Raw genomic sequence first — 454442 nt, 5'->3', positions numbered from 1 at the left:
CTGGGCGTCGCGGCGCTCACCGGCGCCCGCAAGCTCACCGTCGACGGCGCCACGCTGTCCGTCGAGCGGCAGACCGAGGAGGGCTACGAGGTCATCACCGCCTCGACCCCGGCCGTGGTCTCCGTCTGGGACACCATCAACGAGCCGCGCTACCCGTCCTTCAAGGGCATCATGGCCGCCAAGAAGAAGCCGGTGCAGACGCTCTCCCTGGGTGACCTCGGCGTCGCCCCGACCGAGGTGGGCTTCGACGGCGCGACCAGCGCCGTGCTGGAGCACACCAAGCGCCCGCCGCGGTCCGGCGGCGCCAAGATCACCGACGAGGGCGAGGGCGGCGTCAAGCTGGTCGAGTTCCTCGCCACCGAGAAGTTCGTGTGAGAGGTCTGGACATGTCTGAGGTTCTCGTCGTCGTCGAAGCCACCCGGGAATTCGGCGTCAAGAAGGTCACCCTGGAGATGCTCACCCTCGCTCGCGAGCTGGGCACCCCGAGCGCGGTGGTGCTCGGTGGCGCCGGCGCCGCCGAGGCGCTGAGCGCCAAGCTGGGCGAGTACGGCGCGGAGAAGATCTACGCCGCCGAGAGCGAGGAGATCGACGGCTACCTGGTGGCCCCGAAGGCCACCGTGCTGGCCGAGCTGGTCAAGCGGGTGCAGCCGGCCGCCGTGCTGCTCGCCTCCGCGCAGGAGGGCAAGGAGATCGCCGCCCGCCTCGCCGTCAAGCTCGACAACGGCATCCTGACCGACGTGGTCGGCCTGGCCGCCGACGGCACCGCGACCCAGGTCGCCTTCGCCGGCTCCACCATCGTCAAGTCCAAGGTCACCAAGGGCCTGCCGCTGGTCACCGTCCGGCCGAACTCGGTCAACCCGACCCCGGCGCCGGCCACCCCGGCCGTCGAGCAGCTCACGGTGGCGGTCACCGACACCGACAAGCTGGCCAAGGTCGTCGACCGGGTCGCCGAGCAGAAGGGCTCCCGCCCCGAGCTGACCGAGGCCGGCATCGTGGTCTCCGGTGGTCGTGGTGTCGGCAACGCCGACAACTTCAAGCTGGTCGAGGAGCTGGCCGACCTGCTCGGCGGCGCCGTCGGCGCGTCCCGCGCGGCGGTCGACTCCGGCTTCTACCCGCACCAGTTCCAGGTGGGCCAGACCGGCAAGACCGTCTCCCCGCAGCTCTACGTCGCGCTGGGCATCTCCGGCGCGATCCAGCACCGGGCCGGCATGCAGACCTCGAAGACGATCGTCGCCGTGAACAAGGACGGCGAGGCCCCGATCTTCGAGCTGGCCGACTTCGGCGTGGTGGGCGACCTGTTCAAGGTCGTGCCGCAGGCCGCCGAGGAGATCCGCAAGCGCAAGTGACCCCGCCTCGGGGCGCCGCCGGCCGGCGCCCCGAAGCGGCGCACATACAGAGAAAGAGTGGCCATTCCGCGAAGGATGGCCACTCTTTCTCTGTATGTGTTCCCGTTCCCGTCGCGGTGGGAAAGGGAGCTGATCGGCGGGCCGGGGAGCTGAGCCGGCCCGCCGATCAGCCCGTCAGGGTGCCCCTCAGCAAACTGTCGCCGGAGTGGGCGGGCTTGTTGTCGTACTGCTCGGCGGAAACGTCGACAACCGAGTATGCCTGAAGATCGACATTTGGTGGTAGCGGGAGCAGCGCATCCCCCGACGCATCGCGTAGCACACCGATCGAGAACATCTCCATGCTGGTCGGGTTGATCAGCCAGACCTCGTAATACCCGGGAACGTCCGGGAGATTCGCGACGTGCAGGTGCAGCCGGCCGTCGGTGAAGATCCGGGCGTCGCCGTTGGCGTCCTTCGGCGTCCTCCCGTACGCGGACAGCGGCGCGCTGGCCAGGACGGCCTGCTGCGGGGCCCGATCCGGCTCCCGGTCGGTGGCGTCCAGCACGGCGATGGTGCCGACCACGCCGAGCACGGCGGCGGCGGTGGCCGTCACCACGGTCGTCGCCCAGCGCGGCCAGCCCCGACGCCGGCCGGTGCGGCCCCGGTCCGGCAGCGCAGGCGCGGCGGACGCCGGCTGCTGCCGGCGAGCCTCGGCCAGCGAGGGCAGCGCCCGCACGGCGCCGATCTCGGCGACGATGCCCTGCCAGACGTGCTCGGGCGGGTCGGGCAGCTCGCGCAGTCCCTCGGTGTCGGCGCCGAGGCCGGCGACGTGCCGAAGATCCTCCAGCTCGCCGCGGCAGGTGGCGCAGGTGCCGAGGTGGTCGGTCTCGCCGTTGTCCGCCTCGCTCTCACCGAGCGCCAGGAAGACCAGCCGGTCGTGGGCCAGGTGCTGCACCGTCCACCTCCCATCTGCGTTTCAAGCTCGCCATGCCGCGTCGGATGTGACTCTTGACCGTGCCCAGCGGCACCCCGGTCATCGCCGCTATCTGTTGGTGTGTCAGGTCGTCGTAGAACGCCAACTCCAGCATGCGTCGCTGGTCGTCCGGCAGGCGGGCCAGCTCGTCGGCGACCACCAGCCGGTCGACCACCGCGTCCGGGTCGGGGCCGGTGGTGGTCGGTTCGGGCAGTTGCCGCACCGTCTCCACCACCCGGGTCTCCCGGGCGGAGGCGCGCAGCCGGTCGATCACCTTGCGCCGCCCGATCCCGAGCAGCCAGCCGATCAACGAGCCCTTCGTCGGGTCGAAGGTCTCCCGCCCGAGCCACGCCGCCACGAAGGTGGCCTGGGTGACGTCCTCCGCGTCGCTGCGGTTGGCCAGCGTGCTGGTGGCCAGGTGGAGCACCGCCCGGCCGTACCGGTCGTACGCCTCCCGCAGGGCGGTCTCGTCGCCCGCGCGGAAGCGGTCCGCCAGGTCGTCCTGCGCTGGGGGATCCGGCTCCTGTCGTACCGCCGTCACCGAACGGTTCGCCTTTCCGGGGGCATGCCCGACTGTAACTCCCACAGCCCTCGCCCCACTTTCCCGGTGCCCGTGTGCCGAGTCATCTCACCTGCTCTTCGTTCCCGGAGCCGGTTCCGGATGCGGGGCGCGCCGAGAAAAAGAAATCGAATCCGGCTGCATCCGGCGGTCCGGACGGCGGCGTAACCCGTTCTGCAAGCCAGGCCTGACGAATCAGCACCAAGCCCCAGGAGGCAGACAATGCAGCTCTCGATCTTCCGTCGGGTCGCCGCGGGTGGCGCGGTCGCCGCGCTGACGTTCGCCGGCGTCGGCGCCGTCACCACGAGCCCCGTCTACGCCGCCTCGTCCAAGGTCTCCGTCGTGCACGGGATCCCGGACACCCCGGTCGACGTGTACGTCAACGGCAAGAAGACGCTGGACAACTTCAAGCCGGGCGACGTGGCCGGCCCGCTGAGCCTGGCGGAGGGCGCGTACGACGTCGCCCTGACCAAGCCGGGCGAGGCGATCGACAAGGCGATCCTCAGCGTCGACGACGCCGAGGTCCCGGGCGGGGCGAACATCAGCCTCGCGGCGCACCTCGACGAGGCCGGCAAGCCGAAGATCACCCCGTTCGTCAACGACACGTCGAAGGTGGACGCCGGCAAGGCCCGGCTGATCGTCCGGCACACCGCGGCCGCCCCGGCCGTCGACGTGCGGGCCGGCGGCACCCCGGTCTTCGAGGACCTGACCAACCCGAACGAGGCCAAGGGTGACGTCGACGCCGGCACGGTGCAGGCGGACGTGGTGCTCGCCGGCACCGACACCGTGGCCATCGGCCCGGCGGACCTGACCCTCAAGGAGGGCACCGCCACGATCGTCTACGCGATCGGCTCGGCCGAGGCCAAGAACCTCGACCTGGTCGCGCAGACCATCACCGGGCTGCACTCGGCGCCGGGCGGCGTGCCCAGCGGCACCGGCGGCCAGGCCGGCACCGGCGTGGACACCTGGTGGTACGTGCTGGCCGGCGCCGGCGCGCTGCTGCTGGTCGGCGGCGGGGCGCGGGTGGCCACCGCCCGGACCGGTCGCAAGTGACGGTGCGCAACCGCGGGGCGCTGGGGGCCATCGCCGCCGGCGTCGCCGCGCTCACCGTAGCCGCCCTGGTGGCGTGCGGCTCGCAGCCGGTCGAGGACGTCGGCGCCGACGAGGCGGCGGCCCTGGCCACCGCCACCCCGACCCCGTCGGCGACCGCCACCGGCGCCTCCGTGCCGGTCACCTCGGGTGAGCTGCCCGCCGGCGGGGAGACCGTCCCGCCGGTGAAGCTGAGCATCCCGGGGATCGGCGTGACCGCCACCGTCGACCCGGTCGGCATCAACACGCGCACCGACGAGTTCGAGGTGCCGCCGAGCGTCGACCGGATCGGCTGGTACCGCTACGGCCCCGGCCTGGAGGCCGAGGCGGGGTCGGTGGTGATCGCCGGGCACGTGGACAGTGCCGAGCAGGGCAAGGGGGCCTTCTTCCGGCTGCGCGAGCTGGACCGCGACGACGCCCTCACCGTCACCGGCGCCGACGGGAAGCAGCGGGCGTACCGGGTGGTCGCCCGCGAGGAGTACGCCAAGACGAAGATCCCGCTGGAGCGGTACTTCGCCCGGGACGGCCGACCGCGGCTGACGCTGATCACCTGTGGTGGCCCGTTCGAGCCGAAGACCCGGCACTACCGGGACAACGTCGTCGTCACGGCCGTACCGGCCTGAGCCGTGACACAGGTGGCCCCGCCATCCGCCGGCCCTCCCCGCCCCGATGGCGCCCTCGTGCGGCGCCCCGCCCGGCGCGGACCCCGCCGGGCCGGCCCGCCGGAGCGGGGAGGGCGCTCTCCCCGCCCCGGCGCCGGGCCCGGCCCCCGGTGGTCCGGCGTCCGGCGGGACGGCTGCAGGCCGTTAGGCTGAACGGTGATGGCATACCTGGATCACGCGGCGACGACCCCGATGCTCGACGAGGCGTTGGCGGCGTACGTCGCCACCGCCCGCGAGGTCGGCAACGCGTCGTCGCTGCACGCGGCGGGCCGGCGCGCCCGGCGACGGGTGGAGGAGTCGCGGGAACGGGTCGCCGCAGCGCTGGGCGCCCGCCCTTCCGAGGTGGTCTTCACCGGCGGCGGCACGGAAAGCGACAACCTCGCCGTCAAGGGCGTCTTCTGGGCCCGCCGCGCCGCCGACCCGGGCCGGGTCCGGGTGGTCTCCAGCGCGGTCGAGCACCACGCGGTGCTCGACGCGGTGGACTGGCTGGCCGACCACGAGGGCGCCGAGGTGGGCTGGCTGCCGGTGGACGCGGCCGGCCGGCTCGACCCGGAACGGCTCCGCGCCGAGCTGGCCGCGCACGCCGACCGGGTCGCCGTGGTGACCGCGATGTGGGCCAACAACGAGGTCGGCACGGTCCAGCCGGTGGCCGAGCTGGCCGCGGTGGCCGCCGCGCACGGGGTCCCGTTCCACACCGACGCGATCCAGGCGGTCGGTCAGGTGCCGGTGGACTTCGCCGCCAGCGGCGTCTCGGCGCTCACCGTCACCGGGCACAAGCTCGGCGGCCCGACCGGGGTCGGTGCCCTGCTGCTGGCCCGCGACGTGCCGGCCACCCCGCTGCTGCACGGCGGCGGCCAGGAGCGCGACGTCCGCTCCGGCACGCTCGACACCGCCGGCATCGTGGCCTTCGCCGTCGCCGTCGAGGCCGCGGTGAAGGGTCAGCAGGAGTACGCCGTACGGGTGGCCGCGCTCCGCGACGACCTGGTCCGGCGGGTCCGCGAGGCGGTGCCCGAGGTGATCTTCAACGGCGACCCGACCGACCGGCTGCCCGGCAACGCGCACTTCTCCTTCCCCGGCTGCGAGGGGGACGCGCTGCTGCTCCTGCTCGACGCCCAGGGCATCGCCTGCTCCACCGGCTCGGCCTGCTCAGCCGGGGTGGCCCAGCCCTCGCACGTGCTGATCGCGATGGGCGCCGACGACGACCGGGCCCGCTCCTCGCTGCGCTTCACCCTCGGCCACACCAGCACCCCCGCCGACGTGGACGCCCTGATCGCCGCCCTCCCGGCGGCCGTCGACCGGGCCCGCCGCGCGGCCGCCCTGCGTACCCTCCGCTGACCCGCCGCCATCCCGCCGCGGCGACCGGCGGCGGGTGCTTTGCCGCCGGCCCCGACGGTCGGCCGCGGTGCCGCTTCGCCCGGTTCGTCCCGGCCGTGAGTGCCCGAACGCGCGGCTGGCGGTGACCGGCGGCGCAGCCGGGTGGCGGGGGTGGGGAGGGCGGCGCGGGGGCGGATAGGGTCGTGGGGTGAGGGAGGTGTCACGGTGAGGGTTCTGGCGGCGATGTCGGGCGGGGTGGACTCCGCCGTCGCGGCGGCGCGCGCCGTGGAGGCGGGGCACGACGTGACCGGGGTGCACCTGGCGCTGGCCCGCAACCCGCAGACCTACCGCACCGGGGCGCGCGGCTGCTGCACCCTGGAGGACTCCCGGGACGCGCGACGGGCCGCCGACGTGATCGGCATCCCGTTCTACGTCTGGGACATGGCCGAGCGGTTCCACGCCGACGTGGTGGACGACTTCGTCGCCGAGTACGCGGCCGGCCGTACCCCGAATCCCTGCCTGCGCTGCAACGAGAAGATCAAGTTCGCGGCGGTGCTGGACCGGGCGGTGGCCCTGGGCTTCGACGCGGTGGTCACCGGCCACCACGCCCGGCTCGGCGCGGACGGCCTGCTGCGCCGCAGCGTCGACCTCGCCAAGGACCAGTCGTACGTGCTCGCCGTGCTGACCCGGGAGCAGCTCGACCGGTCCCTCTTCCCGCTCGGTGACTCCACCAAGGCGCAGGTCCGCGAGGAGGCGGCCCGGCGCGGGCTGGCGGTGGCCGACAAGCCGGACTCGCACGACATCTGCTTCATCGCCGACGGCGACACCCGCGGCTTCCTCGCCGGCCGGCTCGGCGAGGCGCCCGGCGACGTGGTCGACGCGCTCACCGGCACGGTGGTGGGCAGCCACACCGGCGCGTACGCGTACACCGTCGGGCAGCGGCGCGGCCTGCACCTGGACCGGCCCGCCCCGGACGGCCGCCCCCGCTACGTGCTCTCCATCACCCCGAAGACCAACACGGTGACCGTCGGCCCGGCCGAGGCGCTGGACGTCTCCCGGGTGCGGGCCACCCGTCCCGTCTGGACCGGCGGCGAGCGGCCGACCGCGCCGGTCGAGTGCGAGGTCCAGCTGCGCGCCCACGGTGACGTGGTTCCCGCCACCGTGGAGCTGGCCGACGACGGGCTCCGCGCCGAGCTGCGCCGCCCGGTACGCGGGGTGGCCGCCGGGCAGGCGATCGTCGCGTACCGGCCGGATCCGGCCGGAGACGTGGTGCTCGGCTCGGCCACCATCACCGGCTGACCGCTGCCGTCCGCCTCCGGCCGGCCACGCCGAGCGGCTACCCTTCGGCCGTGACTGATCAGCCTTGGCCCTGGCCCGCGGGGGCGGCGACCGGCATCGGTTCGCTGCCCGGCACCGACATCGCCGAAGCGCAGCGGGTCGTCCTCGGCGAGCTGCCCGCCCTACCCCACCTGCCCGAACTGCCCGCCCGTGGACCGGGCGCCGACCTCATCGGCCGGACCGGCGGGTTGCTGGTGGAGCTGCCGGTCGAGCTCTACGCGGGCCGCTGGCGGATCGCGTTGCGCCCCGGCCGGGACCTGCGGCGGGCCCGGGACCTGATGGAACGCGACCTCGACCAGCTCGCCGAGCAGGCCGAGGGGTACACCGGGCCGGTGAAGATCCAGGCGGCCGGACCGTTCACCCTGGCGGCCGCGCTGGAGCTGCCGATCGGCGGGCGGCTGCTGCGTGATCCGGGCGCGGTGCGCGACCTGGCCGGATCCCTGGCCGAGGGGCTGCGGCTGCACGTCGAGGCGGTGGCCCGCCGGCTGCCCGGGGCGTCGGTGCTGCTCCAGCTCGACGAGCCGTCCCTGCCGGCGGTGCTCGCCGGGCGGGTGCCCACCGAGAGCGGCTTCGGCGCGCACCGGCCGGTCGGGTCCGAGGTGGCCCGCGACCTGCTGCGCAGCGTGATGGAGGCGGCCGGGGTGCCGACCGTGGTGCACTGCTGCGCGCCGGACGTGCCGCTGGAGCTGATCCGGTCGACCGGGGCGGTCGCCGTGGCGCTGGACCTCGCGCTGGTCACCGACCTGGACCCGCTCGGCGAGGTGATCGACGCCGGGCTCGGGCTGTTCGCCGGCGCCGCGCCCACCCAGCCGCCGTCCGCCGGTCGCGCGCCGACCTCGGCCGAGGTCGCCGACCGGGTACGCACGCTCTGGGACCGCCTCGGCTTCCCGCGTCGACAGCTCGCCGAGCAGGTGGTGGTCACCCCGGCCTGCGGTCTGGCCAACGCCACCCCCGGGTACGCCCGGGCCGTGCTGGCCGCCTGCCGGGACGCCGGCCGGCGACTGCACGAGGAGTGAGGTTTTCCGTCGTACCCGGCGGGCAGGATGGCCGTCATGATTGGACAGCTGCGCTCAACGGTGATCGACTGCCCCGATCCACGGACTCTGGCCGGCTTCTACGCCGAGCTGCTCGGCCTGCCGCTGGTGGAGGAGAACTCCGACGGCGACGACTGGGTGGTGCTCGGCGGCTCGCCGGGGCACCAGCCGCGGCTCGCCTTCCAGAAGGCGCTCAACCTGCGGGCCCCGGCCTGGCCGGATCCGGAGCGGCCCCAGCAGTTCCACCTCGACGTCACCGTCGACGACATCGAGGCGGCGGAGAAGGCGGTGCTCGCCCTCGGCGCGCGCCGGTTGCCGGGCGAGGGGGACGGCTGGCGGGTCTACGCCGACCCCGCCGGTCACCCGTTCTGCCTCTGCTGGGACTGAGCCGACCGCGGCCGGCCGGGGGTTGCGGCCGGGCGGCATGATCGCGGGCGTGATCGACTCCCCGCCCCGCCGTGCCTCCGGTTCGCTCTTCGGTCTCGCTTACGGCGACGCCCTCGGCAAGCCGACCGAGTTCCTGACCGTCGCCGAGATCACCCGTCGCTACGGCCCGGGCGGCCCGCGTGAGCTGGTCGGCGATCCGGCGCTGGTCACCGACGACACGCAGATGGCGCTGGCCGTGGCGTGGGCGCTGCACGACGCGTCCGCGTACACCCCGGAGGTGGTCGAGCCGCTGCTGCGGCAGCGCTTCGGCGAGTGGGCGGTCAGCCCGGACAACAATCGCGCCCCGGGGATGACCTGCCTGCGGGCCTGCGCCGAGCTGGGCCGCGGGCTGCGCTGGCAGGAGGCGACCGTGGCCGGCTCGAAGGGCTGCGGCGCGAACATGCGGGTCACGCCGGTAGGGCTGCTCGACGTCGACCTGGACACCCTCGCCGGGCTGGCCCAGCTCCAGGCCGGTCTCACCCACGGTCATCCGACCGGCCTGGCGGCCAGCGAGCTGACCGCGTACGCGGTGCGGCTGCTGCGCGACGGCGCGGGCCTGACCGAACTGCCCGGCCTGCTCATCGCGCGGGCGGAAGAGCAGCGGCGGGTCTACCGCGCCGACTGGCTCGGCGACCTCTGGCAGCGGCCCGGCGCGACGTCCCCGGAGGAGTTCGTCGCCCGGGGCTGGGACGAGTGCCGGCAGGCGTTGGACCGCCTGGTCGCCGCGCTGGGCCGGCCCGATGACGGCGGCGACCCGTGCCGGGACACCGGCGAGGCGTGGATCGCCGAGGAGGCGCTGGCCACCGCCCTGCTCTGCGCGCTGCGCCACCCCGACGACCCGGTCGCCGCGATCGCCCGGGGCGCGAGCACCGCCGGCGACTCCGACTCGATCGCCGCCCTGGCCGGCGCCTTCGTCGGCGCCGCCCGCGGCCTGGCCGCCTGGCCGCGGGACTGGTCGACCCGCATCGAGTACGCCGACCAGCTCACCACCCTCGCCACCCGCTGGGACTGACCCGTCCCGGCCGCCCGACCTGCGCTGATCATGAGGTTGGCGGCGGCTTGAAGATCGACCACTGCGGCCAACCTCATGATCAACAGGATCCCGGGCGGGGTCAGGTGGGGAGGTGGGGGAGGGACCGCAGGCGGCGCCAGAGGGTCTGGTCGCAGGTGCCGGCGCGGTGGGTGAAGGCGCTGCTCGGGACGTGGACGGACTCGGCCAGGTCGAGCCAGCTGTCGTGGTCGGCGTCGGGGTCCCACTCGCGGGTCGGGATGCGGACGTGGTCGTCGCGGTTGCTCTTGTCCTGGCTGGTGATCTTCAGTACGTCGGCGCCCCGGTCGTCGGCGCGGAGCACCAGGCAGGGGCGCACCTTCGAGCCGGTCCCGTCGTGGTACGGGACGTCGGCCCACCAGATCTCGCCCGGCCGGGGCGTACCCGTCGGGGTGCGCGGGCGGGGCGGCGCGGTGGGGCGGGCCCGATCCCGCGGTGGCGTGCCGCGCTCGGGCCGGGTGCGTTCGCCCCCCGCCGGGCGGCCGCCGCGTCGTCGCCACTCGTTCCAGGCCCAACCCGCGGCCACGGCCAGCACGACCAGTACCGCCCACCACACCCACTCGGGCATTCCCACACCTTGCCTCTCCGGCGCCCACGCCGCCGACGTCCGGCGATCGTCGCACGGTCGGCGGGTCCCCGCGCGTCGGGCGCGGCGGGGGTGCCGGGGGATTGTCCGACCGGCCCGATAGCGTGCGGGGGTAGCGTGATCACGGGGGAGATCCCACTGGTGTCCGGAGGCGGCAGGGTGTCCGAAGAAGCGATCCCTCAGCAGGTCAGCCCCGCGCAGGAGGCGGCGGCCGGTGGCGAGCCGACCCCCGAGGCGCGGGACCGGCACGCCACGCTGAGCCAGGAGCTCACCGAACACCAGTACCGCTACTACGTCCTCGACGCGCCGACCATCTCCGACGCCGAGTTCGACCGGCGGCTGCGCGAGCTGGGGGCGCTGGAGGCCGAGTTCCCGGCGCTGCGCAGCCCCGAGTCGCCCACCCAGCGGGTCGGCGGCACCTTCTCCACCGACTTCACCCCGGTCACCCACGCCGAGCGGATGCTCTCCCTCGACAACGCCTTCGCCGACGAGGAGCTGACCGCCTGGGCCGAGCGGGTCGAGCGGGACGCCGGCGGCCCGGTGCCCTACCTGTGCGAGCTGAAGGTCGACGGCCTGGCCATCAACCTGACCTACGAGAAGGGCCGCCTGGTCCGCGCCGCCACCCGCGGCGACGGGCGGACCGGCGAGGACGTGACGGCCAACGTCCGCAGCATCCGCGACGTGCCGGGCCGGCTGACCCCGTCGGCCGAGTTCGGCGACCTGCCCGAGCTGCTGGAGGTGCGCGGCGAGATCTACTTCCCGGTGGCCGCCTTCGCCGACCTCAACGCCGGCCTGGTGGAGCAGGGCAAGGCCCCGTTCGCCAACCCGCGCAACGCCGCCGCCGGCAGCCTGCGGCAGAAGGACCCCCGGATCACCGCCTCCCGGCCGCTGCGCCTGGTGGTGCACGGCATCGGTGCCCGGCGCGGTTTCCGGCCCACCGCCCAGTCCGAGTCGTACGCGGCGCTGAAGGCGTGGGGCCTGCCGACCAGCGACCGCTGGCGGGTGGTGCCCGACCTGGCCGGCGTCGCGGACTACATCGCCTACTACGCCGAGCACCGGCACGACGTCGAGCACGAGATCGACGGCGTGGTGGTGAAGGTCGACCCGGTCTCCATCCAGGGCCGGCTCGGCTCGACCAGCCGGGCGCCGCGCTGGGCGATCGCCTTCAAGTACCCGCCGGAGGAGGTGACCACCAAGCTGCTCGACATCGACGTCAACGTCGGGCGCACCGGGCGGGTCACCCCGTTCGCCGTGCTCGAACCGGTGCGGGTGGCCGGCTCCACGGTCGCCCTGGCGACCCTGCACAACGCCCGCGAGGTCGAGCGCAAGGGGGTGCTGATCGGCGACACGGTGGTGCTGCGCAAGGCCGGCGACGTGATCCCCGAGGTGCTCGGCCCGGTGGTCGACCTGCGGCCCGCCGACGCCCGCCCGTTCGTCATGCCCACCACCTGCCCGGCCTGCGGCACCCCGCTGGCGCCGGCCAAGGAGGGCGACGTCGACATCCGCTGCCCCAACAGCCGCAGTTGCCCGGCGCAGCTGCGCGAGCGGGTGTTCCACCTGGCCGGGCGGGGCGCCTTCGACATCGAGGTGCTCGGCTACAAGGGCGCCGCCGCGCTGCTTGACGCGGAGATCATCACCGACGAGGGTGACCTGTTCCAGCTCGACGCCGAGCAGCTCGCCCGCTCGCCGTTCTTCGTCAACAAGGACGGCACCCTCGGCAGCAACGCCACCAAGCTGCTGGACAACCTCGCCGTCGCCCGCGAGCGTGACCTGTGGCGGGTGCTGGTCGCGCTCTCCATCCGGCACGTCGGCCCCACCGCCGCGCAGGCCCTCGCCCGGCACTTCCGCTCGATCGAGGCGATCGACGCGGCCAGCGAGGAGGAACTCTCCTCGGTGGACGGGGTCGGCCCGACCATCGCCGCGAGCATCAAGGAATGGTTCGCCGTCGACTGGCACCGCGAGGTCGTGCAGAAGTGGGCCCGGGCCGGCGTACGGATGGCCGAGGAGGCGGTCGACGAGGGGCCACGCCCGCTGGAGGGGGTCACCGTGGTGGTGACCGGCACCCTCGCCGGGTTCAGCCGGGACCAGGCGTCCGAGGCTATCCAGAGCCTCGGCGGCAAGGTCAGCGGCTCGGTCTCCAAGAAGACCGGCTTCGTGGTGGTCGGCGACAACCCCGGTTCCAAGGCCGACAAGGCGGCCACCCTCAAGGTGCCGGTCCTCGACGAGGACGGTTTCCGGGTGCTGCTCGACCGGGGGCCGGACGCGGCCCGGGAGGTCGCCCGCGTCGAGGGGTGAGCCGGCGCCCCGGCGGGGATCTTGGGGTCGTATACCAACTTAATTACGACTACGACCGATTCGTGACTGTCGCCTCGGGCTACGGCCACTCAGGGCGTTTCATTGGGGCACGGTGCGCGACCGGCGCGCGCCGCGGACCGCATGCCCGGGAGGTGCGATGGAGACCGCCGACCCCCGCAACTCCGTCCCGCCTGGGCGGGAGGCGCGGTTCGCCGGCTTCGTCGCCGCGGTGGTCGGGCTGGCGCTGCTGGTCTCCGCCCTGCCGCTGATCGGGCTCCCCGACCGCCTGCCCCGGCTGCCGGCGGCGTTCTGGGCGATGGCGGCGCTCGCCGTCGCCTGTGACGCGCGGCCCTTCGTCCCGCCCGGCCGGCGGCACACCTCGGCCGTCTTCCCGTCCACCTGCTTCACCTTCGCGATCCTGCTCGGCTGGGGGCTGGGCCCGGCCGTGGCGGTGCAGGCCGTCGCGGTCGCCGTCTCCGGCTGGCGGATGCGCCACGCCCTCTGGCGGACCACCTTCAACGCCGCCCAGTACGCCTGCGCGCTCGGCGCCGCGTACCTGGTGCTCCGGCTCGGGCCGGGCGGACTCTTCGACGGCGGCCGGCTGGGCTGGACGGACGTGACCGCCGTCGGCGGCGCCACCCTCACCTGGTTCGCCGTCAACTACGGCCTGGTCAGCAGCGCGCTGCGGCTGCGCTTCGGCGGCCGGTGGTGGCCGAGCGTGCGCCAGGCGCTGCCGTACGAGCTGCTCTCCACCGGTTCGCTGCTGCTGCTCGCCCCGGTGCTGGTCACCGCCGCCCGGGCCAGCGCCGCGCTGATCCCGCTGGTGCTGGTGCCGCTCTTCGCCGTCTACCGGATGTCCCGGCTCTCCACCGAGCAGGAACACCTCGCCGCGCTGGACCCGCTCACCGGCCTGCCCAACCGCAAGGCGCTGCTCGCCGAGGTGGCCGAGCAGGTGCACCTGCACGCCGAGCGGGTCGCCAAGGGCGACCGGGACGCCCACCTGGCCCTGCTCCTGATCGACCTGGACCGGTTCAAGAACGTCAACGACGCGCTCGGTCACGCCGTCGGCGACCGGCTGCTGGTCGAGGTGAGCGCCCGGCTGGTGGACGTCGTCGGCGGCCGGGACATGCTGGCCCGCCTCGGCGGGGACGAGTTCGCCATCGTCGCCGGCCGGCTCGACGGCGTCGACGAGGCCCGCGAGCTGGCCGACCGGGTGGTGACGGCGCTCACCGAACCGGTGTCGCTGGACGGGCTGCCGCTGGACGTCGGCGCTTCGATCGGCATCGCGCTCTTCCCCGAGCACGGCGAGGACTTCGCCACCCTGATGCGCCACGCCGACGTGGCGATGTACGACGCCAAGCACCGCAACGACACCGTCGCCGTCTACGCCGCCGAGTCGGACCACAACTCGGCCGAGCGCCTGGGGCTCCTGGCCGACCTGCGCCGCGTACTCGAGGCGGGGCCGCCCGCCGGGCGGACCGTGCGGGGCGGTGACGGCGCCGCGCTGCCCGCCCGGCTCGCCGCCGGGACGGACGCCGCGGGACCGGACGGCACCGGGGCGAACGGCGCGGGCGCGCGGTGGTGGCCCCGGCGCCGGCGGGCGCGGGTCACGGTGGACGGCTCCGACGAACTGCTGAACCAGATCCTGACCGGCGCCGACCCCACCCGCCGCCGCGCCGGGCAGCCCACCGCCGAGCCCGAGCGGCCCGAGTCGCCGGCGGTTTCCGCCCCGGTGGAACGGGTTGAGGACGCGGCGGCCGACGTGGGCGTCATCACGATGTACTACCAACCGCAGATCGCCATCGCCACCGGCGAGGTCGTCGGGGTGGAGGCGCTGCTGCGCTGGCGGCACCCGCGCCGGGGCATGGTGGACCCGGAGGAGCTGATCCGGGTGGCCGAGCAGAGCGCGGTGATGCGGCTGCTCACCCAGCGGGTGGTCGACGACGTGGTGGAACAGCTGGCCAAGTGGTCGGCGGCCGGCGTCCACCTGCGGGCGGCGCTCAACGTCAGCGTCCGCGACCTGCACACCGGCGAGATCGCCGACCGGATCGCCGACCGGCTGGCCGCCTTCGGGGTGGCCCCCGAACGACTGCAACTGGAGATCACCGAGGGCGCGCTGATGGCCGACCCCCGCCGGGTGCTCACCACCATCTCCCGGCTGCACCGGATCGGGGTGGCCATCTCCCTGGACGACTTCGGCACCGGGTACTCGTCGTTGCAGCACCTGCGCCGGCTGCCGCTGGCCGAGGTGAAGGTGGACCGCTCGTTCGTCCTCGGGATGGCCGACGACGCCGACGACGCCGCCATCGTCCGGTCGATGATCGAGCTGGCCGGCGCGCTCGGCCTGCGGGTGGTCGCCGAGGGCGTGGAGGACGAGCGGACCTGGCGGATGCTGCACGCGGCCGGCTGCGACGTGGCGCAGGGCTGGTTCCACGCCCGGCCGATGCCGGCCGACGAGCTGGTGACCTGGCTGGCCCGGTACCGGCCGGTGCACCCGAGCGGCGGCCCGGACGCCGAGGTGCCGCGCCGCCCCACCCGCTGACCGCGGGGGTGGTTGGCCGACCGCCGGGACGGCCGTGGCGGGCCGACCGGCTGAGCCGGCGGCGGCGACCGGACCGACTCACCGGGCGGGCGCAGGGGGAGTCGGAGGCGTCGGCGTGACCGCAGGACAATAGACTCGCTCCGGTCACCGCGCGTCATCTCCGATCGCGCGGCCGGCACACCGAAGACGCAGCAGGACAGCCACGAAGGGGGCACCGATGGCCGCCATCTCCCGCGAGGAGGTCGCGCACCTGGCGCGACTGTCGCGGCTCGCCGTCACCGAGGAGGAGTTGGACGTCTTCGCCGGCCAGCTCGACGTGATCCTCCAGTCGGTGGCCCAGGTCGGCGAGGTCGCCGCGGCGGACATCCCGCCGACCTCCCACTCGGTGCCGCTGACCAACGTGCTCCGCGAGGACGTGGTGACGCCGTGCCTGACGCCGGAGGAGGCGCTGTCGGGCGCGCCGGACGCCGACCAGCAGCGGTTCCGCGTCCCGCGGATCCTGGACGAGGATGTGGCCTCATGAGCGACCTGACCAGAATGACCGCGACGGAGATCGCCGGTCTCGTCGCCAGCGGTGAGACCTCCGCCGTCGAGGTGACGCAGGCCCACCTGGGCCGGATCGCCGCCGTCGACGACCAGGTGCACGCCTTCCTGCACGTCGACACCGAGGGTGCGCTGGCCGCCGCCCGCGCGGTCGACGAGCGCCGGGCCGCCGGCGAGGAGCTGGGCCCGCTGGCCGGCGTGCCGGTCGCCGTCAAGGACGTGCTCACCACCAAGGGCGTGCCGACCACCGTCGGGTCCAAGATCCTCGAGGGGTGGCGCCCGCCGTACGACTCGACGATCGTGCAGCGGCTGCGCGACGCCGGCACGGTGATGCTCGGCAAGACCAACATGGACGAGTTCGCGATGGGCTCCTCCACCGAGTACTCCGCGTACGGCCCGACCCACAACCCGTGGGACCTGGACCGGATCCCGGGCGGCTCGGGTGGCGGCAGCGCCGCCGCGCTGGCCGCCTACGAGGCGCCGCTGGCGATCGGCTCGGACACCGGCGGCTCGATCCGCCAGCCTGGCGCGGTCACCGGCACCGTCGGCGCGAAGCCCACCTACGGCGGCACCTCCCGGTACGGCCTGGTGGCGTTCTCCTCGTCGCTGGACACCCCCGGCCCGTGTGCCCGTACGGTGCTCGACGCCGCGCTGCTGCACCAGGTGATCGGCGGGCACGACCCGCGGGACTCGACCTCCATCCCGGCCCCGGTGCCGGACGTGGTGGCCGCCGCGAAGCTCGGCGCCACCGGCGACCTGACCGGCGTGAAGCTCGGCATCGTCACCGAGTTGACCGGGGAGGGCGCGGAGCCGGGCGTGATGGCCGCCTTCCGCGAGTCGGTCGACACCCTGGCCAAGCTGGGCGCCGAGATCGTCGAGGTGTCCTGCCCGCACTTCCGGTACGCCCTGCCGGCGTACTACCTGATCGCGCCCAGCGAGTGCTCCTCCAACCTGGCCCGGTTCGACGGCGTCCGGTTCGGCCTGCGGGTCGGCGACGACGGCAACCGGTCGCTGGAGGAGGTCATGTCGCTGACCCGGGAGGCCGGCTTCGGCGCCGAGGTCAAGCGGCGCATCATGATCGGCACCTACGCCCTCTCCTCGGGCTACTACGACGCCTACTACGGGCAGGCGCAGAAGGTCCGCACCCTGATCACCCGGGACTTCACCGCCGCCTTCGAGCGGGTCGACGCGCTGATCTCGCCGACCACCCCGTTCGTGGCGTTCCCGATCGGCGCGCGCACCTCGGACCCCTACCAGATGTACCTGGCGGACCTGTTCACCATCCCGACCAACCTGTACGGCGGCCCGGGCATCTCGGTGCCCTGCGGCCTCTCCGACGGGCTCCCCGTCGGCCTGCAGGTGATGGCCCCGACGATGGCCGACGACCGGATGTACCGGGTCGCCGCCGCGCTGGAGTCCGTGGTCGGCACGTTCACCCCACCGGCGCTGTGAGGCAGGAGCTCAGATGACCACGACACTGCCCGCGTACGACGAGGTCGTCGCGCGCTACGAACCGGTGATCGGCCTGGAGACCCACGTCGAGCTGGGCACGAACACCAAGATGTTCTGCGGCTGCCCGACCGACTTCGGCGGCGAGCCGAACACCCGGGTCTGCCCGGTCTGCCTGGGCCTGCCCGGCTCGCTGCCGGTGGCCAACAAGGCGGCCATCGAGGCGACCATCCGGATCGGTCTGGCGCTGAACTGCTCCATCGCCGAGTGGTGCCGGTTCGCCCGGAAGAACTACTTCTACCCGGACATGCCGAAGGACTTCCAGATCAGCCAGTACGACGAGCCGCTGTGCTTCGACGGCTACCTGGACGTCGAGATCGGCGGCGAGCTGGTGCGGATCGGCATCGAGCGGGTGCACCTGGAGGAGGACACCGGCAAGACGCTGCACGTCGGTGGCGCCACCGGCCGCATCCACGGCGCGACCGAGTCGCTGGTCGACTACAACCGCGCCGGCATCCCGCTGGTGGAGATCGTCACCAGGCCGGTCCCGGGCACCGGCGCGCTGGCGCCGGACGTGGCCCGGGCGTACGTCACCGAGCTGCGCGACGTGCTCCGCTCGCTGGGCGTCTCCGACGTGCGGATGGAGGAGGGCTCGCTGCGCTGCGACGTGAACACCTCCCTCAACCTGCCCGGCGAGGAGTGGGGCACCCGCACCGAGACCAAGAACGTCAACTCGCTGCGCTCGGTGGAGCGGGCGGTCCGCTCGGAGATGCTGCGGCAGGCCGCCGTGCTCGACGCCGGCGGGAAGATCACCCAGGAGACCCGGCACTTCCACGAGGACACCGGCGACACCACGCCGGGCCGGTCCAAGGAGACCGCCACCGACTACCGGTACTTCCCGGAGCCGGACCTGGTGCCGCTCGCCCCGGACACCGCCTGGGTGGCCGAGCTGAAGGCCGCCCTGCCGGAGCTGCCCCGGCTGCACCGACGCCGGCTGCAGCAGGTGTGGGGCCTGTCCGACCTGGACATGCAGTCGGTGCTCAACGCCGGCGCGGTGGAGCTGATCGAGGCCACCATCGCCGCCGGCGCGACTCCGGCCGCCGCCCGCAAGTGGTGGCTGGGTGAGCTGTCCCGGCGGGCCAACGAGGCCGGCATCGAGCTGGCCGACGTCGGCGCCACCCCGGCGCAGGTCGCCGAGCTCCAGGGCCTGGTCGACGCGGGCAGGCTCAACGACAAGCTGGCCCGTACCGTCCTGGAGGGCGTGGTGGCCGGCGAGGGCTCGCCGACCGAGATCATGGCCAACCGGAACCTGGAGGTCGTCTCCGACACCGGCGCGCTCACCGCCGCCGTGGACGAGGCCATCGCCGCCAACCCGGAGGTCGCGGACAAGATCCGCAGCGGCAAGGTCGCCGCGGCCGGCGCGCTGGTCGGCGCGGTCATGAAGACCACCCGCGGCCAGGCCGACGCCAAGACCGTCCGCGAGCTGATCCTGGAGCGCCTGGGCGCCCAGGGCTGAGCCCGACACGTCGAAGGCCGCCGTCGCAACCCGGCGGCGGCCTTCCCCGCTTCCCCCGAGTACGCGCGATCCGCGTCACCCCTCGCGAGGGCGTCAACGGCGACGCCCGGATGGAGTCACCGTGAACCAGCACGACCTCGACGTCCTCGACGAGATCCAGCGGCGGGTGCTCTGGCTCGCCACCCGGATCGTGGACGCGGCCAACCACGACCGGGACAACGGCGACGGGGTGAAGGTCGGCGGCCACCAGGCCTCCAGCGCCTCGCTGGTCACCGCGATGACCGCGCTCTGGTTCGCCCACCTCGACGCCGAGGACCGGGTCGCGGTCAAGCCGCACGCCTCGCCGGTGTTCCACGCCATCCAGTACCTGCTGGGCAACCTGGACCGGTCGTACCTGCCGAAGCTGCGGGCGCGGGGCGGGCTCCAGTCGTACCCGTCGCGCACCAAGGACCCGGACGAGGTGGACTTCTCCACCGGCTCCGTCGGGCTCGGCGCCGCCGCGCCGCTCTTCGCCGCGGTCACCCGCCGCTACGTCGACGCGCACTTCGGGGCGCGTCCGCACTCCCGGTTCGTCGCCCTGATCGGCGACGCCGAGCTGGACGAGGGGAACATCTGGGAGGCCGTCGCCGACCCGGCCACCACCGGGCTGGGCAACGTGATGTGGCTGGTCGACTTCAACCGCCAGTCGCTCGACCGGGTCGTCCCCGGCATCCGGATCAACCAGTGGCGGGGCCAGTTCGAGGCCGCCGGCTGGCACGTCGTGGAGGTCAAGTACGGCCGCAAGCTCGCCGAGGCGTACGCCCGGCCGGGCGGCGAGGCGCTGCGCGACTGGATCGACCTGATGCCCAACGAGCAGTACCAGTCGCTGTTCGGGCTGGCCGGGCCGGCCCTGCGCAAGCAGTTCCTCGACGGCGCGCCGGCCGAGGTGGGCGCCTTCGTCGCGGACATCGGAGACGACGAGCTGGGCCCGCTGGTGACCGACCTGGGCGGGCACGACCTGGAAGCCATGCTCGACGCGTACGCGCAGTGCGACGCGGTGACCGACCGGCCCAGCGTGGTCTTCGCGTACACCGTCAAGGGGTGGGGGCTGCCGATCGCCGGCAACCCGCGCAACCACTCCGCGCTGCTCAGCACCGAGCAGGTCGACGCGTTGCGCGCCGCCAACGGTCTGACCGCGGAGACCGAGTGGGACCGCCTGGACCCGGCGTCGCACGCCGGCATCCGGGCCGGCGAGCGCCGGGAGGCGCTGTCCCGCGCGCCCCGCGAGCGGTCGCTGGGGGTCACCGTCCCGGAGACCACCCGGGTACGCGCCAACAAGCCCGTCTCCACCCAGGAGGTCTTCGGCCGGGTGCTGGTCGACCTGGCCCGGGACCCCGCCGTCGCGCCGTACCTGGTGACCACCGCGCCGGACGTGGCCACCTCCACCAACCTCGCCGGGTTCATCAACAAGACCGGCGTCTTCGCCCCCACCGAGCAGCGTTCGTGGACCGAGGACCGGATGCTGCGCTGGACGGAGAGCCCCGCCGGCCAGCACATCGAGCTGGGCATCTCGGAGATGAACCTGTTCCTGCTGCTCGGGCAGCTCGGCCTGTCGTGGGACCTGTCGGGGCAGCCGCTGCTGCCGATCGGCACCGTCTACGACCCGTTCGTGCTGCGCGGCCTGGACGCCTTCCTCTACGGCACCTACTCGGGCTCCCGGTTCGTGGTTGCCGGCACCCCGTCGGGCATCACCCTCGCTCCCGAGGGCGGCGCCCACCAGTCGACCATCACCGCCTCCGTCGGTCTGGAACTGCCCGGCGTCACCTTCCTCGAGCCGGCGTACGCGGCCAGCCTGGACTGGCTGCTCTGCGACGCGCTCGGGCAGATGGCCGGCGGGTCGACGCCGGCGGCCACCGCCGCGCCGGCCGAGGACGGGGCGTACTACTTCCGGCTGAGCACCCGGCCGATCGACCAGGCGCCGTTCGAGGCGGCCCGGGCCCGGATCTCCGACGCGGTGCTGCGGCGGCAGGTGGTCGCCGGGGCGTACCGGCTGGTCGACGCGCACCAGGCGTACCCGCAGCTGGCGGACGCCCCGGTGGTCACCCTGGCCGGCTCCGGCGCGGTGCTGCCGGAGGTGCTCGCGGCGGCTGCGGAGCTGGCGGAGGAGGGCATCGCCGCGCACGTGGTGGACGTGACCTCGCTGGACCGGCTCTACCGGGCCTGGCAGCGGACCCTGCGCCAGGGTGTACGGACCGCGACCGTGCCGAGCGTGCCCGGCGCGCTGCGGGCGGCGTTCGGCGACCGGGCCCCGGTGGTGACCGTGCACGACGCCGCCTCGCACGCGATGGCCTGGCTGGGCTCGGCGCTCGGCGTGCCGGCGGTGCCGCTCGGGGTGGACGAGTTCGGCCAGTCCGGCAGCGTCCGCGAGCTGTACGAGCTGCACGACCTGCTGCCCGGCAGCATCGTCAACGCCGCCCTGGCCGCGCTGTCCCTGCGCTGAGCCAGGGGCGCGAAGCCTGAGCCGAGCCCGCCCCGCCGCCATCTGCGGTGGCGGCGGCGGGACCGGCCCGGTTCGGGCCGGGGCACCGGCCGATCGTTGCCGGCCCCCGTCGGGCCGTTTCGGAGCCACCTGCCAATCACCCGGCGTGAGGATCGCGGAGGGTGACGGTTGGCGTGGGTCCGTGGACCTGCAATTGCCCCTTTGCTCTGCTGCCCTCGCAGCAACACCGCTATTGACCAGGGCGTCCCCGACCACGATCTCCAGGTGCTCGGTTACCTTGGGTGACTGTTGCCTCCGCGGCAGCAGAGCAAAGCGCGCGAGTCGGGGTGCCGGTGATGGAGAGAAGCTTGCGCCGGGTGACGATCCCCGAAGCCGAAGCCGAAGCCGAAGCCGAAGCCGAAGCCGGTCCGGCGTCGGCTCGGCAGCCGGCGCTCGGCCGTGGGCCGCTGCCGAGCACGAGCCGGCCGTGCGGCTCGCTGCCGTCCGATGGCGCGGCCGGGGCCGTCAGCGGGTCGGGGTGGGGGTGACGGGGACCGGGGCGCCCTGCGCCGGCTCCTTGACCACGTGGCGTTCCAGGTTGACCTGCGCCTGCCCGGTGCCGCCGACCGTGATGTCGTCGTAGGCCTGGAGCAGTTTCCGCTGGTCGAAGTAGAGCACGGTCATCGACAGCGGGGTCGGCTTCTCGCCCTCCAGACCGCGCAGCCCGGCCCCGCCGGTGGAGCCCTCCACCATCAACTGGGTGGACTGCTTGCCGAGCTGCTGCGGCAGCTTGGACACCTGCCGGGCGTGGGTGTGCCCGGCGAGCACCAGGGGGCAGGTGCCGGAGAGCGGGCCGGCCGAGGCCGGGTCGTGCAGCAGCGCGATGTTGACCGGTCGGGGTGACCGCTGCACGGTGGCGGCGAGCTGCTCACCGGCCCCGATCACCTGCTCGGCAACCTGCTTGGTCAGGCCGCTGCCGGCCGGCGAGGTCTCCTTGTCGGGGGTGAACCGGGGGTCGCCGATCCCGGCGATGGTCAGCCCGGCGACCGTGGTGGTCGAGTTGTTGAGCACGATCGCGTTCGGTTGCCGGGCCACCGCCGCGGCGGTCCGCGAGGAGTCGTGGTTGCCCCGGATGTAGACGTACGGCTTCTTGAGCAGGCCGATCGAGCCCACGAAGGAGGCCTCCGGCTCGCTGCCCCAGTCGGTGATGTCGCCGGTGTCGATCACCACGTCGATGTCGAACTGCTCCACCACCGTGCGGATCAGCTGCCAGCCGGTCGGGTTGAGGTGCATGTCGGAGACGTGCAGCACCCGGGTGGTGCCGGGCGCCGGCTCGTACACCGGCAGCGCCGAGACCGTGGTGTAGAGCTGGCTGACGTTGCCGACGATGCGTTGCAACTGCTCGGCGTAGCGCGAGTAGTCGTTGGCGATGCGGCGGGCGTCGCCGACGATCGCCGGGGCGTTGACCAGCAGCCCCTCGTACCGTGGCTCCTCGATCGCCTGGGGGCGCAGGGTGCCCGCGGCGAGCCCCAGGCTGCCGGCGGTGGCCGCCAGCGCGAGCCCGGTGGACCAGGCGGTGCGGCGGACGTCCCGGAAGATCAGCCCGGCCAGCAGCAGCGTGGCCAGCACGGCCGACCCGGCGGTACGCAGCCCGAGCCGCATCACGCCGTCGCGGACGTCCTCGACCGCCGACAGGCTGGCCCGGTTGATGCTGGCCGGGTCGTCGATCAGCGCCTCGGTCTTGCGCTGGTCCAGCGCGCCCAGCCGGACGGTCAGGTGGGTCGGCCCGTCGTGGCTGTCGAGTTGGAGCGCGCCCAGCGGCGGGACGTCGACAGTGGTGCTGCCCTTGACCGCCGGGGCGAGGGTGAGGTTGGCCCGGAACGGGCCGATGTCGGTGTTCACCCGGCCGCCGGCCAGCACCCCGATCACTGCCCCGGCCAGCGCGACCGTCAGGACGGCGAGCACCACGCCCACCCGCCGGGCCCATCCCGACCGGCCCGCCCGGCCGGCCCGGTCCCGCCCGGGCCGCCAGCGTCGCTCACGCCGGGCCGGGGGAGTGTCCTCGTCCCCAAGCCCGCGCTGCTCGTTCTCCCCACCGTCCATGCTGAGATTCTCACCTGCCCAATGATGGATCTTGGCAAACCCCACGGACGGCGGCGCGTTCCGCGCTGAAACTCCCGGTGTGTCGCGCCTCCCGGCGGCTCGTGACAGCCGTTCGGCCGGTGCTCAGCTGCGCCCGGCGCCACCGTCGGCGAAGACCAGCCGCAGCAGCCGGTCGTCCTCCGGCGCCGGCTCGCCCCGCCCGTCGTGGTTGGACGTGGAGACCCAGAGCGAGCCGTCCGGGGCGGCGGCCACCGCCCGCAGCCGACCGTACCGGCCGGCCAGCAGCTGGCGGGGCTGCCCGAGCACGGTGCCGGTGTCGGTCAGCTCGACCAGCCACAGCCGCTCGCCGCGCAGGCAGGCGGTGACCAGCAGCCGGCCCGTCGCGGCCAGCCCCGAGCAGGATGCCTCCGCGGTGCGCCACTGCACGATCGGGTCGGCGTACCGCTTGTCGGCGGCCTGCCCCTCGACGGTGGGCCAGCCGTGGTTGGCGCCCTTGTCGATCCGGTTGATCTCGTCCCAGGTGTTCTGGCCGAACTCGGTGGCGTACATCCGCTTGCCCGCGTCCCAGGCCATGCCCTGCACGTTGCGGTGCCCCAGCGACCACACCGGCGAGTCGGGGAACGGGTTGCCGGGCGCCGGTCTGCCGTCGGCGGTGATCCGCAGGATCTTGCCGCCGAGGCTCTTCCGGTCCTGCGCGAAGTTCCGGTTACCGGCGTCACCGGTGCTCACGTAGAGCTGCCCGTCCGGGCCGAAGGCCAGCCCGCCGCCGTCGTGGTTGCCCGCCTTCGGGATGCCGGTGAGGATCGGCGTCGGCGTGCCGCCGAGCTTCAGCCGGGCGACCCGGTTGTCCCGCTCGGTGGTGTAGTAGACGAAGACGGTCTCGTCCTTGGCGTACGCGGGGGAGACCGCGATGCCGAGCAGCCCCGCCTCGCCGCCGGCCGCCACGTCCGGCACGGTCTGCACCGGCGCGACCCGCAGCCCCTCCGTTCCGGACTCCGGGCCGACCTTGAGGATCCGCCCACTGTCCCGCTCGGTGACCAGGGCGCCGCCGTCCGGCAGGAACGCGATGCCCCACGGCACCCGCAGTCCCTTGGCCAGGACCGTGGCGACCACCTCCTGACCGGCGCCGCCGGCGCTGGCCGACGCGGACGGGGTGGGCAGGTTGGGCGGCTCGCCGGCCGGGTCCGGCTCCGGCGGGCCGAAGCTGCACCCGGAGGTGGCCAGCAGCAGCGCCGCGCAGGACGCCGCCAGCGCCGCACGACGGCGGCCGGTGCGGGGGTACGGGGGACGGGCGCTCACCCGGCCCAGCCTAGCCCGCGAATCCGGACTCCCCGGGCGACCGGCGACGGTCGAGGACGTCGCGACCCGCTCAGCGGGCCCGGACGGCGAGCAGCGCGACGTCGTCCTCGCGCCGGTCTGAGGAGGCGAGCAGCAGGTCGCACAGGTCGGCGAGGGGGAGCGGGCCGGTGCCGGCGAGTCGGCTCAGCAGCTCGGCCAGCCCCTCGTCGATGGAGCGGTCCCGGCGCTCGATCAGCCCGTCGGTGTAGAGCAGCAGGGTGTCCCCCACCGCCAGGGTGGTCTCCTGGCTGCTGCGGGGGATCGGCCGGGCGAAGCCCAGCAGCGGCTCCCGTCGACCGCCGAGGACCCGGACCACGCCCTCGGCGTCGACCAGCAGCGGCGGTGGGTGTCCGGCGTTGCACCAGCTCACGGTCAGGCCGCCGGCCGCGCGGGGACGCAGCCGGGCCAGGGTGGCCGTGGCGGCGGCCGGGATGCGCAGCCCGGAGATGGCCCGGTCCAGCCGGATCATCAGCTCGTCCACCGGGTCGGTCCGGCCGAAGGCGTTGCCCCGGACCAGGTTGCGCAGCTGGCCCATGGTCGCGGCGGCCTCGATGTCGTGGCCGGCGACGTCACCGATCGCCACGACCAGGTCGCCGTCGGGCTGGACGAAGGCGTCGTACCAGTCCCCGCCCACCTCGACCCGGTCCGCCACCGGCTGGTAGCGGGCGGCCAGCTGGACCCGGGGGCTCTCCGGCAGGACCGGCAGCATGCTGTGCTGGAGCACCTCGGCCACGTGCCGCTGCTCGTCGTACATCCAGCTGTTGCCGAGCGCCTGGCCGGCCCGACGGCCGATCTCCAGGGCGATGTGCAGGTCACTGTCGTCGAACGGCCGCCGCCCCGGGCCGTTGATCAGCGTCACGCAGCCGACCACCGCACCGCGCCCGGGCGCCGGCACCGGCACCGACAGGTGCGACGCGAAGCCGAGCTGCTCGGCGAGCGACACCATCTCCGGGTCGGTGGTGGCCGCCGGACGTCGTCCAGGGTGGCCGCGCTGCCCAGCACGGGCTGGCCGGTGCGCAGCACCGTACGGGTGATCGACTGTGGGCCGAGGCCGGTCGTCATCAGTTCGGCGAAGCGGCCGACCTGGGCGGCCCACTCCGGGTCCCGGTGCAGGGCGGTGACCCGGCGTGGCGCGCCCGCCCGGTCGACCAGCGTCACCAGCGCCCAGTCGGCCAGCAGCGGCACCACGGCCGCGGTCAGCCGGTCCACCGCGGTGGCCACGTCGAGGGTGCCCGTCAGGGTCTCGCTCAGCGCGGAGAGCAGCTTGAGTCGCTCGTGCGCCTCCTCGACCCGCCGCCGGGCCTCCTCCGCGCCGTCGAGCGCGATCCGCAGCCGCAGCTCCGACGAGCACGCGGCGGCGAGGTCGGCCAGGGTACGCAGCTGGTGGGCGGTCCACGCGCGGGGCTTGCTGTCGATGGCGCACAGCGAGCCGAGCACCCGGCCGTCCAGGTCGGTCAGCGGCATCCCCGCGTACGCGACCACGCCCAGCTCCGCGATGGCCAGGTTGTGCCACACCCGGGGATAGAGCCGGGCGTCGGGCAGCACCATCGGGATCTCGATGTCCACCACGTGCTGGCAGAACGAGTGGCTCAGCGGGGTCTGCCGACGGGCCGCCCACGGCTCCGGCAGGCCGACCGCGCCCGGGAAGAACTGCCGTTCGCCGGTGACCAGCGACACCAGCGCGACCGGCACCTCCAGCAGGTCGCTCACCAGCCGGGCGAAGCGGTCGAACGCCTCGTCGGGTTCGGCGTCCAGGCCGGTCTCGGCGAGCGAGCGCAGCCGCGCCGGGTCCGTCAGCGCGGGCATGTCCACCGCGGGCAGCGGACCGCGACGGTGCGGGGAGCGCTCGGACATCGGTCACCTGTCTGCGGGCGTGCGGGGCACCGGGTTGCGCTCCGACCCTCGGTTATACCCGGCAGGCGGCGGTGCCGCCCACGGGCGGCGTCGCCCGCCGCCCGCCCCCGATGAGCCGGTCCGCCGGGACCGGGTCGGGTCGCGGTCGCTATCGTCGGCGGACGTGAAGGTATGGATTCCGCACGAGGCCGGGGTCGGGTTGCTCGGCGAGGCGCCCGCGGGAGTCACCGTCCAGGCGTGGACGGACCCGCAACGCCCGCCGTCGGACCCGGCCGGGGTGCGGTTCTGGGTGCCGCCGTTCCTGGCCGCCGGGGACACCGCCGCGATGCTGGCGCGGCTGCCGGACCTGGCGGTGGTCCAGCTCCTCTCCGCCGGGGCGGACGCCTGGGTCGGCCGGGTGCCGGCCGGGGTGACCCTCTGCGACGCGCGGGGCGTGCACGACGCCGGCACCGCCGAGTGGGTGCTCACCGCGATCCTGGCCCAGCTGCGCGGGTTCCCCGCGATGGCCCGGGCCCAGGCCCGCCGGGAGTGGGCGTACGACGAGGTCGCACCGACCGACGAGCTGACCGGCAAGCGGGTGCTGATCGTCGGCGCCGGCTCGATCGGCGCGGCGGTGCACGCCCGGCTGGCCCCGTTCGACGTCACCGTCACGCTGGTCGCCCGCACCGCCCGTCCGGCCGACGGCGTGCACGGGGTGGACGAGCTGCCCCGGCTGCTGCCGGAGGCGGAGGTGGTGGTGCTGCTGGTGCCGCTGACCGAGCAGACCAGGGGCATGGTGGACGCGGCCTTCCTCGCCGCGATGCCCGACGGCGCGCTGCTGGTGAACGCGGCCCGGGGCCCGGTGGCCCGGACGGAGGCGCTGGTGGCGGAGCTGTCCAGCGGCCGGCTGCGGGCCGCGCTGGACGTCACCGATCCCGAGCCGCTGCCCGCCGACCATCCGCTGTGGGAGCTGCCCAACGTGCTGCTCACCCCGCACGTCGCCGGCTCGGTACGCGGCCTGCTGCCGCGGGCGTACCGGCTGGTGGGTGCGCAGCTGCGGCGGTTCGCCGCGGGGGAGCCGCTGGTCAACACGGTGACCGACGGCTACTGAGCGGGCTCAGCGCTCGCCGGGCAGGTGCTGCCCGGTGGCGGAGACCAGCCGGGGCAGGTCGGTGCCGCGCACCGCGGGCAGCATGACCTCCTGCCCGTCGTCGAGGCGGGCGACGGCGCGGCCGCGGGGGTCGGCGGTCAGCTCGACGACCCGGTCCCAGGCGATCCGGCGGCTGCCGGCCACGGCCCGCAGCCGCAGCTCCCGCCGGTCGGCGTCGGTGCCCGCCCGCCACGCCCACAGCGCGACGGCCAGCGGGATCAGCAGCACCGGCAGCAGGTACCACTCGGCGGTGGCCAGCGGCAGGGCGCCGATGAAGGCGACGATCGCCGCGACCAGGATGGCCTGGTTGTACCGGAAGCGGATGGTGTCGGCGCTACTCACCCTCCGATGATCCCACCCCGGCACGGCCCCGCTCCGCCCGGGCGGTGGACGGTGACCGGCGCCATCCGGCAGTGACATGGGTCACTGCGCGGGGCCGTAACCGAGGTTCCGATCCGTCGTTGGCGGGGGTGGTGGGTGTCGGATATCTGTCCTGTGTCCCGTCCCGCCCGCATCGCCGCACCGCCCCGTGTCCCCCTCACGAAGGCGACCGTCGTGCCTCACGCGTACCTGGTCCACCGCCCCGCGCCCGCGGTGGCCGCCCTGCTGGCGGCGGCCGCACTGCTGGCCGCCGCCGCCCTGGCCGGCGTGCTGCCACCGCTGGCCGCCACGACGCTTGCCGGCGCGGCCGGCTGCGCCCTGGCCGGTGTCCGACTCTCCCGGGAGGCCGCCGCCGGTGGCGGCCGGGACCGGCGGGCGCCGCGTCGCCGGCGGGCCGCCGCGCTGCTCGACGCCGCCGTGCTGGTGGTCGGCCTGACCGTCGCCGTCCTGCCGCTGGCCGCCGGGGAACAGCGCGCGAACGTCGCGGCCCACGGGTTGGCCGCCGCGACCCTGCTGTACGGCGGCGGCCTGCTCCTGCTCCCCGGCCACTCCCGGCTGGCGCCCCGGGTCCGGCTGCGCCGGACCGTCGACGTGCTCGGGCTCGGCACCGCCCTGCTGTTCGCCGGGTGGGTGCTGTTGCCGCCGGGTGACGTCCCCCCGTTGGCCCGCGCCGTCACGGTGCTCGGTGCGGGCGGGCTCGCCGTGCTGCTGGTGAGCGCGCTGGCCGAGCGGCGCCGTCGGCCCGGCGCGGCGCTCTGTCGGGCCGGGGCGGCGACCGCCCTGCTCGGCCTGGCCGACCTGGTGGTGCTGCTGGCCTACCGGGCGCCGGCCGTGACGACGCTGACCGCGGTCGCGCCGCTGCTGGCGGGTGCCCTGTTCACCGCCGCCGGGATGGCGCGGGTGTCGGCCGGGGATCCGGCGCTGGGCACCGGTCCGCCACCGGCCTGGCCCCGGGTGACCGCGCCGGCCGCGGTGGCCACCCTCGCCGCCGGGTACCACCTCTGGGCGGTCGGCAGCTTCACGCCGACCGCGGTCCTGCTCGGGCTCGCGGTGATCCCGCCGCTGGTCGGGCGGGAGCTGATCACCGCCGCCGACAACCGGCACTGGGCCAGTCGGCTGGCCGCCCGGGAGGCGCACTTCCGGGCGCTGGTCTCCGGTGGCCGCGACCTGATTCTGCTGCTCGACGACGAGCTGCGGGTGCGCTGGCTCTCCGCGGCCGGCGCCCGGTGGTTCGGGCTGCGCGACGACGAGGTGCGCGGCCGGCGGCTGGCCGACCTGCTGCACCCCGACGACGCGCCGGGCGCGCTCGGCCGGCTCGCCGCGCCCCGGGGCGGCCAGGAGCCGCTGCTGCTGGTGGCTCGGATGGCCACCGGCGACGGGGGCTGGCGGGAGACCGAGTCGACCGTGAGCGACCTGCGCGGGGTGCCCGAGGTCGACGCGGTGGTGCTGCACGTGCGTGACATCGGCGAGCGGCGCCGGTTGGAACGCGAGCTGCACCGGCTGGCCGCCACCGACCAGCTCACCGGCCTGGCCAACCGGCGCGAGCTGATCCGGGCGCTCGTCGCGCGCGGCGGCGGCCCGGGCGCGCTGCTGCTGGTGGAGGTGCACGGCCTCGGCGCGGTGACCGAGGGAGTGGGGCCGTCGGCGGCGGACGGCCTGCTGCTCACGGCCGCCCGCCGGCTGCGCGACGTGGTCGGCCCGCACGACCTGGTGGCCCGGTTGGCCGGCGAGGAGTTCGCCGTGCTCACCAACGCCGGTCCGGTGCCGGCGTACGCGCTGGGTGGCCGCCTGGTCGCCGCGCTCGGCGAGCCCTGTCCGACGCCCGGGTCGATGGTGCGGCTGCGGGTGAGCGTCGGCCTGGCCGAGCTGGCCGGCACCGGGCCGGAGGACGCGCTGCGCCAGGCGGATCTGGCCCGGCGGCGCGCCGTCCAGCTCGGCCGCAACCGGGTCGAGTGGTACGACGCCTACCTGGAGGAGCAGCTGGTCCGCCGGCTGGACCTGGAGCGAGAGCTGCCCGGCGCGGCCACCCGGGGCGAGCTGGACCTGGTCTACCAGCCGGTGCTGGGGCTGGCCGACCGGCAGCCGGTCGGCACCGAGGCGCTGCTGCGCTGGCGCAGCCCGGTGCTGGGCACCGTGCTCCCGGCCGAGCTGCTGCCGGTGGCCGAGGACCTCGACCTCGTCGGTGAGCTGGGACGCTGGGTGCTGGACCGGGCCTGCCGGCAGCTCGCCAGCTGGTCGACCGGGGGCCGGGAGCTCTGGATGGCGGTCAACGTGACCCCCCGGGAGCTGCTGGCCCCGGATTTCCTGCCCGGGGTGGCCGCCACGCTGGCCGGGCACGGAGTGCCGGCGCACCGGCTGGTGGTCGAGGTGGCGGAGCCCCGGATCGGCCGGGACCTGCCCACCGTGGTGGCCCGACTGGCCGGCCTGCGGTCGCTGGGGGCGCGCACCGCGCTGGACGACTTCCGCGCCGAGCACGCCTCCCTGGCCCAGCTGCGCCGGCTCCCGATCGACCTGCTCAAGGTCCGGCCGCAGCTGGTGGGGTCGGCGCACGACCCGCAGCGACCGCTGATCGACGTGGTGGTCAGCCTCGGCGAACGGCTCGGCCTGTCGGTGGTGGTGGAGGAGCTGGAGTCCGACGCCGACGTCGACCGGGCGCGGCGGGCCGGGTGCCCGTACGGCCAGGGGTTCGCGCTGGCCCGGCCGGCCACGGCGGAGCGGGTGGAGGCGTACTTCGAGGAGTTCCCGTCCGCCTCCCGCTGACCGGGGCTGTCAGCAAATGCTGAACCGGTTCACCTGACCCGGGGCGGCGCGGTGCTGCCGCGCGGGGTCAGGTGGGCGGTCTCGTCCTGCAGGCCGCTCACCGGCTCGCCGGCGATCACCGCCAGCAGCTGCCGCGCGGCGTGCGCGCCGTACGCCGGGATGTCCCGCCCCAGCGCGGTCAGCGGCGGGTGCACCAGCTGGCAGAGCGGCGAGTCGTCCCAGGCCACGATCGAGAGGTCGCCGGGGACGGCCAGCCCCATCTCCTGCGCCACCGAGAGCCCGGCGATCGCCATGACGTCGTTGTCGTAGATCACCGCGGTGGGGCGGTTGGCGGAGCTGAGCAGGCGGCGGGTGGCGCGGGCGCCCTCCTCGCCGGTGTAGTCGGACCAGACGGTGACGGCGTCGGCCAGCCCGAGCCGCCGGCACACCTCGGCGAAGGCGTCGGTGCGGATCTCGGTGTGCAGCAGCGAGGGCAGGCCGCCGACCCGGGCGATCCGCCGGTGCCCGAGGGCGACCAGGTATTCGACCGTTTCCACCAGTGCCGCCGCGTCGTCCGACCAGACGCTGGCCAGGCTGCCGGTGTGGCCGGGTCCGCCGATCACCACGGCCGGCAGTTGCAGCTCCTCCAGGGCCGGCACCCGCCGGTCGTCGGTGCGCAGGTCGCAGACGAAGACGCCGTCGACGCGCCGTTCGGCCCACCAGCGGCGGTAGACCGCGATCTCCGCCTCCTGGTCGGCCACCACTTGCAGGGTGAGCGCGTACGACCGGGCGGAGAGTTCCGCCTCGACGCCGCTGATCAGCTCCATGAAGAACGGCTCGATGCCCAGTATCCGGGCGGGCCGGCACAGGGCCAGGCCGACGGCGTTGGCGGTGGCGCCGGAGAGCGCGCGGGCGGCGCTGCTCGGGCTGAACCCGATCTCGGTGGCGATGGCCAGGATCCGTTGACGGGTGGCCTCCGAGACGCCCGGCTGCCCGTTGAGCGCGTACGACACCGCGCCCTTGGACACCCCGGCACGTCGCGCGACGTCGGCGATGGTCGGCCGCTTCACCGGCGTGCTCCTCAATCCTCGCGGCCCCTGGGCCGGTCCCACGGCGCCGGGATCACCGGCGGCCCTCACGCTACCCCGACCCGGTCGGGGGGACGTCCTTCCGGATCGGCGGACAGCGGGCCTGCTGAACGATCACTTGCGCGGTTGAGCGTACGGCCCGTACGGTGGCCTCACTTATCCGGTTCAGTGGACGTCTCTCGATATAGGGAGCGTTCCCGCTTGGCGCGCGGAATCATGAAAGGCGCGGTGAAGTCGTGACCCGGCAGACGTTGCACGAGGGCTGGACGCTGCGGGCCGTACCGGGGTCGCAGGTGCCGGACGGGATCGCCGGCCGGGCGGTGCCCGGCACCGTGCCCGGCTGCGTGCACACCGACCTGCTGGCCGCAGGCCTGATCCCCGACCCGTTCGTCGACGACAACGAGACGGCGCTGGCCTGGATCGGGCGCACCGACTGGGTCTACGAGACCACCTTCGACCGGCGGGCCGGCGACGACCAGCGGGTCGACCTGATCTGCGCCGGCCTCGACACGGTCGCCACGATCACCCTGAACGGGGTCGAGGTCGGCCGCACCGAGAACATGCACCGCGGCCACCGGTTCGCCGTCGGCGCGCTGCTGGGCCCGGGGGCGAACACGCTGACCGTCCGGTTCGACTCGGCGTACCGCTACGCGCAACGGCATCGGGACGCCCTCGGCGACCGGCCGAACGCGTACCCGGAGCCGTTCCAGTTCATTCGCAAGATGGCCTGCAACTTCGGCTGGGACTGGGGACCGACCCTCGTCACCGCCGGCATCTGGCAGGAGATCGGCCTGCACGCCTGGTCCACCGCCCGGCTCGCCACCGTCCGTCCGCTGGTCACTGTCGCCGGCGGGGTGGGACGGGTCGAACTGCACGTCGAGGTGGAGCGGGTCGTGGCCACCCCGTTGACCGTCCGGGCCGCGGTCGCCGGCGCGGCCGTCGAGGCCGTCGTCCCGGCGGGGGAGCGCACGGCGGTGGCGGCCCTCACCGTCCGCGACCCCGAGCTGTGGTGGCCCCGGGGGTACGGCGAGCAGGCGCTGCACCGGCTCGACGTCACGCTCTGCGCGCCGGACGGCCGGACCCTGGACGCCTGGTCCCGCCGGATCGGCTTCCGGTCGGTACGCCTCGACACCACCCCGGACGCCCACGGCACCCCCTTCGCGCTGCACGTCAACGACACCCCGGTCTTCGTTCGCGGGATCAACTGGATCCCCGACGACCCCTTCCCCAGCCGGATCACCCGGGAGCGGCTGGCGCACCGGCTCGACCAGGCCGCCGGAGCCGGGGTGAACCTGCTGCGGGTCTGGGGCGGCGGCCGGTACGAGTCGGAGGACTTCTACGACCTCGCCGACGAGCTGGGGATCCTCGTGCAGCAGGATTTCCTCTTCGCCTGCGCGGCGTACCCGGAGGAGGAGCCGTTCGGCACCGAGGTGGCCGCCGAGGCGACCGAGCAGGTCACCCGGCTGGCCGGCCACCCGTCGCTGGTGCTCTGGACGGGCAACAACGAGAACATCTGGGGCTGGTACGACTGGGACTGGCAGGAGCCGCTGGCCGGGCGCACCTGGGGGCGGGGCTACTACCTCGACCTGCTGCCCCGGATCGTCGGCGAGCTGGACCCGACCCGGCCGTACTGGCCGGGCAGCCCGTGGTCGGGCAGCGAGGAGATCCACCCCAACGACCCGGCGCACGGCACCACGCACATCTGGGACGTCTGGAACACCGACGACTACCCGAAGTACCGCGAGTACGTGCCCCGCTTCGTCGCCGAGTTCGGCTACCAGGCACCCGCGGCGTACGCGACGCTGCGCCGGGCGCTGACCGACGAGCCGCTCGCGCCCGACTCGCCGGGCATGGCGCACCACCAGAAGGCCACCGACGGCGACGCCAAGCTCCAGCGTGGGCTCGACGCCCACCTGCCCGAGCCGGCGGACTTCGACGACTGGCACTACCTCACCCAGCTCAACCAGGCGCGGGCCATCCAGCTCGGGGTGGAGCACTTCCGTTCGCACCGGGACGTCTGCGCCGGCACCATCGTCTGGCAGCTCAACGACTGCTGGCCGGTGACCTCGTGGTCGGCGATCGACGGCGACGGCCGCCGCAAGCCGCTCTGGTACGCCCTGCGCCGGGCGTACGCGGACCGGCTGCTCACCGTCCAGCCGCGCGACGGCGGGCTGGCCCTGGTGGCGGTCAACGAGACCGGCGAGCCGTGGCGGGCCCCGGCGACGGTCACCCGGCTGACCCTGGCCGGTGAGCCGAGGGCGAAGACGAGGTACCCGCTGGACGTCCCGCCGTACTCGGCGGTGGTGCTGGCGCTGCCCGCGGATCTGGCCGGGCCGGAGGAGGCCCGTCGGGAGCTGCTGGTCGCCGAGGCCGGCGACCGGGCCGAGCGGGCCCTCTGGTTCTTCGCCGAGGACCGGGAGATCGACTGGCCGGCGGCCCGCTTCGACGCGACGGTCGAGCCGGGCGGCGACGGCCGGCGGGTCCGGGTGACCGCCCGGACGGTGCTGCGCGACCTGACCCTCTTCCCGGACCGGCTGGACCCGTCCGCCGAGGTCGACCGGGCGCTGGTCACCCTGCTGCCGGGGGAGTCGACGACCTTCACCGTGTCGGCCGAGCGGCCACTGGACCCGGTGGCGCTGACCGCCCGGCCCGTGCTGCGCTGCGTGAACGACATCATCGGGGCGAGCAGAACCGCCCCGACCGCTTCGGAAGGCGTGCGGGCCTGAGTGGCGTGGGCGCCCGGCCGGGGTAACCGCCCCCGTGGTCGGCGCGGAGGCGGATCCCGCCACGAGCGAGATGCCTGTGGGTCATATTTGTGCCTCTCAGGTATATCGCCGTTTGGGCAGATGCCCTTCCCCCGGCGACACGCCTGCCCACCGCCACTCGACGGTGGGCGTGGCGCACTCCCGTCCCCCCGAAAGTGGCCCGGATCGACCCATGCTTGAAGAACTCTTCAAGTGCTAAAGTGTTCAAGGCGATGACGGTCAACCATGGGATGGGGAGAAGACGGGCGTGTCGGTGCCGCTGTATCAGGCGAAGGCGGAGTTGTTCCGCACCCTGGGGCACCCGGTGCGGATCCGGGTCCTCGAACTGCTCCAGGACGGTCCCAAGCCCGTCCGTGACCTGCTGGCGACCATCGACGTCGAGGCGTCCAACCTCTCCCAGCAGCTCGCCGTGCTACGCCGCGCCGGCCTGGTCACCTCCTACCGGGACGGCCCCCTGGTGATGTACGCGCTCAGCACTCCCGACGTGGCCGACCTGCTGGCCGCCGGGCGGCGCATTCTCGGGGCGGTCCTCACCGACCGCGACGGGCTCCTCGACGAGCTGCGCGCCGACGGGCGCGACCGGTGAGCAGGGCGGTAGCGGGCCACCAACCACCACCGTCCGCCCGTCGGGAGGAGAGCGTCCGCGGACCGGGGGGCTCAGCGCGGGTAGCCGGCTCAGACCGGCGGCAGGGCGTTCCCGGCCTGGTGGGACGGCGCGTGCTCGGGCTGCTTCCCGGCCGCGCCGACTGGGCCGCCGTCCGCCGCTCGCCGCGCCGGGACCTGCTCGCCGGGCTGACCGTGGCGGTGGTCGCGCTGCCCCTGGCCCTGGCGTTCGGGGTCACCTCCGGGCTGGGCGCGCAGGCCGGGCTGGTCACCGCCGTGGTGGCCGGCGCGGTGGCCGCCATCTTCGGCGGCTCGAACCTCCAGGTGTCCGGCCCGACCGGCGCGATGACGGTGGTGCTGGTGCCGGTGGTGCAGCAGTTCGGCCCGACCGGGGTGCTGATGGTCGGCGCGATGGCGGGACTGATCCTGGTCGCCCTGGCGCTGGCCCGCCTCGGCCGGTACGTCCGCTACCTGCCCGCCCCCGTGATCGAGGGCTTCACCGCCGGCATCGCGGTGGTCATCGCCCTGCAACAGGTGCCGGCCGCGCTCGGCGTGACCGACGCCGAGGGCGACCGGGTCTGGGCGGTGGCTGCCGACGCGGTCGTCCGGTTCGTCGTACACCCTCGGCCGGCGGCCGTTGCGGTGGCCCTGGGTGTCGCGGCGCTGATGCTGCTCGGCGCCCGGTGGCGACCCGGACTGCCGTTCTCGCTGCTCGGGGTGGCCGCCGCGACGGTGCTGGCCGAGACCAGCCCGGTCGAGCTGGTCCGGATCGGCGCCCTGCCGCAGGGCCTGCCGGCGCCGTCGCTGGACTTCCTCGACCTGGGCGCGGCCAGTGTGCTGCTGCCATCAGCGCTCGCGGTGGCCGCGCTCGCCGCGCTGGAGAGCCTGCTGTCGGCCACCGTGGCCGATGGGATGACCGTCAGCGAGCGGCACGACCCGGACCGGGAACTCTTCGGCCAGGGCCTGGCCAACCTCGCCTCCCCGCTCTTCGGTGGCATTCCCGCGACCGCCGCGATCGCCCGGACGGCGGTCAACGTCCGCGCCGGGGCGTCCTCGAAACTGGCGGCGCTGACCCATGCCGTCGCGCTCGCGGTGATCGTGCTGGCCGCCGCGCCCCTGGTCGGCCGGATCCCCCTCGCCGCCCTGGCCGGCGTCCTGCTCGCCACGACCGTCCGGATGGTCGAGGCGGGTTCGCTCTGGGCGCTCGCGCGGGCCACCCGGGGCGACGCGCTGGTGCTCGTGCTCACCTTCGCCGTCACGGTCATCTGGGACCTGGTCACCGCCGTCGCGGTCGGCGTTGCCGTCGCGGTTGTCGTCGCGCTGCGCGCAGTGGCCCGCAGCGCGCGGCTGGAGCAGGTCCCGCTCGACGCCGGGGACCACAGCGCCGAGGAACACGCCCTGCTGGCCGAGCACATCGTCGCCTACCGGCTGGACGGGCCGCTCTTCTTCGCCGCCGCCCACACCTTCCTGCTGGAACTCTCCGACGTCGCGGACGTCCGGGTCGTGATCCTGCGGATGTCCCGGGTGTCCACCGTCGACGCCACCGGCGCGCAGGTCCTCGGCGACGCGATCACCCGGTTGCGGGCGCGGGGAATCACCGTGTTGCTCTCCGGCATCACCCCCGGCCACGACCAGGTGCTGGCCACCCTCGGCGTCGCGGACCAGCTGCGCCGGGAGGGCCTGGTCTTCCCGGACACCCCGGCCGCCATTCGCCACGCCCGCCCCATCGCCCTCGGCGTGACGGCCGGGGCCGCGCAGTGAGCGCAAGCAGCGGCTCGGTACGACCTTCGGGCCGAGGGCAGCCGACGCCAGGAACTACTCGGGCACCCGCCGGTACGCGCCGTCGCTGGCCGACGTCGCCATCAAGGCGTACGCGCGCAGCGCCGCCGACACCGGCCGCTGCCGGTCGACCGGGGTGTACGGCCGCTCCCGCTTCTCCTCGGCGACCCGGCGCGCCTGGAGCACGTCGTCGGGCACGTTGAGCTCGATGGACCGGCCGGGGATGTCGATGACGATCTCGTCGCCCTCGGCGACCAGCGCGATCAGGCCGCCCGAGGCCGCCTCGGGGGAGACGTGCCCGATGGAGAGCCCGGAGGTGCCGCCGGAGAAGCGGCCGTCGGTGAGCAGCGCGCAGGCCCGGCCCAGCCCCCGGCCCTTGAGGAACGAGGTGGGGTAGAGCATCTCCTGCATGCCGGGGCCGCCCTTCGGGCCCTCGTAGCGGATCACCACGACGTCCCCGGCGACGACCTGCTTGGCCAGGATCGCCGAGACCGCGTCGTCCTGCGACTCGTAGACCTTCGCCGGGCCGCGGAAGGTCAGGCACTCCTCGGGCACCCCGGCGGTCTTCACCACGCAACCTTCCGGGGCGAGGTTGCCGTACAGGATGGCCAGCCCACCGTCGGCCGAGTACGCGTGCTCCCGGTCCCGGACGCAGCCGCCGGCCGCGTCGGTGTCCAGCGACGACCAGCGGTTGGTGGTGGAGAACGGCTCGGTGGTGCGCACCCCGCCCGGGGCGGCGTGGAACAGCTCGACCGCCTCCGGCGTCGGCGAGCCGCCCCGCACGTCCCAGTCGGCCAGCCAGCGCTCCAGCGAGGGGGAGTGCACGGCGTGCACGTCCCGGTGGAGCAGGCCGGCCCGGTCCAGCTCGCCGAGGATGGCGGGGATGCCGCCGGCCCGGTGCACGTCCTCCATGTGGTACTGCGGCGAGTTCGGCGCGACCTTGGCCAGGCAGGGCACCCGGCGGGAGATCGCGTCGATGTCGGCCACCTGGAAGTCCAGCTCGGCCTCGCGGGCGGCGGCGAGCAGGTGCAGGATCGTGTTGGTCGACCCGCCCATCGCCACGTCCAGGGCGACCGCGTTCTCGAAGGCGGCCCGGCTGGCGACGGCGCGGGGCAGCACCGAGGCGTCGTCGCCGTCGTACCACCGCTTGGCGATCTCCACGGCGGTGCGGCCGGCCTCGACGAAGAGCGACCGGCGCGTGGCGTGGGTGGCCAGCGTCGAGCCGTTGCCCGGCAGCGCCAGGCCGATCGCCTCGGTGAGGCAGTTCATCGAGTTGGCGGTGAACATGCCGGAGCAGGAGCCGCAGGTCGGGCACGCGGAGCGCTCGATCTCGCCGAGCTGGTCGTCGGTGACCGCCTCGTTGGACGAGGCGATCATGGCGTCGATCAGGTCGATCTTGGAGTGCACGATCCCCTCGATCGCCACCGTCTTGCCGGCCTCCATCGGCCCGCCGGAGACGAAGACGGTCGGGATGTTCAGCCGCAGGGCGGCCAGCAGCATCCCTGGGGTGATCTTGTCGCAGTTCGAGATGCAGACCAGGGCGTCGGCGCAGTGCGCGTTGACCATGTACTCGACCGCGTCGGCGATCAACTCCCGGCTGGGCAGCGAGTAGAGCATGCCGCCGTGGCCCATGGCGATGCCGTCGTCGACGGCGATGGTGTTGAACTCGCGGCCCACCCCGCCGGCCTCGGCCACCGCGTCGGCGACCAGGCCGCCGAGGTCCTTCAGATGTACGTGACCCGGGACGAACTGGGTGAAACTGTTGGCGATGGCGACGATCGGCTTGCCGAAGTCGTCGTCGGTCATCCCGGTGGCCCGCCAGAGGGCCCGGGCGCCGGCCATCGTCCGACCGTGGGTGGAGGTCCTCGACCGCAGCTCAGGCATGGATACCAGTCTGGCACCGTCCCGGCGGCGGCCCCCGGCGGTCCGAGCGTGTCCCAACAGATGCACACCCGGTTTCCCGCGCGGGGCCCGGATCCGGCAGAGTTGAGGACGTGCGTTTCCCCCCGGGCATGGTCGCCGTCGCGCTCCCCGGCGCCCTGGTCGCCGTGACCGCCACCGTGCTGCTCGTCGGGTCGGTCCGGCGGCGCAGCGGCCCGGACCGCCGGCCGTACGCGCTGCTGGCCGCCGCCGGCGGGTTCGCCCTGGTCGGCCTGCTGCTCGGGGTGGGCCTGGTGCTCGGTGACCCGCACCACCCGCCGCACCCGGCCCGGCTCACCGGGTGGCCCGTCCTGATCTCCGTCGCGGTGACGCTGAGCGGCCTGGCCGCCGCCGCCGGGCTGCTCCGCCTGCCGGGAGTGGTGGTGTCCCGGCCGGCGACCGCCCGGCTGCTGCTGGACGCGCTGATCGTCGCGACCGCCCTCTGGTTCGTCGGCTGGGTGCTCTTCTCCGCGCCCACCCGGCTGCTCGGCTCCGCCACCCCGGTGGCCTGCCCGGCGATCCTGCTGGCCACGGTCAACACCGCGCTCACCGTCGGGGTGACCCTGACCGTGCTGCTGCGCGCCGCTGGGCCCCGCGGCCGGTTCGGGCTGCTCGGCGCCGGCATCACCGGCAACGCCGCCGGCGGGCTGGGCGTGGCCGCCGGGGTCTGCCAGGGCGGCCCGGGAATGACCCTGACCAGCGCCGGGCTGCTCGCCGTGGGCCTGCTGGCGGTCGCGCTGGCGGTGTACCGGGTCGAGGCGCCGGGGCAGGTCGACGTCGACCTGATCCGCCGGGACGGCGCGTACGCCTTCGTCCCGATGTTCGCGATGGCGGCCTCGGCGATGTACCACCTGGCCCAGGGCGGGCGCTTCGACGCGCTCGCCATCGTCGCCGGCAGCGTCGAGGGGTTCGCGCTGGTGGCCCGGCAGTACCTCACCCTCAACGACATGCGTGGATACGCCGGCCGGCTGGCCGAGCGCGAGAAGCACTTCCGCGAGCTGGCCCACACCGACCCGCTGACCGGGCTGGCCAACCGGCGGGGCCTGCTGCGGGAGCTGCAACGCTGCGCCGACGAGGGCGTCGGCTGCGTGCTGCTCGGGCTCGACCTGGACGGCTTCAAGAACGTCAACGACATGCGCGGCCACGACGTCGGCGACATGGTGCTGGCCGAGGTGGGCCGGCGGCTGAGGGGCAACCTGCGCCCCGGCGACCTGGCCGCCCGGCTCGGCGGCGACGAGTTCGCCGTGCTGATGCGCGGCCGGCCGGCCGACGCCGACGTGGTCGCCGAGCGGCTGCTCGGGGTGCTCGGCCGGGCGTACGAGCAGTCGGGCGGGCCGGTCTTCCTCTCGGTGAGCATCGGGGTGGCCGGCCAGTGCGGCGACGCCGACTCGGTGGCCCTGCTGCGCCACGCCGACCTGGCCCTGCGCTACGCCAAGCAGCGCGGCAAGAACCGCATCGAGCGCTACGACGGCACGCACGACCAGCTGCTGCTGCGGCGGACCCGGCTGGAGCACGAGATGCGCGGCGCGATCGAGCGCGACGAGCTGCGGCTGGTCTTCCAGCCGGTCGCCTCGCTGCCCTCGGTCCGCCCGGTCGGCGCCGAGGCGCTGCTGCGCTGGCACCACCCGGAGCTGGGCAACGTCCGCCCCGACGAGTTCATCCCGCTCGCCGAGGAGTGCGGGATGATCGCCAAGCTGGGCGCCTGGGTGCTGCACCAGGCCTGCTGGCAGCTCTCCCGCTGGCTGGCCGACGGCCACGACGTCTGGGTCTCGGTCAACGTCTCGCCGCGCGAGCTGCACGCCCCGGAGTACGTCGTCCAGGTGGCCGAGGCGCTGCGCGCCCACCACGTGCCGCCGCAGCGGCTGGTGCTGGAGGTCACCGAGCACGCCGTCGCCACCGACCTCGACGAGCTGATCCGGCGGCTGACCGCGCTGCGACGCACCGGGGTGCGGATCGCGCTGGACGACTTCGGCGCGGGCTACTCGTCCCTCGGGCAGCTGCGCCGGCTGCCGATCGACATCCTCAAGATCGACCACAGCCTGGTCGCCGAGCACGAGCCGGTCCGCCCGGTGGACACCGACGGGCCGGCCTTCGCCCCGATGGTCGACATCGTGATGCGCCTCGGGCACCAGCTCGGGCTGGAGGTGATCGCCGAGGGCGTCACCACGCCGACGGAGCTGGCCGCGGTGGTCGCCGCCGGCTGCCGGTTCGGCCAGGGCGCGCTCTTCGGCTGGGGCGTGCCGGCCGAGCACCTGGAGGCGATGCTGGACGCCGCCACCTCGCCCGGCGCCCGCCCGGGGCCGCTGCCGGCCACGCCGTTCGCCGGTGGGCGGACGGTGCCCGCGCCGCGCGTCGGTGGGACGGGATCCGCGCAGGTCGGACCGGTCGCCAAGCCCACGACGGGAGACGGTGTCCCCCGTTCGTGAACCAACATGTGGGATCAGTTGACTCATCGCGTGAGATGCGTCAGGCTGGTCCACATGTCGTTGATCCCGTCGCAGCGAGTACTTACCTGAGCGCACTCTCCCTCACCGAGAGTGCGCTGGCCCCGTGCATCTGCACGAGGGCCGTTTTTATTGCCGTCGGACTCCACCGGGCGGGCCCCGCCCGCGTCGCACGTGTCGAAAGAGCCTCCACCCTCCAGCCGAAGGCCTGAACCGCCATGACGAGACCCACGCCAGAGACACTCGCCCACTCCGCCCGGCGGGCCCGCACGGCCACCGAGCCGGCCGGCGACGCCGACCACACCCCCGCGCCGCGCGGGGCCGCCGCGGCCACCCCGGCCGTACGGCAGCCCGCCCCGGCCCAGGTCTCCGGGGCCGGCTCGCTCGTGCGGTCCCTCGAGGCGCTCGGCGTCGACGTCGTCTTCGGCATCCCCGGCGGGGCGATCCTGCCCGCGTACGACCCGCTCTACGACTCGACCGTGCGCCACATCCTGGTCCGCCACGAGCAGGGCGCCGGCCACGCCGCCACCGGGTACGCGCAGGCCACCGGCCGGGTCGGCGTCTGCATCGCCACCTCCGGCCCGGGCGCGACCAACCTGGTCACCCCGATCGCCGACGCGTACATGGACTCGGTGCCGATGGTCGCGATCACCGGTCAGGTCGCGCGGCCCTCGATCGGTACGGACGCCTTCCAGGAGGCGGACATCCAGGGCATCACGCTGCCGATCACCAAGCACAACTTCCTGGTCCAGACTCCGGAGGAGATCCCGCAGGTGCTGGCCGAGGCCTTCCACCTGGCCTCCACCGGGCGGCCCGGGCCGGTGCTGGTCGACATCCCCAAGGACGTCCTGCAGGCGGCGACCACCTTCAGTTGGCCGCCCACCCTGGACCTGCCCGGCTACCGGCCGACCCTGCACCCGCACGGCAAGCAGATCCGCGAGGCGGCCCGGCTGATGACCAGCGCCCGCCGTCCGGTGCTCTACGTCGGCGGCGGCGTGCTCAAGGCCGGCGCCACCGAGGGCCTGCGCAAGCTGGCCGAGCAGACCGGCATCCCGGTGGTCACCACGCTGATGGCGCTGGGGGCGTTCCCCGACTCGCACCGCCAGCACCTGGGCATGCCGGGCATGCACGGCACCGTCGCCGCGGTCTACGGCCTGCAGAAGGCCGACCTGATCGTGGCGCTCGGCGCGCGCTTCGACGACCGGGTCACCGGCCAGCTCGACTCGTTCGCCCCGGACGCCACCGTCGTGCACGCCGACATCGACCCCGCCGAGATCGGCAAGAACCGGCACGCGGACGTGCCGATCGTCGGCGACGCCAAGCACGTCATCGACGAGCTGGTCGCCGCGGTCGCCACCGAGCGCAACGCGGGCCGCCGGCCCGACCTCGGCGACTGGTGGACCCAGCTGGACGACCTGCGCGAGCGCTACCCGCTGGGGTACGAGGAGCCGTCCGACGGCACCCTCTCCCCGCAGTACGTGATCAAGCGGCTGGGCGAGATCGCCGGCCCGGACGCGGTCTACGTGGCCGGTGTGGGCCAGCACCAGATGTGGGCCAGCCAGTTCATCTCGTACGAGAAGCCGGGCAGCTGGCTCAACTCCGGCGGCCTCGGCACCATGGGGTACGCCGTGCCGGCGGCGATGGGCGCCAAGGTGGGCCGGCCGGACACGGTGGTCTGGGCGGTGGACGGCGACGGCTGCTTCCAGATGACCAACCAGGAGCTGGCCACCTGCGCGCTGGAGGGCATCCCGATCAAGGTCGCCGTGATCAACAACGGCAACCTCGGCATGGTCCGGCAGTGGCAGACCCTCTTCTACGGTGAGCGGTACTCCAACACCGAGCTGGGCACCCACAAGCACCGCATCCCGGACTTCGTCAAGCTCGCCGAGGCGCTCGGCTGCGTCGGCCTGCGCTGCGAGACCGCCGAGGACGTCGACAAGACGATCGAGGCGGCGATGGCGATCACCGACGCGCCCGTCGTGATCGACTTCGTGGTCGGCAAGGACGCGATGGTCTGGCCGATGGTGGCCGCCGGCACCAGCAACGACGAGATCATGTTCGCCCGTGGCGTCCGCCCGGCCTTCGACGAAGACGAGATCTAGGTCATGACCGAATGCACCGAGCGCAGCGAGGGCCATGAGGGCATGACAAAGGAGGCACGATGACTCTGCACACCCTTTCGGTCCTGGTGGAGAACAAGCCGGGTGTCCTGGCCCGGGTCTCCGGCCTGTTCTCCCGGCGCGGGTTCAACATCGACAGCCTCGCCGTGGGCGAGACCGAGAACCCGGACGTCTCCCGGATCACCATCGTGGTCAACGCCGAGTCGTCCCCGTTGGAGCAGGTCACCAAGCAGCTCAACAAGCTGGTCAACGTACTGAAGATCGTGGAGCTGGACCCGCAGGTCTCGGTGGCCCGGGAGCTGCTGCTGGTCAAGGTCCGCGCGGACCGCAACGCCCGGGCGCAGGTGCTGGAGACGGTCAACCTGTTCCGGGCCCGGGTGGTCGACGTCGCGCCGGACACGCTGACCATCGAGGCCACCGGCACCCCCGACAAGCTGGACGCGCTGCTGCGCGACCTCGAACCGTTCGGCATCAAGGAGATGGTCCAGTCCGGCACGGTGGCGATCGGGCGCGGCTCGCGCTCCATCACCGCCGGGCCCGCGCTGCGCGCCGCCTGACCTGACCTCGCCGGCGCTCCGCGCCGCCCGAACCACCGCACAAGTCCACGACGGGCCGCTCGGACCGCCGTACGAAAGGGAAGTCAATGAGCGTTGAGGTGTACTACGACGACGACGCCGACCTGGGCCTGATCCAGGGCCGCAAGGTCGCGGTGATCGGGTACGGCAGCCAGGGCCACGCCCACGCGCTGTCGCTGCGCGACTCCGGCGTCGACGTGGTGATCGGCCTGCCGGCGGGCTCGAAGAGCCGGCCGAAGGCCGAGGAGCAGGGCCTGCGGGTGCTCACGCCGGCCGAGGCGGCCGCCGAGGCGGACGTCATCATGATCCTGGCGCCGGACACCGCGCAGCGCGGCCTGTACGCCGAGGCGATCGCCCCCAACCTCGCCCCCGGCAAGGCGCTCTTCTTCGGCCACGGCTTCAACATCCGGTACGACCTGATCAAGCCGCCGGCCGACGTGGACGTGGCGATGGTCGCCCCGAAGGGCCCCGGTCACCTGGTCCGCCGCCAGTACGTCGACGGCAAGGGCGTGCCCTGCCTGGTCGCCGTCGAGCAGGACGCCAGCGGCACCGCGTTCCAGCTCGCCCTGTCGTACGCCAAGGGCATCGGCGGCACCCGGGCCGGCGCGATCCGGACCACCTTCACCGAGGAGACCGAGACCGACCTCTTCGGCGAGCAGGCGGTGCTCTGCGGCGGTGCGGCGGCGCTGGTGCAGACCGGTTTCGAGGTGCTCACCGAGGCCGGCTACGCCCCCGAGGTGGCCTACTTCGAGTGCCTGCACGAGCTGAAGCTGATCGTCGACCTGATGTACGAGGGCGGCATCGCCCGGATGCGCTACAGCGTCTCCGACACCGCCGAGTACGGCGACCTCTCCCGTGGCCCCCGGGTCATCGACTCCCGGGTCAAGGACGAGATGCGCAAGATCCTCGGTGAGATCCAGTCCGGCGAGTTCGCCCGCGAGTGGGTGGCCGAGGACGAGGCCGGCCGGCCGAACTTCGCCAAGTGGCGGGCCGAGGGCGCGGCCCACCCGATCGAGGAGACCGGGCAGAAGCTGCGCGCCATGATGAGCTGGGTCGACCGGCCCATCACCGAGACCGCCTGACGCGCGGTCCCGCCCCGGCGGGGCCACCGCGACGCGGCCCGCGACCCGACGCTCTCCCCGGCGTCGGGTCGCGGGCCGCGTTGGCTCCCAGGCGGTCGGACCGACGTCAGGGCGCCGCGCACGACCTGCCGTCCCGCCGGGCTGCGCAGCCACCCCCCGGCGGTCGCCCACACCGGGCTCCCCAGGGGTCGCCGCACCGCATGTCCGCGTCGGCGGCCGTCACACTGCGTGCGGTCTCACGCGGAGGCACCCGATCCGGGTCGGGCGAAGCGCACCGCCTCCGCCTCAGCGGCCGTCCGGTCCGCCTCGTGCTGGCGGCCGAGCCGGGTCAGCGTGCCGGCGAGGTCGCCCAACGCCCGGGCCAGCGGCAGCCGGTGGGCGTCGGGGTCCACGGCGAACAGGTCGCGGCGGACCGCCACCCCCTCCCGCAGCAGGTCGCTCGCGCCGAGCGGGTCCCCGACGGCCTCGACCGCCCGGCCCAGCTCCGCGAGGGAGTCGGCGAGCAGCTCGCGATACCGGACGTCGGCCCCGGCCAGCTTCCGGGCCAGCGCCACCGCCTCCCGGCCGGCGGGCAGGCCCGCCTCCGCCTCCGCCACCGCGCGGGTCGCCGCCAGGGCGCGGACCAGCCGGGGCCACCACACCTCCGGCAGCTCCTCGGAGTACGCCCGGCAGACCGCGACCGCCTCCGCGACCGGCGCGCCGGCCGACGGGAGTTCGCCGGCGGCGATCCGCAGCTCCGCCAGGTCGAGCAGGGCCCGGACGAGCACCTCGTCGTCGACGTCGCGGGCCAGCTCGACCGCCTCGGTGAGCCGGTCGGCCGCCTCGTCCCGCCGGCCCGCCCGGGCGAGCAGCGCCGCGAGGGTGAGCAGCGCGTCGGCCAACCCACCCGGTCGGCCGCGCGGGCCGGCCGCCACCGTCGCCCGCCAGTGGGCGACCGCCTCCTCGGCGGTCCGGCGGGCCTGGCCGGGGTCGCCCAGGGCGTCCTGACAGCACGCCAGCAGGCTCAGCACCCGGGCCAGTCGCGGCCGGGACGGCGGGTGCAGCCGGAGCCAGAGCGGCGATGCCAGCTCGGTACGGACCTCGGAGACCAGCTCTGACGCCTCGGCGTGCCGTCCCGCCGCGACCAGCGACTCGGCCAACCCGATCGCCAGCAGGTGGCCGGCCGGGGCGTACCGGGCCCGGCGCACCAGGGGCAGCGCCCGGTGCCGCGCCATCGCCTCCCGCCGGACGGCCAGCGCCTCCTCCTGCCGGCCCAGCGTCGCCTGGCAGTCCCCGATCACGCCCAGCGTCAACGCCGAGCGCACCCGCTCATCGGCGCCCCGGGGGCCGATCCGCCGCCAGATCGTCCGGGCGCCCAACGCCAGCGGCAGCGCCTCGCGTACCGCGCCGCAGGTGTGCAGGTGCACGGCCGCCAGCCGGCGGGCCTCGGCGAGCACGAGCAGCGCGGCGCGGTCGGTGGTGTCCTCGACGTACCCGATCGCCTCCCGGCACTGCGCGGCGGCCGACGCCGCGGTGCGGTCGTCCGGGACGGCGGCCTGCGCGACCAGGGCCCGGGCGAGGCCGGTGCGGTGCCGGCCGGGCTGCTGCTCATCCAGCCGGCGGTAGAGCGCCACCGCCTCGTCAGCGGCGGCCGTGCGCCGGGCGGTGGCGGTGGCGCTCGGCAGGCTGCCCACGTGCTGGGACCGGGTGACCAACGCCTCGGCCAGCGGCGGGCCAAACCGGAGCGGGGCCCGCCGGGCCAGCCGGCGCAGCAGGGCGATGCGGACGGTGGGCGACACGGCCGGCTCCCTCCCCGTGAAGGTGCTGCGCTCCGTTGTATCCGGGCCGTGCCACCGGGGCAGCGGGTGAACGCGGGATGACGGGCGTGCGACGACGCTGTGTGAGGGCCCTCACCCCGCCGTCCGGGACACGTCGGGCATCGGGCCACCTACGATCCCTGGTAGGTGCGTAGCCGGCACCCACACGGCCATGGCTCGGATCAGCGCAGGGCGCAGCGCGGCGTCCCGACGCCCCGGGCCGACCGCATACGACCTCTACGAGGACCGATGAATCCTGTCGTACTGATCGCCGAAGAACTCGCCCCCGCCGCCATCGAGGTGCTCGCCCACGACTTCGACGTACGCCACGTCGACGGCACCGATCGCCCGGCCCTGCTCTCCGCGCTCTCCGAGGCCGACGCGGTGATCGTGCGCAGCGCCACCCAGATCGACGCCGAGGCGATCGCGGCCGCGCCGCGGCTCAAGGTGGTCGCCCGGGCCGGCGTCGGGCTGGACAACGTCGAGGTGCCGGCCGCCACCGCGCGGGGCGTCATGGTCGTCAACGCTCCCACCTCCAACATCGTCTCCGCCGCCGAGCAGGCCGTCGCGCTGCTGCTCGCCGTCGCGCGCAACACCGCCGCGGCCAGCGCCGCCCTCAAGGCGGGGGAGTGGAAGCGGTCCAAGTACACCGGCGTCGAGCTGCAGGGCAAGACCGTCGGCGTGGTCGGCCTGGGCCGCATCGGCGTGCTCTTCGCCCAGCGCATCGCCGCCTTCGGCACCCGGCTCATCGCGTACGACCCCTACATCCAGCCGGCCCGGGCCGCCCAGCTCGGCGTCCGCCTGGTGGGCCTGGAGGAGCTGCTGCGGGAGAGCGACTTCATCTCCATCCACCTGCCGAAGACCCCGGAGACCGTGGGCCTGATCGGTGAGAAGGAGCTGGGGGTCGTCAAGCCCGGCGTCCGGATCGTCAACGCCGCCCGCGGCGGCCTGGTCGACGAGCAGGCCCTGGCCGACGCGATCGCCGAGGGCCGGGTCGCCGGCGCCGGCGTCGACGTGTACGCCAAGGAGCCCTGCACCTCCTCGCCGCTGTTCGCCTTCGACAACGTGGTGGCCACCCCGCACCTGGGCGCCTCCACCCACGAGGCGCAGGACAAGGCCGGGCTGGCCGTGGCGAAGAGCGTCAAGCTGGCGCTGCAGGGCGAGTTCGTGCCGGACGCGGTCAACGTGCAGGCCGGCGGCGTGGTCGCCGAGGACGTCCGCCCGCTGCTGCCGCTGGCCGAGAAGCTGGGCCGGGCCTTCACCGCCGTCGCCGGCGGGGTGGCCGCCAGCGTCACCGTCGAGGTGCGCGGCGAGATCGTCAACCACGACGTGTCGGTCCTCAAGCTCGCCGCCACCAAGGGGCTGTTCAGCTCGGTGGTCGAGGAGCAGGTCACCTACGTCAACGCGCCGCACCTGGCCGCCGAGCGGGGCGTCGAGGTGACCCTCGCGACGCAGGCCGAGACGGTCGACCACCCCAACCTGGTCACCGTCCGCGGCGCGCTGCCCGACGGCCGTACGGTCAGCGTCTCCGGCACCGTCACCAACACCGGCACTCGCGACGTCATCAAGCTGACCGAGGTGGACGGTTTCGACGTGGAGATCGGCGCGGAGGGCATCCTGCTCTTCCTGCGCTACGTCGACCGGCCCGGCGTGGTCGGCACCGTCGGCACCCTGCTCGGCGAGGCCGGCGTCAACATCGCCGCCATGCAGGTGGCCCGTCGGGAGGCCGGCGGCGAGACGCTGATGACCCTCACCGTCGACCAGGCGCTCGGGGCGGACCTGCTCACCTCGGCGGCCGACTCGATCGGCGCGACCTCGGCCAGCGCCGCCGACCTGCGCGACGAGTAGTACCCGTAGGCACGACGCAGGGGGCCCGGCCGTCTCGGCCGGGCCCCTCGCCGTACGGCGGGTCAGCCCGCGACGCGGGACGGCGGCGGATAGACCGAGCCGTCCTGGGCGTCGAAGAGCATCAGGTCGTGCTGGCCGGCCAGCCGCTCGATGTCGAGCAGCACCTGGTCCTCGCAGGTCGGGACGAGGTTCAGCTCGATGTGGTCGTTGGCCGCGTGCAGCGGTGCGACCTCCCACGGCGTACCCGGCCCGGCGTGCCGATCCGGGTAGCTGGCGGTGATGGCCCGGTAGAAGCCGACGACCCGTGGGTCGGGGTGCCGGTCATCGTGGCGTCCCTCGCGGCACCGCCGCACCGCCGCCCGGACGTCCTCCGGGGTGGCCCCGGCAGGCAGGGCCCACACGCTCAGATCGAAACTCACGGCGGACAGCGTGCCATCCGCCGTTCACCTTCCTGCAGCGGACCCGCCGACGAGCGACTCCGAGTGTGACGGGAAGTCCGTCCAAGACGGTCCGCTGTGGAGACTCTTGCGTCGAGTTGCGTCGATTCGCTAGCGTACCGGTGCGGTCGCCGGCCGAGTGGAGCGTTCGGCCCGTCTTCGGGTGACGAGGTCAGGCGTTCCGGCCGACCGGTCCGTACCCCTCGATTGCGCGAGCCACGCGCACTCGTCGCTGACCGGCCCCCACGGTCGTTGCCGAGACCGTGGGGGCCGATCGCGGGCCAGCCGACCGCGCCACCGTGGACCCCCTCCACCGGTCGGCCGACGTGCCCCCGCCGCGCTCAGCGACGCTGGTGGGCGAAGAGCGCCTGATATCCCGAGCCGTTGCGGAACCAGGCGAGCCCGGTCGGGCCGGCCGCGTACAGCGCGGTGGCGTAGGCGTCCGCCACCGCCAGGTCGGGCCCGACGACGGTGGCGGCGACGAGCTGGTCGGCGGGTTCGCCGGTGTGCGGGTCGACCACGTGGTCCCGGCGGCCCGTCACCCCGGAGGTGCCCACCGCGCCGGCCGTCATCTCCAACACCAGCGGCGCGCGACGCCCGTCGGTCGGGTGGTGCACCGCGACCCGCCAGGGCCCGCCGTGCGCGGCGTGACCCCGCACGGTGAGGTCCGCGCCGGAGAGCACGGCGTAGTCGTGAATGCCGGCGGCACGCAGCCGGGCCGCCGCCCGCTCCACCGCCCAGCCGTTGAGCAGGCCGCCGGGATCGAAACCGCCGGGTACGGCCCAGGCGTCGAACCAGCCGTCGGTGGCGGCGCGCATCGCCGCGCAGCGGTCCACCAGGTCCGCCAGCGGCGGGTACGACTCGGGCGCGATCTCGCCGCGACGCAGCCGGGAGACCAGGCTGTCCGGCCGGCCGGGGCCGTAGGTGAGGTCGATGGCCCGCAGTTCGGCGACGGCGTCCCGCAGCGCGTCCCCGACCAGCCGGCGCCCGACGTGCTCGGGGGCGTTGAGCAGGAGCGAGTACTCGGCGGTGCTGGTGCCTACGGTGTACCGGACGGCGATCCGGTCGACGGCGGCCTCGCCGGTCCGGTCGACCCGGTGGCTGCTGGTGCCCAGCCGCAGGTCCGGCCGGCGCCGGGTGAACGCCGCCTGGTCCACCCACCGGGTGCGGGGCTGCTCGTTCGTCCCGGCCGGTCGGTACCGCTGGTCGATCCGCATGACACCGCTCCTTCGCCGACGGCGCCGCGCCACCGCGGCGAATCCCGTCACGGGCCCCCGTGACCCGTTCGTCATCGACCATAGGCAGCGGACATGACCGCACCATGAATGTCACCTGGGAGCCTCCTGAGCATCCGCATGTCCCGAATGTTGGAAGACGCGTACCGGGAGGCGGGACGGCGACGTACCGTGCACGAGAACGACGAGATGAGGAGCGCCAGGTGGCACGGATCGCGGTGGTGGCCGGGGACGGTATCGGACCCGAGGTGGTCGCGCAGGCCCTCAAGGTCCTCGACGCCGTGCATCCCGGGATCGAGACCACCCGCTACGACCTCGGCGCGGCGCGGTACCACCGCACCGGCGAGGTGCTGCCCGACGCGGTGCTGACCGAGCTGGCCGACCACGACGCCATCCTGCTCGGCGCCGTCGGCGACCCCTCGGTACCGCCGGGCGTGCTGGAGCGTGGCCTGCTGCTGAAGCTCCGCTTCGCCTTCGACCAGTACGTCAACCTGCGCCCGTCGCGGCTCTGGCCCGGCGTGCCGGGTCCGCTGGCCAACGTCAAGCCCGGCGAGGTCGATCTGGTGGTCGTCCGGGAGGGCACCGAGGGGCTCTACGCGGGCGCCGGCGGCGTGCTGCACCGGGACACCCCGGCCGAGGTGGCCACCGAGGAGAGCCTGAACACCCGGCACGGGGTCGAGCGGGTCGTCCGGGACGCCTTCGCCCGGGCCGCCCGGCGCGAGCGCCGCAAGGTCACCCTGGTGCACAAGACCAACGTGCTGACCCACGCCGGTTCGCTGTGGGCGCGCGCCTTCGCGGCCGTGGCCGCCGAGCACCCGGACGTGACCACCGAGTACCAGCACGTCGACGCCGCCGCGATGTTCCTGGTCACCCAGCCCCAGCGCTACGACGTGGTGGTCACCGACAACCTCTTCGGCGACATCCTCACCGACATCGCCGCCGCCGTCACCGGCGGGATCGGGCTCGCCGCCAGCGGCAGCATCAACCCCGACGGGACGTACCCGTCGATGTTCGAGCCGGTACACGGCTCGGCGCCGGACATCGCCGGCAAGGGGCTCGCCGACCCGGTTGCCGCGGTGCTCTCCGCCGCGCTCCTGCTCGACCAGCTCGGCCACGCCGATGCCGCCGCGCGGGTGACCGCCGCGGTCGCCGTGGAGCTGGCCAACCGCACCCCGGGCATACCGCTGCGCACCGAGGAGGTCGGCGACCGGCTCGCCGCCCACGCCGTGGCCTGACCGGCCGCCGGCACGCTCCACCGGTCCGCCTCTCGGGTCCGCCGGACCCGGGGCGGGCCCTCTCGGCCCCGCCGTCGTCGCCGCTCCGCAGGCCCCCGCGGCGCCCCATCCGGGGCGTTCGATCCGCCGGGGCGGAGCTATCCGCTGAACGACCGTTCGGGGTAAGTTTCTGGCACCAGTGATTCGGTGTGCGATCCCGCACGCCGTCGACCCGCAGGGAGGTCAGCGCGATGAGCGGTGGTGACAAGCTCGATTTCGAGATCCGTCCGAATCCCGCACCGGTATCCGCCGCCGACCGGGCCGCCCTGCTGGCCAACCCGGGCTTCGGCCGGGTCTTCACCGACCACATGGTCACCATCCGCTACGCCGAGGGCAAGGGCTGGTACGACGCCCGGGTCGAGGCGCGCGCGCCGATCCCGATGGATCCGGCCAGCGCCGTGCTGCACTACGCGCAGGAGATCTTCGAAGGGCTCAAGGCGTACCGGACGGCGGACGGGGCGGTCACCATGTTCCGCCCCGAGGCCAACGCCAACCGGTTCATCGCCTCCGCCCAGCGGCTGGCCATGCCGGAGCTGCCGGCGGAGACGTTCGTCGAGTCGCTGCGCCGGCTGGTCGAGATCGACCGGGAGTGGATCCCGGACGGGCCGGACGCCAGCCTCTACCTGCGGCCCTTCATGTTCGCCAGCGAGGTCTTCCTCGGCGTCCGCCCGGCCAACGAGTACCTCTACTGCGTGATCGCCTCACCGGCCGGGGCGTACTTCGCCGGCGGGGTCAAGCCGGTCACCGTCTGGGTCTCCCCGGACTACACCCGTGCGGCGCCCGGTGGCACCGGCGCGGCGAAGTGCGGCGGCAACTACGCCGCCTCGCTGGCCGCCCAGGCCGAGGCGATCGAGGCGGGCTGCGACCAGGTGGTCTTCCTCGACGCGGTGGAGCGCCGGTTCGTCGACGAGCTGGGCGGCATGAACGTCTTCTTCGTCTACGACGACAACACCCTGGTCACCCCGCCGCTGACCGGCACGATCCTGCCCGGCATCACCCGCGACGCGGTGCTCACCCTGGCCGCCGCGGCCGGGCACCGGGTCGAGGAGCGGCCGGTCAGCTTCGCCGACTGGCAGGCGGACGCCGCCAGCGGTCGGCTGCGTGAGGTCTTCGCCTGCGGCACCGCCGCGGTGGTCACCCCGATCGGCCGGGTGCGCTTCCCCGACGGGGAGTTCCTCATCGGCGGGGGCGAGCCGGGCCGGTCGACCATGGCGCTGCGCGAGCAGCTCGTGTCGATCCAGCGCGGCGAGGCCGAGGACCCGCACGGCTGGGTGCAGCGCGTCCTCTGACCACTCGTACCGACCGCCGGCCCGCCGCCGTCCTGCGGCGCGGCCGGCGGTCGGGCATCGCGGGTGGCCCGTGCGGGACGCCGGCTAGTCCAGCAGGTGGTCGCGGAGGGCGGCGAGCTGGTCGTCGGTCACTCCGGCGTGGCGCAGGTAGCCCTCCACCGAGCCGTGCCCCTGCCGCAGCTCGGTCAGGAAGAGCGCCATCGCCTCGGCCGGCGAGGCCAGAAACGGCGGGGGCGGTTCCTCGGTCTGCGGGGCGGTGGCCGCCAGCCAGGCGCTGAACCGGGCCGACGCCTCGCTGCTCAGCGCGTAGTCCACGACGATGTCGGCGTCGCTCACGCCGAGCACCGAGAGGGTGAGCGCGCAGACGATACCGGTGCGGTCCTTGCCGGCCACGCAGTGCACGACCACCGGCGCGGTCGCGCTGTCGGCGATCAGCCCGACCGCTTCGGCCAGCCCGGCGGTGCCGGTCTGGGCGAGGTCGGCGTACCGGTCGGCGAGGTAGCGGGCCAGGTCGGACCCCGGCTCATACCGGCGCTGCGCCCAGTCCGCGTGCTCGGGGTGGATGTGCCGGTAGGTGAGCCCGTCCAGCTCCGGCACCCGGCCGTCCCGTTCCACCTCGGACGGTCGCCGCAGGTCGATCACGGTCCGGATGCCGAGGGCGACGAAGGCGTCCCGGTCGGCCCCGTCGAGCCGGTGCGGTGAGTCGGAGCGGTAGAGCCGGCCCCAGCGCACGGTGCGGCCGTCGTGGCCGGGGTAGCCGCCGACGTCGCGGAAGTTGAACATGGCGGAGAAGGGGATGCTGCGGTTGACCTCGATGGCGTCCACCTTGACACGGTAACGGCCGGTGGGGCGTCGCCCCACCGGCCGTCGTGTTCGATCTGCTTACCGCGCGGTGCCCGGGGGCAGGTTGCCGTAGCTGTCGTCGTAGTAGCCGCCCAGCTTGTCCCGGTAGGCCGGGTCGCTGTGGCTGGTCTCGTCGTACTCCGGCGCGGCCTTGATCTGGTCCTTGCTGCGGTCGACGTAGACCTTGCGGTCGTCGTGGGCGACCTGGTTGACCGTGCCGGCCGGCAGCATGACCTTCTTGCCGAAGATCCACGGCCCGGTGTCGACGACCAGGTAGCTGCCGCCGACCTCGTGACTCGCGCTGTCGATCTTGCCGATGCCGCCGTCGGTGGCCTCGACCTTGTAGCCAACCAGGTCGGCGTCGGCCACCGCGGCCTCGTCGCGGTAGCTCCACGGGCTGAACGCGCCGGCGGGAGCGCCGCCGGCGACGGCGCCCTGGCCGCCGTCGATCATCGGTTCGGTGGTGCCGTGCGTGGTGTGCGGGTCGAGCCTGTCCATGAGATGACTCCTGCCTCGACTGTGTTAGTCGTATCGGAGAGAACGTGCTCCCCTGTCCGGAATCAGGTACCCGGGTCGCCCGCCTTCACACCCCGTGACCGAAAACGACGACGGGCCGGCACCGCAAGATGCGGCACCGGCCCGTCCGGCCGTCCGGGTCAGACCAGGGCGGCCTGCGCGTCGAGGGCCACCGCGGCGGCGTGCACGACGGCGGCGATGCGCAGCCCCTCGTGGACCTGCTCCCGGGTGAACCCGGCGCCACGCAGCGCCTTCTCGTGCGACTCCAGGCAGACGCCGCAGCCGGTGATCGCCGAGACGGCGAGGCACCACAGCTCGAAGTCGCCCTTGTCGACGCCCGGCCGGGCGATGATCTGCATCCGCAGCCGGGCCGGCATCGAGGCGTACAGGTCGTCGCCGATCAGGTGCTTGGCGCGGTAGTAGACGTTGTTCATCGCCATGATGGTGGCGGCGCCCTTGGCGGCCTCGATCGCCTGCGGCGTGAGGTGGGCGGTCGCCTCGTCGGCGATCTCCTTCAGCACGACCGGGTTGCGCGCCGCGACCGCGCAGGCCAGGGCGGTGCCCCAGGCCTGCTCCGGCTTGAGGGTCGAGGTGCCGACGGTCGAGCCGAGGTTGAGCTTGATGTCCTTGGCGTACTCGGGCAGAGCCGCCTTGACCGCGTCCAGACCCATCTCAGGCACCGGCGCCGGCGAGCAGCGCGTTGGCGTCCAGGGTCTCGCCGCCCTTGTTCCAGTTGCACGGGCAGAGCTCGTCGGTCTGCAGGGCGTCGAGCACCCGCAGCACCTCGGAGACGTTGCGGCCGACCGAGCCGGCGGTGACCATGGCGAACTGGATCTCGTTGTCCGGGTCGACGATGAAGGTGGCCCGCTGCGCCACGCCGTCCTCGCCGAGCACGCCGCAGGCGGCGGTCAGCTCGCGCTTGATGTCGCTGAGCATCGGGAAGGGCAGCTCGCGCAGGTCCGGGTGGTCCTTGCGCCAGGCGTAGTGGACGAACTCGTTGTCCACCGAGACGCCGAGCACCTGGGCGTCGCGGTCGGCGAACTCGCCGTTGAGGCGGCCGAACTCAGCGATCTCCGTCGGGCAGATGAAGGTGAAGTCCTTCGGCCAGAAGAAGACCACCCGCCACTTGCCCTCGTAGGACTTGTGGTTGATGGTCTCGAACGCCTTGTCGGCGTCCAGCGAGACGCAGGCGGTGAGTTCGTACTCAGGGAAGCGGTCACCGACAGTGAGCACGGGTCCTCCTTGGCAGCGGTTGTCAACGGCGTGAGGCCGGTAACTGGATCGGTTCCAGATACTTCCGCAGCGTTGTTTCCGCCTGGTGGCGGCCGGGTGACTTGTGAAGTCGATCACGAGCGGCGCGTTCCGCCCCGGTCGTGGTGATTGATCGGGTATCGGCCACCCAGAGTCACCGTCCCGGTATGTGGATTGTTCCTCCCAAAACCGGGGGTGGGGTGGCAGAGTGGCGATCGTGACCAGCACCGTCCTGATTATTGGCAGCTAGCGCGCCGGCTTCCCCTCCGCCGAGCGCGCAGACCTCCCGCATCCGCGGGGGGTCTTTTTGTTGCTCCCCCGCCCGAGGTCCGTGAGGAAGGCACTCCATGACGTTCCAGGTGTACGACACGACGCTGCGCGACGGTGCCCAGCGTGAGGGGCTCAGCTACTCGGTGGTCGACAAGCTGGCCGTGGCGCGGCTGCTCGACGAGTTCGGGGTGGGCTTCATCGAGGGCGGGTGGCCGGGCGCGGTGCCGAAGGACACCGAGTTCTTCCGCCGGGCGCGGACCGAGCTGGACCTGCGGCACGCCGTCCTGGTCGCCTTCGGCGCCACCCGCCGGGCCGGGGTGCCGGTGGCGGCCGACCCGCAGGTGCGCGGGCTGCTCGACGCCGAGACCCCGGCGGTGGCCCTGGTCGCCAAGGCCGACCTGCGCCACGTCGAGCGGGCGCTGCGCACCACCGGCCCGGAGAACCTGGCGATGATCCGCGACACCGTCGCCCACCTGGTCGCCGAGGGCCGGCGGGTCTTCGTCGACGGCGAGCACTTCTTCGACGGCTACCGGCACGACCCGGCGTACGGCGCCGCGGTGGTGGAGACCGCGCTCGCCGCCGGCGCCGAGCGGTTCGTGCTCTGCGACACCAACGGCGGGATGCTGCCGTCCATGGTGACCGCCGCGATCGCCGACCTGACCGCGCGCACCGGCATCGCCCCGGAGCTGTTCGGCATGCACGCCCAGAACGACACCGCCTGCGCGGTGGCCAACACCGTCGCCGCCGTCGAGGCCGGGGTCCGCCACGTCCAGGGCACCGCCAACGGGTACGGCGAACGCCCCGGCAACGCCGACATCTTCGCGGTCGTCGCCAACCTCCAGCTCAAGCTCGGGCTGCCCGTCCTACCCGAGGGCTGCCTGGAGCAGATGGTGCGGGTCGCGCACGCCATCGCCGAGATCGCCAACATCGCCCCCGACACCCACCAGGCGTACGCCGGGGCCGCCGCCTTCGCCCACAAGGCCGGGCTGCACGCGAGCGCGATCAAGGTAGACCCGTTGCTCTACAACCACGTGGACCCGTCGGTGGTGGGCAACGACATGCGGATCCTGGTGACCGAGATGGCCGGCCGGGCCAGCGTCGAGCTCAAGAGCCGCGAGCTGGGCCTGGACCTGGCCGGCCATCCCGAGGCGCTGTCGAAGGTCACCAGCCGGGTCAAGGAGCTGGAGGCGAGCGGCTGGTCGTTCGAGGCGGCCGACGCGTCGTTCGAGCTGCTGGTCCGCTCGGAGCTGCCGGACGCCGCGCCGCCCCGGCCGTTCGCGCTGGAGTCCTACCGGGTGCTGGTCGAGCACCGCGAGGACGGCGCGGTGGTCTCCGAGGCGACCGTGAAGATCCGGGTACGCGGCGAGCGGGTGATCGCCACCGCCGAGGGGAACGGCCCGATCAACGCCCTCGACGAGGCGCTGCGGGTCGGCCTGTCCCGGCACTACCCGGAGCTGCGCGACTTCGAGCTGGCCGACTACAAGGTGCGCATCCTGGAGGGCAGCCACGGCACCGGCGCGGTGACCCGGGTGCTGGTCGAGACCGCCGACGGCAGCGGCCGTGACTGGACCACCGTCGGCGTGCACCCCAACGTGGTCGAGGCGAGCTGGCACGCCCTGGTCGACGCGCTCACCTACGGCCTGGACCGCGCCCGGGTCTGAGCCGCCTGTCGGCCCGGCCGGGCCGGGTCGGGGCCCGCCGGGGTCAGGCCGTCGGCAGGCGCAGCTCGGCCAGCACCGCGCGGTGGTCGCTGCCGGGCACCGGGTGCACGGCGACGGACCGGACGGCGATCCGCCGGTCGACCAGCACGTGGTCGATGGTGACCGGTGGGATGAGGTCGCCGTCGTACGGGCCCCAGGTGCCGGCGAACCCCGCCCCGGCGGCGTCGGCCGCGTCGACGTACCCGGTGGCCAGCAGCGCGCGCAGCGGGGCGTGGTCGAGGGTGGCGTTGAAGTCGCCGGCGAGGATGCGCAGCGGCCCGTCCGGGGTGGCCGGGGGCTGCGCCCGCAGGTCGGTGAACCACTCGTCGACCACGCCGACCGCGTAGGGCGCGGCCGGGTGCGCCGACTCGACCCGCACCGGGGGCGCCCCCGGCACCGCCACGATGGCGTACGCCTGGGTGAACAGGAAGCCGGCGTTGCGCCGGAAGCCACCCTCGGCGAGCGGGAGCCGCGAGTAGAGGGCGGAGCCGGTGGTGCCCACCTCCGGGTTGAGCTGCCGGTGGGGCAGCAGCCCGCTCAGGCCCTGCCGGTCGAGCGCGTCGCGGGCCTCGGGGGTGAACTCCTGCACGGCCAGCACGTCCACCCGGTGCCGGCGCACCAGGTCCACCAGCGTCCGCGCGTCGGCGCCGCCCTTGAGCAGGTTGGCGGTGAGCACCCGCAGCACCGGCCCGCCGGCCGCCGGCTGGTCGGCGGCGACCGCCCGGGGGGCCACCGCGCCGAACAGCGCCAGCGCCACCACCGCCGCGGCCACCGCCGGCCCGCGGCGCCGCAGGGCGAGCGCCAGCACCAGCGCGACCAGGCTCCAGCCCGCGACGTACGGGGTGAAGGCGAGCGCCTGCACCAACGGCCCGCGCTCCAGCCCGGCGAGGCGGACCAGCGCCCAGGCGGCACCGGGCACCACGGCCAGCCAGCAGAGCAGGGCGCGTACCGGCGGCCGGGTCCGGGCCGGCAGCTCCATGGTGATCATGAACGTCAGACTAGCGCTCACGCCCGCGCCGCAAGGCCCCCGACCCGTTTCATGAATGGTGCAGCCCTCGCCTCTCGCAATTACGGCAATCATCCGGAATGAATGCGCAACGGCTTGATCGACTATTGACGCTCGGCTTTTTCCGGTGCTACCTTCCTCGTGGTTGTGGCGCCACAATGCACGTAGTAACCCCAGCTCAAGCCGGGTATGAACCGTTGAAGTGCCAACGTTTCAGGTGCGGTCGAAAGTGTATTGCTTTCGTCAACCCGGCTCGTCCGCAACAATCAACCGGCCCGTCGTAAATGCGGGTCGGCCGTATCACCACGGTCAGAAAAGGGGAGACCTGTCATGACCACATTCTTCAGGCGCAAGGCGGCGGCGGTGACGCTCGGTGTCCTGGCGCTGACCCTGGCCGGCGGGGGAATCGCCGCCGCCCAGCCGACGAGCAGGGCCGCGGCCGAGGTCGGTCAGCCCGGCGTCCGGCAGCCCGGCGGCAACACCCAACCGCCGGTCTCGGCCGCCGAGGCGCGTGCGGCCAAGGCGGCGCTGCGGCAGGGCGCCACGCTGGCCGCCCCGCCCGGAGCCGGCGCCGTCGCCTTCGCCGTCGTCGCCGCCAACGGCACGCTGCTCCAGCACTCCGCCAACGTCGTGTCCACCACCAAGTACGGCCCGGGCCGGTACCAGGTGCTGCTCGACTACAACGTCGTGCTGAAGGCGCACGTGGCGACCATCGGCACGAACGACCCGAACAACGTCCCGCCCAGTGGCGAGGTCGCGGTCGCGCCGCGCTACCTGACCCCCAACGCGGTCTTCGTCCAGACCCGGACCTCCGGTGGTACGGCCGCCGACCGCCCGTTCCACCTGGTCGTAGCCAACTGAGCGACACCCGAGGCGGTGCCGGTCCCCACCCGGGGGGTCGGCACCGTCTGGTGTGGAACGCGCCGTCCTCGCCCGCCGGCGCCGTAACGGGCGGCTCGTCCCGCTCCGGGTGGGAAAGGGCCTGCCAGGGGGTGATATTCCGACGTTTGCCCGCCCGGTACCCCGGGAAGCAAGCACCGTGACGGACATCTCGGACACCCTGGCCAGCCTGCCCAGCCCGGCCGATCCCGACGCGGCGGCCACCGAGCTGGAACAGACCCTCTTCGAGGTCAGACGCGTGATCGTCGGGCAGGATCGGCTCGTCGAGCGCCTGCTCACCGCACTGATCGCCGACGGGCACTGCCTGCTGGAGGGCGTACCCGGCGTGGCGAAGACCCTCGCCGCGCACACCCTCGCCACCGTCGTCGGCGGCACCTTCTCCCGGATCCAGTTCACCCCCGACCTGGTCCCCTCCGACATCGTCGGCACCCGCATCTACCGGGCGTCGAAGGAGAGCTTCGACGTCGAGCTGGGCCCGATCATGGCCAACCTGGTGCTGGCCGACGAGATCAACCGGGCCCCGGCCAAGGTGCAGTCCGCCCTGCTGGAGGCGATGGCCGAGCGGCAGGTCTCCATCGGTGGTCGGAGCTGGCCGGTGCCGGTGCCGTTCCTGGTGCTCGCGACCCAGAACCCGATCGAGTCCGAGGGGGTCTACCAGCTCCCCGAGGCGCAGCGCGACCGGTTCCTCATGAAGATCGTCGTGGACTACCCGAGCGACGCCGACGAGCTGGCCATCCTCTACCGGATGAGCACCGACCGGCCCCGCGCCCACCAGGTGCTCGACCCGGGCCGGCTGCGCGCGCTGCAACTGCGTGCCGAGCACGTCTTCGTGCACCACGCGCTCGCCGAGTACGTCGTCCGCCTCATCCTCGCCACCCGCGACCCGGGCCGCTTCGGGCTGCCGGAGATCGCCCCGATGCTGGCGTACGGGGCGAGCCCCCGGGCCACCCTCGGCCTGGTCGCCGCGGCCCGCGCCCAGGCGCTGCTGCGCGGCCGGGAGTACGTGCTGCCGGAGGACGTCCGCGATCTCGCCGTGGACGTGCTGGCCCACCGGCTGGTGCTCTCCTTCGACGCGGTGGCCGACGGGGTCTCGCCCGAGGCGCTGGTGCACCGGCTGGTGCAGGCGGTGCCCCCGCCCGTGCTGGCCACCGGGATGCCCGAGCACGCCGGCGACCTGGCTGCCGCATGAGGCGCCGCACCGCGCCGGCGCCCGCCGGACCGGGCCTGGCCGACCTCGCCGGGGACCAGCGGCTGCGCCGGCTGGAACTGACCGTCACCCGTCGGCTGGACGGGCTGCTCCAAGGCCAGCACCGGGGTCTGCTGCCCGGGCCGGGCAGCGAGATCGCCGGCAGCCGGGAGTACCGCCCCGGCGAGGACGAGGTGCGCCGGATGGACTGGGCGGTGACCGCCCGCACCACCGTGCCGCACGTCCGCGAGGTCGACGCCGACCGGGAACTGAGCACCTGGCTGCTGGTGGACGCCAGCCCCAGCATGGAGTTCGGCACCGCCGAACTGGACAAGCGGGAGCTGTCGGTGGCCGCCGTCGCGGCGATCGGCTTCCTCACCGCCGGCACCGGCAACCGGCTCGGCGCGCAGCTGCTCACCCCGACCGGGCTGCGCCGCTTCCCGGCCCGCAGCGGCCGTACCCATCTGCTGGGCGTGCTCCGCGCGCTGCTGGCCGCGCCGCGTACCGGTGACCACGACGAGCGGACGGAACCGCCCGACCCACCCGACCTGGCGGAGGCGCTCGCGGCCGTGCAGCGGGTCGCCACCCGGCGCGGCCTGGTCGTGGTGGTCTCCGACTTCCTCGACGGCCTGCCGGAGCACCACGACGAGCCCGCCGGTTGGGAGCCGGCGCTGCGCCGCCTCGCCGCCCGGCACCAGGTGCTCGCGGTCGAGATCACCGACCCACGCGAGCTGGAACTGCCCGACGTCGGCCTGATCACGCTCGTCTGCCCGGAGACCGGCCGGCGGCGGGAGGTCTGGACCGGCGACGAGGTGCTGCGCCGGCGCTACGCCAGCGCGGCAGCCGCCCAGCGCGAGCAGGTACGCCGGGCGCTGCGCCGCTCCGGCGCCACCCACCTGCCGCTGCGCACCGACCGGGACTGGACCGCCGACGTGGTACGGCACGTGCACGCGCAGCGCCGCCTGGCCGCCGCGCCGGCCGCCGCCCGGGGAGGTGTCGCGTGACCTGGCAGTCGCCCGCCCGGCTCCTGCTGCTGCTCGGCGTGTTCGCGCTGGCCGGCGGCTACCTGCTCGCCCAGCGCCGGCGCAGCCGGTACGCGGTGCGCTTCACCAACCTCCGGCTGCTCGACCGGGTCGCGCCGACCCGGCCGGCCTGGCGGCGGCACGTGCCGGCCGGTCTCTTCCTGGCCATGCTGGCGCTGCTGGTGGTGGGCTTCGCCCGGCCGACGGCCGAGGTTCGGGTGCCCCGCGAACGGGCCACCGTCATGGTCGCCGTCGACGTCTCCACCTCGATGCTCGCCACCGACGTGGAACCGGACCGGCTCGCCGCCGCCAAGCACGCGGCCCGGCGGTTCGTCGACGGGCTGCCCGACGAGTTCAACGTCGGCCTGGTCGCGTTCGCCGGCAGCGCGGCGGTGGTGGTGCCGCCCGGCACCGACCGGGAGGCGCTGCACGAGGGGATCGACCGGCTCGCCGAGGGCATCACCGGGGTGCAGGGCACCGCGATCGGCGAGGCGATCAGCGCCTCGCTCGGCGCGGTCAAGAGCCTGGACGCCACGGCGGCGAAGCAGCCACCGCCGGCCCGGGTCATCCTGCTCTCCGACGGGGCGAACACCTCCGGCATGGACCCGATGGAGGCCGCCGCGGCGGCGGTGACGGCCAAGGTGCCGGTGCACACCATCTCCTTCGGCACCCCCGGCGGGTTCGTCGACCGGGGCGGCCGGCCGATCCAGGTGCCGGTCGACGGGCAGACCCTCAAGGCGGTGGCCGAGGACACCGGGGGTGGCTTCCACGAGGCGGGCAACAGCGCGGAACTGCGCAAGGTCTACGAGGACATCGGCTCGTCGGTCGGCTACCGCACCGAACGCCAGGACATCTCCGCCCGCTTCATCGGCCTCGGGCTGGTGTTCGCGATGGGCGCCGCAGCCGGGTCGATGCGGTGGTTCTCCCGCCTGCCCTGAGCCCGCCGAAGCGACAGTGAGGAGCGCACGCATGGCAGTGCAGACCGGACTGGGCGAGCCCCGGGGACCGTGGTTCGTCTCGCCCGAGCTGGGGCCGGACGGGCGGCCCCGGTGGGACGTACCGGGGGCGGGGGAGGGCCCGTCGCGGCGGCGCTGGCGCGGCCGGCTGCTGACGGCGGCGGCGGTGGTGGCGCTCTCCACCGTCTCCGGCGCGGCGGCCGGTGGCTGGGTGGCCGGCCGGGACGGCGGCGCGGGGCCCGCGGCGGCGTCCGCCGCGCCGGTGCCGGCCGAGCTGGTGACCGCGGCGCAGAAGACCGTGCCGGGGGTGGTGTCGGTGATGGTCGGCGGCGGCGCCGCCAGTTCGGCGTCCGGCTCCGGGTTCGCCATCGACAACCAGCAGCACATCATCACCAACGACCACATCCTGGCCAAGGGCGGTGGCGGCGAGGTGACCGTCGAGCTCTCCGACGGGCGGCGGTACGCCGCCGAGGTGGTCGGCCGGGAGCCGGGCAGCGACCTGGCGGTGCTGCGGGTGCCGGCGGTGGCCGGGCTGGCGCCGCTGCCGCTGGCCAAGCCGCGCTCCACCAAGGTCGGTGAGCCGGTGCTGGCGGTCGGTTCGCCGCTCGGCCTGGCCGGCACGGTCACCGCCGGCATCGTCAGCGCCCTCGACCGCCAGGTACGCCTCGGCACCACCCGGCGCAGCGCGGTGCAGACCGACGCCTCGATCAACCCGGGCAACTCGGGAGGGCCGCTGGTCAACGCCCGGGGGGAGGTGGTCGGGGTGAACACCGCGATCGCCACCATCGACGGCAACGGCTCGATCGGCATCGGGTTCGCCATCCCGATCGAGCAGGTGCAGCAGACCGCCGACACCATCATCGGCAAGGGCGGCTGAGTCGGGCGTGCCCGGGACGCGGCGGTCGTAACGGTAAAAGTGTCGGATTCCTGGCGAGGAACCATCGGCCGATAGAAATATCACGCTGAGTATGGATACTGGCGTGGGTGGAGCTTCCTCTCATAGCGGTCCTGCTGGCGGTGGGACTCTTCATCGGATGGGGCGTGGGCGTGCAGTACGCCCGGGCCAAGCGCGGCTGGACCGACTACAAGGCCGCCAAGAACGCGGTGCCGGGCGCCCGGAAGACCGCGTGGCTGCTGGTCCGGGCCGTCACCACCAAGGTCGGCGTCATCGCGCTGCTGCTCGTCGGGGCGGTCGCGTACGCCGCCGTCGGCCCCGACCACGAACGGGCGGAACCGGCGCCCAGCCCGTCGCCGAGCTCGTCCGCCACCCACGGTGCCCCGAAGGGGCGCTAGCCTCGGGGCGTGGACGACGGACTGCGGGTGACCGACCGGTGGATCGTGCCCGCCGCCGAACTGCGGGAACGGTTCTCCCGCTCGTCCGGGCCGGGCGGGCAGGGGGTCAACACCGCCGACTCCCGGGTGGAGTTGAGCTTCGACCTGGCCGCCTCGCCCAGCCTGCCGCCGGCGCTGCGGGCGCGGGCGCTGGAACGGCTGGCCGGCCGCCTGGTCGACGGGGTGGTGACCATCGCCGCCAGCGAGCACCGCGCCCAACTCGCCAACCGGGAGGCGGCCCGGGAGCGGCTGACCGCGCTGCTGCGCGAGGCCGTCGCGCCGCCGCCGCCGCCCCGACGGCCGACCCGCCCGTCGCGCGGCGCCAAGGAACGCCGGCTGGCGGAGAAGAAGCGCCAGTCGCAACGCAAGCGGGAACGCCGGGTCGACGGCGACTGAGCGGGAAATCCGGTGTGCCGGCGCGGGAGCGGTGCCTAGGCTGCCAGCATGTCCACCGACACCCTCGTCACGCTGCACGGTCGTTCGCTGCTCGCCTGCGCCCCCGACGGGCCCCGGCTGTGCGGGGGCGGGGACGCGCTGGACGTGATCGGCGAGGCGCTCGGCCAGCGGGCGGAGCTGGTGGTGCTGCCGGTACGGCGGCTCGCCGACGAGTTCTTCACGCTGCGCACCGGGGTGGCCGGTGAGCTGGTGCAGAAGTTCGTCAACTACCGGCTGCCTGTGGTGGTGGTCGGCGACATCTCCGCGCACGTCGCGCGCAGCATCGCCCTGCGGGACTTCGTCACCGAGTCCAACCGCGGTCGCCAGCTCTGGTTCGTCGAGACGATGGCGGAGCTGGAGGAGCGGCTGCGCCCGGCGGCGTGAACCGGCCAGCGCCCGCCGGATGGCGGGGGCCCCGCCGGGTGCGGCGGGCGACCTCGAAGACCTTCCGCCAGCGGTCCGGCCTTACGCCTCGGGCCACCAGGCGCACGCACATTCAGCCGCAGGCCGGGCGCTCCATGTACTGGCGGAGGCCGGGCGGCCAAGGGCAGCCCCGCTCGCCGCAGAGCGGCTCGAAGCAGCTGTCGATGCCTTCGGGCCGGAGCGCGCACGGGCTATAGCTAGCTGCCGGAGGCGGTTGGCCTCCCTGCCGTGAACTGACCAAGAGCACGCTCGCAGTAGCCGATCAGGCGTTGACGAAGCGCGCCGGCGCGCGCCGCGAAGTCACGCTGACAGCGGACATACTCGGCCCGTCCCTCGGGCGTCTCGATGGGCAGGAAGTCGAGCCCGATGCTTGTCAGGTCGTACGGACTGGCCCGCATGTCAAGCGTCCGAATCTCCTTGGCCAGCTCGAAGCAGTCGGCGATGAGTTCGCTCGGAACGAGCGGCGCCAGCTTGTAGGCCCAACGATAAACGTCCATGTTCGCGTGTAGGCACGCTGGCTGATCATGCTCGTGTTGCGTCTCGCGGGTCGGCTGGAGCACGTTCAGGGGGCGGGCTGCCGGAGTGAAGAAGCGGAAGGCGTCGAAATGACTGCACCGGACGGCCAACTCGTCGACGAGAGCGGCTGTCGCTTCCGCGCCGAGCCGCAACGGAAGGATGTTGTGGCGTACCTCGGCCTGCGTCTGCCGGTAGACCATCGCCCACTCGTGCATCCCGAAGCAACCGAAGTGCGGCGGCCTGGTGGCGGTGGAGACGAGCAGGCGGTGAATCCACTCCACCGATTCCCGGCGCCGTTCCAGTACCGCCAGCACGTCCAGATGGGCTGCGCCGTGCTCGTCGCTGACGTAGAAGGCCCCGAACTCCTCGGGCCTTGCGTGCTGTAGCAGGAATCCCGGGCCGGGTTGCCACCGCCGAAACTGGGCCGGCCGGTAGTTGTAGTAGGTGAGGAGGAACTCCTCGATCGATTGCCGGCCGTGCCTTGCTCGCTTCGCAAGGTGATCACCCAGCAAGCTGTCGACCCGGGCGACGTGCGCGGCCCGGCGGGCCTGCCAGTCGGCCGCGTCGAGGGCGGCGGGTGCGAGGGCGGCGGTCACGGACTAAAGGGTACGACCGCCGCCCCGGCCGCCGGTCAGGGCACGTCCACCCGGACCCCGGCGGAGAAGACCCCGCTGCGCAGCTCCAGCTGCTTCGGCTGCTGCGCCCCGTTGACCGTGAACACCAGCGGCAGCACCACCCGGTTGCCGGCCGCGACCGGCTGGGCGAAGACGTCCCGGCCCAGGTTCGCCAGCCGGGTGGCCGGCTCGTCGGTGCTGACCCAGTTGCCTCCGGGCAGGTAGGCGCGCTGGAGTTGGCCGTGCCACACCTGCTGCTCGGGCGTGAGGTTGCGCACCCCGACGGTCGCGAGGCACCGGCGGCCCGTCCCGCCGGCCGTCTCGCAGGCCACCCGGTAGACGGTGAACTCGAACGCGTTCTCGCGCAGCGGCACGCCGACGCTGCCGGTGGCGCCGCGACCCATCCAGGCGCCGCTGGTCGGCTGCTTGGTGGTGTCGATCGCGGCGACCCGCTGGGTGGCCGTCCACGCGGCGGCGAAGACCACCCCGGCCAGGATCGCCCCGGCCACGCCGACGATCATCCAGACCGGTGGCTTCCGCCGTCGCCCCGACCCGCCCGGGGCGGCCGGGCGCGGGTAGACGGTGCCACCGCCGGGCGCGGCGGCGCCGCCCGCGTACGTGGGATTGCCGACGACCGTCGGGGCCGCGCCGGTCGGCTCGACGCCGCTGCGCCGCCGCCGGGCCCGCTGCCCCCACCACAGGCCACCGCCGGCGATCACCAGCAGCGCGGCCAGCGCCGCCGCCAGGATCGGCGGCCGCCGCCAGGGCGGAGCAGCCTTCTCCACCCGGGTCGCCGGTGCCGCCGCGGCCTGCCAGGTCGCGGTCGCGCAGTCGTACGGCCGGTTGCCGTCGCTGGTGAAGGCGCAGGCCGGCGCGGTCACCGAGGTGCCCGGCGGGGTCGCCGCCAGGGCGGTGTCCAACGTCGTCGTGCTGCGGGCGGACAGCCGGAGCCGCCAGGTCACCTCGGCCGTGCCGTTCCCGGCGGACCGGATGGCCCGACCGCCCGCGCTGACCGCGGTCGGCGACGCGCCGGCCGGCAGCTCCTGCCGCACCATGGTGTCGAGCGGGAAGACGCTGTCGTTGCGCAGCTGGATCCGGTAGCCCGGCACCGGCGTCCCGGCCGGGGCCACCGTCACGGTGACCGGCTGGGCCGGTCGGGGCGAACCCGGATTCGCGGTGGTGGCCATCCCCGGCGCCGGCATCCCCGGGGGCACCGGGATGACGGCTCCGGTCGCCGCCGCCCCGGGCGCCGCCGGTGGTGCGTGCCCCGCCGGCTGAGGGGTGGCCATCGGCGTGGCCGGACCCGTGGGCAGGGGTGTGGCGGCCGGGCCGGTGGGCGTGGCCGTGGCCAGCGGGCTGGCCGGCGTGGTGACCGCCGGTGCCGCTTCCGCCCTGGTCGTGGGCGTCGCCGTCGGCAGCGCCGGCACGGCGGCGAGGATGCCCAGGCCGTTCACGAACACGGCGAGGGCCCTGTGGTGTCGTCTCGATGCAGGCATACGAACGAACCTCCGGAGCCGACGGTAGGGGCGCGGACACTCCGCCCGGGTACGAAGTGCCGAAGCTCGCCCCGAACGGCGGCCGATCGCCTACCCTGCGCCGCCGCCGACGCCGACGCCGCGGCCTCCGGTGTCGACGGGGTGCCACCACGTGGGCGGGAGCTAGATTGGCCAGGTGCGTATCGCTCGTTTTGCTCATGCCAAGGGAATGTCGTTCGGGGTCGTCGAGGGCGAGCCGGGGGTGGGCCCGCAGGGCCTGACCATCGCCGAGATCGAGGGCCACCCGTTCGGTCAGGTCACCTTCTCCGGCGCCCGCTGGGCGCTCTCCGACGTCCGACTGCTCTCGCCGATCCTGCCCAGCAAGGTGGTCTGTGTCGGTCGCAACTACGCCGAGCACGCCGCCGAGCACGGCAGCGAGGTGCCGAAGGAGCCGCTGCTCTTCCTGAAGCCGTCCACGTCGGTGATCGGCCCGCGGGACGCCATCCGGCTGCCCATCTTCTCCAAACAGGTCGAGCACGAGGCGGAGCTGGCCGTGGTGATCGGCGCCCCGGGGGCCCGGCGCGCCGACCGGGCCGCCGCGGCGAAGGCCATCTTCGGCTACACCTGCGCCAACGACGTGACGGCGCGGGACCTCCAGCGCTCGGACGGGCAGTGGACCCGGGCCAAGGGCTTCGACTCGTTCTGCCCCATCGGCCCCTGGATCACCACCGGACTGGACGTCTCCGACCTGGAGATCCGGTGCGAGGTGGGCCGCAACCCGGAGGAGATGGAGGTACGCCAGCTCGGCCGGACGAAGGACATGGTCTTCGACGTACCGGCCCTGGTGTCCTACATCTCGCACGTGATGACGCTGCTGCCCGGCGACGTGGTGCTGACCGGCACGCCGGCAGGGGTTAGCCCGCTCACGGAGGGGGATACGGTCACCGTGCGGATCGAGGGGATCGGCGAGCTCACCAATCCGGTGGTGCCGGTCGCCTGACGCGTCCGACGCCCCGTTTCCGCAGCTCACAGGTGTTTCGGGGGGTTGGATTTGGCCTGCCGGCGCGGGGAGGGTAAAGTTCATTCCCGGCGCCGCAAGGGGCCAATGGGGTATGGGGTAATTGGCAGCCCGACTGATTCTGGTTCAGTTAGTCTAGGTTCGAGTCCTGGTACCCCAGCGCAACCGCGGATTCGCGAGAATCCCGGACGCTGGATTCTGGCGGAGTTCCGCTCCGTCCCTCCCAGAGGGACGGCAGATGATCTCTGATAGAATGCAGCTTCCCCACCCGCGAGGGTGGGGAAGCTGGTGAAGTTCTGGCCCCGTCGTCTAGCGGCCCAGGACGCCGCCCTCTCAAGGCGGTAGCGCCGGTTCGAATCCGGTCGGGGCTACAGTGCTGACAGCCCGTTCCACCTCGGTGGGGCGGGCTGTTCCGTGTTCCCGCCTTCCGCCGCGCCCGCGGTTGCGGTCGCGAGCCGCCGGACCCCCTCGTCGTCGGACGCTGGTGGTGCCGCTAGACTACAGCCGCGCCGCCCACCAGGGCGGTGAAGCAGGAAAAGTGCCTGGCCCCGTCGTCTAGCGGCCCAGGACGCCGCCCTCTCAAGGCGGTAGCGCCGGTTCGAATCCGGTCGGGGCTACACCGTCGAACAGCCCGTCTCGCGTCAGCGAGGCGGGCTGTTCGCTTTCCCCGCCGCGGCCCGGCGCCGCCCGCGGGCTCCGGGCGGCGCTGCAGGGAGCGGCGGAAAGCGCGGGCCGACGTCGGCTCAGCAGGGAGCGCCTGCGGGTGGCGGTCGGAGCCGGCGGGCGGAGCTTCGAGCCTAGGCCCCGACAGTGCCGCCTGGCGGAGCTTCGAGCCTCGGCCCCGACAGTGCCGGCGGGCGGAGCTCCGAGCCTCGGCCCCGACAGTGCCGACTGGCGGACCCTGATCCCTGAATGCGGGCCCGGCGAGTGCCGGTCCGGCCGCTGCGTGTCGCCGAGGCGCCGGCTCGGCGAGCGATTGGTGCCCTGGAGTCGGCCGGTGAGCGGGAGCCACAGGGGGTGTCGCAGACGCTGTAGAGCTGATGTCGTAGACGAATCAGAGCTGATGTCGTAGACGAATCACCGGTCGGGGCCGGCGGCCGGCGGCAGCCCATCCCACCCGTGATTCGTTCACGACATCAGCTCTACAGCGACCGACCGATACCCCGACCGGCCGACCAGATCGGCTCGAGGTCGCCCCCGCCGCCGGCCTCGGTGATCAAGGGGTTCGCGTCACGCCGGAGGCGGCTGCGGACGCGAACCTCTTGGTCAACTTCAGCCCAGGTGGGCGAGTCCGGGTCGGGCGGCGCTGGCCAGGGGGCAGGCAGCGCCGGGTTGAGCGGAGGCAGGGCCGAGTCGGGTGTGGCGAGGCCGGTGCGGGGTCGGGGGAGGGACGGGGGTCAGAGGCCGGAGAGGCGCTGACCGGCTCTCACCACGGCCATCGCGTGGCGTTCGCCGGGGCGGCGGCCCAGGCGCTCGATGGGGCCGGAGATGCTGATCGCGGCGATCACCCGGCCGGTGCGGTCGCGGATCGGGGCCGAGACGCTCGCCACACCCGCCTCCCGCTCGGCGACGCTCTGCGCCCAGCCCCGGCGGCGCACCTCGGCGAGGGTGCGGCCGGTGAACTTGGCGCGGGGCAGCAGCGGCATGACCGCCTCCGGGGGCTCCCAGGCGAGCAGGATCTGCGCCGCCGAACCGGCCGTCATCGGCAGCACCGAGCCGACCGGCACGGTGTCCCGCAGGCCGCTGGCCCGCTCGGCGGCGGCCACGCAGACCCGCTCGTCGGCGCGGCGCAGGTAGAGCTGGGCGCTCTCCCCGGTGGCGTCGCGCAGCGCGGCCAGCAGCGGCTCGGCGGCGGTCAGCAGCACGTCGGGGGCGGCGTTGGCCAGCTCGCCGAGCCGGGGCCCCGGACGCCAGCGCCCCTGGGTGTCCCGGACCAGCATGCGGTGGATCTCCAGCGCCTGCGCCAGCCGGTGCGCGGTGGCCCGGGGCAGCTTGGTGCGTTCAACGAGTTCGGCCAGGCTGGCGCCGTCGACACAGGCGGCCAGGATGACCACCGCCTTGTCGAGCACGCCGACACCGCTCATACTGTGTCCCACAAGCCGAAACTTACCTCCCAGAATTTAGGATGTCCAGATGGTGGGAGTCACTCGACCGAGGACCCTGGCCGAGAAGGTCTGGGACGCGCACGTGGTACGGACCGCCGAGGGTGAACCGGACCTGCTCTACATCGACCTGCACCTGTTGCACGAGGTGACCAGCCCGCAGGCGTTCGACGGGCTGCGCCTGGCCGGTCGTCCGGTTCGCCGTCCCGATCTCACGCTCGCGACCGAGGACCACAACACCCCGACCGGGTACGACGACCCGAGTTTCCGGTCCCGCCGCGGTGACCTGCTCACCATCGCGGACCCCACCTCGCGTACGCAGATCGAGACGTTGCGCCGCAACTGCGCGGAGTTCGGGGTGCGGCTGCACCCGCTCGGCGACGAGAACCAGGGCATCGTGCACGTGATCGGCCCCCAGCTGGGCGTCACCCAGCCCGGCATGACCATCGTCTGCGGCGACTCGCACACCGCCACCCACGGCGCCTTCGGTGCGCTCGCCTTCGGCATCGGCACCAGTGAGGTGGAGCACGTACTGGCCACCCAGACGCTGCCGCAGGCCCGCCCGCGCACCATGGCGGTGACGGTGACCGGCCAGCTCGGTCCCGGCGTCACCGCCAAGGACCTGGTCCTCGCGCTGATCGCCCAGGTGGGCACCGGCGGCGGGCGCGGCCACATCGTCGAGTACCGGGGCGAGGCGATCCGCGCGCTGTCCATGGAGGGGCGGATGACCGTCGCCAACATGTCCATCGAGTGGGGCGCCAAGGCCGGTCTGATCGCGCCGGACGAGACCACGTTCGCGTACCTCAAGGGGCGGCCGCACGCGCCCCGGGGCGCCGACTGGGACGCGGCGGTGGCCTACTGGCGGACCCTGCCCACCGACGAGGACGCGACCTTCGACGCCGAGGTGACCCTCGACGCCAGCCGGATCACCCCGTTCGTCACCTGGGGCACCAACCCGGGCCAGGGCGCGCCGCTCGGCTCGACCGTGCCGGCCCCGGAGGACTTCGGCACCGACGCGGAGCGGACCGCCGCCCGCCGGGCGCTGGAGTACATGGCGCTGACCCCGGGCACGCCGCTGCGCGACCTCGCGGTCGACGTGGTCTTCGTCGGCTCCTGCACCAACGGGCGGCTGGAGGACCTCCGCGCCGCCGCCGACGTGCTGCGCGGGCGCAAGGTCGCCGGCGGCGTACGCATGCTCGTGGTGCCCGGTTCCGCGGCCGTGCGGGAGGCGGCCGAGGCGGAGGGGCTGGACAAGGTCTTCGCCGACGCGGGCGCCGAGTGGCGTTTCGCCGGCTGCTCCATGTGCCTCGGGATGAACCCCGACACGTTGAAGCCCGGCGAGCGCTCGGCCTCGACCTCCAACCGCAACTTCGAGGGCCGCCAGGGCCGGGGAGGGCGCACCCACCTGGTGTCCCCGCCGGTCGCCGCCGCCACCGCCGTGGTCGGCCGGCTCGCCGCCCCCGCCGACCTGTAGAAGGGCAGCCGAGATGGACAAGTTCACCACCCACACCGGCACCGCCGTGCCGTTGCGGCGGTCCAACGTGGACACCGATCAGATCATTCCGGCCGTGTACCTCAAGCGGGTGACCCGGACCGGTTTCGCGGACGGACTCTTCAGCGCGTGGCGGGAAGATCCGGCATTCGTGCTCAACGATCCAACCCATTCCGGAGCGTCGATTCTCGTGGCCGGTCCGGAGTTCGGCACCGGATCATCGCGCGAGCACGCCGTCTGGGCGCTGCGCGACTGGGGCTTCCGCGCGGTGATCTCGCCGCGATTCGGTGACATCTTCCGGGGCAACGCCCTCAAGGAAGGTCTCCTTCCGGTGGAGCTGGAATTGAAAGCCGTCGAGGAGATCTGGGATCGGGTCGAGTCCGATCCGACCAGCGCGGTCACCGTCGACCTGGTCGCCCGCGAGGTTCGGGTCGGCCCGGCGAGCTGGTCGTTCCCGCTGGACGACCACAGCCGCTGGCGGCTGATGGAAGGCTTGGATGACATTGGACTGACTCTCCGGCACGCCGCCGAGATCGGCGCGTACGAGGCGTCCCGGCCGTCGTTCAAGCCCGCCGTGGCATAGCCGTACGCCCGACCGCTCATCGGTTTTCGCCCCCACCGGTCCGCCCGGTGGGGGCGAATCCGTTACGACACAAGGGCTTTTTTCCACTGAATGTTTGTGTCCCGGCAGCACAGGGCATACCGTGCGCGCAGAATGGCTCGCGTCGAGTCAGTTGCACAACCGGGAGGAAGTCGTGAACAAGGCCGAGCTCATTGAGGCGCTCGCCGCTCGCCTGGGAGAAGACCGCAAGAAGGCGCAGGCGGCGCTCGACGCGGTCCTCGCCGAGGTCCAGGCGGCGGTCACCAAGGGCGAGAAGGTGGCGATCACCGGATTCGGAGCGTTCGAAAAGCGTGTCCGGGGTGCCCGAACAGCGCGCAACCCGCGTACCGGTGAGGCGGTGAAGGTCAAGAAGACATCCGTCCCGACCTTCCGCGCCGGCGCCGGTTTCAAGGAGATGGTGGCCAGCGGCAAGGTGGCGAAGGCCGCCGCGCCGGCGAAGAAGGCCGCCGCCGCCAAGACCACCGGCGCGAAGGCGACGGGGGCCAAGGCGACCGGCGCCAAGGCCGCCGCCGCGAAGAAGACGACCGCCGCGGCCGCCAAGAAGACCGCCGCGACCAAGGCCGCCCCCACCAAGAAGGCCGCGCCGGCGAAGAAGACCGCCGCGGCCACCAAGACCGCCGCGGCCAAGAAGGCCGCGCCGGCGAAGAAGACCACGCCGGCGAAGAAGACCACCGCCGCCAAGACCACGGCCGCCAAGAAGGCTCCGGCGAAGAAGGCTCCGGCGAAGAAGGCCGCCGCCCGGCGCTGACCTGGGCACGTACGCCTGTGAGGGGCGCCCACCGCGCGGTGGGCGCCCCTCACGGCGTTTCCCGCCCGTTGACCCGGAGCCCGCCGGCTGCGCAGAATCGCCGCACCGCCACCGGTCGGCGAGGAGGCCTCGTGCGCTACCGCCACCGCACCACCGTCGTCACCGCCCTCGGCCTGATCCTGCTGACCGACGTGCTGCGGGTCTTCCTGCCGTCGGTCATCACCATCTTCGGGCAGGCGGCGTCCACTCCGGCCGAGCTGCTCGGGGCGTTCGCGCTCGGCTGGTTCGTGCTCCCCCTGGCCGTGCCGACGTTGGTGCGCCGGGTCGGCGTCCGGCCGGTGGCCCTCGTCGCCGCGGTGGTGCTGGCCGGCGCCCGGCTCGCCGTCACCGGCTTCCCCGGCGGGCGGGCCCAGCTCTGGCTCGCCACCGCCGGCCTGGTCGCCGGGCTCTGCTGGCTCACCGCCGTGGCCGCCGGGTCGAATCGGCCGGTACCGGGGCTGGCGCTCGGCCTGGCCGCCGCCGCGGTCCTGCACACCGTCTCCGACACCTACCGCTCGCCCTGGCTGGGCGGCGTGGAGGTCTGGGTGGTGGGCGTCGTGCTGGCCGCGCTCTTCCTGGCCGGACAGGCGCTGCCCGCGCTGCCCGCGCCGCCCGCCGGCGTCGGTGGCGCGCGTGCCTGGCTGCTGGCCGGGCCGGCGCTGCTGCTCGCCGGCATGGTGGCGCTCTCTCCGGCGGTGGCCCGCACGGCGATGTCCTACCAGTTCGGCCTGCTGGGGTCGTCGCCCGCGCAGGGCTCGGGAGCGGCCGTCGCGCCGCTGTTCGGGCCGCTGCCGGTCGCGGCGGCGGTGGGTGGGTTCCTGCTCGCCGCGCTGACGCCGCCGCGCCGGCCGGTCGGGCGGTGGATCGGCCCGGTGGCCCTGCTCGCCGGGGCCGTGCTGGTGGCCCTGGGGCGGGGCGAGCTGCTGCTGCCGGCCGTCCTGCTCACCGCGGTCGGCCTCGGTGGCTGCCTGGCCCGCTGTGACACCGCTGGGGCGCCGGAATCCGTCCGCCCAGCCGGTCCGGCCGCGCCGGCCGGTGGACCGGCCGCACGAGCCGGCCAGCCGGCGACCGTGTCGGCCGGCGTCTCGTCGGCGACGGCCGAGACCAGGGTCACTCCACCGACGGTTCCCGTCGGCGTCGCACCGGCCGCGGGGGACCCCGGCGTCGAGCCGTGGGCGGGGGGACCGGGGGACGGCGAGGCGAGCGGATCCGACCGGGCGGCGGGCCGCCGCGGGTACGCCACGGTCGGCGGGATGCTGGTCTTCGCCGTCGCGGCGGTGCTCTACTACGCCGCCTACGACCTCGGCTACCCCAACGGATGGGTGCCGGTGGCGGTGGCCGTCCTGACGGCTGCCGTCGCGCTGTCCGCCGCCCCCGTGCCGGCGCTGTCCGCCGGGCCCGTGCCGGCGCGTACCGGGCCGTCGCTGCCTCCGGTGCGGACCGCCGCGTGGGCCACGGCGCTGGCGCTGGTCGCCGCGTTGACCGCCGACGAGACGCTGGTGGCCGGCAACCGCGAGGGACCGCCGGCGACGGTGCGGGTGGCGGCGTACAACATCCGGATGGGCTTCGGCATCGAGGGCCGGTTCGATCCGGACGCCCTGGCGCGCGCCGTCGGCCGGGCCGACGTGGTGGTGCTCAGCGAGGTGGACCGGGGTTGGCTGCTCAACGGCGGCCACGACACCCTCGACCTGCTGGCCGAGCGGCTGGACATGCCGTACGTCTTCGCCCCGGCGGCCGACCCGCTCTGGGGTGACGCGGTGCTGAGCCGGTGGCCGCTGGCGGCGGCGCGCACCCGCCGGCTGCCCGCGATGGGCGCGCCGACCGGGGCGCAGGCCCTCGGCGTCACCGTCGACCTCGGTGCCGACGTACGCCTCGCGGTGGTGGCCACCCACCTGCAACCGCCGCCCGGGCGGGAGCCGGTGGTCCAGGCCCGCGCGGTGGCCGCGTTCGCCCTCGGGTACGCCGCCGGCCGCCCCCTGGTGGTGGCCGGCGACCTGAACACCGAACCCGGTGCTCCCGGCTTCGCGGAGTTCACCCGCGCCGGCCTGGTGGACGCGCTGGCGGCGGCCCGGCCGTTGCCGACCAGCCCGGCCGACGACCCGCGCGAGCAGATCGACCACGTCTTCGTCTCGCCCGGCCTCACCGGCGCCGACGTCGTCGCGCCGCGCGGCACCGCCAGCGACCACCTGCCGGTGGCGGTGACCCTGACCCTGCCGCCCGCCTGACCGGGACGGCGCATGCGCCGGTCTCAGAGCCGGTCGGCGGCGACCAGCCGGTCGGCGGCGAAGGCGAGCAGCCAGCCGCCGCCCTTCGGGGTGGTGAAGTCGTAGGTCCGCCCGGTCAACCGCTCCAGCGCGCCCGGAATCACCTTGCCCTGGCTGCACACCGCGACCGGTTCGCCGGCGGCGGCCAGCTCCGCCAGCCGGCCGGCGACCGCCAGCGCGCACTCGTCGCCGAGCTGGCCCGGCCGCGGCTCGTCCAGATCGCCGTCCACCTCGATCGGCAGGTCGAGCAGTGCGGCCGCCGGGTCGAGGGTCTGCACGCAGCGGCGTGCCGACGCGGACAGCAGCCGGGTGGGGCGGACCAGCGCCACCAGCGGGGCCAGCCGCTCGGCCTGGGCCCGGCCGGTCACGTCCAGCGGGCGCCCGTCGTCCGGGCCGGACCAGGTGGCGCGCCTGCCGGCGCGGGCGTGCCGGATCAGCGCGATCGTCCCGGTGACCCGGGGCAGCGCGGCGAACGCGGCCAGCACCTCCGCGTCGTGCGGGTAGCTGACCAGCCGGATCGCGTCGTCGACCGCGAGCCAGCGCACGTCGTCGACCTCGGTGCCGGGTTGGAAGCCGCCCTCGCCCACCGCCCGCATCGACCAGTAGTCCACCGTCTTCGGCCGGCCCTCGCTGCGGTAGCGCACCGTGGGGAGCCGGACCTGTGGCACGGCCTGCACGTCGGTCTCCTCGGCCACCTCGCGGACGGCGGCCAGCAGCGGGTGCTCGCCGGGCTCCAGCTTGCCCTTCGGCAGCGACCAGTCGCCGTAGCGGGGCCGGTGCACCAGGCAGACCTGGCGGCCCCCGTCGGCGTCCGGCTGCCAGGCGACTCCACCGGCCGCCCGGATGTCGACCGGTTGCTCCTGCGCCATCTGATCACCCTACGTCCGGGCGACCCGCCGTACGGGCCGCTCAGCTTCGTCCGACGGCACAGCGCCGAACCGCCCGGACCCGTCACGGCGGGCCGGCGGCGGTGGGCCCTCCCGGTCAGCCGGCGGTGCCGCCGACCCGGCGCAGCAGCAGCTCCTGCAGGTCCGTCAGCGGCTCCTCCGGGGTGCTGGCGCGGCGGGTCCAGGTGCCGTCGCCGGCCAGCTCGAACGAGTCCACCTCGGGGCTGAACGCGGCGGTCAGCACGTGGTCGAGTTCGGCCCGGGCGACCGGGTCGCTCACCTGCACCAGGGCCTCCACCCGCCGGTCCAGGTTGCGGTGCATCAGGTCGGCCGAGCCCATCCAGAACTCCGCGTCGCCGTTGTTGCCGAACCGGAAGATCCGCGAGTGCTCCAGGAACCGGCCGAGGATCGAGCGGACCCGGATCTTCTCCGACAGCCCCGGCACCCCCGGTCGCAGCGTGCACATGCCCCGGATCAGCAGGTCGACGTGGACGCCGGCCCGGGACGCCCGGTAGAGCGCGTCGGTGATCTCCTCGTCGACCAGCGCGTTCACCTTGAACTGCACCAGCCCGGGCATGCCGAGCCGGACGTGGTCGATCTCCCGCTCGATCCGCTCGATCAGCCCGCTGCGGATGCCCTGCGGCGCCACCAGCAGCCGCCGGTACGCGGTCTGCCGGCTGTAGCCGGTGAGCACGTTGAACAGGTCGGTCAGGTCGGCGCCGATCTCCGGGTCGGCGGTGAGGACGCCGAAGTCCTCGTAGAGCCGGGCGGTCTTCGGGTGGTAGTTGCCGGTGCCGATGTGGCAGTAGCGGCGGATCTGATTGCCCTCCTGGCGTACCACCAGGGCGGTCTTGCAGTGCGTCTTGAGGCCGACCAGGCCGTAGACGACGTGGCAGCCGGCCCGCTCCAGGGTGCGCGCCCAGCCGATGTTGGCCACCTCGTCGAAGCGCGCCTTCACCTCCACCAGCACCACCACCTGCTTGCCGGCGGCGGCCGCGTCGACCAGCGCGTCGACGATGGGGGAGTCGCCGCTGGTGCGGTAGAGGGTCTGCTTGATGGCGAGGACGTTCGGGTCGGCGGCGGCCTGCTCGATGAAGCGCTGCACGCTGGTGGCGAACGAGTGGTACGGGTGGTGCACCAGCACGTCCCCGTCCCGCAGCGTGGCGAAGACGCTGCGCGGCACCTCGCCCTCGGCGAGCCGGGGGTGGGTGGCCGGCACGAACGGCGGGTCCTTCAGGTCGGGGCGGTCGGCCTCGCCGTAGAGCTGCCAGAGCGCCGAGAGGTCCAGCAGCCCGGGTACCCGGAGCACGTCGTGCCCGTCCATGTCGAGTTCCCGGACGAGCAGCTCCAGCATGTGGTCGGAGATGCTGGCGGCGACCTCCAGGCGTACCGGCGGGCCGAAGCGGCGCCGGGCCAGCTCGCGCTCGAGCGCCTGGAGCAGGTCCTCGTCGCGGTCCTCGTCGACCTCCACCTCGGCGTTGCGGGTGACCCGGAACAGGTGGCACTCGACCACCTGCATGCCGGAGAAGAGCTGGCCCAGATGCACCGAGATGAGTTCCTCGACCGGCAGCATCCGCAGCCCCGGCTGCTCCCGGGCGACCCGGACGAAGCGCGGCACGTTGTTGGGCACCTTCACCCGGGCGAACAGCTCGGAGCCGCCGTCCGGGTCGCGGACCGCCACCGCCAGGTTCAGCGACCGGCCGGAGATGTACGGGAACGGGTGCGCCGGGTCGACGGCGAGCGGGGTGAGCACCGGGAAGATGTGCTCGCGGAAGTAGGTGCGCAGCCGTTCCCGCTCGGGGTGGTCCAGCTCCGCCCAGCGCAGGACGCGGACGTCCTCGGCGGCCAGTTTGGGCAGCACGTCCTCGACGAAGCAGGCGGCGTGCCGGCCGACCAGTTCGGCGGCCTTTTCGGTGATCAGCTCCAGCTGGGTGCGCAGCGGCAGCCGGTCGCCGCCGCGTACCGGCAGGCCGGCGGAGAGGCGGCGCTTCAGCCCGGCCACCCGCACCATGTAGAACTCGTCGAGGTTGCTGGCGAAGATGGCCAGGAACTTGGCCCGCTCCAGCAGCGGGGTGCGCGCGTCCTCGGCCAGCGCCAGCACCCGGGCGTTGAAGTCCAGCCAGGAGAGCTCCCGGTTGAGGAACCGGTCCTCGGGCAGCGGCGCGACGGCCGGCGGCTCGCCGTCCGGACCGCTCGGCGGGGTGGGCCGGTCGCCCGGGTCGAGCACCTCCTCCAGCCCGGCGGAGGCCCCGGCGGCGCTGGCGCCGGGGGAGTCGGGGGTGGTGGCGACGGTCTCCTCGGGAGCGCGGGTGCCGCCGCGGCGGCGGGCGCCGTTGCGGGGGCCGGTCGGGTCGGCGGCGTGGGGCGGGCGGGCGGGGTGCTCGCGAGGGGTGCTCACCCGCTCATAATCACCCGATCCGGGTTAACGCAAAATGAACTCGGGCGGGTCGGTTCAGGCCATCGTCGGCAATGTCACCCGGACGACCTCGCCGTCCGGACCGAGGTCCACCCGCAGCCGCTGCCCGAGGCGGAGCAGCCGCAGCCCGGAGGCGTCGAAGGCGGGCGCCGGGAAGGCCAGCTCGGTGCCGTCGTCCAGGAGCAGCACGCCGGTGCGGGTCTGCGCGTCGAAGGTCGCCACCGTGCCCTGCATGCCAGCACCGTACCCCGACGCGCTCTCCCCTCGGGCGGCGGCGAGCGCGGCGGTGCGCGGCCCCAGCCCGAGGTGCCGCGCCGCCGCCAGGTCGGCGGCGGTGTCCACGTCGCGGCGCAGCGAGGGCCACGGCCCGGCCAGCGGCAGCGCCCCGCCGGCGGCGTGCGCCGCCGCCGAGCCGACCCCGAACCGGGGCGCCAGCGGCACGCCGGGCGGTGTGGTGAGCAGCACGGTGCCGCTGCCCGGGGCGTCGGCGACGAAGCGGCGTACCCCCGGGTCGTCGGCGGCGGCCCGCAGCGCCGCCGCCAGCTCCGCCGGACGCAGCGCCGGCAGGTCGGCGGTGAGCCCCGCCACCCAGGCGCCTGCGGCGGCGGCCGCGGCGCCGTGCCGGAACGCGGCGTTCAGCCCGGCCTCCGGCTCGTCCGGCACGATCCGGGCGCCGGCCGCGCCCAGCAGCGCCGCGGCCCGCTCGTCGCCGGTGACCACCAGGACCTCGGCGACCGCGGGGCAGGCCCGCACCGCGCGGACCGTGTCGGCCGCCAGGGCCAGGGCCAGCTCCTCGTGGGGTACGGCCGGCAGCGCGCCCCGCAGCCGGCTCTTCGCCGCGCCCAGGCGCTTCACCGGCACCACCACGGTCCACCGCCTTTGAGAGGCGGTCGGGAAACCCGGCGGCGGCTGCGGCGGGCCCAGCCGACGACCGGCGGCGTTGGAGACTGGTCCGGATACAACACCGGTATCCGGACCACTCTCCGCCTTGCCGGATCGCCGGCTGGACTCCGCCTCGCTCGCCCCGGGGTTTCCCGACCGCCTCTGACCCACGCGACAATCCTGCCAGCGTCGAGGGCGGTACCCGCACTGGCCGTACCCGGGGCGAGCAGGCATGATTTCCGCTGCGGGCCGCACCGGTGGGTGCGGCGCGTGGGGTTGGGGCGACGAGGAGGCAGGGTGACACGGCGCAGGCTGGGTTTCTGGCAACGTTTCGCCGTGGCGCTGGTCAAGCCCGTGATGCTGGTCTGGACCCGGCGTACCTGGCGCGGAGCCGAGCAGTTGCGCCGCGACGGCGGCATCATCATCGTGCCGAACCATCTCTCGCACGCCGACCCGCTGGTCTCGGCGCACTTCATCTACGAGGCCGGCCGGTGGCCGCAGTACCTCGGCAAGGCCAGCGTGTTCCGGGTGCCGGTGATCGGGTGGATCCTGCACCGCTGCCGGCAGATCCCGGTGGAACGCGGCACCGCCGACGCGGTCAAGTCGCTGGACCAGCTGATCGCCGCGCTCGACGCCGGCGGCGCGGTGGTGATCTACCCGGAGGGCACCATCACCCGCGAGCCGGAGCTGTGGCCGATGAAGGGCAAGACCGGGGCGGCCCGGCTGGCGCTGGCCACCGGAGCGCCGGTGATCCCGCTGGCGATGTGGGGCCCGGAGAAGCTGTTCGACCCGCGGACCACCCGCTTCGGCCTGCGGCCCCGCACCCCGGTGACCGTGGTCGCCGGCGAGCCGGTCGACCTGAGCCGGTGGGCGGGCGCCACCCCGAGCCGGGCGGTGCTGGAAGAGATGACCGACGAGATCATGTTGAGCCTGCGCGACCTGCTCACCGACATCCGGGGTGGCACGCCGCCCCCGCTGTGGGAACGTCCCGCCCGTCCGCGTACTCCCGAGGTGTCCTGATGAGCGAGCGGATCGACCAGCTCAGTGTGGTGGCGCCGGGCGCCGCCGATCGTGTGGAGGCGAGGGCATGAGCGGACACGTGGCGGTGCTGGGGGCGGGGTCCTGGGGGACCGCCTTCGCCAAGATCCTCGCCGACGCCGGCCGGGACGTGACGATCTGGGCCCGGCGGGAGTCGGTCGCCGACGCCATCCGGGTCCACCGGCGCAACCCGGACTACCTGCCCGACCTGCGGCTGCCCGAGCGGGTCACCGCGACCGGCGAGGCGGCCAAGGCGATCTCCGGCGCCGAGCTGGTGGTGCTCTCGGTGCCGTCGCAGACGCTGCGCGGCAACCTCGCCGACTGGGCCGGCCACCTCGCCCCGGACTCGACCCTGGTCTCCCTGATGAAGGGCATCGAGCTGGGCACCACCCGGCGGATGAGCGAGGTGATCGTCGAGACCGCCGGGGTCAGCCCGGACCGGGTGGTGGTGGTCTCCGGCCCCAATCTGGCCCCCGAGATCGCCGCCGAGCAGCCCGCCGCGACCGTGGTCGCCGGCACCGACGCCCGCCGCGCCGCGCTGGTGCAGTCCTCGATCCGGACGCCGTACTTCCGCCCGTACACCAACGACGACGTGATCGGCTGTGAGCTGGGCGGGGCGGTCAAGAACGTGATCGCCCTGGCGTACGGGATCGCCACCGCGATGGGGTTCGGCGACAACACCCGGGCGATGCTGATGACCCGCGGGCTCGCCGAGACCGCCCGGCTGGGCGTCGCGCTCGGCGCCGACCCGATCACCTTCGCCGGCCTCGCCGGCATGGGTGACCTGGTCGCCTCCTGCTCCTCGCCGCTGGCCCGCAACCGCACCTTCGGCGAGCACCTCGGCAGGGGGGAGACGCTGGAGCAGGCGCAGGCGGCGACCCGGCAGACCGCCGAGGGCGTGAAGAGCTGCCTGGCCATCCGGGACCTGGCCCGGGCGCACGGGGTGGAGATGCCGATCACCGAGCAGATCGAGCGGATCTGCCACGAGGGAATGGACCCCCGGCTCGCCGTGGACGCCCTGATGAGCCGTACCGCCAAGCCCGAGTCGTACGAGTGAGCGCCGTCGAGCCGCAGTGGCGGGACGGCACCCGCTGCGTCCGGGCCGGGCTGCCGGAGCCGGTGCCCGGCGACCCGTTCCTGCCCGGGCCGGTCTTCGCCGCGCCGTACCACCTCGACCCGTGGGAGGGACCGGCCGCCGCGGCGAACGGCTACGGCCGGCCGGACAACCCCACCCGGCGGCTGCTCGAGTCGGCCATCGGCGAGTTGGAGGGGGGCGACTGCCGGGTCTTCGCCAGCGGTCAGGCCGCCATCACCGGGCTGCTGCTGGCCGTGCTGCGGCCCGGGGACACCGTGCTCCTCCCCGCCGACGGGTACTTCCCGGTACGCGCCTTCGCCACCGCCACCCTGGAGGGGATGGGGGTGCGGGTCGGATTCGTGCCGACCGTCGGGCCGTACCCGTCGTTCGAGGGCGTCCGGCTGCTGATGCTGGAGACCCCGGCGAACCCCGGCCTGGACGTGGTCGACGTCGCCGCGCTCGCGCGGGAGGCGCACGCCGCCGGCACCCTGCTGGTGGTCGACAACACCACCGCCACCCCGCTCGGGCAGCGCCCGCTGGACCTCGGCGCCGACCTGGTGGTCGCCTCCGGCACCAAGGCGCTGACCGGGCACTCCGACCTGCTGCTGGGCTACGTGGCGACCCGCTCGGCGGAGCTGCTGGAGACGCTGACCGCCTGGCGCACCACCACCGGTGCGGTGCCCGGGGCCTTCGACGCCTGGCTGGCGCACCGGTCGCTGGCCACCCTCGACCTGCGGCTGGCCCGGCAGTCCGCCAACGCGGCGGCCGTGGCCGAGCTGCTCGCCGGCCGCGCCGACGTCACCGGCCTGCGCTGGCCCGGGCGGCCGGCGGACCCGGCGTACCCGGTGGCCTCGGCGCAGATGCGGCGGATGCCCGGCGTGGTCTCCTTCGACCTCGGCGACGCCGACCGGGTGAGCCGGTTCGTCGAGGCCGCCCGGCTGGTCGCCGCCGCGACCTCCTTCGGCGGCCTGCACACCACCGCCGACCGGCGGGCGCAGTGGGGCGACGACACCGCGCCGGGCTTCGTCCGGCTCTCCTGCGGCGTGGAGGACACCGCCGACCTGGTCGCCGACATCGCCGCCGCGCTGGACGCCGCCGGGCCGGTCGGTCCGCTATCGTGATCCCCGGCCCGCGCGGGCCCCGACCCGAGGAGGTGAGTCCGATCCGCCAGACAGCAGGAACGGCGCTCCCCTCCGAGTCCCCGTCGCACCGCTAGGCGACGGCCGGGAGCGCCGACGAGCGTTCCCGAAAGGCATCCCATGGCACCGACCGCGTTCCACGTCGACCGTCCCGCCCTCGTCTCGCGGCTGCGCGCCGCCGGCTGCGTCTACGCCGAGGACGAGGCGGAACTGCTCCTCGCCGCCGCCGACTCCGCCGAGACGCTGACCGCGCTCGCCGACCGCCGGGTCGCCGGCGTTCCCCTGGAACACCTGCTCGGCTGGGCCGAGTTCTGCGGCCTGCGGGTCGCCGTCGACGCCGGCGTCTTCGTGCCGCGGGGCCGTACCGCCCTGCTGGTGCAGGCCGCGGCCGCGGTCGCCGGGCCGGCGCCGGCGGTGGTCGACCTGTGCTGCGGCTCCGGCGGCACCACGCTCGCCCTCGCCGCGCGCCTCGCCCCGCGCTGGCTCGCCGCCGTGGACGTGGACCCGGCCGCGGTGGCCTGCGCCCGGCGCAACCTCGCCGGCCACGACGTGCCGGTGCTGACCGGCGACCTGTACGACCCGCTCCCGCCCGCCTGGCGGGGACGCCTCGACCTGGTGGTGGCCAACGCCCCGTACGTGCCGACGGAGGCGGTGGGGCTGCTGCCGGCCGAGGCGCGGCTGCACGAGGCGCCGGTGGCGCTGGACGGCGGGGCGGACGGGCTGGCCGTGTTGCGCCGGGTGGCCGCCGGCGCGGTGAACTGGCTGGCGCCCGGTGGCCACCTGGTGGTGGAGGTCAGCGAGACCCAGGCGGACGTTCTCTGCACGGCGATGAGCGGGCTGGGGCTGGTGCCGACGGTGGTGCGGGAGCCGGACTGGGACGCCACCGCGGTCACCGCCCGCCGGCCCGACTGACCGGCCGGTTACGCGGGTGCGCTGGCCGTTCGCGGCATGGCGGGGGCGCGGAACGGGAACTAGCCTCGTTCCAGAGTCGGCGGGAGGCGGTAACGGTGGGCAGCGTGGACGTGCCGGTGGTGGTCGGTCTGGACAACGGTGGCACGAGCGACAACGCCACCGTGCTCACCCTGGACGGCCGGTTCCTGCTCGACGGGCTGCTGGAGATCCCCAGCGAGGTCCAGGCCGGCCCGGAGGCGGCGATCGAGGCGCTGGCCCGCGCGCTGGACGGCGTCCTGGCGCACACCGGCGTGCCCTGCGAGCTGGTGCGGGCGGTCGGGCTGGACACGCCGGGGCCGGCCAGCGCCACCGGCGTCATCTCCTCGCGCGGGTCGACCAACTTCGCCCAGCCGGCCTGGCACGGGTACGACGTGCGCGGCGCGCTGGAGCGGCGGCTCGGCCTGCCGGTGGTCTACCACAACGACGGCAACGCGGCCGCGCTCTACGCCCACCACGTCCACTTCGGAGCGGAGGCGATGGTCCGGTCCTCGGTGTCGGCGATCGTCGGCACCGGGCTCGGCGGCGGTGTGGTGGAGAACGGTCGGGTGGTCACCGGCGCGGCCGGGATGGCCGGCGAGTTCGGGCACGTGCACATCCCGCTGACCGGGCTGCTCGCCCCCGGCCAGCCGGAGCCGACCTGCGCCTGCGGCTTCGTCGGGGACGCCGAGAGCATCGCCTCGCTGACCGGGATCCGGCGCAGCCTGCTGCCGTTCTGGTTGGCGCGCCACCCCGACCACCCGCTCGCCGCCGAGCCGGCCGACCGGGCCGCCAAGCTGCTCCGGGGGTACGCCGAGCGCGGCGACGAACTGGCCCGGGAGGTCTTCGCCCAGCAGGCGGCGGCGCTCGGCCGGCTGTTCACCATCGCGGCCAACTTCACCGACCCGCACGCGTACTTCGTCGGGGGTGGGGTGGTGGAGGCGGCGCCGGAGTTCCGGGAGTGGTTCCTGGCCGCCGTGCGGGAGAACACCGTGCTCCGCGCCGAGCAGGCGGCCGTGGCCACCTTCGCCCTGGTGCCCGACCGCGACATGGCCGGCGCGCGCGGCGTGGCCATCGCCGCGCTGGAGGCGCTGCGCGCCGCTCCCGCCCCGCAGCCCACCCTGGCCGCCTGACCCGCCCCTGCGGCCAGGATGGGGCCGGGGGTCAGGGGCGGGGTGGGGCGGTGGCGAAGGCGGCCCAGGCGGTCGGGGGGAAGAGCAGCACCGGGCCGGCCGGGTCCTTCGAGTCGCGGACCGCGACCAGGTCCGGCACGGTCGCCAGCTCCACGCAGGCGCCCTGGTCCCCGCTGTATGTGCTCTTGCGCCAGCTGGCCGTCGCCAGCGCCGCGCTGATCGTCGGTGTCATGGTCCTACCGTCCCTTCAACAGTTGCAGGAGCTGGTCGCGGCTGTCCGTCGGGCTGAGCGCGACGGTCCGCAGGTGTTCCATGATCTTGGTGCAGGTACGCAGGTCGCCCGGCCGGTCGAGGACCATCTGCCCGGCGACCGTCTCCACCGAGGCGATGATCGGGTCCTCGGGGTCGGCGAACTCGAGGATGTGCAGCGAGCCGCGGGTGCCCCGGTGGTAGCCCGCCGCCAGCGGGATGACCTGCACCGTGACGTTGGGCAGCTCGGCCATCTTGAGCAGGTGGTGCAGCTGCCGCTCCATCACCGAGCGGTCACCGACCGGGCGCAGCAGCGCGCCCTCGTCGATGATCGCGTCGAAGATGGGCGGGTCGTCGGCGATGATCCGCTGCTGCCGGTCCAGCCGTAGCTGCACCCGCTGCTCGACCTGGTCGTCGCCGAGGGTGTGCGGCCCGCCGCGCATCACGCCCCGGATGTAGTCCGCGGTCTGCAACAGGCCGGGTACCACCGAGGGCTCGAAGTTGGCGATGCCGGTCGCCTCCGCCTCCAGGGCGATGAAGTCGATGGTGCGTTTGTCCAGCAGGTGCGAGTACGGCACCCACCAGCCGGGCTTGCGGGTGTCCTTGGCCAGCTGCACCGCCGCCGCGATGTCGTCCGACCCGACGCCGTAGAGGCTGAGCAGCGCGCGCACGGTGGCCGGGTTGACCAGCGTCTGGGCGTTCTCGTAGCGGGACAGGGTGCTGCGGGTGCTGTTGATCTCGTCGGCGGCGGCCTCGAGGGTCAGGCCGGCGGCCTCGCGGTGGGTGCGCAGGGCGATGCCCAGCCGGCGGGCCCGGGCGGTCTTCGGAGCCATACGTCGATGGTGACATATCTTTCCGGGAACGCGTGCATGAGAGAACGTCGATGAGAGTTGCATTCACGCGTGTCCACCTGTCAATCTGTGATGGCGTCCTCACCAACGGTTGTCGTGGCGACGGCGGTGGTGAGCGACCGGAGGGGATGGGGCGCGTGGCGATCGGGTTTACTCCCCCGTACCCGATCGCCACGCGCCACCCGCGACCGTCCACCGGGAGGACTTCGCCGATGACCGTGACCGGACACCGGGGCGAGCGGCGATGACCCGCTTCCTCGTGGTGCTCACCGACGTCCGCCCCGTGGAGGGCGAGATCCGCGACGAGCGACGGGCCCCCGAACGGCGCCGCCAGGTGGTCGGCGCGAGCAGCCGGGAGGCCGCCGACCGCATCGCCGGTGCGTTCATGGCGCTGGGCATGGTGCGCGCCGGACGGCAGCGGGTGAAGGTCATCGCCGTCGGCCGCCGACACGGCCCCGTCAGCGTCGGAGGCGACTGAGACGACTACGCACCGTATCGGTATGGGTGACCGTTTGCGAGGGAGACACGCGTCCTCGCGGGTATCCCCATCGGCGCGCCGCCACCCACAGTAAGGTCGACCGGGTGAGCGCCGCTGGCGGCTCCGCAGTCGCGTACCGAGAGGTGACCCAGTGACCACCCCAGGCAAGACCCGCGTGGCGATCGTCTTCGGCGGCCGTAGCCCCGAGCACGGCATCTCCTGCGTCAGCGCCGGCAGCGTGCTCGGCGCGCTGGACCCCGACGAGTTCGAGGTGGTGCCGGTCGGCATCACCCGCCAGGGGCAGTGGGTGTTGGCCAGCGGTGACCCGGCCCGGCTCGCCATCAGCGACCGCAAGCTGCCGGAGATCACCGCCGGCTCCGGCGCCGAGGTGGTGCTCCGCGCCGACCCGACCGCGGGCGGCCTGATGGTGCTCGACCCGACCGAGGGCCCCCGGGCGCTCGCCGACGTGGACGTGGTCTTCCCGGTGCTGCACGGCGCGTACGGCGAGGACGGCACCATCCAGGGCATGCTGGAGATGGCCGACATCCCGTACGTCGGGGCGAAGGTCTTCGCCTCCGCCGCCGCGATGGACAAGGAGTTCACCAAGAAGCTCTGCGCCGCCGAGGGCATCCCGGTCGGCCCGTACGCGGTGCTGCGCAACGGGATGACGCTCAGCGAGCAGGACAAGCAGCGGCTCGGCCTGCCGGTCTTCGTCAAGCCGTCCCGGGCCGGCTCGTCGTTCGGCATCACCAAGGTCGACGACTGGGCGCAGCTCGACGCGGCGGTGGCCACCGCCCGCGAGATCGACACGAAGGTGCTGGTCGAGGGCGCGATCGTCGGCCGGGAGATCGAGTGCGGTGTGCTGGAGGGCGAGGCCGGCGGCGCGCCCGAGGCGTCCGTGCTGGCCGAGGTGCGGGTGGTCTCCGGCCACGACTGGTACGACTTCGAGGCCAAGTACATCGACGACGCCTGCGAGTACGACATCCCCGCCGGGCTGCCGGACGAGGTGACCCGGCAGGTGCGCGAGTACGCCACCCGGGCCTTCACCGCGCTGGACTGCTCCGGCCTGGCCCGGGTCGACTTCTTCGTCACCCCGGAGCTGGACGTCTACCTCAACGAGATCAACACGATGCCGGGCTTCACCCCGACCTCGATGTTCCCCCGGATGTGGGCGGCCTCCGGCCTGGAGTACCCCAAGCTGGTCAACCGCCTCATCCGCACCGCCCTGCACCGCAACACCGGCCCCCGCTGACCCCCCGCACCTCCCTCAAGATTCCGCCACTTTCACGGAAAGAGTGGCCATCCGCGCCCGGATGGCCACTCTTTCTCCGAAAGTGCACCCGAGTCCGGTCGTGCGGCCCGGGGGCGCGGGGGAGGGGGAGGGGAGCGGGGGTCAGCCGGTGCAGCCGGCGGGGGTGTCGCCGGCGGAGGGGACCGAGGCGACGACGGCGTCGGCGAACGGGGCGATCCACTGCAACGGCTGCTCGTACGCGCGCGGGACGGTCACCCGGACCGCGGTCTCCCGGTCGACGGTGGTGAGCACGGTCGCGTCGGCCTCCTCGGCCGCGTACCAGCAGACCTTGTTGATCGTCCAGACGTCGCCGGTGGCCGGGACGGCCGGCTCGGCGCCGCCGCAGGCCACGGTGAGCGCCGGGTCGCCGTACGCGGCGTTCTGCTCGGCGCCGGCGGTCACCGGCCGCTGGGTCAGGTCCCGCACCGACGGCGGCAGCTGCGACATCAGCGCCCGGCAGACGGTGGCCGGCCGGGCGGCCAGCGCCGGGGCGGCCATCTCGACCGGGGCGGTGGACTGCGGGCGGGCGCTGGTGGCGGTGGGGCTGGGCGCGGCGGCCGGGGTGTCCGGCGCCAGCTTGGCGAAGGTGAACCCGGCCACGGCCACCGTCACCGGCACCGCGATCAGGGTGGCGACCAGCGCGGCGCGGCGGGTCGCCCGGTCCCAGCCCGGCTTGCGGGCGGCGGTCTGCGCGGCCGGCTTCTTCCCGGTCGGTCCGACCGGCTTCCTGGCGGTGGTCGAAGCGGTCTGCTCGGCCGGCTCGGCGCCGGCGGTCGGGGAGGAAATGATCTCGTCCACTTACAGGCGCACCACCGAACACGTGAGGGTGCGGGTGATGCCGGGCACCATCTGCACCTTGCTGACGATCAGTTTGCCGAGCTCGTCGACGGTGTTCGCCTCGGTCAGCACCACCACGTCGTACGGCCCGGTGACGGCGTCGACCCGTACCACGCCGGCAAGGTCCGCGATCAGCCCGGCCACGTCACGCGCCCGGCCGACCTCGGTCTGGATGAGGATGTACGCCTGTACCACGACTCGACCTCCGTCCGTCGCCGCCCGCGGGCGGCCCGAAGGGTGAAAGTACCTTACGGAGCAGGCGTGATCCCTATCGGTGGTCGAGAGGAAGCAGTGAGCGAGCGCGGCGAGGGAGTGGCATGAGTGTCGGAGGTCTCGGAGAGTTCCGCCTGATCGACCGGGTGACCGCGCGGCTGACGTACGGACCGGGCTGCCTGCTCGGTCCAGGCGACGACGGCGCGGTGGTGGCCGCCCCGGACGCGCGGGTGGTCGCGTCGACGGACGTGCTGGTCGAGGGGCGGCACTTCCGGCGGGACTGGTCCGGCGCGCGGGACGTCGGCCACCGGGCGGCGGCGGCCAACCTGGCCGACATCGCCGCCATGGGGGCCACGCCGACCGCGCTGCTGGTCGCCCTCTGCATGCCGACGGGCCTGGAGACGGCCTGGGCGGAGGAGTTGGCCGACGGGCTGGCCGCGGAGGCGGCCAGGGTGGGAGCGAGCGTGGTGGGCGGGGACATGTCCGCCAGCCCGACCCTGACCATCGCCGTCACCGCCCTCGGCGACCTCGGCGGCCGGGCGCCGGTGCTGCGCTCCGGGGCGCGGCCCGGGGACGTGGTGGCGGTGGCCGGGCGCAACGGCTGGGCGGCGGCCGGGCTGACCGTGCTCTCCCGCGGGTTCCGCACGCCCCGGCTGCTGGTCGAGGCGTACCGGCGGCCGGAGGTGCCGTACACCGCCGGCCCGCACGCGGCCCGGCTCGGCGCCACCGCCATGATTGACATCTCGGACGGGCTGCTGGCCGACCTGGGGCACGTGGCCAAGGCCAGCGGGGTCGGCCTCGACGTGCACCGGGACGCCTTCGAGGTGCCCCGGCAGATGCGCGACGCCGCGCAGGCGCTCGGCGTCGACCCGTACTCGTGGATCCTCGGCGGCGGGGACGACCACGCGTTGGCCGCGACCTTCCCCCGCTCGGTGGCACTGCCCGACGAGTGGCGGCCGGTGGGCCGGGTGATGGAGGGCGCCGGCGTCACCGTCGACGGTGAGAAGTACGACGGTCCGGGCGGCTGGGACCACTTCCGGTAAGGGGCGGTCGTACCCTTCACCCGTGAGTGAGATCGAGATTCGCGCGCTGGCCTTCGACTCGCCGGTGGCGCGGTCGCTGATCCGCGCGGCCCTCGCCGACCTGGGCCAGCGGTACGGCGGCAGCGGCGACGAGACGCCGGTCGACGCGGCCGAGTTCGTCCCACCGCAGGGCGCCTTCCTGGTCGCGTACCTCGACGGCGAACCGGTCGGCTGCGGCGGCTGGCGCAGCCACGGCGACGACACCGCCGAGCTGAAGCGGATGTACACCGCCCCGACCGCCCGGGGCCGCGGGGTGGCCCGCGCCGTGCTGGCCGCCGTCGAGGAGTCCGCCCGCTACCACGGGCGCAAGCGGATGATCCTGGAGTGCGGCGACAAGCAGCCCGAGGCGATCGCCATGTACACCTCGGCCGGGTACGAGCGGATCCCCAACTTCGGCTTCTACGCCGACGCGCCGGGCTGCCTCTCCTTCGGCCGTACCCTCTGACCTGCCCCGCGGGGTCGGTCTCAGCCGACGCTGATCTCCACCAGCCCCGCCGCGTGCCGGGCGGCCCGGGTCGCCTCGGCGGGGTCGTCGCCCCAGGCCAGCACCAGACCGCTGCGCCGGGCCGAGGAGACCACCTCGCCGAGGGTGTCGCCGACCGCGACGTCCACCTGCGCGCTGAGCACCCCGGGCGCCCGCAGCGCGGCGCGCACGCCGGTCACGGCGGTCACCGTGCCGGGCGGGGCGAGCAGGAACTCCACCGCCGCCGCGCCCGCCGGCCGGGCCGGCAGCGCGGGCCGTTCGCCGCGCAGCAGCCGCAGGTACGCGGGGATGAACCCACAGTCGTACGCGACCGAGACCAGCGCGGTGATCATGTCACCGGGCAGTCGGGCGGCGCACTCCACCAGGGTCGGCACCCCGTCGGCGACGATCCACTCGCTGTGCAGCACCCCGGTGCGGAACCCGGCCGCCGCCGCCAGCCGGCTGGCCACCTGGACCAGCTCGGCCCGGGCGGCCGGGGGCAGGGCGGACGGCACGGTGTGACCGGTCTCGACCGGTCGGGGGCCGGGCAGCACCCGCTTGTCGGTGACGTTGGCGAAGCACACCTCGCCGTCGGTGACCAGCAGCTCGACGCTGTGCTCCGGGCCGACGACCAACTGCTCGACCAGCACCTCGGTGGGCAGGCCCCGGTCGGTGGCCTCAGGCGGCTCCTCCGGCGTGGCGGTCGTCGCCCAGGCCGAGGCGATCGCCGCCGGTTCGGTGATCAGCTGCACGCCCAGGCTGCCGGAGCGCCGGGTCGGCTTCAGCACGCACCGGCCGCCGAAGCGCTCCGCGAAGGCCGCGGCCCGCTCGGGCGTGCCGACGAGCTCGTACGCCGGGTTGGGCAGCCCGGCCCCGGCGGCGACCTGCCGCATCCGGTGCTTGTCGGCGAAGATCTCGGCGGCCTCCGGGCCGGCGCCGGGCAGGCCGAGCCGATCGGCCAGGCGGGCGGCGGCAGGGACGGCGTACTCGATGCCGGGCACCACCAGCCGCGCGGCGGCCAGCCGCGGTTCCCGGGCCAGCAGCGCGTCGACGTCCACCCCGGTCTGGTACTCGGCGGGCACCACCCGCGAGACGACGGGCAGGTCGGCCGCGAGCGCCGCGACGCCCCGGCGGTGGATGACGTCGGGCTCCTCGACCAGCACGACGGCGCCGGGCGGTAGCCGCTCGTCGAGCCAGCGCAGCATGCCGAGCGCGGCCCCGATGAAGATCAGCTCGTCGCGGCCCAGGTCCAGGTCCACCGGTCGGTCCTCCGTACGGCGTCGGTGCGCCGAGGCCGGAGACCGGGCGGTCGGGTGGCGCAGGCAGACCGTAGCCGGGTGCCCGGGGCGGGTCGAGAGAGTCGTCGGGGACCAGTCACCGGTGCGGCGAACGGCCCCGGACACGACAGAACCGGCGGACCGTCACGGCCCGCCGGTGCTGGCGAATGTTCGAGCTGGAGGCGTTACCGCGTCAGGCGCGGGTGACCTTGCCGGCCTTGATGCACGAGGTGCAGACCTGCATCTTCTTGGTGTTACCGCCACCGGCCGGGGTACGCACCGACTGGATGTTCGGGTTCCAGCGGCGGTTGGTCCGCCGGTGCGAGTGGGACACGTTGTGGCCGAAGCCCGGTCCCTTGCCACAGACGTCGCACACGCTAGCCACGGGATACTCCTGGGATTGATACGTTCATGAGGTCGCCGGCAGGCGCTGCCCGGGCAACCTGGCCAGGTTACCCGATGACCGGGGTGTCGGACCAACCGCCCCGGAGGGACCGGCTGGGTGTGAGGCGGGCCACCGGCACGGCGGGCGCAAGAGACACGCCGGGGCGGACCGTCCGGCCCGGGGGGGTGTCGGTGCGCGACAGTAGGCTTCTGGCCGTGCTGGACACCCTCGACGCCGCCGCGGTGCGCCGCTGGTGCGCGAGTGGGCTCACCGCGCTGCGGCGGCACCAGGGTGAGATCGACGAGCTCAACGTCTACCCCGTCCCGGACGGCGACACCGGCACCAACATGGTGCTCACCCTCACCTCCGCCCAGCAGGCGCTGGCGATGGACCTCGACACCCTTCCCGGGGACGGGGCCACCGCGCACGGGCACGCGCTGCGGCTGATGGCGCGCGGGGCGCTGCTCGGCGCCCGGGGCAACTCCGGGGTGATCCTGTCGCAGATCCTGCGCGGCCTGGCCGACGCGCTCGGCTCCGTTCCGGCCGTGGCCGGCCGGGAGCTGGCCGTCGCGCTGCGCGCCGCCGCCGACGCGGCCTACGCGGCCGTCGCCCGCCCGGTGGAGGGGACACTGCTCACCGTGGTGGCGGCCGCAGCGACGGCCGCCGAGCAGGCCGACAGCGACGACCTGCGCACGGTGGCCCGGGCGGCGGCGGGCGAGGCCGCCCGCGCCCTGGCCCGCACCCCGGACCAGCTGCCCGAGCTGGCCCGGGCCGGCGTCGTCGACGCCGGCGGCCGGGGGCTCTGCCTGCTGCTCGACGCGCTGGTCGAGGTGGTCACCGGGGAGAGCCCACCCCGGCCGGCGCCGGTGACCCGGGCGGTCCGCCCGCCGCTCACCACCGTCCGCGAGGCCGGCTCCGACGAGTACGCGTACGAGGTGCAGTTCCTGCTCGACGCCGACCACGAGGCGGTGGCCCGGATGCGCGCCGAGCTGGCCGGGCTGGGCGACTCGCTGGTGGTGGTCGGCGACGGCGCCTCACCGGCGGCCTCCACCACCTGGAACGTGCACGTGCACGTCAACGACGTGGGCGCCGCGGTCGAGGCGGGCGTGGTCGCCGGCCGGCCGTACCGGATCTCGGTGACCCGCTTCGCCGACCAGACCGCGCCGGCGCCCCGGCCCGGCCCGTCCGCCGACGGCCGGGCGGCCGTGGTGGTCGCCGCCGGCGCGGGCATCGCGGAGCTCTTCGCCGGCGAGGGCGCCACCGTCGTGCCGGCCAACCCGTCCACCGGCGAGCTGCTGGACGCGATCCGCGCCACCGACGCGGCCCGCGTGGTGGTGCTCCCCAACGACCCGAACACCCAGGCCGTGGCGAGTGCCGCCGCGAAGGAGGCGCACCGGCTGGGCATCAAGGTCAGCGTGGTGCCGACCCGCTCCCCGGTGCAGGCGCTGGCCGCGCTCGCGGTGCGCGATCCCCGGCGGCGCTTCGAGGACGACGTGATCGCGATGGCCGAGGCCGCCGGCGCCTGCCGGTACGCCGAGGTCTGCCACGCCAGCCGGGAGGCGCTCACCGTGGCCGGCCCCTGCCGCCCCGGCGACGTGCTGGCGCTGGTGGAGGGGGAGGTGCACCTGATCGGCGCCGACCTGGTCGACACCTGCGCCGCGGTGGTCGACCGGATGCTGGGCGGCGGTGGTGAGCTGGTCACCCTGCTCACCGGCGCGGACGCCCCGGACGGTCTCGCCGACGCGGTGCGCGCGCACGTCGGCCGGCGCTGGCCGTTCGTCGAGGTGCAGGCTTACCCGGGCGGCCAGCCGCACTATCCGCTCCTGGTGGGGGTCGAATGACGTCCGAGCCGTCCACGGTGGACACGCCGCTGAAGAAGCTGGTCGGGGAGAAGACGGCCAAGGCCCTGGCCAGCCACCTCGACCTGCACACCGCCGGCGACCTGGCCTACCACTTCCCCCGCCGGTACGACGAGCGTGGCGAGCACACCGACATCCGGTCCCTCGACGTGGGCGAGCAGGTCACCGTGCTGGCCCAGGTGCAGCGCACGGCGGTGCGGCCGATGCGCCAGCGCCGGGGCAACCTGCTGGAGGTGACCGTCGGCGACGGCTCCGGCGGCGTGCTCACCCTGACCTTCTTCGGCAACCAGGCGTGGCGGGAGCGGGAGCTGCGCCCCGGGCGCTGGGGGCTCTTCGCCGGCAAGGTCACCGAGTTCCGGGGCAAGCGGCAGCTCAACGGCCCGGAATACCAGCTCCTCGGGGATTCCACCGACGGCGAGGCGGCGGCGAGCGAGGAGATCGAGGAGTTCGCCGGCGCGCTGATCCCGGTCTACCCGGCCGCCGCAGCCGTACCGACCTGGGTGATCGCCCGCTGCGTCCGGGTGGTGCTGGACACCTTCACCCCGCCGGAGGACCCGCTGCCGGCGACCGTGCGGGCCGGGCGCAACCTGGTCGGCATCGGCACCGCCCTGCGGGAGATCCACCGCCCCTCCAGCAAGGAGGAGCTGTACCGGGCACGCCGCCGGCTGAAGTGGGACGAGGCGTTCGCCGTCCAGCTCACCCTGGTGCAACGCAAGCACCGGGCGGCGTCCTGGCCGGCCCGGCCCCGCCCGCCGAAGCCCGGCGGGCTGCTCGACGCGTTCGACGCCCGGCTGCCGTACGAGCTGACCTCCGGGCAGCGCGACGTCGGCGTCGAGATCGCCGCCGACCTGGCCACCCCGCACCCGATGCACCGGCTGTTGCAGGGCGAGGTGGGTTCGGGCAAGACGGTGGTGGCGCTGCGGGCCATGCTCCAGGTGGTCGACGCCGGGGGGCAGGCGGCGCTGCTCGCCCCGACCGAGGTGCTCGCCGCGCAGCATCACCGGGGCATGCTCGACCTGCTCGGGCCGCTGGCGATGGCCGGGGAGCTGGGCGGGGCCGACGACGCCACCCGGGTGGAGCTGGTCACCGGTTCGCTCGGGGCGGCGGCCCGGCGGCGGGCGCTGACCGAGGTGGCCGAGGGCCGGGCCGGCATCGTGCTCGGCACCCACGCCCTGCTCTACGAGGGAGTGGACTTCGCCGACCTCGGCCTGGTGGTCGTCGACGAGCAGCACCGGTTCGGCGTCGAGCAGCGCGACGCGCTGCGGTCCAAGGCCGACCAGCCGCCGCACGTGCTGGTGATGACCGCGACCCCGATCCCGCGCACGGTGGCGATGACGGTCTACGGCGATCTGGAGACCTCCACCCTGTCCCAGCTGCCGCGGGGCCGCTCGCCGATCGCCTCGCACGTGGTGCCGGCGGCGGAGAAGCCGGCCTTCCTGGACCGGGCCTGGCGCCGGCTGCGCGAGGAGGTCGCCGCCGGCCACCAGGCGTACGTGGTGTGCCCGCGGATCGGTGAGGGGCCGGCGAGCGAGGAGGAGCCGCCCCGGGAGGACGACAACGGGCGGCGGCCGCCCGTGGCCGTGACCGAGGTCGCGCCGCTGCTCGCCGAGGGGCCGCTGCACGGGCTGCGGATCGGCGTCCTGCACGGCAAGCTGCCCGCCGACGAGAAGGACGCGGTGATGCGCTCCTTCGCCGACGGCAAACTGGACGTGCTCGTCGCCACCACCGTGGTCGAGGTCGGCGTCAACGTGCCCAACGCCACCGTGATGATCGTGCTGGACGCCGACCGGTTCGGCGTCTCCCAGCTGCACCAGCTACGCGGCCGGGTGGGTCGGGGCACCGCCCCCGGGCTCTGCCTGCTGGTGACCGAGGCGGCCGAGGGGTCCTCGGCCCGGGAACGCCTCGACGCGGTGGCTTCCACCACGGACGGTTTCAAGCTGGCCGAACTTGACCTGGAACAGCGCCGGGAGGGCGACGTGCTCGGCGCCACCCAGTCGGGTCGCCGCTCGCATTTGCGGCTGCTGTCACTGCTGCGCGACACCGACCTGATCCGCGACGCCCGCGCCGAGGCGATCACCCTGGTCGAGGAGGACCCGGAGCTGGACCGGCACCCGGCGCTGGCCGCGTCGGTCGCCGCGCTGGTGGACGAGGAACGCGCCGAGTATCTGGAAAAGGGCTGACCGACCGGGCGTCGCGCGTCCCGCACGCTGCGTTCCGCGCTGCTGGGTTCCGCGCTGCTGGGTCCCGCGCGACTGCCTCCGGCGCGGCTGGGTCCCGCGCGGCTGGGTCCCGCGCGGCTGGGTCCCGCGCGGCTGGGTCCCGCGCGGCTGCGCGCCGCCCTGGCGGCGTGTGCGCCCGGGCGTTGCCGAATCGCCGGTCTGTGGGTTCGTCCCGCCGTGCGAGGCCACGTCACCCGTGCGGGTCCTTTCGAGCTGATGACGTAGACGATTCACGGCGGCCTGCCTCGCCCCCGCCCCGCGCGCCTCTTGGCGGCCAGCTTCGACCACCCTCTGCCGTGCCGCGGGGTTAGTGGTGGACCAGCGGGGTGAGCCGCGCCCCGTGCCATCCCACGCCGGCCGCAGGCGTCGCCCCCGACTTACCCGCGCTTAATCGTTTACGTCATCAGCTCGAAAGGACGTGCAGGGGGTGAGGTAGCCCCATACTTGCCTGCGCTGAATCGTTCACGTCATCAGCTCGAAAGGACGCGTAGGGGTGAGGTAGCCCGGCACTTGCCCGCGCTGAATCGTTCACGTCATCAGCTCGAAAGGACGCGTAGGGGTGAGGTAGCCCCGCACGTGTGCGGCAGGCCGCGCGGACCGGCGCCGCCCGCGCCGCCCGCGCTGCCCGCGCCGTGCGCGCTGCCCGCGCTGTCCGCGCCGGCCGGCGTGGGCGTCGGTCGAGCTGAGCCCCGGCCGGACGCTGTCGGGGATCAACGGGGCGGGCGGGAACGGCGCGAGGGCGCGCCGACCGGTCGGTCGACGCGCCCTCGGCTTCAGGCAGGTGGTGCTCAGGCGGTGAAGCGCACCCGGCGGCGGCGGGCCACCACGAACAGGATCGCGCCCGCGGCCAGCAGCACGACGGCGCCGGCGGCGATGCCACCGGTGGCGGCGCCGGTGACCGGCAGGCCGCCACCCTCACCCTCGTCGCACTTCTTCGGCTGGGTGTACTCGATGGTCTCGGAGCCCTCGACCACGTCGTAGGAGACGGTGACCTTCAGGCCCTGGTACGCGTCGAAGCTGACCGAGCTGGTCTTGCCCGGGGTCGACTCGAGCTTCTTGGTGACGCCCTTCTCGGTGGTGAACGTGGCGGTGAAGGGGATGCCCTTCGCCGGGTTCTCCACGATGAAGGTCATCTCGTCGCAGGTCTCCTCGAGCCGGAACACCGGCTCCTCCGGCTCGCTCGGCGTGGTGGCCGTGCTCGACGGGGTCGCGGTCGGGCTGGTGCTCGACGGCGACGGGGTGACCTCGGGGGACTTGGTCGGCTCCGGAGACTTGGTCGGCTCCGGCGTCGTCGGCGCGCTCGGCGACGGCGACTCGGTTGTGGCGCAGTCGCCGGCCGGCTGCGCGGAGACGGTGCGCTCCTCGGTGATGATCCGGTCGCCCCGCTCCCACCGGGCCTCGACGGTCAGCTTGAGCTCCGGCAGCGCCCCGGTGAAGGTGTGGGCCTGGGTGCCGGTCAGCGGGCCGTCACCCTTCTTGGGCAGCACCGCGTTCAGCGCCAGCGCGCCGGTGAAGCCACCCGGCACGGTCGACTCGAGCTTGGTGATGGTGCCCTCGATGTCGGTCTCGCTGTTGCCGACGGTCCAGCTGACGATGATCTTGCCGTCCGGCGCGGCGCAGTAGGTGCCCGAGGGCTCGGGGTGGTGGGCCATTGCGGGGCCGGCGACCGTGGCGACGCCGGCGAGGCCGATCAGCGTGCCGGCGGCGATCGCCGCGACGCGCCGGAACTTCAGGCGGTTCACGTGTACTCCTGACGGGGGGAGGTGCGCGGGGTGTGCGGCCGGGAGGCGAAAGCCGAGCCGACGGAGCGGTCGTGGCTCAGCGGCCTCTTCGAGCCGTGGCGCGTCCGCGCGAGCGCGTGCGCGCCGGGTGACCATACCGACGGGTAGCGGGCCGCCCCGTGGCCGAAGGTCGTTGTTGCCGTTTCGAGATCATCGATCCACTGAGCGTCACCGGACGGTTGCGTGACTCCAACGTGGACGGCGCGTCCGCGAAGGGCGCGCCGACCGGTCGGTCGGCGCGCCCTCAGGTGACCACAGTGGATCAGGCGGTGAAGCGGATCCGTCGGCGTCGGGCCACGACGAAGAGCGCCGCACCGGCCGCCAGCAGGGCGAGCGCGCCCGCGGCAATGCCGCCGGCCGCCGCGCCGGTCACCGGCAGGCCCTCACCGGGCGTGCCGCCGCCCGCGCCGCCCTCGGCGCAGTCCTTCGGCTGCTCCCAGGCCAGCGGCCCGCCGGAGTCCAGGTCGCCGGTGACCGTGACGGTGAGGCCCTTGCTGGCCGGGAAGCTGACGGAGCCGGTACGGCCCGGCTCGACGGTCAGCGTCCTGGCCTCGCCCTTGCTCGAGGTGAAGGTCGAGGTGACGGTCGCGCCGTCCTCCGGGTTGCTGATCCGGAAGGTCATCGCGTCGCAGGTCGACTCGTAGTCGGCGTCCGGCGCGCCCACCTCGGGCTGCTGGCAGTCCTCGGGCTTCTGCCAGCCGCCGGTGAAGTCCTTCATGCCCGCGGCCGTCACGGTGATCTCCTGCGCCTGCCCGGGGTTGAGCTTCCGGGTCTCGATCTTGCGCATGGGTACGGTGACGGTCTCGGTGAAGCCGCCGCTGCCGGTGATGGTGAAGGTCGCCGCAGCGTTGCCGGTCCGGTTGACCAGGGTCAGCTCGACGCTGCCCTCGCAGTCGGACCCGGCGATCACCTCGGGGGCTGCCGAGCAGCTGCCCGAGCCGCCGTTGTACCAGCCCTTCGGGCCGGTGGACCGGGCGCCGATGCCGGCGGAGCTGCCGACCTTGCGGTCGCCGTACCGGTCGCTGGTGTCGGTCAGCGGGTCGATCACGGTGCTGCCGAAGAGGAAGTCGACCTGGGTGTAGCAGTTCGGCACCTCGACCCGGAAGTCCAGGGTGGCCAGACCCAGCTCGCCGTCGGCCACGCCGACGAACTTCTTGATCGACTTGTCGAGCACGTACTGCGGCACGGCGAACCTGGCCGACGGCGTCACGTACGACACCAGGGCCAGCTCCTGCTGCTCGCCCGCACAGAGCGGGCCGTTGGTGAGGGTGATCGAGGCCTCGCCCTTCGGGCCGTCGAAGGTGTGCGTGTACTTCGCGTCGACGGCCTTGACGCAGTTCGGCGCCGGCTGCGTCGGCGTGCTCGGCGAGGCCGTCACGGTCGGGGAGGCCGACGGCGAGGGTGACGTGTTGGTGGCGCTCGCCGGCGCCGTGAAGGCGAAGGCCGTGGCGAGGCCGGCCAGCGCGGCGGCGGCCACGGCGAGCGGTCGCCGGAGCGACGGCTGGGGACGGATCACGCGTACTCCCGGGGTGAAGATGCGTCAGGGTGCGGCGTGGGGTGGCGGTGGCTGTGGTCCCGGTCGCATTGCGGCACGTCCCGTGACGGCGCGCTCCCCGGCGCCGCGCGGCCGGCGGAGCGTCGCCGGCACCCGGCCGACCCTAAACGGATCGTCGTCGGCGTTACAGCGCTCAGGATCGGCTAAGGATCATGTTATGAATCTGAGATCATTGATATACCAGCAGTGATCATGGAGGCACCCGTCCGGGACGCACCGTGTCGGACGGCCCCGCCCGGCCGTCGCGTAGCGTCATCGCCATGAGCAGGGGGAGACCGTGACCCGGATCGTCGCCGGCACGCTCGGCGGCCGGCGGATCGCCGCGCCGCCCGGCGCCGGCACCCGACCCACCTCCGACCGGGTTCGCGAGGCGTTGTTCAGCGCGGTGCAGACCGAGATCGACCTGGTCGGCGCCCGCTTCGCCGACCTGTACGCCGGCTCCGGCGCGGTCGGGCTGGAGGCGCTCTCCCGGGGCGCCGAGCACGTGCTGCTGGTCGAGTCCGACTCGCGCGCCGCGCGCGTGATCAGGGAGAACGTGGCCGCGCTCCGGGCCGCCCCGGCCGCTCGGCTGGTCACCGGCAAGGTGGCCGGCGTGCTCGCGGCCGGTCCGGGCGGCGAGCCCTACGACGTGGTCTTCGCCGACCCGCCGTACGCGGTGCCCGACGCCGACCTCACCGCCATGCTGGCCGCCCTGGTGGAACACGACTGGCTGGCCCCCGGAGCCCTGGTGGTGGTGGAGCGCTCCAGCCGCACCGGCCCGGTCGAGTGGGTGGAGGGCGTCACCGCGGAGCGCAGTCGCCGTTACGGCGAGACGACCCTTTGGTACGGTCGCCGATCATGAGACGTGCGGTGTGTCCCGGCTCGTTCGACCCGGTCACCAACGGACACCTCGACATCATCGGACGGGCCAGCCGGCTCTTCGACGAGGTGATCGTCGGCGTGCTGGTGAACCAGGCGAAGAGTGGCCTGTTCACCGTCGAGGAGCGGATCGACATGCTCCGCGAGGTGACCTCCTCGTACGAGAACGTCCGGGTCGAGTCCTTCCGTGGTCTGCTGGTCGACTTCTGCCGGGCGCAGGAGGCCAGCGTGTTGATCAAGGGCCTGCGGGCGGTCAGCGACTTCGACTACGAGTTGCAGATGGCGCAGATGAACATCGGCCTGGCCGGGGTCGAGACGCTGTTCATGCCGACCAACCCGCTCTACTCCTTCCTCTCCTCCAGTCTGGTCAAGGACGTGGCGAAGTGGGGTGGCGACATCTCCGCGCACGTGCCGGACCTGGTGCGCCACGAGCTGGTCGCCCGGCTCGGCCCGGAGCACCGGGGCTGACACCTCGCCACGCACCGCCGCCCGCCGGAACCGGCGGGCGGTGCGTCGCGACGCGCCGCGCCGGGGTGGATCGGGCGGGGCTCGCCCGCGCAGGACATCATGTGTGGAGCGGGAACCCGGCCGTAACCCGCATCATGTAGGTCGGCCGACGAACGACAGGAGTGAGGTACCGGTGGACCCGCTCGATCGCATCGACGAACTGATCGCCATGGTGGAGCAGGCCCGCTCCGTCCCGATGTCGCGGAACAACTGCATGGTCGACCGGGGCGAGATGATCGCGGCCCTGGACGAGCTGCGCGTCGAACTCCCCGCCGACCTGCGCCGGGCCGCCGCTCTCCTCGAGGAGCGGGACAAGATCATGGAGGCCGGCAAGCGGGAGGCCGACCGGATCATCAGCGAGGGTGAGGCGGAACACGCCCGCCTGGTGTCGGTGAACGAGATCACTGTCTCGGCGGAGCACGAGGGGGCCCGGATCATCGCGGAGGCCCGGGCCGAGGCGCAGCGGCTGCGCGACGAGGTCGACGACTACGTCGACACGGCACTGGCCAACTTCGAGCAGTTCCTGACCCGGGCGCTGGCCTCGATAGAGCGCGGCCGGGACAAGATGCACGCGCTGCGCGAGATCGGCACCTTCGGTGGGGACGAGGCCGAACGCCCGCTACCCTTCTGAGCGGCACCTCACCAGCCGACAGTCTCAGGTGGGCGCGCCCCCGGTTCGACGCTGGGGTGGTCGCCCAGGTAACCTTTTTTGTCGGCCTCTCACCGGCCGGAGTCTGACTATGCCCAAACACTCGCCATCGACACTCAATCCCAGGTCGCCGCTGGTCCTCGACACGAGGGACCTGCCGCGTCGGCCTGGTGCGTTGCGTACGGTCAAGCGGGTCGCCCCGGCACCGGCGGACCTCGGCGTGGAGTTGATCGGCGTGCCGGAGGGCGCGGACCTCGACCTCGACCTGAGGTTGGAGTCGGTGTCCGAGGGCGTGCTCGTCTCCGGGACCATCAGCGGTCCCGTCCGGGGCGAGTGCGGCCGGTGCCTGCGCGAGATCAACGACTCGGTGGTCGTGAACATCCAGGAGCTGTACGCGTACGAGAACAGCACCACGGACGACACGACCGACGAGGACGAGGTGGGCCGGATGCAGGGCGATCTGATCGACCTGGAGCCGGCGCTGCGGGACGCGGTGGTGCTGACGCTGCCGACCAACCCGCTCTGCCGGGAGGACTGCCCAGGACTGTGCCCCGAGTGCGGGGTGCACTGGGACGATCTGCCGGTCGACCACAGCCACCAGCAGATCGACCCGCGTTGGGCGGGCCTGTCGCAACTGAACCGTACAGAGGAGTAGGAACCGTGGCCGTCCCGAAGCGCAAGATGTCGCGCAGCAACACCCGGTCCCGCCGGGCGAACTGGAAGGCGGCCGTGGTCGCGACCGTGGCCTGCCCGCAGTGCAAGTCGGCCAAGCTGCCGCACGCCGCGTGCTCCGTCTGCGGCACGTACAACGGCCGCCAGGTCCTCGAGGTCTGAGACCTGGACGCCGAGTGACGCCCCCGACCACGGGTCGGGTGGCGCGCGCACCCTGGCGATCGCCCGGTGCCCCGGCTCCTTCCGACGCCGGCCGGCCTGCTCCGGCCGGCGTTCCGATGGAGCCGGGCACCGCGCGGATCGCCGTTGACCTCCTCGGCGGGGACGATGCCCCCGCCGTCGTGGTTGACGGCGCTCTGCGAGCCGTACGCGCCGATCCGAACCTGCACCTGCTGCTCGTCGGCCCGACCGAGGTCGCGGCCGCGGTGACCGATGCCCTCACCCCGGCGCAGCGCGCCCGGACGACGGTCCGCCCGGTGCGGGCCGCCGCCGGCCCGGCGCACCACGCGCCGCGCGCCGACAGCACCGTCCGCGCGGCCGTCGCCGCCATCCGCGACGGTGCCGCCGACGCGCTGGTCTCCGCCGGTTCGACCGGCGCCACCGTCTCCGCCGCCGCGCTCGGCTTCGGCCGCTGGGCCGACGTCCGCCAGCCGGCCCTGGTGGCCACCCTGCCGGCCGTCGCCGGCCCGGTGGTCCTGCTCGACGTCGGCGGCTCCCTGGAACCCCGCCCGCTCACCCTCGCCCGGCACGCCGTGCTCGGCGCCGCCTACGCCGCGGTCGCGCACGCCGTCGACCGGCCCAGGGTGGGCCTGCTCTCGGTCGGCACCGAGGCCGGCAAGGGCGACCGTCCCCGCAAGGCCGCCGACGCCCTGCTCACCGCCGCGTCGCTGCCCTGCGGGGCGCGCTACGTCGGCCTGGTCGAGGGGTACGACGTCGCGCTCGGCGCGCGCGCCGACGTGGTGGTCACCGACGGGTTCACCGGTAACGTGCTGCTCAAGGCGATCGAGGGCGCGTACGCGATGGCCGGCGGCCCGCCCGCCGGCGGCGGTGCCCCCCGCGCCGCGGCCCTGCTCGGGGTGACCGGGACGGTGGTGGTGTGCCACGGCGCCGCCGGAGCCGAGGACGTGGCCTCCGGCATCGCCCTCGCCGCCCACCTGTGGCGGCGGGGCGCCAGCGAGCGGGTCCGCGCGCTGCTCGACGGCGCCGCCGTCGGATCGCCGGCCGTGAACCGCACCGACGAGGTACGCCCGTGAGCGCGAGAACGGGGTTCGCGCCCCCGGCAGTCCCGAACGAAGAGGTAGGCACATGACGAACGACAAGCGGCGGCGTGCTCCCGTCGGTCACCTCGAGGCGGCGTTCGGTGTGACGCTCGAGCCCGAACTGCTGGAGCGCGCGCTCACCCACCGCTCGTACGCGTACGAGAACGGCGGTCTACCCACCAACGAGCGGCTGGAGTTCCTCGGCGACTCGGTGCTCGGGGTGGTGATCACCACCGCGCTCTTCCGCAACCACCCGGACCTGCCCGAGGGCCAGCTCGCCAAGCTGCGGGCCAGCGTGGTGAACATGCGCGCGCTGGCCGACGTGGCGCGCGGGCTGGGGCCGGACGGGCTGGGCGCGTACCTGCTGCTGGGCAAGGGCGAGGAGAGCACCGGCGGCCGGGACAAGGCGAGCATCCTCGCCGACACCCTGGAGGCGCTGCTCGGCGCGATCTACCTCCAGTACGGCCTGGAGACCGCCGCGATCGTCATCCACCGGCTCTTCGACCCGCTGATGGCGGAGTCGGCCGGCCGGGGCGCCGCGCTGGACTGGAAGACCAGCCTCCAGGAGCTCACCGCCGCGTTGGGGCTGGGCGTTCCGGAGTACCGCATCGAGGGCACCGGACCGGACCACCTCAAGACCTTCACGGCCTGGGTGGTGGTGGCCGGCAACCGCTACGGCGGGGCCGAGGGGCGCAGCAAGAAGGAGGCCGAGCAGCGGGCGGCCGAGGCGGCCTGGCGGGAGCTGACCGAGCAGGCCGAGAAGGAGCAGGCCGAGCAGGCCGAGAAGGAGCAGGCCGAGCGGGCGGCGGCGGAGGCCGGAGCGGCCACCGACCCGGCCGAGGCGGGGCTGGGCCGTGCCTGAGCTGCCCGAGGTCGAGACGGTCCGGCAGGGTCTGGCCCAGTGGGTCACCGGCCGCCGGATCACCTCGGTCGAGGTACGCCACCCGCGCGCCGTCCGGCGGCACGTCCCCGGCGCGGCCCACTTCGCCGACGTGCTGGCCGGTCGGACGGTCACCGACGTGCGCCGGCGCGGCAAGTACCTCTGGCTCCCGCTGGACAGCGGCGACGCCCTGATCGGCCACCTCGGGATGTCCGGCCAACTGCTGCTCCAGCCGATCGCGGCGGCCGACGAGCTGCACCTGCGGGTCCGGTTCCGGTTCGCCGACGACGGTCCGGAGCTGCGCTTCGTCGACCAGCGCACCTTCGGTGGCCTCGCGGTCAGCGAGGGCGGCGCCGAGCTGCCCGCGGAGATCGCGCACATCGCGCGGGACCCGATGGACGAGGAGTTCTCCGACGCCGGGTTCGTCGCGGCGCTGCGGCGACGGCGTACCGAGGTGAAGCGGGCGCTGCTGGACCAGACGTTGATCTCCGGGGTGGGCAACATCTACGCCGACGAGGCGCTCTGGCGGGCCAGGCTGCACGGCGCCCGCCCGACCGACGCGCTCACCGCGCCGGCCGCCACCCGGCTGCTCGGCCACGTGCGCGACGTCCTCGCGGAGGCGATCAAGCAGGGCGGCACCAGCTTCGACGAGCTCTACGTCAACGTCAACGGCGAGAGCGGCTACTTCGACCGGTCGCTCAACGCGTACGGGCGGGAGGGCGAGCCCTGCCGGCGGTGCGGTACGCCGATCCGGCGCGAGTCGTTCATGAACCGGTCGTCGTTCAGCTGCCCGCGGTGCCAGCCGCGGCCCCGGGGCGCCCTGAAGGGGTGACCCCGAGCCGGCTCGGGGTTGCGCCGGTGTGCCGTCCCCCGGCGTCCCGCAGATCCGCCCGGTTTGCCCGGCCGTCCGCTCCGATCACCCGCACGGCCGACGTTCGGCGCGTCCGGGACGAGCCGGGGCCGATCCCCGATGTCCGCGCCCGCCGTTGTCCCTAGCGTCGACACGGTCGGCAGCGGGCCGACGCGTGGAGGGGGGCCCGGGAGATGGGCAGGAGACCGGTGACCGTGCGGGTGGCGCGGTGGAGCGCCGAGCACCCGTGGCGCGCGATCGCGCTCTGGGTGGTGTTCGTGGCGGTGTGCTTCGTCGGGGGCAACGCCGCCGGCATGAAGGAGGCGACGGGCGCCGACCAGGCGGTGGGGGAGTCGGGCCGCGCCGAGGCGATCGTCACCGAGGGGAACTTCGCCGACCCGGCGGTCGAGAACATCCTGATCACCTCCCGGGCCGGGGCGCTGGACCAGGCCGCGGCGAAGCGCGCCGCGGCCGACGCCACCGACCGGCTCCGGCAGGTCACCGGGGTCGCCTCGGTGGGCACGCCGGTGCCGTCCCACGACGGCGACGCCCTGCTGCTGCCGATCACCATGTCCGGCGAGCGCGAGGACGCGTCCGACCGGGTGCAGCCGCTGCGCGACGCCACCGCCGAGGTCCAGGCGGCGCACCCGCAGCTGCGCGTCGAGGAGGTCGGCGGGCCGTCGATCAACCAGGCGCTGGACGAGACCCTGGGCAAGGACTTCAAGCGGGCCGAGCTGCTCAGCCTGCCGGTCACCCTGGCCATCCTGATCGTCGCGTTCGGCGCGCTGATCGCCGCCGGCGTGCCGGTGCTGCTGGCGCTCTCCTCGGTGGCCGCCGCGATGGGGCTGTCCACCCTCGCCTCGCACCTGGTGCCGGCCACCGACACCACGGCCAGCGTGATCCTGCTGATCGGCATGGCTGTCGGCGTCGACTACTCGCTGTTCTACGTGCGCCGGGAACGGGAGGAACGGGCCAAGGGGCGCTCCGGGCTCGACGCGGTGGAGATCGCGGCGGAGACGTCCGGGCACGCGGTGGTGGTCTCCGGCTTCGCCGTGGTCATCTCGATGGCCGGGCTGCTGCTCGCCAACGACGCGGTCTTCTCCTCCCTCGCAGTCGGCTCGATCCTGGTGGTCGCGGTCGCGGTGACCGGCTCGCTGACCGTGCTGCCGGCGCTGCTGGCCAAGCTCGGCCGCTGGGTCGACCGGCCCCGGGTGCCGCTGCTCTGGCGGCTCACCGCCCCGCGTACCGGGCCGGGCGGTCGACCGGCGGCGCCGCGCTTCTGGCCGGCCGTGCTGCGCCCCGCGCTGCGGGCGCCGCTGGCCACCCTGGTCGTCTCGGTCGGGCTGCTGCTCGCCCTGGCCGCGCCCGCGCTCGGCATGAAGCTGAACTTCCCCGGCATGGAGGACCTGCCGCGCACGACGCCGGCGATGCAGGCGTACGACCGGCTCACCGCCGCCTTCCCGAGCACCGGCACCAGCCACCAGGTGGCCGTACGGGCACCCGCCGAGCAGGCCGACCGGGTGCGCGCCGCGCTGACCGAGCTGGCCGGACGGGCCGGCGCCGACCCGCTGTTCGCCCCGGTCGAGGCGGACGGCCCGAAGATCGAGGTGTCGGCCGATCGGCGGGTGTCGGTGCTGGAACTGGCCACCCCGTACGCCGGCCGGTCCGACGAGGCGGCGCGCTCGCTGGACGAGCTCCGCGACGACCTGCTGCCGGCGGCGCTGAAGGGCATCCCCGGCGTCGAGTACGCGGTCGGCGGTGAGGTCGCCGGCAATCAGGACTACGCCGGGCACATCGAGGAGAAGCTGCCGATCGTGATGGCCTTCGTGCTGGCGCTGACCTTCGCGGTGATGGTGCTGACGTTCCGCTCGGTGGTCGTCGCGCTCACCTCGATCGTGCTCAACCTGCTCTCCGCCGGCGCCGCGTACGGCCTGCTGGTGCTGGTCTTCCAGGGCACCTGGGCGGAGGGGCTGCTCGGATTCACCTCGATGGGGGCGATCGTCTCCTGGCTGCCGCTCTTCCTCTTCGTGGTGCTCTTCGGGCTCTCCATGGACTACCACGTCTTCGTGGTCAGCCGGATCCGCGAGGGGGTCCGGGCCGGCATGTCGAACCGCGACGCGGTGGCGTACGGGATCACCTCGTCGGCGGGCGTGGTGACCAGCGCGGCCATCGTCATGGTCGGGGTGTTCGGGATCTTCGCCTCGCTCAGCACGATCGACATGAAGCAGCTCGGCGTCGGGCTGGCCGCCGCGATCCTGCTGGACGCCACGATCATCCGGGCGGTGGTGCTGCCGTCGCTGATGACGCTGCTCGGCGACGCCAACTGGTGGGCCCCGCGCTTCCTGCGGCAGAAGCCGGCGGCCCCGCCGGCCGACCCGCCCGCCCCGACCCCGGAGCTGGTCGGCGCCCGCTGAATCCCCGCCGAGGGGCCCCTGCCGCAGCAGGGGCCCCTCGCGGCGTCAGGGGAGCTGGCAGGGGTCCCGCCAGGCGTCCAGCGACCGGTTCTTGCGGATGGAGGCGAAGCCGTACCCGAGGGTGGTCACGCAGAACGTCGCGGTGTGCCCGGTGTACTCGACGTGGAAGACCGGCTTGTCCGCGTCGGCGAACGGCAGCAGCTTGGCGCAGACCTTCAGCCGGACGCACTCCTCGACGACCGCGAAGTCGAAGTCGGGCGCGAGCGCGGCCACCTGGCCGACGTCGTTCATCAGGCCGGGGGAGAGGTCGAGGGAGCGGGCCAGCACCGCCAGCCGCCGGTTGAACGTCAGTTGTTCGTCGTAGCCGAGCGGGAAGCCGGAGCGGTGGGCGTACCCGTCGGCGTCGGCCAGCGCCACCGCGCCGAAGCCCTTGCCCCGGCAGAGCCGGAACCGGTCGGCCAGCACCGGCTCCAGCACGTCCCACCGGCGTACGTCGAGCCAGCGGCGCTGCGCCCGGCCGGTGGGGGTGCCCCGCACCGCCGTCGGGAAGCGGGTGGCGTCCGGGTCGGTGCCGGCGTACGAGCCGACGTGCACCTGGCAGACCAGCCGGCGGTCCCGCCCGCGCAGCGCGGAGGTCTCGGCGGCGGTGGTCCGTACCGGGTCGAGCAGGAAGACGTCCGCTGCGACGTCGGTGTCGACCGGCCCCTCGAGCTGCCACTGCCACTGCCACCGGTGCGCGTACGCGGTCGGCCACGGCGTCGGCGCGCCCGGCGGGACCAGCGGGGTGTGGCAGGCGGGGGTCAGCAGGGTGAGCGCGACGGCGGCCGGCAGGGCCCCGCGGACGCCGCGCCGGGTCGGGGGTCGCCGGCGCGCGGCGGTCGGCAGCGGCCTGCTCCGCCGCGCGGACGCTGGCAGCCGGATCCGCATCGGCAGCTCCCGGGTCGTCGGGCGGCGCCACACCGCCCCGCGCCGTCCCGCACGGCGCACCTCACCCGGTCAAACGAGACGCCCCCGCCGACGACGCGGTCGCGTCGTGGACGGGGGCGCCCGGTACGCCTCAGCGCGGGGTGGCGAAGACCTGGGTCCAGTACGGCCCGTTGCTGCTGGCCACGCCGACGCCGATCTCGGTGAACGCGCAGTTGAGGATGTTGGCCCGGTGCCCGGAGCTGTTCATCCAGGCGTCCATCACCGCGGCCGGGGTCTGCTGGTTCCAGGCGACGTTCTCGCCGTAGGTGCGCCAGGTGTAGCCGACCCGCTCGATCCGGTCACCGGCGTCGCTGCCGTCGCTGCCGGTGTGCGACATCTTCTGGTGGTCGGCCTGGTCCTGGCTGTGCCGCTGGGCGGCCAGCATCAGCTTGTCGTCGATGCTCACCTTCCCGCAGCCGGCCTTGGCCCGTTCGGCGTTGACCAGGTCGACGACCTGCTGCGCCTGGCTGCTGACGCCGGGGCTGAGCGAGTTGGTGGTCGACGTGCCGCTGGTGCGGGTGCTCTGCCGGGACGGGGCCGTGGTCCGCTTCGGCGCGGGTGTCGGCTTGACCGTCCGGCTCGGCGACGGGGTCGGGCGGGCGGTGGTCGGCGTGCCGGTGGGGGAGGCGCCGGCGGTGCCGGCCAGCGCGTCGGCGGGGATCCCGGCGTCCGGCGCCAGCGGGGCGGCGGCGACGGTGTCGTCGACGGAGGCCTGGTCGGCCACTGTCTCGTTGCCACCGGCCAGCGCCAGCGCGCCGGCGCCGAGGCTCACCACCAGCGTGGCGGCCGCGGCGGCGCCGCCGAGGACCAGCGGGCGCGGGAAGCGGCTCCGCTGCCGGTGCCGGCCCTGTCCCTCGGCCGACGGCTCGGCGTCGACGGCCCGCAGGCCGCCGGTGGTGTGCCGCCAGTCGGCGGGCGGGGCGAACTCGGGAGCGGGCGCGAACGGGGCGCCGGGCGCGTCCGGGTACCCCGCGGGGTCGAGGTGACCATCCGACGGGCCGGCCGGGGTCCGGTCGGTCCACGCGTACGGCCGGTCGTCCGGTTCGGTACGCCACTGCGTGGTCGGGGCGTCCGCCAGGTCGTCGCCCGGCTGTTCCGGCTCGTCGCCGAAGAGGTACGCCGAGCGCGGCCCGGGGCGGTCGGTCAGCCAGGCCGGCGGCTCGTCGGTGGGCGGTTGCGGGCGCCGGGGGGCGTCGTCCGGGTCGATCGGGTCGGTCCAGCCGTACACGCCTGTCGCCTCCACGGGGTCGGTTGTGGGCCGCGCTGACGCTACGGGTGTGCCCTGAACTGCGGCAACGTGGCTAAGGAAGAGTTAAGGCGATGTCGACTCACGTGGTGACCGTACGCACATTTCCCGGCGTACAGTTAAGGAGTCCGGACAGAGCGTGTCCGAGCCTTACGGCCCCCGGGAAGTGGACAGGGTAGACGTGGAGATGATCTACGGCCTGCGAGAACTTGACGAAGACGGGGGTGTCGGCTCAATATGTAGGTGTCGCCAGTCGCGCCCAGTCATGCCCGGATTATGCCGGGGTGGCAGTCGCGGACAGTTATTGGGCGCGCGTTGGCCGGCCTTTCCGGCAGCGCATATCAAGGAGTCAGCATGGCGAAAGCCCTCTACGGCCACGTAGGCGCAGCGCCCGACCGGCGTCTGCTCGACGAGGTCACCCGTTTGCGGGCCAGGGTTCAGGCACTCGAGTTCGAGATCACCCGGCTGCGTGCCGACAATGATCGGCTCGCCGCGGCCGCCGCGGAGGCCGACGACCTCCTCCGGCTGGCCGAGCCGGCCCTGACCTGATCCACGGGATCCGGAAAAACTGAATCGCACCACCGCGAAAACGCGCGCCGACACTAATGTGCCGGCGCGCAGCTCTGTCTCCCGTGGTTTTCCGCCCGCAATTTCCCGATCTTGTGGGCGTCGACTCCGCCATTCGCCGTCCGGTCCGCGCGCGGTGGCCCTCCCGCGGGGCGGGTCGCGTGCCGACCGGTCGCCGCCGAGGGGTTAGTCTGCGGGTTCACCAGGCTCGCGCAGCCGGCGACGGTACGGCGGCCACCGGACGAGGATCGAGAAGGTGCATCTCAAGAGCCTGACGGTGAAGGGTTTCAAGTCCTTCGCCTCCGCCACGACGCTCAAGCTGGAGCCGGGGATCACCTGCGTGGTCGGCCCGAACGGCTCCGGCAAGTCCAACGTCGTCGACGCCATCGCCTGGGTGCTGGGCGAGCAGGGCGCCAAGGCGCTGCGCGGCGGCAAGATGGAGGACGTCATCTTCGCCGGCACCGCCGGGCGGGCGCCGCTGGGCCGGGCCGAGGTCACCCTCACCATCGACAACACCGACGGCGCCCTGCCGATCGAGTACACCGAGGTCTCCATCACCCGCCGGATGTTCCGCTCCGGCGAGAGCGAGTACGAGATCAACGGCGACTCCTGCCGCCTGCTCGACATCCAGGAACTGCTGTCGGACTCCGGCATCGGCCGGGAGATGCACATCATCGTCGGCCAGGGCCGGCTCGACGGCATGCTGCACGCCAAGCCGGAGGACCGGCGGGCGTTCATCGAGGAGGCGGCCGGCGTCCTCAAGCACCGCAAGCGCAAGGAAAAGGCGCTGCGGAAGCTCGACGCGATGCAAGTAAATCTCAACCGGCTCACCGACCTCACCGCCGAGCTGCGCCGCCAGCTCAAGCCGCTGGGCCGGCAGGCCGAGGTGGCCCGACGGGCCGCCGCCATCCAGGCCAACCTGCGCGACGCCCGGCTGCGGCTGCTCGCCGACGACCTCGCCACCCTGCGCACCACCCTGGACCGGGAGATCGCCGACGAGACCGCGCTGCGCGAGCGGCGCGAGCAGGTCGAGGCCGAACACAGCGAGGTGCAGGCCCGCCTGGGCGAGCTGGAGGCGGCCCTGGCCGAGGACGCGCCGCTGCTCGCCGCCGCCCAGGACACCTGGTACAAGCTCTCCGCCCTGCAGGAACGGTTCCGCTCCATCGAGCAGCTCGCCCGGGAACGGCTGCGCCACCTCAGCGCCACCACCGACGACGAGCGGCCCGGCCGCGACCCGGAGCAGCTGGAGGCCGAGTCGCAGCGGGTCCGCGAGCAGGAGGAGGAGCTGCGCGCGGCGCTCACCGACGACCAGATCCGGCTGGCCGAGGCGGTGGAGCACCGGCAGGAGCTGGAACGGCAACTGGCCGCCGCCGAGCGGGAGCTGGTCGCCGCCGCCAAGGCGATCGCCGACCGCCGGGAGGGCCTGGCCCGGCTCACCGGGCAGGTCAACTCGGCCCGGGCCCGCACCACCAGTGCCGGCGAGGAGATCGAGCGGCTCGCCGCCGCCCACGCCGACGCGCTGGCCCGCGCCGAGAAGGCCCAGGCCGACCTGGACGCGGTGGCCGAACAGTCCACCGAGGCGGACCGGGACAACGCCGAACTCGACGAGCGGCACGCCGAGGCGGTCGCCGTCCACGAGAAGGCCCAGGCCGCCGTGCGCTCCCTCGCCGACGCCGAGCGGGCCGCCGAGAAGGACGCCGCCACCTGGAAGGCCCGCGAGGAGGCGCTCGGCCTCGGCCTGCGCCGCAAGGACGGCGCGGGCGCGCTGCTGGCCCGCGCCGGCGAGGTGCCCGGCCTGCTGGGCAGCCTGGCCGGCCTGCTCACCGTCGCCCCCGGCCACGAGGCGGCCCTCGCCGCCGCCCTCGGCGGGCTCGCCGACGCCGTCGCGGTCAGCGGGGTGGACGAGGCCGTCGAGGCGATGCGGCTGCTGAAGATCTCCGACGCCGGGCGGGCCGGACTACTGGTCGGCAGCCCCGCCGGCCCCGGCATGGACGGCCCGGCCGACGCCCTGCGCCCGAAGCTGCCGGACACCGCCCGCTGGGCGCCCGACCTGGTGGAGTGCGCCGCCGAGATCCGCCCGGCCGTGCACCGGGCGCTGCGCGACGTGGTGCTCGTCGCCGACCTCGCCGCCGCGGCCGAGCTGGTCGCCGGCAACCCGGAGCTGCGCGCGGTCACCCCGGACGGCGACGTGGTCGGGGCGTACGCGGCGGCCGGCGGATCGGCCAAGGCGCCCAGCTACATCGAGGTGCAGGCCGCCGTCGAGGAGGCCCGCACCAACCGGCTCACCGCCGAGCGGACCAGCGCCGAGCTGCGCGACCAGCTGGTCGACGCGCGGGCCGAGGTGACCGCCGCCAAGGAGGCGGTGCAGCACGCCGCCGCCGCCAAGCGGGAGGCGGAGAGCCACCGCAACGCCGCCGCCCGCCGCCTCGCCGAGCTGGGCGCCGCCGCCCGATCCGCGAAGGCGGAGACCGACCGGCTCGGCGAGTCCCGCTCCCGCGCCGAGGCGGCCCGCGAACGCGACCTGCTCGCCCTGGCCGAGCTGGAGGAGCGGCTGCGGCTGGCCGAGGACACCCCGATCGACGCCGAGCCCTCCACCGAGGAGCGGGACCAGCTCGCCGCGATGGTGCCCCGGGCCCGGCAGAACGAGATGGAGGTCCGGCTGGCGGTGCGTACCGCCGAGGAGCGGGTCTCCTCGATCGCCGGCCGGGCCGACTCGCTGGCCCGACAGGCCACCGCCGAGCGGGCGGCGCGCGAACGCGCCGCGGCCCGGCGGGCGGCGCGCATCCGCGGCGCGGCCATCGCCCGGGCCGTGGTGGGCGGCGCCCGCGAGGCGCTCACCCGGCTCACCGCCTCGATCGCCGCGGCCGAGGAGCACCGCGACGCGGTGGCGCGCGAACGCGCCGCCCGCGAGGCCGAACTCCAGGAGGTACGCGGCGCGGCCAAGCGCCTCGGCGCGGAGCTGGAACGGCTGACCAGCCAGGTGCACCGCGACGAGGTGGCCCGCGCCGAGCAGCGGCTGCGCATCGAGCAGTTGGAGGCGAAGGCCGCCGAGGACTTCGGCCTGGACGTGGAGACCCTGGTCGCCGAATACGGCCCGGACCAGCTCGTCCCACCCACCCAGGTCGACGTGGCGACGGCCGAACGCGACGGCCTGCCGGTGCCCGAGCCGGTCCGCTACGAGCGGCCGGTGCAGGAGAAGCGGGCCGCCAAGGCGGAGCGGGAGCTGGCCCTGCTCGGCAAGGTCAACCCGCTCGCGCTGGAGGAGTTCGCCGCGCTGGAGGAGCGCTACAAGTTCCTCTCCGAGCAGCTGGAGGACCTGAAGGCCACCCGGCGGGACCTGCTCACCGTGGTCAAGGACGTCGACGACCGGATCCTGGAGGTCTTCGCCAGCGCCTTCGCAGACACCGCCCGGGAGTTCGAGCAGGTCTTCACCGTGCTCTTCCCCGGCGGCGAGGGCCGGCTGATCCTCACCGACCCGGAGGACCTGCTCACCACCGGCGTCGAGGTGGAGGCCCGCCCGCCGGGCAAGAAGATCAAGCGGCTGTCCCTGCTCTCCGGCGGCGAGCGGTCGCTGACCGCGGTGGCCATGCTGGTGGCGATCTTCCGCGCCCGGCCCAGCCCGTTCTACATCATGGACGAGGTGGAAGCGGCGCTGGACGACGTGAACCTCGGCAGACTGATCACGCTGCTGGCACAGTTGCGGGAGAAGAGCCAGCTGATCGTCATCACGCACCAGAAGCGGACGATGGAGATCGCCGACGCGCTCTACGGCGTGACCATGCGCAGCGGGGTCACCCAGGTGATCAGCCAACGGCTCAACCGGGCCGACGAGGACGAGCGGCCTGGCCGCGGCGAGGAGAACGGGTAGTGGCTCGGGAACGCGCGACGGCGCTCCTGCTGGACTTCGACGGCGTACTGCGCCGGTGGGACCCGGCGGTGGCCGCCGGCGTCGAGCGGGAGTACGGCCTCTCCGAGGGGGTGCTCGGCGAGATCGCCATGCAGTGGGGGCGGCTCCAGCCGGTGCTGACCGGCCGGGTCAGCCACGCCGAGTGGGTGGGCAGCGTGGCGGACGCGCTGACCGATTCGGTCGGCAGCCCGGAACGGGCCCGCGCCGCCGTCGAGCAGTGGCAGCGCTACCGGGGCGAGGTCGACCCGGAGGTGCTGGGGTTCGTCCGGGAGGTCCGCGCGGCCGGCGTCCGGGTCGGGCTGGGCACCAACGCCACCGACCTGCTCGACGCCGACCTCGCCGCGCTCGGCCTGGTCGGCGAGCTGGACGTCGTGGTCAACTCCTCGGTGATCGGCGTGCACAAGCCGGCCAAGGAGTACTTCCAGGCGGCCTGCGAGGCGCTGCAGACCTCGCCGGCCCGGGTGCTCTTCGTCGACGACGAGGACTGGGCGGTCCGCGGCGCCCGCGCCGCCGGACTGTCGGCGCACCGGTGGGGCGGCCCGGCCGACCTGCGCTACCTGCGGGCGGCGCTGGCGTACTGAGGCGCCGCACCCGTTGGCCCCGCTCGGGGAGCAGCTCCTGCCCGCCGGGCGCCGGAACTGACCGGCGCCCGGGCGGCGGGAGGGGTCAGTCGCCGGTCACCCCGTCGAGGCGTTCGCGGATCAGGTCGGCGTGGCCGTTGTGCCGCGCGTACTCCTCGATCATGTGGACGTATACCCAGCGGACGCTGAACTCGTCGGCGCTGCCGTCGCGGCGCGGGCGCGAGAAGGTCTGGTCCAGCGACAGGCCGGCGGCGGCCTTGCGGGCGGCCTCGACCTCGGCGGCGAAGGTGGCGAAGTCGGCCTCCGCGTCGGCGTCGGCGACGGCGTTGAAGTCGGCGTCCGGGTCCTCGTCCGTGCCGTAGATGCCGGCGATGTCCTGCCCGGCGGCCCGGATCCGGAACCACCAGCGCTCCACGTCCGCCATGTGCCGGACCAGCCCGAGCAGAGTCAGCCCGGACGGCTCCACGCTCGGCGTCCTGAGCTGCTCGGCGGCCAGCCCCGCGCACTTGAGCAGCAGCGTCTGCCGGTGGTAGTCGAGCCAGCCCTCCAGCATGGTGCGCTCGTCGCCGACGTACGGTTCGTTGGTCCGGTTGATCTCCGGTGCTCTCCAGGTCATCCCGACATCCTCGTCCTCGGGTGTGACACCGGCGAGTGGTTATCGGCCGCCGGCTCGGGGTGCCCCGCCGGGCGGGTCAGGGCACCACGACGACCGGCCAGCGGCCGGTGCGGACCAGCCGGGTGGCGACGGAGCCGACGAGGCGGTGCCCCGCCTGCTCCGACGCCCCGACCACGACCAGGTCCGCCCGGGTCTCGTCGGCCGCCGCGCACAGCTCGGTGTACGCGTCCCCGCGCCGGCAGAGCAGGGTGACCGGTACGCCGAACTCGTCCGCGCCCCGCCGGCACTCCCGGCGCAGCTCGGCGACCAGCTCGTCGTGGGTGCGCTGCAGCGCACCGGCGTCCACGCCGGGGATCAGCGTGGTGAAGCCGGGCGGCGAGCTGACGAAGACGACGACCAGGGCGGAGCCCTGCCGGCGGGCCAGGCCGGCGGCGTACCAGGCGGCCCGCTCGGCGGTGCGGGTCCCGTCCACCCCGACGAGCACCACCCGCGGCCCGTCCGTGCCGCGCTCGAACGGCAGCGGACGGGTCTGCGGGCCGTACTCCTCGCGGTCCACCGGGGCGCTCACGACGTCACTGCCTGATGCCGGTCCGCACCACGGCGGCCCCGCCGCCGGCGGCGACGGTCGACTCGCGCTCGACCTCGACGGCGAGCGGGTCACCGGTGTGCCGGCGCAGCGGCACCTCCCGGATGAAGCAGACCGCGATCAGGGCGATCAGTCCGAACGGCGCGGCGACCAGGAAGATGTCCCCGGCGCCGTGGCCGTACGCGGACTCGACGACCAGGCGGATCGGGGCGGGCAGCGTGTGCACGTCGGGCAGGATGCCGCCGCTGCCGGAGCCGGTGGCCGGGATGCCCAGGCCGGCCAGCCCGTCGGCGATGTAGTCCTTGACCCGGTGCCCGAGCACCGCGCCGAGCGCCGAGACGCCGATCGCGCCGCCGAGGCTGCGGAAGAAGGCGACGGTCGAGCTGGCGGCGCCGAGTTCGTGCGCGCCGACGGTGTTCTGCACGGCCAGCACGAGGTTCTGCATGGTCATGCCGAGCCCGATGCCGATCAGCGCCATGTAGCCGGCGAGCAGCCAGTACGGGGTGTCGTAGCGCAGCGTGCCCATCAGCGCGAAGCCGAGGGTGAGCAGCGCCGAACCGGCCACCAGGTACCGCTTCCAGCGGCCGGTGTTGGTGATGATCCGGCCGGTGACCGTGGAGGACACCAGCAGGCCGAGGATCATCGGCAGGGTCATCAGGCCGGACATGGTCGGGCTCTCGCCGCGGCTGATCTGGAAGTACTGGCCGAGGAAGACCGACGCGCCGAACATGCCGACGCCGACCGCGATGCTGGCGATGACGGCGAGGGTGATGGTGCGGTTGCGGAACAGGTGCGGCGGGATCATCGGCTCGCTGGCCCGGTGCTCGACCCGGACGGCGAGCACGGCCAGCAGCAGTGCGCCGGCCACCATGGCGGCGGTCTGCCAGGAGAGCCAGGCGTACCGGTCGCCGGCGAGGGTGACCCAGATCAGCAGCAGCGAGACGGCGGCGGTGATCAGGGTGGCACCCCACCAGTCGATCTTCGCCGCCCGCTTGACCACCGGCAGGTGCAGCGTCTTCTGGAGCACGACCAGGGCGAGGATGGCGAACGGCACCCCGACGTAGAAGCACCAGCGCCAGCCGAGCCAGGAGGTGTCGACGATCACGCCGCCGATCAGCGGGCCGCCGATGGTGCCGACGGCCATCACCGCGCCGAGGTAGCCGCTGTAGCGGCCCCGCTCGCGCGGCGAGATCATCGTCGCCATGATCACCTGCGCCAGCGCGGTGAGGCCGCCGGCGCCCACGCCCTGGAGCACCCGGCAGGCGATCAGCTGCCCGGTGGACTGCGAGAGCCCGGCCAGCACGGAGCCCAGCACGAAGATGGTCAGGGAGAGCTGGACCAGGAGCTTCTTGCTGGCCAGGTCGGCGAGCTTGCCCCAGATCGGGGTGGTCGCGGTGGTCGCCAGCAGCGTCGAGGTGACCACCCACGTGTACGCGGACTGGCCACCCTTCAGCTCGGTGATGATCCGCGGCAGCGCGTTCGAGACGACCGTCGAGGAGAGGATGGCGACGAACATGCCCAGCAGCAGGCCGGAGAGGGCCTCCAGGATCTGCCGGTGGGTCATGTCGACGGCGGTCGCCCGGGTGGGCGCTGGCGCCTGGGTCATCGTGACTGCCTCCGGTGGGAGTGGCGAGAAGGGTTGCCTCGGGCAACCGTACGGCTTGGTTGCCTAAAGCAACAACTTGCCGGGCCGGCCCGGTATTCCGCCCGACGGTGGGATCAGAAGGCCTCGTTGAACCGGTGCAGCAGCCGGGCGAACTCCGCCACGTCCCGCCTCGGCCAGCTCTCCATCGTCTTGCGGATCTGCCCCAGCCGGGCCGCCCGCGCCGCGTCGAAGCGCCGGGTGCCCTCCTCGGTGAGGCTGATCAGCGCCGCCCGCCGATCGTCCGGGTCCGGGTCCCGGCGCACCAGGCCGAGCCCCTCCAGGCCGTGGATCTGCCGGCTGAGCGTGCCCTTGCCGATGCCGAGCCGGACGGCCAGGTCGGTCAGCCGGATCGAGCCGGAGCGCCGGAGCCAGAGCAGCAGCCCGTACGCGTTCGGCTCCAGGTTCGGGTGCACCTCCCGGGCGATCTCCCAGGACAGCGCGCGACCCCGGCGCAGCAACGCGGTCAGTTCGTCCTCCACCGCGCGCAGGGTCTCCGGCAGATGCTCTTCCACGGCACAGAGCGTACGGGGCCGGCTCAGGCCGCCGGGGTGAGCCGCTGCCGGGCGACCTCGCGCAGGTGGCCGTCGCTGGTGGTGCCCTCGATCAGCACCTCGGCCTGGCGGCCGGTGTGCGCGAGCGTGGCCACCGCGTTGCCGAAGTACGGCCCGGCCAGCTTCCGCCAGCGGACGCTCGGCCGGCGTACCCCGGCGGAGCGGGCCAGCGCCCGGGTGGCCGCGGCCGGCCCCGGCGACCAGCCCAGCTTCATCAGCGGGCGCATCCCGGCCGGCACCTGGTTGTGGATCGGGGAACAGGTCAACTGGTGCACCGGGGTGCGCACCGACGGGTCGTCGAACCGGGCCCGGGCGACGTACGAGTGGTGCACGTCGCCGGAGAGCACGCTGATCGAGGCCGGCGGCGCGTACGCCGGGCCGGCGCCGACCCGCTCGCCCGGGCTGCCCGGAGCGCCGCTGCCGAGCCGGGCGAAGAGCGCGCCGAGCGCGTCGAAGGAGCGGCTGAACGCGGCCCAGTGCTCCAGGTCACAGGCCCGGCGGATCCGCTCGGAGAGCCCGGCCAGCCACGGCCGGCGGGAGTCGGCGAGCCGCTCGTTCCACGCCTCGACGTGGTGGATCCCCGGCGGCAGCAGCCAGGGCAACGAGGCGCCGACCACCAGGTGGTCGTAGACCCCGTGCGCCCGGTCCAGGAACCAGGACCACTCGCCGGGCGGCAGCATTGCCCGGTTGCCCGGTTGCAGCACCCGGCTGCACCGGTTGTCCAGCATGACCAGCCGGGTCCGGCCCAGGTCGAGGGCGTAGCTCCACTGGTACTGCACGGCCCGCCAGCGCTCGGTGTCGTGCGCCTCGTCGGCCTCGGCGTCCACCCGCTCGCCGAACTCGCGCAGCACGGTGGTGGCGTCCTCGGCGGCGACCACCTTGGCGTAGAGCGGGTCGTCGGCAATCTCGTCCGGGGAGAGGTTGCCCAGGTGCTGGTAGACCCAGTAGGAGGCGAGACCGCTGCGGATCCGCTCGGCCCACCAGGGCTGCTCGCGCAGGTCCGCCCGCCAGGAGGCGGAGGTGTTCCAGTCGTCGATGACCTCGTGGTCGTCGAAGATCATCACGCTCGGCACGGTGGAGAGCAGCCAGCGGATCTCCGGGTCGCGCCACGACTCCAGGTAGAGCTTGGTGTACTCGTCGAAGCTCACCACCTGGTCGGTGGGGGCGTTCTTCGGACGCCGGCGGCGCCGCTTCAGCAGCCGCTTCACCGTGGGCGAGGTCACGTCGGCGTAGACCTGGTCGCCGAGCAGCACCAGCAGGTCGGGCAGGTCGGCCGGGTCCGGGTCGGCCATCAACCGCCGGGCGTACGCGTCGAGCGCGTCCGGGGGCAGCCGCCGGGTGGTGGCGTGCTGGGTGGTCTCCCGGCACGAGCCGAAGAGCAGCCGCACCGGCTGGTCCAGGTCGTCGGCGGCCCGGGTACGGATCACGCTGGGCGGGAAGCCGTCGCGCGGCATCGGCCAGGAGATTTCGCCGTCGACCAGCACCTCGTAGCTGGTGGCGCTGTCCGGAGTGAGCCCCTCGACCACCACGAGCGCGTAGTGGTGGTCGTACGCGGAGAAGGTCGGCGCCGAGCCGGCGGCCCCGTCGGCCGTGCGGACGGTGACCACGGCGGGCGCGCTGGTCTCGACCCAGACGGTGGCCCGCGTGCCGACCACCCGCCGCAGCAGGGGGCCGATGAGCAGGCATGGGGCGGACATGGTGAGACCTCCGAGGTGAGCGGACTTCATCATTACTACCCCGCCGGCGGTCGCACCACTGCTGGCTGTGGCCGAGCCTACCGCCGGAGCCGGCCGACGCCACGGGGTGCGGTCGATGAGACGCCGCCGCCGGCATCTGACAGGATTTCGGCATGACGGAATACCTCCTCGTCGCGCTCGCCCTGCTCGCGGTGCTGATCCTCGGCGGCCTCAGTCTGGTGGTGCCCCGGCTGCGCCGGCGCCCCGAGCCGCCGCTGCCGGAGACCGAGGTCGACACCCGGGCCGAGGAGGACCTGGCGGGTCCGCCCGTCCAGGCGCCCGAGGCCGAACTCACCACCGGCATCCTGGTCGAGCCGCCGGTGATCGTGGCGCCCCCGCTGGAGGTGCCCGAGCCGACCGCCGGCCGGCTGGTCCGGCTGCGCTCCCGGCTGTCCCGCTCGCAGAACGCCTTCGGCAAGGGTCTGCTCGGCCTGCTCAGTCGCGACCACCTCGACGAGGACACCTGGGAGGAGATCGAGGACAGCCTGATCACCGCCGACGTCGGCATCGACGCCACCCGGGAGATCGTCGACCGGCTCCGCGAGCGGACCCGGGTGCTGGGCACCCGCTCCGCCACCGAGCTGCGCGCGCTGCTCGCCGCCGAGCTGGTCAACGCCCTCGACCCGAGCCTGGACCGCGCCCTGCGGACCGCCGGAAAGGACGGCCGGCCGGCGGTGCTGATGGTGGTCGGCGTCAACGGCGCGGGCAAGACCACCACCTGCGGCAAGATCGCCCGGGTGCTGATCGCCGACGGCCGGACGGTCACCCTCGGCGCGGCCGACACCTTCCGGGCCGCCGCCGCCGACCAGCTGGAGACCTGGGGCAGCCGGGTCGGCGCCATCACCGTGCGCGGCGCGGAGCGCGCCGACCCGGCCAGTGTCGCCTTCGACGCCGTCCGCGAGGGCATCGAGGCCGGCACCGACACCGTCCTGATCGACACCGCCGGACGCCTGCAGAACAAGGTCGGCCTGATGGACGAGCTGGGCAAGGTCAAGCGGGTGGTGGAGAAGCACGGCCCGATCGACGAGACACTGCTCGTCCTGGACGCCACCACCGGCCAGAACGGCCTGGAGCAGGCCCGGGTCTTCACCGAGGTGGTCAACGTGACCGGGGTGGTGCTGAGCAAGCTCGACGGGACCGCCAAGGGCGGCATCGTGATCGCCGTGCAGCGCAAGCTCGGCATCCCGGTCAAGCTGGTCGGGCTGGGCGAGGGCGCGGACGACCTGGCCCCGTTCGACCCGGCGCAGTTCGTCGACGCGTTGCTCGGCACCGAGCCGCTCGCCCGGGACGCGTAATCTCGCAGTGACGACTGACGATCGCGCGTTTGCCGGGTGGCGTGACCCACGCCACGCGCCGCCGGCCCTGGGGAGACCGTACGTGACCTCGCAGGAGATCCCGCTGCACGGCGGGAACGTGAGCACCGTGGTCCGGGTCGGCGACACCGTCCGGCGCAACGCCGGCCCGTGGACGCCCTCGGTGCACGCCCTGCTGCGCCACCTGGAGTACGTCGGATTCACCGGCGCGCCCCGCGCGCTGGGCATGGACGAGCGCAACCGGGAGGTCCTGTCGTACCTGGAGGGGGAGTGCGGGGAATATCCGCTCGCCCCGCACTGGGTCACCGACGAGGCGCTGGTGACGGTGGCGACCATGCTGCGGATGTTCCACGACGCGCAGTACGGCTTCGCCCCGCCGCCCGGCGCGGTCTGGCGCTCGTTCGGCCCGCCCCCGCCGGACACCGAGGTGATCTGTCACCACGACGCCGCCCCGCACAACGTCATCTGGCGACCGGACGGCACCCTCGGGCTGATCGACTTCGACCTCGCCTCGCCCGGCGCGCGGATCTACGACGTGGCGTACGCGGCCTGGACCTGGGTGCCGATCTTCTCCGACCGGGACTCGATCACCCTCGGCTGGAAGCGCCCGGACCGGCCGCGCCGGCTGCGGCTCTTCGCCGACGCGTACGGGCTGATCCCGCGCGACCGGCACCGGTTGATCCGGACCATCCGTAAGCGGATCGTCGACCACGTCGAGGGCATCCGCCGGATGGCGTCGGCCGGCGAGCCGGCGTTCGTCCGGATCGTGCACAAGGGCCACCTGCGCCGCCCGATGCGGGATCTGCGGCTGCTCGACTACGAGCGGCACGCCCTGGAGTACGCCCTGCGCTGAGGTCGTCGACCCGGGAGGAGTGGCCGTTGCGCGCGCGACGGCCACTCTCGCCGTTTCGGGGGCGATGATCGACGTTCTTCACACGCCCGAAACAAGCCGTCACGCGTCGGAAATCGAGCGGTGTCGGTGAAGGAAACAGGCGGCGGCCAAGCTTCCCGCCAACCGGCTGACGGGCGATGCTGCCAGGTTCCAGCCGGATGGGAGGACTTCCACACCGAGAGGAGGCAGCGTGGAGATCAACACCGGCAACACCGCCTGGTTGCTCCTGTCGTCTGCGCTCGTGCTGCTCATGACGCCGGGGCTGGCCCTGTTCTACGGGGGGCTCAACCGGTCCAAGGGCGTACTCAACATGATGATGATGAGCTTCTCCGCGATCGGGCTCATCTCCGTACTCTGGGTCATCTACGGCTTCACCCTCGCGTTCGGCACCAACGACAACGCGGGCGTCAACAACGTGATCGGCAGCTTCACCCAGTACCTCGGCACCGAGACCAGCTTCATCGGCGAGGAGTGGCTCTTCCTCGGCGCGGGGACCGGCATCCCCACGTACGTCTTCCTGGTCTTCCAGATGATGTTCGCCGTCATCACGGTGGCCCTGATCAGCGGCGCGGTCTCCGACCGGCTGAAGTTCTCCGGCTGGCTGCTCTTCGCCTTCGCCTGGTTCACGCTGGTCTACATCCCGGTCGCGCACTGGGTGTGGGGTGGCGGCTTCATCGGCGCCAAGATCAAGGCATTGGACTTCGCCGGTGGCACCGCGGTCCACATCAACGCCGGCGCCGCCGCGCTCGGCCTGGTGCTGGTGCTCGGCAAGCGACTCGGCTGGCCCCGGGAGAGCTTCAAACCGCACAACGTCCCACTGGTCGCGCTCGGTGCCGGCCTGCTCTGGTTCGGCTGGTTCGGCTTCAACGCCGGCTCCGAGCTGACCGTCGACGGCACCACCGCGGTGGCCTTCGTCAACACCCAGGTCGCCACTGCCGCCGGCCTGGTCGGCTGGATCATCGTCGAGTGGCTGCGCAACGGGAAGCCGACCCTGGTCGGCGCCTCCTCCGGCGCCGTCGCCGGCCTGGTCGCCATCACCCCGGCCTGCGGCTTCATCGCCCCGCTGCCGTCGGTGCTGCTCGGCCTCGTCGCCGGCGCGGTCTGCGCGGTGGCGGTCGGCCTGAAGTACAAGCTCGGCTTCGACGACTCGCTCGACGTGGTCGGCGTGCACTTCGTCGCCGGCTGGATCGGGTCGCTCTCCATCGGCTTCTTCGCCACCCTCCAGGTCAACTCCGCCATCGAGGGCCTGGGCGCCAGCGAGGGCCTGTTCTACGGCGGCGGGCTGACCCAGCTCGGTCGTCAGGCGCTGGCCAGCGGCATCGTCTCGGTCTACTCCTTCGCGGTGGCCGTGGTGATCGCGCTCGCCGTCAAGGCGCTGATCGGGCTCCGCTCCGACGCGGAGGACGAGGTCGCCGGCATCGACGTGGCCGAGCACGCGGAGAGCGCGTACGACCAGTCGCCGACCACCGGCAGCGCCGGCGGTGGGGCCTTCGCGCTGGCCGGGCTGACCCCGGGCGCCGCGAAGTCGGCCTCGGACTCCGGCGGCGAACCGGCCACCGAGCCGGTCAGCGAGAACGTCGCCGGTTAACGTTCCTGGGATGGAGGGGTTGGACATGAAGCTGGTGACCGCGGTCATCAAGCCGTACCAGCTGGACGCGGTGAAGGAGGCCCTGCACGCCCTCGGCGTGGCCGGCCTGACCGTCAGCGAGGTCCAGGGGTACGGGCGGCAGAAGGGGCACACCGAGGTCTACCGGGGTGCCGAGTACACGGTCGAGTTCCTGCCCAAGATCCGGGTCGAGGTGCTCACCGACGAGATGGACGTCGACAAGATCGTGGATGCGATCGTCGCCGCCGCCCGCACCGGCAAGATCGGCGACGGCAAGGTCTGGGTCACCGGGGTCGAGGAGGTCGTCCGGGTCCGTACCGGCGAGCGCGGCCTCGACGCCCTCTAGGAGCCACCATGACCTCGTTGATCAAGAGGAATGCGTCAGGAAACGCCGACAACGGTGACGCAAACCTCTTGATCAACGAGGTCGGTGGCATCGGGGAGGCGGCGCGGCGGGAGCGGGCGGCGGGATTCGACGCCTGGCTCGGGTCGTTGCTGCCGGGGCGGGACGGGATCGCGCTGGTCGCCGTCGGCGGCCTGGGGCGGCGCCAGTGCGCGCCGCACGGCGACCTCGACCTGGTGCTGCTGCACGCCGGGGTGCCCGGCGTCGACGAGTTCGCCGCGTCGCTGTGGTACCCCATCTGGGACGCCGGCGTGCGGCTCGACCACTCGGTCCGCACCCTCGGCGAGGCGCTCTCGGTGGCCCAGGACGACGTCAAGGTCGCCCTGGCGCTGCTCGACGCGCGCTTCGTCGCCGGCGACCGGGCGCTCGCCGACACGCTCATCCGCACCGCCGCCGACCACTGGCGGCGCACCGCCGTCCGCCGGCTCCCCGCCCTCCGGGAGATCACGGAGAGCCGCTGGCGGACCCACGGCGAGCTGGCCTTCCTGCTCGAGGGAGACCTCAAGGAGGCCGCCGGCGGGCTGCGCGACGTGGGCCTGCTGCGGGCCATCGCCACCGCCGGCATCACCGACGCGCTGCGCCCCGCCGTCCGGGCCGCGCACCTGCGCCTGCTGGACACCCGCGACGCCCTGCACCAGCAGGTCGGCCGCCGAGTCGACCGGCTCCTCGCCCAGGAACGCGACGGCGTGGCCGGGCTGCTCGGCCTGCGCCAGTCCCCGCCCGGCGGCTCCGACGACGCGCAGCAGGCCGCTGCCGTGGTGAGCGACGGTGACGTCCTGCTGCGCCGGGTCGCCGGGGACGCCCGCACGGTCAGCCACGCCCTCGACGACGCCTGGCGCGCCGCCGACCGGTTGCGCTCCGGCCGCCGCCGGGGCGGCGACGGCCGTCCGGTGCGCCGGCCCGTCGCCCGGGACGTCGTCGAGCACGACGGGGAACTGGTGCTGGCCCGCACCGCCATCGGCGCCCGCCCCGACCCGAGCCTGTCGCTGCGGATCGCCGCCGCCGCGGCCACCACCCGGCTGCCGATCGCCCGGGCCACCTGCGAGTGGCTGGCCGCGTACTGCCCGCCGCTGCCCGCGCCCTGGCCGCCGGCCGCCCGCGCCGCGCTGATCACCCTGCTCGGGGCCGGTCCCGGTCTGGTGCCCGCCTGGGAGACCTGCGACCGGTACGGCCTGATCGACGGCTGGCTGCCGGAGTGGACCCGCCTGCGCAGCCTGCCCCAGCACAACCCGGTGCACCGGTTCACCCTCGACCGGCACCTGGTGCAGACCGCGTACGAGGCGAGCCGGCACACCCGCGAGGTGGACCGCCCCGACCTGCTGCTGCTCGGCGCGTTCCTGCACGACATCGGCAAGGGGCTGCCCGGCGACCACAGCACCGTGGGGGCGCCGGTGGCCGAGGCGGTGGCCGCCCGGATCGGCCTGCCCGCGCCCGAGGCGGCGCTGATCGGCACGCTGGTGCGGCTGCACCTGCTCCTGCCCGACGTGGCCACCCGGCGGGACCTCGACGACCCGGTGACCATCGCCGGGGTCGCCGAGCGGGTCGGCGACACCACAACGCTGGACCTGCTGCACGGCCTGGTCCGCGCCGACGCGGCGGCCACCGGGCCGGCCGCCTGGTCGGACTGGAAGGGGCGGCTGGTCGCCGAGCTGGTGGCCCGGGTGCGTACCGCGCTGGACACCGGCGCCCTGCCCGCGCCGCCGGCCCCGGACCCGGCGCTGGTGGCGGGGCCGCTGCCGGTCGTACACCTGACGGAGGACCGGGTGTCGGTGGCCGCGGCGGACCGGCGCGGCCTGCTCGCGACGGTGGCCGGCTGCCTGGCCCTGCACCGGCTGGAGGTACTGGCCGCGGACGCCTCCACGGTCGACGGCCGGGCCCTGGTCGAGTGCCGGGTGCAGCCCCGCTACGGGCTCGCGCCGGACCCGATCGCGCTCAGCACCGACCTGCGTCGCGCCGTCAACGGGGACGTCTCCGTCACCCAGCGGCTGCGCGGCCGCGCGCTCGCGGCGCGGGGGGAGGGGGCCGCGCCGCGAGTGGTGTGGCACCGGGAGGCGGCCACCGACGCGGTGCTGCTGGAGCTGCGCGCCGCCGACGCCGCCGGCCTGCTCTACCGGGTGACCTGCGCCCTCGACGAGGCCGGCGCCCAGGTCCGGGCGGCCCGGATCTCCACCCTCGGCGGCGACGTGGTGGACGCGTTCTACCTGGTGGGCGGCTGGCCCTCCGACGCCGAACGGGCCCGGCTCGAAGCGGCCGTGCTGGCCGCCGTCTGAGCCCTCCCGCTCGGGCCGGAAGCGGTCGAGGGGCGGGGGCGACTACGTCCGGCGGCGTAGTGGCGGAGCCGCCCGCCGGGCGACGTCCGGAAGTCCGCCGGCCGGCACCCTCGGGGCATGGACCTTCCAGTACGCACCCAGGGGCTCACGAAACGGTACGGCGGCCTGACGGCCGTGCGGGACCTGAACCTCACCGTCCGGCCCGGCGAGGTGTACGGCTTCCTCGGGCCCAACGGCGCCGGCAAGACCACCACCCTGCGGATGCTGCTCGGCCTGGTACGCCCCACCGCCGGCACCGTCCGGCTGCTCGGCCGGGCGCCGGGCGCCGGGCGGCTCACCGGTGTGGGCGCGCTGATCGAGGGCCCCGCCTTCTACCCGTACCTCTCCGGTCGGGACAACCTGCGGGTGCTCGCCCGCTACGCGGGGGTCGACGCCGCGCGGGTGGCGGTGGTGCTGGATCTGGTCGACCTGACCGACCGGGCCGGCGACCGGTACGCCGGCTACTCCCTGGGCATGAAGCAGCGCCTCGGGGTCGCCGCCGCGATGCTCAAGGACCCGCGCCTGCTGATTCTGGACGAGCCGACCAACGGCCTCGACCCGGCCGGTATGGCCGACATGCGGACGCTGATCCGCCGGCTCGGCGCGAGCGGCTGCACGGTGCTCTTCTCCAGCCATTTGCTCGGCGAGGTCGAGCAGGTCTGCGACCGGGTCGGGGTGGTCTCCCGGGGCCGGATGATCGCCGAGGGCAGCGTCGCCGACCTGCGCGGCGCGGCGGGCCTGCGGGTGCTGGCCGACCCGCTCGACGACGCCGCTGCGCGGGTCCGCGAGCTGGTCGGCGCGGACCGGGTGCGGGTGGTGGACGGCGGGTTGGACCTCGCCGTCGAGCCGGACCGGGCGGCGTGGCTCAACGCCGCGCTGGTCGGCGCCGGGGTGGCGGTCCGCGAGCTGCGACCCCGGGAGCGTGACCTGGAACAGGTGTTCTTCGACCTCATCGAGAAGGGAACGGCCGATGTCGCGTAGCTGGCGGGCCGAGACGATCAAAATGGTCCGACGGCCGGCGTCCTGGCTGCTGCTGGCCATCACGCTGGTGCTCTCCCTGGTCTTCACCTACCTCTTCCCGTACGCGAGCTACGCCGGCGGCACCGGCGGCCCGAACACCGACCGGACGCTGCCGATGCTGCTGCCCGATCACCTGGTGGGCAACTCCCTCGGCGGGCTGCCGGTCTTCCTCGGCGCCATCGTGCTGATCCACGGTGTGCTCGTGGTCGGTGGCGAGTACGGCTGGGGCACCTGGAAGACGGTGCTCTCCCAGGGCCCGTCCCGGCTGGAGGTGTACGCCGGCAAGCTGCTCGCCCTGGCGGCCGCCGCCCTCGTCGTCGTGCTCTGCGTCTTCGCCCTCGGCGCGGCGTCCAGCGCGCTGATCGCGGTCGCCGAGTCGCAGCCGGTGCGCTGGCCCCCGGTCGGTGACCTGCTCACCGGGATCGGGGCGGGGTGGCTCGTCGCGACGATGTGGGCGATGCTCGGTGCCGTGCTCGCCGTCGCGCTGCGTGCGGTGGCCCTGCCCGTCGGGCTGGGCCTGGTGTGGATGCTCGCCGTGCAGAACCTGCTCGCCGCGATCGCCGCGCCGCTGCTGGACTGGGTGGCCCAGGTGCAGAAGGGCCTGCCCGGGCCCAACGCCGGGTCGCTGGCGGCGGCGCTCGGGGCGCCCGCCGACACCCCCGGGGTCGCGTCCGCGGTCGGTGGCGGGCAGGCGGCGCTGGTGGTGGCGGCCTATCTCGTCGGGTTCGCCGTGGCGGGCGGGTGGTTGCTGCACCGCCGGGACATCGGTTAGACGCGGGGGAGGGACGACATGGACCAGAAGCGTCGCGGTTGGCGGGTGGGTGTCGGCGACAGCGCCCTGGCCCTGGGGTTGCTCGCCTTCGGGCTCGCCGGCACCCGCGGCGCCGCCGCGAGCGAGGGCGTCACCGTCGGCGGCGGGGCCTACGCCCTGGTGGCGGTGGCCGCGCTGGCGCTGGCCGTTCGACGGCGGTGGCCGCTGGTGACGCTCGCGGTCGGCACGCTGGCCGCCACGGTGTACCTGCTGCTCGGCTACCCCTACGGTCCGATCCTGATCTCGTTCTTCGTCGCGGTCTACACGGTCGCCGCGCATCGGCCGTTCCGGCCCGCCGGGACGGCCTGCGGCCTGGCGCTGCTCGTGCTGCTGAGCGGCGTGTTCGTCGGCGTCCGGCCGTGGGGTCCGCTCGGGGCCATGCCGGCGGCGGCGTGGGTGGTGGTGCCGTTCGCGGTCGGTACCACCGTGCGGCTGCTGCGGGAGAGCGCCGCCCGGGACCGCGCGGACGAGGCGCGCCGGCTGGCCGACGGCGAGCGGCTGCGGGTCGCCCGCGAGGTGCACGACGTGGTGGGGCACGGCCTGGCGGCGATCCACCTGCAGGCGGAGATCGCGCTGCACCTGCTGGCGAAGCGGCCGGAGCAGGCCGAGACCGCGTTGCGGGCGATCAGCCGGACCAGCAAGGAGGCCCTGGACGAGCTGCGGGTGACGCTCACCGTGGTCCGCCGGGACGAGGCGGACGCGCAGCGGGCCCCGGCCCCGGGGCTGGACCAGGTGCCGCAGCTGCGCGACCGGCTGGCCGGCGCCGGGGTCCCGGTCACCGTGACGGTCGACGGGGAGCCCCGCCCGCTGCCCGTGGCGGTCGACCTGGCCGCGTACCGGGTGGTGCAGGAGTCGTTGACCAACGTGCTGCGCCACGCCGGGCAGGCCAGCGCCGCGGTCCGGCTCCGGTACTCACCCGCCGAGGTCGCGGTGGAGGTGACCGACACCGGCCGGGGCGCGCCGGCCGGGCCCGGGCCGGGCGGCGGGTTTGGGCTGGCCGGGATGCGGGAGCGGGTCACCGCGCTCGGTGGCGCGTTCACCGCCGGGCCGGTCGCCGGCGGCGGTTTCCGGGTGTACGCGACGTTGCCGGTGAAGGAGGCTTCATGATCAAGGTGTTGCTCGCCGACGACCAGGACCTGATCCGGATCGGGCTGCGGGCCCTGGTGGAGAGCGAGGGCGACCTGACCGTGGTCGGCGAGGCCGCCGACGGGCTGCGCGCCGTGGAGCTGGCCCGCGCCGAGCGCCCGGACGTGGTGCTGATGGACGTCCGGATGCCGGGCGTGGACGGCATCGAGGCGACCCGGCGGATCGTCGCCGACCCGGCGCTGGCCGGCACCCGGGTGGTCGTGCTGACCACCTTCGAGCTCGACGAGTACGTCTTCGACGCGCTGCGGCACGGGGCGAGCGGCTTCCTGACCAAGGACACCCCGCCGGCGGAGCTGCTGCGGGCGATCCGCGTGGTGGCCGAGGGGGAGGCGCTGCTGTCGCCCTCGGTGACCCGCCGGGTGGTCCGGGAGTACGCCGCCCGGCCGGCCCGGGTGCCCCGCCCGCACCCCCGGCTGGACACCCTCACCGAGCGGGAGCGGGAGGTGGTAAGCCTGGTCGGCGAGGGGCTCAGCAACGCCGAGATCGCCGACCGGCTGGTGGTCAGCCCGGCCACCGCGCGTACCCATGTCAGCCGGGCGATGGTCAAGCTGGCCGCCCGGGACCGGGCCCAGCTGGTGGTCTTCGCGTACCAGTCGGGGCTGGTCGACACGTGATCGTCCGGCGGTCCGGGCCGGCGGGCCGGCCGCCAGGGGCGGGCGGCCGTGGTGGCCGCGGGCGCGCGGAAGATCGCGACCGGGCCGGCCGGGTCTGCGCTGCCAGGGCCCGACCCGGCCGCTGCGGGCCGGGCCGGTGGCGGTGGCCGGGCGGGAGCGCGGGTGCGGGCGGCGGGCTACCCTAGCGGTGGCCGGCTGGTACATGCCGGTCGCGTTGTGCCCGCCGTAACACTGACAAACGGGATGTTCGCGTGTTTGACACCTTGAGTGACCGCCTGACCGGGATCTTCACCAAGCTCCGCGGCAAGGGTCGGCTCACCGACGCCGACATCGACGCCACCGCGCGCGAGATCCGCATGGCGTTGCTGGAGGCGGACGTCGCGCTGCCCGTGGTCAAGGGCTTCATCGCCAAGCTCAAGGAGCGGGCCCGCGGCGCGGAGGTCTCCGAGGCGCTCAACCCGGCGCAGCAGATCGTCAAGATCGTCAACGAGGAGCTGATCAACGTCCTCGGCGGCGAGGGGCGGCGACTCCAGTTCGCCAAGCAGCCGCCGACCGTGATCATGCTGGCCGGCCTCCAGGGTTCCGGTAAGACCACCCTCGCCGGCAAGCTGGCCCGCTGGCTCAAGGCCCAGGGTCACCAGCCGCTGCTGGTCGCCGCCGACCTCCAGCGCCCCAACGCCGTCGGGCAGCTCCAGGTGCTCGGTGGCCGCGCCGGCGTCGAGGTGTACGCCCCGGAGCCCGGCAACGGCACCGGCGACCCGGTGCAGGTCGCGCGCGCCTCGATCGAGCACGCCCGGCGGGCCGCCCGGGACATCGTCATCGTCGACACCGCCGGCCGCCTCGGCATCGACGCCGAGATGATGCAGCAGGCCGCCGACATCCGCGACGCGGTCGACCCGGACGAGGTCATCTTCGTCATCGACGCGATGGTCGGTCAGGACGCGGTCCGCACCGCCGAGGCGTTCCGCGACGGCGTCGGGATCACCGGCGTGGTGCTGGCGAAGCTCGACGGCGACGCGCGCGGTGGCGCCGCGCTGTCGGTCCGGGAGGTCACCGGGCAGCCGATCCTCTTCGCCTCCACCGGCGAGAAGCTGGAGGACTTCGACGTCTTCCACCCCGACCGGATGGCCAGCCGGATCCTCGGCATGGGCGACGTCCTCACTCTGATCGAGCAGGCCGAGCAGGCCTTCGACACCGATCAGAAGGAGAAGATGACCGCCAAGCTGATGGGCGGCGAGCAGTTCACCCTGGACGACTTCCTCGACCAGCTCATCGCGGTCCGCCGGATGGGCCCGATCGCCAACGTGCTGGCCATGATGCCCGGCATGGGGCAGATGAAGGACCAGCTCGCCGAGCTGGACGACAAGCACTTCGACCGGGTCACCGCGATCATCCGGTCGATGACCCCGGGCGAGCGCACCAACCCGAAGATCATCAACGGCTCCCGCCGGGCCCGCATCGCCAATGGCTCCGGCGTCGCCGTGATGGACGTCAACCAGCTGCTCAACCGCTTCGCCGACGCGCAGAAGATGATGAAGCAGATGGGCGGCATGATGGGCCTGCCCGGCGCGGGCCGGCGCAAGGCGACCAAGTCGCCGAAGAACAAGCGCAAGGGCACCAAGGGTGGCGGTCGGCCGCGTACCGGGGCGGGCGCCGGGCTGCCGGGCGGCTTCCCGGGCGGCATGCCGCAGCTCCCGCCGGGGCTGGACCCGGGCGACCTGGCCGGCGGTCAGGGCCTGCCGCCGGGCTTCAAGCTCCCGAAGATCGACTTCAACAAGCTCGGCAAGGGCGACAACCGCCCGCGCTGACGCGTGTCGGTGGCGGTGGGCGACGTGGCCAGCACTTAGGGTCATGTCGCCCCCTGGAAGGAGGAGTCATGACCGTGGCGCCAATCCTGCCCGAGCGATCGGAGTGGACGGTCGACGACCTCGGCGACCTGCCGAAGGACCTTCCGTATGAGTTGATCAACGGAAGGTTGATCTTGCCGTCCCCCACCGCGCTCCATCAGGACCTCTGTGTCCGGATCCTGCTTGCCCTTGAGATCAACTGTCCGCCCGAGTACCTGGTCAGCATCGACCTCTCCATGCGGGTCGACCGGCGCAACGAGCCGCGGCCGGACGTGGTCGCTATCCGCCGGGAGCACGCCGACCGTAGCCCCGTGCCGGTGGAGGACGCGCTGCTCGCCGTCGAGGTGATCTCCCCGACCTCGGTCTTCCGCGACATGTACGACAAGGCGCGGGTCTACGCCCACGCCGGTGTGCAGACCTACTGGGTGGTCGACCCGCTGCGCGAGCGGATGACGCTGACGGAGTTCGTCCTCGGCCCCAAGGGCGAGTACGAGGCCGTCGCGCACACCGACGACGTCTTCGTCACCGAGCGCCCGTGGAAGGTCTCGGTCGACCTCCCGGCGCTGACCGCGCGGCGCGCGGGACTCCTTGCACGCGAGGGGGAGTAGACCGTACCGGCCGGGTCGGCCGGGCGGCGGTCGGTACCGCCACCCGGCCCCGGGTCACCGGTCCCGCGACCGCTTCGGTGGACGCTGACCCAGCAGACTCTCCCGCCGCGCCTCCTTGTGCTCGGCGCGGCGTCGCTGCCGCGGCGTCAGCTCCGGCCGGCCACTCTGCCGCAGGTAGTTGGGCACCCGTCGGTCGTTCGGAATCGGCATGCTCATCGCGCGACCTCCTGGTCGGGGTGGACGGCGAGGGGGATGTCCCGCAGCACGGGCACCTCCTGCCGTTGTGGCTCCCGGGTCAGGGTCGCGGTGAGCCGCTCCGAGCTGACCTTCAGGTACGGCGGTTCTTCGCCCTCGGCGTGCTCGGCCAGGGCGATGGCGACCGGCGGGCGGCACTGCCGGTCCGGGCGCACCTGGATGGTCTGCCCCGGCTGGACCAGGTACGACGGCCGGTTGACCTTGCCACCGTCGACGGTGAAGGTGTTGTGGGCGACAAGGTCCCGCGCGGCGTCGACCGAGGGCGCGAAGCCGGCCCGGTGCACCAGCGCGTCGATCCGCTGTTCCAACTGCCCGACCAGGTTCTCCGTGGCGTCGCCCGGCTGCCGGCCGGCCGTCACCACCGCGCGGGCCAACTGCCGCATGCGCAGCTCGTACGCCGCCCGGACCTGCCGCTCGTCGTTGTCGCTCAGCTGGAACCCGCGCGGGGCACGCCGCGGCCCGCCGCGGACGCCGATCGGGTGCCGCTGGCGGCGCAGCAGGTACCCGTACGCCGGGTGCAGCGGGAACTGGTCCGTGGGCGAGGGACGTACCGTCGTCCGGACAGACATCTTTCCTCCCTGACCTCTCGGGGTCCGACCACCGTCCACCGGCACCGGGTGAGGCCGCCCCACCCCATCCGGGTGAGCCTGCCGGGGTGACCGCCGGGGCGACTCCGGCCCGGCGCGGCACGGCGGGGGGTGATCCGGTAGGACTGTGCACATGGCTCTGCATGTGCGCGGTGTGCTCCTGCCGGACGACGAGGTCCGGGATCTCTGGCTGGTCGGCGACCGGGTCACCTTCGAACCGGTGCCCGGCGCCGAGACCGTGGTGGACGGCGGGTACGTGCTGCCCGGTCTGGTCGACGCGCACTGCCACATCGGCATCGCCCGGGGCGGTTCTCCGATCACCTCGCTCGACCAGGCCCGGGAGCTGGCCCGGATCGACCGGGACGCCGGGGTGCTCGCCATCCGGGACGCCGGATCGCCGTACCCGTACCCGGAACTCGACGACGAGCCGGACCTGCCGCGACTGGCCCGCGCCGGGCGGCACGTCGCCCCGCCGAAGCGCTACCTGCGCGACATCGGCGTGGAGGTCGGCGCGGCGGAGGTGGCCGCGACGGTGGCGGCCCAGGCCGCCGCCGGCAACGGCTGGGTCAAGCTGGTCGGTGACTGGATCGACCGGGGCGTCGGCGACCTCGCGCCGTCCTGGGACGCCGACACGATGACCGCGGCCGTCGCGTCCGCGCACGCCGCCGGGGCCCGTGCCGCCGTGCACACCTTCTCCGAGTCGGCGGTGGAGATCATGGTGCGCGCCGGGGTGGACTCGGTGGAGCACGGCACCGGCCTGAGCCTCGACCTGATCGACCTGATGGCCCGGCAGGGCACCGCGCTGATCCCCACGATGATCAACATTCGGACCTTCGGCGGCATCGCCGACCAGGCCCGGGCCAGGTTCCCCGGGTACGCCGACCACATGCTCACCCTGCGCGACCGGTTCCCGGAGGTGGTCCGGGCCGCGTACGAGGCCGGCGTGCCGATCTACGTCGGCACCGACGCGGGCGGCGGCATCGACCACGGGCTGGCCGCCGAGGAGATGCTGCTCCTGCACGAGCAGGCCGGCATGTCCGCGACGGACGTCCTCGCCGCCGCCTCCTGGGGGGCCCGCGCCTGGCTCGGCTTCCCCGGCCTGGTCGAGGGCGGCCTCGCCGACCTCACCGTCTACCCCGAGGACCCCCGCCGCGACCTGCGCGTCGTCCGCACCCCCTCCCGCACCATCCTCCGCGGCCACCCCCTCCCCTGACCCCGCCCCCCCGCCCCCGCCCCGCCCCCGCCCCCGCCCCCGCCCCCGCCCCCGCCCGGCCCGCCCCGGCGCGCACTTTCACGGAAAGCGTGGCTATTCGGCGCCGCTTAGCCACTCTTTCTCTACAAGTGTGCGGATCTTGGCGGGGTGTGCGGGGGAGGTGATGCGCGGCCCGTCATCACCCGCCGTGAGTCCACGCCGCCCCGCCCGGGCGTGCACTTTCACGGAAAGCGTGGCTATTCCGCGCCGAATGGCCACTCGTTCCGTGAAAGTGCGCGGATCTTGGGGGTGGGGTGGGGAGGGGAGGGTGGGACCGGGGTCAGGGGGTTGCTGCGGTGAGGAAGAGGTGGAGGGCGAGGTCGGCCAGGGAGGACGCGGTCTGGTCGATGGGGGCGCGGGGCAGCACGATGTGGCTGACCACGAGGCGGACGACGGTGTCGGCGGCGAATGCCAGGGCCGCCGGGTCGGCGGCGGGCAGGTGGTCGCCCGCCCAGTCCAGCAGGGCGCCGGAGGCCTCGGTGAGCACCAGTTCGGCGCGGGTGGTCAGGTACGGCAGCAGCGCGTCGGAGCCGCCCCGGGCGCTGGTCAGGATCGCCTTGATCAGCGGGTTGCCGGCCGCCTCGGTCAGGGTGTGCCAGATGGCCGCGTACGCGCCGGCCCGCACGTCGGCGCCGTGCTCACGCAGGGCCGCCCGGACGTCGGCGACGAACCGGTCCACCTCGCGCCGGGCGAGCGCCTCGGCCAGCCCCGCCTTGCTGCCGAACTCGTTGTAGACGGTCTGCCGGCTCACCCCGGCCGCGGCCGCCACCCCACCCATCCGTACCCCGTCCCAGCCGGACGCGACGGTCTGCGCGCGAGCGGCGTCGACGATCGTGTCGCGCAGCCGCTGCCGGGCGGAATCCCTCAGCTCACCCATGGTGGTCGAAGTCTACGATCGCCGTCCGGCCCGACGCCCGCCCGGCGGGCCCCGGGTCCGAGGCCGCCGCGGCGCCCGGCGACGCGGACGCGGCGCGCCGCCTCCCGGGCGCAGCGGCGAGCCGGACGACGCCTAGGATGTGCGGTCATGGCACGCGTGCTCACTCCCCGTGCGGAGGATTTCCCCCGCTGGTACCAGGACCTGATCGCCAAGGCGAAGCTGGCCGACAACGGCCCGGTCCGCGGCACCATGGTCATCCGTCCGGCCGGCTACGCCATCTGGGAGCGGATGCAGGCCGAGATGGACGCCCGGATCAAGGCGGCCGGCGCGGAGAACGCGTACTTCCCGCTCTTCATCCCGGAGAGCTACCTCAAGCGCGAGGCCCAGCACGTCGAGGGCTTCTCGCCGGAGCTCGCCGTGGTCACCCACGGTGGCGGCAAGCAGCTCGCCGAGCCGGTGGTGGTACGCCCCACCAGCGAGACGGTGATCGGCGAGTTCATGGCCAAGTGGATCGACTCGTACCGGGACCTGCCGCTGCTGCTCAACCAGTGGGCCAACGTGGTCCGCTGGGAGCTGCGCCCGCGGATCTTCCTGCGGACCAGCGAGTTCCTCTGGCAGGAGGGGCACACCGCGCACGCCACCCGTGAGGATGCCCGCGCCTACGCGCGGCGGATCCTGCACGAGGCGTACGAGGACCTGATGGTCAACGTGCTCGGCATCCCGGTGGTGGTCGGTCTGAAGACCGCCCGGGAGCGCTTCGCCGGCGCGACCGCCACGTACACCTGCGAAGGCATGATGGGCGACGGCAAGGCGCTCCAGCTCGGCACCAGCCACGAGCTGGGCCAGAACTTCGCCAAGGCCTTCGACATCAGCTACTCCTCGGCCGAGGGCGGCCGGGAGCACGCCTGGACGACCTCCTGGGGCACCTCGACCCGGATGCTCGGCGGCCTGATCATGGCCCACGGCGACGACAACGGCCTGCGGGTGCCGCCGAAGCTGGCGCCGATCCAGGCGTACGTGATGATCGTCAAGGACGGCGAGGGCGTCGCCGAGGCGGCGGCCAAGCTCCGCGACGGCCTGCGGGACGCCGGCGTCCGGGTCGCGCTCGACGACCGCACCGACACCGCGTTCGGCCGCCGGGCCGTCGACGCCGAGCTGCGCGGCTATCCGGTACGCGTCGAGGTCGGCCCCCGCGACCTGGCCGCCGGCAACGCGGTCGTGGTCCGGCGTACGGACGGCTCGAAGGCGCCCACCCCGGTGGCGGACGTGGTCGGCGCGGTGCTGGCCGCCCTGGAGGCCGACCAGCGGGTGCTGCACGACCAGGCGTTGGCCCACCGCGAGTCGCGCACCGTCGAGGTGTCGACGCTGGCCGAGGCGATCGAGGCGGCGGCCACCGGCTGGGCCAAGGTGCCGTGGTCGGCGGTCGGCGTGGCGGGTGAGGCCGAGGCGAACGGTCAGGGCGTCACCGTGCGCTGCCTGCTCCGCGCCGACGGCTCGGTGCCCGACTCGGAGGACGAGTCGGACCTGGTCGCCATCCTCGCCCGCGCCTACTGAGGTGCGCCCGGGCGGTCCCGCCGACCGGTTCGCGCCGGGTCGGCTGATCCTGCACCGCAACGTGCGGCGCGGCCGGATCGGCTGGGTCCGGCCGGGCCGGGTGGTCAGCGACGACGAGCGCGGACTGCTGATCTGGATCGCCCGGGACAGCCCGGTCGCCCACGAGGTCACCGAGGCCGGCCTGGGGATGCGGGCGATGCCGTTCGCCGAGTGGATCTCCTCGTCGTACCGGCTGGCGCGCGGCCGGTGGAGCGGCCCGCCCCTGCTGAAGTTCCTGCCCACCGGGGCGGCCCACTCGGTGTGGTGGTTCTCCGACGCGCGGGGCCGGTTCGCCAACTGGTACGTCAACCTGGAGGAGCCGGGCGTCCGCTGGGACGACGGCCAGGTCGCCGGGGTCGACGTGGTGGACCAGGACCTCGACGTGGTGGTGTACCCGGACCACAGCTGGCGGTGGAAGGACGAGGAGGAGTTCGCGGAGCGGCTCGCCTTCCCCGACGACTACTGGGTGGCCGACGAGGCGGCGGTACGGGCCGAGGGGGAGCGGGTGATCGCCCGGGCCGAGGCCGGGGTGTTCCCGTTCGACGGCACCTGGTGCGACTTCGTCCCGCCGCCGGACTGGGACGTACCCGACGAACTGCCGCCCGGCTGGGACCGTCCGCCGGTCCGCTGACCGTGTTCCGCGTCACCGCCGCGCCTCACCGGGTGACCTGTCCCGGGTCCGGTGTGAGAGATCGGCGCCGGATCTGGCAGAATGGGTCGCTGGTATCCGGCGCGCGTCCGGCGCCCTCTAACCCGGGCGTGTCGCCAGTCCACCGAGTTGTCTCCGGCCCAACCCCACTGTGCCGGGTGGCGCTCACCCGTGCACCGCCCGTACCGGGTCGGTGAGATCGCAACAGGAGCGAAACAACTGTGGCCGTAAAGATCCGGCTCCTGCGGATGGGCAAGATCCGCAACCCGCAGTACCGCATCGTCATCGCCGACTCGCGCACCAAGCGCGACGGTCGGGCGATCGAGTTCGTCGGCGTGTACCAGCCGAAGGAAGACCCTTCGGTGATCGAGGTCAAGTCGGACCGGGTCCAGTACTGGCTCTCCGTCGGCGCGCAGCCGAGCGAGGCGGTGCAGCGTCTGCTGGAGCTGACCGGTGACTGGCAGAAGTTCAAGGGCCTGCCGGCCCCGCCGCCGCTGAAGGTCGCCCCCGAGCGCGCCGACCGCAAGGCGGCGTACGAGGCCGAGGCGAAGGCCGCCGCCGGCCTGGCTCCGGAGGCCCCGGCCAAGCCGGCGAAGAAGGCCGCCAAGGCCGAGGCGCCGAAGACGGAGGCGCCGAAGACCGAGGCTCCGGCCGAGGCGCCGAAGACCGAGGCTCCGGCCGAGGCCCCGGCCGCTGCTGCCGACGCCGGTGAGCAGGCCTGACATGCCGCTGCGTCCCGCGCTGGAGCACCTGGTCAAGGGCATCGTGGATCACCCGGACGACGTGCGTGTCCGGATGGTCGACTCCCGTCGGGGCAAGCGGCTCGAGGTCCGCGTGCACCCCGAGGACCTCGGCACTGTGATCGGGCGGTCCGGCCGGACCGCCAAGGCACTGCGCCAGGTGATCGGCTCCATCGGTGGACGCGGAGTACGCGTCGACATCGTCGACTCGTACTGATGCTGCTCATCGTCGGCAGGATCGGCAAACCGCACGGCATCCGCGGTGAGGTCACCGTGGAGGTGCGGACCGACGAGCCCGAAGCGCGTTTCGCCCCCGGCACGGTTCTTCGGACCGAGCCGGGGGCGACCGCCCCGGCCAATCCCGCCCCCGGTCCCGGCGTTCCGTTCGCGGTCCCCGCGGAGCTGACCATCGAGGCGGCCCGCTGGCACCAGGGCCGGATGCTGGTCGCCTTCGAGGGCATCCTCGGCCGCGAGGTCGCCGAGGCGCTGCGCGGCACCCTGCTCGGCGTGGACAGCGCCGACGTCGCGCCGCCGGAGGACTCCGAGGAGTTCCACGACCACCAACTGGTCGGTCTCGCCGCGGTCACTCCGGCCGGCGAACACCTGGGCGAGGTGGCCCGGATCGACCACGCCCCCGCGTCGGACCTGCTGGTCCTGCGCCGCCCCGAGGGGCGTACCGCGCTGATCCCCTTCGTCAAGGCGATCGTCCCCGAGGTCGATCTCGCCGGCGGTCGCGTCGTGGTCGACCCGCCGGCCGGTCTGCTCGACCTCTGAGACCGGAGCCACCCCCCATGCGCGTCGACGTCGTGTCGATCTTCCCGGAGTACTTCGCCCCGCTGGATCTGTCGCTGATCGGCCGGGCCCGGGAGAACGGGACGCTGCGGCTGGCCGTACACGATCTGCGGAGCTGGACCCACGACGTGCACCGCACGGTCGACGACACGCCCTACGGCGGCGGCCCGGGCATGGTCATGCGGCCGGAGCCGTGGGGCGAGGCGCTCGACGCCCTCGCCCCCGACGAGCTCAGCCCGGACGGACACACCCTGCCCCGGCTCCTGGTGCCCTCGCCGGCCGGCGTCCGGTTCACCCAGGCCATGGCCCACGAGCTGGCCGCCGAGTCGCACCTGCTCTTCGCCTGCGGCCGGTACGAGGGCATCGACCAGCGGGTGCTGGAACACGCCGCGACCCGGATGCGGGTCACCGAGGTCTCCCTCGGCGACTACGTGCTCTTCGGCGGCGAGGTGGCGGTGCTGGTGATCCTGGAGGCGGTCACCCGACTGCTGCCCGGGGTGCTCGGCAACGCCGGCTCGCTGGACGAGGAGTCGCACGCGCACGGGCTGCTGGAGGCCCCGATGTACACCAAGCCGGCGACCTGGCGCGGGCACGAGGTGCCGGAGGTGCTCCGCTCCGGCGACCACGGGCGAATCGCCCGGTGGCGGCGCGACGAGGCGCTGGCCCGCACCGCCGCCCGGCGGCCCGACATGATCGCCGCGCTGCCCCCGAAGAGCCTGGACAAACGGGACGTCGCCGCGTTGGACCGGGCCGGATTGCAGCTGCCGCCGGGGGATGTGGCAAAGTAGGGGGGTTGCCGCATCCACCCGCGCCCGCGGGCGGCTGCGAGGATCCTCGACCGGGGTCGGCCCACCGACCACCACCCGGGGATCAGAATCACCCATCCGCGCACCGAGTGACGGTGCGCCGTGAGCCTCACGAGGACGCAGCGATGAACATCCTGGACGCCCTTGACGCCCAGTCGAAGCGGACCGACCTCCCCGACTTCCGTGCCGGTGACACCGTCAAGGTGCACGCCCGGGTCGTCGAGGGCAACCGGTCCCGTGTCCAGATCTTCCAGGGCGTCGTCATCCGCCGCCAGGGTGACGGTCTGCGCGAGACCTTCTCGGTCCGCAAGGTCAGCTTCGGTGTCGGCGTGGAGCGGACCTACCCGCTCAACGGCCCGGGCATCGACCGGATCGAGGTCGTGACCCGCGGTGACGTGCGTCGCGCCAAGCTCTACTACCTGCGCGAGCTGCGCGGCAAGAAGGCCAAGATCAAGGAGAAGCGGGAGAAGCAGCCCAGCTGACTTCCCGCTCGCCACGCCGCCTGAGCTGCGCGGGTGTCGTATCGACCAGATCGCATTACCCTGGTCGTACGGGCGCAGCGGGGCAGCGACGCCGCGACGCTGGTCACGGCGTGCGAATGTCCACTACCGCCCGTGGGGCCTCGACGAGGCTCCCGGGCGGTAGTGTCGTTTCTGCGGACCGGGGAGTGGCGTGGTGCAGGTGCTTGACGAGGACGGCACAGTCGATCCGTGGCGCCGGCGGACCCGGCGCACCCGCCGGCAGATGCCGCTCTGGCAGGAGCTTCCGCTGCTGCTGGTCGTCGCCTTCTGCCTGGCCGTGCTGATCCGCACCTTCCTGCTCCAGGCCTTCTTCATCCCCTCCGGCTCGATGGAGGACACCCTCCTCATCGGCGACCGGGTGCTGGTCAACAAGGTCGTCTACGACGTGCGCGACCCGGTGCGCGGCGAGGTCGTGGTCTTCCGGGGCACCGACCGGTGGGTCGCGCAGGAGGTCCAGGAGCCCGAGCCCGGCTTCGCCGGCAAGGTCGGGCGGACGTTCGGCGACCTGGTCGGGGTCAGCCGCCCGGGCGAGAAGGACTTCATCAAGCGGGTCATCGGCGTACCCGGCGACCGGGTGAAGTGCTGTGACGACCAGGGGCGCGTGCTGGTCAACGGCACCCCGCTGGACGAGCCGTACGTGATCCGCAACTCGCCGCTGGACGTGCCGCCCAACGCCCGCGAGTGCCGGTCCCGGCGCTTCGAGGAGGTGGTCGTCCCGCCCGGTCAGATCTTCGTGATGGGCGACCACCGACTGGTCTCGCAGGACGCCCGCTGCCAGGGCCCGGTGCCGATCGACAACGTGGTCGGCCGGGCGTTCATGGTGGTCTGGCCGTCCCAGCGGTGGACCTCGCTGCCGGTGCCGGAGACCTTCGACCGGCTCTCCCGGCCGGCCGCCGCCCCGGCCGCCCCGCCGCCGGCCGAGCCGACCCCGGTGGGCGGTGTCAATCTGGTGCTCCCGGCGGTGACCCTGATGTCCGTTGTCGCGCGTTCCGGACGATCGGCCCGCGCCCGGGGACGTAGGCTCCACCCGTGATTGACGAGCAGACCGACAGGCCCCGCAGTTCCTTCTGGAAGGAACTGCCCATCCTCCTGGGCGTGGCAATCCTGGTGGCGGTGCTGGTCCGCTACTTCGTGTTGCAGACCTTCTTCATCCCGTCCCCGTCCATGGAGAACACCCTCCAGATCGACGATCGGGTGCTGGTCAACAAGTTGGTCTACGACTTCCGGGCGCCGCACCGCGGCGAGGTCGTCGTCTTCAAGGCGCCGACGGAGTGGAGCGGCAACCCCGACGGCGAGGACTTCATCAAGCGGGTGATCGGCGTCGGCGGCGACCACGTGGTCTGCTGCGACGACGACAAGCTGGTGATCAACGGCAAGCCGCTCGACGAGCCGTACATCTTCTCGGCCAACGGCGAGCGGGACAAGCCGGCCGACCAGGAGTTCGACATCACCGTGCCGGAGGGGCGACTCTGGGTGATGGGCGACCACCGCTCCGCCTCCGGCGACTCCCTGGAGCACTGGCAGCAGTCCGGTCGGAACATCGACAGCGCCACCATCCCCGAGGACCAGGTCGTCGGGCGGGCCTTCACCGTGTTCTGGCCGGTGGACCGGGCCACCTGGCTCACCGTGCCCGAGCCGTTCGACGCCATCCCCAACCCGTAGCGGACCCGCGGCCCGCCCCCGGGCGTGGCAGATCGTCACCGGCGTCTGGCAGGCTGGGGCGGTGACCGTCTACACCCCTCGCCGCGCGGCCCGGGTGCTGCTCGTCGACGCGGCCGGCCGGGTGCTGCTCTTCAGCGGCTGGGACCCGTCCCGTCCCGAGCACCGGTACTGGTTCACTCCCGGCGGCGGGATCGACCCGGGGGAGACGCCCGCCCAGGCCGCCGCCCGCGAGTTGGCCGAGGAGACCGGGCTGCGGCTGGACCCGGGCGAGCTGGGCGCGCCGGTCTGGTCCGAGACGGTCGAGTTCCCCTTCGACGGCGTCTGGTACCGGCAGGAGCAGGAGTTCTTCCTGGTCCGGGTGGCGGGCTGGGAGGTGGACACCACGGGCTTCACCGACATCGAGCGGGCCAGCGTCTCCGGGCACCGCTGGTGGTCGGTCGACGAGCTGACCGCGAGCGACCACCGCTACTACCCGGAGGACCTGCCGGCCGTGCTGACCCGGGCCCTGACCGACCCGAGCGGAGCCGCGTCGTGCTGACGCCCCCGCGTACGGTGGTGCGCCGCGAAGGTGGGCTCTACGCCCTGGAACGGGCCCTGCAACGGCGCGGCTTCCGGCACGTCGCCGGCGCCGACGAGGCCGGCCGGGGCGCCTGCGCCGGGCCGCTGGTCGCCGCCGCCGCGGTGCTGCCCGAGGGGCGGCGCGGTGAGATCGACGGGCTGGCCGACTCCAAGCTGCTCACCCCGGCCAGCCGGGAGCGGGTGTACGAGGAGGTCGTCGCCCGTGCCCTGGCGTACGCGGTGGTGATCATTCCGGCCGAGGAGGTCGACGCCCGGGGCCTGCACGTGTGCAACCTCGCGGCGATGCGCCGGGCGCTGGCGTCGCTGACCACCCGACCGGAGTACGTGCTGACCGACGGCTTCGGCGTCGACGGGCTGGACGTCCCCGGGCTGGCGGTGTGGAAGGGCGACCGGGTGGCGGCCTGCGTGGCGGCGGCCAGCGTGCTGGCCAAGGTCACCCGGGACCGGCTGATGGTGGAGCTGGACGGGCAGTACCCGGGCTACGGCTTCGCCGAGCACAAGGGGTACATCACGCCCGAGCACAGCGAGGCGCTGCGCGAGCGCGGCCCCTGCGTGGAGCACCGGTTCTCGTACGTCAACGTGGCCACCGTGTCCGGCCGCGCCGGCCGTCCGCCGCGGTCCCGACGCCCCGCCGTCGGGCCCGCGCCCGAGCCGATGGAGCGCTTCGACGCGTCAGGGGGTACCGTCGGCGTGGCGTTGGGCGAGCAGCCTCGGCCTCCGGCGTCGGTGGGGGAAGATGTGGTCATGGAAGGCGGAGTGCGATGAGCGCGGAAGATCTCGAGAAGTACGAGACCGAGATGGAGCTGCAGCTCTACCGGGAGTACCGCGACATTGTCCGCCAGTTCTCCTACGTGGTGGAGACAGAACGCCGCTTCTACCTCGCCAACCAGGTCGACCTGCACGTGCGCAACTCTGACGGCGAGGTCTACTTCGAGGTCGAGATGCACGACGCCTGGGTGTGGGACATGTACCGTCCTGCCCGGTTCGTGAAGAACGTCCGAGTGATGACCTTCAAGGACGTCAACGTCGAGGAGCTGGAGAAGCCCGACATCTCCCTCCCCGCCGACTCCGGCTTCGGCGGCTGACCCACCGCACTTCCCGCCGGCATCCCCCACCCGCCGGCCCGCGCGACCTCTTCCCCCGGCCCGCCGCCTGACTCCCGGCGCGGGCATTGTGGCGGGCCGGCCGGATTCCGCCCGCCACGCCTGCCCGCGTCGCCACCGGCACTGACCTGGGGCGGCGGTCGCCGGGGCACTGCCTCGCGGATCAGCCCGCGAGGACCGCGACCTCGACCCGCTGGACCAGGTTGTTGGCGAACCCGCCCCGGTTCCACGGCTGCTCGACCGGCTGGGTCCGCCCGGACGCGTCGGTGGCCCGGGCACCGAGGACGTACCGGCCCGGCCGCGGCGACCACTCGTACCGCCAGCGCCGCCAGGACCAGTCCCCGCCGCGCGGCGGGTCCACGATGGCCGCTGCCCAGGTCGCCCCGCCGTCGGTGGTCACCTCCACCGAGGTGATCGGCGCGTGCCCGGACCAGGCCCGACCGTCCACCGTGCACGGCCCGGGACGCAGCACCCGGGTGCGGGTCATGAAGTCCGGGAACCCCGGCGGGCGGACCAGGGCGCGCGGCTCGATCCGGGTCACCGGCTCGCCCGGGTCGTCGGCGTCCCGGCGCAGCCGGTAGGCCACCGCATTCTGGTAGCCGTCGAACTCCTCGGTCAGCACGGTGATGCCGCGCAGCCACTTCACGTGCGCCATGCCGTACCAGCCGGGCACGATCAGCCGCAGCGGCGCGCCGTGCTGCGGCAGCAGGGGAGCGCCGTTCATCTCGTACGCCAGCAGCACCTCGTCCCGCAGCGCGTCGGCGACCGGGAGGGCCCGCTGGTAATCCTGCTCGACGCCGCGCTCGACGCCGTGGTCGGCCCCGGTGAAGACGACGTCGACCGCCTCGGGCGCGATGCCGGCCTCACGCAGCAGCGGGGCGAGCGGCGTGCCGGTCCACTCGGCGTTGCCGACCGCCTCCACCAGCCAGGGCTGGCTCACGGGGCGCGGGTGCAGCAACGCCCGACCGTTGCCGGCGCACTCCAACGTCACCTGCCGGGTCACCCGGGGGCGCGAGCGCAGCTCGTCGAGCCCGAGGATCAGCGGCAGGCGTACGGCGCCGTCGACGGTCAGCGCGTGGCCGGCCGGGTCGACGTCCGGGATGTCGTAGTGGATCAGCAGGTAGTGCAGGCCGGCCGGGGTGACGTCGTAGCGCAACGCCTCCAGCGGGATGCCGTGGTTGCGGGCGGCCAGTTGCAGCTCCTCGGCGCTGATCGCCTCGTCCGGCCCGGCCACCCGGGAGGGCCGGCTCACATCGTCCACGCTGGTCACGGCGGCCTCCCCGGTTTCTGCCCTCGGCCCGTGGGCCCAGCCTAGTCGCCGCGCCGCTCCACCGGTCCGTGCCGGCGCGGCTGGCTCCGCTCCCGTCGCCTAGCAGATCGACTCGAATGGTGGGCGTTGTCCACAGGGTGGCCCGTCGTCCACAGCGGACGGGCTGTCCGGGTCGGTCGGGCGCCGGTGCGGGCATGCTGCGGACATGTGGAGAGCACTGCGCGCGGTGACGGTGTGCTGGGCGGTCCTGCTGGTCCTCGGCCCGCCGGGTGCCGTCGCCGTGGCGACTCCCGGGCCGGGGGCGGACCGGGCGGGCGGCGTCCGGCTCGTCGCACCCCCGGCCGCCACAGTCACCCGTGCCTTGCCGCTCCGCCCGTCCGGACGAGCGGTCGACGGCCGGCCGCCGAAAGCCGCGGCGGCGCGGGCCACCCTCGGTGCGGCGGCGGGTACGCCGGCCTTCCGGTGGCCGCTCGACGGCACGCCCCGGCCGGTGCGGCGTTTCGACCCGCCGCCCCGACCGTGGCTGTCCGGTCATCGCGGGGTCGACCTGGCCGCCGCCTCGGGAGCGACCGTGCGCGCGGCCGGCGCCGGGACGGTGCTCTTCGCGGGCGTGGTCGCCGGCCGGCCGGTGGTCACCGTGGGGCACGCGGCGGGCCTGCGGACCACCTACGAGCCGGTCCGACCCGAGGTACGCCCCGGCGACCCGGTCCGGCCCGGTACGCCGCTCGGCGTGCTGCTGGCCGGGCATCCCGGCTGTCCCAGCCCGGCCTGCCTGCACTGGGGGCTGCGGCGCGGCGTGGACTACCTCGACCCGCTGGCCCTGCTCGGGCTCGGGCCGGTCCGGCTGCTTCCGGTGGGCGACCCGAGCGGCCCGCTCACCGAGCAGACGGCGAGCGGCCCGCTCACCGAGCGGACAGCGAGCGGCGCACTCGCCGAACAGATGGCGAGCGGCGCACTCGCCGAACGGACGGCGAGCGGCGCACTCGCCGAACGGACGGCGAGGGCCGCCTGCCGGTGTGGTCGGCGCGGGCCGGGGTCAGGGCCGGGCGAGCAGCGGGGGCAGCCGGACCGCCAGCCGTTCGTACTCCTCGGCGGAGTTGTAGACCTGCGCGCAGAGCCGTAGCCACCCCCGACCGTCCCAGGTCATCACCGCCACCTCGGCGGCGAGCCGCTCGGCGATCCGGCCGCCCAGGGCCCGCGCGGTGTCCAGGGTGGTGGCCACGCCGGGTGGCAGCGGCACGATCCGCATGGCGACCGCCGGTCCGCCCGGGTCCGGCAGGTCGGCCGGTGCCACCCCGAGGGCGTCCCCGACCACCCGTTGCCCGTACGCGGCCAGCGCCGCGTTGTGCGCCCGCACCCGGTCCAGGCCGAGGCTGCGCAGCGCGTAGAGCCCGGCCGGGGCGCTCAACCAGCCCGTGTAGTCGAGGGTGGCCTGCCACTCCACGTCGCCGGGGAAGCCGGCGCCCTGCTCCCAGGAGACCACCAGCGGCTGGATCCGCTCCCGCCACGGCGGAGCGACCACCAGCACGGCGGTGCCCCGCGGGGCGAACGCCCACTTGTGCAGGTTGCCCACCCAGAAGTCCGCGCCGACGGCGCCGACGTCGACCGGCAGCATGCCGGGCACGTGCGCCGCGTCCACCAGCACCGGTACGCCCCGCTCCCGGGCCACCTGGACCACGGCCGCGACCGGGAAGAGGCGGGCGGTGGCCGAGGTGAGCTGGTCGATGACGAGCAGTCGGGTGCGCCCGGGTCGCAGACCGGTCCGGACGATCTCGACGACCTCCTCGTCGGTGGCGGTCAGCGGCACCCGCAGCGCCCGGGTGCCCGCCCCGGTACGGCCGCACTCCCGCTCGATGCTGAAGCCGACCGCGCCGTACCCGTGATCGGTGGTGAGCACCTCGTCGCCGGCCCGCAGGCCGAGGGACTGCAGGACCACCGCGACGCCGGTGGTGGCGTTGCCGACCAGCGCCGTGCCGTCCGGATCGGCGCCCAGGAAGGTGGCCAGATGCCGCCGGGTGTGGCCGATCCGCTCGGCCAGCCCCTGCGCGAAGAAGCGCAGCGGGTTGGACTCCATCTCGTCGCGCAGCCGCTGCTGCGCCCGCTGCACGCTGATCGGTACCGCGCCGAACGCGCCGTGGTTGAGGTAGCTGACCGCCGGGTCGAGCGAGAAGAGCAGTCGGGCCCCGGGAATCGGCTCGGGCGGCCGGGCGACGGTCACGCGGTGATCATATCCGTCGACAAGCGCGGCGGGTTTCATCCCGGGAAGCACCGGCGACCATCAGTGCGGCGCGTAGAAACTGTCGTCCCACACCTGGCAACCGTCTGCCGGGACATCCCACCAGTGGGGTAGGGGCGCCGGGGGCCACCCGGGCTCGGGCTGGAAGTCCTGCCACGTCCCGTCGAAGGGGTACCGCCGGCTGACGGCCCGGGCGAGGAGAAGCTCACCCTCTTCGCGGATACGTAGAGCCGCGGCGGTATCCCAGAACAGAGGATCGTTTGTCTGGGCAGCGAACTCGTCCTCGTCCTTCCAGGTCCAGCGGCCGTCCGGCGTGATGAGGAGGTCCAACGCGTGATCTTCGACATCAACACCGCCGCGCCAGCGACGCATCGGTGCTTCCAGGTTGACGTACCAGCCGGCGAAGTCTCCGTTCGCGGTCCAGGACCACCACACCGAGTGCGCCGCGCCGGGAGGCATCACCATCAGCGTGCGGTATGGGCCCCAGGTCCCCGGTGCGAGGAGGGTCGGCGTCGTCAACTCCGCACGGATCGGCAGGGCACGGGTGGGAGTGCCCGCCAGGTCCCTACGCCGCATGGTGGCTGCACCCACGTCGACCCACAAAGCCAGCCCACGCTCGTCATCGGCCACGACCCGGCCCGCCTGCACAGCGCCGATGCGTCCATCCGGATGCATGCCGCGTCGCACGATCAACTGTCCCCTCCCGTAGCGCATCCCGGCAGCGTAGGGGCCAGCCGCGCCGCCCGGGACCGCAGCATGGCGGACGGAAGCGCGCCGTCATGTCGACGTCTTCGGACGTGGGACTCGGCACAATGGGCGTGCGCTGGTGGGGTCAGGCGCGCGGGTGGGCCTGCCGGTACGCGGCCCGCAGCCGCTCGACCGAGACGTGGGTGTAGATCTGGGTGCTGCCGAGCGAGGAGTGGCCCAGCAGTTCCTGCACGGCGCGCAGGTCCGCGCCGCCCTCCAACAGGTGCGTCGCCGCCGAGTGCCGCAGTCCGTGCGGGCTGACCCGGGGCAGGCCGAGGGACTCGGCGTACCCGGCCACGATCCGGCGCGCCGTCGTCGGGTTCAGCCGCCCGCCGCGCGCGCCGAGCAGCAGCGCCTCCCCGGAGCCGGGCACCACCAGGGCGGGTCGCCCGGAGCGCAGCCAGTCGTCGATCGCCCGCTGGGCCGGCACCCCGTACGGCACCGAGCGTTCCCGGCCGCCCTTGCCGAGGACCCGGACCACCCGGCGGCCGTGGTCCACGTCGGCGACGTCCAACCCGCACGCCTCGCTGACCCGTACCCCGGTGCCGTAGAGCAGTTCCAGCAGGACCCGGTCGCGCAGTCGCACCGGTTCGTCCTCGGGGCGGGCGGTGCCGGCTGGACCGTCCTGCCGGGTGGCCCCGATGGCCGAGTCGTCCCGGTGTCCGGCCGCGTCGGGCCGGGCCGCGTCGGGGTGGGTGCCGGCGGCGGGCCCGGTCGCTTCGGCGGGCCGGGTGGCGGAGGGACGCCGATCGGGCGCCTCGACGAGGGCGGCGGCCTGGTCGGCGCGGAGCACGGTGGGCAGGTCGCGGTGCGCCCGGGGGCTGGACAGCGGAGCCGCCACGTCGGTGGGGAGCACGCCCGCGCGGTGCGCCCAGGCGCTGAAGGTCCGCGCCGCCGCCGCCCGCCGGGCCAGTGACGTCCGGGCCGCGCCCACCGTGCGCTGCCGGGCCAGCCAGCTGCGCAGCACCGTCAGGTCCAGCTCGCCGGGTGCGGAGCAGCCCATCCGTACCGCGTGGTCGAGCAGCGAGACCACATCGGCCACGTACGCCCGCACGGTGTGCGCGGATCGGTTGCGTACCCGGGCCAGGTGCTCGGCGAAGTCGTCCACGGCCTCCCGCATCGCCGGTGGCAGCGCCTCGTGGATGGCCCGGGTGGCCCGAGTGCCGCCCGTCATCGCCCCGCCCGTGCCGTCGACGGGCAGGCCGGAGCGGGGAGGCCTGGCACCGCATGACGTCCGCCTGGCATGGGCTCAGCGTAAGCGCGTGCCGGGCGGTCGGCAGAATGCTGCGCATCGACACGACGCCCGCGGAGGCCCAGGCGGTCGACCCCGCGACGAGCTGCGCGAGGACGCCCACGGCCCAGCCGTTCCGTCCCAGGGGCGCGGCGTGGGCACAGAAGACCTGACCTTGCGCGGCGGCACGCCGTCGGTGCTGGCCGGTGGTGGCGTGGCCGGGGAGACTGGAGGCAGGGACGGTGCGTGCGCCGTCGCCCGGTTGCCTCGGCGGGGACGCCGACGGGAGGAGGGGACCGCTCATGGGCCTGGACGTCGTCCTCTACCGGCTGGTCCGGGGCGGCCCGGGCCGTCGGCCGTCCGCGGTCGCGGCGCAGGTGGTGCCCGACCCCGACGATTTGCTGCTCGATCTGCTGAAGCGGGGGCGGGGCGGCGGACGCACCCCGACGCTGGATCGGGTCGACCCGCTCGGTGAGCTGGTGGTCGGGGCGGAGCGGGCACCCCAGCTCCTGACCGAACTGGACTGCCTGGTCGAAGCCGCCCGCACTCCGGCCGAGACCGTGCAGGTGCGGCGGGTCGCGGTGCTGGTCCGCCGGTGCGTACGCGAGCGTGACCTGGAGATCCGGTTCGAGGGGGACTGAGCCCGGTCAGCCTTCGGCCCCTCGCCCTGGGCCGGCGGTGGCGCGCGCCGACGTGGCGGGCCGCGCCAGGGCGTACCCGCCGTCCCGGCGGAGCACCATCGCCAGCTCCTCCAGCAGGGAGAGCTTCCGCATCGCCGTCCGTACGTCGACCCCGGCCCGCGCGGCGAGCGCGTCGAGCCCGACCACCCCGCGCCGGGGCAGCGACTCCAGCACCAGGGTCGCCTCGTCGTCGAGCAGGTCGCCCGGGCGCTCCGGCCCTCGTGCGGGCGGGGCCAGGTCGGTCCCGATCCGGCCGACCTCCTCCAGCACGTGCGGCACCCCGGTCACCAGCCGCGCGGCCGGCTGGTCCCGCAGCACCTCGTGCGCCCCGACCGACATCGCGGAGGTGACCGGGCCCGGCACCACCATCGCCCGCCGGCCCATCGCGATCGCCCGGTTCACCGTCTGCGTCGCGCCGCTGCGGGCCGCCGCCTCCACCAGCACCGTGCCCCGGGTGGCGGCGGCGATCACCCGGTTGCGGATCAGGAACCTCGGCCGCAGCGGGTCGGACCCGGGCATCCACTCGCTCACCAGCAGCCCGGTCTCGGCGATCCGGTCGAACAGGGCGGCGTTGCCCATCGGGTACGGCCGGTCGACGCCGCAGGCCAGCACGGCCACCGTCAGCCCGCCGGCGGTCATCGCGCCCCGGTGCGCCGCCGCGTCGATGCCGAACGCCCCGCCGGAGACCACCGTCCAGTCCCGCTCGGCCAGCCCGTACCCGATCTCGGTGGCGACGTGCAGGCCGTACCCGGTGGCGGCCCGTGCGCCGACCACCGCGACGGAACGGTCCAGCGCCTCGCCGAGCGACCAGCCGCCGCGTACCCAGAAGCAGAGCGGCGGGGCGGTCTCCACATCGACGCGCCGGCTCGTTCCGGACAGCACCAGCCGGCGCAGGTCGTCGAGGCGGGCGGGCCACTCCTCGTCCTCCGGGGTGAGGACGCGGGCACCGATCCGCTCGGTGCGGGCGAGCGCCTCGGCGGCGACGGCGCGGGCATCCTCGGCGGCCGTGCGCGCCGACACCGCCGTACGCAGGCTCGCCTCCGGCGCGCCCCCGTCGAGCAGCAGGTCCAGCGCCGCGACCGGGCCGAGCTGCTGGACCAGCCGGTGCACCGACCGGGTGCCCGGCTCGGTGAGCCAGGTCAGCGCCACCCGGGCCAGCAGCCGCTCCTCGCTGGTGCTCATGCTCCCTCTCCCGTCCTGAGTTGGATGGCCTCCAACACGTCCTCGCGCTGCGGCCTGGCCCGCCCGTCGAGGTCCGCGATGGTCCAGGCCAGCCGGATGATCCGGTCGAAGCCACGGGCGGAGACGGCCCCCGAGTCCAGCCGGCCGCGCAGCTCGGCGGTGTCCCGGGCGGGCAGCCGCCAGGGCGGCCGTCGCAGGTGCGGGCCGGGGATCTCGGCGTTGAGCCCGCGGCCCACCGGAGCCCAGCGCACCGCCGCGGCCTGCCGGGCCGTGGCGACCCGGGCCGCCACGGTCGCCGAGGACTCGCTGGCCACGGCCGCCTCCATCAGCTCCGCCGCCCGCACCGGCAGCAGCTTCACCTGCACGTCGATCCGGTCGAGCAACGGCCCGGAGAGCCGGCCCAGGTACCGCCGCCGGGCCAGCGGGCTGCACTCGCAGTACGCGTCGCCGGCCGGCTTCGCGCACGGGCACGGATTGGCGGCCAGCACCAACTGGCTGCGGGCCGGGTACTCGGTGCCGCCCCCGCTGCGGGCCAGCTGGATCCGGCCGTGCTCCAGCGGTTGCCGCAGCGCCTCCAGCGCGCCCTTGCTGAACTCGGGCGCCTCGTCGAGGAAGAGCACGCCGCGGTGGGCCAGTGAGACGGCCCCCGGCCGGGCCAGCCCGGACCCGCCGCCGACCAGGGAGGGGATGGTCGCCGTGTGGTGCGGCGCCTGGAACGGCGGCCGGCGCAGCAGCCGCCCGCCCGGCGGGAGCAGTCCGGCGATCGAGTGCAGGGCGGTGACCTCCAGCGCGGCGGCGTCGTCCAGCTCCGGCAGGATCGAGGGGAGCCGCTCGGCGAGCATGGTCTTGCCCGCGCCGGGCGGCCCCAGCAGGGAGAGATGGTGCCCGCCGGCGGCGGCCACCTCCAGCGCCCGGCGGCCCAGCGCCTGCCCCGCCACCTCGGCCAGATCCGGCCCGTCGACCGGGGGCGGCGCCGGCATGGCGGGCGGCTCGATCAACGGGCTGCCGTCGCGGACGAAGCAGGCCAGCCGGTGCAGCGTGTCGACCGCCCGGACCCGGATCCCGGGGATGACCGCCGCCTCGGCGGCGTTCTCCACCGGCACGATCACCCGGTCCCGCCCGGCGCGGGCCGCGGCCGCCACCATCGGCAGCACCCCGCGTACCGGCCGGACCGTCCCGTCCAGGCCCAGCTCGCCGAGGATCACCACGCCGTCCAGCGGCACCAGGGGCAGCTCCCCGGAGCCGCCCAGCACCGCCGCCGCGATGGCCAGGTCGAAGGCGGAGCCGTACTTGGGCATCGTCGCGGGCAGCAGGTTGAGCGTGATCCGCCGGTTGGGCCAGCGCTGACCCGAGTTGACGATGGCGGCCCGCACCCGGTCGCGCGCCTCGTGCAGGGCGCTGTCGGGCAGCCCGGAGATGACCACCGCCGGCAGCCCGGCGGCCAGGTCGGCCTCCACCTCGACCAGGTGGCCGGTGACCCCGACCAGCCCCACGCTGAACACCTTGGCGTAGCTCACGCCGTCACCCCCGGCGTACGCATCAGAACGCCCCCTTGAGGTGCTCGACGCTGGCCGCGCCGGCGGTGGGCAGCCGGACCGCCAGCACGTCGAAGCGCACCTCGTCGGCGTCGACCCCGCTCTCGGCCAGCCAGCGGGCGGCGAGCCCGCGCAACCGGCGGGCCTTGGCCGGCACGACCGCCTCGGCCGGGGTGCCGTAGTCGTCGGTGCGTCTGGTCTTCACCTCGCAGAAGGCGAGCACCGGGCCGTCCCAGGCGATGATGTCGATCTCCCCGTCCGGGCAGCGCCAGTTGCGGGCGACCGGCCGCAGCCCGGCCCCGATCAGGTGCCGGACGGCGCACCGCTCGCCGTACGCGCCGACCGCCTGGTTCCGCTTCGTCATGCCGGTCAGGGTGCTCCGGCCGGCGGCCGCGCCGGGGCCGGCGGCGGGTGCCTGTGGACAAGGAACCGGCCTGTGGACGGGCGGACGATCATGGGTGGCCCGTGCTAAGGGCCCGGCGGCCGTCAAGCGGGGGAGGGCTCCGCCGCCGAAGGGCCCGGACCTGTGCCGGGAGGGACGAATGGCGCCGGTGGGGTGGGTCGCATACGGTGCCGGACGTGGACGCACGACGGAGCTATCCCGAAGATCAGGAGTCGCGCTGGTACCCCGCCGGGCAGGAGCGCGGCTACGGCGAGCCGGACTGGCGCGGCGGGGGCGAGTCCCGCATCCGGGACGACGAGTACCCGACCCCCGAGCAGCGCGCCGCGGAGGAGGGCCGGTTCGCCGATCCGGGCGGCCCGGGACGGTACGGCCAGACCGGGCGTTACGGCCCGGCGGACCCGCTCGGTGACTCCCGGGGCGAGCCCGAGGGATACCGCCCGACCCGCTCGCGCCGGGCCGACGACCCGGACGTCTCCGGCGAACTGCCGGGCGGCCGGTGGGCGGCCCGGGAGAGCGCCGACCCCCTCACCACCACCGGCGCGGGTCCGCTGACCTCCGCCGACCGGCTCTCCGCCACCGGTGCCGGGCCGCTGGCCAGCGGTGTCGACCGTCTCGGCGGCCCCGGGCCGGCCGGCGTGGAGGCGGGGGAGCGGCCGGATGCGGTCCGGTCCGCCCCGCTGGGCGGGTACCCGATCGTCGAGCCGACCCGCCCCGCCGAGCCGGCGCACCCGCTGGAGATGCCGACCGGCCCGATGCCCCCGGTCATGCCCCGCCTGGACGGCGCGGTGGGCCCCGAGGCGGCGTACCGTCCAGCCGGCGGGCCCTCCGACGGCGTCTACCGGACCCGCCGGCCGGCGCTGGCGGTGATCCTCGGCGTGCTGGTGCTGGTCTTCGAGCTTCCCGCGCTCCGGGTGCTGCTGCACGGCGTGACCGGCGACCCGGTCTCGACGTCGCACGTCGTCGTCGGCACCTTCCTCGTCACCGGGCTGCCGATCTTCGCCGCCGGCCTGTACGGGCTGCGCACCGGCGGCCTGGCGATGGCCGACGGGGCGCGCGGCTGGCTGCGCCCGCCGACCGCCTACCTGACCGTCGGGCTGGTGCTCTTCCTCGCCGCCGCGCTCGCCGCCGGCTGACCCGGGCGGGACGCCGCCGGCCGACCCGAGCCGGACGGGGCCCGCCCTGCCGAGGCCCCGGTCGGCGCGGCGCAAGAGCAGGTGCCGGAGATCCCGGTCGGCGTGCCGCGTCCGAATTCGCGACCGGAGCATCGAAGCGGCGGGTTCGCGCACCCGCCAGCCCGGCGGCGCGGCAGGCGCGTACACTGGTCGACTGGCGACCGCCTCGCGCGGTCGACCTCGCGCGCCCTCTCCACGGTTCGTCGTGGGGCGGCGGCCTCCCTGGTCCCGATCTTGGTCGGGTCCGTCATGGCCGACGACCGGGCGCCAGGCGTCCGGCCGCCGGCCGGACGGGACAACCAGGGACAATAGGAGTACCCACCATGGCCGTCGTGACCATGCGTCAGCTGCTGGAAAGCGGTGTCCACTTCGGGCACCAGACCCGGCGCTGGAACCCGAAGATGAAGCGCTTCATCTTCACCGAGCGCAACGGTATCTACATCATCGACCTGCGCCAGACCCTCGACTACATCGAGAAGGCCTACGAGTTCGTGCGTGGGACCGTCGCCGAGGGTGGCAGCATCCTCTTCGTCGGCACCAAGAAGCAGGCCCAGGAGGCCATCGCCGAGCAGGCGACCCGGGTCGGCCAGCCGTACGTCAACCACCGCTGGCTCGGCGGCATGCTGACCAACTTCCAGACGGTGTACAAGCGCCTGCAGCGGATGAAGGAGCTGGAGGCCCTTGGTGACCTGACCGGCACCGCCGCCGGCTACACCAAGAAGGAGACCCTGCAGCTCTTCCGCGAGAAGACCAAGCTCAGCAAGACCCTTGGTGGCCTGCGGGACATGCAGAAGCTCCCGGCCGCGGTCTGGATCGTCGACACCAAGAAGGAGCACATCGCCGTCGACGAGGCCCGCAAGCTGGGCATCCCGGTGATCGCGGTGCTCGACACCAACTGCGACCCGGACGAGGTCGACTTCCCGATCCCGGGCAACGACGACGCGATCCGGTCGGCCGAGCTGCTGACCAGGGTCGTGGCCGCCGCCGTCGCCGACGGTCTGATCGCCCGCTCCGGCCGCCGCCGGGGCACCGACGAGAAGCCCGAGCCGGGTCAGGTCGGCGCCGACGAGCCGCTGGCCGAGTGGGAGCGCGAGCTGCTCGAGGAGCCGAAGAAGGCGGACGAGCAGCCGGTGCAGCAGGCTGAGCAGCCGGCTGAGCAGCCGGCCGAGCAGCCGGCCGAGCAGCCGGCCGAGCAGCCGGCCGAGCAGCCGGCGACCGCCGCCGCGGAGTGACCGCACCGCCGCTTCCCCACCGTCCGTTTTCACCGACGGTGGGGAGCGGCGGGTACGCCGGGCACATCCGGCCCGGATCCGGGTAACCGGCACCCAGACCATCCCACCCCGCAGTTCCGACATCGAAGAGAGAGCCATGTCCAACTTCACCGCCGCGGACGTCAAGAAGCTCCGCGACCTCACCGGCGCCGGCATGATGGACTGCAAGAAGGCGCTGACCGAGGCCGAGGGCGACTTCGACAAGGCCGTCGAGATCCTGCGTGTCAAGGGCGCCAAGGACGTGGGCAAGCGGGCCGGCCGGACCGCCGCCAACGGCCTGGTCGCCCACTCCGGCAAGGCCCTGCTGGAGGTCAACTGCGAGACCGACTTCGTCGCCAAGAACGAGGCGTTCGTCGCCCTGGCCCAGCAGCTGGTCGAGCACGGCGAGCGCAGCGGCGTCAGCAACGCCGAGGAGCTGCTCGCCTCCGAGCTGGACGGCAAGACCGTCGCTGACCTGATCCAGGTGCAGTCCGCCAAGATCGGCGAGAAGCTGGTGCTCAACCGCTTCGCCAAGCTGGACGGCAACGTCGCGGTCTACCTGCACCGCAAGAGCCAGGACCTGCCGCCGGCCGTCGGCGTGCTGGTGGAGTACGCCGGCCAGACCGACGAGGCCGGTGACGCCGACGCGCGCGCCGCCGCCATGCAGATCGCCGCCATGCGGCCGAAGTACCTCACCCGGGACGAGGTGCCGGCCGAGGTCGTCGAGTCCGAGCGTCGTATCGCCGAGCAGACCGCCCGCGAGGAGAACAAGCCCGAGGCGGCGCTGCCGAAGATCGTCGAGGGTCGGGTCAACGCCTTCTTCAAGGACTACGTCCTGGTCGAGCAGGCGTCGGTGGCCGACAACAAGAAGACCGTGAAGCAGGTGCTGGCCGAGGCCGGCATCGAGGTGACCCGCTTCCTGCGGTTCGAGGTCGGCCAGGCCTGAGCCGCCGGACGGGCGTGTGACGCGCCCGAGGGCAGGGAACGTCGACGAGGAGGCCGCCGGTGTACATGACAGGCACCGGGGCCTCCTCGTCACATAGGGTCGGCAACGGCAGTTGCGCGGTACGCGGCGCGTGCGCGCGGGGAAGGGCGGGGCGGATGACGCAGGTTGTGAGTGACCGGAGCCTGGGAGCGGACGACCCGACGGCGCCGCCGCCCGGGCGGGCCCGCCGGGTGGTGCTGAAGCTCTCCGGCGAGGTCTTCGGCGGCGGGGCGATCGGCGTCGACCCGGACGTCGTGCAGGCCATCGCCCGGCAGATCGCCACCGTGGTCCGCCGCGGCGTGCAGGTCTCCGTGGTGGTCGGCGGCGGCAACTTCTTCCGCGGCGCCGAGCTGCAGAAGCGCGGCATGGACCGGGCCCGGGCCGACTACATGGGCATGCTCGGCACGGTGATGAACTGCCTCGCCCTCCAGGACTTCCTGGAGAAGGAGGGCATCGAGACCCGCGTGCAGAGCGCGATCACGATGGCCCAGGTCGCGGAGCCGTACATCCCGCTGCGCGCCATCCGGCACCTGGAGAAGGGCCGCGTGGTCATCTTCGGCGCGGGCGCCGGCATGCCGTACTTCTCCACCGACACCGTCGCCGCCCAGCGCGCGCTGGAGATCCGCGCCGACGTGGTGCTGATGAGCAAGAACGGTGTCGACGGCGTCTACACCGCCGACCCCCGGATCGACCCCTCCGCCAGCAAGTTCGACTCGATCACCTTCTCCGAGGTGCTGCGCCGCAACCTGCGGGTGGCCGACGCCGCCGCGTTCAGCCTCTGCATGGAGAACGGCCTGCCGATGCTGGTCTTCGGCGCCCAGGGCGACGACACGATCATTCGCGCCGTCGGCGGCGACAAGATCGGTACCCTGATCACCGCCTGAACTCCCCCGGCCGACCGCCTCGGCGGTCCTCCGACAGACAGCAGCAGAGCCCACCACGAGTAACAGAAGGAGGCGAGGAGACCGGTGATCGACGACACCCTCCTCGAGGCCGAAGAGAAGATGGACCGTGCCATCGAGCACGCCAAGGAAGAGTTCGGCGCCATCCGCACCGGCCGCGCCAACGCCGCCATGTTCTCCAAGGTCGTCATCGACTACTACGGCACCCCCACCCCGCTGCCCCAGATGGCCTCCATCGGGGTTCCCGAGCCGCGCATGGTGATCATCAAGCCGTACGACAACTCGCAGATCAACGCCATGGAGAAGGCGATCCGCGACTCGGACCTCGGCGTGAACCCGAACAACGAGGGCAACCAGCTGCGCATCCTGCTCCCCCAGATGACCGAGGAGCGCCGCCGCGAGATGATCAAGGTGGCCCGGCACAAGGGTGAGGAGGCCAAGGTGGCCATCCGCAACATCCGCCGCAAGGGCAAGGAAGAGCTGGACCGGCTGGTCAAGGACGGCGAGGTCGGCGAGGACGAGGGCCGCCGCGCCGAGAAGGAGCTCGACGACGTGACCCAGCGGTACGTCGCCAGCGTCGACGAGCTGGTCAAGCACAAGGAGACCGAGCTGCTCGAGGTGTAGTCGCCCGGACGGGACGCCCGTCCCGGACGCCACCGAGGCCCGCCCCCGCACCCGGGGAGCGGGCCTCGCCTCGTCCAGCGCGGGATCCGCACGCTCCGGGTCGTCTCGGTCAGCGTCGTCCCCTGGTACGCGTCGTGCAGCTCGAACCGCACGACGGCCCGCCCCGGGTGCAGGACCGGGTCGACCCGGTAGAAGCTCATCGAGAGGCTCGTGGTGCCGCCGTCGCAGGTGATCTCGCCGGCGCCGTGCCCGCAGGTGGCCCACTGGGTCGGCAGCCCGTCCTGGATGAGCGAGGCCGGCAGGAAGTAGACGCTGGCGCCGGGCTGCCGCGCCCGGAAAGCTGATCGGCCGGCCGCCGGCGACCGCCCGGTGCCTGGTCGTACCGTCCCTGCGACCAGGTGCCGGTGACGGGCTGGCCTCGTCCGCCGCCCCCGGCCGCCCCGTGCAGTAGGCTCGGCACGATTCCCGGCCACCGCGCGGTGAACGGCGGGAATCGGCCGGCCGTCGGGCCGGTCAACCGGACGGAACAGTCACGCGTGTAGGGGATGGCCTTGGTCTTGCGGCATGTGGTGGAACTCGTACCGTTCCCGCTCGGTGCGTGATGTCCCACCCCGACCCCTACGGCGGCGCCGAGCCTCGCGGCTGGGACCGCCCCGAACGCCCGCCCGCGCTGCCCTGGCCCGAGCGGGACGTCGAGCCCACCGGCCCGTGGAACCGGCAGTCCGGCGCCGACCTGTACGCCGGGCCGCAGGCCCGCCCCCGGCCGACCGCCCGCCGGTACGACGAACCCGCCCTCGACCCGTACGACGGGCACGGCGACCGGTACGACCGCCACGACGTCGACCGCTACGGGGCCTACGACGACGGGTACGACCGGCGCGGTCCCGGGCGCCCGCCGCGCGACGACGACATGCCCACCTCCGCGCTCCCGCCGGTCCGCGACGACGACGTGCCGACCTCCCAGTTCCCCCCGGTGCGGGAGCCCTCCGAGCCGGAGCGTGACCCGCAGCGGCCCCCGGGCCGGCGGCAGCCCGGCCGGCGCCGGGCCAGCGCGGACCGGCCGGCGACCGGGCAGGCGTCCAGCCGGGCCGGCCGCAACCTGCCGGCCGCCATCGGGGTGGGCCTCGGGCTCGGCGCGTTGATCCTGATCCCGCTCTTCTTCTACCTGCCGGCGTTCCTAGCCGTGGTGGCCGGCGCGGTCGGCGTGGGCATCTGGGAGATGGCCCGGGCGGTACGTCGCAGCGGCGCCCACCCGCCGCTGGTGCCGCTGATCGCCGGCGGCGTGCTGATGATCGGGCTGGCCTGGTACGCCGGGCCGGACGCGCTCAGCCTGGGTCTGCTGGTCACCGTGCTGGGCACGATGATCTGGCGGCTCGGTGACGGCCCGGGCGGCTTCCAGCGGGACCTCACCGCGGCCACCCTGATCGCGGTCTACGTGCCGTTCCTCGGCGGCTTCGCGGCGCTGCTCGCGGCGGCGCCCGACGACGGGCACCTGCGGGTGCTGGCGACCCTGGTCGCGGTGGTGCTCTCCGACACCGGCGGGTACGCGGCGGGGGTGTCCTTCGGCAAGCACCCGATGGCCCCCTCGATCAGCCCGAAGAAGTCCTGGGAGGGCTTCGCCGGGTCGGTCTCGGCGGCGGCGGTCGGCAGCGCCGTGCTGATCTGGCAGCTCTTCGACGTGGCGCCGTGGTGGGGCGCGCTGTTCGGGGTCGCGGTCTCCGTCGCGGCGGTCCTCGGCGATCTCGGCGAGTCCATGATCAAGCGTGACCTGGGCGTGAAGGACATGAGCAACCTGCTGCCCGGGCACGGCGGCCTGATGGACCGGCTCGACTCGATCCTCTTCGCCGTTCCCACCGCGTACCTGCTGCTGGCGGTCTTCGTGCCGGTGGTGGGCTGAGGCATGAATCACGCCCGGCAGACCGTGTCGCCCGCCCGGTGGGGGTCGATTCGGCACCTCCGGACGGGTGTGTTCCGCGGTCGGCGTGACAGACTGGACCGGTCATGACGAGCCTGCCTGTGATCCCCGTAGACCCCGACGCCCCCGGGCGCCGGCCCGCGATGCCGCCCCGCCACCTCGCCGACCTGGACCTGCCGGGCCGGCAGGCGCTGGTGACCGAGCTGGGCGAGCCGGCCTTCCGCGCGAAGCAGGTCTCCAACCACTACTTCGGCCGGCTGGTGCGCGACCCGGAGCTGATGACCGACCTGCCGGCGGCCAGCCGGGAGCGGCTGGCCGGCGCGCTGCTGCCGAACCTCCTCAACCCGGTCCGCGAGCTGGCCTGCGACGACGGCGCCACCCGCAAGGCGCTCTGGCGGCTGCACGACGGCTCGCTGGTGGAGAGCGTGCTGATGGGTTACCCGGACCGGGTCACCGTCTGCATCTCCAGCCAGGCCGGCTGCGGCATGGCGTGCCCGTTCTGCGCCACCGGCCAGGCCGGGCTGACCCGCAACCTGTCCACGGCCGAGATCGTCGACCAGGCGGTCTACCTCGCCGGTGTCGCCGCCTCCGGCGCGGTGGCCGGGTCGCCGCCGCGGCTGTCGCACGTCGTCTTCATGGGCATGGGCGAGCCGCTGGCGAACTACAACCGGGTGGTGGCGGCGATCCGTCGGCTGGTCGCGCCGGCCCCCGAGGGGCTGGGCCTGTCGCAGCGGCACATCACCGTTTCCACGGTCGGCCTGGTTCCGGCCATCCGCCGACTGGCCAGCGAAGACCTCTCAGTGACCCTTGCGCTGTCGCTGCACGCGCCCGATGATGATCTGCGCGACGAACTCGTGCCGGTCAACCAGCGCTGGAAGGTAGCCGAGGTGCTGGACGCAGCGTGGGACTACGCGGCCCGGACGGGGCGCCGCGTGTCGATCGAGTACGCGATGATCAAGGACGTGAACGACCAGCCGTGGCGGGCGGACCTGCTCGGGCGGCTGTTGGCCGGCAAGCTGGCCCACGTGAACCTCATCCCGCTCAACCCGACACCCGGCAGCCGCTGGGACGCGAGCGCGAAGCCGGTCGAGCGCGAGTTCGTCCGGCGACTCCGCGAGGCCGGGGTGTCCACGACGGTGCGGGACACCCGGGGGCGCGAGATCGACGGCGCGTGCGGGCAGTTGGCTGCCGCTGAGGACAGGGACACCGATGCGCCGCGCGGGCGTGACCGGGCGTAGCGACGAGACCAGGAGACATAGTGGCGAGTCAGGGTCAGCGTTTCCGGCGTAAGGCGCTCCGCCGGGGATACAAGGTCGACGAGGTGGACGCCTTCCTGGACCGGGTCGAGGCGACACTCGCCGGCCAGCCGGTCGGCGCGCCCGTGGCCTCCCAGGAGGTCCACGACGTCGTCTTCCGGGTCCGCTTCAACGGCTACGACGAGTGGCAGGTCGACCTGCACCTGGACCGGGTCGAGCGGCAGCTGGCCGAGCTGGAGGAGCGCGGCGGCCGGGGCGCCGACCCGCGCGGCGCCGACCGCCTCGGCCCGCCGATGCGCGACGACCACCGCGGCCTGTCCCCGGTGCCGCAGCCGCTCCCGCCGCGCGCCATGCCGGCGCAGGCCGGCCCGCAGGGCTACGGCAACCGGTACGACGAGCCCACCGGTGCCTTCGCCGGCGGGTACGACGCCCCCCGGGGCGGCTACGACGCGCCGCGCGGTCCGGGTGGTCCTGGTCCGGGCGGGCCGATGGGTCCCGGTGGTCCGGGCGGCCCCGGCGGGCACGGCGGTCCGCCGCAGCGCGGCCTGCCCCCGGGTCCGGGTGGCTACGGCGCCCCGGAGGAGCCGCGGTTCGACGGTTTCGAGGCGGGCCGGCACGGCCGCGCCGACATGACCGCCGAGATCCGGATGCCCGAGCGGGAGCAGCGTGACATGCGCGGGCGTGGCCCGGCCGGCCCGCCCATGCCGCAGCCGGCGCTCGGTGGCCCGCCGATGGGTGGCCCGCCGCCGATGGCCGGTCCGCCGGTGGGCGGCCCGCCGATGGTGGGCCCGCCGATGGCCGGTCCGCCCGGCAGCGACCTCTACCGGGTCGACCAGATCCGGCGCAGCTTCCAGGTGCGTCGCTTCGGCAGCGGGTACGACCCGGACCAGGTGGACCGGTTCTTCGAGACGCTGCTCGGCGGCATGCAGGGCCGCAACCCGATGCCGGTGAACCCGAAGGACCTGGACACCCTGCGCTTCGGGCTGGTGCCGGGCGGCTACTTCGAGGCCGAGGTCGACGCCGCGCTCAAGGACGTGCAGGACATCCTCTTCGGCCGCTGACCGCGCGACGGGGACCGCCGCGGCCGGACGGCAGCGACGGGACCGGAGCGACGGGACCGGAGCGACGGGGACCGACGTGACGAAAGGGCCCACCCCCGAGGGGGTGGGCCCTTCACGCGTTCGCGGTCCGGCGCGGCGGTCGGGTCAGGAGCGCAGGCCGTTGCGGCGCAGCACGGCGTCGCCGATGACGATCCCCAGCAGCAGCACGGCCAGGCCGATCAGCCAGATGTTCTCGACCTTGCCCTCGTGGTTGCCGCACAGCATCGCCAGCAGCGCCAACGCGGAGAGCACCGCGCCGATCCGTCCGGATCTGCGGTGCCCGGGCTTGTGCTGATCTGGCGCGGTTACCGGCTCGCTTCCTGCCACTGTCGGTCCTTCCCTCGCGATCGGATCTCCGGTTAGTCTGGCACGCCCCGCGGCGGGCCCGGCGCAGGGTCCGGCCTGATTGGGGTACGCGGGCGGGTAAGCGCCGGGCGGCCGGGGCCGGTGGACCCCCAGCACGGGGGCGCAACGCCTCTGGCGGCGTCGCGGGTCGGCGACCACACTGCCTCCGGTAGCGTTCGGACGTACACCTTGATTGTCGTTTTGAGGGGGACTGCGGTGCGAGTGACCGGTACGGGACATGCCAGCATGCGGATCGACACGGCCGCGGGCAGCATCCTGTGCGACCCGTGGGTCAATCCCGCCTACTTCGCCTCGTGGTTCCCCTTCCCCGACAACTCCCAGCTCGACTGGGCGGCCCTCGGCGACGTCGACTACCTGTACGTCTCGCACCTGCACCGGGACCACTTCGACGCCGCCCACCTCAAGCGGTACGTCTCCAAGGACGCCACCGTGCTCCTGCCCGAGTTCCCCACCTCGGAAATGGAGGACGAGCTGCGGGCGCTAGGCTTCACGAAGTTCCTCAAGGCCCCGAACGAGCAGGTCGTGGAGCTCGACGGCGGCCTGAAGATCATGATCCAGGCGCTGACCAGCCCGACCGACGGCCCGATCGGCGACTCCTCGCTCTGGGTGGAGTACGACGGGGTCCGGCTGCTGAACCAGAACGACGCCCGCCCGACCGATCTGAGCGTCTTCGCCGAGCTGGGCCACGTGCACGCGCACATGCTGCAGTTCTCCGGCGCGATCTGGTACCCGATGGTCTACGAGCTGCCGCAGGCGGCCAAGACGGCGTTCGGCAAGCAGAAGCGCGACCGGCAGTTCGACCGGACCTGGCGCTACATCGACGACCTGAAGGCCGACCACGTCTTCCCGATCGCCGGCCCGCCGTGCTTCCTCGACGACGCGCTGTGGCAGTTCAACGACATCCACGGCGACGAGGGCAACATCTTTCCCGACCAGTCGGTCTTCCTCGCCGAGTACGCCAAGGTCGGCGGCACCAACGGCATCGTGCTGCTGCCGGGCAGCGTCGCCGAGGTGACCACGGAGGGTGCGAGCACCACCCACCCGGTGCCGGTGGAGGAGTTCTTCGCGAACAAGATCGCGCACCTGGAGGAGATGCGGGAGCGCAAGCGCCCGATCATCGAGGCGGAGAAGGCGTCCTGGCGGCACCCCGAGGTGGAGGTGCTCGGCGAGATGAAGCGCCGCATCGAGCCGCTGCTGGACGAGTCGATCTACCTGGCCAAGGGCGTCGGCGGCCCGGTCCGCTTCGACCTGGTCGGCTACGACGGCGAGAGCGTCGAGTCGATCGTGGTGGACTTCCCGGGCAAGGAGGTCCGCCCGTACGCCGACGAGAAGGTGCGCTACCGGTTCCGGACCGAGCGGGCGCTGATCGAGCACCTGCTGCACATCGAGGAGGTGGACTGGGTCAACTCCCTCTTCCTCTCCTGCCGCTTCTCGGCCGCCCGGATCGGCCAGTACAACGAGTTCGTCTACGCCTTCTTCAAGTGCCTCTCCGAGGAGCGCCTCCAGTACGCCGAGGGCTGGTACGACGAGCACGAGCGGGCCGTCGACGCGGAGGACATCACTATCGGCGACTGGGTGGTGCAGCGCCGCTGCCCGCACCTGAAGGCGGACCTGAGCCGGTTCGGCATCGTCGACGGCGACCAGCTCACCTGCCAGCTGCACGGCTGGAAGTTCGACCTGGGCAGCGGTCGCTGCCTGACCAGCGTCGGCCACAAGATCCGCGCGCACCGCGCCGACGAGCAGACCCCCGCCCCCGCCGGGGAAGCGCTCAGCTGACGGTTTCCCCGCGCCCGCCGCCCCCGCCGGGTCACCATCAGCTCGGGAAGGGGGCGGCGTGGCCGACGGCGCGGGCAGGAGCGGGTACCGGTTCAGGCGTGACCGGGAAATGGCCAGGGACGCCTCCCGGGTGGAGACGTTCAGCGACGGCGTCTTCGCGGTCGTGCTGACGGTGATGGCCGTCGAACTGCTCCAGTACGGTCCGGCCAGGGCCGGCGGGAGGGAGCTTCCCGACGCCCTCGCTCACGCCTGGCCGTCCTACCTGGCGTACGTGATCACCTTCGGGATCGCCGGCCAGATCTGGCTCGGCCATCACAACATGTGGCGGTACGTGGTCCGGGTCGACCAGCTGCTGCTGGTGTTCAACCTGCTCGTGCTGCTCTTCGTGGCCACCATCCCGTTCACCGCCGACCTGCTCTCGGACAACCTGCGCGGCAGCGCGACCGAGCAGCGGCTGACCGCCGCCCTTTACCTCGGCGCCGTGCTCGGCGAGTCGCTCTTCTTCAACCTCAGCTGGTGGTGGGCTCGGCGGCGGCGGCTGCTCCACCCCGACCTGGATCCCCGGCTGGCCCGGGCGGTCTCGCGGCGCTTGCTGGTGCGCCCACTGCTCTACCTGATCGCCTTCGCTTTCGTCTTCGTCGACCCGATCCTCAGCCTCGTCCTCTACCTGCTGCTCGTCGGTCTCTCCCTCATCCGCCGCCCCGGCGATCTGCCCCCCGCCGAGCCCGGCGGTGAGGTCAGCGACCGAGGTCGCTGAGGATGCGGCGGGCGGCGTTGTGGCCGGCGGCGCCGATCACGCTGCCCGCCGGGTGGCACCCGGCGCTGCCCGCGTAGACGCCGTCGACGCCGGTCGCGTACGGCATGCGGTCGATGAACGAGACGGTGTTGTCGACGTGGTGGATGTGCCCGCCGGTGATGCCGAAGTGCGCCTCGATGCCGGGCGGGGGCAGTGGCACCGCGTCGGCGATCAGGTCGCCGGCGCCGGGGGCGTACCGCTCGCAGATGGCGATCAGCTTCTCGACGTACCCGGGCATGGCCTCGTCCCAGGTGGTGCCGGCCAGGGCGTAGGGGACCGACTGCACGAACAGGGCGGAGGAGTGGTGGCCGGCCTCGTCGGAGAGCGACGGGTCGACGGTGGTGTGCAGGTACCACTCGATGGTCGGCTCCTCGGGCAGCCGGCCGGCCTGCACGTCCGCCCACATCCCGCGCAGCGCGGCCATCGGCGCCTCGCCGCCCCCGCCGACCAGTGAGGCCGAGCCGGGGAGCAGGTGGATGGTGGAGCCGAACGGGCTCGGCGCCCCGGCCGGCAGGCAGGCGAAGCGGGGCAGCCCGGTCAGCGCCAGGTTCAGCTTCAGGGTGGTGCCGGGGCGGCGGACCGCCGTCATCCGCTGGTGCAGCGGCGCCGGCAGCGCGCCGTCGGGCAGCAGGTCCATCAGCCGGTACGGGTCGCAGGCGCCGAGCACCACCGGGGCGGCGACGTGCCGGCCGTCGGCGAGCGTCACCCCGCTGGCCGCGCCGCCGTCCAGGGTCACCCCGGTCACCGGCGTACCGGTGCGGATGGTGGCCCCGGCGGCGCGGGCGGCCTCGGCGAAGGTCCGCGAGACGGTGCCCATGCCGCCCCGGGCGATCATCCAGGTGCCGTCCGCGCCGGGCAGCCGGCACATGTTGTGCACCAGGAAGTTGTGCCCGGTGCCGGGGTCGTCCGGACCGGCGTTGAGGCCGGAGAGGCCGTCGGTGACCGCGTACATGCTGACCAGCAGTTCGGAGCGGAAGTCGAAGCGGGCCAGGTGATCGGCGACCGAGCCGCGCACCAGGTCGACGAAGACCTGCCGCAGCGCCGGGCGGACGTACCGCTCGGCGGTCTCCTCCACCGGCAGCGGCTCGGCCAGCCAGGCCGGCGCCAGGTCCTCGCGCAGCTGGGCCAGTTCGGCCTGCAGGGCGTCGTCGGCGGCCGCGTCGGCGGGGGAGAAGAACTCGGCGAGCTGCTTGCGGGTCGCCGCGGTGTCGCTGCCGAAGAGCAGGTACGGCGAGCCGATGCCGCCCGGCGTGGGCAGGAAGTAGTGCGGGTCGCGGCGCAGCACCGGGATCCGCACGTCGAGCGTGGCGAGCAGCTCCGGCGGCATCAGCCCGAGCAGGTACGACCCGGTGGAGTGGCGCAGCCCGGGGACCTTGGGGAACGGGTTCTCGGTGCGGGTGGCCCCGCCGATCTCCTCCGCCGCCTCCAGCACCAGCACGTCCAGCCCGGCCCGGGCCAGCAGGACGGCCGAGACCAGCCCGTTGTGCCCGGATCCGACGATCACGACGTCGGCGCGGGTCGGCAGCTCACTCGCTTCGCTCATGCCCGGGCAGCCTAGTGCGGCGCGGCCCGCGGCGGGAGGGCTTCAGCGGCGGGAGCGTTTCAGCGGCGCTTGGCGCGCCAGCGGCTCAGGGCCAGGGTGGCCGAGTAGCCGGCCAGCACGATCACGTGGAACAGGTAGAGCCAGAGCAGCACCGCGACGCCCGCGCCGATCTCGTCGAAGCCGCCGAACGGCACCCCCAGGTCGATCGGGAGCGAGGCGAACAGCACGAACCCGTGCAGGAAGCCGGAGAGGTTCGCCGCCGTGAACGAGCCGAGGACGAGGGTGGACAACCAGTCCGGGGAGGCAGGCCCCACGACCCGGAACACCCACATCAGCACCGGCGTGAGTACCAGCCACACCCCCAGGAACGACAGCACCACGCCGAGCGCGCCGATCCAGCCGCCCTGCCGCACCAGGTGGGTGGTGGTGGGCAGGGCGATCAGGATCGACAGCAGCAGTGCCGGGGCCGGGGCGAGCAGCGGCAGCAGCAGCAGTCGACCGCGCCAGCCCACCAGCGACTCGTCCGGGTTCGGCGGCGTGGCGACCGAGACGAACGCCCGGCGCAGCCCCTCGCCGTAGAGCGACGCCGGCAGCAGGGAGGCCAGCGCGAGCAGCGGGGTCAACTCCACCCCGGCCCCGACCAGCGCCTCCACCGCCCGGGGCGCCCCGATCGCGTCCGGCAGCGTGTTCACCGCGTGCGAGGTGAGCCGGCGGACCCGGTCCGCGCCGACCAGCAGCGAGGTCGTCCAGATCGCCAGCAGCGCCACCGGCACCACGGCGATCCCCCCGTAGAAGGTGATCGCGGCGGCGTGCAGCGAGAGGTCCCGGCCGCGTACCGGCCGGAAGGCGGCGCTGGTGATCCGCTTCGTGCGCTGCCATGCGTGGCCCATCGCGATCTCCTTCCCCTCTCGGGCCGGGGCACGCATTACGATCGCGCGTCATGACGGTGCTCACCACGGAACGCCTGGTGCTGCGGGACTGGACCGACGCCCCGGCGGACCTGGATCGGATCTTCGACATCTACTCGCGTACCGAGATCACCCGCTGGCTGGCCGCGTCCGGCCTGCCGCTGACCGACCCGGCCCAGGCCCTGGACCGGCTGGCCATCTGGCGGAAACGGCACGCCGGCCAGGGCGGACGGTACGGCACCTGGGCGATCGAGGTCCGGGACACCGGCCGGGTAGCCGGCACCCTGATCCTCAAGCCGCTGCCCGGAGCGGACGGCGTGACGGAGACCGACGACATCGAGGTGGGCTGGCACCTGCACCCGGACTCCTGGGGGCACGGGTACGCCACCGAGGCGGCCCGCGCGGTGCTGGCCCGCGAGTTCGCCGCCGGCACCCCACAGGTGTACGCCGTGGTCTCGCCCGGCAACGACCCGTCGATGGCGGTCGCCCGCCGGCTCGGCATGACCCACCTCGGCCGCCGCACCGACTGGTACGGCGGCGAGGTGCTGGAGACCTTCGTCCGCCGGGGCGACGCCTGACGCCCGCCGGGACAACGGGGCGCACCGCTCGGGCGTATCGTCTCGCGCCGTGATGATCAGTTTCGAGACGCAGCCGGACCGGCGGCGGCTCACCGCCGCCCTGCGCCGCGCCTACCGGCGCACGTTACTGCTGTACCGGTTCTGCCCGGTCGCGCTGCTCCTGCCGGCCCTGGTCGACGTGCTTTTCGGAGATGCGCTGGAGGCGCTGCCCTGGGTCGCCGCCGCGGTGACCGCCGCGCTGCTGTCCCCGCTGGTCCTGCGGACGCTGGTCCGGGCCAGCTGGAAGATGCACGGCATCCCGATCACCTGGACGATCTCCGACGAGGGCGTCCGCTGCGTGAACGCCCTCTCCGACAGCGTCGTGCGCTGGGCGGCGCTGACCGGGGTGGAGCCGATCCCCGACCACTTGCTCTTCCGGCTGAGCCGGTACCAGCTCTTCCCGATGCCGATCCACGGTCTGAGCGCGGAACAGCGGGCCGAGCTGTACTCCTACCTGCGCGACCGGGGACTGCTCACCGCCGATCCGGTCGAGCCGGGGCCGCAGGCCGTCCGGCGGTAGGTCACTCCCCGCCGGAACGGTCACGCAGGGTAGTGCCGACCCCCCGGACATGCCGGTGAGCGATATACCTCGGAGTCATAAATATGCCTCTCAGGTATATCGCTCACCAGGCATACGTCGTCCCGCGCGACCCGCCATGGGGCAGCGGAGGCGCGGCGCTGGTCCTATCGTGTCCCGTCGTGATAATCACGTTCGACGCCATCCCCGACCGGGACCGGCTCGCCGCCGCGCTGCGGTCGTCCCTGCCGCCCATGCTCGTGGTACAGGTGCCGGCCGCGGTGCTGGGCCTGGTGGGGGCGTTCGGACTGCTCACCGGCGCGCGGGCGTGGCCGCTGACCCTGCTGGCCCTGGGCGCTCTCGCCTACCGGCTGGTGCCGGAGCTGCTGTTCCGGCGGGTCGTGCGGCACTGCTGGCGGCTGTACGGCCGCCCCACCGCCTGGCAGATCGACGCGACCGGGGTGCGCCGGATCACCGAGCTGACCGACTCGCTGGTCCGCTGGGAGGCGGTCACCCACGCCCGCGTCCTGCCGGCGGGCGACCTCGTGCTCGCCGTGGTCGGCCGGCAGGTGCTCCCGGTACCGACCGCCGACCTGCCACCGGTGGACCGGGACGACCTGCTCGCCCTGCTGCGGGAGCGGAACCTGATCCCAGGGCAGGACTGATCGGCCTTCCTGCCGACTGTCGGGTGGCAGGCTTCCGCCCGCAGCCGGCGGCGGGTGGGGGCAGGCCGAACTCCTCGACGAGAAGGTGCCGGTCGAGGATCCGGACGGCGAGGGCTGAGGCTCCCAGCGGGCGCACAGCGACGCCGGGGCAGAATGGCCGCGTGACAACTCCCCGCGACCTCGTTCTGCTCGGCTCCACCGGCTCGATCGGTACCCAGGCCATCGACATCGTGCGGCGCAACCCGGACGGGTTCCGGGTGGTGGCGCTCGGCGCCGGCGGCGGCAACGTCGAGCTGCTCGCCGCGCAGGCCCTGGAGCTGGGCGTGGACGCGGTCGGGGTGGCGAAGTCCTCCGCCGCGCAGGACCTCCAGCTCGCCTTCTACGCCGAGGCGAGCCGGCGCGGCTGGGCCACCGGGGACTTCCGGCTGCCGAAGATCGTTGCCGGCCCGGACGCCATGACCGAGCTGGCGCAGTGGCCCTGCGACGTCGTACTCAACGGGGTGGTGGGGTCGTTGGGGCTGGCACCGACCCTGGCGGCGCTGCGCGCCGGCCGTACCCTCGCCCTGGCCAACAAGGAGTCGCTGGTGGCCGGCGGCCCGCTGGTGAAGGCCGCGGTGACGCGGCCGGGGCAGATCGTGCCGGTGGACTCGGAGCACTCGGCGCTGGCGCAGTGCCTGCGCGGCGGGGCCCGCGGCGAGGTGCGCCGGCTGGTCGTCACCGCCAGCGGTGGGCCGTTCCGCGGCCGGCGCCGCGACGAGCTGACCGAGGTCACTCCCGCGCAGGCCCTGGCCCACCCCACCTGGAACATGGGCCCGGTCGTCACGATCAACTCCGCCACCATGGTCAACAAGGCGCTGGAGGTGATCGAGGCGCACGAGCTGTTCGACGTGCCCTACGCCGACATCACCGTGATGGTCCACCCGCAGTCGGTGATCCACTCGATGGTCGAGTTCGTCGACGGCTCCACCCTCGCCCAGGCCAGCCCGCCGGACATGCGGCTGCCGATCGCCCTCGGCCTCGGCTGGCCGGACCGGGTGGCCGACGCCGCCGCCGCGGTCGACTGGACCACCGCGCACACCTGGCAGTTCGCCCCGCTGGACGACGAGGCGTTCCCGGCGGTCGCCCTGGCCAAGGCCGCCGGCGAGACCGGCCGGTGCCGCCCGGCGATCTACAACGCGGCGAACGAGGAGTGCGTCGCCGCCTTCGTCGCCGGCCGGCTGCCCTTCCTCGGCATCGTCGACACCCTGCGCCGGGTGTTGGAGGAGGCACCCGATTTCGGCGAACCAGGTACCGTCGAGGACGTGCTCGCGGCCGAGTCGTGGGCACGCGCGCACGCGCAGGAGATCATCTCGGGGTCGGGGAAGGAAGCTTGATGCTCTATCTGCTCGGGGTGGTCGTGATCGCCCTGGGGATTCTCATCTCGGTGAGCCTGCACGAGGCGGGTCACATGCTGACCGCCAAGGCGTTCGGGATGAAGGTCACCCGCTACTTCGTCGGCTTCGGCCCGACCCTGTGGTCCTTCCGCCGCGGTGAGACCGAGTACGGCATCAAGGCCATCCCGCTCGGCGGTTTCTGCAAGATCGTCGGGATGACGCCGCAGGACGACGACGTCGAGCCGGGCGACGAGCACCGGGCGATGTGGCGCTACCCGGTCTGGAAGCGGACGATCGTGATGTCCGCCGGCTCGGTGACCCACTTCGCCCTCGCGGTGATCGCCATCTGGCTCGCCGCGATGTTCATGGGCCTGCCGAACAGGGACCTGCCGAACCCGCTGCCGGCGCACGTCAAGGTCGTGGACTGCGTCCTCCCCACCGACCCCCAGCGCGAGTGCGCCCCCGGCGACCCGGTCAGCCCCGCCAAGCAGGCCGGGCTGCGCGACGACGACAAGATCCTCGCGGTGAACGGCACCTCGGTCCCCGACTACACCGCCCTGGTCAAGACCGTCCGCGACCTGCCGCCGGGCAAGCCGGCCACCATCACGTACGAGCGGGACGGCGTGCAGGGCCAGGTCCAGGCCAACCTCGCGGCGGTGCAGCGCAAGCCGCTGGACAACCCGGACGGCGCCCTGGTCACCGTCTCCGCGCTCGGCGTCGCCGGCCCGTCCCTGCCGCCGGGCGTCCCGGCCAACGTGACGTACGGCCCGATCGAGGCTATCCCGGCCACCGCCGGCTACACCAAGGACCTCGCCGTCGGCACGTACGAGGCGCTGAAGCGGATCCCGGAGAAGGTCCCCGCCCTCTGGACCGCCATCACCGGTGGCGAGCGGGACAAGGACACCCCGATCAGCGTGGTCGGCGCCAGCCGACTGGGCGGCGAGGCGTTGCAGAACGGCGTCTGGCAGATGCTCGTCCTGCTCTTCATCTCGCTGAACTTCTTCGTCGGCGTGTTCAACCTGCTGCCGCTGCTGCCGGTGGACGGCGGCCACATCGCCATCGCCTGGTTCGAACGGGTCCGCTCCTGGCTGTACGCCCGGATCGGCCGCCGCGACCCGGGCCGGGTGGACTACATGAAGCTCATGCCGCTCACGTACGCGGTGATCCTGGTCGGTGGCGCGTTCACGCTGCTGACCATCACCGCGGACGTCGTCAATCCGATCACGCTCTTCTCAAGGTGAGTGCCTGAAGTGACCGCTGTCAGTCTCGGTATGCCCGCCGTACCGCCCCCGCCGCTGGCCCCCCGTCGGGCCAGCCGCCAGATCATGGTCGGCTCCGTGCCGGTCGGTGGTGGTGCGCCGGTCTCGGTGCAGTCGATGACCACCACCCTCACCTCCGACGTCAACGCCACCCTCCAGCAGATCGCCGAGCTGACCGCGTCCGGCTGCCAGATCGTCCGGGTCGCCGTGCCCAGCCAGGACGACGTCGAGGCGCTGCCGGCGATCGCGCGCAAGTCGCAGATCCCGGTCATCGCCGACATCCACTTCCAGCCGAAGTACGTCTTCGCCGCGATCGACGCCGGCTGCGCCGCCGTCCGCGTCAACCCGGGCAACATCCGGCAGTTCGACGACAAGGTCAAGGAGATCGCCAAGGCGGCCGGCGCGGCCGGCGTGCCGATCCGGATCGGCGTGAACGCCGGCTCGCTGGACAAGCGGCTGCTCGCCAAGTACGGCAAGGCCACCGCCGAGGCGCTGGTCGAGTCGGCGCTCTGGGAGTGCTCGCTCTTCGAGGAGCACGGGTTCCGGGACATCAAGATCTCGGTCAAGCACAACGACCCGGTGGTCATGATCCGGGCCTACCGGCAGCTCGCCGAGCAGTGCGACTACCCGCTGCACCTGGGCGTCACCGAGGCCGGCCCGGCGTTCCAGGGCACCATCAAGTCGGCGGTCGCCTTCGGTGCGCTGCTGGCCGAGGGGATCGGCGACACCATCCGGGTCTCGCTCTCCGCGCCGCCGGTCGAGGAGATCAAGGTCGGCAACCAGATCCTGGAGTCGCTGGGCCTGCGCGAGCGGGGCCTGGAGATTGTCTCCTGCCCGTCCTGCGGCCGGGCCCAGGTCGACGTCTACAAGCTGGCCGAGGAGGTCACCGCCGGCCTGGAGGGGCTGCCGGTGCCGCTGCGCGTCGCCGTCATGGGCTGCGTGGTGAACGGCCCGGGCGAGGCCCGCGAGGCCGACCTCGGCGTCGCCTCCGGCAACGGCAAGGGCCAGATCTTCGTCAAGGGCCAGGTCATCAAGACCGTGCCCGAGGGGCAGATCGTGGAGACGCTGATCGAGGAGGCGCTCCGCCTCGCCGACGAGATGGGCGCCGAGATCCCCGAGGAACTCCGCGACCTGGTCCCCGGCGCCACCGTCACCGTCCACTGACCCACCCCCCCCACCCCCCCGCACGCCCCGGCGCCCCACGCGCCGCGGCTGCACTTTCAGAGAAAGAGTGGCTATTCCGGAAGGAATAGCCACTCTTTCTCTGTATCTGCCGGCCCCGAGGCGTCCGCGGGGGTGGGGCGGGGGTCAGTCGGATTCGGCGAGGATGGCGTAGAGCTTGCGGCGGGTCTCGTCGAGGACCTGGGCGGCGCGTTCCCGCTGGTCGTCGGTGCCGGTCATCATCACCTGGCGCAGCGCGTTCATCGCCTGCGCGCCGGCGTCGCGGATGTCGTGCCAGCTGCTGACGGTGTTCTCGGCGAACTCCGCCCAGGGCGGGGTCTGCGCCGCGGCGGCGGCCTCCTCGCGGCCGGCTTCGGTGAGGCCGAACCGCTTCCGTCCACCGGTGGAGGAGTCGGTGCTCGCCTCGATGACCCCCTCGTCCTCCAGCAGCTGGAGGGTCGGGTAGATCGAGCCGGGGCTCGGCCGCCAGGCTCCGCCGGTGCGGGAGTCGATCTCCTGAATCATCTCGTAGCCGTGCATCGGCCGCTCGATGAGCAGCGCCAGCACGGCGCCGCGGACGTTCGGCCGGCGCCCGCGGCCGCGACCCCGGCCGCCCCGGCCCCCACCCCAGCCGCCGTGCCCGTGCGGGCCCGGCGGGACCGGCGGGAAGCCGAACCCGCGTCGACGGGCCTCGTGCATCGCGTGGAAGTGCTGGTGGAATCCCATGCCACGATCCCTTCTCGTACTGTCGTTGATGTATCGACGATATATCGGCAACGTGTCGGCAACAAGAGGGTTGGTCGAGGCGGGCACCAAACCGTACGTACGTCTTGTTACAGTGTCGGGGTGCGCCTGCTTCCCGAACCGGGTCCGGCCCGGACCCTCGCCCTCTCCACCCTGGTCAACACGGTCGGCCGGGGCACCTGGCTGACCGTCAGCGCCCTCTTCCTCACCCGCTCGGTCGGCCTCTCGGTGCGCGAGGTCGGCATCGGCCTCACCGTCACCGCGCTGGTCAGCCTGATCGCCAGCACGCCGATGGGCTACCTGGCCGACCGGCACGGCCCGCGCGGCATCCAGCTCGCCGCGCTGGTCGCCTCCGGCGTCTTCACCGCCGCCCTGATGGCCGTCCGGTCGTTCCCGACGTTCCTGGTCGTCGGCGTGCTGATGGCGGTCGCCGATGCCGCCAGCCGGGGTGCCCGGGGCGCGCTGATCGCCGGAGCCGTCCCCGCCGACCAGCGGGTCCGCACCCGGGCCTGGCTGCGCGCCGTCACCAACGTCGGGATCTCGGTCGGCGCCGTGGTCGCCGGCGTCGGGCTCGCCGCCGACACCCGCGCCGCGTACGTCGCGCTGATCCTGCTCGACTGCGTCACCTATCTGCTGGCGGCGGTGGTGCTGCTCCGGCTGGCGCCGGTCCCGCCCGTGCCGGCGCCCGCGCACGGGCCACGGCTGATCGCGCTGCGGGACCGCCCCTTCCTGGCCTTCACCGTGCTCGACGGGCTGATGTCGATGCACTTCGGGCTGCTCAACATCGCCCTGCCGCTGTGGATCGCCGACCACACCACGGCGCCGCACTGGCTCATCTCGGCCTGCATGCTGGTCAACACGGTGACGGTGGTGATCTTCCAGGTCCGTGCCTCCCGGGGCACCGAGGAGCTGCCCGGGGCCGCTCGGGCCGCCCGGCGGGCCGGCGTGGTCATCGCGGTGGCCTGCGCGCTCTTCGCCGCCAGCGCCGGCGTGCCGACCCCGGTCGCCGTGGCGCTGCTGCTGGCCGGGGCGCTCGTGCACGTGGTCGGCGAGCTGTGGCACGCGGCCGCGGGCTGGGGCATCTCCTTCGGCCTCGCCCCGGCCCGGGCGCAGGGCCAGTACCAGGGGGCGTACGGGATGGGCATGCAGCTCGGCGGGATGGTCGCTCCGGTGGTGGTGACCAGTCTCGCGGTCGGCTGGGGCGCACCCGGCTGGCTGCTGCTCGGCGGGTTGTTCCTGGTGCTCGGTGCGTTGGTGCCGCCGGTGGTGCGGTGGGCGGCGCGGACCCGGCCGGCCGAGTCGGTGGCCGAACCTGTCACCGTCTGACCGGTCGACCGGCGAGCGGCCGCTCACATCTGGCAGGCTGGTAGCCGTGCTGACGGTGCCGGTACGCCAACTGGGGGAGTCGGAGCGCCGCGCGGTCGAGCGGCTGCTCGACCTCGACCCGTTCGCGGGCGCGCAGGTCGCCGAGCGGGTCGCCGCCCGTGGCCTGGCCTGGTGGCGGGCCGAGGGGCGGATCCTGGGGTACGGGGCGCGCCGCAACCTGGAGTCGATCTGCTGGTTGGGCGGCAACCTCACCCCGGTGCTCGCCTCGGAGCCGGCCGTCGCCGCCTTCGCCGAGCAGCTCGCCGCCGAGGAGCGCCTCTGCTCCTCGATCGTCGGGCGGGCCGACGCCGTGCTCGGCCTCTGGGACCGGCTCTCCACCCACTGGGGTCCGGCCCGGGACGTCCGCCCCAACCAGCCGCTGCTGGCCACCGACGCGCTGCCCCCGGTCTCCGGCGACCCGCGGGTGCGCCGGGTGCGCGCCGCTGAGATCGACCGGCTCTTCCCGGCGGCGGTGGCCATGTACACCGAGGAGGTCGGCGTCTCGCCGTTGGCCGAGGACGGTGGACGGGCCTACCGGCGGCGGGTCACCGACCTGGTGCGGGCCGGTCGGGCGTACGCCCGCTTCGTCGACGGCCGGGTGGTCTTCAAGGCCGAGCTGGCCGTGGTGACCCGGCGTACCGCCCAGGTCCAGGGGGTCTGGGTGGCCCCGGAGTGGCGCGGGCGGGGGATCGCCACCGCGGCGATGGCGGCGGTGGTACGCGACGCTCTGCTGCGGGTCGCGCCGACCGTCAGCCTCTACGTCAACGACTTCAACCTGCCCGCCCGCCGGGTCTACGAGCGCTGCGGCTTCCAGCCGGTCGGCACCCTCGCCACCGTGCTGTTCTGACCCGTCCCGCCCGCCCGCCATGGCGGGGATCACGCGCGCTCCGGTCGAGGAATCGGACGTCCGGCGCTATGCTGAGCATGTTTTTATACTGACCAGTCAGTTCAAGCATGTCGGGATGGCGGATGAAGATCGTCGAGGCGTACGGGTTGGGTCTGCGCACCCGGCGGGGCTGGGTGTACCGGGACGTCGACCTGACCGCCGAGGCGGGTGAGCTGCACGTCGTCACCGGGCCGCCCGGCAGCGGGCGTACCTCGCTACTGCTCGCCCTGGCCGGCCGCTTCCCGCACAACGAGGGCACCCTGCGGACCCGGGGGCCGGCCGCGCTCGGCCAGGTCGCCGGGGTGCACGAGCCCGACCCCGCGCTCACCGTCGCCGAGCACATCCAGGAGCGGCTGCTGCTGCTCGGGCCCGTCCCGCGCCGCCGTCGCCAACTGGTGCCGGTGGCCGCCGTCCGGGCCCGGCGGGCTTACCGGCGGGACGCCTTCGCCGCGGCGATCGCCGGGGCGGGCTTCACCGACGTACCCCTCGATCCGGACGTGCGCGGCCGGGACCTCACCCCGCAGCAGCGGCAGGTCCTCGGCCTTGTCCTGGCCACCCTGAGCGGCCCCAGCCTGATCGTCGCCGACGACGTGGACGCCGGCTCCGACGCCCCCGAGCGGGCCTGGCTCTTCGACGCCCTCGCCCGCCTCGCCGACCAGGGTTACGCGGTGGTCGCCAGCGGCCGCGCGGTCGAGCCCGGCGCCCGGGCCGTCGTGCACCGGCTCGGCGACCCGTCGCTGCCGGTCCGGCCCGACCTGAGCCTCCCGGCCCCCACCGCCCCGGCGCGCGCCGTCCCGGCCGCCACCGCCCCAGCCCCAGCCCCGCCCCCGACCGTCGCCGTCCCCGCCCAGGCCGCCCCGGCGGACGCCGCCGACCCGGCGGACGCCGCCGACCCGGCGGACGCCGCCGACCCGGCGGACGCCGCCGACCCGGCGGACGCCGCCGACCCGGCGGACGCCGCCGACCCGGCGGACGCCGCCGACCCGCCGACCCGGAGGGCGCCGGCGACCCGGCCAGTGCCCCCGCCACCCCCGACATCGTCGACCACGAGGTGAACCGATGAGCGTCTTCCGCCTCGCCCGCTTCGAGCTGCGCCGGATGACCCGGGGCCGGCTGCCGCGCGCCGCACTCGCCGTGCTGACCGTGATCCCGCTGCTCTACGGCGCCCTGTACCTCTACGCCTTCTGGGATCCGTACGGGCACATGGACCGGATCCCGGTGGCGCTGGTCAACGCCGACCGACCCGCCACCGCCGGCGACGGCAGCGTGGTGCACGCCGGCCAGGACCTCACCGAGGAGCTGCTCGACCGCAAGGTCTTCGGCTGGCACGTGACCGACGCCGACGACGCGACGGCCGGCCTGCGCAGCGGCCGCTACCACCTGGTCTTCTCCATCCCGGCGGACTTCTCCGCCACCCTCGTCGCCAGCCCCGAGCCGGACCAGCCGGCCCGCCGCGGCGAGCTGCGGGTGGTCAACGACGACGCCACCAACTACCTCTCCGGCCTGCTCGCCCGCTCCGCGTTCAGCGAGATCCGGGCCGCCGCCGCGGAGAGCACCGCCAGCGGCTACTTCGACAAGATGCTGGTCGGCTTCACCGACCTGAAGGCCGAGACCGGCAAGGCCGCCGACGGCGCCGGCCAGCTCGCCGACGGGCTCGGCACCTCCCAGGACGGCGCCGGGCAGCTCGCCGACGGGCTGGACCGCTCGGAGACGGGCGCCGGGCAGCTCGCCGCCGGGCTGGACCGCAGCGCCCAGGGCGCCGACCAGCTCTCCGCCGGCCTCGACGAACTCCGCACCGGCGCGACCCAGCTCGCCGACGGCAGCGCCCAGGCGGCCACCGCCACCCGGGCCGCCGCCGACAAGGTGGACGCCCTCGCGGACCGGGCCGAGCCGTTCCTGCGCGAGAACGCCGACGAGATCGGCACGGCCGCCACGGTCATCGCCGAGGGCGCCGACGCGCTGGCCGACGGGCTCGACACGCTGCCCGAGCAGGCCGACACCGTGCTGACCCAGGCGCGCAAGGTCGCCGACCGCCTCGACGCGCTCGTCGCGGCGCATCCCGAACTCGCCGACGACCCGACCGTCACCGCCGCCCGCGCCGCCGCCGACAAGGCCGTCGCCGAGGCCGAGGACCTGGCCGCCACCATCGACCGGACCGACCTGGCCGCGCTGCAGAAGAAGATGCGGGAGGTCGCCGCCGCCGCCCGCGAGGTGGCCGCCGCCGCGCCGCATCTCGCCGACGACGTCGCCGGCGCCAACGCCAAGGTGCACCGGCTCGCGGACGCCATCGACAGGATCGCGAAGGGCAACGCCGAGCTGCGGGACGGGCTCGGCACCGCCGCCACCGGCGCAGACCAGCTGCGGGGCGGGCTGTTCCGGCTCTCCACCGGGGCCCGGGACCTCGACGGCGGGCTCGCCCGGCTCAGCGGGGGCAGCGACCGGCTCGCCGCCGGCCTGACCAAGCTGGAGGGCGGCGCCGGCCAGCTCGCCGGCGGGCTGACCGCGGGGGAGAAGAAAATCCCCGGGTACGACGACGCGGCCGACCGGGCCGGCGTCCTCGGCGACCCGGTGTCGCTGGACCGCACGTCCGAGCACCCCGCCGGCTCGTACGGCGTCGGGTTCGCCCCGTACTTCCTCGGGCTGGCGCTCTGGGTCGGCGCGATGATCACGTACATGCTGCTGCGGCCGGTGAACCGGCGGCACGTGATGTCCGACGCGTCCGCCTGGCGGGTCGCGCTCGCCGGCTGGCTGCCCGCCGTGGCGATCGGACTGGCCCAGGCCGGGGTGCTCTTCACCGTGGTCACCCTGGTGCTCGGCCTCGACCCGGAGCACCCGGCGGCGACGTTCGGGCTGCTCGCGCTGACCTCGCTGGCGTTCACCGCGATCATGCAGTGGCTCGGCGCGCAGCTCGGGCCGGCCGGCCGGCTCGCCTCGCTGGCCCTGCTGATGCTCCAGCTCACCTCCTCCGGCGGCACCTACCCGGTGCAGACCTCGCCCGACTTCTTCCAGGCCGTCCACCCGTGGCTGCCGATGACGTACGTGGTGCAGGGGCTGCGGCACACCATCAACGGCGGGTCGTCGGCGACGGTGGTCACCGGCGCGCTGGTCATCGCCGCCTTCGGCGCGGCGGCGCTGGTGGCCACCGTCGGCGCGGCGCGCCGGTCCCGGCGACTGACCCCGGCGAAGCTGCACCCCGAACTGACCATGTGAGGATGCTGATGGGCCGGACGGGGGTGCGAGAGCAGCCCCTCCCCGGCTCGCACCGGTCCGCCTCGGGCCGGTCGGGCGGACGGGGAGGGCGAGTGACGGACGGACGGTCGCGGCGGCGGGAGGACACCCGGCAGCGTCTCTTCGTGGCGGCGGTGGAACTCATCGCCGAGCAGGGCTTCTCCGCCACCACGGTGGACGACATCGCGGCCCGGGCCGGGGTGGCCAAGGGCACCGTCTACTACAACTTCGAGTCCAAGACGGTCCTCTTCGAGGAGCTGCTGCGGCACGGCATCGGCCTGCTCACCGCCGACTTCCGGGCCGCGGTGGCCGGCCTGCCGCCGCGCGAGGCGCTCGCCGCCCTGGTCCGCGCCGAGCTGGAGTACATCCGGCGCTACCGGGCCTTCGCCCAGCTGCTGCTCTCGGAGATGTGGCGGACCAACCGCGAGTGGCAGCAGACCCTGCGCCTGCTGCGCGGGGAGGCGATCGAGGTGATCGCCGACACGGTTCGGGCCGGGGTGGCCGGCGGTGACCTCCCCGCCGACCTGGACGTGCGGACCGCCTCGTCGGCGCTGTTCGGCGTCGGTCTGGTGGTGGCCGTGGACTGGCTGGTCTTCCAGCCGGACCGGCCGATCGAGGACGTGCAGGAGGCGCTGCTCGGCATCGTCCGGCGGGTCGCCCAGACCTGACCTCCGGGGGGTGCCCGAGCAGGTCGGGGCGCGGGTGGGGGCGCGGTAATTGCGTTGAATCGTCGCGGCCGGAGGACCAGGCTGGGACGTACCGCCACCACCATCCCGAGTCCGGAGGGACCCTCCCATGCGCCTGCTCCGTGATCTCTGGGCCACCGCGCCACGCCGGATGACGGTGGTGGTCTACCTGATCGTGCTCGGCGCCGCCGGGCAGGCCGCCGCCTCGGCCCTGGCCGGCCCGGTCCTGGTGCACCGGTCCGCCACCTTCTTCGCCCTGCTGGTGCTGGCGCTGGTCGCCGCCGTCCTGAGCGATCTCGTCATCGGCCTGCTGATGGCCGGGCTCACCGCCGACTGGTCCGCCGACGTCCGCCGCCGGCTCTGCCGGGTGGCGCTCGGGCAGGACCTGACCACTCTGGAGACCACCCCGGTCGGTGAGCTGCTGGACCGGATCGACAACGACGTCTACCAGGTCGCCTCCGAGCTGCGGAACACCGGCGTACGGCTCGTGCAGGGGCTGGCGGTCTGCCTGCTGGCCACCGTCAGCGCCCTGTTCGTCTGGTGGCCGGCCGGTGTCGGCATGCTCGTGCTCACCGCCCTGCTCGGCGTCCTGCTGCGCCGCCCCACCGCGCGCATCGGCCCGGCCCGGATGGCCGAGGAGGAGGCCTGGTCGGACCTCGCCGCGGTGATGGAGGAGGCGGTGCACGGCCAGGACGACGTGCGGACCAGCCTGGCCCGGCCGTACGTGCTGCGGCTCTACGCCGGGCGCGCCGCCGAGGTGCTGGCCCGGTGCCGTCGGGTGTTCCTGATGTCCGCCCGGGTCACCACGATCGCCGCCGGCACGATCCGGGCCGGCATCGCCGCCGTGGTGCTCGGTGGTGCCTGGGCGCTGGCCACCGGCCGGATCGACGGCGCCCGGCTGACCGCGATCTGGCTGCTCGCCATCGCATTCGGGGCCACCGTCGAGCACATCGCCCGCTGGGTGCCCCACCTGCAGTACGCGCTCGGCGCGTGGGCCCGGGTGCAACTGCTCTCCGACGCCCGGCAGGAGCCGGCGGGCGGGGCGGCCCCGGCGGAGGGCGACCTGAGCGTGCGCGGGCTCACCTTCCACTACCCGAACAGCGGTGACGGTGAGCGGGGGCCGGCGCTGCGCGACATCCGGCTCACCTTCGCCCGCGGCCGGTCGTACGCCCTGGTCGGGCGGACCGGTTCGGGCAAGTCGACGCTGGCCAAGGTGCTCACCCGCGCGGTCGACGTGCCGCGCGGCACCGTCTTCCTCGGCGACACCGACCTGGTGGACCTGGACGTCGAGCAGTTGCGCCGGTGGGTCGCCGTGGTCCCGCAGCGCACCGAGATCCTGGCCGGGACGCTGGCCGAGAACGTCGCGCTCTTCGACCCCGACCTGCTCGACGACGCCACCCGGGCGCTGGAGGAGTTGGGGCTGGCCGGCTGGATCGCCGAGCTGCCCGACGGCGTCCGGACCCGGCTGGGCGAGGGCGGGCACGTCCTCTCCGCCGGGCAGGAACAGCTGGTGGCGTTCGCCCGGATCCTGGTCCGCGATCCGCACGTGGTGATCCTCGACGAGGCCACCGCCCGGTTGGACCCGGTCACCGAGACCCGGGTGCGCCAGGCCACCGAGCGGCTGCTCACCGACCGGATCGGCATCGTCATCGCGCACCGCCTCTCCTCTGTGCGCCGCTGCGACGAGGTGGTGGTGATGGCCGACGGCGAGGTGCTGGAGGCCGGCCCGCTGCGCGAGTCGGAACGCTTCGCCGAGCTGCTGGCCAGCAGCCACGCCGCCGCGTACGCCCCGGCCGGCGCGGGCCGGGGCGGGGTGGACCTGCTGCCCGGGCCGCGCGACCCGTGGGAGCTGGAGGCGTCGGCACCGGCGCCGGTCGAGCGGCCGGTCCCCGTGGCGGTGCCGAAGACCGACCCGCCGCCGCTGCCCGCGCTGCCGCCCGCGCGCACCATGCGGGAGATCCTCCGGCTGGGCACCAACGACCCGAGGTACGGCCTGGTCTCGGTCGCCATCTTCGTCGTGATGACGCTGCTCGGCCTGGACGGCGCGGTGCTGCCCTGGCTCTGGGCGGACGTGGTCGACGGCGGCAGCCCGTGGCTGCCCGCGCTCGGCATCGCCGCCGCGCTGCTGGTCGTCCTGCCGCTGCCCTTCTACACGAACCTGTGGTTCCCGCAGTGGTGGGTACGCCAGATGCTGCGGATCAGCCTGCGCCTGGTGCACGGGCAGACCGGGGCGCGCCGGGTCAGCGGGCACACCCCGGCGGAGGTGGTCGCTCAGAGCGGTGACACCGAGCGGGTGGTGCAGCTCGCCGACAACCTCATGGACCAGTTCATCGCCCTGGCGATCGTGGCCACCATGACGGCGGTGACCGGTAGTTTCGTACCGGCGCTCTTCTTCGCCGGGACGATGGTGGTCTCCGGGCTGGCGGCGACGCTGTTCGGGCCCCGGCTGGAGCGGTCCGCCCGGGGCACGGTGGCGGCGCGGGCGGCCTTCGCCACCGCGCTGGTCTCCGCGCTCTCCGCGGCCCGCACGGTGAAGCTGGCCGGCGCGACCCGGCCGGTGCTGACCCACCTCGCCGCCCTGGACACCGTGCGCAGCGACCGGCAGCGCCGGGAGATCTCCGCGCAGGTGTGGGCGCGCTCCACGCCGTCGCTGGTCAGCGGCCTGCTGCCGATCGGCGCGTGGGCGCTCTACCTGGCCGGTGGGCTCTCCGCCGGGGCGACCCTGGTGGCGGTCTCCACGCTGGGCGCGGCCCGCTGGTTCGCCTGGACCACCGCGTCACTGGTCTCGCACTACCCGTCGGCGCGGGTCTGGACCCGGCGGACGGCGGCGATGTGCGGGGTCGGGACGTACTCGGCGGCGGTTCCCGGGGTCGACCTGGCCGCCGGCACCGCGCCCGCGCCCGTGCCGCCGGCCCGGCGTCCGCTGCGCCGGCTGGAGCTGGCCGGCTTCGGGGCGCTGCACTCCGACGGCACCCTGGCCGTGCGGGACGTCGACCTGACCGTCGACCGCGGGCAGCTGGTGCTGGTGGTCGGGCCGGTCGGCTCCGGCAAGTCCTCGCTGCTGCGCGCGCTGGCCGGGATCGTGCACCACATCGGCACGCTGCGCTGGAACGGCGAACCGGTGACCGAGCCGGAGCTGTTCCTGCGTCCGCAGCAGGTGGGGTACGTCGGGCAGCTGCCCCGGGTGCTCTCCGGCACGGTCGCCGACAACATCGCGCTCGGCCACGAGGTGGACGCGGCCGGGGCGGTGTCGACCGCGCAGCTCGACCACGACCTGGCCGCCGCCGGGGGTGGGCTCGGGCTGCTCATCGGCCACAAGGGGACCCGGCTCTCCGGGGGGCAGTTGCAGCGGCTGGCGCTGGCCCGGGCGCTGGCGCCGCGTACCGAGCTGCTGGTGGCCGACGACGTCTCGTCGGCGCTGGACGTCACCACCGAGCTGGCGCTCTGGGCGGCGCTGCGCGAACACGGCGTGACCGTGGTCGGCTCGACCTCGAAACGCGCGGCCCTGGTCCGGGCCGACCACGTGGTGGTCCTGCTCGACGGCGCGGTCGCCGCGCAGGGCCCGTGGCGCGACCTGGAGGACGACTGGGGCCACCTGGCCGGCTGACCCCGGCCGGTCGATCGACGGTTCGCGGCGTGTCGCGGTGTCCCTCGAAGCGGACAGCGCGACACGCCGCAACCGGAGTGGATCAAGGCCGAGTCAACCCGCGGGGCGGCCGGCCGGGCCCGGTCAGAAGGCGCGGGCGTACTGGTCGGGCCAGCCGGGGTGGGCGCCGAGCTTGGCGGCGGCGCGGCGGGGCCAGTACGGGTCCCGGAGCAGTTCCCGGCCGAGCAGCACCAGGTCGGCCTCGCCGCCGGCGACGATCTGGTCGGCCTGCTCCGGCTCGACGATCAGGCCGACCGCGCCGGTGAGCACCCCGGCGTCGCGGCGGATCCGCGCGGCGAGGGGCACCTGGTAGCCGGGCCCGACCGGGATGCTCGCCCGGGCCGCCGCGCCGCCGGAGGAGGCGTCGACCAGGTCGACCCCGGCGGCGGCGAGTTCGCCGGCGAGCACGACGCTGTCCTCGACGGTCCAGCCGCCCTCGACCCAGTCGGTGGCCGAGATCCGGGTCAGCACCGGCACCCGCTCGCCGACGGCGGCGCGTACCGCGCGAGCCACCTCGAGGGTGAGCCGCATCCGGGCGGTCCGGTCGCCGCCGTAACCGTCGGTGCGGTGGTTGGTGAGCGGGGACAGGAACTCGTGCAGCAGGTAGCCATGCGCGGCATGGATCTCCACCGCGCCGAAGCCGGCGTCCACCGCCCGGCCGGCGGCGGTGGCGAAGGCGGACACCACGCGGGCGATCCCGGCCTCGTCGAGCGCCGTCGGCTCGCGGTAGTCGGCCAGGAACGGCTCGGCGCCGGGGCCGACCGGGGTCCAGCCGCCCTCGGCGTCCGGCACGCCGCCGCGCCGCTCGGCCCACGGCCGGTACGTCGACGCCTTGAACCCGGCGTGCGCGAGCTGCACCGCCGGCACCGCGCCCTGGGCGGCGACGAACCCGGTGACCGGGCGCCAGGCGTCGACGTGCGCGTCGGACCAGAGGCCGGTGTCCTGCGGGCTGATCCGCCCCTCGGGCACGACGGCGGTGGCTTCGGTGAGGATCAGGCCGGCGCCGCCGACGGCCCGGGAGCCGAGGTGGATCCGGTGCCAGTCGGTGGGCAGACCGTCCGGGCCGGCGCTGTACTGGCACATCGGGGCGAGGGCGACCCGGTTGGGCAGGGTGACCGCGCGCAGGGTCAGCGGGGTGAACAGGGCACTCATGTCGGTGATCCTCCGTCAGCGGTGGCGAGGAGGGCCCTGCGGGGCAGGGCCCTCCTCGGTCAGCGGTCGGGCCGGGCGGGCTCAGGCGGGGACCGGGGTCAGCCCGTCCTGCCGGATCGGCCGCTCGGTCTCCTCGGCGTCGGTCAGCTCACGCCGGCCGGCGGAGTCGTACGCGGCCCGGTCCAGGGTGCCCTCCCGGGCGGCGACGATGGTCGGCACCAGCGCCTGCCCGGCCACGTTGGTGGCGGTGCGGATCATGTCCAGGATCGGGTCGATGGCGAGCAGCAGGCCGGCGCCGGCCAGCGGCAGACCCAGCGTGCTCAGGGTCAGGGTGAGCATCACGATCGCGCCGGTCAGGCCGGCGGTGGCGGCCGAGCCGACCACCGAGACGAAGGCGATCAGCAGGTAGTCGGTGACGCCCAGGTCCACCCCGAAGACCTGCGCGACGAAGATCGCCGCCAGGGCCGGGTAGATCGCCGCGCAGCCGTCCATCTTCGTGGTGGCGCCGAACGGCACCGCGAACGAGGCGTACTCGCGGGGGACGCCGAGGCGCTCGACGGAACGCTGGGTCACCGGCATGGTGCCCACCGAGGAGCGGGAGACGAAGGCCAGCTCGATGGCGGGCCACGCGCCAGCGAAGAAGCGCAGCGGGTTGAGCCGGCCGGCCGCCACCAGCAGCAGCGGGTAGACCACGAACAGCACGATCGCGCAGCCGACGTAGACGGCGGTGGTGAACTTCGCGAGCGGGGCGATCAGGTCCCAGCCGTACGAGGCGACGGCGTTGCCGATCAGGCCGAGGGTGCCGATCGGGGCGAGCCGGATCACCCACCAGAGCGCCTTCTGCACGATCTCCAGCAGCGAGCGGTTGAGCGCCACGAATGGTTCGGCGGCCTCGCCGACCAGCAGTGCGGCGGCGCCGACGACCAGGGCGAGGAAGACGATCTGGAGGACGTTGCCCTCGACGAACGCGCCGACCGGGTTGGTCGGCACGATGCCGGTGAGGAAGTCGGTCCAGGAGCCGGTCTTCTTCGGGGCGCTCGCCGCGCCGAGGTCGAGCGAGACGCCGCGACCCGGGTCGGTGAGCAGGCCGAGGCCGATGCCGATGCTCACCGCGATCAGCGCGGTGGCGCCGAACCACAGCAGCGTCTTGAGTGCCAGCCGGGCGGCGTTGGCCACGCCGCGCAGGCTGACCACGCTGACCACGATGGCGGTGAAGACCAGCGGCGGGACGGCCAGCTTGAGCAGCTGGACGAAGAGGCCGCCGACGGTGTCGAGGGTGCTGGCCAGCCAGCTCAGGTCATTGGCGCGGGCGAGGAAGCCCAGCGCCACGCCGAGGACGAGGCCGAGCAGGATCTGTGCGGAAAAGGGAATCTTGCGCAGGGCGGAAGCCATGAGGATGGGTCCAAGGTCTGGTCGGTACGGGGCAGCGTCAGAAGCGGGGCTGCGCCGGACAGACGCCGCTGGCCTGCAGTCGGAGGTCGACATACAGGCGGACGGTGAGGTGCCAGACATTGGTCATCGCCTGGCGACGTTACTCCCAGCCGACGCACAGTTGGAAGGATCGACCGGCGTGACGGTCCTTACACGTCACACCGGTGTCGGCAGGTCAGCCTGGCAGTACCTTCCCGGGGTTCATCAGCCCCCGCGGATCGAACAGCTGCTTGAGCCCCCGCATCAGCTCCAGCTCGTGGTGGTCCTTGTAGTCGGCGATGACCCCCCGCTTCGACTGCCCGAGCCCGTGCTCCGCGCTGATGCTGCCGTCGAACGCGCCCGTCGAGTCGTAGATGACGCGGGCGAGGTCAGCGGCTCGCGCACGGAACTCGTCGTCGTCGCTGCCCACCGGTTTGCTGAGGTTGTAGTGCAGGTTGCCGTCGCCGATGTGGCCGTACGTCACGATCCGGATGCCCGGGATGGCCTCCTCGAGCGCCCGGTCGGTGCGTTCCACGAACGCCGGGATCCGACTGACCGGCACGGTGACGTCGTGCTTGAGGCTGGGGCCCTCGTGGTTCTGCGCCTCCGAGATGCCTTCGCGCAGCGCCCACAGGGCGGCGGCCTGCGCCGAGCCGGAGGCGACGACCGCGTCCACCACCAGGTCCCGCTCGAACGCCTCCCCGAGCGCCGACTCGATCACCCCGTCGAGGCCGGCGCCAGGCAGCGTGTCGCTCAGCTCCACGAGTGCGTACCAGGGATGGCGGTCGCCGAGCGGGTCGCGCGCGCCCGACGAGTGGCGCAGCACGAACCCCACGCTCTGCTGGGACATGATCTCGAAACCGGTCAGCCGGTCGCCGGCCAGTTCCCGGAGGACACCGATCAGGTCGACCGCCGCCTGCGGGCCCGGCAGGGCCACCCATGCCGTCGCGCGGCTCCGGACGGCGGGAAAGAGCTTCAGCACGGCGGCCGTGATCACCCCCAGCGTCGTCCCACCGGCGTTGGTGGCGAGGTTGCCGCCGATCGTGCAGCTTCCCTCCGCGCCCAGGGACAGCGGGAAGAGCCGGCCGGCGGCCGCCGCGGCTTCCTGCACCGACTGCAGAACCGCGCCGGCCTCCACCGTGATGGTCTGGTTGGCGATGTCGAGGTCGCGGATGCGGCGCATGCGGCTCAGGGAGAGCACCACCTGACGGCCGGAGGAGTCGGGGACGGCGCCGCCGCACAGCCCCGTGTTGCCGCCCTGTGGAACCACCGCGACGCCGGCCTCGGCGCACAGTGCGACGACCGCGGCCACCTCCTCGGTGTCGCCCGGCCGCACGACGGCCGCGGCGGTTCCCGCGTACGCGTTGCGCCAGTCGGTGAGGTAGCCGGCCATCTCGTCCGGGTCGCTGATCACGGCGGAGGGCCCGACCACGTGCCGTAGCCGGTCGATGAGGTCTGCGGTCACGAGGTCGTCGCTCCCTTCCCGTGGGCCGTGCCCACCGGCAGCAGCCCGAGCACCCGGCGGGCGCGCGTCAACGCCTCGCCGAGCCGGTCCGGACCGAGCTGCCGCACCGTCCGCGCGGACGGCGCGAGACGGTCCAGCTGTGGCGCCCACTCCGACATCCGCTGCGGAAAGCTCGCCGCGAGCACGTCGAGCATCGTCGACGCGGCGGTCGAGGCACCGGGCGAGGCGCCGAGCAGGGCGGCCAGCGAGCCACCGGCGGAGGTGACGATCTCAGTGCCGAAGCCGACCATCGTGCCGCGGCTCCCGGTCTTCTTGAGGATCTGGACCCGCTGCCCCGCGGTGATCAGCGTCCAGTCGTCCGGGCGGGCCGACGGCACGAACTGGCGCAGCGCGGCCGTCCGGGCATCCGCGGACTGGACCACCTGCCGCAGCAGGTAGGCCACCAGCGACCGGTTGTCCCGCGCCGCGGCGGCCAGGACCGGGAGGTTCCCGGGCCGGACCGAGCGCACGAGGTCGCTCAGCCGGCCACGGGTGAGGAAGCGGGGCGTGAAGGCTGCGAACGGTCCGAAGAGCAGCGCCTCCTGCCCGTCAACCACGCGCAGGTCGAGATGCGGCACCGAGATCGGCGGGGCCCCCAGAGCCGCATGCCCGTACACCTTTCCCCGGTGGGCGGCCACGAGGTCGGGCCGGTCGGTCCGCAGGAACTGACCACTGATCGGGAAGGCGCCGTACCGCCGGATCTCCGGGACGCGGGCCGACTGCAGCAGCGGCAGTGTCCCGCCCCCGGCCCCGACGAAGACGTACGGGGCCCGCAGCTGGCGGTGATGCCCCGTCCTGTGGTCGCGGACCCGCACGACCCAGGTCCTTGCATGCCGGCGCAGGGACGAGACCTCCTGGCCCGTTCGGACGACGCCGCCGCGCTGGCGCAGGACCGACAGCAGCTGCCGGGTGAGGGCGCCGAAGTCGACGTCGGTCCCCTGCGCCGAGCGGGTGACGGCCACTGGTTCGTTCCGGGTGCGGCCGTCGAACATCAGCGGCAGCCACGAGGTGAGGACGTCGGGGTCCTCGCTGAACTCCAGGTCGGCGAAGAGTGGAGAGCCCCGCAAGGCCTCCCATCGGTCCCGCAGGTACGCCACGCCGTCCGCCCCGCGGCCGAAGCCGAGGTGCGGGACCGAGCGGATGAACGTCTCGGGCGGCCCGAGCACCCCCCGCTCCACCAGACCGGCCCAGAACACCAGGGACGAGACGAACTGCTCGCCGATCCGCACCGCACTCGACGGGTCCACCGTGCCGTCGGGCCGCCGCGGCGTGTAGTTGAACTCGCAGAGCCCGGCGTGGCCGGTCCCGGCGTTGTTCCAGGCGCTCGAGCTTTCGAGGCCCGCCTCGTCGAGCCGCTCGACGACGGTGATCCGCCAGTCCGGCTGCACCTCGCTCAGCAGCACGCCGAGCGTCGCGCTCATGATCCCGCCGCCGACGAGGACGGCGTCCCACTCCTCGCTCGGGCCGCTTCTCGACATGATCACACTCCCCACGCTAGAGACCCACGACGATGCCTGTCCAAGTCCGGTCGGACATGGGCCGATGCCCCTACGACATCGCGATCAGCCCAGCAGCACGGCGATCCCGACCAGCACGGGAACGGACAGGACGGTGGTGAGCAGCACGACGTCCCGCGCCAGCAGAGTGCCGCGGTCGTAGGACGAGGCGTAGACGAACACGTTCTGCGCCGTCGGCAGGGCCGAGGTGACGGTGACCGCCAGCAACGCCACCCCGGAGAGACCGGCGACCCACCGGCCGAGTGCGTAGGCCAGCGCAGGCTGGGCGAGGGTCTTGAGCGCCACGGCCAGCCACACCCGGGAAGCCGCGTCGCCGGACGCGGGGCGGGGTGCGCCGTGCAAGCTCATGCCGTACGCCAGCAACGCCGCGGGTACCGCCAGCGCGGCGGTGAGCTCGACCGGCTCCAGCACGAGCGATGGCAGCTCCACCCCGGTGGCCGCGACCAGCACCCCGAGGCCGCAGCCCACCACGACCGGCGTGCGGAGCGGCTGGGTGAGCAGCCGCCAGCGGGGCGGGGCTGCACCGGCCGTCTGCGAGTTGGCCAGCACGGCCAGCCCGACCGGCGCCATGAGCAGTACCTGGAACAGCAGTACCGGGGCCACGAACGACGCGTCACCGAGGACGTACACCGAGATGGGGACACCCAGGTTGCCCGCGTTCACGTACGACGAGGCGAGCCCGCCGACCGTCAGCTCGGCCGGCGACACCCGCCAACGCCACCGGGCCAGCGCCGCGTACAGCAGGGCGCTGAGCACCGCGCTGCCCGCGGTCGCCACGAGTGCGGCCGACAGGAGCGCCGCCGGATCGGCCTTTGCGAGCGTGAGCAGCAGCAGGGCGGGCGTCGCCACGAAGTAGGACAACCGTGACAGCACGCCCCCGGCTTCGGCGCCCAGCGTGCCCGTCCGGCCAAGGACCCAGCCGACGGCGATGACCGCGACCAGGGCGGCGAAGCCGCCGATGACCGCGTTCACCCGGCTGTGCCCTCGGCCGGGCCGCTCACGCGGCCGCGGCGGGCGCGGCGTCCGCCGGTCGCCCGAGCGCGGCCGGCGCCTGTGGCAGGGCGACGCGCGCGCTCATCGGGGCAGCTCCAGGACCCCGTCGATGCGCCGGGGGATGCCGCGGTAGTCGTCGGAGAGCTCGGGGGGAAGCAGCTCGGCGGGTGCCCCCTGCCAGGTGACCGGGCGCAGGAACCGTCGGATCGCCGTGGTGCCGACGGAGGTGTGCTGCGAGTTGGTCGACGGCCACGGCCCACCGTGGTGCTGGGCCCAGGAAACGGCCACGCCGGTGGGGTAGGCGTCGTAGACCAGCCGACCGGCTCGCGGGCGCAGCTGCTGGGAGACCGCCAGTGGCAGCTCGGTCTCGCCGCGGCCGCGCAGCACGGTCGCGGTCAGCGACGAGGGCATCGCCTCCAGCGCCGTGAGCAGCTCGGCCTCGCCCTCGTAGCGGGCCACGACCGACACCGGCCCGAAACATTCCTCGGTCACCTCCTGCGGGAGCTCGACGGCTGACGTCTTCAGCAGTAGCGGCGCCGCCTGGAAGCCGGCCCCGTCCGGCTCCGCACCCCGGGCGAGCACCTCGACGCCGGGAGCGTCGGCGAGGTCGTCGGAAATGCGGCCGTACGCGGCGGAGATGCCCTCGTTGAGCAGCACCGGAGCGCCGGCCCCCCGCACCGCCTCCGCCATGGCCTCGACCACCGCGTCGCCGTCGGGGCCGGCCGGCACGAAGGCCAGACCCGGCTTGGTGCAGAACTGGCCGCCCCCGAGGGTGAAGGAGCCGACGAGTTCGGCGCCGATCGCCGGTCCGCGCTCGGCGGCGGCCTGCGGCGTCACGACCACCGGGTTGAGGCTGCTGAGCTCGCCGAAGAACGGCACCGGGTCCGGGCGCTGCTCGATGATCTGCAGCAGTGCGCGGCCGCCGTTGACCGAGCCGGTGAAGCCCACGGCCCGGACCGCCGGGTGAGCGACGAGCTCCGCGCCGGCCTGGACGCCGTGGACGAGGCCCAGCGTGCCCGCCGGAGCGCCGGCCTTGTCGCCCGCCGCCGCCAGGATGTCGAACACCAGCTGCGACGTGGCGGGGTGGGACCCGTGCGCCTTGACGATGACCGGGCAGCCGGCCGCGAGCGCCGAGGCGGTGTCGCCCCCGGGTACGGAGAAGGCCAGCGGGAAGTTGCTGGCGCCGAACACCGCGACCGGGCCGATCGGGACGAGCATCCGGCGCAGGTCGGGCCGGGGACCCATCGGGGTGTCGCCGGCGTGGTCGATCGCCGCCTCGACGTAGCTGCCCTCGTCCAGGACCTCGGCGAACAGGCGCAGTTGGTAGCAGGTGCGGGTGAGCTCCCCGTTCAGCCGTACCGGCCCGAGCGCCGTCTCGCGGTCGGCGACGGCGACGACGTCCTCGCGCCGCTCCTCCAGGGCATCCGCGAGGGTACGCAGCAGCCGCGCCCGCCCGGCGCGGCCGAGCGCCTCCAAATCGGGGGCCGCGGCGAGCGCTGCCGCGCAGAGGCGGTCCACCTCCGCGGTGGTCGTCTCCTGCGCGACCTCTTCGACCGCCTGGCCGGTGCGGGGGTCGATGCTGACGACTGCGGCCATGAGGTGGTCCTCCAATGCTGCGGTGGGGTGGTTCAGCGGGACGCGTCGACGTGGACGCGGTCCACGGTCCAGGCGCGGGCCTGCTCGCTGAGGGTGATGCCCAGCCCGGGCCGGTCCGAGATGTACATGCGGCCGCCACGGGTCTCGAGGCGCTCGTTGAACAACGGGTACAGCCAGTCGAAGTGCTCGACCCACGGCTCGTGCGGGTAGGCGGCCGCCAGGTGCGCGTGGATCTCCATCGCGAAGTGCGGCGCCAGCTGCAGGTTGCTGTGGTCGGCCAGCGTGGCGAGCTTGAGGAACTGGGTGATGCCGCCGATGCGGGGGGCGTCCGGCTGGAGGATGTCCACCGCGCCGGCGCGGATCAGCTCGTAGTGCTCCGCGACGCTGGTCAGCATCTCCCCGGTCGCCACCGCGGTGTCCAGCGCCCGGGCGAGCTGGGCGTGCCCCTCGGCGTCGTAGGCGTCCAGCGGCTCCTCGATCCAGACCAGGCCGAACTCCTCCAGCGCCCGACCGACCCGCATGGCGGTCGGCCGGTCCCACTGCTGATTGGCGTCCACCATGAACGGGACGGCGTCCCCGAGGTGCTCGCGGACGGCGCGAACGCGGCGCAGGTCCTCCGCGGAGTCGGGCTGACCAACTTTGATCTTGATGCCGCCGACGCCCGACTCGAGGGTTCGGGTCGCGTTCTCCAGCACCTGCTCGATCGACTCGTGCAGAAAGCCGCCGGAGGTGTTGTAGCAACGGACCGAGTCCCGGTGCGCGCCCAGCAGCTTGGCCAGCGGCAGCCCGGCGCGCTTCGCCTTGAGGTCCCAGAGCGCGACGTCGATCGCGGCGAGCGCCTGGGTGGCCGCGCCGCTGCGCCCGACCGAGGCGCCGGACCAGACGAGCTTGGTCCACAGCCGGCCGATGTCGCTGGGGTCCTCGCCGATCAGGTCGGGGGCGACCTCCCGGGCGTGCGCGAACTGTGCCGGCCCGCCGGCCCGCTTGGAGTAGCTGAAGCCGACGCCCTCGAACCCCGCCTCGGTACGGATCTCGGCGAAGAGGAACGCGACCTCCGTCATCGGCCGCTGCCGGCCGGTGAGCACCTTCGCGTCGCTGATCCCGGTGCCCAGCGGGAGGGTGACCGACGAGAGGGTCACCGACTCGATCCGGTCGAGGACGGCGGGGGCGGCCGGGACAGGGGTGGGGGTGGTCATGTCTCTCCTTCGTGGGGACGCTGGGGCGGCGGTCAGCGGACCAGGCAGGGGCGCTTGGGATCGAACGCCCAGCCGGGGACGAGGTACTGCATCGCCACGGCGTCGTCGCGGGCGCCCAGGCCGTGCTCCAGGTACAGCTCGTGCGCCGCCGCCAGGGCGTCGCGGTCGAGCTCGACCCCCAGGCCGGGCGCGGTGGGTACGGCGATCTGCCCATCCCGGATCTGCAACGGCCTGCGGGTGAGCGCCTGCCCGTCCTGCCAGATCCAGTGCGTGTCGAGGGCGGTGATCTCGCCAGGGGCGGCCGCGCCCACGTGGGTGAACATCGCCAGCGAGATGTCGAAGTGGTTGTTCGAGTGCGAACCCCAGGTGAGGCCGAAGTCGTGGCACAGCTGGGCGACCCGGACCGAGCCGCGCATCGTCCAGAAGTGCGGATCGGCGAGCGGGATGTCCACCGCGTTCGACCGCACCGCGTGGGCCAGCTGGCGCCAGTCGGTCGCGATCATGTTGGTGGCCGTCGGCAGTCCCGTGACGCGCCGGAACTCCGCCATCGTTTCGCGCCCCGAGAACCCGCCCTCGGCTCCGACCGGGTCCTCGGCGTAGGCGAGCACCCCGTGCAGGTCGCGGCAGAGCTCGACGGCCTCGGCCAGGAGCCAGCCGCCGTTCGGGTCGAGCGTGATGCGGGCGTCCGGGAACCGCTCGGCGAGGGCGCGGACCGCGGCGACCTCCTGCTCGCCGGCCAGCACGCCGCCCTTGAGCTTGAAGTCGGCGAACCCGTAGCGGGCCTGGGCCGCCTCGGCCAGCGCCACGACCGCGTCGGGGGTCAGCGCCGGCCCGCGGCGCAGCCGCTCCCAGTCGTCGGCCGGTTCGGCCTCGTCGAGGTAGGGCAGGTCGGTGGACCGGCGGTCACCGATGTAGAAGAGGTAGCCGAGCATCGGGACCGCGTCGCGCTGCTGTCCGTCGCCAAGCAGCTCCGCTACCGGCACGCCGAGCTGCTGGCCCAGCAGGTCGAGCAGCGCCGACTCCAGCGCGGTCACCGCGTGGACCGTCGTCCGCAGGTCGAAGGTCTGCAGACCGCGCCCGCCTGCGTCCCGGTCGGCGAACGTGTCGGCCACCGCACGCAGCAGCCGGCCGAACTGCGCGACGGGCTGCCCGACGAGCAGCTCACCGGCGTCGGAGATGGTGCGGCGGATCGCCTCACCGCCGGGCACCTCGCCGACGCCGACCCGGCCCTCGCTGTCGGTGACGATGGCGATGTTGCGGGTGAAGAAGGGGCCGTGCGCGCCGCTGAGGTTGAGCAGCATGCTGTCGTGCCCCGCGACGGGCACCGCCTCGACACGGGCCACGGTCGGGGTGCGGCCGGTCATCGCCGTCCTCTCGGTGTCGGTGAGCTGGTCAGGAGATCTTCTCGACCAGGGTGGTCAGCTCGGCGAGCTCGGTCTCGGTCAGGTCCGTCAGCGGGGGCCGGACCCGGCCGCCGTCGCGCCCGACCGCGGTCAGGCCGGCCTTGACGATGGAGACCGCATACCCCTTCGCCCGGTCCCGGATGTCCAGGTACGGGATCACGAAGTCGGTGAGCATCTGGTAGACCGCCGGCCGGTCCTGGGCGCGTACGGCCGCGTAGAACCGGAGCGCGAACTCGGGCAGGAAGTTGTACAGCGCCGAGGAGTAGGTGCTCACGCCGAGCTGAAGCAGCGGCAGCGCGAACGTCTCGGCGGTCGGCAGCCCACCGACGTAGATCAGCCGGTCGCCGACCCGGGCGTAGGTGCGGGTCATCTGCTCGATGTCGCCCACGCCGTCCTTGAGCCCGATCAGGTTGGGGTTCCGGTCGGCGATCTCGGCGACGGTGGCGTCGGTGAGCACCGCGTTCGCCCGGCTGTAGACGATGACGCCCAGCTCGGTCGCTCGGCACACCGCGCTGATGTGCTCCACCAGGCCCTGCTGGCTGGCCTCGGTGAGGTACGGCGGGAACAGCAGCAGCCCGGAGGCGCCGGCGGCCTGGGCGGCCTGCGCCTGGGCGATGGAGACGGCGGTGCCGCCGGTGGCCGGCGCGATGACCGGGACCTTGCCGGCCACCTCGTCGACGGCGACCCGGACGACCCGGTCCATCTCGGCCGAGTTGAGCGAGAATCCCTCACCCGTGCCGCCGGCGGCGAACAGGCCGGCGACGTCGAAGCTCGCCTGCCAGGCCAGGTGCTCGCGGTACCGCGGCTCGTCGAACTGCAGGTCGGCGTCGAAGTGGGTGACCGGGAACGAGAGCAGGCCCGACTTCAGCCGGTCAGCGAGAACGTCCGGGGGCAGCAGCGTCACGGTGATCGTGTCCTTGGGTCCGGGTCCGCGCCGGGGTCAGCCGGTGGCGCGGACGGTGGTCGCGATCACGGTAAGAACCGGCGACGATGCATGTCCAAGAGCAGTTCCGCATCGAACGATGCTCGCCAGGCATCACGCGTCTCCGGTCCGCCGCTCCAGCACGGCCAGCGCCTGCCGCAGGGCCGGGTTCTTCGAGTCTCTGGCCCACAACAGGTGGAGCTCGACCGGCTCGGGTGCCGGTGTTTCCAGCCGGACGAACCCGACCCCCTCGATCGGCAGCCGCGCGGCGGACGCGGGGACGAACGCGACGCCTCGACCGGCCGCCACGAGCCACAGCATGGTGAGCACCTGGCTCACGGTGTGCACGGTGTTCTCGGCGGCGATCGGCACGACGCCCGCGACCAGGTCGTAGAAGTACTTCGCCTTGGTCGGCGAGTGCATGACCACCGGCTCGCCCGCCAGGTCCACCGCCGTCGCCGGCCGGCCCAGCTCCAGCAGCCGGTGACCCACGGGCGCGGCGACGAGCAGCGCCTCCCGGTGCAGCAGCCGCGAGCCGAAGGCCTCCTCGTCGAAGGGTGGGCGGGCCAGCCCGAGGTCGACCTCCTCCTTGAGCAGGCCGGCCACCTGCTCGCGGGTCACCATCTCGGCCAGCTCGACGTCGACGTCGGGCAGCTCGCGGCTCAGGTCGTTCAGCAGCTCGCCGAGGATCCCGTACGCCGAGGCGGCGGTGAACCCGATCCGGACCACGCCGCTGGCCCCGGAGGACACCCGCCGGGCCAGCTCAGGGGCGGAGTCGGCGAGAATGAGCAGGCGGCGGGCCTCGACCAGGAACGCCGCGCCCGCGGCCGTGAGGGTGACCCGCCGGTTGTCCCGCTCCAGCAGCTGGGCGCCCACGACGCGTTCCAGCTTCTGGATCTGGCGACTCAAGGGGGGCTGCGTCATCTGCAGCCGGGCAGCCGCGCGCCCGAAGTGCAGCTCGTCCGCGACCGTTACGAAACCGCGAAGTTGCTCCAACGTAAACGCCATGTCAAGAAGGTATCAATTGATGCTGCATTGGATTTGGACAGGCATGAGCCGAGGTTCCTAGGCTCCCGTCATCCAGGCGTCGTGACCCCACTCACAGCGCCCCGGCTGAAACATGGCTCTGCTAGAGGAGAACGACATGACGATCAACCGCGTGCGCCGGTGGGCGACGGCGGGTGCCGGGGTGGCCCTGGCCCTCTCGCTCGCCGCCTGCGGCGGCAACGTCGGCGGCGGATCCAGCGACGAGGCGAAGTTCCCGGGTAAGTCTCCGATCACGATCCTCGTCGGCCAGGACCCGGGCGGCAGCACCGACCTCATCGCCCGCGCCCTGGCCGAGGAGGTCTCCGACGACCTCGGCGTCCCCGTCACCGTGGAGAACAAGCCCGGCGCGAACGGCGGCCTGGCCGCGAAGGAGCTGGCCGGCGAGAAGGCCGACGGGCACACCCTGATGGTCTACAACGGCAGCCTGGCCTACATCACCCCGCTGGCCGTCGCCGAGGGGCAGGCGCCCGACATCGCGGACTACGAGATCGTCACCGGCATCAGCCAGGACGACTACGTGCTCGTGACGGCCCCGAAGTCCGGTTTCAAGACCGTCGACGACCTGGCCAAGGCCGGGCGGCAGATCACCTTCGGCACCACCGGTGTCGGCACGGGCAGCCAGCTCTCGCAGGAGCTGCTGTTCGCGCAGGCCGACATCGATGCCAAGGCCGTTCCGTTCGACGGTGGATCGCCCACGCTCACCGCGGTCCTCGGCGGCCAGGTGGACGTCGGCTCGATCCAGCTGGGTGAGGCGATCGAGCAGATCGAGGCCGGCAAGCTGACCCCGATCGTGACCTTCGCCGAGAAGCGGCCGACGTACCTGCCCGACACTCCGACCGCCGTGGAGGCGGGCCACGACGTGCCGGTCCAGCAGTCGCGGGCGATCTTCGCCCCGAAGGGCACGCCCAAGGAGGTCATCGACAGCCTCCGCGCGTCGTTCGAGAAGGCGTTCAAGGCCGAGGCGTACCAGAAGTTCAACGAGGACAACCAGCTCACCCCGAACGAGGTCGACGGCGAGGAGTTGCGCAAGCAGTGGATCGGCAACCTGGACAAGTACCGCGGCGTCGTCCAGAAGTACGGCATCCAGCTCGGCGGATCGAAGTGACCTCTGCCCACGACGGGGCGCGCACCCCGGGGAGCCCCGGCGGCCACCCGGCCGCCGGGGCCGCCCCCTCGGGGAGTGGTCTCCCGAGCGGGCCCGTCGGCGGGGAACCTCCCCTCGAGGAGCTCAGCCTCGAGGAGGCGATCCACCGGATCGAGGAGGCCGAACACGAGGGGCGTCCAGCCGCCGCCGGACCGCTGAGCAACGTGCTCACCGCCGCCGCCGTCGTCGCGCTCGGTATCGCCGCGCTCGTCGGCTCCGTCCGCCTCGGCCTCGGGACCGCCCGCAGCCCCGAGTCCGGCACCTGGCCGCTGCTGGTCAGCGCCGTGCTCGTCGTGCTGGGCCTCGGCCTGCTCGCCACGGCCAGGCGGACGACGGACGGCGAACGCTTCTCCGGGGCGAGCTGGCTGGTCCTCGCCGGCCTGGCCACCATGGTGGTGTTCGTCGCGGTCATCGAGGTCATCGGATTCGAGATCCCCGCCGCCCTGCTCGCCTTCGTCTGGCTGCGGTTCCTCGGCCGGGAAGGCTGGCGCACGTCGATCATCACGAGCCTCGCCGTGGTGGTCGCGTTCTATCTGGTCTTCGTGGCGGCCCTCTCGGTCCCCATCCCGCACCTCTTCTAGGAGGGTCCGTGGACTTCGCCCCTGTGCTCGACGGCTTCGGCGTCGTACTCGAGCCGACGAACCTGCTGTACTGCCTGATCGGTGTCGTCATCGGCATGCTGATCGGCGTCCTGCCCGGGCTCGGTCCCGCGGCGACCATCGCGATCCTGCTTCCGGTCACCTTCGGCATCGAGCCGGTGACCGCGATCATCATGCTCGCCGGCATCTTCTACGGAGCCCAGTACGGCGGCACCATCACCTCCGTCCTCCTCCGGCTCCCCGGCGAGGCGTCCTCGGTGGTGACCGTCTTCGACGGCCACGCGCTGGCCCGCCAGGGCCGGGCCGGCACCGCCCTCGGCATCGCCGCCGTCGGGTCGTTCATCGGGGGCACGGTCTCGATCATCGCCCTGACGCTGGTCGCGCCGGTGGTGGCGAGCTTCGCGCTGGACTTCGGCCCACCCGAGTACACCGCCCTGGCCCTGCTCGGCATCCTCCTGGTGGCCACGGTGAGCAGCGGTGGACGGCTCAAGGCCGTGATCGCCGCCGGCATCGGCCTGCTGCTGGCGACGGTTGGCCGGGACAGCTTCACCGGGGCCGAGCGGTTCACCTTCGACAACCTGTCGCTCGCCGACGGCCTGGACTTCGTCCCGATCGCCATGGGGCTCTTCGGTCTCGGCGAGATCCTCTACAACCTCGAGGAGCGCCACCGGGCGGTGCAGGCGCCCACGACGGTGGCCAACGTGTGGCCATCGCGCGCGGACCTGCGCCAGTCGGCGGGAGCCATCGGGCGCGGCTCCGTTCTGGGCTTCGTCCTGGGGATCCTGCCCGGCGGCGGTGCCACGCTGTCCTCCCTGGCCGCCTACGCGCTGGAGAAGCGACGGGCCAAGAACCCTGAGCGGTTCGGCAAGGGCGCCGTCGAGGGCGTCGCCGCCCCGGAAACGGCGAACAACGCGGCCGCGACGTCGTCGTTCATTCCGTTGCTGACGCTCGGCATCCCGGCCAACGCGACGATGGCGGTCATCTTCGGCGCGCTGCTGATCCAGGGCGTGAGCCCCGGCCCTCAGTTGGTCAGCCAGGAGCCCGAGCTGTTCTGGGGCGTGGTCAACTCGATGTACATCGGCAACATCCTGTTGCTGATCATGAGCATCCCGCTGGTCGGCCTGTTCGTGAAGATCCTGCGGGTACGGGCCACGATCCTCGCGCCCATCACCGTCCTGATCACGCTGGTCGGCGTCTACACGGTGAACAACGACGTCTTCGACATCGTGCTGGTGATCGTTTTCGGCGCCCTCGGCTACCTGATGAAGAAGTTGGGCTTCGACCCGGGCCCGCTGGTGCTGGCCTTCGTGCTCGGCTCGCTCCTCGAGGACTCGCTGCGCCGCTCACTGCTGATCTTCGACGGCAACGCGACCGGCTTCTTCACCCGGCCGATCTCCGGGACCCTGCTCGTCCTGTTCCTGCTCGTGGCCCTGCTCCCGCCGATCCGGGCCGCGCTGGCCCGCCGGCGGGCGACGTTCCACCCCGACACCGCGCCCCACGACACCAAGGAGTCCGTGTGACCGTTCTCGTCGCCTACGTCCCCACGCCCGAAGGAAACGCGGCGTTCACGGCGGCCGTCGAGGAGGCCGGACGTCGCCAGGAACCGCTGGTGGTCCTCAACACCCCGCGCGAGGGTGCCCCGGTCAGCGTGGACGTCGCGAGCGAAGCCGCGGTGGCTGCTCTGGTCGAGCAGGCGGCCGCGGCCGGTGTCGACGCCGAGATCCGGCAGGACGCGCACGCCGGAGACCTCGCCGACGAGGTCGTGCGCGTCGCCGACGTGGTCGACGCCTCGGTGATCGTGATCGGTCTCCGCCGCCGCTCACCGGTCGGCAAGCTGATCATGGGCAGCGCGGCGCAGCGGATCCTGCTCGACGCCGACCGGCCCGTCCTCGCCGTCAAGCCCTGACGTCGGTGCCGGGCCGGCGGAAGACGGCGCCCTTCCTACCTCTGGGCCAGACCGAGCGCGGTGGCGGTGGCGAGGGCCCAGGCGGCGGTCACCGCGAGCAGCAGCCGCTCCAGGCCGCCCACCAGGCCGCCCCGCCCCACGATCAGCATCGCCAGCGCGATCGCGGCGGCCAGCGGCAACGCCAGGGCGACGCCGACGCCGGCGATCCGGCGCAGCGGCGGGTGCGCGGCGGGGGAGAGCAGCAGCGCCAGCATCGCGAAGACCACGGCGGCCACCGCAGCGATGCTCGCCCCGCCGTGCACCAGGTCCGCCACCGTGGCCGCCTCGAAGGGCGGCAGCGGGCAGCCGGCGCTGCACGTGACGGCGCCGGAGAGGGCGGTGAGGACCGAGCCCGCGCCGAGCAGCGCCGCCGCGGCCCGGAGCGCCGGGGGCAGCGCCGTGGCGAGCAGCAGCAGCGCCGCGGCCAGGGCGAACACCCCGATCCGGTACGTGGGGGCGTAGCGGCTGCCGGCGATGCCGGCCTCGCTGACGTACCCGGTCAGACCCGATCCGGGACCGGCGACCACGGCGACCGTCACCGCGACCGTGCCGGCCAGCATGCAGCCGGCGGCCGACGCGGCGGCGACGCGGGCGGTGGTGGTCTCAGCCACGCCCGTGCGGCGTGGTCCAGCCGCGCAGGTCCGGGCCGAGCGGCACGATGCGGGTCGGGTTGATCATCTCGTGGGTGGCGTAGTAGTGCCGCTTGATGTGGTCGAAGTCGACCGTCTCCCCGAAGCCCGGCGTCTGGAACAGGTCCCGCGCGTACGCCCAGAGCACCGGCATCTCGGTCAGCTTCTGCCGGTTGCACTTGAAGTGCCCGTGGTACGCCACGTCGAAGCGGACCAGCGTGGTGAACAGCCGTACGTCCGCCTCGGTGATCTGCTCGCCCATCAGGTAGCGGCGCCCGGCCAACCGCTCCGACAGCGCGTCCAGCCGGGCGAAGAGCGCGGTGTACGCCTCGTCGTACGCCTCCTGGGAGGTGGCGAAGCCGCACCGGTAGACGCCGTTGTTGACGTCCCGGTGGATCTCGGCCATCAGCGCGTCCATCTCGGGGCGCAGCTCGACCGGGTAGAGGTCCGGCGCGCCCGGGGCGTGAAACCGCCGCCACTCGGTGGAGAAGTCCAGCGTGAGCTGGGGGTAGTCGTTGGTGACCACCCGCCCGGTGAGCGTGTCGATCAGCGCCGGGACGGTCACCCGCCCGGTGTAGTCCGGGTCGGTGGCCAGGTACGCGTCGGAGAGGAAGCCGATGCCGAGCGCCGGGTCGAAGCCGTCCGGGTCGAGGCTGAACCGCCAGCCCCGCTCGTCCCGGATCGGGTCGACCGTGCCCAGCGAGACGACCTCATCCAGGCCGAGCAGACTGCGCACGATCCGCGCCCGGTGCGCCCACGGGCAGGCGCGGCACCAGATCAGCCGGTAGCGGTCCGGCTCCAGCGGCCAGCGGTCCTGCTCGTCCGGCCCGCCACCGGGCGGCGAGGTGGAGTGCGGGGTGACCCGACCGGTGAACCGGTTGGGCTGGCGGACGAACGCGCCGCCGCCGGCGGTCTCTGCGCTGAACTGGGCCCGGGCCATGCCGTCAACCTATCCGCTCGGCCCGCGGATATCCTGGCGCTCGGGCGTCCCCGCGACCCGGGCCGACGCGCCGCCGCCGAGCCCCTTCCACCCCCCGAAGGACAGCGCCGATGACCGTGGCATACCTCGTGGCCGGAGTCCGCACCCCGATCGGCCGGTACGCCGGCGCCCTCGCCGGGGTACGCCCCGACGACCTCGCCGCCCACGTGATCCGCGAGCTGGTCGCCCGCCACCCCTCGGTGGACTGGGCCCGCACCGACGACGTGGTGCTCGGCTGCGCCAACCAGGCCGGCGAGGACAACCGCAACGTCGCCCGGATGGCGGCGCTGCTCGGCGGGCTGCCCGAGGAGGTCCCCGGCAGCACGGTCAACCGGCTCTGCGGCTCCGGCCTGGACGCGCTGGCCACCGCCGCCCGGTCCATCATGGCCGGCGAGGCCGACCTGGTGGTCGCCGGCGGGGTGGAGAGCATGAGCCGCGCGCCGTTCGTCATGCCGAAGGCGGCGACGCCGTTCGCCCGCACCGCCGAGGTGTACGACACCACCATCGGCTGGCGGCTGGTCAACCCGCTGATGAAGGCCGGCTGGGGCATCGACTCGATGCCCGAGACGGCGGAGAACGTGGCCGCCGAGTTCGGCGTCGACCGGGCCGCGCAGGACGAGTTCGCGCTGCGCTCCCAGCAGCGGGCCGCCAAGGCGCAGGCCGACGGCCGATTCGCCGAGGAGATCGTGCCGGTGACCGTGCCGGCCGGGCGGCGCGAGACGAAGCTGGTCGAGGTCGACGAGCACCCCCGGGAGACGTCGCTGGAGAAGCTGGCGGCGCTGCCCACCCCGTTCCGCGAGGGCGGCACGGTGACCGCCGGCAACTCCTCCGGCGTCAACGACGGCGCGGTGGCGCTGCTGGTCGCCTCCGAGGCCGCGGTCGCCCGGTACGGACTGACCCCGCTGGCCCGGGTCGGCGGGGCCGCCGCGGCCGGCGTACCGCCCCGGATCATGGGCATCGGGCCGGTGCCGGCCACCCGTAAGCTGCTCGACCGGCTCGGCGTGGGCCTCGGCGACGTCGACGTGGTCGAGCTGAACGAGGCGTTCGCCGCGCAGGGAGTGGCGGTGCTGCGCGAGCTGGGCCTGCCGGAGGACGCCGAGCACGTCAACCCCAACGGCGGCGCCATCGCGCTCGGCCACCCGCTCGGCGCCAGCGGCGCCCGGCTGGCGCTGACCGCCGCGCTGGAGCTGCGCCGCCGGGGCGGCCGGCGGGCGCTGGCCACCATGTGCATCGGCGTCGGGCAGGGCATCGCGCTGATGCTGGAGTCCGCCGCCTGACCCGTCGCGCCGACGGCCGGCGCGAGGTCGAGCGGCTGCCGGTGTCCCGGGCCCCGGGACACCGGCGGGTACCGTCGTCGGGACGCTGCGGGCGGACAGGTGATCACCCCCTCAAATGTGGATCTCCCGCGCTCGGGCGTACGCGCCTAGAGTGGTCAGCACCACACCTTCCGCGGGTCGGCCGGTGTCGCCTCCGCGTGCCTGCGCGCGTCCGGACACCGGTGCCCTCCCGCACCGCGGCGACGAACTGGGGCGAACGGATGCAGATGCCGGACGGAACTCCCGCCGAGATAGACCTGAGCCGGCCGAGCGCGGCCCGGGTCTACGACTACTTCCTCGGCGGCGCGCACAACTTCGAGATCGACCGGCAGCTCGCCGAGCAGATAGCCAGCATGACGCCGAACCTGGCGGCCACCATGCGCTCCGGGCGGGAGTTCCTGCGCCGGGCCGTCCGGGTGCTGCTCGACGCCGGCATCGACCAGTTCCTCGACATCGGCTCGGGCATCCCCACCGTCGGCAACGTGCACGAGGTGGCGCAGGCCGTCAACCCGCAGGCCCGGATCGTCTACGTCGACATCGATCCGGTGGCCGTGGCGCACAGCCTGGAGCTGCTCGCCGGCAACGACCGGGCCACCGCGATCCGCGCCGACCTGCGGGAGCCCAAGCTGATCCTGGACGAGGCCCGGGCCAGCGGCCTGATCGACTTCAGCCGCCCGGTCGGCATCCTGCTCGCCGGGGTGGTGCACTTCATCCCCGACGTCGACCGCCCGGCCGACATCCTCGCCGCCCTGCGGGCCGCCGCGGTGCCCGGCAGCTTCCTGGTCGTCTCCCACTCGACCTTCGAGGACCAGCCGCAGGAGATGCTCGACGCGCAGCGGCTGTCGGCGCGTACCGCCACCGAGATCACGCTGCGCTCCCGGGCCGAGATCACCGGCTTCTTCGGCGACTGGACGATCCTGGAGCCGGGCGTGGTGCACATGCCGCTGTGGCGGCCGGACTCACCCTCCGACGTGGACGAGCACCCGGAGCGGTTCGGCGCCTTCGGCGGCGTCGCCCGGTACGACCGCGCCGCCGGCTGAGCCCGACATGGCCGCCGTCCCGGATTCCGGCGGGGACGCTCTCAGCCGCCCCGGCGCCCAGCGGTACGCCGCCGACTGGGCCCGGGCGGTGCGCCGGCTCGGTTTCGTGCCGCTGAGCGCGGAGGAGACCGAGCGGCTGCTGCTCGTCCACACCGTACGGCTGGGCCAGGCCGTGCTGGCCCGGCAGTTCTCCGCCACCCCGGCGGAGGACGTGGGCCGGGCGCTGGTGGAGGCGCACCTCACCGAGCCCCGGGTGCTGGACTGGTCGGTGCACGCCCTCGGTCACCGGTTCCTGGCACAGGTGCTGCCGGACCGGGTCCACCCCGCCGACGCCGCCGACCGGGTGGCGGCGTTGCAGGGGGCGCTCGCGGCCGGCTTCGCCCGCGCCCTGCGCAACCGGACCTTCAGCCAGCAGGAACGCATCGCCCGCTCGGCCTGGCAGGCCCGCGACGCGGTGGAGCGGGCGCTGCGCGACAGCGAGGCCCGCTTCCGCGCGGTCTTCACCGGCGCGGCGATCGGGATCGGCATCGCCGGCATCGACGGGCAGATCATCGAGGTCAACCAGTCCTTCGCCGACATGCTGGGCTACACCGTCGACGAGCTGCGCCAGATCAACGTGGCGTCGCTGTTCCACGCCGACGACGCCGCCGGCATGTGGGAGCTGTACCAGGAGCTGATCGAGGGCAAGCACGACCACGCCCGGGTGGAGAAGCGCTACCACCGCAAGGACGGCACCGTCGTCTGGACCGACCTGGCGGTCTCGCTGATCCGGCACGACGACGGACGCCCCCGGTTCACGGTGGCGATGATCGAGGACATCACCGAGCGGTACGAACTCCAGCAGCGACTGCGGTTCCAGGCCCTGCACGACCCGCTGACCGGCCTGCCCAACCGGACGCTGTTCTTCGAGACCCTGGGGCGGTGCTTCGAGCGGGCCGGTCCGGAGCAGCGGATCGCCGTCTGCTTCCTGGACCTGGACGGCTTCAAGGCGGTCAACGACAGCCTCGGCCACGACCTCGGCGACCGGCTGCTGATCACCATCGCCCGCCGGCTGGCCGACTGCGTGGCCGGGCAGGGTCACCTGGTCGCCCGAATGGGCGGCGACGAGTTCGTCATCCTGGTCGACGGCGGCGACGGGCTGGACGACGCCGTCGGCGTCGCCGAGCTGGCCCTGGCCGCCGTCTCCGCCCCGGTGCTGGTCGGCGACCAGCAGCTCGCGGTCTCCGCCAGCGTCGGCGTGGTGGAGTGCCCGGCCGCGGAGACCAGCGCCTCCGAGCTGATGAAGGCCGCCGACACCACCCTGTACTGGGCGAAGGCGGAGGGCCGGGGCCGCTGGGCGGTGTACGACCCGGAGCGCAGCGCCGCCGACATCGCCCGGTCGGCGCTCGCCGCCGGGCTGCCGGCCGCCCTGGACCGGGACGAGTTCGTGGTCCACTACCAGCCGATCGTCTCGCTGCTGGACGGGGAGATGCTGGCGGTGGAGGCGCTGGTCCGCTGGCGACACCCGGAGCTGGGCCTGGTCGGGCCGGACCGGTTCATCGGGCTGGCCGAGGAGACCGGCCTGATCGTCCGGCTCGGCGAGTGGGTGCTGGGGCAGGCCTGCCGCGACGCCCGGGCCTGGCACCGTGAGTTCCCCGCGCAGCCGCTGGTGGTCAGCGTCAACCTGGCCGCCCGGCAGGCCGACGAGCCGGCCATCGTGGACACTGTGGCGGACGCGCTGAGCCGGACGGGCCTGCCGGCGGAGCTGTTGCAGCTGGAGTTGACCGAGAGCGCGGTGATGGGCACCGCGGGCGAGCCGCTGCGCTCGCTGCGCCGGCTCGCCGGGCTGGGCGTCCGGCTCGCCATCGACGACTTCGGCACCGGATACTCCAACCTGGCGTACCTGCGGCGGCTGCCGATCCACTGCCTGAAGCTGGCCGGCCCGTTCGTCGAGGGGATCCGGGCCGAGGAACCGGACGCCCCCGTCGACCATCGGGACGAGCGCATCGTGGACGCCCTGGTCCGGCTCGCGCACGCGCTGGAGCTGTCGGTGACCGCCGAGGCCGTGGAGACCGGCGCCCAGGCCGAACGGCTGCGGGCGCTGCGCTGCGACACCGGTCAGGGGCGCTGGTTCGGCCCGCCGATGCCGGCGGAGGAGATCACCGCCCGGCTGCGCGGCGGGGAGGCGGCGGCGTGAGCGGTCGGGTCGGGCGCGGCGGGGCGTACCCGGGTGGTGGTCCCACCGGGGGCCGTGGGCGACGGGCGGAGGCGGCGTGGGCCTGACCGATTCACAGGCGGCCGTGTCGGTGGTGGCCGCGCTGGCCATCCTGGCCGGACTGGCCGGCGTGGTGGTGCCCGGGCTGCCGGCGCTGCCGCTGTGCTGGGGCGGCGTGCTGGTCTGGGCGCTCTTCGGCGGCGCGGGCCCGGGCCGGTGGGCGGTGCTCGCCGCGGCCACCCTGGTCGCCGCCGGCGGGACCGTCGTCAAGTACGCCTGGCCGGGGCGGAACCTGAAACGGACCGGGGTACCCACCTCGTCGCTGCTCGCCGGCGGCCTGCTCGGCCTGGTGGGGTTCTTCGTGATCCCGGTGGTGGGGCTGGTGCTCGGCTTCGTCGGCGGGGTGTTCGGCGCCGAGCGGCTGCGACTGGGCAGCAACCAGCTCGCCTGGCCGGCGACCGTGCAGGCGCTCAAGGCGGCCGGGCTGTCGATGATGGTGGAGTTCCTGGCCGGGCTGGTCGTCGCCGCCCTCTGGGTCGCCGGCCTGCTGTTCGCCTGAGCCAGCGGCCGGTCCGGGCGGTGGGCACCGGTCAGGCCGACGCCATGCGGATCACCGTTCTCGGCGGGCTCGATGCGTGGCCCGAATGGTGACCGGCCCGCCGGCGCCCGGCGCGCTCGACCAGCGGCAGAGGAGGATGCCGACCGCCCCAGCCGCGCGCTGATCTTGCAGACGACACCTCGCACGATGGCTCGGCGCATAAGGAAGACTGGCGGGCATGGCTGACTTGGGCGATGCGAAGGCTGCGCTGCACCACTACCTCCAGGCGACTCGCGAAGACCTGATCTGGAAGCTCGACGGGCTGAGCGAACGCGAAGCCAGACTGCCTCGCACCGCGACCGGCAACAACCTGCTGGGAGTCCTCAAGCATTGCCTCAATGTCGAAGCCGGCTACTTCGGGCCTACCTTCGGACGCGAATTCCCGACGCCTGAGGAACTGGTCCCCATGCAGGCGTTCGAGGAGGACCCGCAGGCAGACTGGTACGCGCGAGAGGAGGAGACGAAGGATGGGCTGATCGACCTGTATCGCCGTGTCGGGGTGTTCGCGGATCAGACGATCGAACAACTACCGCTCGAGGCTCCGGGGCGGGTGCCGTGGTGGCGGCCAGGTGCACAGGCCGTGACGCTGCAAAGGATCATCGTCCACGTGACCTGCGACCTCGCTCGTCACGCCGGTCACGCCGACATCATGCGCGAGCAGCACGACACGGCGATCGGCCTGCGGCGGGAGAACACCAACATCCCCGACGACTATGACTGGCCGGCGTACGTCAGCAAGCTGACGAAGCTGGCTGACCGCTTCGGATAGCCGCCCGGTCCCGTCGGCACACTCGGTGAGTTCAGCATCCGCTCTTCGGCACGTCCGGATGCGTGCACCCGTGAGCTGGTTGCCTTGCGGGACGAGCGCTGCGCGGCAAGTGAGTGCACATGATCATGAAGATGCCGGTTACGGCGAGTTCGGAGGCTTATCCTTCTGCGGGTGAATCGTCTCGTGACGGGCCAGCATGGCAACGAACTCGCTGATCTTCCGCTCGCGGGTCTGCGCCCGTTTGACGGCATTGACGCGGTGGATGAGAGCGAACCGGTTGGTTTTGGTGAGTACGTCGAACATGGCCTGGGCGGCGGGGTCGGCAGCGATGGAGGCGAGGAGGTCGGCCGGCACCTCGGCTTCCGACGGCGGGGCGTAGGCGGCCGCCCATCGCCCGTCCGCCTTCGCGGCTTCCACCGCGGCGCGGCCTGGGGGCAGCATTCGCCCCTGCGCCTCCAGCCGGGCCACGTGGGCGACGTTGCGTTGTGACCAGGAACTGCGGGGCCTGCGAGGGGTGAACCGGATCCAGGAGGTTTCCTGATCCCGTTTGCGGGTTTGCCCGTCGATCCAGCCGAAACACAGGGCCTCGTCGACCGCCTGCTGCCAGGTCAGCGTTGTGACTGTGCCGCCCTTCTTGGTCAGGGCGAGCCAGACGCCGGGCGACGTGGCGTGGTTGGCCGACAACCACGCGCGCAGCGCGTCGGCGTCCGCGACGATCAACTCATCCAGTTCAGCGCTGGCCATGACGGCAGGCTACCGCTGCGCTGTTGCCGCGGCCTCTGCCTGAGGGCCAGCCCGACTCGCCGGGGTGCCGGCGCGCCGGTCGCTCGGCGGACCGTCGGGGGCAGGACCTCGATGCTCAGGACGGTCTCGACGTCGACCTGGCATGTCGGACTCCTCGTGCACGTGCCGGTTGCGGCGAGCGTCGTCCACGACCACGGGCCTCTGAGAATCGCCAGCGCCATCCACGGTGGCCGCCAGACGCCGTACGAGTGGGCGACGCCCGGGGATCCAGCCGCGCACCTCAACCGCTCGGTCTGCGGCAGATCCGGATATGTGATCAAGCGTCGGCGATACCGCCGGGGGCAGGTATTGACCGATGCCCCGAGCTGAGCGCGATGCGGACGAAGGCGGCGAGTGCCGGTGAGCGTTGCTGTGCCGGCCAGGCGAGCAGCAGCCGGCTCGGCGCCGCGTCCTGCACGGGCACGCACACCACGTCGCGTCGCAGCTGGCCCTGTAGCGAGGCCGGCACCAGGACGGTGGCACGGCCGAGCGCGACGAGTTGCAGTGCCGCGGCCGGGTCGAGGGCGACGCGGGTGGCGGGAAGCAGGTTGGCGGCTACGTCGGCCAGCCGCAGTGTCGCAGCGCCGGCCAGCGGGTGGTCGCCGGCCAGCGCGACTACCTGCGGCTCTACTAGAAGCACCTCGCTGTCCAGTTGGTCCAGGTCCGGCTGGTGACCCTGGACAAGGGCCGCGTCCGCCGCGCCGCGCCGCAGCAGACCCGTCTGTTCATCGGCGGCGCAGGGCACCAGCTCAACCTCGACGGCGCACGGTTCGTCGCGGTACGCCGCAAGGATCGGCGCCAGCAGGCCGCCGTCGCCGCCAGGCTTGAGCGCAAGCCGCAGCCGAGGCCGCGCCGCCGTTCGGGCCCGCGCGACTGCGGTGTCGATCGTGTCGAGTGCCCGACGCCCCTCGGCGAGCAGCACTTCGCCAGCCACGGTGAGCGCCACCCGGCGGCTGGTGCGCTCCAGTAGCACGACCCCGAGCCGCCGTTCGAGCCGGCTGATCGCCCGTGACAGTGGCGGTTGCGCGATGCCGAGCCGCTGCGCCGCCCGGCCGAAGTGGCAGGTCTCGGCGACTGCGACGAAGTACGCCAGTTCCCGCGTCTCGATGCGGTCCGCACCGCTTCCACGATCCATACCTGCAGGGTATCGGTGCGGTGTGTGGATTGGTGTTGGTCCCCGCCGCGACCGGTGTTGTGCTGGCAGCATGATCGCACTTGTCACCGGAGCCAACCGCGGCATCGGCCGCGCCATCGCCGAACAACTCGCCGCTTCGGGGAACACCGTCCTGGTCAGCGGCCGCGACCTCGCCCGCTGCGCCGAGGTCGCCGCGGAAATTGGCCCGCGCGCCCACCCGTTGGCGCTGGACGTTACCGACCAATCGACCGTCGACGCGGCGGCGGACCTGATCGGCCAGCGGTTCAGTCACCTCGACGTCCTAGTCAACAACGCCGGCATCAGCGGGCGGCTCGGCGTGCTCCCCAGCGGTGCCGGCCTGGCGGACTTGGCCGCGGTGTTCGACACCAACGTCTTCGGCGTCATCCGGGTCACCAACGCGATGCTCCCGCTGCTGCTCCGCTCGCCGGCCGGCCGGATCGTCAACGTCAGCAGCAGCGTCGGCTCGCTGACCCGGATGAGCGACCAAGCCCACTACCTCGCCGGGATGCCGGCCATGGCCTCCTACCCGGCGGCCAAATCCGCGCTCAACTCGCTGACCATCCAATACGCCAAGGAACTGCGAGGCACCGCCATCCTGGTCAACGCGGCAGACCCGGGCCTGTGCGACACCGATTTCACCCGCCCGCTCGGCCTGACGGTCGACCGGACAGCCGCGCAGGGCGCAGCGATCGCGGTACACCTGGCCACCCTGCCCGCGGACGGGCCGACCGGCACGCTGTCCAGCGACGACGGCCCAGTGCCGTGGTAGCCGCTCGTCCCCAGCCGCTGACCCCAGCTACCTGAGCGGAAGATCAAGGCAGACGAAACCCCGGTATCCATTGCGGCGAATCGAGGGGCGAGGGTAGGCCAGAGCCGGCCAGATGAGTGGCGGGAGCCGGCCCCGGCCGGTACACGCTCATCGTCAGATCCGGATGGGTCCCGGTCCGAGTCGTAACCCGGAGCGACGCCGAGAGGGGAGTCAGCTCTGCCGCCAGACCCGGAACGTCTGCTGCAGCCGCCACGTGCCGTCGGGCTGCTGCGCCTGGTTACTCCAGCGGAATGCATCAACCTCGATGTCGGAGAAGGTCCAGCGCAGATCGTCGCCGTCGAGCACGATCTGCCCTTCGACGCGGGAGGCCAGGAACATGTGCGTGCGACGCCGGCCCGGTCCCACCCACGTCGAGCGCCATACGCCCGCGCCGGCCGCGGGATCGGGAAACCGCAGGCTGACACCGTGTTCGACCCCGGGCAGGATCCAGACATCGGTGGTCGCCCGCCCGCCCAACGCGTACCCGAAGTGCCACTCGCCGCGGCGAACAGTCGAGGACCCGTCGAGGCCGTACTCCGTACAGTCCAGTACCCAGGATCCGGCGAACTGTCCGAACAGGCTGAGGTCGACGTCCTCGGCAGGTCCGTCTGCGAGGAAGGCGGCAGCGACGGCAACGGACGGTTGGACCACCATGCGAAAACCATAGTCCGGCCCTCGGCGAACACCGCTGGTTGGGACAACCGGACCAGCAACGATCAGCGCGCAACGACCGTTGGCGGGTGGCCGCTGCCCCCAGGTGGCCAGGCGATCCAGGTGACCGACGCGCTCGCTTTGGGCTGCTATGGGCACGTCATGCGATCCGGTGGGAGACACTCGGACGATGACCGGCATGCCCCGAGAGACGTGGTATCACCGATGCCTGGGCTGGCACGCCCCAGCCCTGCGGCGAGCCGTCATCGTCGCCTCCATCGGGCTCATCGTCGCTCTGGCGCTCCTGCCGTTCATGACGTGGAAGTTGGCCGCGGTGGGGGGCTGGGACGCCGCCGCGGTCGCCTTCCTCATCACCATCTGGCCGGTCATCATGAGGGCGGACAGTTCCCACACCGAGACGCTCGCCATGCGTGAGGACGAGACGCGGGTAACCGCCGCAGTGCTGCTGGTAGGAGCGGGTGTCACCAGTCTGCTGGGTGTCGGCCTTGCGCTCAGCCTCGCCGGCCGGCAGAGCGGCTCAACACGGGTGCTGCTCGTCGGCGTCGCAATGCTGACCGTCCTGTTGTCGTGGACCGTTGTCAACACGGTCTTCACCCTGCGTTACGCCGACCTGCAATTCCGATCGACGACCGGAGGGATCGGCTTCGGTGGCGAGTCCGCGCAAGGGCGGCCCACCTACCGCGACCTGGCCTACGTCGCCTTCACGATCGGCATGACCTATCAGGTGTCGGACACGTCCATCGGCGATCCGCGGATCCGGGGCACCGTGCTGACCCATGCCTTTCTGTCCTACGTGTTCGGTGTGGTGATCGTCGCGGGTTCCGTCAGCCTCATCGCCGACCTGGCCCGCTGACCGGGTCAAACCTCGAAGTGCGGGTGCGCTGAGCGCGCGTAGCCAGTCGGCGGGCAGTGGCACTCACGCCAGTTCGGCGAGCACTGCGCGCACCGTTCGGCGACCGTGCTCGGCCATTCGCGGGAAGGTGTGCCGGTAGTAGTCGATGCCGGTCAGCGACGGTGCGAGGGCCCAGCCGCAGGCGCGGCGCCAGGTGGCGTCGTCGTACTCGATTGCCTCTCGGAAGGCTCCCCGGGCCGCGCCGGTGAAGGTCCATAGCGCCGGAGCCACGTCCGGCGCCGGGTCGCCGACGCCGAGTGCGCCGAAGTCGATGACCGCGGCCAGTCGGCCGCGGTCGGTGATCAGGTTGCCCGGTTGCAGATCACCGTGGATCCAGACCGGGTCCCGGTCCCACTCAGGAGCAGCCAGGCAGGCGTCCCAGGCCGCCTCGGCCGCGGTCACATCGAAGCCGTCGTCATGCTCGGCGAGCCGGGGCAGCACCCGGCGGACGCCTTCATCGGCGTGGAGCAGGGCGGCCCCGCGGGAACCCGGTGGCTTGACCGGGCCTCCGGCCGGATCCACCGCGTGCAGGGCGCGAACGAAGGCTGCCACATCGCGGGCCAGGAGTACGTCGTCGCAGCCAAGCCTGGGAGGGGTGCTCCCCACGACCCACGGCACCACGGTCCACCGCCACGGGTACCCCGCGCCCGGCTCGCCCACGTGAAGCGGAACGGGAATCCGGACCGGCAGGTGGGACGCCAGCAAGGGCAGCCACCGCGCATCAGAATCGGCCTGGTCGACCGCCCAGGCAATCTTGGGCATCCGGGCGACGAGTTCGTTGCCGATCCGAAAGAGCACGTGGTCGGTGCCCTCGAACTCGTCTGCCAGGGGTGTCACGGGAAGGTCGGCCCACTGCGGGCACTGGGCCGCCACCAGGCGGCGCACCTGCCCGACGGTGGCCCGGATCTCGTCATCATGGATGGGCACGGCTGGCACGGTAGGGCGGTTGGGCGGTGTGCTGCCACCCGATTAGCTGTCCAGCACCGACACCGGGGTTCTTCTCGCCGGCCCGCCCGCGGAGGGACGGCGGCGCGGGGCACCCGTCGGGCACGGCGGAGCACGCCGTACGTGAGAGAGAGGTGGGTGCCCCGCGCCGCCGCGGACCGGGCGTTGCCGAGCGCCCGGGGTGGGCCCGTCGCGATCGGGCCTGGTCGCGGGCTCAAGCATGCCGCCGGGCCACCCCGCCCGGCAACGCAATTTGCGAGTTCGGGACTTGCGACGGATTGACCGCGGTGATCCACCGGACGAGACTCGGGCGCACTCGTACCGGGGATCACCTCAGGGAGGTGTGCAGTGGCCACGACGCCCTCGCCGACCGCCGAGCAACCGATGGACGACGACGCCCGACGGCTCGCCGAACTCGGTTATCAGCAGGAGTTGCGCCGCAAGTGGAGCGGCTTCTCCAACTTCGCCATCTCGTTCTCGATCATCTCGATCCTGGCCGGCTGCTTCACCACCTTCGGCCAGGCGTGGAACAACGGCGGCCCGGTCGCCATCTCCTGGGGCTGGCCGCTGATCTCGCTGTTCATCCTGATCATCGGCTTCTGCCTGGCCGAGCTGGTCTCGGCGTACCCGACTGCGGGCGGCATCTACTGGTGGGCGGCGAAGATGGGCCGCCCGGTGCACGGCTGGTTCACCGGCTGGCTCAACCTGATCGGGCTGGTCGCCGTCACCGCCTCGGTGGACTACGGCTGCGCGACCTTCCTCAACCTGACCCTGTCGGCGCTCTTCGACGGCTGGGCGGGAACGCTGCGCCAGGCGTTCCTGCTGTTCGTGGTCATCCTGGTGCTGCACGGGCTGATCAACATCTTCGGGCACCGGATCATCGACGTACTCCAGAACGTCTCGGTCTGGTGGCACGTGGCCGGCGCGGCGGCCGTGGTGGCGATCCTGCTGCTGGTGCCGGACGACCACCAGAGCTTCCGGTTCGTCTTCACCGAGCGGTTCAACAACTCCGGCTTCGGCGACGGCGACACCGGCGGGCTGACGTTCTGGTTCTACGTGCTGCCGCTGGGCTTCCTGCTCACCCAGTACACGATCACCGGCTTCGACGCCTGCGCGCACGTCTCCGAGGAGACCCGGGGCGCGTCCCAGGCCGCCGCCAAGGGACTCTGGCGGTCGATCTTCTATTCGGCGGTCGGCGGCTGGATCCTGCTGCTGGCCTTCCTCTTCGCCGCCACCGACGTCGACGCGATCAACGAGGCCGGCGGCTTCTCCGGGGCGATCTTCGAGACCGCGCTGACGCCGTTCTTCTTCAAGGCCGTCATCATCATCTCCACCATCGGCCAGTTCTTCTGCGGGATGAGCTGCGTGACCTCGATGAGCCGGATGACGTACGCGTTCAGCCGGGACCGCGCGGTGCCCGGCTGGCGGCTCTGGTCGAAGGTGGACCGCAACGGCACCCCGGTCAACGCGATCATCGGCGCCACCCTGGCCGGGCTGGTGCTCACCCTGCCCGCCCTCTACGAGAGCCCGTCCGGCATCCCGATCGCCTTCTACGCCGTGGTCTCGGTGGCGGTGATCGGGCTCTACCTGTCGTTCGTCATCCCGATCGCGCTGCGGCTGCGGATGGGGGACCGGTTCCAGCCCGGGCCGTGGACGCTCGGCCCGAAGTACAAGCTGCTCGGCTGGATCGCGGTGATCGAGATCGCCGTCATCTCGGTCTACTTCGTGCTGCCGATCGTCCCCGCCGGGGTGCCGGGCAACGCCGACTTCAGCTGGTCGGCGGTGAACTACGCGCCGCTCGCCGTGGGCGGGTTGCTGCTGCTGGTCGCCGTCTGGTGGTACGCCTCGGCCCGGAAGTGGTTCACCGGCCCCCGCCGTACCGTCGACCTGCCGGCGCCGCGAGCGGCCACCGACGTCGCGCGGGCCGACGAGCCGGCCTGACCCGCCCCCTCGTCGGCGCCGGGTCACCCGGCGCCGACGAGGAGCGCCGGGGGTTGCGGCTGCCGCGCCCCGGCCGGGAAGCGGAGGACGCGGTCGTCGTCCGCCGCCGGGCTGCCCCGGCCGTCCCGGTTGCTGGTGGTCACCCAGAGCGCGCCGTCCGGGGCCACCTCGACGGTACGCAGGCGGCCGTAGGTCCCCCGCAACACGGCGGTCGGCGTGCCGACCTGACCGGCGGCGTCAACGGGTAGGGCCCAGAGTCGCGCCCCCCGCAGCGCCGCGACGAACAGCGTGCCGGCGGCGAAGGTCGCCCCACTCGGTGACGCCTCCGCGGGTGACCAGACGACGACCGGGTCGCGGAACCGGGGATCGCCGCTGCTGCCCTCGACGACCGGCCAGCCGTAGTTGCCGCCCGGCACGATCCGGTTCACCTCGTCCCAGGTGCTCTGGCCGAACTCGGTGGCGAACAGCCGCCCCCGCCGGTCCCAGGCGAGACCCTGCACGTTGCGGTGACCGTAGCTGTAGACCAGCGAACCGGGGAACGGGTTGTCGGCCGGCACCCCGCCGTCCGGCCGCATCCGCAGGATCTTGCCGTTCCGGCTGGCCAGGTTCTGCGCGTTGGCGGGGACGACGGCGTCACCGATGCCGGCGTAGAGCATGCCGTCGGGGCCGAACGCGATCCGGCCGCCGTCATGGGCGGCCGCCCGGCTGATACCGCTGAGGATCACCTGGAGGGACTGTGGCGCGTGGAGCCGGAACCGCGCGATCCGGATGTCGGAGGCGGTGGTGTAGCAGACGTAGACCAGCCGGTCCCGCCGGAACGTGGGGGAGACGGCCAGCCCGAGCAGGCCCGCCTCCCCACCGGCGACCACGCCGGGGATCCGGGCGACCTGACGTGGCGGGGCACCGGGCCGGACCCGCACGACGGTGCCCAGGTTGCGCTGGGCCACCAGCGCGCTGCCGTCGGGCAGGAAGTCGAGCCCCCAGGGCGCCTCCAGGCCGTCGGCGACCACCTGCGGGTTCGTGAAATCGAAGCCGGCCGGGACCGGCGGCCGTCCGGTCCCGACCGGCGGCTGCCGATCCGCCCGGGCGTCCGTGGTGCCCAGCCCGACGGCGAGCACGGCGGCGACGGCGGCGACGATCCGACGCATCTGAACTCCTCGGTTTCGTCCCCGACCGCGCCGGGGCATTGCCGGTTTGCCGGTGGGCCTGGATGATGAGGCCCGCTGCTGACCAGAACGCCCCTGACCTGGGAATAGTTGCGGGTCACCCTCGTCGGGTGGGTAGCAGGTGTGTCCACCGATGCCACCGCGTCGGGCACCTGGCCGCCGGGGGACGAGGCCGGCCGGTCGACCTGGTTTGCCGGGGGGCCGGCCCGGGGCATTGACGGTGATCCGCTAGGCCGGTAGACCTTGGTGATGGAGGCTCGCCGATGAGGAAAGCTCCGCTCACGCTCGAAGAACTGCGGGTCGCCATCCGGGGCGGCGAGATCGACACGGTGGTGCTGGCCCTGACCGACATGCAGGGCCGATTGCAGGGCAAGCGGTTCCACGCCCCGTTCTTCCTGGACGAGGTGGTCCGGCACGGCAGCGAGGGCTGCAACTACCTGCTCGCGGTCGACGTCGACATGAACACCGTCGACGGGTACGCCATGTCGAGCTGGGAACGCGGCTACGGCGACTTCGCCATGCGGCCGGACCTGGCCACCCTGCGCCGGGTGCCCTGGCAGCCGGGCACGGCGATGCTGCTGGCCGATCTGGAGTGGTTGGACGGCGGCGGGCCGGTGGTCGCCTCGCCCCGGCAGATCCTGCGCCGCCAGCTCGACCGGCTGGCCGCGCACGGGCTGACCGCGTACGCCGGCACCGAGCTGGAGTTCGTGCTCTTCCGCGACTCGTACGAGGACGCCTGGCGGCGCGGCTACCGCGAGCTGACCCCGGCCAACCAGTACAACGTGGACTACTCCCTGCTCGGCACCGCCCGGGTCGAGCCGCTGCTGCGCCGCATCCGCACCGAGATGGCCGGCGCGGGGCTGACCCCGGAGAGCGCCAAGGGCGAGTGCAACCTCGGCCAGCACGAGATCGCCTTCCGGTACGACGAGGCCGTGGCCTGCGCCGACCACCACGTCATCTACAAGAACGGGGCCAAGGAGATCGCCGCCCAGGAGGGCATGTCGATCACCTTCATGGCCAAGCCGAACGCCCGCGAGGGCAACTCCTGCCACATCCACTTCTCGCTGCGCGACGTCGACGGCCGCTCGGCGATGCTCGGTGACGGGCCCGCCCACCTGTCGGTGACCGGGCAGCGGGTGCTGGCCGGGCTGCTCGACACCATGCGCGAGCTGAGCCTCTTCTTCGCCCCGAACGTCAACTCCTACAAGCGCTACCAGCCCGGCTCGTTCGCCCCGACCGCGCTGCGCTGGGGCACCGACAACCGCACCTGCGCGCTGCGCCTGGTGGGGCACGGGCAGGGGATGCGGGTGGAGAACCGGGTACCCGGCGCGGACGTCAACCCGTACCTGGCGATCGCCGCCCTGGTGGCCGGGGCGGTGCACGGCATCGAACGGGAGCTGGAGCTGGGCGAGGAGTGCCGCGGCAACGCGTACGACGACCCGGCCGCCGAGCGGGTCCCCGCCACCCTCCGCGACGCCCTCACCCGGTGGGAGTCCTCCGCCGTGGCGAAGGACGCCTTCGGCGACGAGGTGGTGGCCCACTACGCCAACCAGGCGAAGGTCGAACTGGCCGCCTTCGACGCCGCCGTGACGGACTGGGAACTCGTCCGTGGCTTCGAACGACTCTGAGGCCGCCCGCCTCGGCCGCCCGTCGGGCCGGCGCGGGACGGGCGCGACGCGCCGGGACGACAGCTGCGCGGACACCGTGGAGAGGGCAGGGTGGGACGGGTGACCGACGTGCGGAACCCGGCGACCGGGGAGATCCTGCGAAAGGTGCCGGCCAGCTCGCCGGCGGAGGTGGACGCGGCGATCGCGCGGGCCGCGCGGGCGTACGAGCGGTGGCGGGGCGTGGCGCCGGGCGACCGGGCGCGGCTGCTGCGCCGGTTCGCCGCCGTGGTGGACGCGCACCTGGAGGAGCTGGCCCGGCTGGAGGTGCACAACGCCGGGCACACCATCGGCAACGCCCGCTGGGAGGCGGGCAACGTCCGGGACGTGCTCGACTACTACGCCGGCGCCCCGGAGCGGTTGACCGGCCGGCAGATCCCGGTGCCGGGCGGGCTGGACGTCACCTTCCACGAACCGCTCGGCGTGGTCGGGGTGATCGTGCCGTGGAACTTCCCGATGCCGATCGCCGGCTGGGGCTTCGCCCCGGCGCTCGCCGCCGGCAACACGGTGGTGCTCAAGCCCGCCGAGCTGACCCCGTTGACCGCGCTGCGGCTCGGCGTGCTGGCGGTCGAGGCGGGCCTGCCGGAGGGGGTGTTCACCGTCCTGCCGGGGCAGGGCGGCGTGGTGGGGGAGCGATTCGTCACCCACCCGGCCGTCCGCAAGGTCTGCTTCACCGGCTCCACCGAGGTCGGCACCCGGATCATGGCCGGCTGCGCCGAGCAGGTGAAGCGGGTGACGCTGGAGCTGGGCGGCAAGAGCGCCAACCTGGTCTTCGCCGACGCGGACCTGGCGAAGGCGGCGGCCACCGCGCCGTACGCGGTCTTCGACAACGCCGGCCAGGACTGCTGCGCCCGCTCCCGGATCCTGGTCCAGCGCAGCGTGTACGACCGTTTCCTCGAACTCCTCGAGCCGGCCGTGCGCGCCTTCCGGGTGGCCGACCCGGCCGCCGAGAGCACCGAGATGGGGCCGCTGATCTCGGCCGCGCACCGGGACCGGGTCGCCGGGTACGTCGACGGCGCGAAGGTCGCCTTCACCGGCTCGTGCCCCGACGGCCCCGGCTACTGGCATGCCCCGACGGTGCTGCTCGCCGAGTCGCCGGCCGACCGGCACTGGCGGGAGGAGGTCTTCGGGCCGGTGGTGTCGGTGCTCCCGTTCGACGACGAGGCCGACGCCGTGCGGCTGGCCAACGACACCGAGTACGGCCTGTCCGGGTCGGTCTGGACCCGGGACGTCGGCCGGGCGCTGCGGGTGGCCCGCGCCGTCGAGTCGGGCAACCTGAGCGTCAACTCGCACTCCTCGGTGCGGTACTGGACCCCGTTCGGCGGGATGAAGCGCTCCGGCCTCGGCCGTGAGCTGGGCCCGGACGCGCTGCACGCCTTCACCGACGTCAAGAACGTGTTCATCAGCACAGAGGAGTGACCAGCGTGCAGGGACGACTTCAGGACCGGGTGGCCGTGGTGACCGGGGCGGGCAGCGGGATCGGGCTGGCCACTGTGCGCCGCTTCGCCGTCGAGGGCGCGCGGGTGGTCTGCGTCGACATCGACGCCGAGGCCGGCAAGCGGGCGGCCGACGAGGTCGGCGGCGAGTTCGTCGCCTGCGACGTGGCCGACGAGGCGTCCGTCCGGGAACTCTTCGACGGCGTGGCGCAGCGGCACGGCCGGGTCGACGTGGCGTTCAACAACGCGGGCATCTCCCCGCCCGACGACGACTCCATCCTGGAGACCGGCCTGGACGCCTGGGAGCGGGTGCTGCGGGTCAACACCACCAGCGTCTACCTCTGCTGCAAGTACGTCATCCCGCACATGCGCCGGCAGGGCAAGGGTTCGATCATCAACACCGCCTCCTTCGTCGCGCTGATGGGGGCGGCCACCTCGCAGATCGCGTACACCGCGAGCAAGGGCGGGGTGCTGGCGATGACCCGGGAGTTGGGCGTGCAGTTCGCCCGGGAGGGGATCCGGGTCAACGCGCTCTGCCCCGGCCCGGTCGCCACCCCGCTGCTGCTGGAGCTCTTCGCCGCCGACCCGGAGCGGGCCGCCCGCCGGCTGGTGCACGTGCCGATGGGGCGGTTCGGCGCCCCGGAGGAGATCGCCGCCGCGGTCGCCTTCCTGGCCAGCGACGACGCGTCGTTCATGACCGCCGCGCAGTTCGTGGTGGACGGCGGCATCACCGGCGCGTACGTCACCCCCCTGTGAGCGCGAGGAGTGAGCCGGGTTTGCGAGCCCCGCAGTCGTGAACGGAGGTGGCCCTGTGAGCGCGAGGAGTGAGCCGGGTTTGCGAGCCCGGCAGTCGCGAACGGTGCCGGCCCGGTGAGCCGCCCGCTGATCGGGATCAGCGCGTACGTGGAGCCCGCCGCGTGGGCGGTGTGGCGGGACGTGCCGGCGACCCTGGTGCCGCAGGCGTACGTCCGGGCGGTCAGCGCGGCCGGCGGCCGCGCCGTGGTGCTGCCCCGGACGACGTGGACGCCGACGTGGTCCGGGTGCTCGACGGGCTGGTCCTGGCCGGCGGCGCCGACGTCGCCCCGGAGCGGTACGACCAGCCGCCCGACCCGCGTACCGAGCCCCGGCCGGACCGGGACGCCGGCGAGCTGGCGCTGCTCGCCGGTGCCCTCGCCGCCGACCTGCCGGTGCTGGGGATCTGTCGGGGCCTGCAGCTGTTGGTGGTCGCCCACGGCGGGGCGCTGCACCAGCACCTGCCGGACGTGGTCGGCCACGACCGGCACCGCCCGGCCCCGGGTCGGTACGGCGCGCATCCGGTCCGGTTCGCGCCGGGCAGCCTGGCCGGGGCGGTGATGGCCGGGGTGGACCGGGTCAACTCCTACCACCACCAGGGCGTCGCCGACCCGGGGCGGCTGGTCGCCACCGGCTGGGCGGACGACGGGGTCGTCGAGGCGGTCGAGGATCCGCGCCGACGCTTCCTGCTCGGGGTGCAGTGGCATCCCGAGAACGAGGCCGACCCGCGCCCGGTCACCGCCCTGGTCCGGGCCGCCCGTCCCAGTTGACGGGAACGGTCGTCCCACTCTTCGGCGACGGGTGCGAGGATGGCCGGCATGGGAAAGGTGTATCCGGAGATCGGCGGGCGGCTGCGGGACTTCATCGAGGCGCAGGGGGTGTTCTTCGTGGCCTCCGCCCCGTCCGGGCCGGACGGGCACGTCAACGTCTCGCCCAAGGGGATGCGCGGCACCTTCCTCGTCGTCGACCCGCTGACCGTGGCCTGGCTGGACTACCACGGCAGCGGCGCGGAGACCCTGGCCCACCTGCGGGAGAACGGGCGGGTCACCATCATGTTCTGCGCGTTCACCGGCCCGCCCAAGATCGTCCGGTTGCACGGCCGGGGTGTCGCCACCCCGCTCACCGACCCGGGCTTCGCGGCGCTGCTCGCCGGCTTCCCGGACCCGCCCGACCCGCACGCGGTCCGCAGCGTGGTGACGGTCGCCGTCGACCGGGTCAGCGACTCCTGCGGCTACGCGGTGCCGCTGATGGACTACCGCGGCGAACGCGACCTGTTGATCGAGTGGGGTTCCCGCCGCACCGAGGAGGACCTGGCGGCCTACCGGAGCAGGAAGAACGCCGCCAGCATCGACGGCCTGCCGGTCTTCTGACCCGCCGCCCCGGGCCGGACGGGCCCGCTCCGGGCGAGCGGTCCGCCGCCGGTGACGGCAGGATGAGACCCAGGTAACCAGCGTCGGTTGGGACCGATGCGTTACGTTGCTGACCCGTCTGGGTAGAAGGCGGGGCACGGCCGGTGAACGCCGAGGCGTCGCGGGGCACGGCCGGAGCGGGAGGGTGCATGAGCTCGGCCCAGGTGGGCGAGGGCGAGCGGAACTCGTCGGGTCGGTCCGGCGACGGCTCACTCCCTCCGCAGCTCGCCGAGGCGTTCGCGGCCGGTGGGGAGATGGGCCGGAGGCTGGCCGGGTACGACTGGTCCCGCACCCCGCTCGGCACCCCCGACACCTGGCCCGCGGCGCTGCGCCACGCGGTCAGCATGATGCTCGCCTCCCGCGCCCAGATCGCGATGTTCTGGGGCGCGGACCACCGGACCTTCTACAACGACGCCTACCTGCCCACCATCGGCACCAAGCACCCGGCCGTCATCGGCCAGCCGGCCCGCGAGCACTGGAGCGAGACCTGGGACGTGCTCGGCCCGGTGCTGGACGGCGTGCTACGCACCGGCGAGCCGTACCACGGTGCGGACCACCCCTTCGTCATCGACCGGCAGGGCTTCGTCGAGGAGGTCTACTTCGACGTCTCGTACGACCCGATCCGGGCGGCCGACGGGCGGGTCAACGGCGTCTTCTGCTTCGTGAACGAGACCACCGGCCGGGTGCTCGGCGAGCGCCGGCTCCGGGTGCTGGCCGAGCTGGGCTCCCGGCTCGGCGAGGCGCGCGCCGTGGCGGAGGTGGGCCGGATCGCCGCCGAGGTGCTCGACCGGTACCGCTCCGACATCCCCTTCGCCCGCGTCCGGCTCTACGACGACACCGGTCAGCTCACTCTCGCCGGGTGCAGCGGCACCGGCCCCGGGAGCGTCCCCGCCGAGGCGCCCCCCACGCTGCTCCGGGTCGCCGAGGAGGGCGTCGCCGCCGAGATCGAGGTGGCCGACCTGTTCGGCACGGTGCCGCCGGAGGCCGCCGACCGGGCCCTGGTGCTGCCGCTGACCGCCACCAACGAGCGGGCCGGGGTGCTGGTCGTCGGCGTCTCCCGGCGGCTGTTGCTCGGCGACGAGTACCGCAACTTATTCGACCTGGTCGCCGCGCAGATCTCCCGGGCCGTCGGGCAGCAGCGGGCGTACGCCCAGGAGCGGGCCCGCGCCGCCGAACTGGCCGCGCTCGACCGCGCCAAGACCAACTTCTTCGCCAACGTCAGCCACGAGTTCCGCACTCCGCTGACCCTGGTCCTCGGGCCGCTGGAGGAGCTGCTCGCCGATCCGGCGCTGTCCCCGGCGTACAACGACCGGCTGACGATGATGCACCGCAACGCGCTGCGCCTGCTCAAGCTGGTCAACACGGTGCTCGACTTCTCCCGGCTGGAGTCCGGCCGGCTGGCCGCCCACTACCAGCCGACCGACCTGGCCGACTACACCTCCCGGCTGGTGAGCACCTTCCGCTCGGCCGCCGCGCGGGCCGGGCTGAGCCTGGTGGTCGACTGCCCGCCGCTGCCCGGGCCGATCTTCGTCGACCGGGACATGTGGGAGAAGATCGTCCTCAACCTGGTGTCGAACGCGCTGAAGTTCACCTTCGACGGCGAGATCCGGGTGCGGATCCGGGCGGTCGACGGCGTCGCCCGGCTGGAGGTCAGTGACACCGGCGTCGGCATCGTGCCCGAGGAGCTGCCGCACGTCTTCGAGCGCTTCCACCGGGTGCCCGGCGTGCGCTCGCGTACCCACGAGGGCACCGGGATCGGCCTGGCGCTGGTCCGCGAGCTGGTCGAGATGCACGGCGGCCGGGTGGTGGCGAGCAGCCGGGTGGACGAGGGCAGCACTTTCACCGTGACGGTCCCGTTCGGCTCCGCGCACCTGCCCGCCGACCGGGTCGCCAGCGGCGCGCCGGCCCCGCTGGCCGAGCCGCAGCAGGCCCGGCTCTACGTCGCGGAGACCGCGATCTGGGGCGACGGCGGCGACATCGCGCAACCGGCGAAGCCGGACGACCGGGCGGTGACCGCGGGGACCGGCCGGATCCTGCTCGCCGACGACAACGCCGACCTGCGCGAACACGTCACCCGGCTGCTCGGCGCGGCGTACGAGGTGGTGGCGGTGCCCGACGGCGTGGCGGCGCTCGAACAGGCGGTGGAAAGCTCCTTCGACCTGGTGCTGACCGACGTGATGATGCCCCGGCTGGACGGCTTCGGCCTGGTCACCGCGCTGCGGGCGAACCCGCGGACCCGGCACGTGCCGATCGTGCTGCTCTCCGCCCGGGCCGGCTCCGCCGAGGCGGTCGCCGGGTTGTCCGTCGGCGCCGACGACTACCTGACCAAGCCCTTCTCCGGGCAGGAGCTGATCGCCCGGGTCCGGGCCAACGTCGAGCTGGGCCAGCTGCGCGGTGAGATCATCCGCCGGCTCCGGGCGCTGGCCGACGCGGCGGTGGCGGTCAACACGGCCCGGTCCACCGCCGAGGTGGTGCAGGTCGCCGCCCGGCACGCGCTCAGCCTCGCCGAGGCGGCCCGGGTGCTCGTCACCACCGCCGGCGCCCGCCACGAGGTCGACGCCGGCGGGACCGTCCCGGCCGAGCCGTCGCACGTGCTGCCGCTGACCGGCACCGCCGGCGCGCAGCTCGGCGAGCTGCGGGTGTGGCATCACGAGGGCAACGGCACCGAGCAGGCCGCGCTCACCGAACTGGCCCGCCTGGTCGGGGTACGCCTGGAGAACGCCCAGCTCTACGAGGCCGAGCACCGCATCGCCACCACCCTCCAGCACAGCCTGCTGCCCCGGACGCTGCCCCAGCTGCCCGGCGCGGTGGTGGCCAGCCGCTACCTGCCCGGCAGCGCCGACGTGGAGGTCGGTGGCGACTGGTACGACGTGATCGGGGTCGCCGACGACGAGGTCGTGCTGGTCATCGGTGACGTGGTCGGCAAGGGTGTCCAGGCCGCCGCCGCGATGGGCCAGCTGCGCAACGGGCTGCGGGCGTACCTGCTGGAGGGCTACGACCCGGGGGAGTCGCTGACCCGGCTGAACCGGCTGGTCGGCTCGACCGAGCGCCAGTCCTTCGCCACCGTGGTGTGCCTCTGGTTCTCTCCGCGCACCGGCCGGCTGCGGTACGCCAGCGCCGGCCATCCGTCCCCCCTGCTGATCCGAGGAGACGACGTGGCGTTCCTGCACGAGGCGGCGCTCGGCCCGCCCATCGGCGCCATCGCCGGCACCACGTACCGCACCGTCGAGGGCGAACTGGCCCCCGGCGGTCGGCTGCTCCTCTACACCGACGGGCTGGTCGAGGACCGGCAGGTGGGCATCGACGAGGCGTTGGCCCAGCTCCGCCGGGACGCCGCCGGGCGCGGCGAGCACGTCGCCGACCTCATCGACGCCGTGGTGGAGCGGGTCGCCGAGCGGACCCGGCACGACGACGTCGCGGTGCTGGCGCTGCAGGCCGTCGAGCTCAACCGGTTCGCGCTGCGGCTGCCGGCCGATCCGACCCGGCTCAGCGTGCTGCGCAAGCGGCTGGAGGACTTCCTGGTCGCCCACCGGGTCGGCGAGACCGACCTGTTCGACCTGACCGTGGCGGTCTCCGAGGCCGCCGCGAATGCGATCGAGCACCCGGTCGCGCCCACCGACCCGACGATCAGCGTCGAGGTGACCATCGCCGACCGGACGGTGATGGCGACGGTGCGCGACAGCGGCCAGTGGCGCGAGTCGACCGGGGCGGGCTTTCGCGGCCGGGGGCTGGCGCTGATCCAGGCGCTGGGCGAGCTGACGGTCAGCCGGGGGGCGGACGGGACGGAAGTGCGACTGACCCGGCGGCTGCGGGACTGAGCCCGGCCCCCGGGCACCCGGCGCCGGTCACTCCCGGCGCAACCAGTCCTGCTCGCCGAGGCCGGAGATCTCCAGCACCCGGGCGACCTGCCGGGACGGCAGCACGGCCAGCCGGCCGGGGACGCGCTGGGCGAGCCGGACGACGGCGTGGATGGCGGCCGAGTCGAAGAACGTCACGGCCCGCAGGTCCAGCGTGACCCCCGCGGCGGGTTCGCGCAGGGCGGTCTGGAGCATGGTGTCGGCGGTCGCCATGTCGACCTCGCCGGTCACCAGGACGTGGAGGTGGTCTCCGTCGAGCTCCGCGCTCACGGAGAAGACGGGAGGTGCTCCTCCTTGATCCACGCAGCCACAATGGCACAGCCGTATGCGCACGGCAACAACCGTCGCGGCCCGGCCGTGGCGGGGGTCACCGCGGGGCTCGGCGATAGGCTGTCGCCATGACCGTCCGTGCGCCGCTGACCCCAGGCACGCTCTCCCCGTGGCGAGCGGTTCCTGGCCACATCGTCCGTCCGGAGTACGTGGGCAAGAAGCGTCCGCAGGAGTGGCGTGGCTCGCACGTGCAGACCCCGGAGACCATCGAGAAGATGCGGGTCGCCGGTCGGCTCGCCGCCCAGGCGACCCAGCTCGCCGGTGAGCACTGCAAGCCGGGGGTGACCACCGACGAGATCGACCGGGTGGTGCACGAGTTCCTCGTCGACCACGGCGCGTACCCGTCGACCCTGGGCTACAAGGGCTTCCCGAAGTCCTGCTGCACCAGCCTCAACGAGGTGATCTGCCACGGCATCCCCGACTCGACCGTGCTCCAGGACGGCGACATCATCAACGTCGACGTCACGGCGTACCTCGACGGGGTGCACGGCGACACCGATGCGACGTTCTGCGTCGGGGAGGTCGGCGAGGAGGCCCGGCTGCTGGTCGAGCGCACCCACGAGGCGATGATGCGCGGCATCAAGGCGGTCAAGCCGGGCCGCCAGATCAACGTGATCGGCCGGGTCATCGAGTCGTACGCCAAGCGGTTCGGCTACGGCGTGGTGCGGGACTTCACCGGTCACGGCATCGGCGAGGCCTTCCACAGCGGCCTCTACGTGCCGCACTACGACAGCCCGCGCCCGACCGACATCATGGAGCCGGGGATGACCTTCACCGTCGAGCCGATGATCACCCTCGGCACCTACCAGTACGACATGTGGGACGACGGCTGGACGGTGGTCACCAAGGACCGCAGGTGGACGGCACAGTTCGAGCACACCATCGTCGTCACCGACGACGGTTACGAGATCCTGACCCTGCCGTGACCGAGACCCCGGCCGCGCTGCGCGAGGCGCACCACGCGGACGTGTCCGGCGGCTGGCTGCGGCCGGCCGTCTTCGGCGCGATGGACGGGCTGGTCACCAACATCGCCCTGATCGCGGGCGTCGGCGGCGGTGGCGTCTCCCCACGCAGCATCGTGCTCACCGGCACCGCCGGCCTGGTCGCCGGCGCCATCTCGATGGGGCTGGGGGAGTACACCAGCGTCCGCTCGGCCAACGAGCAGGTCGCCGCCGAGGTGGCCAAGGAACGACGCGAGCTGGAGCGGCACCCCGAGGCGGAGGCCCGCGAGCTGGCCGACGCGTGGGTCGCCCGGGGCCTGCCCCGCGACCTCGCCACCCAGGTCGCCGAGGCGGTCCGGCGCAATCCGGAGGAGGCGCTGCGGGTGCACGTCCGGGAGGAGTTGGGCGTCGACCCCGACGAGCAGCCCAGCCCCTGGTCGGCGGCGACCTCGTCGTTCCTCTGCTTCTCGGTCGGGGCGCTGGTGCCGCTGCTGACCTACCTGCTCGGTTACACCAGCCTCTGGCTGGCCCTCGGCGTCGGCGCGGTGGGGCTCTTCGTGGCCGGGGCGATCGTCGCCCGGTTCACCAACCGCCCCTGGTGGACCAGCGGCCTGCGCCAACTCCTGCTCGGCACCGCCGCCGCCGCCGCCACCTACCTCGTCGGCGCCCTCATCGGCATCCAAGGCGGCCTCGGCTGACCCCCTCCCCCCGCACCCCTCACACCCCCTCACACCCCCTCACACCCCCTCCGAGCGCGCACTTTCAGAGAAAGAGTGGCTATCCGACGCGGAATAGCCACTCTTTCTCTGAAAGAGGGCGCACGGGTGGGGTGGGGGGTGGTCAGGGGGTGAGGAGGTCGTCGACGGTGCCGTCGACGGGGCGGCCGCGGGCGGCCAGTTCGTCGGCCTGCCGGCGCAGCACCGCGCCCACCTCGGTCATGTCGACGCCGGCCAGCCCGGTACGCCGGACCGCGTCGCCGGGATCGCGGAAGTAGGTGCGGGTGAGCAGCCCGGTCACCGTGGCCGCCGCGAGCCGCGCCTCGCCGAGCATCAGCAGCGCCTGGTCGGTCTCGTACCACTCGGCGAGCCGGGCCGCCCGGGCGTGCGCCGCGCAGCCCCGGTACCAGGCCTGCCGGGCGGCGGTGCTGAACTCCGCCGGGCGGGCCCGGGCCAACCGGCCCAGGTGCTCGTCGCGCAGGGTGCGCAGCCAGCCGGTCGGGTCGTACAGGGCGGTGGTGGTGACGTACCGGTCGGCGGTCAATGGCCAGAGCGCGGTCAGTGCCCGGGCCTGCCGCAGGTACTCCTCCGCGCCGGCCACGGTGAGGTCGACCAGCACGCCGTCCACCCGCCGGGTCGACGGCTCCGGGCCGACTGCGGCCCGGTAGGTGGCCAGCAGCAGGCCGACCTCGCGGTCCCCACCGCCGTCGTCGTCGCCGTGCGCCAGCGGGCCGTGCACCGCCACCGCCAGGATGTCCGCCGGGAACCGCCGCCGGGCCGCCTCGGCCACCCGCTCGGCGACCCGCCACCGTGGATCGTCGAGGTGCTCCTCGGTGCCGATCTCGGTGCTGCTGACGCCCACCGGGTACCACCTCCGTCACGGTCCGCGCACCGTCGGTACACCGCACCCTAGCCAGCGCCGGCCGCCGCGCCGGGCCGCCGCGCCCGGGTCAGTCCGGCGCGTCGCCGACCGGTCCGCCGGTCGGCACCAGCCGGAAGATCTGGATCTCCCGGCCGCCGGCCCGCTCGACGTACGTCCGGTACGCCGGCCACTCGGTGACCAGCAGCCGCCACAGCCGCTCCCGCTCGGCGCCGGTGGCCACCTCGGCGCGGACCGCGATCCGGCGTCCCTTCACGTCCACCTCGGCGTTCGGGTCGGCGAGCAGGTTCATCGCCCAGCCCGGCTGGTGCTGCTGCCCCCAGTTCGACCCGATCACCACGTACGCGTCGCCGTCCGGCACGTACAGCAGGGGGTTGCTGCGGGGCTGGCCGGAGCGGCGGCCGGTGGTGGTGATGACCAGCGAGGGGATCAGCCCGAGCGCGACCACCCGGCCGCGGGTGAGCCGTCCGACCGCGCGGTCGGCGGGGACGAGCAGGCGCATGGTGGCGCCGAACCACGCGTGGTGACCGAGTCGACGCGTGAGGGTTCCCAGGACGGACACGCCGCCAGTCTGCCGGTTCGGCGGGCCCGACGACACCCCCGCTAGTCCAGCCGCCGCTCCACCGCCAGCCGGGACCGGGTGAACAGGCCCGCGCCGAGCATCGCCACCAGCGGCACCACCACCAGCACCCCGAGGGTCGGCCAGGGCACCACCACCGGGTACGGGGTCTCCACCGGCCAGGCCTCGGCGTACTGGCGGTTGATCGAGGTCAGGATGATCACCGCCGAGCCGAGGCCGGCCACGATGCCCAGCACCGAGCCGAGGCCGGCGATCACTCCGGCCTGGCAGAGGGAGAGCACCCGGCGTACCCCCGGGCTGGCGCCGACGGCGGCGAGCGTGGACAGGTCCCGGCGGCCCTCCGCCGCGGCGAGCCCGGTGGCCGTGCCGGCCGCGCCCAGGGTGATCACGCCGGCGCCGAGCGCCAGCAGGAGCAGCAGCGGTCGCTGGTCCGACGCCGGCGGCCCCGACTCCACCTCGACCAGCACCGGGACCAGCGACCGCAGCTCGGCGGCGAGACGCCGCTGCTGGGCGGCGCTCGGCGTGCCGTCGGTCTGCACCGCGTAGCCGAGGTGTTGGGCGGCCAGGCCGAGCCTCGTCGCCGTCGGGGCGGAGAGCACCAGCCGGTCGACCGGCAGGCCACCGCGCAGCACGTACCCGGGGGCGGCCACGGTGGTGCTCGCCGGCGGACCGGGATCCTGGGACGCCCGGTCGGCCGTGACCGCCACCGTCCCGTCGACCAGGTAGCGCGGATCGGTCACCACCACTCCGCCGGCCCGCAGCACGGCTGTCGCCCGCGCCACCTCGTCCGGCGGGGCGTCGGTGAGCGCCGGCAGCACGGCCCCGTCGTCCACCAGCACCGGCAGGTACATCCCCTCAGGGCTCGGCGTCGGCCGCCGGCAGCGCGGGTCCGCCAGGGCGCGCTGCCGAACGGCGGCCGACCGGAACACCTCCGCCTCGAACGGGCAGACCTGCTCGGGCGGCAGCATCGGGGTGACGTTGCAGTAGTCGTCGGGCTTGCGGGGCACCGCGCAGATCGGCACGTCGACCGGGCCGACCGAGCCGGCGGGGAGCACGGCCCGCACCCGGTCGGCGACGGCGGGCACCGGCGGCAGGCCCGCCCCGTTCGCCGGCGGGGACCGCAGCAGCAGCAGCACGTGACCGGGCGGGATACCGGGCTGCCAGTCGGCGCGGCTGCGGGCGTCGTCGCTGGCGACGTAGCCGCCGAGGGCGACGCTGCCGGCAACCGCGGCCATCACCGCGGAGATGGCCGGGCCCGCCGAGGAGCGGTTGCGGCTGGCGTCGCGCAGCGCGATCCGCGGCGCCAGTGGCAGCGCCCGGCCGGCCCGGGCGAGCAGCCCGATCAGCGTGGGAGTGGCGAAGACCAACCCCAGCTCGCCGAGGGTCAGCCCGGCGAGGATCACCGTCGGTCCGCTGCGCTGCGCTCCGAACGCGGCGATCGCGGACCCGACGACGGTCAGCGCCGCGCCGAGCACGAGCCAGCGGCGGCGGTGCGGCGCAACGGTGCGGCGGCCGGCCAGGCCCGCCACCACGTCCTGCCGGGCCGCGGCCCAGGCCGGGGCGAGCGCGGCCAGCACCCCGGCCAGCACGGCCACCGCCGCGATCAGGGCCAGCGCCGCCGGGAAGACCCGGTAGCCGCCGCCGCGGGCACCGAAGAGGTACTGCTCGACCAGCGGCCGACCGGCGAACGCGGCGGCGATGCCGAGCGCGAGCCCGAGCGCCGCACCGCCGGCGCCCAGCACCACCCCGTCGGCGAGCACGATCCGGCGCAGGTGGGCCGCGTCGCCGCCGACCACCGCCACCAGGGCGAGGTCCCGGCGCCGTCGGCGGACGCCGACCGCGAAGGCCGGCCCGACCATCAGCACGACCTCCAGCAGGCCGAGCCCGCCGACCAGGACCAGCGTGCCGGTCTCCTCGGCGTCGCCCGGAACCGGCGTACGGGTCAGGTCGGTCTCGACGACGGCCACGCCGGGGACCGGTGTCCGCGCGCTGATCGTGATGCCGTGCGCGTTGAGCCGGTCGGTCAGCGTCTCGTCCACCGGTCCCGGCAGGTCGACCAGCCAGCTCTCCTCCGCCGCGCTGTCCGGCAGGGGCGCCGCCGCCGGGTGCAGCGCGACCACCTCGGTCAGGTCGTCGGGAAACTCCACCACGCCGACCACGGCGTAGCTCCGGGAGCCGTCGGCCAGCGTCACCCGCTCGCCCACCTCGGCGCCGAGGCGGCGCAACGCCCGGGCGCTGACCGCGATCTCGTCGGGGCCGGTGGGCGTCCGGCCGGCCCGCAGCCGGGCCGTCGACCGGGCGAGCGGGTCGGCCAGGTCGAGCGACCGGCCGTTGAAAGCCACGAGGTCGTCGTCGATGCGTACCTCGAACGGCACCCACCAGCGCACCCGGGCGACCCGGCTGCCGGCCGGCAGCAGCGCGCCGACCTCCTCGGCGGTGACCGGGCGGTTGCGCGGCGCGTCGTCCCCGACCGGGAAGGCGCTGTCGCCCCACGGGTCCTGCGCCACCGCGGTGTCGGCGATCCAGCGCAGCTCGGCGTCGGCGGCGCCGAGCCGCTGCGCGGCGCGTTCACCCCGGGTGAGCGCGGACATGTCGTAGCTGACCGCGACGAAGGTCAGCGCCAGCACCGGCAGCGTGATCATCGCCAGCACCAGGGCGGTACGCCCGCGCGCCCGGCGCGCCTCCCGGCGGGCGATCCGCAGCGCGGCCCGCCACGACCCGACCGCCCCGGCGAAGCGCCCGTTGCCGCGCCGCACCGGAGAACGCCTCACCGACCGCTGCCGGAGAGCAGTTGCTCGACACCGCCCAGCGGCGCGGTCGAGTCGACCATCACCCCGTCGCGGAGGAAGACCACCCGGTCGGCCCAGCCGGCGTGCCGCGCCTCGTGGGTGACCAGCACGCCGGCCGCCCCCGCGTCGACCCGGCGGCGCAGCAGGTGCAGCACCGCCTCCCCGGTCTGCGAGTCCAGCGCCCCGGTCGGCTCGTCGGCCAGCACCAGCCGGCGCTCACCCACCAGCGCCCGGGCGATCGCCACCCGCTGCTGCTGGCCGCCGGACATCTGGTCGGGGAAGCGCCCGCCGAGCCCGGTCAGCCCCACCTCGTCCAGCGCGGCCAGCGCCGCCCGGCGCGCCGGCCGGACGCCGACGCCGTCGAGTTCGAGGGGGAGCGCCACGTTCTCCGCCGCGGTGAGGCTGCCGAGCAGGTTCAGGTCCTGGAAGACGTACCCGATCCGGCGGCGGCGCAGCCGGGCCAGCTCGCGGCGGTCCAGCGCGCCGAGCGACTGGCCCTCGACCCGCACCTCACCGGCGGTGGGACTGTCCAGCCCGCCGGCCAGGGTCAGCAGGGTCGACTTGCCGGAGCCGGAGGGGCCCATCACGGCGACCAGCTCGCCCGGCTCGACGGTGAGGCTCACCCCGCGCAGCGCGTGCACGGCGGCCGCGCCCCCGCCGTGGGTACGGTGCACCTCCCGCAGCTCGAGCACCGGGCCGCCGGTGGCGCTCACCGCACGCCCGCCCGCTCGCGGTCGCCGTCGCTCACCGGCGGGCCTCCTCGTCGGCGTGCCACACCGCCCCGGGCCGCCCGGCGGGGCCCGGGGGCGGGGCCGGGCGGTACCGGACCAGGCTCGTCTCGCAGTGGTCCAGCCAGCGGATCTCCGCCTCGGCCTGGAACACCATCGCGTCCAGCACCAGCCGCCAGGGCAGGTCCTCCGGCCGGTCGCTGGCGAACTTCAACCGGGTCAACTCCTGCAAGGTGCGCATGGTCGCGCTGCGCTGCGTCTGCACCACCGACCGGACGTCGACGCCGGGGGTGGTCAGCGCCAGGGCCAGCTTGATGGAGAGTTCGTCCCGGGGCCGGTCGGCGCGGCTGATCGGGGTGGCGAACCAGAGCGCCAGGTCCGCCCGCCCGGCGTCGGTGATCTCGTACGGCCGCTGCCCGCCCTCGTGCTCGGGCAGCGAACGGACCAGGCCGTCGCGTTCCAGCCGGTTGAGGGTGGTGTAGACCTGCCCGATGTTCAGCGGCCAGGTCGAGCCGGTCGACTCCTCGAACGCGGCGCGCAGCTGGTAGCCGTACATCTGGCCACGCTCGAGCAGGGCGAGCAGGCCGTGACGGATGGACATGGAAACGGAGTATGCATACCTGGTATGCGCTCCGCAACCGGAGCGCGGGTCGGCACGCTCAGGTGGGCCGGCCGGGGAACGCCACGGTGACCGGCGAAAGCCCGGCGGTCCGCCGCCACCGGGTGGCGCGCACGGCGCAGTCGGTCAGCGCGTTCAACGCCCGGGTGCGGTCCGCGCCGGTGGTCACCGGCAGCGCCGCACGCCAGAACGCCGCCGTCCGCTCCTCGATCTCCACCGCCAGCCGCAGGGCGGCCGCCCGGTCGGTGACGGGGAACGGCAGCGCGTAGCCGGCCCGGTCCGCCGGGACCTGGCCGCCCCCGGCGCTGAGCTGAAGCACCAGCGCGTCGCGCCGGGCCCGGTGCGCCGCCTCGGCCGCCCGGGCGTCGCGGCGGGCGGCGTCGGTGAGCCGTACCCCGATCGGGCCGTACGCGAAGATCGCCGCGTACTCGGCGGCCAGCGCGTCCGCCAGCGCCTGGGCCGGGTCGGTGGGTGCCTGTCGCCGGGTCACCGCAGCACCTCCACGTGGGTGGCCCGGGCGGCGGCGATCGAGCCGAGCACGGCGGCCCGCTCGGCCGGGGCCGCCCCGCACGCCTTCGCGGCCGACTCCCGGCCGCGCTGTTCCGCCGCCCGCAGGCCGGCGAGCAGTCCGTCCCGGTCGGTCGCCGGTCCGGTGGCGCCGGCGGTGGGGGAGCCGGCGGGTGCGGGGCGCCCGATCAGCCGCTGGATCTCCTCGGCGTGCGCGGCGTGCGCGTCGGCGATCGGGGTGAGCCGGTCGGCCAGCGTCGGATCGGCCGCGACGGCGGCCCGGTGCCGGGCGGCCAGCTCGCGGGACTCGGCGGCCAGCGGCTCCAGCGGGTCGGGCGGCGGGGGCGGTTCGTTCCGGTCGAAAAGATCACAGCCAGTCAGCGGCAGGGTCGCGCCGCCCGCCGCCAGGAGTGCTCCCGCGCGCAGCACCGCCCGCCGGGTTTGCCCCGGTCCACCGCGCTGCGTAGTCGTTCTTCCTGTCGCCACCGGACAAGTCAACACCATCTCCGCCGTCAGGTGGGCGACCGGCGTCGGTGCGCCGCCCGGCCCGGCACCCGACCGGCGCGTTACGCTCTGCGCAGCCACCGGCGCGTTCGCCCCGGTGGCGTGTGGGCATGCGGGCCACCGGGCCGCCGCACAACAGGAGAAGGGTGCGCCAGATGACGCAGCGTGGCCGTGCCACCAGGCCGACGGGCCCGACGGGGCGACCCCGTCGTGCCGACGGCCCCCGGGGCGGGGACCGTGCGGGCGCACCCCGGGGCGGTGACCTCGCCGCCCGGCGCAACCGGCTGCGCGAGGTGATCGAGCCCGTCGTGCAGGGCGCCGGGTACGACCTGGAGGACCTGTCGGTGTCCCGGGCCGGCCGGCGGCACGTCGTACGCGTGATCGTGGACGCCGACGGCGGGATCAACCTGGACGCCGTCGCGGACGTCTCCCGGGCGGTCTCGGCGGCGCTGGACGCGGCTGAGGAGGCCGGCGGCGACCTCGTGGCGGGCGAGTACCAGCTGGAGGTCAGCTCACCCGGCGTGGACCGGCCGCTCACCCTGCCCCGGCACTGGCGGCGCAACGTGGGCCGGCTGGTCAAGGTGACCACCCGGGCCGGCGCGGGCCTGCCCGGGCCGCGCGGCGAGCAGCCCGCCGGGGACCGTCAGGTCACCGGCCGGGTGGTGGCGGCCGACGACGAGCGCGTGGTGCTGGAGACCGACTCCGGCCGCGCCGAGCACCCGTACGCCGAGCTCGGCCCCGGCCGGGTGCAGGTCGAGTTCAGCCGCTTCGACGAGATCGACGAGGCCGGCGACGACACCGACGACATTGACGACATTGACGACATCGACGACGAAGATGATGTGGAGGACGAGGAGAGGTGAACATCGACCTCGCGGCGCTGCGCGCACTCGAGCGCGAGCGGGAGATCCCGTTCGACACGATCCTCGCGGCGATCGAGACCGCGCTGCTGACCGCCTACCGGCACACCGACGGGGCCGAGCCGCACGCCCGGGTGGAGATCGACCGCAAGACCGGGGCCGCCCTGGTCTACGCCCAGGAGGTCGACTCCGACGGCACCGTGGTGCGGGAGTGGGACGACACCCCGCACGACTTCGGGCGGATCGCCGCCATGACCGCCAAGCAGGTGATCCTCCAGCGGCTGCGGGAGGCCACCGACGAGGTGCACTTCGGCGAGTACGTCGGCCGCGAGGGTGACCTGGTCACCGGGGTGGTGCAGGCGCACGAGGCGCGGGTCGAGAAGGGCATCGTCAGCGTCGACCTGGGCAAGCTGGAGGGCGTCCTGCCGCAGTCCGAGCAGGTGCCCGGCGAGCGGTACGTCCACGGCGAGCGGGTCCGCTGCGTGGTGGTGCACGTGGCCAAGGGGATGCGCGGCCCGCAGATCACCCTCTCCCGCTCGCACCCCGCGCTGGTCAAGAAGCTCTTCGCGCTGGAGGTGCCGGAGATCGCCGACGGCACGGTGGAGATCGGCGCGATCGCGCGTGAGGCAGGTCACCGTACGAAGATCGCGGTGCGCTCCACCACCCAGGGCGTGAACGCCAAGGGTGCCTGCATCGGCCCGATGGGCCAGCGGGTCCGCGCGGTGATGAGCGAGCTGCACGGTGAGAAGATCGACATCATCGACTGGTCGGACGACCCGGCGACCTTCGTCGGCAACGCGCTGTCGCCGGCCAAGGCGCTGCGGGTCGAGGTGGTCGACCTGGCCAGCCGGACGGCCCGGGTCACCGTGCCGGACTTCCAGCTCTCGCTGGCGATCGGGCGCGAGGGGCAGAACGCCCGGCTTGCCGCCCGACTGACCGGTTGGCGGATCGACATCCGGTCGGACGCGGAGCAGACCAGCGGGGCGGGACGGGGCGGAGCCGATCAGGTGCCGGAGCCGGGCGGCGCGATCTCGAGCAGCTAGGGGTAGACTTCCTCCAGTGGTACGACGCGCGCAGCCGGAGCGCACCTGTGTGGGTTGCCGGAGACGCGCGCCGGCCAGCGAATTGCTGCGGATCGTCGCGGTCGGCGACGAGGCTGGTCACAGCCTCCGGCCCGATCCGGCCCGCAGGCTGCCGGGTCGGGGAGCGCACATGCACCCGGATCCGGCCTGCTTCGCGCAGGCGGTGCGGCGGCGCGCCTTCGGGCGTGCGCTGCGCATCACCGGGGTCCTCGACCACGGCGAGCTGGCGGAGCACGTCGATGCGCCAACCACTACGTCCGGTCAACCCGACCGGGCGAGGGTCGCTAGCAGGGTAGGACGACCGACATGAGCACACGATGAAGTCCCTGAAATGACCAGGCTTCAAGTGCACGAGTGAGGTTGCTGCGGGTACTGCCCGCACGACCTCGGAGTGAGGAGTGCAGTGGCAGGTAAGGCCCGCGTACACGAGCTGGCAAAAGAGCTCGGGGTCGAAAGCAAGACCGTTCTCGCCAAGCTGAAGGAAATGGGCGAGTTCGTGAAGTCCGCGTCCAGCACCGTCGAGGCGCCCGTCGCCCGACGGCTGCGTGGCGCATTCGTCGCGTCCGCCGGAGGCGCCTCGGCGCAGGCCGCCCCACCGGCGGCCGCCCCGACCCCGACCCCGACGCCGTCCCCGGCCCCGGGCGCCCCCCGGGTGTCGGCCAAGCCGATGCCGCCCCGGCGGCCGGCCGCGCCGACCCCTGGGCCGAAGCCCAAGGGCCCCGTTCCCGGTCCGCCGCAGCCGGCGGCCCCGGTCGCCAAGCCGGCGAGCGCCCACGACATCGAGGTGGCGGCCGCCGAGGCGCGCGCCGCCGCGCTGAAGGCTGAGCAGGAGGCCGCGGTCAAGGCCGCGCAGGCCGCCCGCCAGCAGCAGCGCGAGAACGTCCGACGGGAGCCCCCGACCGAGGGTGGTCCCCGTCCGGGTCCCCGCCCGGGTCCCAACGCCGTGCCCCCGCGTCCGGGTACCCCGGCCGCCGGTCGTCCCGGCGCGCCGGCCCCGGGTCCGGGTGCCCGTCCGGGCGGTCGTCCGCCGGCGCGCGGCGCCGGTAACAACCCGTTCGGTATCCAGGGCGGCCAGCAGCGGCCGCCGGCCGCCGGTGGCCCCCGGCCCAGCCCGGCGGGCATGCCGCCGCGGCCGAGCCCGGCCTCCATGCCGCCGCGGCCCAGCCCGGCTTCCATGCCGAGCCAGCGTCCGACCACCGGTCGCCCCGGCGGTCCCGGTGGCGGTCGTGGCGGCCCCGGTGGCGGCGCAGGTCGTCCCGGCGGCGGCGCTGGCGGTGGCTTCCGCCCCGGTGGCGGTGGCGGTGGCGGTGGCGCTGGCGGTGGCTTCCGCGGCGGTCCCGGTGGCGGTGGCGGTGGCGGTGGCTTCCGCGGCGGTCCCGGTGGCGGTGGCGGTGCTCCGGGCGGCGGTTTCCGTCCGGGTGCCCCGGCCGGCGGCGGTGGTCGTCCGGGTGGCGGCGGTCGTGGCCGTGGCGGCGGTGCCGCGGGTGCCTTCGGGCGTCCGGGTGGCCGGCCGACCCGCGGTCGCAAGTCCAAGAAGCAGCGCAGACAGGAGTTCGACAACCTGTCGGCCCCGACCATGAGCTCGGGTGCCCCCCGGGGTCAGGGTCAGGTCGTCCGGCTCTCCCGTGGCGCGTCGCTGTCGGACTTCGCCGACAAGATCAACGCCAACCCGGGTTCGCTGGTCCAGGAGATGTTCAACCTGGGCGAGATGGTCACGGCGACCCAGTCCTGCTCTGACGAGACCCTGCTGCTGCTGGGTGAGCACCTCGGCTTCGATGTGCAGATCGTCAGCCCGGAGGACGAGGACCGCGAGCTGCTCGCGCAGTTCAACATCGACCTCGACGCCGAGGTCGCGGCGGAGCGACTTGTCAGCCGTGCGCCGGTGGTGACCGTCATGGGTCACGTCGACCACGGTAAGACCAAGCTGCTCGACGCGATCCGCAAGGCGAACGTCGTGGCCGGTGAGGCGGGTGGCATCACCCAGCACATCGGTGCCTACCAGGTCCACGTCCCGCACGAGGGCGAGGACCGGGCGGTGACCTTCATCGACACCCCGGGTCACGAGGCGTTCACCGCCATGCGTGCCCGTGGTGCCCAGGTGACGGACATCGTGGTGCTGGTGGTCGCGGCCGACGACGGCGTGATGCCGCAGACGATCGAGGCGTTGAACCACGCCAAGGCGGCTGAGGTGCCGATCGTGGTGGCGGTCAACAAGGTCGACAAGCCCGAGGCCAACCCGGACAAGGTCCGCCAGCAGCTGACCGAGTACGGGCTGGTCGCCGAGGAGTACGGCGGCGACACCATGTTCGTCAACGTGGCCGCCAAGCCGGGTATCGGCATCGACGAACTGCTCGAGGCGGTCCTGCTGACCGCCGACGCGTCGCTGGAGCTGACCGCTCCGATCGACGGGCCGGCGCAGGGTGTGGCCATCGAGGCGCACCTGGACAAGGGCCGCGGTGCGGTGGCGACGGTGCTGGTGCAGAAGGGCACCCTGCGGGCGGGCGACTCCATCGTCGCCGGCGGGGCGCACGGCCGGGTTCGGGCGATGCTCGACGAGAACGGCAACCAGGTCGCCGAGGCAGGACCGGCCCGTCCGGTGCTCGTCCTCGGTCTGACCGCGGTGCCGGGCGCCGGCGACACCTTCCTCGCGGCGGCCGACGACCGTACGGTGCGGCAGATCGCCGAGCAGCGGCAGGCACGGCGGCGGGCGGCGTCCTTCGCCAACTCCCGCGGTCGGGCCACCCTCGAGACGCTCATGGAGCAGCTCAAGGAGGGCGAGAAGACCTCGCTCAACCTGGTGCTCAAGGGCGACGTCTCCGGTTCCGTGGAGGCCCTCGAGGACGCGCTGTTCAACCTCGACATCCCGGAGGAGGTCCAGCTCAGGATCATCCACCGGGGCGTGGGTGCGATCACCGAGAGCGACGTCATGCTCGCGAGCGCCTCGTCCGAGGCGGTCACGATCATCGGCTTCAACGTGCGGGCCGCCAACAAGGTCCGCGAGATCGCCGACCGCGAGGGCGTGGAGATCCGGTACTACACGGTCATCTACCAGGCCATCGAGGAGATCGACGCCGCGCTCAAGGGTCTGCTCAAGCCGGAGTACGAGGAGGTCGAGCTGGGCAGCGCGGAGATCCGCGACGTCTTCCGCTCGTCCAAGATCGGCAACATCTCCGGTTGTATCGTCCGGTCCGGCATCATCCGCCGCAACGCCAAGGCGCGGGTGCTGCGGGACGGGGCGGTCGTGGCGGACAACCTCACGATCAGCTCCCTCAAGCGGTTCAAGGACGACGCGACGGAGGTCCGCGAGGGCTTCGAGTGTGGTCTGACGCTGGGCGGTTTCAACAACGTCCAGGTCGGCGACATCATCGAGACCTTCGAGATGCGGGAGAAGCCGCGCGCCTGATCCGGTGCTGACACAGTGATCAAGGGGTTTACGCCGTCCGGCGTAAACCCCTTGATCATGTCCGGGGATGTCCGTATCGTCCGGAGCGATGTACACGGGAACCGCGGTCTTCGACCTGCTGCTGCCGGGCGACTCACGGTCGCTCAAGGCCAAGAGATCATATGTACGCCCCATCGTGGCGGCGCTGCGCCGATTCGAGGTGTCGGCAGCCGAGGTGGGCGCGCTGGACCTGCACGGCCGGGCCGAGATCGGCGTGGCCGTGGTGGCCGCCGAGGCGGCCCACGTGCGCGAGGTGCTCGACTCCTGTGAGCGCCTGGTGGCCGGGCGCCCCGAGGCCGAACTGCTGTCGGTGCGCCGCCGATTGCACGGCGAGGACGACTGACGCCGGGGTGGCCGTCGCCACCGCCGGTGCCGCGCGACCGGCCCGGCCGCGCGGGTAGTGTTCGACATGTTGGGCGGTCGGTCCCGGCGGTGCCCTGCGCCGTCGTGCCGGCCGGGAGCAGCACGCCCTGGAGGTGGGGGACATGACGGATCCGGCCAAGGTACGCCGGCACGCGGAGCGCATTCGCGAACTGGTCGCGTCGGTGGTGCGGAGCCAGATCAAGGACCCCCGGCTCGGGATGATCACCATCACCGACGCCCGGATCACCGCCGACCTGCGTGACGCCACCGTCTTCTACACGGTGCTCGGTGACTCGGCCGCCCAGGCCAGCACCGCCGCCGCCCTGGAGAGCGCCAAGGGCATGCTGCGCAGCACAGTCGGCAAGGCCCTCGGGCTGCGCCACTCGCCGACCCTGACCTTCGTCCTCGACGACGTGCAGGACCAGGTCAAGCACATCGACGACCTGCTCGCCGCGGCCCGCCAGTCCGACGCCGAGGTGCAGCGGCTGGCGGCCCAGGCCAAGTACGCGGGCGAGGCCCAGCCGTACCGGCTCGACGAGGACGAAGACGAGGACGCCGAGGGCGACCAGAACGACGAGGGCACCCCGTCGGCCACGGATCGGCGGTGAGCGGCACCCCGGGCGCGGCCGGCGATCTGCTCACCGGGCCGGCCCGCACCGGCCCGGACGAGTCCGACTGGGCCGCCGCCGTCACGGCGGTACGCCGGCTGCCGGCCGACGCCCGGGTGCTGCTGATCTGTCACGTCAACCCGGACGGCGACGCGCTGGGCAGCATGCTCGGCTTCGGGCTCGGGCTGCGCCGGCTCGGCGTACGGCACCTCCAGGCGACCTTCCCCGGGCCACCCGAGGTGCCCGAGCCGTTCCGCTGGCTGCCGGGGCTCGACCTGCTGGTGCCGTCGACCAAGGCGTACCCGGATCCGGACCTGGTGGTCTGCTTCGACGCGGCGAGCGAGTCCCGGCTGGGTGAGCTGGTCGACCGTCTCGACACCGCCGGCGACGCGCTGGTCCTCGACCACCACGCCTCCAACACCCGGTTCGGCCGGGTGCACCTGGTCGACCCGGCGGCCGCGGCCACCTCGGTCGTCGTCGACGAGCTGCTCACCCGGCTCGACGTGCCACTGGACGCGGAGATCGCCCAGTGCCTCTATGTCGCGCTGACCACCGACACCGGGTCGTTCCGGTTCGAGGCCACCACCCCCGCCGTGCACCAGTTCGCGGCCCGGCTGCTGGCCACCGGCATCCGCCCGGGGGACATCTCCCGCCAGGTCTTCGACACCCGGCCGTTCGGCGCCGTCCGGCTCTTCGGCGAGGTGCTGGGCCGGGCCCGCCTGGAGCCCGCGGCCGCCGCCGGCAACGGACTGGTCTGGACGTACGCGACCCAGGACGACCTGGCCCGGCACGACCAGCGCCCGTACGTGCTGGAGGCGCTGATCGACTCCGTGCGGTGCACCGCCGAGGCCGACGTGGCCTGCGTGCTCAAGCAGGTCGGCCCGGCCGAGTGGGCCGTGTCGATGCGCAGCAAGGGCGCGGTGGACGTGAGCGCCGTGGCGGTGGCGCTGGGCGGTGGCGGCCACCGGTTCGCCGCCGGGTTCACCGGGGCGGGTAGCGCCGAGGACGTGGTGCGCTCCATCCGGGCCGAGCTGGACGGCGCGCTGATCGCCCGCTGACCTCCGCGCGCCCCGAAGTGTGTTGGTCTTTCCGCGCTGTGTGAGCGCGGGGAGAATCGGAGGATGGAGCAGCCCCCCGAGCTCACCGTCGACCTGCCGCGCGCCTGGGACCGTCCGGTGGTCACGGTGCCGGTGCTGGCCTGCCTCTCCCTGGTCGGTGGCCAGCTGCCGTCCTTCTCGACCCAGGCCAACCTGTGGACCCTGGGCACCGGCGGCGCGCTGATCTGGCTCGGTCTGGGCAACCGGGTGCCCCGCCGGCCGGCGCCGCACCGGCTCGGGCGGGGCGCGCTCTGGTGGGTGCTGCCGGCGGCCGTCTTCGGCGTCCTCGAGGCCGCCACGTTCGTGCTGTCGGTCGGTAACGAGTTCCCCACCTTCTCCCGGCTCGCGGACCCGCTGCTCACCGACGAACTGGTCCGCTCCGCCGCCTGGTTCGGCTGGCTGGCCGCGTTCTGGGGGCTGGTTCGGCGATGATGCGCACGCTGGCCGTCACCGGCTTCCTGACCGCCCTGCTGCTCTTCGCCGCCGTCGAGTGGTCCTCCCGCCGCCCGGGCTCCCGGGTGCCGTCGCTCGGCGACGTCTGCGCGTACGTGATGCGCTACGAGGTCGGGCCGGTCCCGGTGGGCCGGATCGGGGTGTTCGGATTCTGGTGGTGGCTCGGCTGGCACTTCCTGGCCCGGTGAGCGCGTCGGCCGCCATCTCGTCCGAATGGCGGGAACTGTGGGCAGCATGTGGAACTGAACGTTAATTTGGGAAACGACCGGGCGCCGCGTCGCGACGCAGGTCGCGGGCGGTGGTGCCACACCCGGCGCCGCCTCCCTCCAGGGTCAGACCGACCCGGGCTCACGCTGCCAGGCGAGCCGCTCCGGTGATCCCGGACCGTCGTCGGGCGCTCAGCAGAACCGCCCGTAGGGCCGCCGTCCCCGGTGGTCCGCACCCTGGAAGGGAACTCCCATGGCGACCAAGCCCAAGCCCGAGGCCACCGACGAGGCGCGCGAGCAGATGCGGCGCGCCCTGCAGACTTCGATGGACACCCGTCAGTGACGCAGCCCGACCGGCGGTGACGCCGCCGACGTCCCGCGTCGCCGACGTCACCGCCTCTCGGTCCTGTTCTCCGGCCCGGCGCCACCAACCTGGCCGTCCTGCCGCTACCGCCCGACTCGCCCGGCCGTGCCCGATCGCCCGCAGCGCGGCGACGCCCGGAGCCGCCCGCATCCGAGCGGTCGGGGTCCGCGCCGTCCGACCCCTGACCGGTACCGTCGCCCGGTGCGTCGCATCCTGATCGTCGGCAGTTCGGGGGCCGGCAAGAGCACCCTCGCCCGCGCGGCCGCCCGCCGGCTCGACCTGCCGCTGATCCACCTCGACCGGCACTACTGGCGACCCGGCTGGATCCCCGCCGACGACGCGGCCTTCCACGCCCAGGTCGCCGCGCTCGCGGCCGGCGAGCGCTGGGTGATGGACGGCAACTACGGCAGCACCCTCGATCTCCGCCTGCCCCGCGCCGACCTGCTGGTGCTGGTCGACCTGCCCTGGCCGCTCTGCCTCGCCCGGGTCGTGCGCCGCCGCTGGGACCGCCGCGCCGCCGACCGCCCCGACCTGCCGGCCGGCTGCCCCGAACGGCTCGACCTGGGCTTCCTGCGCTACGTCTGGCGTTATCCCGGCCGCTCCCGGCCCCGGGTGTTCGCCGCCGTCGCCGCCCACGCACCGGACTTGCCGGTGGTCCGGCTGCGCACCCGCCGCCAGGTCCGCCGCTGGCTCGACGCCCTCCCCTCCCGCTGAACCACCCGCGCCCTTCCAGCCGTCCGCCGGCGGGCCGACTCCGGTCCGCTGATCGACAGGGAAGCCGGCGTGTCGCGGTCTTCCGGAGCGTGGACACCTCGACACGCCGTATCTGGGGTGGGTTGCCTGGCGCCTTGGCGTAAGCGCTGACAGGTCTTGCGATCCTTACCTCTGCCGTGCCAGGATCGGCGGCGATGAGTCAGACCGCCACCGCCGCCGCGATCGCGCCGCCGCGCCGGATCGCCGCCCTCGCCCTGCCCGCGCTGGTGGTGCTCGCCGCCGAACCGCTCTACGTGCTGGTCGACACGGCGGTGGTCGGGCACCTCGGCCGGGTGCCGCTCGCCGCGCTGGCCGTCGGCGGCACCGTGATGACCCTCACCGCCTGGCTGGGCACCGTGCTCGCGTACGGGATCACCGGGCGGGCGGCCCGTCGGTTCGGCTCCGGCGACCGGGCGGCGGCGGTGGCCGAGGGCGTGCAGGCGTCCTGGCTCGCCCTCGGGGTGGGCGTGCTCGTCGCGCTCGCCATGCAGCTCGGCGGCGGGGCGCTGGCGCGTACCCTCGCCGGGGGTGGGGACGACGTGGCCGGCGCGGCCGCGCAGTGGCTGCGGATCGCGGCGCTCGGCGCGCCCGGGCTGCTCCTCGCCGCCGCCGGCAACGGCTGGTTGCGCGGCATCCAGGACACCCGCCGCCCGCTGGTCTTCGTGCTCGCGCCCAACCTGCTCTCCGCGCTGCTCTGCCCGCTGCTGGTGTACCCGGCCGGGCTCGGGCTGGCCGGCTCGGCGGTGGCCAACGCCGTCGCGCAGACGGTCTCCGGCGCGCTCTTCGCCGCGGCGCTGGTCCGCGAGCGGGTCTCCCTGCGGCCCCGGCCCCGGCTGATCCGGCAGCAGCTGGCGCTCAGCCGCGACCTGCTGGTCCGGGGCGTCGCGTTCCAGGCCAGCTTCCTCTCCGCCACGGCGGTCGCCGCGCGGTTCGGCGCCGCCGCCGTCGGCGCCCACCAGATCGCCCTGCAACTGTGGTTCTTCACCGCGCTGGTGCTCGACGCCCTCGCCATCGCGGCCCAGGCGCTGATCGGCGCCGCGCTCGGGGCCGGCGACGCCGCCGGGGCGCGGGCCCTCGCCCGCCGGTTCGCGCTGCTCGGCGGAGTTGCCGGCGTCGGCTTCGCGGTGCTGATCGCCGCCGGGGCCGGCGTGGTCCCGTCCTGGTTCAGCTCCGATCCGCAGGTACGCGAGCAGGCCATGGTGGCCTGGCCCTGGTTCGTGGCGATGCAGCCGCTGGCCGGCGTGGTCTTCGCCCTCGACGGCGTGCTCATCGGCGCCGGGGACGTGCGCTACCTGCGCAACCTGACCATCGTCGCGGCGCTCGGCGGCTTCCTGCCGGCGATCTGGCTCGCCCACGGGCTCGACCTGGGGCTCGGCGGGATCTGGGCCGGGCTGACCCTGTTCATCGTGATCCGGCTGGTCGCACTGCTGCTGCGGCTGCGCTCGGGCGGGTGGGCGGTGATCGGCGCGGTCCGCTGACGCCGCCGGGCCGGGTGCGGGAACGCCCGGCGGAGCCCACCGACGTGCCCTGGCTCAGAGGGTGCCCTCGCGCATCCTGCCGAACAGGTAGACCGCGCCCGCGACGAGCACCGTGGCGACGGCCGCGACGAACACGAACGACACGACCGCCGAGAGCACCGGGTGCCGCTCGCTGAACCGGGTGTGCTCCCGCCACCGCCACACCGCGCGCCGCAGCTCGCGCAGCACGGGTGTCCGGTCGACCAGCTCGGAGAGCAGCCGGCCCGGGGTGCGGCGGGGCGGCTCGGGGTCGCGCATCCACTCCGGCAGGTCGACCCGGGCGCGGTGCTCGTGGGAGGGCGGGTTGCTCATCGGGACTCCGGAGACGGTGGTGGGGACGCGAGGGGCATTGTGCCGTGCGGTGACGGCGCCGGTGACCCCGTCTGGCAGGCTTGGCGGTCGTGAGCGGTGACGGGCTGATCGTGGTGGACAAGCCGGGCGGCATGACGTCGCACGACGTGGTGGCGCGCATCCGCCGGCTGGCGAAGACCCGGCGGGTGGGGCACGGTGGCACGCTCGACCCGATGGCCACCGGCGTGCTGGTGATCGGGGTGGGCCGGGCGACCCGGCTGTTGACGTACGTGATCGGCGCCGGCAAGAGCTACACCGCCACGGTGCGGCTCGGGCAGGCCACCGTCACCGACGACGCCGAGGGTGACGTGATCGCCACCACCCCGGCCGGCCAGCTCACCGACGAGGCGGTCCGGGCGGCGTTCGCCGCGCTCGCCGGCGAGGTCGACCAGGTGCCCAGCGCGGTCAGCGCTATCAAGATCAACGGGCAGCGGGCCTACAAGCGGGTACGCGAGGGCGAGAGCGTCGAGCTGCCCGCCCGGCGGGTCACCATCTCCCGCCTCGACGTGCTGGCCGTCCGCCGGGACGCTCCCGACGTGCTGGACGTGGACATCGACGTGACCTGCTCGTCCGGGACGTACATCCGGGCCATCGCGCGGGACGCGGGCCTGGCGCTGCGGGTGGGTGGGCACCTCACCGCGCTGCGGCGCACCGCGGTGGGTGGCTTCCGGTTGACCGAGGCGGCCACCCTCGACGAGTTGGAGCAGCGTGCGCCCGAGGTGGTCAACCTGCCGCTCGACGCGGCGGCCGACCGGTTCTTCCCGCGTCGGGAGGCCAGCGCGGACGAGGCGAAGGTGCTCTCCCACGGCGGGCCGCTCGACGCGGCCGGCATCGCCGGGCCGTACGCGGTCTTCGGTCCCGACGGCGGCCTGATCGCTATCGTCAGCGAGCGGGACGGCCGGGCCCGCGCGGAGATCGTGCTCGCCCCGGCCTGACGGCGGTGGCGGGTGCGCCGGTCGCGCGGCCGGCGCGGGTGCCCGGCGAGGCCGGGGAAGCAGGGGAGGAACGGCATGCAGCGGTGGCGGGGGTACGACGCGGCGCCCGGTGGCTGGGGACGTTCGGTCGTCACCATCGGCGTCTTCGACGGCGTGCACAAGGGGCACCAGGCGACCATCGGACACGCCGTGGCCCGGGCCCGGGAGCTGGGCGTGAAGTCGGTGGTGGTCACCTTCGACCCGCACCCGGCGGAGGTGGTCCGCCCCGGCTCGCACCCCGCCGTGCTCACCGAGCCGGCCCGCAAGGCGGAACTGATCGAGGACCTCGGCGTCGACGTGCTCTGCGTGGTGCCCTTCACCCCGGAGTTCTCCCGGCTGCCGGCGGAGGCGTTCGTGCACGACGTCCTGGTCGAGCACCTGCACGCCGCGCTGGTGGTGGTGGGGGACAACTTCCGGTTCGGGCACCGGGCGGCCGGCGACGTGGCGCTGCTGACCCGGCTCGGCCGCACCTTCGGCTTCGGCGTGGAGGGCGCGCCGCTGGTGGCCGAGGCGGGCACCGTCTTCTCCTCGACGTACATCCGCTCCTGCGTCGACGCGGGCGACGTGGCCGCCGCGGCCGCCGCGCTGGGCCGCCCGCACCGGCTGGAGGGGGTGGTGGTCCGGGGCGACCAGCGCGGACGTGAGCTGGGTTACCCCACCGCCAACCTGCTCCGCCACCGGTACGCGGCGGTCCCCGCCGACGGGGTGTACGCCGCCCGGCTGGTGCGTCGGGGCCAGCGGGAGCCCCTGGCGGCGGCGGTGTCGATCGGTACCAACCCGACCTTCTCCGGCCGGGAGCGGCGGGTGGAGGCGTACGCGCTGGACTTCTCCGGCGACCTGTACGGCGAGCGGCTGGCCCTGGACTTCGTCGCGCACCTGCGGGAGCAGCGCCGGTACGACGCCATCGAGCCCCTCGTGGCGCAGATCGCCGAGGACGTCGAGCGGACCCGCCGGGCGGTCGGCTGAGCGCGCCGTGGGCGGCTTTGCCGACCTTGACCGGATGGGACCGGGCCGGACTGGTAGTCTGGCGGGGACGTCGGCTGACCGACGTGGGGCCTCGCGTGCCTGCACGACGCCGCGGGTGCGAGGTACCGGTCCGTTCCGGTCTCCTGACCGGTTCGACGGACACCAGTGATCAACCCACCGAAACAGGGAGAACATGGCGCTCGACCAGGAAGCCAAGGCCACGATCCGTGCGGAGTACGCGACCGCCGAGGGCGACACCGGTTCGCCGGAGGTGCAGGTCGCGGTCCTCACCAAGCGGATCGCCGAGCTGACCGAGCACCTGAAGGTGCACAAGCACGACCACCACAGCCGCCGCGGGCTGCTGCTGCTGGTCGGCCGGCGCCGTCGGCTGCTCAACTACGTCCAGAAGAAGGACATCAACCGCTACCGGTCGCTCATCGAGCGACTCGGTCTGCGCCGGTGACGTGACGGGGGAGTGGCCTGCGGCCGCTCCCCCGTTCCGGTACCACTGAAGAACAGGGCCGCGCGACCACCCGAGAGGGAGCCGGTCAGCGTACCGGTCTCCGGTAGTGGCCTCCGGGCACCCCGGCATCACGCCGGTCACCCGGGCGCTTCGATCGAAGACCGGCCGTCTGAGCAGCTCCCGTGTCGTGGGCCCCCGACGCGAAGGAGCACGACAGCACCATGACCGAGACCAACCTCGGCACCGAATCCCGTACCGCTGTGATCGACAACGGGTCCTTCGGCACCCGTGAGATCACCTTCTCCACCGGCCGGCTGGCCCGTCAGGCCGCCGGTTCGGTCGTCGCCCAGCTGGGCGAGACCGTGGTCCTCTCCGCCACCACCGCCGGCAAGCAGCCGAAGGAGCAGTTCGACTTCTTCCCGCTGACCGTCGACGTCGAGGAGCGGATGTACGCCGCGGGCCGGATCCCCGGCTCGTTCTTCCGCCGCGAGGGCCGCCCCAGCGAGGACGCGATCCTCACCTGCCGACTGATCGACCGGCCGCTGCGCCCGTCGTTCGTCAAGGGCCTGCGCAACGAGGTCCAGGTCGTCGAGACCGTCCTCGCGCTCGACCCGCAGCACCCGTACGACGTCGTGGCGATCAACGCCGCCTCGATGTCGACCAAGCTCTCCGGCCTGCCGTTCTCCGGCCCGATCGGGGCCACCCGGATGGCGCACGTCGACGGCCAGTGGGTCGCCTTCCCGACCATCGAGGAGCTGGCCCGGGCCACCTTCGACATGGTGGTGGCCGGTCGCGCCCTGCCGGACGGCGACGTCGCGATCATGATGGTCGAGGCCGAGGCCACCGAGCACACCGTGGCGCTGGTCGCCGGCGGTGCCCCGGCCCCGACCGAGGAGGTCGTGGCCAGCGGCCTGGAGGCCGCCAAGCCGGCCATCCGCGAGCTGTGCCGGGCGCAGAGCGAGCTGGCCGAGGTGGCCGCCAAGCCGGTCGCCGAGTTCCCGGTCTTCCTGGACTACCAGGACGACGTGTACGCGGCGGTGGCCGAGGTGGCCCGCGCCGACGTGGCCGAGGCGCTCACCATCGCCGGCAAGGCCGCCCGCGAGGAGGCCCTGGACCGGGTCAAGGCCCGGGTCGCCGAGGAGCTCGGCGGTCGCTTCGAGGGCCGGGAGAAGGAGCTCAGCGCCGCCTTCCGGTCGCTGACCAAGTCCGAGGTCCGCAACCGGGTGCTGCGCGAGCAGATCCGCATCGACGGCCGCGGCCCGCGCGACATCCGTCCGCTGACCGCCGAGGTCGGCGTGCTGCCCCGGGTGCACGGCTCGGCGCTGTTCGAGCGGGGCGAGACCCAGATCCTGGGTGTCACCACGCTGAACATGCTGCGCATGGAGCAGTCGCTGGACACCCTCTCCCCGGAGAAGTCCAAGCGCTACATGCACAACTACAACTTCCCGCCGTACTCGACCGGTGAGACCGGCCGGGTCGGTTCGCCGAAGCGGCGCGAGATCGGCCACGGCGCGCTCGCCGAGCGGGCGCTGATCCCGGTGCTGCCGGCGCGCGAGGAGTTCCCGTACGCCATCCGGCAGGTCTCCGAGGCGCTCGGCTCCAACGGCTCCACCTCGATGGGTTCGGTCTGCGCCTCGACGCTGGGCCTGCTGTCGGCCGGTGTGCCGCTGAAGGCGCCGGTCGCCGGCATCGCCATGGGCCTCATCTCCGACGAGGTCGAGGGCAAGACCCAGTACGTGACGCTGACCGACATCCTCGGTGCCGAGGACGCGTTCGGTGACATGGACTTCAAGGTCGCCGGCACCCGGGACTTCGTCACCGCGCTGCAGCTCGACACCAAGCTCGACGGCATCCCGTCGGACGTGCTGGCCGCCGCGCTCCAGCAGGCGCACGAGGCCCGGCAGACCATCCTCGACGTGATGCAGGCGGCGATCGAGGCTCCGGCCGAGATGTCGGACTACGCGCCGCGGGTCACCACCGTCAAGATCCCGGTCGACAAGATCGGCATGGTGATCGGCCCGAAGGGCCAGACCATCAACGCCATCCAGGACGAGACCGGCGCCGAGATCTCCATCGAGGACGACGGCACGATCTACGTCGGCGCGACCAACGGCCCGTCGGCCCAGGCCGCGGTGGACCGGATCAACGGCATCGCCAACCCGACCCTGCCGAAGGTGGGGGAGCGGTTCCTCGGCACGGTGGTCAAGACGGCCGCGTTCGGCGCGTTCGTCTCGCTGCTGCCGGGCCGCGACGGCCTGCTGCACATCTCCAAGGTGGGCGACGGCAAGCGGGTCGAGAAGGTCGAGGACTTCCTCAACGTCGGCGACCGGGTCGAGGTCGAGATCGCGGACATCGACGCCCGCGGCAAGATCTACCTGGACAAGGTCCGCCCGGAGGGCGCCGAGGCGCCGGCCGCCGGCGAGGCCGCCGGTGGCGAGCGTCCGGCCGGCCGGGGTGGCGACCGCGGCGGTGACCGTGCCCCGCGCGACCGTGGTGACCGGGGCGGCGACCGGGGCGGTCGTGCCCCGGAGCGCGGCGACCGGCCCCAGGGCGGCGGCGAGGGTGGCGGCGAGGGCGGCGAGGGCGGCGAGCGCCCGCGTCGCCGGACCCGGCACAGCTGACCCACCGCGCCACAGCACCACCCACCCCTCGTCAACTGAGAGCAGGTTTCCGTGAGTCGGGCCCAGCGTTCGTCTTTTCCTGCGGGTCGACGGGGGGTGGGGCCGTCCGGAGCCGTCCGGCACGCCACCGGGACGCAATCCGGTCGTGCCGGGTCGGGCCGGGCGGTCACCCGCACGCTGAGTGACGACCCGCTGGGCGGCACGGTACGCCGTACCGTGCTGCCCAGCGGGTTGCGCGTGCTCACCGAGGCGATCCCGGCGATGCGCAGCGTCTCGTTCGGCATCTGGGTGGCGGTCGGCTCGCGGGACGAGACCGGCCCGCAGGCCGGCGCGGCGCACTTCCTGGAGCACCTGCTCTTCAAGGGCACCCACAAGCGCGGCGCGCTGGAGATCTCCTCGGAGATCGAGGCGGTGGGCGGTGAGACCAACGCCTTCACCACCAAGGAATACACCTGCTACTACGCCCGCGTGCTGGACGAGGACCTGCCGCTGGCGATCGACGTCATGTGCGACCTGGTGGCCGACTCGGTGATCGAGGCGGCCGACGTGGAGACCGAGCGCGGCGTCATCCTCGAAGAGATCGCCATGCACGACGACGAGCCCGGCGACGAGGTGCACGACCTCTTCGCCCGCGCCGTCTACGGCGACCATCCCCTGGGCCGGCTGATCTCCGGCACCGAGGAGACGGTCACCCCGATGACCCGGCGGCAGATCCACAGCTTCTACCGGCGCCGGTACACCGCGCCGCAGATCGTCATCGCCGCCGCCGGCAACCTGGACCACGCCACCGTGGTCAAGCTGGTCCGCCAGGCGCTGCGCGGCACCCCGCTGGACACCGACCCGACGACCCCGGCTCCGCACCGGCCGGCCACTCCGGCGGTACGCACCAGGCCGGCCGCCACCCTGGTGGAGCCGAAGGAGTCCGAGCAGGCGCACGTCATCCTCGGCTGCCCCGGCATCGACCGCCTCGACGAGCGGCGCTTCGCCCTCGGCGTGCTCAACAACGTCCTCGGCGGCGGGATGTCCAGCCGGCTGTTCCAGGAGATCCGCGAGCAGCGGGGCCTGGCCTACTCGGTCTACTCGTACGCCAGCCAGTACGCCGACAGCGGCCTCTTCGCCGTCTACGCCGGCTGCGCGCCGGGCAAGGTGGACGAGGTGCTGGAGCTGACCCGCGCCGAGCTGGCCCGGGTGGCCGCCGAGGGGATCAGCGAGGCCGAGCTGGCCCGGGGCAAGGGCATGAGCAAGGGATCGTTCGTGCTGGGCCTGGAGGACACCGGCTCGCGGATGAGCCGGCTGGCCAAGGGGGAGCTGCTCTACGGCGACCTGATGCCGGTGGACGAGCTGCTCGCCCGGGTCGACGCGGTCACCCTGGCGGACGTGAACGCCCTCGCCGCCGAGCTGCTGAGCCGGCCGATGTCCCTGGCCGTGGTCGGCCCGTTCGGCGAGCACGACTTCTCCGCCTGACCGCCCGACCCGCCCGCCCGGACGGGACGGTCGTGGGATGCGGCGTGTCGCGGTGTCCGCGCCGCCGGAAGGTGCGACATGCCGCATTTGGAGTGGATCACCGGCGTCCCGTGGGACGTGGGTGGTCCCGGCGGGTGAGGGCGTCCCGATTGGGATAGGTTGTGCCCCGTGACTGACGAGCAGGAGAAGGGCCTGGACGAGCCGATCCGGGTCGGCGTGCTGGGTGCCCGGGGCCGGATGGGCGTCGAGGTGTGCAAGGCGGTTGACGCGGCCTCCGACATGGACCTGGTGGCGATGGTCGACCAGGGCGACTGGCTGTTCAACGCCTCCGACGCGGGCGCCGAGGTGGTCGTCGACTTCACCACCCCGGACGTCGTCATGGACAACCTGCACTGGTGCATCGACCAGGGCATCAGCGCGGTGGTCGGCACCACCGGCTTCACCGAGCAGCGGATCGAGCGGGTGCGCGGTTGGCTGGAGCGCAAGCCGGGCGTCGGCGTGGTGATCGCCCCGAACTTCGGCATCGGCGCGGTGCTGATGATGCAGTTCGCCGCGCGGGCCGCCCGGCACTTCGAGTCCGTCGAGATCATCGAACAGCATCACCCGCGCAAGCTCGACGCCCCCAGCGGCACCGCCACCCACACCGCCCGCCGGATCGCGCAGGCGCGCGCCGACGCCGGTCTCGGCCCGTCGCCGGACGCCACCTCGGACGAGGTGCCGGGTGCGCGCGGCGCCGACATCGACGGGGTACGCGTGCACGCCGTGCGGGCCACCGGGCTGGTCGCCCACCAGGAGGTGCTCTTCGGCACCATCGGCGAGACGCTGACCATCCGGCACGACTCGTACGACCGGGCCTCGTTCATGCCGGGCGTGCTGCTGGCCGTCCGCGCGGTGCGTACCCGCCCGGGCCTGACCATCGGCCTGGACTCGCTGCTCGACTGAGCGTCCGCCCGGCCGGCCCGTGCCGCGGGCCGGCCGTGGCGCCGGCAGGTGCGCAACGGCGGTCAAGCGCGCCGGCCACCCTCGGGTGCAGGCTGTTCGCATGACGACGACGGACGAACTGGCCCGCATCCTGCACTGGGTGCAGGTGGGCGTGGAGGATCCCGCCGTCAGCCCGGCCGCGCTGGCGGCCCGGGCGCACCTGTCCCGGTTCCACTTCGACCGGCTGGTCGCGGCGGCCACCGGGGAACCACCCGGCGCGCTGCGCCGCCGGCTGCTGCTGGAGCGCGCGGCGCACCGGCTCACCACCACCGACCGGACCGTCCTCGACGTCGCCGTCGAGGCCGGGTACGGCTCGCACGAGGCGTTCAGCCGCGCCTTCCTGCGCTCCTACGGCGCGTCGCCGACACTCATCCGGCGGCGCCGGCCACTCACCTTCCGCGAGCTGGAACTGCCCTGCCCCAGCGGCGTGCACTTCCAGCCCCCCGGTGGCCTGCGGCTGCCGGGCACCCACGAGGAGACCGCCATGGACGTGTTGCAACATCTCGTCGACCACCACGTCGCCACCCTGTCCGCCGTCATCGAGCGGGCCGCCACCCTCGACGACGAGGTGCTCGACCGGCCCGTCACCGTCTCGGTGGAGACCATCGACGACCGACCGACCCTCCGTTCCCTGATCAACGCCATGGTGACCCAGGAGGAGCACTGGCTGTCGGCGTTGCGCGGGGGCGACTGGCCCGACGAGAGCGACCGGTCGATCGCCGGGCTGTCCGCGCGGCACGAGGCGGCCGGGCGGGACTGGCGGGCCTTCGTCGCCCGGACGCTCGCCGACGGCACGCTGGCCGACACCTTCGTCGACACCACCTGCTCGCCGCCGACCACGCACACCCTGGGCGGCGCCATCGGACACGTGATCACCTTCGCCGCGGTGCGCCGCACCCTCGCCATCGGGGCCCTGCGCACCGCCGGCATCACCGACCTCGGGGCCGGTGACCCGCGGCCGTACCTGGACGCCCGGGCGAACTGAGCCGGACGGTCGACGGCTCACCCGGCCGTGCCCTGGGCGCCGGGCCGGGTGAGCACGACCGGCCGGGTGAAACAGCTCGTCACCCGGTCGGCCCGGACCTAGGCTCACCGTCATGATCGATTCTGGGCTGCGCGACTCGGCCGGACGCCACATCACGCTGCGGCCGGTCGACGACGACAACTGGCGGGACGTCGCCGACGTGGCGCCCCGCGACGACCAGCGCGCCTGGGTACCCGCCCTGGCCGCCCGTTACCTGGTGCTGACCATGCGCTCCGACGGGTGGACCTCGCTGGCCGTCTACGCCGACGAAACGGTGGTCGGACACGCCATGTGGGGCGTCGACGAGGACGGCTCCCGCTGGATCGGCGGCATGGTGATCGCCGCCGACGAACAGGACCGGGGCGTCGGTCGGGCCACCGTCCGTACCCTGGCCGACTGGCTCGCCGCACAGGACGGCGGCAGCGTGGTCCGCCTCTCGTACCACCCCGACAACGCCCCGGCGGCCCGCCTCTACACCTCCCTCGGCTTCGCCCCGACCGGTGCCGTGGAGGACGACGAACTCGTCGCCGAGCTCGCCTCCTGACCCCGTCGGCCACGAGGCGCCGACGACGCGCAGGCCCACCGGGGTCAGCCCTGCGCGAGCACCGACAGGATGTTGCCGGCCGGGTCGGTGAACCAGGCGATCGTCGGCCCGTTGCCGCGCATCACGCCCTTCTCGTCCTGCCCCAGCCCCTCGTAGCGGACGAACCGCACGCCCCGCGCGGTCAGCTCGTCCACGGCCCGGTCGACGTCCGGCACCGGGAAGTTCAGCACGGTGTGCCGGGCCGGCTCGTGGTCCGCCTTCGGGTACACGAGCACCGGCCGGTCCCCGGCGATGTGCAGGGTCAGCAGGCCGCCCATCTCGTCGTCGCGCGACACCCGCAGGCCGAGGGTGTCGGCGTAGAACTGCTGGGCGCGGCCGATGTCGTCCACCGAGAAGGAACTGAACGCCAAGGTGTCCGTGAACATGCTGGTCTCCGTTCCTGCGTGGCCGGCGGCACGATCGTCGCCGGGTGGCTGCCGTCCCGGTCATGGTCCTCCGCCGACGGGGCGCTGTCCTGGGATGGACTCCGGCGCCGGCCGGAATTCATCGGTCCGGACACCGGCCCCGTCGGCGGCGTACCGCTCAGGGCAGCCGGTCGGGCAGGCCGAACAGCGGGAAGAGCTGCGGCTGGAGGAAATGGGTGAGCCGGGTGATCCGACCGCCGGAGGACTCCACCAGCTGGATCGAGAACGCGCGGTGGCCGCCGGCCGGGTCGGGCCGGAACTGCGCGAGGGCCGGCCCGCCGTTGGCGGCCACCGGCAGCAGCCGGGAACCCCGGCAACCGGCGCCCGGCCCGCTCAGCCACCGGCCGATGTCGGTCGGCCCCCGCAGCCACAGCGGATACGGCGGCATGGTCTGCACCGCGTCCTCGCGCAGCAGCGCCACCAGGGCGTCGATGTCGTACCGCTCGAAGACCTGGACGTAGCGGTCGAGCAGCTCCCGGTGCTCCCGGTTGAGCGCGGGGGCCGGCGCGGTCGCCGCCCGGTCGGCCATCGTGGCCCGGGCCCGCTGCACCGCGCTGGTCACCGCGGCGACGGTGGTGTCGAGCAGCTCGGCGACCTCGCCGGCCCGCCAGCGCAGCACGTCCCGCAGGATCAGCACTGCGCGCTGCCGCGGCGGCAGGTGCTGCAACGCGGCGACGAAGGCCAGCCGGACCGACTCGCGGGTCACCGCCAGCTCGGCCGGGTCCGCCGGCAGCACGACGGCGTCCGGCGCCGGGTCCAGCCACTCCCGGCCCGAGCCGGGCGTGCCGAGCGACGCCGCCACCGGCGCGGACGGCACCCCGAGATCCATCGGCAGGGCCCGCCGGCCCTGGCCCCGCAGCAGGTCCAGGCAGACGTTGGTGGCGATCCGGTAGAGCCAGGTGCGCAGGCTGGACCGCCCGTCGTAGCGGTCGAGGCCGCGCCAGGCCCGCAGCATCGTCTCCTGCACCGCGTCCTCGGCGTCGAAGACCGAGCCGAGCATCCGGTAGGCGTAGCCGGTCAGCTCGACGCGGAACCCCTCCAGGCCGCCGGGGTCGGCCGTCGGGCGCCCGCCGGGCACCGGGTCGGCCGGGTTCGAGCCCGCGTCGGGTCTCGCCGTCGCTGCGGTCATACGGCCACCGTAGGCGAGGCCCCCGACACCGGTGACCGACGGCGCGCGCCGGCCGCCGCTCAGTCGGTGGGAACCGGCTCGGTCGGGACCGCGACGTGCAGCCGGAGCTGGGGTACCAGCATGTCGTCGACGTCCAGCGCCCGCGCCGCGCCGTCCGGCTCCCAGCCGGTGGAGGTGAGGAACTTCCGGGTCGCCTCGTCGCCCTCGAACGCCCAGGCCACCGCCCGGTCGAAGCCGTCGGTACGCCACAGGTCCACGGTGGCCGCGAGCAGCCGGCTGCCGTGCCCGCGCCGGCCCCAGCGGGGCTCGACCAGCAGGTCGGTCACCGCCGCCACGCCCTCGGCCAGCGCGTCGGCCGGCTCACCGGGGGCGAGCGCCTCGGCGTCCGCCGGACCGGAGGCGGCGAACCCCACCAGATAGGATTGCTCGGCCTGTTCGACGGCGACCAGCACCCGGTGTGCGCCGGAGGGCGGCTCCTGCACCGCCGCGCTCCACCGCCGGGCGAGCCATGCCTCGTCGAGGTTGTCGAGCACGTGCCGGGGCAGGATCCGGCGATAGGCGACCCGCCAGGTCGCGAGCTGGATGCGTGCGATCTCGCCGGCGTCCTCGGGACGCGCCGGGCGGACGTACCCCATGGCCATGGGCGAAAGCCTACGCAGGGCGGGAGTGACGATGGTGGCGCAGGGTGCCAGGCGGACGGCCGCGCAGGTCGTCGGGGTGGTCGCGCTCGCCGTCGTGGTGACGGCCTTCCTCTCCGTGGCGGCCGTCCGGCACGGCTTCTTCGACCTCAAGGTCTACTACGGCGCGCTGACCTTCTGGGCGCACGACCACGGCGAGATCTACGACTACCTCAAGCCCGGCACCCAGTACGGCTTCACCTACCCGCCGTTCGCCGCCCTGGTGATGCTGCCGATGGCGTACCTGCCGTGGCCGGCGGCGATCACCGTCAGCGTGGCCGCCAGCGTGGTGGTCAGCGCGGTGTTCATCTGGTGGCTGCTCGACCCGGTCTCCCGCCGGGCCGGCTGGTCCCGCTGGTTCACCCTGGCCGTCGCGCTCTGCCTGGCCGTCGCGTACGAGCCGATGCGCGAGACGATCAACTTCGGCCAGGTCAACATGCTGCTGCTCTTCCTGGTCGGCCTGGACCTGCTGCGGCTGCTGCCGGCCCGCAGCCGGTGGGCGGGCGTGGGCATCGGGCTGGCCACCGCGATCAAGCTGACCCCGGGCGTCTTCATCGTCTACCTGCTGATCACCCGGCGCTGGCGGGCCGCGTTCACCTCGATGGTCGCCGCGGTGGTGGCGACCCTGCTCGCCGCCGCGCTCTTCCCCGACGCCTCCCGGGAGTTCTGGACCGCGTCGCTGTGGAACACCAGCCGGGTGGGGGAGTTGGCGTTCGTCTCCAACCAGTCGTTGCGCGGGGTGGTGGCCCGGCTGGACCCCGACCACCCGAGCACCCTGGCCTGGCTGCTGCTGGTCCTGGCCACCCTGGGAATCTGGGCCTGGCGGTCCCGGGCGGCGGTGGCCGTCGGCGACGAGGCCACCGGGCTGGCGCTGACCGGCGCGCTGATGTGCCTGGTCAGCCCGGTCACCTGGGTGCACCACCTGGTCTGGCTGATCCCGGCGCTGATCCTGCTGGTCGACAACGCGGTGGCCGCGCCCGCGCACGGTCCGCGGCGGCGCGCCCTGCTGGCCTTCGCGATCATCGCGTACGGGCTGCTGATCAGCCGGATCGTCTGGGCCTGGGAGAAGGACTTCACCGGCCTGGACGGCTTCCTGGGCAGCAACACCTACGTCTGGATCAGCCTGGCGCTGCTGGTGCTGCTGCCGATCCGGCGCTGGGCCGTCCCGGCCGCCGCCGGTCCGGCCGCCGGGCGTCCGGAGCCCGCCGGGTCAGCCGTCGAGCCGACCGGCGTACCGCAGCTCGTCGAGCCGGACCGGGGGAAGCCCACCGGCGAGCGGCACCGGGTAGGTGGACCGCTCGCCGTCCGCTGACAGCCCGGCCCGCTCGTAGAAGCGCCGGGCCCGGGTGTTCTCGGCCAGCACCCAGAGCCGGTACTCCCGCCAGCCCCTGCTCGCCAGGCCGTCGCGGGCCGCGGCCAGCAGCGCCCGCGCGGTGCCGTCGCCCCAGTGCGCCGGCTCCACGTACGTCGCCAGCACCTCGCCGTACGCCGGGTCCAGGTTGTCCCGGTCCTGGTTGTTGCGGTACGGCCCGAAGGTGACGAACCCGGCGGGCACCCCGTCGACCTCGGCGAGCAGCGTGGTGAACGGGTGCTCCGGGTCGGCGGTGCCGAGGTCCCGACGCCGTTGCGCCCAGGCCACCGGGTTGAGCCGGCGCAGCACCTCGTCGGGCATGATCCCGGCGTAGCCGGCCTGCCAGCCGTGGATGTGCACCCGGGCGATCGCCTCGGCGTCCTCGGGCTCTTCGGGGCGGATGGTGAGCATGTGTCCGTTCTATGCCTCGCCGGGCGTCCGGTCCAGCGTCCGCTCCGGCGTCGTACCGCTGGTTTAGGGTGCCCGACGATGGCCGTACCGGAATCACTCTCCCTCGCCCAGGCCCGGCGGGTGGCGCTGGCCGCCCAGGGCTTCGCCGACCCGGCGCCCACCGGCGTGCCCACCCGGCGACACCTGCGCCGGGTGCTGGACCGGGTCGCATTGATCCAGATGGACTCGGTCAACGTGCTGCAGCGGGCGCACTACCTGCCGCTCTACAGCCGGCTCGGGCCCTACCCGACGGCCCTGCTCGACACCGCCGCCTACCGCCGCCCCCGCGAACTCTTCGAATACTGGGGCCACGAGGCGTCGCTGGTGCCGGTGGGGCTGCACGCGGCGCTGCGCTGGCGGATGGCCAAGGCCCACTCCGACGCCTGGGGCGGCATGCGGCGCATCGCGCAGGAGCAGCCCGAACTCGTCGCCTGGGTGCGCGACGAGGTGGCCGCCCGGGGGCCGCTGACCGCCGCCGAGATCGAGCACGACGCGCCCCGGGAGACCGGCAACTGGGGGTGGAACTGGTCGGCGGTGAAGCGGGCCCTGGAGTTCCTCTTCTGGGCCGGCGAGGTGAGCGCCGCCGACCGGACGACCTCCTTCGCCCGCCGCTACGACCTGCCCGAGCGGGTGCTGCCGGCGGCTTCCCTGGCCGCGCCCACCCCCACCGACCCCGAGGCGTACCGCACGTTGGTGTCGGTGGCCGCGCGGTCGCTCGGGGTGGCCGCCGAGCCGGAGCTGCGCGACTACTTCCGGCTCCCGCTGGCCGGTGCCCGGCAGGCGATCGCCGAGCTGGTCGAGGCCGGTGAGCTGCGGCCGGTGACGGTACAGGGCTGGCGGCAGCCGGCCTGGCTGCACGCGACCGCCCGGCTGCCCCGGTGGGTGCGCGGCAACACCCTGGTCAGCCCCTTCGACCCGCTGGTCTGGGAGCGGGCCCGCACCGAGCGGCTCTTCGACTTCAGCTACCGGATCGAGATCTACGTACCCGCGCCGCAGCGGGTGTACGGCTACTACGTGCTGCCGTTCCTGCAGGGGGAGCGGTTCACCGCGCGAGTGGACCTCAAGGCCGACCGGCAGGCGGGGGTGCTGCTGGTGCCGGCCGCCTGGATCGAGCCGGGCGCCGACCCGGGAGAGACCGCCGTCGCGCTCGCGGCCGAGCTGTACCGACTCGCCGGCTGGCTCGGTCTGGACGCGGTGGCCCCGCCGGTCGCCGGGGATCTCGCCGATCCGCTGGCCGCCGCGTTGAAGGGCGTGGCCGGTGTACCGTGAGCGCGTGACGAGCGTGGACGGGTCGGCGGGTCAGCCGGGTCAGCAGGTGTCCGACACCAGCGCGCCGCAGGCAGCACCGCCCGGCGCGGTGGCCGCCCCGCACGCCGACGCCGCCCCACCCGCCGAAGCCCCTCGGGGTGCGGGTGTCGCGCACGGCGCGGGCGACCCGCACGGGCACGCCGAGGGCGCCTGGGCGCACGACGGCCCGTCCGCCGCCTGGCCGCCCGGCGCCTACCAGCAGGTCGAGCCGGACCGGCTCACCCGGTTCGTGCTCCGGGTGCACGCGCGCTCGCCGCGCTGGGCCGCGCCGCTGGCCGCGCTCGGCTGCGTCGGCATCGGGATGGCGTACGCGCTGGTCAGCGACCCCACCCGCAGCGACCCGGACGCCGCCCCGAGCTGCCTGCTCAAGCTGACCACCGGCCTGGACTGCCCGGGCTGCGGCGGCACCCGCGCCCTCTGGTACGTGCTGCACGGCGACCTGCCCGCCGCCGCCCGGCACCAGTTCCTCTTCGTGTTCGCGCTGCCCTTCCTGGCGTACCTCTTCGTGGCGTGGGCCGGGAAGCAGGCCTTCGGCTGGCGCCTGCCCGAGCTGCGGATCAGCTCGCCGGTGATCGCCGGGTTCCTCGCCGTCTGGCTGGCCTTCTCGGTGGCGAGAAACCTGCCCTGGGCCCCGTTCACCGCGCTCTACGTCTGACCTTCCCGCACCCCGCCGCACGGTGCGGTCTGCGAGATCTTGGACACTTGTCGTTCCCCCGGACCGGAAACTGTCCAAGATTCGCAGCTCACGGCCGGTGTCGAAGGCGGGAGGTCAACTTTCGCGCACCGGTGCGGGGCAACTACAGTCCCAGGAATGCCGGAGATGGTGCAGCCCCAGGTCAAGCTGATCGCATGGACCCAGTTCCAGGCCCCGGACGACGTGCCGTGGTCGACCGACGCCGACGGCGGTCAGGCCCTGGCGGAGTTCGCCGGCCGGGCCTGCTACCAGAGCTGGAAGAAGCCGAACCCGGCGACCGCCACCAACGCCGGCTACCTGGCGCACATCCTCGAGGTGGGCCACCTGAGCGTGCTGGAGCACGGCTCGGTGAGCTTCTACTTCACCGGGGTCTCCCGCTCCTTCACCCACGAGCTGATCCGGCACCGGCACTTCTCGTACTCCCAGCTGTCCCAGCGCTACGTCCCGGAGCGGGACGCGGCGATGGTCGAGCCCCGGGCGATCGCCGAGGACCCGGAGCTGCACAAGAAGTTCGTCGAGGCCGCCGAGGCGAGCGTCCGGGCGTACACCGAGCTGCTGGAGGGGCTGGAGCAGCGCTTCGTCGACGAGCCGAACCCGACGCTGCGGCGCAAGCAGGCCCGGCAGGCGGCCCGGGCGGTGCTGCCCAACGCCACCGAGACCCGGATCGTGGTCACCGGCAACTACCGGGCCTGGCGGCACTTCGTCGCCATGCGCGCCACCGAGCACGCCGACGTGGAGATCCGCGAGCTGGCCGTGGAGTGCCTGCGCCAGCTCCAGCAGGTCGCCCCGAACGTCTTCGCCGACTTCGTCATCTCCACCCTGCCCGACGGCACCGAGGTGGCGACCAGCCCGCACGCCGAGTGAGTCCTGAGCCCTTCCCCACCGGTGCTCCGGTGGTCGTCCGCTAGGTTGTGAACATGACGCACGACCACCCTGCCGCCCCCGATCGGGGCGCGTCCCGTCCGTTCGGGCGACTGCTCACGGCCATGGTGACCCCGTTCACCGACGACGGATCGCTGGACCTGGACGGTGCCGTACGGCTCGCCGCCCACCTCGTCGACGAGCAGGGCAACGACGCGTTGGTGCTCAACGGCACCACGGGTGAGTCGCCGACCACCACCGACGCGGAGAAGGAGACCCTGATCCGGGCGGTGGTGGAGGCGGTCGGCGACCGGGCCAAAATCGTCGCCGGGGTGGGCACCAACGACACCCGGCACACCATCGAGCTGGCCGCGTCGGCCGAGAAGGCGGGCGCGCACGGCCTGCTGGTGGTGACCCCGTACTACAACAAGCCGCCGCAGAGCGGGCTGCTGCGCCACTTCACCGCCGTCGCCGACGCCACCGGGCTGCCGATCATGCTCTACGACATCCCGCACCGGGCCGGGGTGGCCATCGCCACCGACACGCTGGTGCGCCTCGCCGAGCACGGCCGGATCGTCGCGGTCAAGGACGCCAAGGGCGACCTGACCGCCACCAGCTGGGTGCTCAGCCGCAGCGACCTCGCCTTCTACAGCGGGGAGGACGCGCTCACCCTGCCGACGCTGGCCGTCGGCGGGGTCGGCCTGGTCGGCACGTCCACGCACTTCATCGGCGTGCCCGCCAAGCAGATGATCGAGGCGTTCGACGCGGGGGACACGGCGAGCGCGCTCGCCCTGCACCGGCGGCTGCTGCCGCTGCTCACCGGGATCTTCCGTACCCAGGGCGTGATCCTGGTGAAGGCCGGCCTGGCGGCCAAGGGCCTGCCGGCCGGTCCGGTGCGGCCGCCGCTGGCGGACGCCACCGCCGACGAACTCGCCCAGCTGCGCGCCGACTGCGCCGCGGTGGGCCTGGAACTGCCCAAATGATCGAACGACACGACGGACGCCGGGTAACGGCGTCGCAGAATGAGGTGGACGCGTGACCGAGGCGCACATCGAGGGTGAGCTGCCCCCGCCGCTGCCGGAGGGCGGCCTGCGGATCATCCCGCTCGGCGGGCTCGGCGCCATCGGTCGGAACATGACCGTCTTCGAGTACGACGGCAAGCTGCTCGTCGTCGACTGCGGGGTGCTCTTCCCCGACGTCGAGCAGCCGGGCGTCGACCTGATCCTGCCGGACTTCGGCCCGATCCTGGACCGGCTGGACGACGTCCAGGCGATCGTCCTCACCCACGGTCACGAGGACCACATCGGCGCGGTGCCGTACCTGCTCGCCCACAAGCCGGACATCCCGCTGGTCGGCTCCCAGTTCACCCTGGCCCTGGTCGAGGCGAAGCTGGCCGAGCGGCGGATCCAGCCGTACACGCTGACCGTGCGGGAGGGCGGCCGGGAGCGGCTGGGCCCGTTCGAGTGCGAGTTCTTCGCGGTCAACCACTCGATCCCGGACGCGCTCGCGGTGGCCATCCGCACCCCGGCCGGGCTGGTGCTGCACACCGGCGACTTCAAGATGGACCAGCTCCCGCTGGACGGCCGGATCACCGACCTGGCCGGCTTCGCCCGGCTCGGCGCGGAGGGCGTCGACCTGCTGCTGTCGGACTCCACCAACGCGGAGATCCCCGGCTTCGTCACCCCCGAGCGGGAGATCGGGCCGGTGCTCGACTCGATCTTCGCCAAGGCGCGGGGGCGGATCATCGTCGCCTCGTTCGCCTCGCACGTGCACCGGGTGCAGCAGGTCTTCGACTCGGCGATCGAGCACGGCCGCAAGGTGGCGCTGATCGGCCGGTCGATGGTGCGCAACATGGGCATCGCCCGCGACCTCGGCCTGCTCAACATCCCGCCCGGCCTGGTGGTCGGGCTGGAGGAGGCCACCACGCTGCCGCCCGAGCAGATCCTGCTGATGTCCACCGGCTCCCAGGGCGAGCCGATGAGCGCCCTCGGCCGGATGGCCAGCGGCGACCACCGGCACATCACCATCGCCCCCGGCGACACGGTGGTGCTGGCCAGCTCGCTGGTGCCGGGCAACGAGACCTCCGTCTACCGGGTGATCAACCGGCTGGCCCGCGCCGGCGCGGTGGTCGTGCACAAGGACGTGGCCAAGGTGCACGTCTCCGGCCACGCCCCCGCCGGTGAGCTGCTCTACCTGCTCAACATGGTCCGCCCGAGCAACCTGATGCCGGTGCACGGCGAGTGGCGGCACCTGCGGGCGCACGCCCGCCTCGGCGTCGAGTCCGGCGTTGCCGCCGACCGGGTGGTGCTCTGCGAGGACGGCGACGTGGTCGACCTGGTCGAGGGCCGGGCCAGCCTGGTCGGGCACGTGAAGAGCCGCTACGTCTACGTCGACGGGCTCGCCGTCGGCGATGTCAGCGAGTCGCTGCTCACCGAGCGGCGGATCCTCGGCGACGGCGGCTTCATCGCCACCACCGTGGTGGTCGACTCGGTCACCGGCAAGGTGGTCGGCGGCCCCACCCTCTCGGCGAAGGGCTTCTCCGAGGACCCGGAGGCGTTCAACCCGGTCGTCCCGCTGGTCACCGAGGCGCTCAACCGGGCCGCGGCGGACGGCATCACCGACCCGCACCAGCTCCAGCAGATCGTCCGGCGCACCGTCGGGCGCTGGGTCAACGACAAGTACCGGCGCCGTCCGATGATCGTCCCGACGGTCGTCGAGGTCTGACCCACCGGCTCCGCACGCCGGTCCACCGTCCGCGGTGGGCCGGCGTCGTCGTGTCCGGGTACGCCCCGGCGAGTGACCGCCCGGACACGCTGCGCTGAAAGGTCCGGTTCCGAGTCAACCGATCGGCCGTCGTCTCCGTACTCCGTTCCGGCAGGCGTACCCCGCGCCGGCCGGGAGGAGCTTGGCGGATGGACCGCAGACGGATGACAGCCATCGGTGTCGTGGTGGCGGCGGCGGGATTGACGGCGGCGGTGACCCTGCCGTCGTTCGCCGGTGAGAACGCCGCCCCGCGAGCCGGTGGACCGGCCGGGGCGAGCGCCACCGGCGGGGTGGCCCCCGAGGTGCTGGACGCGATGAGCCGCGACCTCTCGCTCAGCCGGGAGCAGGCGGTACGGCGGTTGGCGGCCGAGCGGCGGGCCACCGGCACCCTCGGCCGGCTGCGCGCCGAGCTGGGCCGGGCGTACGGCGGCAGCTGGCTCAGCGCGGACGGCGCCACGCTGACCGTGGCGGTCGCCGACCCGGCGCAGGCGGCCCGGGTCCGCGCCGCCGGCGCGGTGCCGAAGGAGGTCGACCGCGGCGTGCGGGAGCTGGACGCGGTCAAGGGCCGGCTCGACTCGGCCGGTGGCCGGGCCACCCCGGACATCGCCGGCTGGTACGTCGACGTCGCCACCAACTCCGTGGTGGTGCTCGCCAAGCCGGGCGCGGAGGAGGCCGGACGCCGGTTCGCGGCGGCGACCGGGGCGCCGGCCGGGGCGGTACGGGTGACCGCCTCCACCGAGTCGCCCCGGCCGCTGTTCGACGTGCGGGGCGGTGACGCGTACTTCATCAACAACGCCGGCCGCTGCTCGGTCGGCTTCTCCGTGGCCGGCGGCTTCGTCACCGCCGGGCACTGCGGCCGGCCGGGCGACCGCACCACCGGCGCGAACCGGGTCGCCCAGGGCACCTTCGCCGCCTCCTCTTTCCCGGGCGACGACTGGGCGTTCGTCCAGGTCAACAACCAGTGGACGCCGCAGGGCGTGGTGAACGACTTCAACGGCGGCACGGTGCCGGTCAACGGCTCCACCGAGGCCCCGGTCGGCGCCTCGATCTGCCGCTCCGGCTCCACCACCGGCACCCGCTGCGGGGTGGTCCAGGCCAAGAACGCCACCGTGAACTACCCGGAGGGCACGGTCACCGGGCTCACCCGGACCGACGTCTGCGCCGAGCCCGGCGACTCGGGCGGGGCGTGGCTCTCCGGCGACCAGGCGCAGGGTGTCACGTCCGGCGGGTCCGGCGACTGCACCGCCGGCGGCATCACGTTCTTCCAGCCGGTCAACGAGATCCTCCAGCGCAACAACCTGACCCTGGTCACCGCGGACAGCCGGTCGGCCCCCGCCGAGCCGCCCGCCGGCGGCGAGGCCACCGCCCCGCCGGCGACCGCCGCCCCCGCCGCCCCGCCGGCGACCGCCGCCCCTACCGCCCCGCCGGCCGGCGGCTCCCCGGTCTGCACCGGTGACGTCAGCCGCTCCGGCGCCATCGCCGCCGGCCGTTCCCAGGCGCAGCCCGACGGCCGCTGGTTCGTCGCCGACGGCGGCGCGCAGAGCGCCTGCCTGGACGCCCCCGACGGCGCCCAGCTGGTGCTGGAACTCCAGCGCTGGACCGGCACCAGCTTCCGGACCGTCGCCCGCACCGCCACCGCCGACGGCGTCGCGCGGCTGGAGGCCGAGGGCTCGCCCGGCGCCTACCGCTACCGGGTCACCGCGCTGAGCGGCTCCGGCCAGTACACCCTCGCCTTCTCAGCGACCTGACCCACCCCCGACCGCGGCCCCCGACCCCCACCGCCCGGTGGTCGGGGGCCGCCCCGCGTCCCGCCCCCATGGCCGCACTTTCCGAGAAAGCGTGGCTATGGCGCGCGGAATAGCCACGCCTTCTCGGAAAGTGCGCGCCGGGGTGGGGCCGGACGGTGCGTCGGGCGGGTGGCTCCGCCCGTGTCGCCGTGCTTCGAGATGGCCGCTTTTTCCGAGAAAGAGTGGCTGTGGCGCGCGGAATGGCCACGCTTTCTCGGAAAGTGCGCGCTGGGTGGGGGGGTGGGGGGCTCAGCGGAGCAGGGCGTTCAGTTCGCCGTAGGAGGTGGCGGGGGTGAGGGCGGTGTAGGTGCCGCCGGTGAGCGCCTCGGTGGCGGCGCGCCGGACCAGGCCGTACGCGGCCTCGGCCAGCGACGAGCCGAGGCTGACCCGGGCCACGCCCAGCTCGGCCAGGGTGGCCACGGTGGTTGCGCCCGGGCCGGCGAGCACGTTCACCGGTCCGTCCACCCCGGACACCAGCGCGGCGATGCTCTCCACGTCGACCACCCCCGGCACGAAGACGCCGTCCGCCCCGGCCGTCAGGAACGCCTCGGCCCGGCGCAGGGTCTCGGCGAGTCGCTGCGCCGGGTCGCCGACCGCCCGCAGGTAGGTGTCGATCCGGGCGTTCACGAAGAGCGCCACCCCGGCGGCCTCGGCGGCCTGGCGGGCGGCGGCGATCCGGGCGCACTGCTCCGTCGTGGGGCGCAGCCGGGTCGGGTTGGCCGGGTCGGCGTCCTCGATGTTGATCCCCACCGCGCCGGCGGCCAGCACCTCGGTGACGGTCCGGGCGACGCCGGCCGGATCGGCGGCGTACCCGTCCTCGATGTCGGCGGTGACCGGCACCGTCACCGCCGCGGCGATCCGGGCCAGTGGCGCGAGCGCCCGGCTGCGGTCCAGCGCCCCGCCGTCGGCGACACCCAGGGCCCAGGCGATGCCGGCGCTGGTGGTCGCCACCGCCGCGGCCCCGCACTCCTCGACCAGGCGGGCGCTGGCCACGTCCCACGCGTTGGGCAGGACGAGCGGTGTACCGGGCCGGTGCAGGGCGCGCAGGCGGGCGGCCCGCTGCTGTGGTGTCGTCATGCGGCAAGTCCACCAGCGCGGCGCGTCGGCGTCCGGCGGCTTTCGGACCTCACCCGCGCCGGTCAGGGCAGCGCGGCGACCGCGTCCGCGTACGCGACGCCGGTGGCGACCGCCGCGTCGACCAGGACGCCGAGCTGCGCCGGGGCCACCCCGTGCTCCAGGTCGGTGGTCACGTCGCCGGCCAGCACCAGCTCGCCCTCGCCCAGGTCGTGCACGTACGCCTTCGGCAGCAGCCGGTCGTGGTTCCAGGCGTTGCAGAACTCGTACGCTTCGGTGAGGCGGGACGCCGGCAGTCGCCGCGCCGCCACCACCCGGGCGTGCAGGATCTCGCCGCGCCGCCCGACCTGCCGGAACTGGATCACCGCCTCGTGCCAGCGCCCGACCACCACCCCGCCGGCGTCCACGGCGTAGACGTCACCCCGGCGGTCGAGCACCGAGATGATCATCGACAGGCTCAGCGGGGCCAGCTCGTCGGCCGCCGGGGTGAAGGGCGCGTCGGTAGCCGGGTCGTCGCCGGTCTCCTCGTCGGGCAGCGGCACCGGCGTGGCCAGCGGCCGGTCCGCCAGCCAGGAGGCGATCCGGCCGGACTGGTGCCCGGTGCCGTTGCGCGCGTCGAAGCTGCCGGCCAGCCCGGTGGCCAGGGTCAGCAGGTCGGTACCGAGGGTCTCCACGTCCACCTCGGCCGCCGGCCGGCCGCCGTGCGCCGGGCGGTGCACCCGCCGCCCGACCAGCCCTGCCTCGGCGGCGAGGGCGCAGACCAGCGCCCCGGCGGCGGCGAACTCCATGGCGGACAGGTCGTCGTACGGGTGGTCCAGCCGGGGCAGTTGCTCGGCGAGGATGTCCAGCCCCCGGCCGGGGTGCCCGGCCAGTGCGCAGAAGCGCAGGTGCGCGGCGAGGTACGGGAAGGCCCCCCGCTCCCGCCGGTGCCGCCGGTACGCCCGCAGGTGCGCCTGCCCGGCCCGCTCCGCCCCGCCGGTGCGCAGCCACGGCAGCAGCGCCACGGCCAGCGCCCGCTCGGGCGAGTCGGTGCAGTCCACCGCGCCGTCGAGGACGGGACGCAACGTGGCCAGCGCCGCCTCGTCGTCGCCCCACCCGGCGAGCAGCTCCGCGCGGCGGGCCGGCAGGCAGCCGGGACAACCGGCGGTCGGGTCGGGCTCGGCGGCGGCCCAGTCGTCGTACCGGCGGCGGGCGGTGGGCTCGTCGCCGAGGTGGTCGGCGAGCCGGCAGCGCAGCTGGGCGACGAGCCCGCTCCGCTCACCGGCCCGCCGCGCCAGGTCGTCGAGGAGGGCGCGGGCCTGGTCCAGGCCGACCCGCGGGGTGCCGACCGCCGCCTCGACCGCGTAGCGCTGGTGCCGGCGCAGCAGCTCGGCGTCGCCGAGGCGTTCGGTCAGCAGGCCGGGAGACCGGTCGACGGCGGCCAGGCAGCGCCGCACCGGCTCGGCCAGCCGCCACCGCTCCCCGTGCAGCAGGTACGCCTCGACCAGCGCGAACCGGGCGTCCAGCCCGGAGTGCGCGTCGCCCAGCGCGTCGGCCCGGGCGGCGATCCGGTCCAGCTCGGCGAAGCGGGCCTCGCCGTCGGGCATGTCCCGGGCGTCGGCCAGCGCCGCGACCAGCTCCGGGACGCGGCCGGTCAGCCCCCGCCCGACGGGCTCGCCCCGGCCGGTCACCGGGTCGTCCCGCCGGGAAGCTGGGCGACGGCGGCGGCCAGTTGGCAGCCGGTGGAGATGCCGCAGTCGAGGAGCTGGTCGAGCTGGTGCGGGGTCACCCCCCGTTCCAGGTCGGTGATCACCTCGCCGCAGACCCGGGCCACCCCCTCGTCGTCGACGTGCACGAACGCCTTGGGCCAGAGCCGGTCGTGGTTCCAGGAGTTGCAGAAGGCGTAGAGCGTCGGGACGTACTCGATGCCGAAGGCCGGGGCGGCCATGGTGCGGACCTGGAGCAGCTCGCCGGCCTCGCCGGGGCGCAGGAACCAGATGAGGTTGTCGTCCCAGCGGCCGACCAGGTCGCCGTCGGCGTCGGCGGAGAACGCGTACCCGCGGTTGCCGAGCACCGCGGCGATCAGTTCGCCGGTCAGCGGCCGCAGGGCCTGCGGGTGCCCGGCCAGGGGGTCGTCCGGACCGTCCTCGAAAGCAGGCGACGCCATCGGGCATCCCTTCCTGAGGCAAATAACACGTCTGGGGGCGTGGTCCGTGCTGCGACGCGCGGACACGACCCGGAAAAGCGGCGATCTCCCGGGTCACGCCGTTACGGTGACTGTATGGCGGGCCGTACCTCTCAGGCGAGCCGGCGACGCGGCGCGTCGCCGCGCGGTACCACGAACAGCCGTGCCCGCCAACCGGCGAAGAAGACCACCCGGGCGACCGCCCGGCGGCGAACGGCGGCCCGGCCCGGCCCGGCGGTCTATCTCGGACGCGCGGTCGGTGCACTGTGGATGGGGCTGGCGCACGGCGTGGGCTGGGCGGTCCGTGCCGCCGGCCGGCAGGCCGCCTCCGCCCGCGACCTCGACCCGGAGCACCGCCGCGACGGCGCCGGGCTGCTGCTGTTCGGCCTGGCCATCCTGAGCGGGGTGGGGATCTGGTTCTCCGGCGCGGGCCCGCTCGGCGCCCGGCTGGCCGACACCGTCCGGCTCTTCCTCGGCGCGATCGCCATCGTGGTGCCGGTGCTGCTGATGATCGGCGCCTGGCGGCTGATGCGCACGCCCGCCGACCCGGAACACCGGGGCCGTGGCCTGGTGGGCTGGGGTTCGATGCTGGTGGCCACCGCGGCGATGCTGCACATCGGACAGAACCCGGTCGACCCGGTGCAGCGCGACTACGCCGGCGGGCTGATCGGCGCCGGGGTCGGCGACCTGCTGGAGGCGGGGGTCACCGCCTGGGTGGCGGTGCCGCTGCTCATCCTGCTGCTCGTCTTCGGTCTGCTGGTGGTTACCGCGACCCCGATCAACAAGATCCCCGAGCGGCTCGGCCTGCTCGCCGGCACGCTGGTCGCGCCGCCGGCCGACCCGGAGGCGGAGGGAGACCCGGCCGCGAAGCCGGCCCGCCGCCGGCCGACGAAGCGGACCGCGCCGCCGCCGCTGGACCCGGACGACCTCGACGACTCCGACGGGGTCAACCTCCAGGACACCCTGGTGCTGCCGCGCAAGCCGCCGGCGAAGGTGCCCGCCAGCCGCAAGCCGGTCGAGCCGCCGGAGCACTCGCCCGCGCCCACCCGCGCCGAGCAGCTCGCGCTCACCGGCCTGGCCGGCGACTACACGCTGCCGCCGGCGAACATGCTCAGCGGCGGCGCCGCGCCGAAGACCCGCAGCAAGGCCAACGACGAGGTGATCGCGGCGCTGACCGGCGTCTTCGAGCAGTTCGACGTGGACGCCGCCGTCACCGGCTTCACCCGGGGCCCGACGGTCACCCGCTACGAGGTGGAGCTCGGGCACGGGGTCAAGGTCGAGCGGATCACCCAGCTCTCCCGCAACATCGCGTACGCGGTGAAGTCGCCGGACGTGCGGATCCTCAGCCCGATCCCGGGCAAGAGCGCGGTCGGCGTGGAGATCCCGAACACCGACCCGGAGAACGTCGCCCTCGGCGACGTGCTGCGCTCGCGGGCCGCCACCAGCGACCACCACCCGATGGTGGTGGCGCTCGGCAAGGACATCGAGGGCGGCTACGTGGTGGCCAACCTGGCCAAGATGCCGCACATCCTGATCGCCGGCGCGACCGGCGCGGGCAAGTCGTCCTGCCTGAACTCGCTGCTGGTGTCGATCCTCACCCGGGCCACCCCGGACGAGGTGCGGCTGCTGCTGATCGACCCGAAGCGGGTCGAGATGACCGGGTACGGGGGCATCCCGCACCTGGTCACGCCGATCGTGACCAACGCGAAGAAGGCGGCCGACTCCCTGGACTGGGTCGTCCGCGAGATGGACATGCGCTACGACGACCTCGCCGCCAACGGGGTCCGGCACATCGACGACTTCAACCGCAAGGTGCGCAACGGCGAGATCAAGGCCCCGCCGGGCAGCGAGCGGGAGATGCGCCCGTACCCGTACCTGCTGGTGATCGTCGACGAGTTGGCCGACCTGATGATGGTCGCCCCGCGCGACGTGGAGGACTCGGTAGTCCGGATCACCCAGCTGGCCCGCGCGGCCGGCATCCACCTGGTGCTGGCCACCCAGCGCCCCTCGGTCGACGTGGTCACCGGTCTGATCAAGGCGAACGTGCCGTCCCGGCTGGCGTTCGCCACCTCCTCGCTGGCCGACTCGCGGGTCATCCTCGACCAGCCGGGCGCGGAGAAGCTGCTCGGCCGGGGCGACGGGCTCTTCCTGCCGATGGGCGCCTCGAAGCCGGTGCGGATCCAGGGCGCCTGGGTGACCGAGCGTGAGATCGCCGACGTGGTGAAGTTCTGCAAGGACCAGCGCGAGCCCGAGTTCCGCCCGGACGTGCTGGCCCCCGCGCAGGACAGCAGGAAGAAGATCGACGAGGACATCGGCGACGACCTGGACCTGCTGGTGCAGGCGGTCGAGCTGGTGGTCACCTCGCAGTTCGGCTCGACCTCGATGCTCCAGCGCAAGCTGCGGGTCGGCTTCGCCAAGGCGGGCCGGCTGATGGACCTGATGGAGACCCGGGGCGTGGTCGGCCCGTCCGAGGGTTCCAAGGCCCGCGACGTGCTGGTCAAGCCGGACGAGCTGGAAGAGGTCCTGGTCGGCCTGCGCGGCGCCGAGGACTGACGGTACCGGCCCGGTGGCCGGCGCCCCGCGTGCCGACGCGGCGGCGTCCCCGCAGCCGGCAGAACCGCCAGGCGTGCGCAACGGCGGTCGGGACACGACGAGGCCCGCCGGAACGCCGGCGGGCCTCGGGTGGAGAGTCTGCGGTGGTCAGTTGTTGATGATCGCGGCGACCAGGGCGACACCGATGACGGCGCCCACGACGCTGGCGGCGGCGGCGTACCAGCCGAGCGGCTTGTCGCCGAGCACCGCGCCGACGATGCCGAGCACCAGGCCGGCGATACCGAAGATCACCGGCGCCACGAAGATGGCGACGACGGCGAAGACGAAGGCCAGGATCGTGCAGATCCGGGCGGCGTTGCTGCGCGGGCGGGCGGTCGCGTGCATGTCGGCCATGACGTCCTCCGTGGTGAGAGCCTCTAGGGTGTCCGGCCGCTGTCTACCCACTCCGGCCTCGGACTACTCATCAGGGCCGATACCGCTCGTCCCGGCGCGCCCCGTCGGGGGCTCAGTGGAAGAGCTTGAGCCCCACCACGCCGGCGACCACCAGCAGCAGGCAGGCGATCCGGGCGAGGCTGGCCGACTCGCCGAGGGCCACCATCCCGTACCCGGCGGTGCCGACCGCGCCGATGCCGACCCAGACCGCGTAGCCGGTGCCGACCGGGATCTCGCGCAGCGCGTACGCCAGCCCCAGCATGCTGAGCACCAGGGTGACCAGGAAGACGACGGAGGGGAGGGGGCGGCTGAAGCCAGCGCTGCGGTCGAGCGACACCGCCCACGCGGTCTCCAGCAGGCCGGAGAGCACCAGCACGATCCAGGCCACGGGTCATCACCTCGCGAAGCGGGTCCGGACCCTCGGGGCCGGGACGAGTCGGTCTGCCTGTCGCGGGGCGTCTTGGCCTGACCGGGTACGCCACCACTCGTCCGGGACGGCCGGAGCCGCCACCGCCGACGCTAACACCGCCCCGTCCGGGCGGGTGGTGATCTCGGACACCACCGGTTGAGCTGAACCTGACTTCAGGTTGCAGGATGGCAAGCATGACGCTGATCTTCACCGACCGGGAGGTCGCCGCCGCCCTGGACGCTTCGGCGACCGTCGCGGCGATGCGGGACGCGCTGCTGGCCGCCCACGCCGGCCGGCTCGTCGCCCCGCCCCGGGCGGCCGCCCCGCTGGCCGGCGGGCGGATGGTGCTCACCGCCGGCCACCTCACCGGCGAGTGGTACGGCTTCCGGTCGTACGACACCTTCGGGTTGCCGGAGTCAGAGCAACTGGTGGTGCTGCACGACGGGCGCACCGGGGCGGTGCGGGCGGTGGCGGTCGGCGAGGAGTTGGGCTCCCGGCGTACCGGGGGGTTGGGCGGGGTCGCGGTGGACGCGCTGGCGCGGCCGGACGCGGCCACCCTCGGGGTGATCGGCTCCGGCCGGCAGGCCTGGACGCAGGTCTGGGCCGCCGCGGCGGTACGCCCGCTGCGCGAGGTGACGGTGCACAGCCGCTCGGCCGCCCGCCGGGAGGCGTTCGCGGCCCGGGTCCGCGCCGAGCTGGGGGTGCCGGCCCGCGCGGTGGACTCGCCCCGGGCGGCGGTACGGAACCGGGACGTGGTGGTGCTCGCCACCACCAGCACCACGCCGGTGCTCGACGCCGCCGACCTCGCCCCGGGCACCCATGTCAACGCCGTCGGCTTCAAGCAGGCCGACCGGCACGAGTTCGGCCCCGACCTGCTGGACCGCGCGGACCTGCTGGTCACCGACTCGCCGGCCCAGGCGGGCGCCTACTCCCCGCCGATGCTCGCCGCCGTCGAGCCGTACGCGGGCCGGCTCCGCGACCTGGGCGCGGTGCTGGCCGGCGCGGTCCCCGGCCGGACCGGCGCGGACCAGGTCTCCGTCTTCTGCTCCACCGGCCTGGCCGGCACGGAGGTCTTCCTCCTCGACCGGCTGGTGCGGGTGGGCGCGGCGGCGGTCTGACCGGTCGCGGGTGTGAGCCCCCCGATGCCGGCGGCCCGCCGTTGCCGGCCCCCGCCCCACCGCCCGGTACCCTCGGATGGTGTCTGCCACCTCCTCCCCCTCCGCCGCCGACGGCCGCCGTGTCGCCCTGCTGACCCTGGGCTGTGCCCGCAACGAGGTCGACTCGGAGGAGCTGGCCGCCCGGCTGCACGCCGACGGCTGGCAGGTCACCACCGACGGCGAGGGCGCCGACGTGGTGGTCGTCAACACCTGCGGCTTCGTGGAGAAGGCCAAGCAGGACTCCATCCAGACCCTGCTCGCCGCCGCCGACACCGGCGCCAAGGTGGTCGCGGCCGGCTGCATGGCCGAGCGGTACGGGCGTGAGCTGGCCGACAGCCTCCCCGAGGCGCAGGCGGTGCTCAGCTTCGACGACTACCCGGAGATCTCCGCCCGGCTGAACGCGGTCGTCGCCGGCGAGGCGGTCGCCGCGCACACCCCGCGCGACCGGCGCGAGCTGCTGCCGCTCACCCCGGTCTCCCGCCGGGACAGCGGGGTCTCGCTGCCCGGGCACGGCACCCCCGCCCGGGGCGTCACCGAGACCGACGAGCACACCCCGGCCCACCTGCGCCAGGTGCTGCGCCGCCGGCTCGACACCGGCCCGGTCGCCTCGCTGAAGCTGGCCAGCGGCTGCGACCGGCGCTGCGCGTTCTGCGCGATCCCCGCCTTCCGTGGCGCCTTCGTCTCGCGTACGCCGGACGAGCTGCTGGCCGAGGCGGAGTGGCTGGCCAAGACCGGCGTCCGTGAGCTGGTGCTGGTCAGCGAGAACTCCACCTCGTACGGCAAGGACCTGGGCGACCCCCGGGCACTGGAGAAGTTGCTGCCGCAGCTGGCCGCCATCGACGGCATCGTCCGGGTGCGGGCGAGCTACCTGCAGCCCGCCGAGACCCGGCCCGGCCTGGTCGAGGCGATCGCCACCACGCCCGGCGTGGCGCCCTACTTCGACCTGTCCTTCCAGCACTCGAGCGAGTCGGTGCTGCGCCGGATGCGCCGTTTCGGCTCCACCGACCGGTTCCTGGAGCTGCTGGCGGGGGCCCGGGCCCTGGCGCCGGAGGCCGGCGCGCGGAGCAACTTCATCGTCGGCTTCCCCGGGGAGACCCGCGCCGACGTCGACGAGCTGGTCCGGTTCCTGACCGAGGCGCGCCTCGACGCGATCGGCATGTTCGACTACAGCGACGAGGACGGCACCGAGGCCGCCGGCCTGCCCGGCAAGGTCGCCGCCGCCACCGTCAAGCGCCGCTACGACAAGCTCAGCGCGCTCGCGGACGAGCTCTGCTCGCAGCGGGCCGAGGAGCGGCTCTCCTCGACCGTCGAGGTGCTCGTCGACTCGGTCGAAGACGGCGTGGTCGAGGGGCGGGCGGCCCACCAGGCCCCCGAGGTCGACGGCTCGACCACGCTGGTCGCGCCGGTCGGCGGCGGGGTCGACCTGGCCGCGTTGCGCCCCGGCGACCTGGTCCGGGCGACGGTCACCGCGACCGAGGGTGTGGACCTGATCGCCGTGCCGGATGAGATGATCTCGGCGGCGCCCGGCGCGGAACGGTGACGGCGGGTCCGGAGGAAGCGGGGGAGCCACGTGGTGCGGTGCCTGGTACGCCCCGGCGGCCCGAGCGGGGTGCGGCCGTGACCGGGGCGACGGAGTCGGCGCCGGTGGTCGCCCGGGTGCCGGTGCTCAACGCGGCCAACGCGCTGACCGCCCTGCGGCTGGTGCTGGTGCCGGTCTTCGCGGGGTCGGTGATCGTCTCGGGGACGACCCACGCCGGCTGGCAGATGGCCGCCTGTCTGATCTTCGCGGTGGCCTCGGCGACCGACCTGGTCGACGGTTGGATCGCCCGTCGGTTCAAGCTCGTCACCTCGGTCGGCAAGGTCGCCGACCCGATCGCCGACAAGGCGCTCACCGGCGCCGCCCTGGTGCTGCTCTCCTGGTACGACCGGCTGCCCTGGTGGGTGACGGCGGTGATCCTGGTGCGGGAGTGGGGCGTCACCGCGCTGCGCTTCTGGGTGATCCGGCGCGGGGTGATCGCGGCCAGCCGGGGCGGCAAGATCAAGACGGCGCTCCAGATCCTCGCGATCACCTGGTACCTCTGGCCGATGCCGGCCGACCTCGCCGCCGTCGGCCCGTGGATCATGGCCGCCGCCGTGGTGGTGACCGTGGTCACCGGCTTCGACTACGTCGCCCAGGCGCTGCGCTTGCGCCGTCCCGCCCGCTGACCGCACCCCGGCCGACCTCGCGGTCGCCGGGGCGGGGTCCGGCGGGTCGGCGCAACAGCGCCGTGACCAGCGCCGCCGGGCGGGGGATGAGTAGGCGTCGGCAGGCGGGGAAGGGATGCGGGACATGGGGACGGATGCGAACAACGAGCGGCCCGCCGGCAGTCCGGCGGCGGCCGTGGTGCACAGCCTGCACGAGCGGCACGAGACGCTGGCCACCGTCGAGTCCCTGACCGGTGGGCTGCTCTCCGCCTCGATCGTGGAGATCGCCGGGGTCAGCGGGGTCTACCGGGGCGGCCTGGTCACGTACGCCACCGAGCTGAAGTCGGAGCTGGCCGGCGTACCGGCGGAGCTGCTGGCGGAGCGCGGGCCGGTCGATCCGGACGTGGCGCGGGCGCTCGCCGAGGGCGGGCGGCGGCGCTGTGGGGCCGACTGGGGGCTGGCCACCACCGGCGTGGCCGGGCCGGAGCCGCAGGACGGCAAGCCGGTCGGGCTGGTCTACGTCGCGGTGGCCGGGCCGGCCGGCACGGTCGTCCGCCAACTGGACCTCGACGGCGGCCGGGACCACATCCGCTCGGCCGCGGTGATCGAGGCGCTGCGGCTGCTGGTCGAGCGGATCCAGGCCGCCGAGGAACCGGCCGAAGCGGGCGTGGACGACGAGGCCACCGCCGCGGCGGCCGGCCGGCGGTGACCGGTGATCGGATTTGACGGGCGGGGTGGGATGTCGGCGGGGCGGGCAACGGGTACGGTTGCGGGAAGGCTCCGGCGCGCGACGCCGGCGACGGCGCGGGTGACCGCGTGCGGCGTGGGCGGATGCCCGGGCGAGAGGGATTCCCGTCAGGGGGAGGTGCGATGGTCCTGCTACGCCGCGTGATCGGCGACGCTCTGCGGGCGCGCCGGCAGGGTCAGCAACGCACCCTGCGTGAGGTCTCGACCGCCGCCAACGTCAGCCTCGGCTACCTGTCCGAGATCGAACGCGGCCAGAAGGAGCCCTCCAGCGAGCTGCTGGCCGCGATCTGCGACGCCCTCGGCGCCCGGCTCTCCGAGCTGCTGCGCGAGGTCAGCGACACGGTGGCCCTCGCCGAGCAGCTGCCGGGCGTGCTGGTGCCGATGCAGGACGAGCCCGCCGAGCCGACGCCGGCCCAGGTGGCCGTGCGCAAGGCCACCAACCGGGGCGTCCGCCAGGTCACCTCGGACGGCAAGGTGGCCGTCTCGGTCCGCCAGGACTCGCCGCTGAAGGCCACCCTGCGCAGCACCCGGGTCCGTCCCGCCGAGCGGGACGTGGTCTGCGCCGCCTGACCTCCCGCCCGCCGCGACGCATGGCCGGGTTCGCCCCCGCCGCGTAGGGTTGATCGCAGGCCGTACGGCGCACTCCCGAGGTGCGGATGCCCGACTGGCGTCCGGCTGCGACGATGGGAGCACACCGCGTGGCCGGTCGGCCGGTTCGGCTCCGGTCGAGGCGCAGCGACGCTACTGAGGGGATACCGCGGAGATGGCGAACCCGTTCGTCAAGGGCTGGCACTACCTGATGGCGCTCTTCGGTGCCAAGATCGACGAGCACGCCGATCCGAAGGTGCAGATCCAGCAGGCCATCGAGGAGGCGCAGCGCCAGCACCAGGCGCTGGTCCAGCAGGCGGCCGCGGTGATCGGCAACCAGCGCCAGCTGGAGATGAAGCTCTCCCGGCAGATGTCCGAGGTCGAACGGCTGCAGGCCAACGCCCGGCAGGCGCTGGTCCTCGCCGACCAGGCCCGCGCCCGGGGCGACGAGACCGAGGCCGGCCGCTACGAGCAGTCCGCCCAGGTGCTGGCCACCCAGCTGGTCTCCGCCGAGCAGGCCACCGAGGACCTGAAGACCCTGCACGACCAGGCGCTCGGCGCCGCCGCCCAGGCCCGCCGCGCGGTCGAGAACAACTCGATGATCCTCCAGCAGAAGCTCGCCGAGCGCACCAAGCTGCTCAGCCAGCTGGAGCAGGCCAAGATGCAGGAGAGCGTGGCCCGCTCGCTGGAGTCGATGTCCGCGGTCACCGCCCCCGGCAACACCCCCTCGCTGGACGAGGTGCGCGACCGTATCGAGCGCCGCTACGCCAACGCGATGGGCCGCGCCGAGCTGGCCGGCAACTCCGTCGAGGGGCGGATGCTGGAGATCCAGAAGTCGACGCTGGACAGCGCCGGTTCGTCCCGGCTGGAGCAGATCCGCGCCAGCATGGCCGGTGACCAGCTCGGCAAGCAGGAACGACCGGCCGTGCAGCAGCAGACCCAGCCGGCCGCCCCGGCGGCCGACCCGGCCGCCGCCGCCCGGCTGGACGAGATCCGGGCGAACATGACCCGCGACCGCGGCACAGGGGACACCACCGCCGCCGGCTGAGCGGACGGCACGAGGAGGTACGGGTGGCGGACGAGCGAGCACGACACTTCCGTCGGCTGCGCCGGTTGCGGCGTTCCGCCCGACGGTGGAGCGTCCTGGCCGGTGGGCTCGGCGGCGCGGCGGCGGTGCTGACCCCGTACGCGGGGCTCGGGCTGCCCGACGCGGCCTGGGCCGGCGCCGCGGGCAGCGCGGTGGCGCTGGCCGCCTGGCGCTGGGTCGACCTGCGGGCGCTCGCCGCCCGGCCGGCGCCGCCCGCCCTCGACCCGGCCGAGGCCGCCGCCCGCTCGCGGGCCCGGCTGGTCGCCGCCGTGGAACGCCTTCCGGTCGGCCCGGGGGTGCTGGCCGAGGTGCGCCGGGTCCGGTCCCGGTTGGCGCTGCGCGGCACCACCGCCGCGCAGGCGTGGGCCCGGCTGGACCGGGCGGCGCTCACCCTCGCCGGGATGGCGCCCCGGCTGACCGGGCCGGCCGAGCCGGCGGTGCTGGAGGCCGCCGCGGCCGACCGCTCGCTGCGTGACCTGGCCGGCCGGGCGGCCAGCGTGGAACGCGCCCTCAAGCTGGCCCCGGCCGAGGCCCGGCCCCGCCTCGCCGAGGCGCACCGGACGCTGATCGGCCAGCTCGACAGCGGGGTGGCCGCGTACGAGGGGCTGGTGGCGGCGGCGGCCGGCTACGTCGCGGAGGACGCCCGCCCCAGCACCGAGCACCCGGCCGCCTCCCGGCTGACCGAGGCGACCGACCTGCTGCACGGCGTGGCGTCGGCGCTGGCCGAGCTGCGCGCCGTCGGCGAGCCGCTGCGCGCCCCCACCCGCTGACCGGCCCGCCCGGCACACCGGGCGTTCAGTCCGGCGTGGTGACCGGGATCGGCCCGGTGAACGGCGAGCTGCCCACCACGTTGAACGAGCGGATCCGGTAGTGGTACGTCACGCCCCGGGCCAGCCCGGTGTTGGTGAAGCCCCGGCCGGTGACGGTGAAGGTGGCCACCTCCCGGGTGAACGACGGGTCGAGCGCCCGCTGCACGGTGACGCCCGCGCCCGGCCCGTTCGGCGTACCCGCCGCCCAGTTCAGCACCACCGTGGCCGTGTCCGGCGCGGGGGCGCTCGGGGTGGCGGTCACCCCGGTCGGCACCGTCGGAGCGGGCGGGGTGGTCACCGTGGCCACCGTCGACCACGGCGACGCCGCGCCGAGGTACGTGGTGCGCACCCGGTAGTAGTACGTGGTGTCCGGGGCGACGGCCGGGTCGAGGTGGTTGTCAGCCACGCCGACGGCGGTGGTGGCCGGCCCGCTGGTGAAGGTGGGGTTGGTGGCCCGCTGCACGTCGATCCCGGTGGCGAAGGAGCGGTTCGTCCAGCGCAACGCGATCCGCAGCGGCGCGGCCGGCGGGACGGCGGCGGCGACCCCGGTCGGTGCGCTGAGCCGTACCGACGCGGGGACGCTGTTGGACCAGGCCGAGCAGCTCACCGCGTTCTCCGCCCGGATCCGGTAGTGGTAGGTGACGCCGGGGGTCACCGTCGCGTCGGTGTACCGGGTGGCGGTGGCCGCCACGGTGATCGTGGTCAGCCCCTCGGTGAACGCCGGGTCGGTGGCCCGCTGGAGCAGGTGGCTGCTGGCCGGCGGGCGGCTGCCGTTGCCGGTCCAGGCCAGGGCGATCGCCGGCAGCGCCGTCGCCGAGCCGGGCAGCGGCGTCGCGGTGAGCCCGCTCGGCCCCCGGGGGGAGACCCGCAGCACCAGCGGCCGGCTCATCCCCAGGTCGCGGTGGCCGGCGGCGCCGCTGGACCAGCGGTACTCCCAGCCCAGGTTGACCAGCTGGTTGACCACCGTCGCCGGGCGCCCGTCGAGCGGGCTGACCGGGGTGGAGCCGACCCGGGCGCCGGCCGGCCGGGTCGGGTCCAGCAGCCGGAGACTGTCGCCGATCTTGAACGGCAACGGGGGCACCACCGGGCGCAGCGCCACCAACACGTCCTCGGCGGGGTTCACCCGGATGGTCTCCTTCCAGCCCAGCTCCCCACCGTCCGGGGGTCGGACGGTCCCGTCCCAGCCCACCCGGTTGACCAGCTGCACGTCGCAGCCGCTGAACCGCACCACGTGCGTCTGCCGGCCGGTGCCGCTGATCCGCCACACCTGGGTGCCGTCGGCCGCCGCGCCCGGCGGCCCGTCCGGCTCGGCGGTGACCAGCACCTCGGTCGCCGGGTCGGCCGGGGCCAGCGGCAGGGACGCCGGGCCGAGCGGCCCCGCGTGCGGGTGGGCGACGCCGAGCCGTCCGGCCTGCCGGCCGTGCCCCGGCTCGAAGACCTGCCCGACCGTTTTCACCTGGATCGGCAGGGTCACCGGGGCGGTGGCGCCGGCCGGGGTGAAGCTGACCGTGGTGGCGTGCACCGGCACCAGGGTCCGGACGGCGGTACGGGTGCCGAAGGCCGCATCGTACTCGGGCTGCGGCACGATCGGCGGTCGCTGGCTGGCCGCGTACGCCCCAGGCAGCCGCTCGACCAGCCGGCCCAGGTCGTACGGCTCGGCCGGGGTGCCGGCCACCCGGAACTGGAGCAGGGTGCGGGTGTTCGGGCCGTACCCGGGGCGGGTGCCGACGACGCCGCCCTCGGCGCTGCGGTCCGGCGCTTCGGTGTGCTGGTCGTAGCGGGGGTCGAAGGGCGGTAGCGGGGCCGGGGCGTCGTTGTAGAGGATCAGCGTGCCGCCGGGCGGGACGGTGGAGAAGTCCACCACCACGTCGGCCCGTTCGCCGGGGGCGAGCAGCAGCGCGTGGGTGTCCACGTTGAGCACGGTCGGGTCGCGCCGGTCGTAGCGGTAGCCGACCGGCCGGTTCGGCACCACCACCGGCGCGGGGAGCAGGCCGCACTCGTTGCCGACCCGGATCATGCGGGGCCCGGCCGCCCGGGGGTCGGGCACGCCACCGTCGCGCCCGTCGGTGGGCCAGTCGAGGGGCCGGCCCGAGGCGCGCATCGCCTCCACCATCGGCACCTCGCCGGCCCCGGCGTCGGCCAGCGCGCCGTCCGGGTGCCACATCGCGGCGTCCGAGCGGGCCCGGTAGAGCGCCAGGTTGAGGCTGCGGTCGGCGCAGGCGTTGAGGATCCGGAACCGGTACGCCTTCGGCTGCACCTTCAGGTACGGGTACGCGACCCCGTTGACCAGCGCGGTGTCCCCGTACGCCTCGGGCACCGCGCTCGGGTGCGGCAGGCCCGGCGCGCGGGGCGGCTCCTCCGGGGCGGCGACGGGATCGTGGTGCGGGTTGTCCACCGGGCCGACCCAGAGCGGGTCGTCGCCGCCCGAACCGGGCACCCAGGGGCCGTAGTCCCACCGCCCGGTCGGGTTGCGCCCGGAGGCGACGTACGGGTTCTGCCGGGGCTGGTAGACGTGCGGGTGCCAGAGGTTGCCCCGGGTGCCCCACCGGTCCCGGTCCCAGGTCGGGTCCTCGGCGGCGAGCTGGGCGTCGTCGGGGACGAAGGTCTTGTCCTGGATCACCAGCGGGAACTGCTCGGCGGGGAGCACCCCGTCGGCCGCCAGCCGCTCCTCGGCCGGGTCGGTGAGCAGGTAGGGGGCCAGTTGCCCGGAGTAGACGGTCAGCCGGGACAGCCCGAGGGCGTTGTCGTGCAGCCACATCAGCCGCCCGCTCTGCTCGTTCGGGAAGTAGAGCGTGGTGGCGCCCAGGCCGGGGGGCGGCATGTCCGGCACGTGGCTCAGCCCTGGCCCGTTCGGGTACGGCGTGATCTCGCCCGCCGGCGTCACCCACTGCCACGGGTTCCCGGCGCTGGTCCAGCCGGTCTGTGCGCCGGCCAGGTGCGGCACGGCCCGGTTCTGCGGGTACGGCGCCGGCCCGTCCAGCGGCCCGATGCCGGCACCGTCCAGGGTGGTGTCGACCGGGAGGAAGAGCTCGCCGGCCCGCCCGGTGGGCAGCTGGTTGATGAACTTGACCCGCACCGGCCGCCCCCGCCGCGCGACGATCATCGGCCCCAGGTGGTACGGCCGTTCCGGCGGGGCGACCGTGTTGTGCCCGTCGGGGTCGGTGCCGAGGTTGAGCTGCCGGTAGCCGCGCAGCCGGGTGGTGGGCAGGTCGCGGTGCAGCCGCTGGGTGTACTCGCAGAGCCCGATCTCGTAGTAGTCGCAGCCCGGGTAGCTGATGGTGTCCGGCACGGCCACGGGCAGGTGCGCGCCCAGCCCGTTGCGCCCGAGCGGGCCGGGCAGCGGCAGCGCGTCGACGAACTTGCGGATGCCGGTGCCCGGCACCACCCGGCCGTGCCCGTCGAGCGCCGGCAGTGGGCTGTGCGCGAAATTGGGTACCGGCCCGAAGCAGCGTGGGACGGCGGCCGGGTCCAGGCTGGCCGGCGTCGGTCCGGCCGGCTCGCCGGTACGCGCCACCGGCACCGTCGGTCCACCGGCGCGGTCGGTGCGGACCGCGCGGACCGGCCAGCTGGAGCGCAGTCTGCGGAACAGGGCCATGGCTCTCCCCGGGGCCTGGGGGCACGACGGCCGCCACCTCGACGTGGCGGGTGGTCGCGCCCGGCAGTGACGAGCGGTGAGCACTCAACCGCAGCATGCGACCTCAGCGCCCGGTTAGGAACTACCCAATCGTCCCAATCCGGTACGTGTCCCGTCGGACCGGCGTGTCGGGTCAGGGCCGGGTCGGGTCAGGGCAGGGCCGGGTCGGGTCAGGGCTGTGTCGGGTCAGGTGCCGGCTGGCACCTCGGGCACCAGTAGGTGACCCGTTCGCCCAGCTCCTCCTTGCGGATCGCGGTGCCGCAGCGCCGGCAGGGCTGCGCGCGCCGGCCGTAGACGTAGCTGGTCCCGCCCCGGTGCAGCGAGCCGGTGGTGCTCTGCGTCCAGCGGCCCCGGTTGGCCGCGAGCAGCCGCTGGGCCAGCGCCACCGTGCCGGCCAGGTCGGGCACCGCCTTGACCGGGGTCCACGGCGAGACGCCGCGCAGGAAGAGCACCTCGCACTTGTAGAGGTTGCCGACCCCGGCGAGGTTGCGCTGGTCGAGCAGCGCCTCGCCGATGGTGGCCTCCGGCTGGGCGGCGAGCCGGCGGACCGCCTCGGCCGCGTCCCAGTCCGGGCCGAGCAGGTCGGGGCCGAGGTGCCCCACCAGGGACTCCTCCTCGGCCGTCGGCAGCAGGGCCAGCTCGTGCAGGTGGTAGCCGACGGCCACCGCGCTCGGGGCGCGCAGCACCACCCGGATCAGGTGCGCGGGCCGTGCCCCCCAGCGTTCCCCCGGCGCGTACGCCCGCCAGGCGCCGTCCATCCGCAGGTGCGAGTGCAGCGTCCAGTGTCGGACGTCCGACCGCCCCTCGGGCGCGACCAGGCGCAGCAGCAGGTGCTTGCCCCGGCTGGCGGACTCGCGCACCGTCCATCCGGTGAGGTCGGTGGTGGCCAGTTGCGGCACCCGGAAGTCGCTGCCGGTCAGGGCAGCGCCGGCCAGCGCCCGGTGCAGGACGCGGGCGGTGTTCCAGACGGTGTCGCCTTCGGGCACCCCACCATCCTCCCTCGCCCGAGCTGAATTCGCATGTGTCGCTATTTGTACGGTGCTTCCCCTTCTTGTCTTGACAACGCACTATCAGGGGGTTCTGAGGAGAATGCCGTGGGCTGTCCCCCATTTCGTACCCTGTCCGCCCTGCTCGCGGGCGCGCTGACCGCCACCGCCGCCGCGAGTCTCGTCCCCGCCGCCGCGCTCGCCGCTCCAGCGGACGTTCCCGCCGCCACCACCGCCGCCGCGCCGGGTGTCGAGCGCTGGTCCGCGGACCTCGCCGTCGCCGGTGGCGACGACGTCAACGTCCGCTGGAGCGCCGGCCGGCTCCGGCTCGCCGACACCCGGCCGGCCGCCCGCACCCGCCCCGCCGCCGTCGGCGGGCCGGTCGCCGAGGGCGCCCTGCTGGCCGCGCCGCGCACCCTGGCCCGCCCGGCCACCCGGGTACGCGCGCAGGTCACCGTCGAGGTGGCGGGGGGCGGCGGAGTGCAGGCCCAGGTGCGGGGCTGGCGGGCCGCCGGCTGGACCGAGTGGCGGGAGGCCGCCGGCGTCGGCGCCGTCTTCGACCGGCCGGTCACCCGGGTCCAGACCCGGGTGCTGCTCACCGCCCGCGACCCGCGCGCCACCGCTTCGGTACGCACCGTCGAGCTCACCGCCGACACCGTCGCCACCGTCTCGGCCGCCACCGCCGGCCTCGCCTACCGGGTCTTCGCCACCCGGCAGGGGTCGGTCGGCGGGCAGACCGCCAACGGGCGGATCATCCAGGCCCGGGACCACTTCGTGGCGCTGCCCAGCCGGCGCGGGCTCTCCCCGCTGAACACCGGCGACTACACGGTGCGGGTCTGCACCACCAGCGGCAGCCGCTGCGAGTACGCCCCGGTCTGGGACGTCGGACCGTGGAACACCCGGGACGACCACTGGAACCCCAGCGCGGTCCGGGAGAACTGGAAGGACCTGCCGCAGGGGCGGCCGGAGGCGCAGGCGGCGTACCAGTCCGGCTACCACGGCGGGCGGGACCAGTTCGGGCGGACCGTGCGCAACGCGGCCGGCATCGACCTGGCCGACGGCACGTTCGCCGACGGGCTGCGGCTGACCGACAACGCCTGGGTCGACGTGGCGTACCTGTGGACCGGGGCCGGACCCCGGGGCGTGGTCGGCGACGGGCCGCTCAACGTCCGTACCGGCCCCGGCACCGGGTACGGCGTGCGCGGGCTGGCCGCCAGGTACGCCAACGTGCCGATCCAGTGCTACGTCGTCGGGCAGACGGTGACCGGGCCGTACCGCACCACCAACCGGTGGAACCGGCTGGCCGGCGGCCAGTACGTCAGCCACGCGTACATCTCCGCCGTCTACGGCGGGACCGTGTCGCTCTGCTGACCCGGCTCGGGACCGGCGGGGCGGGCACGTCCCGCCGGTCCGCACGTTCCACGCGGCCCGGTGCGGGTCAGAGCCGCGCGGTCAGAGCCGCGCGGTCAGCGCCGTTCCGTCAGCGCCGCGCGGTCAGGCCGTTCGCCAGAGCCGTGCGATCAGTGCCGTCCCGTCAGGGCCGCTCGTCCGGGCGGGGGGCGCGGACCATGTCCTGGTAGCGGGGGTGACTGGCGCCGTAGACGGCGAAGTTCAGCCGGGCGTGGCTGAGGCTGAGGTCGCCGTTCGGGCCGCCGCGCACCACGTCGGCGTCCGCGTCGGCCTGACCGTCGTCGGTCCAGAAGCAGATCGGACAGGTGCCCCCGCCGGTCCGCGCGGCACAACAGGGACAGACGACCGGTACCCAGAGCTCACCCACGCCGAGCAGCATTCCACACCGGAACGCGTGGCGGCAGGGTCAGCGCTGCCCGCACACCGTGACCACGTCGCCCGGCGCCACCCCGAGCAGGTCCGCCGCCCGGCCGCCGTTCACCGCCACCGCCAGCAGGCCGGCGGAGTCCACGAAGAGCACCAGCGCCCCGGCCGGCGCGTCGGCGAACGTCCGCCCGCGTACCGCGGCCCGCCCGGCCACCCGCGCGGTGGGGGGTACCGTGGCCAGCAGGTCGGCCCCGGCGGCGAGCTGGACGTTGCCGAAGTGGTCGACGGTCAACACCTCGGCGGTGAACCCGTCGGCGTCCCGCCGCAGCACCGGTTCGGGCAGGCGGACCAGGGTGGCCGGGTCCACCGGCGGCCCCGCGTCGGCGGGCGGGGCGCCGAGGGCGAGCCGGGCCGCGACCGGGGCGAAGACGTCCCGACCGTGGAAGGTGCGGGACACCTCCGGGGCCAGCCACTCCGGATTGGTCAGCTCGACGGCCGCGGTGAGCCCGCCCAGGGCCTCGGCGGCGGCCAGCAGCAGGCCGTTGTCCGGCCCGACCAGCAGCCCGCCCGGGGTGACCAGCGCGATCCCGCGCCGGGCCGTGCCGACACCCGGATCGACCACGGCGACGTGCACCGCGTACGGCAGGGACGGCACCGTCTGCGCCAGCACCGCCGACCCGCGCCGTACGTCGGCCGCCGGCACCAGGTGGGTCACGTCGACGACCCGCACCGCCGGGGCGATCCGGGCGATCACCCCGTGGCAGGCGGCCACGAACCCGTCGGCGAGGCCGTAGTCGGTGGTCAGCGAGATCCAGGCGGTCGGGGCCATGGTCAGCAGGCTAGCCGGTGCGGGGGCGGCGCTGACCGGAGAACCTCGGTCGGCCGACCGGCCGGTGCCATCCGGTCACCGCGTTCGGCAGACTGCCGGGGTGACGAAACGCGCTCGTGTCCTCCCGGCCGCCGTGACGATCCTGCTCGCCCTCGCGCTCGCCGCCTGTGGCAGCGACCCCGAGCCCGGTGACCCCTCCTGGGCCAACGGTTCACCGAAGGCCATCGCCACCAGCGAGGCGCCGTCGCCCGAGGACCCGGCCGCCCCGACGAACGGCAAGGCGCCCCGTACCCCGTCGGAGAGCCCGTCCACCCCGGCGTTCCGGATGCCGACGAAGGCCGCCGGCACCCCGGGCGCCCGGAAGGTCGTCGACGCCTTCAAGGCGGCCGGCCTGAAGGTGACCAACCTGCGCAACCAGACGGTCGACTGTGGACCGGACGGCGCCGGCATCGGCTGCGCCGAGCTGCTGACCACCGACGCCGTCAAGGTGTACGTCTTCCCCACCGAGGCGAACGCGACCAACCAGATGGACGTCTGGGGTGCCGACGCCTTCCGCGAGGGTGCTGTCGTGCTCAGCTATCTGGGCACGAAGACCGGGGCGGCGGAGCGCAAGCGGTACAACGACGTCCTCGCCAAGCTGGGCTGACCGCCGCGCCGGGTGCCGTCCCGGTGCCGGATGCCCGGTGCCGGACGCCCGGTGCCGGCGAGATCCGCGCCCTGCTTCTGGCGATCGGTCCGCGTTGGACGCCGGTGAGTGGTTCCGAGGCTGCGGCGGCGGGCCTGCTCCTGGCGGTCGGTCCGATCCGGACGCCGGTGAGCGGTTCGAGACTGCGCCGGCAGCGGACCTGCTCTTGGCCGTCGGGCCGCCCCCGGTTACCGGTCACCGGCCACCGATCGAGCGCGCGCTGGCGGCGGACCTCCCCGTGAGCGTGATACCTCAGAGGTATCGATATGCCTGTGGGGTATCACGGTTGCCGTGCCGACCGCCGCCGGCCCCGGAGCGGCCGAGGGGTGCCGCGGTGCCGGTGTCGCCCAGCTGTGTCGGCCGCCGGCGCGGGCGGGCGTGCCGCGGCGGTGCGGTCGCGCCTGTCGCGCCGCCCCGGGCGGGCATGCCAGCGGTGGTGCGGCCGCGCCCGTCGCGCCGCCCCGGGCGGGCATGCCAGCGGTGGTGCGGCCGCGCCCGTCGCACCGCGGTGGCTGGCAGGGAGGAACAGCGCTGGCGGCGCCCCGCCCGTCGCACCGCGATGGCAGGGGAGGAACAGCGGTGGCCGGGAGGAACAGCCCCGGGTCAGCCGCGCAGCCGCAGCCCGCGCGGGGTGGCGCGGAAGCCGGCGGCGGTCAGCGCGTCGCGCAGCGGCGAGGACCGCACCGCCTCGCCGTCGGCCCGCTCCACCGACATCGCCCCCAGCGCGCCGGAGTGCACCGCGTCGGCGAGCGCCTTGCCGGCCGCAGCCAGTGCCTCGGCGTCGTCGGTGAACGACAGGATCGTCCGGCCGCCCCGCTCCACGTAGAGCACCAGGTCCCCGTCCACCAGCACCACCAGCGCGCCGGCCTTGCGCCCGGCCCGGTGCCCGGTCGCCGGGGCGGCCCCGTCCCCGGAGTCCACCACCCGTTCCGGCCAGGGCAGCGCCGCCCCGTACGGGTTGGCGGGGTCGGTGGCGGCGAGCACCACGGCCGGCCCGCCCCGGCCCCGTGCCCCGTCGACCGGGTCGGCCAGGGCCCGGATCCGGTCCACCGCCCCGGGCACCGCGAACTGGGCCGCGCCCAGCCCCTCCACGAAGTAGCCACGCCGGGCGGCGCCGCGCTCCTCCAGGGCGGAGAGCACCGGGTAGACCGCGGCGAAGCCGCCGACCACCTGCTCGGCCATCACCGCACCCCGGGTCACCACCCCGTGCCGTTCGAGCAGCAGGTCGGCCAGCGCGGCGGAGCGTCGGGTCGGGTCGGTGTCCCGCTCCGGCAGCCGGGACCAGCGCCCGGCCACGGTCGGCGGGCCGCCCCGGGTGGGCAGCGCGACCCGGCCCGGCCGGCGGTAGCGGGTGCGCGGCGCGGACGGCCGGGACCGGTGCGCCCCGCCGCCGCCGAGCACGGCCCGCAGTGGGGCGAGGGTGTCGTTGGTGAGGTGACCGGCCCAGACCAGGTCCCAGATCACTGCGGTCAGCGCCGCGTCGTCGGTGGCGCCGACCCGGTCGGACAGCGAGCGGAAGAAGAGCGCCTGCCCCTCGCCGAGGGCGTCGAGGGCCGCCTCGTGCAGCGGGGTGAGGGTCAGCGCCTCGTCCGGTGGCGGCAGCAGCAGCGGCGCGGTGTCCGCGTACGCGAGGGTGATCCAGCCGTCCCCGCCGGAGATCGCCCCGGAGCCGGCCCAGAGCACCTCGCCGCTGGCGCAGAGCTCGTCGAGCTGGGCGGGGGAGTAGTCGGCGACCCGGGCGGGCAGCACCAGCCGTTCCAGCGCGGACGCCGGCACCGCCGCCCCCTGCACCTGTTCGATGGTGGCGGCCAGCGCCTCCACGCCCCGCGCCGACGAGCCGACCTGCTGCCAGCGGGGCAGGAACGCCGCGAGGGCCCGGGGCGGCACCGGCTCGATCTCCCGGCGCAGCGCGGCCAGGCTGCGCCGGCGCAGCATCCGCAGCACCTCGGCGTCGCACCACTGGGTGCCGACGGTGTCCGGCGCGAACTCCCCGGAGACCACCCGCCCGGTGGCGGCCAGCCGGCGCAGCGCCTGCTCCACCACGAACACCCCGAGCCCGAACCGGGCGGCGCAGGTCGTCGCCGCGAACGGCCCGTGGGTGCGGGCGTACCGGGCGACCAGGTCGCCGAGCGGGTCGGCCACCGGCGCCAGGTACGCCTCGGCCACCCCGACCGGCAGCGCCACGCCGAGCGCGTCGCGCAGCCGGGCGGCGTCCTCGACGACCACCCAGCGTTCCTCGCCGGCGACCCGGACCCGCAGCACCCGGCGGGCGGCCTCCAGCTCGGTCAGCCAGGGCAGCGGTGCGCCCCGCTCGGCCAACTCCGCCTCGGAGAGGTCGCCGACCACCCGGAGCAGCTCGACGACGTCCTCCGCGTCGCGGGGCCGGCGCTGCTCGGTGAGCCAACGCAACTGCCGTTCGGTCTCGGCGAGCACCGCCGGGTCCAGCAGCTCGCGCAGGTCGACCCGGCCGAGCAGTTCGCCGAGCAGGGCCGAGTCGAGCGCGAGCGCGGCGGCGCGGCGTTCGGCGAGCGGGGCGTCCCCCTCGTAGAGGAAGGCGCCGACGTAGCCGAAGAGAAGTGAGCGGGCGAACGGCGACGGTCGGTCGGTCTCCACCTCGACCAGCCGCACCTTGCGGGCGGTCAGGTCGCGCATCAGCTCCGCCAGGGCCGGCTGGTCGAAGACGTCCTGGAGGCATTCCCGGGCGGCCTCCAGGGTGACCGGGAAGTCGGCGTACTCGCGGGCGACGTCGAGCAGTTGCGCGGCGCGCTGCCGCTGCTGCCAGAGCGGCTGGCGGCGGCGCGGGTCGCGGCGGGGCAGCAGCAGCGACCGGGCGGCGCACTCGCGGAACCGGGACGCGAAGAGTGCGGAGGTGCCGACCGACTCCTCGACCAGCTGGGCGATCTCGTCGGGCTCGAAGACCACCACGTCGGCGCCGGGCGGCTCCTCGGCGGTGTCGGGCAGCCGCACCACGATGCCGTCGTCCGAGGGCATGACCTGGGCGTCCACCCCGTACCGCTCGGCCAGCCGGCGGCCGATGGCCAGCGCCCACGGCCCGTTGACCCGGGCGCCGAGCACGCTGTGCACGGCGAGCCGCCAGTCGCCCAGCTCGTCGCGGAACCGTTCGACCACCACCGTGCGGTCGTCCGGCAGCGAGCGGGTCGCGGCCTTCTGCTCGCGCAGGTACGCCATCAGGTTGCCGGCGGCCCAGTCGTCCAGCCCGCCGGCGCGCAGCGCGGCGACCGCGGTCTCGTCGCTCTGCCGCAGCAGGGCCCGGACCCGGGCGCCGATGGCCCGACCCAGCTCCACCGGCCGGCCGAGCTGGTCGCCCTTCCAGAACGGCATCCGGGCGGCCTGGCCGGGCGCGGGGGAGACCAGCACCCGGTCGGGGGTGATCTCCTCGATCCGCCAGGAGGAGGAGCCGAGCAGGAAGACGTCGCCGACCCGCGACTCGTAGACCATCTCCTCGTCCAGCTCGCCGACCCGGGCGGCGCGCTCCGCGCCGGCCAGGAAGACCCCGAACAGCCCCCGGTCGGGGATGGTGCCGCCGCTGGTCACAGCCAGCCGCTGGGCCCCGGGCCGGCCGGTGAGTACGTCGGCGGCGCGGTCCCAGACCAGCCGGGGGCGCAGCTCGGCGAAGGCGGTGGACGGGTAGCGCCCGGAGAGCATGTCGAGCACGGCGTGCAGCGCGGAGTCGGGCAGCTCGGCGAAGGGGGCGGCCCGGCGGACCAGCACGGCCAGGTCGCCGACCCGCCACGGCTCCAGGGCCACCATCGCGACGATCTGCTGGGCCAGCACGTCGAGCGGGTTGCGCGGGTAGTGCAGCTCCTCGATGGCACCCTCGGCCATCCGTTCGGCGACGACCGTGCAGGAGAGCAGGTCGCCCCGGTGCTTGGGGAAGACCACGCCCCGGGAGACCGCGCCGACCTGGTGCCCGGCCCGGCCGACCCGTTGCAGGCCGGCCGCGACGCTGGGCGGCGCCTCGATCTGCACCACCAGGTCGACCGCGCCCATGTCGATGCCGAGCTCCAGGCTGGAGGTGGCCACCACGGCGGGGAGTTGACCGGACTTGAGCGCCTCCTCGATGTGCTTGCGCTCCTCGCGCGACACGCTGCCATGGTGGGCGCGGGCGATCACCGGCGGCGCCCCGACCGCCGCGCCCGACTGGGCCATCACCTCGGCCGGCGGCCGGTTGGCCCGCAGCGGCCCGACCGGCCCGGCCCACGCCTCGGACCCCGCCTCTGGCGTGCCGTCGGGGGCGCTCGCGGCGGCCAGTTCGTCCGCGGCGAGCTCGTTGAGGCGGGCGCAGAGCCGTTCGGCGCTGCGCCGGGAGTTGGTGAACACGATGGTCGAGCGGTGCGCCCGGATCAGCGCGAAGACCCGTTCCTCGACGGCCGGCCAGATGGACGCCCGGCGCGGCCCCGGGCCGCCCAGGTTGTCCTCCGGCGGCTCCTGCTCGTCGAGGCGGGTCATGTCCTCCACCGGCACCTGGACGCTCACCTCGATGGTCTTGGCGCTGGCCGGCTGCACCACGTCGACCGGGCGGGCGCCGCCGAGGAACCGGGCGCACGCGTCGATCGGCCGGACGGTGGCGGAGAGGCCGATCCGCTGGGCGGGGGTCGCCAACAGCTCGTCGAGGCGTTCCAGGGAGAGCGCCAGGTGCGCGCCGCGCTTGGTGCCGGCGACCGCGTGCACCTCGTCGACGATCACCGTCTCGACGCCGCGCAGCGAATCCCGGGCGGCGGAGGTGAGCAGCAGGAACAGCGACTCCGGCGTGGTGATGAGGATGTCCGGCGGGGTGCGGGCGAAGGCCCGCCGCTCGTCGGCGGGAGTGTCGCCGGTGCGCATCCCGACGGTGATCTCCGGGGGTGCGACGCCGAGTCGGGCGGCCGCCTGGCGGATGCCGGCGAGCGGGGCGCGCAGGTTGCGCTCGACGTCGACCGCGAGCGCCTTGAGCGGGCTGACGTAGAGCACCCGGCAGCGCTGCCGCGCCTCGGTGGGCGGTGGCTCCTTGGCCAGCCGGTCCAGCGACCAGAGGAAGGCGGCGAGCGTCTTGCCGGAACCGGTCGGCGCGACCACCAGCGCGTTGCGCCCGGCGGCCACCGACCGCCAGGCGCCGGTCTGCGCCGGGGTGGGCGCGGCGAAGGCGGCCGTGAACCACTCCCGGGTCGCCGCGCCGAAGCCGGCCATCACCCGTGCGCCGTCGGCCCCGCTCACCTGCTCTGTCACGCCTTCCATCCTGCCTGGTCGGTGTGACATCCGGCCGAGCAGCGGACGCGGTCTGTCCGGCTGCGACTGCTTACGGGTCGGATGAGCGCCTTGCGTGTTACGTCTTAACTAACTGCTTGCTTGTAACGCGCAACATAAAGTAACTTCACTCGCAACGCAGCGTCGGGTGGAGGGGATCGGATGACCGTCGAGGAGCCCGGCTTCGCGCCCGCCACCGACGTGCTCATCCGGAAGGTCGACAGTCACCTCGCCGCCGTCCGGGGCAGCCTGCGCGGCCCCGAGCTGGAGCTCGCCGAGCGACTCGCCCGTTCCCTGCGCGAGCTGGTGGTTTCCACCGCCCAGGCCAGCGCCGCCGACCGGGGTCAGGTGCGGGCCGCCGTGCACTACTTCGTGCTGCGCCGGGAGAGCCGGGGCAACCTGCTCTCGGTCCGTTCGCTCGCCGCCGCCCAGCGCGTGGTCAACAAGGTCGTCGTCCAGCTCGGCCGCCCCGACCTGCTGGTGGAGACCCGGCGGGACCGGCCGTCCCGGGAGGCCGCCGTGCCGGCCGGCGACGTCGCGCTGCGCTGACGGCCCGGGCGGGTCAGCCGCGCGGCTGAGTCGTTCACGACATCAGTTCCACAGGAGTCTGTGGGCAACTGCCACCCCTCGCCCCGGAGCGCCGCCACGGCGGGCGATTTCCCCAAAACCCCCCAGCGATCGGCGATCTGGCGTCTGATCGGTGCAGACCGGGACATCCCTCCCGGCGCGCGCCGCCAGCTCGACCGGGGAGGACGCGTGCTCGTACTGCTGCTCCTCCACCTGGCGGCGGCCCTCGCCGCGCCGCTGCTGGTCCGCCGGTGGGGTCCGCGCGCCTGCTACCCGCTCGCGCTGGCGCCGGCCGCCGCGTTCGGCTGGGCGCTGACCCGTACCCCGACGGTCCGCGACGGCGGCGCGGTCGTCGAGACGTACCGCTGGATCGACCAGCTCGACATCGACGTGGCGCTGCGGCTGACGGCGCTGTCCTGGCTGATGACCCTGCTGGTCAGCGGCGTCGGCGCGCTGGTGCTGGTCTACTGCGGCCGGTACTTCGCCCCCGACTCCGCCGGCCTGGTCCGGTTCGTCGCGGTACTGGTCGCCTTCGCCGGCGCGATGCTCGGCCTGGTCCTCGCCGACGACCTGCTGCTGCTGTACGTCTTCTGGGAGCTGACCACGGTCTTCTCCTACCTGCTGATCGGCCACAGCACCGAGCGGCGGGCCAGCCGCTGGGCGGCGGCCCAGGCGCTGACCGTCACCACCCTGGGCGGCCTGGCCATGCTGGTCGGCTTCCTGATCCTCGGCGAGCACGCGGGCAGCTACCGCTGGTCGGAGATCGCCGGCGCGCCGTTACCCGGCGGAGCCGGGCTGGTCGTCGCGGTACTGCTGATCCTGACCGGCGCGCTCGCCAAGTCGGCGATCGTGCCGTTCAACGCCTGGCTGCCGGTGGCGATGGCCGCGCCCACGCCGGTCAGCGCGTACCTGCACGCGGCGGCCATGGTCAAGGCGGGGATCTACCTGATCGGAATGCTCGCCCCGGTGCTGGCCGACGTCGGGCCGTGGCGACCGGTGGTGCTCACCCTCGGCCTGGTCACGATGATCGCCGGCGGCTGGGCGGCGCTGCGGCAGTGCGACCTGAAGCTGCTGCTGGCGTACGGCACGGTCAGCCAGCTCGGGCTGCTGGCGGTGGTGCTCGGCGCCGGCAGCCCGGACGCCGCACTCGCCGGGGTGGTGATGCTGCTGGCGCACGCCCTGTTCAAGGCGGCGCTCTTCCTCGTCGTCGGCATCATCGACCACGAGGTCGGCACCCGTGACCTGCGGGAGCTGTCCGGCCTGGGACGACGGGCGCCGGTGCTCGCCGTGGTGGCCGCGCTCGCCGCCGCCTCCATGGCCGGGGTGCCGCCGCTGCTCGGCTTCGTCGGCAAGGAGGCGGTCTTCGCCGCGCTCGCCGAGCGGCCGGTCGTCCTCGCCGGGCTGGCCGTCGGCACCATTCTCACCGTCGCGTACAGCATCCGGTTCCTCTGGGGCGCCTTCGCCACCCGGCCGGACGTCGAGCTGACCGAGCCCGACCCGGTGCCCGTACCGATGCTGCTGCCGCCGGCCCTGCTCGCCGTGGGCGGGCTCGTCGCCGGCCCCGCCGTGGCCGGGCTGGAGGGGCCGCTGCGCCCGTACGCGGAGCTGTTCGGCGCACCGCACGAGCACCTGGCGCTCTGGCACGGCCTGACCCCCGCGCTCGGCCTGTCGGCGGTGGCGCTGGCCGGCGGCTACCTGCTGCACGCCGTGCGCGGCCCGCTCGCGCCCGCGCTGGTCCGGCTGCGCTCGCCGGTCGGCGGCAACCAGGGGTACGAGTGGATCATTCACCGCTTCGACCGGTTCGCCATCGAGGTCACCGGCGCCACCCAGCGCGGTTCCCTGCCGCAGTACCTGGGCGCGGTGCTGCTCGCCCTGGTGCTGGTGCCCGGCGCGACGCTGCTGTCCGCCCGCCCCTGGCGCGAGCGGATCGCCCTCTGGGACAGCCCGTTGCAGCTGGTGGTCACCCTCGTCGTCGCGGTCGCGGCGCTGCTGGCGGTCCGCGCCCGCCGGCGGCTGACCGCGATGCTGCTGGTCGGGGTGACCGGCTACGGCACCGCGATGCTCTTCGTGCTCTACGGCGCGCCCGACCTGGCGCTGACCCAGTTCCTGGTGGAGACCGCGACCATCGCCGTCTTCGTGCTGGTGCTGCGCCGGTTGCCGGAGCGCTTCTCCGCCCGGCCGCTGCGCCGCAGCCGGTGGGCACGGCGGCTGGTCGGCGTCGGCGTCGGAGTGGTCCTCGCCGGCCTCGCCCTGGTCGCCGCCGGCTCCCGGACCGCCGCGCCGATCTCGCTGGCCTTCCCCGACCTCGCGGTGGCCGAGGGGTACGGCCGCAACGTGGTCAACGTGACCCTCGTGGACATCCGGGCCTGGGACACCATGGGCGAGCTAGCGGTGCTGGTGGTGGCCGCGACCGGGGTGGCCAGCCTGATCTTCGAGCGGTCCCGCACCGGCCCTCGACCGCGGCGGGGCGAACCGTCGCGGGCGCCCCGGCGGGACACCGGGCCGGTCTGGCTCAGCGGTGGCCCGACGCTGCAGGAGCGGCGCCGCTCGATCGTCTTCGAGGTGGTCACCCGGCTGATCTTCCACACCATGGTGCTCTTCTCGCTCTTCCTGCTCTTCTCCGGTCACAACGCCCCCGGCGGCGGCTTCGCCGGCGGCCTGGTGGCGAGCCTCGCGCTGACCCTGCGCTACCTCGCCGGCGGCCGGTACGAGCTGGCCGAGGGCGCCCCGGTCGGCGCGGGCACGGTGCTCGGCGCCGGGCTGGCGATCTCCGTCGGTGGCGGCGTGGTGTCCCTGCTGACCACCGGCGACGTGCTGGAGAGCGCCAAGGTGAACCTGCCGCTGCCCTGGCTGGGCGAGCCGTACCTGGTCACCTCGCTCTTCTTCGACGTCGGCGTCTACCTGGTCGTGGTCGGGCTGGTGCTGGACATCCTGCGCAGCCTCGGCGCCGAGGTGGACCGGCACATCGAGGCGGCCGGCAGGTCCGAGCGGGGGCTCGTCGTCGAGCGGGAGGGAGAGTCGGGGTGAGGGAGGGCGGCGCGGGGCCGACCCTGGTGCTGGTGCTCGCCGTCGGCGTGCTCGCGGCCACCGGGGTGACCCTGCTGCTGGAGCGCAGCCTGACCCGGATCCTGCTCGGCGTCATCCTGCTCGGCAACGGGGTGAACCTGCTCATCCTGCTCGGCGGCCGGTCCGGCGCGGCGCCGGTGGTCGGCACCGCCGAGGCGGCGGAGTTCAGCGACCCGCTGGTCCAGGCCATGGTGCTCACCGCCATCGTGATCACCTTCGGGCTGACCGCGTTCCTCGCGGCGGTCGCCTACCGGAGCTGGTATCTCGGCGGCGACGACGAGGTGCAGGACGACCTGGAGGACCGCCAGATCGTGCAGCTCGCCGAGCGCAACGAGGTGCTCGACACCGACCTCGGCGGGGAGGGGCCGGACGACGACCCGGAGCAGGTGGACCCGGAGCCGGCCCGACGCCGGTTGCGCGGACGGGGTCGGCGGCAGTGAACCGGCTCGTGCCGCTGCCGGTGGTGGTGCCGCTGCTCGGCGCCGCGCTGACCCTGATCCTGGCCAACCTGCCCCGGGTGCAGCGCACGGTCAGCGTGGTCGCGCTCACCGGCAACCTGGTCGTCGCGGTGGCGCTGCTGGTGCAGGCGTACCGGCACGGGCCGGTGGTGACGCAGGTCGGCGGGTGGCCGGCGCCGGTGGGGATCGTGCTGGTCGCCGACCAGTTGGCCGCGCTGATGCTGGTGGTCTCCTCGGCGGTCACCCTCTGCGTGCTGATCTACTCCATCGGCCAGGGCCGCAGCGAGACCAGCGAATCCGCGCCGGTGAGCATCTACCACCCGACCTACCTGGTGCTGACCGCCGGCATCACCAACGCCTTCCTCGCCGGGGACCTGTTCAACCTCTTCGTCGGCTTCGAGATGCTGCTGGCGGCCAGCTTCGTGCTGATCACGCTGGGCGGCACCGAGGCCCGGATCCGGACCGGCTCGACGTACGTCGTGGTCGGCATCCTCGCCTCGATGATCTTCCTGATCGCGGTCGGCCTGGTGTACGCCGCCACCGGCACCCTCAACCTGGCCCAGCTCGCCACCCGCCTCGACGCGCTGCCGGACGGCGTACGGCTGGGGTTGCAGCTGATGCTGCTGCTCGCCTTCGGGATCAAGGCGGCGGTCTTCCCGGTCTCCGCCTGGCTGCCGGACAGCTACCCGACCGCGCCGGCCCCGGTGACCGCGGTCTTCGCCGGCCTGCTCACCAAGGTCGGCGTCTACGCGATCATCCGGACCGAGACGCTGCTCTTCCCCGGCGGGCAGGTCTCCGGCCTGCTCATGGTGGTGGCCGGGCTGACCATGGTGGTCGGCGTGCTCGGCGCGGTGGCGCAGTCGGACATGAAGCGGCTCTTCTCGTTCACGCTGGTCAGCCACATCGGCTACATGATCTACGGGGTGGCGCTGAGCACCGCCGCCGCGCTCTCCGGCGCGATCTTCTACGTGGTGCACCACATCACCATCCAGACCACGCTCTTCCTCGTCGCCGGGCTGGTCGAGGAGCGTGCCGGCAGCACCGACCTGCGGCGGCTCGGCGGCCTGGCCCGGATCGCCCCGCTGCTGGCGGTGCTCTTCTTCGTCCCGGCGATGAACCTCGCCGGCGTTCCGCCGTTCTCCGGCTTCCTCGGCAAGGTCGGCCTGCTCCAGGCCGGCGTGGCGGTCGGCGGGCCGCTGCCCTGGGTGCTGGTCGCCGCCGGCACGGCGACCAGCCTGCTCACCCTCTACACCGCCTCCCGGGTGTGGAACATCGCGTTCTGGCGGGCGCCCCGGCTGGCCACCGACGAACCGGTGGTCCGGCTGCCGCAGCTGATGGTGGGCGCCACCGCCGCCCTGGTGGTGCTGGGCCTGACGTTCACGCTCGCCGCCGGTCCGCTGTTCCGCGTCACCGCCGACGCCGCGGCCGACCTGCGGCTGCGCACCCCGTACGTGCGGGCCGTGCTGCCCGGCGGTGCCCCATGACCACCCCGGACGCCGGCGGATCGCCGCCCACGAGGCGCGCCGGTCGCCGCCGCGACCAGGCGATCGCCCTGGGCTGGCTGATCGCGGTCTGGAACCTGCTCTGGGGTGAGATCTCCTGGGGCAACCTGCTCGGCGGGGCGCTGGTCGGCGTCGCGGTGCTGCTGTTCTTCCCGCTGCCGCCGGTCTCCTTCGGCGGCCGGCTGCGGCCCCGGGCACTGCTGGTGCTGCTGGCGACGTTCGTCGCCGAGTTGGTCGACGCCAGCGTGCGCGTCGCCGCGATCGCCGTCCGCCCCGGCTACCGGCCGCGCGGAGCGATCATCGGCGTACGCCTGCGGGTGGGCACCGACCTCAACCTGGCGCTCACCGCCGAGCTGCTCTCGCTGGTCCCCGGCACCCTGATCCTCGAGGTCGACCGGGAAGCGGCCATCCTCTACGTGCACGTCCTGGACGTCCGGCGTCCGGAGGACCTGTCCGACAGCCGGGCCCGGGTCCTCACCGTCGAGGAACGCGTCGTCCGGGCGGTCGGTTCCGACGCCGAGGTGCGCCTGCTCGCCACCGATCCCGTCGACCGGAGGTCCACATGACCGTCGTCCTCACCGTCGTCCTGACCGTGCTGCTCTCGGTCACCGCGCTGCTGGCGCTGGCCCGGATCTACCGGGGCCCGTCACTGCTGGACCGGGTGATCGCCGCCGACCTGCTGCTCGCGGTCATGCTCGGCGCGGTCGGGGCGGAGGCCGCGGTCAACCGGCACGCCACCACGCTGCCGGTGCTGGTGGTGCTCTCGCTGCTCGGCTTCGTCGGCTCGGTGGCCCTGGTCCGCTTCGCCGTCCGGGAGGAGACGTGACGCGCCGGCCCCCGGCCCGGCTGCCCGCAGTCGCGAACGAAAGGGTGGCCCGGTGAGCGCGGGGACGGTCGCCGACTGGCTGGGAGCGGTCGCCCTGGTGGCGGGGGCGCTGCTCAGCCTCGCCGCCGGGATCGGGGTGCTGCGCTTCCCGGACGTGCTGGACCGGATGCACGCCGCCACCAAGCCGCAGGTGCTCGGGGCGTTGCTCCTGCTGCTCGGGCTGGCGCTGCGGCTGCGCAGCCCCGCCGATCTCGGCATGATCGCGCTGGTCGCCGTCTTCCAACTGGCCACCGCGCCGGTGGCCGCGCAGATGATCGGGCGGGCCGCGTACCGGTCGGGGCGGGTGGACCGGACCCTGCTGGACCGGGATGAACTTGCCGAGCACCGGAAATAGGGGATGAGCGGCGGCTTTGTCCCCACCTTCAGCGGGCTTTCAGCGACCGCAGATAGAATTGCCGCATGATCGACTCCTCTGCCCAGGAGGGCAGCAGTAGCCAGCCGGGTTGTGCCCGGCATTCCATCGCCCCGACGTCCCCGGGAGCCCTGAGCGACCCGTGTTGATCGTCGTCGGTCTCGTACTCATCATCGTTCTCACCGCCGCCACCGGCTACTTCGTGGCCCAGGAGTTCGGCTACGTCGCGGTGGACCGCGGCCGGCTCAAGCAACAGGCCGAGGAGGGCGACCAGGCCGCCGCCCGGGCCCTGGAGGTCACCGGCCGGCTCTCGTTCATGCTCTCCGGCGCCCAGCTCGGCATCACCGTGACCGCCCTGCTGGTCGGTTACGTCGCCGAGCCGTACCTGGGTGCCGGGCTGGCCGAACTGCTCGGCGGCGCCGGTGTCTCCACCGGGGTCAGCCTCCCGCTGTCGGTGACGCTGGCCCTGCTCATCGCCACCGTGGTGCAGATGGTCCTCGGTGAACTCGCCCCGAAGAACCTGGCCATCGCCCGCGCCGAGCCGCTGGCCCGGGCGCTGAGCCGCTCCACCCTGATGTACCTGAAGGTCGCCGGCCCGCTGATCACGCTCTTCGACCGGGCGGCGGTGCGGCTGCTGCGCCGGATCGGCATCGAGCCGATCGAGGAGCTGCCCAGCGGCGCCACCCCGGAGGACCTGGAACAGATCATCGCCGAGTCCCGGGAGGAGGGGCACCTCGACGCCGAGATGTCCGACCTGCTCGACCGGGGCCTCGACTTCCGGGAGCTGACCGCCGGGGAGGCCATGGTGCCCCGGGTCGACGTGCACACCGTACGGGCGCACGAGCCGGTCAGCCGGGTGGTCGAGCTGCTCGACACCGGCCACTCCCGCTTCCCGGTTCGCGGCGCCGAGGGCGTGGACGACCTGGTCGGCGTGATCGGCATCGCCGACGTGCTCGGCGTACCCCCGGCGCGGCGCGCCACCACCCCGGTCAGCGCGGTGGCCGTACCCCCGTTGCTGGTGCCCGAGACGCTGCCGCTGCCGACGGTGCTGGACCGGCTGCGGTCCGGGCACCGGCAGCTGGCCTGCGTGGTCGACGAGTACGGCGGCTTCGCCGGCGTGATCACGCTGGAGGACATCGCCGAGGAGCTGGTCGGCCCGATCCGGGACGAGGACGACCCGCCGGAGCGCGCCCCCGCCCGCCAGGCGGACGGCTCCTGGGTGGTGCCGGCCCGCTGGCGGATCGACGAGGTCGCCGACAGCACCGGCATCGCGCTGCCCGAGGCCCCCGAGTACGACACCCTCTCCGGGCTGGTCATGCGGGAGCTGGGCCGGGTGCCCGAGGTGGGCGACCGGCTGGAGATCAGCCTGCCCGCCGACGGCGAGGAGCCACGCGAGCGCGCCCTGGTCGAGGTGCTCGTGGTGGACCGGCACGTGGCCGACTCGGTGCGGCTGCGGATGGCCGGCGAGGCGCCCGGCGGGGAGGTGGCGGCATGAGCCCCGGCGCCGCCCTGCTGGTCTCAGTGCTGCTGCTGGCGCTCAACGGCTTCTTCGTGGCCGCCGAGTTCGCGCTGTTGGCGAGCAAGCGCTACCGCCTGGAACAGGCCGCCGCCGGTGGCGGTCGGGCGGCCCGGGCGGCGCTGGACGGCGTCCGCGAACTGTCGCTGATGCTGGCCGGCGCGCAGCTCGGCATCACGCTCTGCACCCTGGGGCTCGGCGCGCTCGCCGAGCCGGCGATCGAACACCTGCTCAGCCCGCTGCTGCACACGGTGGGGCTGCCCGACGCGGCCAGCCACGCCGTCGCGCTGGTCTTCGCGCTGGGGCTGGTGACCTTCCTGCACCTGGTTGTCGGGGAGATGGCCCCGAAGTCGTGGGCGATCACCGACGCCGAGCGGTCGGCGCTGCTGCTGGCGCTGCCGTTCCGGGCCTTCGCCCGGGTGGCCCGGCCGGTGCTGTCGGCGCTCAACGCGCTGGCCAACGTGGTGCTCCGGCTGGTCGGGGTGCAGCAGCAGGACCAGCTCGCCCAGGTGCACGGCCCGGACGAGCTGCGCATCCTGCTGGAGCAGTCCCGCGAGCACGGGCTGCTCGGCGCCGAGCAGCACCACCTGCTGACCAGCATGCTGGAGTTGCAGGGCACCACCGTCCGGGACGTGATGGAGCCCTTCGACGAGATCGTCACGGTCCGCCGGGACGACACCGCGGACCGGATCGAGCAGGTCAGCCGAAACAGCGGTCGGTCCCGGCTCGCCGTGCTGGACCCGGGCGGCGAGGTCTGCGGCCTGGTCCATGTGCGGGAGGCGGTGCGGGCGGTCACCACCGGCCGGTCGGCGACGGCCGGCGAGCTGATGACCCGGGCGTTCACGCTGCCGGCGGCCTCCTCGGTCACCGAGGCGGTGGCCGCGATGCGCGCCGACCAGGCCCAGCTCGCGCTGGTCCGCAACGGTGGCGGCCCGACCCGGCCGATCGGCTTCGTGGCCCTCGAGGACCTGCTGGAGGAGGTCATCGGCGAGTTCGACGACGAGACCGACCCGGTCCCGCGCGGCCGCCGCCTCCGCTGACGCCCCACCCCACCCCACCCCACCCACCCCAACCGCCTCTCGCCCGGCCGCCGGCTCCCCGTGACCCGGCGGCCGGCCTCGTCCCCCTCCCACCCCCCCCGCCGCCGCCCCAAGGTCCGCGCACTTTCCGAGAAAGCGTGGCCATCGGGCGGGAAATAGCCACTCTTTCCCCGAAAGTGCGCGGCGGACCGGGGCCCGGGGCGCCCGGAAAGTGCGCGGTGGGGGTCCGAGAGGGCGCGGCCGCCTGCCGCGCGGGCGGGGAGTGTCGGGACGGGGGGTGGGAAAGCCCCGGGAGGGGCGAGGGGGGGCGCGGGCGTGCGGGTGACCGGGGTGGCGCGGGAGTCCGGGTGGACCGGGCTCTCGGTGAGCACCACGCTGACCAATCCGAGCACCCGGCCGGGACTGCGGCTGCCGGGGCGGGTGACGCTCGCCGCCGGGCCGGACGACGTGCCGATCCGGCACGTACGGCTGGGCCTGGTCGCCACCGCGGAATCGGACGATCCGTACAGTCCACCGCGGCTGGTGCAGTACCACCAGGTGCCTATCGGCGGCCGGTTCGTGGTGCCGGCGGGGCGACGCCGGGCGATCGACTTCGCCCTGCCGTTGCCCTGGGAGACCCCGGTGACGATCTTCGGTGGGGTGCCCCTGATGAGCATGCGCACCGGGCTACGGACCGAGGTGTCGGTCGACCCCGAGCTGGACCAGGGGGCGATGGTGCCGGTCTTCGTCCATCCCCTCCCCACCCAGCAGCACATCCTCGCCGCGCTGGACACGCTCGGCTTCCTGATCCGGCAGGCCGGCCTGTCGCACGCCCGGCTGCCCGGCGTCGAGCAGGCGCTGCCGGTGCACCAGCGACTCGGCTACTGGGTGGGACCGCTCTACGCCGGTCCGATCACCGAGCTGGAGGTGATCTTCGTGGCGAACTCGGCCGGCCTGGAGGTGGTCCTCTGGCTGGACCGCCGGCTGTCGCTGACCGGGATCAGCCACCAGAGCATCAGCCGCTTCCGGATCTGGCACACCGGTGCCGACCAGCGGGACTGGGTGGCCGTCGTGGACGGCTGGCTGCGCGCGGCGATCAACCGGCACGCGGCCGCTGCCTCGCATGCCGACTGGTCCGCCAAGATCACCGAGTCCGCCCACGTCAGCCGCCATCCCGACGAACCGGTCGCGCCCGGCTACGGCCTCGGCGGCACCGCCGGGGGCGGCGGCATCGGCGGCGGTGGCGGCGACGGCACCTGATCGCCCTGCGCCGGCGCCCGACCGAGGCGGGGGCGATGGCACCTGATCGCCCTGCGCCGGTGCCAGACCCCGGCGGGGGCGACGGCACCCGGGGGCGACGGCCCCGCCGCGGTCAGACCGAGGCGGTGGCGAGCTTGAGGCTGAAGCCGAGGAAGAGCACCGCGACGCCGGTGGTCGCGCTCGCGGCCAGCCGCCGGCGGCGCCGGAACTGGGCGGCCAGGAAGGTCCCCATGAAGATCAACGCGGTCAGGTAGAGCGCGCTGGTGACCTGGGCGATCAGCCCGAGCAGCAGGAACGACAGCGCCGGCCAGGCGTACCCGGGGTCGACGAACTGGATGAAGAACGAGATGAAGAAGAGGATCGCCTTCGGGTTGAGCAGGCTGATCACCAACGCCTTGCGGAACGGGCTGCGCATCGCCGCCGGCTCCGCGGCGTCGATCAGGCGCGGCGCCGCCGGGTCGTTGCGGTCGCGCCAGCGCCGCCAGGCGCCGCGCAGCATCGTCAAACCGACATACCCGAGGTACGCCGCACCCGCGTACTTGATCACCAGGAAGAGCGGCGGGTACGCCTTGAGCAGCGACGCCACCCCGGCGGCGGAGAGGAACATCAGCACCCCGTCGCCGACGAACACCCCACCCGCCGCCCGGTAGCCGGCCCCCACACCGCGCTTGGCGGCGGTGGAGAGTACGAAGAGCGAGTTCGGCCCCGGCAGCAGAATGATCGCCACGGTCCCCAGCACGTACGTCCAGATGTCGGTGATGCCCAGCACGCCCGCCATCATCACGCCACGGGTGCCGTACGGCGAAGTCTTTCCCGGAGCCTGGCCTGTGCGTTCGGCCACTCGTCGACGGTCATCGCGTACTGCACGGTGTCCCGCCAGGAGCCGTCCGGGCGCTGCCGGTGCATCCGCAGCACGCCCTCCCGGGTGGCGCCCAGGCGCTCGATCGCCGCCTGCGATCGGGTGTTGCGGATGTCGGTGTGCCAGGCCACCCGAACCGCGCCGAGCTCGTCGAAGGCGCGGCCGAGCAGCAGCAGCTTGGCCTCGGTGTTGATCCCGCTGCGCCACCAGGGCCGGCCGAGCCAGGTGTGGCCGATGGCGACCGCCCGCCGCTCGGGGTCGATGTCGTGGTACGAGGTGGTGCCGACCACCGCGCCCGTCCGCGCGCAGCGCTGCACCCAGGGCACCCGTTCGCCCCGGTGCCCGGCGGCCAGCGCGCCCGCGACGATCTCCCTCATGGCGGCCACGTCGGTGGACAGCGGGTGGCCGAGGTGCGCCCAGACCGCCGGTTCGGCGGTGGTGGTGAAGAGTTCGTCGGCGTGGGCCAGGTCAAGCGGCTCCAGCAGCACGTGCTCGCCCCGCAGGGCCGCCGCCTCCCGCCAGGGCGACCCGGCGCTCCGCAGTCCCGCCGGCACCGGCGCGGTGACGCCCGCGTCCGGTTCCGGCAGGCCGGCGGTCAGCCGCAGCGGCACCACCCCGGCCCAGTACGGCAGGTCGAGGTCGGCGGGGTCGTCGCGGACCCCACCGGTGCGGGAGCGCAGCGACACCTCGCGCAGCGGCAGCGCCAGCACGGCCGTCTCGGCCAGCTCCCGGCGGCTCGGCGGGCGGCTGTCCGCGCTGCGACCGGCGGCGACCTTCTCCACCAGGGCGGTCAGCATCCGTGACTTCTCGGCGTCGTCGGTGACCAGGTGGGCGGTGCCGTGCGCGACCACCGACCGGTAGTTGGCGCTGTGGTGGAACTGCGAGCGGGCGTAGACCAGGCCGTCGAGCAGGGTGACGGTGACGCAGATCCGCAGCCCGTCGTCGCCGCGGGCGGCGAGCAGCGGCCGGCTGCCGGTGGAGCCGTGCAGGTAGAGGGTGTCGCCGATGCGCACGTGCAGGGTGGGCAGCAGCCGGGGCTCGCCGTCGACGGTGAACCCGAGCACGCAGTGGTACGCCTCGTCGAGGACCGCGTGCACGGCGGCGGGGTCGTAGCTCATCCGGTCGCGGGAGCGGCTGGCCGTGGTGCGCGGAGTCGGGGCGTACATGCGACATCCCACCTTTGTTCTAGTACAATCTCCGAACTGTGGCAGTACGTTATCAGATCAGTGGGAGCACGTCGGCCGCCATTTCGGCGAGCGTGGAAACCGGCATCCGGGCCGACGCGCTGGCCCCGGGCAGTCCGCTGCCCGCCGTCCGGGCGCTCGCCACCGAGCTGGGGGTCAGCCCGGCCACCGTCGCCCGGGCCTACCAGGAGCTGCGCCAGCGGGGCCTGGTCGACACCGCCGGCCGGCACGGCACCCGGGTGCGCCCCCGACCCCCGGTCGCCGGCCGGCGCGCCGCGCTGCAGCCGCCGCCCGCCCCCGGCACCCGCGACCTCTCCCAGGGGCACCCCGACCCCCGGCTGCTGCCCCCGCTCGGCCCGCACCTGGCCGCGCTCGCCGCCGAGATCGGCCCACCCGTCGGGTACGCCTCGACCGCCCTGCTCCCCGCGTTCGCCGAGGCGGCCCGGGACCGGCTTGCCGCCGACGGCGTACCGGCCGAGGAGATCACCGTGACCGGGGGCGCGCTGGACGGCATCGAGCGGCTGCTCGCCGCGCACCTGCGGCCCGGTGACGCGGTGGCGGTGGAGGACCCGAGCTGGGCCAACCTGCTCGACCTGGTCGCCGCGCTCGGGCTGCGTCCGATCGGCGTACCGGTGGACGACGACGGGCCCACCGAGGCCGGCGTGCGCGACGCCGTGGCCCTCGGCGCCCGAGCGCTGGTGGTGACCAGCCGCGCGCAGAACCCGACCGGCGCCGCGGTCTCCGCCGAGCGGGCCGGGGCCCTGCGCGAGCTGCTCGCCGGCCGCTCCGACCTGCTGCTGATCGAGGACGACCACGCCGCCGAGTTGGCCCGGGTGCCGCTGCACCCGCTCGCCGGGGCCACCCCGGCGTGGGCCTTCGTCCGGTCGGTGAGCAAGCCGTTCGGGCCCGACCTGCGGCTGGCGGTGCTGGCCGGCGACGAGGCCACCGTGTCCCGGGTCGCCGGCCGGGCCCGGGTCGGTGCCGGCTGGGTCTCCACCGTGCTGCAACGGCTGGTGCTGTCGCTCTGGCGCGATCCGGCCACCGCGGAACTGGTCCGCCGCTCCGGCGAGGAGTACGAGCGGCGGCGCACCGGGCTGCTGGCGGCGCTCGCCGCCCGGGGCCTGGCCGGGCGCGGTCGCAGCGGCATCAACATCTGGCTGCCGGTGCCGGACGAGACCAGTGCGGTCACCGCGCTGCGCGACGCCGGCTGGTCGGTGGCGCCCGGCGCGCTCTACCGGATCGGCGCCGAGCCCGGGATCCGGATCACCGTCAGCGCGCTCGACGATGCCGACCTGGTGCCGGTCGCCGACGCGGTCGCCCGGGCGCTCCGGCCGGCCCCGCCGGGTCGGTTCACCGCGTGACCCGGCTGGTCCTCGACGCGCATGGTCGGCATTTTGGAGGGTAAGCGCGCGGCCGGAGGTGACCGGTCATGGCTGCACCGAAATCGAGGACGGGGCTCTGGATCGCCATCGCGATCGCGGTGATCGTGCTGATCGTGGTGATCGTGCTCGCCATGCGCGGGGGTGGTGACGGCGGTGGGGGATACTGACGCGGCCGGCGCGAGCTGGCGCGGCCGCGCCAGACCCGGCGTCGTCGGCGAATCCGGTATATAAAGTTCGCCATGGCCGAGACCGACGCCGCGCCCGGTGCCCAGCAGTTCATTCCGCCGCAGGCCGACACGATCGACGAGCTGCGCGCCGCCGCCACCGGTTGCCGGGGCTGCGAGCTCTACCGCGACGCCTCGCAGACCGTGTTCGGCCGGGGTGACGAGAGCGCCCGGGTGGTCCTGGTCGGCGAGCAGCCCGGCGACATGGAGGACCAGAAGGGGCTGCCCTTCGTCGGGCCGGCCGGTCGGCTGCTCCGCAAGGCCGTCGATGACGCCGGAATCGATCCGCAGCACATCTACCTCACAAACGCCGTGAAGCACTTCCGCTTCGAGCTGCGCGGGAAGCGCCGCATCCACCAGACGCCGGACCGGGTGCACATCACCGCCTGCCGGCCCTGGCTGGTCGCGGAGTTCGCCCGGCTGCACCCGGAGGTGGTGGTCGTCCTCGGCGCCACCGCCGCCAAGGCGCTGCTTGGCCCGACCTTCCGGGTCACCCGGCAGCGGGGCGAGCTGCTGCCGTGGCCGGCTTCCGCCCAGCGCCCGGAGGACTTCGCCCGGGTGCCGGTGGACAACGCCGGAAAGGTGGCCGACGCGCCGGCCGCGCAGCTGCTGGCCACCATCCACCCGTCCGCCGTGCTGCGCGCCGACGACCAGGACAAGGCGTACGAGGGGCTGGTCGCCGACCTCACCGTGGCCGCCCGCGCCCTGGTCACCTGACGCCGACCCCGGCCGGCGGGCTGGCCGCTGTACGACTCGCCCGGCTTCGCCGGAGTCGCCGGCCCCGCTGAACGACCTCCACAACGGAACAACCCTCCACACCGGAGTGCCGCGGTGCTCGGGTGGGTAACGGGCCGGGCATGGCTGACGACCGCCCCCGGCGCCGTACCCCGCTGATCCGGCTCGGCGCGCCGGGCCCGTACGTGCTCGCGGCGACCTTCGCCACCGCGCTCTGGTTCCCCGCGCGCTGGTACGACGACCCCGACGGCCCGCTGCCGGTCGCGCTCGTCCGGGCCGGCCTCTGGGGCGTGATCTGGGCGCTGTTCATCTTCCTGGTGGCTGTCATGCCGAGGGGCCGCCGCACCCGGGCGGAGGAGGAGCGGGACGAGGCGTGGCGGACGACCCGTAGCGCACTCCGGCGCGGCGCGGTGTCGGACGACGAGGCGGAGCGCGCCGCCGTGCTCGATCACCTGCCGGTCGCCCGCCGGGGTGCGCTGGTCGGCGCGGTCGGCGGCACGCTGCTGTTCGGAGCCCTGGCCTGGGTCGCGCTGACCGTGGGCCGGCCGGCCTCGGCGCTCCTGTTCGGACTGGTGCTCGGCGCGGTGCTCGCGGTCGCCGCCCGTACCCTGTTCCGGGTCCGCCGCCTCACCGCCGCCCTCGCCGGGACGACGCGGTGACCGCCGAGGGCGGAGAGACCGGTGGACCGGCTCCGGTGGCAACCGAGCGGACTGGCCCGTCCGCCGTCCGCCGTCCGCCGGATCCCGCCGCTGCTGCGGTTCGTGCTGGTCTGGGCGGCCGGCATCCCGGCCGCCTGGGCCGCCCGGCTGCTCTTCGATCCCGCCGAGCCGTGGGCGGAGAAGCTGCTCGGAGCCGCCATGTTCAGCCTCGCGATGACACCGGCGTTCAGCGGTGGCCCGCACCTGTGGCAACGGCAGACCGACGACGAGCGGGCGCTGCGTCGGGCCGTACGCGTCCGGTACGCCGACCACCCGGCCTACCCGTCTTCTTCGTCCTGGTCGCCGCCGTGCTGGTCGCCCTCGCCGCGCGCACCCTGGTCGGGGTGCGGCGGTTGGCGCGGGCGGCGCCCTCTGGGCAGGGCGGGTGAGCGGTGCCACACTTGCCGCCATGCAGCAGCATCTCTATGAACCCGTCCACGAGGAGTTCCGCGACCTGTGCCGGGAGTTCCTGGCCCGCGAGGCGGTGCCGCACCACCCCCGGTGGGAGGCCGACGGCATCGTCGACCGCGAGGTGTGGCGCAAGGCCGGTGCGGCCGGACTGCTCGGCATGGACGTCGACACCGACCACGGCGGCGGCGGGCAGCGCGACTTCCGGTTCAACGCGGTGCTGGACGAGGAGATCGTCGCGTCGGGCTGCTCGGGGCTCGGCTTCGGTCTGCACAACGACGTGGTGGCGCCGTACCTGACCGAGCTGACCACCGACGAGCAGCGCAAGCGCTGGCTGCCCGGGTTCTGCTCCGGCGACCTGGTCACCGCCATCGCGATGAGCGAGCCGGGCGCGGGCAGCGACCTGGCGGGGATCCGCACCAACGCGGTCCGCGACGGCGACGGGTGGGTGCTCAACGGCCAGAAGACGTTCATCACCAACGGCGAGATGGCCGACCTGGTGATCGTGGTGGTGCGTACCGCGCCGGACCAGGGCGCGCACGGGGTCAGCCTGGTCGCGGTGGAGACCGGTACCCCCGGCTTCACCCGGGGCCGGCGGCTGGCGAAGGTGGGCCTGAAGGCCAACGACACCGCCGAGCTCTTCTTCGACGACTGCCGGGTGCCGGCGGAGAACCTGATCGGCACCGAGAACCACGGCTTCTACCACCTGATGGCCAACCTGCCCCGGGAGCGGCTCAGCATCGCCGTCGCGGCGGTGGCGGCGGCGGAGAAGCTGCTCGCGGTGACCCTCGACTACGCCCGCTCGCGGGAGGCGTTCGGCCGGCCGATCGGCAGGTTCCAGCACAACCGGTTCCTGCTGGCGGAGCTGGACACCGAGGTCACCATCGCGCGCACCTTCGTCAACCACTGCGTGGCCGAGTTCAACGCCGGCCGGCTCTCGGTCACCGACGCCGCGAAGGCCAAGTGGTGGACCACCGAGCTGCAGAACAAGGTCGCCGACCGCTGCGTGCAGCTGCACGGCGGCTACGGGTTCATGCTGGAGTACCCGGTGGCGAAGGCCTGGCTGGACGGGCGGGTGCAGACCATCTACGGCGGCACCACGGAGATCATGAAGGAGATCATCGGGCGCGGGCTCGGCCTGTAGCGAAACCGGGTCCCCCGGGGCGGGGCCGGTTTGCAAGGATGGGGCCGCGTCTGACCCCTTACCGAGGAGGCCGCATGGCCACCGACCTGACCGCGCCGGCCCGTACCCGGCCGGACGTCGCGCCCATCCAGCGACGGACCCTGCGCCTGCTGTTCACCACCCAGATCATCGGCGGGATCGGCGTCACCATCGGCATCTCGGTGGGGGCGCTGCTCGCCGCCCGGGTCGCCGGCACCGCCGTCGCCGGCCTGGCGCAGAGCGCCGCCGTGGTCGGCGGGGCGCTGCTCGCCGTCCCGGTCACCCGGATCATGAACGGGCACGGCCGGCGACCCGGACTGGCCGTCGCCTACCTGTCCGGCGCCGTCGGCGCCGTGCTGGTGGTGCTCGCCACGGTCACCCGCTCCGTACCGCTGCTCTTCCTCGGCATGCTGTTCTTCGGTGGCGGCACCGCGGCGAACCTCCAGGCCCGCTACGCCGCGGTGGACCTCGCCGAGCCGGCCCGCCGGGGCCGCCAGCTGTCGCTGATCGTCTGGGCCACCACCATCGGCGCGGTGGCCGCGCCGAACTTCGCCGCGCTCGCCGATCGCACCACCAGCGGGTGGGGACTGCCACCGCTGGCCGGTCCGTTCGCGTTCAGCGCCGCCGCGTTCGTGCTCGCCGCCGTCGTACTCCTGGTGCTGCTGCGGCCCGACCCGCTGCTCACCGCGCGCCGGCTGGCGGCGGCCGACGCCCCGGTCGCGGCCGCCGTCGCGGACGTCACCCCGCCGGCCGAGGCCGTCGCCGCGCCGGCGCGGACCGCCCGGCGCGGTGCGGGGATGCGCGCGGCCTGGCAGGTGGTACGCGGCCGCCCGGCGGCCCGGCTCGGCATCGCGGCGGTGGCGGTCGGCCACGTGGTGATGGTCGCGGTGATGTCGATGACGCCGGTACGCCTCGGCGAGTCGCACGGCGACGCCGACGTGCTGCGGGTGGTCGGCATCGTGCTGAGCCTGCACATCGCCGGCATGTACGCGCTCAGCCCGCTGGTGGGCTGGCTCACCGACCGGCTGGGGCGGCGCGCGGTCGTCCTCGGCGGCGTCGGGCTGCTGCTGGCCGCGTGCGCGGTCGCCGGCACCGCCGGGCACCACACGCCCCGGCTCTCGCTCGGCCTGGCGCTGCTCGGGCTGGGCTGGTCCGGCACCATGGTGGCCGGCTCCACCCTGCTGTCGGAGTCGGTGCCGGCGGCGATCCGGCCGAGCGTGCAGGGTCTCTCCGACCTGACGATGGGGCTGGCCGGCGCCGGTGCCGCCGCCCTGAGCGGGTTTGTCATGCGGGCGGCGGGTTATCCGGTGCTGACCCTGCTGGCGGCGATCGCGGTGGTGCCCCTGGTGGCGCTAGCGTTGCGTCCGGTGCCGGTGGGGGCACCGGACGAGGAGGACTGATCACGTGCGGCTGACCGACTTCTGGGCCCGGCTGGACGAGGCCTTCGGGCCGGGCTACGCGGCCAGCATCGCCCGCGACCAGGTGTTGTCCCAGCTGGGCGGGCGGACCATCGAGCAGGCGCTCGCCTCGGGTGAGCAGACCCACGTGGTGTGGCGGGCCGTCGTCGCCGCCTATCCCGACCGGGTGCCCGCCCGGCTGCGCTGAGCGGCGTTTTCGTCGCTCCCGCGTGTCGCTTGCCGACTCGTACACCTGTTCGGCTATTGTCCACAGCGGGGTGCTCGTCCACAGCTCACGGCCCGTCGGCTGGTTTTCTGTCGGACCCAGCGCCTAGCGTGTCCCGCGTGACGCGAAGCTCAGGAAAGACGCCGGCGAAGGCAGGGGTGGCAAACATGGCCGCAGGGCCCGACCGGGAGAAGGCACTCGACCTTGCTCTCGCTCAGATCGACAAGCAGTTCGGCAAGGGTTCGGTGATGCGGCTGGGGGAGCGGCCGGTCATCCAGACCTCGGTGATCCCCACCGGCTCGATCGCGCTCGACGTGGCGCTCGGCGTGGGCGGTCTGCCCCGCGGCCGGGTCGTCGAGATCTACGGCCCGGAGTCCAGCGGTAAGACCACGGTCGCCCTGCACGCGGTGGCCAACGCCCAGCGGGCCGGCGGCATCGCCGCCTTCATCGACGCCGAGCACGCGCTCGACCCGGATTACGCGAAGGCCCTCGGCGTCGACACCGACGCCCTGCTGGTCTCCCAGCCGGACACCGGCGAGCAGGCGCTGGAGATCACCGACATGCTGGTCCGCTCCGGCGCGATCGACATCGTCGTGATCGACTCGGTGGCGGCCCTGGTGCCGCGCGCCGAGATCGAGGGCGAGATGGGCGACAGCCACGTGGGTCTGCAGGCCCGGCTGATGAGCCAGGCGCTGCGGAAGATCACCGGTGTGCTCAACAACACCGGCACCACGGCGATCTTCATCAACCAGCTCCGCGAGAAGATCGGCGTGATGTTCGGCAGCCCGGAGACCACCACCGGTGGTCGGGCGTTGAAGTTCTACGCTTCGGTCCGGCTCGACGTGCGCCGCATCGAGAGCCTCAAGGACGGCACCGACGTGGTCGGTAACCGCACCCGGGTCAAGGTCGTGAAGAACAAGGTCGCCGCGCCGTTCAAGCAGGCCGAGTTCGACATCATGTACGGCAAGGGCATCTCCCGCGAGGGCTCGCTGATCGACGTCGGTGTCGAGCAGGCGATCATCCGCAAGTCCGGCGCCTGGTACACCTACGACGGTGACCAGCTCGGCCAGGGCAAGGAGAAGGCCCGGGAGTTCCTCAAGGAGAACCCGGACGTGGCCGCCGAGATCGAGAAGAAGATCCTGGAGAAGCTCGGCGTCGGGGTCGGCGCGGGCGACGCCGCCGGTGGCCCGGAGCTGCCGCCGGTCGACTTCTGATCGGCCGCCGGCTAAGTGGCAGGACGACGCGCCCGCACGGGGCGGGGCTGGGATGCCAGCCCGTCCCGGGCGGGTGACGGCACCACCCCACGGCCCCGTCGGGGTCGTCGTGGCCGGTCCGACGAGACCGAGCCGGAGGCGACCCCGACCCCACCGCGCGACGAGGCCGAGGTGGCCCGGGAGCTCGGCCAGCGAGGCGCGGATCCGGCGGATCGTGGTCAGGGAGTGGCCGGCGTCCGCCGCGCCCGAGTTGAGCCGGGCCTCGGTCAGGTCCACCTCGGTCACCAGGTCGGCGAAGCGTCGGGCGAAGTGGGCCAGCCCCTCCTCGGGGGCACCCGCCTGCCAGGATCCGACCACCCGCTCGCCCTCGGCGGTCTTGACGTACACGGTGCCGTCCGCGTCCACCCGTCCGAAGGCAGTCCAGTCGCTCATGTGCCCATCCTCGTTCTCCCGGCGTCGAGGGGACGGACCCCGCGAACGCCGCCACGGCGCAGCCAAGTTACTCCCGGCATTGTCACAGGTCCGCCCCCGTGAGTGTGAAGCGCCTGTCGTCGACCGTGACCATACGGTGTCCTACCGCTGCAATGACCGGATCGGCGCGGGGACGCACCGGCGCGTCCGGCTACCGTGAACCCGTGCCTCTGGTCGCCGCCGCCGTCTGCCCCCACCCGCCCCTGATCGTGCCCGAGCTGGCCGGCGCCGCCGCCGCTGAGCTGGACGACCTCCGCGCCGCCTGTGACGCCGCCGTCACCGGACTGCTCGCCGCCGCGCCGGACGTGGTCCTGCTGGTCGGCGCCGGGCCGGAGACCACCACGTTCGACACGGCGGACTTCGGCTCGCTGCGGGCGTACGGGCTGGACCGTTCCGTCCCGCTCTGGAAGACCAACTGCGCCGGCGGCGAGCGGCTGCCGCTGAGCCTGACGGTCGGTGCCTGGCTGATCGGCCGGTCGGGAACCCCGCTGCCCCGGCTGGCCCGGTCGGTGGCCACCGACGCCTCGCCGGCGACCTGCGCCGAGCTGGGGGCGGCACTGGTCGGCGAGCCCGATCGCCGGATCGCGCTGCTGGTGCTCGGGGACGGGTCGGCGTGCCGGGGCCGGCAGGCGCCCGGCTACGACGACCCGCGCGCCGAGGCGTACGACGACGGGGTCGCCCGAGCCCTGGCCGACGCGGACGCCGACGCCCTGCTCGGCCTGGATCCGGTGCTGTCGGCGCAGCTGCGGGTGGCCGGGCGGGCGCCCTGGCAGGTGCTGGCCGGCGCGGTCCGCGCGGCCGGCGGCGACTGGCGGGGCGAGTTGCGCCACTACTCGGCGCCCTACGGGGTTGCCTACGTCGTGGCGTCCTGGGAGCCGGCGTGACCGGCACGGTGGTGGCGGTGGTCGGTCCGACCGCCGCCGGCAAGTCCGCGCTGAGCATCGCCCTGGCGCACGCGCTCGACGGTGAGGTGGTCAACGCCGACTCGATGCAGCTCTACCGGGGCATGGACATCGCCACGGCCAAGCTGACCCCGGCCGAGCGGGAGGGCGTGCCGCACCACCTGCTGGACATCTGGGACGTCACCGAGCCGGCCAGCGTCGCGGAGTACCAGCGGCTGGCCCGCGCGGCGGTCGACGACATCCTGGCCCGGGGCCGGGTGCCGCTGCTGGTCGGCGGCTCCGGGCTGTACGTGCGGGCGGTGCTGGAGCAGTTCGAGTTCCCCGGCACCGACCCGGCGGTGCGGCAGCGGCTGGAGGCCGAGCTGGCGGCGGTGGGACCGGCCCCGCTGCACGCCCGGCTGGCCGAGGCCGACCCGGCCGCCGCGGCCGGCATCCTGCCCGGCAACGGCCGGCGGATCGTCCGGGCCCTGGAGGTGATCGAGCTGACCGGGGCGCCGTTCACCGCCTCGCTGCCCGAACCGACCCCGTACTACCCGTCGGTGCAGCTCGGCGTCGACCTGGACACCGCGCTGCTGGACGAGCGGATCGCGCTGCGAGTGGACCGGATGTGGGCCGACGGGCTGGTCGCCGAGACCCGTGAACTGGTCGGCCAGGGCCTGCCCGAGGGGCGCACGGCCAGCCGCGCGCTCGGCTACCAGCAGGTGCTGCGCTTTTTAGCTGGGGAGCTGACCGAGACCGAGGCGCACGACGAGACGATCCGGGCCACCCGGCGCTTCGTGCGCCGGCAGCGCTCCTGGTTCCGCCGCGACCCGCGGATCCACTGGCTCGACTCGGCCTCGCCGGCGTTTGTCGACACTGCGCTGCGGATGGTCGCCGACCATCGGGGATGATGGGGGCGTGGAGTTCACCAAGGGCCACGGCACCGGCAACGACTTCGTCATCCTGCCCGACCCGGACGGGGCGCTCGACCTGACGCCCGGGCTGGTCGCCGCGATCTGCGACCGGCGGCGCGGCGTCGGTGGCGACGGCGTGCTGCGGGTGGTCCGGGCGGCGAAGCACCCGGAGGGCGCCGCCCTGGCGGCCGAGGCCGAGTGGTTCATGGACTACTGGAACTCCGACGGGTCGTTCGCGGAGATGTGCGGCAACGGCGCCCGGGTCTTCGTCCGCTACCTGCTGGAGAACGGGCTGGCCACCCCCGCCGGCGCGGCGCTGCCGGTGGCCACCCGGGCCGGCGTCGTGCGCGCCCGCATCGAGGCCGACGCCATCGCCGTCGAGATGCGCCGCCCCCGGGTGTACGACGCCTCGGCCGCCACCCTGGGCGGGCTGACCCTGCCCGGCGCGGCGGTGGACGTCGGCAACCCGCACCTGGTCTGCGCGCTGCCGGCCGGGCTGGAGCTGGGCTCCCTCGATCTCACCCACGCGCCCGAGTACGACGCCGCGGTCTTCCCGGCCGGGGTCAACGTCGAGTTCATCGCGTCGGGGGAGCCGGTCGCCGGCACCGACGGGCACGTGCTGATGCGGGTCTACGAGCGGGGCTCGGCCGAGACGCTCTCCTGCGGCACCGGCGCCTGCGCGGTGGCCGCGGTGGCCCTGCGCGACGCCGCCCGGGACACCGGCACGGTCGCGGTCGACGTCCCCGGCGGCCGTCTGACGATCACCGTCACCGACGACTCCTGCTGGCTGGCCGGCCCGGCCGTCCTGGTGGCCACCGGCACCATCACCCCGGCCACCCTGCTCCCCTGAGGCACCCGCCGACCCTTAGGGCGTGGCGCTGAGCCGACTCGTCCGTCCGGGGTCAGCAGGCGGGCGTCAGGGGGTCGCGGAGGCGTTGGCGGCGATCTCGGGGAGGTCGGCCGGGCCGGAGTCGGCGGCCGGTCGCGGCGCGGTGGCGGCCGGGTTCTGGGCGGCGGCCCGGACGGCGGCGGCGACGGCCGGGGCGACCCGGGAGTCGAAGACGCTCGGCACGATCACCGTCGGGTTGATCTTTTCCTCGCCGACCACGTCCGCGATGGCCCGGGCCGCCGCGAGCGCCATCTCCTCGGTGAACTCCTCGGCGTGCGCGTCGAGCATGCCCCGGAACACACCGGGGAAGGCGAGCACGTTGTTGATCTGGTTCGGCTGGTCCGAACGGCCGGTGGCGACGACCGCGGCGTGCTTGCGCGCCTCCCGGGGGTCGACCTCCGGGTCCGGGTTGGCCAGCGCGAAGACGATCGCGCCCTTCGCCATGGTGGCGATGTCGTCGCCGGTCAGCAGGTTCGGCGCGCTCACCCCGATGAAGACGTCCGCGCCGCGGACCGCCCCGGGCAGGTCGCCGGCGTAGTTGTCCTTGTTGGTGTTCTCCGCCAGCCACTGCCAGGCCGGGTTGAGCCCGGTCAGGCCGCGGTGCAGGGCGCCCTGCCGGTCGTACGCGATGATGTCGCCCACGCCCTGACGCAGCAGCAGCTTCATGATCGCGGTGCCGGCCGCGCCGGCGCCGGAGACGACCACCCGGACGTCCGAGAGCTGCTTGCCCACCACGCGCAGGGCGTTGGTCAGCGCGGCCAGCACGCAGATCGCGGTGCCGTGCTGGTCGTCGTGGAAGACCGGGATGTCCAGCGCCTCGCGCAGCCGGGCCTCGATCTCGAAGCAGCGCGGCGCGGCGATGTCCTCCAGGTTGATCCCGCCGTACGCGGGGGCGATCGCCTTGACGATCTGCACGATCTCGTCGGTGTCCTGGGTGTCCAGCACCACCGGCCAGGCGTCCACCCCGCCGAAGCGCTTGAACAGCGCCGCCTTGCCCTCCATCACCGGCAGCGACGCGGCCGGCCCGAGGTTGCCCAGGCCCAGCACGGCCGAGCCGTCGCTGACCACCGCGACGGTGTTGCGCTTGATGGTCAGCCGGCGGGCGTCCGCCGGGTTCTCGGCGATCGCCATGCAGACCCGGGCCACCCCCGGGGTGTACGCGCGGGACAACTCGTCCCGGGTGCGCAGCGCCACCTTCGGGGTGACCTCGATCTTGCCGCCGAGGTGCAGCAGGAACGTCCGGTCGGAGACCTTGCGCACGTCCACGCCGTCCAGCGCGGTCAGCGCGTCGACCACCTGGTCGGCGTGGCTGGCGTCGGCGGTGTCGCAGGTGAGGTCGACGATGACGCTGGTCGGGTCGGAGTCGACCACGTCGAGGGCGGTGACGATCGCGCCGGCCTCGCCGACCGCGGTGGTCAGCCGGCCGATCGAGGAGGCGTCCGCGGGCACCGCGATCCGGATCGTGATCGAGAATCCGGCACTCGGTAGTCGGGTGATTGCCACGGGGTCCCTCCGTCGACGCTGAGCGGCTCGCCAGGCATTTCTACCCGCCTGCCGCGGTCGCCCGGCATCCGCCCCCGACTTTTGCCACCTCAGGGCGGGCATATAGCAGGTGCGTCCGGCGTTGCCACATGTCAGGATTACTTTCCTTAGCGGCAAAAAACGGACAGGAGACCGGTTTGCGGAACCAGGAGAGCTTCGTGCCCTTCGAGGACGAGGAGCTCGATGTCACCACCGGCGAGATGGAACTGTCGGAGCGTCAGTCGCTGCGGCGCGTCCCCGGCCTCAGCACCGAACTCACCGACATCACCGAGGTCGAGTACCGGCAGCTGCGCCTGGAGCGGGTGGTCCTGGTGGGCGTCTGGACCGAGGGCACGCAGAACGACGCCGAGAACTCGCTGACCGAGCTGGCGGCGCTGGCCGAGACGGCCGGCTCGCAGGTGCTCGAAGGGCTGATCCAGCGGCGCAACCGCCCGGACCCGGCGACGTACATCGGCCGGGGCAAGGTCGACGACCTCGGCGCGGTGGTCCTCTCCACCGGCGCCGACACCGTCATCTGCGACGGTGAGCTGTCCCCGTCCCAGCTGCGCAACCTGGAGCAGCGCACCAAGGTCAAGGTCGTCGACCGGACCGCGCTGATCCTCGACATCTTCGCCCAGCACGCCAAGAGCAAGGAGGGCAAGGCGCAGGTCGAGCTGGCCCAGCTCGAATACCTGCTGCCGCGCCTGCGCGGTTGGGGTGAGACGCTGTCCCGGCAGACCGGTGGTTCCGGTCGCGGCGGCGGCGCCGGTGGCGGCGTGGGTCTGCGTGGTCCCGGTGAGACCAAGCTGGAGACCGACCGGCGCCGGATCCGCACCCGCATCTCCCGGCTGCGCCGCGAGATCAAGGGCATGAAGACGGTACGCCAGACCAAGCGCGCCCGGCGCTCCCGTAACGCCGTGCCCGCGGTCGCCATCGCCGGCTACACCAACGCCGGCAAGTCGAGCCTGCTCAACCGGCTGACCGGCGCGGGCGTGCTGGTCGAGAACGCGCTCTTCGCCACCCTCGACCCGACCACCCGCAAGGCGACCACCTCCGACGGCCGGCTCTACACCCTCTCCGACACGGTCGGCTTCGTCCGGCACCTGCCGCACCAGATCGTCGAGGCGTTCCGCTCGACCCTGGAGGAGGTCGCCGAGGCGGACCTGGTGGTGCACGTCGTCGACGGCGCCCACCCGGACCCGGAGGAGCAGGTCCGCGCGGTCCGCGAGGTGCTCTCCGAGGTCGGCGCCGACCGGCTGCCCGAGCTGCTGGTGGTGAACAAGACCGACGCGGCCGACGAGGACACCCTGCTGCGGCTCAAGCGGCGCTGGCCGGACGCGATCTTCGTCTCCGCGCACAGCGGGCGTGGCATCGACGGGCTGCGACAGGCCGTCGAGGAGCGGCTGCCCCGCCCGGCGGTGGAGATCCGCGCGGTGCTCCCGTACGACCGGGGTGACCTGGTGGCCCGGGTACACCGGCAGGGCGAGGTGCTGAGCACCTCCCACCTGCCCGAGGGCACCCTGCTGCACGTGCGCGTCGGTACGGCGCTCGCCGCCGAGCTGGCGCCGTACACCGCGGTGGAGGCGGTCGCCGGGGCGCGGTAGCGCTCCCGGCGTGACACGTCCGTTCACCGCGGCATGCGACACTGGCGCAATGCGCCGTGCTGTTTCCTCGGTCACGGTTGCCCTCGGTCTGCTGGGGGCCACCGTGGCGTCCGCCGGTGTCGCCCTGGCGGCACCGGCGACCTCCGCTCCCGCCCCGAAGAAGCGCTGTACCGTCACCGACCCGCGGCTGGACGAGCTCTCCGGGCTGGTGACCACGAAGACCGGCTACATCGTGGTCAACGACAGCTCGCTGCAGGACAACCGCAAGCGGGTCTTCTACCTGGACACGAAGTGCCGGGTCAGCAAGGAGGTCCGCTACTCCGGGGCGGGCCCCTTCGACACCGAGGACCTGGCCGTCTCGCCGGACCGCAAGACGCTCTGGATCGCCGACATCGGCGACAACCCGGGTAAGGACCGGCGGCCCCGGATCGCGGTGTGGAGCATGCCGATCGGCGGCGGCAAGGAGCCGGTGCTGCACCGGATGTCGTACCCGGAGCAGAAGCCGCACGACGCCGAGGCGCTGCTCATCGGCGCCGACGGCCTGCCGTTGGTGATCACCAAGGTGCCCAGCGGCAAGGCGGAGATCTACACCCCGACGGGGAAGCTGCGCACCGGTGACACCGACCCGGTGCCGATGAAGAAGGTCGGCGAGATCGACCTTCCGGAGACGACCACCGACAACCCGATGAACATCTTCGGTCGGGTGGCGATCACCGGGGCGGCCAGCTCGCCCGACGGCTCCAAGGTCGTGCTGCGCACCTACGCGGACGCCTTCGAGTACGACGTGACCGGTGGCGACATCGTGGCGGCGCTGACCACCGGCAAGCCACGGGTCACCCCGCTGGCCGACCCGTTCGGCGAGGCGATCGCCTACACCTCGGACGGGAAGACCTTCCTGACCGTCTCCGACGGCGGCACCCTCAACGACGACGACCCGATCGACATCCTCGCGTACACGCCGTCGACGACCGGGGCCGAGGCGCTCGCCGGTGCCGACGGCGCCAAGACGCCGGTGGCCGAGAAGTCCTGGTACGACTCGCTCAGCCTGGACCAGATCACGTACCTGATCGGCGCGATCGGCGTGCTCGGCGCGCTGCTGGTCGGCGCGGGCATCGTCGGCATCCTGCGGTCCCGGCGCCGGCCCGCCCCGGCCGACGACAGCCGGGACGGCGACGATCCGTTCTCCTCCGGGGCGATCGACCGGGGCCCCGACGACGGCTTCGGCCCCGGTGACCGGGACGGTCCGCGCGGTGGCGTCTACGGCGGCGCTCCGGCCGCCGGCGTCTACGGCGGCCCCGCGCCGGCCGGTGGCGCCCCGAGCCGGGCGCCCGGGGGCGGCGTCTACGGCGGTGGCCGTCCCGACGGACCCGGCGTGCCGGCCGGCGGGCGGCCGGCCGGGCCGGGCGGGGGCCGTCCCGGTGGCGGCGTCTACGGCGGCGGTCCGCCGGCGGGCGGCGCTGTCTACGGTGGCGCTCCCCAGGGCGGCGGTGGCCCGCGTGGCGGTGGCCCGGGTGGCCCGCCCGGCGGCGCGCCCAACGGCGGCGTACCGCGCGGCGGCGGCGACCCACGCGGTGGGGGCGGCGTCTACGGCGGCGGCGGACGCGCGGAACCTCCGCGTCGCCACCCCCGGGACCCGCGCTCCGGCCCGCGCCAGGACGACGGGTACGACGACCGGCGGGGCGGCCAGTACGGGTACGGACAGCCGCCCGGCCGGGGCGAACGCTACTGAGCCGAGCAGCACCCGCGCCGACCTGGCTGGCCACGTCGGCAGGTGGCCGGACGCGACGACGGGTGGCAGCCCCTGGGGGCGGCCACCCGTCGGGTGCGTGTGGGGGTCAGATCCGGCGCAGCACCGCGACGACCCGGCCCATGATGGTGGCGTCGTCGCCGGGGATCGGATCGAAGGCCGGGTTCTGCGGCATCAGCCAGACGTGCCCGTCCCGCCGCCGGTAGGTCTTGACGGTCGCCTCGCCGTCGAGCATGGCGGCCACGATCTCACCGGAGTCGGCGGTCGGCTGCTGCCGGACCACCACCCAGTCGCCGTCGCAGATCGCCGCGTCGAGCATCGAGTCGCCCTTGACCTGGAGCATGAAGACCTCGCCCTCGCCGACCAGCTCGCGGGGGAGGGGGAAGATGTCCTCCACCGCCTGCTCGGCCAGGATGGGCCCACCGGCGGCGATCCGGCCCAGCATCGGCACGTACGCCGGGGTGGGCCGCTGGGAGCGGCTCAGCTCGTCGTCGACAGCGTCGCTGGGGGCCCGGACGTCCACCGCGCGCGGCCGGTTGGGGTCGCGGCGCAGGAAGCCCTTCTTCTCCAGCTCCTTGAGCTGGTAGGCGACGCTCGACGGGGAGACCAGGCCGACCGCCTCGCCGATCTCGCGCACGCTCGGCGGGTAGCCCTGCCGCTCGACCCAGCTGCGGATGAACTCCAGGATCCGGCGCTGCCGGGCGGTGAGGTCGACCGTGGCCGGGTCGGGGAAGCTGCTGACCACCGGGGTGACCGGGCGCACGCCCGGCTGCCCCGTCCGACTGCGGGCGGGGCGGGGGCGCCGAATGGCCGGCGGACCCGCCTCGGCGATCTGCTGCGGGTTCTTCGGCCGGCTGGCCCGGTCCTCGGTCACGTCCGTCCTCCCTGGTCGGCGCTGGGTGCCTTGGCGGCTCGTGGTGCGTGCGGGGTGCTGCGGGGCCGGGCCCGACGTCGTGCGACGCGCCCGGTTGTTCATGACCGTATAGGTGGGATCGGTCATTTTCAAACATCTGTACGACCTGCCGTCGGCGTGTCGGCGCGGCATTGCTGGAAAGTCGAACGCGCGTTCTGATAAATGGTACGTCGTCGTCGAACTCCTGTTCGACTCGCCAGGTGCTTTCGTGGTGGCCGTCCGTTTCCCGCGTCCCGCCCGGACGGGCGGTAACCTCCCGCGCGCCGTGCCGTTGGGGATGTCGGCGGGCGGCGCGCGGGCGGTTTTCCAGGTGACGCGCCGGACACGCCGCCAACTTGACCACACCTCGTCAGCGGCATACCGTCGACCCCTAGATGTAGTAGTCACACGGGCGTAAGTTGCCTACAGGTTGGGTTCGACTACCGACCGCACTCCCGTACCGTCGACGACGGCGACGGCCATCGACGGTGGCCCCGCCGGGCCGACGCGTGCCCGGAGACGGTCGGCGGGCGCCCACGGTCGATCAAGGAGGTCAGGCTATGCGGTGTCCGTACTGCCGACACGCCGACTCCCGGGTGGTCGACTCGCGGGAGGCCGACGACGGGCAGCTGATCCGTCGTCGCCGCTCCTGCCCGGAGTGCGGTAAGCGGTTCACCACGGTCGAGGAGGCCGTGCTCGCGGTGGTCAAGCGCAGCGGGGTGACCGAGCCGTTCAGCCGGACGAAGATCATCGGCGGGGTGCGCAAGGCGTGCCAGGGCCGGCCGGTCGACGAGGACTCGATCGCGCTGCTGGCGCAGAAGGTCGAGGAGACCGTGCGGGCGAAGGGGGCCGCCGAGATCCCGAGCCACGAGGTGGGGTTGGCGATCCTGGGCCCGCTGCGGGACCTGGACGAGGTGGCCTACCTCCGCTTCGCCAGCGTCTACCGGTCCTTCGACTCGCTCGCCGACTTCGAGCGCGAGATCGAGACGCTGCGGGCCGCCGCGCGTGCCCGGGTCGACGCCGGCGCGGTCGAGGCCGCCGGCCGGACCAGTTGATTTTCGAGTTTCTGACAGATGACGACGCGCGGTGGGTGACCGCGCAGACGAGGGGGCGGATGAGATGGCGGGGGACGGCGTGACAACCAGCCGGTCGCGGGCAGCGAAGAACGGCGCGGTGACCGGGCTCAAGGTGCAGCGGGTCTGGACCACCGAGGGCGTGCACCCCTACGACGAGGTGGCGTGGGAGCGCCGCGACGTCGTGATGACGAACTGGCGGGACGGCTCGATCAACTTCGAGCAGCGCGGGGTGGAGTTTCCCGAGCCCTGGAGCGTCAACGCGGCCAACATCGTGACCACCAAGTACTTCCGGGGCGCGGTGGGGACCCCGGAGCGCGAGTGGTCGCTCAAGCAGTTGATCGACCGGGTGGTCACCACCTACCGCAAGGCCGGTGAGGAGAACGGCTACTTCGCCACCGCGGCGGACGCCGAGGTCTTCGCGCACGAGCTGACCTGGATGCTGCTGCACCAGGTGTTCAGCTTCAACTCGCCGGTCTGGTTCAACGTCGGCACCCCGTCGCCGCAGCAGGTCAGCGCCTGCTTCATCCTCGCGGTCGACGACTCGATGGACTCCATCCTGGACTGGTACAAGGAGGAGGGGCTGATCTTCAAGGGCGGCTCCGGCTCCGGCGTCAACCTGTCCCGGATCCGTTCCTCCCGCGAGCTGCTCTCCTCCGGCGGCACCGCCTCCGGCCCGGTCAGCTTCATGCGCGGTGCCGACGCCTCCGCCGGGACCATAAAGTCCGGCGGCGCCACCCGGCGCGCGGCCAAGATGGTCATCCTCGACGTGGACCACCCGGACATCGAGGAGTTCGTGATCACCAAGGCGCGCGAGGAGGACAAGATCCGCGCGCTGCGGGACGCCGGCTTCGACATGGACCTGGGCGGCGCCGACATCGTCAGCGTGCAGTACCAGAACGCCAACAACTCGGTCCGGGTCTCCGACGAGTTCATGACCGCGGTGGAGAACGGCGGCGGCTTCGACCTCCGCGGCCGGCTCGACGGGCAGACCATCGAGACGATCGACGCCAAGAAGCTGTTCCGCACCATCTCCCAGGCCGCCTGGGAGTGCGCCGACCCCGGCCTGCAGTACGACGACACCATCAACGACTGGCACACCTGCCCGGAGACCGGGCGGATCACCGCGTCGAACCCGTGCTCGGAGTACCTGCACCTGGACAACTCCTCGTGCAACCTGGCCTCGCTCAACCTGATGAAGTTCCTCCGCGCCGACGGCGGCTTCGAGGTGGAGAAGTTCGTCCGCTCGGTCGAGTTCGTCATCACCGCGATGGACATCTCGATCTGCTTCGCCGACTTCCCGACCGAGAAGATCGGCGAGACCACCCGCGCCTACCGGCAGCTCGGCATCGGGTACGCCAACCTGGGCGCGCTGCTGATGGCGTCCGGCCTGCCGTACGACTCGGAGCAGGGCCGCTCGGTCGCCGCGGCGATCACCTCGCTGATGACCGGCACCGCGTACCGCCGCTCGGCCGAGCTGGCCGGCATCGTCGGCCCGTACGAGGGCTACGCCCGCAACGCCGAGCCGCACAAGCGGGTCATGCGCAAGCACGCCGCCGCCAACGACGCGATCAAGCCGGCCGGCACGGTCGCCACCGCCATCCAGCGGGAGGCCACCAAGCAGTGGACCGAGGGCAACAAGGTCGGTGACAAGTTCGGCTGGCGCAACTCGCAGGCCAGCGTGCTCGCCCCCACCGGCACCATCGGCCTGATGATGGACTGCGACACCACCGGCGTCGAGCCGGACCTGGCGCTGGTCAAGTTCAAGAAGCTGGTCGGCGGCGGCTCCATGCAGATCGTCAACCAGACCGTGCCGCGCGCCCTGCGCAGCCTCGGGTACCCCGAGGAGCAGGTCGAGGCGATCGTCGAGCACATCGCCGACCACGGCCACGTGGTGGACGCCCCCGGCCTCAAGCCGGAGCACTACCCGGTCTTCGACTGCGCGATGGGCGAGCGTTCCATCGCGCCGATGGGGCACGTGCGGATGATGGCGGCGGTCCAGCCGTTCATCTCCGGCGCCATCTCCAAGACGGTCAACATGCCGGAGCAGGCCACCGTCGAGGACGTCGAGAAGATCTACTTCGAGGGCTGGAAGCTCGGCCTGAAGGCCCTGGCGATCTACCGGGACAACTGCAAGGTCGGCCAGCCGCTGTCGGTGGCGAAGCCGAACAAGGCCGCCGCGTCGGCCCCGGCCGCCGTCGAGACCGCCGCCCCGGCGGTGGAGAAGGTCGTCGAGTACCGGCCGGTGCGCAAGCGGCTGCCGAAGAAGCGCCCGTCGGAGACGGTCAGCTTCTCCGTCGGCGGGGCCGAGGGTTACCTCACCGCGTCGTCCTACCCGGACGACGGCCTCGGTGAGGTCTTCCTCAAGATGTCCAAGCAGGGCTCGACCCTGGCCGGCGTGATGGACGCCTTCTCGGTGGCCATCTCGATCGGCCTCCAGTACGGCGTGCCGCTGGAGACGTTCGTCAGCAAGTTCACCAACATGCGCTTCGAGCCGGCCGGCATGACCGACGACCCGGACGTGCGGATGGCCGCCTCGGTGATGGACTACATCTTCCGTCGCCTGGCCCTGGACTTCCTGCCGTACGAGCGCCGCGCAGAGCTGGGCATCTTCACCGCGCAGGAGCGGGCCGCCCAGCTGCGGGCCGAGGCCGAGGCGGAGAGCGCCGGCACCGACCTCACCGCCATGGCGTCCTCCGCGCCGGTGGAGTCGCCGGAGACGAAGACGGGTCCGGTCGCCCAGCCGGCCCAGGAGGTCGCCGACGTCGCCGCCGCCAAGCCGGCGCCGGCGGTGGGCTCCTCCACCGAGCTGCTGGAGGCCGTGATCGGCAAGGCGGCCGACGCGCCGCTCTGCTTCACCTGCGGCACCAAGATGCGCCCCGCCGGTAGCTGCTACGTCTGCGAGGGCTGCGGCTCCACCAGCGGCTGCAGTTGACCTGACCAGGTGGGCGGCAGGGTCGGTCGACCTGCCGCCGGCCCGACCCTCGGAATGTCCCCCGCACCGTCCCGGTGCGGGGGACATTCCGCATGGTGCGGAGCCGGTCGGCAGCCCGCCGATGGCACTGCGCCACGCGTCCGGGGATCACTGCGATGATCGGAACATGACCATCGCCGCGAGCTACGCCGAGTTCGCCGCGCGCGAGGCGCGCGGGGTGTCGCCCGGGTACGAGCGCCTGTCCCTCGCCGTCTCGCGCGACGAGGAACTGCTCGCCCGGCTCGGCACGCTGCCGCCGGGCAAGCGACAGCCGAATCTGCTGTTCGGCGTCGTCCGGTGGCTCGGCGGGCCGGTCGCCGACCCGGCGGGGTTCCGCGAGTTCACGGTGGCGAACTGGTCGGCGGTCGAGGCGGAGCTGCGCACCCGGGCCACCCAGACGAACGAGCCGGGGCGGTGCGCCGTACTGCTGCCGGTGCTCGCCGCGTTGCCGCAGCCGCTCGCGCTGCTGGAGGTCGGCGCGTCCGCCGGGCTCTGTCTCTACCCCGACCGGTACGCCTACCGCTACGGCGAGCACCTGCTCGGCGCGGGCGAACCGGTCTGCGAGTGCGCGGCCACCGGATTGGCGCCGCCGAGCCGCCTACCCGAAGTGGTGTGGCGGGCCGGCCTGGACCTGCATCCGCTCGACGTGACCGATCCCGCCGACGTCGACTGGCTCGACGCCCTCATCTGGCCGGAGCACGAGCACCGCCGTGCCCGCCTCCGGGCGGCGGCGGCCGTCGCCGCGGCCGAGCCGCCGCTGCTGGTCCGCGGCGATCTGGTGGACGACCTGCCGGCACTGGCCGCGCGGGCGCCGTCCGGGGCGACGCTGGTGGTGTTCCACACCTCCGTGCTCTACCAGGTGCCGGCTCCGCGCCGGGAGGCGTTCGCCGAGCAGGTACGCGGGCTGCCCGGACACTGGATCTCGAACGAGGCCCCGGAGGTGCTGACCCACGACGGGCTGCCGGAGCCGCCGGGCGAGGCGCTGTACAACGTGCTGGCGCTCGACGGACGGCCGCTCGCCTGGACCCGCTCGCACGGGCAGGCGATGACCTGGTTCGGCTGACCGGGGCTCTCTGGCCGGATCCGGACGAGCGTGGGCTGCCGCGTCGGTGCGGCAGCCCCCGCCCCGTACGTCAGCGCTGCTTCTGCTGGCAGGGCACGCAGAAGCGGGCGTGCGGCAGCACCTCCAGGCGTTCCTGGGGGATCGGCCCGGTGCACCGCTCGCAGATCCCGTACCGGCCCTCGGCGATGCGCCGCAGCGCCCCGGTGATCTGTTCCAGGCTCTGCCGGGTCGCGGCGAGCAGCGCGGCCCGGGTGTGGGCCTCGGCCGGATCACCGGTGTCGGCGGTGAGTTCGGTCAGCCGGGCGGTGTGCATCTCGAAGTCGGACGTCAGGGTCGACCGCAGTTCGTCGATCCAGGTCTGCTGGCCCGGCTGGGTGTGCGTGGTCATGGCGTAGCTCCCTCGGAAAAAGAAAAAGGGCCGAAGCTGTGGAAGCTTCGCCCTGGTGGCCGTTCACATGGTGTGCACCGGTCCAGGAGGGCTACGTCCGGCGGGGCTCGGCAGTCCGGGGGCGACCGAGCCGGCGCGCGACGGCGCGACAGCGACTCGCACGACGCGGGTCGCCACGGTGACCGGCAGGGCCGGCCGGCGGACAGCAGCGGGCGCCGCCGTCGTGCTGACGGCGGTCCTCTCCTGCTGCCCGGACAGACGCATCCGGCAACCATAGGCCGGGCCGACCGGAAAGCCAACGCCCTTAGCGCCCGCGGTCACGCCTCCCGCCGGTGGGCGTGTGCTCACCGGGCCCTGGTCCTCGTCAGTCCCGGGCGCGCTCGTGCCGCAGCAGGACGACGCCGTTGCCGAAGGTGCGGGTCCCGGTCAGGCGCAGCGGCTGCCGATCGCCCGACGCGGGGAAGAGCTGGCGGCCCTCGCCGAGCACGACCGGGTGGACGTAGAGCCGGTACTCGTCGACCAGGTCGTGCCGCAGGAAGGTGGCTAGCAGGTCCGCCCCGCCGAGGACCAGGTCGCCGCCCGGCTCGGCCTTGAGCCGCCGGACCTCCTCGGGTGCGACCTCCCGGACCACGGTGGCGTTCCAGTCGACCGCGTCCAGCGTCCGGGAGTAGACGATCTTCGGCATGTCCCGCCAGATGCCGGCGAACTCCACCATCGGGGCGGTGCTGGCCGGGTCGCGGTCGGCGGTCGGCCAGAACTCGGCCATCAGCTCGTAGGAGCGGCGCCCGTTGAGGAACCCGCCCATGGTGCGCAGCTCCGCGTTGAAGTGCCGGTGCAGCTCGTCGTCGACCAGGTGCCAACCGAGGTCGCCACCGGGGCCCTCGAAGAACCCGTCCAGCGACACGCTCATGTGTACGACGATCTTCCGCATCTGCCGTCCTTCCACAGTCGAACCCCCCTCGACGTCCAGCATTCCGCAGCCCTACGACACGACCGGTCAGGTCGGCGGGTATGTCCCGAGTCCACCCCCTCCGGACGCGGGCGCCGCAGGGTGCGCGGCGGGTCACCACGACGGGCCAGTGGTGATCCTGATCGTCACCGGTCCAGCCGCCCGGCCCGTTCGTCGACCTGCTCCACCGGGTACGCGCCGAGACCGGCCCACCGGGCGTGTGACGGCGGTGACCCCGACGGGTGGCGGGAAACGGCGGGCGGCTTCGTAGACTGCGCCGGTGGGTGCAGAGCGGCGACCGTTGGCGGACCGACCGTTGACCGAGCCGCACCCGTCCCGGCTGCCGCCGGAGCACCCCGACCGGGAGCGGACACTCGCGGCTCACGCCGCCGCGCTCGCCGCCGGTGAGGCCGGCTACCTCGACCCGGCCAGCGGGCTCTTCGTGCTCAGCGCCGGCTTCCTGGCCCGGCGGGGCACCTGCTGCGGGCGCGGCTGCCGGCACTGCCCGTACGTCGACGACTGACCGCCGGCCTGGCGTTATTCGGGTGCCCGGACCGGTGGTGCCGCCTAAGGGACGTCTCGTAACTGGGTGAAGGCGTTGTCCAGCGCCGGCCCGGCGGTCAGCCGGCCAGGATGATGTTGTGGAGGTTGGCGATGCCGGAAGCGGCGTCGGTCAATGTGTGGGCGGCGCGGCGGTAGTCGCGCAGGATCTTGAAGCACTTCATCCTGGCCAGGGCGTGTTCGACTCCGGCGCGGACGGTGCGGTGGTGGGTGTTCATCTCTTCTTTCCAGGCGGGCAGGGCGCTGCCGTCGGCGGGCTTGCGGTACGGGATGATCACCTCGGGGTTGCCGCGGTAGCCGCCGTCGGCCATCACGGGCCGCCCGTCCAGCTTCTCCTCGATGCCGCTGGTGCGGTAGACGATCGTGTCGTTGCGGTTGCCGGGCTGCGGGTCGCCGACGGCGATGACCAGGCGGGTGCTGGCGTCGATGGCGACCTGCAGGTTGGTCGAGTAGCGGTAGTTCTTGCTCTTGGCGGCCAGGCGGTGATCGCGGGTGGGGATCAGAGTGCCGTCGACGATGGCGATCTGGTCGACCGGCCGCCGGCGCACCGGCGCGAGGGCGAGCAGCGGGCCGAGGGTGTCGATGACCCGGTGCGCTGCGGAGTGGGACACACCGAACAGCGGGCCGATCTGCCGCATGGTCAGGTTCGTGCGCCAATAGGTGGCCACCAGCAGCACCCGATCCGGCAGGTCGAGGGCCCACTGCCGGCCCGGCCGGCCGTCTGCGATGGCGTCACCGCCACGCTCGGCGACCAGGCGGACCAGCCTGCGGAACTGGGCGGGCTGCAGCCCCGTGAACGGGAAGATCCACTCAGAGTGGGTCGCGGTGATCACCTGCACCCAGGCATCCTGACCGATCGTCCTCAGCAGACAGACACCGGGGTTACGAGACATCCCTTAGGTTGGGTCGGCCGAGCCGCCGGTTCGGTGCCGGCCGTCGTCGGCCGTCCTGCCGTTCGAAAGTAGAGACCCGTGACCCGGCATCTGGAGGCCGCCGCGCCGGTGCGGCCCCGCCCCGGGCCGCTCTGGCGCAGCCGCGACTTCGCCCTGCTCTGGGGCGGTCAGACGGTGAGCGAGGTCGGCACCCGGATCTCCGGGGTGGCCGTACCGCTGCTCGCCGCCGACACCCTGCGCGCGACCGTGTTCCAGGTCTCCCTGCTGGCCGTCCTGGCCTGGCTGCCGTACCTGCTCTTCTCGCTCCCCGCCGGCCTGCTCGCCGACCGGGTCGACCCGCGGCGGCTGATGGTCACCTGCGACCTCGGCCGCGCCGCGCTGCTGCTGTCACTGCCGGTGGTCGCCCTGGTCGGTCGCCTCACCCTGCCCTTCCTGTACGTCGTGGTCGGGCTCTCCGGCGTGCTGACGGTGCTCTTCACCGTGGCGTACAAGGGCACCCTGCCCCGGCTGGTGCCGGCGGACCAACTCGTCGAGGGCAACGCCCGGCTCGCCGTCAGCCAGGACGCCGCCCAACTGGTCGGGCCGATGGTCGGCGGGGCGCTGACCGGGCTCGTCGGCGCGGCGCGGACCTTCCTCGGCACGGCGTTCGCCTTCGTGGTCAGCGCGGTGACGCTGCTGCTGATCCGACAGTCGACCGCCGCCCGACCCGCCATCGGCGATCGGGTGCCGGCGCGGATCGCGCTCACCGAAGGGCTCGGTTTCATCCGCCGGCAGCCGATCCTGGTACGGATCCTGGCCTGCGTCACCGTGTCCAACTTCTTCGCCATGGCCACGAGTTCGCTGGAGGTCACCTACCTGGTGCGGGAGCTGCACGCCTCCCCGGCGGTGGTCGGGGTGGTCTTCTCCCTCGGCGCGGTGGGCGGACTGGTCAGCGGCGCGTTGGCCGACCGGCTCTCCCGGTGGATCGGCTCGGCCCGGGTGATCTGGGTCGCGATGGCCGCTCCGGGGCCGCTCTACCTGCTGGTGCCGCTGGCCCGGCCCGGCTGGGGCCTGGCCCTCTACGCGGTCGGCCTCGCCGCGTTCTCCGCCAACGCGGTGCTGTTCAACGTCGCCATCCTGTCGTACCGGCAGCGCATCACCCCGCCGGAACTGCTCGGCCGGGTCAACGCCTCGTTCCTGTGGATCTGCTTCGGGGTGGTGCCGCTCGGCGCGCTCTTCGGCGGGACGCTGGGCAGCCAGTGGGGGCTGCGGCCGGCGCTGGTCCTGACCGCGTTGGGGACGTGGAGCGCCGCGCTGTTCGTGGTGTGCTCGCCGCTGCGCCGGATGCGCGACCTGCCGCCGGCCTGAAGCGGCCGGAGTGACGCGGCGGTCGCGGACCGCGACCCTCGAGAAGGATTCGCCTCGGGCGCCCGCCGAAGGACTTTCGCGTCGGCACGGGTTGCCCGTACGGTGTCCGACGGACATCCGGCGGGCCCCCGCCGACGACTGCGGAGGTTCCCGTGCACGCGCGGATCTGGCTCACCGCCTCAGCCGTCCTGCTGACCACCGGCTGCGGCGCCCAGCCCCGACCGGTGGCCGTGCCGGCGGTGGACCCGGTGACGGTGGAGGTGGCCGCCGCCTCCTCGGGTGGCGCGTGCCGGCTGCTGGACTTCGCGGTGATCGAGGAACACCTCGGCGTCCGGTTCGACGTGGCCGCCGCCAGCGACAAGGGCGACACCCACACCTGTGTGGTCCGCGCCGCGCGGGCCACCCTGCCCGAGCTGACCCTGACCGTCACCGACACCTCGATCGACGTGCCGACCTTCAACGCCGACGTGCTGCCCGACGGGGCGGCCAAGGTGTCGAAGCTGGGTCAGGTCGCCTACCGCCGTACCGTCGCCAAGACGGCGAAGCACGGTCCGGTCGCCGAGGTCGGCTGGCTGGCCACCGAGGACCGGCTGGCCACCCTGCACTGGACGTGTGACCGTGGCGCACCGAAGGCCGAGGCCGATCAGCTGTCCGGCAAGCTGGTCGGCCTGGCGAAGAAAATCAACACCCGGGCCATGTGAGGCTCGCAGCCGGGGCGTGCCGACGGAAGTGGGCCGCCCGCGCGGACCGAGGCGATGGCCCCGGCGAGCAGGCGGCCCGAGCCGTCAGTGGGCGGCGACGAAGACCCGCGAGGCGACCTCGCGGGGCAGCCGGATCCGCTCGCCCGAGCGGTCGATGAACACCCCGTCCCGCTCCTGCGCGACGGTGACCGTGGCGCCCGGGTCGACCCCGGCGGCGTGCAGCTGGCGCAGCACGTCGGCGTCGGTCTGCACGCTCTCGCAGATCCGCCGGACCACGACCGTCCCGGAGAGGCCGGGGAAGGCCAGGTTGCGCTCACCCTCGGCCGTGTCGGCCTCGGGCTCCGGCGAGCCCAGCTCCTCCAGCCCCGGGATCGGGTTGCCGTACGGCGAGCGGGTGGGTCGGTTGAGCAGGTCGTAGACCCGCTTCTCGACGGCGTCGCTCATCACGTGCTCCCACCGGCAGGCCTCCTCGTGGGCCTCCTCGTAGGGCATCCCGATGACGTTGACCAGCAGCAGCTCGGCGAGGCGGTGCTTGCGCATCACGGAGACGGCGCTGTTGCGACCCTGCGGGGTCAGCGTCAGGTGCCGGTCGCCCTCGACGGTGAGCAGCCCGTCGCGCTCCATCCGGGCGACGGTCTGGCTGACGGTGGGCCCGCTCTGGCGCAGCCGCTCGGCGATCCGCGCGCGCAGCGGCGGCACACCCTCCTCTTCGAGCTCGAGGATGGTGCGAAGGTACATCTCGGTCGTGTCGACCAAATCGTGTTTCACGTCAGCCCTCCGGTGCACGATGCTACCCCGCAGCCCCGACAACGGCCGGTGCCGAACCGCCAGGTCGCTGCCCGGATGGTGTTGACTGGTCGCCATGTCCGGAACTCAGGAGCCGCTGATCGAGGTCGAGCAGCTCGCCGCCGCGCTCGCCGAGCCCGACCCGCCCACCCTGCTCGACGTGCGCTGGCGGCTGACCGGTCCGCCCGGCCGCGAGGACTACGCCGCAGGTCACCTGCCCGGCGCGGTCTTCGTCGACCTGGACACCGCGCTCTGCGGCCCGCCCGGCGCCGCCGGCCGGCACCCGCTGCCCGACCCGGCCGCCCTGCAGGCCGTGCTGCGGGCCGCCGGCGTCCGCGCCGGTCACCCCGTCGTCGTGTACGACGGCGGCGACGGCATGGCCGCCGCCCGCGCCTGGTGGACCCTGCGCTGGGCCGGTCACCGACCGGTACGGCTGCTGCACGGTGGGTGGCCGGCCTGGCTCGCCGCCGGCCTGCCCACCTCCACCGGGGTGCCCGCCCCGTCCCCGGGTGACGTGACCGTCCGCCCCGGCGCCCTGCCGGTGCTGGACACCGGCGCCGCGGCGGCGCTCGCCGCCGCCGACGAAGGCGTCCTCCTCGACGTCCGGGCCGCGCCCCGCTACCGGGGCGAGACCGAGCCGATCGACCCCGTCGCCGGGCACGTGCCGGGCGCGGTGAACCTGCCCGCCCCCGAGTACGTCACCGACGGCCGCTTCCCGGCCGCCGAGGCGCTGCGCGAGCGGTTCGCCGCCGCCGGGGTGACCGAGGGCACACCGGTCGGGGCGTACTGCGGATCGGGGGTGACCGCCGCGCAGGCGGTGCTCGCCCTGCACCTGGCGGGGCGGCCGGACGCCGCGCTCTACGTCGGTTCGTGGAGCAACTGGGTGGCCGACCCGGACCGGCCGGTGGCCACCGGGGAGGTACCACGCCGCTGAGCAGCGCGTGCGGTGGGCGGCCGGCGGCGCTCGTGCGACGATGACCTCATGTCGGACGACACGGTGGTGGTGTGGGACGAGGCCCTGCTCGCCTACGACATGGGGGAGCACCCGCTCGACCCGGTGCGGGTCGAGCTGACCATGGCGCTGGCCCGGGAGCTGCGTGTCCTCGACCGGCCCGGGGTCCGCCTGGTCCGGCCGACGCCGGCCGACGACGCGCTGCTCACCCGGGTGCACCAGCCGGACTACCTGGACGCCGTCCGGGCCGCGCCGCGCGACCCGCTCTTCGCCGGCTACGGGCTGGGCACCTCCGACAATCCCGTCTTCCAGGGGATGCACGAGTCCAGCGCGCTGATCGCCGGGGCCAGCGCCACCGCCGCCGAGGCGGTCTGGCGGGGCGAGGCCCGCCGCGCGGTGAACGTGGCCGGTGGGCTGCACCACGCCATGCCGGACCGGGCCGCCGGCTTCTGCGTCTACAACGACCCGGCGGTGGCCATCGCCCGCCTGCTCGACCTGGGCGCCGAGCGGGTCGCGTACGTGGACGTGGACGTGCACCACGGCGACGGCGTGCAGGAGATGTTCTACCGGGACCCGCGGGTGCTCACGGTCAGCCTGCACGAGACCCCGCTGGCGCTCTTCCCCGGCACCGGTTTCCCCGACGAGACCGGCGGCCCGGGCGCGGAGGGCAGCGCGGTCAACGTGCCGCTGCCGCCCGGCGTCGACGACGCCGGCTGGCAGCGCGCCTTCCACGCGATCGTGCCGTCGGTGCTGCGCGCGTTCCGGCCGCAGATCCTGGTGACCCAGTGCGGCGCGGACGGGCACCGGATGGACCCGCTGGCCGACCTGCACCTCACCGTCGACGGGCAGCGCGCCACCTACCTGGCCCTGCGGGCGCTCGCCGACGAGCTCTGCGAGGGTCGCTGGGTCGCCACCGGCGGCGGCGGGTACGCGCTGGCCGAGGTGGTGCCCCGGGCGTGGACCCACCTGCTGGCGATCGCCAGCGGCGACCCGATCGCGCCGGCCACCCTGACCCCGCCGGCCTGGCGGGAGCTGGTCGCCAAGCGGCTGCCCGGCCGGGAGATCCCGCTGCGGATGACCGACGACGCCGACCCGGGGTACGAGCCGTGGCAGCCGACCGGCGAGCCGACCTCCGTGGACCGGGCGATCGCCGCCACCCGCAAGGCGGTCTTCCCGCTGCTCGGGCTCGATCCGCACGACCCGCGCGACTGAGCCGGTGGCCTGGGGAGGGGACCGACCGGTGACCACTGTCGACCAACCGGTGGACGTGCTGCTCAGCGACGGCAGCACCGGCCAGCTGCGCCCGATCCGGCCCGAGGACGGGCCGGAGATCGTGGCGATGCACTCGCGCTTCTCCGAGCGCACCCGCTACCTGCGCTACTTCTCCCCGTACCCGCGCATCCCCGACCGCGACCTGCACCGCTTCGTCAACGTCGACCACCGCGACCGGGAGGCCTTCGTGGTGCTCGCCGGGGACCGGATCGTCGCCGTCGGCCGGTACGAGCGGCTCGGCCCGGAAGTCCCGGAGGCCGAGGTGGCGTTCGTGGTCGAGGACGCCTACCAGGGGCGGGGGATCGGCTCGGTGCTGCTGGAGCACCTCGCTGACGCGGCCCGGCGGGCCGGCATCGTGCACTTCGTCGCCGAGGTGCTCCCGGCCAACGGCGCGATGCTGCGGGTCTTCTCCGACTTCGGCTACCAGGTGCAGCGCCAGTTCGCCGACGGCGTGGTGCACCTGAGCTTCCCGATCGCCCCCACCGAGTCGACGCTGGAGGTGCAGCGCGGCCGGGAGCACCGCACCGAGGCCCGCTCGATCGCCCGGCTGCTCGCCCCGCGCGGCATCGCCGTCTACGGCGCCAGCGCCACCGGGCAGGGCGTCGGCGCGGCCGTGCTCGGGCACCTGCGCGACGGTGGCTACCCCGGCGCGATCGTGCCGGTGCACCCCAGCGCGGCCACCGTGGCCGGGCTGCCCGCGTACCCGTCGGCGGCCGACGCCGGTCTCGACATCGACCTGGCGGTCGTGGCCGTGGCCCCCGACGCGGCGCCCCTGGTGGTCGCGGACGCCGCCGCCGCCGGCGCGCACGGCCTGGTGGTCATCTCCGCCGGCTTCGCCGAGGCCGGGAAGGAGGGCGCGGCGGCGCAGCGCGCGCTGGTCCGCGCCGCGCACGCCGCCGGCATGCGGGTGGTCGGGCCGAACTGCCTGGGCGTGGCCAACACCGACGAGAAGGTACGCCTCAACGCCACCCTCGCCCCCGTCCTGCCGGCTCCCGGCCGGGTCGGCCTGTTCAGCCAGTCCGGTGTGTTCGGCGTGGCGCTGCTCGCCGAGGCGCAGCGGCGCGGCCTCGGCCTGTCCAGCTTCGTCTCGGCCGGCAACCGGGCCGACGTCTCCGGCAACGACCTGCTCCAGTACTGGCAGGACGACCCGGGTACCGATGTGATCCTGCTCTACCTGGAGACCTTCGGGAACCCGCGCAAGTTCGCCCGGCTGGCCCGGCGGATCGGCCGGGACAAGCCGGTGGTCGCGCTCGCCTCGCTGGCCCGCCCGGCCGGTCTTGGCGCCCGGCCGGCGCTGGACGCCGCCGCGGTGAGCGCGCTCTTCGCCCAGTCCGGGGTGATCCGGGTGGACACCGTCGCCGAGCTGCTCGACGTCGGTCTGCTGCTGGCCCGCCAGCCGCTGCCCGCCGGGCACCGGGTCGGCGTGGTCGGCAACTCCTCGGCGTTGACCGGGCTCGCCGCCACCGCCTGCGCCGCCCAGGGGCTCACCGTCGCCGACGGGTATCCGCGCGACGTCGGCCCGCACGCGGGCACCGCCGAGTTCAGCACGGCGCTGGCCGAGGCGACCGCGGACCCGGGGGTGGACGCGCTGGTCGCCGTCTTCGCCCCGCCGCTGCCCGGTCAGGTCACCATGGAGGAGGCGGACTTCACCGCCGCCCTGCCGACCGCGCTCGCCGCCGGCAAGCCCACCGTGGCGACCTTCCTGGCCGGGCGGGTGCCGGCCGGCGTGCCGGCGTACCCGAGCGTGGAGGAGGCGGTGCGGGCCCTGGCCCGGGTCACCACGTACGCGGCCTGGCTGCGCCGGGACCCGGGCACGCTGCCCGACCTACCCCGGGTGGACCCCGTCGCCGGGCAGGCCGCGCTGCGCGCCGACGCCACCGACCCGGCCGGGCTGCTCGCCGCGTACGGGATCGACGTGGTCGGCTCCGCGCCCGCCGCCACCGCCGACGAGGCGGTGGCCGCCGCCGACCGGCTCGGCTGGCCGGTGGCGCTCAAGGCCGCCGCCGCCGGCCTGCGGCACCGGCTCGACCTCGGCGCGGTACGCCTCGACCTGGCCGACCCGGTCGCGCTGCGCCGCGCGTACGCCGAGATGGCCCCGGTCTTCGGCCCGGACGTGCTGGTCCAGCCGATGGTCCCGCCCGGCGTGGCCTGTGTGGTGGAGCTGATGGAGGACCCGGCGTTCGGGCCGGTGGTCGGCTTCGGTCTGGGCGGCGTCGCCACCGAACTGCTCGGCGACCGGGCCTGGCGCGCGGTGCCGCTGACCGACCGGGACGCCGCCGAGCTGGTCGACGAGCCGCGGGCCGCGCCGCTGCTGCGCGGGCACCGGGGCGCGGCGCCGGTGGACCGGGCGGCCCTGGCCGACCTGCTGCTGCGGGTCGGCCGGCTCGCCGACGAGCAGCCCCGGGTCCGGTCGCTGACGTTGAACCCGGTGCTGGCCCGGCCGGACGGCATCTCGGTGCTGCACGCCAGCGTCCGGATCGGCTCGGCGGGCGCCCGCCCGGACACCGGCCCCCGGCGCCTCTGAGTGGCGGCTCAGCCGCGGCTGGAGATCTGCTGCACGCCCCAGGCGTTGCCGTCCGGGTCGGTGAAGAAGACGAAGCCCACGTTGTCCAGCGGCTGCGGTACCGGCCGGGGATTCTGGCCCAGCACCTGGATCTCGCTGACCTCCACGCCCCGTGCGACCAGCTCCGCGCGCGCCTTCTCTACGTCGGGCACCACCAGTTGGAGGCCCTTGAGCGAGCCCGGCGGCATGTCGGGCACCGCGCCGCGGCCGATCACGATCGAGCAGCCGGAACCCGGGGGAGTGAGCTGCACGATGCGTACGTCGTCGCCGATACGGGTGTCGTGGTCGACGACGAAGCCGAGCCGGTCGGCGTAGAACTCCTTGGCCCGGTCGATGTCGCTGACCGGCACCACCACCACTTCCAGCGTCCAGTTCATACGCCGAGGCTGCCCGACCGGTACGACATCCCCCAAGCGCCACACGCCGCAGGCCCCGGCGAACCGCCGGGGCCTGCCGATCGAAGGTGGGTCAGCAGGCGTACGCCTCCAGCCGCTGCGCCCGCTCCGGCGCGCGCAGTTTGAGCAGCGTCACCTTCTCGATCTGCCGGATCCGCTCCCGGGACAGGCCGAACTCCTTGCCCACCTCGTCCAGGGTGCGCTGCCGGCCGTCGTCCAGGCCGAACCGCAGCCGGATCACCGCCTGCTCCCGCTGGGAGAGGGTGGCCAGCACGATGCTCACCTCGTTGCGCAGCTCACCGTTGGCGGCCGCGTCACCCGGCTCCTGCCGCGGGTCCACCGCGGCGACGAAGTCACCCAGCGCGCTCTCGCCGTCCTCGCCGACGGCCTGGTCCAGGCTGACCGGCTCCCGGTCGTACGAGATCAGCTCGATCACCTGGTACTCGGGGATCTCCAGGGCGACGGCCACCTCGGCCACGGTGGGCTCCCGGCCCAGCGAGACCGACAGCTCGCGGCGGACCCGGACCATCCGGTTGACCTGCTCGACCATGTGCACCGGGATGCGGATGGTGCGGGCCTGGTCGGCCATCGCCCGGGTGATCGCCTGCCGGATCCACCAGGTGGCGTACGTGGAGAACTTGTAGCCCTTGGCGTAGTCGAACTTCTCCACCGCGCGGATCAGGCCGAGGTTGCCCTCCTGGATCAGGTCCAGGAACGCCATCCCGCGCCCGGTGTAGCGCTTGGCGATGCTCACCACCAGCCGGAGGTTGGCCTCCAGCAGGTGGTCCTTGGCGGCGCGGCCCTGCGCCCCGATCAGCTCCAGGTCACTCTTCAGCTCGGCGGAGACCGGGGTGCAGGCGGAGAGCTTCTCCTCGGCGAACAGCCCCGCCTCGATCCGCTTCGCCAGCTCGACCTCCTGCGCGGCGGTCAGCAGCTTCGTCCGGCCGATCCCGTTGAGGTACGCCCGGACGAGGTCGGTGGAGATGCCGCGCTCGTCGGTCGCGTCCAGGTCGGTCAGGGTCTCCGTGCCGTGCTCGGCGTCGATGGTGGCGGCCGGGCGCGTCTGGTTCTCGATCATCTGCAGGGCCATCTCAGTCTCTCCCCGTGTCCGCTTCTGTGCCGCGTACCGGCCCCAGTGGTGCCGGTGACAGACAGCTTTCCAACCGGGGCGTGAAACGGGAGTGAGGCGATCGGGGACCCGACAGCAATCCGGTCGGTTGCCGGGTGTCGTCGCCGGGTCCGCTTGCCGGCGACGGTTACCGTGCCAGCGGTCGGCCACCGGGGCCGGCCGGAACAGGCGACGGAGGACGTGGTGGTCTTCAAGCGGCTCATGCAGGCGATGGGTGTGGGTGGTCCCTCGGTGGAAACCGTGCTGGCCAACCCCAACTGCCGTCCGGGCGGTCAACTGGAGGGACGGATCCAGGTGGCCGGCGGGGACCACCAGGTGGACGTCTCCTATGTGGCCCTCGGCCTGGTCACCCGGGTCGAGGTGGAGGGCGCCGACTCCGAGTACGACACCACGCAGGAGTTCGGCCGCCGCCAGGTCACCGGTTCGTTCCGGCTGGAGCCCGGCCAGCGGTATGACATCCCGTTCCGCTTCGACGTGCCCTGGGAGACCCCGCTGACCGACCTGTACGGGCAGCACCTGCACGGGATGACGATGGGTCTGCGTACCGAGCTGGAGGTGGCGCGCGCCGTCGACAAGGGTGACCTGGACCCGGTGGCGGTGCACCCGCTGCCGGCGCAGGAGCGGCTGCTGGAGGCGCTGCTGCGGCTGGGCTTCCGGTTCGCCCGGGCCGACGTCGAGCGGGGGCACATCTACGGCGTACGGCAGAGCCTGCCGTTCTACCAGGAGATCGAGTTCCACCCGGCGCCGCAGTACGCCCGCGCGATCAACCAGCTGGAGCTGACCTTCGTCACCGAGCCGCAGCAGACCCAGGTGGTGCTGGAGATCGACAAGCGGGGCGGCATCCTCACCGAGGGCCGCGACGCCTTCGGCCGCTTCACCGTCGACCACGCCACCCTGGACCGCACCGACTGGGCCGCCCAGCTCGACGGCTGGCTCCGCCAGTCCATCCAACGCCGCGGCCTCTTCTTCTGACCGCCCACCCCATCCCACCCCACCCCACCCCACCCCACCCCACCCCACCCCACCCCGGCCCCGCGCCCGCCCGCCCGCCCCTCGACGGTGATCAAGAAGTTTGCGTCCGAAAAGCGGGCTCGGCTGACGCAAACTTCTTGATCAACGAGGCGGGGGCGGGGGCGGGAGGGGGTCAGAGGTCGAGGAGGAGGGTGCGGGGGCCGATGTTGACGCTCTCCACCAGCATGTGGGCGCGGAAGCGGCCCGTCTCGACCTTGGCGCCGCGGTCGCGGAGCTCCGCCACCACCGCCGTCACCAGGGGTTCGGCGACCTCCGCGGGGGCGGCGGCGGTCCAGCTCGGACGCCTGCCCTTGCGGGCGTCACCGTAGAGGGTGAACTGGCTGACCACCAGGATCGGGGCGCCGGTGTCGGCGGCGCTGCGGTCGTCATCGAGGATGCGCAGCTCGTGGATCTTGCGGGCCATCGTCCGGGCCACCTGCGGCGTGTCGGCGTGTGTCACGCCGAGCAGCACCAGCAGGCCGTCGTCGATCTCGCCGACCACCGCGCCGTCGACCGTCACGCTCGCCCGGCCGACCGTCTGCACCACCGCCCGCATCAGCGGACCCCCCTCCGGCCGCCTTCCGGCACCGCCGGCGCGACCCGGGTCACGCCGTCACCGGCTCGATGATGCCGCGTTCGATCAGGTGCGCCACGATCGGGCCGGCCGCCTCGGCCAGCTCCTGCGGCGTGACGTCGTGCGCGGCGGCCAGCAGGGCGAGCTGGTCGCGCAGGGCCAGCCGGCCGTCGCAGCCGCCGACCAGCGCCAGTACCAGCGGGTCGACCTCCTCGCTCCAGCGCAGTCCGTGCGGCATCGTGAGGACCTGCCGGTCCACCGCCCACCCCTCGTCGCCCATGGTGGCCTCCTGCCGCAGCTGGAGCCCCTCGGCGGCCCGGTAGCGCTCGGCGAGCAGCGCGTCGGTGTCGCGTACCCGGAGGAAGTCCTGGCGGTCGAACCAGGTGGCGATCCGGTCGCCCATCGGGGGTTCCACCCGCTGGCGAAGGTCCTCGATCCGGACAACCGGGTCGGCGTGCCCGGACCGGCGCAGCGTGACGATGCCGAAGCCGATCGCCTCCACCTTGTGCGCGTCGAACCAGTCCAGCCAGGCCGCCATCCGCTGCGGGTCGGTCGCCTCGCCGACGTCGGTGAGCCAGAGGTTGACGTACGCCATCGGGTCGGCCACCTCGCGCTGGATCACCCAGGCGTCCAGGCCGGTACCCGCGAACCAGCCGGCCACCCGCTCGTGCCACTCCTCGCCGGCCACGTGCACCCAGTTCGCCAGGTACTGCATGGTGCCGCCCTCGGTGAGCAGGCCCGGCGCGGCGGCGGCCAGCTCGGCGCCGATCGCGTCGCCGACCCGCCCGGAGTCGCGGTAGACGTGGGTGGTGGTGCCCGGGCCGACCACGAACGGCGGATTGCTCACCACCAGGTCGAAGCGGCGTCCGGCGACCGGGGCGACCAGGTCGCCACGGAGCAGCTCCCAGTCCTGGCCGTTGAGCGCGGCAGTGGTGGCGGCGAAGCGCAGCGCCCGCTCGGAGACGTCGGTGGCGGTGACCCGGTCAGCGTGGGTGGCCAGGTGCAGCGCCTGGACGCCGGAGCCGGTGCCCAGGTCCAGCGCGGTCCGCACCGGCCGGCGGACGGTGGCGCCGATCAGGGTCTGGGTGGCGCCGCCGATGCCGAGCACGTGTTCGCTGTGCAGCGGCCGGCCGGGGCGGGCGCTGGCCGGTACGTCGGCGAGGACCCACCAGTCGTCCCCGTACGGCTCCAGGTCGACGCCGGCGCGCAGGCCGTCGCCGTGCCGTTCGACCAGTCCGCCGGCGAGCGCCTCGGCGAGGTCCAGCGGGGCGAGCGCGGCGGCGACCGCCGCCTCGGGCTCGGTCTGGTCGCAGATGAAGACCCGGATCAGCGTGGCGAGCGGGTCGCGGTCCTCGGTGGCGCGCAGGGCGGCGCGGAAGTCGTTGCGGGCGACCCCGCCGGTGGCCTGCGCGCCGAGCCGGCCGGCGATCCCGTTCGAGGTGAAGCCCGCCCGACTCAGCGCGGTGCGCAGCGCCTCGACGCCGGCGGGGGAGAGCAGCATGTCGTGTCGTTCCACGTGGCCATCCTGCCCCCCGACGGCGGTCGATCGGCCGGCACCCGCGACATCCATACCGCGAGCTGTATTGATTGGTCGTTATCTCTTTTATGGGCATCGATGTATGGCTAGCATCTGCCCCAACATCCGTCGATGGGCGTCCCGGTGGTCACCAGCCCGCCCGGGGCGTACCGGTAGGGAGTCAGACGATGTCAGCTCTGCCCGTCCCCCGGCGCCGCGCGATCCGCGCCCTCGCCGTCACGGCCGCCGCGGCGGCGCTCTCCGTCGCCGCGTCCACCCCCGCCCTCGCCGCCCCCACCGGGGAGGTCCGCGGCGCGTCCGCGCCCGGCGCGATCACCGGCAGCTACCTGGTCGTGCTGCGGACCGACGCGGTCGGCGCGGCGAACACCCTCGCCGCCCGCACCGCCGTGCCGGACCGCGCCGCCACCCTCGCCAAGCGGTACGGCGGCAGCGTCGCCGACGTCTACAGCGCCGCCCTCACCGGCTTCAGCGCGAAGATGAGCGCCGGCCAGGCCCGCCGGCTCGCCGCCGACCCGGCCGTCGCCTACGTCGAGCAGGACCGGGTGGTCACCGTCCAGGGCACCCAGGCCAACCCGCCGTGGGGCCTGGACCGGATCGACCAGCGCAGCCTGCCGCTCAACGCCAGCTACACGTACCCGAACACCGCCTCCAACGTCCGGGCGTACATCATCGACACCGGGATCCGGACCACCCACACCGACTTCGGTGGCCGGGCCAGCTGGGGCACCAACACCGTCGACAGCAACAACACCGACTGCAACGGCCACGGCACCCACGTCGCCGGCACCGTCGGCGGCAACCGGTACGGCGTGGCGAAAGCCGTCCGCCTGATCGCGGTCAAGGTGCTCAACTGCTCGGGCAGCGGCAGCACCACCGGCGTGGTGAGCGGCATCAACTGGGTGACCGCCAACGCGGTCAAGCCGGCGGTGGCCAACATGAGCCTCGGCGGCGGTGCCAGCACCTCCATCGACAACGCGGTGACCAACTCGGTCAACTCGGGCGTCACGTACGCGGTGGCGGCCGGCAACTCCAGCGCCAACGCCTGCAGCTACTCACCCGCCCGGGCCGCCGCCGCGATCACCGTCGGCGCCACCACCAGCAGCGACGCCCGCGCGTCCTACTCCAACTACGGCTCCTGCGTGGACATCTTCGCGCCGGGGTCGAGCATCCTGTCCGCCTGGCGGACCAGCGACACCGCCTCCAACACCATCAGCGGCACGTCGATGGCCTCGCCGCACGTGGCCGGCGCCGCGGCGCTGGTGCTCTCGACCAACCCGTCGTACACCCCGGCGTTGGTGGCCAGCTACCTGACCACCAACGCCACCACCGGCAAGGTGACCAACCCGGGCACGGGCTCGCCGAACCGGCTGCTCTTCGTCGTCAACTGACGGCACCGTCCGGCGCGGCCCGGTGGACCCCACCCCTGTCCACCGGGCCGCGTCCAGTGCCCTAGGCGACCGGATGGACCGGGCGTGGGTTCGCGGCGCCGGCCGGCGCGGGGACCGGCGTCGCCGGCCAGGCGCGGACAGGCCCGTCGACGCGGACCGCCACCTCGGCGCCGACCTCGACGGGGTCGGTCGAGTCCCAGACCCGGGCGGTGACCCGGGTGTCGTCGGCCAGCCGGAGGGCGAGCAGCGCGTCGTGGCCGTGGAAGTCGTGCCGCAGCACGGTGGCGGTCGCCGCGTCGGTGCCCGACGCGGGAGCCAGGCGCAACTGCTCCGGACGGACCAGCACGGTGACCGGGCCGTCGACCGTCGGACCGGCGATCGGGAGGGTGCCCAGCGGCGTGCGGGCGGCCCCGGCGGACGCGACCGCCGGCAGCAGCACCGCGTCGCCGACGAACCCGGCCACCCACGGGTCGGCCGGCTCCCGGTAGAGCGTGCTCGGCGTGGCGGACTGCACCACCCGCCCGGACCGCAGCACCACCACCCGGTCCGCCACCGACAGGGCCTCGCCCTGGTCGTGGGTGACCAGCACGGCGGTCGCCCCGTCGGCCCGCAGCGCCTCCCGGACGTCGTGCCGCAGCCCGGCGCGCAGCCCGGCGTCGAGCGCGCTGAACGGCTCGTCGAGCAGGACCAGCGACGGGCGCGGCGCCAGCGCCCGGGCCACCGCGACCCGCTGCTGCTGGCCGCCGGAGAGCTGGTGCGGCATCCGGTCGCCGTACCCGGCGAGCCCGACCAGGGCCAGCACCTCGTCGACCCGGTCGCCCCGCCGGTCGGCGCGGTCCAGCCCGTACGAGATGTTCGCCGCGACGGTGAGGTGCGGGAAGAGGGCGCCCTCCTGCGGCACCACGGCGATCCGGCGGCGGTGTGCCGGCAGGTGCCGACCGGGGCCGGCCACCTCGCGTCCGTCCACCCGGATCGCTCCGGCGTCGAGGCGTTCGAAGCCGGCCAGGCAGCGCAGCAGGGTGGTCTTGCCGCAGCCGGACGGGCCGAGGACGGCGGTCAGCGCGCCCGCCGGGACGGTCAGGTCCACGCCGTCCAGGGCGGTCACCGGGCCGTAGCGCTTGACGACGCCGGTCAGCACCACCTCGCTCATCGGTCCTCCTTGTCGAGCAGGCCGCCCCGGGCGACCAGCCACCAGGTGGGCAGCGCCGAGATGACGACCAGCAGCGCCGCGTAGGGAGCGGCGGCCGCGTACGCCCCGACGGAGGTCGCCGTCCACAGCTCGGTGGCCAGGGTGTCGGTGCCGGTGGGGCGCAGCAGCAGGGTGGCCGGAAGTTCCTTCATGCCGGTGAGGAAGACCAGCGCCGCCCCCGCCCCGATCCCGGGCAGGGTCAGCGGCAGGGTGACCGTGCGCAGCACGGCCAGCGGCCCGCGCCCCAGCGAGCGGGCCACCTCCTCCAGGCCGGGTGGGGCCTGGGCGGCGGCGCCGGCCACCGCGCCCACGGCCAGCGGCAGGAAGAGCGTCGCGTAGGCAAGCGCCAGCAGCCACGGCGTCTGGTACAGCGGATACGCGACGCTGATGCCGAAGAAGATCAGCGACAGCCCGATCACCACCCCGGGCAGGGCGTGGGCCAGGTAGGCGAGCCGGTCCAGCGCGGTGGCCAGCGGGCCGGGGGCGCGTGCGGTGAGCAGTCCCAGCGGCAGGGCCAGCAGCATGGTCAGCGCGGCGCCGGCCAGCGACAGCCAGAGCGAGTTGCCGGCGGCCGTGGCGACCTCGCCGAGCGCGCCGGGCCGGGACACCCCGTCGGCCAACCGACGGGCCAGGCTGAGCGCCGGCACGCCGAGCGCCAGCGCGGCCACCGCGAGCAGCGCGGCGAGCGCGGGCCAGCGGGCCGGACCGAGGCGCAGCCGGGCGGCGGGGCGGCGGGCGCCGCCGAGCCGGGCGTAGCGGGCGCCGCGCCGCCGGGTGGCGGTCTCCCCGGCCAGCAGCAGCACGGTCAGCGCCACCAGCACGCTGGAGAGCACCAGCGCGCCGGTGCGGTCGAAGCCCAGGTCGAAGGCGACGAAGATGGCCCGGGTGAAGGTGTCGGCGCGCAGAATCGACACCGCGCCGAAGTCGGCCAGCACGTAGAGCGCGACGAGCAGCGCCCCGGCGGCGGTCGCCGGCCGGATCTGGCGCAGCGTGACGTCGGTGAAGGTGCGCCAGCCGCCCCGGCCCAGCGAGCGGGAGACCTCCTCCTGCGCCGGGTCCGCGCCGCGCAGCGCCGCCGCGACCGGCAGGAAGACGTACGGGTACGAGCAGAGGGTCAGCACCAGCGCGGCCGGCCAGAAGCCCTCCAGCCGGTCGAACAGCGAGACCCAGGCGAAGGCGGCGATGTAGGTGGGCACGGCCAGCGGCAGCGCGGCGAGCACCGCGAAGGCGCGTCGGCCGGGCAGGTCGGTCCGGGTCACCAGCCAGGCGGCGGCCACGCCGAGCAGCACGCAGGCGGTGGTGACCACGGCGGCCAGCGCGAGGCTGCGGACCGCCAGCAGCCCGACCCGCTCGGTCCACAGTTCGGCGACGACCCGGTCGACACCCGCCTCGGCGGTGCGTACCGCGAGGTAGACCAGCGGGATCAGGGCCACGGCGACCGCGGCGGCCGAGGCCGCGAGCAGCGCCGGGCGCGGCGCCAGCCGGCGCAACGACCCCGGTACGCCGAAGCGGGCCGGCCCGGAACGGGCCGGCCCTGCCTCGGGCGTGGTGGTCGGGGCGGTCAGGGTACGAGCCCCGAGTCCTTGATCAGGCCGATCGTGGCGTCCAGCGTGTCCAGGTCGTTGAGGTCGATCTCCGGGCTGTCCAGCTCGGCCAGCGGCGGGACGCCCGCCGGGGCGGCGGCCCCGGGCACCACCGGGTACTCGAAGGTCTGCTCGGCGAAGTACCGCTGCGACTCGGTGTTGAGCAGGAAGTCGACGAAGGCCTTCGTGTCCGGGTCCGTGGCGGAGCGCTTCAGCACGCCGACGCCCGCGACGTTCACCAGCGCGCCGGTGTCCCCACCCGGGAAGAAGTGCAGCTTCGCCTTCAGCGCGTCCGGCGTGGTGCCCTTCTCCTTGGCCACCTCGCCGAGGTAGTAGTGGTTGACCAGGCCGACCGCGATGGTGCCCTTGTCGACCTCTTCCACGATCTTGACGTTGTTGTCCCGGATCTGCGGCTCGTTCGCCTTGAGCCCGGCGAGGAAGTCCTTGGCCTTCTGGTCGCCGTGCTGCACCCGGATCGCGGTGACGAACGCCTGGAACGAGGCGTTGGTCGGGGCGACGCCGATGCGGCCCTTCCACTTCGGATCGGTCAGCGCGAAGACCGACGTCGGCAGCTCGGCGGCGGGCACGGCGTCGACGTTGTAGGCGAGCACCCGGGAGCGGGCGCTGACGCCGACCCACTGGCCGGTGCGCGACCGGTAGGACTGCGGCACCTTCTCCAGGTCGGCGGCGGGCAGCGGGGCGAACATGTCCCGCTTGGCGACCGCGCCCAGGGCGCCGGCGTCCTGGGCGAAGAAGGCGTCGGCCGGGGACCTGCCGCCCTCCTCGACCAGCTGGGCGGCGAGCTGGGCGGTGGTGGCGTACCGGGTCTTCACGGTGATGCCGGTCTGCGCGGTGAACCGGTCCAGCAGCGGCTTCACCAGCTGCTCGTTGCGGCCGCTGTAGACGGTGATGGTCTTGTCGCCGGGCTTGCCGGGATCGGCGGCGTCGTCCTCGCCGGATCCGCAGGCGACCAGGCCGAACGAGAGCAGGCCGGCGGCGACGGCGACCGCGAGGGACCTGCGGGCGGGAACGGGCACGGCGGCACTCCTTCGGCTCCGGCCGGCGGGCCCTCCGCCGACGCGGAGAAGTTAGCACAGGCTAACCTTGGTGTTCCTGTGGGTCCGGCGCCCGCTCGGGGAGTCGGCGACCCGTCCGTCGCGCCGACCGGCAGGATGGGCGCATGACGCTCTCGCTGCCCATCGACCCCGAGGCCAACCGGCTGCTGGAGCGCAGCCCGCTGGCCCTGCTGACCGGCATGGTCCTCGACCAGCAGATCCCCTTGGAGAAGGCGTTCACCTCGCCGTACGTGCTGGTGCAGCGGCTGGGGCACGAGCCGGACGCCCGGGAGTTGGCCGGGTACGACCCCGAGGCGCTGGTCGAGATCTTCGCCCGCCCACCGGCGCTGCACCGCTTCCCGAAGGCGATGGCGGCCCGGGTCCAGCAGGTGTGCCAGGTGCTCGTCGACCGGTACGACGGCGACGCCGCCCGGCTCTGGTCGGACGCCGCCGACGGGCGGGAGCTGCTGCGCCGCATCGGCGAGCTGCCCGGCTTCGGCAAGCAGAAGGCGCAGATCTTCGTCGCCCTGCTCGGCAAGCGGTACGACGTGCACCCGGACGGCTGGCGGGAGGCCGCCGGCGGGTACGGCGAACCGGACGCGTACCGGTCGGTGGCCGACATCACCGACCCGGAGTCGCTGCGCCGGGTGCGCGAGTTCAAGCAGGCGGCGAAGGCGGCGGCCCGGGCGGCGAAGGGCTGACGCAACCGGCCCGCCGGCCGGCTCGTTGAGATCCGGGACGGCGGCGACGGGTGGGCCATGGCGGACGGGCAGGGTACGGCGCTGCTGCGCGGCGTGACGAGTTCGCCCCGCGCCACCTTCCTGGAGCTCTTCTTCGACCTGGTCTTCGTCTTCGCCCTGACCCGCGTCTCGAAGCGCCTGATCGACGACGTGTCGGTCGACCCCCCGGACGTGCTCCGTCAGGTCGCCCAGACCGTGGTGCTGTTCCTCGCGCTGTGGATGGTCTGGATCCTGACCGCCCGGGTGACCAGCCGGTACGAGCCGGAGCGGAACCCGATCCAGTTCGTGGTGGTCGCCTCCATGTTCGCCAGCATGGTGATGGCCGTGGCGCTGCCCCGGGCGTTCGCCGAGCGGGCGCTGCCGTTCGCGCTGGCCTACGTGGCGATCCAGGTCGGCCGGCCGCTGCTGCTCACGCTGGCCCTGCGCGGGCATCCGCGCCGGTCGGTCACCCGCCGGATCCTGCTCTGGTTCGTGGTCGGGGCGGTGCCCTGGCTCCTCGGCGCCCTGCTGCCGTCGGCCCAGGAGGTGCTGTGGACGCTCGCCCTGGCCTGGGACTACGCCGGGCTGGCGCTCGGCTGGCCGATGCCCCGGCGCGGGGCGACGCGCACCTCGGGCTGGGCGGTGGCGGGGGAGCACCTGGCCGAGCGGTACCAGCAGTTCTTCCTGATCGCTCTCGGCGAGACGGTCCTGATCATCGGATTGACCTTCAGCGGAGCCGTCTACTCCGCGCGTGCGGCGCTCGCCTTCGCCCTGTCCTTCCTCACCACCGCGCTGCTGTGGCGGATCTACTTCCACCGGGCGGGACACGTGCTGGCCGAGGCGATCAGAGTGGCCCGCTCGCCGGGAGTGCTGGGCGAGTCGGCGAGCTGGACGCACCTGGTGATCGTGGCCGGTGTGCTGCTCACCGGGGTCGGCTACGAGTTGGTGATCTCCCACCCGCAGGGGCGTACGCCGATGGGCTGGGCGGTGTTCGTGACGGGCGGCCCGGCGCTCTTCCTGGCCGCCCGGGCCCGCTTCGAGTACGAGATCTTCGCCCGGGTGTCGCGCAGCCGGGTGATCGGCGTGGTGCTCCTGCTCGGCCTGCTCCCGCTCGCGCCGCTGCTGCCGCCGGTCGGGCTGCTCGGGCTGAGCGCGGCGGTGCTGATCGGGATCGCCGCCGCCGACACCGCGCGGGCACACGGCCGCCCCCTGGAACGACCCGCGTCGCCCCTGTAGCCGTCGCCACGGGCGGGAGTCGACCGGCTCAGGCGGCGGTCGGGCGGGACAGCGAGGCCAGTGCCCGCCGTACGTCGGCGAGGGAGACGGTGGCGGAGTCGTCCAGGTCGGCCAGCCCGGCCTCGATCCACTGCCGCATCAGCGTGGTGACGCCGATGCCCCGGGCCTCGGCGGCCGCCCGGACCCGCTCGTAGGTCTCCAGCGGCAGGCGTACCGAGCGGCTGACCATCGGCACGTCACTGTCGGGGGTGGGCAGCTCCACCGGCTGGCTGTCGTCGATCAGCTCGGCGAACGCTTCGTCGCCACCGTGGAACCGCTTGGTCGCGTCGTCACGGTTCATCGTGACCGCCTCCTCGTCGGCGATCCCTCCGCACGGCCTCGTCGTAGCGCTTGGCCTCGACGTCGCTCAGGTCGCGGGCGGAGAGGATGTCCCAGTCGTTGTCGGTGCCGTCGGCCTCGGCGAGCAGCACGGCCAGCCGCCTGCCGCGGCCGTTCGCCGCGTAGACGACCATGACGTCGTCGCCCAGGTGCCGGATCACCCGGCGGGTGCTGTGCAGGGCCTCCCAGACTTCCCCGGGTGTGACGTCGTAGACCCGCAGGTTGGTCAACGCCTCGTCGGTGAAGCTGAAGCGGTTGCCCACGGGCGGAGCGTACCACGGGCGTAACACGCACTGGGACGAGCCGATTTTCGCTGATCACGGCCCGGGAGTGACAGGATGGGTCGTAATCCCCTCGAGGAGGCCGTGGTGAAGCGTCAGGCGTACCAGCCGATTCTGATCACCGACGCCTCGCGCAGCCAGGACGACCAGCTCACCAGTCGGCAGAAGCGCTACGTGCTGATGATGGGCATCCGGGTGGCCTGCGTGATCGTCGGTGCGATCCTGGTCGGCGCGAAGGCCCCGCTGCTCTGGCTCTGGCTGCCGCTGTGCGCCGTCGGGATGGTGCTCATCCCGTGGCTGGCGGTGCTGCTGGCCAACGACCGCCCGCCGAAGGAGCAGCACCGGCTGGCGGGGAAGTTCCAGCCCAGGATGCGCGACGAGACGCCGCCGATGAGCCTGACCGCCGAGGAGCGGCCGCACAAGATCATCGACGTCGAACCCTGACCGCCGGGCGCCGGACCCTGCGGATCCGGTGCCCTTGCACGTGCGTACCGGGTCAGCCCGTCGGCCGGGCGCCCACCGTCGAGACGGCCAGCGCCCCGAGATCGCCGGCCCGGCCCAGCGCCGCCCGCGGCTCCGCGCCACCCAGCCAGGCGGTCAGCAGGCCCGCCGCGAAGGCGTCCCCGGCGCCGGTGACGTCGACCACCGCGACCCGCCGGGCGGGCGCCACGCTCACCGTCGCGCTCCGGTCGACCCAGACCGCGCCGGCCTCGCCCCGCTTCACCACCACCCGCCGGGCCGACACCGACAGCGCCCGCGCCTGCGCCCCCGGGTCCAGCCCGCCGGCGAGCACCCCGGCCTCGTCCGCGTTGACCAGGAGCAGGTCGACGTCGCGTACCCAGGACAGGAAGGCCGCCGCGCCGACCCGCCGCAGCGGCGCCGCGGACGCCGCGTCGACGCTGGTGGTGAGCCCGCGGGCGCGGGCGGCGGCCAGCGCCGCCAGCCCGGCCGGCCGCGACGCGGCGTCCAGCAGGCAGTACCCGGACAGGTGCAGGTGCGCGGCGTCCGGCGCCGCGGCCAGCGCCCGCTCGACGTGCTCGACGGTCAGCCGCAGGTTCGCGCCGCGTTCGGTGACCATCGTGCGTTCCCCGGCGGTGGCCAGCACGATCACCGTGCCGCTGGCGCAGCCCGGATGCACCTCGACGGCGCACTCCACGCCGACCCGCTCCAGCTCGGCCACCCGGTCCCGCCCGGCGCTGTCGTCGCCGACCGCGCCCACCAACGTCACCGGCACCCCCTGCGCCGCGATCCACGCCGCGGTGTTGGCCGCCTGGCCACCCCCGCTGACCTGGATCGTCGCGGGGGTGTCCGAGCCGGTGGCCAGCGGCCCGGCCAGCACCGCCACCACATCGGTGATCAGGTCACCGACCACGACCACCCGGGACGGGCCGGTCATGCCGGCGCGTCGGTGCGCAGGGCGGCTGCGGCGACGGCGATCCGGGCGGCCAGGTCGGCGTTACGCAGGATGATCCGCACGTTCACCGCCAGGCTGGCGCCCTCGGTGGCCGAGTGGAAGTGGGCCAGCAGGAACGGGGTCACCGCCTTGCCGGTCACCCCCTCGCGGGCCAGCCGGGCGAGGCCCTCGGCGAGGGTCCGGTCGTGCAGCGCCGGGTCGAGCTGCTCGTCGGTCGGCAGCGGGTTGGCCACGATCAGCCCGCCGCCGTGCACCCCCTGCTGCTCCCGGGCGGCCAGCACGTCCGCCACCTGCTCCGGGGAGTCCACCGACCAGTCCAGGTCGAAGCCGGCGTCGGTCAGGTAGAAGCCGGGGAACCGCCGGGTCCGGTAGCCGACCACGCCGACGCCGAGGGTCTCCAGCCGCTCCAGCGTCGCGCCCACGTCGAGGATCGACTTCACCCCGGCGCAGACCACCGCGATCGGCGTCCGGGCCAGGGTGACCAGGTCGGCGGACTCGTCGAAGGTCTGCGCCGCCTCCCGGTGCACGCCGCCCAGCCCGCCGGTGGCGAAGACACCGATCCCGGCCGCCGCGGCGACCGCGCTGGTGGCGGCCACCGTGGTGGCACCGTGCGCGCCGGTCGCGGCGGCCACCGCCAGATCACGTACGGAGAGTTTGCTCACTCCGTCGACCGTGGCGAGCCGGGTGAGCTGGGCGTCGTCGAGCCCCACCACCAGCTCGCCGCCGACCATTCCGATGGTGGCCGGGACCGCGCCGGCCTCCCGTACGGCCCGCTCGATCTGGCGGGCCACTCGCAGGTTGTCCGGTCGGGGCAGACCGTGCGAGACGATGGTGCTCTCCAGGGCGACGACCGGTCGGCCGTCACGCAGGGCGTCGGCGACCTCAGCGCCGAGACGGATGTGAAAGTTGGTCACCTCGGTTACCGTACGGGCCGCCGTCGGATGGGCTGCGGTGGACCGGCCCCCACCGACCTGCCAAACTGCAAAGTTGGAGGTGTCAACAGTGAGCACACAGATTCTCGAACGGCCGGAGCTGAAGGACGCGGACACCGGTCCGGAGATGTTCCACTACGTCCGCAAGGAGAAGATCGCCGAAAGCGCCGTCATGGGCACCTTCGTCGTGGCGCTCTGCGGCGAGACGTTCCCGGTGACCAAGGCGGCCAAGCCCGGCTCGCCGGTCTGCCCGAAGTGCAAGGAGATCTACGACTCGTACGGCGAGTGATCCGGGGCGGCCGGTCCGGCCGTCCCCGTACTCTTCGGCGGTGTGACCACCTCCACCGCCCTGCTCTTCGCCGACCTGACCGGGGTGGCCGTCTTCGCCGCCTCCGGGGCCTCCGCGGCGGTGGCCAAACGGCTCGACCTCTTCGGCGTCGTCTTCGTCGGCTTCGTGGCCGCCCTCGGCGGCGGGATCTTCCGTGACCTGGCCATCGACGAGGTGCCCCCGCTGGCCTTCGCCGACTGGCGGTACGCCACCACCGCCGCGGTGACCGCCACCGCCGTCTTCTGGCTGCACCCGCAGCTGGCCCGGCTGCGCACCACCGTGCTGGTGCTGGACGCGGCGGGCCTGGCGCTGTTCACCGTCACCGGCACCCTCAAGGCGCTCGACGCCCACGTGCCGCCGGTCGGCGCCTGCGTGATCGGCATGCTCACCGCCATCGGCGGCGGGCTGGGCCGGGACCTGCTCACCGCCGAGATCCCGGTGGTGCTGCGCCGGGAGATCTACGCGGTGGCCGCGCTGGCCGGTGCGGTCGCGGTGGCCCTGCTCGACGCCGCCGGACGCGCCGGCACGGCGCCGCTGACCGCCGCCGCCCTGCTGGTCTTCGCGCTGCGGCTGGTGGCGCTACGTCGGCGCTGGTCGGCCCCGGTGGCCACGCTGCGGCCCCCGAAGACCGGGGTCCGCGGCCCCCAGACCTGACCACTCAGTCGCTTCCTACCGCGCCGCGCGCTTTGCCCGGGGTCGCGGGGTGTCCCCGGGGGCGCGACACGCCGCAGAGCGGATCGGGCGGGGCGCGGGCGGGGGTGGCGGATGTGACCAGCGTGGCGTCGAGTGGGGCGAGCGGCCTGTGCTGGTTATGCTGAGTCGGCCTTCGCGGCATCTTCTGCGCGGAGGCGTTTTCATGGGCGGCGGTACCCGTGGCCCTCGGCCGGGGTCCGCCATGGTGCGGTCGGAGAGGAGCCTCGCGTGGCAGCCCGGTTGCCGGCGCTAGAGACGTTCCCGCCCCTGCGTGCCTGGCAACGCAAGGCGATGGTGGAGTACCTGCGCCGCCGCACCGACGACTTCACCGCGGTCGCCACCCCCGGCGCCGGTAAGACCACCTTCGCCCTGCGGATCGCCGCCGAGCTGCTCGTGGACGGCACCGTCGAGGCGGTCACCGTGGTCGCCCCGACCGAGCACCTGAAGACCCAGTGGGCGAGCGCCGCCGCCCGGGTCGGCATCCAGCTCGACGCCGCGTTCCGCAACGCCGACGTGCACTCCGCCGCCGACTTCCACGGCGCGGTCGTCACCTACGCCCAGGTCGGCATGGCCCCGCAGGTGCACCGACGGCGCACCATGACCCGGCGCACGCTGGTCATCCTCGACGAGATCCACCACGCCGGCGACTCCCGGTCCTGGGGCGACGGGGTCAAGGCCGCCTTCGAGCCCGCGGTACGCCGGCTGATGCTCACCGGTACGCCGTTCCGCTCCGACGACAACCCCATCCCGTTCGTCACCTATGAGCGCGGCGGTGACGGGCTGCTGCGCTCCCGCGCCGACTCGGTCTACGGCTACTCCGACGCGCTGCGCGACGGCGTGGTGCGGCCGGTGCTGTTCCTGGCGTACTCGGGGGAGACCCGGTGGCGCACCAACGCCGGCGACGAGCTGGCGGCGCGGCTGGGTGAGCCGATGACGCAGGACCTGGTGGCGCAGGCCTGGCGTACCGCCCTGGACCCGGCCGGGGACTGGATGCCCCAGGTGCTGCGGGCCGCCGACGCCCGGCTGACCGTGCTGCGCAACGCCGGCATGCCGGACGCGGGTGGCCTCGTCATCGCCAGCGACCAGCAGAACGCCCGCTCGTACGCGAAGCTGATCGAGCAGTTGACCGGCGAGAAGGCCGCGGTGGTGCTCTCCGACGACGTGGGGGCGTCCGCGCGGATCGCGACGTTCGCGGCGTCCGAGCAGCGCTGGCTGGTCGCGGTCCGGATGGTGTCCGAGGGCGTCGACCTTCCCCGACTGGCGGTGGGCGTCTACGCCACCAGCGCCAGCACCCCGCTCTACTTCGCCCAGGCGATCGGGCGTTTCGTGCGGGCCCGCCGGCCGGGGGAGACCGCCTCGGTCTTCGTGCCGAGCGTGCCGCACCTGCTCGGGCTGGCCAGCGAGATGGAGGCCGAGCGGGACCACGTGCTCGGCAAGCCCAAGGAGTCCAACGGCTTCGACGACGACCTGCTGGAGCGCGCCCAACGCGACGACCAGGCCAGCGGTGAGCTGGAGAAGCGCTTCACGGCGCTCTCGGCGACCGCCGAGCTGGACCAGGTCATCTTCGACGGCGCCTCCTTCGGCACCGCCGCCCAGGCCGGCACCCCCGAGGAGGAGGAATACCTCGGCCTGCCCGGTCTGCTCACCGCCGACCAGGTCTCCATGCTGCTCACCAAGCGGCAGGCCGAACAGCTCGCCGCGCAGCGCCGGCGGGCGTCCACGCAGACCGCTGAGCCGGCCGCTGAGGCCCCTGCGGCCCCGGCCGCACCGATGAGTGCCGCCCAGCGTCGGGTGGCCCTGCGCCGCCAGCTGAACGCCCTGGTGGCCGCCCGGCACCACCGCACCGGCCAGCCGCACGGCAAGATCCACGCCGAGCTGCGCCGACTCTGCGGCGGCCCGCCCAGCGCCCAGGCCACCATCGAGCAGCTCGAAGAGCGCATCGCCACCGTCCAGACCCTCTGACCCCATCCGCCCCGGCCACCCCATACGGCCCGGGTCAAGATCCCGGCACTTTCACGGAAAGTGTGGCTATTCGGCGCGTCGAGGCCACTCATTCCGTGAAAGTGCGCGGATCTTGGGCGCGGGGCGCGGGGCGCGGGGCGCGGGGCGCGGGGCGCGGGGCGCGGGGCGCGGGGCGCGGGGCGCGGGGCGCGGTGGGGGAGAGAGCGCAGACGAAGCCGGCCGGGAGCCCCTTGGGGCTCCCGGCCGGCTATGTCGTCGTTATGTGGTTGCGGATTCAGTTCGCCATCAGATCGGCGCCACGCCAGCTGAACTCCGGGTCCGTCGCGTACTTCACGGTGATCTTCACGAGATCCTCCGCGTACTTGTTCGCGTGGTGCCCACAGAACACCAGCTCGCTCCCACCCGCCAGAGTGATCCGGAGCTTGCCGGCAGCATTGCAGCGGTCGCACCGTTCATCGGCGGCTGGGGGAGCCACCGTCTCGGGCGGCGGCGTGAGGGTCGGGGTCATCGCCTTCCTCCTCTGGTCGTCACCGATGAACACTCTCTTCGGTCGTTGCTCACCCATCGTGCAACACCCTCGTCGGGCCCTGCCTTCCCTGTGTGCCCGCGGGCGACCGAGGTCACACATGGCAGGGAGACAGTGTGCCGTGTGTCAAGGGTGCCACGTCAACGATCACAAACAGGCAACCGACCGATCACCTTTGAGTGTTCTACGGCTAGTGGTCAAACCGACACGGCTGGTTGACGTGAAGGGGTCAGTCCAGGTAGTCGCGGAGCACCTGGGAACGGGACGGGTGACGCAGCTTGGACATCGTCTTGGACTCGATCTGCCGGATCCGCTCCCGGGTCACCCCGTACACCTGGCCGATCTCGTCCAGGGTGCGCGGCTGACCGTCGGTCAGGCCGAAGCGCAGGCGTACCACGCCCGCCTCACGCTCGGAGAGCGTCTGCAGCACCTGCTGGAGCTGGTCCTGCAGCAGCGAGAAGGAGACGGCGTCGACCGCGACGACGGCCTCGGAGTCCTCGATGAAGTCACCGAGCTGGCTGTCGCCCTCGTCGCCGATCGTCTGGTCCAGCGAGATGGGCTCCCGGGCGTACTGCTGGATCTCCAGCACCTTCTCCGGTGTGATGTCCATCTCCTTGGCCAGCTCCTCCGGGGTGGGCTCGCGGCCCAGGTCCTGGAGCAGCTCGCGCTGGATCCGGCCGAGCTTGTTGATCACCTCGACCATGTGCACCGGGATGCGGATGGTGCGGGCCTGGTCGGCCATCGCCCGGGTGATCGCCTGCCGGATCCACCAGGTGGCGTACGTGGAGAACTTGTAGCCCTTGGTGTAGTCGAACTTCTCGACCGCGCGGATCAGGCCGAGGTTGCCCTCCTGGATCAGGTCCAGGAAGGCCATGCCGCGGCCGGTGTAGCGCTTGGCGAGCGAGACGACCAGTCGGAGGTTGGCCTCCAGCAGGTGGTTCTTGGCGCGCTCGCCGTCGCGGGAGATCCAGCCCAGGTCCCGCTGCATGTCGCGGGTGAGCTTCTCCTCACCCTCCTCGGCCGCGCGCAGCCGCTCGGCGGCGTAGAGCCCGGCCTCGATCCGCTTGGCGAGCTCCACCTCCTGCTCCGCGTTGAGCAGCGGAACCTTGCCGATCTGCTTGAGGTACGCCCGGACGGAGTCGGCCGAGGCGGTGAGCTCGGCGTCGCGACGCGCCTGCTTGAGCGCCTCGGACTCCTCGTCGTCCCACTCGAAGTCGTTGTCCGTGGCGGAGCTGGCCGCGTCGGCCTCGGCGGCCTTGGTCAGCTCGGCCGGCTCCTCGACCACCACGTCCTCGATCGCGGCCGCGAGCTCCTCGGGGTCGATCTCGCCCTCGGCGCCCTCGCCCTTGGCCTTGCCGGCGGTGGCCTTGGTGGCCTTGCCGGCCGCGGCCACCGTCGCCTTGGTGGCGCGGGTGGACTTCGTCGCCTTGGCGGCCGGCGCGGCGGCCTTGGCGGCCACGTCGGCGGTGGTGGTGGTGGCCTTGCGCGGCGCCGCCTTGCGCGGGGCGGGCGCCGGGGCCTCGTCGGCGGCGGGCGCCTGCTTGGGGGCGGGCGCGGCGGCCTTCTTGGTGGTCTTGGCGGTGGTGGCACGCGAGGCCGGAGTGGCGGATCGGGCCGCGGCGACCCGGCGACGGGTGCTGGCCGAGCCGTCCACGACCACGGTCACCCCCGCATCGGAGAGTGCCCGCAGGATCTTCTTGGCCTGGGCCGGGGTCACCTCAGCGGACTCGACGGTGCGCGCGAGCTGGGCCGACGTCAGCTGGCCACCGGCGCTCTGCGCGTGGGCGATCAGGGTGTCGGTGAGCGAGCGAACGTCGGCGCCGGTCTGGCGGGGTTCTGTCACGAATGACCTTCCGGAGGCGAAGAGCGGGCACGGCCGGGTCGTCCGGCGCAGCGTGGGGCACCGTGCCGGGCGATGTCGTTGAGGGACCCCCGTGTCCCGGGCCGGCCGTCCGGCGGCGGTCCGTGGCGCGTGGGCAGGGTGAATTGTAACGCCGTCTGCGGCGATCATCCTGCGGCGCACGGGGTACCGGCGGCGGGGACCGCCGATTCGGCGCAGATGTGGACTTTGTAAGGATGATACCCGCGCGCACGGCGGGGCGTCCCGATCGTGCGGGAAGGGGACGAACCATGACTCGTTCGGCGCCGGAACCGGCCGAACTGCTCGCGATCGCGATCGATGTCGCCCGGCAGGCCGCGGCCACCGCGCACCGGATGCGCGCCGAGGGGGTGTCGGTCGCCGCCACCAAGAGCACCGTCACGGACGTGGTCACCGCCGCGGACCGCGCCGTCGAGCGCCAGGTCCTCGACGCGCTGCACCGGGTACGCCCCGACGACGCCGTCCTCGGCGAGGAGTACGGGGCCGGCGCGGCCGACGGTGCGGCCAGCGGCGTGCGCTGGATCGTCGACCCGATCGACGGCACGGTGAACTACCTCTACGGGTTGCCGTACTGCGCGGTGTCGCTGGCCGCCGAGGTCGACGGCGAGGTGGTCGCCGGGGTGGTGCGCAACGTGTTCACCGGCGAGGAGTGGACCGCCACCGCGGGCGGCGGGGCCTGGCGCGACGGGCAGCGGCTGAGCTGCTCGATCGAGGTCGACCTGGGCCAGGCGCTGGTCGCCACCGGATTCGGCTACGACCCGGCGCGCCGTTCGCACCAGGCCCGGGTGATCGCCGAGCTGATCCCGCACGTCCGCGACATCCGCCGGCTCGGCGCCGCCGCGCTGGACCTCTGCCTGGCCGCCGAGGGGCGGGTGGACGCCTACTACGAGAAGGGGCTGGCCGCCTGGGACCAGGCGGCCGGCGGCCTGGTGGCCGCCGAGGCGGGACTGCGGGTCGCCGGGCTGGGTGGCCGGCCGGCCGGCCCGGACCTGGTGATCGCCGCGCCGCCGGCGCTCTTCGCGCCGCTGCACGACCGGCTCGCCGACCTCGACGCCTCCGGCGGCCCCTGACCGCCCGGACCCGGCCCACGCGCGCCGTCCGTTCTCCGACAGCGAAACGGCGGTGTCCCGGGGGACACCGCCGTTTCGGTCAGATCAGTCCGGTCGGCCCGCCTTCCCGGCTGGCCGAACGGTCACTTCTCGATCGGCATCGGGCAGGAGCCGGCCGGCGCCTCGGGCGCGCCCAGGTCGCCCAGGGACTGGTTCACCTCGGTGGTGGTGGCCAGCTGCTGAAAGCCGTTGCCGAGCACGACGTCGACAATGTCGTCCTTGCGCTTGGCGTCGTACACGGGCTCGGCGTTGTTCAGGAAGTAGGCCCGCAGCAGGTGCGCGGAGCCGACGCCCTTGGGGCCATAGCGCAGCACCGCCACCTCGTCGACGCCCTTCGGCGCGGTGGCCGTCTTCTTCACCTGGAACTTCCGGTTGCGGAAGTCGTCGGCGATGTTGCCGGCCAGGCCGATCTGGTCGGTGGCGTTGAAGACGTTGATCTTCACGTCCTTCGGCTCGCGCAGGGTGATGTCGGCGAGCGGCCAGCCCTCGGGGCAGCCCCCGGCCGCGCCCGCCTTGCCCTGCGTGTCCCGCACCATGGCGACGACGACGAAGACCAGGGCGACCACCGCCAGCAGACCGACGACAACGAGTGCTCGCACTCGCGCAAAACTCATCTGGGCGCTCCCCGGACAGTGATGGGTGGCGGCGGCCAGCCGGTGGTCGGGCCGCCCCGCCGGCCGTCGAGTACGCCGCTGAGGTTAACGGTTGTCCGACCGTCGCGTGGAAACAGTCCGACATGCCGGCGCGCCATCCGGGAAGCGGGTACTACTACCCCTATCTTCGTGTCGCCTGAGTCACATTGGGAACAACTCGGGGGGCTGGGGCGTACATCTCAGCCACGAGGGCGGTATACATGCCTCGCCCGAGGGGGGTAAGGTTCCGCGCTCGCTGGGGGAGGCCCCTGTCGGCCCCCGGCCCGAGCGGCCGGTGGGTCGGGTGACCGACACAAAGGGTGGCCGGCCAGTGGGAACCGAAACAACGTCGTCCGGCGTTACAACCGGAAGCGACAATATCGATATGGGAGAGTGAACCGATGGCCACCGACTACGACGCCCCGCGTCGCGACGAGGTCGACCTCGGCGAGGACAGCCTGGAAGAGCTCAAGGCCCGGCGGGTCGACTCACAGTCGGGCGCCGTGGACGTCGACGAGGCCGAGGTGGCCGAGAGCTTCGAGCTGCCCGGCGCCGACCTGGCCGACGAGGAGCTGACCGTCAAGGTCCTGCCGATGCAGCAGGACGAGTTCCGTTGCGGCCGCTGCTTCCTGGTCCACCACCGGAGCCAGCTGGCGGTGGAGCGCAACGGCGAGTTGATCTGCCGCGAGTGCGTCTGACCCTGAACCGCACATCGGCGGCGGCCGCCACGACGGGGCCGCCGCTGCCCGAGCTGCCGTGCGGGGGCGGCGGGGAGCTGCTTGACTCGTAACGGGCGGTGACCACGCCGACGGGAGCACGGGAGGTCGGGCGGTATGAGCGAACGCGACGAGCGGGCCGGTGGGCCGGCGGGGGGTACGCCGACCGGGCCGCGCCCCGGCGCCGCGGCGGACGCCCCGGCGCAGCCGGGAGCCACCACGCGCCCGGAGTCGGGTGCCACCCACCGCCCGGACGGCACCGGCGGCCCGCGCACCGGGGCCACCGGTGACCGGGAGGCGGCACCGTCCGGCGCCGACCCGACGTCCGGTGGCGCGGCCGGAGCGGCCGGCGGCACCCTCGACGCGCCGTTCGACACGCCGGAATCGGCGGACCGGGCCGCTGAGGAGCTCGGTGCCACCGTCGCCGCGCTGACCGCCGACGACATCGAGCCGGCCCGCCGCCGTCAACTGCTGGCGCGCGCCCGCGGGCTGGCCGACCTGTCCAAGCCGAAGGCCGCGCTGCGCTGGATGACCGACACGGTCTCCAACGTGGCGCCGCACATCCCGGTCCGGGACCTGGCCACGCTGCGCAGGCACCTCCCGGGCGCCGGGGCCACCGGTGCGCGGCAGGCGGCACCGTCCGGCGCCGGCCCGACGTCCGGCACGCCGGAATCGGCCGATCGGGCCGCTGAGGAGCTCGGTGCCACCGTCGCCGCGCTGACCGCCGACGACATCGAGCCGGCCCGCCGCCGCCAACTGCTCACCCGGCTGGTCGGGCTGGCGCGGGCCCGCGGGCTGGCCGACCTGTTCAAGCCGAAGGCCGCGCTGCGCTGGATGACCGACACGGTCGCCGACGTGGCGCCGCACATCCCCGTCCGGGACCTGGCCACGCTGCGCCGCCACTTCCCCGGACTCGACGACGAGGCACTGGCCGAGCGCCTCATCCGCAACGCCGCCCGGGCCACCGCCGGGGTGGGTGCGGCCGGCGGCGGCATCGCCGCCGTGGAGTGGGTGGCCACCCCGACCCTGCTCTCGGCGCCCGTGCTGCTGGCCGCCGAGACCGTCGCCGTGGTGGCGATCGAGCTGAAGCTCATCGGCGAGCTGCACGAGGTCTACCACGTGCCGCTGCCCACCGGCGGCAGCCAGCGGGCGATCGCCCTGATGCAGTCCTGGGCCAACCAACGCGGGATCAACCCGATGACGCCCGGGGTCGGCGTCGGCGCGGTACTCGGCACCGCGGCCCGCAAGGAGCTGCGCGACACGATGCTCAAGCGGTTCGGGCGCAACCTGACCACGCTGGGGCCGTTCCTCACCGGCGCGGCCGTGGCCAGCTACCTCAACCGGCGGGCCACCAGGACCCTCGCCGACGAGATCCGCTGGGACCTGCGTCGCAAGGGCGGGGCACTGCCCGGCGGCCGGCGGGCCCTGCCCTGAGGAGTCAGGCCGGGTCGCGAGCGGCCATGACCGCGCGGGCCAGCTCGACCGGATGACGGGTGCTGACCACCCAGAACGGGGTCGGGTCGGCGGGGTCGTCCAGCACCACCTGCACCGCGCCGCCGATCCAGGGCCGCTGCACCACGAAGGCCAGCGGATCCGCGCCCACGCCGAGGACCTCGCGGCGCCCGGCGGCGTCCAACGGGACCACGTCCGCCACGTACCGCACCGGCAGGTGGGCGTCGTCCACGAACAGCTCGCCGTCGCGCACCGCCACCCGGACCCGGCCCAGCCACCACAGCGCGACCGCCGTCGCCGGCGGGAGGACCACGAAGGGCAGCCAGGCCCGCACCCCGGGGGCGCCCATCCACAGCTCGGCGGCCAGTAGCCCGGACAGGGCCAGCCCGGCCACCCAGAGCCACCAGGGCAGACTCAGCCGTTCGGAGTGCTCCGCGGCCGCCGCGGTGCGCGGGGCCGGCGAGGACGGGGAAGGCGACACGCTCACACCTGCGAGGGTACGGCGCGCGGTGGCAGTCCGACCCGGCAGGATGGCAGGGCCACCCCCAGAACTCGACGGAAGAGGGAGCACCGTGACCCACGTCGTACCCGTGCCCGTGCGGCAGCTCGACCCGGAGCTGCCGCTGCCCGCGTACGCCCATCCCGGTGACGCCGGCGCCGACCTGGTGGCCGCCGCGGACGTCGAGCTGCCTCCCGGCGGCCGGGCTCTGGTCCCGACCGGGGTGGCGCTGGCGCTGCCGGAGGGGTACGTCGGCCTGGTGCACCCGCGCTCCGGCCTGGCCGCCAGGCTCGGCGTGACGGTGCTCAACGCGCCCGGTACGGTCGACGCCGGCTACCGGGGTGAGATCCTGGTCAACCTGATCAACCATGATCGGGACAGGCCGGCGAAGATCTCCCGTGGCGATCGCATCGCGCAGCTCGTTGTCCAGCGGGTGGAGCGGGCGGATTTCCAGCCGGTGGCCGAGCTGCCCGGGTCACGGCGCGGGGCCGGTGGACACGGCTCGACTGGCGGACACGCCGGTCTGGTGCCGCCGCCCTCGACCGGCCGACGGGAAGATCCCGACCGGGCGGGCGGACAGACGGAAGAGGTGGCAGGGTGAGTGCGAACAGCGGAGGGTGGGCGCAGTGATCTTCAGCCGGAAGCGGGCCGACGGCGGGCGGGGTGCCCGTGACGAGCGGGCCGCCGAGGTCCTCGACTCGTACGACGCCGAGCCGACGGGTCCGTCGCGCGGCCCGTACGACAGCTCGGAGGCGCCGGACGGCGTGCAGCGGCTCGACCTGGGCAGCCTGCACATCCCGGCGGTGCCCGGCGTCGAGGTGCGCGTGCAGGCCGACCCGCAGGGCGTGATCCAGCAGGTCGTGCTGGTGCACGGGGAGAACGCCCTCCAGCTCGGCGTCTTCGCCGCGCCCCGGTCCGAGGGAATCTGGGACGAGGTGCGCGAGGAGATCCGCCAGTCCCTCTTCGCCGACGGCGCCGCCGGCCAGGAGGTCGAGGGCGAGTACGGCACCGAGCTGCACGCCCGGGTACGCACCCCGGACGGCCTGACCGACCTGCGCTTCGTCGGCATCGACGGGCCGCGCTGGATGGTCCGCGGTGTCTACCAGGGCGCCGCCGCCACCAACCCGGCCGCGGCCGGGCCGCTGGCCGAGTGCCTGGACGGCCTGGTCGTCGACCGGGGGCAGGAGGCGAAGCCGGTCCGCGAGCCGCTGCCGCTGCGGCTGCCCCGCGAGGTCGCCGAGCAGGCCGAGGGGGGCGAGGGCGGCGAGGGTGGCGCTCCGGCACCCGCCCCGCGCGAGGCCTGACCGGCACGGCAACGACCACGCACCGGGCCCGGCACCGTCCACCGACGGAGCCGGGCCCGGCGCCGTGTCCGGCCGGTCCCACCCGGCCCCGCCCGCCCCGGGCCCACCCGTCACCGGGGGGCCGGTGGACCGGGTCCGGCCAGCTCCGCCCGCCCGCCCGCTGTCGCGGGTACGCCCGACCGGTCCGGCGGGCGGGATCGGCGTACGCTGGCGGGACGGTTCCGGCATCGGCGGGGCCGGGCCAGTGCCGGCGCGGGCCGGTCAGCGTGGAGAGGGTGGCGCGGAGGTCATGACGACCGACGAGGGCCGGGTGTCGCTGCGGCGCATCCTGCGGCGGCTCACCGCGAGCGAGGCCGAGATCGAGGCGCAGGAGCTGCAACGGGAGAGTGCCGAGTGCGGCGGGGTGCCGGCCCGGCAGTGCATGCGCGGCCAGGTGGTCTCGGTCACCGGCCGGCTCCGCACCGTGGTCTACACCCCGCGGACCAACCTGCCCACCCTGGAGGCGGACCTCTACGACGGCAGCGACGTGGTGACCCTGGTCTGGCTGGGCCGGCGGCACATCGCCGGCATCGAGCCGGGGCGGCACCTCACCGCCCGGGGTCGGGTGGCCGTCCGGGACGACCGCAAGGTCATCTACAACCCGTACTACGAGCTGGAGTCGCCGAAGTGACGACGGGACAGCATCCGGCCGCCGCGCCGCAGACGCCCCCGGAGGACGACGGGCAGCTGCCCAGCCTGGCCGAGCAGATGGCCGACCAGCTCGGCGGCTGGCGGGGGATGGTCGAGTCCAGCATCCCCGTGGTGGTCTTCGTGCTCGCCAACGTCGTGGGTGACCTGCGGCCGGCCGTGATCGCCTCGGTCGGCGTGGCGGTGCTGATCGCCGTCGCGCGGCTGGCCCAGCGGCGGCCGGTCCGGCACGCGGTCAACGGGCTCGTCGGCATCGCCGTCGGCGCGTTCATCGCCTGGCGCACCGGCGACGAGCGGGACTTCTACCTCCCCGGGATCCTCTACGGCATCGCCTACGGGGTGGCCCTGCTGATCTCGGCGGCGATCCGCCAGCCGCTGGTCGGCTGGATCTGGTCGGTGCTGGTCGCCAAGGGGCGCTCCGAGTGGCGCGACGATCCCCGGCTGGTGCGCACCTTCACCCAGCTCACCGTGCTCTGGGGTGTGGTCTGGCTGGCCAAGGTGGGCGTGCAGGCCGGGCTCTACCTGGCCCACCAGGACGCCGCGCTGGGCGTGGCCCGGCTGGCGCTGGGCTACCCGCCGTACGCGCTGCTGCTGCTGATCACCGTCTGGGCGGTGCGCCGGGTGACCCGGCAGGGCGCGCCGCAGCCGCTGCCCGGCGCCTGAGCCCGTCCGGCGCGCCCGGGCGCTGCGGCGCTCGGCCGGCTCAGCCGTTGCCGCGGGTCCGCTCGACGCTGTCGGGGCCGAGGATCACCGCGCGGACCTCGTCCTCCACCTCGGCGGTGCAGACGAAGATCAGCTCGTCGCCGGCCTCTATCGGGTCGTCCGGGCTGGGCACCAGCACCCGCTTGCCGCGCAGGATCGCCACCAGCGCGGCGTCCCGGGGGATCGGCACCGCGTGGATCGGCTGGCCGACGTAGGGCGCGGTCGGCGGCAGGGTGATCTCGACCAGGTTCGCCTCGCCCTGCCGGAAGGTCATCAGCCGGACCAGGTCGCCGACGGTGACCGCCTCCTCGACCAGCGCGGCCATCACCCGCGGCTTGCTGACCGCCACGTCGACGCCCCACTGCTCGGTGAAGAGCCACTCGTTCTCGGCCCGGTTGACCCGGGCGACCACCCGGGGCACCGCGAACTCGGTCTTGGCCAGCAGCGACACCACCAGGTTGACCTTGTCGTCACCGGTCGCCGCGACGACCACGTCGCAGCCGGCGACGTTGGCCTCCTCCAGGCTGGCCAGCTCGCACGCGTCGGCCAGCACCCAGTCGGCGGCCGGCACCCGGTCCGGGCGCAGCATCCGGGGCTGGCGCTCGATCAGCATCACCTGGTGGCCGTTGTCGATCAGCTCCTGGGCGATCGACCGGCCGACGTTGCCGGCGCCGGCGATGGCGATCCGCATGCTCAGAGCCCTCCTTCGGGCGGCGCCGCGGCCACCGCGGTGACCGAGGCGGCGATGTCGTCGGTGACCAGCACGTAGAGCTGGTCACCCTCCTGCACGACGGTGGAGGCGGTGGGCAGCGTGCCGATGCCGAAGCGGATCAGGTACGCCACCCGCGCCCCGGCCGCGTCCTCCAACTGGTGCAGCGGCCGCCCGACCCACTCCTTGTGCACCGGCACCTCGATGATCGAGACGGTGCTGGTGGGGTCGCGGAAGATCTCGATGTTGCCCTCGGGGACCAGGTGCCGCAGCATCCGGTCGGCCGTCCACCGGACGGTGGCCACGGTGGGGATGCCGAGCCGCTCGTAGACCTGCGCCCGGCGCTGGTCGTAGATGCGGGCGGCGACCCGGGAGACGCCGAACGTCTCGCGGGCCAGCCGGGCCGAGATGATGTTGGAGTTGTCGCCGCTGGAGACGGCGGCGAAGGCGTCCGCGCGCTCGATGCCGGCCTGGCGCAGCACCTCGCCGTCGAAGCCGGCGCCGGTGACGGTGATGCCGGCGAAGTCGGGCCCGAGGCGGCGGAACGCGTCGGCGTCCTGGTCGATCACCGCCACCGAGTGACCCCGGGACTCCAGGCTGTGGGCGAGGGTCGAGCCGACCCGGCCACAGCCCATGATCACGACATGCACTGGTGTCCCTCCCAAAGGTGCCGCCCGTTCGGCGGACGGCGGCGCTCTCTGCGAGCGTGCCACGTCCGCCGCGCCGACGGGGGACCGACCGTACCGCGCGGGCGCGCGGGGTGGTGATCAGGCACCCCCGACGGTCGGCGCGCGGTGGTCGTACCCTTAGCGCTTGTGGCCAGTCCCACCTCGCTGCTGAAGCGACTCCTCGTCGGTCGACCGTTCCGGTCCGACCGGCTCCAGCACACCCTCCTCCCCAAGCGCATCGCCCTGCCGGTCTTCGCCTCCGACGCCCTCTCCAGCGTGGCGTACGCGCCCGACGAGATCCTGCTCACGCTGTCGATCGCCGGGGCCTCGGCGTACTTCTTCTCACCGTGGATCGCCCTCGCGGTCGTCGTGGTGATGCTCACCGTGGTCGCCAGCTACCGGCAGAACGTGCACGCCTACCCGTCGGGCGGCGGCGACTACGAGGTGGCCACCGTCAACCTCGGGCCGCGGGCCGGCCTGGCCGTGGGCAGCGCGCTGATGGTCGACTACGTGCTCACCGTCGCGGTGTCGGTCTCCTCCGGGGTGGCGAACCTGGGCTCGGTGGTGCCCTTCGTGGCCACCCACAAGGTGCTCATCGCGGTCATCGCGGTGGCGCTGCTCACCGCGATGAACCTGCGTGGTCTTCGCGAGTCGGGCACCGCCTTCGCGATCCCCACCTACGGCTTCATCATCGTGATGGTCGGGATGATCCTCACCGGGCTGGTGCGGTACTTCGTGCTCGGCGACGACCTGCGCGCGCCGAGCGCCGACCTGGTGATCCAGGCCGAGCACAGCGTGTCCGGGTTCGCGCTGATCTTCCTGCTGCTGCGGACCTTCTCCTCGGGCTGCGCCGCGCTGACCGGTGTGGAGGCGATCTCCAACGGGGTGCCGGCGTTCAAGGCGCCGAAGAGCCGCAACGCGGCGACCACCCTGCTGCTGCTCGGCACGATCGCGGTCAGCATGCTGGTCGGCATCATCTGGCTGTCCCGGCTGACCGGCCTGCAGTTCGTCGAGGATCCGACCCGGCAGATCATCTCCGGCCCCGACGGGTACGTGCAGAAGACGGTCACCACCCAGCTCGGCGAGACGGTCTTCGGTTCCGGTTCGGCGCTGCTCTTCGTCGTGGCCGGGATGACCGCGCTGATCCTCTTCCTGGCTGCCAACACCGCGTTCAACGGCTTCCCGGTGCTCGGCTCGATCCTGGCTCAGGACCGCTACCTGCCCCGACAGTTCCACACCCGGGGCGACCGGCTGGCCTTCTCCAACGGCATCGTCTTCCTGGCCGTCTTCGCGATCGTGCTGATCGTCGGTTTCCAGGCCGAGGTGACCCGCCTGATCCAGCTCTACATCGTCGGGGTGTTCGTCTCGTTCACACTCTCCCAGGCCGGCATGATCCGGCACTGGAACCGGCACCTGCGCACCGAACGGGACCCGGAGGCCCGGGCCCGGATGGTCCGGTCCCGGGCGATCAACGCCTTCGGCATGGCGATGACCGGCACCGTCCTGATCATCGTGCTGCTCACCAAGTTCCTGCTCGGCGCCTGGATCGCGATCGCCGCGATGGCGCTGATCTACCTGGTGATGCTCGCCATCCGCCGGCACTACGACCGGGTCGCCGCCGAGCTGGAGCCGACCGAGATCCGGGGCGTGCTGCCCGCCCGCAACCACGCCATCGTGCTGGTCAGCAAGCTGCACCAGCCGACCCTGCGGGCCATCGCGTACGCCCGGGCCACCCGGCCGGACACGCTCACCGCCGTGACCGTGAACGTCGACGAGAAGGACACCCGGCAGCTCCAGGAAGAGTGGGAGCGGCGCGAGCTGCCCGTCCCGCTCACCGTGGTCGACTCGCCGTACCGGGAGATCACCCGGCCGATCCTCAACTTCGTCGCCTCCACCCGCCGGGCGTCGCCCCGCGACGTGGTCACCGTCTTCATCCCCGAGTACGTCGTCGGCCGCTGGTGGGAGAACCTGCTGCACAACCAGAGCGCGCTGCGCCTCAAGGGGCGGCTGCTCTTCGAGCCGGGGGTGATGGTGACCAGCGTGCCCTGGCAGCTCGCCTCGACCGCCAGCAAGAACCTGGACCGCCTCGACGCCACGCTGAGCCGGACCCCGGCGCGCGGGCCGCGGGTGGCCCCGCGCAGCACCCTGCCGCCGGTCGTCTCCGCCCCGCCGGGCGAGAGCGGCCCGTCGAACGGGGGCCGGCCGTGACCGGCCCGACCGGCGACGTGCCGGGCGCCGGGGAGCGGCGCGGGCTGGAGGAGGCCGAGCGGGTCGAGCTGACCGTCGGCGCGGTCGCCCCCGGCGGGCACTGCGTGGCCCGGGTCGACGGCCAGGTGGTCTTCGTCCGGCACGCGCTGCCCGGCGAGCGGGTGGTGGCCGAGATCACCGAGCTGCACAAGGGCTTCGCCCGCGCCGACGCGGTGGAGATCCTCGAGGCGTCGCCGGACCGGGTCGAGCAGCCCTGCCCGTGGGCGAAACCCGGCCGCTGCGGGGGCTGCGACCTGCAACACGTCACCCCGGCCGCCCAGCTCGACTGGAAGACCGCCGTGGTGCGCGAGCAGCTCCTCCGCCTGGGCGGCCTCACCGAGGCCGAGGTGGACGCGCTCGGGGTGGCCGTCGAGGCGCTGCCCGGCGGGCCGCTCGGCTGGCGCTCCCGGGTCCGGTACGCCGTCGACGCCGCCGGCCGGGCCGGGCTGCTCAAGCACCGCTCGCACGAGGTCGTGCCGATCGACTGGTGCCGGATCGCCCGCCCGGCGATCCGGGAGCTGCCGGTGCTCACCCCGTCCGGCGCGCGCTGGCCGGACGCCGAGGCGGTCGAGACCGTCGCCTCCACCGGCGGGGACGTCAGCGTCGCCGCCGTCACCGATGGGGTGGCCACCGGAGTGAGCGGGCCGCAGACCGTCCGCGAGGTGGCCGCCGGCCGGGAGTGGACGCTGCCCGCCGCCGGTTTCTGGCAGGTGCACCCGGCCGCCGCCGACACCCTCGTCGGGGCGGTGCTCGACCTGCTCGACCCGCGCCCCGGCGAGTCCGCCTGGGACCTGTACGGCGGGGCCGGCCTCTTCGCCGCCGCCCTCGCCGGCCGGGTCGGCCCGCAGGCCCGGATCACCCTCGTCGAGTCCTCCGCGCCGGGGGTCGCCGCCGCCCGGGAGAACCTGGCCGACCTGCCCCGGGTGGAGGTGGTCGCCGCCCGGGTGGAGACCGCGCTGGCCCGCCGCCGGATCACCGGCCCGGTCGACCTGGTGGTGCTCGACCCGCCCCGCTCCGGCGCCGGCGCGCCGGTGGTGCGGGACGTGGTCGCCGCCGGGCCGCGCGCCGTCGCGTACGTGGCGTGCGACCCGGCCGCCTTCGCCCGGGACGTGCGCACCTTCACCGGGCTCGGCTGGCGGCTCGCCGGGCTGCGCGGGTACGACCTGTTCCCGATGACCCAGCACGTCGAATGCGTGGGGTTGTTCCTGCCGCCCGCCGGGTGACTAGCCTGACCCGATGAAGATCGTCGGGTTGATGTCCGGCACCTCGTACGACGGGGTGGACGTGGTCGCCGCCGAGTTCACCACCGACGGCGACACCCTGCGGATGCGTCCGCTCGGGCACCGGGGGCTGGACTACGACGAGGCCCTGCGCGAGTCGATCGGCGCGCTGCTGCCCCCGGCGGCCACCACGATCGAGGCGGTCTGCCGGCTGGACAACGCCCTCGGCGAGGTCTTCGCCGCCGCCGCCGCGCTCGGGGTCGAGCTGGCCGGCGGGCGGGCCGACCTGGTGGTCTCGCCCGGCCAGACCGTCTTCCACTGGGTCGAGGGCGGCACCACCCGGGGCACCCTCCAGCTCGGCGCGCCGGCGCGGGTGGCCGCCCGGGTCGGCGTACCCGTGCTGGCGGACCTGCGCTCGGCGGACGTCGCCGCCGGCGGTCAGGGCGCGCCGCTGGTCCCGGCCTTCGACGCGCTGCTGCTCGACGCGGCCGGCGGGCCCCGGGCCGCGCTCAACCTGGGCGGCATCGCCAACCTCACCGTCGTCGCCGCGGGCGCGCCGGTCCTCGGGTACGACGTCGGCCCGGCCAACGCGCTGCTCGACGCGGCGGCCCGGCGGCTCCTCGGCCGCCCCTGCGACCTCGACGGCGCCCGCGCGGCCGCCGGCCGGGTGCACGGCGGCCTGCTGGCCGCGCTGCTCGCCGAGCCGTACTACGCCGCACCGCCCCCCAAGAGCACCGGCAAGGAGCTCTTCCACGCCGGCTACCTGGACGACCGGCTGGCCGCGCTGGGCGAGCCGGTGGCCCCGGACGACGTGCTGGCCACCCTGACCGAGCTGACCGCCCGCACGGTCGCCGCCGCGTGCGACCGGCACCGGGTCACCGAGGTGGTCGCCGCCGGCGGGGGAGTGCGCAACCGCACACTGCTGGGCCGGCTGGCCGCCCTCGGCGCCGGGCGCTGGCGGTTGCGCATCACCGACGAGCTGGGCGTGCCGGCGCAGGCCAAGGAGGCGTACGCGTTCGCCCTGCTCGGCTGGCTCTCCTGGCACGGCCTGCCCGGGGCGATCCCCTCGGTCACCGGCGCCCGCCGGGCGGCCGTGCTGGGCGCCTGGACGCCGGCCGGGCCGCCGCACGGCGCCACCCCGCCCGCGCCGCCGCGGCGGCTGGTCGTCGTGCCCTGAACCTGGGAACCAGCTGGGATGATCCACGGCCGAGCTGCGGTGCGGCGGGCGGCCGATAGACTCTTCGCTCATGAGTGTTGAAGAGGGCACGGCCAACCACGGTCGGCTGCTGGGCGCCGTCCGCGGTCCGCAGGACGTCAAGCGGATGACCGCCGAGCAGCTGGACATCCTCGCCGCCGAGATCCGTGACTTCCTGATCGCCAAGGTCTCCCGCACCGGCGGGCACGTCGGCCCCAACCTGGGCGTGGTGGAGCTCACCCTGGCGATGCACCGGGTTTTCGACTCTCCCCGCGACCGGCTCCTGTTCGACACCGGCCACCAGTCGTACGTGCACAAGATCCTCACCGGGCGGCAGGACGGCTTCGACAAGCTGCGCCAGCGCGGTGGGCTCTCCGGCTACCCCAGCCGGGCCGAGAGCGAGCACGACCTGATCGAGAACTCGCACGCCTCCACCGCCCTGTCGTACGCCGACGGGCTGGCCAAGGCGTACGCCCTGCGCGGCGAGCAGCGCAGCGTGGTCGCTGTCGTCGGTGACGGCGCGCTCACCGGCGGCATGTGCTGGGAGGCGCTGAACAACATCGCCACCGCCGGCAACCCCCTCGTCATCGTGGTCAACGACAACGGCCGGTCGTACTCGCCGACCATCGGCGGCCTCGCCGACCACCTCTCCTCGCTGCGGCTCAACCCCGGCTACGAGAAGGTCCTCGACACCGTCAAGGACGCCCTCGGCTCCACGCCGCTGGTCGGCAAGCCGATGTACGAGGTGCTGCACGCGGTCAAGAAGGGCATCAAGGACGCGGTGGCCCCGCAGGCGATGTTCGAGGACCTCGGCATCAAGTACGTCGGCCCGGTCGACGGGCACGACATCGCCGCCGTCGAGTCGTCGCTGCGCGCCGCGAAGAACTTCGGCGGCCCGGTGATCGTGCACGCGGTCACCCGCAAGGGCTACGGCTACCGCCCCGCCGAGGAGGACGAGGCGGACTGCCTGCACGGCCCGAGCGCCTTCGACGCCGAGACCGGCAAGCTGCTCGCCGCCCCCTCGGTGAAGTGGACCCAGGTCTTCGCCGACGAGCTGGTGGCCATCGCCGACGAGCGCCCCGACGTGGTCGGCATCACCGCCGCCATGGCCGAGCCCACCGGCATCGCCACCCTGGCCCGCAAGCACCCCGAGCGGGTGTACGACGTCGGCATCGCTGAGCAGCACGCCGCCACCTCGGCCGCCGGCCTGGCGATGGGCGGCCTGCACCCGGTGGTGGCGGTCTACGCGACCTTCCTCAACCGCGCCTTCGACCAAGTCCTGCTGGACGTGGCCATGCACAAGCTGCCGGTGACCTTCGTGCTCGACCGGGCCGGCATCACCGGGCCGGACGGGCCGAGCCACTACGGCATCTGGGACATGTCGGTCTTCGGCGTGGTGCCCGGCCTGCGCATCGCCGCGCCCCGCGACTCCGCCAGCCTCCGCGAGGAGCTGCGGGAGGCCGTCGCCGTCGACGACGGCCCGACCATCGTCCGCTTCCCGACCGGCACCGTCGCCGCCGACCTGCCGGCCGTACGCCGGATCGGCACCGTCGACGTGCTGGCCGAGTCGGCGCGTACCGACGTGCTGCTGGTCGCGGTCGGCTCCTTCGGTCAGCTGGGCATGGAGGTCGCCGCCCGCCTCGCCGAGCAGGGCTACGGCGTGACCGTGGTCGACCCGCGCTGGGTCCGCCCGGTCCCGGCCGAGCTGGTCGAGCTGGCCGCCGGGCACCGGCTCGTGGTCACCGTCGAGGACGGCGTCCGGGTCGGCGGCGTCGGCGACGCGCTCGCCCAGTCGATGCGGGACGCCGACGTCCGGGTGCCGCTGCGCGACCTCGGCGTGCCGGCCGGCTGGCACCCGCACGGCACCCGCGCGCAGATCCTCAGCGACCTGGGGCTCACCGCGCAGGACGTGGCGCGCAACGTCATCGGCTGGATCTCGGGCCTGGACGCGGAGCCGGTCGAGCCGGTCCGGCTGCGGGCCAGCGAGGCCAGCCCCAACTGAGGACAGGACCTCGCCGACGGGCGGTCCCGGTGCCCGGGGCCGCCCGTCGGCGCGTCCCGGTAGCGGCGGGAGCCGGGGAGCCGGCAGGGTCCCTCCGGCTTCCTGTCGAGCTGATGTCGTGGACGAATCGGCGACGCCCGGCGCCTGGGCAGGCTCGGCGCTGAGTCGTTGACGACATCAGCTCCACAGGAGGTGGGCGTCCCCCTGCTTATCGACGGCCCCCGCCTTGGGGTGCTTGCAGAGAGGCGCACCCCAGTGGGTCAGCGGCCGCCGACGGAGCGGTAGTAGGTCTTCTCCGCGCCGGCCAGGCTGAAGGTCTGCCTCGCCGCCGGCATCGGCACCACGGTCAGGCCGGGGCGGTCCACCAGCCGGGGCGTGCCCGGCGGCACCGACAGCGAGGCGTCGCGGGTGCCCCGCCAGGTCAGCACCACCAACGGCTGCCCGGGCACCGGCAGCACGTACGTCTGCAGGGGGTTGGACCGGTCCGCCGGGGAGACCACCGGGGTGCCGCCGTCGGCGGGCCGGTAGACCACCGCGGTCATCGTGCCGGCGTCCGTCTCCCAGGTGAGCTGCTCCAGGTCGCCCGGGTCACCGCCGCCCAGCGCCATCTCGCCGATCGCCCGGACGCTCACCTTCTCCATCGGCCACGACTCCGGGGCCGAGCGGGGTGCGTCCCGGTCGCCGATGCGGCGCGGGACGCTGCCGAACGGGCCCCGCTCGTCGGCGAGCACGCAGGTGTCCAGCCCGTCCAGGGCCCGGCGGCCGGAGCCGGTCTCGTCCCGGACCAGCGGGTAGCGCGGCTCGGCGGTGGCGGTGCCGAGGTCGAGCAGGCGCTCGGCGGCGCGACCGCGCGGCAGCGACTCGGTGGCCCGCAGCGTCGCGGTGACCGGCACGGCCGCGCAGGCCGGCACGCGCACCCGGCGGCTCAGCCCGTCGGAGAGCACCAGCGCCCGGCCGTCCGGCCCGAGCAGGCGCTCCACCCGTCCGGAGGCGAGATAGCGCCGGCCGTCGGCCAGCTGCACCGGCAGGACGTCGGCGTAGGCGAGGTAGCCGGGGTCGGAGTACTCGCTGGCCCGGGTCACCGTGTACCGGCCGCCGTCGCCGGTGAGCTGGAGCAGCCAGGACGCGCCCTCGCCGGGCACGTCGGCGGCGACCAGGGCCAGCCGGGTGCCGTCGACCTCGCCGGAGAAGAGGATGCCGGAGGAGGGCAGGTGGGCGCGGTCGTCGATCGGCGACCGCCAGGCGCGTACCGCCTCGGTGACCGCCCGCGTCGCGGCGGCGTCCCCGGCGAGCGAGCCGCGCGGCGGCCAGACCGGCAGCGTGCCGTCCAGGCTGTCGTAGCCGACCCGCAGCTCGCGGGCCCCCCGGTCGGCGACCGGGCCGCAGGCGGTCGCGGCCAGCACCAAGGTGAGCAGTGCGGTGGCCGTCGTGCCGCGGCGGCGGACTGAAGCCACCTGTACGCCTCCCGATCGCCTCGCCGTCGTTGCCGGAAGCCCACATGGTACGCAACGGTCGGGGAGCGCCTCGCGGCCGTGTCCGACGGCCACAAGGGACAGCAGTGTGAATTTCGGGCTATTCTCCGGCTCCGGTAGACTCCGCCGACTGTGACGTCTGTCGAGCCCCGTGGCGCCTCCGCACCGGACCCCGACGCCTCTCCGGGCTCCGCCCGCGGCGCCACGGCGACCGCGACCGCGTTCCCGGCACGGGTCCTCGACACACCGGTGGCGAAGGCACCCGCTGCCACCGCGCCGGCCGTGGAAGCGCCGGCCGGCCGGGCGCCGACCGTGGCCGCACCGGTCGTGGCCGCACCGGTCGTGGACGCGCCCGCCCTGACGGCACCGACCGTGGACGCGCCCGCCCCGACGGTGCCGACCGTAGACCCGCCCGTCCCGACGGCGCCGACCGTCGACGCGCCGGCGCGGGGCGTACCCGGGAAGCTGCCGGCGACGGCGGACGGCGACGGTGTGGCGGCGCCCGCGCGGCGCTGGCGCTGGACGGCCCGACGCAAGGACCTCGCCGTCTACGGGATCTTCCTGCTCGTCGCGCTCTGGGTGACCAGCCAGCTCTGGGTCGACCCGGCCGGCCGGGTCGCCTCGCTCTACAGCGGCGACCCCGCCCAGGTGCAGTTCTTCCTCGCCCACTCGGTACGCGTGGTGCTGCACGGCGAGTTCCCGTTCTTCACCGACCAGCTCAACTACCCCGACGGCGTCAACCTGATGGCCAACACGGCCGTGCTGGCGCTGGGCATCCCGATGGTGCCGGTCACCCTGCTCTTCGGACCGGCCGTGTCCTTCGTGGTGCTGGTCACCCTGGGCCTCGCCGGCACCGCCGCCGCCTGGTACCACGTGTTCTCCCGGCACCTGGTCCGGCGGCGGCTGGCCGCCGCCGTGGGCGCCTGGTTCTGCGGGTTCTCACCGGCGATGCTGTCGCACGCCAACTGGCACCCGAACATCATCTCGCAGTTCCTGCTGCCGTTCATCGTCTGGCGGGTGATGGTGCTGACCCGCTCCACCCGGCCGGTGCGCGACGGCGCGCTGCTGGCGCTGCTGGTCACCGCGCAGGCGTTCATCAACGAGGAGATCCTGCTCTTCACCGCGCTGGCCTGCGGCGTCTTCCTGACCGCGATGGTGGTGCAGCGCCCGGCGCTGTGGTCGGTGGCCTTGCGCCCGCTGGCCAAGGGGCTGCCGGTGTGCGCGGTGCTGGCCGGGGCGCTGCTGGCGTACCCGCTTTATATCCAGTTCGCCGGGCCGATGGCGTACCACGGGCTCAGCGACGCCGTCCGCGACTACGGCAACGACATCGCCGCCTTCTTCGCCCCCGGCTCGCCGACCTTCGGCGGCAACGAGCGGGCGAACGTCAACCTGGCCCCGAACTACTCCGAGGAGAACGCCTTCTTCGGCTGGAGCCTGTCGCTGCTCGCCGTCGGCATCGTGATCTGGCTGCGCCGCGAGGTGCTGGTCCGGGCGCTCGCCGCGACCGGGTTCTTCTTCGCCGTGCTCTCGCTCGGCGAGCGGGTGTCCTGGTGGGACCGGGACCTCTTCACCGGCCCGTGGGACCTGCTGGTCCGACTGCCGCTGCTCGACGCGGTGGTGCCGACCCGGTTCGCCCTGATCACCAGCGTGGTGATCGGCATGCTGCTGGCGCTGGCCGTGCAGCGGGCGTGGACGCTGCGCGGCATCGAGTGGCGGCACGCCAAGACCGTCACCGTCGGCGCCCTGGTGCTCGCGCTGCTGCCGATCGTGCCGATGCCGTTGAAGGTGACCTCCCGCCCGCCCGTGCCGACCTTCATCACCGCCGACCGCTGGCGGCATTACGTCGGCCCGGACCAGACGCTGGTGCCGGTGCCCGTGCCGAGCATGGGCAACACGCACGCGATGCGGTGGGCGGCCGACACCAACCTCGACTTCAAGATTCCCGGCGGCTACTTCCTCGCCCCGCGCAACGGCAACACCGGCGACCCGGGTCGCTTCGGCGGCCGGCCCAGCGGCATCGGCGAGCTGCTCGACGAGGTCGCCACCACCGGGCGTACGACCAAGCTGAACGACCGGCAGCGCCGCCGCTGCCTCGACGAGCTGCGGCACTGGAATGCGGCGGTCCTGGTGCTGCCGGTACGCCAGCAGCACGCCGAGCCGCTGCGGCGCACCGTCGAGCAGCTGGTCGGCCCGGCGAAGCGGGAGCTGGACGTCTGGGTCTGGGACGTCCGGCCGCTGACCGCCCGTACCGCCTGACCTCCCCGCCCCGAGCGGACCGGGTGGGCGGTCAGCCGACCAGCGGGCGCACGTCCCAGAGCCACACGTCGTCGACCCGCTGCGCCGGCCCGATCAGGCCGGTCATCAGCTCGCGCAGCACCGTCTCGCGCGGGTGTGCGCCGAGCACCACCACCGAGGCCTTCCAGTAGCGCAGGTCCTCGACCGCCTGGCGGCGGTTCTCCTCGGTCAGCGCCGGCACGGTGCCGGTGTCCATGCTGGAGTAGATCAGGGTGCTGGTGGGCCGGTTCGGCGCGCCGAAGACCCCCTCACCGTCGAGGTTGGGCCCGATGAAGTAGCCGCCCGGCACCGGGAACTCGTGCCCGGTCAGGGCGCTCCAGCGCAGCGTGGGCAGGCCGTGCACGTTGCTCGGGATCGGCACCGGCACCAGGGTCCGACCCGCCGGGACGTACGGGCGCCAGCCGCCGGCGGTGATGAAGTGCGGCGGCGGGTCGACCGGCTGCGCCGGCAGCGGGCGCGGGAACAGCGGCAGCACGGCGAGCGTGATCGCCGCGTACCCGACCGGCCGGACCCAGCGCCGCCGGGCCCGCCTGGCGGTCGCCGCCCGCGTGCCGGCGTCGTCGGCCGCCGCGCGGGGCGCGGGGATCCGGGAGCGGCCGTAACCCGCCGCCGCGTCCCAGGCGAGCGCGAGCAGGACGCCGACCGCCGCGGCCACCACCAGGGCCAGCCGGGTCGGCATCATCATCTCCACCAGCGGCAGGTCGTCCGGGATGTACGCCCACGGGCCGTCGACCGTCGTCTCCACGCCGTCGAAGCGCACCTTCGGACCGATCGCGGCGACGGTGAAGACCAGCACCAGCACCCCGGCGACCCGGGCCGGCAGCGAACGACGCCAGAGCAGCACCAGGGCGACCAGCGCCACCAGCACCAGCGGCCAGCCGAACCAGGTGTTCTGCTCGGTCAGGCCGATGGTCGTCTCCACCGCCTCGTCACCGGCCACGGTGTCCCGGGCGAAGGTGACGAAGGCCATCAGGTCCTCGCCCCAGTTGTGGAAGATCCCACCCTGCAACCCTCGGTACGACTGCGGGCCGTTGAACTGGTACCAGATCGGGTAGGCGGCCAGCAGCAGGGCCAGCCCGCCGCCGAGGCCGAGCGAGGCCAGGAAGCCGACCGCCCGGGCCCGCGCCGCGCGGGGCCGCTGCACCACGTACGCCAGCACCGCCACCAGGCAGGCCAGCGCGGTGAGCAGCAGCATCTCCTCGTTGATGAAGATCTGGTACGCCACCAGCAGCCCCAGCACGACCCCGTCGCGCCGCCACCGGCCCGGCTCGCCAAGCCGCAGTACCCGGGCCACGATCACCGGCAGCAGGAAGTTGGAGACGAAGTTCGGCTGCCCGTTGGCGTGGTGCACGATGCCCGGCGCGAAGCCCAGGAAGGCGCCGCCGACGAAGGCCGCCGCCCGCGAGCGCACCAGGTGGCGCGACAGCATCCAGTACGAGGTGCCCGCGGTCGCGGCGAGCGCGCCGCCCAGGTAGAGCGCGTACGTCACCTGCGGACCGAAGAGGAGGGTGACCGGCGCCAGCGGCAGGGTCATGCCCAGCAGCGAGGTGTTGGCCATCATGTTCACCCCGTCCGGGGCGTTCTGCCGGGCGCTGAACAGCGGGTTCTCCAGGTGGCGCACCGAGTACGCGCCGTGTTGGAAGAGCCACTCGAACCAGCTGTGGTCGGTCGGCAGGTGCGACGAGACCCGGTGCTGCACGTCCACCCAGTAGTTCAGGCACACGAGAACGCCGAGCAGCACATAGGCTCCGATGGCCAGCATGTCGGCCCGGCTCGGGCGTCGACGGGGCCGCCGTGCCGGATCGGCCGCGACGGGCTCGACCGCCTCGGGCGCGGACGTCTGGTTCAACGAGGGATCTACCACCGGCACAGCCACGACGGGCCATCGTACAGGCGGTGACCCGCCGCACCCGCCGGGCCGGTGGGGCGTCCCGCAGGGTGCGCTGCGGCCGGCAGCCGGCGGTCGGGGGAGGTCGGGCGTGGCGCTCATCGATCTGGGTGACGTCCGCGAGGAGTCGGCGCCGGAACCGCCGCGACGTCCGCCGCGCACGGTCGGGCGGCCGGCGCGGGTGGCGGCGACCCTCGTGCTCACCCTGGTCTCGCTGGCCGCAGCGGCCCCGGTGGCGGCGGCGACCAGCTTCACCGTCCCGGCCCGGTCCAGCACGACCGCCTTCCTGCAGGACGACCGGCTGTTCCTGCTGGAGCCGGCGGACGCGCCCGCCGGCCGGGGCGGGCAGTTGACCGCGTACGCCGTGCCGGCGGCGGGCGACGGTCCACTCGCGCCGCTGTGGCGTACGCCGCTGCCGGCCGCCGGCACCGACGGTGCGGTCTTCGTCCATCGGGACGTGGTGCTGGTCACCGGCGGCTCGTTGGACGGGCCGCGCCGCGCCTTCGCGTTCGACCTGGACACCGGGCGGCTCCGGTGGGAGCGGCCGGGCCACCTCGCACCGGCCGGGGACGCGCTGCTGGCGCTGGAGAACGGGAGTGCGGAGCCGGGGCGGGTCAGCTCCGTCGACCCGGCCACCGGGCGGGTCGGCTGGTCGGTGGCGACCCCGGCGGAGGCCACCACCTACCGGGTCCGGCCCGACGGCGTCGACCGGATCGTGGCCAGCCCGTCGTCCGGGCAGGTCGAGGTCTGGGACGCCCGCACCGGGGCGCGGCTGCGCAGCGCTGACATCCACCCCGGCGAACTCCCCGTCTACCAGCGGAGCCAGTCGGTCGACGAGCTGCTGCTGGTGCTCCGGGACAGCGCCGCCCTGGTGACGGCGTACGGCCTGGACGAGCTGGACCGGCGCTGGGAGATCCGGCTGGGACTGGTCGCCTACTTCGCCGCCTGCGGGCCGCTGCTCTGCGCGTACGGGCAGACCGGCGGGATGTGGGCGCTGGACCGGACCACCGGCAACGTCCGGTGGCGTGCCACCCGCTGGCACGAGACGCTCATCGAGCGGGAGGGCCGGATGCTGGTCCGGGGCCCGGGCAGCGGCGCGCAGGACTCCTTCGCGGTCCTCGACACGGCCACCGGGCGGACCGTTGCCGACCTGGGCACCTGGCAGGTGTCCGGCCGGTATCCGGCCGAGGACCGGCCGATCGGGGTACGGCCCGCCGACGGCGACCGGCTGTTCGTCGCCGAACTGGACGTCGCCGGCGGCCGGACCCGGGTCCTCGACGTGCTCGCCGGGGTGACCGGCGACTGCCAGGCCGACGCGCGACTGCTGCTGTGTCGCCGCAGCGGCGGTGGCTTCGGCATCTGGCGGCTGGACCGATGACCGTCATCGACCTGGGCGAGGTGGGCCGTGGCGTCGAACCGGTCCGACCGCCCCTATGATCACCAGTTCGGCTGGGCGGGCGGCGCGGGCAGCGGCACCGACGCCGGGTGCACCACGTACGTCGCCCCGCCGCTGCCGTCCTGCCAGGCCGCCTCGAAGCGCGCCCGGTCCACGATCCGGCGCACCGACTCGTCGTCCGGGGCGTACGGGTCGTTGAGCACCGGGTCGCCGGCCTCGGTGAAGCCGACCAGCACCATCAGGTGCCCCCGGGTGTCGTAGTTCAGCCCGGGCACCTGGCCGGCGCGGAAGGCCGCGGAGACCACCAGCGGCACGCCGGCGGCCACGAACGCCTCCGCCTCGGCCAGCGAGCGCAGCCGGGTGACGAACGCCTCCACCTCGTGCAGCCCGGCGTACGCGGTGTTGAACGCCCAGTTGCCGGCCCCGGCGTACGCGTGGTCGTAGCAGTGCCGGGCGGCGTGCACCACGACCGGGCGGGGGCCGGGCGGCTCGACCCAGGCGTACCGCGCGGGCGGCGGCCCGGCGCCCCAGAAGGCCAGCACCATCGACATGCAGGTGGGGCTGCACCAGGAGTCCCCGCCACCGCCCCAGCGCGACTCGCCCCCGGCGTGCCGGCGCTGCGAGTAGCGGGGCACGGCCAGCACGACGCCCCGCGCGCCCGACACAGCCACCGCGGGCTGGTCGGCGGGGTCGGTCGTCGGGCCGGAGGCGACCGCGCCGACCGTGCGCAGCACCGGTCCGGTCGTCGCGCCCACCGGGCGCAGCAGGGTCACCCGGACCTGCCAGCCGGTCACCGTGGCCTCGCCGACCACCAGCGTGTCGGTCTCCACCCGGGCGTCGGGGTCCCGCTGCCCCGGCGCCGAGGTGCGGCGTACCGGTTCCTCGCCCTCCGCCCAGCGGGCCAGCGTGTACCAGCCGGTGGTCGGCGCGTCGGCGTGCCAGCCGCGCAGCTGCACCTCGACCCAGCAGCCCGGCGGCGTCCGGGCCGTCCAGGACGGCACCACCTCCGCGACGGCGAAGCCGGCCGGCACCGGGGGAGAGGTCCAGGTCCCCACCTCGTACGTCGCGCCGTCGTGCGTGCGCCGGTCGACCGGGTCGGTCAGCTCCAGCCCGCCGGCGTGCGACCCGACGCCGACGCCGGTGCCGAGGCGGGCGTCGACGGCGAGGCGGAAGCCCCGGTAGGCGAGGTCCCGCCCGGTCGCTGTCGCGGTCACGGCCCGTCCTTCTGTAGGTCAGCGCCAGAAGCATCCCGTACCCCGGAGGTTTCTTGCAACGACCCGGGCGGGCGGTGACGCCGGTTTGGCGGCCGGCACTAGGTTGTCGGGCAGGTCGGCGAGGAGGTCGGGATGCGGGTGCTGGTGGTCGAGGACGAGCGGAATCTCGCCGACGCGATCGCGCGCGGGCTGCGCAAGCGCGGCATGGCGGTCGACGTGGCGTACGACGGCGACACCGGCCACGAGGCCGCCTTCGTCACCCGGTACGACGTGGTGGTCCTCGACCGGGACCTGCCCGGCGTGCACGGCGACCAGATCTGCGCCGACCTGGCCGCCTCCGGCACCCTGACCCGGGTGCTGATGCTGACCGCCAGCGACAGCGTCGCCGACCGGGTGGAGGGGCTCGGCCTCGGCGCCGACGACTACCTGCCCAAGCCGTTCGCCTTCGACGAACTGGTCGCCCGGGTGCAGGCGCTCGGCCGGCGGGCCACCCCGGCCGCCCCGCCGGTGCTGGAGGTCGGCGACGTGGTGATCGATCCGGCCCGCCGGGTGGTCACCCGGGGCGGGGCGCCGGTCGACCTGACCAACAAGGAGTTCGGCGTGCTCTGCGAGCTGGTCAAGGCGCGCGGCGCGGTGGTCTCCAGCGAGGAGCTGCTGGAACGGGTCTGGGACGCCAACACCGACCCGTTCACCACCATCGTCCGGGTCACCGTGATGACCCTGCGCAAGAAGCTCGGCGACCCGCCACTGATCGAGACGGTCGTCGGCGCCGGCTACCGCACGGCCGAGGTGAGCGCGTGACCCGGCGGCTGCGTCCGACCCTGCGGTTGCGGCTGACCCTGCTCAACGGGGTGCTGCTGGTCGGCGCCGGGGCGGTCCTGGTGGTGCTGGCCTGGCTGCTGGTCCGCGACGCGCTGCGCCCGAGCGACGAGCTGCGGCCGGGCACCACCGTGCTGCTGGCCGACGGCCGGTCGCTGGACGCCGCCGACTGGCAGCGCCAGCTGGTCGACGCCGCCTCGCAGGAGCTGCTGCTGAAGGGGCTCGTCGCGCTGCTGGCGATCAGCGTGGTCGGGGTGGCCGGGGCGTACCTGGTGGCCGGCCGCGCGCTGCGCCCGTTGCACCAGGTCACCGCCACCGCGCAGCGGCTCGGCGAGGCCACCCTCGACCAGCGGATCGGCTGGTCCGGGGCGGACGACGAGGTGGCCGAGCTGGCGCGCACCTTCGACGCGATGCTCGACCGGATCGCCGCCGCGTTCGAGTCGCAGAAACGCTTCGTGGCCAACGCCTCGCACGAGCTGCGCACGCCGCTGGCCGTGATGCGTACCGAGATCGACGTGACGCTCAGCGACGACGAGGCCGACATCGCCGAGTACCGCCGGATGGCCACCGTGGTGCGCGACGCCTCGGAGCGGGCCAACGGGCTGGTGGACGCGCTGCTGGTGCTGGCCCGCAGCGAGGCGCAGACCGGCCGCCGGCTGGCTCGGCGTACCGAGTGCGACCTGGCCACCGGCACCGGCAACGCGCTGTCCGCGATGGCCCGGGAGGTGGAGCGGATCGGGCTGCGCGTGCAGACCTCGCTCCGGCCGGCCCCGGTGGTCGGCGATCCCGGGCTGCTGGACCGGCTGGCCGGCAACCTGATCGAGAACGCGGTCCGCTACAACCACCTGCACGGGCGGCTCTGGGTGCGTACCGACACCGACGGGCGGACGTCCCGGCTGGTGGTGGGGAACACCGGGTTCGAGGTGGACCAGGCCGACGTGCCGGGGTTGTTCGAGCCGTTCCGGCGGGGCGGGCGGGAACGGACCGGGGCGCGCGGCTCCGGGCTGGGGCTCTCCATCGTCCGGGCGGTCTGCGACGCGCACGGCGGCACCGTGACGGTACTCGCCCGCTCCGGTGGCGGCCTGGAGGTGACCGTCGCGCTGCCGGCCGCCGACGTCGAGTGCCCCACGACCCCGGCCCGCTCCGGCGGTGCCGCGCCGGCCGGCCGGTCGGAGCCGCACCGGAGGCGGTGACGCCCGCCCGGCCGGGCGTCCGTACGCTGCCCAGGTGCTCGCCGCCTTCGTACCCATCTGGGTGCTCACCGGGCTCGGCTGGGTGACCGGACGACGCCGGCTGCTGGGCGGTGAGGCCGAGCGGGTGCTCGGCGGCTTCGTCTTCCACCTGGCGATGCCCGCCGCGCTGTTCACCGCGCTGTCCCGCACCCGGCTGGACGTGCGCCTGCCCGCACTCGGCGCCTTCGCGGCGAGCACCGCCGCCACCATGGCGCTGGCGTTCGTCCTCTGCGCGGTGGCTCGCCGCCGTGGGGGCGGCGCGGCGACGATCGGGGCGATGGCGGCCGGCTACGTCAACTCGGCGAACCTGGGCATCCCGGTGGCGCTGCAGGTGCTGGGCGACGCCACCTTCCTCACCGGGGTGCTGCTCTTCCAGGTGCTGGTGGTCACCCCGGCGGTGCTGGTCCTGCTGGACCGGTCCGCCGGGCGGGCGTGGCGGCCCGGGCGGCTGCTGACCCTGCCGCTGCGCAACCCGGTGATCGCGGGGCCGGCCCTCGGCGCGCTCTGCGCGGCCCTGCACTGGCGGCCGCCGGACCTGATCGGCGCTCCGCTCGCCCTGCTCGGCGCCGCGGCCGTGCCGACCGCGCTGGTCACACTCGGCCTCTCGCTCACCGCCGGCTCGCGCGCCGCCGCGCCGCCCACCGGCGACCGGCCGGTTCCCCACGCCGGACCGCCCGTCGGCACCGGACCGCACGCGGCCGGCCCCCCGGCCGCCGGCGGTGCCGCCGCCACCAGCGTGGCAGTCCGTGCGGTGCCGGCGGTCGACGGCGCGCCAGGCCTCACCGACGGCGAGTTCACCGCGGGCGTCCCGGCGACCCGCGGGGGCGGCGGGAAAATGGAGGTGGCCCTGCTGTCCGGCCTGAAGCTGCTGGTCCAACCGGTGATCGCCTGGTCGGTCGGGCGGCTCGTCGGGGTCACCGGCACGGATCTGCTGGCGCTGGTGGTCTGCGCCGCGCTGCCCACCGCCCAGAACACCTACATCTTCGCCCGCGAGTACGGGCGGGCCGAGGTGGTGGCCCGGGAGACGGTGGTGGTGACCACCGCGTGCGCGATGGGGACGCTGGCACTGATCGGCGCGCTGCTGGGCTGACCGGGGTTGTCAGCCCCCGACCGGGATGACAAGATCGTCGCGTCGGCCCGACGGGCGGAAGGGGGTGCGCGATGTCCATCACGATCAATGCCGCGCCCCACCCCGTTCACCGCTGACATCCCACGCACCCGGGGCGCGTCCAGCCAACGCGGAGGAACACCGTGAGTGCACGGATCCACAACATCGGCATCGACTGCCGCGACACGTACGCCCTGGCCGGATTCTGGGCCCAGGTCTTCGAGTGCCCCCGCCAGCCGGACGACTTCCCCGGCGACCTGGAGGCGATGCTGCTGCCGCCGGGCGGGCCGGAGGTGCTCTTCCTGGCCGTGCCGGACGAGAAGGTGGTGAAGAACCGCCTGCACCTCGACCTCGAGCCCACCGACCGGACCCGGGACGAGGAGGTGCAGCGCCTGCTCGGCATCGGCGCGGTCCAGGTCGCCGACCAGCGCCGGCCGGACGGCTCCGGCTGGATGGTGCTGGCCGACCCGGAAGGTAACGAGTTCTGCGTGCTGCGCAGCGCCGCCGAGCGGGCCGCCACGGCCGGCTGAGCCGACGAAGGCCCCGTCCACCTCGGTGGACGGGGCCTTCCTCAGGTCGTACGGGTCAGGACTTCTGCTCGATCTGCCCGCGCATGGTGGGCAGTTCGGCGGCGGCCTCGTCACCCGACTTGAAGTAGACGATGATCATGCCCAGGCTGCCCTTGTCGCTCCACACGCAGACACCGAGCGGCACGTTGGCGGCCTCGGCGTCGCCGCACTTGGCCTCCCCGCCCAGCGGCCCGGCGTCGACCTTCTTCATCTCGCCGAGCTGCACGTCGCTCTGGCCCGCGCCCTTGATGGTGTCGTCCAGCGTCTTGGTCGGGTTGGTGTTCAGGCCGGAGGCGGCGGCGATCATCACCAGGTTCTTCTTGGCCGCCGAGCCGTAGAACCCGCCGACCGTGCTGGTGGCGTCCGGCAGGGACTTCTTCAGCTCCGTCTCGAGCTGCTTGGCGCCGTTGAGCAGGGCCGGGTCGGTCGACTTGGCCCGACCGGCGAGCGTCGCCGGGGCGACCACCCGGGTCTTGGTGGCGTCGACGGTCTCCTTGACCTCGTCCTTGACCGCGAAGAACGCGATCGCGGCGCCGCCCAGGCAGAGCACCAGCACCACGGCGAGCGAGATCAGCACGATCTTGCCGACGTTGGACTTCTTCTTGGCCGGCGGCAGGCTCGGGTCGCCGTACGGCTGGCCGCCCTGGCCCGGGAAGGCGCCCGGCTGCTGCGGCGGCGGGTAGCCCCCGGACTGCTGCTGCGGCGGGGGATAGCCGCCGGGCTGCTGCGGTGCCGGGTAACCGCCGGGCTGCTGCGGTGCCGGGTAACCGCCGGGCTGCTGCGGTGCCGGGTAACCGCCCGGCTGCTGCGGCGGCGGGTACGAGCCGTAGGGCGCGCCGCTTCCCGGCTGCGAATAATAGGGATCGGACGGCGGCTGCGACATGAGGTCAGCTCCAGATCGTCAGGTGAGGACGGGTGATATTAGCCAGCGCACCCGACACCCGCTGTCCCGTCCGCACCGGGCACGACGGGTCGGTCCGAGGTCGACGGTCGCGGTGGCCGGTGCCGCCCGAACGGGCGTCCGACCACCGCGACCTGCGTTTTCCGCCTCAGGAGCGCTTCTCGACCTGACCCCGGATGGCGGCGAACTCGGCCTTGGCCTTGGCCGCCGAAGAGAAGAACATCACGATCAGGCCGACGCTGCCCTCGTCGGCCCAGGTGCACACCCCGAGCGCGATGCCGGAGCTCTTGCCGGCGCCGCACTTGGCCACGCCCCCGAGCGGGCCGGGGTTGACCGTCGACATCTTCTTGACCGCCAGCGACGAGGACAGCCCGGCGACGGCGTCGTCCAGCTCCTTCTCGGGGAAGAGCACCGGGCCGGAGGCACCGGCCACCATCACCAGGTTGCGCTTGCCGGCGCTGCCGTAGAAGGCGCCGACCGCGCCGGTCTCGTTGCGTACCCCGGACTTCATGTCCCGGACCATCTGGTCGGCGATCCGGCGCAGCTGCGGCTCGGTGTTCTTCGGCCGGCCGCCCAGCGTCTTCGGCGTGACCAGCCGGATGTCCGGGGCCGGCTCGGCCTCCTCCTCCGACGGGCTCGGCTCGGGGGCCGCCGTGGTCGGGGCGGCGCCGGAGACGCCGGGGCTGGAGCTGGCCTTCGGGTCCGGGTCGTCGTCGGAGAGCGCGACGTAGGCCAGGCCGCCCCCACCGGCGCAGAGCACCAGCAGGCCGGCGAGGACCAGCGACAGGATCAGGCCGAGCCGGGACTTCTTCGCCGGCGGCGGCGCCGGCGGCAGGCCGTACGCCGGGGCGCCGGCGAAGCCGTCCGGCTGCACGCCCGGGTACCCGCCCGGCTGCGCCGGCGGGTGGACCCCCGCCTGCCCCGACTGGTACGCGGGGTACTGCTGGGTGGGCTGCGGGTCGGCCGGCGGGCCGTACGGCTGGGTGGGATCGGGGTGACCGCCCTGCTGCGGCACGTGCGGCCAGGCCTGGGTCGGCCCGGTGCCCGGGGGCGGCGGCTGGTGCGGAGGCGGGTACGAGCCGGGCTCCGGCTGCGTGGACCAGGGGTCGACCGGCGGTGTGGACATGCATCAGCTCCAGGCGAGGGTGAGAACGCGTGATGTTAGCGAGCCGTGGACCGGCCGCGCTGCCCCGTCCGAGTCTGACCGGGCCGGGCAAGTGCCGCGGGGCGGGCCCGCACCGGTGCCGCAGACGCGATCGCGGTGGCCGGCGACGCCCTGTGACGGGCGTGCCGACCACCGCGATCGTGGTGCAGCGGGAGGGATCAGCCGCGCAGGCTGGCGACCCCGCGCGGCAGGAACCGCTTGCCGGTGACCTGCTCGGAGGTGCCGGTCCGGTCCAGGTACGGCGTGACGCCGCCCAGGTGGAACGGCCAGCCGGCGCCGAGGATCATGCACAGGTCGATGTCCTGCGCCTCGGCGACGACCCCCTCGTCGAGCATCAGCCGGATCTCCTGCGCCAGCGCGTCCAGCGCGTTCTGGCGTACCTGCTCGGCGGTCAGCGGCTGGTCGCCGACCACGAGCAGCTTGGCGACCTCGTCGTTGATCTGGTCGTCCACCACGATCGGCTGGCCGGAGTCGGCGATCCGCTTGAGGTTCTCGCTGACCCCGAACCGCTCCGGGAAGGCGGCGTGCAGGGTGCCGCCCACGTGGTACGCCACGGCCGGCCCGACCAGCTGGAGCAGGGCGAGCGGACGCATCGGCAGACCCAGCGGGTCCAGCGCGCTGTTCGCCACGTCGAGCGGGGTGCCCGCGTCGACGGCGGCGAAGACCGTGCCGAGGAAGCGGGTGAGCAGCCGGTTGACCACGAACGCCGGGGCGTCGGAGACCAGCACGGAGGACTTCCGGAGCTGCTTGCCGACCGCGAACGCGGTGGCCAGCGTGGCGTCGTCGGTCCGCTCGCCGCGGACGATCTCCAGCAGCGGCAGCACCGCGACCGGGTTGAAGAAGTGGAAGCCGACGACCCGCTCGGGGTGCTCCAGCTCCTCGGCCATCGCGGTGATCGACAGCGACGAGGTGTTGGTGGCGAGCACCGCCTCCGGCTTGACGATCTTCTCCAGCTCGGCCCAGACCTGCTTCTTGACGTTCAGGTCCTCGAAGACCGCCTCGATGACGAAGTCGGCGTCGGCGAAGACGCCCTTGTCGACCGAGCCGCTGACCAGGCCGTACAGCCTGGCGGCGGTGCCCTTGTCCATCCGGCCCTTGCTGACGGCCTTCTCGATCTGGGTGTGCACGTAGCCGACGCCCTTGTCCACCCGGGCCTGGTCCAGGTCGGTCATGACGACCGGGACCTGCAGGCGGCGGGCGAAGAGCAGGGCGAGCTGGCTGGCCATCAGGCCGGCGCCGACGATGCCCACCTTGGTGACCGGCCGGGCCAGGCCCTTGTCCGGCGCGCCGGCCGGCCGCTTGGCCCGCCGCTGCACCAGGTCGAAGGCGTACAGGCCGCTGCGCAGCTCCTCGGAGAAGACCAGGTCCGCCAGCGCCTCGTCCTCGGCGGCGGTGCCGGTGGCGAAGTCGGCGTCCTTCGCCGTCTCCAGCAGGTCCAGCGCCTTGTACGCGGCCGGGACCGCACCGTGCAGCCGCTGGTCCAGGGTCTGCCGGGCGAAGTAGAGCACGCCGCCCCACATGTCCTTGTCGACCTCGGGCCGGGTCACGGTGACCTCGCCCCGGACCACGCCGGCGGCCCACTCCAGGGACCGCTCCAGGAAGTCGGCCGGCTCCAGCAGCAGGTCCGCGATGCCCATCTCGGCAGCCTGCTTCGGCTTGAGCATCTTGTTCTGCATCAGCGGGTTCTGGATGATCACCTGGGTCGCCGCCGGGATGCCGATCAGGTTCGGCAGCAGCTGGGTGCCGCCCCAGCCGGGCACCAGGCCGAGCGAGACCTCGGGCAGCGCCAGGGCCGCCGCGCCGCGGGACAGGGTCCGGTAGTGGCAGTGCAGGGCCAGCTCCAGGCCGCCGCCCATCGCCGCGCCGTTGACGAAGGCGAAGGTCGGGATCTCGCTGTCCTTGAGCCGGGCGAAGACCCGGTGGCCGAGCCGGCCGATCTCCAGCGCCTGCGCGCGGTCGGCCAGCGCCGGCAGGCCGACGATGTCGGCGCCGACGCAGAAGATGTACGGCTTGCCGGTGACCGCGATGAACGCCGGGTCGGCGGCCAGCGCGGCGGTGATCGCCTCGTCCAGGCTGGTCAGACCGGCCGGGCCGAAGGTGTTCGGCTTGGTGTGGTCGAAGCCGTTGTCCAGGGTGATCAGGGCGGCCGGCTTGTCCAGCCCCGGCACCCGTACCGCGCGCAGCAGCGCCTTGGTGACGACCTCGTTCGGTGCGGCGAGCGCGCTCACTTGTTGCCCTCCCAGTGCGGGTTCTCCCAGATCACGGTGCCGCCCATGCCGATGCCGATGCACATGGCGTTGAGGCCGTAGCGGACCTCGGGGTGCTCGGCGAACTGGCGGGCGAGCTGGGTCATCAGCCGTACGCCCGAGGAGGCGAGCGGGTGGCCGATGGCGATCGCCCCACCCCACGGGTTGACCCGCGGGTCGTCGTCGGCGATGCCGAAGTGGTCGAGGAAGGCGAGCACCTGGACGGCGAACGCCTCGTTCAGCTCGAACAGGCCGATGTCGTCGATGGTGAGGCCGGCGATGCGCAGCGCCTTCTCCGTCGAGGGGATCGGGCCGACGCCCATCACCTCGGGCTCGACGCCCACGAAGCCGTACGACACCAGGCGCATGGCGACCGGCAGGCCCAGCTCGCGGGCGGTGGCCTCGTCGGCGAGCAGGCTGGCGGTGGCGCCGTCGTTCAGGCCGGCCGCGTTGCCCGCGGTGACCCTGCCGTGCGGGCGGAACGGGGTCTTCAGGGTGGCGAGCTTCTCCAGCGAGGTCTCCCGGGGAGCCTCGTCGGTGGTGGCCAGGCCCCAGCCGCCGTCGGCGTCGCGGATCGCGACCGGCACCAGGTCGTCCTGGAGCTTGCCGTTGGCGTACGCCTTGGCGGTCTTCTGCTGCGAGGCGAGCCCGAACGCGTCGGTGCGCTCCTTGGTGATCTGCGGGGCCCGGTCGTGCAGGTTCTCCGCGGTGGCGCCCATGACCAGGGCGGACGGGTCGACCAGCTTCTCCGCGATGATCCGCGGGTTGGGGTCGACGCCCTCGCCCATCGGGTGCCGGCCCATGTGCTCGACGCCGCCGGCGATGGCGATGTCGTACGCGCCCATGGCGATGCCGCCGGCGACGGAGGTGACGGCGGTCATCGCGCCGGCGCACATCCGGTCGATGGAGAAGCCGGGCACGGTCTTGGGCAGCCCGGACAGCAGGGCGGCGGTGCGGCCGATGGTCAGGCCCTGGTCGCCGATCTGGGTCGTGGCGGCGATGGCGACTTCCTCGACCCGCTCCGGCGGCAGCTGCGGGTTCCGGCGCAGCAGCTCACGGATGCAGCGGATCACCAGGTCGTCGGCGCGGGTGTTGGCGTACATGCCACCCGCCTTGCCGAACGGGGTACGGACGCCGTCGACGAAGACGACATCCCGAACTTCACGGGGCACTTGAGCCTCCTAGCCGGCACGGGCATGTTCCCCCGGATGCTACTCGCCAGTAACCAACCCCGACAGCACCCCCCATGTGGCCCACCCCACACCCGGGCACCCGCGCCCCGCCCACCGTCGATCATGAAGTTGTCGCCCCTGCACTCGGCGTGTCGGGCGACAACTTAATGATCAACGAAGGGGAGCGGTGGGTCAGGAGGTGGAGAGGGCCTCGGTGAGGGCGGGGACCAGGAGGGTGAGCTGCCACTCGCGGGCGCCGTAGCCGCGCAGGGTCTCGGCGACGGTGGCCTCGGTGATCTCGTCCGGGGGCAGCCAGGCCAGGCGGCGTACGGAGTCCGGGGCGATCAGGTTCTCCGCGGGCAGGTTGTGCTCCGCGGCCACCCGGACCACCACCTCCCGGCAGCGGGCCAGCCGGCCGGCGGCCACCGGGTCCCGCTCCGCCCAGCGGTGCGGTGGCGGCGGACCCTCGACCGCCGGGGCGACCGGCAGCGCGTCCTCCGGCAGCTGCCGGGCGTCGTCCAGCGCCGCCAGCCAGGTGCGGGCCAGCCGGCGCACCGAACGGCCACCGAACCCGGGCAGGGTCAGCAGCGTCCTCTCGTCCTTCGGGTCCAGCTCGGCGGCGGCGACGATCGCCGAATCCGGCAGCACCCGACCCGGCGCGGCGTCCCGCCGAGCGGCGATCTGGTCCCGGGCGTACCACAGGGAGCGGACCCGGGCCTGGGCGCGCGCTCCGCGTACCCGGTGGATGCCCGAGGTGCGCCGCCACGGCTCGGCGCGGACCCGGGGCGGGCGGGCGCCGTTGCGGATCAGCGCGGCGAACTCCTCCGCCGCCCACTCCGACTTGCCCTGCCGGGCCAGCTCCTCGTCCAGGGCGTCGCGCAGGTCGACCAGCATCTCGACGTCCAGGGCGGCGTACGTCAGCCACGACTCGGGCAGCGGCCGGCTGGACCAGTCGGCCGCCGAATGGTGCTTTTCGAGGGTGTAGCCGAGCAGCTGCTCGGTGAGGGCGGCCAGGCCGACCCGCTCGAAGTTGGCCAGCCGGGCGGCCAGCTCGGTGTCGAAGAGCCGGCGCGGGCGCAGCCCCACCTCGGCCAGGCAGGCCAGGTCCTGGCTGGCGGCGTGCAGCACCCACTCCGCCCCGCCGATCGCCTCGTCGAGCGCGGTCAGGTCGGGCAGCGGCAGCGGGTCGATCAACGCCGTCCCGGCGCCCTCCCGGCGTAGCTGCACCAGGTAGGCGCGCTGGCTGTAGCGGTAGCCGGAGGCGCGTTCGGCGTCCAGGGCCACCGGGCCGTCGCCCGCGGCGAAGCGGGCCACGACCTCGTCGAGTTCGCTCGGGGTGGCCACCGGCTGGGGCGTGCCGTCGCGGGGAGCGGTCAGCGGAACGGGGCCGCCGCTGGGCTGGTCGGTCCCCACGTCCTCCGGCTCCGGCGCGGCCGAGGGCTGGTCGTCTCCCGTACGGCTTTCGGCGGCCCGACGGCGCAGGGGTGGTTCGTCGGTCACCTGACAACCCTAGTGCGCCGCGCGATCCGGTGTGTGCAGCCGGTCCGGCGTGTGTCGGCGAAGCGGCCGGCAGGTGTCCCGGCGCAGTTGGACAACAGGGTGAACAGCGCCCGTTCGCGCAGGTACGTTCGGCGGCCGGCGCGCCGGGGGCGATCAGTGACGGCGCCGCCCGGGTTCAGGCGGCGCCGGCCGAGCGGCGCTCGGAGAGCGCGGTCACCCCGGGCGGCGGCAGCCCCGCGGTCGAGGCGAGCAGCGCGCACCACGCCTGAAGGTGCGGGGCGAGGTCGTCGCCGAGCGGCGTCCAGGAGGCGCGGATCTCGATGTCGCCGGCGGTGGGCGGGCCGGCCAGCTCGCCGAACCGGGTCGACATGGTCTGGGTGACGGTGCCGCCGGCCGCCCCGTAGCGCGCGTCGTGCGCCTCCAGGGCGTCGACCAGCCAGGTCCAGCCCACCCCGGGCAGCAGCGGATCGGCGGCCAGGTCGACCTCCAGCTCCGCGGTGACGTAGGTGACCAGCCGCAGGGTGCCCTGCCACGCCTCGTGGCCGGCCGGGTCGTGCAGCAGGATCAGCCGCCCGGTGGCCACCTCGTCCTCCTCGCGCAGCACGGCGGCGGAGAGTGCGAAGGCGTACGGGGCGAGCCGCTGGGGAGCGCCGACCTCCTCCAGCGCGATCTCCGCCCGAGGGGTCACCGACCGCAGCCCGGCGACCGCGCGGGCGAAGGTCTCCGGGAGCGCGATCGGGGGGGCCATGACCGGCAGCCTATGCCGCGCTCCGCCCGCCCGCGCGGACGGCGCGCCGAGCGCCGGGACCGCGGTGGGGGGCCGCAGCCGCGCGGCGCGGCGGACCGGCGGCATGGTTCCGCCCGTCCGCACCAGGGCCGGACGGCCCGGTGGGCGCGGGTCACAAAAGCCGGCGCTGCCGGCTGAGGTCCTCCCCGCGCGTGGCACGATTGCCGCGATGACCACCGACACCACGGGCACTGCCGCCCGAGACGGAGAAACCCGCCCCGGCGGACCGGCCGACTCGCCCTTCGTCCGGGCCTGCCGCCGCGAGCCCGTCCCGCACACCCCGGTCTGGTTCATGCGCCAGGCCGGCCGGTCGCTGCCGGAGTACCGGGAGATCCGGGCCAACGTCGGGATGCTGGACTCCTGCCGCCGCCCGGAGCTGGTCGCCGAGATCACCCTCCAGCCGGTGCGCCGGCACGGGGTGGACGCGGCGATCCTGTTCAGCGACATCGTGGTGCCGGTCGCCGCGGCCGGGGTCGACCTGGACATCGTCGCGGGAACCGGGCCGGTGGTGGCCGAATCGGTGCGCACGGCCGAGGACGTCGAGCGGATCCGCCCGATCGGCCGCGACGACGTGTCCTACGTGGACGAGGCGGTCCGGCTGCTCGTGGCCGAGCTGGGCGCGACCCCGCTGATCGGGTTCGCCGGCGCCCCGTTCACCCTCGCCAGCTACCTGGTGGAGGGCGGCCCGTCGCGGACCCACGCGAAGACCAAGGCCCTGATGTACGGCCAGCCGGAGCTCTGGCACGCGCTCTGCGCCCGCCTGGCCGAGGTGACCCTGTCCTTCCTGCGGGTGCAGATCGACGCCGGGGTCTCCGCGGTGCAGCTCTTCGACTCCTGGGCCGGCGCGCTCTCCGAGGCCGACTACCGCCGCTACGTGCTGCCGCACTCGGCGACCGTGCTGTCCGGGCTGGCCGACGCCGGTGTGCCCCGGATCCACTTCGGGGTGGGCACCGGCGAACTGCTCGGCGCGATGGGCGAGGCCGGCGCCGACGTGGTCGGCGTGGACTGGCGTACCCCGCTGGACGTCGCCACCCGCCGGATCGGCCCGGACCGGGCGGTGCAGGGCAACCTCGACCCCACCGTGCTGCTCGCTCCCTGGTCGGTGGTGGAGACGGAGGTCCGGCGGATCGTGGAGCAGGGCCGCGCGGCCCCCGGCCACGTGTTCAACCTCGGCCACGGCGTCCTGCCGGAGACCGACCCCGAGGTGCTGACCCGGGTGGTGGCGCTGGTGCACGAGGTGTCCGCGCGCCGGGCCGAGCAGGGCTGAGGCGTCATGTCGCGGCCGTGGCGGGTGGCGGTGGTGGGCGGCGGGATCGCCGGGCTGGCCGCCGCGGTCCGGTTGCGCGACCGCGCCCCCGCCGGCACCGAGATCACCGTGTACGAGCAGTCCGGCGCGCTCGGCGGCAAGCTGCGCACCGGTGAACTCGCCGGGCAGCCCGTCGAGTTCGGCGCCGAGTCGTTCCTGATGCGTGACCCGGCCGGCGGGGAGTCCGCCGCCGTCACGCTGATCCGCCGGCTCGGCCTGGCCGAGAAGATCGTCCACCCCACCGTCGGGCAGGCCGCGCTCGCCGTCGACGGCGGGCTGCACCCGGTGCCGGGCGGCACGCTGGTGGGCGTACCGGGGGATCTGGAGCGGGTGGCGGCGGTCGCACAGCCGGCGGCGGACGCCGACCGCGACGGTGGCCGGCCGCTGCTCGGGCCGGACGAGGACGTCGCGGTCGGGAAACTGGTCCGGGCCCGCCTCGGCGACCAGGTGGTGGACCGGCTGGTCGACCCGATGCTCGGCGGGGTCTACGCCGGCCGGGCCGACGACCTGTCGCTGGCCACCACGATGCCGGGGCTGGCCCGCGCGGCCCGCGTCGAGCACACCCTCACCGGGGCGGTCCGCGCCGCCCAGGCCGCCGCGCCGCGCGCCCCGGGCGCCCCGGTCTTCGGCACCCTGGCCGGCGGGCTCTCCACGCTGGTCGAGGCCGCGGCGACGGCCAGCGGCGCGACCATCCGCCACAACGCCGCGGTGCGCGAGCTGACGCCCACCGCGGCAGGCTGGCGGCTGACCGTCGGCCCGACCCGCGAGCCGGAGCTGGTCGAGGCGGACGCGGTGGTGCTCGCCCTGCCGGCCCGGCCCGCCGCCCGGCTGCTCGCCGCCGTCATCCCCGAGGTGGCCACGACGATCGGCGGGCTCGACTACGCCAGCGTCGCGCTGGTCACCCTGGCCCTGCCCGACCCGGAGCTGCCGGCGCTCTCCGGGTTCCTGGTGCCGGCCTCCGAGGGCCTGCTGATCAAGGCGTCCACGTTCTTCACCACCAAGTGGGGGCACCTGGCCCGGCCGGACGGCATCGCCCTGGTCCGCGCCTCCGTCGGCCGGTACGGCGACGAGGCGTCCCTGCACCTGGCGGACCCCGACCTGGTCGCCACCGTGCACCGGGAGCTGTCCGGCGTGCTCGGGGTGGCGCTGCCCGCGCCGCTCGCCAGTCACGTGCAGCGCTGGGGCGGGTCCCTGCCGCAGTACGCCCCGGGTCACGGCGACCGGGTCGCCAGCGCCCGGACGGCGCTGCGCGCGGCTCACCCGACGCTGGTCCTGGCCGGCGCCGGCCTCGACGGGGTCGGCATCCCGGTCTGCGTCCGCTCCGGCGAGACGGCGGCCGGAGAGATCATCGAAGCACTGGGAGGATCGGGTTCATGACCGAGCAGACCAACGCGGCGCGGCTCAAGGAGCTCAACGCGAGCATCCGCTACACCATGTGGTCGGTGTTCCGGGCCACCAGCCCGCTGCCGGCCCTGCGGGAGAACGTCACCGGCGAGGTCGAGGCGCTCTTCGAGGAACTGGCCGGCAAGGACGTCGTGGTCCGCGGCCTGTACGACGTGGCCGGCCTGCGCGCCGACGCCGACCTGATGATCTGGTGGCACTCCTCCTCCAGCGACGCCCTGCAGGACGCCTACCTGCGGTTCCGCCGGACCACCCTGGGCCGGGCGATGACCCCGGTCTGGTCGCAGATGGCCCTGCACCGGCCGGCGGAGTTCAACAAGAGCCACGTCCCGGCGTTCCTCGCCAACGAGGAGCCCCGCCCCTACCTCTGCGTCTACCCGTTCGTCCGCTCGTACGAGTGGTACCTGCTGCCCGACGCCGAGCGGCGCGAGCTGCTGGCCGAGCACGGCAAGATGGCGCGCGGCTACCCGGACGTACGGGCCAACACGGTCGCCTCGTTCGCCCTCGGCGACTACGAGTGGATGCTCGCCTTCGAGGCCGACGAGCTGCACCGGATCGTCGACCTGATGCGCGACCTGCGCGGCTCCGGCGCCCGTCGGCACGTCCGTGAGGAGATCCCGTTCTACACCGGTCGGCACCGCTCGGTCGCCGACATCGTCAACTGCCTGGTGTGACGGGCTTACCGGGATTGCGTACCCCCGGTAACGTGTCAGATCCATCACGGTAACTGTCGCTGCCGTGCGGATCCGTCTGGAGGCCCGGTGTCGCAGCTCGTCGAGTTCCCGCTGGACGGCGGTGGCGCGATCCGGGTCGAGATCGGCGACGAGGAGGGCGTGGTCCCGGTCGGCCGGGCCGGCGAGGTGGTGGCGCGGGCGCAGCAGACGCTGGAGTCCGCCCTGGCCCAGCTGCGGCCGGTGACCGACGCCGTCCTGCGCAACCTGCGCGACGCCGCCGAGCCGCCGGACCGGGTCTGCGTGGAGTTCGGCGTGAAGCTGGCGGCCAAGGGCGGGCTCGTCGTGGCCAGCGGCACCTCGGAAGCCAACCTCAAGGTGCAGCTCGAATGGAACCGCGCCGATCCCGCCGCCTGAGCCGGTGGCGCCGGACCACCGCGTGATGCCCGGCGCGACGGGGCGTCCACCGCAGCGGCCCACGCGCCCGGTGTCCGGCGAGGCGACGCTCGCGGTGGCGGCCGTGCACGACCGGGCCGGGACCGTCGTCGGCGCGGCCTTCCTGATCGACTCCGCCCGCCTGCTGACCTGCGCCCACGTCGTGCAGGCGGCACTGGGCCCGGAGGCGGTGGCGCCCGGGCCGGCCGACGCCGTCGTGGTGTCGGTGAGCTTTCCCCTGGTGGCGTCAGGTCGCCGCCTCGCCGCGCTGGTCCTGCCGCAGCACTGGCAGCCGGGGCGGCCGGACGGGTCGGGCGACTACGCCGTCCTCCAGCTCGTCGCGCCGGCGCCGGTCGGGGCCCGGCCGGTCCGGCTGGCCCGCCCCGGCCAGGCCGGCACCCGGGACCGGGTCTGCCGGGTCTTCGGCTTCCCCCGCGCGCTGCCCGAGGGCCGCTGGTTCGAGGGGTGGGTGGTCGGGCCGATCGGCGGCGGCTGGATCCAGCTCGCCAACCGCAGCGACTCCGGCTACCAGATCGAGCCCGGTTTCTCCGGCGCGCCGGTGTGGGACAGCCGGCTGCGCTGCGTCATCGGCATGATCGTCGCGGTCGATCAGGTGGTCCGGCCGCAACCGGCCCGCCCGGCCGCCTTCATGATCCCGATCCGCCGACTGCCGGTGGCCGACCAGTACGGCCGGCCCCGGGTGCTGCCCCGCTGGCGGCAGCCGTTCAGCCGGTGGCGCACCGGTCCCGCCCCGGCCGCCGCCCGCTGGTCGCCGCGGGTCCGGGCCCGGGTGGCGGCGCTGCTGGTGGCGCTGCTGGCGGTGGGTCTCGCCGCCGTGCCCGAGCCGCTGGGCGGCTGCGCCGGGCCGGTCGAGCTGCGGGTCGCCGCCGCCCCGGACGACCTGGTGACCTACCAGGCGGTGGCCGCCGCGTACGAGTCGTGGACCACGGCCCGGGCCGGCGGCTGCCGGACGACCAACATCTTCGTCTACCCCGCCGCGCCGCGCGAGGTGGCGCAGGGTCTCCAGCTCGGCTGGTCGGAGTCCGCCGGGCGGCCGGCGACCGAGGGGGACCCGGGGACGCCTGGCTGGTACCCGGCCGACGTCGGCCCGCGCCCGGACGTGTGGTTGCCGGGCGCCGAGATGCCGTCCCAGCAGGTGCTGAACCTGACCACCGTCCGGGACTACCTGACGGTGGCCCGCTCGCCGCTGGTGCTGGCGGTGCCGCGGGCCCGCGTCGACCCCGCCCGCGACGACGCGGACCGGCAGCGTTCGCTGTCCTGGCCCGAGCTGTTCGCCAAGGCCAGCCGGGGCCCGGGGGAGGCCCTGACGGTCACCGCCTCGGGCCGGCGGGTGTCCGGCACCGGGTGGCAGGTCGTCCGCCCCGATCCGGCGGTGTCCCCCGAGGCCCGGATGGTCGACGTGGCGTTGTACGACGGCGCGCCCGACACGGCGTGGATCCGCCAGCAGGTCGAACAGCGCCTGGAGGCCGCCCAGGACGAGCGCGGCTTCCCGCTGGGCAGTCTCGCCGCCGTGCTGTGCCGGCAGCGGCAGCTCGCCGTCGATCCGGCCGCTCCGGCGCCGCCCGCGGTGGTCACCACCGAACAGGCGCTGGTCCAGTTCAACCTCGGTGAGCGGCTCGGCGACGGCTGCGTCGAGCGGGGCCGTCCCGCGCCGGGCCGGGCGCTGGTGGCCTTCTATCCGGAGCTGACCCCGGGGGTGGACCACCGCCTGGTCCTGCTGCGCTGGCCGGACTCCGTGCAGAGCCCCGCCGCCCGGGCCGCCGCGGACGACCTGCGCCGCTGGTTGACCGGGCCGGGGCGGGACGAGTTGCTGGCCCGGGGCTTTCGGGTGCCCGGCCGGGACGGGACCGGGCCGGCGCTGATCGAGGAGAACGGCGTGCTGCCGGGCTGGCTGCTGGACAACCCGCAGTGGGAACTCGTCGACGGCTCCGACACGCTTGCCCTGAACACCGCCGACCAGCGCTACCGGGAGGCCCGGCGGCCGGCCCGGGTGCTGCTGGCGCTGGACACGTCCGGCTCGATGCTGGCGGAGGCGGGCCGGGGCACCCGGTTCGACGTGGCGGTGGACGGCATCGCCGCCTCGCTGCGCCGCCTCGGCGGCCGGGACGAGGTCGGGGTGTGGGCGTTCTCCACCGCCTACCGGGACAACGCCGGGCGGCTGCGGGAGGTCGGGCGGGCCGACCGGGCGCGGGACGAGGCGCTGGTCGCCCGCCTGCGGCGGACCGTGCCGGCGGGGGACACGCCGCTGTACCGGACCATCGACGCCGCGATCGGCGAGGTGCGCCGGCGGGGCGGCGGGGACGACCACCTGCGGGCCGTCGTGGTCCTCACCGACGGGCGGGACACCGCCAGCGGCGGCCTGGTGCCCCGGGTCGAGGGGGACCCCCCGGTACGCCTCTACGTGATCGCCGTCGGCGAGGCGAGCTGCGACGACCGGGTGCGGACCCGCACCCTGCGACAGACCGCCCGGGCCAGCGGCGGGCAGTGCCTGCAGGCCGAGGCGAGCACCGTGGACCGCGCCCTGACCGGGCTGTTCCGTCAACTCTGGGAGAAGGAGGCCGGCCAGTGACCGACCGGAAGCCGCGCGCTGCGTCCGGGAATCCTCGTCGCCGGCGCCGGGTGCCGGCGTCGTTCCTGTTCGGGGTGGCCGTCGGCACGGTGGTCGGTGTCGTCGCCACGCTGGGCTGGTACGTCGCCACCCGGGAGGAGCCGCTGGAGCGCGGCGAGCTGGTGATCCTCAGCGGCAAGGACACCAGCTCCGGCGGGCCGCGGAAGGAGCTGGTCAAGCTCTGGAACGTGCTGCACCCGCAGAGCCCGGCCCGGATCCGGGAGGCGCCGGTCACCACCGACCAGCAGCACAGCGAGATGGTGGGGATCGCCCAGGCGCAGGCGGCGGGCGCCGGCGACGACCCGGACGACGCGGTGGACATCTACAACCTCGACGTCACCTTCACCGCGGAGTTCGCCGCCGCCGGCCACCTGCGCCCGATCGACGAGGCGCGGCTGGCCCCCGGGCACCTCGACGCGTTCGTGCCGGAGGTGCTGGACAGCTGCCGCTACCGGGGCTCGCTCTGGGCGCTGCCCTTCAACACCGACGCCGGCCTGCTCTTCTACCGGTCGGACCTGGTGACCGGCGGGGCGCCGGCCGCCCCGGGCGGGGCGCCCCGCTTCGACTGGGACGCCATCATCGACCGCAGCGCGGCGCTGACCGGCGCGGGCGGCGCGACGCCACGGCCCGCCGCCGGGTACGTCGGGCAGTTCGGCCCGTACGAGGGGCTGACCGTCAACGGGATGGAACTGCTCTGGGCCGGCGGCGTCGACCGGCTCGTCGACGAGACCGAGAACCGGGTGGTCTTCCAGCGGGAGCGGTGGGAGCGCCGGCTGCGCGACGTCGCCGCGGCCCGGCGCGCCGGCCTGCTGGTGGGCGACGCCTTCACGGTCCCCGGCGACGAGGCGCGCAGCCTGCGGGACTTCCAGGAGGGCCGGGCGCTGTTCATGCGCAACTGGCCGGTCAACTACCGGTCGCTGGCCGCCACCGACGCGCCGGGGCCCCGGGTGCCGTTCGAGGTGACCCGGCTGCCCGGCCCGTCGGCGCTGGGCGGCCAGAACCTCGCCATCGCCAAGCAGAGCCGGCAGCCGCGCGCCGCCCAGGCGCTGATCGAGTTCCTGACCCGGGAGGAGGCCCAGCGCACGCTGTTCACGGTGGGCGGCTTCGCCCCGACCCGTACGGACGTCTACGCCGACGCGGCGCTGCGGGAGCGGTTCCCGTACCTCGCGCTGCTCGGCGAGGCGGTCCGGGAGGCCCGGGTACGGCCCCGGGTGCCGCACTACTTCCAGTTCAGCCGGGTGTTCCGGGAGGGCGTCCGGACCGCCCTGGAGGGGGACGGCACACTGCCGGAGGACTTCGAGGCCCGGCTCAATCGGGCGTTGCAAGGTGGCTGACGGCGGCCGGGTTCGCGACCCTGCGCGGCGGCCGGGTTCGCAACCCTGCGCGGCCCTTCGACGTTCGACGTCGACGCGATCGGTGACCGGGCGGCCGTGACCCGGCTGGCAGCCGGGTCACGGCCTCTTGCGGATCAGAGCGTCGCGGTGCAGGTCGGGGTCGGGTTCGCCCCGCTGCCTGAGCCGAGGAAGCCGAAGGACGTCTTCGCCCCGGCGGCCAGTGACCCGTTGTAGCTGACGTTCCGGGCGGTGACGGTGGACCCGCTGCTCGTCACCGTCGCGTTCCACGCCTGGCTGACCTGCTGGCCGCCGGCGAACGTCCAGGTCACGGTCCAGCCCTTGACCGCGGTGGCGCCGGCGGTCACCTCCACCTCACCTTGGAAGCCGCCGGACCACTGCGCGGTGACCCGGTAGGCGGCGGTGCAGCCCCCGGCCGTCGGCGGCGGGGTGGTGGGCGGCGGGGTGGTGGGCGGCGGGGTGGTGGGCGGCGGGCTGGTGGGCGGCGGCGTCGTGGTGGGCGGCGTGCCGGGCCCGCCGCCGAAGTCGACGTCGCTGCACAGGTAGTACGACTGGTCCAGGTGGCTGGCCTGCCAGATCGTGTAGACGATGTGCCGGCCGGTGCGCCCCGGCGCGTTCGCCGGCACCTGGATCGACACTCCCTGGGCTTCCGGGTTCCACTGGGTCGCCGGGGTGTTGCCGATCTGGCCGACCAGTTCGAGGTCGCTCCAGGCCAGCGGCTTGGTCAGGGCGTTGAAGCCCTGCTTCGTCACGTACACCCGGATGTAGTCGGCGCCGTGGCTGGCCTGGTCGTACAGCTTGATCCTGAAGTTGGTCGTGGTCGGCACGGTCTTCCAGGCACCGACCATGTCGAGCGCGTTGTAGCGGCCGCTGGCGGTGTGCCCGGCGCTGCACAACTGGCCGTCCGGGACGGCGCCCTGGTGGTTGCCGGCGACGCCCTCACGGAACAGGCCGTTCCAGTTCCACATGGCGTTCGGGTCGGCCTGCCAGGCCTGCCAGCACATCGGGTCCTCGGTGGCCATCTTCGGGTTCTGGAAGTCGCTGCCCCAGCGTTGCCAGCAGCCGTAGTTGCGCGACGCCGGGTCCACCACCGATCCGTGGGCGGAGGCGGACCGGGCCAGGGCGGTGGTGAGCAGCAGCGCGACGATCGCGCCGACGGTGAGCAGCGCCGCCACCAGCGGGGTGGGGCGTCTGCGCAGCAGGACGGACATGGAGCCTCCGGGGTCTGGAGTGTCGGTCGACGACGCCCGGACGGCCGGGAGTTGCCCCCTCCCGAACCCCTGCGTGGCTCCCGCGACGGCTCTGCCCCGCAGGCTCCCACGGAAAATGCTATCCGTCAATGTCTCCCAGGTGGCCGGGTCGGCTCTGCCGCCGCATCGGGACGTGCGGGATGCCGTCCTCGACGTACTCGGGGCCGGTCACCGCGAAGCCGTGCCGGGCGTAGAAGTCGACCAGGTAGGACTGCGCCTCCAGCACGCACGGCCGGTCGCCGACCAGCCGCAGCGCCTCGGTCATCAGCCGGCCGGCGTGCCCGCCGCCGCGCGCCGCCGGCGCCACCACCACCCGGCCGATCCGCGCCGCGCCGCCCGGGTCGGCCAGCATCCGCAGGTACGCCAGCACGGCGCCGTCGCGCTCCACCCAGAGGTGCCGGGTGCCGGGCTCGACGTCCCGGCCGTCCAGTTCCGGGTACGGGCAGTGCTGTTCGACCACGAACACGTCGATGCGCAGCCGGAGCAGGTCGTGGAAGGTGCGGGCGTCCAGGTCGGCGAAGGCGGCGACCCGGACCTGGGTGGTCTGCGGCGGCATCCCGCGATGGTAGGCCGGGCGGTGGCGCGTACCCCGGAGAGCCCCGGCCCGGTGCGGGCCGGGGCGCGCGGTCAGGCCGGGCGGGCGCCGACCGCGTCGCGGATCTCGGCGCCCTGGGCCTCCACGGCACGGGCGCAGTGCGCGCAGCAGAAGAACCGGCCGCCGACCTCCACGCCGTGGCCGAGGATCTTGACCTCGCAGTGCTCGCAGATCGGCGCCAGCTTCTGCGCCGCGCACTCGAAACAGTCGAAGGTGTGCGTGTCACCGCTGACCGTGCGCACCTCGAACGTCATCCAGTACTCGTTGCCGCAGACCTCACAGGTAGCCACGATCAAAACCCCCCGAATCAGAACATGTCACTTCAGGGTGCGCCAGGGCGGGGCCGTTGGGGGCGAAATGCCGTGAGTGGATCCGGCCGGACGGCGTTTCGCCCCCGGCGTGTCGCGCGTTGGGCCTGGTGAACCGCCTCGACCCCGGAGGACCACGTGATCAAGCGCAACAAGCTCTTCGGCAACCAGACCCGGGTCACCTTCTGCCTGCCCCGGGACACCCCGCCCGGCCCGGTCAGCGTCGTCGGCTGCTTCAACGGATGGGAGCCCGGCCGGCACGAGCTGGTCGCCCGCCGGGACGGCACCCGGACGGTGACCGTGAAGCTCGGCCCCGGCGAGTACCGCTTCCGGTACCTCGCCAGCGGAGGCGTCTGGCTGGACGACGACTCCGCCGACCGGGTCGACGAGAAGGGCGGCCTGCTGCTGCTCTGAGCGGAGACAGGCTCACGAGCGTCGATGTTTTTATCGACAGGAGTCTTTACTGTTAACAAAGTTTAATTTATGTTGATGGCACCTTCAGCAGGCCGAAGCCGAGGAGTTGCCATCATGCGTCGAAGAGTCACCGTCCCGGTCCTGGCGGCGGGCGCCGTCGTGTCCTCGCTCGCCGTCGCCGCCCCCGCCCAGGCGCACGGCTACGTCTCCGGACCGCCCAGCCGCCAGGCGCTCTGCGCGCAGAACCGGGTGCCCGACTGCGGGCAGATCAAGTACGAGCCGCAGAGCGTCGAGGGCCCGAAGGGGCTGCGCAACTGCCACGCCAACATCGCCCAGTTCGCCGTCCTGAACGACGACAGCCGGGGTTGGCCGGCCACCTCGGTCGGCAGCTCGGTGACGTTCACCTGGACCAACACCGCCCGGCACGCCACCAGCAACTGGGAGTACTTCATCGGCGGCACCCGGGTGGGCGTCTTCAACGGGGGCGGCCAGCAGCCCGGCGCCACCGTGTCGCACACGGTGAACCTCGGCGGCTTCTCCGGCCGGCAGAAGATCCTCGCGGTGTGGAACATCGCGGACACCGCCAACGCGTTCTACTCCTGCGTGGACGTGCAGATCGGCGGCGGCGGTCCGACCCCCAGCCCGACGCCGACCCCCACCAGCTCGCCCACCCCGACGCCGCCGGCTCCCACCACCCCGCCCGCCCCGAGCGGCAGCTGGACCGCTGGTCGCGCCTACCAGGTCGGTGACCAGGTCACCTACAACGGGCTGACCTACCGGTGCCGGCAGGCGCACACCGCGATCCCGGGCTGGGAACCGCCGAACGTGCCGGCGCTGTGGTCGCAGGTCTGACCGGACGGGTACGGCCCGTGCCGGTGCGGGCCGCATCCGCCCCTCGGCGCGACCCGGCCAGGCGTGGCGCGGCGCGGGCGCTGCTGCTCGTCGTGCTCGCCGCCCTGCTGCCGGCTGCCGGCTGCGCCGACGCCCCGACCCCGCAGGCGACCCGCCCCGCGACCGCGGGCCCGACGGACACCGCACTCGGCACCCTCGACGTGGTGTACCTGACCATGATGGTGGCCCACACCGAGCAGACGATGGAGATCGTCCGGCTGGGGCGCGACCGGGTGACCGACCCCGAGCTGCGCACCCTGGTCGCCGCCATCGAGGTGACCGAGGCCGACGAGCTGACCACCATGCGCGCCTGGCTGCGCGACGCCGGTCCGGGCGCGACCGCCCAGCCGCACGACCACACCGGGCACGGCGCCGGCCCGGCCGACCTCGCCCGCCTGCGCAACGCCCCGGCCGGCCAGGTGGACGCCGTGCTGCGCCGGCTCCTCGGCAGCCACCAGCAGGCGGCCGCCGACCTGGCCCGGGCGCACGTGGCGACCGCGACCAACCCACGGGTACGCGAGCTGGCCCGGCGGGTCGAGCAGTCCCGTACCGCCGAGGTGCGGCTCCTGACGGCGCCCGCAGCCGGCCGGCGGTAGGCGACGACGCACCGGCCGGCCGGCGGTGCCCGGCGGGTCAGGCGTCGGTGCGCGGCTCCAGCCGGATCGACAGCGAGTTGACGCAGTGCCGGGTGTCCTTCGGGGTGAAGTGCTCGCCGTGGAAGACGTGCCCGAGGTGGCTGTCGCAGCGCGCGCAGCGGATCTCGGTGCGGCTGTGGCCCAGGGTGCGGTCCTCGATCTCCTTGACCCGGCCGGGGATGGCGTCGTCGAAGCTCGGCCAGCCGCAGTGCGAGTCGAACTTGGTGTCGCTGGAGAAGAGTTCCAGGCCACAGGCCCGGCAGTGGTAGACGCCGGGGGTCTTGGTGTCGACGTACTCGCCCGTCCACGGTGGCTCGGTGCCGGCCTCGCGCAGCACCCGGAACTCCTGCGGGCTCAATCGGACCCGCCACTCTTCCTCGGTGCGGGGCAGCTCGTTCTTGTCAAGACTCACCCGTCAACGGTACGTCGGATGTCGGGGCCGTCGCATATGGTCGCGGAATGGGCGGCTCCTCGAAGGCGACGGTGACCGAGATCGAGGTCGCCGGGCACACCGTCCGGCTGAGCAGCCCCGACCGGGTGATCTTCCCCGGCCGCGGCTTCACCAAGGCGGACGTCTTCCACTACTACCTGGCGGTCGGCGACGGGATCATGCGCGCCCTGCGGGACCGCCCCACCACGCTCCAGCGCTTCCCCGAGGGCATCGAGGGGGAGATGTTCTTCCAGAAGCGGGTGCCCACCCGGGGCGTCCCGCCGTGGGTGCGCACGGCGAAGATCAGCTTTCCCAGTGGGCGCAGCGCCGACGAGCTCTGCCCGGCCGACCTCGCCCACGTGGCCTGGGCCGCCCAGATGGGCACCATCGTCTTCCACCCCTGGCCGGTGCGGGCCGCCGACGTCGACCGCCCCGACGAGCTGCGCGTCGACCTCGACCCGCAGCCCGGCACCGACTTCGCCGACGCGGCGACCGCGGCCGGCGAGGTGCGCGCGCTCCTGGCCGAGCTGGGTGCGACCGGGTGGCCGAAGACCTCGGGCGGCCGGGGCGTGCATGTCTACCTGCGCATCGAGCCCCGCTGGACGTTCACCGAGGTGCGCCGGGCAACCATCGCGCTCGCCCGCGAGCTCGAGCGCCGCCGCCCCGACCTGGTCACCACCGCCTGGTGGAAGGAGGAGCGGGGCCGGCGGGTGTTCGTCGACTACAACCAGATGGCCCGGGACCGCACCATCGCCTGCGCCTACTCGCTGCGCGCCAACGCCCGGGCCACCGTCTCCACCCCGGTCACCTGGGGCGAGCTGCCCGACGTCGAACCGGACGACTTCGACCTGCGCAGCGTGCCCACCCGGCTCGCCGAGCGGGGCGACCCGCACGCCGGCATCGACGACGCCCCGTTCGACCTCACCCCGCTGCTGGAGTGGGCCGAGCGGGATGCGTCCGCCGGCCAGGGCGACATGCCGTACCCGCCGGACCACCCGAAAATGCCGGGCGAGCCGAAGCGGGTGCAGCCGAGCCGCGCGAAGCGCGAAGCCGGCGACACCGTCTGACCGGGGGCGGGTTCCTCGTCGGGCGCCCTAGTCTCCCCTCGTACCGTCTGTCTGCTCGCGGAGGATGTCGGCGTGGCCGCAGTGCCGCGCCAGCTCCCGGATCATGTGTACGTAGATGTAACGCAGTGACACCCGGCCCAGACGGGGATGGGGCACGCTGTCGTCGAGGCTGAAGCCGGCCGCGACCTGTCTCGACCGGTCGCAGGCCGCCTCGTATTCCGCGATCACCCCTGCGAGGGTCTCGTCCGGCCGGATCTGCCAACTGGCGTCGTCCCCGAACGAGTTGCCCACGATCTGTTCCCGCGGCTGCTGAGCCAGGCAGTGCTGGAACCAGTTCCGCTCGACGGCGGCGGCGTGTTTGACGAGGCCGATGAGTGTGGTGGGCGAAGGCACCAGGCGGCGACGGGCATCATCGTCCGACAACCCCCGGAGCTTGCCCGCGATCACCTCGCGGTACGCCTCGAGGAACTCCTCCAGCACCTCCCGCTCCGGCGCGGTGCTGGTGAACTCCTCGCGATCCAGCGGCCGGGGCGTCGTCACATCGGCACTCTAACCGCGACCGGGTGCTGGCACGCCTGGCGTAACCGGCAGTACCACTACGCCCGCCGCCGGGCCGTCCACGCCAGGAACCGGTCGAACAGGTCCGCCGGGGACGGGGCCGGGTTCGGCCTCAGCTTGATCAGGTCGGCGGTGGCGTCGAAGAGGCAGCCCGCCATGTAGATCGAGAGCGCCACCGGGTCCCGGCGGTACTCCATGCCCAGCAGCAGCAGCCGCGCCGGCGGGCACGGCCAGGCGGCGGCACACACCCGGCACAGCCAGAGGGGTCGCATCGGCACGTGCGGGCGGACCGCCCGCCGCTGGCGGTCGGGTGCGGCGGAGGTGTGCGGCATGGCCATGCACCCATGTCCTGTTGTCTACGGCAACAACCGCCGTAGTTGTCGTCGTATGGCGACTGCGCCGCTGTCATCGTCAACATGTGGAGCTTGTCGGCGTGTCGGAGATTCGGGAGATGCTCGGTGGCGTCTCCCGGCAGCGCGCGTCCGTGATCGCCAATCAACGGAACTTCCCGGAGCCGATCGCCGTCCTGGCCATGGGCAAGGTGTGGCGGAAGTCCGACGTCGAAAAGTGCATCAAGCAGCACCGGCCGGCCTCGCTGGCAGACTGAGCGTCCGCCGTATGGAGCTGGTGGGAGCGCACGAGATCCGCGTGATGCTGGGCAACATCAGTAAGCAGCGCGTTTACGTGATCACCAGTCACCGCAACTTCCCGGAGCCGGTCGCTGACCTGATGCAGGGCAAGGTCTGGCGGAAGTCCGACGTGGAGCAGTGGATCAAGCAACACCGGCCGGACCTGGCCACCGACTGACGCTCGTCAGCGGTGCCCGGCCATCGCCTCCACCGCCTCCTTGGCGGTCTTCAGGTCCGCGCCGGTCGCCGCCCGGTACGCCTTGATGGCCTTGATCTTCTCGCCCCGCGCCAGGTGTTCGCGGACCCCGGGCAGCGCCGGGCCGTCGTCCACGACGCCGAGGTGGTCCATCACCAACTGGAGTCGGCGTTCGATCTCGGTCAGCCGCGCGGCCGTGCCGTCCCGGCGGGCCGGGACGGACAGTTGCGCGCCGAGCAGCGCCACGACGAGCAGCAGCAGGACGACGAGGGTGGCTTCCATGCCGGTGATCCAAGCAGATCGACGTCCGGCACACTGGCCGGCGGGATCTCCACCTCGGGTGTGGTCCGGCGACTGGTCGGCGTCAGTGCTCGGCCGAGCTGGCCGCCCTCGACGGCAGCGTGGCCCGCTTCGCCGAGGCGCTGCGCGCGGCCGCCACGCTGGCCGGCCTGCGCTGGGACGGCGCTCGGTAACGATCATGTAAAGGGCGCGAACCTTTTCCGGCCCGTACCCGCTTTACCTGGTCACCGGCCCAGCGAGGGCCCCGGGGGAGGCGTACGGATGAAGCTGGTGTGGAGGCGGGCCCGCGAGGCGCGGGGCCTGCTGCTGGCGGCGGCGGTCGCCGCGTTGGTCGCCGTCGCGCTGGTCACCGGGTTGTCCGACTACAACCAGCGGGCGGTCGACGCGGGGCAGCGGGCGATGCTGGCGGCGGCGCCCGCCGCCGAGCGCAGCCTGCTGATCAGCGGCTCCGGTGGCCGGGACGCCACCGAGGCCGCCGGCCGGGACCGGACGGTCCGCGACCGGTTCGCCGGCGGGCTGGGTGGGGCCAGGGTCACCGTGTCCGGCGCCCGCCACGGCACCGGCCGGGAGTTGACCGGCGACCTCGGCGCCGCCCGCACCGACGACCCGGTCTTCGCCGACCTGGCCACCCTCGACGGCCTCGCCGCGCACGCCGAGCTGGTCGGCGGCGACTGGCCCACCGCCGGGGCGAACCCGACCCAGGTCACCGTGCCCGAGCGGGTCGCCGGCGCGCTGCGGCTCACCCCCGGCGCCCGGGTGCCGATGACCGACCGCAGCTCCGGACGGGCCGCCGACGTGGTGGTCGCCGGGATCTTCCGCCCCCGCGACCCGGCCGCCGCGTACTGGCAGCTCGCGCCGGGGGTGAACGGCACCGGCGGCGGCGACAGCGGCTCGTACGGCCCGTTCGCCCTCGACCCGGCCGACTTCGCCCGCACCTTCCCCGGCTCCACCTCGATCTCCTGGGTAATCGAGCCGGACCTGCGCAGCGTCGCGCCGAGCCGGCTGCCCGAGGTGAAGGAGGCGGTCGCGGTCGCCGCCGTCGAGGTGCCCGAGAAGGCCGGTCTCGGCTCCTCCGCGCAGAGCCTCACCGGCCTGGACCGGCTGATCGACCGGCTCGGCCGGGCCGACCTGGTGGGCCGCTCGGCGCTGCTCACCCCGCTGCTGCTGATCGTGGTGCTCGGCGGCTACGCGCTGGTGCTGGTCGCCGCGCTGCTCAACGAGGACCGGCGGGCGCAGACCGCGCTGCTGCGCGCCCGCGGAGCCGCCCGGGGCCAGCTCGCCAACCTCGCCGTACGCGAGGCGACGCTGGTGGTGCTGCCGGCCGCGCTGCTCGCGCCGCCGCTGGCCGGCGCGGCGCTGCGCGGGATCAGCGGCGGCGAGAGCCCGGGCGGCCTCCGGCTGGACAGCGGCGGTGCCGGGGGCGTCTGGGCGGTCGCTGTCGCCGCGGCGGTGGGCTGCCTGCTCGCCATGGTGCTGCCGGCCCTGCGCCGCGCCGGCAGCTACGTCGCCGACATGGCCGCCCGGTCCCGCCCCACCCGGGCCGCCACCGTGCAGCGGGCCGGGGTGGACCTGGCCCTGGTGCTGCTCGCCCTGCTCGCCTGGACGCAGCTACGGCAGTACTCCTCGCCGCTGGCCGGCGCGGCCGGTCGGCTCGGGATCGACCCGCTGCTCGCCGTCGCGCCCACCCTCGGCGTGCTGGCCGGGGCGGTGCTCGCCCTGCGGCTGCTGCCCCCGGCCACCCGGGTCGCGGAACGGTTCGTCGACCGGCGACCGTGGACGGCGACCATGTTCGGCATGTGGCAGGCGGGCCGCCGCCCGCACGCCGGGCCGGTGCTGCTGCTCGCGCTCGCCGTCGGCGGCAGCACCCTGGCCTGGTCGCTGGTCAGCACCTGGGAGCGGTCGCACACCGACCAGGCCGACCACACCGTCGGGGCCGACCTGCGGGTCGTCGAGCGCGGCGGCGCCGCGCCGGTGGACCGGTCCGCCGGGCTGGCCGCCGTGCCGGGGACCGAGCGGGTGCTGCCGGCCTGGCGGGACGAGGTGCGCCTGGGCCGCGGCGACCTGCCGACCACCGTGCTCGCCCTGGACGCGGCCGCCGCCCCGGACGTGGCCCTGATCGCCGACCGCCTCGCCGAACAGCCCCCGAACGAGCTGCTCGGCCGGCTGGCCCGGGACCGCGGCGCGCCGGCCGGTGTCCCGCTGCCCGCCGACGCCCGGCAGCTCACCGGCACCCTCCGCACCCCGGTACGCGAGCCGGTGATCGGCCAGCGGATCCAGGTGTCGGTGCTGCTCACCCGGGCCGACGGACTTGCCCTGGCGCTGCCGCTGGCCACCACCGACTCCCTGGTCGACCGGCCGGTGCCCTTCGCGGTCGACCTGCCCGCCGGTGCCGCCTGGCGAGTGGCCGGCTTCCAGGCCGACGCCGGCGACGCGGCGGCCCGCGGCTACGGCCTGCGGGTCGACGGGCTGCGGGTGACCGACGCGGCGGGCAGCGCCCAGCCGGTCGCGCTGACCGGCGAGTGGTCGATGGTCGACGCGGTCGGCGAGGCGCCGGTGGCGACGAGCGCCGTCACTCCCGGCGGGGTGGACGCCGACTACACCATCACGCTGACCGAGGGCGGCCGCTTCGCCCGGCAGCCGACGGTCCGCTTCGCCGTCGTACCGGCGGGGCCGAACACGCCGGTGCCGGCGCTGGTCACCCCGCAGGTGCTGACCGCGCTGAACGTCCGGCCCGGCGACGTCGTGCCGCTCGCCCTCTCCGGGGCGTCCGTGCCGGTGCGGGTGGTCGGCGAACTGGACGCGGTGCCGGGCGCCGTCGAGGCCGGCGGCGCGATGCTGATCGACCTGCCCGCCGCCACGGACTGGCTGGTCCGGCAGCGGGCCACCGTCCGGCCGGTGCCGGAGTGGTGGCTGCGCACCGACGCCGGTCAGCACGCCGCCGCGGCGGCGGCGATCCGGGAGCTGCCCGGGGTGACCGTCCTCGACCGGCGGGCCGCCGCCGCGGAGGCCGCCCGGGACCCGTACTGGCGGGGCGCGCGGACCGGGCTGCTCGCCGCGGCCCTCGGGTCGGTGCTGCTCGCCCTGGTCGGCCTCGCCGTGGACGTGTGGGCCACCGCCCGGCACCGGCTCGGCGAGTTCGCGGTCCTGCACACCCTCGGCGCCGGGCCACCCCTGCTGGCCCGCGCGCTGCTGGCCGAGCAGACCTTCCTGGCCGGCATCGGGGTCGCCGTCGGCCTGCTGGTCGGGGCGGGAGTGGGCGCCACCATGGCCCCGCTGGTGATCCTCACCCCGAGCGCCGGCCGGCCCGTGCCGGAGGCGGCCTTCACCCTGCCCTGGACGCCGATCGGCCTGACCGCGCTGGGGCTGCTGCTGGCCGCGCTGGCGTTCAGCGCCGTCCTGACCACCGGCATCCGGCAACGCGTCGCGGCCGCCCGGCTGCGGATCGGGGGAGAACGATGAGCGTCCTGGCCGTGCTGCACCGGGTGCGCGCGTACGGGGGGCACTTCCTGCTCCTCGCCGTGCTGGCGCTGGTCACCGCGCTGCTGGTCACCGGGATGCCGCGGATCGCGGACCGGCTCTCCGGCCAGGGGTTGCGCGAGCAGTTGGCCGACCTGCCCGGACCCCGGCGCGACCTGCTCTACACCCGGCCCGCGCAGCCGCAGCCGGCACCGGGGGTGGCGGCCACCCAGCGGGCCACCCTGGACTCGCTGGCGGGGCAGATGCCCGCGCCGGTGCGCGAGGTGGTCGACGAGCGCTGGTACGTCGCCGACACCGAGTTCGGCCGGCTGACCGGGCCGGAACTCACCGACAAGGGGCTGATCGACCTCAGCCTGCGCACCATGACCGGGCTGCGGGAGTCGGCCACCCTGGTCGACGGCCGCTGGCCGGGCGAGGGGGCGGACCGCGCCGCGCCGGTGGAGACCGTGCTCGCCGAACCGGTCGCCCGGCAGCTCGGCCTGCGCGCCGGCAGCCGGCTGCACCTGGCGCTGCACGCCCCCGACGGCCGGGAGTACGCCGCCACGACCGTCGCGGTGGTCGGCCTGTTCCGGCCCGTCGACGCCGAGAGCGGCGCCTGGGACGCGCTCCCCTTGGCGCTGCTGCTCACCCCACCGGTCGGCGACGGTCAGCCCTTCCAGATGGTGGGGCTGACCGACGACGCCGGCTTCGACGATCGGGCGGCGGCCGGCTGGGCGGTCGGCTTCAGCTGGCGCTACCGGATGAATCCCGAGCGGCTCACCCCGGGTCGCCTCGACGCGGTGGTCGACGGCGTCGCCCAACTGGACCGTGAGCGCCCCGCCGGGCTGCTGCTCGCCCAGGGCGCCGACATCCCATTGCGGCAGTACGCGCACTCGCTCGCCGCCGCCCGTACGCTGCTGACCGTCATCGCCGCCGGGGTGCTCGCCACCCTCGCCGGCCTCACCGTGCTCGCCGCCCGGCTGGCGGTGCGCCGCCGCCGCGACGAGTACCTGCTGCTGCGTGCCCGGGGCGGCTCGACCACCGCCGTGGTCCGGCGCGGCCTGGCCGAGTCGCTGCTGGTGGTGCCGGTCGCCGCGGTGGCCGGGTGGCTGCTCGGCGGCCTGCTTCCCGCCGACCCGCTGGGCGCCGGCACACCCGACGCGGCGAGCCGGCTGACCGTGGCGGCGGCGGTGCTCGCCACCCTGGCGCTGCCGGTGGCGGTGCTGACCGGCCAGCGGGTCGGCGGTGGTCGGGGGGACCTGCTGCGCGCCCGGGGTGGCGCGGGCCGGCTCACCGTCGAGGTCACCGTGGTCGGCCTGGCGGCGCTCGCCGCGTTCCTACTGCGCCGCCGGGGACTCGCCCTCGGCGACGAGGTGGACCCGCTGCTGGTGTCGGTGCCGGTGCTGCTCGCGATCGCCGCCGCGCTGCTGGCGCTGCGCGCGTACCCGTGGCCGTTGCGGCTGTTCAGCCGGCTGGCCGCGCGGGCGCGCGGCGCGGTCGCCTTCCTCGGCACCGCCCGCGCCGGTCGGGCCGGGGTGGCCGGGCCGCTGGTGGTGGTCGTGCTGGCGGTCGCCACGGCGGCCTTCTGCGGGGTGCTCGCCGTCGGCATCGAGGACGGGCGGGACCGGGCGGTCACCCGAACGGTGCCGGCCGACGCCCTGGTCAGCGGCGACCGGTTCGCCCCGGACACGGCGACCGAGCTGGCCGGACTCCCCGGGATCCGGGCGGTCACCCCCGTGCTGGCCACCCCCGGCCAGCGGCTCTACGCCGACTCCGACGGCAGCCCCGGCGGGGCCGGCGAGGCGTACGTGCTGCTGGTGGAGCCCGCCGGTTTCGCGGAGGTGGCCCGGCGCTCGGGGCTCGACCTGGCGGTGTCCGCCGCGCTGCGGGCCGGCGGGGACGTCGCGACGGCGCTGCCCGCGCTGGTGTCGCCGGACTTCGCCGCCGCCCTCGCCGACGCGGAACTCGCCGACGGCGCGGGTCGCCGGCCCGGCTGGGTGGACGTGCAGGGCAACCGGCTGCCGTTCCGGGTCGCCGGCACGGCGGAGGAGTTCCCGCTGATCCCGGGCGGGACCGGACGGTTCCTGGTGCTGCCCTGGCCGGGGCTGCCCGCCAACGCCCCGCATCCGCTCGCGCCGACCGGGTTCCTGCTCGCCGCGGGGGACGCCACCGTCGACCCGGCGGCGCTCGGGCGGGTCGCCGAGGAGGGACAGACCCGCTACCAGACCAGCGGCGCGGTGACCGGCGGGAAGCGACCGCTGCCCCCGCAGGTGACGACCTGGGCGGCCGAGCGGGAGCGGCTGGGCGGCAGCGGGGTCAACGGGCTGCTCGTCTTCGGCTTCGCCACCGGCGCGGCCGGCGGCGGCGTCCTGGGCCTGCTCGCGCTGGCGTTCGCGGTGCTCGCGGGCGCCCGCGGTCGGGCGCAGGTGCTGTCCCGGCTGCGCACGATGGGGCTGTCCCGCCGGCAGTGGCGGGGCCTGCTGCTGGTGGAACTCGCCCCGCTGGTGGTGGTCTCGGTGCTGACCGGCGCCGTGGTGGGCGCCCTGCTGCCGGTGCTGCTGAACCCGGTGCTGGGGCTGTCCGCGTTCACCGGCGGGGCGCCGGTGACGGTGCGTTTCGAACCCGGCCTGGTGGTCGGGGTGCTCGGGCTGGCCCTGCTGGCGCTGGCCTTCGCCGTCGCGGTCGAGGCCGTGAACAACCGTCGGATGCGCCTCGGCGAGGTGCTCCGGCTCGGAGAGGAGAGCTGAGATGACCGCTACCGCCGAGACGTCCGCCGTACCGGATCTCGCCGCGTTGCAGCGGCGGGCCGCGCAGCGCGCGGCCGAGCGGGCCGGCGGGCAGGACCGCCTGCGCGGGCACATCGTCTGCGACGGCCTGGTCCGCATCTTCAAGACCGAGGGGGTGGAGGTGGTCGCCCTGCAGGGGCTCGACCTGGTCATCGACCGGGGCGAGCTGGTGGCGATCGTCGGCGCGTCCGGCTCCGGGAAGTCGACGCTGCTCAACATCCTGTCCGGGCTGGACACGCCGACCGCCGGGATCGCCCGGGTCGCCGACTACGACCTGCTCGCCCTCTCCAACCGGCGACGGTTGAGCTACCGGCGGGACGTGGTCGGCTTCGTCTGGCAGCAGACCGGCCGGAACCTGCTGCCGTACCTGACCGCGCGGGAGAACGTCGAGCTGCCGATGAAGCTGGCCGGCCGGGCCGGCGGCGGGCGGGCCCGGCGGCGGCGGGCCGAGGAGCTGCTGGACCTGGTCGGGGTGGGCTACTGCGCCGACCGGCGCCCCGGCCAGCTCAGCGGCGGTGAACAGCAGCGCTGCGCGGTGGCGGTGGCGGTGGCCAACGACCCGGAGGTGCTCTTCGCCGACGAGCCGACCGGTGAGCTCGACGAGGCCACCGGTGCGGAGGTCTTCGCCGCGCTGCGCACCATCAACGCGGAGCTGGGCGTGACGATCGTGGTGGTCACCCACGACCAGGCCGTGGCCACCCAGGTCCGCCGGACCGTCGCGATCCGCGACGGCCGGACCTCCTCCGAGGTACGCCGGACGGCGCGGATCGGCGCCGACGGCAGCACCGAGCTGGTCAGCGAGGAGTACGCCGTGCTCGACCGGGCCGGCCGGATGCAGCTGCCGGCGTCCTTCGTCGACGCGTTGGCGCTGCGCGACCGGGTCCGCCTCAACCTCGAACCGGACCACGTCGAGGTCCGCCCCGGCGACCGCACGCCGGAACCGAACGGGAGTGACGCATGAGCGAGCAGCTTTCCGCCGGCCGGGCCGGTGCCACGGCCCTCGTCGACGAGGTGGTCCGGGTGGAGGGGGTGAGCCGGACCTTCGGCCGGGGTGAGCACGCCGTGCACGCGGTGCGCGACGTCTCCTTCGTGGCCGGCCGGGGTGAGCTGGTGGCCGTCCGGGGCCGCTCGGGCGCCGGCAAGACCACCCTGCTGAACCTGGTCGGCGGGCTGGACCGGCCGGACAGTGGCCGGGTGCGGGTGGCCGGGCACGACGTGACCGCCGCCGGTGAGGCCGAGCTGCTGCGGCTGCGCCGGGGCACGGTGGGCTTCGTGTTCCAGACCTTCGGGCTGGTGCCGATCCTCTCCGCCGCGGAGAACGTCGGCGTGCCGCTGCGGCTGGCCCGGGTGCCGGCGGCGGAACGGGAGGAGCGGGTGGCCGTGCTGCTGGAGCTGGTCGGGCTGGGCGGGCACGCCGCGCAGCGGCCGTACGAGCTCTCCGGCGGCCAGCAGCAGCGGGTGGCGGTCGCCCGGGCCCTAGCCAACGAGCCGGCCCTGCTGATCGCCGACGAGCCGACCGGCCAGCTCGACTCGGAGACCGGGCGCTCCATCATGGACCTGCTGCGCGCCGTGGTGCACGCCCGGGGCATGACGGCCCTGGTCGCCACGCACGACCCGGCCCTCATCGAGCTGGCCGACCGCACCCTCACCCTGCGCGACGGCCACCTGGTGGACGCCTGAGCCATCTCGGCGCCGCTGCGCCGGCACGGTCCGGGGATGATGCCGGCGGGGTCTGGCTTGGTCGGGCGGCTGGCCGGGGTGGCCGGGGTGGCGGCTGCGCCGGGGTGGCGCTCTGCCGGGGTGGCCGCTCCGCCTCCGGAAGGGGCGGTCGGTCGCTTTGGAGCTGATGTCGTAAACGGATCAGCCCGGAGCGACGCCGGTCGGCCTTCGACCGGGATGCCTCCCGACGTCGTGCCGGAGTGGCCGGGGGAACGGGTCGGGGGCTTTCGGCGGCCTGCCGGTGAATCGTTTACGACATCAGTTCCAAAGGGCGTCGATGTCATCCGGTGGGCCCGCGCCGTGCCGCGCCGCGCCGCAGGCGGACTTCCGGGCGGGTCGGCGGCTGGCGCCTCAGAGGGGGAGTTTCATGCCCTCGTGGCTGGCGACGAAGCCCAGGCTGCGGTAGAAGCGGTGGGCGTCGGCGCGGGTCTTGTCGGTGGTGAGCTGGACCAGGGCGCAACCCCGCTGCCGGGCCTGGTCGACCGCCCACTCCATCATCCGCCGGCCCAGCCCCCGCCCGCGCAGGTCGGAGCGGACCCGTACCGACTCGATCAGGGAGCGCTCGGCGCCGTGCCGGCCCAGCCCCGGGATGTACGTGATCTGCATGCAGCCCACCAGCTCGCCCGCCTCGTCGGCGACGATCAGGTGGTTGCGCAGGTCGGCGGTGATGTCGGCGAAGGCCCGCTCGTACGCCTCGTCGACCTCGGTGAAGTCCCGTGCCTTGCCGAGCACGTCGTCGGCGAGCAGGGCGATGACGGCGGGCAGGTCCGCCCGGACCGCCTCCCGGAAGATCACGTCACTCATGGCCGCAGCCTGCCACAGCGACACTCGACGATGTGCGGGCGTGGGTTGCCCGGAGCGGGCAGCATGGTGCGGCATGGAGCCCCTGCTGCTGCCCTTCCGGTGGATCTACCGGGGACTGGTCTGGTTCGCCAACTCGCCGCGGACGCTGATCATCTCGTACCTGCTGATGATCGTGGTGGCCGGCGTCATCTACGGCCAGGTGGAGAACGCCAGCGCCGCCGACGCCGTCTGGTGGGCTGTCGTCACCGCCTCCACCGTCGGGTACGGCGACATCTCACCGACCACCTGGGCGGGGCGTTTCCTCGCCGCGCTGCTCATCTCGACGATGGTGCTGCTGGTCATCCCGCTGATCACCGCGCACTTCGCCAGCCGCCTCATCGTCGACGACGACGCCTTCGAACACGACGAGCAGGAGGAGTTGAAGAACGACGTTCGCCGGATGCGGGCCCTGCTGGAGGAGTTGGCCACGCGGCAGGGCATCGAGGTGCCCCACCCGGAGCCGCGTCAGCCGCTCAACGCGCCGGACAGCGCAGCCCCTCTCTGGGAACGGTCAAGGAGATCAGGTAAGCGTCCACCGCGTTCGTGATGCAGGTCGTCTGCGGGTAGGCGGTGTGCCCCTCGCCCTCCCAGGTCAGCACCCGCCCCACGCCCAGCATCGAGGCCAGCCGCGGCGTCTGCTCGTACGGGGTGGCCGGGTCGCCGGTGGTGCCGACCACCAGGATCGGCGGCGCGCCGACGGCCTTGCCGGTCGGGTACGGATCCCGCTGCCCCGGCCACTGGGCGCAGCCCAGCATTCCGACCGCCAGGGCCGGCCCGAACAGCGGGTACTTCTGCCGCCACTGCGACTGCAACTGCCGGATCTGCTCCAGGCTCGGCTTCTCCGTCTCGTCGGCGCAGTTGATGGTCAGGTTGGCGTCGAAGAGGTTCGAGTAGTGCCCGTCCTCCTCCCGGCCGGCGTACGTGTCGGCGAGCCGGAACACGTCGGCCGGGTCGCCGCCCTCGAGCTTGTCGATCGCCCGGCCCAGTTCCTCCCAGCCCGACTCCGTGTAGAGCGAGGAGATGACCGCGTAGAAGACCCAGCCCGAGGTGGCCTCCCGGCCGCCGGCGCCGCGCACCGGCGAGACCTTCGCCTTGTCGATCGCGGCGGTCACCGCCGCCCGGGCGTCCGGCGCGATCGGGCAGCGGCCGGCGTTGGCCGCGCACCAGCGGGTGAAGTTGCCGAACGCACGCTCGAACCCCTTGGCCTGACTTTCCGAGCCGGCTATCAGCTTCTGCTGCGGGTCGACCGCGCCGTCGAGCACCAGCGCGCGCACCCGCTGCGGGTAGAGCTGTGCGTACGTGGCGCCGAGCAGGGTGCCGTACGAGTAGCCCAGGTAGGTCAGCTTCTCGTCGCCGACCGCCGCGCGTACCGCGTCCACGTCCCGGGCGGCCTGCTCGGTGCCGTAGAGCGGCAACTGGTCGCCGTACTTGTCGCCGCAGCCGGTGCCGATCTTCCGGTTCAGCGCGACGTAGTCGTCGAACAACTCCTGGCTGGCCGGGTCGGGGTCGAAGCCGAAGCTGGTGTCCAGGTCGGCGTCGGAGATGCACTTGAGCGGGCTGGACCGGGCCACCCCGCGGGGGTCGAACCCGACGATGTCGAACCGGTCGGTGATCGAGGCGGGCAGCCCGCCGAACGCCTGCCCGAAGGAGAGGTAGACGGCGGTGTCCACGCCGGACCCGCCCGGCCCGCCCGGGTTGATCACGAGGGAGCCGATCCGGTTCCGCTGCTTCGACGAGCGGGCCCGCAGCAGCGAGATCTCGAACGTCTCCCCGCCGCCCGGGCCGGCGGTCGCGCCGCCGCCGGTGCCCCAGTTGCGCGGTACGGCGATCTTCGCGCACTCGTACCGCATCCCCGGCGCGCCGCGCCCCACCAGGTCCTCCGCGACGTCCGGGCAGTCCCGCCAGGTCGGGGCGCTGCCCGGCGCCGCGGCCCCGCCCTGCGTCTCGGTGCGCGGCGCGAGGGCCGGCAGCGTGCACCCGGCGGCGAGCAGCGCCGCCGCAGCGAGCCCGGCGAGGGTGAGCCGGACCCGGCGGACGAGGTGGGCAGTGGGGGTCACCAGCGAGCCTCCATGATCGTGTCGACGGCCAGGCTACGCGGGGCCGGCGGTGGCCGGCTCCACGGTGGCCGTCGGGTCGCCGCGCAGCACCTGGTCCACATCGAAGCGGACCGGCCGGTCGAGCTGGTCGTAGCGGCAGGACCGGGGGTCTCGGTCGGGGCGCCAGCGGACGAACCGGGCGGTGTGCCGGAACCGGTCGCCCTCCATCGCGTCGTAGCCCACCTCGACCACCAGGTCGGGGCGCAGCGGCTCCCATTCGAGGTTCTTGGTGCCGGTCCAGCGGCTCACCCCGCCCGGGATGCGCTGGCCCCGCTCGTGGTCGCCGTGCACCCACGGATGCTCGTCGCCGATGTCCCGGTAGGGGGCCAGCTCCTCCAGCAGCTCCGCGCGCCGGGCCATGGTGAACGAGGCGCTCACCCCGACATGGTGCAGCACCCCGGCGTCGTCGTAGAGGCCGAGCAGGAGCGAGCCGACCACCGGGCCGGACTTGTGCCAGCGGAAGCCGGCCACCACCACGTCGGCCGTCCGGGCGTGCTTGACCTTGAACATCGACCGCTTGCCCGGCTCGTACGGCAGCTCGGCCGGCTTGACGATCAACCCGTCCAGCCCGGCGCCCTCGAACACGTCGAACCAGCGGCGGGCCGTCTCCGGGTCGGTGGTCACCTGGGTGACGTGCACCGGCGGGCGGACGCCGGCCAGCGCCTGCTCCAGCCGGGCCCGGCGGCGCGGGTACGGCTCGTCGAGCAGCAGCTCGTCGCCGAGGGCGAGCAGGTCGAAGGCGACGAAGTCGGCCGGGGTCGTCTCGGCCAGCAGCTTCACCCGGGAGGCGGCCGGGTGGATGCGCTGGGCGAGCAGCTCGAAGTCGAGCCGGGGCTGGCCGCTCGGGCCGTCCCGACGGATCACGATCAGCTCACCGTCGACGGCGCACCGCTCGGGCAGCTGCCGGCGGGCCTGCTCGACCACCTCGGGGAAGTATCGCGTCATCATCTTGCCGCCCCGGCTGGCCAGCTCGACCTCGTCGCCGTCGCGGAACACGATGCACCGGAAACCGTCCCACTTCGGCTCGTACGTCAGACCGGGGTCGGTGGGCAGCTTGGCCACGCTCTTGGCCAGCATCGGCTCCACTGGGGGATTGATCGGCAGGTCCACGGCGACCAGTCAATCAGACGGTGCCGACAGTCGTGAGGCAGATCACCGGCGGCGGCGGTGCGGCGTGTCCGGAGTCCGTCCCGTCCGTCCCTCCCGTACGAATCACGTTTGCGCAGCTCAGAGCTACCGTCGCCGGGTGGAGTGGGTGTGCTGCTGCTGCGGGCGGTGGCGGGTCAGCGTGGAGCTGATCCGGGGCCGGCAGCGCTATCGGCTGGTCCGCCGCTATCCGGCCGAGTTCGGCGGCGGCAAGGACGTACTCGGCGAGGTCGGCACCGTGACCGAGCTGGAGGAGCTGCTGCGCCGGCGTACCCCGCTCGACCTGGCCGACCTCCGCGAAGCCGCCTGACCCCCGCCCCAGCCCCGCCCCCGAACCCGTCCGCTGGGTGATCAAGAGGTTTGGGTCTGAAATCGCACCCGGTGCGACGCAAACTTCTTGATCACCGAGGTGGGCGGCGGGTTGGGTGCGGGCGGCCGGGTGGGGGATGCCCGCGTCACGGTCGAGCGGGCACGCTCGTCAGGGTGAGGTGGCGCGCGGTGCGCTGCCGGGGCGACGGGGAGGGTGCCGTGCGGTTCGCGACGTCGACGGAGATCGAGGCGGACATCGATCGCGTCTGGGCGGTGCAGACCGACGTCGAGCGCTGGCCGGAGTGGACCGCCTCGGTCCGCGCCGCCCGGCGGCTGGAGCCCGGCCCGTTGACGCTCGGCTCGACCGCCCGGCTGGAGCAGCCCCGGCTGCGTCCGGCGCTCTGGCGGGTCACCGAGATCGACGCGCCCCGCTTCTTCGCCTGGGAGTCGGACAGCCCCGGGGTGCGCACCCGGGGCGAGCACCGGCTCGTGCCGCTCTCCGACGGCCGGGTCCGGGCGGACCTCGTGGTGGTGCAGACCGGCCCGCTCGCGCCGCTGACCGGTCTGCTCGGCGGCCGGCTGATCCGGCGCTACCTGCGGCTCGAGGCGGATGGGCTCAGGGCGCGCTGCGAGCGGGGCTGACCAGCGGCTTCTCCAGCACGGCCAGCCGTACCCCGTTCGGGTCCGGCCGGTGCCCGACGATCCGGTAGCCGTGCCGCGCGTAGAACCGCAGGTTGTCCGCGCTCTGGGCGCCGGTGAAGAGTTCGAGCCGGGCGGCCCGACCGGCGCACGCCGACTCGACCGCGTCCAGCAGCGCGCTGCCGATGCCACGACCCTGCTGGTCCGGGGCGACCGAGAGCCGTCCGACGTGGGCGGTGTCGCCGGTCACCCGGGCGCGCACCGAGCCGACCAGCCGGTGCCCGGCCCGCGCGGCGAGCACGATCGTCGGCCCGGCCAGCACCGCCCGCACCTCATCGAGGGTTTCGGTCAACGGCGGCAGGAGCGGGTCGGTGTACCGCTGGGCCTCGGCGACGTAGGCGGCGCGCTGCACAGTGAGGATCTCCCCGGCGTCCGCGACGCCGGCCGGTCCCACGATCACCTGGGTCACCACCCCACCCCACCACACCACCACCCACCCACCCCGCCCGCCCACCAGTCCACCCCCCACCCCCGACCCGTCGATCATGAAGTTGTTGTCGGCAACCGCGGCGTGGCGGGACAACAACTTCATGATCAACGCGAGGTCGGAGGAAGCGCCGCCTGGGCCTCGTCTCGGCTCGGCGCGATCCGGGAGACACGGCCTAGGCTGGACGCGTGTCCGAGCTGACGTACCAGGAGGTCGGGGCGACCCGGCACGGGCGGCTGCCGGCCGGCTGGCACCACGTGCGCCACCGGTACCGGCTGCCCGAGGGGTGCTACGCCGTCGCCGCCGAGGCGGTGCTGACCTGGCGGCTGCACCGGACGGCCGGCTTCCGGATGCGCACCGACGCGCCGCGCGCCACCCCGGGCGTCCGGGTCACCACGGGCCTGGGGGTGGGGCCGCTGCGGGTCTGGGGCCCGTGCGAGGTGGTCTGGGTCTCCGACGACGAGCGCAGCGCCGGTTTCGGCTACGGCACCCTGCCCGGGCACCCGGCGCGCGGGGAGGAGGCATTCCTGGTCACCCGCGACGACGCCGGCGCGGTCTGGTTCGAGGTGACCGCGTTCAGCCGGCCGGACCGCTGGTTCATGCGCGCGGCCGGGCCCGCCGGCCGCGTCGTCCAGCACGGGTACGCGCACTGGCTCGCCCGCACCCTGCGCCGCCTCTGCGCCCGGCGCTGACGCCGGCCGCCACGGCCGGGCGGGCGCTCAGCCGAGGGCCGGAGACGGCCCAGGAGGGATCAGAAGCGGGCGAAGGAGCGGATCGGCGCGCGCGGCCCGAACTTCGGCGCCTGGATCCCGGCGGCCTCCAGCAGCCCGCAGACCCGCCCGCGATGCCCCCGGAACGGCTCCAGCAGGGCCAGCATCCGGGCGTCGTCACCGCGCGCCTCACCGGCCAGCGCCCAGGCGACCGTGTTCGGCACGTGGTAGTCGCCGACGCTGACCGCGTCCGGGTCGCCGTACGCGATCCGGACCACCTCGGCGGCGGTCCACGGGCCGATGCCCGCGATCGCGGTCAGCCGCCGGGTGGCCTCGGTGCTGTCCGCGCAGCGTTCCAGCCGGTCGGCGACGGCGGCGGCCCGGCGCAGCGTGTCGGCCCGGCGCTGCTCCACGCCGAACGGGTGGAAGACCCAGTACGGCGCGGCGGCCACCACCTCCGGCCCGGGCGGCAGCAGCAGCGGCTGCATCGGCCCCGGCGCCGGCTCGCCGAAGTGCCGGACGGTCGCCGCGTACGCCCGGTACGCCTCCTTGCCGGTCACCTTCTGCTCGAAGATCGCCCGCAGCAGCCGGGGGAAGACCTGGCCGGTGGCCGGCATCCGCCGCCCCCGGTGCTGAGCGGCCAGCCGGGCCACCAGCGGGTGCGCGGCGGCCAGCTCTCTGAACCCGGTGAGGTCGTCGCGCAGCCCGGCGATCGCGTCGGCGCGCTCGACCACCCAGTCGGCCCCGGGGCCGTACCCCTCGGCCAGCAGCTCCCCGCCGCCGGAGCGCAGCGCGAGGGTGGCCGGCCCGGCCGGAGTGCGGGTGGCGTACCAGAAGGTGTCGGCGGCGATCCGCGCACACGGGTCGTACGGGCTGAAGGTGAGCGACCGGACGGAGGCGGCCAGCCGGTAGTCGGCGGGCGGGCGCAGCGCCCGGCGCGCGGCGGGCTCGGTCCAGGTCACCCGGACACTCTGCCACGTGCCGCCCCGGTGACGGACGACACCGCCGACGCCCTGCACGTCGACGGTGTCTCCGTCCCGAGGCGGACCGGCCGCGGACGGCCGTGGGTGCGGGTTGGGGTGACCTCGGCGGCGCGTCTGCTGGCGTCGGGCGCGCCACCGCCCTCGTCCGTCCCGGGGATCCGTGGGGGAGGGGGTCCGGCGAACGGCGCGTGGCGCCGGCCCCGGCGGACCGGCGCCACGACCTTCGGGCGCGCGACGCTGCCGGTGCGCCGTCGTCCCGTATCTGTGACGATGGCCGGCCGCGCCCTCCCCGGCTGCGACCGGCCACCGCGTCCTGAGTGGCGGCGGGAGATCAGTACGAGTAGCCGGAGCCGCCCGCGTCCGCGCCGCCCGAGTCGCCGGCCGCCGGCGGGGCGACCGCCTTCGGGGTGCCGGTCGGCAGGCAGGTCAGGTTCTTCTTGCCGTTCGGGTCCACCACGAACCAGGTGCCGCCGACGCCCTGGCCCTTCCACTGGCCGGGCTTCTTGTCACCGATGTAGCGGTAGACCGGCCAGCCCCCGATGGTGATCTGCCGGGTGCCGTCCTGGCGGGTGACGGTGCCGACCTTGTCGTCGGAGACGCCCTCCAGCTGCGGGTTGCCGTCGGTCAGCGCGGGCGGCCACACCTGGGCGCACTTGTCCACGCAGTTCGACGACGGCGGATCGTTGGAGTCCTTGTCGAAGCGGTAGAGGATCCAGCCGTCCTGGTCGGTGACCACATTGCCCATCCGGGCGACCTTCTTGCCGACCAGCTCGTCGGTCAGGCGCACGTCGGCGGGGGGCGGCGCCTGCTCGGCGGCGGGCGCTTCGGCGGAGGCGGAGGCCTCCGGTTCGACCGCCGCGGTGGGCTCGGCCGCGGCGACGGCGACCGGCTCGGCAGCGCTGGAGTTCGCCCCGTCGTAACCCGCGGGAGCGCAGGCCGTAAGTGCGACCATCGCGCTCGCGACGATGACGGTTCGCTTCATCTGTGCCACGTGCCCTCCTCATTCTTGGCAGTTCACCGAGTAGTACGGAGGGTCCACTGTCAAGGTTGAACGATTGACAGTGGGCAATTTCACTCAAGCCCGTTGAACCGTTCCGGGTCCGCGTACGTGTGCAGGCACGTCGGCGTCGGCACCGCCACAGAGCCGAAACGGCGCCGGCCCACGCGGGCCGGCGCCGATCGGGAGTTCGCCGGTCAGGGGACGACGGTCACCAGCGGGCTGGCCACCCCGTTCGCGTCGACCGACTGCACCTGGACCTTGACGATGTCGCCGGGCGGCGCCGAGGTGGACGCCTCCAGCTGGAGGTCCTGGGGGTTGGTGTTGGTGCCGTAGCCGGTGCCCGGCACGGACCAGGTGGAGACCACCTCGGTGGTGGAGTTCTTGCGGACCACCACCAGCCGGCAGGTGCGCGGACCGGGCAGCCGGGTCAGGTTGAACCCGATCCAGGTGCCGTACTCCTTGCGGGCCAGCCACATGGTGGCCTTCACGCCGGTGCTGCCGTCCGTGGCGTCGTGCTGCTCGCCCTCGATCTCGTTGCCGCCGACGGCCGGCCCGGAGCGGGTGGGCTGCGGGCTCGCCGGGCCGTCCACCGTCGCGGTCACCGTCGGCTCGGCGATCACCTGGTCGCCGCCGCTGTTGCCGTTGCCGTCGAGGACGGCCACCCCCAGGCCGCTCAGCGCGCCGACCGCCACCACCGCGGCGGCGGTGGCGAAGACCCGCCGGAACTGGGCGCGACGCCGGTGGGTGCGGACCGCGACGAGGGTACGGTCCAGCAGGGCCGGGTCGGTGGCGGTGTGCTCCATCGCCATCATCGTCTCGCCGTCGATGTCGGCGAGCAGCCCCACCACCGGGACCATCGTCTCCAGCTCCGCGGCACAGGCCCAGCAGGTGGCGAGGTGCTCCTCGAACCGTTCGGTGTCCTGCTCGTCCAGCACGCCGAGCGCGTACGCGGCAACGTCCATGTGGTCTGCCCGGCTCATTCCGTCACCCCCCTCTCCTGCAGAGCCGTGCGCAGCGCGCGCAGGGCGTAGTAGACCCGCGACTTGGCGGTGCCGAGCGGAAGGCCCAGCTCCTCGGCCGCCTCCGGCACCGTGCGGCCCCGGAAGTACGTCGCCACCAGGATCTCCCGGTGCGACTGGCTCAGCGTACGCAGCGCGTCGGCCACGGTCATCGTGCGCAGCACGCGGTCGGTGCTGTCCGCCTCGGCGAACGCGGTCAGGTCCCGGTCGTACGTCTCCGCCGGCCGGGCCTGTTCACTGCGGTGCTCGTCGATGGCAATCCTCCGGGCAACGGTCACCAGCCAGGGCCGTAGCGAACCCTGGCCCTGCACGCCGAGGCGGTGCGCGTTGCGCCAGGCCCGCAGCAGGGTCTCCTGCACGATGTCCTCGGCGCGCTGCCGGTCACCGCCGGTCAGCCGCATCACGAACATCAGCAGCGGCCCGGCGTGCTCGGCGTAGAGCAGGCGGACGAGCTGGTCGGAATGACTGGCCTCAGGGGACGCCGCCTGGTGGCGTCCGGGCGCCGGTCGCGGCGTCACCGGGCCATTCTGGCGATCGGTGGGGCCCGCGTCGACCCCCCGGCCCGACCTCGAGGCACGGGACTGGGGCTGGGCCCGGGCGAACATCCACCCTGGCCTGGCCATCTCACCGTGCAAGCCGGCCGCGACCGCGTGCATGCAGACCTCCTGGTGTCCAACGACATCAGCCGGCCCACGGGGAGGGCCGCCCGGTGATACGTGCGGGTCGGCCCAGCGGATCAACGACGTACCGAAAAAATTCCGGGCGGCGGCGGGGTGGAGTCGGTCGCGTCGGCGTCGCTCACCACCGGCGCGCCCCCGGCGAACCGGTCGAGTTCCGCGCCGGCCACCACCCGCCCGGGGAACCAGTCCCCGGCGGCGCGCCGGGTCAGCTCCGGCACCGGCGGCTCGACCCGGCCCGCGACCAGCACCAGATTGCCGTAGCGGCGACCGCGCAGCACCGCCGCGTCGCCGATCAGGCAGGCCCGGGGCAGCACGGTGCGGACCGTGGCCACCTGGGCCCGGGCGTGCCGCAGTGGTGGACCGTCGGCGAGATTGGCCAGGTACCAGCCGGACGGGGCCAGCACCCGGGCCACCTCGGCGGCGTACTCGACCGAGGTGAGGTGCGCCGGGGTACGCGCGCCGGCGAAGACGTCGGCGACCACCACGTCGTACGCGGCGTCCCGGGTGGACGCGAGGGTCGCGCGGGCGTCGGCGACCCGCACCTTCAGTCGGGGGTCGGCGGGCCAGGGCAGCGCCCGGCGCACCAGCTCGACGAGCGCGGCGTCCACCTCGGACACCCGCTGGGTGGAGCCGGGGCGGGTGGCCTGGAGGTAGCGGGGCAGGGTCAGCGCGCCGCCGCCCAGGTGCAGCACCCGCAGCGGCGCGCCGGCCGGGGCGAGCAGGTCGAGCGCCGCGCCGATCCGGCGCACGTACTCGAACTCCAGGTGGGTCGGGTCGGCCAGGTCCACGTGCGACTGCGGGGCACCGTCGAGCAGCAGGGTCCACGAGCGGGGGCGGTCCGGATCCGGCACCAGCTCGGCCTCGCCGGTGTCGACCGGCGCGACGACCCGGTCGTCGCCACGGCGGCGACCCATCAGCGGCCCGCCGCGCCGGCCCGGGTGGCCATGGTCAGCGCCCGGTGCAGCAGCCGGGCGTCGCCGAGCAGCCCGCGCAGCCGCCGCTCCAGCCCGGCGATCGGCACCAGGTTCTGCGGGGCGCGCGGGTCCTTGTACGGCGAGGAGGCGAACCGGGGCAGCGTCACCAGCGACAGGTCGGCCAGCGCGATCGCCTCCTCCGGCGGCAGCTCCGCCGAGCATTCCATCCGCACGATGCCGGCCCAGGGCGCGCCGAGCGCCACCGGCAGCCGCAGGTACCAGGACCAGCCGCCCCAGGCGGTGCCGAGGCGGAACACCGGGGACCGCTCACCCGGCGCGAGCCCGGTGACCACCGCGGTGAGCCGGGCGTCGAGGTACTGGCTGTGCTGCGTCTTGATGTAGCCCAGGGTGCGCGGCAGCTGCCGCCGGCTGCGCAGCGGCCCGTCGACCACCAGCAGGTCGCCGTCCACCCGCGCGGCGTCGGAGACGGCCACCTCCAGCGCGGTCAGCGGCGCCTGCACCGCCGCGGGCAGCTTGCTCAGCTCGCCCGTGCCGCCCACCCGGTGCACCGGGTAGCGGACCCGCCCGCAGACCACCTCCTGCGCCGACGGGCTCGCGGTGAACAGCCCGCGCCCGACCTGCGCGCCGGCCAGCTCCGCCGCGCCCCGCTCCAGGTCGCAGCGGACCACCCCGGCCGCGTACGAGGCGGCGATGCCGGGGAACGAGGCGCCGTCGTCCTCGGCCGTCCAGACGCTGGCGTCGATCCGGCGTACCCCGTCGACGAGCAGCACCACGTCCGGCGCGCGCAGGCCGGGGCGGGGGCCGATCGCCCGCCAGTCCACGGCCGGCAGCTCGACGTCCGCCTCGACCTGGGCGCTGCTCGGCGCCGCCGGCCCACCCACCGAGGCCTCGAAGGAGGCTCCGTACGACGGGTCCCAGGCGTCGACGAAGAGCCGCGGCCCGGTCACGCTCACAGGGCCACCTTTCCGTTCGCGACTGCGGGGCTCCGCTGCGCTGCACTCCTCGCGCTCACAGGGCCACCTTTCCGTTCGCGACTGCGGGGCTCCGCTGCGCTGCACTCCTCGCGCTCACAGGCCGGTCCGTTCGACGCGGGCCGTGCGGGCGTCCTTGCGGACCTCGTAGCGCACCGGGATCCGCTCGGCCAGCGCCGGCACGTGGGTGACCACGCCGACCATCCGGTCGCCCCGGGCGGCCAGGCTCTCCAGGGTGGCGGCCACCGTGTCCAGGGTCGCCGCGTCCAGGGTGCCGAAGCCCTCGTCCAGCACGATCGACTCCAGGCTGGCCGCGGTGGTGGACATCCCGGCGAGCTGCTCGGAGAGCGCCAGCGCCAGGGCCAGCGACGCCTGGAACGTCTCCCCGCCGGAGAGGGTGCGCACGCCCCGGCGCAGCCCCGCGTCGTGGTGGTCGACCACGGCGAACTCGCCCTTGTCGTGGACCAGGTCGTACTGGCCGTTGGAGAGGTCGCGCAGGATCCCGGAGGCGCCGTCGACCAGCAGGTCGAGCGCCTCGGCGAGCAGCCACCGCTCGAAGTTGTTGGCCCGCAGGTGACCGGCGAGCGCCCGCGCGACGCGGGCCTGCCGCTCGTGCTCGTCCCGCTGCCGGCGCAGCTCACCGGCCTGCTCGCGGCGTTCCTCGATCCGGCGCCGGTCCGCCTCGGCCCGCTCGGCGGCGACCGCGACCGCGTGGACCGGGTCGCCGGCGGGCGGCAGCCCGGCGGCCGACAGCAGCGCGGCCAGCCGTTGCTCCACGGCCTCGGCCGCCGCCTGCGCCCCGGTCACCGCCTCGGCCAGCCCGACCCGTTCCGCCCGCCGCCGCTGCGCCTGCCCGGCCGCCCAGTCGACCAGGGTGGCCCAGGCGGCGGCGACGTCGTCGCGGTCGGTGGCCGGCGGCCCGAAGCGGGCCAGCCCGTCCCGGGCGGCGTCGAAGCCGCGCCAGGCGGCGCGCAGCCGCTCCTGCGCCGCGTCCAGCGCGCCACGGGCCCGCCGGGCGGCGTCCCGGCCGGCGCGTACCGCACCCGCCGTCTCGTCGAGGGCCCGGCGCAGCCGGGCGTGCTCGTCCAGCGCCGCGCGCAGCGCCGTCGGCGTCGCCGCGTCGGCGAGCTGGGCGTCCAGTTCGGACAGCCGGGCCGCGAGCTGGTCGTGTCGGGCGCGGGCGTGCACCAGCACCCGCTCCAGGTCGCGGGCCGCCGCGTCGCGCTCCTGCACCAGCGCCTGGGCCGCCTTGCTGGCCGCCCGCGCCGCCTTCCCGGCGGCGGTGGCCGCGGCCACCGCCGAGCCGGCCGGCACCGCCGGCACCCGGGCCACGGTCTGCTCGCACACCGGGCAGGTGCCGCCGTCGGCCAGGTGCGCCCGCAGGGCGACCGCCTGGTCGGTGGCCTTGGCCTCCTCGTGGGCGCGGAACGCCGCCTCCAGCTCGGCCTCGGCCCGGGCCGACGCGTCCCGCGCCGCCGTCAGGGCCGCCACCGCCGCGTCGTGCTCCCGCTGCGCCTCGGCGACCGCCGCGCGGACCGTCTCGGCCTCGCCGGTCAGCCGCTCCCGATCGGCGTACGCCCGCAGCAGCAGCCGCAGCGTGCTCTCGTCGCCGGCCCCGGCCAGCTCGCCGCGCAGCTTCTCCTCGCGCTCCTCGGCCAGCGTCACCGCGGCCGCCGCCTCGTCGGCCGCCGCCCGGGCGGTGGTGACGGCCCGGGCCACCTCGGCCACCCCGTCCGGCGCCCGCACCCCGGTCAGCCCGGCCAGATCCGCGTCGAGGTCGGCCAGCGCCGCCGTCGCCGCCCGGGCCGCCGCCCGCGCGTTCTCCCGCTCGGGTACGGCCGCCCCGACCGCCCCGGACAGCTCGCGCATCCGGTCGACCTGCGCGGTCGCGGCGGCCAGCGCCCCGTCGTCGACGTCGGTCAGCCCGGCGAGCAGCTTGTCCACCGCGGCCAACCCCGCCTCGGCCTGGCCGGCCCGTTCGGTGGCGCGCTTCTGCACCTCCTCGTAGACGCCGAGGCCGAGCAGGTTGACCAGGATCTGCTGCCGGGTGGCCGGCTTGGCGTGCAGGAAGTCGGCGAACTGCCCCTGCGGCAGCACCACGCAGGAGGTGAACTGCTCGTACGGCAGCCCGACCGCCTCCAGCACCGCCTGCTCCATCTCGGCCGGCGTCCCGGCGACCACCTCGCCGAGGTCCTCCGGGCTCAGCCCGGTGTCCAGCTTGGTGACGTCGAAGCCGGCCGGCATGAGCTGCAACCCGGCGTTGGCCGTCTTGACGTTGCCCCGGCCGTCCCGGCGGACCACCCGGGTGGCCACGTAGCGGGAACCGGCGGACTCGAAGACCAGCCGGACCCGCGCCTCGGTGGCCGACGGGGCGAGTGCGTTCGCCAGGCCCCGCGTGCCGCCCCAGCGGGGCACCGTGCCGTAGAGGGCGAAGCAGATCGCGTCCAGCACCGTCGACTTGCCCGAGCCGGTCGGGCCGACCAGCGCGAAGAAGTCGGCGTCGGTGAAGTCGACCGTGGTCTCGTCCCGGAAGACGGTGAAGCCCGCCATGTCCAGCCGCATCGGACGCATCAGCGGTCGACCTGCTTCCTACTGTTGCTCGTTGCTGAGCAGTTCGGATGTTTCGCTCTCCGCTCGGTGGTGGCCGGGCTGGAGTCCTGGACCGGCAGTCTGGTCCGGTGGCGATCGGTCCGGTCCTGCAAGATCTGCTTCACCCGGTGATGTGGGGTGTGCAGGGCGATGTCGGGGTCGACTGCTCGTTGCAGGATGTTGATCGCGGCGTTCACGTCGGCCTGCCACACCACCCCGCACGGATTGCAGTGAAGCCGGTCCCCGCCACGTCGGCGAAGGCTGCCGCAGCGGTGACAGGCTTGTGAGGTGTAGGCGGCGTTGACGTGTACGAGCGCAGAACCTCTGCGCTCCGACACGTTCGTCAGCGCCTCGGCGGTGACTCCTTTGGTCCACCCGGCGAGGCGCCGGTTGACGTTCTTGCCGAACGTCTTACGCCCAGTGAAGCGCTTGGTGAGGTCTTCGGCGACGACGGTGGCGGCCTTGTCGACGACCCGGTGCACGGCGGTGAAGATCTCCGTGCGAACCCGCGCGCGATGGCGAGCGGCCTGCCGCTCCCGCTTGACGGTCCCGAGGTTGTTGCACCTGATCCGGTGCGCTTTCGCCTGGTCACCACGCAAGGCGGCGTTGTTCGCGATCGAGCGCAGCTTCGCGCGACGCCGGTTACGTTCCTTCAACTGATCCGACTCACTGGAAAGCAACTCACCGAGACTCCTGCCGTGGTGATCCCCGTCGGAATCGGTCAGGGCTTCGGTGTAGCCCTTGTCGACACCGATCGTCCGCCCGCCGCACGGCCGCTGCGACGACCGCAGCTGCGACGCGTCGATCTGGTAGTGCACCTCCACCCGGCCGGCGCGCAGAATCAGCCGCAGCGTGCCAGTCGGAGCGACGAGCGTCGACAGCGGGATCCTGACCATCCTGCGACGTTGCAGGCCGGGAATTGCGAGCCACAGGTGGCCACGCTCGTCAGCGACGACGTTGTACTGGTCGGCGCGCACCACGATCTGATCGTGTGTGCGATTGCGGCCACGTTTCCAATGCTTGCGCATCTGCCGAGCCAGGAACGGTTCACCAGCCCACTGACCAGTCCTCAGCGCCGTCAGCATCCGCCTACGCTCGGTCGGATCGCTTCTGCGCCGGCCAACCGCCCGACGAACCTGCACCGTGGCCGCCGCCAGATTCGCTCCGATATCGGCCATGGCGTCGCGGACGGTTTCCTTCCACGCATTCGCCAACACACCGAACTGCTCGTGGGTGCCGTCGGCCAACCACCGATCCCGCACCCGCCGGTCCGTCAACCCTGACCCGACACCGGCGACCGACCCGTAACGCTGCCACACCTCGCTGCGAACCCGGCCCAACCGGCGAGCCTGCTCCACCAACTCCGCATACTTACCTCGGTTGAGGGCTGTCGAGTATGCGACCCGGGTAGCTTTCACCGTCCGCCCCTCGCGGTGCAAAGTGCTTGTCTTTGATAGCTTTCGTTCGGCGGCGGAACACACACGGCCGCCACCGAACGTGCGCACGACCGCCAGCGGGTCCGTAGATCAGGGATAGTTGACAACTAGTCGACCTCCTCGAAGAGCTCGTCGAAGAGCTTCCGCACGCCGTCGTCGCCGTGGCCCCGGCTGTCCAGGTAGTCGGCGAACAGCTCCCGCGGGGAGCGGCCGGCCCGCTGGGCGACCCGGGTGCCGCTGCCCGGGGCCGGGACCAGCTCCGGGTCGATCCGGATCTCCAGCGCCCGGGGGAGCAGCTCCTGCACCTCCTCGCGCAGGCCGGCCCGCGGCTGCTCGCGGACGAACACCCGCAGCCAGCCCTCGGGCGGGGTCAGCTCGGCCAGTTGGGCGAGGGTGCCCCGCACCGTGCGCAGCGGCACCGCCGCCGGCACCGGCACCTCGCGGACCTGCGCGGCGGTCTGCGCGGTGACCTCCACCAGCGTCACCGAGGGGACGTTCTCCTGCTCGCCGAAGTCGACCGCCAGCGGGCTGCCGCTGTAGCGGACCGGGCAGGGCCCGATCACCCGCTGCGAGCGGTGCAGGTGGCCCAGTGCCACGTAGTGCGCGTTGCCCGGGAAGACCGTCGCCGGCACGGCGTAGCCGAGCACGGTGTGCGCGTCCCGCTCGCCGCCGCCGGTGGTCGCCCCGACCACGGTGACGTGGGCGGTGACCAGGTGCACCCGGTCGGGTTCGGTGAAGCCCTCGGTGAGCCGGGTGAGGACCCGGCCCAGGTGGTCGGCGTACGTCTGGGTGGCCTCGGCGGCGGTCAGCTCGTACATCTCCACCGCGCGGACGGCGTACCGCTGGGAGAGGAAGGGCAGCGCGGCGAGCTGCCAGCGCTCGCCGTCGCGGGTGGTGCCCTCGATCACGTGCTCGGCCGGGTTCTCCCGGACGCCGCCGCGCAGCGTGATGCCGGCCGCCTCGGCCCAGGGCCGCAGCGCGTCCAGGGCCTGGCCGTTGTCGTGGTTGCCGCCGATCGCCACCACGTCGGCGCCGATGCGCCGCAGCGCGGTCAGCGCCCGGGTGACCAGCCGGGTCGCCTCCGGGCTGGGAGCGGCGGTGTCGTAGAGATCGCCGGCGACGATCACCAGGTCGGGGCGCTCGTCGCGGGCGATCTCGATGACCCCGGCCAGCACCTGCTTGTGCTCGTCGGCGCGGGACTGCCCCTTGAGCACCTTGCCGACGTGCCAGTCCGAGGTGTGCAGGATCTTCATGGGTGCGCGCTCCCTAGAACGGGATGTCGTCGTCGCCGGCGCCCGAGCCGACCACCGCGAACGGGTCGACCGACTGGGTGATCGAGCGCAGCGTCTGCGAGGGCGGCCGGCCCGCCTCGGAGACCCGGGTCGCCCAGGCCGGGAAGGGGAACTCCAGGCAGAGCGGGACCGGGATGTCGGGCTGGTTGACGAACATGGTGCCCGGCTTGGCCAGCAGCGCCCGCTGGCGCTGGGCCGGCGGGAGGAAGCCGTACTCGGGGCGGGACGCCTCGGCCGGGTCGAGCCGGCCGACCACCCGGATCGCCGAGTTGGTGACGATCCGCCGCTCCACCTCGCTCGCCGTCTGCTGCGCGCCGATCAGGATCACCCCGAGCGAGCGGCCCCGCTCGGCGATGTCGAGCAGCACCTCCTTGATCGGGGAGGAGCCCTCGCGCGGGGCGTACTTGTTGAGCTCGTCGAGGACGACGAAGAGCAGCGGCTTGGCGGTGCCGGACTTCTCCTTGCGCTCGAACTCGCTCTTGAGCGTCACACCCACCACGAAGCGCTGCGCGCGGTCCGGCAGGTTGTGCAGGTCGACCACGGTGACCTGGGCGCTCTCGGCGGTGTTGATGCTGTGCGGGCGGCGGGTGGCCAGGTCGCCCCGGATCAGCCGGCCCAGGTCCTTCTTGCTGCCGATCAGCCGGCGGGCGAAGGCGTTGACCGTGCCGAGGCCGACCGCGCTGCCCGCCCAGTCGCCGCGGGTCTCGTCGTCGTTGAGCTGCTCGACGATGTGGTCGACCAGGTCGGCGTACGAGCCCAGCCGGACCCCGTCGATGCTCACCCCGCCGTCGGCGGGCTGGGCGTACCGGGCCAGGTGGGCGGCGACCGAGTGGACCACCATCGTGTACTGCTGGCGCTCGTCGTCGGCGTCGGCGAAGACGTACGGCAGGAGCCGGTCGGCGCAGAACTCGCTCAGCGTCCAGTAGAAGCTGTCCACGCCGGTGAGCCGGCTGCTCACGTCCGGCGTGCCGGCGGAGTCGCCGACCCGGGGCGGGGCGTAGACCCGCACGTCGGGGAAGGCGCCGGCGTCCAGCCCGAGCTTCGCGTACGCGGCCCGGGTCGGGTCGTCGAGCCGGGCGTTGGGGTGGTCGAGGAAGAGCAGGTCCTCGCCCTTGACGTTGAAGATCAGCGCCTTGGCGTTGACCGCGTCGCCGCCGAGCACCCCGGAGCGGAAGACCGAGTAGAGCAGGAAGGTGGCGAAGCTGGTCTTGGTGGCCACGCCGGAGATGCCGGAGATGGAGACGTGCGCGCCCCGGCTGCCGTCGAGGAAGTCGGCGTTCAGGTAGACCGGGACGCCGTCGCGGCCCATGCCCATCGGGATGCGCCGCTCCATCCGGTCGAAGTGCAGCGCCCGCGCCCGGGCGTCGCCCTCGGCCCGGTAGACCGCCGCGCCCGGCGCGGGCGGCACGTAGAACTCCGGGTCGACCCGGGTCGTGGTGATCTCGGCGGCCTCCTGCACCTGGGCGGGGAGGGTGCCGTCGGCGATGGCGAAGACGTCCGAGTCGAACTGGGCGCCCTCGTGTCGGGCGCGGACCTGGGTGACCACCCCGGCGATGGTGACCGGCTCCCGGTCGGGCAGCTCACGCCGGGTGACCACCACGTCGTCGAGCTGGAGGTAGCTGTCGGGGGAGACGGCGGTCCAGAACTGCAGCGGGGTGGCGTCGGTGGTGCCGAGCACCCGGCCGACCGGCTGGCCCGGGCCGTCGAGCAGGTCGTCGGTCATCGGGGGACTCCGGTCAGCTGCTCGTCTGGGTCAGGGCGCACGCCCTGCATCCTGCCCGAGGAGTACGACACGTTGCCACGCGACGCGGCGGACGCCACGCGCCGTCGTCGCGGGCCGTCGCGCTGCGGGACGGCGCGACCACGGTGTGTCCCCCTCGTCCGCGCGATTCCCCCACCGAGGGGCGTGATCCGCGAGAGCATCGGAGGGCCGCGAGAGCGAGGAGTGCCGTGGGAACGACGCGAGGCCGACTGGTCGGACTGCTCGGCCTCGCCGCGCTGCCCCCGGTGCTGGAGGAGGCGCTGCTGGTCGGCGTCGGCCTGCACGCCACCCGGGGCCTGGCCCCGCAGGCCACCGCCGTGTGGCCGTACGACTCGTACCACGACCTGCGCTGGCTGCTGGTGTACCACAACTCCTGGAAGATGTTCCTGCTCGGCCTGCTGCTGCTGACCGTGCTCCGGGGCGTGCTCTCCGCCGGGCTGACCGCGCTGGCCTGGCCCGCCGGTCTGCCGCGCCCGTCCTGGGGCTGGCTGGTCCGGCGCAACCTGGAGGTCGCGGTGCTCGCCGCGGTGGTCATTTCGCCGTGGGCCGCGCTCTCCGTCGCCTTCTCGGCGGTGGCGCTGTCCTGGTACCTGTTCGCCTCGCTCGGCCCGATGCTGATGCTCGCCCCCTTCCTGGTCCGGGCCGGGGTGGTGAGCCGGTGGTGGAAGGGGCTGCCGACGATCGAGCTGTTCGGCTGGGCGTCGCTGAACTTCGTGGTGCTCACCCTGGCCGGCGCGGTGATCTCCAGCACCCCCGGGTGGTGGACGGTGCTGGTGGCCGGTCTGGCCGGCGTGGCGAACGGGCTGCTCTGGCAGCGCACCGTGGCCGCCGCGACGGCGCCGGTCCGGCGCTGGGCGCGGGTGCCGGTCGGCCCGATCGCGATCGCGCTCGCCCTGGCCGGCGCCATCTGGGCCCAGGCGTTCATCGGGTTCGCTGCCGGTGGGGGGCAGGGGCAGTGGCGGCCACCGGTGCTCAGCGAGCGGTTGCCGGACCGGGTGCCCCACGCGGTGATCGTCCTGGGCGGGCACAACTCGAGCTGGGACGGGACTCCGGCCGCCGACCCGCGGGTCGAGCGCTTCTCCTACCGTGGCCTGGACGCGCAGGGCCGGCCGCTGCCATACCCGGCCGAGGCGACCCACCGGTCACTGGATTCCAGCAGCGCCCTGCTCGCCGACCAGGTCGAGTCGGTGCACCGGCGTACCGGACGCCCGGTGGCCCTGGTGGGGCAGAGTGAGGGTTCCATGGTGGCCCGCACCTACCTGGAGCGGCTGCCCCGCGGCCCGGTGACCACGGTGGTGATGTTCAGTCCGCTGGTCCAGGCCGGCCGCACCTACTACCCGCCGCCCGGGCACGCCGGCTGGGGGGTGGCGGCCGGTTGGGAACTGCGAATCATGTTCTGGCTGGCGAACCTGCCCCTGGCCGTGAAGGACGACCCCGACAGTTCGTTCGTGCGGTCGGTGCTGAGCAACGCGCCGTTCTACCGCAACCGCACCCTCTGCCCGGTACCCGGGGTCCGGATGATCGCCTTCCTGCCGACGATCAGCGCCGCGGAGGCGCCGCCGGGGGAGTACAGCCGCGTCCCGGTCTACCAGCAGCCCTCGCTGCACGGCGGCCTGGTGGGCGAGCGGGCGGTGGAGGACCGGGTGGTCGCCTTCCTGGCGGGAGAGCCGGTGGAGATGCCCCGGCGGGAGTACGGCCTGCTGCAACGGCTGGGCGCCGCCTGGCAGGCCCCGCCGCTGGCTCTCATGCTCAACCCGATCTGGTCGGCGACCAGGGAGGGGGATCCGGCGATGACGGGTCGGGTCTGCGAGCCCCGCTGAACCCACCCGTGGCCGGGCCCGTGCGACGGTGTCGCAGCAGCAGTCGCATGACCGCGGCGTCGAGCCCCACCACCAGCAGCGCGGGGACCGGCGCGTACGGGAACAGCAGCAGGTCGACGGCGGCGCTCAGGGTGGCGCAGCCGAGGGCGACCGACGCCGTGCCCCGGCGTCCGGTGGCCGCCGCCAGGCCGGCGAGCGTGACCGCCGCGCCGATCGCGACGTGCAGCCAGGCCCAGCCGGTGATGTCGACGAGGTACATGCCCCGGCCGGTCGTTACGACGAACGGGTCGACGGTCGTGGTGGCCCACGCGGACAGCAGGTCCACCAGGCCGCTGATGGCCAGCAGGGTGCCGGCCAGCAGCGGTGGGCCGGCTCGCTGCGCCCGGGTGGCGTCGACCGGCGGAGGAAAGCCCATTTCCCCAGGTTAGGGCCTGCGGCTGCGGCGCGGACCGGAGTCGACGGGGCCGGGAGCGACCGGCGGAACGCGAAAGTTCCGGAAAAAACCTCGGCCGGAAGTCGTGACAGAGAAGGGCCGCCTGGGTTCAGAATAGCCACAGCATTCATCGAGGATCTTCCGTTCTTCGATGGCTGTCGCCATGGCCGTACCCTGCGGTCTTCCATGGCCGGCCCGGGTCGACCCCCGCCCGGGTCCCGTCAGCCGGACCCCCTCCGGCTGTCCCTGTGGAGGCAGAACGTATGCGTCGAACCACCCTGCTGAGCGGCCTCGCCACGGCCGCTCTCCTGGCCACCGCCGCCACGGTGCCGACCGCCGCCGCGGCGGCGCCCGGCGCCTCCGGTGACCCGTTCACCCGCGCGGTCGCCCAGCTCAAGGCGCACTCCGGCGCCGGGCTCGCGGCGGACGGCCAGAGCTTCACCCTGCGTCAGGTCGCCACCGACGCGGACGGCACCGAGCACGTCCGGCTCAACCGCTACTCCGACGGCCTGCCGGTGCTCGGCGGTGACGTCGTGGTGCACCTCGGCAAGGGCAACGCCTGGCGGGGCGCCAGCCAGAGCCTGACCGCCGCCCCGCGGCGCGCCCCGAAGGCGAAGCTGAGCACGGCCGCCGCCGGCCGGGTCGCGCTCGCCGCGTCCACTGCCGCCGGTCGTACCGTCTCCGGCGCCCAGCTGGTGCACGACGCCGACCAGGCCGGTACCGCCCTGGCGTACGAGGTGGTGGTCGGCGGCACCTACGCCGACGGCACCCCGAGCGAGCTGCACGTGCTGGTCGACGCCAGCACCGGCGCGGTCCGCGACTCGTGGGAGGGCGTGCAGCGCGACGGCACCGGCAACACCTTCCACTCCGGCTCGGTGACCGTGGGCAGCACGGCCGCCGGCGGCACCTGGCAGCTCGCCGACGCCACCCGCGGCAACCACCGCACGTACGACCTCAACGGGAGCACCAGCGGCACCGGCACCCTGGTCACCAACGCCGGCAACGTCTTCGGTGACGGCACCCTGGCCAACCGGCAGACGGCCGCCGCGGACGCGGCGTACGGCGCGCAGAAGACCTGGGACTACTACCTGAGCACCCACGGCCGCCGCGGCATCCGCAACGACGGGGTCGGCGCGTACAGCCGGGTGCACTACAGCAGCAACTACGCCAACGCCTTCTGGAGCGACTCCTGCTTCTGCATGACGTACGGCGACGGCGGCTCCGGCTGGTACCCGCTGACCTCGCTGGACGTGGCCGGGCACGAGATGACCCACGGCATCACCAGCAACACGGCCGGCCTGCGCTACAGCGGCGAGTCCGGCGGCCTGAACGAGGCCACCAGCGACATCTTCGGCACCCTGGTCGAGTTCTACGCCGCCAACAGCAGCGACCCGGGCGACTACCTGATCGGTGAGAAGCTGCGCAGCAGCGGCGTACCGCTGCGCTACATGGACAAGCCCTCCAAGGACGGCTCGTCCGCCGACTGCTGGTTCAGCGGCGTCGGCCGGCTGGACGTGCACCACTCCTCCGGCGTGGCGAACCACTTCTTCTACCTGCTCGCGGTCGGCAGCGGCTCCTCGTCGTACGGCAACAGCCCGACCTGCAACGGCAGCACCGTGGCCGGCATCGGCAACGCCAAGGCCGGCGCCATCTGGTACCGCGCGCTGACCACCTACATGACCTCGCGGACGAACTACGCCGGGGCGCGCACCGCCACCCTGTCGGCCGCCCGGGACCTGTACGGCGCGGGCAGCGTCGAGTACAACACGGTCGCTGCGGCCTGGTCGGCCGTGAGCGTCAACTGACCGCCTGAGCCCCGGCGGGGGATTCCTCCGCCACCCGCCGGGGGAGCACGGCTCGTGCCACGGGCGCGGGTACGCCGACCGGCGTGCCCGTGCCCGTCGCCGTGGCCGGGGCGGACTGTCCGCGTACCCCTCCAGGTGGCGGCCGGGGACGGCCCGGCGCGGCCGGGGCACGCCCGGTGGCCGGCGGACGCCGGCGGACCCGGCGGACCCGGCGGCCGCTAGGCGGGTGGGGCGGCTCCGGCGGGCGGCGGCCCGGCGGCGTCCCGGGCGTGGCGCAGCATCAGCACGCCGTCGTCGGCGGCGAGCACGTGCCGCAGCGGCAGTTCCCGGGGCCCGCCCGGGTCGCCGGCGGTGATCCGGCCGGGGCCGGCCCCGGCGAGCAGCGGGGCGACGGTCAGGCAGAGTTCGTCGACCAGGTCGGCGGCGGTGAGCGCGCCGAACAGGTGCGGGCCGCCCTCGCAGAGCACCTGGCCCAGCCCCCGCCGGTGCAGCTCGGCCAGGCCGGCGGCCAGGTCCACCCGCTCGTCGCCGCAGCGGACCAGCTCGGCGACGTCGGTCAGCCCCGGGGGCGGCTCGGCGCCGGCGTGGGTCAGCACGACGGGTCGCACCGGCGCGTCGGCGAACGCGGCCTGCGCCGGGTCGAGGTCCAGCGACCCGGAGACGACCACCAGGGTGGGGTACTCGGGCAGCCCCCGCTCGCGCCGCCAGGCCCGGCGCGGCTCGCTCAGCCGCACCGCGCGGTAGCCCTCGTGCCGCAGCGTGCCGGCGGCCACCAGCAGCCCGTCGCAGAGCATCCGGAGCAGCCCGAAGATCCGCTTGTCCGGCTCGCCGGAGAGCCCGGCGGAGTAGCCGTCCAGGGTGACCGCGCCGTCGAGGCTGGCCACGAAGTTGACCCGCAGGTGCGGGCGGTCGGCGCGGCCGTAGAGCGCGGTCAGCTCGGCGTCGTCCAGGGGCGGGGTGGCCGGCGTCGGCCAGATCCGGCGGATCGGGATTCCGACGGTCATTCGCCGGCCGGACCGGTGACCGGAGGGGTGGGTGCGGGGGTACGGTGCTGGCAGTCGCACCACTTCCGGCCGGGACAGTCGTCGTGCCGCCGCTCCCGGCAGGCTCGGCAGATCATGTCGGCAGCCTATGCGGTAGGAGGAGGGGGCAGCATGCCACGTCAGATCTTCCAGCTGAAGATGTCCCTGGCCGGGGTCCGCCCGCCGGTCTGGCGGCGGGTGCTGGTGCCCGGCGGCTACACCCTCGACCGGCTGCACCGGGTGGTGCAGCACGCCATGGGGTGGCGCGACTGCCACCTGCACTCGTTCGAGATCGACGGGGTGCAGTACGGCGAGCCGGACCCGGACGGCGAGCTGTCGCTCCGCGACGAGCTGGACGTCCGGCTCGACGCGGTCCTCGGCAAGGGCAGCAGGTTCCGCTACACCTACGACTTCGGCGACTGGTGGGAGCACGACCTGGTGGTGGAGGACGCCTTCACCGCCGACCCGGAGGAGCGGTACCCGTCCTGCCTGGACGGCGAGCGCGCCTGCCCGCCGGAGGACGTCGGCGGCCCGTCCGGCTACCTGCTCCTGCTCGCCGCGCTCGCCGACCCGCGGCACCGGGAGCACGCGGCGATGCGGGAGTGGGCGGTCGGCGGCTTCGATCCCGCCCGTTTCGACCCGGGGCGGGCCAGCACGCTGCTGCGTCACCTCTGCTGATCCCTCCGTCCGATGGGGACCGTCGAGGACGTCGGCCGTAACGATCTGGGAACGCTCCCATCAGTCTATTGACACCCCTGACAATCTCGCGGCAATGTCATGGGAGCGTTCCCAGGGCGTGGCGTGGGTCACCACGCACCCCGCCCGGGCCGGCCCGGTCCGCCGGGCGGCGGAAGCGCGCAGATCACCCCCCACCACACCCAAACCCAGCCTCACCACTGAAAGAGGGGTCAGGATGAGCGTCACCACGCGGCGTACCCGCCTCGCGGCCGCCGCCCTGGCCGCGGTCACCGCACTCGGCGGTCTCGCGGCCTGCGGCAAGGACGACGACGACGCCACGGCGTCCGGCGGGAAGCCCGCCAAGCTGGTCGTGGACACCTTCGGCGAATTCGGCTACGACGACATCGTCAAGCAGTACGAGAAGGACACCGGCATCAAGGTCGAGCTGCGCAAGACCGCGCAGCTCAACGAGTACCGGCCGAAGATCGTCCGGGCGCTGGCCACGGGCAAGGGCGCGGCCGACGTGGTCGCCCTGGAGGAGGGCATCCTCAACGAGTTCAAGGCGAACCCGGCGAACTGGGCCGACCTCGGCAAGCTGGTCGCCAAGGACCACAGCAGCGAGTACCTGCCCTGGAAGTGGGAGCTGGGCAAGGCGCCGGACGGCCGGCTGATCGGCCTGCCCACCGACGTCGGCAGCCTCGCCGTCTGCTACCGGCGGGACCTCTTCCAGGCCGCCAAGCTGCCCGTCGAGCGCGACCAGGTCGCGGCCCTCTGGCCGGACTGGAACGCCTTCATCGAGACCGGCAAGAAGTACCGGGCCGCCACCGGCAAGGGCATGCTCGACTCGGTGACCACCGCCTCCAGCGCGGTGATGTTCCAGCAGGGCGGTGACCTGTTCTACGACAAGGACGACAACGTCGTCGCCGACAGCAGCGCCTCGGTGAAGAGCGCCTGGGACACCGCGATCGCGATGGCCGACGCCAACATCACCGCCGAGACGGCCACCTGGTCGCCCGAGTGGTCGGCCGGCTTCAAGCAGGGCACCTTCGCCGCCACCTTCTGCCCGTCCTGGATGCTCGGCATCGTCGCGGACAACTCCGGCCCGGAGAACAAGGGCAAGTGGGACGTGGCGCCGGTCCCCGGCGGCGCGGGCAACTGGGGCGGCTCCTGGCTCGCCGTGCCGACCCAGAGCAAGTACCCCAAGGAGGCGGCGAAGCTCGCCGAGTACCTGACCAACGCGCAGAGCCAGGTGGCGGCGTTCAAGCTCAAGGGCCCGCTGCCGACCAACCTCGAGGCGCTGAAGAACCCGGAGTTCCTCGCCTACACCAACGAGTACTTCAACAACGCCCCGACCGGCAAGATCTTCGGTGACAGCGTCTCCAAGATCCAGCCGCTGCACCTCGGTCCGAAGCACCAGGCCGTGAAGGAGAACGCCTTCGAGCCGGCGCTGCGGTCGTACGAGAACGGGCAGTCGACCAGGGACAAGGCCTGGGAGCAGTACGTCAAGGACGCCAAGACCCAGGGCGCCTTCTGAGCACTGACCGACCACGGCGGGTGGCGTCCGGGTCTTCCGTGCGCCACCGGCCGCGTCCCGTTGCACGTACCGCCCGCCTCACCGGCCCCGCCGGCGCCGGGAAAGGATCCCGCATGAGCCTGTCGGCCACGACCGCGCCGCCGTCACCCACGGCGTCGCCGCCCCCACCCACCCGGCGCCGCAGCCGGGCACTGTCGCTCAACCGCCTCGACCTCAAGCTCTCCCCGTACCTCTACGTCGCCCCGTTCTTCGTGATCTTCGGCATCTTCGGGCTCTACCCGATGCTGCGTACCGCCTGGATGTCACTGCACGACTGGAACCTGATCGGCGACCACAGGTTCATCGGGGTGGACAACTACACCCGGCTGTTCACCGACGAGTACTTCTGGAACGCCACGGTCAACACCTTCGGCATCTTCCTGCTCTCGACGATCCCGCAGCTGCTGCTCGCGCTCTTCCTGGCGACCCTGCTCAACCGCACGTTCCTGCGCGCCCGGACGTTCTTCCGGATGGCCATCTTCATGCCGAACGTGGTGTCGGTCGCCGCCGTGGCGATCGTCTTCGGCATGCTCTTCCAGCGCGACTTCGGCCTGATCAACTGGCTGCTCGGCCTGGTCGGGATCGACGCGGTGGACTGGGACGCGCAGCGGTGGAGCTCCTGGACCGCCATCGCCTCCATGGTCAACTGGCGGTGGACCGGCTACAACACGCTCATCCTGCTGGCCGGCATGCAGGCCATCCCGAAGGACCTCTACGAGGCGGCGGCCATCGACGGCGCCAACCAGTGGAAGCAGTTCTGGCGGATCACCCTGCCGATGCTCACGCCGACCTTCGTCTTCGTGGTCACCCTCTCCACCATCGGCGGGCTCCAGCTCTTCACCGAGCCGCTCGTCTTCGCCAACGGCAACATCATCGGCGGCGACCAGCGCGAGTTCCAGACCCTGGCCATGTACATGTACGAACTGGGTATCGAGAACCTCAACACCGCCGGGTACGGCGCCGCCGTGGCCTGGGCGATGTTCGTGATGATCGCCCTGGTCTCGCTGGTCAACTTCCTGCTCGTCCGCCGTACGGTCAAGTGAGGAGCGACCGGGTGAACTCCGCGTCCCAGCGCCTCTGGCGCACCAGCCCGCTGATGTACGTCGCCCTCGTGCTGGCGGTGCTCTTCTCGATCTACCCCTTCTACTACATGGTCGTCATCGCCACCCGCAGCCTGGACTCGATCAACGACGTGCCGCCGCCGGTCACCCCGGGCGGCGCGTTCGGCGACAACTTCGACCGGGTGCTCGACAACGACGCCGCGAACTTCCTCACCGGCCTGCTCAACTCGGTGATCGTGGCCGGCGTGGTGACCGTCTCGGTGGTGATCACCGGGTCGCTGGCCGGCTTCGCCTTCGCCAAGCTGCGCTTCCGGGGCCGCAACATCCTGCTGCTGTCGATCATCGTGACCATGATGATCCCGACCCAGCTGGGCCTGATCCCGCTCTGGGGCATGATCCAGGACCTCGGCTGGTACGACACCCTCTACGCGGTGACCGTGCCCTTCCTGGTCAGCGCCTTCGGCGTGTTCATGATGCGGCAGTACGCCACCCAGGCCATCTCCGACGAGCTGATCGAGGCCGGCCGGGTCGACGGGGCCGGCACCTTCCGGATCTTCTGGAACATCGTGCTGCCCGCGCTGCGCCCGGCCGCAGCCGTGCTCGGCCTGCTCACCTTCATGGAGACCTGGAACTCTTACCTGTGGCCGTACGCCGTGCTCACCCCGGAGAATCCGACCCTGCAGGTGTCCCTGGCGTTCCTCTCGTACGCCTACTACACCGACTACTCGCAGGTGTTCGCCGCGACCGCCATCGGTACCGTGCCGTTGGTGATCGTGTTCGCCCTGTTCGGCCGCCAGATCATTGGCGGGATCATGGAAGGTGCCGTCAAGTCGTGAGCAACCCAGACCACCCGCCCGCAGTCGGCGTACTCGACCAGGGGCCGGAACTGATCTTCCCGCCCGGCTTCCTGTGGGGCGCGGCGACCGCCGCGTACCAGATCGAGGGGGCGGCCACCGAGGGTGGCCGGACCCCGTCGATCTGGGACACGTTCAGCCACACCGAGGGGCGGGTGGTCGCCGGGCACACCGGTGACGTGGCCTGCGACCACTACCACCGGATGCCGTCGGACGTCCGGCTGATGGCCGAGCTGGGCCTGAAGTCGTACCGGTTCTCGGTGTCCTGGCCGCGGGTGCAGCCGGGCGGCTCGGGCCCGGCCAACGCCGAGGGCCTCGACTTCTACCGGCGGCTCGTGGACGAGCTGCTCGGGCACGGCATCGAGCCCTGGCTGACCCTCTACCACTGGGACCTGCCCCAGCCACTGGAGGACGCCGGCGGCTGGCCGGCCCGGGACACCGCCGGCCGGTTCGCCGACTACGCCGAACTCGTCGCGGACGCCCTCGGCGACCGGGTGACGTACTGGACGACGCTGAACGAGCCCTGGTGCTCGGCGTTCCTCGGCTACGGCTCGGGCGTGCACGCGCCCGGCCGCTCCGACGGGGCGGACGCCGTCCGCGCCGGGCACCATCTGATGCTCGGCCACGGGCTGGCGGTGCAGGCGCTGCGCGCGTCCCGGCCGCAGGCCCAGCTCGGCATCACCGTCAATCTCTACCCGGTCACCCCGGCCAGCGACGCGCCCGCCGACGTCGACGCGGCCCGGCGGATCGACGCGCTGGCCAACCGGTTCTTCCTCGACCCGGTGCTGCGCGGGTCGTACCCGACCGACCTCGCCGCCGACCTGCGCGAGGTCACCGACTTCGGGCACGTGCGCGACGGCGACCTGGCGGTCATCTCCACCCCGCTGGACCTGGTCGGCGTCAACTACTACAGCCGGCACGTGGTCGCCGCCCCGGTCGAGGGCGCCGAGCCGGAGCCGTACTGGCGGGCGCCGTCGTGCTGGCCGGGCAGCGAGGACGTCCGGTTCGTCACCCGGGGCGTGCCGGTCACCGACATGGACTGGGAGATCGACGCCCCCGGTCTGACCGAGACGCTGCGCCGGGTCCACGAGGAGTACACCGACCTGCCGCTCTACGTCACCGAGAACGGCTCCGCCTTCGTCGACGCGGTCATCGACGGGCAGGTCGACGACGTCGACCGGCTGGCGTACTTCGACGCCCACCTGCGGGCGGCGCACGAGGCGATCAGCGCCGGGGTGCCCCTGCGCGGCTACTTCGCCTGGTCGCTGATGGATAATTTCGAATGGGCCTGGGGCTACACCAAGCGGTTCGGGATGGTCTGGGTCGACTACGACAGTCAGGCCCGTATCCCCAAGTCCAGCGCCAGGTGGTACGCCGAGGTGATCCGACGTAACGGTCTGGCCGCACAATAGGCGAAGGCCAGCCAGTTCTCCGGGCGGCTCCGCGCCCACCCGCTCCCCACGGGTGGCGCGGATCCGCCCGACGTCGGAGGAGCAGACGATGACAACGCAGCGCACCCGGTCGCTCGGGCGCCCGACCCTCGACGCGGTCGCCGCCCGCGCGGGCGTCGGGCGCGGCACGGTCTCCCGGGTCGTCAACGGCTCGCCGCAGGTCAGTCCGGAGGCTCGGGCCGCGGTCCAGCAGGCCATCGCGGAACTGGGGTACGTGCCGAACCGGGCCGCCCGGGCGCTGGTAACCCAGCGGACCGACTCGGTGGCCCTGGTGGTCTCCGAGTCCGGCGACCGGGTCTTCACCGAGCCGTTCTTCGCCGGCATCGTCCGCGGCGTCAGCTCCGGGCTGCTGGAGACGCCGTTGCAGCTCTGGCTGGCGATGGTGCAGTCCCCGATCGAGCGGGAACGGGTCGAGCACCACCTGACCAACCAGCACGTGGACGGGGTGCTGCTGCTGTCGCTGCACGACTCCGACCCGCTGCCCACGCTGCTGGAGGAGCGCGACCTGCCGACCGTGCTCGGCGGCCGGCCGGCGCGGATGCTCCAGCCCGGGGCACAGCCGTCCTGGTTCGTCGACGTGGACAACGTCGGCGGCGCGCGGCAGGCGGTGGAGCACCTGGCCCAGCGGGGCCGACGCCGGATCGCCACCATCGCCGGCCCGCAGGACATGGGCGCCGGCCTGGCCCGTCTCGCCGGCTACCGGGACGCCGTCCGGGCCGCCGGGGCCGAGGTCGACCCCCGCATGATCGCGTACGGGGACTTCAGCGAGGGCAGCGGCGCGGCCGGGATGCGCCGGCTGCTGGAGGTCTGCCCCGACCTGGACGCGGTCTTCGTCGCGTCCGACCTGATGGCGTTCGGCGCGTTGCGTACCCTGCGCGAGGCGGGGCGTCGGGTGCCCGAGGACGTCGCGGTCATCGGCTTCGACGACGCCCCGATCGCCCGCCAGGCCGACCCGCCGCTGACCACCGTCTTCCAGCCGGTCGAGGAGATGGGCCGCCAGATGGCGCGCCTGCTGGTCGCCCGCATCCGCGGCGACGAGATCCCCGCCCCCCACATCCTCCTCGACACCCAACTCATCCACCGCACCTCCGCCTGACCCCCCGGGCACTGCGCGCCCCCACCCTCCGACGCCACGCCGTCACCCGCGCGCCGCACCCTAACCGCGCGCCGCGTGCCGCACTCCCTACAAGGCGCGCAAGAAAGCGTGGCTATTCGGCCGTGAATAGCCACGCTTTCTCTGAAAGTGCAGGCGCGGGGCGCGGGGCGCGGGGCGCGGGGCGCGGGGCGCGGGGCGCGGGTGACGCGGGGCGCGGGTGACGCGGGGGGTGGGAGTGCGGGGTCCGGTGGCCGAGTTCGCGCTTGGTGCGGGATGCCGCGTGGGCCTCGTCGGGGCGGTCGCGCAGGCGGAGTTGGCGGGCGGGGCCGGCGTCCAGCGGCTCGGCGGGGCGGGTGTCGAACCCGCCGTCGTCAGTTCTGCCGGGCCGCGCGGAGGCCGTACTCGACCAGCGGGGCCACCATGTCGCCGATGCGGTCGAAGCCGGGGCCGAGCGTCTGCCCGAGGGTGTGCCGGTAGTGGATGCCCTCGCAGATCACCGCGAGCTTGAAGCAACCGAGCGCGACGTGCCAGTGCAGCGGCCCGACGTCGACGTCGCTGCGGCCGGCGTACCGCTCGATGAGCTCGGCGCCGGTGGGGAAGCCGGCGCGCGGGCCGAGGCCGTCGGCGACCGGGTTGCCGGCGGCGAGGTCGCTGTCGCCGAGCACGTCCCAGTAGGTCAGCAGCAGGCCGAGGTCGGCCAGCGGGTCGCCGAGGGTGGCCATCTCCCAGTCGAGCACGGCGCGCACCGAGACCGGGTCGACGGTGGTGAGGAGGTTGTCCAGCCGGTAGTCGCCGTGCACGATCCGTCCGGCGTCGGCGCCCTCCGGAACGGTGCCGCCGAGCAGGTCGCGCAGCTCGTCGATGCCGGGCAGCGGCCGGCTGCGGGACCGGTCGAGCTGGCCCGCCCAGCGACGTACCTGCCGGCCGAGGTAGCCGTCGGGGCGGCCGAAGTCGGCCAGCCCGACCGTGGCCGCGTCGACGGTGTGCAGCGCGGCGAGGGTGTCCATCATCGCCAGGGCCAGGTCGCGCCGCTGCTCGGGCGAGAGCGGGTCGGTCTGGGCGCGGCTGCGGAAGACCTCGCCGTGGACCCGCTCCATCAGGTAGAACGGCGCGCCGATCACGTCGGTGTCGGCGCAGTGCAGCAGCGCCGCGGGGACCGGCACGTCGGTGGGCGCGAGGGCGGAGATCACCCGGAACTCGCGGGCCATGTCGTGCGCGGTGGCCAGCACGTGCCCCAGCGGGGGTCGGCGCAGCACCAACTCCCGCTCGCCGGCGCGCAGCAGGTAGGTCAGGTTCGACTTGCCCCCGGCGATCAGGGTGGCCGACAGCGGCCCGTCGGCCAGCTCGGGCCGGTGGGTGGCCAGGTAGCCGGCGAGCCGGTCGAGGTCCAGCCCCCTGGGGGACCCGTTCCGCCCGGCGGCGGTGGGCGCGGTGTCGGGGGCGGCCGGAGAACTTCCCGGCCGGAGCGCGTCGACGGCCGGATCAGTCATCCGAATAGTTGATGGCAGCTCAGCTTTCTTGTCAAGCCGGGATTTCCCCCCGGGACATGCCGCTGCAACAGGGGCGAAATGGTCAACCAGCAGGCTGGTGCCCAGCCTGCCGGCCGCCACGGTCGGCCCGCCGAGCGGAGGGACAGACATGTTGCTGAGAGTTCGGGTGACCCTGCCGGACCGTCCCGGCACGCTCGGCCAGGTGGCCCGGACGCTCGGCGTCTCCGGCGCCGACATCGTCCAGGTGGTCGTCCTGGAACGGCTCGGCGGCCGGGCGGTGGACGACTTCACCGTGGTCTGGCCGGGCGCCGCCCGGGTGGAGCGGTTGCTGGCGGGTCTGGCCGCCATCCCCGGGGTACAGGTGGACGGGGTCTGGCGGGCGATCGGCGCGCCGACCACGACCGGCCAGGACGCCGAGCTGCTGGCCCAGGTCGCCGCGAACCCCGCCGACGGGGTGGCCACCCTGGTCGACGCGGTGCCCGGGCTGCTCGCCGCCGACTGGGCGGTGGCCGCGGTCGTCCCGATGGACTGGGCCTCGCGGGCCGGTGCGGGGACGGCGACGGTGGGGCACGCGAGTTGGCGGGCGCCCCAGCCGCCGCTGCTGCCCGAGGTGACCCCGCTGCGGGCGCGGGCGCTGACCGGCGCCGACGCCAGCCACTACGCGATCGCGCCGTTCGGCCGCAACGGCCTGGTGCTGGTGGTCGCGCGCGAGCACACCGAGCCGCTGACCGCGGCCGCCTTCCACTCCACCGAGGTGGACCGGCTGGCCCAGCTGGTCCGGGCCAGCGCGGTGATCCTCGGCGACCGGCTCGACCTGGTCGGGGCGCCCTCGGTGACCAGCGTCACCTGAGCGCGGGCAACGGTTCCCGGGGTGTCACCGCCGGGCAACGGCGTGGCAACAGCGACCCGGCAGTGTCTTAGGCGGGGAAGGGAGCGGACATGGCGCTGTGGCGGATTCGAGCAACCGTGGACGACCGGCCGGGCTACCTGTCGGTGCTCACGGCGAGTCTTGCGTTGCGGGGGGTCAACATCCTCACCGTGCAGGTGCACACCACCGAGGCCGGGGCGGTCGACGACTTCCTCGTCGACGCGCCGGACGCGGTGGGCGAGGCGGAGCTGGTGGCCGCCGTGGAACGGGGCCGGGGGCGGGACTGCTGGGTGGCGCGCAGCGAGGCGCGTGGCCTGGTGGATCAGCCGACAAGGGTGCTCGGGCTGGCCACCCGGCTGGTCCGGGACCCGGACGCGACCGGGGAGATGCTGCGCGCCCTGCTCGGCGCGGACGAGGTGACCTGGCGACCGGCGCGGGCCGTCCCGCACGGCGGTGTCGGCGCGGCGAGCATGCTGGTGGCCGACCCGTGCGGCGGGTCGTACGAGCTGCGCCGGAGGGCGCCCAGCTTCACGCCGGCGGAGTACGCCCGGGCGCAGGCGCTGGTCGAGCTGGCGGCCACCGCGGCCCGCCGCGAGGCCGACCGGGTGACCCTGGTGCTGCCCGACGGCGGGGAGGTGGTGGTTCGCCCGGCCACCGTCGACGACCTGGCCGGCGTGGTCCACCTGCACGAGGCGTCCTCGGCGCGCAGCCGCCAGCGCCGCTATCTCGGCGGGGGCGCGTTGCCGTCGCCGAGCCGGATGCGCCGGCTGCTGGAGCCGACCCGGGGGACCACGCTGGTGGCGACGACCGGCTCCGGTGCGGGGGAGTCCGTGGTGGCGATGGCCAACCTGCTCGGCGAGGGCGACGAGGCCGAGGCGGCCCTGCTGGTGCGCGACGACTGGCAGCACCGTGGCCTCGGGTCGGCGCTGTTGCGCCGGCTGCTCGGACAGGCCGGCCGGTCCGGGTACGCGGCCGTGGTGCTGCACGTCCAGGCGGAGAACACCCCGATGCTGCGCACCGTGCGCCGGCTCGGGCGGTCGACGCCGATCGAGCGGGACGGTGCGCTGCTCACCTTGACGGTGCCGCTGGCCGCCCGCCCCGAGGGGCCGGGGCGGCGTGCCCTGCCTCGGCAGGCGGACGCGACCACCCGGGGAGACCGGGCGGGCTGAGACGACGGTCGTGGCCGCGCCGGCCCGGGTACCAGCACCCGGCGGCGGCGCGGGCGACCCTCACCGGCGCCGGGTGGCGTACCACGTCGCCCGGCGTCAGCGGGCCGACCTCCGGTGCGGGGGACGGTGAATCGGCAGGGCCCCCGGTGCGGGGGCCCTGCCCATGTCCGGCGGTCGGCGGCGGCCCCGCCACGCCGAGCCGCAGAGGAACGCCGCCACGGCGAACCGCAGCGGGACCCGTCACGGCGAGCCGCGAAGGCTCGCCGTCCGGGTCAGCCGAAGAAGAACCCGGCGCGGCGGTGACCCGAGACGCAGAATCGGTTCCCCTCGGTGTCGGCGAGCACGACGTAGGGCAGCTGGCCCAGTTCCGGCTCGGCCGGGTAGTGCCGCCAGTCGACCCGTTGCGCCCCGAGCGCGACCAGCCGCGCCACCTCGTCGTCGAGGTCGCGGTCCCCCGCGTCCAGGTCGAGGTGGACGCGGGGGAACTCGGCCACCGGGCTGTCGCTGACGTCCATCGCGATCGCCGCGCCGGGGACCCCGGGTGGTGGCTCGACCACGATCCAGTCGTCGCCGTCGTGGCGCGGCGGCCGACGCACGTAGCCCAGGGCCGCGGCCCAGAACCGGCCGGCGCGGCGGTCGTCGGTCACGCCCAGCGAGATCTGCTCGATCCGTGCCATCGGCCGAGGTCAGCGCCGCCTCAGGTGGCCGGGTAGCTGCTGTAGTCCGGGAAGTTGCCGTAGAGCCGGTCGTCGCCGCCCTGGGTGACCGCCTGCACCAGCAGGTCGCCGCCGACGAAGGCGCCCTTCCAGGAGGCGCCCCGGCCGCCGAACGGCTCCTCCCGGTCGCCCCGGGAACGCGGCTTGTTGATGCCCACCTTGAACGCCTGGAGGTCCACCGCGAGCTTGCCGGCCAGCTCCTCGTCGTCGCAGGCGAGCGAGGCCACCAGCGCGCCGTTGGACGCGTTCATGGCGGCCAGCAGCTCGTCGGTGGTGTCCACCACGACGATGGTGTCGACCGGGCCGAAGGGCTCCGCGTGCATCAGCCGGGACCGGCCGGGCGGAGCGAGCAGCACCGCCGGCGCCACGTACGCCGAGGTGTCCTGCCCGTCGAGGAAGGGCGCGCCGTCGAGCTTGCCGCGGTGCAGCGGTACGGCGCCGCCGCGTACCGCCTCGTCGACCTTGCGGCGCAGTTCCTCGGCCTTGGCGGCGCTGATCAGCGGGCCGAAGTCCAGCTCGGGCAGCGGGTCGCCCACCGACCAATTCTCGTCCACCGCGAGCGGGTGTCCGAACCGGACGGAGCGCACCACCGGCAGGTACATGTCGAGGAACTCGTCGACCAGGTCACGCTGGACCACGAACCGGGGGTACGCGGTGCAGCGCTGCTTGCCGTACTCGAAGCCCTTCTTCAGGTGCGCGGCGAGCAGGTCCCACTGGGAGAAGTTCCAGACGCCCCAGGCGTTCAGGCCCTCCTGCTCGATGAAGTGCCGCTTGTCGGTGTCGAGCAGCGCGGCGGCCACCTTGCCGCCGTTGGACCGCCCGCCGACGAACGCGACGGCGCCGATCTCGGGCGCCCGGACGAGCACCTCGGAGAGTTCCTCACCGCTGCCGGAGAGCAGGGTGGCGGGGAGCCCGGCGCGGCGGATCAGGGCGTGCGCCACGGTCAGGCAGACCGCGCCGCCCTGCGACGGGGTCTTGGCGATCACCGCGTTGCCGGCGAGCAGCTGCACCAGCTCGGCATGGACCAGGACACTCATGGGGTAGTTCCAGGAGGCGATGTTGCTGACCGGGCCCGGGAGCGGCTGGCGGCCGTCGGCGAGCATCCGGTCGATCTCCTGGACATACCAGCGGACGCCGTCCAGCGCGCGGTCGACGTCGGCGCAGGCGAGCCGCCAGGGCTTGCCGATCTCCCAGACCAGCAGCATGGCCAGCAGGTCGCGGTGCGCGGTGAGGGCGTCCAGCGCCTCGGTGACCCGCGCCTTGCGCTCGGCGAGCGGGGTCGCCGCCCAGTCGCGGTGCGCGGTGGCGGCATGGGCGACCGCGGCGCGCGCGGTGTCGGCGTCCAACCGGGGCAGGTTGACCAGCACGGTGTTGTCGATCGGCGTGCGCACGGCGCTCGGCGTGCCGACCGCCTGCCACTGCCCGGAGACCAGGTTGTGCAGGGTGGTGACGCCGTCGACCTCGGGCCCGAAGGCCTCCGGTACGGCGGCCGCCGCGCGGGCGAGGGTGTCGGACCAGGCGGTACCGTCGGCGAGTCGTAGAGCCATCGCATTCTCCTCAGGGTCGACCGGGGGAGCGGCGGCGTCGACGGCACCGCTGGTGTCGCGTACTGTCCCGCGCCGGAAAGCGGCGCGGCAACAGTACGTTCGTATGCCGGAACGCGAGGCCCGCGCCGGACCGGTCCTGACGCGACCTTCCGGCCCGCGCAGCAGGGACTGACCTGCGGGTACGCGGACAACGCATTCACATGTCTCGATGATGTGATGAATCTCCGGGCGACGTCGACCGGGTTACCCGTGAGTACGACCATGCCTTCCGGAGGGTTCACACCGACGCCGGAAAGACGGAACCGGCCGCCGGACGGGTGTCCGACGGCCGGTGCTGTCCGCTCTGTAGGAATCAGCTGGTGAAGGTGATCCGGTCGCGCCGGCGCCGCAGCACGGTCAGCGCCACACCGCCGCCGATCAGGACGAGGCCGACCAGCGCCGTGCTGGTCGCTGCCACACCGGTGATCGGCAGGCTGCCGTCGTCGCCGGCGCCGCCACCGCCACCGGGCGCGCCCGGGCTGGTCGGGGTGCCGGGGTTGGTCGGGGACGTCGGCATCGGCGACGAGGGGGTGGGCGACGGCGAGGAGGTGCACGGCTGGAGCCAGAACACCTTGTGCTTGGCGTCCGAGGACTTGCCGTCGGTCAGGTCGACGTCGAGCTTGATGTGGTAGCCCTGGTTCGCGTTGGTCTTCAGGCCGGCCAGGTCCAGGTCGTCGGCGGAGAGCCGAATGACCTCGTCGTGGTCGTTCTCCGCGCCGGAGGCCGGGTCGTTGCTGATCAGCCGGTCCTTGACCGACCAGACGACCTTGTCGTTCGGCGCGCTGGACGGCGGCTGCGACCACAGCGTGATGTCCGCCCGCTGACCCTCGTCGAAGTTGAAGAACTCCAGCTCGAAGTCGCAGGTGACGTGCGGCTGGTTGTCGACCTCATCCTCGAAGGGAGCGCCGTCGATCTTGACCGTGCCGTTGTCGCCGTTGGGGTTGTGGCCGCCCGGTGCCGCCTGAAGGGCGGCGCTCGCCCAGGCCGGAGTGGCGAAGGCGAGACAGGCCGTGGCGGCGGCTGCGGTGAGGGCCGCGCGCACCACGTGCCGACGCTGTGGCATGAGGATTCCTCCGAGATTGGTAGCGGGGACGGCACATGATCCCACGGATGCTATCTCGGTGCGACATCGGACGATCGGCTTGAGCTGGGACGACGCGCCGGGGAGCGGTGGCAGAATGCGGCAGATCCCACTCCCGCTTCACGGCGTGTCGCCGTAACGCTCACCGGCCCACTGACGCTCCGCACCTTCGACCCAACCCAGGTTCCGGAGATCGTGGACAGTGGGCGTTGGGTGGGCGGCAACTTCTGAAGATCTCAAGCGGCAGCGGCTCCGGGGGAACTGGTCCGCGGGGCGGGAGGGGCTGGCTAGGCTCGACGGCGTGCGGGCCGCGGAACGCAGTGACACCGTGCTCTTCGTCGTCTACGACGGGGTACGGCTGCTCGACGTCACCGGGCCGCTGGAGGTCTTCACCGTCGCCAACGAGCACGGCGGGACGTACCGGCCGGTGGTCGCCTCCCCCGACGGCCGGGACGTGGTGAGCAGCGCCGGGCTCCGGCTCGGCGCCGACGTGGCGCTGCCGGAGGTGACCGGGCCGATCGGCACGCTGGTGGTGCCCGGCGCGCCGGACTGGCAGGCCACGGCCGCCGACCGTCCGCTGCTCGACCAGGTCCGCCGGCTGGCGGCCGGCTCGTCGCGTACCGCGTCGGTCTGTGCGGGGGCGTTCACCCTGGCCGCCGCCGGGCTCCTCGACGGGCGCCGGGTGACCACCCACTGGGACCTGGCCGACCAGCTCGCCGCGCACTTCCCGGCGGTCACCGTCGACGCCGACCCGATCTTCATCGCCGACGGGCGGGTGATCACCTCGGCCGGCATCACCGCCGGCATCGACCTGACCCTCGCCCTGGTCGAGGCGGATCTCGGCCCGGAGACGGCACGCACGGTGGCTCGCCAGCTCGTCGTCTTCATGCAGCGCCCCGGCGGGCAGTCCCAGTTCAGCGTCCGGGCCGCCACCCCGAGCACCCGGCACGACCTGCTGCGGCGGGTCCTGGACACCATCGCCGCCGACCCGGCGCAGCCGTACGACCTGCCGGGGCTGGCGGCCCTGGCCGGGGTCAGCCCGCGTCACCTGGGCCGGTTGTTCCGCACCGAGCTGGGCACCACGCCGGCCGGATACCTCGACCGGGTGCGGGTGGAGGCGGCCCAGGGGCTGCTGGAGCGCGGTGACGACACGCTCGACGTGGTGGCCCGCCGGGTCGGCTTCGGCTCGCCGGAGACGATGCGCCGGACGTTCCTGCGGGAGCTGGGCATCACCCCGGGCGCCTACCGGTCCCGCTTCCGCACCACCGGGATCGACGAGCACCAGTCACCGCCCGCCACCGCCACCGACGGGCGGGCCGTCCCCGACGCTGACGCGCCGGGGACGGCCCGCACCTGATCCGGTGAGTGCGGGGGCGGCCGCACCTGACCCGGTCAAAGCCGGAGCGGGCCCACGCCTGACCGGACCCCCGGCTCAGCGCCGGCCGGCCAGCGCCGGCTCGCCGGTGCCCGGCGCGGCAGCCGGGGCGGGATCGCGCTGACGCAACGCGACCAGGCCGGCGGCGGCGAGCAGCCCCACCGACAGCCAGAGCCCGACCTCCACCCCGCCGGAGTCGGCGAGCAGGCCCGACAGCAGCGGGCCGACCGCCTGGCCCACCGAGAAGGCCACCGTCAGCAGGGCGATGCCGGCGGTCCAGCCGTTCGCCGGCAGGGCCCGGCGGGCGAGGACCGTGGCCGCCGTCGGACCGGCCATGAAGGAGCTGCCGAAGACCACCGCCGACACCAGCGCCGCGGGCAGCCCGGCCGGCAGCAGCAGCACCGGCAGCACGCCGAGCAGCACCAGCAGGGAGACCAGCGCCGGCGCCCGGCCGCCCGCCAGCCGGCCGACCACCCGCCCCCACACGGTGAGGGTGGCGACCG

Annotated in this window: 407 protein-coding genes, 3 tRNA genes, 6 pseudogenes and 1 riboswitch (2 of these 417 only partly in view); of the genes and pseudogenes, 260 read left to right on the top strand and 156 right to left on the bottom strand. The window is 74.1% G+C overall.

The window, feature by feature from the left end; all coding sequences use genetic code 11:
* Positions 1–375, top strand: partial view of an electron transfer flavoprotein subunit beta/FixA family protein gene (locus tag GA0074696_RS26540; protein ID WP_088963607.1) — the 3' portion only. 405 nt of this gene lie to the left of the window's left edge; the window shows 375 of its 780 coding nt (coding positions 406–780); its start codon lies off the left edge, out of view; it ends in the stop codon at positions 373–375.
* Between the two features lie 11 nt (positions 376–386).
* On the top strand, positions 387–1346 hold the full coding sequence (locus tag GA0074696_RS26535; RefSeq protein ID WP_088963606.1) for an electron transfer flavoprotein subunit alpha/FixB family protein: 960 nt from the start codon (positions 387–389) through the stop codon (positions 1344–1346).
* 166 nt (positions 1347–1512) lie between these two features.
* Here GA0074696_RS26535 and GA0074696_RS26530 read toward each other — a convergent pair whose 3' ends face one another.
* Both GA0074696_RS26530 and GA0074696_RS26525 read right to left on the bottom strand, forming a co-directional pair.
* Positions 1513–2280 carry an anti-sigma factor gene (locus GA0074696_RS26530; RefSeq protein ID WP_088963605.1) on the bottom strand — a complete coding sequence of 256 codons (768 nt, stop codon included), beginning with the start codon at positions 2278–2280 and terminating at the stop codon, positions 1513–1515.
* Entirely contained in the window at positions 2234–2839 is a 606-nt protein-coding gene (locus GA0074696_RS26525) for an RNA polymerase sigma factor (RefSeq protein ID WP_088963604.1), read from the bottom strand. The genes GA0074696_RS26530 and GA0074696_RS26525 overlap by 47 nt, the downstream gene beginning before the upstream one ends.
* Before the next feature lie 240 nt (positions 2840–3079).
* On the opposite strand from GA0074696_RS26525, the gene GA0074696_RS26520 reads away from it, so the two are divergent.
* From GA0074696_RS26520 to GA0074696_RS26490, 7 genes are all read left to right on the top strand, one after another.
* Positions 3080–3910, top strand: coding sequence for a DUF4397 domain-containing protein (locus GA0074696_RS26520; RefSeq protein ID WP_088963603.1), 831 nt, complete (start codon positions 3080–3082; stop codon positions 3908–3910).
* Positions 3907–4569, top strand: a complete 663-nt coding sequence (locus GA0074696_RS26515; RefSeq protein WP_088963602.1) for a class F sortase — start codon at positions 3907–3909, stop codon at positions 4567–4569. Before GA0074696_RS26520 ends, GA0074696_RS26515 begins: the two co-directional genes overlap by 4 nt.
* A gap of 198 nt (positions 4570–4767) precedes the next feature.
* On the top strand, positions 4768–5943 hold the full coding sequence (locus GA0074696_RS26510; RefSeq protein ID WP_088963601.1) for a cysteine desulfurase family protein: 1176 nt from the start codon (positions 4768–4770) through the stop codon (positions 5941–5943).
* Between the two features lie 204 nt (positions 5944–6147).
* Positions 6148–7221 carry a tRNA 2-thiouridine(34) synthase MnmA gene (gene mnmA / locus GA0074696_RS26505; RefSeq protein ID WP_088963600.1) on the top strand — a complete coding sequence of 358 codons (1074 nt, stop codon included), beginning with the start codon at positions 6148–6150 and terminating at the stop codon, positions 7219–7221.
* A 50-nt stretch (positions 7222–7271) separates the two neighbouring features.
* Positions 7272–8276: a methionine synthase gene (locus GA0074696_RS26500; protein WP_088963599.1), complete on the top strand. Its 1005-nt coding sequence runs from the start codon at positions 7272–7274 to the stop codon at positions 8274–8276.
* Between the two features lie 36 nt (positions 8277–8312).
* The gene (locus tag GA0074696_RS26495) at positions 8313–8681 is read left to right on the top strand and encodes a VOC family protein (RefSeq protein ID WP_172894446.1); all 369 of its coding nucleotides are present in this window, start codon (positions 8313–8315) and stop codon (positions 8679–8681) included.
* 37 nt (positions 8682–8718) lie between these two features.
* Positions 8719–9732, top strand: coding sequence for an ADP-ribosylglycohydrolase family protein (locus tag GA0074696_RS26490; protein WP_088963597.1), 1014 nt, complete (start codon positions 8719–8721; stop codon positions 9730–9732).
* A 100-nt stretch (positions 9733–9832) separates the two neighbouring features.
* On the opposite strand, the gene GA0074696_RS26485 is transcribed toward GA0074696_RS26490, so the two are convergent.
* On the bottom strand, positions 9833–10336 hold the full coding sequence (locus GA0074696_RS26485) for a type II toxin-antitoxin system PemK/MazF family toxin (RefSeq protein ID WP_088963596.1): 504 nt from the start codon (positions 10334–10336) through the stop codon (positions 9833–9835).
* A gap of 177 nt (positions 10337–10513) precedes the next feature.
* On the opposite strand from GA0074696_RS26485, the gene ligA reads away from it, so the two are divergent.
* The 6 genes from ligA (at position 10514) to GA0074696_RS26455 (ending at position 21178) form a co-directional block, all read left to right on the top strand.
* Positions 10514–12649: an NAD-dependent DNA ligase LigA gene (ligA, locus tag GA0074696_RS26480; protein ID WP_088963595.1), complete on the top strand. Its 2136-nt coding sequence runs from the start codon at positions 10514–10516 to the stop codon at positions 12647–12649.
* Between the two features lie 157 nt (positions 12650–12806).
* Positions 12807–15191, top strand: coding sequence for a putative bifunctional diguanylate cyclase/phosphodiesterase (locus GA0074696_RS26475; RefSeq protein WP_088963594.1), 2385 nt, complete (start codon positions 12807–12809; stop codon positions 15189–15191).
* 217 nt (positions 15192–15408) lie between these two features.
* Positions 15409–15714: an Asp-tRNA(Asn)/Glu-tRNA(Gln) amidotransferase subunit GatC gene (gatC, locus tag GA0074696_RS26470; protein WP_088963593.1), complete on the top strand. Its 306-nt coding sequence runs from the start codon at positions 15409–15411 to the stop codon at positions 15712–15714.
* Positions 15711–17186 (top strand): Asp-tRNA(Asn)/Glu-tRNA(Gln) amidotransferase subunit GatA, encoded by a 1476-nt coding sequence (gene gatA / locus GA0074696_RS26465; protein ID WP_088963592.1) that lies wholly within the window; start codon positions 15711–15713, stop codon positions 17184–17186. Before gatC ends, gatA begins: the two co-directional genes overlap by 4 nt.
* Positions 17187–17199: 13 nt before the next feature.
* Complete coding sequence (gene gatB, locus GA0074696_RS26460; protein ID WP_088963591.1) at positions 17200–18699, top strand: Asp-tRNA(Asn)/Glu-tRNA(Gln) amidotransferase subunit GatB; 1500 nt, start codon at positions 17200–17202, stop codon at positions 18697–18699.
* A gap of 121 nt (positions 18700–18820) precedes the next feature.
* A complete protein-coding gene (locus GA0074696_RS26455) occupies positions 18821–21178 on the top strand; it encodes a transketolase-like TK C-terminal-containing protein (protein WP_088963590.1) in 2358 nt (785 codons plus the stop codon).
* Between the two features lie 504 nt (positions 21179–21682).
* Here GA0074696_RS26455 and GA0074696_RS26450 read toward each other — a convergent pair.
* The 4 genes from GA0074696_RS26450 to GA0074696_RS32065 all read right to left on the bottom strand — a co-directional run bounded on the left by GA0074696_RS26450 (position 21683) and on the right by GA0074696_RS32065 (position 26452).
* The gene (locus GA0074696_RS26450) at positions 21683–23260 is read right to left on the bottom strand and encodes a metallophosphoesterase (protein WP_088963589.1); all 1578 of its coding nucleotides are present in this window, start codon (positions 23258–23260) and stop codon (positions 21683–21685) included.
* 123 nt (positions 23261–23383) lie between these two features.
* Entirely contained in the window at positions 23384–24559 is a 1176-nt protein-coding gene (locus GA0074696_RS26445; protein ID WP_088963588.1) for a PQQ-dependent sugar dehydrogenase, read from the bottom strand.
* A gap of 70 nt (positions 24560–24629) precedes the next feature.
* Positions 24630–25544, bottom strand: a complete 915-nt coding sequence (locus GA0074696_RS32070; protein ID WP_231925158.1) for a PP2C family protein-serine/threonine phosphatase — start codon at positions 25542–25544, stop codon at positions 24630–24632.
* The gene (locus tag GA0074696_RS32065) at positions 25454–26452 is read right to left on the bottom strand and encodes a GAF domain-containing protein (protein ID WP_231925157.1); all 999 of its coding nucleotides are present in this window, start codon (positions 26450–26452) and stop codon (positions 25454–25456) included. Before GA0074696_RS32065 ends, GA0074696_RS32070 begins: the two co-directional genes overlap by 91 nt.
* 163 nt (positions 26453–26615) lie before the next feature.
* On the opposite strand from GA0074696_RS32065, the gene GA0074696_RS26435 reads away from it, so the two are divergent.
* Positions 26616–27542, top strand: coding sequence for a 2-hydroxyacid dehydrogenase (locus GA0074696_RS26435; protein WP_088963587.1), 927 nt, complete (start codon positions 26616–26618; stop codon positions 27540–27542).
* 6 nt (positions 27543–27548) lie between these two features.
* Here GA0074696_RS26435 and GA0074696_RS26430 read toward each other — a convergent pair whose 3' ends face one another.
* Positions 27549–27923 carry a PH domain-containing protein gene (locus GA0074696_RS26430; protein ID WP_088963586.1) on the bottom strand — a complete coding sequence of 125 codons (375 nt, stop codon included), beginning with the start codon at positions 27921–27923 and terminating at the stop codon, positions 27549–27551.
* Between the two features lie 213 nt (positions 27924–28136).
* On the opposite strand from GA0074696_RS26430, the gene GA0074696_RS32355 reads away from it, so the two are divergent.
* The gene (locus tag GA0074696_RS32355; protein ID WP_269458695.1) at positions 28137–30722 is read left to right on the top strand and encodes a putative bifunctional diguanylate cyclase/phosphodiesterase; all 2586 of its coding nucleotides are present in this window, start codon (positions 28137–28139) and stop codon (positions 30720–30722) included.
* A 29-nt stretch (positions 30723–30751) separates the two neighbouring features.
* On the opposite strand, the gene GA0074696_RS26420 is transcribed toward GA0074696_RS32355, so the two are convergent.
* Positions 30752–31771, bottom strand: a complete 1020-nt coding sequence (locus GA0074696_RS26420; RefSeq protein ID WP_088963584.1) for a LacI family DNA-binding transcriptional regulator — start codon at positions 31769–31771, stop codon at positions 30752–30754.
* A 254-nt stretch (positions 31772–32025) separates the two neighbouring features.
* On the opposite strand from GA0074696_RS26420, the gene GA0074696_RS26415 reads away from it, so the two are divergent.
* The 3 genes from GA0074696_RS26415 (at position 32026) to GA0074696_RS26405 (ending at position 36918) form a co-directional block, all read left to right on the top strand.
* Entirely contained in the window at positions 32026–34515 is a 2490-nt protein-coding gene (locus tag GA0074696_RS26415) for a glycoside hydrolase family 2 protein (RefSeq protein WP_088963583.1), read from the top strand.
* A 286-nt stretch (positions 34516–34801) separates the two neighbouring features.
* Positions 34802–35140: an ArsR/SmtB family transcription factor gene (locus GA0074696_RS26410; RefSeq protein WP_088963582.1), complete on the top strand. Its 339-nt coding sequence runs from the start codon at positions 34802–34804 to the stop codon at positions 35138–35140.
* A gap of 131 nt (positions 35141–35271) precedes the next feature.
* Positions 35272–36918 (top strand): SulP family inorganic anion transporter, encoded by a 1647-nt coding sequence (locus tag GA0074696_RS26405; RefSeq protein ID WP_231925156.1) that lies wholly within the window; start codon positions 35272–35274, stop codon positions 36916–36918.
* 54 nt (positions 36919–36972) lie between these two features.
* Here the strand turns inward: GA0074696_RS26405 and ilvD are convergent, their stop codons facing one another.
* A complete protein-coding gene (gene ilvD, locus GA0074696_RS26400; protein WP_088963580.1) occupies positions 36973–38820 on the bottom strand; it encodes a dihydroxy-acid dehydratase in 1848 nt (615 codons plus the stop codon).
* 110 nt (positions 38821–38930) lie between these two features.
* On the opposite strand from ilvD, the gene GA0074696_RS26395 reads away from it, so the two are divergent.
* From GA0074696_RS26395 to ilvC, 4 genes are all read left to right on the top strand, one after another.
* Positions 38931–41282: a putative bifunctional diguanylate cyclase/phosphodiesterase gene (locus GA0074696_RS26395; RefSeq protein WP_407940516.1), complete on the top strand. Its 2352-nt coding sequence runs from the start codon at positions 38931–38933 to the stop codon at positions 41280–41282.
* 236 nt (positions 41283–41518) lie between these two features.
* On the top strand, positions 41519–43402 hold the full coding sequence (locus GA0074696_RS26390; protein ID WP_088963578.1) for an acetolactate synthase large subunit: 1884 nt from the start codon (positions 41519–41521) through the stop codon (positions 43400–43402).
* Positions 43403–43461: 59 nt separating this feature from the next.
* The gene (gene ilvN / locus GA0074696_RS26385) at positions 43462–43977 is read left to right on the top strand and encodes an acetolactate synthase small subunit (RefSeq protein WP_088963577.1); all 516 of its coding nucleotides are present in this window, start codon (positions 43462–43464) and stop codon (positions 43975–43977) included.
* 86 nt (positions 43978–44063) lie between these two features.
* Entirely contained in the window at positions 44064–45077 is a 1014-nt protein-coding gene (gene ilvC, locus GA0074696_RS26380; protein ID WP_088963576.1) for a ketol-acid reductoisomerase, read from the top strand.
* Between the two features lie 236 nt (positions 45078–45313).
* Here ilvC and GA0074696_RS26375 read toward each other — a convergent pair whose 3' ends face one another.
* A complete protein-coding gene (locus GA0074696_RS26375) occupies positions 45314–46855 on the bottom strand; it encodes a tetratricopeptide repeat protein (protein ID WP_088963575.1) in 1542 nt (513 codons plus the stop codon).
* A 267-nt stretch (positions 46856–47122) separates the two neighbouring features.
* Between GA0074696_RS26375 and serA the strand changes: the two genes are divergently transcribed.
* Positions 47123–48721: a phosphoglycerate dehydrogenase gene (gene serA / locus GA0074696_RS26370; RefSeq protein ID WP_088963574.1), complete on the top strand. Its 1599-nt coding sequence runs from the start codon at positions 47123–47125 to the stop codon at positions 48719–48721.
* Between the two features lie 62 nt (positions 48722–48783).
* On the opposite strand, the gene GA0074696_RS26365 is transcribed toward serA, so the two are convergent.
* On the bottom strand, positions 48784–49140 hold the full coding sequence (locus GA0074696_RS26365) for a hypothetical protein (RefSeq protein WP_088963573.1): 357 nt from the start codon (positions 49138–49140) through the stop codon (positions 48784–48786).
* 359 nt (positions 49141–49499) lie between these two features.
* Positions 49500–50375, bottom strand: a complete 876-nt coding sequence (locus GA0074696_RS26360) for an FAD:protein FMN transferase (protein WP_088963572.1) — start codon at positions 50373–50375, stop codon at positions 49500–49502.
* 221 nt (positions 50376–50596) lie between these two features.
* On the opposite strand from GA0074696_RS26360, the gene GA0074696_RS26355 reads away from it, so the two are divergent.
* Together GA0074696_RS26355 and GA0074696_RS26350 are read left to right on the top strand one after the other, a co-directional pair.
* Positions 50597–51628, top strand: a complete 1032-nt coding sequence (locus GA0074696_RS26355) for a 3-isopropylmalate dehydrogenase (protein WP_088963571.1) — start codon at positions 50597–50599, stop codon at positions 51626–51628.
* A gap of 230 nt (positions 51629–51858) precedes the next feature.
* Complete coding sequence (locus tag GA0074696_RS26350; protein ID WP_088963570.1) at positions 51859–52956, top strand: branched-chain amino acid aminotransferase; 1098 nt, start codon at positions 51859–51861, stop codon at positions 52954–52956.
* Between the two features lie 84 nt (positions 52957–53040).
* Here the strand turns inward: GA0074696_RS26350 and GA0074696_RS26345 are convergent, their stop codons facing one another.
* From GA0074696_RS26345 to GA0074696_RS26330, 4 genes are all read right to left on the bottom strand, one after another.
* Positions 53041–53781 carry a tyrosine-protein phosphatase gene (locus GA0074696_RS26345; RefSeq protein ID WP_269458694.1) on the bottom strand — a complete coding sequence of 247 codons (741 nt, stop codon included), beginning with the start codon at positions 53779–53781 and terminating at the stop codon, positions 53041–53043.
* A 57-nt stretch (positions 53782–53838) separates the two neighbouring features.
* Positions 53839–54297, bottom strand: coding sequence for a PRC-barrel domain-containing protein (locus GA0074696_RS26340; RefSeq protein WP_088963569.1), 459 nt, complete (start codon positions 54295–54297; stop codon positions 53839–53841).
* 158 nt (positions 54298–54455) lie between these two features.
* Positions 54456–54986, bottom strand: a complete 531-nt coding sequence (locus GA0074696_RS26335) for a carboxymuconolactone decarboxylase family protein (RefSeq protein ID WP_088963568.1) — start codon at positions 54984–54986, stop codon at positions 54456–54458.
* A gap of 1 nt (position 54987) precedes the next feature.
* Positions 54988–55548 (bottom strand): peroxiredoxin, encoded by a 561-nt coding sequence (locus GA0074696_RS26330; RefSeq protein ID WP_088963567.1) that lies wholly within the window; start codon positions 55546–55548, stop codon positions 54988–54990.
* 365 nt (positions 55549–55913) lie between these two features.
* Here GA0074696_RS26330 and cimA point away from each other — a divergent pair, with 365 nt between their 5' ends.
* The gene (cimA, locus tag GA0074696_RS26325; RefSeq protein WP_088963566.1) at positions 55914–57497 is read left to right on the top strand and encodes a citramalate synthase; all 1584 of its coding nucleotides are present in this window, start codon (positions 55914–55916) and stop codon (positions 57495–57497) included.
* A 43-nt stretch (positions 57498–57540) separates the two neighbouring features.
* Here cimA and GA0074696_RS26320 read toward each other — a convergent pair whose 3' ends face one another.
* Positions 57541–58515: an endonuclease/exonuclease/phosphatase family protein gene (locus GA0074696_RS26320; RefSeq protein ID WP_407940625.1), complete on the bottom strand. Its 975-nt coding sequence runs from the start codon at positions 58513–58515 to the stop codon at positions 57541–57543.
* 357 nt (positions 58516–58872) lie between these two features.
* Between GA0074696_RS26320 and GA0074696_RS26315 the strand changes: the two genes are divergently transcribed.
* From GA0074696_RS26315 to GA0074696_RS26280, 8 genes are all read left to right on the top strand, one after another.
* Complete coding sequence (locus GA0074696_RS26315) at positions 58873–59403, top strand: hypothetical protein (RefSeq protein WP_088963564.1); 531 nt, start codon at positions 58873–58875, stop codon at positions 59401–59403.
* 178 nt (positions 59404–59581) lie between these two features.
* Positions 59582–60631 (top strand): AAA family ATPase, encoded by a 1050-nt coding sequence (locus tag GA0074696_RS26310; RefSeq protein WP_088963563.1) that lies wholly within the window; start codon positions 59582–59584, stop codon positions 60629–60631.
* Complete coding sequence (locus GA0074696_RS26305) at positions 60628–61632, top strand: DUF58 domain-containing protein (protein WP_088963562.1); 1005 nt, start codon at positions 60628–60630, stop codon at positions 61630–61632. The genes GA0074696_RS26310 and GA0074696_RS26305 overlap by 4 nt, the downstream gene beginning before the upstream one ends.
* The gene (locus GA0074696_RS26300; protein WP_088963561.1) at positions 61629–62588 is read left to right on the top strand and encodes a VWA domain-containing protein; all 960 of its coding nucleotides are present in this window, start codon (positions 61629–61631) and stop codon (positions 62586–62588) included. The genes GA0074696_RS26305 and GA0074696_RS26300 overlap by 4 nt, the downstream gene beginning before the upstream one ends.
* Before the next feature lie 31 nt (positions 62589–62619).
* Positions 62620–63483 carry a S1C family serine protease gene (locus GA0074696_RS26295; RefSeq protein ID WP_088963560.1) on the top strand — a complete coding sequence of 288 codons (864 nt, stop codon included), beginning with the start codon at positions 62620–62622 and terminating at the stop codon, positions 63481–63483.
* A 107-nt stretch (positions 63484–63590) separates the two neighbouring features.
* Positions 63591–63899: a hypothetical protein gene (locus tag GA0074696_RS26290; protein ID WP_088963559.1), complete on the top strand. Its 309-nt coding sequence runs from the start codon at positions 63591–63593 to the stop codon at positions 63897–63899.
* A 9-nt stretch (positions 63900–63908) separates the two neighbouring features.
* Positions 63909–64334 carry an alternative ribosome rescue aminoacyl-tRNA hydrolase ArfB gene (gene arfB, locus GA0074696_RS26285; protein WP_088963558.1) on the top strand — a complete coding sequence of 142 codons (426 nt, stop codon included), beginning with the start codon at positions 63909–63911 and terminating at the stop codon, positions 64332–64334.
* Positions 64335–64382: 48 nt separating this feature from the next.
* Positions 64383–64757, top strand: coding sequence for a DUF4180 domain-containing protein (locus GA0074696_RS26280; protein WP_088963557.1), 375 nt, complete (start codon positions 64383–64385; stop codon positions 64755–64757).
* A gap of 236 nt (positions 64758–64993) precedes the next feature.
* Here GA0074696_RS26280 and GA0074696_RS26275 read toward each other — a convergent pair whose 3' ends face one another.
* Positions 64994–65908 carry a 3-methyladenine DNA glycosylase gene (locus GA0074696_RS26275; RefSeq protein WP_088963556.1) on the bottom strand — a complete coding sequence of 305 codons (915 nt, stop codon included), beginning with the start codon at positions 65906–65908 and terminating at the stop codon, positions 64994–64996.
* Between the two features lie 35 nt (positions 65909–65943).
* Positions 65944–67422: a hypothetical protein gene (locus tag GA0074696_RS26270; RefSeq protein WP_088963555.1), complete on the bottom strand. Its 1479-nt coding sequence runs from the start codon at positions 67420–67422 to the stop codon at positions 65944–65946.
* A gap of 175 nt (positions 67423–67597) precedes the next feature.
* On the opposite strand from GA0074696_RS26270, the gene GA0074696_RS26265 reads away from it, so the two are divergent.
* From GA0074696_RS26265 to GA0074696_RS26250, 4 genes are all read left to right on the top strand, one after another.
* Positions 67598–68401 carry a fumarylacetoacetate hydrolase family protein gene (locus GA0074696_RS26265; protein WP_088963554.1) on the top strand — a complete coding sequence of 268 codons (804 nt, stop codon included), beginning with the start codon at positions 67598–67600 and terminating at the stop codon, positions 68399–68401.
* A gap of 106 nt (positions 68402–68507) precedes the next feature.
* Positions 68508–68579, top strand: a tRNA-Gln gene (locus tag GA0074696_RS26260).
* Between the two features lie 138 nt (positions 68580–68717).
* Positions 68718–68790, top strand: a tRNA-Glu gene (locus GA0074696_RS26255).
* A 173-nt stretch (positions 68791–68963) separates the two neighbouring features.
* Positions 68964–69036: transfer RNA gene (locus GA0074696_RS26250), tRNA-Glu, on the top strand.
* A 780-nt stretch (positions 69037–69816) separates the two neighbouring features.
* Here GA0074696_RS26250 and GA0074696_RS26245 read toward each other — a convergent pair.
* On the bottom strand, positions 69817–70503 hold the full coding sequence (locus GA0074696_RS26245) for an IclR family transcriptional regulator (RefSeq protein WP_088963553.1): 687 nt from the start codon (positions 70501–70503) through the stop codon (positions 69817–69819).
* A gap of 49 nt (positions 70504–70552) precedes the next feature.
* Between GA0074696_RS26245 and leuC the strand changes: the two genes are divergently transcribed.
* The 4 genes from leuC (at position 70553) to GA0074696_RS26225 (ending at position 75647) form a co-directional block, all read left to right on the top strand.
* Positions 70553–71995, top strand: coding sequence for a 3-isopropylmalate dehydratase large subunit (gene leuC, locus GA0074696_RS26240; protein ID WP_088963552.1), 1443 nt, complete (start codon positions 70553–70555; stop codon positions 71993–71995).
* Between the two features lie 13 nt (positions 71996–72008).
* Positions 72009–72596 (top strand): 3-isopropylmalate dehydratase small subunit, encoded by a 588-nt coding sequence (leuD, locus tag GA0074696_RS26235; protein WP_088963551.1) that lies wholly within the window; start codon positions 72009–72011, stop codon positions 72594–72596.
* A gap of 172 nt (positions 72597–72768) precedes the next feature.
* On the top strand, positions 72769–73383 hold the full coding sequence (locus GA0074696_RS26230) for an HU family DNA-binding protein (protein WP_172894444.1): 615 nt from the start codon (positions 72769–72771) through the stop codon (positions 73381–73383).
* A 131-nt stretch (positions 73384–73514) separates the two neighbouring features.
* Positions 73515–75647: an endonuclease/exonuclease/phosphatase family protein gene (locus GA0074696_RS26225; protein ID WP_088963549.1), complete on the top strand. Its 2133-nt coding sequence runs from the start codon at positions 73515–73517 to the stop codon at positions 75645–75647.
* Between the two features lie 23 nt (positions 75648–75670).
* Here the strand turns inward: GA0074696_RS26225 and GA0074696_RS26220 are convergent, their stop codons facing one another.
* The 3 genes and pseudogenes from GA0074696_RS26220 to cofC all read right to left on the bottom strand — a co-directional run.
* On the bottom strand, positions 75671–76555 hold the full coding sequence (locus tag GA0074696_RS26220) for an NUDIX hydrolase (RefSeq protein WP_088963548.1): 885 nt from the start codon (positions 76553–76555) through the stop codon (positions 75671–75673).
* Between the two features lie 115 nt (positions 76556–76670).
* On the bottom strand, positions 76671–78809 hold the full coding sequence (locus GA0074696_RS26215) for an RNA degradosome polyphosphate kinase (protein ID WP_407940624.1): 2139 nt from the start codon (positions 78807–78809) through the stop codon (positions 76671–76673).
* A 432-nt stretch (positions 78810–79241) separates the two neighbouring features.
* Positions 79242–79913, bottom strand: a pseudogene (gene cofC / locus GA0074696_RS32045) (2-phospho-L-lactate guanylyltransferase); the annotation flags it as partial.
* Between the two features lie 255 nt (positions 79914–80168).
* Between cofC and GA0074696_RS26205 the strand changes: the two are divergent.
* From GA0074696_RS26205 to GA0074696_RS26185, 5 genes are all read left to right on the top strand, one after another.
* Positions 80169–80891, top strand: a complete 723-nt coding sequence (locus GA0074696_RS26205) for a lysophospholipid acyltransferase family protein (protein WP_088963546.1) — start codon at positions 80169–80171, stop codon at positions 80889–80891.
* 67 nt (positions 80892–80958) lie between these two features.
* The gene (locus GA0074696_RS26200; RefSeq protein ID WP_088963545.1) at positions 80959–81966 is read left to right on the top strand and encodes an NAD(P)H-dependent glycerol-3-phosphate dehydrogenase; all 1008 of its coding nucleotides are present in this window, start codon (positions 80959–80961) and stop codon (positions 81964–81966) included.
* Positions 81963–83105, top strand: coding sequence for a cystathionine gamma-lyase (locus GA0074696_RS26195; protein ID WP_088963544.1), 1143 nt, complete (start codon positions 81963–81965; stop codon positions 83103–83105). The genes GA0074696_RS26200 and GA0074696_RS26195 overlap by 4 nt, the downstream gene beginning before the upstream one ends.
* A 138-nt stretch (positions 83106–83243) precedes the next feature.
* Positions 83244–84035 carry a putative protein N(5)-glutamine methyltransferase gene (locus GA0074696_RS26190; RefSeq protein ID WP_088963543.1) on the top strand — a complete coding sequence of 264 codons (792 nt, stop codon included), beginning with the start codon at positions 83244–83246 and terminating at the stop codon, positions 84033–84035.
* A gap of 95 nt (positions 84036–84130) precedes the next feature.
* Positions 84131–85183 carry an ROK family protein gene (locus tag GA0074696_RS26185; protein ID WP_088963542.1) on the top strand — a complete coding sequence of 351 codons (1053 nt, stop codon included), beginning with the start codon at positions 84131–84133 and terminating at the stop codon, positions 85181–85183.
* A gap of 31 nt (positions 85184–85214) precedes the next feature.
* Here GA0074696_RS26185 and GA0074696_RS26180 read toward each other — a convergent pair whose 3' ends face one another.
* Complete coding sequence (locus GA0074696_RS26180) at positions 85215–85415, bottom strand: DUF397 domain-containing protein (protein ID WP_088963541.1); 201 nt, start codon at positions 85413–85415, stop codon at positions 85215–85217.
* Between the two features lie 4 nt (positions 85416–85419).
* Complete coding sequence (locus GA0074696_RS26175; RefSeq protein WP_088963540.1) at positions 85420–86265, bottom strand: helix-turn-helix domain-containing protein; 846 nt, start codon at positions 86263–86265, stop codon at positions 85420–85422.
* Positions 86266–86527: 262 nt separating this feature from the next.
* Here GA0074696_RS26175 and GA0074696_RS26170 point away from each other — a divergent pair, with 262 nt between their 5' ends.
* Positions 86528–86761, top strand: a complete 234-nt coding sequence (locus GA0074696_RS26170) for a hypothetical protein (protein WP_088963539.1) — start codon at positions 86528–86530, stop codon at positions 86759–86761.
* 151 nt (positions 86762–86912) lie between these two features.
* On the top strand, positions 86913–88013 hold the full coding sequence (locus GA0074696_RS26165; RefSeq protein WP_088963538.1) for a D-alanine--D-alanine ligase family protein: 1101 nt from the start codon (positions 86913–86915) through the stop codon (positions 88011–88013).
* Positions 88014–88154: 141 nt separating this feature from the next.
* On the opposite strand, the gene GA0074696_RS26160 is transcribed toward GA0074696_RS26165, so the two are convergent.
* Entirely contained in the window at positions 88155–88850 is a 696-nt protein-coding gene (locus tag GA0074696_RS26160; protein ID WP_407940515.1) for a DUF3515 family protein, read from the bottom strand.
* Entirely contained in the window at positions 88851–89084 is a 234-nt protein-coding gene (locus tag GA0074696_RS26155) for an Lrp/AsnC ligand binding domain-containing protein (protein ID WP_013284547.1), read from the bottom strand. It abuts the gene before it with no gap.
* A gap of 122 nt (positions 89085–89206) precedes the next feature.
* Between GA0074696_RS26155 and GA0074696_RS26150 the strand changes: the two genes are divergently transcribed.
* Together GA0074696_RS26150 and GA0074696_RS26145 are read left to right on the top strand one after the other, a co-directional pair.
* Complete coding sequence (locus tag GA0074696_RS26150) at positions 89207–90145, top strand: thiamine-phosphate kinase (protein WP_088963537.1); 939 nt, start codon at positions 89207–89209, stop codon at positions 90143–90145.
* A 22-nt stretch (positions 90146–90167) separates the two neighbouring features.
* Complete coding sequence (locus GA0074696_RS26145; RefSeq protein ID WP_088963536.1) at positions 90168–90629, top strand: GNAT family N-acetyltransferase; 462 nt, start codon at positions 90168–90170, stop codon at positions 90627–90629.
* 20 nt (positions 90630–90649) lie between these two features.
* Here GA0074696_RS26145 and GA0074696_RS26140 read toward each other — a convergent pair whose 3' ends face one another.
* Together GA0074696_RS26140 and rpmB are read right to left on the bottom strand one after the other, a co-directional pair.
* Positions 90650–91906, bottom strand: a complete 1257-nt coding sequence (locus GA0074696_RS26140) for an ATP-grasp domain-containing protein (RefSeq protein WP_088963535.1) — start codon at positions 91904–91906, stop codon at positions 90650–90652.
* Between the two features lie 211 nt (positions 91907–92117).
* Entirely contained in the window at positions 92118–92309 is a 192-nt protein-coding gene (rpmB, locus tag GA0074696_RS26135; RefSeq protein WP_088963534.1) for a 50S ribosomal protein L28, read from the bottom strand.
* A gap of 215 nt (positions 92310–92524) precedes the next feature.
* Here rpmB and GA0074696_RS26130 point away from each other — a divergent pair, with 215 nt between their 5' ends.
* A complete protein-coding gene (locus tag GA0074696_RS26130) occupies positions 92525–94150 on the top strand; it encodes a DAK2 domain-containing protein (protein ID WP_088963533.1) in 1626 nt (541 codons plus the stop codon).
* The gene (gene recG / locus GA0074696_RS26125) at positions 94147–96348 is read left to right on the top strand and encodes an ATP-dependent DNA helicase RecG (RefSeq protein WP_088963532.1); all 2202 of its coding nucleotides are present in this window, start codon (positions 94147–94149) and stop codon (positions 96346–96348) included. The genes GA0074696_RS26130 and recG overlap by 4 nt, the downstream gene beginning before the upstream one ends.
* Before the next feature lie 827 nt (positions 96349–97175).
* On the opposite strand, the gene GA0074696_RS26120 is transcribed toward recG, so the two are convergent.
* Positions 97176–98129 carry a cell wall anchor protein gene (locus tag GA0074696_RS26120; protein WP_088963531.1) on the bottom strand — a complete coding sequence of 318 codons (954 nt, stop codon included), beginning with the start codon at positions 98127–98129 and terminating at the stop codon, positions 97176–97178.
* A 301-nt stretch (positions 98130–98430) separates the two neighbouring features.
* Positions 98431–99684 carry a cell wall anchor protein gene (locus GA0074696_RS26115; RefSeq protein ID WP_088963530.1) on the bottom strand — a complete coding sequence of 418 codons (1254 nt, stop codon included), beginning with the start codon at positions 99682–99684 and terminating at the stop codon, positions 98431–98433.
* A 316-nt stretch (positions 99685–100000) separates the two neighbouring features.
* On the opposite strand from GA0074696_RS26115, the gene rsmD reads away from it, so the two are divergent.
* The 9 genes from rsmD (at position 100001) to GA0074696_RS26070 (ending at position 107812) form a co-directional block, all read left to right on the top strand.
* Positions 100001–100564 (top strand): 16S rRNA (guanine(966)-N(2))-methyltransferase RsmD, encoded by a 564-nt coding sequence (rsmD, locus tag GA0074696_RS26110; RefSeq protein WP_088963529.1) that lies wholly within the window; start codon positions 100001–100003, stop codon positions 100562–100564.
* Positions 100561–101049, top strand: coding sequence for a pantetheine-phosphate adenylyltransferase (gene coaD, locus GA0074696_RS26105; protein WP_088963528.1), 489 nt, complete (start codon positions 100561–100563; stop codon positions 101047–101049). The genes rsmD and coaD overlap by 4 nt, the downstream gene beginning before the upstream one ends.
* A gap of 172 nt (positions 101050–101221) precedes the next feature.
* Complete coding sequence (locus GA0074696_RS26100) at positions 101222–101719, top strand: SPFH domain-containing protein (RefSeq protein ID WP_088963527.1); 498 nt, start codon at positions 101222–101224, stop codon at positions 101717–101719.
* Between the two features lie 109 nt (positions 101720–101828).
* Positions 101829–102392 carry a YceD family protein gene (locus tag GA0074696_RS26095; protein WP_088963526.1) on the top strand — a complete coding sequence of 188 codons (564 nt, stop codon included), beginning with the start codon at positions 101829–101831 and terminating at the stop codon, positions 102390–102392.
* A gap of 5 nt (positions 102393–102397) precedes the next feature.
* Positions 102398–102571, top strand: a complete 174-nt coding sequence (gene rpmF / locus GA0074696_RS26090; protein WP_088963525.1) for a 50S ribosomal protein L32 — start codon at positions 102398–102400, stop codon at positions 102569–102571.
* Positions 102572–102687: 116 nt separating this feature from the next.
* Positions 102688–103662, top strand: coding sequence for a phosphate acyltransferase PlsX (locus GA0074696_RS26085; RefSeq protein ID WP_088963524.1), 975 nt, complete (start codon positions 102688–102690; stop codon positions 103660–103662).
* A 52-nt stretch (positions 103663–103714) separates the two neighbouring features.
* Positions 103715–104530: a ribonuclease III gene (gene rnc, locus GA0074696_RS26080; RefSeq protein ID WP_088963523.1), complete on the top strand. Its 816-nt coding sequence runs from the start codon at positions 103715–103717 to the stop codon at positions 104528–104530.
* Complete coding sequence (mutM, locus tag GA0074696_RS26075) at positions 104523–105380, top strand: bifunctional DNA-formamidopyrimidine glycosylase/DNA-(apurinic or apyrimidinic site) lyase (RefSeq protein WP_088963522.1); 858 nt, start codon at positions 104523–104525, stop codon at positions 105378–105380. Before rnc ends, mutM begins: the two co-directional genes overlap by 8 nt.
* Positions 105381–105592: 212 nt before the next feature.
* Complete coding sequence (locus GA0074696_RS26070) at positions 105593–107812, top strand: MMPL family transporter (RefSeq protein ID WP_088963521.1); 2220 nt, start codon at positions 105593–105595, stop codon at positions 107810–107812.
* A 45-nt stretch (positions 107813–107857) separates the two neighbouring features.
* Here GA0074696_RS26070 and GA0074696_RS26065 read toward each other — a convergent pair whose 3' ends face one another.
* Together GA0074696_RS26065 and GA0074696_RS26060 are read right to left on the bottom strand one after the other, a co-directional pair.
* On the bottom strand, positions 107858–108739 hold the full coding sequence (locus tag GA0074696_RS26065) for an endo alpha-1,4 polygalactosaminidase (protein ID WP_088964821.1): 882 nt from the start codon (positions 108737–108739) through the stop codon (positions 107858–107860).
* A gap of 130 nt (positions 108740–108869) precedes the next feature.
* A complete protein-coding gene (locus GA0074696_RS26060; protein WP_172894441.1) occupies positions 108870–110021 on the bottom strand; it encodes a CAP domain-containing protein in 1152 nt (383 codons plus the stop codon).
* 357 nt (positions 110022–110378) lie between these two features.
* Between GA0074696_RS26060 and GA0074696_RS26055 the strand changes: the two genes are divergently transcribed.
* The 3 genes from GA0074696_RS26055 (at position 110379) to GA0074696_RS26045 (ending at position 115079) form a co-directional block, all read left to right on the top strand.
* Entirely contained in the window at positions 110379–110573 is a 195-nt protein-coding gene (locus GA0074696_RS26055; protein WP_007456482.1) for a hypothetical protein, read from the top strand.
* A gap of 274 nt (positions 110574–110847) precedes the next feature.
* Positions 110848–114459: a chromosome segregation protein SMC gene (smc, locus tag GA0074696_RS26050; protein WP_088963519.1), complete on the top strand. Its 3612-nt coding sequence runs from the start codon at positions 110848–110850 to the stop codon at positions 114457–114459.
* Entirely contained in the window at positions 114459–115079 is a 621-nt protein-coding gene (locus GA0074696_RS26045) for an HAD family hydrolase (RefSeq protein WP_088963518.1), read from the top strand. The genes smc and GA0074696_RS26045 overlap by 1 nt, the downstream gene beginning before the upstream one ends.
* A gap of 85 nt (positions 115080–115164) precedes the next feature.
* On the opposite strand, the gene GA0074696_RS26040 is transcribed toward GA0074696_RS26045, so the two are convergent.
* The 5 genes from GA0074696_RS26040 to GA0074696_RS26020 all read right to left on the bottom strand — a co-directional run bounded on the left by GA0074696_RS26040 (position 115165) and on the right by GA0074696_RS26020 (position 120174).
* Positions 115165–115695: a DinB family protein gene (locus GA0074696_RS26040; protein WP_088963517.1), complete on the bottom strand. Its 531-nt coding sequence runs from the start codon at positions 115693–115695 to the stop codon at positions 115165–115167.
* A gap of 76 nt (positions 115696–115771) precedes the next feature.
* Positions 115772–116263, bottom strand: a complete 492-nt coding sequence (locus tag GA0074696_RS26035) for a universal stress protein (RefSeq protein ID WP_197700784.1) — start codon at positions 116261–116263, stop codon at positions 115772–115774.
* 4 nt (positions 116264–116267) lie between these two features.
* Positions 116268–117887 carry an MDR family MFS transporter gene (locus GA0074696_RS26030; RefSeq protein WP_088963516.1) on the bottom strand — a complete coding sequence of 540 codons (1620 nt, stop codon included), beginning with the start codon at positions 117885–117887 and terminating at the stop codon, positions 116268–116270.
* Positions 117888–118000: 113 nt separating this feature from the next.
* On the bottom strand, positions 118001–118438 hold the full coding sequence (locus GA0074696_RS26025; protein ID WP_231925155.1) for a MarR family winged helix-turn-helix transcriptional regulator: 438 nt from the start codon (positions 118436–118438) through the stop codon (positions 118001–118003).
* Between the two features lie 23 nt (positions 118439–118461).
* Entirely contained in the window at positions 118462–120174 is a 1713-nt protein-coding gene (locus GA0074696_RS26020) for an alkaline phosphatase D family protein (protein WP_088963515.1), read from the bottom strand.
* Between the two features lie 152 nt (positions 120175–120326).
* Between GA0074696_RS26020 and ftsY the strand changes: the two genes are divergently transcribed.
* The 11 genes from ftsY to GA0074696_RS25965 all read left to right on the top strand — a co-directional run bounded on the left by ftsY (position 120327) and on the right by GA0074696_RS25965 (position 132782).
* Entirely contained in the window at positions 120327–121508 is a 1182-nt protein-coding gene (gene ftsY, locus GA0074696_RS26015; protein ID WP_088963514.1) for a signal recognition particle-docking protein FtsY, read from the top strand.
* A 7-nt stretch (positions 121509–121515) separates the two neighbouring features.
* On the top strand, positions 121516–122379 hold the full coding sequence (locus GA0074696_RS26010) for an aminoglycoside phosphotransferase family protein (RefSeq protein ID WP_172894439.1): 864 nt from the start codon (positions 121516–121518) through the stop codon (positions 122377–122379).
* Positions 122380–122608: 229 nt separating this feature from the next.
* Positions 122609–124006, top strand: a complete 1398-nt coding sequence (locus GA0074696_RS26005; protein ID WP_088963512.1) for an ammonium transporter — start codon at positions 122609–122611, stop codon at positions 124004–124006.
* 25 nt (positions 124007–124031) lie between these two features.
* Positions 124032–124370, top strand: coding sequence for a P-II family nitrogen regulator (locus tag GA0074696_RS26000; protein ID WP_170285500.1), 339 nt, complete (start codon positions 124032–124034; stop codon positions 124368–124370).
* Between the two features lie 8 nt (positions 124371–124378).
* A complete protein-coding gene (locus GA0074696_RS25995) occupies positions 124379–126697 on the top strand; it encodes a [protein-PII] uridylyltransferase (protein ID WP_088963510.1) in 2319 nt (772 codons plus the stop codon).
* Between the two features lie 117 nt (positions 126698–126814).
* Positions 126815–127717 (top strand): ABC transporter ATP-binding protein, encoded by a 903-nt coding sequence (locus tag GA0074696_RS25990; protein WP_088963509.1) that lies wholly within the window; start codon positions 126815–126817, stop codon positions 127715–127717.
* Complete coding sequence (locus GA0074696_RS25985; RefSeq protein WP_088963508.1) at positions 127707–128528, top strand: ABC transporter permease subunit; 822 nt, start codon at positions 127707–127709, stop codon at positions 128526–128528. The genes GA0074696_RS25990 and GA0074696_RS25985 overlap by 11 nt, the downstream gene beginning before the upstream one ends.
* 18 nt (positions 128529–128546) lie before the next feature.
* Positions 128547–129674 (top strand): sensor histidine kinase, encoded by a 1128-nt coding sequence (locus tag GA0074696_RS25980; protein ID WP_088963507.1) that lies wholly within the window; start codon positions 128547–128549, stop codon positions 129672–129674.
* A complete protein-coding gene (locus GA0074696_RS25975) occupies positions 129671–130327 on the top strand; it encodes a response regulator transcription factor (protein WP_088963506.1) in 657 nt (218 codons plus the stop codon). Before GA0074696_RS25980 ends, GA0074696_RS25975 begins: the two co-directional genes overlap by 4 nt.
* Positions 130328–130578: 251 nt before the next feature.
* Positions 130579–132135 (top strand): signal recognition particle protein, encoded by a 1557-nt coding sequence (ffh, locus tag GA0074696_RS25970; RefSeq protein ID WP_088963505.1) that lies wholly within the window; start codon positions 130579–130581, stop codon positions 132133–132135.
* 68 nt (positions 132136–132203) lie between these two features.
* The gene (locus GA0074696_RS25965) at positions 132204–132782 is read left to right on the top strand and encodes a Uma2 family endonuclease (RefSeq protein WP_088963504.1); all 579 of its coding nucleotides are present in this window, start codon (positions 132204–132206) and stop codon (positions 132780–132782) included.
* A gap of 54 nt (positions 132783–132836) precedes the next feature.
* On the opposite strand, the gene GA0074696_RS30975 is transcribed toward GA0074696_RS25965, so the two are convergent.
* Positions 132837–132998, bottom strand: a complete 162-nt coding sequence (locus tag GA0074696_RS30975; RefSeq protein ID WP_157746114.1) for a hypothetical protein — start codon at positions 132996–132998, stop codon at positions 132837–132839.
* On the bottom strand, positions 132995–133606 hold the full coding sequence (gene rpsD / locus GA0074696_RS25960) for a 30S ribosomal protein S4 (RefSeq protein WP_157746113.1): 612 nt from the start codon (positions 133604–133606) through the stop codon (positions 132995–132997). The genes GA0074696_RS30975 and rpsD overlap by 4 nt, the downstream gene beginning before the upstream one ends.
* Before the next feature lie 151 nt (positions 133607–133757).
* Here rpsD and GA0074696_RS25955 point away from each other — a divergent pair, with 151 nt between their 5' ends.
* Positions 133758–134837, top strand: a complete 1080-nt coding sequence (locus GA0074696_RS25955) for an amidohydrolase family protein (RefSeq protein WP_088963502.1) — start codon at positions 133758–133760, stop codon at positions 134835–134837.
* A 319-nt stretch (positions 134838–135156) separates the two neighbouring features.
* Here the strand turns inward: GA0074696_RS25955 and GA0074696_RS25950 are convergent, their stop codons facing one another.
* Entirely contained in the window at positions 135157–135753 is a 597-nt protein-coding gene (locus GA0074696_RS25950; protein ID WP_088963501.1) for a TetR/AcrR family transcriptional regulator, read from the bottom strand.
* Between the two features lie 147 nt (positions 135754–135900).
* Here GA0074696_RS25950 and proS point away from each other — a divergent pair, with 147 nt between their 5' ends.
* From proS to GA0074696_RS25890, 12 genes are all read left to right on the top strand, one after another.
* On the top strand, positions 135901–137307 hold the full coding sequence (gene proS / locus GA0074696_RS25945; protein WP_088963500.1) for a proline--tRNA ligase: 1407 nt from the start codon (positions 135901–135903) through the stop codon (positions 137305–137307).
* Position 137308: 1 nt separating this feature from the next.
* Complete coding sequence (locus GA0074696_RS25940) at positions 137309–137977, top strand: DUF402 domain-containing protein (protein ID WP_331716511.1); 669 nt, start codon at positions 137309–137311, stop codon at positions 137975–137977.
* Positions 137978–138216: 239 nt separating this feature from the next.
* Complete coding sequence (rpsP, locus tag GA0074696_RS25935; protein ID WP_088963499.1) at positions 138217–138717, top strand: 30S ribosomal protein S16; 501 nt, start codon at positions 138217–138219, stop codon at positions 138715–138717.
* Positions 138692–138952, top strand: coding sequence for an RNA-binding protein (locus tag GA0074696_RS25930; protein WP_172862164.1), 261 nt, complete (start codon positions 138692–138694; stop codon positions 138950–138952). The genes rpsP and GA0074696_RS25930 overlap by 26 nt, the downstream gene beginning before the upstream one ends.
* Positions 138953–138954: 2 nt before the next feature.
* The gene (gene rimM, locus GA0074696_RS25925) at positions 138955–139509 is read left to right on the top strand and encodes a ribosome maturation factor RimM (RefSeq protein WP_172894748.1); all 555 of its coding nucleotides are present in this window, start codon (positions 138955–138957) and stop codon (positions 139507–139509) included.
* Between the two features lie 17 nt (positions 139510–139526).
* Positions 139527–140315 carry a tRNA (guanosine(37)-N1)-methyltransferase TrmD gene (gene trmD / locus GA0074696_RS25920; RefSeq protein WP_088963497.1) on the top strand — a complete coding sequence of 263 codons (789 nt, stop codon included), beginning with the start codon at positions 139527–139529 and terminating at the stop codon, positions 140313–140315.
* 143 nt (positions 140316–140458) lie between these two features.
* Positions 140459–140815, top strand: coding sequence for a 50S ribosomal protein L19 (rplS, locus tag GA0074696_RS25915; RefSeq protein WP_030335223.1), 357 nt, complete (start codon positions 140459–140461; stop codon positions 140813–140815).
* 190 nt (positions 140816–141005) lie between these two features.
* Positions 141006–141887 carry a signal peptidase I gene (gene lepB / locus GA0074696_RS25910; RefSeq protein WP_088963496.1) on the top strand — a complete coding sequence of 294 codons (882 nt, stop codon included), beginning with the start codon at positions 141006–141008 and terminating at the stop codon, positions 141885–141887.
* A complete protein-coding gene (gene lepB / locus GA0074696_RS25905) occupies positions 141884–142516 on the top strand; it encodes a signal peptidase I (protein ID WP_088963495.1) in 633 nt (210 codons plus the stop codon). The genes lepB (GA0074696_RS25910) and lepB (GA0074696_RS25905) overlap by 4 nt, the downstream gene beginning before the upstream one ends.
* 61 nt (positions 142517–142577) lie before the next feature.
* Complete coding sequence (locus tag GA0074696_RS25900; protein WP_088963494.1) at positions 142578–143054, top strand: NUDIX hydrolase; 477 nt, start codon at positions 142578–142580, stop codon at positions 143052–143054.
* Positions 143048–143860 (top strand): ribonuclease HII, encoded by an 813-nt coding sequence (locus GA0074696_RS25895; protein ID WP_088963493.1) that lies wholly within the window; start codon positions 143048–143050, stop codon positions 143858–143860. The genes GA0074696_RS25900 and GA0074696_RS25895 overlap by 7 nt, the downstream gene beginning before the upstream one ends.
* Complete coding sequence (locus GA0074696_RS25890) at positions 143857–144180, top strand: DUF2469 domain-containing protein (protein ID WP_007075222.1); 324 nt, start codon at positions 143857–143859, stop codon at positions 144178–144180. The genes GA0074696_RS25895 and GA0074696_RS25890 overlap by 4 nt, the downstream gene beginning before the upstream one ends.
* Before the next feature lie 181 nt (positions 144181–144361).
* Here the strand turns inward: GA0074696_RS25890 and GA0074696_RS25885 are convergent, their stop codons facing one another.
* Positions 144362–145468, bottom strand: a complete 1107-nt coding sequence (locus GA0074696_RS25885) for a sulfite oxidase (RefSeq protein WP_088963492.1) — start codon at positions 145466–145468, stop codon at positions 144362–144364.
* Between the two features lie 205 nt (positions 145469–145673).
* Between GA0074696_RS25885 and GA0074696_RS25880 the strand changes: the two are divergent.
* A pseudogene (locus GA0074696_RS25880) lies at positions 145674–146324 on the top strand (M23 family metallopeptidase); the annotation flags it as partial.
* A gap of 180 nt (positions 146325–146504) precedes the next feature.
* Here GA0074696_RS25880 and GA0074696_RS25875 read toward each other — a convergent pair.
* The 3 genes from GA0074696_RS25875 to GA0074696_RS25865 form a co-directional block, all read right to left on the bottom strand.
* Positions 146505–147686, bottom strand: a complete 1182-nt coding sequence (locus tag GA0074696_RS25875) for an aminotransferase class V-fold PLP-dependent enzyme (RefSeq protein WP_088963491.1) — start codon at positions 147684–147686, stop codon at positions 146505–146507.
* A gap of 60 nt (positions 147687–147746) precedes the next feature.
* A complete protein-coding gene (locus GA0074696_RS25870; protein WP_088963490.1) occupies positions 147747–148418 on the bottom strand; it encodes a DUF402 domain-containing protein in 672 nt (223 codons plus the stop codon).
* Positions 148419–148536: 118 nt separating this feature from the next.
* Positions 148537–149625, bottom strand: a complete 1089-nt coding sequence (locus GA0074696_RS25865) for a tyrosine recombinase XerC (RefSeq protein WP_088963489.1) — start codon at positions 149623–149625, stop codon at positions 148537–148539.
* Between the two features lie 359 nt (positions 149626–149984).
* Between GA0074696_RS25865 and GA0074696_RS25860 the strand changes: the two genes are divergently transcribed.
* Positions 149985–150323, top strand: coding sequence for a hypothetical protein (locus tag GA0074696_RS25860; RefSeq protein ID WP_088963488.1), 339 nt, complete (start codon positions 149985–149987; stop codon positions 150321–150323).
* A 6-nt stretch (positions 150324–150329) separates the two neighbouring features.
* On the opposite strand, the gene GA0074696_RS25855 is transcribed toward GA0074696_RS25860, so the two are convergent.
* From GA0074696_RS25855 to GA0074696_RS25845, 3 genes are read right to left on the bottom strand one after another with little or no spacing between them, the layout of a single operon-like run.
* Positions 150330–151544 carry a DNA-processing protein DprA gene (locus GA0074696_RS25855; RefSeq protein WP_088963487.1) on the bottom strand — a complete coding sequence of 405 codons (1215 nt, stop codon included), beginning with the start codon at positions 151542–151544 and terminating at the stop codon, positions 150330–150332.
* Entirely contained in the window at positions 151541–153061 is a 1521-nt protein-coding gene (locus GA0074696_RS25850) for a YifB family Mg chelatase-like AAA ATPase (protein ID WP_088963486.1), read from the bottom strand. The genes GA0074696_RS25855 and GA0074696_RS25850 overlap by 4 nt, the downstream gene beginning before the upstream one ends.
* Positions 153062–153083: 22 nt before the next feature.
* Complete coding sequence (locus GA0074696_RS25845) at positions 153084–153443, bottom strand: YraN family protein (protein WP_088963485.1); 360 nt, start codon at positions 153441–153443, stop codon at positions 153084–153086.
* Positions 153444–153621: 178 nt separating this feature from the next.
* Here GA0074696_RS25845 and GA0074696_RS25840 point away from each other — a divergent pair.
* The 8 genes and pseudogenes from GA0074696_RS25840 to GA0074696_RS25805 all read left to right on the top strand — a co-directional run bounded on the left by GA0074696_RS25840 (position 153622) and on the right by GA0074696_RS25805 (position 162647).
* Positions 153622–154615: pseudogene (locus tag GA0074696_RS25840) on the top strand (hypothetical protein).
* Between the two features lie 362 nt (positions 154616–154977).
* Complete coding sequence (gene rpsB / locus GA0074696_RS25835) at positions 154978–155886, top strand: 30S ribosomal protein S2 (protein WP_088963484.1); 909 nt, start codon at positions 154978–154980, stop codon at positions 155884–155886.
* Between the two features lie 136 nt (positions 155887–156022).
* Positions 156023–156850, top strand: a complete 828-nt coding sequence (gene tsf, locus GA0074696_RS25830; RefSeq protein ID WP_088963483.1) for a translation elongation factor Ts — start codon at positions 156023–156025, stop codon at positions 156848–156850.
* Between the two features lie 155 nt (positions 156851–157005).
* Positions 157006–157773, top strand: coding sequence for a UMP kinase (gene pyrH / locus GA0074696_RS25825; protein WP_088963482.1), 768 nt, complete (start codon positions 157006–157008; stop codon positions 157771–157773).
* 84 nt (positions 157774–157857) lie between these two features.
* The gene (frr, locus tag GA0074696_RS25820; protein ID WP_088963481.1) at positions 157858–158415 is read left to right on the top strand and encodes a ribosome recycling factor; all 558 of its coding nucleotides are present in this window, start codon (positions 157858–157860) and stop codon (positions 158413–158415) included.
* A 601-nt stretch (positions 158416–159016) separates the two neighbouring features.
* Complete coding sequence (locus GA0074696_RS25815) at positions 159017–160312, top strand: phosphatidate cytidylyltransferase (RefSeq protein WP_088963480.1); 1296 nt, start codon at positions 159017–159019, stop codon at positions 160310–160312.
* A gap of 104 nt (positions 160313–160416) precedes the next feature.
* Positions 160417–161568 (top strand): 23S rRNA (adenine(2503)-C(2))-methyltransferase RlmN, encoded by a 1152-nt coding sequence (gene rlmN / locus GA0074696_RS25810; protein ID WP_088963479.1) that lies wholly within the window; start codon positions 160417–160419, stop codon positions 161566–161568.
* Positions 161569–161588: 20 nt separating this feature from the next.
* On the top strand, positions 161589–162647 hold the full coding sequence (locus GA0074696_RS25805; protein WP_088963478.1) for a DivIVA domain-containing protein: 1059 nt from the start codon (positions 161589–161591) through the stop codon (positions 162645–162647).
* Between the two features lie 144 nt (positions 162648–162791).
* Here the strand turns inward: GA0074696_RS25805 and GA0074696_RS25800 are convergent, their stop codons facing one another.
* Complete coding sequence (locus GA0074696_RS25800) at positions 162792–163013, bottom strand: DUF2631 domain-containing protein (protein ID WP_088963477.1); 222 nt, start codon at positions 163011–163013, stop codon at positions 162792–162794.
* A 234-nt stretch (positions 163014–163247) separates the two neighbouring features.
* Between GA0074696_RS25800 and GA0074696_RS25795 the strand changes: the two genes are divergently transcribed.
* Entirely contained in the window at positions 163248–164828 is a 1581-nt protein-coding gene (locus tag GA0074696_RS25795) for a Rieske 2Fe-2S domain-containing protein (protein ID WP_088963476.1), read from the top strand.
* Between the two features lie 109 nt (positions 164829–164937).
* Complete coding sequence (locus tag GA0074696_RS25790; RefSeq protein WP_088963475.1) at positions 164938–165585, top strand: TMEM175 family protein; 648 nt, start codon at positions 164938–164940, stop codon at positions 165583–165585.
* On the opposite strand, the gene GA0074696_RS25785 is transcribed toward GA0074696_RS25790, so the two are convergent.
* The gene (locus GA0074696_RS25785) at positions 165566–167167 is read right to left on the bottom strand and encodes a phytoene desaturase family protein (protein WP_088963474.1); all 1602 of its coding nucleotides are present in this window, start codon (positions 167165–167167) and stop codon (positions 165566–165568) included. The genes GA0074696_RS25790 and GA0074696_RS25785 overlap by 20 nt on opposite strands.
* 59 nt (positions 167168–167226) lie before the next feature.
* A complete protein-coding gene (locus GA0074696_RS25780) occupies positions 167227–168057 on the bottom strand; it encodes a YhjD/YihY/BrkB family envelope integrity protein (protein ID WP_088963473.1) in 831 nt (276 codons plus the stop codon).
* A 50-nt stretch (positions 168058–168107) separates the two neighbouring features.
* On the opposite strand from GA0074696_RS25780, the gene GA0074696_RS25775 reads away from it, so the two are divergent.
* The 6 genes from GA0074696_RS25775 (at position 168108) to ispG (ending at position 173670) form a co-directional block, all read left to right on the top strand.
* A complete protein-coding gene (locus tag GA0074696_RS25775) occupies positions 168108–168653 on the top strand; it encodes a GNAT family N-acetyltransferase (protein ID WP_088963472.1) in 546 nt (181 codons plus the stop codon).
* 52 nt (positions 168654–168705) lie between these two features.
* On the top strand, positions 168706–169212 hold the full coding sequence (locus tag GA0074696_RS25770) for a YcxB family protein (RefSeq protein ID WP_331716551.1): 507 nt from the start codon (positions 168706–168708) through the stop codon (positions 169210–169212).
* Between the two features lie 179 nt (positions 169213–169391).
* The gene (locus tag GA0074696_RS25765; RefSeq protein WP_088963470.1) at positions 169392–169874 is read left to right on the top strand and encodes a hypothetical protein; all 483 of its coding nucleotides are present in this window, start codon (positions 169392–169394) and stop codon (positions 169872–169874) included.
* A 161-nt stretch (positions 169875–170035) separates the two neighbouring features.
* A complete protein-coding gene (dxr, locus tag GA0074696_RS25760) occupies positions 170036–171247 on the top strand; it encodes a 1-deoxy-D-xylulose-5-phosphate reductoisomerase (RefSeq protein ID WP_088963469.1) in 1212 nt (403 codons plus the stop codon).
* On the top strand, positions 171247–172488 hold the full coding sequence (locus tag GA0074696_RS25755) for a M50 family metallopeptidase (RefSeq protein WP_088963468.1): 1242 nt from the start codon (positions 171247–171249) through the stop codon (positions 172486–172488). Before dxr ends, GA0074696_RS25755 begins: the two co-directional genes overlap by 1 nt.
* 9 nt (positions 172489–172497) lie before the next feature.
* The gene (gene ispG, locus GA0074696_RS25750) at positions 172498–173670 is read left to right on the top strand and encodes a flavodoxin-dependent (E)-4-hydroxy-3-methylbut-2-enyl-diphosphate synthase (protein ID WP_088963467.1); all 1173 of its coding nucleotides are present in this window, start codon (positions 172498–172500) and stop codon (positions 173668–173670) included.
* Positions 173671–173814: 144 nt separating this feature from the next.
* Here the strand turns inward: ispG and GA0074696_RS25745 are convergent, their stop codons facing one another.
* Complete coding sequence (locus tag GA0074696_RS25745; protein ID WP_088963466.1) at positions 173815–174393, bottom strand: PadR family transcriptional regulator; 579 nt, start codon at positions 174391–174393, stop codon at positions 173815–173817.
* A 120-nt stretch (positions 174394–174513) separates the two neighbouring features.
* Between GA0074696_RS25745 and GA0074696_RS25740 the strand changes: the two genes are divergently transcribed.
* The 6 genes from GA0074696_RS25740 (at position 174514) to GA0074696_RS25715 (ending at position 184183) form a co-directional block, all read left to right on the top strand.
* Entirely contained in the window at positions 174514–175737 is a 1224-nt protein-coding gene (locus tag GA0074696_RS25740; protein ID WP_088963465.1) for an MFS transporter, read from the top strand.
* A gap of 46 nt (positions 175738–175783) precedes the next feature.
* Positions 175784–176623, top strand: coding sequence for a GNAT family N-acetyltransferase (locus GA0074696_RS25735; protein WP_088963464.1), 840 nt, complete (start codon positions 175784–175786; stop codon positions 176621–176623).
* A 122-nt stretch (positions 176624–176745) separates the two neighbouring features.
* Positions 176746–177717 carry an ATP-binding cassette domain-containing protein gene (locus tag GA0074696_RS25730; protein WP_088963463.1) on the top strand — a complete coding sequence of 324 codons (972 nt, stop codon included), beginning with the start codon at positions 176746–176748 and terminating at the stop codon, positions 177715–177717.
* Positions 177718–177721: 4 nt separating this feature from the next.
* Complete coding sequence (locus GA0074696_RS25725) at positions 177722–179872, top strand: YhgE/Pip domain-containing protein (protein WP_088963462.1); 2151 nt, start codon at positions 177722–177724, stop codon at positions 179870–179872.
* Positions 179873–179964: 92 nt separating this feature from the next.
* Entirely contained in the window at positions 179965–180558 is a 594-nt protein-coding gene (locus GA0074696_RS25720; protein WP_088963461.1) for a TetR/AcrR family transcriptional regulator, read from the top strand.
* Positions 180559–180685: 127 nt separating this feature from the next.
* Entirely contained in the window at positions 180686–184183 is a 3498-nt protein-coding gene (locus GA0074696_RS25715) for an ATP-binding cassette domain-containing protein (protein ID WP_088963460.1), read from the top strand.
* 123 nt (positions 184184–184306) lie between these two features.
* On the opposite strand, the gene GA0074696_RS25710 is transcribed toward GA0074696_RS25715, so the two are convergent.
* From GA0074696_RS25710 to GA0074696_RS25665, 10 genes are all read right to left on the bottom strand, one after another.
* On the bottom strand, positions 184307–185374 hold the full coding sequence (locus GA0074696_RS25710) for an NADH:flavin oxidoreductase/NADH oxidase (protein ID WP_088963459.1): 1068 nt from the start codon (positions 185372–185374) through the stop codon (positions 184307–184309).
* 81 nt (positions 185375–185455) lie between these two features.
* Positions 185456–186754 (bottom strand): dicarboxylate/amino acid:cation symporter, encoded by a 1299-nt coding sequence (locus GA0074696_RS25705; protein WP_172894743.1) that lies wholly within the window; start codon positions 186752–186754, stop codon positions 185456–185458.
* Between the two features lie 226 nt (positions 186755–186980).
* Positions 186981–188249: an FAD-binding oxidoreductase gene (locus tag GA0074696_RS25700; RefSeq protein WP_088963457.1), complete on the bottom strand. Its 1269-nt coding sequence runs from the start codon at positions 188247–188249 to the stop codon at positions 186981–186983.
* Entirely contained in the window at positions 188246–189766 is a 1521-nt protein-coding gene (gene mqo / locus GA0074696_RS25695; RefSeq protein WP_088963456.1) for a malate dehydrogenase (quinone), read from the bottom strand. Before mqo ends, GA0074696_RS25700 begins: the two co-directional genes overlap by 4 nt.
* Positions 189767–189850: 84 nt before the next feature.
* Entirely contained in the window at positions 189851–190777 is a 927-nt protein-coding gene (locus GA0074696_RS25690; protein WP_088963455.1) for an AEC family transporter, read from the bottom strand.
* A 102-nt stretch (positions 190778–190879) separates the two neighbouring features.
* A complete protein-coding gene (locus tag GA0074696_RS25685) occupies positions 190880–192394 on the bottom strand; it encodes an aldehyde dehydrogenase (NADP(+)) (RefSeq protein ID WP_088963454.1) in 1515 nt (504 codons plus the stop codon).
* 32 nt (positions 192395–192426) lie between these two features.
* A complete protein-coding gene (locus GA0074696_RS25680; protein WP_088963453.1) occupies positions 192427–193590 on the bottom strand; it encodes an L-talarate/galactarate dehydratase in 1164 nt (387 codons plus the stop codon).
* 32 nt (positions 193591–193622) lie between these two features.
* The gene (locus tag GA0074696_RS25675; RefSeq protein WP_088963452.1) at positions 193623–194954 is read right to left on the bottom strand and encodes an enolase C-terminal domain-like protein; all 1332 of its coding nucleotides are present in this window, start codon (positions 194952–194954) and stop codon (positions 193623–193625) included.
* Between the two features lie 28 nt (positions 194955–194982).
* A complete protein-coding gene (gene kdgD / locus GA0074696_RS25670; RefSeq protein WP_088963451.1) occupies positions 194983–195897 on the bottom strand; it encodes a 5-dehydro-4-deoxyglucarate dehydratase in 915 nt (304 codons plus the stop codon).
* A gap of 132 nt (positions 195898–196029) precedes the next feature.
* Positions 196030–196923, bottom strand: a complete 894-nt coding sequence (locus GA0074696_RS25665) for a LysR family transcriptional regulator (protein WP_088963450.1) — start codon at positions 196921–196923, stop codon at positions 196030–196032.
* Between the two features lie 136 nt (positions 196924–197059).
* Between GA0074696_RS25665 and GA0074696_RS25660 the strand changes: the two genes are divergently transcribed.
* From GA0074696_RS25660 to GA0074696_RS25645, 4 genes are read left to right on the top strand one after another with little or no spacing between them, the layout of a single operon-like run.
* On the top strand, positions 197060–198067 hold the full coding sequence (locus GA0074696_RS25660; protein ID WP_088963449.1) for a Bug family tripartite tricarboxylate transporter substrate binding protein: 1008 nt from the start codon (positions 197060–197062) through the stop codon (positions 198065–198067).
* Positions 198064–198687, top strand: coding sequence for a tripartite tricarboxylate transporter TctB family protein (locus GA0074696_RS25655; protein ID WP_088963448.1), 624 nt, complete (start codon positions 198064–198066; stop codon positions 198685–198687). Before GA0074696_RS25660 ends, GA0074696_RS25655 begins: the two co-directional genes overlap by 4 nt.
* An 8-nt stretch (positions 198688–198695) precedes the next feature.
* The gene (locus tag GA0074696_RS25650) at positions 198696–200225 is read left to right on the top strand and encodes a tripartite tricarboxylate transporter permease (protein ID WP_088963447.1); all 1530 of its coding nucleotides are present in this window, start codon (positions 198696–198698) and stop codon (positions 200223–200225) included.
* Positions 200222–200611, top strand: coding sequence for a universal stress protein (locus GA0074696_RS25645; RefSeq protein ID WP_088963446.1), 390 nt, complete (start codon positions 200222–200224; stop codon positions 200609–200611). Before GA0074696_RS25650 ends, GA0074696_RS25645 begins: the two co-directional genes overlap by 4 nt.
* A 35-nt stretch (positions 200612–200646) precedes the next feature.
* Here the strand turns inward: GA0074696_RS25645 and GA0074696_RS25640 are convergent, their stop codons facing one another.
* Together GA0074696_RS25640 and GA0074696_RS25635 are read right to left on the bottom strand one after the other, a co-directional pair.
* A complete protein-coding gene (locus GA0074696_RS25640; RefSeq protein ID WP_088963445.1) occupies positions 200647–201261 on the bottom strand; it encodes a DUF998 domain-containing protein in 615 nt (204 codons plus the stop codon).
* Complete coding sequence (locus tag GA0074696_RS25635) at positions 201254–202219, bottom strand: glutathione S-transferase family protein (protein WP_088963444.1); 966 nt, start codon at positions 202217–202219, stop codon at positions 201254–201256. Before GA0074696_RS25635 ends, GA0074696_RS25640 begins: the two co-directional genes overlap by 8 nt.
* Before the next feature lie 110 nt (positions 202220–202329).
* Here GA0074696_RS25635 and pcaF point away from each other — a divergent pair, with 110 nt between their 5' ends.
* The 5 genes from pcaF to GA0074696_RS25610 all read left to right on the top strand — a co-directional run bounded on the left by pcaF (position 202330) and on the right by GA0074696_RS25610 (position 208175).
* Positions 202330–203535, top strand: coding sequence for a 3-oxoadipyl-CoA thiolase (gene pcaF, locus GA0074696_RS25630; protein WP_088963443.1), 1206 nt, complete (start codon positions 202330–202332; stop codon positions 203533–203535).
* Positions 203536–203795: 260 nt separating this feature from the next.
* Entirely contained in the window at positions 203796–204614 is an 819-nt protein-coding gene (locus GA0074696_RS25625) for an SAM-dependent methyltransferase (protein WP_088964817.1), read from the top strand.
* A 7-nt stretch (positions 204615–204621) separates the two neighbouring features.
* Entirely contained in the window at positions 204622–206790 is a 2169-nt protein-coding gene (locus GA0074696_RS25620) for a putative bifunctional diguanylate cyclase/phosphodiesterase (protein WP_088963442.1), read from the top strand.
* Positions 206791–206866: 76 nt separating this feature from the next.
* Positions 206867–207367 carry a DUF456 domain-containing protein gene (locus GA0074696_RS25615; protein WP_088963441.1) on the top strand — a complete coding sequence of 167 codons (501 nt, stop codon included), beginning with the start codon at positions 206867–206869 and terminating at the stop codon, positions 207365–207367.
* A 217-nt stretch (positions 207368–207584) separates the two neighbouring features.
* Complete coding sequence (locus tag GA0074696_RS25610) at positions 207585–208175, top strand: DinB family protein (protein WP_088963440.1); 591 nt, start codon at positions 207585–207587, stop codon at positions 208173–208175.
* A 138-nt stretch (positions 208176–208313) separates the two neighbouring features.
* On the opposite strand, the gene GA0074696_RS25605 is transcribed toward GA0074696_RS25610, so the two are convergent.
* Together GA0074696_RS25605 and GA0074696_RS25600 are read right to left on the bottom strand one after the other, a co-directional pair.
* Positions 208314–208919 (bottom strand): YdeI/OmpD-associated family protein, encoded by a 606-nt coding sequence (locus GA0074696_RS25605; RefSeq protein ID WP_088963439.1) that lies wholly within the window; start codon positions 208917–208919, stop codon positions 208314–208316.
* 316 nt (positions 208920–209235) lie between these two features.
* Positions 209236–210093: a LysR family transcriptional regulator gene (locus tag GA0074696_RS25600; protein WP_088963438.1), complete on the bottom strand. Its 858-nt coding sequence runs from the start codon at positions 210091–210093 to the stop codon at positions 209236–209238.
* Positions 210094–210163: 70 nt separating this feature from the next.
* Here GA0074696_RS25600 and GA0074696_RS25595 point away from each other — a divergent pair, with 70 nt between their 5' ends.
* A complete protein-coding gene (locus tag GA0074696_RS25595) occupies positions 210164–210883 on the top strand; it encodes an SDR family NAD(P)-dependent oxidoreductase (protein WP_088963437.1) in 720 nt (239 codons plus the stop codon).
* A 210-nt stretch (positions 210884–211093) separates the two neighbouring features.
* Here the strand turns inward: GA0074696_RS25595 and GA0074696_RS25590 are convergent, their stop codons facing one another.
* Positions 211094–211576 carry a hypothetical protein gene (locus GA0074696_RS25590; protein WP_088963436.1) on the bottom strand — a complete coding sequence of 161 codons (483 nt, stop codon included), beginning with the start codon at positions 211574–211576 and terminating at the stop codon, positions 211094–211096.
* A 187-nt stretch (positions 211577–211763) separates the two neighbouring features.
* Here GA0074696_RS25590 and GA0074696_RS25585 point away from each other — a divergent pair, with 187 nt between their 5' ends.
* Complete coding sequence (locus tag GA0074696_RS25585; protein WP_157746111.1) at positions 211764–212447, top strand: DUF1345 domain-containing protein; 684 nt, start codon at positions 211764–211766, stop codon at positions 212445–212447.
* A gap of 63 nt (positions 212448–212510) precedes the next feature.
* On the opposite strand, the gene GA0074696_RS25580 is transcribed toward GA0074696_RS25585, so the two are convergent.
* The gene (locus GA0074696_RS25580) at positions 212511–213413 is read right to left on the bottom strand and encodes an aminoglycoside phosphotransferase family protein (RefSeq protein ID WP_197700783.1); all 903 of its coding nucleotides are present in this window, start codon (positions 213411–213413) and stop codon (positions 212511–212513) included.
* Positions 213414–213779: 366 nt separating this feature from the next.
* Here GA0074696_RS25580 and GA0074696_RS25575 point away from each other — a divergent pair, with 366 nt between their 5' ends.
* The gene (locus tag GA0074696_RS25575; protein WP_088963433.1) at positions 213780–215372 is read left to right on the top strand and encodes an amino acid permease; all 1593 of its coding nucleotides are present in this window, start codon (positions 213780–213782) and stop codon (positions 215370–215372) included.
* A gap of 23 nt (positions 215373–215395) precedes the next feature.
* Here GA0074696_RS25575 and GA0074696_RS25570 read toward each other — a convergent pair whose 3' ends face one another.
* The gene (locus GA0074696_RS25570) at positions 215396–216520 is read right to left on the bottom strand and encodes a PQQ-dependent sugar dehydrogenase (protein WP_088963432.1); all 1125 of its coding nucleotides are present in this window, start codon (positions 216518–216520) and stop codon (positions 215396–215398) included.
* A 281-nt stretch (positions 216521–216801) separates the two neighbouring features.
* Here GA0074696_RS25570 and GA0074696_RS25565 point away from each other — a divergent pair, with 281 nt between their 5' ends.
* The 7 genes and pseudogenes from GA0074696_RS25565 to GA0074696_RS25540 all read left to right on the top strand — a co-directional run bounded on the left by GA0074696_RS25565 (position 216802) and on the right by GA0074696_RS25540 (position 225657).
* Positions 216802–218166: a glutamine synthetase family protein gene (locus GA0074696_RS25565; RefSeq protein ID WP_088963431.1), complete on the top strand. Its 1365-nt coding sequence runs from the start codon at positions 216802–216804 to the stop codon at positions 218164–218166.
* Positions 218167–218274: 108 nt separating this feature from the next.
* Entirely contained in the window at positions 218275–219621 is a 1347-nt protein-coding gene (locus GA0074696_RS25560) for an aldehyde dehydrogenase family protein (protein ID WP_231925488.1), read from the top strand.
* A gap of 5 nt (positions 219622–219626) precedes the next feature.
* Positions 219627–220394: a 3-oxoacyl-ACP reductase gene (locus tag GA0074696_RS25555; protein ID WP_088964815.1), complete on the top strand. Its 768-nt coding sequence runs from the start codon at positions 219627–219629 to the stop codon at positions 220392–220394.
* Between the two features lie 114 nt (positions 220395–220508).
* Positions 220509–220595, top strand: a pseudogene (locus tag GA0074696_RS32685) (gamma-glutamyl-gamma-aminobutyrate hydrolase family protein); the annotation flags it as partial.
* A 62-nt stretch (positions 220596–220657) separates the two neighbouring features.
* Complete coding sequence (locus GA0074696_RS25550) at positions 220658–221200, top strand: gamma-glutamyl-gamma-aminobutyrate hydrolase family protein (protein ID WP_407940513.1); 543 nt, start codon at positions 220658–220660, stop codon at positions 221198–221200.
* Between the two features lie 48 nt (positions 221201–221248).
* Complete coding sequence (locus GA0074696_RS25545; RefSeq protein ID WP_088963430.1) at positions 221249–221800, top strand: pyridoxamine 5'-phosphate oxidase family protein; 552 nt, start codon at positions 221249–221251, stop codon at positions 221798–221800.
* A gap of 188 nt (positions 221801–221988) precedes the next feature.
* Positions 221989–225657 (top strand): SpoIIE family protein phosphatase, encoded by a 3669-nt coding sequence (locus GA0074696_RS25540; protein ID WP_088963429.1) that lies wholly within the window; start codon positions 221989–221991, stop codon positions 225655–225657.
* Between the two features lie 27 nt (positions 225658–225684).
* Here GA0074696_RS25540 and GA0074696_RS25535 read toward each other — a convergent pair whose 3' ends face one another.
* Complete coding sequence (locus tag GA0074696_RS25535; RefSeq protein WP_172894437.1) at positions 225685–225999, bottom strand: STAS domain-containing protein; 315 nt, start codon at positions 225997–225999, stop codon at positions 225685–225687.
* Positions 226000–226094: 95 nt separating this feature from the next.
* On the opposite strand from GA0074696_RS25535, the gene map reads away from it, so the two are divergent.
* The gene (map, locus tag GA0074696_RS25530) at positions 226095–226952 is read left to right on the top strand and encodes a type I methionyl aminopeptidase (protein ID WP_088963427.1); all 858 of its coding nucleotides are present in this window, start codon (positions 226095–226097) and stop codon (positions 226950–226952) included.
* Positions 226949–227665, top strand: a complete 717-nt coding sequence (locus tag GA0074696_RS25525) for a VIT1/CCC1 transporter family protein (protein WP_088963426.1) — start codon at positions 226949–226951, stop codon at positions 227663–227665. Before map ends, GA0074696_RS25525 begins: the two co-directional genes overlap by 4 nt.
* A 142-nt stretch (positions 227666–227807) precedes the next feature.
* On the opposite strand, the gene GA0074696_RS25520 is transcribed toward GA0074696_RS25525, so the two are convergent.
* The 7 genes from GA0074696_RS25520 to GA0074696_RS25490 form a co-directional block, all read right to left on the bottom strand.
* Entirely contained in the window at positions 227808–228545 is a 738-nt protein-coding gene (locus GA0074696_RS25520; RefSeq protein WP_231925153.1) for a nucleotidyltransferase domain-containing protein, read from the bottom strand.
* 88 nt (positions 228546–228633) lie between these two features.
* Positions 228634–229125, bottom strand: coding sequence for a nitroreductase/quinone reductase family protein (locus GA0074696_RS25515; RefSeq protein WP_088964813.1), 492 nt, complete (start codon positions 229123–229125; stop codon positions 228634–228636).
* 41 nt (positions 229126–229166) lie between these two features.
* On the bottom strand, positions 229167–231914 hold the full coding sequence (locus GA0074696_RS25510) for an FtsX-like permease family protein (protein ID WP_231925152.1): 2748 nt from the start codon (positions 231912–231914) through the stop codon (positions 229167–229169).
* Complete coding sequence (locus tag GA0074696_RS25505; protein WP_088963425.1) at positions 231911–232645, bottom strand: ABC transporter ATP-binding protein; 735 nt, start codon at positions 232643–232645, stop codon at positions 231911–231913. Before GA0074696_RS25505 ends, GA0074696_RS25510 begins: the two co-directional genes overlap by 4 nt.
* A 31-nt stretch (positions 232646–232676) precedes the next feature.
* A complete protein-coding gene (locus GA0074696_RS25500; RefSeq protein WP_088963424.1) occupies positions 232677–233261 on the bottom strand; it encodes a PadR family transcriptional regulator in 585 nt (194 codons plus the stop codon).
* Between the two features lie 58 nt (positions 233262–233319).
* Positions 233320–233769 carry a ferritin-like domain-containing protein gene (locus GA0074696_RS25495; RefSeq protein ID WP_088963423.1) on the bottom strand — a complete coding sequence of 150 codons (450 nt, stop codon included), beginning with the start codon at positions 233767–233769 and terminating at the stop codon, positions 233320–233322.
* Entirely contained in the window at positions 233766–234215 is a 450-nt protein-coding gene (locus tag GA0074696_RS25490; protein WP_172894435.1) for a hypothetical protein, read from the bottom strand. Before GA0074696_RS25490 ends, GA0074696_RS25495 begins: the two co-directional genes overlap by 4 nt.
* Before the next feature lie 230 nt (positions 234216–234445).
* Here GA0074696_RS25490 and rimP point away from each other — a divergent pair, with 230 nt between their 5' ends.
* The 11 genes from rimP to GA0074696_RS25435 all read left to right on the top strand — a co-directional run bounded on the left by rimP (position 234446) and on the right by GA0074696_RS25435 (position 244996).
* Positions 234446–235153, top strand: coding sequence for a ribosome maturation factor RimP (gene rimP, locus GA0074696_RS25485; protein ID WP_088963422.1), 708 nt, complete (start codon positions 234446–234448; stop codon positions 235151–235153).
* Complete coding sequence (nusA, locus tag GA0074696_RS25480; RefSeq protein ID WP_088963421.1) at positions 235150–236193, top strand: transcription termination factor NusA; 1044 nt, start codon at positions 235150–235152, stop codon at positions 236191–236193. The genes rimP and nusA overlap by 4 nt, the downstream gene beginning before the upstream one ends.
* Positions 236194–236209: 16 nt before the next feature.
* Complete coding sequence (locus tag GA0074696_RS25475; protein WP_088963420.1) at positions 236210–236542, top strand: YlxR family protein; 333 nt, start codon at positions 236210–236212, stop codon at positions 236540–236542.
* A 93-nt stretch (positions 236543–236635) separates the two neighbouring features.
* Positions 236636–239635: a translation initiation factor IF-2 gene (gene infB / locus GA0074696_RS25470; RefSeq protein ID WP_088963419.1), complete on the top strand. Its 3000-nt coding sequence runs from the start codon at positions 236636–236638 to the stop codon at positions 239633–239635.
* An 88-nt stretch (positions 239636–239723) separates the two neighbouring features.
* Positions 239724–240017: a DUF503 domain-containing protein gene (locus tag GA0074696_RS25465; protein ID WP_088963418.1), complete on the top strand. Its 294-nt coding sequence runs from the start codon at positions 239724–239726 to the stop codon at positions 240015–240017.
* Positions 240018–240159: 142 nt separating this feature from the next.
* Positions 240160–240645 (top strand): 30S ribosome-binding factor RbfA, encoded by a 486-nt coding sequence (gene rbfA, locus GA0074696_RS25460; protein WP_088963417.1) that lies wholly within the window; start codon positions 240160–240162, stop codon positions 240643–240645.
* Positions 240646–240671: 26 nt separating this feature from the next.
* Entirely contained in the window at positions 240672–241703 is a 1032-nt protein-coding gene (locus tag GA0074696_RS25455; RefSeq protein WP_088964810.1) for a DHH family phosphoesterase, read from the top strand.
* Between the two features lie 63 nt (positions 241704–241766).
* Positions 241767–242174, top strand: a complete 408-nt coding sequence (locus GA0074696_RS25450) for a hypothetical protein (protein ID WP_088963416.1) — start codon at positions 241767–241769, stop codon at positions 242172–242174.
* Positions 242174–242383, top strand: a complete 210-nt coding sequence (locus tag GA0074696_RS25445; RefSeq protein WP_172894738.1) for a DUF6186 family protein — start codon at positions 242174–242176, stop codon at positions 242381–242383. The genes GA0074696_RS25450 and GA0074696_RS25445 overlap by 1 nt, the downstream gene beginning before the upstream one ends.
* A 583-nt stretch (positions 242384–242966) precedes the next feature.
* Positions 242967–243479, top strand: a complete 513-nt coding sequence (locus GA0074696_RS25440; RefSeq protein WP_172894433.1) for a P-loop NTPase family protein — start codon at positions 242967–242969, stop codon at positions 243477–243479.
* Between the two features lie 194 nt (positions 243480–243673).
* Positions 243674–244996 (top strand): MATE family efflux transporter, encoded by a 1323-nt coding sequence (locus tag GA0074696_RS25435; protein ID WP_088963414.1) that lies wholly within the window; start codon positions 243674–243676, stop codon positions 244994–244996.
* A 54-nt stretch (positions 244997–245050) separates the two neighbouring features.
* Here GA0074696_RS25435 and GA0074696_RS25430 read toward each other — a convergent pair whose 3' ends face one another.
* Positions 245051–245347 (bottom strand): hypothetical protein, encoded by a 297-nt coding sequence (locus GA0074696_RS25430; RefSeq protein ID WP_088963413.1) that lies wholly within the window; start codon positions 245345–245347, stop codon positions 245051–245053.
* A gap of 89 nt (positions 245348–245436) precedes the next feature.
* On the opposite strand from GA0074696_RS25430, the gene truB reads away from it, so the two are divergent.
* The 8 genes from truB to GA0074696_RS25390 all read left to right on the top strand — a co-directional run bounded on the left by truB (position 245437) and on the right by GA0074696_RS25390 (position 254423).
* Positions 245437–246321 (top strand): tRNA pseudouridine(55) synthase TruB, encoded by an 885-nt coding sequence (gene truB / locus GA0074696_RS25425; protein ID WP_088964808.1) that lies wholly within the window; start codon positions 245437–245439, stop codon positions 246319–246321.
* Positions 246322–246396: 75 nt separating this feature from the next.
* Positions 246397–247326, top strand: a complete 930-nt coding sequence (locus GA0074696_RS25420; protein ID WP_088963412.1) for a bifunctional riboflavin kinase/FAD synthetase — start codon at positions 246397–246399, stop codon at positions 247324–247326.
* A 193-nt stretch (positions 247327–247519) separates the two neighbouring features.
* Entirely contained in the window at positions 247520–247789 is a 270-nt protein-coding gene (gene rpsO / locus GA0074696_RS25415; RefSeq protein WP_088963411.1) for a 30S ribosomal protein S15, read from the top strand.
* 221 nt (positions 247790–248010) lie between these two features.
* Positions 248011–250410: a polyribonucleotide nucleotidyltransferase gene (locus tag GA0074696_RS25410; RefSeq protein ID WP_088964807.1), complete on the top strand. Its 2400-nt coding sequence runs from the start codon at positions 248011–248013 to the stop codon at positions 250408–250410.
* A gap of 96 nt (positions 250411–250506) precedes the next feature.
* Positions 250507–251874 (top strand): M16 family metallopeptidase, encoded by a 1368-nt coding sequence (locus tag GA0074696_RS25405; protein ID WP_088963410.1) that lies wholly within the window; start codon positions 250507–250509, stop codon positions 251872–251874.
* Between the two features lie 168 nt (positions 251875–252042).
* Positions 252043–252816, top strand: coding sequence for a 4-hydroxy-tetrahydrodipicolinate reductase (gene dapB / locus GA0074696_RS25400; protein ID WP_088963409.1), 774 nt, complete (start codon positions 252043–252045; stop codon positions 252814–252816).
* Positions 252817–252916: 100 nt separating this feature from the next.
* On the top strand, positions 252917–253840 hold the full coding sequence (locus GA0074696_RS25395; RefSeq protein ID WP_088963408.1) for a helix-turn-helix domain-containing protein: 924 nt from the start codon (positions 252917–252919) through the stop codon (positions 253838–253840).
* A 112-nt stretch (positions 253841–253952) separates the two neighbouring features.
* Entirely contained in the window at positions 253953–254423 is a 471-nt protein-coding gene (locus GA0074696_RS25390; RefSeq protein ID WP_088963407.1) for a GNAT family N-acetyltransferase, read from the top strand.
* A 44-nt stretch (positions 254424–254467) separates the two neighbouring features.
* Here GA0074696_RS25390 and GA0074696_RS25385 read toward each other — a convergent pair whose 3' ends face one another.
* The 3 genes from GA0074696_RS25385 to GA0074696_RS25375 all read right to left on the bottom strand — a co-directional run bounded on the left by GA0074696_RS25385 (position 254468) and on the right by GA0074696_RS25375 (position 256657).
* Positions 254468–254848, bottom strand: a complete 381-nt coding sequence (locus GA0074696_RS25385; protein ID WP_088963406.1) for a VOC family protein — start codon at positions 254846–254848, stop codon at positions 254468–254470.
* A 157-nt stretch (positions 254849–255005) separates the two neighbouring features.
* The gene (locus GA0074696_RS25380; RefSeq protein ID WP_088963405.1) at positions 255006–256016 is read right to left on the bottom strand and encodes a sigma-70 family RNA polymerase sigma factor; all 1011 of its coding nucleotides are present in this window, start codon (positions 256014–256016) and stop codon (positions 255006–255008) included.
* 59 nt (positions 256017–256075) lie between these two features.
* The gene (locus GA0074696_RS25375) at positions 256076–256657 is read right to left on the bottom strand and encodes a GNAT family N-acetyltransferase (RefSeq protein WP_088963404.1); all 582 of its coding nucleotides are present in this window, start codon (positions 256655–256657) and stop codon (positions 256076–256078) included.
* Between the two features lie 34 nt (positions 256658–256691).
* On the opposite strand from GA0074696_RS25375, the gene GA0074696_RS25370 reads away from it, so the two are divergent.
* Positions 256692–258005 (top strand): glycosyltransferase 87 family protein, encoded by a 1314-nt coding sequence (locus tag GA0074696_RS25370; RefSeq protein ID WP_088964806.1) that lies wholly within the window; start codon positions 256692–256694, stop codon positions 258003–258005.
* Here GA0074696_RS25370 and GA0074696_RS25365 read toward each other — a convergent pair.
* A complete protein-coding gene (locus GA0074696_RS25365; protein ID WP_088963403.1) occupies positions 257904–258455 on the bottom strand; it encodes a GNAT family N-acetyltransferase in 552 nt (183 codons plus the stop codon). The genes GA0074696_RS25370 and GA0074696_RS25365 overlap by 102 nt on opposite strands.
* A gap of 78 nt (positions 258456–258533) precedes the next feature.
* On the opposite strand from GA0074696_RS25365, the gene GA0074696_RS25360 reads away from it, so the two are divergent.
* The 6 genes from GA0074696_RS25360 (at position 258534) to GA0074696_RS25335 (ending at position 265868) form a co-directional block, all read left to right on the top strand.
* The gene (locus GA0074696_RS25360; RefSeq protein ID WP_088963402.1) at positions 258534–259763 is read left to right on the top strand and encodes a winged helix-turn-helix domain-containing protein; all 1230 of its coding nucleotides are present in this window, start codon (positions 258534–258536) and stop codon (positions 259761–259763) included.
* A complete protein-coding gene (locus GA0074696_RS25355) occupies positions 259753–260457 on the top strand; it encodes a DUF2752 domain-containing protein (protein WP_407940512.1) in 705 nt (234 codons plus the stop codon). Before GA0074696_RS25360 ends, GA0074696_RS25355 begins: the two co-directional genes overlap by 11 nt.
* Before the next feature lie 165 nt (positions 260458–260622).
* Entirely contained in the window at positions 260623–261360 is a 738-nt protein-coding gene (gene thyX / locus GA0074696_RS25350) for an FAD-dependent thymidylate synthase (protein WP_088963401.1), read from the top strand.
* Between the two features lie 53 nt (positions 261361–261413).
* Complete coding sequence (gene dapA, locus GA0074696_RS25345; protein ID WP_088963400.1) at positions 261414–262340, top strand: 4-hydroxy-tetrahydrodipicolinate synthase; 927 nt, start codon at positions 261414–261416, stop codon at positions 262338–262340.
* Positions 262341–262392: 52 nt separating this feature from the next.
* On the top strand, positions 262393–264081 hold the full coding sequence (locus GA0074696_RS25340; RefSeq protein ID WP_088963399.1) for a ribonuclease J: 1689 nt from the start codon (positions 262393–262395) through the stop codon (positions 264079–264081).
* A gap of 188 nt (positions 264082–264269) precedes the next feature.
* A complete protein-coding gene (locus GA0074696_RS25335) occupies positions 264270–265868 on the top strand; it encodes a S1 family peptidase (protein ID WP_088963398.1) in 1599 nt (532 codons plus the stop codon).
* 288 nt (positions 265869–266156) lie between these two features.
* Here the strand turns inward: GA0074696_RS25335 and GA0074696_RS25330 are convergent, their stop codons facing one another.
* The 3 genes from GA0074696_RS25330 to GA0074696_RS25320 form a co-directional block, all read right to left on the bottom strand.
* Positions 266157–266984 carry an isocitrate lyase/PEP mutase family protein gene (locus GA0074696_RS25330; RefSeq protein WP_088963397.1) on the bottom strand — a complete coding sequence of 276 codons (828 nt, stop codon included), beginning with the start codon at positions 266982–266984 and terminating at the stop codon, positions 266157–266159.
* Between the two features lie 62 nt (positions 266985–267046).
* The gene (locus tag GA0074696_RS25325) at positions 267047–268651 is read right to left on the bottom strand and encodes a type III secretion system chaperone family protein (RefSeq protein ID WP_407940511.1); all 1605 of its coding nucleotides are present in this window, start codon (positions 268649–268651) and stop codon (positions 267047–267049) included.
* Positions 268648–269127, bottom strand: a complete 480-nt coding sequence (locus GA0074696_RS25320; protein ID WP_088963396.1) for a YbjN domain-containing protein — start codon at positions 269125–269127, stop codon at positions 268648–268650. The genes GA0074696_RS25325 and GA0074696_RS25320 overlap by 4 nt, the downstream gene beginning before the upstream one ends.
* A 114-nt stretch (positions 269128–269241) precedes the next feature.
* Here GA0074696_RS25320 and GA0074696_RS25315 point away from each other — a divergent pair, with 114 nt between their 5' ends.
* Positions 269242–271698, top strand: coding sequence for an FtsK/SpoIIIE family DNA translocase (locus GA0074696_RS25315; protein WP_088963395.1), 2457 nt, complete (start codon positions 269242–269244; stop codon positions 271696–271698).
* 147 nt (positions 271699–271845) lie between these two features.
* On the opposite strand, the gene GA0074696_RS25310 is transcribed toward GA0074696_RS25315, so the two are convergent.
* Positions 271846–272091 carry a hypothetical protein gene (locus tag GA0074696_RS25310; RefSeq protein WP_088963394.1) on the bottom strand — a complete coding sequence of 82 codons (246 nt, stop codon included), beginning with the start codon at positions 272089–272091 and terminating at the stop codon, positions 271846–271848.
* Between the two features lie 112 nt (positions 272092–272203).
* On the bottom strand, positions 272204–272518 hold the full coding sequence (locus tag GA0074696_RS25305; RefSeq protein WP_088963393.1) for a DMT family transporter: 315 nt from the start codon (positions 272516–272518) through the stop codon (positions 272204–272206).
* A 61-nt stretch (positions 272519–272579) separates the two neighbouring features.
* Positions 272580–272644, bottom strand: a riboswitch (guanidine-III (ykkC-III) riboswitch).
* Positions 272645–272733: 89 nt separating this feature from the next.
* Between GA0074696_RS25305 and GA0074696_RS25300 the strand changes: the two genes are divergently transcribed.
* The 7 genes from GA0074696_RS25300 (at position 272734) to pspM (ending at position 279072) form a co-directional block, all read left to right on the top strand.
* Positions 272734–273657, top strand: a complete 924-nt coding sequence (locus tag GA0074696_RS25300; RefSeq protein WP_172894431.1) for an ornithine cyclodeaminase family protein — start codon at positions 272734–272736, stop codon at positions 273655–273657.
* A 76-nt stretch (positions 273658–273733) separates the two neighbouring features.
* On the top strand, positions 273734–275236 hold the full coding sequence (gene rimO / locus GA0074696_RS25295; RefSeq protein ID WP_088963391.1) for a 30S ribosomal protein S12 methylthiotransferase RimO: 1503 nt from the start codon (positions 273734–273736) through the stop codon (positions 275234–275236).
* Positions 275237–275313: 77 nt separating this feature from the next.
* Positions 275314–275901, top strand: a complete 588-nt coding sequence (gene pgsA / locus GA0074696_RS25290) for a CDP-diacylglycerol--glycerol-3-phosphate 3-phosphatidyltransferase (RefSeq protein WP_088963390.1) — start codon at positions 275314–275316, stop codon at positions 275899–275901.
* Positions 275902–276025: 124 nt separating this feature from the next.
* A complete protein-coding gene (locus GA0074696_RS25285; RefSeq protein ID WP_088964803.1) occupies positions 276026–276589 on the top strand; it encodes a CinA family protein in 564 nt (187 codons plus the stop codon).
* A gap of 161 nt (positions 276590–276750) precedes the next feature.
* Complete coding sequence (locus tag GA0074696_RS25280) at positions 276751–277197, top strand: helix-turn-helix domain-containing protein (protein ID WP_088963389.1); 447 nt, start codon at positions 276751–276753, stop codon at positions 277195–277197.
* Between the two features lie 193 nt (positions 277198–277390).
* Entirely contained in the window at positions 277391–278263 is an 873-nt protein-coding gene (locus GA0074696_RS25275) for a PspA/IM30 family protein (RefSeq protein ID WP_088963388.1), read from the top strand.
* Positions 278264–278286: 23 nt separating this feature from the next.
* Positions 278287–279072, top strand: coding sequence for a phage shock envelope stress response protein PspM (gene pspM, locus GA0074696_RS25270; protein ID WP_088963387.1), 786 nt, complete (start codon positions 278287–278289; stop codon positions 279070–279072).
* Between the two features lie 25 nt (positions 279073–279097).
* Here pspM and GA0074696_RS25265 read toward each other — a convergent pair whose 3' ends face one another.
* Complete coding sequence (locus tag GA0074696_RS25265; protein ID WP_088963386.1) at positions 279098–282706, bottom strand: hypothetical protein; 3609 nt, start codon at positions 282704–282706, stop codon at positions 279098–279100.
* Between the two features lie 209 nt (positions 282707–282915).
* On the bottom strand, positions 282916–283731 hold the full coding sequence (locus tag GA0074696_RS25260; RefSeq protein WP_088963385.1) for a zinc finger domain-containing protein: 816 nt from the start codon (positions 283729–283731) through the stop codon (positions 282916–282918).
* Between the two features lie 108 nt (positions 283732–283839).
* On the opposite strand from GA0074696_RS25260, the gene GA0074696_RS25255 reads away from it, so the two are divergent.
* Positions 283840–285102: a hypothetical protein gene (locus tag GA0074696_RS25255; RefSeq protein ID WP_088963384.1), complete on the top strand. Its 1263-nt coding sequence runs from the start codon at positions 283840–283842 to the stop codon at positions 285100–285102.
* Between the two features lie 163 nt (positions 285103–285265).
* On the opposite strand, the gene GA0074696_RS25250 is transcribed toward GA0074696_RS25255, so the two are convergent.
* Complete coding sequence (locus GA0074696_RS25250) at positions 285266–285508, bottom strand: CPCC family cysteine-rich protein (RefSeq protein ID WP_197700782.1); 243 nt, start codon at positions 285506–285508, stop codon at positions 285266–285268.
* Between the two features lie 39 nt (positions 285509–285547).
* Positions 285548–286336, bottom strand: a complete 789-nt coding sequence (locus GA0074696_RS25245) for an SAM hydrolase/SAM-dependent halogenase family protein (protein ID WP_088963382.1) — start codon at positions 286334–286336, stop codon at positions 285548–285550.
* A gap of 100 nt (positions 286337–286436) precedes the next feature.
* On the opposite strand from GA0074696_RS25245, the gene GA0074696_RS25240 reads away from it, so the two are divergent.
* Positions 286437–286982, top strand: coding sequence for a hypothetical protein (locus tag GA0074696_RS25240; protein ID WP_157746110.1), 546 nt, complete (start codon positions 286437–286439; stop codon positions 286980–286982).
* 642 nt (positions 286983–287624) lie between these two features.
* Here GA0074696_RS25240 and GA0074696_RS25235 read toward each other — a convergent pair.
* Complete coding sequence (locus GA0074696_RS25235) at positions 287625–292208, bottom strand: ATP-dependent helicase (RefSeq protein WP_231925486.1); 4584 nt, start codon at positions 292206–292208, stop codon at positions 287625–287627.
* A gap of 219 nt (positions 292209–292427) precedes the next feature.
* Between GA0074696_RS25235 and GA0074696_RS25230 the strand changes: the two are divergent.
* From GA0074696_RS25230 to GA0074696_RS25185, 10 genes and pseudogenes are all read left to right on the top strand, one after another.
* Positions 292428–292785 (top strand): annotated as a pseudogene (locus tag GA0074696_RS25230) (hypothetical protein); the annotation flags it as partial.
* A 236-nt stretch (positions 292786–293021) separates the two neighbouring features.
* Entirely contained in the window at positions 293022–295859 is a 2838-nt protein-coding gene (locus tag GA0074696_RS25225) for a Na+/H+ antiporter subunit A (protein WP_088963378.1), read from the top strand.
* Positions 295856–296338 carry a Na(+)/H(+) antiporter subunit C gene (locus tag GA0074696_RS25220; protein ID WP_088963377.1) on the top strand — a complete coding sequence of 161 codons (483 nt, stop codon included), beginning with the start codon at positions 295856–295858 and terminating at the stop codon, positions 296336–296338. Before GA0074696_RS25225 ends, GA0074696_RS25220 begins: the two co-directional genes overlap by 4 nt.
* Positions 296335–297840, top strand: coding sequence for a Na+/H+ antiporter subunit D (locus tag GA0074696_RS25215; RefSeq protein WP_088963376.1), 1506 nt, complete (start codon positions 296335–296337; stop codon positions 297838–297840). Before GA0074696_RS25220 ends, GA0074696_RS25215 begins: the two co-directional genes overlap by 4 nt.
* Entirely contained in the window at positions 297837–298424 is a 588-nt protein-coding gene (locus GA0074696_RS25210) for a Na+/H+ antiporter subunit E (protein WP_088963375.1), read from the top strand. Before GA0074696_RS25215 ends, GA0074696_RS25210 begins: the two co-directional genes overlap by 4 nt.
* Positions 298421–298684, top strand: coding sequence for a monovalent cation/H+ antiporter complex subunit F (locus GA0074696_RS25205; protein WP_088963374.1), 264 nt, complete (start codon positions 298421–298423; stop codon positions 298682–298684). Before GA0074696_RS25210 ends, GA0074696_RS25205 begins: the two co-directional genes overlap by 4 nt.
* Before the next feature lie 52 nt (positions 298685–298736).
* Entirely contained in the window at positions 298737–299078 is a 342-nt protein-coding gene (gene mnhG / locus GA0074696_RS25200) for a monovalent cation/H(+) antiporter subunit G (RefSeq protein ID WP_088963373.1), read from the top strand.
* A gap of 160 nt (positions 299079–299238) precedes the next feature.
* A complete protein-coding gene (locus tag GA0074696_RS25195; RefSeq protein ID WP_088963372.1) occupies positions 299239–300591 on the top strand; it encodes a hemolysin family protein in 1353 nt (450 codons plus the stop codon).
* Positions 300588–301652: a hemolysin family protein gene (locus GA0074696_RS25190; protein WP_088963371.1), complete on the top strand. Its 1065-nt coding sequence runs from the start codon at positions 300588–300590 to the stop codon at positions 301650–301652. Before GA0074696_RS25195 ends, GA0074696_RS25190 begins: the two co-directional genes overlap by 4 nt.
* Before the next feature lie 315 nt (positions 301653–301967).
* Positions 301968–302891, top strand: coding sequence for a sporulation protein (locus GA0074696_RS25185; protein WP_088963370.1), 924 nt, complete (start codon positions 301968–301970; stop codon positions 302889–302891).
* A 112-nt stretch (positions 302892–303003) separates the two neighbouring features.
* Here the strand turns inward: GA0074696_RS25185 and leuE are convergent, their stop codons facing one another.
* Positions 303004–303672 carry a leucine efflux protein LeuE gene (leuE, locus tag GA0074696_RS25180; protein ID WP_088963369.1) on the bottom strand — a complete coding sequence of 223 codons (669 nt, stop codon included), beginning with the start codon at positions 303670–303672 and terminating at the stop codon, positions 303004–303006.
* Positions 303672–304916 (bottom strand): bifunctional pyridoxamine 5'-phosphate oxidase family protein/GNAT family N-acetyltransferase, encoded by a 1245-nt coding sequence (locus GA0074696_RS25175; RefSeq protein WP_088963368.1) that lies wholly within the window; start codon positions 304914–304916, stop codon positions 303672–303674. The genes leuE and GA0074696_RS25175 overlap by 1 nt, the downstream gene beginning before the upstream one ends.
* A 38-nt stretch (positions 304917–304954) precedes the next feature.
* Between GA0074696_RS25175 and GA0074696_RS25170 the strand changes: the two genes are divergently transcribed.
* The 8 genes from GA0074696_RS25170 to recA all read left to right on the top strand — a co-directional run bounded on the left by GA0074696_RS25170 (position 304955) and on the right by recA (position 312380).
* Positions 304955–306295, top strand: coding sequence for an aminotransferase class I/II-fold pyridoxal phosphate-dependent enzyme (locus GA0074696_RS25170; protein WP_088963367.1), 1341 nt, complete (start codon positions 304955–304957; stop codon positions 306293–306295).
* 260 nt (positions 306296–306555) lie between these two features.
* A complete protein-coding gene (locus tag GA0074696_RS25165; protein ID WP_088963366.1) occupies positions 306556–307257 on the top strand; it encodes a UdgX family uracil-DNA binding protein in 702 nt (233 codons plus the stop codon).
* A gap of 140 nt (positions 307258–307397) precedes the next feature.
* Complete coding sequence (locus GA0074696_RS25160) at positions 307398–307934, top strand: hypothetical protein (RefSeq protein WP_088963365.1); 537 nt, start codon at positions 307398–307400, stop codon at positions 307932–307934.
* 21 nt (positions 307935–307955) lie between these two features.
* The gene (locus GA0074696_RS30970; RefSeq protein ID WP_157746109.1) at positions 307956–308402 is read left to right on the top strand and encodes a hypothetical protein; all 447 of its coding nucleotides are present in this window, start codon (positions 307956–307958) and stop codon (positions 308400–308402) included.
* Positions 308383–309525 (top strand): acyl-CoA dehydrogenase family protein, encoded by a 1143-nt coding sequence (locus GA0074696_RS25155; protein ID WP_088963364.1) that lies wholly within the window; start codon positions 308383–308385, stop codon positions 309523–309525. The genes GA0074696_RS30970 and GA0074696_RS25155 overlap by 20 nt, the downstream gene beginning before the upstream one ends.
* Before the next feature lie 74 nt (positions 309526–309599).
* Positions 309600–310943: an MFS transporter gene (locus GA0074696_RS25150; protein WP_088963363.1), complete on the top strand. Its 1344-nt coding sequence runs from the start codon at positions 309600–309602 to the stop codon at positions 310941–310943.
* A 4-nt stretch (positions 310944–310947) separates the two neighbouring features.
* Positions 310948–311148, top strand: coding sequence for a DUF3046 domain-containing protein (locus GA0074696_RS25145; protein WP_088963362.1), 201 nt, complete (start codon positions 310948–310950; stop codon positions 311146–311148).
* A 185-nt stretch (positions 311149–311333) separates the two neighbouring features.
* On the top strand, positions 311334–312380 hold the full coding sequence (recA, locus tag GA0074696_RS25140) for a recombinase RecA (RefSeq protein WP_088963361.1): 1047 nt from the start codon (positions 311334–311336) through the stop codon (positions 312378–312380).
* A 183-nt stretch (positions 312381–312563) separates the two neighbouring features.
* Here recA and GA0074696_RS25130 read toward each other — a convergent pair.
* Positions 312564–312812: pseudogene (locus GA0074696_RS25130) on the bottom strand (DUF349 domain-containing protein); the annotation flags it as partial.
* A gap of 152 nt (positions 312813–312964) precedes the next feature.
* Here GA0074696_RS25130 and GA0074696_RS25125 point away from each other — a divergent pair.
* Genes GA0074696_RS25125 through dapF form a run of 3 tightly spaced genes read left to right on the top strand, consistent with a single transcriptional unit; the run spans position 312965 to position 315496 of the window.
* The gene (locus GA0074696_RS25125) at positions 312965–313735 is read left to right on the top strand and encodes a class III extradiol ring-cleavage dioxygenase family protein (RefSeq protein WP_172894429.1); all 771 of its coding nucleotides are present in this window, start codon (positions 312965–312967) and stop codon (positions 313733–313735) included.
* Positions 313618–314643 (top strand): tRNA (adenosine(37)-N6)-dimethylallyltransferase MiaA, encoded by a 1026-nt coding sequence (miaA, locus tag GA0074696_RS25120; RefSeq protein WP_407940623.1) that lies wholly within the window; start codon positions 313618–313620, stop codon positions 314641–314643. Before GA0074696_RS25125 ends, miaA begins: the two co-directional genes overlap by 118 nt.
* Before the next feature lie 7 nt (positions 314644–314650).
* The gene (dapF, locus tag GA0074696_RS25115) at positions 314651–315496 is read left to right on the top strand and encodes a diaminopimelate epimerase (protein WP_088963360.1); all 846 of its coding nucleotides are present in this window, start codon (positions 314651–314653) and stop codon (positions 315494–315496) included.
* Between the two features lie 66 nt (positions 315497–315562).
* Here the strand turns inward: dapF and GA0074696_RS25110 are convergent, their stop codons facing one another.
* Positions 315563–317038, bottom strand: coding sequence for an NAD-dependent malic enzyme (locus tag GA0074696_RS25110; RefSeq protein ID WP_088963359.1), 1476 nt, complete (start codon positions 317036–317038; stop codon positions 315563–315565).
* 176 nt (positions 317039–317214) lie between these two features.
* Between GA0074696_RS25110 and hflX the strand changes: the two genes are divergently transcribed.
* On the top strand, positions 317215–318660 hold the full coding sequence (hflX, locus tag GA0074696_RS25105; RefSeq protein WP_088963358.1) for a GTPase HflX: 1446 nt from the start codon (positions 317215–317217) through the stop codon (positions 318658–318660).
* A 49-nt stretch (positions 318661–318709) separates the two neighbouring features.
* Positions 318710–320389: a hypothetical protein gene (locus tag GA0074696_RS31525; protein WP_157746108.1), complete on the top strand. Its 1680-nt coding sequence runs from the start codon at positions 318710–318712 to the stop codon at positions 320387–320389.
* Between the two features lie 106 nt (positions 320390–320495).
* On the opposite strand, the gene lexA is transcribed toward GA0074696_RS31525, so the two are convergent.
* On the bottom strand, positions 320496–321281 hold the full coding sequence (gene lexA, locus GA0074696_RS25095; RefSeq protein ID WP_088963356.1) for a transcriptional repressor LexA: 786 nt from the start codon (positions 321279–321281) through the stop codon (positions 320496–320498).
* Between the two features lie 578 nt (positions 321282–321859).
* On the opposite strand from lexA, the gene nrdR reads away from it, so the two are divergent.
* The 3 genes from nrdR (at position 321860) to GA0074696_RS25080 (ending at position 326409) form a co-directional block, all read left to right on the top strand.
* Entirely contained in the window at positions 321860–322354 is a 495-nt protein-coding gene (gene nrdR, locus GA0074696_RS25090) for a transcriptional regulator NrdR (protein ID WP_088963355.1), read from the top strand.
* 64 nt (positions 322355–322418) lie between these two features.
* On the top strand, positions 322419–325307 hold the full coding sequence (locus GA0074696_RS25085) for a vitamin B12-dependent ribonucleotide reductase (protein ID WP_088963354.1): 2889 nt from the start codon (positions 322419–322421) through the stop codon (positions 325305–325307).
* A gap of 166 nt (positions 325308–325473) precedes the next feature.
* Positions 325474–326409, top strand: a complete 936-nt coding sequence (locus tag GA0074696_RS25080; protein WP_088963353.1) for a DUF2332 domain-containing protein — start codon at positions 325474–325476, stop codon at positions 326407–326409.
* A 70-nt stretch (positions 326410–326479) separates the two neighbouring features.
* Here GA0074696_RS25080 and GA0074696_RS25075 read toward each other — a convergent pair whose 3' ends face one another.
* Both GA0074696_RS25075 and GA0074696_RS25070 read right to left on the bottom strand, forming a co-directional pair.
* On the bottom strand, positions 326480–326797 hold the full coding sequence (locus GA0074696_RS25075; RefSeq protein ID WP_088963352.1) for a TraR/DksA family transcriptional regulator: 318 nt from the start codon (positions 326795–326797) through the stop codon (positions 326480–326482).
* 364 nt (positions 326798–327161) lie between these two features.
* Positions 327162–327728 (bottom strand): dihydrofolate reductase family protein, encoded by a 567-nt coding sequence (locus tag GA0074696_RS25070; protein ID WP_088963351.1) that lies wholly within the window; start codon positions 327726–327728, stop codon positions 327162–327164.
* 298 nt (positions 327729–328026) lie between these two features.
* Here GA0074696_RS25070 and GA0074696_RS25065 point away from each other — a divergent pair, with 298 nt between their 5' ends.
* Positions 328027–328269, top strand: coding sequence for a DUF5522 domain-containing protein (locus tag GA0074696_RS25065; protein WP_088963350.1), 243 nt, complete (start codon positions 328027–328029; stop codon positions 328267–328269).
* Positions 328270–328366: 97 nt separating this feature from the next.
* Here the strand turns inward: GA0074696_RS25065 and GA0074696_RS25060 are convergent, their stop codons facing one another.
* Positions 328367–329146: a transposase family protein gene (locus GA0074696_RS25060; RefSeq protein WP_088962641.1), complete on the bottom strand. Its 780-nt coding sequence runs from the start codon at positions 329144–329146 to the stop codon at positions 328367–328369.
* Between the two features lie 132 nt (positions 329147–329278).
* Between GA0074696_RS25060 and GA0074696_RS25055 the strand changes: the two genes are divergently transcribed.
* Both GA0074696_RS25055 and GA0074696_RS25050 read left to right on the top strand, forming a co-directional pair.
* The gene (locus GA0074696_RS25055) at positions 329279–330547 is read left to right on the top strand and encodes an MFS transporter (RefSeq protein ID WP_088963349.1); all 1269 of its coding nucleotides are present in this window, start codon (positions 329279–329281) and stop codon (positions 330545–330547) included.
* A gap of 152 nt (positions 330548–330699) precedes the next feature.
* A complete protein-coding gene (locus tag GA0074696_RS25050) occupies positions 330700–331248 on the top strand; it encodes a hypothetical protein (RefSeq protein ID WP_088963348.1) in 549 nt (182 codons plus the stop codon).
* An 84-nt stretch (positions 331249–331332) separates the two neighbouring features.
* Here the strand turns inward: GA0074696_RS25050 and GA0074696_RS25045 are convergent, their stop codons facing one another.
* A complete protein-coding gene (locus GA0074696_RS25045; RefSeq protein WP_088963347.1) occupies positions 331333–332016 on the bottom strand; it encodes a metal-dependent transcriptional regulator in 684 nt (227 codons plus the stop codon).
* Positions 332017–332110: 94 nt separating this feature from the next.
* Between GA0074696_RS25045 and GA0074696_RS25040 the strand changes: the two genes are divergently transcribed.
* From GA0074696_RS25040 to GA0074696_RS25030, 3 genes are read left to right on the top strand one after another with little or no spacing between them, the layout of a single operon-like run.
* Positions 332111–332968 (top strand): sulfurtransferase, encoded by an 858-nt coding sequence (locus tag GA0074696_RS25040; RefSeq protein ID WP_088963346.1) that lies wholly within the window; start codon positions 332111–332113, stop codon positions 332966–332968.
* Between the two features lie 48 nt (positions 332969–333016).
* On the top strand, positions 333017–334198 hold the full coding sequence (locus GA0074696_RS25035; protein WP_088963345.1) for an acetoin utilization protein AcuC: 1182 nt from the start codon (positions 333017–333019) through the stop codon (positions 334196–334198).
* Between the two features lie 28 nt (positions 334199–334226).
* The gene (locus GA0074696_RS25030) at positions 334227–336782 is read left to right on the top strand and encodes a bifunctional acetate--CoA ligase family protein/GNAT family N-acetyltransferase (protein WP_088963344.1); all 2556 of its coding nucleotides are present in this window, start codon (positions 334227–334229) and stop codon (positions 336780–336782) included.
* A gap of 8 nt (positions 336783–336790) precedes the next feature.
* On the opposite strand, the gene GA0074696_RS25025 is transcribed toward GA0074696_RS25030, so the two are convergent.
* Together GA0074696_RS25025 and sigB are read right to left on the bottom strand one after the other, a co-directional pair.
* Positions 336791–337198, bottom strand: coding sequence for a VOC family protein (locus GA0074696_RS25025; RefSeq protein ID WP_088963343.1), 408 nt, complete (start codon positions 337196–337198; stop codon positions 336791–336793).
* 91 nt (positions 337199–337289) lie between these two features.
* Positions 337290–338306, bottom strand: coding sequence for an RNA polymerase sigma factor SigB (gene sigB / locus GA0074696_RS25020; protein WP_407940510.1), 1017 nt, complete (start codon positions 338304–338306; stop codon positions 337290–337292).
* 222 nt (positions 338307–338528) lie between these two features.
* On the opposite strand from sigB, the gene GA0074696_RS25015 reads away from it, so the two are divergent.
* Positions 338529–339317 (top strand): sporulation protein, encoded by a 789-nt coding sequence (locus tag GA0074696_RS25015; protein WP_088964799.1) that lies wholly within the window; start codon positions 338529–338531, stop codon positions 339315–339317.
* 172 nt (positions 339318–339489) lie between these two features.
* Here GA0074696_RS25015 and dtd read toward each other — a convergent pair whose 3' ends face one another.
* Positions 339490–339912, bottom strand: a complete 423-nt coding sequence (gene dtd / locus GA0074696_RS25010) for a D-aminoacyl-tRNA deacylase (protein WP_088963342.1) — start codon at positions 339910–339912, stop codon at positions 339490–339492.
* A gap of 49 nt (positions 339913–339961) precedes the next feature.
* Entirely contained in the window at positions 339962–341446 is a 1485-nt protein-coding gene (locus GA0074696_RS25005; RefSeq protein WP_172894427.1) for a DUF7782 domain-containing protein, read from the bottom strand.
* 188 nt (positions 341447–341634) lie between these two features.
* On the opposite strand from GA0074696_RS25005, the gene GA0074696_RS25000 reads away from it, so the two are divergent.
* Positions 341635–342855 (top strand): S8 family peptidase, encoded by a 1221-nt coding sequence (locus GA0074696_RS25000; protein ID WP_088963341.1) that lies wholly within the window; start codon positions 341635–341637, stop codon positions 342853–342855.
* A 61-nt stretch (positions 342856–342916) separates the two neighbouring features.
* On the opposite strand, the gene GA0074696_RS24995 is transcribed toward GA0074696_RS25000, so the two are convergent.
* The 3 genes from GA0074696_RS24995 to GA0074696_RS24985 form a co-directional block, all read right to left on the bottom strand.
* Positions 342917–344005: an ABC transporter ATP-binding protein gene (locus GA0074696_RS24995; RefSeq protein WP_088963340.1), complete on the bottom strand. Its 1089-nt coding sequence runs from the start codon at positions 344003–344005 to the stop codon at positions 342917–342919.
* Positions 344002–345534, bottom strand: coding sequence for an ABC transporter permease (locus tag GA0074696_RS24990; protein WP_088963339.1), 1533 nt, complete (start codon positions 345532–345534; stop codon positions 344002–344004). Before GA0074696_RS24990 ends, GA0074696_RS24995 begins: the two co-directional genes overlap by 4 nt.
* Positions 345535–345605: 71 nt before the next feature.
* Positions 345606–346664 carry an iron ABC transporter substrate-binding protein gene (locus GA0074696_RS24985; RefSeq protein ID WP_088963338.1) on the bottom strand — a complete coding sequence of 353 codons (1059 nt, stop codon included), beginning with the start codon at positions 346662–346664 and terminating at the stop codon, positions 345606–345608.
* A gap of 143 nt (positions 346665–346807) precedes the next feature.
* On the opposite strand from GA0074696_RS24985, the gene GA0074696_RS24980 reads away from it, so the two are divergent.
* The gene (locus GA0074696_RS24980) at positions 346808–347383 is read left to right on the top strand and encodes an HhH-GPD-type base excision DNA repair protein (protein ID WP_088963337.1); all 576 of its coding nucleotides are present in this window, start codon (positions 346808–346810) and stop codon (positions 347381–347383) included.
* A 57-nt stretch (positions 347384–347440) separates the two neighbouring features.
* Positions 347441–348637 carry a low temperature requirement protein A gene (locus GA0074696_RS24975; RefSeq protein ID WP_088963336.1) on the top strand — a complete coding sequence of 399 codons (1197 nt, stop codon included), beginning with the start codon at positions 347441–347443 and terminating at the stop codon, positions 348635–348637.
* Positions 348638–348665: 28 nt separating this feature from the next.
* On the opposite strand, the gene GA0074696_RS24970 is transcribed toward GA0074696_RS24975, so the two are convergent.
* Complete coding sequence (locus tag GA0074696_RS24970; protein WP_088963335.1) at positions 348666–348977, bottom strand: hypothetical protein; 312 nt, start codon at positions 348975–348977, stop codon at positions 348666–348668.
* Positions 348967–349278, bottom strand: coding sequence for a hypothetical protein (locus GA0074696_RS24965; RefSeq protein ID WP_231925149.1), 312 nt, complete (start codon positions 349276–349278; stop codon positions 348967–348969). Before GA0074696_RS24965 ends, GA0074696_RS24970 begins: the two co-directional genes overlap by 11 nt.
* Before the next feature lie 105 nt (positions 349279–349383).
* Between GA0074696_RS24965 and GA0074696_RS24960 the strand changes: the two genes are divergently transcribed.
* Complete coding sequence (locus tag GA0074696_RS24960; RefSeq protein WP_088964797.1) at positions 349384–349740, top strand: DUF3099 domain-containing protein; 357 nt, start codon at positions 349384–349386, stop codon at positions 349738–349740.
* Between the two features lie 52 nt (positions 349741–349792).
* On the opposite strand, the gene GA0074696_RS24955 is transcribed toward GA0074696_RS24960, so the two are convergent.
* Together GA0074696_RS24955 and GA0074696_RS24950 are read right to left on the bottom strand one after the other, a co-directional pair.
* The gene (locus GA0074696_RS24955) at positions 349793–350692 is read right to left on the bottom strand and encodes a carbohydrate kinase family protein (protein WP_088963333.1); all 900 of its coding nucleotides are present in this window, start codon (positions 350690–350692) and stop codon (positions 349793–349795) included.
* The gene (locus GA0074696_RS24950; RefSeq protein WP_088963332.1) at positions 350689–351624 is read right to left on the bottom strand and encodes a pseudouridine-5'-phosphate glycosidase; all 936 of its coding nucleotides are present in this window, start codon (positions 351622–351624) and stop codon (positions 350689–350691) included. Before GA0074696_RS24950 ends, GA0074696_RS24955 begins: the two co-directional genes overlap by 4 nt.
* Positions 351625–351712: 88 nt before the next feature.
* Here GA0074696_RS24950 and GA0074696_RS24945 point away from each other — a divergent pair, with 88 nt between their 5' ends.
* The 3 genes from GA0074696_RS24945 (at position 351713) to GA0074696_RS24935 (ending at position 354625) form a co-directional block, all read left to right on the top strand.
* Complete coding sequence (locus GA0074696_RS24945) at positions 351713–351931, top strand: DUF3039 domain-containing protein (RefSeq protein ID WP_088963331.1); 219 nt, start codon at positions 351713–351715, stop codon at positions 351929–351931.
* A gap of 42 nt (positions 351932–351973) precedes the next feature.
* A complete protein-coding gene (locus GA0074696_RS24940) occupies positions 351974–352624 on the top strand; it encodes a trimeric intracellular cation channel family protein (protein WP_088963330.1) in 651 nt (216 codons plus the stop codon).
* A gap of 267 nt (positions 352625–352891) precedes the next feature.
* Positions 352892–354625: a DEAD/DEAH box helicase gene (locus tag GA0074696_RS24935; protein ID WP_088963329.1), complete on the top strand. Its 1734-nt coding sequence runs from the start codon at positions 352892–352894 to the stop codon at positions 354623–354625.
* Positions 354626–354899: 274 nt separating this feature from the next.
* On the opposite strand, the gene GA0074696_RS24930 is transcribed toward GA0074696_RS24935, so the two are convergent.
* Together GA0074696_RS24930 and GA0074696_RS24925 are read right to left on the bottom strand one after the other, a co-directional pair.
* On the bottom strand, positions 354900–355133 hold the full coding sequence (locus GA0074696_RS24930; RefSeq protein WP_088964796.1) for a DUF7455 domain-containing protein: 234 nt from the start codon (positions 355131–355133) through the stop codon (positions 354900–354902).
* Positions 355134–355380: 247 nt separating this feature from the next.
* Positions 355381–356994, bottom strand: a complete 1614-nt coding sequence (locus GA0074696_RS24925) for an RNA polymerase sigma factor (protein ID WP_088963328.1) — start codon at positions 356992–356994, stop codon at positions 355381–355383.
* 287 nt (positions 356995–357281) lie between these two features.
* Between GA0074696_RS24925 and GA0074696_RS24920 the strand changes: the two genes are divergently transcribed.
* Positions 357282–358100, top strand: a complete 819-nt coding sequence (locus GA0074696_RS24920; protein WP_088963327.1) for an inositol monophosphatase family protein — start codon at positions 357282–357284, stop codon at positions 358098–358100.
* Positions 358101–358222: 122 nt separating this feature from the next.
* Here GA0074696_RS24920 and GA0074696_RS24915 read toward each other — a convergent pair whose 3' ends face one another.
* Positions 358223–358738 (bottom strand): LytR C-terminal domain-containing protein, encoded by a 516-nt coding sequence (locus GA0074696_RS24915; protein WP_172894735.1) that lies wholly within the window; start codon positions 358736–358738, stop codon positions 358223–358225.
* A gap of 434 nt (positions 358739–359172) precedes the next feature.
* Between GA0074696_RS24915 and GA0074696_RS24910 the strand changes: the two genes are divergently transcribed.
* A complete protein-coding gene (locus tag GA0074696_RS24910; protein ID WP_046565779.1) occupies positions 359173–359469 on the top strand; it encodes a DUF4193 domain-containing protein in 297 nt (98 codons plus the stop codon).
* Positions 359470–360015: 546 nt separating this feature from the next.
* Positions 360016–360921: a hypothetical protein gene (locus GA0074696_RS24900; protein WP_456238175.1), complete on the top strand. Its 906-nt coding sequence runs from the start codon at positions 360016–360018 to the stop codon at positions 360919–360921.
* A 4-nt stretch (positions 360922–360925) separates the two neighbouring features.
* Here the strand turns inward: GA0074696_RS24900 and GA0074696_RS24895 are convergent, their stop codons facing one another.
* Positions 360926–361420 (bottom strand): DUF3093 domain-containing protein, encoded by a 495-nt coding sequence (locus GA0074696_RS24895; RefSeq protein ID WP_088963325.1) that lies wholly within the window; start codon positions 361418–361420, stop codon positions 360926–360928.
* Between the two features lie 49 nt (positions 361421–361469).
* Between GA0074696_RS24895 and dut the strand changes: the two genes are divergently transcribed.
* The 4 genes from dut (at position 361470) to GA0074696_RS24875 (ending at position 364092) form a co-directional block, all read left to right on the top strand.
* Positions 361470–362039, top strand: coding sequence for a dUTP diphosphatase (gene dut, locus GA0074696_RS24890; RefSeq protein WP_088963324.1), 570 nt, complete (start codon positions 361470–361472; stop codon positions 362037–362039).
* A 25-nt stretch (positions 362040–362064) separates the two neighbouring features.
* Positions 362065–362742 (top strand): DUF3710 domain-containing protein, encoded by a 678-nt coding sequence (locus GA0074696_RS24885; RefSeq protein ID WP_088963323.1) that lies wholly within the window; start codon positions 362065–362067, stop codon positions 362740–362742.
* A 289-nt stretch (positions 362743–363031) separates the two neighbouring features.
* Positions 363032–363412, top strand: a complete 381-nt coding sequence (locus tag GA0074696_RS24880; protein ID WP_088964795.1) for an OB-fold nucleic acid binding domain-containing protein — start codon at positions 363032–363034, stop codon at positions 363410–363412.
* On the top strand, positions 363409–364092 hold the full coding sequence (locus GA0074696_RS24875) for a DUF3159 domain-containing protein (protein WP_088963322.1): 684 nt from the start codon (positions 363409–363411) through the stop codon (positions 364090–364092). Before GA0074696_RS24880 ends, GA0074696_RS24875 begins: the two co-directional genes overlap by 4 nt.
* Positions 364093–364132: 40 nt before the next feature.
* Here GA0074696_RS24875 and GA0074696_RS24870 read toward each other — a convergent pair whose 3' ends face one another.
* Positions 364133–364822 carry a potassium channel family protein gene (locus tag GA0074696_RS24870; RefSeq protein WP_088963321.1) on the bottom strand — a complete coding sequence of 230 codons (690 nt, stop codon included), beginning with the start codon at positions 364820–364822 and terminating at the stop codon, positions 364133–364135.
* Between the two features lie 2 nt (positions 364823–364824).
* The gene (locus tag GA0074696_RS24865; RefSeq protein WP_088963320.1) at positions 364825–365490 is read right to left on the bottom strand and encodes a potassium channel family protein; all 666 of its coding nucleotides are present in this window, start codon (positions 365488–365490) and stop codon (positions 364825–364827) included.
* A gap of 165 nt (positions 365491–365655) precedes the next feature.
* Between GA0074696_RS24865 and GA0074696_RS24860 the strand changes: the two genes are divergently transcribed.
* The 4 genes from GA0074696_RS24860 to dxs all read left to right on the top strand — a co-directional run bounded on the left by GA0074696_RS24860 (position 365656) and on the right by dxs (position 372172).
* Entirely contained in the window at positions 365656–367716 is a 2061-nt protein-coding gene (locus GA0074696_RS24860) for an APC family permease (protein WP_088963319.1), read from the top strand.
* Positions 367713–368978, top strand: coding sequence for a class I SAM-dependent RNA methyltransferase (locus GA0074696_RS24855; RefSeq protein ID WP_231925148.1), 1266 nt, complete (start codon positions 367713–367715; stop codon positions 368976–368978). The genes GA0074696_RS24860 and GA0074696_RS24855 overlap by 4 nt, the downstream gene beginning before the upstream one ends.
* 13 nt (positions 368979–368991) lie before the next feature.
* Positions 368992–370152, top strand: a complete 1161-nt coding sequence (locus GA0074696_RS24850; RefSeq protein ID WP_088963318.1) for an anhydro-N-acetylmuramic acid kinase — start codon at positions 368992–368994, stop codon at positions 370150–370152.
* Positions 370153–370222: 70 nt separating this feature from the next.
* Positions 370223–372172 carry a 1-deoxy-D-xylulose-5-phosphate synthase gene (gene dxs, locus GA0074696_RS24845; protein WP_088963317.1) on the top strand — a complete coding sequence of 650 codons (1950 nt, stop codon included), beginning with the start codon at positions 370223–370225 and terminating at the stop codon, positions 372170–372172.
* Between the two features lie 260 nt (positions 372173–372432).
* On the opposite strand, the gene GA0074696_RS24840 is transcribed toward dxs, so the two are convergent.
* Positions 372433–373626 carry a hypothetical protein gene (locus GA0074696_RS24840; protein WP_088963316.1) on the bottom strand — a complete coding sequence of 398 codons (1194 nt, stop codon included), beginning with the start codon at positions 373624–373626 and terminating at the stop codon, positions 372433–372435.
* Between the two features lie 483 nt (positions 373627–374109).
* Here GA0074696_RS24840 and GA0074696_RS24835 point away from each other — a divergent pair, with 483 nt between their 5' ends.
* Positions 374110–375900: a glycosyltransferase family protein gene (locus tag GA0074696_RS24835; RefSeq protein ID WP_088964793.1), complete on the top strand. Its 1791-nt coding sequence runs from the start codon at positions 374110–374112 to the stop codon at positions 375898–375900.
* 31 nt (positions 375901–375931) lie between these two features.
* On the opposite strand, the gene GA0074696_RS24830 is transcribed toward GA0074696_RS24835, so the two are convergent.
* Positions 375932–377803 carry a hypothetical protein gene (locus tag GA0074696_RS24830; RefSeq protein WP_172894730.1) on the bottom strand — a complete coding sequence of 624 codons (1872 nt, stop codon included), beginning with the start codon at positions 377801–377803 and terminating at the stop codon, positions 375932–375934.
* A gap of 115 nt (positions 377804–377918) precedes the next feature.
* On the opposite strand from GA0074696_RS24830, the gene GA0074696_RS24825 reads away from it, so the two are divergent.
* On the top strand, positions 377919–379205 hold the full coding sequence (locus tag GA0074696_RS24825) for an outer membrane protein assembly factor BamB family protein (RefSeq protein WP_172894423.1): 1287 nt from the start codon (positions 377919–377921) through the stop codon (positions 379203–379205).
* A gap of 59 nt (positions 379206–379264) precedes the next feature.
* On the opposite strand, the gene GA0074696_RS24820 is transcribed toward GA0074696_RS24825, so the two are convergent.
* Positions 379265–380437 carry a peptidase C39 family protein gene (locus tag GA0074696_RS24820; RefSeq protein WP_088963315.1) on the bottom strand — a complete coding sequence of 391 codons (1173 nt, stop codon included), beginning with the start codon at positions 380435–380437 and terminating at the stop codon, positions 379265–379267.
* A gap of 132 nt (positions 380438–380569) precedes the next feature.
* Here GA0074696_RS24820 and GA0074696_RS24815 point away from each other — a divergent pair, with 132 nt between their 5' ends.
* From GA0074696_RS24815 to GA0074696_RS24800, 4 genes are all read left to right on the top strand, one after another.
* Positions 380570–381238, top strand: coding sequence for a response regulator transcription factor (locus tag GA0074696_RS24815; RefSeq protein WP_088963314.1), 669 nt, complete (start codon positions 380570–380572; stop codon positions 381236–381238).
* On the top strand, positions 381235–382449 hold the full coding sequence (locus tag GA0074696_RS24810) for a sensor histidine kinase (RefSeq protein WP_231925147.1): 1215 nt from the start codon (positions 381235–381237) through the stop codon (positions 382447–382449). The genes GA0074696_RS24815 and GA0074696_RS24810 overlap by 4 nt, the downstream gene beginning before the upstream one ends.
* Positions 382450–382483: 34 nt before the next feature.
* Positions 382484–383578 (top strand): AEC family transporter, encoded by a 1095-nt coding sequence (locus GA0074696_RS24805; RefSeq protein WP_172894421.1) that lies wholly within the window; start codon positions 382484–382486, stop codon positions 383576–383578.
* A gap of 161 nt (positions 383579–383739) precedes the next feature.
* Positions 383740–384126, top strand: coding sequence for a VOC family protein (locus GA0074696_RS24800; protein WP_088963312.1), 387 nt, complete (start codon positions 383740–383742; stop codon positions 384124–384126).
* A 55-nt stretch (positions 384127–384181) separates the two neighbouring features.
* Here GA0074696_RS24800 and GA0074696_RS24795 read toward each other — a convergent pair whose 3' ends face one another.
* The 6 genes from GA0074696_RS24795 to GA0074696_RS24770 form a co-directional block, all read right to left on the bottom strand.
* Positions 384182–385048: a flagellar basal body-associated FliL family protein gene (locus GA0074696_RS24795; RefSeq protein WP_088963311.1), complete on the bottom strand. Its 867-nt coding sequence runs from the start codon at positions 385046–385048 to the stop codon at positions 384182–384184.
* Positions 385049–385214: 166 nt separating this feature from the next.
* Positions 385215–386192, bottom strand: a complete 978-nt coding sequence (locus GA0074696_RS24790) for a hypothetical protein (protein WP_088963310.1) — start codon at positions 386190–386192, stop codon at positions 385215–385217.
* A 197-nt stretch (positions 386193–386389) separates the two neighbouring features.
* The gene (locus GA0074696_RS24785; protein WP_088963309.1) at positions 386390–388459 is read right to left on the bottom strand and encodes a 3-hydroxyacyl-CoA dehydrogenase NAD-binding domain-containing protein; all 2070 of its coding nucleotides are present in this window, start codon (positions 388457–388459) and stop codon (positions 386390–386392) included.
* Complete coding sequence (locus tag GA0074696_RS24780; RefSeq protein ID WP_088963308.1) at positions 388456–389649, bottom strand: thiolase family protein; 1194 nt, start codon at positions 389647–389649, stop codon at positions 388456–388458. Before GA0074696_RS24780 ends, GA0074696_RS24785 begins: the two co-directional genes overlap by 4 nt.
* Positions 389650–389841: 192 nt before the next feature.
* Positions 389842–391149, bottom strand: coding sequence for a ribonuclease D (locus tag GA0074696_RS24775; protein WP_088963307.1), 1308 nt, complete (start codon positions 391147–391149; stop codon positions 389842–389844).
* Positions 391150–391324: 175 nt separating this feature from the next.
* Positions 391325–391897 carry a DUF3000 domain-containing protein gene (locus GA0074696_RS24770; RefSeq protein ID WP_088964790.1) on the bottom strand — a complete coding sequence of 191 codons (573 nt, stop codon included), beginning with the start codon at positions 391895–391897 and terminating at the stop codon, positions 391325–391327.
* A gap of 208 nt (positions 391898–392105) precedes the next feature.
* Between GA0074696_RS24770 and hemE the strand changes: the two genes are divergently transcribed.
* The 6 genes from hemE to GA0074696_RS24740 all read left to right on the top strand — a co-directional run bounded on the left by hemE (position 392106) and on the right by GA0074696_RS24740 (position 399712).
* The gene (hemE, locus tag GA0074696_RS24765; RefSeq protein WP_088963306.1) at positions 392106–393203 is read left to right on the top strand and encodes a uroporphyrinogen decarboxylase; all 1098 of its coding nucleotides are present in this window, start codon (positions 392106–392108) and stop codon (positions 393201–393203) included.
* Positions 393204–393209: 6 nt separating this feature from the next.
* On the top strand, positions 393210–394619 hold the full coding sequence (gene hemG, locus GA0074696_RS24760) for a protoporphyrinogen oxidase (RefSeq protein WP_088963305.1): 1410 nt from the start codon (positions 393210–393212) through the stop codon (positions 394617–394619).
* Complete coding sequence (gene hemQ / locus GA0074696_RS24755; RefSeq protein ID WP_088963304.1) at positions 394616–395317, top strand: hydrogen peroxide-dependent heme synthase; 702 nt, start codon at positions 394616–394618, stop codon at positions 395315–395317. Before hemG ends, hemQ begins: the two co-directional genes overlap by 4 nt.
* An 87-nt stretch (positions 395318–395404) precedes the next feature.
* On the top strand, positions 395405–395731 hold the full coding sequence (locus tag GA0074696_RS24750; protein WP_088963303.1) for a CU044_2847 family protein: 327 nt from the start codon (positions 395405–395407) through the stop codon (positions 395729–395731).
* A gap of 25 nt (positions 395732–395756) precedes the next feature.
* Complete coding sequence (locus GA0074696_RS24745) at positions 395757–398339, top strand: trypsin-like peptidase domain-containing protein (protein ID WP_157746106.1); 2583 nt, start codon at positions 395757–395759, stop codon at positions 398337–398339.
* Positions 398336–399712, top strand: coding sequence for an extracellular solute-binding protein (locus tag GA0074696_RS24740; RefSeq protein WP_157746105.1), 1377 nt, complete (start codon positions 398336–398338; stop codon positions 399710–399712). The genes GA0074696_RS24745 and GA0074696_RS24740 overlap by 4 nt, the downstream gene beginning before the upstream one ends.
* A gap of 134 nt (positions 399713–399846) precedes the next feature.
* Here the strand turns inward: GA0074696_RS24740 and GA0074696_RS24735 are convergent, their stop codons facing one another.
* The 3 genes from GA0074696_RS24735 to GA0074696_RS24725 form a co-directional block, all read right to left on the bottom strand.
* On the bottom strand, positions 399847–400941 hold the full coding sequence (locus GA0074696_RS24735) for a lytic polysaccharide monooxygenase auxiliary activity family 9 protein (protein ID WP_088963300.1): 1095 nt from the start codon (positions 400939–400941) through the stop codon (positions 399847–399849).
* Positions 400942–401059: 118 nt separating this feature from the next.
* Complete coding sequence (locus GA0074696_RS24730; protein WP_088963299.1) at positions 401060–401536, bottom strand: GNAT family N-acetyltransferase; 477 nt, start codon at positions 401534–401536, stop codon at positions 401060–401062.
* A gap of 71 nt (positions 401537–401607) precedes the next feature.
* On the bottom strand, positions 401608–401865 hold the full coding sequence (locus GA0074696_RS24725) for a Prokaryotic metallothionein (protein WP_088964789.1): 258 nt from the start codon (positions 401863–401865) through the stop codon (positions 401608–401610).
* Positions 401866–402021: 156 nt separating this feature from the next.
* On the opposite strand from GA0074696_RS24725, the gene GA0074696_RS24720 reads away from it, so the two are divergent.
* The 3 genes from GA0074696_RS24720 (at position 402022) to GA0074696_RS24710 (ending at position 403784) form a co-directional block, all read left to right on the top strand.
* Positions 402022–402297, top strand: a complete 276-nt coding sequence (locus GA0074696_RS24720; RefSeq protein ID WP_088963298.1) for an isoamylase early set domain-containing protein — start codon at positions 402022–402024, stop codon at positions 402295–402297.
* Between the two features lie 114 nt (positions 402298–402411).
* A complete protein-coding gene (locus GA0074696_RS24715) occupies positions 402412–403149 on the top strand; it encodes a lytic polysaccharide monooxygenase (RefSeq protein WP_088963297.1) in 738 nt (245 codons plus the stop codon).
* Between the two features lie 23 nt (positions 403150–403172).
* Positions 403173–403784: a DUF305 domain-containing protein gene (locus GA0074696_RS24710; RefSeq protein ID WP_172894419.1), complete on the top strand. Its 612-nt coding sequence runs from the start codon at positions 403173–403175 to the stop codon at positions 403782–403784.
* Positions 403785–403821: 37 nt separating this feature from the next.
* Here GA0074696_RS24710 and msrB read toward each other — a convergent pair whose 3' ends face one another.
* Positions 403822–404235: a peptide-methionine (R)-S-oxide reductase MsrB gene (gene msrB / locus GA0074696_RS24705; protein ID WP_088963296.1), complete on the bottom strand. Its 414-nt coding sequence runs from the start codon at positions 404233–404235 to the stop codon at positions 403822–403824.
* 47 nt (positions 404236–404282) lie between these two features.
* Here msrB and ligD point away from each other — a divergent pair, with 47 nt between their 5' ends.
* Positions 404283–405320, top strand: a complete 1038-nt coding sequence (gene ligD / locus GA0074696_RS24700) for a non-homologous end-joining DNA ligase (RefSeq protein WP_088963295.1) — start codon at positions 404283–404285, stop codon at positions 405318–405320.
* Between the two features lie 27 nt (positions 405321–405347).
* Here the strand turns inward: ligD and GA0074696_RS24695 are convergent, their stop codons facing one another.
* Both GA0074696_RS24695 and GA0074696_RS24690 read right to left on the bottom strand, forming a co-directional pair.
* Positions 405348–405860: a DinB family protein gene (locus GA0074696_RS24695; RefSeq protein ID WP_088963294.1), complete on the bottom strand. Its 513-nt coding sequence runs from the start codon at positions 405858–405860 to the stop codon at positions 405348–405350.
* Positions 405861–405916: 56 nt separating this feature from the next.
* Positions 405917–406210: a hypothetical protein gene (locus tag GA0074696_RS24690; protein WP_172894727.1), complete on the bottom strand. Its 294-nt coding sequence runs from the start codon at positions 406208–406210 to the stop codon at positions 405917–405919.
* A 101-nt stretch (positions 406211–406311) separates the two neighbouring features.
* Here GA0074696_RS24690 and GA0074696_RS30965 point away from each other — a divergent pair, with 101 nt between their 5' ends.
* Complete coding sequence (locus GA0074696_RS30965) at positions 406312–406485, top strand: hypothetical protein (RefSeq protein WP_157746104.1); 174 nt, start codon at positions 406312–406314, stop codon at positions 406483–406485.
* 11 nt (positions 406486–406496) lie between these two features.
* Positions 406497–406685, top strand: coding sequence for a helix-turn-helix transcriptional regulator (locus tag GA0074696_RS24685; RefSeq protein WP_172894416.1), 189 nt, complete (start codon positions 406497–406499; stop codon positions 406683–406685).
* Positions 406686–406691: 6 nt separating this feature from the next.
* On the opposite strand, the gene GA0074696_RS24680 is transcribed toward GA0074696_RS24685, so the two are convergent.
* Positions 406692–406985 (bottom strand): hypothetical protein, encoded by a 294-nt coding sequence (locus GA0074696_RS24680; RefSeq protein WP_088963292.1) that lies wholly within the window; start codon positions 406983–406985, stop codon positions 406692–406694.
* Positions 406986–407264: 279 nt separating this feature from the next.
* Here GA0074696_RS24680 and GA0074696_RS24675 point away from each other — a divergent pair, with 279 nt between their 5' ends.
* From GA0074696_RS24675 to GA0074696_RS24660, 4 genes are read left to right on the top strand one after another with little or no spacing between them, the layout of a single operon-like run.
* Positions 407265–410462, top strand: a complete 3198-nt coding sequence (locus tag GA0074696_RS24675; RefSeq protein ID WP_088963291.1) for an FtsX-like permease family protein — start codon at positions 407265–407267, stop codon at positions 410460–410462.
* Positions 410459–413206, top strand: a complete 2748-nt coding sequence (locus tag GA0074696_RS24670; RefSeq protein WP_088963290.1) for an FtsX-like permease family protein — start codon at positions 410459–410461, stop codon at positions 413204–413206. Before GA0074696_RS24675 ends, GA0074696_RS24670 begins: the two co-directional genes overlap by 4 nt.
* A 1-nt stretch (position 413207) precedes the next feature.
* Entirely contained in the window at positions 413208–414206 is a 999-nt protein-coding gene (locus tag GA0074696_RS24665) for an ABC transporter ATP-binding protein (RefSeq protein ID WP_088963289.1), read from the top strand.
* Positions 414203–414925: an ABC transporter ATP-binding protein gene (locus GA0074696_RS24660; protein WP_088963288.1), complete on the top strand. Its 723-nt coding sequence runs from the start codon at positions 414203–414205 to the stop codon at positions 414923–414925. Before GA0074696_RS24665 ends, GA0074696_RS24660 begins: the two co-directional genes overlap by 4 nt.
* Positions 414926–415315: 390 nt before the next feature.
* Here the strand turns inward: GA0074696_RS24660 and GA0074696_RS24655 are convergent, their stop codons facing one another.
* Positions 415316–415768, bottom strand: coding sequence for a GNAT family N-acetyltransferase (locus GA0074696_RS24655; RefSeq protein WP_088963287.1), 453 nt, complete (start codon positions 415766–415768; stop codon positions 415316–415318).
* A gap of 73 nt (positions 415769–415841) precedes the next feature.
* On the opposite strand from GA0074696_RS24655, the gene GA0074696_RS24650 reads away from it, so the two are divergent.
* Positions 415842–416354, top strand: a complete 513-nt coding sequence (locus GA0074696_RS24650) for a potassium channel family protein (protein WP_088963286.1) — start codon at positions 415842–415844, stop codon at positions 416352–416354.
* On the opposite strand, the gene GA0074696_RS24645 is transcribed toward GA0074696_RS24650, so the two are convergent.
* Together GA0074696_RS24645 and GA0074696_RS24640 are read right to left on the bottom strand one after the other, a co-directional pair.
* A complete protein-coding gene (locus tag GA0074696_RS24645) occupies positions 416281–417864 on the bottom strand; it encodes an alpha/beta hydrolase (protein ID WP_088963285.1) in 1584 nt (527 codons plus the stop codon). The genes GA0074696_RS24650 and GA0074696_RS24645 overlap by 74 nt on opposite strands.
* A 33-nt stretch (positions 417865–417897) precedes the next feature.
* Positions 417898–419013, bottom strand: a complete 1116-nt coding sequence (locus GA0074696_RS24640; protein ID WP_088963284.1) for an ATP-dependent DNA ligase — start codon at positions 419011–419013, stop codon at positions 417898–417900.
* Between the two features lie 136 nt (positions 419014–419149).
* Here GA0074696_RS24640 and GA0074696_RS24635 point away from each other — a divergent pair, with 136 nt between their 5' ends.
* Both GA0074696_RS24635 and GA0074696_RS24630 read left to right on the top strand, forming a co-directional pair.
* Positions 419150–419359, top strand: coding sequence for a hypothetical protein (locus GA0074696_RS24635; protein WP_088963283.1), 210 nt, complete (start codon positions 419150–419152; stop codon positions 419357–419359).
* A 218-nt stretch (positions 419360–419577) separates the two neighbouring features.
* Positions 419578–420000: an SRPBCC family protein gene (locus GA0074696_RS24630; protein WP_088964786.1), complete on the top strand. Its 423-nt coding sequence runs from the start codon at positions 419578–419580 to the stop codon at positions 419998–420000.
* On the opposite strand, the gene GA0074696_RS24625 is transcribed toward GA0074696_RS24630, so the two are convergent.
* Complete coding sequence (locus GA0074696_RS24625) at positions 419975–420469, bottom strand: GNAT family N-acetyltransferase (protein ID WP_172894724.1); 495 nt, start codon at positions 420467–420469, stop codon at positions 419975–419977. The genes GA0074696_RS24630 and GA0074696_RS24625 overlap by 26 nt on opposite strands.
* Positions 420470–420672: 203 nt before the next feature.
* Between GA0074696_RS24625 and GA0074696_RS24620 the strand changes: the two genes are divergently transcribed.
* On the top strand, positions 420673–421176 hold the full coding sequence (locus GA0074696_RS24620) for a DUF1990 family protein (protein ID WP_088963282.1): 504 nt from the start codon (positions 420673–420675) through the stop codon (positions 421174–421176).
* Positions 421177–421235: 59 nt separating this feature from the next.
* On the opposite strand, the gene GA0074696_RS24615 is transcribed toward GA0074696_RS24620, so the two are convergent.
* The 10 genes from GA0074696_RS24615 to GA0074696_RS24570 all read right to left on the bottom strand — a co-directional run bounded on the left by GA0074696_RS24615 (position 421236) and on the right by GA0074696_RS24570 (position 433822).
* The gene (locus GA0074696_RS24615; protein WP_088964784.1) at positions 421236–422156 is read right to left on the bottom strand and encodes a DNA-3-methyladenine glycosylase family protein; all 921 of its coding nucleotides are present in this window, start codon (positions 422154–422156) and stop codon (positions 421236–421238) included.
* A gap of 352 nt (positions 422157–422508) precedes the next feature.
* A complete protein-coding gene (locus GA0074696_RS24610) occupies positions 422509–423168 on the bottom strand; it encodes a COG4315 family predicted lipoprotein (protein ID WP_088963281.1) in 660 nt (219 codons plus the stop codon).
* A gap of 203 nt (positions 423169–423371) precedes the next feature.
* Entirely contained in the window at positions 423372–424157 is a 786-nt protein-coding gene (locus tag GA0074696_RS24605; RefSeq protein ID WP_088963280.1) for an anti-sigma factor family protein, read from the bottom strand.
* A complete protein-coding gene (locus GA0074696_RS24600) occupies positions 424154–424852 on the bottom strand; it encodes a sigma-70 family RNA polymerase sigma factor (protein ID WP_088963279.1) in 699 nt (232 codons plus the stop codon). Before GA0074696_RS24600 ends, GA0074696_RS24605 begins: the two co-directional genes overlap by 4 nt.
* An 80-nt stretch (positions 424853–424932) precedes the next feature.
* Positions 424933–425790: a spermidine synthase gene (locus GA0074696_RS24595; protein ID WP_088963278.1), complete on the bottom strand. Its 858-nt coding sequence runs from the start codon at positions 425788–425790 to the stop codon at positions 424933–424935.
* A complete protein-coding gene (locus GA0074696_RS24590) occupies positions 425790–426758 on the bottom strand; it encodes a hypothetical protein (protein ID WP_088964783.1) in 969 nt (322 codons plus the stop codon). Before GA0074696_RS24590 ends, GA0074696_RS24595 begins: the two co-directional genes overlap by 1 nt.
* Before the next feature lie 120 nt (positions 426759–426878).
* Positions 426879–429353, bottom strand: a complete 2475-nt coding sequence (locus tag GA0074696_RS24585) for an AAA family ATPase (RefSeq protein ID WP_088963277.1) — start codon at positions 429351–429353, stop codon at positions 426879–426881.
* Positions 429353–430618: an RNA-guided endonuclease TnpB family protein gene (locus GA0074696_RS24580; RefSeq protein ID WP_197700781.1), complete on the bottom strand. Its 1266-nt coding sequence runs from the start codon at positions 430616–430618 to the stop codon at positions 429353–429355. The genes GA0074696_RS24585 and GA0074696_RS24580 overlap by 1 nt, the downstream gene beginning before the upstream one ends.
* Positions 430619–430914: 296 nt before the next feature.
* Positions 430915–432060, bottom strand: a complete 1146-nt coding sequence (locus GA0074696_RS24575; RefSeq protein WP_088963276.1) for an exonuclease SbcCD subunit D — start codon at positions 432058–432060, stop codon at positions 430915–430917.
* A gap of 13 nt (positions 432061–432073) precedes the next feature.
* Positions 432074–433822, bottom strand: coding sequence for an ATP-binding protein (locus GA0074696_RS24570; protein WP_088963275.1), 1749 nt, complete (start codon positions 433820–433822; stop codon positions 432074–432076).
* 227 nt (positions 433823–434049) lie between these two features.
* Between GA0074696_RS24570 and GA0074696_RS24565 the strand changes: the two genes are divergently transcribed.
* Positions 434050–435681: an esterase/lipase family protein gene (locus GA0074696_RS24565; RefSeq protein ID WP_088963274.1), complete on the top strand. Its 1632-nt coding sequence runs from the start codon at positions 434050–434052 to the stop codon at positions 435679–435681.
* On the opposite strand, the gene GA0074696_RS24560 is transcribed toward GA0074696_RS24565, so the two are convergent.
* Entirely contained in the window at positions 435611–436096 is a 486-nt protein-coding gene (locus GA0074696_RS24560; protein ID WP_088963273.1) for a DUF7144 family membrane protein, read from the bottom strand. The genes GA0074696_RS24565 and GA0074696_RS24560 overlap by 71 nt on opposite strands.
* Before the next feature lie 281 nt (positions 436097–436377).
* Here GA0074696_RS24560 and GA0074696_RS24555 point away from each other — a divergent pair, with 281 nt between their 5' ends.
* Positions 436378–437919 (top strand): M4 family metallopeptidase, encoded by a 1542-nt coding sequence (locus GA0074696_RS24555; protein ID WP_088963272.1) that lies wholly within the window; start codon positions 436378–436380, stop codon positions 437917–437919.
* Between the two features lie 218 nt (positions 437920–438137).
* On the opposite strand, the gene GA0074696_RS24550 is transcribed toward GA0074696_RS24555, so the two are convergent.
* Positions 438138–438923, bottom strand: a complete 786-nt coding sequence (locus GA0074696_RS24550) for a pyrimidine reductase family protein (RefSeq protein ID WP_088963271.1) — start codon at positions 438921–438923, stop codon at positions 438138–438140.
* Between the two features lie 150 nt (positions 438924–439073).
* Here GA0074696_RS24550 and GA0074696_RS24545 point away from each other — a divergent pair, with 150 nt between their 5' ends.
* From GA0074696_RS24545 to GA0074696_RS24520, 6 genes are all read left to right on the top strand, one after another.
* A complete protein-coding gene (locus tag GA0074696_RS24545; RefSeq protein WP_088963270.1) occupies positions 439074–439619 on the top strand; it encodes a plasmid pRiA4b ORF-3 family protein in 546 nt (181 codons plus the stop codon).
* Between the two features lie 235 nt (positions 439620–439854).
* Positions 439855–441153: an ABC transporter substrate-binding protein gene (locus tag GA0074696_RS24540; protein ID WP_088963269.1), complete on the top strand. Its 1299-nt coding sequence runs from the start codon at positions 439855–439857 to the stop codon at positions 441151–441153.
* 113 nt (positions 441154–441266) lie between these two features.
* A complete protein-coding gene (locus tag GA0074696_RS24535) occupies positions 441267–442235 on the top strand; it encodes a carbohydrate ABC transporter permease (RefSeq protein WP_088963268.1) in 969 nt (322 codons plus the stop codon).
* Positions 442236–442246: 11 nt separating this feature from the next.
* Positions 442247–443089, top strand: coding sequence for a carbohydrate ABC transporter permease (locus tag GA0074696_RS24530; protein ID WP_088963267.1), 843 nt, complete (start codon positions 442247–442249; stop codon positions 443087–443089).
* Positions 443086–444519, top strand: a complete 1434-nt coding sequence (locus GA0074696_RS24525) for a GH1 family beta-glucosidase (protein ID WP_088963266.1) — start codon at positions 443086–443088, stop codon at positions 444517–444519. The genes GA0074696_RS24530 and GA0074696_RS24525 overlap by 4 nt, the downstream gene beginning before the upstream one ends.
* Before the next feature lie 88 nt (positions 444520–444607).
* On the top strand, positions 444608–445654 hold the full coding sequence (locus GA0074696_RS24520; RefSeq protein WP_088963265.1) for a LacI family DNA-binding transcriptional regulator: 1047 nt from the start codon (positions 444608–444610) through the stop codon (positions 445652–445654).
* Positions 445655–446025: 371 nt separating this feature from the next.
* Here GA0074696_RS24520 and GA0074696_RS24515 read toward each other — a convergent pair whose 3' ends face one another.
* Positions 446026–447144, bottom strand: coding sequence for a phosphotransferase family protein (locus tag GA0074696_RS24515; protein WP_088963264.1), 1119 nt, complete (start codon positions 447142–447144; stop codon positions 446026–446028).
* 148 nt (positions 447145–447292) lie between these two features.
* Between GA0074696_RS24515 and GA0074696_RS24510 the strand changes: the two genes are divergently transcribed.
* Together GA0074696_RS24510 and GA0074696_RS24505 are read left to right on the top strand one after the other, a co-directional pair.
* Complete coding sequence (locus GA0074696_RS24510; protein WP_088963263.1) at positions 447293–447994, top strand: ACT domain-containing protein; 702 nt, start codon at positions 447293–447295, stop codon at positions 447992–447994.
* A gap of 89 nt (positions 447995–448083) precedes the next feature.
* Positions 448084–449181 carry a GNAT family N-acetyltransferase gene (locus GA0074696_RS24505; protein WP_088963262.1) on the top strand — a complete coding sequence of 366 codons (1098 nt, stop codon included), beginning with the start codon at positions 448084–448086 and terminating at the stop codon, positions 449179–449181.
* 272 nt (positions 449182–449453) lie between these two features.
* On the opposite strand, the gene GA0074696_RS24500 is transcribed toward GA0074696_RS24505, so the two are convergent.
* The 3 genes from GA0074696_RS24500 to GA0074696_RS24490 form a co-directional block, all read right to left on the bottom strand.
* The gene (locus GA0074696_RS24500) at positions 449454–449858 is read right to left on the bottom strand and encodes a VOC family protein (protein ID WP_088963261.1); all 405 of its coding nucleotides are present in this window, start codon (positions 449856–449858) and stop codon (positions 449454–449456) included.
* Between the two features lie 20 nt (positions 449859–449878).
* Positions 449879–451444 (bottom strand): aldehyde dehydrogenase family protein, encoded by a 1566-nt coding sequence (locus GA0074696_RS24495; protein ID WP_088963260.1) that lies wholly within the window; start codon positions 451442–451444, stop codon positions 449879–449881.
* Between the two features lie 352 nt (positions 451445–451796).
* Positions 451797–452546 carry an LPXTG cell wall anchor domain-containing protein gene (locus GA0074696_RS24490; RefSeq protein WP_157746103.1) on the bottom strand — a complete coding sequence of 250 codons (750 nt, stop codon included), beginning with the start codon at positions 452544–452546 and terminating at the stop codon, positions 451797–451799.
* 319 nt (positions 452547–452865) lie between these two features.
* Between GA0074696_RS24490 and GA0074696_RS24485 the strand changes: the two genes are divergently transcribed.
* Positions 452866–453921: a GlxA family transcriptional regulator gene (locus tag GA0074696_RS24485; RefSeq protein WP_231925146.1), complete on the top strand. Its 1056-nt coding sequence runs from the start codon at positions 452866–452868 to the stop codon at positions 453919–453921.
* Positions 453922–453996: 75 nt separating this feature from the next.
* Here GA0074696_RS24485 and GA0074696_RS24480 read toward each other — a convergent pair whose 3' ends face one another.
* Positions 453997–454442, bottom strand: partial view of a YbfB/YjiJ family MFS transporter gene (locus GA0074696_RS24480; protein WP_088963258.1) — the 3' end only. 784 nt of this gene lie beyond the right edge of the window; only the last 446 of its 1230 coding nucleotides appear in the window; its start codon lies beyond the right edge, outside the window; it ends in the stop codon at positions 453997–453999.

The organism is Micromonospora purpureochromogenes (assembly GCF_900091515.1).
Taxonomy (GTDB): Bacteria; Actinomycetota; Actinomycetes; order Mycobacteriales; family Micromonosporaceae; genus Micromonospora; species Micromonospora purpureochromogenes.
Note: the sequence above shows the minus strand (reverse complement) of the source record. Positions and strands in the feature narration are given on the sequence as shown.

Bases quoted from the DNA above. Each gene is read 5' to 3' on its own strand.
- GA0074696_RS26535 (WP_088963606.1), top strand. From the start codon at position 387: ATGTCTGAGGTTCTCGTCGTCGTCGAAGCCACCCGGGAATTCGGCGTC.
- GA0074696_RS26520 (WP_088963603.1), top strand. From the start codon at position 3,080: ATGCAGCTCTCGATCTTCCGTCGGGTCGCCGCGGGTGGCGCGGTCGCC.
- GA0074696_RS26510 (WP_088963601.1), top strand. From the start codon at position 4,768: ATGGCATACCTGGATCACGCGGCGACGACCCCGATGCTCGACGAGGCG.
- GA0074696_RS26495 (WP_172894446.1), top strand. From the start codon at position 8,313: ATGATTGGACAGCTGCGCTCAACGGTGATCGACTGCCCCGATCCACGG.
- GA0074696_RS26490 (WP_088963597.1), top strand. From the start codon at position 8,719: ATGATCGCGGGCGTGATCGACTCCCCGCCCCGCCGTGCCTCCGGTTCG.
- GA0074696_RS26485 (WP_088963596.1), bottom strand. From the start codon at position 10,336: ATGCCCGAGTGGGTGTGGTGGGCGGTACTGGTCGTGCTGGCCGTGGCC.
- GA0074696_RS26475 (WP_088963594.1), top strand. From the start codon at position 12,807: ATGGAGACCGCCGACCCCCGCAACTCCGTCCCGCCTGGGCGGGAGGCG.
- gatC (WP_088963593.1), top strand. From the start codon at position 15,409: ATGGCCGCCATCTCCCGCGAGGAGGTCGCGCACCTGGCGCGACTGTCG.
- gatA (WP_088963592.1), top strand. From the start codon at position 15,711: ATGAGCGACCTGACCAGAATGACCGCGACGGAGATCGCCGGTCTCGTC.
- gatB (WP_088963591.1), top strand. From the start codon at position 17,200: ATGACCACGACACTGCCCGCGTACGACGAGGTCGTCGCGCGCTACGAA.
- GA0074696_RS26450 (WP_088963589.1), bottom strand. From the start codon at position 23,260: ATGGACGGTGGGGAGAACGAGCAGCGCGGGCTTGGGGACGAGGACACT.
- GA0074696_RS32070 (WP_231925158.1), bottom strand. From the start codon at position 25,544: ATGGTGTCGCTCGCCGAGCAGCTCGGCTTCGCGTCGCACCTGTCGGTG.
- GA0074696_RS32065 (WP_231925157.1), bottom strand. From the start codon at position 26,452: ATGTCCGAGCGCTCCCCGCACCGTCGCGGTCCGCTGCCCGCGGTGGAC.
- ilvD (WP_088963580.1), bottom strand. From the start codon at position 38,820: ATGCCTGAGCTGCGGTCGAGGACCTCCACCCACGGTCGGACGATGGCC.
- GA0074696_RS26390 (WP_088963578.1), top strand. From the start codon at position 41,519: ATGACGAGACCCACGCCAGAGACACTCGCCCACTCCGCCCGGCGGGCC.
- ilvN (WP_088963577.1), top strand. From the start codon at position 43,462: ATGACTCTGCACACCCTTTCGGTCCTGGTGGAGAACAAGCCGGGTGTC.
- ilvC (WP_088963576.1), top strand. From the start codon at position 44,064: ATGAGCGTTGAGGTGTACTACGACGACGACGCCGACCTGGGCCTGATC.
- serA (WP_088963574.1), top strand. From the start codon at position 47,123: ATGAATCCTGTCGTACTGATCGCCGAAGAACTCGCCCCCGCCGCCATC.
- GA0074696_RS26360 (WP_088963572.1), bottom strand. From the start codon at position 50,375: ATGCGGATCGACCAGCGGTACCGACCGGCCGGGACGAACGAGCAGCCC.
- GA0074696_RS26350 (WP_088963570.1), top strand. From the start codon at position 51,859: ATGAGCGGTGGTGACAAGCTCGATTTCGAGATCCGTCCGAATCCCGCA.
- GA0074696_RS26340 (WP_088963569.1), bottom strand. From the start codon at position 54,297: ATGGACAGGCTCGACCCGCACACCACGCACGGCACCACCGAACCGATG.
- GA0074696_RS26335 (WP_088963568.1), bottom strand. From the start codon at position 54,986: ATGGGTCTGGACGCGGTCAAGGCGGCTCTGCCCGAGTACGCCAAGGAC.
- cimA (WP_088963566.1), top strand. From the start codon at position 55,914: ATGACGTTCCAGGTGTACGACACGACGCTGCGCGACGGTGCCCAGCGT.
- GA0074696_RS26320 (WP_407940625.1), bottom strand. From the start codon at position 58,515: ATGGAGCTGCCGGCCCGGACCCGGCCGCCGGTACGCGCCCTGCTCTGC.
- GA0074696_RS26315 (WP_088963564.1), top strand. From the start codon at position 58,873: ATGACCACATTCTTCAGGCGCAAGGCGGCGGCGGTGACGCTCGGTGTC.
- GA0074696_RS26305 (WP_088963562.1), top strand. From the start codon at position 60,628: ATGAGGCGCCGCACCGCGCCGGCGCCCGCCGGACCGGGCCTGGCCGAC.
- GA0074696_RS26295 (WP_088963560.1), top strand. From the start codon at position 62,620: ATGGCAGTGCAGACCGGACTGGGCGAGCCCCGGGGACCGTGGTTCGTC.
- GA0074696_RS26280 (WP_088963557.1), top strand. From the start codon at position 64,383: ATGTCCACCGACACCCTCGTCACGCTGCACGGTCGTTCGCTGCTCGCC.
- GA0074696_RS26270 (WP_088963555.1), bottom strand. From the start codon at position 67,422: ATGCCTGCATCGAGACGACACCACAGGGCCCTCGCCGTGTTCGTGAAC.
- GA0074696_RS26245 (WP_088963553.1), bottom strand. From the start codon at position 70,503: ATGAGCGGTGTCGGCGTGCTCGACAAGGCGGTGGTCATCCTGGCCGCC.
- leuC (WP_088963552.1), top strand. From the start codon at position 70,553: ATGGTGGGAGTCACTCGACCGAGGACCCTGGCCGAGAAGGTCTGGGAC.
- leuD (WP_088963551.1), top strand. From the start codon at position 72,009: ATGGACAAGTTCACCACCCACACCGGCACCGCCGTGCCGTTGCGGCGG.
- GA0074696_RS26220 (WP_088963548.1), bottom strand. From the start codon at position 76,555: ATGGCGCAGGAGCAACCGGTCGACATCCGGGCGGCCGGTGGAGTCGCC.
- GA0074696_RS26200 (WP_088963545.1), top strand. From the start codon at position 80,959: ATGAGCGGACACGTGGCGGTGCTGGGGGCGGGGTCCTGGGGGACCGCC.
- GA0074696_RS26190 (WP_088963543.1), top strand. From the start codon at position 83,244: ATGGCACCGACCGCGTTCCACGTCGACCGTCCCGCCCTCGTCTCGCGG.
- GA0074696_RS26180 (WP_088963541.1), bottom strand. From the start codon at position 85,415: ATGACACCGACGATCAGCGCGGCGCTGGCGACGGCCAGCTGGCGCAAG.
- GA0074696_RS26175 (WP_088963540.1), bottom strand. From the start codon at position 86,265: ATGGCTCCGAAGACCGCCCGGGCCCGCCGGCTGGGCATCGCCCTGCGC.
- GA0074696_RS26170 (WP_088963539.1), top strand. From the start codon at position 86,528: ATGACCCGCTTCCTCGTGGTGCTCACCGACGTCCGCCCCGTGGAGGGC.
- GA0074696_RS26150 (WP_088963537.1), top strand. From the start codon at position 89,207: ATGAGTGTCGGAGGTCTCGGAGAGTTCCGCCTGATCGACCGGGTGACC.
- recG (WP_088963532.1), top strand. From the start codon at position 94,147: ATGACGTCCGAGCCGTCCACGGTGGACACGCCGCTGAAGAAGCTGGTC.
- coaD (WP_088963528.1), top strand. From the start codon at position 100,561: ATGAGACGTGCGGTGTGTCCCGGCTCGTTCGACCCGGTCACCAACGGA.
- GA0074696_RS26095 (WP_088963526.1), top strand. From the start codon at position 101,829: ATGCCCAAACACTCGCCATCGACACTCAATCCCAGGTCGCCGCTGGTC.
- GA0074696_RS26085 (WP_088963524.1), top strand. From the start codon at position 102,688: ATGGAGCCGGGCACCGCGCGGATCGCCGTTGACCTCCTCGGCGGGGAC.
- rnc (WP_088963523.1), top strand. From the start codon at position 103,715: ATGACGAACGACAAGCGGCGGCGTGCTCCCGTCGGTCACCTCGAGGCG.
- GA0074696_RS26070 (WP_088963521.1), top strand. From the start codon at position 105,593: ATGGGCAGGAGACCGGTGACCGTGCGGGTGGCGCGGTGGAGCGCCGAG.
- GA0074696_RS26065 (WP_088964821.1), bottom strand. From the start codon at position 108,739: ATGCGGATCCGGCTGCCAGCGTCCGCGCGGCGGAGCAGGCCGCTGCCG.
- GA0074696_RS26055 (WP_007456482.1), top strand. From the start codon at position 110,379: ATGGCGAAAGCCCTCTACGGCCACGTAGGCGCAGCGCCCGACCGGCGT.
- GA0074696_RS26040 (WP_088963517.1), bottom strand. From the start codon at position 115,695: ATGACCTGGAGAGCACCGGAGATCAACCGGACCAACGAACCGTACGTC.
- GA0074696_RS26030 (WP_088963516.1), bottom strand. From the start codon at position 117,887: ATGACCCAGGCGCCAGCGCCCACCCGGGCGACCGCCGTCGACATGACC.
- GA0074696_RS26020 (WP_088963515.1), bottom strand. From the start codon at position 120,174: ATGTCCGCCCCATGCCTGCTCATCGGCCCCCTGCTGCGGCGGGTGGTC.
- ftsY (WP_088963514.1), top strand. From the start codon at position 120,327: ATGACGGAATACCTCCTCGTCGCGCTCGCCCTGCTCGCGGTGCTGATC.
- GA0074696_RS26000 (WP_170285500.1), top strand. From the start codon at position 124,032: ATGAAGCTGGTGACCGCGGTCATCAAGCCGTACCAGCTGGACGCGGTG.
- GA0074696_RS25995 (WP_088963510.1), top strand. From the start codon at position 124,379: ATGACCTCGTTGATCAAGAGGAATGCGTCAGGAAACGCCGACAACGGT.
- GA0074696_RS25990 (WP_088963509.1), top strand. From the start codon at position 126,815: ATGGACCTTCCAGTACGCACCCAGGGGCTCACGAAACGGTACGGCGGC.
- GA0074696_RS25985 (WP_088963508.1), top strand. From the start codon at position 127,707: ATGTCGCGTAGCTGGCGGGCCGAGACGATCAAAATGGTCCGACGGCCG.
- GA0074696_RS25980 (WP_088963507.1), top strand. From the start codon at position 128,547: ATGGACCAGAAGCGTCGCGGTTGGCGGGTGGGTGTCGGCGACAGCGCC.
- GA0074696_RS25975 (WP_088963506.1), top strand. From the start codon at position 129,671: ATGATCAAGGTGTTGCTCGCCGACGACCAGGACCTGATCCGGATCGGG.
- GA0074696_RS25965 (WP_088963504.1), top strand. From the start codon at position 132,204: ATGACCGTGGCGCCAATCCTGCCCGAGCGATCGGAGTGGACGGTCGAC.
- GA0074696_RS30975 (WP_157746114.1), bottom strand. From the start codon at position 132,998: ATGAGCATGCCGATTCCGAACGACCGACGGGTGCCCAACTACCTGCGG.
- rpsD (WP_157746113.1), bottom strand. From the start codon at position 133,606: ATGTCTGTCCGGACGACGGTACGTCCCTCGCCCACGGACCAGTTCCCG.
- GA0074696_RS25955 (WP_088963502.1), top strand. From the start codon at position 133,758: ATGGCTCTGCATGTGCGCGGTGTGCTCCTGCCGGACGACGAGGTCCGG.
- GA0074696_RS25950 (WP_088963501.1), bottom strand. From the start codon at position 135,753: ATGGGTGAGCTGAGGGATTCCGCCCGGCAGCGGCTGCGCGACACGATC.
- proS (WP_088963500.1), top strand. From the start codon at position 135,901: ATGGCACGCGTGCTCACTCCCCGTGCGGAGGATTTCCCCCGCTGGTAC.
- trmD (WP_088963497.1), top strand. From the start codon at position 139,527: ATGCGCGTCGACGTCGTGTCGATCTTCCCGGAGTACTTCGCCCCGCTG.
- rplS (WP_030335223.1), top strand. From the start codon at position 140,459: ATGAACATCCTGGACGCCCTTGACGCCCAGTCGAAGCGGACCGACCTC.
- GA0074696_RS25890 (WP_007075222.1), top strand. From the start codon at position 143,857: ATGAGCGCGGAAGATCTCGAGAAGTACGAGACCGAGATGGAGCTGCAG.
- GA0074696_RS25870 (WP_088963490.1), bottom strand. From the start codon at position 148,418: ATGCGCTACGGGAGGGGACAGTTGATCGTGCGACGCGGCATGCATCCG.
- GA0074696_RS25865 (WP_088963489.1), bottom strand. From the start codon at position 149,625: ATGACGGGCGGCACTCGGGCCACCCGGGCCATCCACGAGGCGCTGCCA.
- GA0074696_RS25860 (WP_088963488.1), top strand. From the start codon at position 149,985: ATGGGCCTGGACGTCGTCCTCTACCGGCTGGTCCGGGGCGGCCCGGGC.
- GA0074696_RS25855 (WP_088963487.1), bottom strand. From the start codon at position 151,544: ATGAGCACCAGCGAGGAGCGGCTGCTGGCCCGGGTGGCGCTGACCTGG.
- GA0074696_RS25845 (WP_088963485.1), bottom strand. From the start codon at position 153,443: ATGACGAAGCGGAACCAGGCGGTCGGCGCGTACGGCGAGCGGTGCGCC.
- rpsB (WP_088963484.1), top strand. From the start codon at position 154,978: ATGGCCGTCGTGACCATGCGTCAGCTGCTGGAAAGCGGTGTCCACTTC.
- tsf (WP_088963483.1), top strand. From the start codon at position 156,023: ATGTCCAACTTCACCGCCGCGGACGTCAAGAAGCTCCGCGACCTCACC.
- pyrH (WP_088963482.1), top strand. From the start codon at position 157,006: ATGACGCAGGTTGTGAGTGACCGGAGCCTGGGAGCGGACGACCCGACG.
- GA0074696_RS25815 (WP_088963480.1), top strand. From the start codon at position 159,017: ATGTCCCACCCCGACCCCTACGGCGGCGCCGAGCCTCGCGGCTGGGAC.
- rlmN (WP_088963479.1), top strand. From the start codon at position 160,417: ATGACGAGCCTGCCTGTGATCCCCGTAGACCCCGACGCCCCCGGGCGC.
- GA0074696_RS25790 (WP_088963475.1), top strand. From the start codon at position 164,938: ATGGCCAGGGACGCCTCCCGGGTGGAGACGTTCAGCGACGGCGTCTTC.
- GA0074696_RS25785 (WP_088963474.1), bottom strand. From the start codon at position 167,167: ATGAGCGAAGCGAGTGAGCTGCCGACCCGCGCCGACGTCGTGATCGTC.
- GA0074696_RS25780 (WP_088963473.1), bottom strand. From the start codon at position 168,057: ATGGGCCACGCATGGCAGCGCACGAAGCGGATCACCAGCGCCGCCTTC.
- GA0074696_RS25775 (WP_088963472.1), top strand. From the start codon at position 168,108: ATGACGGTGCTCACCACGGAACGCCTGGTGCTGCGGGACTGGACCGAC.
- GA0074696_RS25770 (WP_331716551.1), top strand. From the start codon at position 168,706: ATGATCAGTTTCGAGACGCAGCCGGACCGGCGGCGGCTCACCGCCGCC.
- GA0074696_RS25755 (WP_088963468.1), top strand. From the start codon at position 171,247: ATGCTCTATCTGCTCGGGGTGGTCGTGATCGCCCTGGGGATTCTCATC.
- GA0074696_RS25745 (WP_088963466.1), bottom strand. From the start codon at position 174,393: ATGGGATTCCACCAGCACTTCCACGCGATGCACGAGGCCCGTCGACGC.
- GA0074696_RS25730 (WP_088963463.1), top strand. From the start codon at position 176,746: ATGAAGATCGTCGAGGCGTACGGGTTGGGTCTGCGCACCCGGCGGGGC.
- GA0074696_RS25725 (WP_088963462.1), top strand. From the start codon at position 177,722: ATGAGCGTCTTCCGCCTCGCCCGCTTCGAGCTGCGCCGGATGACCCGG.
- GA0074696_RS25715 (WP_088963460.1), top strand. From the start codon at position 180,686: ATGCGCCTGCTCCGTGATCTCTGGGCCACCGCGCCACGCCGGATGACG.
- GA0074696_RS25710 (WP_088963459.1), bottom strand. From the start codon at position 185,374: ATGAGTGCCCTGTTCACCCCGCTGACCCTGCGCGCGGTCACCCTGCCC.
- mqo (WP_088963456.1), bottom strand. From the start codon at position 189,766: ATGTCGAGAAGCGGCCCGAGCGAGGAGTGGGACGCCGTCCTCGTCGGC.
- GA0074696_RS25685 (WP_088963454.1), bottom strand. From the start codon at position 192,394: ATGGCCGCAGTCGTCAGCATCGACCCCCGCACCGGCCAGGCGGTCGAA.
- GA0074696_RS25680 (WP_088963453.1), bottom strand. From the start codon at position 193,590: ATGACCACCCCCACCCCTGTCCCGGCCGCCCCCGCCGTCCTCGACCGG.
- GA0074696_RS25675 (WP_088963452.1), bottom strand. From the start codon at position 194,954: ATGACCGGCCGCACCCCGACCGTGGCCCGTGTCGAGGCGGTGCCCGTC.
- GA0074696_RS25665 (WP_088963450.1), bottom strand. From the start codon at position 196,923: ATGGCGTTTACGTTGGAGCAACTTCGCGGTTTCGTAACGGTCGCGGAC.
- GA0074696_RS25660 (WP_088963449.1), top strand. From the start codon at position 197,060: ATGACGATCAACCGCGTGCGCCGGTGGGCGACGGCGGGTGCCGGGGTG.
- GA0074696_RS25635 (WP_088963444.1), bottom strand. From the start codon at position 202,219: ATGGCCCGGGCCCAGTTCAGCGCAGAGACCGCCGGCGGCGGCGCGTTC.
- pcaF (WP_088963443.1), top strand. From the start codon at position 202,330: ATGACCGTGGCATACCTCGTGGCCGGAGTCCGCACCCCGATCGGCCGG.
- GA0074696_RS25625 (WP_088964817.1), top strand. From the start codon at position 203,796: ATGCAGATGCCGGACGGAACTCCCGCCGAGATAGACCTGAGCCGGCCG.
- GA0074696_RS25620 (WP_088963442.1), top strand. From the start codon at position 204,622: ATGGCCGCCGTCCCGGATTCCGGCGGGGACGCTCTCAGCCGCCCCGGC.
- GA0074696_RS25610 (WP_088963440.1), top strand. From the start codon at position 207,585: ATGGCTGACTTGGGCGATGCGAAGGCTGCGCTGCACCACTACCTCCAG.
- GA0074696_RS25605 (WP_088963439.1), bottom strand. From the start codon at position 208,919: ATGGCCAGCGCTGAACTGGATGAGTTGATCGTCGCGGACGCCGACGCG.
- GA0074696_RS25600 (WP_088963438.1), bottom strand. From the start codon at position 210,093: ATGGATCGTGGAAGCGGTGCGGACCGCATCGAGACGCGGGAACTGGCG.
- GA0074696_RS25595 (WP_088963437.1), top strand. From the start codon at position 210,164: ATGATCGCACTTGTCACCGGAGCCAACCGCGGCATCGGCCGCGCCATC.
- GA0074696_RS25590 (WP_088963436.1), bottom strand. From the start codon at position 211,576: ATGGTGGTCCAACCGTCCGTTGCCGTCGCTGCCGCCTTCCTCGCAGAC.
- GA0074696_RS25585 (WP_157746111.1), top strand. From the start codon at position 211,764: ATGACCGGCATGCCCCGAGAGACGTGGTATCACCGATGCCTGGGCTGG.
- GA0074696_RS25570 (WP_088963432.1), bottom strand. From the start codon at position 216,520: ATGCGTCGGATCGTCGCCGCCGTCGCCGCCGTGCTCGCCGTCGGGCTG.
- GA0074696_RS25565 (WP_088963431.1), top strand. From the start codon at position 216,802: ATGAGGAAAGCTCCGCTCACGCTCGAAGAACTGCGGGTCGCCATCCGG.
- GA0074696_RS25545 (WP_088963430.1), top strand. From the start codon at position 221,249: ATGGGAAAGGTGTATCCGGAGATCGGCGGGCGGCTGCGGGACTTCATC.
- GA0074696_RS25540 (WP_088963429.1), top strand. From the start codon at position 221,989: ATGAGCTCGGCCCAGGTGGGCGAGGGCGAGCGGAACTCGTCGGGTCGG.
- map (WP_088963427.1), top strand. From the start codon at position 226,095: ATGACCGTCCGTGCGCCGCTGACCCCAGGCACGCTCTCCCCGTGGCGA.
- GA0074696_RS25500 (WP_088963424.1), bottom strand. From the start codon at position 233,261: ATGTCCATCCGTCACGGCCTGCTCGCCCTGCTCGAGCGTGGCCAGATG.
- rimP (WP_088963422.1), top strand. From the start codon at position 234,446: ATGACGCAGCGTGGCCGTGCCACCAGGCCGACGGGCCCGACGGGGCGA.
- GA0074696_RS25465 (WP_088963418.1), top strand. From the start codon at position 239,724: ATGTACACGGGAACCGCGGTCTTCGACCTGCTGCTGCCGGGCGACTCA.
- rbfA (WP_088963417.1), top strand. From the start codon at position 240,160: ATGACGGATCCGGCCAAGGTACGCCGGCACGCGGAGCGCATTCGCGAA.
- GA0074696_RS25450 (WP_088963416.1), top strand. From the start codon at position 241,767: ATGGAGCAGCCCCCCGAGCTCACCGTCGACCTGCCGCGCGCCTGGGAC.
- GA0074696_RS25445 (WP_172894738.1), top strand. From the start codon at position 242,174: ATGCGCACGCTGGCCGTCACCGGCTTCCTGACCGCCCTGCTGCTCTTC.
- GA0074696_RS25435 (WP_088963414.1), top strand. From the start codon at position 243,674: ATGAGTCAGACCGCCACCGCCGCCGCGATCGCGCCGCCGCGCCGGATC.
- GA0074696_RS25430 (WP_088963413.1), bottom strand. From the start codon at position 245,347: ATGAGCAACCCGCCCTCCCACGAGCACCGCGCCCGGGTCGACCTGCCG.
- GA0074696_RS25420 (WP_088963412.1), top strand. From the start codon at position 246,397: ATGCAGCGGTGGCGGGGGTACGACGCGGCGCCCGGTGGCTGGGGACGT.
- rpsO (WP_088963411.1), top strand. From the start codon at position 247,520: ATGGCGCTCGACCAGGAAGCCAAGGCCACGATCCGTGCGGAGTACGCG.
- GA0074696_RS25410 (WP_088964807.1), top strand. From the start codon at position 248,011: ATGACCGAGACCAACCTCGGCACCGAATCCCGTACCGCTGTGATCGAC.
- GA0074696_RS25395 (WP_088963408.1), top strand. From the start codon at position 252,917: ATGACGACGACGGACGAACTGGCCCGCATCCTGCACTGGGTGCAGGTG.
- GA0074696_RS25390 (WP_088963407.1), top strand. From the start codon at position 253,953: ATGATCGATTCTGGGCTGCGCGACTCGGCCGGACGCCACATCACGCTG.
- GA0074696_RS25385 (WP_088963406.1), bottom strand. From the start codon at position 254,848: ATGTTCACGGACACCTTGGCGTTCAGTTCCTTCTCGGTGGACGACATC.
- GA0074696_RS25380 (WP_088963405.1), bottom strand. From the start codon at position 256,016: ATGACCGCAGCGACGGCGAGACCCGACGCGGGCTCGAACCCGGCCGAC.
- GA0074696_RS25375 (WP_088963404.1), bottom strand. From the start codon at position 256,657: ATGGCCATGGGGTACGTCCGCCCGGCGCGTCCCGAGGACGCCGGCGAG.
- GA0074696_RS25365 (WP_088963403.1), bottom strand. From the start codon at position 258,455: ATGCTCACCATCCGCCCCGAAGAGCCCGAGGACGCCGAGGCGATCGCC.
- GA0074696_RS25360 (WP_088963402.1), top strand. From the start codon at position 258,534: ATGGCCGTACCGGAATCACTCTCCCTCGCCCAGGCCCGGCGGGTGGCG.
- thyX (WP_088963401.1), top strand. From the start codon at position 260,623: ATGGTGCAGCCCCAGGTCAAGCTGATCGCATGGACCCAGTTCCAGGCC.
- dapA (WP_088963400.1), top strand. From the start codon at position 261,414: ATGACGCACGACCACCCTGCCGCCCCCGATCGGGGCGCGTCCCGTCCG.
- GA0074696_RS25335 (WP_088963398.1), top strand. From the start codon at position 264,270: ATGGACCGCAGACGGATGACAGCCATCGGTGTCGTGGTGGCGGCGGCG.
- GA0074696_RS25330 (WP_088963397.1), bottom strand. From the start codon at position 266,984: ATGACGACACCACAGCAGCGGGCCGCCCGCCTGCGCGCCCTGCACCGG.
- GA0074696_RS25320 (WP_088963396.1), bottom strand. From the start codon at position 269,127: ATGGCGTCGCCTGCTTTCGAGGACGGTCCGGACGACCCCCTGGCCGGG.
- GA0074696_RS25315 (WP_088963395.1), top strand. From the start codon at position 269,242: ATGGCGGGCCGTACCTCTCAGGCGAGCCGGCGACGCGGCGCGTCGCCG.
- GA0074696_RS25310 (WP_088963394.1), bottom strand. From the start codon at position 272,091: ATGGCCGACATGCACGCGACCGCCCGCCCGCGCAGCAACGCCGCCCGG.
- GA0074696_RS25300 (WP_172894431.1), top strand. From the start codon at position 272,734: ATGACGCTGATCTTCACCGACCGGGAGGTCGCCGCCGCCCTGGACGCT.
- rimO (WP_088963391.1), top strand. From the start codon at position 273,734: ATGGTGTCTGCCACCTCCTCCCCCTCCGCCGCCGACGGCCGCCGTGTC.
- GA0074696_RS25285 (WP_088964803.1), top strand. From the start codon at position 276,026: ATGGGGACGGATGCGAACAACGAGCGGCCCGCCGGCAGTCCGGCGGCG.
- GA0074696_RS25280 (WP_088963389.1), top strand. From the start codon at position 276,751: ATGGTCCTGCTACGCCGCGTGATCGGCGACGCTCTGCGGGCGCGCCGG.
- GA0074696_RS25275 (WP_088963388.1), top strand. From the start codon at position 277,391: ATGGCGAACCCGTTCGTCAAGGGCTGGCACTACCTGATGGCGCTCTTC.
- GA0074696_RS25265 (WP_088963386.1), bottom strand. From the start codon at position 282,706: ATGGCCCTGTTCCGCAGACTGCGCTCCAGCTGGCCGGTCCGCGCGGTC.
- GA0074696_RS25245 (WP_088963382.1), bottom strand. From the start codon at position 286,336: ATGGCCCCGACCGCCTGGATCTCGCTGACCACCGACTACGGCCTCGCC.
- GA0074696_RS25235 (WP_231925486.1), bottom strand. From the start codon at position 292,208: ATGGCCGGCTTCGGCGCGGCGACCCGGGAGTGGTTCACGGCCGCCTTC.
- GA0074696_RS25210 (WP_088963375.1), top strand. From the start codon at position 297,837: ATGACCACCCCGGACGCCGGCGGATCGCCGCCCACGAGGCGCGCCGGT.
- GA0074696_RS25205 (WP_088963374.1), top strand. From the start codon at position 298,421: ATGACCGTCGTCCTCACCGTCGTCCTGACCGTGCTGCTCTCGGTCACC.
- GA0074696_RS25190 (WP_088963371.1), top strand. From the start codon at position 300,588: ATGAGCCCCGGCGCCGCCCTGCTGGTCTCAGTGCTGCTGCTGGCGCTC.
- leuE (WP_088963369.1), bottom strand. From the start codon at position 303,672: ATGATGGCGGGCGTGCTGGGCATCACCGACATCTGGACGTACGTGCTG.
- GA0074696_RS25175 (WP_088963368.1), bottom strand. From the start codon at position 304,916: ATGTACGCCCCGACTCCGCGCACCACGGCCAGCCGCTCCCGCGACCGG.
- GA0074696_RS25165 (WP_088963366.1), top strand. From the start codon at position 306,556: ATGGCCGAGACCGACGCCGCGCCCGGTGCCCAGCAGTTCATTCCGCCG.
- GA0074696_RS25160 (WP_088963365.1), top strand. From the start codon at position 307,398: ATGGCTGACGACCGCCCCCGGCGCCGTACCCCGCTGATCCGGCTCGGC.
- GA0074696_RS25155 (WP_088963364.1), top strand. From the start codon at position 308,383: ATGCAGCAGCATCTCTATGAACCCGTCCACGAGGAGTTCCGCGACCTG.
- GA0074696_RS25150 (WP_088963363.1), top strand. From the start codon at position 309,600: ATGGCCACCGACCTGACCGCGCCGGCCCGTACCCGGCCGGACGTCGCG.
- recA (WP_088963361.1), top strand. From the start codon at position 311,334: ATGGCCGCAGGGCCCGACCGGGAGAAGGCACTCGACCTTGCTCTCGCT.
- GA0074696_RS25125 (WP_172894429.1), top strand. From the start codon at position 312,965: ATGACCGGATCGGCGCGGGGACGCACCGGCGCGTCCGGCTACCGTGAA.
- GA0074696_RS31525 (WP_157746108.1), top strand. From the start codon at position 318,710: ATGCGCCGTGCTGTTTCCTCGGTCACGGTTGCCCTCGGTCTGCTGGGG.
- nrdR (WP_088963355.1), top strand. From the start codon at position 321,860: ATGCGGTGTCCGTACTGCCGACACGCCGACTCCCGGGTGGTCGACTCG.
- GA0074696_RS25085 (WP_088963354.1), top strand. From the start codon at position 322,419: ATGGCGGGGGACGGCGTGACAACCAGCCGGTCGCGGGCAGCGAAGAAC.
- GA0074696_RS25080 (WP_088963353.1), top strand. From the start codon at position 325,474: ATGACCATCGCCGCGAGCTACGCCGAGTTCGCCGCGCGCGAGGCGCGC.
- GA0074696_RS25075 (WP_088963352.1), bottom strand. From the start codon at position 326,797: ATGACCACGCACACCCAGCCGGGCCAGCAGACCTGGATCGACGAACTG.
- GA0074696_RS25070 (WP_088963351.1), bottom strand. From the start codon at position 327,728: ATGCGGAAGATCGTCGTACACATGAGCGTGTCGCTGGACGGGTTCTTC.
- GA0074696_RS25040 (WP_088963346.1), top strand. From the start codon at position 332,111: ATGTCCGGAACTCAGGAGCCGCTGATCGAGGTCGAGCAGCTCGCCGCC.
- GA0074696_RS25035 (WP_088963345.1), top strand. From the start codon at position 333,017: ATGTCGGACGACACGGTGGTGGTGTGGGACGAGGCCCTGCTCGCCTAC.
- GA0074696_RS25025 (WP_088963343.1), bottom strand. From the start codon at position 337,198: ATGAACTGGACGCTGGAAGTGGTGGTGGTGCCGGTCAGCGACATCGAC.
- sigB (WP_407940510.1), bottom strand. From the start codon at position 338,306: ATGGCCCTGCAGATGATCGAGAACCAGACGCGCCCGGCCGCCACCATC.
- dtd (WP_088963342.1), bottom strand. From the start codon at position 339,912: ATGCGGGCGGTGGTGCAGACGGTCGGCCGGGCGAGCGTGACGGTCGAC.
- GA0074696_RS25000 (WP_088963341.1), top strand. From the start codon at position 341,635: ATGTCAGCTCTGCCCGTCCCCCGGCGCCGCGCGATCCGCGCCCTCGCC.
- GA0074696_RS24995 (WP_088963340.1), bottom strand. From the start codon at position 344,005: ATGAGCGAGGTGGTGCTGACCGGCGTCGTCAAGCGCTACGGCCCGGTG.
- GA0074696_RS24980 (WP_088963337.1), top strand. From the start codon at position 346,808: ATGACGCTCTCGCTGCCCATCGACCCCGAGGCCAACCGGCTGCTGGAG.
- GA0074696_RS24975 (WP_088963336.1), top strand. From the start codon at position 347,441: ATGGCGGACGGGCAGGGTACGGCGCTGCTGCGCGGCGTGACGAGTTCG.
- GA0074696_RS24970 (WP_088963335.1), bottom strand. From the start codon at position 348,977: ATGAACCGTGACGACGCGACCAAGCGGTTCCACGGTGGCGACGAAGCG.
- GA0074696_RS24955 (WP_088963333.1), bottom strand. From the start codon at position 350,692: ATGACCGGCCCGTCCCGGGTGGTCGTGGTCGGTGACCTGATCACCGAT.
- GA0074696_RS24930 (WP_088964796.1), bottom strand. From the start codon at position 355,133: ATGACCCCGACCCTCACGCCGCCGCCCGAGACGGTGGCTCCCCCAGCC.
- GA0074696_RS24920 (WP_088963327.1), top strand. From the start codon at position 357,282: ATGACTCGTTCGGCGCCGGAACCGGCCGAACTGCTCGCGATCGCGATC.
- GA0074696_RS24910 (WP_046565779.1), top strand. From the start codon at position 359,173: ATGGCCACCGACTACGACGCCCCGCGTCGCGACGAGGTCGACCTCGGC.
- GA0074696_RS24900 (WP_456238175.1), top strand. From the start codon at position 360,016: ATGACCGACACGGTCTCCAACGTGGCGCCGCACATCCCGGTCCGGGAC.
- dut (WP_088963324.1), top strand. From the start codon at position 361,470: ATGGCAGGGCCACCCCCAGAACTCGACGGAAGAGGGAGCACCGTGACC.
- GA0074696_RS24880 (WP_088964795.1), top strand. From the start codon at position 363,032: ATGACGACCGACGAGGGCCGGGTGTCGCTGCGGCGCATCCTGCGGCGG.
- GA0074696_RS24870 (WP_088963321.1), bottom strand. From the start codon at position 364,822: ATGCGGATCGCCATCGCCGGCGCCGGCAACGTCGGCCGGTCGATCGCC.
- GA0074696_RS24850 (WP_088963318.1), top strand. From the start codon at position 368,992: ATGAAGATCGTCGGGTTGATGTCCGGCACCTCGTACGACGGGGTGGAC.
- dxs (WP_088963317.1), top strand. From the start codon at position 370,223: ATGAGTGTTGAAGAGGGCACGGCCAACCACGGTCGGCTGCTGGGCGCC.
- GA0074696_RS24815 (WP_088963314.1), top strand. From the start codon at position 380,570: ATGCGGGTGCTGGTGGTCGAGGACGAGCGGAATCTCGCCGACGCGATC.
- GA0074696_RS24795 (WP_088963311.1), bottom strand. From the start codon at position 385,048: ATGTCGCAGCCGCCGTCCGATCCCTATTATTCGCAGCCGGGAAGCGGC.
- GA0074696_RS24790 (WP_088963310.1), bottom strand. From the start codon at position 386,192: ATGTCCACACCGCCGGTCGACCCCTGGTCCACGCAGCCGGAGCCCGGC.
- GA0074696_RS24770 (WP_088964790.1), bottom strand. From the start codon at position 391,897: ATGGCCCCCCCGATCGCGCTCCCGGAGACCTTCGCCCGCGCGGTCGCC.
- hemE (WP_088963306.1), top strand. From the start codon at position 392,106: ATGACCACCGACACCACGGGCACTGCCGCCCGAGACGGAGAAACCCGC.
- hemG (WP_088963305.1), top strand. From the start codon at position 393,210: ATGTCGCGGCCGTGGCGGGTGGCGGTGGTGGGCGGCGGGATCGCCGGG.
- hemQ (WP_088963304.1), top strand. From the start codon at position 394,616: ATGACCGAGCAGACCAACGCGGCGCGGCTCAAGGAGCTCAACGCGAGC.
- GA0074696_RS24745 (WP_157746106.1), top strand. From the start codon at position 395,757: ATGCCCGGCGCGACGGGGCGTCCACCGCAGCGGCCCACGCGCCCGGTG.
- GA0074696_RS24735 (WP_088963300.1), bottom strand. From the start codon at position 400,941: ATGTCCGTCCTGCTGCGCAGACGCCCCACCCCGCTGGTGGCGGCGCTG.
- GA0074696_RS24730 (WP_088963299.1), bottom strand. From the start codon at position 401,536: ATGCCGCCGCAGACCACCCAGGTCCGGGTCGCCGCCTTCGCCGACCTG.
- GA0074696_RS24715 (WP_088963297.1), top strand. From the start codon at position 402,412: ATGCGTCGAAGAGTCACCGTCCCGGTCCTGGCGGCGGGCGCCGTCGTG.
- ligD (WP_088963295.1), top strand. From the start codon at position 404,283: ATGGGCGGCTCCTCGAAGGCGACGGTGACCGAGATCGAGGTCGCCGGG.
- GA0074696_RS24690 (WP_172894727.1), bottom strand. From the start codon at position 406,210: ATGCCGCACACCTCCGCCGCACCCGACCGCCAGCGGCGGGCGGTCCGC.
- GA0074696_RS24685 (WP_172894416.1), top strand. From the start codon at position 406,497: ATGGAGCTGGTGGGAGCGCACGAGATCCGCGTGATGCTGGGCAACATC.
- GA0074696_RS24680 (WP_088963292.1), bottom strand. From the start codon at position 406,985: ATGGAAGCCACCCTCGTCGTCCTGCTGCTGCTCGTCGTGGCGCTGCTC.
- GA0074696_RS24675 (WP_088963291.1), top strand. From the start codon at position 407,265: ATGAAGCTGGTGTGGAGGCGGGCCCGCGAGGCGCGGGGCCTGCTGCTG.
- GA0074696_RS24670 (WP_088963290.1), top strand. From the start codon at position 410,459: ATGAGCGTCCTGGCCGTGCTGCACCGGGTGCGCGCGTACGGGGGGCAC.
- GA0074696_RS24665 (WP_088963289.1), top strand. From the start codon at position 413,208: ATGACCGCTACCGCCGAGACGTCCGCCGTACCGGATCTCGCCGCGTTG.
- GA0074696_RS24660 (WP_088963288.1), top strand. From the start codon at position 414,203: ATGAGCGAGCAGCTTTCCGCCGGCCGGGCCGGTGCCACGGCCCTCGTC.
- GA0074696_RS24655 (WP_088963287.1), bottom strand. From the start codon at position 415,768: ATGAGTGACGTGATCTTCCGGGAGGCGGTCCGGGCGGACCTGCCCGCC.
- GA0074696_RS24650 (WP_088963286.1), top strand. From the start codon at position 415,842: ATGGAGCCCCTGCTGCTGCCCTTCCGGTGGATCTACCGGGGACTGGTC.
- GA0074696_RS24605 (WP_088963280.1), bottom strand. From the start codon at position 424,157: ATGAGCCGGGCAGACCACATGGACGTTGCCGCGTACGCGCTCGGCGTG.
- GA0074696_RS24600 (WP_088963279.1), bottom strand. From the start codon at position 424,852: ATGCACGCGGTCGCGGCCGGCTTGCACGGTGAGATGGCCAGGCCAGGG.
- GA0074696_RS24595 (WP_088963278.1), bottom strand. From the start codon at position 425,790: ATGGGTCGCCGCCGTGGCGACGACCGGGTCGTCGCGCCGGTCGACACC.
- GA0074696_RS24585 (WP_088963277.1), bottom strand. From the start codon at position 429,353: ATGCGTCCGATGCGGCTGGACATGGCGGGCTTCACCGTCTTCCGGGAC.
- GA0074696_RS24575 (WP_088963276.1), bottom strand. From the start codon at position 432,060: ATGAAGATCCTGCACACCTCGGACTGGCACGTCGGCAAGGTGCTCAAG.
- GA0074696_RS24570 (WP_088963275.1), bottom strand. From the start codon at position 433,822: ATGACCGACGACCTGCTCGACGGCCCGGGCCAGCCGGTCGGCCGGGTG.
- GA0074696_RS24560 (WP_088963273.1), bottom strand. From the start codon at position 436,096: ATGGGCTTTCCTCCGCCGGTCGACGCCACCCGGGCGCAGCGAGCCGGC.
- GA0074696_RS24555 (WP_088963272.1), top strand. From the start codon at position 436,378: ATGCGTCGAACCACCCTGCTGAGCGGCCTCGCCACGGCCGCTCTCCTG.
- GA0074696_RS24550 (WP_088963271.1), bottom strand. From the start codon at position 438,923: ATGACCGTCGGAATCCCGATCCGCCGGATCTGGCCGACGCCGGCCACC.
- GA0074696_RS24545 (WP_088963270.1), top strand. From the start codon at position 439,074: ATGCCACGTCAGATCTTCCAGCTGAAGATGTCCCTGGCCGGGGTCCGC.
- GA0074696_RS24540 (WP_088963269.1), top strand. From the start codon at position 439,855: ATGAGCGTCACCACGCGGCGTACCCGCCTCGCGGCCGCCGCCCTGGCC.
- GA0074696_RS24535 (WP_088963268.1), top strand. From the start codon at position 441,267: ATGAGCCTGTCGGCCACGACCGCGCCGCCGTCACCCACGGCGTCGCCG.
- GA0074696_RS24520 (WP_088963265.1), top strand. From the start codon at position 444,608: ATGACAACGCAGCGCACCCGGTCGCTCGGGCGCCCGACCCTCGACGCG.
- GA0074696_RS24515 (WP_088963264.1), bottom strand. From the start codon at position 447,144: ATGACTGATCCGGCCGTCGACGCGCTCCGGCCGGGAAGTTCTCCGGCC.
- GA0074696_RS24510 (WP_088963263.1), top strand. From the start codon at position 447,293: ATGTTGCTGAGAGTTCGGGTGACCCTGCCGGACCGTCCCGGCACGCTC.
- GA0074696_RS24505 (WP_088963262.1), top strand. From the start codon at position 448,084: ATGGCGCTGTGGCGGATTCGAGCAACCGTGGACGACCGGCCGGGCTAC.
- GA0074696_RS24500 (WP_088963261.1), bottom strand. From the start codon at position 449,858: ATGGCACGGATCGAGCAGATCTCGCTGGGCGTGACCGACGACCGCCGC.
- GA0074696_RS24495 (WP_088963260.1), bottom strand. From the start codon at position 451,444: ATGGCTCTACGACTCGCCGACGGTACCGCCTGGTCCGACACCCTCGCC.
- GA0074696_RS24490 (WP_157746103.1), bottom strand. From the start codon at position 452,546: ATGCCACAGCGTCGGCACGTGGTGCGCGCGGCCCTCACCGCAGCCGCC.